Here is a 439,493-nt window from a genome sequence, read left to right on the forward strand (position 1 = left end):
TTCCTTCGTGCCGCCCCTTGTTGTACCCACCAGCGCCCGGTTTGTCACATCTAGCAGCAGATGTCACCCAGCGCCATCCAGAGTTGAGCGCGCAGTAACGGTCCGCCTGGTGAGCCAAAGGCGTACACTACCGGCCCGCACGCCCTGGGGCTAAATCCGGTCAGGCACAGGATTTCCAGCCGCGGCGATCGCCCGCCCCACCGGCACCCTTGCCAGCAGGACAAAACCGATCAAAAAGAACGCCACCAGGGACACGATGGCATCCCGGTAGCTCCCGGTGAGCTGATAGGTCACCCCGAACACCAGTGGTCCCAGCCAGCTCACGCCCCGGTCGCTCATCTCGTACGCGGAAAAATATTCCGCTTCTTTGCCGCGCGGCACCAGATGGGAGAACAGCGAACGGGACAGCGCCTGGCTTCCGCCCAGGACCAGACCGATCCCGGCGGCCAGTCCGAAGAACCACCCGGGTGCCTTCGCGGGCAGGAAGTAGCCGGCCGCGAGCGTCAGTACCCAGGCCACCAGGGAGCCCAGGATCGTCCGCTGTGCGCCGTACCGTCCGGCCAGGCGTCCCATCAGCAGGGCGCCCGCGGCGGCCAGCACCTGGACCAGCAGGACCGCCACGATCAGGGTCGTCTGGTCCAGGCCGAGCTCCTCGGACCCGTAGACGGAGGCCTGGGTGATCACCGTCTGTACGCCGTCGTTGTAGACGAGATAGGCCAGGAGGAAGGAGAGGGTGAGGGGATGGCGGCGCATGTCGCGCAGCGTCTCCCGCAGTTGCTGCCATCCCTGACCGAGCGCGGCGCCGCCGGGCCCGGTGGGCGCCTTGGCGGCAGCTGCCCGCCGGTCGCGCAGCCGGCGCAGCGGAATCACCGAGAACGCGCCCCACCACAGCCCCGCCGACGCCAGGCAGATGCGCACCGCGGCGCCCGTGGACAGGCCGAAGGAGTCGTGCGCGCCGTAGAGCACCAGGTTGGCCACCAGGACCAGCGCTCCGGCCGCGTAGCCGAACGCCCAGCCACGGGAGGAGACGGCGTCCCGTTCGTCGGGCCGGGCGATCTGCGGCAGGAAGGAGTTGTAGAGCATCATCGACACCACGAACGACACATTCGCGATGACGAGCAGTGCCCCGCCCAGCAGATAGCGGTCGCCGCCCAGGAAGAACATCCCCGTCGTCGACGCGGCGCCCACGTAGGCGCAGCAGCCCAGCAGCGGCTTCTTCCGGCCGGTCCGGTCGGCCAGCGCTCCGGCGAGCGGCATCGCCAGCACCGACAGCAGCAGTGACGCGGACACCGCATACGCATAGAAGGAGCCCGCGCGCACCGGAATGCCCAGGGGGTGCACAAAGCCGTCCAGGTCCGCCGCGGCTTTCGCCACCGAGGTCAGATACGGCCCCAGGAACACGGTCAGCACGGTCGTCGAATAGACGCTGTTGGCCCAGTCGTACCAGTACCAGCCGCGTTGTTCACGGCGCCGGGCGGCCGTCTCGTCCACGCCCTCGTCCACGCCCTCGGCCATGGCTTGTGTGCTCTCCATGCCCACCCCCGCCTTCCTGTCCCCGTTCACGGCGGCGGACGACGGCCGGCGGGCCCCGGTACCGGGTGTGTCCGCAGCTGCCGTCCGGCTCGCGACACCCCCTGGATCCCGCACCCTCGCTCGGTCGGCACCGGCATCCTCGCCCGGTCAGACCCAGCACCCTCGCTCGGTCAGGACCGTCCGCAGCGTCTCGATGTGGTCCGTCATGATGCCATCCACACCGAGGTCCAGGAGTGCCGCCATCCGATCCGCGTCATTGACCGTCCAGACGTGGACCTGCATGCCCAGCGAGTGCGCGGTGCGCAGGAAGAGCGGATCGACGACGGGGAGGCCGGACTGCCGCTCGGGGACCTGGACGCAGACCGCGCTGCGCCGCACCGCCGCACCCAGCAGCCGGTCCAGCGGCAGCACCCCGCGGCCGTACGACCGCAGCCGCAGGCCGGCCACCCCGCGGGTGCCGAGCGAGGTCGCCATCCGGCGTCCGGCCAGCCGCTGGGCGCGGGCCACCCGGGCCTCCGAGAACGAGCCGACGCACACCCGGTCCCAGGCGTTCGTGCGGCGCAGCAGGGCGAGCAGGGGGGCGAGTGCGGCGTCGGCCTTGAGGTCGACGTTCCAGCGGGCCTCGGGGAACTCCTCCAGCAGCTCCTCGAACAGCGGCAGCGGCTCCTGGCCGCCGACGCGGGCCTGGCGCACCGCCCGCCAGGGGAGCTGCCCGATCGCGCCCCGGGCGTCGGTGACGCGGTCGAGGGTCGCGTCGTGGAAGGCGACCAGCTCTCCGTCCGAGGTGGCATGCACATCGGTCTCCAGATAGCGGTAGCCGAGGCCGACCGCGCGGCGGAAGGCGGCGGCGGTGTTCTCCAGGCCTTCGGCCGCCCCGCCCCGGTGGGCGAAGGGGAGCGGCACGGGGTGGTCGAGATAGGCGTGGCGGGTGCGTATCGCTGGGGTCACTCCGGCAGTATTGCGTGCTCGGGTGAAGCGCCTCCGCCGGCCACCACCGGTGAGGGCTTCACGGGCCGGTCCTTGATCGCGAAGCGCCGCAAGAAGAACTGCGCCAGCGGACCGATGGCCAGCGCATAGACCACCGTGCCGACCCCGACGGACCCGCCGAGCAGGAAGCCGGCCGCCAGCACCGTCACCTCGATGCAGGTCCGCACCAGCCGGACCGGACGGCCGGTCCGCAGATGCAGACCGGTCATCAGCCCGTCCCGCGGCCCCGGACCGAAATCGGCGGAGATGTACAGACCGGTCGCGGCACCGTTGAGCAGGACGGCGCCCGCCAGCAGTGGGATACGCGTGCTCAGCGAGTGCAACTGCGGCATCCAGGCCAGCGTCGCGTCCATCACCAGCCCGAGGATCACCACGTTGGACACCGTGCCGAGGCCGGGACGCTGGCGCAGCGGGATCCACAGCAGCAGGATCAGCGCACCGGTGACGATGGTGACCGTACCGATCGACAGTCCCGTATGGCGGGATATGCCCTGGTTCAGCACGCTCCATGGCTCCAGGCCGAGCCCGGCCCGCAGCATCAGCGCCATGCTCACGCCGTACAGCGCCAGTCCCGCAAAGAGCTGGCACAGCCGGCGCACCGGCAGCCCCCTCCTTGGTCCGGTTTCCCCGAATATGGACATGATTTTCCCCCTCCTGGCAGGATTGGACCGACGCATGACACCATGTGGCAGGTCCGGGCTCGCGAAGTAGAGCCAATTCGGGGAAGGTGGACTGATCTTCATGGCTCAGTGGACTTCAGCGGTGGGTGCACCCCAACTCGCCCGGCTGCTCCGGTCGCAGGACCCGTGCGATGCCCAACCCGCGGCCGCCGGACGCCGGTTGCCCGCCTACCGCAGCCTTGCCGACGGCATCCGCCTGCTCGTGCTGGAGGGCCGGATACCGGTCGCCGCGCGCCTGCCCGCCGAGCGCGAGCTGGCCGCGGCCTTCGGCGTCAGCCGCACCACCGTCGCCGCCGCCTATGAAGCGCTGCGCGCCGAGGGATTCCTGGAGTCCCGGCGCGGATCGGGCAGTTGGACCGCCGTCCCGGCCGGCAACCCGCTGCCCACCCGCGGCCTGGAACCGCTGCCCCCGGAGGCCGCCGGCTCCATGATCGACCTGGGCTGTGCCGCCCTCCCGGCTCCCGAGCCGTGGCTCACCCGCGCCTTCCAGGGTGCGATGGCCGACCTTCCGCTCTACGCTCACACCCACGGCGACTACCCCGCCGGTCTGCCCGTCCTGCGCCAGGCCCTCGCGGACCGCTACACCGCCCGCGGGATCCCCACCATGCCCGAGCAGATCATGGTGACCACGGGCGCGATGGGCGCGGTGGCCGCGATCTGCCGGCTGTGTACGAGCCCCGGCGAGCGGGTGGCCGTCGACTCCCCGTCGTACGCCAACATCCTCCAGCTGATGCGGGACGCCGGCGCCCGGCTCGTCCCGGTCGCGCTCGCCGACAAGCTGGCCGGCTGGGACATCCCCGTCTGGCGCCAGGTGATGCGGGACGCCGCGCCCCGTATGGCGTATGTCGTCGCCGACTTCCACAACCCCACCGGCACCCTTGCCACCGAGGATCAGCGCCGGCGTCTCGTCGATGCCGCCCGGTCGGCCGGCACCCTGCTCGTCGTCGACGAGACCATGGCCGAACTCCAGCTGGACCAGGACACCGCACCGCCCCGTCAGGTCTGCGCGTTCGACCCCGCCGGCAGCGCCGTGATCACGGTCGGCTCGGCGAGCAAGGCCTTCTGGGCCGGGATGCGGATCGGCTGGGTGCGTGCCGCCCCCGACATCATCCGCAGTCTGGTCGCCGCCCGCGCGTACTCCGACCTGGGCTCACCGGTCCTCGAACAGCTCGCCATCGCCTCGCTCCTGGAGGGCGGTGGCTGGGAAGCGGCCGTCGGCATCCGCCGCGAGCAGGCCCGCGAGAACCGCGACGCGATCGTCGAGGCGCTGCACCGGCACCTCCCCGACTGGGAGTTCAGCGTTCCCCGCGGCGGCCTCACCCTCTGGGCGCGTACGGGCGGACTCTCCGGCTCCCGGATCGCGGAGGCGGGGGAGCGGCTCGGGGTGCGGGTGCCCTCCGGCCCGAGGTTCGGTGTCGACGGCGCCTTCGAGGGCTTCGTACGGCTGCCGTTCACGGTCAGCGGAGCCGTCGCCGACGAGGCCGCGGTCCGGCTGGCCGGCGCCGCGCGACTGGTGGCGACGGGCGCACCCGTGGACACCGAGACGCGGCATGCGTTCGTGGCCTGACGGCTGATCAGCGGGCCGGCCTTCGGGTGCGCCCTTTGGACGGAGAGTCCTCACCTCTCGGTGGGGACGGCCTCCACCGGCCCGTTGACCACGGGGGATTCGCCGGCCTTGACGATCCGCACGCGCGCCGCCGGGCCCACCGGCTCGGCGGCGGCCCCGGCCTTTCCGGCATCCGGTGCCGCCGCGGTCGCTGTGGCACCGTCGGCTGCCGTGGCACCGTCGGTCGCGGTGGCACCGTCGATCGCGGTGGCACCGTCGATCGCCGTGGCACCGTCGATCGCCGTGGCACCGTCGATCGCCGTGGCACCGTCGATCGCCGTGGCACCGCCTCCCGGCTCCGCCGGATCGGCGTCCCCGGACTTGCTCACGCTCACCCGTCGGCCGGTATCCGCGGACGTGCCCACGTCACCCGGCTCGCTGCCGGTCGCCGGCGTGGCCGGCCCCGCGCCGTCGGCCGGGACCGTACGCTCCGGCAGCAGCGACAGGACTGCCTGCCGGAGCGTCTGCCCGGTCGCGTCGTCGAGCGGATCGGGCGTGGCCGGCACCTGGAGGCGCAGTACGGGAGCGGACCCCAGGCGCACATAGCCGCGGCCCGGTGGCACGCTCGCGGTCGGCGTGGTGTGCGGTGGCGCTCCGAGCACCGCCCGTACCTCCTCCGCCGTGGCGGGGCCGAGTACCACCCGCGCCTTGGTGTGCGTCCGTACGGGCTCGCTCAGCAGCTCGGCACTCTCGAACTGGTCGGCCACGACCACCGTGATCCGGGCGGCCCGGCCGTGCCGCAGTGGCGTCTGCAGCCACCGCTGCGGATCGTCCCGGCCCTCCGCGACCGCCACATGGGCCAGCGCCGTCGGACGGTCCGCGATGATCCACAGGGGCCGCCGGGTGTCCTCCGGCGCCGGCCGGCCGGCCTGCCGGGCCCGGTTCGCCGCGATCAGCCGCCGCTCGGTCTCGTGGGACGCCCACTCCAGGGTCGCCAGCGCCCCCGCGAGGCCGCTCTCCACCCCCAGTACCCCACGGCGTCCGGACAGAGCGCCGTATTCGCCGGTGCCGCCGCCGTCGATGACCAGCACATCCCCGTGCTGCAGCGCCTGCAGCGCGATCGAGCGGAGCAGGGTCGTGGCGCCCGTCCCCGGCTGCCCCAGGACGAGCAGATGCGGTTCGGTGGAGCGCTGCCCGGTACGCCATACCACCGGCGGCGCATCCCGCGTCTCCTCCCCGGCGGTGACCGGCAGGGTCCGCTGGACGGCGTCCGCGTCGGTGAACCCGAGCACCGTCTCGCCCGGCGAGGTGACGAAGCGCTGCGCACCGATATCGGCGGGCAGCGCGGCGAGCACGGTCACGGTGAGCTGATTGGCCAGCTCGTCCCACCCGAAGTGGTACTCGCGGCCACGGCCCGCCTTGGCGTACAGCACCTGCTCGATGCGGACCCGGGACTGGTCCTCACCGTCGGTGAAGTACGCCGGGTACTTCAGCTGCAGCCGTTCGATCCGCCCGCTGTCGTCGAAGGCGTGCTCGGTGAAGACCTGCTCCCAGCCCCCGTGGTGCGCGTACAGGGGGCTGGGGTCGCCCTCGACGGAGAAGTACGGCACCAGTGCCTCGTAGAGCGCCTGCAGCCGCTCCTTCTCGGCCTCTCCGGGACCGGTCTCCACGGGCGTACGCTCCCGCCCCGCCCAGGCGCCCGCGCCCAGCACCGCGATCAGGGCGAGCAGCGGCCCGTACGGCACCAGGCACATGACCAGCACACACGCGCCGACGAAGAAGGCCAGCGGACCGCGGTTCTCCCGGGGCGTGTCGATCCAGCGTCCCCGGCCGGCCGCACCCAGCCGGCGCAGTCCCCGGCCGATGGTGATCAGCGGATGGAACACGTCACAGGCGCTGTCGGCGGCGGTCCGCGCGAGTTCCCGGCTGCGGGCGAGCGAGGTGCTGTGGGCCATGCGGGCGAGCGGTGCGCTGTCGGTCAGGATGCGGGGCAGGGGTCGACGGGCCACATCGTCTCCGGTTGCTCGTGGCGGTGGTCGTGGCGGTGGTCGTGGGGGCGGCTCGGTGTGGGTGGCGAGCCGGGAGCGTGCTGCGTGGGCGGCGAGCCGGGAGCAGGCTGCATGCGGAGCCGCCCGGACGGGAGGTGGTGCGGCCCGTTCGGGCGGGACGCGTGGAGTGGCATCGGATGACAACTCCGGACCATGGATGGCGACGCCGGGCAGCGGATGACGACTCCGGCCCCGCGGATGACGACTCCCGACAGCCCTAGATCTTGATCCCCCCGAGGAGGCTCGCCAGGCTCGCCCCGCCGGCCTTGATGCTCGGGGCGATGGCGGAGCTGGCGAGATAGAACCCGAAGAGCGCGGAGACCAGTGCATGCGACAACTTCAGGCCGTCTTTGCGGAAGAAGAGGAAGACGATGACACCGAGCAGGACGACGCCGGAAATGGACAGAATCATGGGGGTTCTCTCCTGGGTGGTGGGGACGGACACCATGAGTTCTTCCAGCCTCACAGCACGTATCAAGCCAGGAAAAGCTGCAAATGGGTGATTTGTCGTGTGAATTCCCCAAATGGGCGTATCTCCAGGGCGTGCCGCTCCGGCGTGTGCTGGGTGTGTCGCGGTCCCGGTCCGCCGACCCGGCACAATCGTGGGGTGTCGAAGCCGAACAAGCCGAACAAGCCGAAGAAGCTGAACGAGCCGAGGAGCGCGCCGCGCCGCCCGGCCGCCGCCGTCACCGCCGTCTCACCGTGCCCGTGCGGACGCGCCGAGGTCTACGGTGACTGCTGCGCCCCGTTTCATCAGGGGCGCGCCACCGCCCCGACCCCGGAGCGCCTGATGCGCTCGCGCTACAGCGCCTTCGCCGTCGGTGACACCGGATACCTGCTGCGCACCTGGCATCCGACGACCCGCCCCGGCAGTCTCGACCTTGAACCGGCCCAGCGCTGGAGCGGCCTGGACATCCTCGGCACCACCGGCGGCAGTGCCTTCCACACCGAGGGCACGGTGGAATTCCGTGCGCACTTCACGCTGCACGGCCACGCCGACAGCCAGTACGAGCACAGCCGCTTCGTCCGCGAGAACGGCCAGTGGGTCTATCTCGACGCCCTGCCGTCGGCGTAAGCCCGGTCCGGCTCAGAGGCCGCGCAGTTGGTCGATCTCGCGGCGGTCGCGCTTGGTGGGCCGTCCGGTGCCGCGTTCACGCAGTGCGATCACCGGGACCTCCTCGCGCGGGGGGACCGGCGGACTGTTGTCGATGAAGCACTCGGCGGCCACGGCTGCGCCCACCCGCTTGCGCACCAGCCGCGAGACGACCACGATCCGCTCCCGGCCCGCGTGCCGCAGGCGCACCTCGTCGCCGTTGCGCACCGCTTGGGCCGGCTTCACCCGTTCGCCGTTGACCCGTACGTGTCCCGCGCGACAGGCCGCCGCGGCCAGCGATCGCGTCTTGGTGAGCCGTACCGACCAGATCCAGCTGTCGATGCGGGTGGTCCCCTCGTCTGAAGCCATACCAAGACTCTAGAACGGTGCCCGGCGGGCGGTGGCCCGACGGCTCCGGCCCGACGGTTCCGGGGTCCGCCCGCTACGGCCGACGGTTCCGGGGTCCGCCCGCTACGGCCGACGACCCGGGGCCCGTCCCGCTCCGGCTCGCCGTACGCGTCCGCGGTATGCCTGCGCCGTATGCGTCTGCCGTATACGTCTGCCGCCGACGGCCGTCAGCCCGTCTTCCGGCCCGTCGTCTTCTTGGCGGTGTTCTTCGACGCCTTCTTCTTGGATGCGCCGGCGGTCGGGGTGCGGGCGCTCGTGCCGGTCTTCTTGGCCGGCGAAGCGGCCTTCGCCCGTCCGCCGGAGGTCTTCGCCGCGGCCGCCGTTTTTGCGCCGGGAGCCTTCTTCGCGGCGGTGGCCGAGGCGGTCTTCTTCGCCGCCTTCTTCGCCGGAGTGCCGCTCCGCTCGGAGGCGCGCCGCCCGGACGCGCTCTTCTTCGCCTGCTTCCGCCCCCGTATGGAGGTCACGGACGCCGACTCCGCCTGGGCGTCGGGCTCCCCGCCGCCCTGCGCCGCCCGCACGCTCTTCTCCAGGGCCGCCGTGAGATCGATGACCTGGGCGCCGGAGCTGCCCGATGCGGCGGGGGCGGCCGGCTCCCCGCCCTCCACCTTGGCGGCCACCAGCTCCTCGACGGCCTCGCGGTAGTCGTCGTGGAGTTCGGCGGGGTCCAGCTCGCCCAGGGAGTCCATCAGCGTCTCGGCCAGCGTCAGCTCGTTCTCGCGAAGGTCGACATCGTCGGGTGCCACCCCGGTGGCGGGCCGGATCTGATCCGGCCACAGCAGCGTATGCATCACGATCGCCTGGTCGTACGCCCGCAGCATCGCCAGCGACTCCCGCCCCCGCATCGCCACCCTGCCGACCGCGACCTTCCGGTGGTGCTCCAGCGCCTCCCGCAGCAGGGTGTACGGCTTGGCGGCGGATGCTCCGTTGGGACCCAGGTAGTAGGCCTTGTCCATCTGGAGCGGGTCGATCTCGGCGGGGTCGACGAAGGACAGGATCGACAGCGTCTTGGCGGCCGGCATCGGCAGCTGTGACAGATCGTCGTCGGTGATCGGTACGACGGTCTCGTCGCCCGGCGCCTGATAGCCCTTGCCGACCTCCTCGTTCGGGACTTCCTCGCTGTCCAGCTCACAGATCTTCCGGTATTGGATCTGCGCGCCGTCCTTGTCGTGAATGCGCACGAACGAGACCGACGAGCTGCGGTCGGTGGCGCTGTAGGTCTTCACGGGGATGGTGACCAGACCGAAGGAGATGGAGCCATTCCAGATAGATCGCATCATTTATCCCTTATGTGGGATTCTCATCGTATGTCGCCGATCACCGACGTGGAGGGGCGGCGCCTCCCGCTGACCAACCTGGACAAGGTCCTCTACGCCGAGACCGCCACCACCAAGGGCGAGGTGCTGCACTACTGCACCACCGTCGCCGGCCCGCTGCTCGCCCACCTCCACGACCGGCCGCTCTCCTTCCTGCGCTACCCCGACGGGCCGGAAGGCCAGTGCTTCTTCACCAAGAACGTGCCGCCCGGCGCACCCTCCTGGGTGCAGACCTGCGAGGTCCCCCATACGACATCAGGGCCCGCCCGGCAGGTGCTGCTGCAGGACCTCCCCTCGCTGGTCTGGGCCGCGAACCTGGTCGTCGAACTGCACACCCCGCAGTGGAAGTGCCAGGCCCCGGGGATCGCGGACCGCCTCGTCCTCGACCTCGATCCCGGCGCCCCGGCCACCATCGTGGAGTGCTGCGCCGCGGCACAGTGGCTGTACGACCGGCTGGCCGCCGACGGCCTGGACGTCTGCGCGAAGACCAGCGGCTCCAAGGGCCTGCACCTCGTCGTGCCCATCGAACCCACCCCCTCGGAGCGGGTCACCGCATACGCCAAGACCCTCGCCATCGAGGCCGCGGCCGCCCTCCCGGACCTTGTCGTGCCCAAGATGACCAAGGCCCTGCGCCCCGGCAAGGTCTTCCTCGACTTCTCCCAGAACGCCGCCGCCAAGACCACCGCCGTCGCCTACACGCTGCGCGCCCGCCCCACCCCCACCGTCTCCGCCCCCGTCACCCGGGACGAGATCGCCGAGTGCACCGACCCACGGCAACTCACCTTCCTCTTCGACGAGATCGCACCCCGCCTCGCACACCACGGCGACCTGCTCGGCCCGCTCCTCGACCCCGACCGGGCCCGGCCACTGCCGCGTGCGGCACCCCCGCGTGCGCCCGCGGCACCCAACCGGCCCGGTCCCACCCGGGGTTCGACGTAGATTGGCGGCATGCTGGAGGGGACACCACACACGCCACACGACACACTGCCGCTCCGTCTGCCGGACCGGTGGACGGACGAGGGGAGCGCCGACGACGGACCGGCGCCCGGCAACGAGGGGGAACCCGACCAGCGGGCTCCGCACCCGGGGCGGCGCCGGCACGCCGCGGGCAAACGGGGTGGTGCGGGCAAACGGGGCGGCGAGAGCGAACGGAGCGGCGAGGGCGGGGGACTGCAGCGGTCCTCGCTGCTGATGGCGCTGGGGACCGTGGTCTCCCGCGGCACGGGGCTGATCCGTCAGGTGCTCCAGGCGGCCGCACTCGGCACCGGCCTGCTCGCCACCACGTACAACACCGCCAACATGGTCCCGATGAGCATCTACACCCTGCTGATCGGCGGCGCGCTGAACTCGGTACTGGTGCCGCAGCTGGTACGCGCCAGGGCCGAGCACGCGGACGGCGGACGGGCCCACGAACAGCGCCTGGTCACCCTCGTCCTGAGCGTGCTGGCGGTGGGCACCGTGCTTTCGCTCTGGGCCGCGCCGCAGATCGTCGCCGTCTTCACGCCGGACACGCCCGGGCAGCACGCCGCCTTCGAACTCACCGTGGTGTTCGCCCGGTTCCTGCTGCCACAGCTCTTCTTCTACGGCCTGTTCTTCATCCTCGGTCAAGTCCTCAATGCCCGGAACAAGTTCGGCGCGATGATGTGGACGCCGGTCCTCAACAACATCGTGCTGATCACGATGTTCGGGATCTACCTCGGCCTGTTGACGGGCCCCGACCGCATCGAGGACATCAGCCCCGGCCAGATCGACTTCCTCGGCCTCGTCACCACCGGTGGCATCGCGGTACAGGGTCTGGCCCTGATCCCCTTCGTCCGCGCCGCCGGCTTCCGCTTCCGGCCGCGCTTCGACTGGCGTGGCACCGGTCTGCGCAAGAGCATCACGGCCGCCCGCTGGACCCTGCTGTTCGTGCTCGCCAACCTGGCCGCGATGGCCGTCGTCACGCACTACGCCGTCGCCGCCGATCAGCAACTCCCCACCGCAGGCGTCGGATACACCGTCTACAGCTATGCCCAACTCATCTGGACGCTGCCGCAGTCGATCGTCACCGTCTCGCTGGTGACGGCGCTGCTGCCGCGGATGAGCCTGGCGGTCGCCGAAAACCGTCTGGACGAGCTGCGCGGTGACCTCTCCCGTGCGCTGCGCATCAGCGGCGTCGTCATCGTTCCGGCCGCCTTCTTCTTCCTCGCCCTCGGCCCGCAGACCGCCCAACTCCTGTTCGCCCACGGCACCGTGGACGCCGCATCGGCCGTGCCTGCCGGGCACATGCTGCAGGCCTTCGGGCTCGGTCTGATCCCGTACTCGGCCCAGTACCTGCTGCTGCGCGGTTTCTACGCCTTCGAGGACACCCGCACGCCGTTCTGGATGGCCGTCTGGATCGCGGCCGTCAACATCGCCCTGGCCACCGCGTGTCATCTGCTGTTGCCCGCCCGCTGGGCGGTCACCGGTATGGCCGCGGCCTACGCCGTCGCGTACGGCATCGGGCTGCTGATCACCGCGCTGCTGCTGCGCCGGCGGCTCTCCGGACGCCTCGACGGACGGCGCCTGTGCCGCACCTACGGCAAGCTGGCCGGGTCCGCCGCCACGGCCGCGGCGGTCGGCTGGCTCGCGGCCCGTGCCTGCTCCGGCGTGCCCGTCCCCGCGGCCTGGACCCCCGTCCTGGGCCTGGCCGCCGGCGGTCTCAGCATGGCGCTGATCTTCCTGGCCCTGGCCCGCGCCCTGAAGATCGGTGAGCTGCGCAGCCTGCCCGGACTGCGGTGACCCGGACTGGGGTGAGCAGGCTGCGGTGACCCGGTCGGCGGGCTTCCTCACACCGCGCGCGACCGCGGCCAGGACGCCTGCGCGGCGGCCGCCAGCCAGCCGATGACGGCACCGACGGTGGTGTCACCCAGGCTCGCGATCTCCGCCAGGGCGGCCAGGTCCCCGTCCGCCGGAGCGACACCGGCCGCGGTCAAGGCGGCGCGGAGGTCCAGCCGCCGGTGATCGGGCATCGCCACCGGCCCCTGCCGCTGCTCCTCGGGACGCGGGGGAGCGGACAGGCCGTACGGCTGCGGCGGTTCGAAGGGCAGCCGGTCCTCCGGGCGGGGCGGCGGGAGAAAGGGGTGTACGGCGGAGGCGGACGGGAGCGGCGGTTCGTGCGGGGACGCGGGCGCGCCGAGGCGCTCCTCGGGGCGCGGGGGAGCGAGCACATAGTCCGGCCTCGCGCCGTACGGCGGGGGAGTGGGGCGGAAAGGCGACATGGGGGCCTCCACAACTCGCGGTCCGAAGGGTTCACCGGGATTCGGCGAAGACTGTGTCAGTTCTTCGGAAGCCGGAGGGCGCCCCTTCGGTTGCGGGTGAGGTGAGGGTTCACCCGATGGGCCCAAGGGGCGCCGGCCCCTCTCGCTACGACTTCACCACCGCGGTGGCCGTGTCCACCACCTGGACTTCGCTGCCGCCACCCACCGGATGGCCGGTCGTCTCGCACCCGGCGGCCGCCTTGGCGTCATCTGCTGTGGCGCTCTTCGCGGGTGCGGGGCGAGCCGCGTTCCTGAAGGCGGGAGAAGGGCCGCGAGCCGTCCGCCGACCCTCGCACGCCGCCGCCGCCGAACGGAAAGCGGCCCGGGTGCTGAACTTCTGACGATGACTCGGCCAGCTGCGGCGGTATGGCATTTTCGGGGGAATTCTGCGGTTGTCACGGTGTGGGAAAAATAACTCTCCCCTGATGTTCGCACCGTGGTGATTACCGCGATGGAAAGCTGCCTGCGGCCGTATTTCCCAACGGCCGGTGCCGGTCGTGCCCCACATTTTCGCGACTCGGCGCCACAATTCGGGGAGAGGACACCCTTCGTGGACAACACCCGCGTGAACCGTCGCGCCCGGACCGCGCTGGCCATCGCCGCCGGAACGGTATTGACGGCGGTGGTCGGACAGATCCCGGCCGGTGCGACGGCCGCTCCGGCCGCCCCCCACCGCGCCGCTGCCGCGTCCGTCACCCAGCACTCGTCCATATCCGTCGGCGCATCCGACAGCACGTCGTATGACGACACGTACTACAAAGACGCCCTCGGCAAGACCGGCCCGGCGCTCAAGGATTCGCTGCACCGGATCATCAGCAGCACCCAAACCGGAAAGCTGACGTATTCCCAGGTCTGGGACGCCCTCAAGGACACCGATCAGGACCCGGCCAACAGCGCGAACGTCATTCTGCTGTACAGCGGCCGGTCGCAGAGCAAGGACGCCCACGGCGGAAATCCCGACGACTGGAATCGCGAGCACGTCTGGGCGAAGTCCCATGGCGACTTCGGTACCGACACCGGTCCCGGCACCGACCTCCACCATCTGCGTCCGGCGCAGGTGTCCGTCAACAGCGTCCGTGGCGACAAGGACTTCGACAACGGAGGTACGGAGGTGGAGGGGGCGCCGGGCAACCGCAGCGACGCCGACTCCTTCGAGCCCCGTGACGCGGTCAAGGGTGATGTCGCCCGCATGATCCTCTATATGGCAGTCCGCTACGACGGCGGCGACGGTTTCCCCGACCTGGAGCCCAATGACCAGGTCGACAACGGCACCCAGCCGCACATCGGACGGCTCTCCGTCCTCAAGGAGTGGAGCAAGCAGGACCCGCCGGACTCCTTCGAAGAGCACCGCAACCAGGTGATCTTCGACAAGTACCAGCACAACCGGAACCCGTTCATCGACCACCCGGAGTGGGTCGAGGCGATCTGGTAGACCGCATCCGGCAGCCAGGGCCGGGGCCGGCGGGCGTTTTTTCCGCCGGCCCCGGCGCGCCGCGTACGGCAGTCGGCGCGCCGCGTACGGCAGTCGGCGCGCCGCGTACGGCAGTCGGCGCGCCGCGTACGGCAGTCGGGGCGCTCGCACATCGGATGGCGTAGGCCAGCCAGCGCGCGGCCGAGGTCGTTTTTAGCGTGGGCCACATGTCGAGCGCGAGTTGGGCCCCCGTCAGAGTCGTTACCGCAGCCACCGTTTGTGCCGTGAGCCTGCTGGCCGTGCCCGGCCCGGCGGCCGCCGATGGCCCCCATGGCATCGACGACCTGCGGGCCGCCGCACACGTGGCCGACCCGGTCCGTGCCGAGAGCCGGCTGGACGGCCGGGGAGTGCAGTTCCTGCCCCGGCCGGACGTACCGGAGCCACCGGATGTCTCCGCCCTGTCGTGGATGGTGACGGACATGGCGAGCGGCAAGGTCCTCGCGGCCAAGGATGCCCACCGGCCCCTGCCACCCGCCAGCACCCTCAAAGCGCTCTTCGCCGTGACGGTGCTGCCGAAGTTCTCCCAGAGGGAGGTACACACCGTCTCCCTCCAGGACCTGGACGGTATCGAGGCGGGCAGCTCGCTCGCCGGCCTCAAGGAGGACCTCCCGTATCACGTTGCGGACCTGTGGCACGGGGTCTTCCTCCGCTCGGGCAGCGATGCGGTGCACACCCTGGCCGGTATGAACGGCGGCTGGAACAAGACCATCGACGATATGCAGGAGACGGCGTACCGCCTCGGCGCCCGCGACACCACGGTGGCGTCCGCCGACGGGTTCGACACGCCGGGCCAGTTCTCGTCCGCCTACGATCTGACGCTCTTCGGGCGGGCAGGCCTGGCCGACCCCGACTTCGCCCGCTTCGCCGCCACGAAGCAGTCGGAATTGCCGGAGGAAGGTGGTCCGGACGCGTTCGGCATGGTGAACACCAACCGGCTGCTGGTCGGCTCGCACGGCGTCAAACCGTACGACGGCCTGATCGGGGTGAAGAACGGCTATACGACCCACGCCGGAAACACCCTGATCGCCGCCGCCCGGCGCGACGGCCGGACGCTGCTGGTCACCGTGATGAACCCGCAGTCCGGCAGCCGGAACGCCGTCTACGAGGAGACCCGGGACCTGCTGGACTGGGGGTTCGAGGCGGCTCCCCGGGCGGCGGCCGTCGGCGTGCTGCCCGCTCTGGGGCCCCGCGGCGGCAGTGGCGTGTCGCAGCCCGTCGCGCACCACTCGCGGTCCGTCGTGCCGCTGCACAAGGCGGCGGTCGTGGCACAGACGGAGGCCGACACGCAGGCCCGGTACTGGTGGTTCGTCTCCGCCGCCGGAGCCGTCGGGGTCATCGCCCTCGCCGCGGTCGGCACCGCTTTGTGGTGGCGCCGTCGCCAGCCGTCGGAGAGCCAGGGCGGGGAGTCCGACTGAGGCCGTGCCGTGCGCCGCCGGGCGTCGTACATCCATCCGATCGGTCAGGGATACGGAGGACGCGCGATGGCCTTGCCCGGTGAAGGGCGACGCGTCCGCCACGGTTGTGCGGCCTGCCGGGCGCTGCTCGGTGTAGCGTCCTGATCAGCTGTCGTGGTTCCGAAGTGCCGGGCGCCCGTGTCGCATTCACGGGCGTCCTTGCTGTGTAGCGCGTCTCCGGACCAGGGCGATCACCTCCGGGGTCCGCAGCACGCGGAACCCGATTCGAGCCCCCTTGAACGAAGGAGACGGATATGGCGTCCGGCACGGTGAAGTGGTTCAACTCGGAGAAAGGCTTCGGCTTTATCGCGCAGGACGGCGGCGGCGCCGACGTCTTCGCGCACTACTCCAACATCGATGCCACGGGCTTCCGCGAGCTGCAGGAAGGCCAGAAGGTGACCTTCGAGGTCACCCAGGGCCACAAGGGCCCCCAGGCGGAGAAGATCCGTCTGGCGTAGGTCCGGCGGATGCGCCGTCGGCGCCCGTTCCCGGCCCGGGGGCGGGCGCCGACGCACGTCGTGCGCGCCCGGGCCTCACCCGGTCGGCCGCATGCAAAGGCAAAGGGCGGCCGCCCGGCGCTCGCGGGCGGATGGGCCCCGCCGAGGGGCGCCGCCTCAGGGCTGCGGTGGCCGGTCCTGGCCCTCCCCGCCGAACTGGTCCCGCATCTTGTCCTGGGCCGTGTCGACCTGGCCCTTGTATTTGCCCTGGGTCTTGTCGTCGGCCATGTCACCGGCCTTGTCGACGCCCTTTTCCGTCTGGCTCTCGTGGCCCTTCAGCATGCTCTTGATCTTGTCCATCATGGACATGAGTGGTCCTCCTCACCACGGTCCCCCCACGACTCCAGCATCACCCCCTGCCAGGTGATCTGCATCCGCGCGCGGGGGCGGTGCCGTGGCGTCCCCGGCCGCCGTGGCGGCCGGTTCAGGAGGCGCTGGCCACCGGTGCCTTCATCCGGTCGCTGATGAACTTGATCGAACCGGCGGCCATGCCCTTCTGGTAGTCCCAGGCGTTGTGCCGGCCACCCGGGATCAGCTGCATGGCGGTGTGGATCGGGCCCTTGCCGTAGGTCTGGCGGAAGCGCTGTATGGGGGTGGTGGTGGCGGCGGGCTCCTGGGTGCCGGCCTGGAAGGCGAGGTAGATGTCCGGACCGCCCCTCTGCAGCAGCCGCTGCGCGAGCTTCGCCGGATCGTTGGCGTCCCGCTGTGTCCGGTGTCCCGCCCACAAGGGCGAATCCGGCACCATGTCCGGGCCGCTGGCTATGGCCGCCTTGAACTTCTCCGGATGTTTCAGGACGGACTTCAGTCCGGCGAAGCCGCCCGAGGACGACCCCATGAAGGCCCAGCCGTCGCGGGACTTGAACGTACGGAAATTGGCTCTGGTCAGTTGGACGACGTCGTCCGTCAGCCAGGTCCCCATCTTCTGCCGGCCGGGTATGTCGCTGGCGTCGTGGTACCGGGTGTCCGGGTTGAGCATCGGCATCACCACGATGAACGGGAGGCTTTTGCCCTCCTCGGTCCACCGGGTGAGGTTCTCCTGCAGTTCGATATCCCCGCCCACCCAGTAATTCGTGACGCCGCCGGGCTCCTTCGGGCTGCCCAGGCCACCCGGCAGGGCTATCAGCACGGGAAATCCGCTCTTGGCGTATTTCGGGTCGTGGTATTCCTTCGGTGCCCAGACCCAGACGCTTCCGGTGACACCGGATTTCGGGCCCCTCAGGGTCGTCCGCGCTATATGGGTGCCGTCGTCCAGTGTCCGGGTGATCCGGAAGTCGTTCTTGGGGCCGGTCGGCATGAGGGTGTCCTCGTCGACGGGCTTGGCCCGCGCGGCGCCGTCGCCGGGGGCGCCGGCATTGAAGTCGACCGGTTTTCCGGTCTCCGAGCAGCCGGCGAGCAGTGCGCAGGAAGCGACGAGGGTGGCCGCGAGCGCGACGGCAGAGGGGCGTTTCACGAGCGACTCCGCGACTGGATGATCAAGTGCAAGTGCCCATAAAGAGGGAAAAGAGGCCGGGGAGGTTCCTTTGGCGGGCGCCGGCTTTCGAGGCTCGGTTCACTCATATGGAGTAGTGCGTCCCCGGTGGTTGCCCTCGGGCGGTCTCCGGCTCGCTCAACGGGCACGGTCGTCCGGCCCGGCCGAGAATGCAGCGGTGAGCGATGAACACCGCAAGGATGAACACCGCAGTGCCGATGGCCCCGCGCCGCGCGCCATGCCGAGTGACGAGGAACGCAGGCTCGCCAGGCAGGCGCTGGCCGGCCGGGCGCGGGACGCGGACGATCTGTCGTTGTTGACGGACATGCTGGGCCTGGACCCGAGCCGCGATCCGGACCACGAGGCGGCGTACGGCCGCCGGCCGGCACGCGGCCAGGGAGCCGGGCGCGGCACCGGGCGCGAGCGACGGCAGGAGCTGCGCCGTGACACCTGCCGTGACGCCCGGTCGCGCTCGGGCGGACCCGGGGCGTAAGCCGCGCCCGGGCCCCGCCGCGCCCCGCTGCTACCGCTCGCCCGCCCGGGGCAGCCGTACGGTCACGATCTGGAACGGGCGGAGCCCCATCCGGACCGTGTTCCCCTGCCGCTCGAACACCGGCCCGTCCTCGACGGGGCGCTCCAGCAGATCGGTGGCGACGGCGTCGGCAGGCGCGAAGGCGGTGGTCAGGGTGGCGGTGGCCCGCCCGCCATGTGCCTCGTGGAGGCGGACGATCACATCACCGCTCAGGTCGTCGGCAAGCTTGACCGCGGTGACGACCACCGCGTCGTTGTCGACCGTGACCAGCGGCGCGACCGCGCGGGCACCGGTGATCCGGCGCTCGGGCAGGTTGATGCGATGCCCCTCGCGCACCGCGTCGCCGACGGTGGCGCCGGGGACGAGCGCATAGCGGAAGCGGTGCAGACCCTGGTCGGTCTCCGGGTCGGGGAACCGCGGAGCGCGCAGCAGGGAGAGCCGGACGGTCGTGGTGGTGCCCCGCTCGCCGTCCTCCCGGACCGTGCGGGTGACGTCATGACCGTAGGTCGCGTCATTGACCAGGGCCACGCCCCAGCCCGGCTCCTCCAGATGGACGAACCGGTGCGCGCAGGCCTCGAACTTGGCCGCCTCCCAGCTGGTGTTGGTGTGGGTGGGCCGGTAAAGATGCCCGAACTGGGTCTCCGCCGCATAGCGTTCGGCATGCAGGTCCAGCGGGAACGCGGCCTTGAGGAACTTCTCGGTCTCGTGCCAGTCGACCTCGGTGTCGATGTCCAGCCGCCGCTGCCCGCGCGCCAGCGTCAGCGACTGCACCACGCGGGAGTCGCCGAACGTACGGGTGACCCGCACGGTCGCGGCGTCGCCGGAGACCTCGCCGAGCACCACCTCGTCCGCATCCGTCAGATCGGTGACCACGTTGCGGTAGAAGGCGTCCACGTCCCAGGCGTCCCACATATTGGGGAAGTCCGGGTGGAGCTGCAGCAGATTCGCTGCCCCGCCGGGCGCGACGGCCTCGCGTCCGGCCACCCGGTCGTAGGCGGACACCACCAGGCCGCGGCCGTCGATCTCGATCCGCAGCAGATCGTTGGTGAGCGTGAACCCTCCGCCGTCGCGCGGCACGGCGGCCACCTCGTGCCCCTCATGCCCCTCATGCACCGAGGGCGCCACGGCGCCGGCCGCGACCCCGCCGCGGGCGTGCGGCGCGGAGTTCACCACCAGGTCGGTGTCTCCGCGGCCGGCCGACGAGGCCACTGCGGAGGCGATGATGTCCTCCAGCTCGGCGGCGACCGCCGCATAGGTCTGCACCGCCTCGCGGTGCACCCAGGCGATGGAAGAACCGGGCAGGATGTCGTGGAACTGGTGCAGCAACACCGTCTTCCAGAGGCGGTCCAACGCCGCGTAAGGGTAGGGGTGTTGTGTCAGCACGGCCGCCGTGGCCGACCAGAGTTCGGCCTCCCGCAGCAGGTGTTCGCTGCGCCGGTTGCCGCGTTTGGTCTTCGCCTGGCTGGTGAGGGTCGCACGGTGCAGCTCCAGATACAGCTCGCCCACCCACACCGGCGCCTGGGGATACTCCGCCTCGGCCTTGGCGAAGAAGTCCGCGGGCTTCTCCCACTCCACCGTCGCCGAACCGTCCAGATCACGCAGTCTGCGGGCCTTGGCGATCATCTCCCGGGTGGTGCCACCGCCACCGTCGCCCCAGCCGGTCGGTGCCAGCGAGTGCCGCGCCACCCCCTTGTCCTTGAAATTCCGTGCCGCATGGGCGATTTCGCTGCCCGCCATCTGGCAGTTGTAGGTGTCCACCGGCGGGAAATGGGTGAAGATCCGGGTGCCGTCGATGCCCTCCCAGCGGAAGGTGTGATGCGGAAACGCATTGGTCCGGCTCCAGGAGATCTTCTGCGTCAACAGCCACTTCGCCCCCGCCGACTTGATGATCTGCGGCAGCCCCGCGGCGAAACCGAAGGTGTCCGGCAGCCACGCCTCCTCGTTCTCGACGCCGAACTCCTCCAGGAAGAACCGTTTCCCGTGCACGAACTGCCGCGCCATCGCCTCCGACCCGGGCATATTGGTGTCCGACTCCACCCACATACCGCCCGCCGGCACGAACCGCCCCTCCGCGACCGCCTTCTTGACCTTGGCGTAGACCTCGGGCCGGTGTTCCTTGAGCCAGGCGTACTGCTGCGCCTGCGACATGGCGAACACGAACTCCGGCTCGTCCTCCAGCAGTGCCGTCATGTTCGACGCCGTACGGGCCACCTTCCGTACCGTCTCGCGCAGCGGCCACAGCCAGGCCGAATCGATATGCGCATGGCCCACCGCGCTGATGCGGTGCGCACTGGCCCCGGCCGGCGCCGACAGCACGCCACGCAGTTCCGTACGGGCCGCCACCGCCGTCCCGCCCACGTCCTGCAGATCCACCGCATCCAGCGCCCGGCCCACCGCCCGCAGCAGCTCCCAGCGGCGCGGGCCGTCCACGGGGAGCTCCCCCATGAGCTCGCCCAGTACCTCGAAATCCTGGATCAGCTCCCACACCTCGGTGTCGAACACGGCCAGATCCATCCGTGCCAGCCGGTACAGCGGTGCGCTGCCCGCCGTCTCCGGGTCACCCAACGGGGTGGGCCGGAAAGGCGGGACATCGAGGATGACGGGGTTGGACGCGGCTTCCAGATGCCATTCGACGCGCTCACCGCCGCGTACCGGTGCGCCCACCCGCACCCACTGATTGCGCGGATTGACCGCCTTGACCGGGGTGCCGTCGGGCAGCTGGACCAGCGCCTCGCACTGGAAGCCCGGCATCCGCTCGTCGAAGCCCAGGTCGAGCACCGCCTCCACGGTGCGACCCGCCCACCCCACCGGCACCTCGCCCTGGACCTTGAACCATGTCGTACCCCAGGGAGCGCCCCAGGCGTCACCCACCGCCATCGGCGTATGGGGGGCGGCCAGTCCTTCGGCCACCGGCACAGGCTCCCCCGGTGCGACCCAGGCAGATACCCGGAGGGGAACCGATTCCGGATACAGCGCGGGCCGGATGCGGTCGTCGAGGACACGCCGGAGACGGGCTTCGATCAGTGCGCGGTCGTCATGCATGAGGGAAGGCTCCCTGGTGTCGAGGGCGAGGGGCGGCAGACCGGTTCGACCGTCGTGGATAGCCGCGGATTGCTGTGGATTGCCGCAGATTGCCGTGGATTACCAGAGCAGCCGGGTCTCCGACGGCATCGACACGGTGAACAGTTCGTGCACGGTATGTACTTCGAGCGGGGCGGCGGGTTCGTTCTGCGCCCGGCGCAGGCCCGGTAGGGAGAAGGCCGTACGGCAGGTACCGCCGAGGAAATCCCGCTTTCCGCCCGGGAACCGGGGATGCAGCGCGTAGTGACGCACCGGAGCCGTGGCGCGCCGCCGGCTCAGCCGCGCCGGGACCGCCCCGTCCGCGGTGACGGTGTCGGTGACCTTCGGTCCGCTGGGGGCGGCGGGGGATACGGCGCCCTCGTGGACCGCGAGCGCCCCCGGCCGCCAGGCCACCACGGTGTCCTCATGGCCGGTCAGCCGCACCCCCAGGGCGTGCACGGTTCCCGGGCCCAGGGAGCCCGGGCCCAGGGAGGTGGTGCGCCGCCCGCCGCCCGCCGTCAGCGTCCCGGCCGGCAGATAGCAGTACGGGGCGGGTTCGCCCGGGGCCGGCGCCTCCCGCAGCGCCGGGGCCACCTCGGCGGTCACCGGCCCCGAGGCCGGGTCGAGCCGATGGGTGAGGTCGAGCGCACCCTGCCAGCCGACCTGCCCGGTGGTGTTCATGGCGCGTAACCACGTGATCCGCAGTCCGTGTCCGGCGCCCGCGATGCGCAGCGCCCGCAGGAACGCCTGCATATCGGCGGCCAGGGCGGCGTCACCGCCACCGGTCTCCGCGGTGAGGAACCAGCCGTCGAAGCCGTACCCCGTCGCGACCTGCACCGGCTTCGCGGCGAGCGGGAAGCGCCCCGCCGCGTCCTGCTGCACCAGATCGCGGGTCCAGCGCAGCTGCCCGCCGTAGGCCACCGGCGGGAGGAAGACCGTGCCCAGCACGGGGACGCCGTGACGGTGGGCGGCGTCGACGACCGGTGCGTTCGGCGCCAGGATCAGGCCCTCGCCCGAGGAGCCGCCCCAGAAGACCAGCTCGTCGAGGTACGCCCAGGGGGTCGGTGCGTAGTGGTCCGCGGTCGCCGAGCCCTGCGGCGGACTTCCCGCGGTGTGGTCGAAGGCCGCAAGGGCGCTGATCCGGGCCTGGCCGGCCCGGGCCGTGGTGTTCGCCGGGACCGGGGTGAACCGCTCGGCGAGCGGCACCGTCGCTGTGTTGAACGCCAGATCCCGGTCGCTCCCGGGCGTCCAGGCGGCCAGGCTCCGCCGGGTGATGCCGTGCCCGGGCGTCCCCGACGGCAGCGAGTCGGGGAACCCGTACGACGCATACGGCTGCAGCACCTCCGCGGCGCCGGCCCGGGGCAGGCCGGCCGCCGCCGCGGTGCCGTCCCCGGGCGACGGACCGAGCAGGGCGGCCGCGGTGCCCGCCCCGGCCGGCAGCACCCGGCGGCGGGAGGCTGGTGGCGGTTGCCGGTTCATGAGGTGCTCCTCCGGCGGGAGACGGACGGCGACGGCCGGCGGCCCGCCTCGTCGGGCGTGCAGACCTCGGTGATGCCACGCGACGTCAAATGTGCGCGGTCGTCCGCGAGTTCGGCCAGCACCAGGGCCGGGCGGACGCCCTGCGCGGTGAGCTCGGCCCAGGCCTCGAAGACCGGGCCGCCCGGCGCGCACACCGAGCGGTGGGGCGCGGCTTCGGCCCCGCCGGCATCGACGGCCAGCGCGGTGGTGCGGACCCGCGGACGGTGCGCACGGCCGCGGCGGTCCGCGACCAGCGCCGCGATCGCCTTCCCCGCGGGCTTGACCGTACGGTCGTCGGCGAGCAGCCCCAGCCCGTACTCCAGCTCGGGGAAGTCCGCCAGGGACCGCGGCACATCGTGCGAACACCACCAGGTGACGCCCCAGACGTCCTGGCAGTCCAGCGCGGCCGCCACGGTGGCCTCGGTGAACCGTGCCGCCCGCCCCTCGGGGATGTGCGGTGCGGGGGCACCGACCTCCTGGAGCCACACCGGACGGTGCGGGTCGATCGCCCAGGCCTTGGACAGCTCGATGAGATAGGCGGCGTGCTGCTCGGTGGCGGTTGCGGTGGGGCCGTGCCGCTGTGCGGTGCCGTTGAACACCCAGGAGTGCACGGCCGTGACGGCGCCCAGCCGGGCCGCGTGGGCGGGGGTGAAGGGGTGGCCGTCCTGGTACCAGGCGGCGTCGTAGGCGGCATGCAGATGCATGCGCCCCGGTGCGCCCCGCTCGCACGCCGCGAGCATCCGCTCCAGCCAGGCCGTGGCCTGCGCGTCGGTGATCCGGTCGGGGTCCGGGTGCGGAGCGTCCGCGAACTGGTTGACCTCGTTGCCGAGTGTCATCCCGAGGAAGTGGGGCCGGTCGGCGAGCGCGGCCGCCAGCGTCCGCAGATACTCCTCCTGGCCCGACAGCACCTCGGGGTCGGTGAAGAGGTTGCGGCGGTGCCAGGTCCGGGTCCAGGCGGGCAGGAAATCGAAGCTCGACAGATGGCCCTGCAGCCCGTCGACATGGACATCCAGGCCGCGTTCGGCCGCGGCGTCCGCCAGTTGCACCAGCTGTTCCACCGCACGCGGCCGGATCAGGGTGCGGTTGGGCTGGAACAGCGGCCAGAGCGGAAAGACCCGGATGTGGTCCAGGCCGAGGGCGGCGAGGGAGTCGAGGTCGGCGCGCACGGAATCCAGGTCGAAGTCCAGCCAGTGGTGGAACCAGCCCTGGGTGGGCGTGTAGTTGGCGCCGAAGCGCGGCGGGGCGCTTTGGCCGGGCGTGGCGTCGGGACACGCGCGCGCCGGGCGGCGGGTGGTGTGCGGCACGGGCAGGTCGCTTCCTGTGAGTGGGGAGCGGTGCGGGCGGGGACCGTCAGCCCTTGACGGCGCCCTCGCCGACGCCGCGGAAGAAGGAGCGCTGCAGACAGGCGAACAGCACGATCAGCGGGAGCACGGCGATGACGGTGCCGGCCGCGACCAGCCGCTGATTGTCGGCGAAGGTGCCGTGCAGGAAATTCAGGCCGATGGTCAGGGTGAACTTCGACTGGTCGCTCAGTACGATCAGCGGCCACAGGAAGTCGTCCCAGGCCCCCATGAAGGCAAAGATCGCCACGACCGCGAGGGTGCCCCGGACCGACGGCAGTGCGATCCGCACGAACCGCTGCCAGGCGTTGGCGCCGTCGACATAAGCGGCGTCCTCGACCTCGTACGGCAGAGCCGCGAAGGCATTGCGCATCAGCAGCACATTCATCGCCCCGATGCAGCCGGGCAGCACCACCCCGAGCAGGGTGTTGTTGAGCTGCAACTGCCGCATCGTCACAAACTGGGCGATCATGATGCTCTCGACCGGCACCAGCATCGCCATGATGAAGGCGACCAATGCGGCCCTACGGCCCCTGAAGCGCATCCGGGCCAGCGCATAGCCGGCCAGTGCGGCACCCGCACAGTTGGTGAGCACATTGGCGACGGCGACCTTGAGGGAGTTCAGTGCGAAGTCCCAGACGGGGATGATCTTTGCGACGCCGGTGTAGTTGCCGAGCGTGACCTCGTGCGGGATCAGGCTCGGTGGATAGTGGTAGATGTCCTCGCCGGCGCCCTTGAGGGAGGTGGACAGCTGCCACAGGAAAGGCCCGGTGGTCAGTGCCAGCACGGCGAGCAGCAGGAGGTAGCGGAGGAGCAGTTGCGGGCGTGATCTCCGCAGCTGCGGGCGGCGCATCAGCCGCCGCTCGGCCCGCTCCCGCTGGGCCCGTTCCCGCTCGGCACGCTCCCGGTTGGCCCGCCGGTCCGGAGCGCGCCGGATGAGGATGCTCATCGGTCCTCCGCACGGTGGGCGCGCAGCACCAGCAGCATCAGTCCCAGCGTGAGCACGAAGACCACGACGGACAGCGCGGAGGCATAGCCGACCCGCCCGCTGAGGCCGGTGCCGACCTGCTGGACGAGCATCACCAAAGTGGTGTCCTCACCGCCGGGCCCGCCGGTCGGACCGGCCATCAGATAGACCTCGGAGAACACCTTGAAGGCTCCGACCGAGGAGAGCGCGGCCACCAGCACCATCGTGGCGCGCAGCGCGGGGACCGTGACGGTCAGGAAGCGGCGTACCGCCCCCGCGCCGTCGACCGCGCATGCTTCGTGCAGCTCCCTGGGGACGTTGGCCAGCGCCGCCAGATAAATGATCATGTAGTAGCCGAGGCCCTTCCAGACCGTGACCGCCATCGCGCTGAGCAGCAGCAGCCATGGATCGCTGAGAAAGCCGACCCTGCCGAAGCCCAGACTCTCCAGCAGCGCATTGATCAGCCCCCGGTCGTCCAGCAGCCACACCCAGATCAGACCGACGACCACGACGGAGGCGACCACCGGCGTGTAGAAGGCGGCCCGGAAGAAGGTGATCCCGGGGATCTGCCGCTGCACCAGCATCGCCAGCAGCAGCGGCAGTATCACCAGGAGCGGCACCACCCCGAGGACGTACAGCAGGCTGTTGCGCAGTCCCGTCCAGAACATGGCGTCATGGATCAGCTCCCGGTAATTGGCCCCGCCGGTGAACTGCCCCGGGGTGAGCGTGCGCGCATCGGTGAAGGAACGGGCCACCGTACTCAGGAACGGATACAGGCTGAAGGCGGCGACGATCAGCAGCCCGGGAGCCAGGAACAGCCAGGGGCTGGACGGCAGATGTGTACGGATGCCCCGTCGTCGCCGCAGCGCGGGGGCCGGCGGGGGAGCAGCAGCCGGGGCGAGGGCGTCGGTGCCCCGGCTGTGCGGTGTCGTTTCGGTAGTCACGAAGCGCCTCGGTCTCAGCCGGTCTTGAGCAGGCGGTTGCACGCGGCGACCGCGCCGTCCAGCGCCGCCTCGGGGGACTGCTTGCCCTGCACCGCCTTGGCGACCGCATTGCGCAATACGGTCTTCATCTGGTCGCTGAGCAGTACCGGGGTGTAATTCACCGCGGTCTTCAGCGACTTGGCCGAGGCCACCCGCACCCGCGTCGCATCGGTGCCGTCCTCCTTGGTGAAGTACGGGTCGTCGAGCGAGCCCTTGGTGCTGGGGAAGATGGTGACCTCCTTGGCGAAGGCCATCTGGTTCTTCCGGTCGGTGACGAAGTGCGCGAACGCGACGGCCGCCGGCGTGACCTTGCTCTGTGCATTCACCATCAGGCCCTGGACGTACATATTCGCCTTGCCGGTGTTGTTGACCGCGTCCGTGATGCCGATGTGCCGGTAGAGGCTCGGCGCCTCCTTCCTGAAATTCTCCAGATCGTGCGCGCTGCCCGGGTTCATGGCCACGGACTGCTGCTGGAACTTCCGTCCGGCGGACTCGGCCTGCGCGGTGAGCGCCTGTGAATCCAGCGCCCCGGCCGCATACAGCTCCTTGTAGTGCTGCAGCAGCTCCACGCCCTTGGGCTCGTTGAAGGTGAACGCGGTGCCCTGCGTGTTCATCAGCCGTACGCCATAGCGGCCGAAGTCCTCGACCGACGGGGTGCCGGCGAGCATCGCAATCTTGCGGTCGCTCTTCCGCGCCATCGTCACCGCGTCCTCGAAGAGCTGGTCGTAGGACGTCGGTGGCTTCTCCGGGTCGAGCCCGGCCTTGGCGAAAAGCTCCTTGTTGTAGAACATCGGCCCGGTGTTCAGATACCAGGGAAAGGCATAGACACCCGGCATGCCCGGCATCCGGTGACTCCGCCAGGCCCCGTCAAGATACTCTCCGCGGTATTTTCCCGCCGTCTTTTCCAGATCGAGCGCGAGCCCGGCCTTGGCCAGCGGATAGGCGAGATCCGGTGACACATTGACGACATCGGGCAGAGTGCCGCCCGCGGCGTCGGCGCTCAGCTTCTCCGGGTATCCCTCGGCCGGCTGATCCACCCATTTGACCGTGGCGTCAGGGTATTTTTTCTCGAAGTCCGCAATAACGCCTTCGAAGTAACTCTTGAAATTCGCCTTGAGGTTCCAGGTCTGGAACGTGACCTGCCCCTCGACCTTCCCGAACGCGCTGCCCGAGCCGCCGGATCCCCCCGAGGACCCGCATGCGGTCAGGGCGAGCACCGAGGTGAACAGGACCGCGGTCGCGGCTGCTGCTCGACGGGACAGATGCATGGCCGACGGCTCCTTTGCTCGGACCAGACATGGACGGGAGGCCGGCGAAGGGCGGGACTCCCTTGGGGGCAGCTGTCAAGAACGCAGCGGGTTTTCCAGCGATTGAGCCAGTGATTTCATACTTTTCACAAGGCTTCCGGCGGCGACGCGGCAGACGCTACTAATGCGTTTTAGTAGGTGTCAATACCTCGGTGTCGCACTTCCTGGAAGGGGCGGGAATTCGATCCCGCCCGGCGTGCCCGTACAGCGTTTGACAGGCCACTGTGCGCTGATCAGACTGACGTGCACTAATGCGGTTCAGTTCGATGGGGAGCCCGCCATGACAGCGCCCGGTGAGGCGGCCCGGCCCAAGCCGGCCCGCCGGCCGACGATCAAGGACATCGCTCGCCGGGCGGGGGTGTCGGAGAGCGCGGTCTCCTTCGCGCTCAACGACCGGCCCGGCGTCTCCCAGGACACCCGCGCCCGGGTACGCCGGGTCGCGGAGGAACTCGGCTGGCAGGCCAACAGTGCCGCCCGCGCGCTCTCGGGCGAACGCGCCGGCGCCGTGGGGCTGGTGCTCGCCCGGCCCGCGCAGACCCTGGGCGTGGAGTCCTTCTTCCTCCAGCTCGTCTCCGGTATCCAGGAAGTGCTCTGCGCGCAGAAGATCGCGCTCCTCTTCCAGGTCGTCGAGGACCTCGATGCCGAGTGCGCGCTCTACCGCCGCTGGTGGGCCGAACGCCGGGTGGACGGCGTCCTGGTGGTCGACCCGCGCACCGAGGACCCCCGGCCGGAACTGCTCGCCTCGCTCGGCCTGCCCGCCGTCGTCGTGGGCGAACCGGCCACCCACGAGCCGGTCACCGATGAGCCGGACCCCCGTGATCCGGATGTCCCCACGCCGGACATCCCCGGGCCGGACGCCTCCGAGCCGGGCCGCACCGCCGAGCCGGCCCCGCCCCGCCCGGCCGCCGTCCCGCCCCGCCCGGCCGGCGCCCCGCCCCACCCGCTGCTCTCCACCGTCTGGGCCGACGACTCCAAGGCCATGGCCCGGGTCCTCGACCACCTCCACGGCCTGGGACACCGCCGCATCGTCCACGTCGCGGGGCTTCCCGGCCTCGCCCACACCGCCCGTCGCATCCGCTCGCTGCGCACCGAAGCGGATCTGCGGGGCCTCGACCACCGGCACGTCCACTCCGTGACCACCGACTACTCCGACGCCGAAGGGGCCGAGGCCACCCGCCGCCTCCTCGACGCCCCGCGGCCGCCCACGGCGATCGTCTACGACAACGATGTGATGGCCGTGGCAGGTGCCTCGGTCGCCGCCGGGCGCGGCATCCCCGTACCGGGCGCGCTGTCGATCGTGGCCTGGGACGATTCGGCGCTGTGCCGGGTCACCCACCCCCGGCTCACCGCACTCGTCCGTGACACCCCCGGCTTCGGCAGGCTCGCCGCCCGGGAACTCCTCGCCGTCCTCGACGGCGGGCCGCTGCGGACCGTACAGGGCGAACTGCCGCATCTGGAAGCACGCGAGAGCACGGGAGCGCCCGGCGCCCCCTGAAGCGTCGCGCGCCAGTACCGTCAAGCCGTCTAGGACTTGTCCGGTCGATCATGTGACTACTCCGCCTGTCAGGCCCGGGCTTCGCGACGCGGAGCTTCTTCAGCGCTGCCGACCGCATGCTGGTGGGCGCGGACAATGGTGGAGTTGTGGACGCCGGCCCGAAGGACGTGCCCTTCGGGCACGACAGCACCAGTCGTCGCGCTGCGCGCGGCCACCGGCAGTGAACTGGAGCTGGGGATGGGGTCTCGGGCTACGCATAAGCAGTCTGCGCAGGCGTGATCGGTCGTAGCATGTGGCTATGACGGGAGTCGGGGCGGACGCTTACCTACTGGTCTGGATGTACGAGCGCAGTACGCAGGGAATGGAAGGTCTGGCTGGTCCGGAGGATTTCCCCGAGGAGTGGAGACGCGGTACCCGCTTCAGACTCCGTGCCGACCTGAACGACCTGGTCCGCCGAGGTCAGCTGGAACGGAACTTTGTATTCCGCAGGGGTAACCTGTACCGCCTCACGCATGCCGGTGAGCTGGAAGCACAGCGGCTCCTGCACCTGCGACGTGACCCCGAAGGGCGCCAGCAGCATGCCCACAACGGCCTGATAACCGCGGCCTCCCGCGCTTCCTACAGCCCCACCATCGGCCTCGAAGCGTTCCTCGCGATGCCGCAATCACATGTGTACGGCGACCCCCTGACTCTCGACGAGGTGCGCGTAGCGGCGGCCTATCTGGTGGAACGGGGCTTGGCTACCCTTCACGAAGGGAACACCGAGCATCCGCTCAAAGCTCTCTTGACGCTCACTGGAGTAGGAATGCAATGCGCCGAGAGCTCACTCCTCGTGAAGGACTTCCTCATGCAGAACGGCCATCTCCCGACCTACTACACCAATATTCACGGCGGTGAAAACATCCAAGTCGGCTCGGAAAACACCCAGAACAACAACTTTGGCTTCGACCCCTCTCAGTTCGTCGCCTTCGCCCGCCAGGTGCTCGCAGCCGCACCGCGGGTAGACATCACGGACGAACTCAGGGGCCAGATTGTCCGCGACGCCTCCCATCTCGAAGAGGAGAGCACCAGACCCGCCCCTGAACCGAGCCGCGTACGCCGGGCCCTGGACGGGCTGATGGAGACCCTGGTACGGCACTCCACCGACGGCGTCGCGCGACTCCTGTACGACACCGGCCGTAACCTCCTTACTTGATCTCCTCCCGGTTCTCGGTGATGGGCGCTTTTCGATCCAGTCAGGCTCAGTTTTCCGGGTAGGCACGACGCTCCCCCAGCTACCGCTGGGAGGTGCCCCCAGGCACGGCAGCTCGCCGCGTTGTCACATCACCCACGGACACCCAGTCCGAAGGCGATGCTCCGCCTTGCGATGCAGCTCGGTATCCGAAGGGTGAAGAAGGAGCCGAGACGGAGCGAGCGGAGCGAGTGCAGTGCCCTAGGAGCTGTCCGGCCGATCATGTGACTACTCGGTCCCGGACTCGTTGACGGGGACATGGGGCGGGGTGATCTGAGTGATGCCGAGTGGGAACGGCTGCGGGCGTTTCTGCCGGTCAGTAGCAGGCGTTGTGGCCAGTGGATCACCGGCAGGTGATTGACGGGATTCTTCACCGAGTCCGGACCGGCGTGCAGTGGCGTGACCTGCCCGAACGGTTCGGATAGCCGAATTGCGCGGGGGCAGCGAGCGGTTCGCCGAGCTGTGGGCCACGGGCGCCGTCGGCCGCCACGATCCCTCGCGGAAGACGATCGACCCCCCTCAGCTCGGGCCCGTTTCGCTGGACTGCGACGTCCTCACCGTGGTGGGCAGCGACTTGCGGATCATGGTCTACACGGCCGAACCCGGCACCGAGGACGCCGAACGACTCGCCCTCCTCACCGTCCTCGGCAACCAGGATCTCGTCAGCCCCGCCATCTGAAGCGCTCCGCTGGTTCCGCCGGGTAGAGCGTTCATCCGCCCGGGGGGGGGAAGACGACGCCTCGCTGAGGGCTGTCCCGTAACTGCGGGTGACTGTGAGCCGGGGACGCCGGCCGACGGCTAGCCGAAGAGGAGGTCCACGTCCTTCTCGACGCAGAGCTGCAGGACGACTACCAACTAGCGGATGTCGTCGATGTGTTGTTGGAGGAGAGGGCCGACGCTTGCCTCTCGCCGGCGGTCGCAGATCTCCTGCAGGCGAGGCAGAATCGCTGCGCATTGGGTGGGTGTGAGGTCGGGACCGGCGTCGTCGTCTCCTGGGAACAGAACGAGCCCCATCACGTCCTCCTCGTCGACCGGGCGCACAGGTTCGGCTCCCGGGTGCCCACCCGCGACCACGAGGTCGCCGTGCAGTGGAAGAATTCGGCAGCCGCCGACGCCGGTCAGCACCAGGTGGTGAGGTCGTATACGGCCTGGCAGCGGTTATCGGAGACCGGTCGCTGGAAACGTTCGAGGTCGTGGGACGATGCCAGCGCCGGGAAGATCATATCGGCGGTGCCGCCTCGTGAGCCGACGTTTCCCGCCTCGTCGCGCATGCAGCAGTCGAGTCCCCAGACGTCACCGGTTTTCGTCCGTCTGACGTAGTACCGGGCGTATCGCTCGTCGACGAGCATGAAGCCGAGGAGTCGCCACTCCACCTCGCCTGGCTCGTCTTCCAGGTCTTCCAGGTCTTCATCAATGGGCGCTGCAGTGGGCGCTGCAATGGGCACTGCGTCGTTTGCCGAACCGAGGGAGAGCAGCGGCAGGTAAAGAGCATCCGCCAGGGTGAGGGGCGGAGCATCGACGCTACCGAGGAAGCTGAGGAAGTGACGCCGGGCGTCGAGTACGGGTACCGGGAAGACTTCGTCGTGGGAGGGCGGGCCGAGAGCCTCGCGGTGAGTGAGGCACACGCGTAGTGCGGCGATGACCTGGTCGTGTGGGATTTCCTCGCCGTCATCGTCGAGCAGCGGGATCTCCAGGGCGTAGGTGGAGCCAAGATCTTGGCCGTCCCACAAGACGACTCTTGCACCACGATCGTCGTCTGTCGGCGGAAGCAGCCCCCGCAGCACATAAGAACCCGGCGTCAACGGGGAGGCCACGAACTCTCGCAGCCTCGCCAGCAGGCTCTCGAGCAGAACGTCGCGCGGGGTTCGGTCGACGGTGGGGTCGTCCTCAACCACGATGATCGATTCTCCCTGGAGTGTGAGTCAGACGGTGCTCGCGACGTCAGCGCACCGGTTGATGCCCTGGTAGCAGGCCGAGATCGCACCGATCTTGCCCTTGTGTCCCGGCAGTTGGTAACGGTGGTCCTCGGTCCGCCGGTGCCACCAGGAAATCACCTCGCTCTTGGCAACCGCGTGTCCGTTCTTGAGTACCACCGCGCCGGACCCCTCGCGGTGGCCTGTGCCGGCCTCGGGGTGCTCGTTGTCCTACAGCCTCATCTGGCCCGTAACGACCACCATCCGGCCCGGCAAGGCGCCGGAGACAGCGGGGGAGAGCCGCCGACCGGGCCGACCCACGCACCGGCCGTCGACCGGGCATCTGGCCGGTGGCCGCGACCGCGCTCTCCCGCAACCGCGGCTGCAGTACCAGGGGCGTGTTGTCTCACTCTCCAGGGCGGCGACACATCCTCTCCGGCGCGACGGTTCCGCCCCCGCCCACCGACCTGCTCCGCCCCTCCCCGCGACCTGCTCCGCCCCCGCCCCGCGACCTGCTCCGCGCCGTTCGCCCGGCCGGAGGCGCCCTCGCCCGCGCCGTGATGCCCCGCGCCGTGATGCCCCGCCCCGGCGCCGGTGCCACACTTGGCGGGCAGGCTCATCGTGCTGCCGCCAGCCGGAGGAGGCCGTGCCCGTGGCCGACAAAGGCACCAACAAAGGCACCAACAAAGGCACCGACGAAGACACCGACGAAGACACCAACGAAGGCACCGACGAAGGCACCAACAAAGACACCGACGAAGACACCAACGAAGGCACCAACAAAGGCACCGACCAGGGCACCGACCAAGGCGAGGCCGCAGCGCCGACCGCGCACCGTCCGTGCGCCCTGGTCACCGGCGCCACCGGTTACATCGGCGGGCGTCTGGTCCCCGAGCTGCTCGCGGCCGGATACGACGTACGGGCGCTGGCCAGGACGCCGGAGAAGCTGCGTGACCACCCCTGGGCCGCAGACACCGAGATCCGGCGCGGCGATGTCACCGACGCCGCGTCGGTCGGTAGCGCCATGGACGGTGTCGAGATCGCCTACTACCTGGTGCACGCCCTGGGCAGCGGCCGGGGTTTCGAGGACACCGACCGCAGGGCCGCGGAGATCTTCGCCCGCCAGGCCCGCGCCGCCGGAGTGCGCCGCATCGTCTACCTCGGCGGTCTCGGTCCCCGGGGCATTCCCGAGCGGGACCTGTCGCCCCACCTGCGCTCCCGCGCCGAGGTCGGCGGCATCCTGCTGGCATCCGGTGTCCCCACCGCGGTCCTGCGCGCCGCCGTCATCATCGGCTCCGGCTCGGCCTCGTTCGAGATGCTGCGCTACCTCACCGAGCGGCTGCCGGTCATGGTCACGCCGAGCTGGGTGCGTACCCGCATCCAGCCGATCGCCGTCCGCGATGTGCTGCGCTACCTCGTGGGCTGCGCCCGACTCCCCGACGACGTCAGCCGGACCTTCGACATCGGCGGGCCCGACATCCTCACCTACCGCGACATGATGCAGCGCTACGCACGGGTCGCCGGGCTGCCCGAACGGCTGATCCTCCCCGTCCCGCTGCTCACCCCACGCCTGTCCAGCCTCTGGATCGGACTGGTCACCCCCGTGCCCCCCGGCCTGGCCCGCCCACTGGCCGAATCGCTGCGCTACGAGGTCGTCTGCCACGAGCACGACATCGCCCGCTACGTCCCCGACCCGGACCCACCGGGCCACCCCCTCGACGTCGACGACGCACTGGAACTGGCGCTGCGCCGGGTACGGGACGCCGAGGTCACCACCCGCTGGTCCAACGCCGCCGTGCTCGGCGCACCGAGCGATCCGCTGCCCACCGACCCCGACTGGTCCGGTGGCAGCCTCTACACCGACCGGCGGGAGCGGACCGTGGACGCCCCGCCCGAGGTGCTGTGGCGGGTGGTCGAGGGCATCGGCGGGGACAACGGCTGGTACTCCTTCCCGCTCGCCTGGTCGCTGCGCGGCTGGCTGGACCGGCTGGTCGGCGGGGTGGGCCTGCGCCGCGGCCGGCGGGACGCGGGCCGCGTGCGGGTCGGTGACTCGCTCGACTTCTGGCGGGTCGAAGAGGTCGTGCCGGGCCGGCTGCTGCGGCTGCGCGCCGAGATGCGGCTTCCCGGTCTGGCCTGGCTGGAGCTGACGGTCGGCCGTGACGCCCAGGGCCGCACGCGCTACGGCCAGCGGGCCCTGTTCCACCCGCACGGACTGACCGGCCATGCGTACTGGTGGTCCATCTCCCCGTTCCACGCCGTGGTGTTCGGCGGTATGGCCCGCAATATCGCGGCCGCCGCAGCGGCCGAGCACCACACCCCGCCGGCGTGATCGCCCTGATGGCGGAACGCAAACCGCGGCCGCTCCCGCCGGACTTCGGGACCCTTGGCATGCTGGTGCCATGACGGAGCGGACCGGGCGTGCGCGGGAGCGGGCAGTGGTGGTGGGGGCGGGGCCGAACGGTCTGGCCGCGGCGGTCACCCTGGCCCGCAGTGGGCTGCAGGTGACGGTGTTCGAGGCGGCCGACGAGATCGGCGGTGGGGCCCGGAGCGGCGAACTGTCCGTCCCCGGCGTGCTGTTCGACCACTGTTCCTCGACGCATGTGATGGGCGCCGGCTCCCCGTATTTGCGCACGCTCGATCTCGCGCCGTACGGGCTGGAGTGGCTCTGGCCCGAGATCGACCTGGCGCACCCGGTGGACTCCGGAGGCGCCGGAGCGCTCCACCGGTCCGTAGGGCGGACCGCCGAGGGGCTCGGTGCCGACGGACCTGCCTGGCGGCGGCTGTTCGGGCCGCTGGCCGCCGACGCGGACGCGCTGATCGACGAGGTCATGCGGCCGCTCCTCAAGGTGCCCCGTCACCCGTTCCGGCTCGCCCGCTTCGGGCTGCACGCCCTGCAGCCGGCCACGCTGATCGCTCACCGTTTCCGCACGGAGGCGGGCCGCGGTCTCTTCGGCGGGGTGGCGGCCCATCTCTTCGGCCGGCTGAGCCAGCCGCTCGGCGCGTCCGTGGGGCTCATGATCATCGCGGCCGGGCACCGGTACGGCTGGCCGGTGGCCAAGGGCGGCTCGGGCGCCCTCGCCACGGCGCTGGCCGCACTGCTCACCGAGGCCGGCAGCCGGATCGAGACCGGGGTAGCCATCCGTTCGCTCGATGAACTCCCGCCCGCGGCAACGGTGTTGCTCGATCTGATGCCGGCCGCCGCGGCAGCGGTGATCGGCGACCGGCTGCCGCCCCGGGTACGCCGCGCCTATACCCGCTACCGGCCCGCCCCCGGTGCGTTCAAGCTCGATCTGACGGTCGAGGGCGGGGTGCCCTGGCGCGCCGAGGCCTGCCGGCGGGCCGGGACGGTGCACCTGGGGGGCAGCTTCGAGCAGATCGCCCACGCGGAGCGGGAGGTCCATCTCGGGCGGATGCCGGAGCGGCCGTTCCTCCTGGTCTCCCAGCAGTACCTCGCCGACCCCGGCCGCTCCGCAGGTGACCGCCACCCCGTCTCCGCGTACGCACATGTGCCGTACGGCTACACCGGCGATGCCACCGCCGCGATGCTGGCGCAGTTCGAGCGTTTTGCGCCGGGGACACGGGAGCGCATCGTCGCCGCCACCGCCACCTCGACCACCGAACTGGAACGGGGCAACGCCAACTTCGTCGGCGGCGACATCATCGGTGGCGCGAACACCCCGCGGCAGCTGACGATGCGCCCCCGCATCGCCCTCGACCCGTACCGCACCGGCGTCCCCGGCGTCTTCCTCTGCTCGGCGGCCACCCCACCGGGAGCCGGTGCGCACGGGATGAGCGGCCACAATGCGGCCCGGTCCGCGCTACGGGCGCTGGGCAGGGCCTGACCGGAGAAAACCGGAAGGCGGGCCCCGGGGACGCGCTGCCCGGGAAACCCGCCTTCACGGCCGTCTCAGTGGCGCGTGTGGTGCGTGACGCGGCCGGCTGCCATCCGGCCGCAGTTGGAGCCGGAAACGTTGACGCTGACCGACTCGATCGTGCCGCCCCAGTCCACACAGATGCCCTTCGCGGGCAGGTAGACGGGACCGGCGTACGAGGTGTACTTCCCCTCGTCGTAAACCCAGCCGGAACCGCCACTGGTGGCCGAGAGATACGTGTACATGTACACCGGCTTACCCGGGCTGTTCCGCACCGTGACCACGCAGTTCTTTCCGGTCTTTGCGCTGTACGTCAGGTATACGGTCCCCTTTCCGGTGACCGGTACGGAATTCACTACGCTGTAGCCGCTTCCGCAGGCTCCGTTGTACGCGGCGGCCTTCGTGGCCGCGGATGCGGTGGTGGCCGCAGTCATCGTGGCGATACTCGCCACGGCCAGTACTGCGGATCCTGCGATGGCACGTGAACGCTTCATCTGAATTACCCCCGTTGGGTGAGTGCGTCGCGTGGTCTTTTCGCAGTGTTGGACAACGGCCGGCCGTGGATGGTTGCACCGCGGAAGGGAATTCACCGTTGTTCGAACCGTGTTGTCCAAAAACCGTACACGGGCGGTTCGCGGGGGACGCGGGCGCACAACGGCCGGTCCCCGGCGCCGCAGGAGGCGCCGGGGACCGGCCGGGAGCGTGGGGGCGAGGGCGGTGTCAGCTGCCCTTCGCGAGGACCTTGAGGCGGGTGTACGTGCCGTTGAAGCGGTTGCGGTCGCCGACCGAGTGGCCCGAGGAGGTGTGCTGCCAGATGCTGTGGTACTCCCAGCCGCGCGGCAGCGAGCCGACGGACGAGCCGTAGCGCGGGATCCACAGCGGATTCGTCCTGCCGAACTTGCCGGAGTTGCCGGTGCACCGCTTCCACCAGTTGGTGGAGGTGTAGATGACCGGGTAGCGGCCGGTCTCCTCCCGGTAGGTCTGCACGAAGTCGTGGATCCAGCTGACCATCGACTTGTGGCTCTTGCCGTAGCAGGTCGCGCCGTAGGGGTTGTACTCCATGTCGAGCGCGCCGGGCAGCGTCCTGCCGTCCCTGGACCAGTCGCCGCCGTGGTCGGCGAAGTACTCCGCCTGGGAGCTGCCGCTGGAGTGGTCGGGCAGCGCGAAGTGGTACGCGCCATGGATCATGCCGGATGAGTACGAGCCCCGGTACTGCTGCGCGAAGTACGGGTTCGTGTAGCTGGTCCCCTCGCTGGCCTTGACATACGCGAAACGCACCCCGGACTTACGCAGCGACTTCCAGCCGACCTTGCCGTTGTGGCTGGAGACGTCGACGCCGGACACGGCCCTTCTGGACGACGCCTGCGGCTCCAGACCACCTGCCCGGACGCTGCTGCCTTCGTGGGCCGCGATGGTGGAACCCATCCAGTCCTGTTCGGGGTGGGCGGGTCTCTTCTCGGAGTCCGACGCCGTGGCGGAGCCGGGCAGCGCGAGGGGCAGAGCGAGCACGGAGAGAAGAGAGACGAGAGTTCCGGCCGCAAGAGGGACTGTACGGCGGGCCGGACCGGATCTGCGCAAGGGCATCGCATGCCTCCGAAGGCCTTCGGTTGTGTCAGGTTCGGCAGCTTTTGAGCAGAATCCTGCCGATAAGAGACTTATACGCAGAACTGCCTGACTCTATGACCCAACAGGCCGTCAGTCCGCCGACCAGCCCCACATCTCACCCGTCCGGCGGCCGGAAGCGGACGTTCGCACCCCCGGTCCCGGCCCTGTGTCGCACGACAGAGCGAAGCGGGCCCCGGCACCGCCGGGACCCGCTCCACCGCGCAGCGGCGAACGCGCCATTCCGCCGCTTCGCAAGCTGCTCTTATGCCGAGCCGGTCGGCTCGCTTGTGTGGTCCGTCATGCCCATGGCCTCATTCGGCTGGGCCGGCCGGGAGGGCCGGCGACGGCCTGTGTGCTCCGTCGGCTCAGTAGGCCGAGTTGACGTTGTCGATCGAGCCGTACTTGTCGGCCGCGTAGTTGGCCGCGGCGGTGATGTTGGCGATCGGGTCGGTGAGCTTCTTGGGCGTACCGGACACGTGGTAGCTGTCGAAGGTGGGCTGGATCACCTGCAGCAGGCCCTTGGAGGGCACACCGTTGACGGCGTTGACGTCCCAGTTGTTGACGGCGTTGGGGTTGCCGGCGGACTCCCGGATGATGTTGCGGTGCAGGCCCTCGTAGGAGCCGGGGATGCCCTTGGCCTTCATGATGTCCAGGGACTGGCGGATCCAGCCGTCCAGGTTGTTCGGGTAGTCCTTGACGCCGGTGCGCTCGGTGGAGCGGCTGGCGGCCTGCTGGGCGCCGTGCTGCTTGGCGACGTCGGCGACCTTGACGTGGTCGGCGACCGAGGCGGTCACGGCACGGCCGGTCTTGGCGTCGGCTGCCTTGCCCGGCTGGCCCTTTGCATCGACGGGCTTGACCGCGGCCGGGGCGTGCGCGGACGCCGCCTGAGCGGTGTCCGGAGCCGCGGTCATGGCCAGGCCCGAGGTGGCACCCGCGGCGGCCAGAACGGCCACGGCGATCTTGTGGGTGCGGGTGATGCGGGTGATACGGGCAGCGCGGGGCAGGGTGAAGCTAGGCATGCAGATTGACCTCTTCCAGGTACTGGGGACGGGGAGGCGGCCTTTTTGGCGGCGCGTTCCGCACCGGAGGTCTTTGCTGCGATCGCCTTGGGGCGTAAGTCGCAAGCTCGCTCTCAGTGCGTCGGAATCCATGGTTAACGCCGGTCCCGAATCGAGGCAATGTTGCTCGGTACTACTCATCTTCGTGAGGTAAACCCGGATACCTGAAGTGATAAGCGTTTCTGGCGGCGTTGGCCCGGAATGGCCGCACGGAAATCAACTAGGCAAGCTCGTACGTGACGTACGTCGCGTGCCCCGAGTCACCTGAGAGCGGCTTCAAAGGCCGCTCGACCGGTCCGTATAAGTTGCCTGGCTCACACCGGAATTACCTGTCTCCGCTGCTGTTTTACGCGCGGACGGCAGCAGATTAATCCCCGCAACTGCCGGGTGCGGCGGCCCGGAAATCTCCAAGTGTGGCGAGGCGCACCGGGTCCGGGGCCCAATAGGGCGGCAATTGTGCGCTGATTCACGAGCGGGGCGGAGCCCTGCTGCACGGAGGTCCGGCACGGGGAAGGGCACATGCCGGATGGGCCGTTGGTGACTCCTCGGTACGGCGATACGGCGGTGCTGCTGGTCCGTTCGCAGCAGCCCCCGGAGCTGTCGCATGACTACGGCCCCTGGGCTCCCCGAAGGTGGCACCGCACACAGTCATCACTCATCGTAGGGACGTGCTCATGCTCCGTCGTCTTGCCGTCGTTCTCGCCGGCCTTCTCGTCTCGGGCTTCCTCGCGACCGGCGTCGCCGCCGCGGCCCCGGCCGACCCTCACCCCCAGCGCGGCTGGTACCGCGACCACCCGCTCACGCCCAGGGAGCGGGCGGGACTTCGCTTCGCCGGCCAGATCCTCGACGGCCTCTTCGGTGGCAGCACGGTGCGCCGCGACCGCTTCTGACGCGTGGCGCCGGTCCCCGGCGCCCGGCACGGGAGCCGACCCCCGGCACCCGCGCCGAACGGCAACGGCAACGGCAACGGCCCCACCCGCGAGATGCGGGCAGGGCCACTGCCGTTGCCTTGCCGGGCGCCGCACTGCGGCGCCCGTATCAGTCTGCTCCGACCGTCCTCACGGTCGCGTCCCTCCGGCTCAGTAGGCCGAGTTGACGTTGTCGATCGAGCCGTACCGGTGGGCCGCGTAGTTGGCGGCGGCGGTGATGTTGGCGATCGGGTCGGTGAGCTTCTTGGGCGTACCGGACACGTGGTAGGTGTCGAAGGTGGGCTGGATCACCTGCAGCAGGCCCTTGGAGGGCACACCGTTGATGGCGTTGATGTCCCAGTCGTTGACGGCGTTGGGGTTGCCGCTGGACTCCCGGATGATGTTGCGGTGCAGGCCCTCGTAGGAGCCGGGGATGCCCTTGGCCTTCATGATGTCGAGCGACTCGCGGATCCAGCCGTCGAGGTTGTTCGCGTAGCGCTTGGGGGCGGCCTTCGGCGCTGCCTTGGGAGCGGCCTTGGGCGCGGCTATGACCTTGCGCTCGACGGACCGGTTGGCGGCCTGCTTGGCGGTGTGGCCCTGCTTCTCGACCGCGGTGACCTTCAGGCCGGCGGCGACGGACGAGGCGAGCTGCTGGTCCTTCTTGCCGTCGTCGGCGCGGTCCTTCGCGGTGAGCGGAAGGCCGTTGGCGCTGACGGGCTTGACCGCGGACGGCGCGTGGGCGGCGGTGGTTTCGGCGTTGCTCGGCGCCGCGGTGAACGCCAGCGCCGCGGCGCCGCTCGCGGTGGCCACCAGCGCCGCGGAAATCTTGTGTGCGCGGGTGATTCGGACAGGGCGGGACAGGGTGAAGTGAGGCATGGGGGTTCTGACCTCTTCCAGGGCTTGATGGCGGGGGAGGCGGCCTTCGGTTGGCGCGTGAGACCGAGGGTCATTGGCCGCGTTCGCCGCTCTGGCTGAGATCGCAGGCTCGTTCTCGGTGCTACGCCGAACATGCTTAGCCAGCGCCCTGGATAGAGGCAAAGATGCCTTGTACTACCTATCTTCGTGAGATGTAGTGGGATGTCCGTTGTAAATGCGGTATTTCGCGCTCAGGGCAGGGAAGGGCATCGACTAGGTGTGCTCGTACGTGACGTACGTCGCGTGCCGGGCATCACCTGGGGCCGGACTCCAAGGCCCCTTCGCGGCACCGCAAAGTTGCCTGGCTCACATGGATAAGTGGCCCGGCTCGGAGGGGTGAGGGGCAATTCCGTAAGGGTGCCGATGGGGAATTGCTCAGTGGGTTCGTCATGGCGCAGCGCCCCCCGGAGGCTTCCTGGGGGGCGCGGGAATGCGGTGACGCCGACCGCGGTGGTTCAGTTCTCCAGCAGCCGCGCTGCGAGATGCTCGATGCGGTCGTGCCACGCCCGTCGAGCGGCATCCGCGTCACAGCCGGGCGGGCCGGTCTGTACGAGGACGAGCCGGGCGCCATGACCGGTGCCCTGGCCCAGCTCCCATCGGACCGTGCCTTCCGGATGCCGGCCATAGGCGAGCACCGAAGGGGCCCGTACCTCGGTGACGGGCCCGGCCAGCGCCTCGCGGGAGGTGAAGCCGGCCGGTGCGGGCGCACCTTCCATGGGCTCGTTTCCCGAGGTCAGCGCCTCCCAGACGGCCTCGGCGGGCCGCACGAGCTGGCGCTCGAAGCGGATCCGCGGGCCACTCGGGGTGTCCTCGACCACACCCTGCCCGAGATCGAACTGCTCGACATAGGCCTCGTGCAGCTCTCCCGTGTCGCGGGGCACGGCCGTCGGTGCGCCGTCCAGCAGCTGCGAGAGCGCGGTGAGGCACAGATGCCAGCCGGAGGCGAAGCTCGCGCCGCCGAACCGGTCACCGAAGGTGTGCACCAAGGTCAGCAGCGAGCCCTCGCCGTCCGGAGTGATCTCCCAGCGCAGATGGTCCTCGCCCCAGGTGAAGGCGAACAGCCGGGGCTCCTCGGCATCGGTGACCGTGCCGGTCATGGCGATATCGCTCACGCCGGGCATGGCGAAGGTCATCGCCCCGCCGGGCCGGAGCTCGACGGTGACCTCGGAGGGGAACCACTGCCCGATCTGCGCCGGGTCGGTGATCGCCGACCAGACCTTCGAGGGCGGATGGGCGAGCCTGCGCTCCATGCGAAGCGCATTGCGGCCGTCGGCGGTGCTGAGGCTGTCGGAGTGCGGGTTCATCGGGGGTCGTCCTCCATGGCGTCGAGATGCCGTTCCAGGGCGTCAAGGGATCCGGTCCACAGATGCCGGTAGTGCGCGAGCCAGGCGTCCAGCTCCGCCAGGGGCTCGGGCCGGAGCTCGTACCAGCGGCGCTGGGCGTCCCGCCGGACCTGGACCAGGCCGGCCTCGCGCAGTACCCGCAGGTGCTTGGAGGTGCCGGGCTGGCTCAGCCCGAGCTGCTCCGTGAGCTCGCCGACCAGTCGTGGGCGCTCCAGGAGCAGGTCGAGGATCTTGCGCCGGCTCGGCTCCGCAAGTACGTCGAACGGTAGGGGCATGGCTCCAGTATGCCGCCATGGCTATATAACTACAAGAGAATGCAATCTCGGGTGAAGGATCAAAGGGTCAAGGATCACGCACACGCCGGATCGGCCGTCGGTGCCTCCTCGCGCGCCACCGGCGCCAGACAGGGTGCCGAGCCCAGCGGTCCATCGGTGAAGAACCGGGCGGCCAAGTCCGCGACGTCCTGCGGGCGTTCGAGCACCACCCAGTGATCGGCGTCCGGAATCGTCAGAAAGCGGCTGCCCGGGATGGTGGACGCGAAGTGCCGTTGCCGGGCCGGTGAGGTCACCGTGTCGTGCTCACCGCTGAAGACGAGGGTGGGGATGCCGGTCAGGCCGCCGGAGAAGTCCGGACGGTCCGAGATCCCACGGCGCAGCGAGTCGACGGCGTGCCGGGAGCTGCGGGCCGCATGCAGCATCGAGCGTCGGACGTAGCGGTACGCCAGCTTCCGGTGGGCGACGTGCCGACGGTCGTCGAGGCACATCAGCCCCTCGGTGACCAGGGTGGCGAAGGCCTCGGTGTCGCCCCGCGTGAGATGGTCGGACGCCCGTCGCCACAGCTCTTTCTGCGCCTCGCTGATGTGCGCCGGAACCCCGCCCAGGGCGAGCCGTGCGATCCGCCCGGGGAACCTCCGGGCGCATCCGTAGGCCAGGCCCGCCCCGTAGGAGAAGCCGAAGAGGTTGATCCGCGGGACGTCCAGATCCTCGATGATGCCCTCGATCGCCGCGCACACGACATCGATACTCGGCCCCGGGGGAAGCGGGTCGGCGCTTCCCATTCCCGGCAGGTCGGCGGTCACCACATCCGCCAGCGGCCCCACATGATCTTCCATCTGCGGCCAGCCGAACATTCCTTGCAGCGCGCCGCCCAGCACCAGCACGGGTTCGGTGATCCGCTCCGGCTGCTGCAAGCGCCGGTAGGAGTAGGACACCCCGTCCACCGACAAGGAGCGGATCATTTCCTCGGACATGTGAGATTCCTTCTCGAAGCACCGGCGGGAACGGGCGCGCCGACGCGGCGCGCAGGGGGCGGTCCAGGGCCTGTCGCGACGGGACGTGCAAGACGGGCCCCAGGAGGGTGTCTCCCTAGCGGGTCAGGACCAGTGCGGCGTTGTGCCCGCCGAAGCCGAGCGACGTCTTGACCGCGCAGTCGAATGCCGCCTGCCGGGCCTCCTTGTGCACGATGTCGATCGGGATCCGCGGATCCAGCACCTGGAGGTTGGCGGTCGGGGGCACCAGCTGCTGCTCCAGGGCGAGCACGGTGAGCGCGGCCTCGATCCCGCCCGCGGCGCCCAGTGCGTGCCCGGTCATCGCCTTCGTCGAGGTGACCAGGGGGTGATCGCCGAGAACCCGCTGCAGCACGGCGGCCTCGATGTGGTCGTTGGCGACCGTCGAGGTGCCGTGCGCGTTGACGTGGCCGACATCGCCGGCCTGCACCCCGGCGTCCGCCAGCGCGATGCGCAGTGCCCGCTCGATCCCCTTGCCCTCGGGGTCGGGGGCCACCGCCGCGTAGGCATCGCTGGACGCGCCGTAGCCGCGGAGGTGGGCGCGCACGGGGGCGTGGCGGGCCCTGGCGTGCTCCGGCCGCTCCAGCACGAGCAGCCCGGCGCCCTCGCCGACCACGAAGCCGTCCCGGCCCGCGTCGAAGGGGCGGCACGCGGCGGCCGGATCGTCCCGGCGGGTGGAGACCGCCTTCATCTGGCAGGCGCTGGCGATGAGCAGCCGGGAGAGGACCGATTCCGCCCCGCCGGCGAGGGCGATATCGCAGGCCCCGGCGCGCAGCAGCTGGTGCGCGGTGCCCAGCGCGACGGTCCCGGAGGAGCACGCCGTGGCCACGCCCAGGCTGGGGCCGTGGGCGCCGATGTCCATGCAGACGCTGCTGGCGGCGCTGTTGACGACGGTCAGCGGGGCGAGTTTGGGGGAGACCCGGCGGGCGCCGCGCCCGGCCATGGCGACATGCTGCTGGTCGTAGAACGGCAGCCCGCCGTGCGCGGAGCCGATGACCACCGCGACCCGGCTGCTGTCCCAGGATTCCGGGTCGAGGCCGGCATCGAGGACGGCCTCCCGGGCGGCGATCACCGCGAGCTGCGCGAAGCGGTCCATCAGCCGCTGGGTCGCCACCCCGAGCAGCTCCGTGGTGTCCAGACCGGCGATGGTGTACATGAAGTCGCAGGGCAGATCGGCGAGTTCTTCCTGGTGGGTCACGCCGCCGGGCACGGTTTCCTGGGTGACGGCATGCCAGGTGGCCTTCGCTCCCACCCCTGCCGCGGTCACCAGTCCCAGTCCCGTCACGGCCGCGGCGAACGGCTCCTGGCGGGCCGTCATGCCGGAACTTTGCCGTCGACGGCCGCCACCAGCTGGCCCACGGTGTTCCGCGGGGTCAGCGACACCTCGTCGAGGTCGATGTCCAGCCGTTCCTCGATGAGGACGCGGAGTTCTTCCAGTGCCAGGGAGTCGAGGCGCAGGCCGCGCAGCAACGACTCATCGGTGATGTCGGCCGGGGAGACCCCGAATCGTTGGACCAGCAAGGTGTTGACAACTTCTGCCGCGTTCACGTGGCGCTCCTCCGCTTGTCGTAGGCGATGCTGCCAACCGCGTCGTGGGCGGGATTTCACCGGCGGCTCCGGCTGGTTTGACCACCCTTTATACGCCTTTGTCCCAATGCCTCCCCAACCTTGGTAGCTCAATGGGGTGATGAGCGCACCGGGATGGACAGGGCGTTGGCGCCTCGCCTTGCGGACGCCGCGGAAAGCACCTACGTACGTAACGCCGCGGACCGGCGGGAGGTACGGGCCCAGGGCCGGCGGACTCCGGGGTCTTCCGGGGTCAGGCCTCGTCCAGGGCGCTGGTCACGCGCCCCAACAAGCCCTGGAGCGTACGGAGTTCCTCGATCGTGAGGCCCGTGGCGGCCAGCATCCTGCGGGGGACCGGCAGGGCCGCTTCGCGCAGGTCGTCGCCGGCGGGGGTCAGGTGGATGGTGACCGACCGCTCGTCCTCGGTGCTCCGTTCGCGGCGTACCAGACCGGCCGATTCCAGGCGTTTGAGGAGCGGGGAGAGGGTGCCGGAGTCCAGCCGGAGCTGTTCGCCGATGGCCTTGACCGGCTGGGATCCGTGCTCCCACAGGACCAGCATGACCAGGTACTGGGGGTAGGTCAGGCCCAGGTCCTTCAGCGCGTCGCGGTAGACGCCGCCGAATGCCCGTGAGGCGGCGTGCAGCGAGAAGCAGACCTGGTGGTCGAGGCGGAGCAGTTCGGCGTCGGGTACCGGGGGCCTGGTGGCGGAGGTCATGGGGCCAGGGTAGCTCGCCGCAGGGCATTTAGTTGTGCGCAATCTAGTTGCGGGCAATTTAAATGTGTGTCACTGTGAGGGCCATCGGGTGGCCGGGAAGCGGCCGCCCGCCACCGAAGGGGAACTGTGATGGACGCGCTGTACACCGCTGTCGCCACCGCCAACGGCCGCGAAGGACGGGCGGTCAGCTCCGACGGCCGGCTCGACCTGCCCCTGGCCATGCCGCCGGCTCTCGGCGGCAACGGCGCAGGCACCAACCCGGAGCAGCTCTTCGCCGCCGGCTACGCGGCCTGCTTCGCCAGCGCGATGGCCAACGTCGGCCGCCAGATGAAGCTCGACACCAAGGACGTCTCGGTCACCGCCGAGGTCTCCATCGGCAAGGACGACACCGGCTTCGGCCTGGCCGTCGTCATGCGGGTGGAGCTGCCGGACGCCCTCGCGGGCGAGACCGGGCGGCAGCTGGTCGAGGCGACGCACCAGTACTGCCCGTACTCCAAGGCCACCCGCGGCAACATCGAGGTCGAGTTGGTCATCGAGTAGGGGAGCGGTGCGCCCGGCGGACCGGGCCCCGCGACCTCGCCGGGGCCCGGTCCGCCGGGCGCTTACGGCGCAGCTCGCGGGCGGTGCGCCGCGCCGGCCCGTACGCCGGGGCAGCGGGCGGCGGTACCGTTGCGGGCGCACGGCGCCGACGGGGTGGGCGCACGGCGCCGACGGGGCGGGCGCGCGGGCGGGTGAACCGCGGTGCCGTGGTGCGGCGACCCGGCGGGAGGAGGCCCGAACCGTCGGGGAGGCCCGAACCGTCGGACGGTCAGCGTGCCGCAGCCGGCCGCTCCCGCCAACGGGCGAGCCTCCCGCGCGATCTGCTCAGGCGTCCTCGGCCGCGTACACCCGGCGCCCCCCGACGAACGTCTGCAGCACGCGGGTCGCGGCGATCTCCTCCTCGGCACCGTCGAAGGGATCACGGTCGAGGACGACCAGATCGGCCAGATTTCCCGGCCGGATGGTGCCGGTGTCGTCGAGGTGGTTGGCGTAGGCGCTGCCGGCCGTGTACGCGGCGAGCGCGGAGCCCAGGTCGATGCGTTGCTCGGGGAGGAAGACCGGTGCCGAGGCCGGGCCGTCGGGCTCGCGGCGGTTGACCGCGACATGCAGGGCGGCGATCGGGTCGGGGGAGCTGACCGGCCAGTCGCTGCCCGCCGCAAGAGTGGCGCCCGAGCGCAGCAGGTCCCCGAACGGGTACTGCCAGGCGGCCCGCTGGGGGCCCAGGAAGGGGATGGTCAGTTCGTCCATCTGCGGCTCGTGGGCCGCCCAGAGCGCCTGGATGTTCGCGGTGGCGCCGAGCCGGCGAAAGCGCGGGACATCGTCGGGGTGGACGACCTGGAGATGCGCGAGGTGCGGCCGGGTGTCGCGCCGGCCGTTCGTCCGCCGGGCCGCCTCGACGGCGTCCAGCGCCTCGCGTACGGCCCGGTCGCCCAAGGCGTGGAAGTGCACCTGGAAGCCTTCCGCGTCCAGCAGGGTGACGTAGGTCCGCAGATTCTCGGGGTCGATGAACGAGATACCGCTGTTGTCGGAGGTGCAGCCGCAGGCGGTGAGGTAGGGGCTGAGCATGGCGGCCGTGTGATTCTCGGCGATGCCGTCCTGCATGATCTTGACGCTGGTCGCCTGGAGTCGTCCGCCCGTCAACTCCTTCCGGCGGGCCATGAGTTCAGGGATCTGCTCGGCCCCGCGGGCCCGGTCCCACCACAGTGCCCCCCTCACCCGTGCCGTGAGCTTGCCGTCGCGCCGGGCGGCCACATACGCGGGGGCGGGATCGGCCCCTCCGGGTGCGCGGCCCAGCATCGCGTCCTGCCACGCGGTCACCCCGTACCCGTGGAGGAGACGCTGCGCCCTGAGCAGTCCGGCGGTCTGGTCGGCGAGCGTCGCTTCCGGGATCAGATCACCCACCAGCTCCATGGCCCCCTCCTGCAGCATGCCGGTCGGGTGGCCGTCCGCATCCCGCTCGATGCGCCCGTCGGCCGGATCCGGCGTACGGGAGGTGATCCCGGCGCGTTCCAGGGCGCGGGAGTTGGCCCAGCCACCGTGGTGATCGCGGTTGACGAGGAACACCGGCCGGTCGGGGACGAGGGCGTCCAGGAACTCCCGGGTCGGCATGCCGCCCGGGAAGGCCTCCATGGACCAGCCGCCGCCCGTGATCCACGCCGCCTCCGGATGTGCCGCCGCGTACGAGCTGATCAGCTCGCGGTACGCCTCGGCGGTGACGGCCGCGCTCAGATCGCACAGCGCCAACTCCAGTCCGCCGCCGACCGGATGGACGTGTGCATCCTGGAAGCCGGGGATGAGCAGCTTGCCGTGCAGATCGACGACCTCCGTGGCGGACCCGATCAAGTCGCGGACCTCCGCGTCGTGCCCGACGGCGATGATGCGGTCGTTGCGGACCGCCACCGCGCTCGCCCGGGTACGCGCGGCGTCGACGGTGTGCACGGGGCCGGAGAGGAAGACGAGGTCGGCGGGGCCGTCATCGGTGGCGCCTCGGGCGGCGGTGTCCGGGTTGGGCTCGGGGTCCACGGTGGTGCTGAGATCCATGGGGGGTGTCGCTCCAGGTGTGTCGGGTGTACTGCGTCGGTGTCGTGGCGGGTGTCGTGGGGTGTCGTAGTGGTGGTCGGGGTGGTGGTCGTGGTGGGCGTCGTAAAGGACCGAGGTGGCCGGGCGGAGCGCGGTCCGGGCGGGTGGTCAGCCCTCCGACGGGCTGGGGAGCACGGCGGCGTCCGCATCCATCGGCAGGCTGATCGCGTCGGCGTCCGTCCCCCGGCCGGTACGGAAATACGGGGCGCGGCGCACCCACTTGGCCCAGGCGGCGGTGGCCAGGCCCAGCGCAATGAACAGCGCGGGCAGCAGCAGCATGAACCAGCCGTTGTCCGGGCTCGCCTCGAAGTGGTCGCTCATGGTCGCGTAGTCCCAGACGAGGTAGCCGCCGAGCCCGAACAGCGCCAGTGCGCTCACCGACGGGACGACCACATCGCGCAGCGCGCGCACCACTCCGTCGCGCAGGCTGGTGCGGAAGCGCACCGCGCAGGCGAGTGCGGTGAGTCCGTAGTAGAGGGCCACGGTCAGCCCTATCGAGTTCACGGCGGTCAGGATCATGTCGTTGAGCTTGGGGATGCCGACTGCGAGCACGGCGAGCAGCGCGGCGAGAGCCATGATCACCAGGGTGCCCACGGCGGGGGAGCCGTAGCGGGGGTGCACCCGCTGCCACACCGGGCCCAGCGTGCGGTCGCGGGCCATTGCCAGCGTGCCGCGGGCGGTGGGGATGACGCTCGACTGGAGAGAAGCGAAGGCCGAGCACATCAGGGCGGCCAGGGGTAGCGAGGCCCAGGGTTCCGGCGCCAGTGCGCTGCCGAGGAAGGTGAGCGCCTGCGGCCCGTTGTGGATGAGCTCGTCCGTGCTCATCACCCGCTGGAAGGCGAGCGCACCGATGAGGAACAGCCCCAGCATCGCCACCAGCGCGATCAGTCCGCCGCGGGCCGCGTCGGTGGAGCTGCGGGTTTCCTCGTTGACGCTGAACGCGGCGTCCCAGCCCCAGTAGAAGAACACCGCCAGCACCATCCCCTGGGCCAGCGCCTGGGGTGAGGAGATCTCGAACGGGTTGAGCCAGGAGAGCGAGAACGGCTGGTCACCGGTGGTGAGCGCGTAGCCGCAGAAGACCAGCAGGACCGTGTACTCGAAGACCAGCAGCCACATCTGCAGCCGGGTCGCGGCGCGCACACCCGTGATCGCGGTGAGGGTGACGATGACCAGCGCGACCAGCCCGACGGCGGTGCTGATGCCGGTCGAGGCCGGATCCAGCCGGAGCCCCCCGATGCTGCGCAGGCCCAGCTTGTTGAGGAACTGGAGCACCACGGAGCCGGTCACCGCACCCGTGTACGCCATGAAGATCACGTTTCCGACCAGCACCACCCACCCGGTCAGGAACCCGGGCCAGGGGCCGATGGACCTGCCCACCCAGGTGTAGCCGCTGCCGCAGTTCGGCTCGGTGCGGTTGAGCCGGGCGTACGACAGCGCGATACCGAGGATGGGCAGGAAGGCCAGCAGCAACAGGGCGGGCGTCTGCCGGCCCGTGTACGCGGCCAGGGTGCCCATACCGATGCCGATGCTGCTGGTCGCGGCGGTGCTCGACGCGGCGATCGCCACCCCGTCCTTCACCCCCAGTGAGCGGCGCATTCTCGCCGGGCCGGGGTCCTGCTGCACTGCGGAAGGCATGGCACTCACTCCTTGGGCTGCGGGCCGGACCGGTCTCGGGCGGGCCAGGGGGACGCGGAGGTGCGGGGTGGGGCGGCGGGGCAGGACGGCGCGGGCCGGGCCCGGGGGTGCGGGACGGCTGCGTCTTACGGAAGGGGGTGGTGCGGGATACGGCACCGCGGTGATCCGTGTATGTCCGCCGATGAAACAGGCCGTTCATCCTTGTGTCAACGGTGTTGACGTAACCGAATGGTTAACTGGCCCGAGAGGGCCCGGGGGCCGGGGCGGAGCGAAGCGGAGGGGTTCGGCGTGGCGGAGAGCGAGCGCGTCCCGGTCGAGCGCAAGCGGCGCCGGCCGACCAGTTCAGGTGTGGTCCTGTCGGCCGATCTCATCGTCGACGCCGCATGCGAACTGATCGACGCCCAGGGGGCGCAGGCCTTCACCGTGCGTAGACTCGGCGCGGCACTCGGCGCCGATCCGTCCGCCGTCTACCGCTACTTCCGCAACACCGAGGATCTGCTGCTGGCGCTGGCCGACCGCCTCATCGGGGAGTCCATGACCGGCTTCGCGCCCAGCGGCGACTGGGCCGCCGACCTGCGCGACTTCGGTCTGCGGGCCTACCGCTCCGCACTGCGCCACCCGCAGATCGCCGTGTTCAGCACCGTCCGGGTCACGGGCCGTCCCCATGAACAGCACGCGGTCGACACGGGCATCGGCCTGCTGCTCCAGGCCGGTTTCGACGAGGCCACCGCCGTCCGCCAGTACCACGCTCTCGTCGACACCGCCCTGGGCCACGCGGCCCTGGACGCCGGCGCACTGCGGCTGACTCCCGCCCAGCGCGTGGCGGACGAGCAGGCCTGGCGGGACGGGTACGCCGGTCTGCCCGCGGAGGAGTTCCCCAGCCTGCACCGCGTCCGGGACCACCTTCCGCTGATGGCGGGCTCGGCGGTCGAGCCCGCGCTCGATCTGCTCATTGCGGCCCTGCGGCGAGAGGTGGCCCTGCGGCGAGAGGCGGGGCAGCGGGAGGAGGGGTGACGGGGTGAGGGCGTGAGGGAGGAAGGGGGACGGGGGTGAGCCGGGCATTTCGCTCACCCGGGTGCAAATATGAGACATGCCCCTTCCACGGCGGATACAGCTGCGCGGACGACGGGAACTGAGTCACGTCCTGGTGCTGATCCCGATCGGGCTCATCGCGGCGGTCTGTGTGATCGATGTTCTCGCGCCGCCCGACATTCATCTGGGGCCGCTCCTCGTCGCGGCTCCCGCGATCACCGCGGCGTTCGCCGGGCCCCGCCTGACGGCCGCGATCGGTGCGCTGGCGGTCGCCGCCCAGGTGTTCATCGGCATCGCGCGCCAGGTGCTGTTCACCGCGAATCTGCAGGCCCAGATCGCCGCGCTGGTGGTCGTCTCCGGCCTGGTCGTGCTCTTCACCGTCGTACGGGACCGCAACGAGCGCCGGCTCACCCAGAGCCGCTCGGTGGCCGCGGTCGCCCAGCAGGTGCTGCTCCGGCCGCTGCCCGTGCGCAGTGGCGCCCTGGAGATCGCCTCGTTCTACCTGGCCGCCGAGGAGGAGGCGGAGATGGGCGGTGATCTGTTCGCAGCGGCGCGCACCACCAGCAGCACCCGGCTGATCATCGGCGACGTCCGGGGCAAAGGGCTGCCCGCCTACGGTCACGCCGCCCTCATCCTCGGCGCCTTCCGGGCGGCCGCCCACCGGCAGGCCACCCTGCCCAGACTGGCCGTCCACCTCGACGGCGCCGTCCGCTGGGACAGCAGTCAGTGGTACCAGGTGCCGGGCGCCGAGACCGGGACGGAGCCGGCGGCCGCGCCGGGCCCCGGCAAGAATGCCGGCCTCCTTCCCCTCGTCCCGGCTCCCGGCCCGGACCCCGTCGTCGACAGCGAGGAGACCTTCGCGACCGCCGTGCTGCTGGACCTCCCCGACCGCTGGCCCGTGCTGCGCATCATCAACTGCGGTCACCCGCCCCCGCTGTTGCTGCGCGAGGGGCAGGCCCTCCCCTTGTACGGCGAGCGGACCGCGTTGCCGATCGGCCTCGGTGGCCTGGCCGGCGCCCCGGACTACGAGGTCGAGACCTTCCCCTTCGAGCCAGGGGATCTGCTGCTGCTCTATACGGACGGGGTGAGCGAGGCCCGCGACGACAGGGGCGTCTTCTACCCCCTTGTCGAGCGCGCCGGAGCCTGGGGCGACGGCAGTCCGCAGCAGGTTCTGCACCGGCTGCGCGTGGACCTGCTGGCGCACACGAACGGCAGGCTCGGCGACGACGCCGCCGCGGTCGCGGTACGGCGCCTCCCCGGCCGGCCACCGTCCACCGCCGGGGGGCCCGGAGCTCCCTGAGGCGGTCCGCGCAGACCCCTCGCCCGCCGGGAGAGCGCTCGCGGCGACCGATGCACTCCCCTCGCCGCACGCACTCCTGCAGGGGGGCGGCCGGGCACGCCCCACTCCCACAGGGGGGATCCGACAACGGGGATGAATTACGTCACACCTCGAATTTCCCCTTGAATCCGGCATACCGCGCATAATCCCTTGCCAAGTAGTTCAACTTCACCCCAGTACGCCCCATTTATTCCCATCACGCTGAGCTGTCGACTCGTCGCCCCAGCGGTCCCCGTCCCGGTGCGCTGCGCCTGACGCTTCCTCAGTGCCGCCCCGCTTGATAGACACGTCCGCATCATCCGCAAGTGGCACAGGACGCGCACCATGAATGATCGCAACACCTCTGACCACCAGATATTCGAGCTCGACCTCGCCGCTCACGAAGCCCGGCGACGGACCGAAGTCCTCGCGGCGCTGGGTGACACCTGGGACCCCATCGCGGTGGTGGAGGGCGAGGACGAGGCGTACCGACTCCTCTACTCGGACCTGGACGCGGAGCAGCAGGCCACCTACGACATGCTGGTCGCCGCCGAGGTGCTGCCGGGTCCCGGGCAGGCCTGAGCATGCTGCCGCTCGACCCGACCGCCGATATCGGCCGCCGCGCCTGGGTCCCGTGCCCCCGCTGCCAGGACCACCAGGACTGCGGAACCTGCCTCGACGGCCGCACCTGCGGTGACCACTGGCGCTACCTCCTGTCGAACAAGGGCAGCGTCCTGCACCTGCAGTGCCCCAACTGCACCCACCTGTGGGCCTGGCAGTCGGGCTTCGGCGCGGGCGGCCGCACCGACGGCTGACGCCGGACCGCCACCGGGCACCGCTATCCCCACCGCCCCCGCGCCCTTTCATGCGCCGTTTCGAGCGCCTTCTCGGCCGGTACGGCGCGATCCGGCTGCACTCCGACGCCCTCCCAGTCGGTGCCCGTGACGGCGTTGACGGACCGGGCCGTCGGCACGGTGACCGTGATGTGCTCCGTCACCGGATGGTGGGTGGTGGGGTGGGCGCCGCCTCTCGTCGTCTCACCGACCACCTCGGCGCGGCCATGGGCCTGCAGGGTGTACGCGACGTCCTCGCCGCCCGAGAAGGTGGTCACGCTGGTGAGGACGTACACCGGACGATCGAGATAGCGGGGCGCGGGCAGATACGGGAGTGTCCAGTACTGCCGGGTGGAGTCGGTGGAGCGCTCGTAGACGTCGTTGAGGTGCACCTCGTCGTCGGGGAAGAAGTAGCTGCACCACATCGCGGAGCCCGCGGGTGAGCCGCCCCGGCACTTCCGCAGATCGAGAAGGAGGGCACGGGTGCGCGCGACCAGCTCCATGGCCGACCCGATCGCGCGGGCGCCCTCCCCGGCGTCTGCCATCCAGCGCACGTCCAGATAGCCGATATTGCCGTCGAGCTGTTCACTGCGGCGGATGCCGTGGTTCTCGGCCCGCATCAAGGCGAGGAAGGCTGCCCGGCCTGCACCGTCGTCCGCGGGTGCGGTGGGCGGCCGGGGCTCGTCCTGCCACAACAGCCTGAGGTGCCTGTCCGGGCAGACCTCCTGCAGATGCGCGGTCACCGCCTCGCAGAGCGCGGCACCGCTCAGCGCGTGGTACTCACCGGCTGCCAGCCGTGCGCGGAGGGCCCGGTCGACCTCTGCGGCGCGGCTGGGGAAGACGTAGCCCGCCACGATGCGGTCGAGGGCACTGTTGATGATCTCCGTGCTGTCGGCTATTTCCACTGATCCTCGATCCGGGTCGGGTGCGCCGAGGACGCCGGGACGGGCGGCCTTCGCGCAGCGATGCGGTGCAGCGGGCGTCCGCCGGCGGTAGCGTGCGGTTCATGGAGCTGCACGCACGATCGCTTTGGCTGTTGTCCGAGCCGCTGCATGCGGTCTGCTACTTCGATGACGGGTGCCGCGCTCTGGGCGAAGACCTCGGCCTCAAGGGCTTCTGGATGGGCTATTTCGCCTCGCGTACGGCGCCCATGGGAGCTGTGGAACCCGCGGTGGCCACGGCCGTACTCGGGGTGTTCGCCCCGGGGATGGTGGCCCGTGCGCTGCCCGCGGCCTGGAGCGTCGTCAGCCCGGCACATGTTCTCGACGAGCGCGGCAGCCGTGCGGCCCGAGCGCTGCGCTCGATCGACCCCGAGCTGGAGCGCACAGCACCCGCACTGCTGCCCCCGCTCCAGACGATCGTCGACGCGGCGCCGGCCACCGCCCGTCCCCTGTTCGCCGCCAACCGCGCGCTGTGCGACCATGCCGACCCTGTCGAGCGCCTGTGGCAACTGGTCACCACCGTGCGGGAGTTCAGGGGCGACGCCCATCTCACCGTACTTGCCGACGAGGGGCTCGACGGCTGCGAGGCACTTGTCCTGGCCGTTGCATCGGGTCGCGTCCCCAGGGACACCATGCGGCAGGACCGCGGCTGGAGCGAGGAGGAGTGGGCGGCCGCGGCGGACCGGCTGCGCGCCCGTGGCCTCGTGGACGCACGGGGCGACGCGACCGGACACGGCCGCCAGGAACGCGAGCGCATCGAGGCGGCGACCGACCGGCTGGCCGGACGGCTGCTGCACCCGCTGCCCGAGGCGGAGACCGAGGGGCTGCTGCATGCGCTCGAACCCCTGGTCCGGCGCCTCCTGGCCGCGGATGTCCTGCCGTTCCCCAACCCGATCGGTCTGCCGCACCTCGACGCGCCCGCACCGCGCGGCGGCACCCTGTCCGGACAACGCAGCCGGATCGCGTCGTCCCACCACCCCTAGCCCAGGCGCTTTCCGGCTTCCTTGAGCTTCTGCTCCAGATCCACCGTGTCGGAAGCGGGCGGCGCCTGGACCGTGACCGGCTTGTTGACGTCGAAGAACCGTATGGTCACGTCCAGCGGGCCCTGGGCCGCCTGCGCGCGCTCACGGAACTTCACGGTGCGGTCGCCGGGGCCGACCCATATGTCGAGAGCCAGCTTGCTGACCCCGAGCTGCCGGTACTGCTCGATCACCTTCTTGCGGCGCTCGGCATCCAGCGCTCCCTTGGCGCCCCGCTTGTCCAGCAGATCCGCCACCTCGACCACGCCGGCGTAGTGCGACGTCCGCACCCCGTCGACGGTCTCCTCGCCGACCTTCTTGACGTCGTCGGACTGGGGGAGCAAGGACGCCTGCGCCGCCGGGTCCTGGTCTGCCTGCTGCTGCATCCCCCCGAGGCCGCCGGCTCCCTTGTCCTTCATGGCGAACTTGATCCAGTGCTTGCCGTCCAGGGCGGCCACCGCTTTCCCGCCCCCGCCGAGATACACCGCGTCTCCGACGAGCCGCACCGAGAACTCGCCCTCCTCCTTGCCCCCGGAGGCCTTCATCCGCATATCGATGGCGCGCGGGCGCATGCTGAACGACACCTTGCCGTCGACCGTCCCCTGGCCCGGAACCCTGCCGGAGAGCCGGTACGAGACGGAGTTGAGCTCGGCGCCCTTGTCGACGGCCTTTTGCACCGCGGCGACCGACGTGGCGTTGATGCTCCCCGATGCGGCGCTGCGGTCGCCCGACGTCGTGCAGGCCGCCGTGCCGCACAGGACGGCTCCGGTGAGCACCGCCCCCGCGACGCGGGACGAGATACGGGAGAAATGAGTCATGGCCCCCCCATGAGCACATGGAACGATGAAAATGTCATCGATCATGACAGTAGCCCATGGCACCGACAATCCGCGTCGAGTATGTACGCAAGCGTGTGACCAGGGAATATGACATCCCGACCAGACCGGGGGCGATCATGGGCCGCGCTCCGGGGTGATTGTCATCTGGTGGTTCGATGAGTGCTTTGGGGTGCTTTGCTGGGCCGGGTCGGGACACCTCTGACCAAGAGCCGTTGAATGGGTATGGATCCTAGAGAGCTGTGGGACCGCAACGCCGTGCTGGCAGAAGCGTTTTGTCTGGGCGATGAGCGGGTGCGCGAGGCGCAGGCCCGACTTGACGAGGCGCAGGCGGACCGGTCACGGGTTTTGGCGGCATTTGCGGTAACGGTGGGCAGCACCGGCGCGGTGGCCGGCCTGTTCGGTTTGAACGAGCGGGAAGTACGGATCGCCCGGCGCACGGTGGGCAAGGACGACGCCCGTGCCGTCGCCGAGGAGCTGCTGGCGGCCACCACTCCCGCCGCGCCACCGCGGGAACCGGAGGAGGCCTCGCCGCTGCCCGATCCCGCCGCCGAATATTCCCACCAGAACCCGATTGCCGGAATGCGTCCCACCGGTATGCCCCGCGAAGGTGCCGGCGGCACGGGGGCAGCGGAACAGACCTGGTCCCCGGCGATGGACGCAGTCCTCATCGGCAGTTGGCAGACCGGGGTGGATTTGCGCGAACTCGCCGCCGAATTCGGGCTCGATCTCACCCGCCTGGTCACCCGGGCCCAACAGCTCTCCGCCCAGGGGCGGTTCTACCCCGGCTCCGCGGAGAGCCACGCCGGACGTCACCGGCGCGGTCCCGGTGATGTGCACGAGTCCGAATACACCATCCCCGCACAGCAGACGGCCTCCTGGAACGCCGCGCCCTCGGGGCACCCGATGGCGTCCGCCTGGCACACCGGCGCGATGCCGCCCGCGGAGTCCGTCCCGGACATGGCCGCCCTGGCCTCGGAATGGGACAACGCGCTCGCCCCGTGGGGGACCCTCGCGCCGTCCCACGAGGATTCCGCACCGGCCCATCAGCCGTGGGCCCAATACCACCTCAGCTCCTGACCGACACGGCACGATTCACTTGCGCTACGTACCCACCCTGCCTCGCAGGCCGGCACCGGCCCCGCCGAGGGCGACGCGTCCCCGCCCGGCTTCCTGAGCGGGGACGAAGAGAAGGGAGCAGACCGAAGGCATGGCGACGGATGACGCGCGAGCCGGTGCGCTGGACGGGAAGGCCGCGCTGGTGGCCGGCGCCACACGAGGCGCCGGACGCGCGATCGCGGTGGAACTCGCCCGCGCCGGTGCCGTCGTGTACGCGACCGGGCGCAGCAGCCGCACCGCAGGCCGCTCGGAGATCAACCGGCCGGAGACGATCGAGAGGACCGGGGAACTGATGACCGCGGCCGGGGGCACCGGCACGGCCCTGCGGGTGGACCACCTCGACAGCGATCAGGTCCGCGACCTGGTCCGGCGCATCGACCGCGAGCACGGCCGCCTGGACATCCTCGTCAACGACATCTTCGGCGGCGATGCCTATGCCCGGTTCGGCACCACCCTCTGGGAGCACGATCTCGCCGGCGGCCTGCGGATGCTGCGCATGGGCATCGACACCCATGCGATCACCAGTCACCACGCGCTGCCACTGCTCATCCGCCACCCCGGCGGGCTGGTGATCGAGATGACCGACGGCACCGCGGAGTACAACGCCGCCTACCGCCACCACGAGGGCTTCTACTACGACCTGGTCAAGGCCGCCGTGCAGCGGATGACCCTGGCCCAGAGCCATGAACTCGCCCCGTACCAGGGCGCCGCCGTCGCCGTGACACCCGGCTGGCTGCGCTCGGAGAAGATGCTCGAGGCCTTCGGGGTGACCGAGGACAACTGGCGGGAGGCGACCGCCCGGGTGCCGCATTTCTGCATCGCCGAGTCCCCGGCCTATGTCGCGCGGGCGGTGGCCGCCCTCGCCGCCGACCCGGACGTCGCGCGCTGGACGGGCACGGTCGTCTCCAGCGGCCAACTCGCCCCGCTGTACGGGTTCACCGACACCGACGGCACCCAGCCGGACTGCTGGCGCTACGTCGTGGAGGTCCAGGACCGGGGCCTCCCCGCCGACGACACCGGTTATCGCTGACGGCTGCCACCCCGTTTCGGGACGCAGACGTCGCACAGCTTCGGATTCTGCTACACGCCTGCGAACTGGATGTACCCGTCGAGGCTGTCAATGTGGTCAGAGGGTGAGGACAGGCTTCCGTTGGGTTGCGCGACGAGCTTCCAGTCGCCGTTCGCCCACCGGACGGTGACGTCGACTGACTTGAGGGAGTTGGCGGACTGAGAGCCGTTGACGATCGAGATCACGGTGGTTTGGTCCGTGAAGGACACCACGCGGAAGCCGGCGATCTGCGCCATCTGCCCGCTCCGGACCGGCTGATCGACCTTCTTCAGCTGCTTCTCCAACGTGTCGCGGCCGGTCCCGGGCAGCACCTGGGCCTTGAGGGGCTTGACATCGGGTGCGCCGAGGACCGAGCGATACACGCCGTTGGCGACAGCCATGAGTGCCCCGCGGGGGGTGTGCGCATAGCAGCCGGCGATTGTGCCGTCGATCTTGAGGGGGCCCGCGCTCTTGGACCGGGGAAGCGCCACGGTGTTGACCAGGTCCCAGGAGACGTCCTTGGGTGCGGTGGTGGGCACGGCCTTGTCCGTGTCGCTCGGTTTGCAGTCCTCGGCTTCGGGCCTCGGCGCCTGGTCGCCGCCCCTGTCCTGGGAGCTGGATTCGGACGGCGGGGTGCCAGCGCTTGCTGGTGGATTGGCATCATGCTGTCCGGTGGCGGGTGCGCTGCTGCAACCGGCTGACAGGACCAGGGCCCCGCAGGCAGCTGCTCGTGCGACTCTGCCGATTCGGCTCTGCTTGCTCGACACCGGGCCCCCTTGTCGTCAAAGAAGCGGAGTCTACCGACGGCAGATCACCCGAGATCGCAAAAGGCCCAAGGAGTGGCGTGATCATTCCCTTGGGCCGGAAACAGCCGTGATGATCGAGCGGACAGCTCCGGGCTGCTTCAGCTCCCCTCAGCTGCGGCATCCCTCGCCATGGGCGCCGTAGCAGTCCTGTTCATTGAACATGGGGCGATCTCATCGAATTGGCTGACTCCGCGTCGCTGGTGAGCAGTGCCCCTTGTCCGTCTCCCGTGGGACCGGCGAGGGGTGGCATCGAGTGAGTCTGCTGAGCCGACATGACCGATAGCACGGGACGAATCACGGTCTGAGCGCTGACAGATCAGGCGCAGATCGTCGATCTCAGCTGTGCAGAAAAGAGTTTCAGTGGGCAGGTCAGGGCCCTGGACACGGAACTCATTGCTCTCGTCTGCCACCGCTGACGGTGTGTGAAGCCCCGTTCCCGTATAGCTATCGCCAGGCGAAACATAGCGCTCCGTAATTTCCTCGCTACTTGTCGAATCCGGGCGGGCCCGCGACAGTGTGGGTAGTTGTGCCGTCAACCGACGCACGCAGTCAAGGGGGTCTCGTGATGTACGCGCGCCAAGAGATGGTCCGGCCGGTGACACCTACGCGGCGACGATCGGCGACGGTCGCGGCTCTCCTCGCCGCAGCCAGTGCTGTGGGGCTGGCGACCGCAGCACCGGCGAGCGCCGAGGTCAAGTCCACCTGCGGCACCTACATCTGCGTGGCTACTGCCTACCAGGGGCGCGACTTCGTTCAGGACATCACCGTCACGACGAGGGACGGGCTGCCGGGGACCTTGCGCGCCTTCGTGGGCGATTATGGGAACCGCAAGGCCAACGTGTCGCGGTGGCGGTTCGTCGTCAACCGCGAGTTCAGGGCATATCCGCGATTGGCCATCTGCGGTGGTCTGGATCGCAGCGGCAGGGTCATCGAGAACCACTGCGTACTGATCCCCTGACCGCCCGTCGGTCTCAGTCGGTGGGGTGGAGGCGGGGCGGCCCGCTGCTGCTGTGCCTCCTGCTGCGCCGGGTGAGTCGCCCACCCGCCGGCGGGACGCTCGTGTCCTCACCTCACCCAAGATCCGTGATCAAGTACTCTGCGATCCTACGGACGGCTGCCGACCGGCACGACGAAGCCCCGCCCCGGACGGGTGGGACCGAACCATCGCCTCTACGATGCTCGTTCACCGTTCCGCAACGAGTGAGAGGCCCGCCCGTGATGCCACCGGAGTGCGTAGCCTGCGCAATGTCGGCAACCAGGAAGCGCAACCCCTCCGACGAGTTCACCGTCGTGTACTTCCGCCCCACCGTCGATTACCCCGACGACTGGACCGGGCACCCCGAGAACGCCGAATGGTTCTGCACCGAGCACCTCCCCCTGGTGGAGGGCCTCACCGACCTCTCAGCCCTCGAAGCAATCGACCAGATCCGCACCCAGCTGGCCCGGACCAAGGCATAGAGCCAGAGCCGCGGCGCCGCACCACCCTGCTACACCACCCGCAGCGTCAGACGGCCACTGCACCCTCCCGCGGGACACTGCCGACCACTGCCGGCAGTGCAGTGACCGCGCCCACCGCTCCCGTGCCTTCGCCGCCGCAGACGCCTGCCGCGACAATCGGAAGCCGCCGCCAGCACCGCACACAAGTGGTACGGCCCCGGCGGCCACCATGCCACTCACCAGCAGCAGGACACCCGGCACGGCCGCACCGATCGGCACCAGTCACTGCGCGATGTACTCCGGCGGCCGCGCGTACTTGCCCCGCAACGGCGACCCACCCGGCAACGGCGACCCACCCGGCAACGACGCCACAGACTCCGGCAGATGTAACACCTGGCCGCTGACCTGGCCCCGACCTCATCGTGGTGCGCACCGCGATCAAGCACGTCGACGCCGTGCCGGACGGTGACTGATCGGAGCCGGCGACGAAGAAGCCCCCGCCCGAACTGGGCGGGGGCAGCTTGCGTTCTGCGCGCCGGAACTCCATCCGGGGCCGGTGGGCGTCGGTCTGGTTCAGTTCGAGCTACCTACTCCACCGCATACAGCAGGTTGTACTCAGCGCCATCCGCCCGGAAGCGCAGGCTGCGCTCACCGGGCGTGTCCGTGATCCACTGCTCCCCGAGCCCGCCATCCCCGCCTGATTCGCCGACCTCCCCGAGAGAGACGGCAATCGTTCCCGTGAAGTCGCAGTCGTACTTGACGGTGTACATCCGGTCTCCCAGCACCGTCCCATTCCACACAGTGCCACGATTCTGGACAACAAGCCTCGGCTCGTCGAAGCCGCTCCAGCCCTCAGTCGTGACGCACTTGAGCTTCTCCAGATAGAGCTTGGCCATACCGTCCCCTGTGAAGGATCCTTCTCGACACTTCACATCCTGCCGAGCCTCAATAAACGATCAATAAACGAATGGATGCGACATTCCCCGCGCCAAGGCGATACCCCGCCCGACACGGGCGGGGTATCGCCGTAGTCCCCGTCAGAGCAGCCCGTGGGTGCCGGCGCCGCCAGTCGCCACGCTGACCAGCCAGGCCGCGTCCGCCAGAAAAGGCCGGCAGGTCGGCTACGCCGTGCTCTATGCCGCGCGGAATGACCGGAGCGGTTCGTTGAGAGCCACGGCCTGCTCTCTCGGCGGAGCCGGCAGTTTATCGAAGGCTTCCTCGTCGTCCGGATAGTTGCAAACCGGCATCAACCTGCGCTTTGCGCTCAAATGGGATGAAGGAGTCGAGGAGTTGATCGAAAGGGCCGGCGTTGGACGCAGCCTTCTCTCCGCCTCCTGCTTCGAGACTTACTTGCTCGGCGACGCGCCGACTGCAGACCAGGTCCACGGACCTTGGGATGGCCGTGACGGACGTGCCCGGCTTTGTGCATCGCTGGTGGACGGGCAACCTCGACCCCGGCGTGGAGGAACCCAACGCGGTAGCCGGCGCCTACCTCGAGGCCATGACCGCTGTGTTCGTGGGTTTCACTGCGGCTGCAGAAGACCTGCTCCTGCTCCGCTCAGACGTTTCCCGGAGTAATCGACCCTGACTGGATCCTGGTTCGACTTCAGTCAGGGCCTCGTTGTGCACCGAGAGGCCAGACGGCCACCGCATCCTCCCACGGGAACACGGCCGGGCACTGCCGGCAGTACAGCGACCGCGCCCACCTAGCCCGTGCCTCTTCCGCCGCCTGTGCCCGGTGCGTATCCGGGGCCGGCCTGAAGTCGCGCCGACGTGGCCCCACGCTGATGCACCAGCGCGCGATCGTTTCAATGCTCCATGTGAGTACGCCGTCCTCGCGCCTTGAGTAGCTGTACCGATGCGCTATCCGTCGCGAGAGGTTTGGCTCCATCCCATGAACTCAAACCCGGGAAGACCGCAGCGCGACCCGCGATGGTGGCTGCCACCGCTGCTGGGCGTATCCGTGCTCTTCCCGCTGTTCTTCATCGACTTCTTCTTTTACAGCTTCGGTGTCATGGCCACCGATTCGTGCGGCCCTGACCATTGCCCATCGACCGTGACCGTGCCGCTCTCCGCAGCACCGGTGCTCTACGGAACCGGCATCGTGCTCGTGCTGCTGTCGGCACTGCTGCCGTGGCGGCCCGCGATGCGGCCCGCTCGCATCACTCTGGCTTGCGCAGGGGGAGCGTCGGCCGTAGTGGTGGTACCAGTGCTGCTCACCATCCACCGCTGAGCCGGCGTCGCCGGAACCGACCCGACGCAGACGCGTGCCAGGTGCGGGCGCGGTCGGCACCTGGCGACGCGGTGAGGAGAGTCCGGTGGTGCCGAAACCCGCGTGCCCGTCGGCGAACCTTCGCCGGCGGGCGCTGCACTCTCCTGCCTGACGCCGGTCCCGGGCCGCCATCCCACCTCCCAAGTGGTTGGCCCGGGGCCGGCTTTTATGTGGCTGGGAGTGGGAGTGGGAGATGGGAGACGATTGGGAGATGATCATGGCAAACGCCTGCATCGAGTGACGAGATCCCCCGAGAATCTGCCAAGAATGAGCAGTCGAGGAGGCGGCAGAAACCGCCCTCGATGAGCCCTCTCAGCCCGCCGTCTCGCCCGCATGCGGCGTCAGTGTCCCCGCCGCGACCAGGGCGAACAGGGCTATGCCCAGGAGGATGCGGTAGATGACGAACGGCATGAAGGATTTGTGGGAGATGAACTTCATGAACCACGCGATCACGGCGTAGCCGACGACGAAGGCGATGAGCGTGGCGAAGAGGGTGGGGCCCCAGGAGACGTGGCCCTCGCCCGCGTCCTTGAGTTCGAAGACACCGGAGGCCAATACCGCCGGGATGGCGAGCAGGAAGGAGTAGCGGGCCGCGGATTCGCGGGTGTAGCCCATCAGGAGGCCGCCGCTGATCGTGGCGCCGGAGCGGGAGACGCCGGGAATGAGTGCCATGGCCTGGCAGATGCCGTACAGCAGACCGTCCTTGACGCTGAGGTCCGTAAGGGACTTGCGCTGCTTGACGGCCCGGTGCCGGCCGCCGGTCTCGTCGCGGGCGGCCAGTCGGTCGGCGATGCCGAGGACCACACCCATCACGATGAGGGTGGTGGCGATCAGCCGCAGATCACGGAACGGGCCCTCGATGGCGTCCTTGAACGTGAGGCCCAGGACGCCGATCGGGATGGAGCCCACGATCACCAGCCAGCCCATCCGGGCGTCGTGATCGTGCCGCAGCTCCCGGTTGACGAGGGAGCGCGCCCAGGCCGAGATGATCCGCCCGATGTCCTTGCGGAAGTAGATGATGACGGCCGCTTCGGTGCCGATCTGGGTGATGGCGGTGAACGCCGCACCGGGGTCCTGCCAGCCTGCGAACGCCGCGGTCAGACGGAGGTGCGCACTGGAGGAGATCGGCAGGAACTCGGTCAGCCCTTGGACGAGACCGAGGACGAATGATTCAAACCAAGACATGGAAAATTCGCTATCCAAGGGTGGTCAAGCGCTGACCTGCGCAAGAGGGGGAAAGCGGACGGTGGCGGCGGATGCGGAACATCGCCGACAGGGGGCAGCGTAACGTCCGAAGATGTCCGGGTGACCAAAGGGTCCTGGACGTACGGTGGCCGACCGCTCGCCGCGCCGACCCGCCCTGCGGCCGCCCGCCTTGCCGTGCCGGTCCGCCCCGTGGCCGCCCGCCTCGCAGTGCCTGCCCGCCCGTGACCGCCTGCCCGTGGTCGTCGAGGGGAACGCCCGGGCCCGCCCGAACTGCTGTCAGTCCTCGCGCAGGGCCTTGCGTTTGCACCACGCCACCACCAGTGCGCCCAGCGCGCTGACCGCGATGAAGCCCATGGCCGCGAGGAACACCGGTGAGGTGGGCGTCGAAGCCCGCGCGCCGGCCACGGCGTAGGCCGCGGTGTTCGGGATGCTGCCGAGTGCCGTCGCGACGAGGTAGACACCCCAGCCCATACGGGAGATGGCGGCGCAGTAGTTCATGGCGCAGAACGGCAGACCGGGGAAGAGCCGGACCACCAGCATCGAGCGGAAGCCGTGCTCGCTCAACTGCCGGTCGGCGGCGGTCAGCCAGCGGGCGCGCAGCAACGGGCGCAGGGCGTCCTGTCCGAGCAGCCGGCCGAGCCCGAACGTCAGCGCGGCGCCCAGCAGCGTGCCGGCCAGGGCCGTGGCCAGCCCGGCTTGGCTGCCGAAGAGGGCCCCCGCCGCGAGATTGAGGACCGGGCGCGGGACGAAAGCGGTGGTGCACGCGCCGTATGCCAGCGCGAAGAGCACCAGGGCGGCAGGGCCGGACGATTGGGCGGGCCGGGCGCCGGTCAGCAGATGCTGCGGCTGCCACCACAGCGTCATGGCCGCGCCGCAGGCCAGCAGGGCGAGCAGCAGGCCCAGCCGGGACCGGGGAGAGAACAGTACGCGCGTGCAGCGCGCGGCGAGGCCGGCGGTCGCTGCGGCGGGTGGGAGCACCCCGGGAGCGTAACCGACGGGGATGCCGGGGAGCCGTAATGGTGTCGCACGGCCCGGGCCGCGCTGCACCTTCGGACTTCTGCCGGTGGCCGGGCAGTCGATGATCATCACGCTTCGGAGGGGCATGGGCGGCTCGGCTGACGGTGCGTGAGGCCGGCAGGCATCCATGTGGCCTGACGTACCGCCACACAGCGCTACACATCGCCGGGTATGCAGCCGCCCAGCCGCCCAGCCGCCGGCCGCCCCCAGCCGTCGGCCGGAGGCCCGCCCCGGTGTGCCAGGACGGTCGCCGGATAAATCGGTCGACGCCGCAGCGGGCACCCGGCACCATAGGGCGCATGGTCCGGTACGCCTTCCTCCCGCTTCCGTCCGCAGTCGCGGACGAGCCGAAGGCTGCCGTCGATTTCCTCGCGGCCCTCGCCGCCTGCGTTCCCGCAGCCACTGCCGTCGCAGCGGTCGCCGTCCCGGCCGCCGCAGCGGCCGACGGCGCACGAAGCTGACCCTCTCCGGATCGTCCGGCGGACCCCGCAGGGGGAGGGTCGGCCGGGTTCAGGGGTCCCCACGGCGCCAAGTCGCCGTCCTCACCGCATTGTTGCGAGGAAGAACGCCATGCCCAAGACGGCATATGTGCGCACCAAGCCGCACCTGAACATCGGCACCATGGGTCACGTCGACCACGGCAAGACGACGCTGACCGCGGCCATCACCAAGGTCCTCAGCGAGCGGGGCAGTGGCACCTTCGTGCCCTTCGACCGGATCGACCGGGCCCCGGAGGAGGCCGCCCGCGGCATCACCATCAACATCTCGCATGTCGAGTACGAGACCGGCACCCGGCACTACGCCCATGTCGACATGCCCGGCCACGCCGACTTCATCAAGAACATGGTGACCGGCGCGGCGCAGCTCGACGGCGCGATCCTCGTCGTCTCGGCGCTCGACGGGATCATGCCGCAGACCGCCGAGCATGTGCTGCTCGCCAAGCAGGTGGGCGTCCGGCACCTCGTCGTCGCCCTCAACAAGGCCGACGCCGGCGACCCGGAGCTCACCGACCTGGTGGAACTGGAGGTGCGCGAACTGCTGAGCGCGCACGGCTACGACGGGGAGCATGTACCCGTCGTACGGGTCTCGGGGCTGCGGGCCCTGGCGGGCGACCCGCGCTGGACGGGGGCGATCGACGCGCTGCTGGACGCCGTCGACACCTATGTTCCGATGCCCGAGCGGTATGTGGACGCGCCCTTTCTGCTGCCGGTGGAGAACGTGCTGACCATCACCGGCCGTGGCACGGTCGTCACCGGAGCCGTCGAGCGCGGCACGGTGCGGGTCGGCGACCGGGTCTCCGTGCTCGGCGCGGAGGCCGAGACAACGGTCACCGGGCTGGAGACGTTCGGCAAGCCCATGGAGTCCGCCGAGGCCGGGGACAATGTCGCGCTGCTGCTGCGCGGTTTGCACCGTGACCAGGTGCGCCGCGGGCATGTGGTCGCCGCGCCGGGCAGCGTCACCCCGCGGCGCCGCTTCACCGCCGAGGTGTATGTGCTCTCCACCGAGGAGGGCGGCCGCCGTACCCCGCTGTCCACCGGCTACCGGCCGCAGTTCTACATCCGTACCGCGGACGTGGTCGGCGACCTCGACCTCGGCGAGCGGGGCGTCGCCCGGCCCGGAGAGACGGTGACGGTGTCGGTCGAACTGGGCCGGGAGGTGCCGCTGGAGCGAGGCCTGGGCTTCGCCATCCGGGAGGGCGGACGCACCGTCGGCGCGGGCACGGTGCGCACCGTCGAGGAGTAGACACCGCAGGTCATCAGGCTGCGTCCGGCACCTCTCCCGGTGCCGGACGCAGCCGCCTGCTGTTGCGGGGGACGCGTGGGTGCGAGACTGCTCGCCCGGACGAACGGGCACGAGGGCTCACCCCGCGGCACGCTGCGCGGGCGGTCGGCCGGAGCGGGAGGGAGACCCGATGGCGGGCACGGCACTGGTCCTGGGCGGCGGAGGGCTCACCGGCATCGGCTGGGAGATCGGTGTGCTCGCCGGTCTCGCCGAGGCGGGCCTCGACCTCGCCGACGCCGACGCCGTCATCGGCACCTCCGCCGGATCGATCGTCGGCGCCCATCTCACCTCCCGGCACCTCACCCTGGAGGAGATGTACGAGCACCAGCTCGCCGCGCCCGATACGGCCCGCTCGGCCGCCCGGATGGGTCCGGCCGCGCTGGCCCGCTTCGCGGCCATCGCGCTGCGCTCCCGGGACGTGGTGTCCTTCGGCGTACGGATGGGGAAGCTGGCGGTCGCGGCCCGTACCGTCACCGAGGCCGAACAGCGCACGGCGATCGCCCGGACCCTGAACCTGACCGACTGGCCGGCCCGCCGGCTGGTGATCACTGCGGTGGACGCCGCGACGGGGGAGCGGACCGCCTTCGACGACACCAGCGGGGTGCGGTTGCTGGACGCGGTGGGCGCGAGCTGCGCGGTCCCCGGTATCTATCCGCCGGTCACCATCGACGGCACCCGGTGGATCGACGGCGGGGTGCACTCCAGCGCCAATGCCGATCTGGCGACCGGATACGACCGGGTGGTGATCGTCGCGCCGATGGCGGCCAGTGGCGGGCCGATCGCCGGTCCGCGGGCGCAGGGGGAGCAACTGGCCCGCCGGGGCGCCCGGGTGTGCGTGCTGATCCCCGACCGGGCGGCCCGGGCGGCGTTCGGCCGCAATGTCCTGGACCCCGCCAAGCGCGCGGACGCGGCCCGCGCGGGGCGCCGGCAGGCGGCAGCCCAGGTGGCGCGGATCCGGCAGGTCTGGTCGGACTGACCGGGCCGGGCCGGAACGGCGGCGGTTGCCCGCGGCGGCCGGGGCCGGGACCCCGTGGCCGCACCGGCACAATGGGACGGTGGACGAAGCACCCGAGCCGATACCCGTCACCCGGACCGTGGACTGTGGCACGGCCAAGCTGTTGCCGGACGTCGACCGCCCGCGCGCCTGGCTGCTCACGGTGGACGGCGCGCCGCAGTCGTACGTGGACCTCGACGCGCCCGCACATCTGGAATTCGAGTACGTCCGCCGGCTGGCACACGTCCTGGACGAGGCGGCCGCCCCGGGGCAGCCGCTCGATGTGCTGCACCTGGGCGGCGGGGCCCTGACCCTGCCGCGCTATCTCGCCGCCTGCCGCCCGCACTCCCGGCAGGACGTCGTCGAAGCCGACCGGGGACTGCTCGCCCTGGTGGCGGAGCATCTGCCGCTGCCCGGCGACAGCGGGATCACGGTGCACGCCGAGGACGCCCGGACGGCGCTGGAGGCGGCGCCCGAGGGCAGCGCCGATGTCATCGTGGCGGATGTCTTCGGCGGCTCGCGGGTGCCGGCGCATCTCACCTCGGTCGAGTATGCGCGGGCCGCGGCCCGGGTGCTGCGACCGGACGGCTGCTACGCCGCGAACCTCGCGGACGGCGCGCCGTTCGGCTTCCTGCGCGGCCAACTCGCCAATTTCGCCACGGTCTTCGAGCATCTCGCACTGATCGCCGAGCCCTCGGTGCTGCGCGGCCGCCGGTTCGGCAACGCCGTGCTGCTCGCCTCGGGCGCACCGCTCCCGCTCGCCGCGCTGGCCCGGCGGACGGCCGGTGACGCATTCCCGGCCCGGGTCGAGCACGGTGCGGCGCTGCGGCGGCTGATCGCGGATGCGGTCCCCGTACGCGATGCCGACGCGGTGGCGTCCCCGATGCCGCCGGACGGCGCGTTCAGCGTCGGCTGACCGCGGTCCGCCGCGGCTTCGGTCCAGGACTCCGGCGAGCGCTCACCCCGCCTGCGCGGCATGCGGGGGCGTCGCCCCGGCGGCAGGGGAGAGCACTCGGCCTGCTGCGGGCTCCGGCTGGGTGCGCCGGGTGAGCCGCCGCACCCCGGGGACGCACAGCACTGCCGCCGTCAGCAGCGCGATCACGGCCGAGCAGCCCCACAGCGCGGCCGTCCGGCCGATGAGGTCCTGTACGGGGCCGGCCAGCGCGGTGGCGAGCGGGACCATGGCCAGGGACCCGAGCCAGTCGTAGGACGAGACCCGGGAGAACTTCTCCTCGGGGATCTCCTGGTGCAGCGCCGTCATCCACGTCACCGCGAACACCTCGACCGCGATCCCGGTGCCGAACATCACCGCGGCGAGCCCGCCCGCCGGGAGGGGGACGGCGAGCGCGGCGGACGGGAGGGCGAGCGGGAACACACACAGCGCTCCGGTGAGCAGGAGGCGGTGCGGTCTGACCCGGGTCATCACGAGGGCGCCGCCCACGGTGCCCGCCCCGAAGGCGGCCAGCGCCAGCCCCCAAGGGCCGGGGCCGCCCAGATGCTGTTCCGCGACCAGCGGCCCGTAGACCGCCTCGGCGGCCGCCACCACCGCGTTGACGAGGGAGAACTGCACCACCACCGCCCACAGCCACGGCCGGGAGACGACCTCGCGCCAGCCGTCCCGCAGATCGTGCAGCACCCCGCCGCCGGGCGCCCGTACGGCGACCCCGCTGACGTCGAGGAAGGCGCGCAGCACGGCCGCAACGGCGAAGGCGGCGGAATCGACGGCCAGCACCCAGCCGGGGCCGACCGCGGCGACCAGTGCGCCGCCGAGCGCCGTACCGCCGATGTTCGCGCCGTTCATGCCCATCCGGAACACGGCGAAGGCGCGCCCCGCCTGCTCGCCGGAGACACTGGCGAGCACCATGCCCTCGGAGGCCGGCGCGAAGAACGCCTGCCCTGTGCCGCCGAGGGCCGCCAGTACGGCCAGCTGCCACAACCGTGGTTCGCCGGCCAGGACGAGCAGTGCGAACAGGCCCTGGGAGACGCAGCTGAGGACGTTCGCGGCAACCATCACCCGATGCCGGGGCAGCCGGTCGGCGACCGCGCCGCCGATCAGCAGGAAGAGGACCAGCGGGACCGTTCGCGCGGCGGCCACCAGGCCGACGTCGGTGGCGGAGCCGCCGGCGGCGAGTACCGCGAAGGCGGTGGCGATCAGCGCGCCGGAGCTGCCGAGGTTCGCGATCACCGTGGCGCCGGTGAGCAGCAGATAGTTGCGCCCCGCCCAGGCGGGGCGGGCCCTCACCAAGAGGGCACCCGCGCGGCGGGAACCGCGGGGAACCGCTGCCGGTCCGGGGCGCCCGCTGCTCGGCGTACGAGGTGCGCCGGGGCCTTCACCCCTCCGTCACCGCTGTGCTGTTGTCCTGGCCGCATGGGCGTCAACGATAGGCAAGGTGATACGTGGGCCGCACACGAGTATCTCCGGGCAATCGCCTGCGTGCCCGGCACCCCCTCGTCGAGGGGGCCGGAGTCCGTCACGGTCCCGGCGGCCGGACCGCCTCCCGCCCCTTCACACCTAAGCTACCGCTAGGTAACATGACCCTCATGTCCTCCGAGACCCTGCCGTCGATCGGCGAAATGATGGCGGCATCCGTGCCGATGGTCCGCACCCTGAACCTTGAGTTCACCGAGACCACCGCCGAGCGCGCCGTGGTCCGCATGCCCGACCAGTCCGACTTCCATAATCACGTCGGTGGACCGCACGCCGGCGCGATGTTCACCCTCGCCGAGTCCGCGAGCGGCGCCATCGTGATGACGGCCTTCGGCGACCAGCTCGGCCGCGCGGTGCCGCTGGCCGTGCGCGCCGAGATCGGCTACAAGAAGCTCGCCATGGGGCCGGTCACCGCCACCGCGGAGCTGGGCCGCCCGGTGGCCGAGGTGGTCGCCGAGCTCGACGCCGGCGGGCGCCCGGAGTTCCCCGTGAACATCGCCCTCACCCGCGAGGACGGCGCGGTCACCGGCGAGATGAGCATCGTGTGGACCCTGCGCCCCAACAAGTGAGCTGATTCACAGCGGGGTTTCCCCGGCCCGTCGTGCCTCGCACGGCGGGCCGTCGTCATGCCGGAGGGACCGCTCGGCTCCGGATCGGGCCGCGGAGAGCCGGTGTTGCGCACCACACCTGGATTCGGCCCTCCTGTGGCGCCATCGAGTACGCTTCCCGGGCGTGCTGTGGCACGCCAGGGGATCGACCGGCACCGCTGACATCGTGGATGCCGGGTCATGGCCCACGGGGGCCCTACACCAGCGGAGGAAGCGGCGTTGCACATCCAGGAGTGGCTGGAGACGGTACCGGCCGTGAGCGTCTACCTCCTGGTGGGGGTGGTCATCGGACTGGAGAGCGTGGGCATTCCGCTGCCCGGCGAGATCGTCCTCGTCAGTGCGGCGATCCTCGCGGCGACCCAGGACCACATCAATCCGCTCGTGCTGGGTGCCTGTGCATCCGCCGGTGCGATCGTCGGTGACTCCATCGGGTATCTGATCGGCCGCAAGGGAGGCCAGCCCCTGTTGCAGTGGGCGGGCCGGAAATTCCCCAAGCACTTCGGCCCCGACCATGTCGCCATGGCCGAGGCGAAGTTCGACAAGTGGGGCATGTGGGCGGTCTTCTTCGGCCGTTTCGTCGCGCTGCTGCGCATCTTCGCCGGCCCGCTCGCCGGCGTACTGAAGATGCCGTACTGGAAGTTCCTGATCGCCAACGTCCTCGGCGGCATCGTCTGGGCCGGGGGGACGACCGCGCTGATCTACAGCGTGGGCATGGTCGCCGAGTCGTGGCTCAAGCGCTTCTCCTGGCTCGGACTGGTCGCCGCCCTGCTGTTCGGTGCCGGCTCCTTCGTCCTCATGAAGCACCGCGCGAAGAAGGCGGCCGCCGCGCGCGAGGAGGCCGAGACCCCGGTCACCGCGACGGTCGACTGACCGACACCGTCCGGCCGCACCACCTCCGCGCAGCTCGTACGGCCGTAAGCGCAGTCCCACGCCCGGCCTCGGTACAACTCGCCTGCGGGCGTAGACCGGTTGACGAGCGCCGTCACCTCAGGGCATCAACCAGACGTCGGGTCCGCCGTCGCGCCATTCGAAGACGCCGGTGTCGTCCCAGACGAACTTCGTGGTGCAGAAACCGGCCCGGCGCAGTATCGCGGCCACATCACCAGGGCGCAGCGCCCGTCCCAGATCCTGTCCGTTGAGTGTCACACGGCGACCGCCTGTGGAGGGCGGGTGCACGATCACGGGGGCACGCTTCATGCCTCCCAGCATGCGACCGGCCCGCTGCCCCCGCATCCCGAACGCGGTCGGCACGTCACACAGCGTGCCCAACGGCGTCTCGCGGAGCGTGGCCCGGCTCTCAGGACCCCGCCCGCAGCCGCGAGAAGAACGGCCGGGCCCGTACACCGGGCCCGCCGCGCTGCCACCACGGTGTCCGCTCTTCGGCGTCCGGCCGTGCCGCCCCGCTGCGCCCCGTCCGCCGCAGGCCCGCCAGCATGTTGCGGACCCCCGCGATGAACAGCGGGTCACCGATGAGCTTCTTGGCCACCAGCGCCTCGTGGCAGGCGCGCAGCGCCGCCGTCGGCTTCCCATGGACGCTCTCGGTCATGGCACGGGCATAGAGGACCGTCGAGTACAGCCAGAAATCGCCGTCGCAGTGCCGGACCTCCCAGGCGCGGTGGGCCGCCGCCCTCGCCCGCTCCGCGTCGAGCGGCGCCAGGGCGATGGCGAGCAGCGCCCAGCTGTGGGCGGGCCCCGGCCCGAACCACGGATCCCTGGAGTGGTGCCGGGCCGCCTCCTCCAGACATGCCACGGCCGCCGAGGTGTTCCCGCGGTACAGCTCCAGCACGGCGTGCGCATGCGCGATACGGGCCAGTCCGTCGGAGTCCGCATGCATCACGGCCGCCGTCCAGGCCTCGTCGAGCAGGGCCTCCGAGGTGGCGAGCGAGTGTTCCTGCGCGGCGAGATAGCCGGCCAGCCACAGCGCCCGGGCCCGCAGCGCGGTGTCGTCCCGGGAGAGCAGCAGCAGTCGGTCCAGATGGGCCCGCCCCTCGCGGCGGAAGCCGCAGGCGGCCCAGTGGAACCACAGGGACACCGCGATCTCCAGCGCGCCGAGCGCATCCTCCGCGTCCTGCGGTGGCCGGGTCAGCGCCGCGTCGAGATTGGCCTGCTCGTCCTCCACCAGCCGCACGGCGACTTGCTGGTTCGGTCCCTGCCAGGCGATCTGGGCCTCGGCCGCGAGCGCCGCACAGGCCTGCCGGAACCGCCGCAGCGCCGCGGACTCCTCGCCCGCCTCACGCAGCTGCGTCCGCCCGAAGTCCCGTGCCGCGCGCGGCAGTCGGTAGCGCGGCGCCAGCGCTGCCCCGGTGTCCTCGTGCGCGCCACCCGCGTCCCGTACGCGTTCGACGACCGAGGCCGTACGGAGCCGTTCCAGTGCGCCGTCGACCGCCGCTGCGGGCACGTCACTGCTGGTGCAGACGCATCCGGCGAGCCAGGGATCGAAGTCGCCGGGAAGCACCGAGAGCCTCGCCCATACCCGGCGGTCGGTGGGCGAGCAGAGGGCGTAGCCGGCGGCCTGCGCGGCGTGCAGCGAGGTGTGCCGCACGGTTGCCGCCGGCCCGGAGTAGAACAGCGGACCGTCCGTGCCCACCTGCGCCGCGAGCTGTGGCAAGGACATCCGGTCCAGCTGGTGCGCGGCGAGTGCGATCGCCAGCGGTGAGCCCTCCAGCGCCTGGCACACCGTGACCAGGAGCTCGGGCGCCGCGGCTCCGGCCCGCGCGGCCAGCAGCTCGACCGCCGGTCCGGCGATCCCCTCGCCCAGCGTCACCGGCAGCGGCGCGAGGTCGACGACCCGTTCCTCGGCCAGTCCCAGCGGGCCCCGTGCGGTCACCACGATGCGCAGCGACGGATCGGCCCGCAGCAGCCGCCGCACGAGCTGTGCGCACTCGGCGAGCACCGGGTCGCAGTCGTCCAGCAGCACGGTGGCGCGCTGCCGACGGCAGTGCGCCACCAGCGCCGCGAGGGCCGTGCCGCCCACGGGAGTGCACGCCGCGGTGGCATCCGTCCGGCCCGTCCCGCCCGGCAGCGGTGTACCGGCACCGGGGTCGGCCGCCTGTCGGGCGAGGGGCCGGGCGGTGTCCCGGCAGGCAGTGTCCGACTGCCCCGCCGCCCGGAACAGCGCCTCGGCCGGACCGCCCTCGGCCAGTCCGTCCCAGCAGCCGACCCGGATGACCGTGCCGCCGTGCCGGGCGGTGTGCTCCTCCAGGACGGCGCGGGCCAGCACGCTCTTTCCCACCCCGGCGGCCCCGGTGAGTGTCACCAGCGGAGCGCCGCTCAGCAGCCCGGACACCTGCTCATGCTCAACGGCCCGCCCCACTACGCCGGGCAGTGGCCGGTGATCGGCCCACGCGGTCATCGGTCATCCCCAACCACGGCACAGTGCCGCGCCCTTCCGAACTGGGAACCCACGATGCCAGAACCGACCGTCCGGTAAGGAACGAGTGGGCGCATCGAACGAGGGAATCCCCGGCGCCGGATTTGACGTGACGTGATGTCTCCTCGGGTCCCGGGGACGGCGGATCACCAGGTCACGGCGGCCGGGGTCGGCGCCGAGGACCCATCGGGCGATCTTAAAGTGGTGTCTTTCGACCGGCGTGGCAGTGGCAGCGTGGCTGTCCGCGGCCGGCCCGAGTATCCAAGGAGTACGTCCCGATGAAGTGCCTGCGCGTCCGTACCGCGGTGAGTGTGATGGCTCTGGGGCTGCTGGCCGGTTGCGGCGACGGCCGGGACTTCGTCGACGCCTCGGGCGTGCCGCGGCTGCGGGTCCATGCCGCGGACGCCCGCAACGGCAAGCCCCGGGTGGCCGAGCCGCGGGGCCCGCGCTCCTCCTTCACCCCGTTCCGTACGGCGGGGGACGGCACCGAGGTCGTGACGACGAAGTGGCACGGGCGCAAGTCCGGTTTCACCGGGGACATCTGGGCCTGGGTGCCGCCGGAGTACCACCAGCCGCAGTACGCCACGAGCGGCTTTCCGGTGCTGATCGCGCTGCCCGGCGCCTACGGCTATCCGTTCAACTACTGGGCCGGGGACGACTTCGCGCTGGAGGAGCGGATCGCCCAGTGGTCGCGGCAGGGCAAGACGCTGCCGTTCATCGTCGTGATGCCGGTGCTGAATCCCGGCAGGAAGTACTACGACGGCAGCGACATACCAGGGCAGCCGAAGATGGGGACCTGGCTGACCGAGGACGTGCCGGACTTCGCACGGGCCAACTTCCGTACGTACAACAGCCGTGACGGCTGGGCCTTCATGGGGTCCTCGTCGGGTGGATTCGCCGCTTTGAAGGCCGTGCTCAAGCAGCCGCAGAAGTTCAAGGCGGCCATCGTCAACGGCCCGGACACGGCGCCGGATTCGCCGATGTGGCAGGGACACCCCGCCGCGATGCGTGCCAACGACCCACGCCACCTGGCGCGGCGGCTGGCCGCGCGGAAGAGCCTGCCGGTCTATCTGGCCTTCGAGCTCGGCAGCAGGGAGGCGGCGGTGCCCGATGTGAAGCGCTTCATCAAGGACTACACCGGCGGGCCGGTCCACTCCACGCTCTTCGAAATACCGGGCGGCGTGCACAGCGGTCACACCTATATCCAGCGGATGGCCGACTCGTTGCACTGGATCAGCGAGCAGATGCGGGGCCCGGTGCCGTCCGTCTGACGCGTCGTCGCCCGGGTGGTCGCACGGGAGGGGTCCTCCTGTTGCCGGTGCCGGGGCGGCCGCAAGAATTGTCCGTGACCCGGCCGGTGGGCGTGGCCGGCGTATGACGGGTGTGCCCGCTGGAAGGAGAGCCGTGCGGAATCTGCGAGTCGTCGGTCTGGCGCTGGCCGGCACGGCTCTGCTGGCGGGCAGCCTCACGGCGGGCACCCAGTGGCTGGGGGAGCGGGACGCGACCAGCGAGGTGAACGGGACGACCGAGACCGTCCCGCGCGACGAGGTCGCCCGCGCCATCTCGGGACATCTGTCGCTGCCGGTGATCTCCCGGGGGCCGCGCTCGGTCGACTGCGCCACAGACCTGCGTGCGGTCGAGGGCGCGCGGACCCATTGCACGGCGCACTACCTGCAAGGGACGGACCGCGGCATGACCGTACGCGTCGTCCGGGTCCGCGGGGGCGAGATCACTTATGTCCACGATGCCCCGCATCGCTGACCCGGCCGACAATTGCCGTACCAGGCGTGGTCCACGTCACGTGAGCGCGTGTTAACGAGTCGTCAGGAATGGGCCGGCCTGCCGACCCCCGGGCCCGACAACGCTCCCAATGATCCCCAAACAAGCCTTTGTTGAATCTCCATCGGATCTGTCTCATGATCAGATCACGGTTGGACGAGGGGTGTTGCTGTGATGCTAAGATCATCGCACTTGCCAACGGGGTAGTCACCTGATATGGCATGAAAGAAATTCCGCGCATTGGCCTAAGAAAACCGCCACTCTGGGGAGAACTATGCCATTAGCCGGCCCTTTGATGGCTTTCTGGCAGGCGACTGTGCGTGGCCGTTCACGTATGTCTGGGAGTGCGATTGATTCGTCACGTCATGGCCAGACATACCACACCCGGTGGCTCCGTCGTCCGAAGAGAGTTCTATGACGCAATACTTCCAGGATCCAGCGTTCTGGGGTTTGATCGCTGGTACCCCTGTCGCCGCAACCGCGATTATTCGCGGCAGAAAGAAGATCACGGAACTCCGACAAGAAAAGGCTGAGCTCAAGCAGCACTACGCCAATCTTGAAAACCACTACGCGGAGGCCGTGGAAGAGGCCAAGGACCGGGCGGAGGAAGCCACCAAGACCACGCTGAAGGCCGCCATGCGGACGCTGCAGGGTCTTGCGGGCGAGCAGCAGCTGGCGATTTCCAAGCTGCAGGATGCCTATGGCGAGCACAAGATTCTTCAGGATCTGCTCGACATCGACCACATGAACTCGCAGTTCGCGCGGCGCGCGCAGTCCATTGCCGTGCTCTGCGACGGCTGGCTCGGCCGGCGACGGCACAACGCCTCGCTCTACGACGTGGTGCGCAGCGCGAAGGGCCGCATCCGCCATTTCACGCGTGTCGAGATCCGGTCGCAGAGTAATTTCGCGATCGTGAGCCGCGCCGTGGAGCCGGTGGCACTGGTGCTCGCCGAGCTGCTGGACAATGCCACCAGCTATTCGGCGCCGGAAACGATGATCGAGATCAATATCCGGCCGGTGCCCAAGGGTGTGTGCATCGTCGTCGACGACGCCGGTGTCGGGATGAACGAGGAGGAGAAGGCACGGGCCGCCCGGCTGCTGTCGAGCGAGACTGCGGCCAGTGTCTCCAGCCTCGGTAACCCGCCGCAGTTCGGATTCACCGTCATCGGAGTGCTCGCCGCCCGCTACGGCTTCAGTGTGTCGGTGGACTCCGCCTCTCCCTATGGCGGCGTGCGCGCGGTCGTCCTGCTCCCCGACGACCTACTGACGTCCTTGCACGAGCCCGAGGAGAGTCCTGCCGTGGCCGCATCCGCCCCGTTGCCGCCCGAGAACCTTCCTGGTCAGCAGGCTCCTGGCGGCCCGGCACCGGTCCCCGCGGCTCCCGGTTATCCGGCCGCCGGCCACCCGTACCCCGGGTCCGGTCCCGTGGGGCAGCAGACTCCGGCTCGCCCGGCTCCCGAGACGACGGCCGGCGGTCTGCCGAAGCGCCGCCGGCGCGGTGCGATATCCATCGTGCCGACCGATTCCGAGAGCACACAAACCCCGGCCCGCGACAGCGCACAGACCGCTTCCGTCATGGGGGCATTCCAGCGCGGCACGCAATCCGGCCGTCGTTCCACCAATGCAAGCAATGAAGGGCATGAGGTTCAGTGAACTACGATCTGTCGTGGATGCTTGACAGTGCTCTGGAATTGCCCGAAGCGCAGCACGCCATTCTTGTCTCCGCCGACGGCCTGCTCATGGCCCGCTCCAAGGAAGTCGGCCGGGACCACGCCGACACCGTCGCCGCCGCGATGAGCGGAATGCAGTCGCTGAGCCGTACGGTCGCCGATTTCTGCCATGGCGGTACAGCCCCCGCCAGCCGGCCGCAATGGCGTCAGACGCTGGTCGAGTTCGACCATGGCTGGGTCTTTCTCATCTCGGCCGGCGAGGGTGCATATCTCGCGGTCTCGGCTTCTCCCGATGTCGACATGGCGGAGATCACCTTCCGTATGCAGCAGCTCGTCGGCCAGCTCGGTAAGGCACTGACCAGCCCGCCGCGTGAGAGGGCTGATATCCAGTCATGACCACCGATGACGAGCCGGAGCTGGAACACGAAGCAGGGGAATTAGTACGGCCGTACGTCATCACCAACGGCCGAGATCTTCTTGACGGCAGCGATTTCTCGCTGATCACTCTGGTCACCGTGCATGCGGAACCACCCCGGACGATGCCTCTCGATCCGGAGAAGCTCCGTCTGCTGGAGCTTTGTTCGGGGGGCTTTCTCTCGATCGCCGAGATAGCCGGGCACACCCGGCTGCCGGTGGGTGTCGTCAAGATTCTGGTGTCCGATCTCGCGCGGGAGGGCCATCTTTATTCACGTGCGCCCATACCGAGCGCTCAGCTTGTCGACCGGAAAATCCTTGAGGAGGTGCTGAATGGGCTCCAGGCTCGCTTTGGATGACGGTGTGTACCTGCGTGATTCAGTGCAGACCGCGGCGAAGATCCTCGTGGTCGGACACTTCGCCGTGGGCAAGACCACATTCATCGGGACCATGTCCGAGATTCCTCCGCTGCGCACCGAAGAGATAATGACCCAGGCGGGGGCGGGAATTGACGACCCCAAAGGTGCGCCCGACAAGACGACGACCACGGTCGCCATGGACTTCGGGCGGCTCACGCTCAGCGAGAAGCTGGTCCTGTATCTGTTCGGAACGCCCGGCCAGCAGCGCTTCGTTCAGGTGTGGGAAGACATGACGCGAGGGGCGCTCGGGGCACTGGTCCTCGTCGATCCCCAGCGGCTCGACGAGTCCTTCCCTGTCATGGACCTGGTGGAACACTACGGAATCCCCTACGCCATCGCGGTGAACCACTTCGACGGGACCCCCACGCATTCGCTCGACGAGATCCGGGAGGCGCTGGACCTCCTTCCCGAGACGCCTGTCGTCAACTGTGACGCACGGGACCAACGTTCCTCTGCGGATTCGCTGATCGCGCTCGTCCGTTATCTACAGTCCCGCCTCAACTAGGAGTTCAGGCATGCAATCTCACTCGGAATTCCAGGGCCCACCGCCCGGCTGCCCCGCACACGCCGACGGTCAACGGACTCCCTTGCACGGGCCTGAATTCGCCGCCGCTCCGGAGGCCTTCTACGACGCCCTGCGGCAGCACGGACCCAGCGCGCCGGTCGAGCTCGCTCCCGGTGTGGAGGCCGAGCTCGTCACGGACTACGCCGCGGCGCTCCATGTGCTGCAGAATCCGGACACCTTTGCGCGGGATTCACGCCATTGGCGTGCGCTGAACGAGGGGCGCGTGCCACTGGACAGCCCCGTGCTGCCGATGATGATGTACCGGCCGAACTGCCTGTTCTCCGACGGTGCGGACCACATGCGACTGCGTCAGTCGGTCACGGCGAGCCTGGCCCGGGTGGACACCCACCGGCTGAGCCGTCATGTCGACCGGGTCGCCGCGTACCTCATCAGCCAGTTCAGCAGCCGGGGCCGAGCGGATCTGGTCGCCGACTACGCCCAGTTGCTGCCGCTGCTGGTCTTCAACGACCTCTTCGGCTGCCCCGCCGAGATCGGCGACCGCCTGGTCTTCGGTATATCGGGCATTTTCGACGGGGTCGACGCGGAGAAGGCCAACGAGGTCCTCACCGAAGCGCTGCTGGAGCTGGTGGCGCTCAAGCGGCGTTCGCCGGGTGAGGACATCACCTCCTGGCTGATGGAGCACCCGTCCGGGCTCTCCAACGAGGAGATGGTCCACCAGCTCGTCACCCTCATCGCGGCGGGGACGGAGCCGACGCAGAACATCATCGCCAGCGCGATGCGGCTGCTGTTGACGGATGAGAAGTACGTGGGCGACCAGAACGCGGCCGGACTCCTGGTCGACGATGCCATCAACGACGTGCTGTGGAACAGTGCTCCGATAGCCAACTACGGCGTGCATTACCCCGTGCGCGACATGGAACTCGGGGGAGCCAAGCTGCCGGCCGGCGAACCCGTGGTCATCAGTTTCGCGGCCGCCAACACCGACCCGAACCTCTCGACGGGCCGCCAAATGCTCAGCAAGCGGGCGCATCTCGCCTGGGGTGCGGGCCCGCACGCCTGCCCTGCCAAGGATCCCGCGCTGCTGGTGTCCGTCCTGGCCATCGAGAAACTGCTCAACACCCTGCCGGACATCGATCTGGCCCTGCCTGTGGAAAGCCTGACCTGGCGGCCGGGCCCGTTCCACCGGGCGCTGGAAGTCCTGCCCGCCCGCTTCACCCCGGTACGCCCCGAGCGACGTCCGTCCAATGCCCCGGCAATGGGTGGCCACACGACGGAAAATACCTCCGGACAGGACAGGAACGAGGCGCAGCGGGGTAAGTGGTGGAGCTCATTCCTCTCTTGGTGGAAGGTGTGACATTCGCGACAACGGTTCGGTTTCCACAGGGCGTAAACGTTCAATTACCGGGGTAGTCAGGATTGGTCGTCCTGGCCTGATGTATTGAATGAAGGAGTTCTCGCAGTGGAATCCGCCGTGGTTGCCCCGCCAATGGTTCCGTCCGTAGACCGACGCTCCGTGATAAGGCTTTTCTCCCGCCTGCGCACACCGGACGGCCAAGCGAATCCGCTGCCGCACTACGCGGAACTCCGATCGATGGGAGATGTTGTTCCGGCACCTTGGGGTGGCCAGCTGGTGACCTCTTTCGGCCTGTGTGACAACGTGTTGCGCAACAGGTCATGGCTGGTGCCGGACAGTGGCTGGCGGGCCAGGCAGGGCGAGGCGACTCGCTGGATGGCGCCTTCTTCGCAGCAAATGGCCAGCACTCTGCCCGGCCTCAATCCGCCGCACCACACACGGGCCAGGCGGTCGGTGGGCAATATGTTCGACCGTAAGTGCCTGGATACCATCAAGAATTCGGTAGAGCGCAATACCGAGGAATTGCTCGACGGGCTCGCGGAAAGACTGAAGGACGGTGAGGCGGACTTCGGTTCCCTCGTCAGCGATGAATTGCCGGTGATGACGATAGGGGAATGGCTCGGTCTGCCGACAGTCGATTATCCGTTGCTGCGGTCACTCACCCACGATCAGGTCTTCGCCCAGGAATTGCTGCCCACGGCGAGTCAGCTCGCGCAGTCCGACGCGGCAACCCGGAATCTGCGCGAGTATTTCATCGCTTTGGTGCGGCAGCGCCGCCGTGCGCCCGGCAATGACCCGATCTCGGCGTGGATAAGGACCTGGGACGAACTCGAACCACATCAGGATGCCGCGGACGAGGCCGTCTACCGACTCGCCCTGTTCGTGGTTCTGGCGGCCCTGGAGACCACCTCCAACCTGCTGTCCACGATGGTGTGGCTGATCGCCGAACACCCCTGGCAGATGGGGTGGTTGCGTGCCCACCCGGACTGCATACCGGCGGCCGTCGAAGAGGTATTGCGCTATGACTCCCCGACGCATGTGGTGAGCCGGATCGCCGGCGAGGACACCACTCTCGCGGGTATCCCCGTGGAGAGGGACCAGATGGTGCACCTCATGGTCGGTGCCGCCAACCACGATCCCGCACACCACATCGATCCCGCGGTCTTCGACATCCGCCGCAAGGCCACCCATCTGAGCTTCAGCGGCGGGATCCACTACTGTCTCGGCGCCGCGCTGGCCCGGCTGGAAGCGACGACCCTGCTGACCGGCGTGCTCCGGCGGTTCCCCGCCCTGCAGTTGAGTCGTACGCCCGACTGGGCCCCGCGGGTGGCCTTCCGGCGGCTCATGTCGCTGCCCGTGGTGGAGTCCGGAGAGCGGTGAGGTAGGAAGACCGTCGTGATCGATAAATTCAAGACCCTTGCCGTATCCCATCAAGGCCCCCTGCTCGACGTCCAGTTGAACAGTCCGGACACCGGTAATGCGCTCGGTGAGCAGATGCTCGACGAACTCCTCACCGTGCTGGGGGCGTTGTACGACCGGCCCGAGATACGGGTGGTGGTCCTTTCCGGCGCCGGAGCGGACTTCTGCCTGGGCGGAGACCGCCGGGAGTTCGCGGAGTCCCTCGCCGCGGATCACTCGGGGGCGGCCCTTCGTGCCATGGGCAACAAGGCACGGCGGGTGTGTGAAGCACTCGCGGCCACCAGCGCGGTCACCATCGCCCGGCTGCACGGCGGGGTGGTCGGTGCCGGCATCGCGCTCGCGGTGTTCTGCGATCTGCGGGCCGGTGCGCACAGCTGCCGCTTCCGGCTGCCGGAGCTCGCGCTGGGCATGCCGCCTGCCTGGGGAGGCGTACTGCCACGCCTGCTGAACGAAGCGGGAGCCGCCAGGATCCGCGAGTTGATCCTGACCGGAGAGAGCTTCGACGCGGCCAGGGCGGCCGAGCTCTCGCTGCTCCACAAGGCCGTTCCGGAGGGCGAGCTGGACGAGGTGATTGCCCGGTGGACCAGACCGTTGGTCCGCAGGTCTCCGGCGGCCCTGCGGACCGCCAAGGTCATGATGAATGCCTACGCGGGCGCTGGCCGCCTTGCGGACGCCACCCTTTTTGATGCGGAGATGCTGACGACGGTGCTGGCGGCCGCCGGGTCGGAACGGCGTGGTTGACATGGCGCCAGGGGGGCGGCGCAGGCTCGGGTGCGGTCCGGGACCGGGCCGCACCCGTCGGGACTCATCAGGCCGCACGCTGCGCCGCTCGGCCGGCGGCCGGGCTCAGTCACCGGCCCCGGGCACGTCCTCCCGGTGCCGCGCCACCAGCTCCCGGTACATCGAGGCATTGAGCTTGATGGTCTCGCGCTCCTCGTCGGTCAGTTCCCGCTTGACCTTCGCCGGCACCCCGGCGACCAGGGAGCCGGGCGGCACCCGCATGCCCTGGGGGACCAGCGCCTGCGCGGCGACCAGCGAGCCGGCGCCGATGTGCGCGCCGTTGAGCACCGTGGCGCCCATGCCGATCAGGACATCGTCGTCGACGGTGCAGCCGTGCAGGACCGCGTTGTGCCCGACCGAGACCCGCGCGCCGACGGTCACCGGGAAACCGGGGTCCACGTGCACCGTGCAGTTGTCCTGGATATTGCTGTCGGCCCCGAGCACGATCGGACCGCAGTCAGCCCGCAGCACCGCGTGGTACCAGACGCTGGAGCCCGCCGCCATGGTGACCTCGCCGAGCACGACGGACGTCGGGGCGGTGAATGCCTCCTGATCGACCTTCGGCTCCTTGCCGCCCACCGGTGAAATCAATGCCCGTTCCGCCATCTGTGGATCTCCTCGCCGTGATGCGCCGCGCCAACAGCACCGTAGACGACGGCCGCTGCGCCGGGCAGGGACGGCGGCCGGTGGGGCGAAGATCACAGCCCGGCGCGCGGTCCGCCGCCCGGCGGGCTGAGTACGGTGTGCGGGTGCCGATACACCAGAACGTGTTCTCATCCGTCGCGGCCTGGCGGCGCCGGGCCGTGTCGCGCGCCGTCCACCGCGGCGCGCGCTGGGTGAGGGACGTCGCGGCCGTCGCGGCCGAGCGCCCCGGCCCGTACCGCTTCCGGCGGATCGGTACCGGCACCCGGCTCGCCTATCCGCAGGGCACGGTCTTCGGCGACCCGTGGATCGAGCTCGGCGACCACTGCATCATCGCCCAGGACGTGACGCTGACGGCGGGCATGATGCCGGAGCTGGACCTCGGCCCGGAGCCGATCCTCACGCTGGGGAACGGCGTGGTGCTGGGCCGTGGCAGCCATGTGATCGCAGATGTCCGGCTGACGATCGGGGACGACTGCTTCTTCGGTCCCGGTGTCTATGTCACCACCACCAACCACAGCTACGACGACCCCGAGGTGCCGGTCGGCAAGCAGTGGCCGCGCACCGACCCGGTGGCCATCGGCTCCGGCAGCTGGATCGGTACCGGGGCGGTGATCCTGCCCGGTGCGCGGCTGGGCCGGAATGTGGTGGTCGCGGCCGGAGCCGTGGTCCGCGGCGAGGTCCCCGATCATGCGGTGGTGGCCGGCGCGCCCGCCCGGGTCGTCCGCAGCTGGGATGCCCGGCAGGGCTGGCAGCCGCCGCTGCGGACACCGGCGCCGGTGCCGATCCCCGAGGGCGTCACCTCCGACCAACTGGTCGCGCTGCGGGCGTGGCAGGCGGAGGAAGCCAAGGAGGCGTACGAAGCGTCCTGACCCGCCGTCAGACAGTCGGAGCCGCCGCCTGCCCCGTCTGTGTCAGCTCCCCGACGCGAGCAGGACCGAGCCGACCAGCGCGAGGGAGGCACCGGCCGTCTGGACCGCCCGCAGCCGCTCCTTGAGGACACCGAGTGCGGCGAGCGAGGTGACCACCGGGTAGAGGGAGGCGAGCACCGCGGCCAGGGTGACCGGCCCGTTCTGGGCGGCCAGGGCATAGGTGCCATTGGCGGCGACATCGGCGATCCCGACGAAACCGAGCGCGGGCAGGGCACCCCGGAGGACCGGGAGCCCGCCCTCGGGCAGCGCCGGGGTGCCACGCCGCACCGATGCGTACAGGGCGGCGCCGCCGACGGCGACATTGCACACCCGCTGGACGAACAGGGCGAGGAAGAGGCCGGTCACGGTCGTGGACGCCTCCGAGATCAGAGCCATCACCGCACCGAATCCGAGCGCCGAGAGCAGCGTCAGCGCAACGGTCTGGCGGGCCACCGACGCACCGCTGATCCGCGGGCCGCCGGCCAGCACGACACCGATCACGGCCACGCCCATGCCGGTGGCCTGCAGCAGCCCCGGCCGCTCACCCGCCACGATCCCGACACCGAGCGGTACGAGGACCGTGCCGACCGAGGCGAGCGGGGAGACCACCCCCATCGGGCCGAGCGCCAGGGCGCGGTAGAAGCAGAGCATGGCGGCCGGCCCCACGACGCCCGCCCCGACCGCGAACCACAGTTGCGGTCCGGCCTCCCGCCAGCCCCCGGTGGCCAGCACCACGGCGCCCAGCACCACGGCGGCCAGGGTCTGCGAGACGACCACCACGGTCAGCGCCTGCAGACGTCGGGTGAGCAGTCCGCCGCCGAAGTCGGCGAGCCCCCACAGAAGGCTGGTGGCCAGGGCGAAGACCGCTGTCATGGTGAAACCTCGCAGTACAGTGAACCGGACGCTGAAGTACACCACACCGTAGTGCAGCATGCTGTATTGCAGCATCCAATATATTGCCCTTCGACTTGGACGGACCGTGACGGACCTCGACCAGCTCACGCAGTCGCTCGCCCGCAACCTCAAGCACTGGCGCGCCGAGCGCGGCTTCACCCTCGATGCACTGGCGGCCCGCGCCGGGGTCAGCCGCGGCATGATCATCCAGATCGAGCAGGCCCGGACGAATCCGAGTGTGGGAACCACCGTCAAGATCGCCGACGCGCTCGGCGTCAGCATCACCACGCTCCTCGACTACGAACAGGGTCCGCAGGTGCGCATCGTGGCGCCGAGCGAGGCGGTCCGGCTGTGGTCCACCGAGGGCGGCAGCTTCACCACGCTCCTGGTGGGCGCCGAGGCACCCGGCCCGTACGAACTGTGGGAATGGCGCCTGATGCCCGGCGACAGCAGCGCCTCCGATCCGCATCCGTCCGGCACCGTCGAACTGCTGCATGTCCGGGCCGGCACGCTGACGCTGGTCGTGGACGGTGTGGAGCACACGGTGCCCGCCGGTGCCTCGGCAACCTTCGAGGCCAAGGTCGCGCACGGCTACCGCAACGACGGCGCGGAACCGGTCGAGATGACCATGTCGGTGATCATCCCGCTCGCTGGTTGAGACGGCCGGCCGCCGCTCCGTCACGGCTGTTAACTTGGCGCCATGCCCGTGCCGATGGATGCTTTTGACGAGGTCCGGCCCGCCGTGGAGTGCCTGGACCTGCTGACCGCGCCGGTGGCCGCCGCGCTCCGCGCCTGGAGCGGATCCGTACCGGTCGAGGAGCTGCGCTTCGTCGACACGGACCCGGCCATCGCGGACACTGCGTGGTGGTGGCCGGCAAGCGGGGCGGCGAGACCACCCTGGCCGCCTGTGTCGTCCTCTCGCACACCCGCGTCGACGTCAACGGTGTGGTGCGCCGTCAACTGGGCGCCCGCAAGGCGTCGTTCGCGCCGATGGACAAGGCGGTCGGCGACAGCGGGATGGAATACGGCGGCGTCACTCCGATCGGCCTGCCCGCCCACTGGCCGCTGCTGATGGACGCCGCCGTCGCCGAGGTGCCCCACGCCCTGATCGGCAGCGGGAGCCGCCGCGGCAAGCTCATCGTGCCCGGCCAGGCGTTGGCCGAACTGCCCGGCGCCACGGTCCTGGAGGGCCTGGGAATCGCCTGAGCCGGGTCGTCAATCTCCCGCCGTCCACCCGTGGTCCGCTCGGCCGGCCCTACGGGACGAACGCGCCGGAGGGCAGATCCAGCGACAGCGCCGTGGGGTGCTCGGTGAATCCCAGACGCCGGTACAGCGGCTCGGCATCGTCGGTGGCATGCAGACCGACGTCACCCGCCATCACGAATCCGGCCGGCCGCGCCTGCGGCCCGGTCGGCTGCCGATGTGCCGCCATCTGCGCGTCCCGCTCCCAATTCCCGGGGGCATCACGCCCGTTCATGGCGAGGAACATCAGACGGCGCAACCTGATCGGCCCGGCGGCGTCCTCGGGCACAGCGGCTCGCATCCGGCTCATGTCCGGACGCCAACGCACCCGCCGCTCGGCTCAAACGGGGTATCTCCTTCGCCAACCGCCCGCACACGGGGCGGAGGAGGAGGCGATGATGTCGCACGACGACCTGGAGCCGGAGTGCGGGGCGCGCTGAAGACGACGTACTGCCGGGCACCCCGCTCCTCCGCCCGTACGTCATCTCCGGCTTACCGGCGTTCGGTTGGGCGGGGCGGGTGGGCAAGCACCGCAAACCGGCCCCCACGGACTCTCGATATGGCTACGGTGAGTGCATGACCGGTAACGATGGCGACAGCGATCACGTCAATCGGATTCTCCATGCGGCTACCCAGGGGCGCGAAGGGAAAGCCGTCTTGTGTGATCGCTGCGATATGCCCCTGATCTTCACCGGGCGAGAGCGCGCCACCAGCGTGCAAACGCCCATGGTGGTCATCACCGGACACTGCCCGAACGCCGAGTGCTCTGGTGACGGGAGCCATCACCGGCAACCCGGGGAGTGAGCATGGCGCGCCTCAAGTGCTACGGCACCAACGTCACCAGCGGTGGCGGGGGAGGGGTGTCCCCTTCGTCAGGAGGGGCCGCGGCACCGCACCCGCCGCTCAGCGCAGACGGGGTATCTCAATCGCCGGACACCGGTCCATCACCATGGCGAGTCCGGAGTCGTGCACCCGGTCCCAGGCCGCCTCGTCGACCACCCCGAGCTGGAACCAGACGGCCTTCGCCCCGACCGTCACGGCCTCGTCGGCGATGCCGCCCGCCTGCTCGCTGTTGACGAACACATCGACCACATCGACCGGGAAGGGAATGGCGGCCAGTGAGGGATAGCCCTGTTCGCCGTGCACCGTCTCCGCCTTCGGATGCACCGGCACGATCCGCTTGCCGTACCGCTGCAGCACCTCGGCGACACCGTGCGCCGCACGCCGCTCATTGTTGGACAGGCCCACGACGGCCCAGGTGTCGCCGAGCTCGGTGAGGATCTTACGGATCGTGCTGGGGTCGCCGTACACGCACTGCCTCCTGCGGATGGAAGGGTTCTGTGCCGGACAACGGACGGCGGGCCCCGGAGATTCCCGGTGCGGGAGACGGCGCGAAGGCGCGAAGAGGCGGCGGTGCGGCGCGCCAAGCCCGGCGCGCGCCGCACGGCAGACGCCCCGCCCGAAGGGGAAGACGGGCGGGGCGGGTCTTCGGTGCCGGCGGCTCAGTTGGCGCCGCGGGTCATTCCGCTGCCGGCCATACCGGCTCCGACGACGGTGCTGCCCTTCGCGGCGCGGGCCGGCTTGCCGATCGCCCGGCCGCTGCCCACCGGCTCGGCCCCGCCCGCCCCGGTACCCGGGCGCGGCGCCACGGGCACGGCCGTATCCCGCGGCTCATCCGCCGTTCCTGAGGCGTCGGCCAGTGTGGCGCGCAGCTCCTCGGTGTCCACCAGCATGCTCACCGGACCGGTCGGATTGAGGTACAGCGCATGCCCCGGCGGCAGCTGCTCGACGAGTTCGGCCACCGTCCGCCGGTCGTACAGCAGACGGCCCACCGATTCGAGGTAGCTCTGCGAGGTGTAGACGGGGATCACCGGGGTGCCCTCGGGCGACGCGGCGGCCAGTGGCGTACCGGTCGCCGTCACCAGGACGGAGACCTCCGCGCGCGCCAGCGTCTCGGAGACGGCCTCTCCCGGTCCGTAGCCGGTCGCGGCGAGCTGCAGCGCGCTGTCGACCGCATCGGTCGGCTCTGCCCAGTCCAGCATCTGCGGTGACGGCCGGTACTCCGGATTGTCGCGCCACTCGACGATCTCGCCGGCCGGGTCCGAGCGCCACTGCCCGATCAGCGCCCAGAGGGGTGGTGGCCCCTCTCCCTGCCAGGTCAGATCCACCATGGCCAGCCAGTGTTCGGGTGCCTGGCGTGCCGCCTCGATGACCTCCGGCGGGGGCTCGGGCATCTCCTCGCCCGTCACGGGAACGCCCGCCGTCATCGCCGACTGTGTGCTCTCTTCCATGCAGCCCTCCGCAAACCCGCCGTTCCTACACGTACGAGCGGGGCCCCGGAAACACGAGGCTCTCGCACTGACCTCACAGTGCCCACGGCCGGGGCGGACGTCGCACCGACGCACCGTGCGGACGGGGTGGGTACGCCGCGTGGCCGTGCGCTCTGCGCCCGTACGGCGGACACCCGCGCCCGTTCGGCGGACACCCCAGCGCGGCGCGGTCCGGCCGGTCCGGCCGGTATCCGCATGTCACAGGGGCCGCATAGGCTGGTCCGATGCAGGAGCAGTACCGCACGCTCGCGCGCGAGGGCGTCCATGAGATCGAGATCAACAAGTCCCGCTTCCTCTGCGCGCTCGCGCCCGTGGCGACCGAGGCCGAGGCCCAGGACTTCATCGCGCGCATCCGCAAGGAGCACCCCACCGCCCGCCATCACTGCTTCGCCTACGTCCTGGGCGCCGACGGCGGCATCCAGAAGGCGAGCGACGACGGCGAACCGGGCGGCACCGCGGGCGTACCGATGCTGCAGATGCTGGTGCGCCGCGAGGTCCGCTTCGCCGTCGCCGTCGTCACCCGCTACTTCGGCGGGGTCAAGCTGGGTGCCGGCGGCCTCATCCGGGCTTACGGAGGCGTCGTCGGTGAGGCACTGGACGCACTGGGCACGGTCACCCGGCAGCGCTTCCGCCTGGTGACGGTCACCGTCGACCACCAGCGCGCGGGCCGGGTGGAGAACGATCTGCGCACGACGGGCCGGGCGGTGCGCGAGGTCACCTACGGGGCAGAGGTCAGCATCGAGATCGGATTGCCGGAGGCCGACCTCGATGCCTTCCGCGCCTGGCTCGCGGACACCACTGCCGGCACGGCGAGGCTGGAGCTCGGCGGCGAGGCGTACGGCGACCTCTGACCGTCGGGGCCAGGCCGGCCTGCCGGAGAGACGGTGCAGCGGGTGCGGACCGCGCCGGAAAGTCCGGCACGCACCGGTGCGCCGGAGCGCCGATCGTGTCAGCCTGTGGCGCGGCGAGAACAGGCCGCGAAACCGTGAGCGCGCCGGCACGAGAAAGGGTCCCTATGCCTGAACTCCTCGATGAGCGTGTGGGATTCGTCCGCCGGATCGGCCTGTTCCAGGCCACCGCCATCAACATGAGCCAGATGTGCGGCATCGGCCCGTTCGTGACCATCCCGCTCATGGTCGCCGCGTTCGGCGGGCCGCAGGCCGTGACCGGCTTCCTGGCCGGTGCGGTTCTTGCGCTCGCGGACGGGCTGGTCTGGGCCGAGCTGGGCGCGTCACTGCCCGGTGCGGGAGGCAGCTACGTCTATCTGCGGCAGGCGTTCCAGTACCGGACCGGCAAGCTGATGCCGTTTCTGTTCGTCTGGACGGCCATGCTGTTCATCCCGCTCGGCATGTCCACCGGGGTGATCGGTTTTGTGCAGTACCTCGGCTATTTGTGGCCGGACATGAGCCCGGCGCAGGGCGACCTCGTCGGCCTCGTCGTCACGGTGGGCATCATCGCGCTGTTGTGGCGGCGGGTGGAGAACATCGCCAAGCTCACCGTCGTCCTGTGGACGGTGATGATCGCCTCCGTCGCCCTGGTCATCGTCGCGGCCTTCACCCACTTCAGCCCCCAGCGGGCGTTCACCTACCCCGCCCATGCCTTCGAGCTGACGACCAGTCACTTCTGGATCGGCTTCGCGGCCGGCCTGACGATCGGCATCTACGACTACCTCGGCTACAACACCATCGCCTACATGGGCGCCGAGATCAGGCAGCCCGGCCGCACCATTCCCCGCGCCGTCATCACCTCGATCCTCGGCATCATGACGATCTATCTGCTGCTGCAGATCGGCACCCTGGGCGTCGTGGACTGGAAGGACATGCTCGATCCGCACTCCACGGCGTCCTCCTCCGTCGCCTCCGCCGTGCTGGAGAAGGCCTGGGGCAAGGGCGCCGCCGACACCGTCACCGTGCTCATCCTCGTCACCGCCGTCGCCTCCGTCTTCACCGGACTCCTCGGCGGCTCCCGGGTTCCCTACGACGCCGCCCGCGACCGGGTCTTCTTCCGCCCGTACGGCAAACTGCACCCTCGTCACCGCTTCCCCGTACTGGGCCTGCTGACCATGGGAGCCGTGATGGCCGTGGGCTTCCTCATCGGACGGCACACCGACCTGGCCACCATCATCCAGCTGCTGACCACCGTCATGGTGCTCGTGCAGTCGCTGGCGCAGATCGCGGCGGTGACCGTGCTGCGCCGCCGTCAGCCGGGGCTGCGCCGCCCGTACCGGATGTGGCTCTATCCGCTGCCCGGCGTCGTGGCACTGGTCGGCTGGCTGGTGATCTACGGCTACGCGGACCGCAACTCGCCCGGCAGGCACCCCATCGAATGGTCGCTGGCCTGGGTCGGTGCGGGTGCCGTGGCCTTCCTCGCCTGGGCCCGTTACGAGAAGGAGTGGCCGTTCGGGCCGAAGCGGATCAGCGAGGAGTATCTGCACGGCGCGGCGTACGCGGCTCTGCAGCCTGCTGGTCTCGCGGACCAGGAGACGGGGAGCACCCACCGCGCGGAGCATGCCGGTGTCACGGCTGCGGTCCCTCACCGGGAGCACCCATGTGTGGAGGACGCCGAACACCGCGATCAGGGACGCGATGCGGAAGACGGCGTACAGCAGGATGAAGGCCCATGACTGCTGGTGCGCGGACCGAAGCCGACAGGCGCGGAGTCTGAGGGAGGGGAGGCCCCGAGAGGGGAGCCATCCTGAGAGGCGAGAGGCCCCGAGAGGCGAGAGGCCCTGAGAGAGGCGAGGCCCTGGGGAGGGAAGCGCGGTCAGGGCGTGTCCGGGGCGGGGCGTGCCTCCGGGTGCCAGAGGGCAGAGGGGAGCCCGGGGCCGGGTCGTCTGCTCCGATGAAGGTGGAAGGGCTGTCGGTGCAAACGGCCCGGCCCCGGGCCTGGTGATGCGTTGGTCAGTGACCGTCCCGGGTGGGGCCGTGGTGACCGGCCACCCCCGGGACGGATCGCGTGCTAGCGCATCAGGCCGCCGCCGCCGGTGTGGATGCCGCCGCTCGGGTGGTGCTTCTTGTGGTGCTTCACGATGCGCTTGATGACGTGCTTGGTGACGTGCTTGGTGACGTGGCGGTGCACGATCACCCGGCGCTCGACGTTGCCGTTGAAGCAGGTGTTGCCGAAGGCCGGGTTCAGCAGCCCCACGACGTTAATGGTGTTGCCGCACAGATTGACCGGAATGTGGACCGGGATCTGAAACGCATTGCCCGACACCACTCCCGGTGAATTGGCCGCGCCGCCGGCCGCGCCGCTGTCTGCGAACGCCGCCGAAACGCCCCCCAGGGCAGTACCTGCCGCAAGAGCGGCCACAGCAGCCACCCGCGTGATCCGTGACATAACAAATCTCCCGATCGATCCAAGCGGCTCACTGCCGCTTCCTGTACCTCCCTTCCTTCGGCTCGTGCGGCCGCAACGTGAGTGAATCCGGGAGGGTTTCACGCTTTCGAGTTAAAAATGTGGTTAATGATGCTTTCTGGGATTAAAGCGTCTGTTGGGTTGAGTGATGCTGGAATGCCGGACCACGGAACCCGGGCTCCGGTACGGGCGAATCGGTGCCGCAGACCGCTTGCTCGCCACCCGGCCCACCGGCCCACCCGGCCCCCCTGCGGGTGCGAGAATGAGGTCCGGGATCGACGGGGTGGTTGCCGAAGCTCGTGCCGGCCGTGCCGGCCGTGCCGACACGTAGCCCACGGAGGGGAAGAACATGCAGTTCGGAGTCGCTACGTGAGGTTTCTGCACACCTCCGACTGGCATTTGGGGCGGTCCTTCCACCGCGTGAGCCTGCTCTCCGCCCAGCGCGCGTTCCTCGACCATCTCGTCGCCACGGTGCGCGACCGGGACATCGATGCGGTGCTGGTTGCCGGCGACATCTATGACCGTGCCGTGCCGCCGCTCGCCGCTGTCGAGCTCTTCGACGACGCTTTGCACCGGCTCGCCGCCCTCGGTGTCCCGACCGTGATGATCTCCGGCAACCATGACTCCGCCCGTCGGCTCGGCGTCGGCGCGGGGCTGATGGAGCAGGCCGGAATCCATCTCCGGACCGACCCGGCAGGCTGTGGTACCCCCGTGCTGCTCTCCGACGACCACGGCCCGGTGGCGCTCTACGGCCTGCCGTATCTCGAACCCGCCATGGTGCGCGACACCCTCGGCGCGCGGCGGGCCGACCACGCGGAGGTGCTGGGCGCGGCGATGGAGCGGGTACGGGCCGACCTCGCCGGCCGGCCTGCGGGGACCCGCTCCGTGGTGCTTGCGCATGCGTTCGTCACCGGTGGTGCGGTCAGCGACAGCGAGCGCGATATCACCGTCGGCGGGGTCGCCTCCGTTCCCGTGCCGGTGTTCGACGGGGTGGACTATGTCGCCCTCGGGCATCTGCACGCCGCTCAGGCCCTCACCGAGCGGGTCCGCTACTCCGGATCGCCGCTTGCCTACTCCTTCTCCGAGGCCGGTCACCGCAAGTCGTCATGGATCGTCGATCTCGACGCGGACGGCGCCGTGCAGGCGGAGCGGGTGGACTGCCCGGTGCCGCGGCCGCTGGCACGGGTCCGCGGGCCGCTGGAGCAGTTGCTGGAGGACCCGGACCACGCCCGGCGCGAGGAGTCCTGGGTCGAGGCGACGCTCACCGACACCGTCCGGCCGCACGAGCCGATGGCCCGGCTCGTCCGGCGCTTCCCGCACATCGTCAGTCTGGTCTTCGACCCCGACGACGGGCCCGACCGCTCGGCGGCCTCGTATGCGCAGCGGCTGCGCGGGCGCAGCGACCAGGAGATCGCCGAGGACTTCGTGGAGCACGTACGGTCCGGCCGGGCGGTCGATGAGCAGGAGCGGAGCGAACTGCGTTCGGCGATCGACGAGGTGCGCGTCGACGACATGGTGGCCGAGGTGGCGCGTTGAGGCTGCACCGGCTCTCCCTCACCGCCTTCGGACCCTTCGGCGGCTCCCAGACCATCGATTTCGACCGGTTGTCGCAGGACGGTCTGTTCCTGCTGCACGGCCCGACCGGCGCGGGCAAGACCTCGGTCCTGGACGCGGTGTGCTTTGCGCTGTACGGGTCGGTGCCCGGGGCGCGGCAGAGCGGCCAAGCCCTGCGCAGCGATCTGGCCGACCCGCTGACGCTCACCGAGGTCGTCCTGGAACTGACCGTGGCGGAGCGCCGGTTGGAGATCACCCGGCTTCCCGAGCAGCCGCGCCCCAAGAAGCGCGGCAGCGGCACGACGAAGGAGAAGGCGCAGAGCAGGCTGCGGGAATTCGTGCCGGCGGGGGCGGATGCCGGGGGAACGGCGGGCGGCGACGGGCCGGCGGACGGCCCCGGCGGTCACTGGAAGGCGCTGAGCCGCTCGCACCAGGAGATCGGTGAGGAGATCGGCCAGCTGCTCGGGATGAGCAAGGAGCAGTTCTGCCAGGTGGTGCTGTTGCCGCAGGGCGACTTCGCGCGCTTTTTGCGGGCCGATGCGGAGGCCCGCTCCCGGCTGCTGGGCCGGCTCTTCGACACCCGGCGGTTCGCCGCACTCGAAGAACAGTTGAATGCGCGCCGCAAGGCCGCCGCCGACACGGTGACGGCAGGCGACGAACGGCTGCTGGCGCTGGCGCACCGGATGGCGCAGGCGGCCGGTGAGAGCGCCGATCTCACCGATCCGTCCGTCCCGGCGCCGGACCGCGCCGGGCAGGCGGCACCGGGCGCACCGGCGCGTGGACGCGGGCGGGCGACGACGGCGGCCACGACGGCGACAAGGACCACCGTGCCGGGGCAGGCCGGGCCCGTGGAGGGCGGCGGACGGGGCGGACCCGGCCGTACCGCGGACGGGGCAGGTCAGGCCGTACCGGGACCCGGCGAGCCGGGGTTCGCGGAAGCGGTGCTGGTCAGGGCGGCCGTTGCCCGGGTGAGCGCGCGGGAGCGGCTGGCGGTCGCACATTCCGCGGCGCACGCCGCCGAGGCCGCCGAGCACCAGACGGCCCGGCGGTGGGAAGAGGCCCGCGAGCGCGACCGGCTTCAGCAGCGGTACACGGACGCCCGGCGACGGGCCGTCCGGCTCGATGCCCGTGCCGAGGAGCGGGAGCGGACCCGGGAGCGGCTGGAGCGGGCCCGTGCGGCCGCGGAGGTCGCGCCCGCGCTCGCCCTGCGGGACGCCGCCTGGCACGAACTGGACGCCGCACAGCGCGCCGAGCGGCAGTGCAGAAGTCCCCTGCCGTCGGCCCTCGCCGATGCCGAGAGCGAGCACCTCGCCTCGACGGAGCGGCAGGTGCGGGAAGACCTGGGCTCGCTCGGGGCCGCCCGCCGGGCCGAGCGGCGCGCCGCCGACATCGGCCGGGAGCGGGCCGCCCTCGACCGTGAGGCGCGCGCCGACGAGCAGACGCTGGGGGACGCCGCCGAGTGGCTCGCCGCATGGGGTGATGCCCAGCGCGCCCATCAGCAGCGCATCGAAACCGCCCAGGAGGCCGCCACCCGGGCCGAACAGCTCGAAGCCCGGATGGCACCGGCCGCCGAACGCTGGGAGGCGGCCCGGCGCCGCGACCGGCTGTCCGCCGACGTGCGGTCGGCGGAAGGGGAGTTGCTCGCCGCCAGGGAGCAGTCAGCGGCGGCTCACGAGCACTGGCTCGACCTCAAGGACCGCCGGCTGCGCGGGATCGCCGCCGAGCTCGCGGACGGGCTGCGCGACGGTCAGGCGTGTGCGGTGTGCGGCGCGACCGAGCACCCCGCCCCGGCCCGGGCCGGGGCGGGGCACGTCGACCGGACGGCCGAGGAGGCCGCACTGGCCGCGCACCGCCGGGCCGAGGAGGCGCGGCAGCAGGCGGAGGCCCACTGCCAGTCGGCCAAGGAGTCGCTGGCCGCCGCGGCCGCCACGGCCGGAAGCACCCCGACCGGTGAACTCGGCGCCCAGGTGGAGGAGCTGCGCGCCGACTTCGCCCGTGCCGGTGTGCTCGGCGCCGACCTTCCTGCCGCCCGCGAGGCGCTCGGACGCGCCGAGCGCGCATACGAACGGCGCCGCGACGGACAGCAGCAGGCCGAGCGCCGGGTCGCTGCCCGTACCTCCCGGCGCGAGGCACTGGACCGCGAACGGGCCGCTCTGGAAGAGGAGCTGACCCGGGCGCGGGGCGACTCCCCGAGCGTGGCCGACCGGGCCGCGCGGCTGGAGCGGCAGGTCGCCCTGCTCGCCGCGGCGGCGGAGGCGGCCCGTACGGCCGGTGCCTGCGCCCAGCGCCTCAAGGACGCCGACGCCGGGCTGTCCGACGCCGCCCACCGCGCCGGATTCGACACCCCGCAGGCCGCCGCCGAGGCCCTGCTGCGGGACGGCGAGTGGCGGGAGCTGCAGCAGCGACTCGACGAGTGGCAGGCCGAATCAGCCGCTGTGGAGGCGGAGTTGGCCGATCCCGAGATCAGCGCCGCGGCTGCGTTGCCGCCCGCGGACCCGGTCGCCGCCCAGACCGCGCACCAGGCAGCAGCGACCCGGCTGCGTACCGCCTCGGCCACCCACGCAGCGGCCCGGGACCGCTGCACCGAGCTCGACCGGCTCTCCGCGCGCGCCGAGGCCGACGCCCGCGCACTGGCCCCGCTGCGCGCCGACTACGAGCGGATCGCCCGTCTCGCGGCCCTCGCCTCCGGTACGTCCACGGAGAACGAGCGGCGAATGCGCCTGGAGTCGTATGTGCTCGCCGCCCGGCTCGAACAGGTCGCCGCCGCCGCCACGGCCCGGCTGCACCGGATGTCCGCCGGCCGCTACACCCTCGTCCACTCCGACGAACGGGCCGGCGGCGCCCGGCGCTCCGGCCTCGGGCTGCATGTCATCGACGCCTGGACCGGGCACGAGAGGGACACCTCCAGCCTCTCCGGTGGCGAGACCTTCTTCGCCTCGCTCGCGCTGGCGCTCGGCCTCGCCGACGTGGTCACCGACGAGGCGGGCGGCACCCGGCTGGACACCCTCTTCATCGACGAGGGGTTCGGCAGTCTGGACGAACAGACCCTGGACGAGGTGCTGGACGTCCTGGACTCGCTGCGTGAACGCGACCGCAGCGTCGGCATCGTCAGCCATGTCGCCGACCTCAAGGCGCGGATCCCTGCCCAGCTGGAGGTCGTCAAGGACCGGTCGGGCTCGACGGTCCGGCATCGCGTGCGGGGCTGAGCTGGACCGAGCCCGTCGCGCGGCCGCCGGATCGGGAGAAGCGTCCGCGGGGAGTGTGCCGCCCGGAAAACCGGATGTCACCGCTACCGGGCGCCCACCGGCCTGCCGTGTCACGACCTACGGCAACAGCCGTTCCGCAGCCGTTCCGCCGAGAGCTGCCCCGCCACGGACGCCGACGTGCCCGGCCGCGACCCGCTGCCGCTCCTCGGGCGCGACGAGGCGGCCTGGATCACCGGCCAGGTCATCAACTCCGAGAACTCCGAGGGCGGCTTCCGGCGTTGACCCCGGCCGGGGCCGCGGACCCGTCGATCTCGTAGGCACACCGCCCCTCGCGCTCCCCGGAGAACCGGAAACCCGCACGTTCCAGCACCCGCTGGGACGGGACGTTCTCCGGCTCCGTCAGGGCGCACACCGTCCGTACCTCGGGGTGGGCGGCCGCCCAGCCGGCGAGCAGCCGCGTCGCGTCGGTCGCCCAACTGGCGCCGCGCGCGGACGGGGAGAGGTCGTAGCCGATCTCCACGAAGCCCTCGGCATCCGGCGGGCCGTGGAAGCCGATGCTGCCGAGCGCCGTCCCGGCGGACGCGTCGGTCAGGACGAAGACGCCCCAGCCGGGCCGGTAGTGGCCGGCCGCGGCCGCCCGTACGGCGATACCGGCGCCGGCCGAGGTGGCCGCGGACGGTGTGCCGTCGATCCAGTCGAACCCCGCGGGCTCGCCGTCCGCGACCCGCGCGGCGGTGGCCGGCAGCAGCGCGCGCAGCGCCACCCGGCCGGATGTGAGCACCAGCGGGTAGCCGGCGCCCGCGGTAACCAGCGCCTCGAACAGCGGCCGCTGGTCCATCCCCGCGGGCAGACCGCTGACCTGGCCGTCGCCGACCTCCACCACCCGCCACACACCGTCGGTGCGCAGCGCCAGGTCCGTGGTGACGAAGCGCAGCCCCAACTCGCGTACCGCGGACGCCACATGGGTGAGGTCAGGGGCGGGGCGCAGCTCCGGGGTGTCGGGGTGCGGGCCGGTCAGCACCGGCTCGCCGTCCACCCACCACACCCGCGCCTCGCCCCGCGCATCGAAGGACTCGAAGTCGCGCAGCACCACGCCTCCGGTCAAGAACTCCTCCTGGAGGGCGATGAAGCGGCCGACGACCGCGGCCAGCTGATCGGTGTCGCCCGCATCCGGGACGAAAGCGGCCTCGTCCCATTCGTGTTTACGGGACTTGACCCAGTCCTTGACGACGAGCGGACGGGACCGGCCCGGCGCGCCGAACCCGTCGGCAAGTCCCGCCAGCGCCGCCCGCTCCGGTGCCCGGCCGGGCGCGCAGGGGAGCCAGACGCTGTGCGGGGTGAGCGCGCGGAAGGTGTCGTACCAGCCCGGGAGCTCATGGGCGCGCCGGTATGCCGAGGGGGAGGTCAGCAGTCGGCAGCCCCGGTCGGCGAGCGCCGCGGACAGCTCGGTATAGCGGCCGGCGGGCAGCATCCAGCCGCGGTACCAGACCGGTCCGGCCTCGCGCGGGACCCGTGACACCGCCGCTTCGGCGTCCCCGGCGACCAGTTCCTCGTGGCCGAGCACCGCGGTCACCGCACCGGCCGACTGCGCCGCGGCGGCCTCGGCCGTGAAATGCGGATCGGGGCGCCGGGGACGCAGCGGGTCGCCGGGGAACAGAAGGAGCGGCCGTCGGTCCGCCGCGAGATCCACTGTCATATCAGCGGATCCTACGGACGGCGGTGGCCGGCCACCACACCCGGTGTGGTGGCCGGCCGCCGCGCACCAGGGCCGTGGTCAGAGCGCCGACAGCTCGGCGAGCAGATCGTCCAGGCCCAGCGAGCCTTGCGACAGCGCCGCCATGTGCCAGGCCTTGAGGTCGAAGTCCGCGCCGTGCCGGGCACGGGCCGCCTCCCGGCCCTGCAGCCACACCCGCTCGCCGAGCTTGTAGCCGATCGCCTGCCCGGCCATGCCCTGGTAGCGGATGATCTCGCTCTCGACGTAGTCGGCCGGACGGCTGCTGTGCCGGGCGAAGAATTCGTGTGCCAGCTGCGGCGTCCAGTGCTCGCCCGGATGGAAGGGGGAGTCCGCCGGGATCTCCAGCTCCAGATGCATGCCGATGTCGATGATGACCCGGACCGCCCGCATCATCTGCGCGTCGAGATACCCCAGGCGCCGTTCGGCGTTGGTGAGGAAGCCCAGCTCGTCCATGAGCCGTTCGGCGTACAGCGCCCAGCCCTCGGCGTTCGCGCTGACGATGCCGACCGTCGTCTGGTAGCGGGAGAGCTGGTCGGCGACGTGCGCCCACTGCGCCAGCTGGAGGTGGTGGCCGGGCACGCCCTCGTGGTACCAGGTGGAGACCAGGTCGTACGCCGGGAAACGGGTCTCGCCCATCGTCGGCAGCCAGGTCCGGCCGGGCCGGGAGAAGTCCAGCGACGGCTGGGTGTAGTACGGGGCGGCCGCGCCGCCGGGCGGGGCGATCCGCGACTCCACCCGGCGCACCCGCTCCGCCAGTTCGAAGTGGGTGCCGTCGAGCCCGTCGATGGCCTCGTCCATGAGGGACTGGAGCCACTGCCGGGTCTCCTCGACGCCTTCGACCGCCTCGCCGTGCTCATCGCACCAGGCCAGCGCCTCCCACGGCGTCTTCGCGCCGGGCAGGACCTTCTCGGCCTCGGTCGCCATCTCGGCCAGCAGCCGGTGGAACTCGGACCAGCCGTACGCATACGCCTCGTCGGGGTCGAGGTCGGCGCCGTTGAAGTAGCGGGCGAGGCGGGCGTAGCGCTCCCGGCCCACCACGTCCGGTGCGCCCTCGATGGCCGGGGCATAGCTGTCACGGAACCAGTCGCGCAGCTCCACCAGGGCGCCGGTCGCCACCTCGGCGGCCTCGGTGAGTTCGGCGCGCAGGGTGTCCGGGCCCGGGTCGGTGAACTCGGCGAACCAGCTGCGGTCGGTGCCGATCCATGCGTCCAACTGGCCGATGACCGTGCGCACCTGGGTCGGTCCGGCGGGCAGGTCGCGCTTGAGGCCGGCGTCGAGAGCGGCGCGGTAGCCCTCCAGCGCGGCGGGTACCGCCCGCAGCCGCCGGGCGATCGCCGTCCAGTCCTCGTCGGTCTCGGCGGGGGTGACCGTCAAGACCTCACGGACGTGGTGCAGCGGTGAGCTGAGGTTGCTGACCGTGCGCAGGCCCTCGCCCGCCTCGTGGACCGCCAGCTCGGCGGTCAGCCGTTCGCGCAGCAGCCGTGCGCAGATCTGCTCGGCGGCACTGTCCGCGCCCGGCCGGGACTCGGCCTCGGTGAGCTTCTCCAGCGTCGTCCGGGCGAGCTGGGCCACCGCTTCCTGGCCCGTCGGTGAGAAGTCGGGGAGCTTGCCGGAACTCTCGGGGATGCCGAGGAAGGTGCCGGTGATCGGGTCCAGGTCGACAAGGGCGTCGACATAGGCATCGGCGACCTGGCGGGGCAGCGGACCGCCCCCGGAAGTAGTGGTGTGGGACATGCGTCCATCCTCGTACGGATGGCCCCGTCGCGTCACCACCAAGAGGCGTCAGGTTCCTGTTGCTTTGCGCCGTTGTTCGGGTCCGGGTGCGGGGGCGGGTGCGGGGGTGCCGGCCGGGCATCGGTACGCCCGGCCGGCGGTCCGGTGGCCCGGCCGACGGATTCCGTGGCCCGGCCGGTCACCGCGGGGTGGGGCTCAGCGGCGCCCCGTGCCGTCCTGGATCCGTACGCTCTGCCGGGTCTCCCGCCGGGCGGGCATACCCGTGGGGCGGGTGGTGATCACCAGCGTGCCTTCCTCGATCTGGTAGTCGAGCGGCAGCCCGAGTCCGCGCATCGCCGCCACCATGCCGGTGTTCGAGGCCTGGGTGATCGCATAGACACTCTCGCAGCGCGTTTCGGCCGCCATCGTCACCAGCCGGCGCAGCAGTTCGGCGCCGATGCCGCGCTGCTGCCAGGCGTCCTCGACCAGCAGGGCGACCTCGGTCTCGTCGCCGTCCCACAGCAGATGCCCCAGCGCCACCAGCCGGCCGGAAGCGGTCTCCACCGCCAGGGTGCGGCCGAACCGCGGGCTGAGCAGATGGCCGAGATAGCGGTCCGCGTCACTGACCGGGCCGTGGTAGCGCAGCCCCAGCGTCTTCGAGGAGCAGCGGTCGTGCATCTCGCGGGCCGCGGCCAGATCGGAGGTGTCGGCGCGACGGACCGTGATCTCGTTGCCCTCCGGCAGCGTCAGCACATCACGCCGCGGGGGTACCCGCTGGCCGAGTCTGGCGTCCAGGTCGACCAGGGCGCGTACCCGGGCGAACTCGGCGGGGGTGAACGGCAATTGCGGCCTTTCGATGGTGAGCGAACCCCCCGAGGGGTCGCGGAACTTCATGCGGTGCTTCTCCAGCACGCCCTCCGTGGGTACCTGCTCCGCGAGCGGCTGACCGCGCAGTGAGCGCGCGGGCACCGAACGAATCGTGCAGCGTCCCAGCAACTGGCGCAACGCGAGGGGGAGTTCGGAGGAGTCCAGGGCGGTACGGGTCGCCAGGCCCAGCATCCGGGTCGGCGCATCGACGAGATCGTGTGCATCGGCCCGCTCCAGCCAGCTGTGCGCGCCGCCCGCGTCGGTCACCGTGCGGGTCAGCTCTGCGGCCGTCAGCGCGCCGGGCGCGCGCAGCAGGAACTCGTCGACCGTGCCCTCGGACAGCGGGTGGGTCTGCAGGCTGAGGATGTCCACCCGCCGCGCGCCCAGCGCCGTGCACAGCACGGCCAGGCTGCCGGGCTCGTCCCGGACCGTGGTCCGCATCCGCCACAGCACCGTCTCCTGACCGCCGGCCCCGGGGGCCGGTCCGGACGGGGACGCCGCCGTGGCGCCCGTATCGGTCGGCGGCGGGGCGTTTTCGTGGCGTCGTGACCACCAGACGTGGCAGCCGGCCGTGGCCAGCAGGGCGACCGCGGCGGAGCACAGCATCACCGGACCCGGCAGGCCGGGTGCGACGGTGTGGGCGAGGGCGTCGGCCGCCGCCACGGCGGTGAGCAGGGCGGCCAGCTCGATGATGCCCCGTCGCCAGTGGTGACGGCGGGTGGCACGGGCAGAGGATGCTTGAGTCATGCACACAAGCCTGGCGCACAGGTGTTGCCTGATCACCAACACATTGTGTCCGACGGGTAAAAGACGCAATCGACGCATTGGACTCTACTGTCCTACCTGTCCCGGTTGCAGCACCTTGCTGAACAGCACCTCGCCGCCCTCCTGACGCAGTCGCACCGTCATCTCCCCGCTTTCCCCGTCGATATCGATCTCGCCGAAGTACTGCGGACTCTCCGCGGGAGAGGTGTTGGCACGGTCCGGTGCCTTGATGAACGGCTGCTCGGGCCCGAATGTTCCGTCCAGCTTCAACGCCTGGAATCCACCCGCGTTCAGCGGCCCCGACACGAACTCCCAGAACGGCTCGAAGTCCTTGAACGCGGCCCGCTCCGGCGCGTAGTGCTGCGCCGCGGTGTAGTGGACGTCCGTCGTCAGCCATACCGTGCCGGTCACCCGGGCGTGCTTGATGTGCCGCAGCAGTTCGGCCAGCTGCAGCTCGCGCCCCAGGGGAGCGCCCGGATCGCCCTGTGCCACCGCCTCGAAGTGGGTCTTGCCGTCCGGGACGACCAGACCCAGCGGCATATCGGAGGCGATCACCTTCCACACCGCAGCGGAGCGGGACAGCTCTCGCTTGAGCCAGCGCAGCTGCTCGGCCCCGAGAATGCCCTGCGGGTCGTCGGTCTGCCGACCCGGCGAATTGGCGTTCCGGTAGCGGCGCATGTCCAGCACGAACACATCGAGCAGCGGGCCGTGGTGCACCACACGGTAGACCCGGCCGCCCCGGTCGGGCCGCAGCGTCCGGATCGGGAAATACTCGCTGAACGCGCGCAGCGAGCGCGCGGCCAGCACATCCGTCTCCTTCACCGTGTACCGGTCGTCGTCGAGCAGTTGCCCCGGATACCAGTTGTTGTGCACCTCGTGGTCGTCCCACTGGGTGATCGTCGGCACCTGGGCGTTGAAGCGGCGCAGATTGTCGTCCAGCAGGTTGTAGCGGAACGCGCCGCGGAACTCCGCCAGCGTCTCGGCGACCTTCGCCTTCTCCTCGGTCGTCACATTCCGCCAGATCCGGCCGTCCGGCAGGGTCACCCGCTCGGGGATCGGATTGTCGGCGTAGATGTTGTCGCCGCTGCACAGGAAGAAGTCCGGATTCCGGCGCCGCATGTCCTCGTAGATGCGGTAGCCGCCGCGGTCCGGGCTGATGCCCCAGCCCTGCCCGGCCAGATCCCCCGACCAGTGGAAGCGCACGCCCTCCCGTCGCCCGCCACTGCCCCGGCCGGCATTTCCCCCGGACTCCGTCTTCGTCCGGGGGGACTCCCACCGCGAGGTACCGGTGGGATTGCGGCCCGTGGGCGCCGTGCGGAAGGTGCCGGTGACCGGCTCGCCGGACCGCCTGGGATCGTCCGGGTCGGCGAGCAGCACCCGGTAGTGGATCTGCTCACCGGACGGCAGGCCGTGCAGCGAGGTCACGCCGGTGAAGTCCGTCCCCGCCCCGGTCACCGGGCCGTGCCAGGTCCGGGCGTTGCGGAACGACTCGGTCGCCGCGGTCTGCACCACCATCCGGGCCGGCCGGTCGGACCGCACCCACACCAGACCCGACGACGTGGTCACATCCCCGACCTGTACACCCCAGTCGGCGCTCGGCCGCCCGCTGCGGGCCTGCGCCGGCGCGGCACAGGAGATTGAGGGCAGCGCCAGTGCCGCCGAGCCGGCCGCCGCGCCCTGCAGCAGCGACCGCCGTCCGAAGCCGCCGCCGGATCCCTGCGCCATCTCCAACCTCCATGCCTCGACCGACTTCACTGCCGCCCCGTTCGTATCGCCTTCCGGTGCCCCGCAGCCGAACGGACGGTGAACAGCGGCCCGTTTGCCTTCCGCGGTCCGTCCGCCTTCCGTCATCCGCCTTCCGCCGACCCTCCGCCGACCGCGGTCCGTCCGCCGGCCGGGTGGGTCTCCGGTCCCGGCCCTGCGATCCACCGGACCGGGCCCATGGTCGCAAGCCCCCCGGCCGTTCGCCAGGACCTCGCCGCGACGTTTACGGCCCTGGTACGCGCCGCCGCAACAACCGGCCGCCGTGTCGTTCGGCCGGCGCGCCCGGGAGCTCGGGGGGCTCGGGCACCGGGCACGGAGCACCGCAGAAGTCCTCGCACCGCCGCGGGCCGGGGGCTTCCGGCGCACTCGCTAGGAGGCGCCCCGGCCGACGGTGTCGAGGACGACCCGCGCCACCAGCGCCGGATCGTCGTGCATCGGCACATGCCCACAGCCCGGCAGCCGTACCAGCCGCGCGCCCGGAATCGTGTGCTTGGCGCGCACGCCCTGGCGGGGGAGCAGCAGGCGGTCCCGGCTGCCCCAGCCGATCGTCACCGGGACGTCCGGGACATCGGCGGTGAACCGCACCTCCCGGCCGGCCGCCAGCGTCGGTGCAAAGCCGGGGCCTTCGCGCAGTGCCCGGGTCTCCGCCACGACGGCCGCGGCCGAACGACGGCCGGGGTGGGCGTAGATGGTGCCGGTCAGTGAGGCGCGGCCGAGTGCGGTGCGGGCCAGGGTCTCCACCACCGGCTCGGGCAGCGCCTGCGCCCCGGCGTACATACCGCGCAGCACGCCGAAGGCGTACCGCCGCTCGGCCGGGGTCCAAAAGCCCGCGGGCGAGAGCGCGGTGACCGACCGGACGGCCCGCGCGCGCCCCAGCTCCAGGGCGAGCAGCCCGCCCAGCGAGTTCCCCACCACATGCGGGCGGTCGGCACCGAGCTCCTCGAACGCCGCGATGAGCAGCGGGACGACCGACGACAACGCGTAGGAGGAACCACCGGGCAGCGCGGGGGAGGCGCCGAAGCCCGGCAGATCGAGGGCGATGACCTCATGGGAGGCGGCCAGGATGTCGCACACCGGGCGCCAGGCCTGGAGATGGTGGCCGATACCGTGCAACAGGACGACGGGCTCGCCCGCGCCCTTGCGCTCGTAGGCGACCGTGAACGGCGCCCGGTCCTCAGGGGTGACACGGGCGAAGGAGACCGGGGTGGCCATCAGAACTCCTCGGGGGTGCGGTGCTTGCGGTGGTCCCGGGCGTGCGCTGACACGATGCCAGTTGTGGCTACCGAGCGGTATGGGGCCGCCGGGGCGACGACGGGAGGTGCCGCAGGCCACGCAGCCGGGAGGGCCGAAGCCCGCTGCGGATCATCGAGTCCGCGGACAGGCCGGCCCCCCCCGTTATGTAGTTCGGTGTCCAGGACGACCGGATCCAGACGGGCTATGTCGTCCGCAATCCGGAGAAGCCGGTGTCTCCCGTGGCCAGTTGAGCGGCGGCCCGCAGACCGGTCCGCGGGCCGGCCAGCACCGGCACACCGACATCGAGCCCCTCGGCCGCCGGTGCCATCGAGCCCTGCGCCAGGACGATCACGTCGGCGTTCCGGATCTCCCGGGCCGCGGAGGCGATCGCCATCAGGTAGCCGTCGCTGTCGCCGGCCTCGAAGCGCTCCCAGGCGCCCGGTACCAGCACGGTTCGGACGCTGACCTCGCGGCCGGCCCGGCCGGCCTCCTCCATGATCAGCTCCTTCGTGGGGACGAAGGTGCTTTCCAGGGTGGCCAGTACGGCGATGCGCGGGCCGGTGGCGACGGCGGTCGCGGCCATCGGGCGGTCCACCCGCAGGACGGAGAGGCCGAGCGCCGCACCGGCTGCCTCGGCGACCGAGCCGAGCGTCGAGCACGTGCACAGTGCCACCCGCGCCCCGCCCCGGACAGCTCCCGCAAGGTCGGCTTCGAGGTCCTTGGCCACGGAGTCGGGCCCCTGTGCCCTTGCCCGGTCCAGGAGTTCGGGGCGTACGAGGTGATCCAGCGTCAAGCCGGGGGCCTCCTCGTCGCGCAGTGCATCGAAGACCGGGACGTGAAGGGGGGAGGTGTGGAGGAGGACGAGCATGCCGGTGACGGTAGCGGGTGACGTGGAGGAGGGCGTGGGCGGGGCGGTCGGTACGGGCGGCCGGTACGGGAGGTCGGTATGGGAGGTCGCGCCGGTCCGAAACGGATGCCGGATTGGTCTTGACCAAGGGTGGGGGCGGCCATATCGTCGGGATACTGCAACAACCTTTAATAAAGAAACGCTCATTATCGGGCGTGCCGGCGGGCCCGCGCAGCGGCGGGCGTGCAGGCGGGCCCGCGAAGGCGGCGCCCCGGGTGTGGGCCCGAGCCCCACGGGGGCGCAGCCCCGGTAACGGCCAGTGCGGAGGACAGGGTGGGGACCACGCAGCTCGAAACGGTGCCGGAGCCGAAGTACTGGCACCTCAAGACCGTGCTCAGCGAGGCGCTGGACTCGGAGTTCGCGGTCGGTGAGATTCTTCCCAACGAGCGTGATCTGGCCGCGCGGTTCGGCGTCGCCCGGGCCACGCTGCGCCAGGCGCTCGAACAGCTGGAGCTGGAAGGCAGACTCCAGCGCCGCCGCGGTGTGGGCACCACCGTCGCACCGCCGCGGATCGGCGTCGCCGTCGACCCCGTCCGCCACACCTGGCCCGGCGCCGCCGGTGACGACTGGCAGCCGCTGGACGCCGTCGAGAGCGACACGGTGCCCGCCGCGGTGGCCGGACTGCTGGGGACCGCCTCCGGCGACCCGGTGCACATCGTGCGCCGCAGCCGGGTCACGCACGGCCGGCCGGTCGCCGCCGAGCTGCTGTATGTCCCGGCGGCCGCGGTCCCGGACTGCGCGCCGGACGCCTCGCTCGGCGCCCCGGCCCGGGCCCGCGCGGTGCTGCACGCGTTGCTGACGCTGGAGCTGGACGGCCAGGACCGTACCGTCGAGCTCGGCTCGGCCCGTGCGGAGGACGCCAAGCAACTGGACCGGCTCCCCGGCGCACCCGTCCTGGTGGTCACCACCCGCTATGTCTCCGGGGGCCGCACGACTGCCGTCGCGGTCTCCACCTACCGTGCGGACACCTGTCGTCTGACCTTCGGCGAGAGCGACGCGGTCGCCCTGCTCGCGGGCTGAGCAGCCCAAGGGGCGAGGTACGGGCTCCCGCCGGGCAGCGATCCGGTGGGGGCCCGTTCGCGTGGGGCCGCAGGCCGGGCGGTGACCCGTCCTGAGCCGCGGACCGGCGGTGTGCCGTACAGACTGCAGTGGTCAGCAGTGGTCAGCAGTGGTCAGTGGCGGCCCGGCACCGCGTCGCGGTGCGTGTGGCGGGCGGTCACCGTGCCCTCCACCGCGAAGAGCTCGCCCTCCACGTGATCGAGCGCGAGCCGCAGCGCCCCGGTGGCGACCGCCGCCTCGCCCAGCCGGGACAGAACGACCTGCGGCGGGCGCAGGCAATAGCGCGCCAACTCCCCGCGCAGCGGATCCAGTACGCCGTCCAGCCCCGCCGCCCAGCCGCCGATCACCACCAGCTCCGGGTCGAGCGCCAGTACCAGGGCCGCGACATCGTGCACCAGCCGCCGCAGAAAGCGGCCGACCGCCTCGCGGGCCTGTGCGTCCCCCTCCCGCGCCGCCGCGAAAACCGCCGCGACCTGCGCCTCGTCCAGGGGGTGCAGCGGCTCGCCGGTCGTCGACAGCAGCTTTTCCGGTGTCGCCTCGCGGCCGAGCAGATGCAGGGCACCGATCTCCCCGGCGGCCCCGCCGAAGCCGCGGTGCAGGCGTCCGCCGATCAGCGAGCCGGCTCCCGGGCTGAGTCCGGCCAGCACGAAAACGATGTCATCGGAGCCGATGGCGGCACCCTGCCAGTGCTCGGCCACCGCGGCGGCATTCGCGTCGTTCTCGACCAGCACCGGGCAGCGGAACGACCGCCGCAGGCGCTCACCGAGCGGGAGACCCGTCCAGCCGGGCAGCGCCGTGCTCAGCCGGACGGTGCCGTCCGCCTCCACGATGCCGGGGCCGGCCACACCGACGGCCCGCAGCGAACGGCGGGGCACGCCCGTGCGGCGCAGTAGCTCGGCCACCACGGCGCGGACCCGCTCCAGCCGCTCGTCGGCCGGTGCGCTCTCCGCCACGGGGCGTTGCGCGGTGGCCAGCACCCGTCCGCTCAGATCGGACAGCAGGGCCGCGATGCGGTGCGGGCCGATCTCGATACCCAGCAGATGCCCGGCCTCCGTACGGAACCGGAACCGGCGGGCCGGCCGCCCCTGGCGGCGTGCCCCGCCTTCCTCGGCGGCCGCCTCGACCACCAGGCCGGTCTCGATGAGCCCCTCGACCACGCCCTCGACCGTCGGCCGGGACAGGCCTGTCACCTGGACGAGGTGGGTGAGCGTGGGGGAGTCCGCGGCGCGCAGCGCATGGAGCACCACAGCGGAGTTGATCCGTCGCAGCAGGGAGGGGTCCCCGCCGGTGAGCCGCCCCAACGTCCGTCTCCCTCACTTCGCGTGTGTGGCGGATCGTAGCCGGTCACCGGGTGGGCGGCGAGCCCCGTACGGGCTGTTCGCCGCGGTCAGCCGGGCGAGACGAAGCCGGACTCGTACGCGGTGATCACGGCCTGGGTGCGGTCCCTGGCTCCCAGCTTCGCCAGCACCGAGCTGACATGCGTCTTCACGGTCTCGGCGCCCAGCACGAGCTCGCCGGCGATCTCCCCGTTCGACAGTCCTCGGGACATCAGCCGCAGCACCTGTTGCTCCCGTGCGGTGAGCGCCGCCCGCTCGAAGTCCGCCCGGGCGCGCTCGTTGCGGCGGCCGGCCGCCATGGTGCGCAGCGCCGCGGGGAGCAACAGCGATCCGCCCTCGGCAACGAGCCGCACCGCGTGCACGATCTCGGCCGGCCGGGAGCGCTTGAGCAGAAAGCCGTCCGCGCCCGCGCGCAGCGCCTCGTAGACGTAATCGTCCTCCTCGAACGTGGTGACGACGAGGATCCGGGGCGGCTCGGGCACCGAGCGCAGTACCGCGCGGGTCGCCTCGATGCCGTCCAGGAGCGGCATCCGTACGTCCATGGCGATCACATCGGGCCGCAGCTTTTGCACCAGCGGGACGACGGACGCGCCGTCGGCCGCCTCGCCCGCCACCTCGATATCGGCCTGCGCTTCCAGAATGGCGCGCAGCCCCGCGCGCACCAGCGGCTCGTCGTCGACCAGGAGTACGGAAATCGGCACGGGATCAGCGTAGTCGGCGCAGGGGGAGACGGGCGTGCACCCGCCACTCGCCGCAGTCCGGCCCGGTCTCGGCCTCGCCGCCGAGCAGCGCGGCCCGTTCGCGGATGCCGCGCAGGCCACGGCCGCCACCGCCGGGCGCCAGGGGGGTGGCGGGCAGCGGGTTGCGTACCTCCAGTTCCAGTGCGTCGGCGCAGGCGGCCATGCGTACGGACACCGGCACCGGGCCTGCGTGCCGCAGTACATTCGTCAGGGCCTCCTGCACCATGCGGTACCCCTCCCGGGACACCGGGCCGGGCAACGTCTCCAACGGGCCGCTCAGTTCGGCACGAACGGTCGAGCCCGCGGCCCGTGCCGACTCCAGCAGGCGCTGCGCATCGGTGAGCGTGGGCCGGTCGGCGGGCCGGGGAGCGTCCTCGCGCAGCAGCCGCAGCGCCCGCTCCAGATCGGCCAGCGCCTGGCGTCCGGTGTCCTCGATGGCGGCCAGCGCCCGCTCGGTGAACTGGGGGGAACCGGCGGCACGGGCCGCCCCCGCCTGGACGACGGTGACGGTCAGCGCGTGGCCGATCGAATCGTGCAGCTCCTGCGCGAGCCGGTTGTGTTCGATCATGCGCTCCGTACGGGCCTCCAGTTCGGCCAGCCGCTCGGCGGCCGAGGTGCCCAGCAGCCGCCGTGCGGCGCCGGCCGTCAGCGAGCCCGCCCCGACGACGACGGCCGACAGCAGGACGAGGGGAAGCGGTGCGAGCAGCCCGTACCACCAGTGGGGTGCCTCGATCGCCGGCAGGCCCGTGAGGCGGGTGGGATGTCCTGCCGCAGCCATCGTGAACGCCCCTGCCAGGAGCGGCAGTTGAACGGTCAAGGCCGACAGGCCGACACCCACCGCGAGCCGCAGCAGCAGCCACACCGCCGTACGGCCACGCTCGCTCCAGGAGGCCGACGGGGCCGTGGCGATCCCGGACGCGGCGCGCGGTTCGAGGCCGTGCGGTCCCGGCGTCAGCAGCAGTTGGGCCTGGAGCCCTTCGATGCGGCGGACCACCGGTATCAGCGCGGCAAGCACGAGCAGCGGCGCGGGAAGCACCGCGATCCACAGCCACGGCAGCCATCCGCCCGTGCGGAAGGTTCCTTCGTAAAGGAAGCCGGTCACGATGCCGGCCATCGCGGCGATCAGCAGATGCAGCCAGCGGGTGTAGGTGACGGCCCGGGAGAGCGGGCGGAGGACGGCCAGGAGCGAGGAGGGCACCCCGCCATCGTGGCAGCGGCCGCCCGCCCGCCGCCTCCCCCGCCCGGGGGAGGCGATCCCCGACGACGGGGGAGGCCAGCGGCCGGGTACGGCCGCCAGTCTGGCGGCATGACCCCTTCTTGCGGTGTGACCCCCATCGAAGTGCAGCAGTTGACGAAGGTTTACGGAACCGTGCGAGCCGTGGACGATCTCACCTTCCGAGTGGAACCGGGGCGGGTCACCGGGTTCCTCGGCCCCAACGGTGCCGGCAAGTCCACCACCATGCGGATGATCGTGGGTCTGGACCGCCCCACCTCGGGAACCGCCACCGTCGGCGGCCGTGCCTTCCGCGCCCTGGACGACCCGTTGCGGCACGTCGGGGCGCTGCTCGACGCGGGTGCCGCCCACGGGGCCCGGCGCGCCCGCGACCACCTCCTCGCCCTCGCACACAGCAACCGCATCCCGGTACGGCGTGTGGCGGAGGTCCTGGAGGAGACCGGGCTGTCAGCCGTGGCGGGCAAACGGGTCGGGACCTTCTCGCTCGGGATGCGGCAGCGGCTCGGCATCGCGGCCGCGCTGCTCGGCGACCCGGCGGTGCTGATGCTGGACGAGCCCGCCAACGGGCTCGACCCGGAGGGCATCATCTGGATCCGTAGGCTCCTGAGGCGCCTCGCCGCCGACGGCCGTACGGTGCTGATCTCCAGCCATCTGATGACCGAGACCGCCCTGACCGCCGACCATTTGATCGTGCTGGGGCGCGGACGGCTGCTGGCCGACACCACCATGGACACCTTTCTGCGCGAGCACACCCACCACAGGGTCCGGGTGCGCACGCCCGAAGGGTCCCGGCTGCACGCCGAGCTCGCCCGGGCCGGGTGGGCGGCGACACCGGACGGCTCCGGAGGCTGGCTGGTCGAGGGCGCCGATCCCGCCGATATCGGCGCGCTCGCCGCCCGCCGGAGCATTCCGGTCCTCGAACTCGCCCATGAGGCACCCTCGTTGGAAGACGCCTATCTGCGGCTGACCGCAGACGCAGCCGAGTTCGTCTCCGCCACTTCGAAGACTCAGGAGGTCTGACGCCATGCTGTTCACCGCCGTGCTCCGCTCCGAGTGGACGAAGATCCGCTCGTTGCGTTCCCTGTCGTACAGCCTCTCCGCCATCCTGGTGGTGACTCTCGCGATCTCCTGCTTCGTCTGCGGCAGCTACGACGGATCCGAACCACCCTCCGACCCGGTCTTCCATGCCTACTTCGGTCTCAACATCGGCCAGTTCGGGGCCATCATCTGCGGCGTCCTCGCGGTCGCGGGAGAGTGGTCCAGCGGCTCCATCCGGGTCTCGCTGGCCGCCGTGCCACGCCGTGGACTGCTGTACGCGGGCAAGCTCGTCACCGTGGGCGGGCTCGCCCTCGCCGTCGGGCTGGTTGCCGGCTTTGCGTCCGGGATCGGGGGGCAGGCGCTGCTCGGCGAGGCGGGCGTGAGCATCGGCTCGCCGGGCGTGCTGCGGTCCGCCGTCGGATGCGGGATCTACTTCGGGCTGCTCGCGGTGTTCTCCGCCGGTGTCGCCGCGCTGCTGCGCAGCCCCGTCGGGACCCTGAGCCTCCTGGTCCCGCTCTTCCTCTCTCTCGGCCCGCTGTTCGGCTCCCTGGACGCCACCAAGGAGGTGGGCCAGTTCCTGCCCGACCGGGCGGGGCAGCAGATTCTGCACCTTGCGCCCGAGGGGGCGCTCGGGGCGTGGTCCGGCATCGCGGTGATGGCCGGCTGGGCGGCGCTGGCAGCGGCGGCGGGGCTGCGGTCACTACTGCGCCGGGATGTCTGACGGCTCGGGCCCACGCCAGTTGTCCGAACCGGCCGGTTGAGTGAGGACATGACGGAAGCCCCGGGCGGTGAAGCGGCTCACCCGGGTACGGGTCCGCGAGGGAGTACCGCTGCGGACAGCGCCTGCGCTGCGGTGGTGGCGCAGGCGCCCGCGGTTCCGTCAGCGGTCGGGACCGGCGCTTGCGGACTCCGCGACCGCCACGGGAAGGGAGAGCACGGACGGGTGGTGGAGCGAGACCGCGGCCGGTAGGAGCCGGGTGGCCGTCGCCGGAGGCTCGCCGGTGCCGGTGTTGCGGGCGAAGCGTGGGTGGGCGCCGCCGCTGACCTGCAGGCGGATCCGGTGTCCGGCGGGGAAACGGTAGGCCGTGGAACTCATCGCCACCGTGACGGCAGCCGGGGTGGCTCCGGTGGTGTCCGTGGCGTGGTCGGGCCGCAGCCGCCGCAGCCCGTCGCAGACGTTGGTCGAGCGGCCCCGGTCGTCGACGTCGCAGAGCCGGGCGAAGACATCGGCGTGACCGGTGTCCGTGCCGACCCGAAGGTCCACGCTCACCGGCCCGAGGACGTCGACCGGCTCGGTGAGCGGCCCGGTGGTGAAGGTCAGGACGTCGTCCCTGGCCTCCAGCGCGGTGTTGTCCTGGTGCCCGGCCTTGCCGGACAGCACGGGACCGCCGACCGAGGGGGTCGGATCGGCCGGGTCGTAGCGGAAGGACCCCGGCGCCGAGGTGTTCTCGGACAGCCGGGTGCGCAGGGTGCCGTCACCGTCGAGGTACCAGCGGTGGGCCGTGGTCGCCGGGGGCCAGTCGGGAAGGTCCTGCCAGGCCTGCCGGCCGCCCAGGTGCACCCGCGCCTTCGTCGTCCGCAGGCCGCTCGGGTCGTCGCACAGGTGGGCGCGCAGCCAGGCGAGGCTTTCGGCGAAGACTTCCGGCCAGCCGTGCTGCAGGGCGGAGTTGTGCGTCCAGGGGCCGACGAGCACGCGCCGGTCGCAGCCGGCCTGCCGCAGTCTGCCGTACTGCTGCAGGGTCTGGTCGAGGGCCACGTCGTGCCAGCCGGTGATCAGACTGGTCGGCACCCTCAGGCCTTCGGCCACGGGTCCCAGGTCCGCTCCTTGCCAGTGCGCGTCCGCCGGCTCGGGGCGGGCCATCGCCTGCTCCAGGAACGGCACCCTTTCGCCCAGCCCGGGCACATAGGCCGTGCCGAGTGGAAGGGTGCGCGTGATCGTGCGGAGGTGGCGCTGCAGTCGTAGTGCGGCCCACAGAAACCTCGATATGCCCCGGTGCTGATGCACCATGCCCATGGAGGTGGCAAGGGTGCTCTCCAGCGCGAAGGCGCCGCCGGGGTGGAAGTAGCCGTGCAGGTCGTGCAGGCCGATCTGGATCACCATCGCGCGCAGTTCCGGCGGCGGGTCCAGGGCGAGCGCCCACTGGACGTAGCCCAGGTAGCTGGCGCCGATCGTGCCCAGCACGCCCGTGAACCAGGACTGCCGGCGCAGCCAGGCGACGGTGGCCCGGCCGTCGTCGGCCTCGTGGCGCCACAGGTCGAACCCGCCGCCGGACCCTCCGGTGCCGCGGCAGCTCTGCAGGACGACGTGGAAGCCCTGTTCGGCGAAGAGCACGCCGTACATGGGCGCCCAGGGGAAGCCCCGGCCGTACGGCGAGCGGACCAGGAGGGTGGGCAAGTCGCCGTCGGCCAGGGGGAAGTAGTGGTCGGTCAGCAGTGCGCTGCCGTCCGCCGCGGGGACCACGAGGCCGGGCTCGTAGGCGATGTCGTGGAGCTTGGGCGGCAGGCCCCGGAAGGTGCGCCGTATGGCGCGGGTGTGCAGGGGCGGCTTCTTCGCGGAGGAGTGGTGTGTCGCCGTCGTCATGGTGCCTCGATTCCCGGAGCAGGACCGGCATATTTTTCCGTACGTTGTACGAGAATAGCGTGTGGTGGGATGGCCCCAGGACTGAGGAGAGGTTGCCGTGGCCCGTACAGGAGGCTCATCCGGCCGTCATACCGGTGTGGATCCCGAACTGCTCTGGTCGCGGGCCGAACGCCAGCGGCGGGGCAGGCCGCCGGCACACGACCGCGCCGCGATCACTGCCGAGGCCGTTGCCCTCGCCGACGCCGAAGGGCTCGCCGCGGTCACGATGCGCGCGGTCGCGGGGCGGATCGGCGCGGGAACGATGTCCCTCTACAGCTATGTCCCCAATAAGGAGACGCTGCTGGAGCTCATGATCGACCAGGTGAGCGGCGACCACCGGCTGCCGCCCGAGCCCTCCGGCGACTGGCGCGCCGACCTCCGGCGGATCGCCCACGAACAGCGCGCGATCATGCACCGCCACCCCTGGCTGCCCGGCGCCCTGCCCGCACAGCAGACGCTCGGCCCCAACACCCTCGCCGTCTGGGAGCACACCCTCGCCGTACTCGCCCCGGCCGGCCTCGATGCCCGGGCGAGGCTGGAGACCTTCAGCCTGCTCACCGGCTTCGTGGCCAGCCACGTCCTGTACGAACTCGCCCAGGAGCGGGCGGTCGAGGCGGCCGGAAGCACCTCCGGCGAACTCCTCGATGCACAGGCCGGCTACCTCAAGTCCGCTGCCGCCGCAGGCAGCTTTCCCCATCTCGCACAGGCCCTGGCGGCGACGGGCAACGACCCGGCCCCGCAAGCCGTCTTCGACCGTCTCCTCGACCGCATGATCAACGGTCTTACGGCGGCGATGTGATCGCGCGCCGGCGCACCCGGCAGCGCGGCCGGGGAGCCTCTGCACACTCCGGGAGGGCCAATTGTCAGACCCGGGCGGTTTACTGACGGCATGACCACTGACGCGTATCTGGCCGCCATCGACCGGTTGCGGCTGCGGGATTTCCCCGCTGCCCGGGCCCGGTCCGCCATGGTCGAGAGCGGGCCGGGGTTCCACATAGCCGGACTGCGGGTCAGCCAGGATTTCTGGGACGCGGACCTCGCCGAGGTGGCCGAGGCCGCGGAGGAGTTCGAGGCCGAGCTGACGGCGCTGGTGCAGGCGTTGTCCTTACGGTGGGGCGAGCCCGAAACGGTCGATCTCGCCGACCACTTGGAACGGTCGGCGAGGGGCCTGCCCGTCCCGCCGCCGCTGGACACGCTGTGCGGATACGTCCCGCGGATGCACGGCTGGCGGGTGGAGGGCCGGTGGATCGGGGTGGGCGTGGGCCAGGGCGACCGGGAGCTGCCCTTTCAACTGCTGGCGGCGGTGGGGGAGGGGAGGTGACGCAGGTGAGGTGACGCAGGGGCGGTGTCGCGGTGTCATCGCGGGAAGACGGGGGCGAGCGCCGCGGTGACGAGCCGGTGCGGGGCGCCGGTGCCGTCGGCGGGGACGGTCCACAGGTCCGAGCCGAAGTCGCCCGGCAGGGAGTAGACCAGGGTGTGGTCGTCGCGCCAGACGGCCTGGTCGTCGACGTTGCGGTGTTCGCCGGTCGCCCTCTCGTGCAAGGTGCGCAGATCGAGCACGTACAAACGCCACGGAGCGTTGGGGTCGGCGCCTTTGACGCGCTTCTTGTACGCGAGCCGGGTGCCGTCGGGGGAAAGTGAGGGGCATTCGACGTTGGGGTGCAGCGCCCGGAGGGTGCGGGTGGTGCGGTTGCCGCCGACGAGGTAGGTCTTTCCGGCCGTGGCGGCGGTGGCGTAGAAGTGGGTGTCGTCGGCGAAGGTGACGCCCCAGACATTCACATCGGCCGCATGCACCGGACGCCCGTCGACAGTCAGGGCATAGGTCTCCAGATTGGCGTCCAGCTGCCGGCCGCGGGTGTCGACGACGGAGGTGCGGGTGGAGAAGGCGGTACCCGCGTAGGAGTCCCCGCTGACGAAGACCGTCCAGGCGACGGTACGGCCGCTGGGGGAGACCCGGGCGCGGGTGGGGGTGCCGGCCAGGTCGTAGTGGCGCAGTGGGTGCAGGCGGTGGTCGAGGATCACGGCCCGGTAGGTGTCGCGGAGGGTGCCGTGGACGGCCTGCAGACAGAGGCCGGTGCCGGCGGCCGCGTGGAAGCGCAGGCAGCGGACGCCGGATGCGGTCCGCGGGCCGGTGAGGCGGCCGGCCGGGACGGCGGTGATCTCGTCGCGGTGCGGGCCCCAGGCCATGGTGCGGAAGAGGCTGCGGTCCGGGTCGTCCAGGCGTACGGCTCCGGAGGCGACCGGGGGGCCGCCCGCCTGGGTGTGCTCCTTGCGGGCGGCGCGTCCTGCGGCGTGCAGCGTCGCGCCGACCGCGACCCCGCCGAGCACGAGGACGGTGACGAGCAGGAGGGACAGGCGCGCCCTGCGGCTCAAAGGGCTGCGGCTCAAGGCGCTGCGGCTCAAGGAGGTGCGACTGAAGGGGCTGCGGCTCACCGTGTCTTCTCCGAGGGGGAGTTCGAGGCCGGCGCCGGGACGGCACGGCGCAGGAGGCATGCACTGACGGCCGCGGCGAGCGCCAGGCCGATGACGGCGGTCAGGACGGCGGTGCGGTCTCCCCAGGCGGTCCAGGCGGCACCGAAGGCGAGGGAGCAGACGAAGCGGGCGGCGGTCTGGCCGGTCTGCACCACGGCCAGACCGCTGCCGCGGACGTCCTCGGGCACCGCATCGGCGGTCGCCGCCGCCAGCACTCCGTCGGTCGCCGCATAGAACGCGCCGTGCAGCACCAGCACGGCACAGACCAGGGCCGCCCCGCCGGCCGACGGGACCAGCAGCAGCCCGTAGGCACCCAGCAGCGCCAGATGTCCGGCAAGGAACAGCCGTCGGCGGCCGATCCGGTCGGCGACGGTCCCCAACGGCACCGCCAGCAGCAAGAACGCCGCGGCCGTGCCCAGCGGAAGCAGCGGGAACCAGCCCGTCGGCAGATCCAGCCGCCGCTGCAGGGTCAGATACAGGAAGGAGTCGCTGACGGTGGTCAGTCCCAGCAGCACGGCACACCCGGTCAGCCGACGCACCTCCGGCCGCCCCAGCAGGGCGCGCACCGGCGTCCGGGGCCCGGCCGGAGCCCGGTCGGCAGCGGCCTGTGCGGCATCCGGGAGGCGGCGCGGGACGAACAGCAGAAGGACGACCACACCCAGCACGGCCACACAGAAGCTGACCGTGAAGACCGCGTCATAGCCTTCCGCCGCCGCCCGCAGCAGCACGAACGCCACCAGCGGCCCGCACAGCGCGCCCGCCGTGTCCATGGCCCGGTGCACCCCGAACGCCCGCCCCCGGACGGCCGGTTCGGCTGCCAGGGAGATCATCGCGTCCCGCGGCGCGGTCCGCAGCCCTTTCCCCGTACGGTCCACCGCCAGCACCGCCCCGATCAACGGCAGCGAGTGCACCATCAGCAACAGCGGCTTGCACAGGGCGGAGAGCCCGTACCCCACCGCGGCCACCGCCTTGTGGCCGCCGCCCCCGCCCCGGTCCGACAGCCGGCCCCCCACCAGCCGGACCAGCGCGCTCACCCCGTTGTAGACCCCGTCCAGCACCCCGAACCCCCAAGGGGACAGGCCGAGTTCGGTAACGAGGTAGAGCGGGAGCACGGCGGTGACCATCTCCGAGGAGATGTCCGTGATGAGGCTGACGGTGCCCAGCACGAGCACCGTCGAGGGGAGGGCGGACACGGCGCCCCGGCGCGGGCGGCGATCCGTCCTGGCACGCCGGTCACCCGGCGGAGCGGAGGGCGAGGGGGCGGAGCGGCGGTCCGCGAGATACACGTCAGCCGGCCCAGATGCCGCTGATGTCCTTGGCGTTGGCGGCGTTGCCCGCGTGCGAGGTGCCGTACATGTCCTCAAGAGTGCGCAGGACGTCGTAGTGGTTGTACGTGGTGGCGGAGGTGGCGCCCGCCTTGACCGGCTGGCCGTAGAGCACGGTCGGGATGCGGTTTCCGCTGAGCCGGTTGTCCTCGTCGAAGGTGAGCAGCAGCAGGCTGTTGTGGGTCGTGGCCCAGTCCGCATAGCTCTTGAGGTGGTCCTTCAGCCAGGTGTCACCGCTGGAGACCGAGCAGTCGTGCATATCGCTGCACAGGTTCGGCACGACGAAGGAGACGGTCGGCAGCTTCGAGAAGTCGGTGGGGAACGCGTCGAAGGTGTGCGCCGAGCCGGTGGCGACATTGCTGAAGCCGAACCACGGGTTGTGCTTCTGCGCGTACTTGCCGCTCTTGCAGGTGGTGGAGCCCTCGGACGGCAGCGACTCGTTGTAGCTCGCCCAGGACTTGCCGGCCGCCGTCACCTCGGAGGCGAGGTTGGGGGCGCCGCTGAAGCCCGGGTCGACGCAGCTGTCGTCGGTGACGCCCTGGGTGTCACCGGAGAAGAGGGCGTAGTAGTTGGGCTGGCTGGGGTGGGTCTCGGCGTAGGAGGCGGTGAGACTGGCACCCCCGGAGGCCAGGGAGTTGATGTACGGGGCGCCGGAGCTGCCGATCACCTGGCCGTAGGCATGGTTCTCGAAGACCACCACGACCACATGGTCGGGGGTCGGCACGGCGGCCACGGCCGGCTCGGCGCCGAAGCCGTTGCCTGCCCAGACGCCGAGTCCGGTGGTGGCGAGGGCGAACGCCCCGGCGAGCGCGCCCGCCCTGCGACGGCGTGAGCGGCGGATGCGGTGGGGGGAGGAGGCGGAAGGCGCGGACGACGGAGCAGGCACGGGGGCCTCCGTACGGAAGAGGGGGGTGCGCGGGCGGCGATAGCGTAGAACCGCAACGCTGACATGTACACGGCTGGCAGATGACGTGCGGCCGAACGGTGGTGGAGCGGCCGGGGCCGGGTGCGCACGGGCCGCGTACGGGCACGGCACCCGGTGACCTCACCCCGGCCGACCGGCACCCGCCGTCAGCGCCTCCGCCGCCGGGCACCCGCCGTCAGCGCCGCACGTGTCGACGCGCCCGCCGGCGGCGCCGCACGTGTCGACGCGTCCGCCGGCGGCGCCGCACGTGTCGACGCGTCCGCCGGCGGCGCCGCACGTGTCGTCGCGTCCGCCGTCAGCGCCTCACGCGTCGTCGTCCGCCGTGAACGCCGCGGCGCGCAGCCGTCCGTACTCCTCGGCCAGAGTCGCCGGCGTCCAATGGGCGTTCAGCCCGCTCGGGTTGGGCAGCGCCCAGATACGGGTGCCGCCCAGGGTGCGCTCCTGCGGGCCGATCTTCGCGTGCTTGTCGTCGAAGGCGACGCGATAAGCGGTGACACCGGCGACGGCGAGCCAGCGCGGGCGCAGCCGGGCCACCTTCTCGGCCAGCAGCCGGCCGCCCTCGCGGTACTCCTGTGCGGTCAGCTCGTCGGCCCTGGCGGTCGCCCGGGCCACGACATTGGTGATGCCGAGGCCATGGGCGAGCAACTCCTCCTGCTCGGCGGGCCGGAACTGCCGCGGGGTGAACCCGGCGGCGTACAGGGCCGGCCAGAAGCGGTTCCCGGGCCGGGCGAAGTGGTGGCCGGTGGCCGCCGTCATCAGCCCGGGGTTGATACCGCAGAAGAGCACGCGAAGGCCGCTCGCGGCCACGTCGGGGACGAGGCGGTCGCGAGCGGCTGCCAGCTCTTCGGGGGTGAAACGCACGGGCCCTCGCGTCAGAGGATCGAGCCGGGGGCGTACGCCGCGGCCTCCGGGTGCTGCTTGGCGATCTCCTCGATCCGGGCGATGACGGACGCCACCTGGTCGGCCGCCGCGCCGGTGAAGGAGAGCTTGTCCGCCATCAGTGCGTCCAACTGCGCCTTGTCCAGCGGGATCCGCGCATCCGCGGCCAGCTTGTCCAGCAGCTCGTTGCGCTCCGCGCCCTGCTCGCGCATGGCCAGCGCCGACGCGACCGCGTTCTCCTTGATCGCCTCGTGCGCCTCCTCGCGGCCCACACCGGCGCGTACGGCACCCATCAGCACCTTCGTGGTGGCGAGGAAGGGCAGATAGCGGTCCAGCTCGCGGGCGATGACGGCGGGGAAGGCGCCGAACTCGTCGAGCACGGTCAGGAACGTCTCCAGCAGGCCGTCCAGTGCGAAGAACGAGTCCGGCAGCGCGACCCGGCGCACCACCGAGCAGGACACATCGCCCTCGTTCCACTGGTCACCGGAGAGCTCCCCGGCCATCGAGGCATAGCCGCGCAGGATCACCATCAGACCGTTGACGCGCTCGCAGGAGCGGGTGTTCATCTTGTGCGGCATCGCCGAGGAGCCGACCTGGCCGGGCTTGAAGCCCTCGGTGACCAGCTCGTGCCCGGCCATCAGCCGGATGGTCTTGGCCAGCGAGGACGGGGCGGCGGCCAGCTGCACCAGCGAGGTGACCACGTCGTAGTCGAGCGAGCGCGGGTAGACCTGGCCGACGGAGGTGAAGGCCTGGCCGAAGCCGAGGTGCGCGGCGATCCGCTGCTCCAGGTCGGCGAGCTTGGCGGCGTCACCGCCGAGCAGGTCGAGCATGTCCTGAGCGGTGCCGACCGGGCCCTTGATGCCGCGCAGCGGGTAGCGGGTGAGCAGATCCTCCAGCCGGCCGTACGCCACCAGCAGCTCGTCGGCCGCGGTCGCGAAGCGCTTGCCCAGCGTCGTGGTCTGGGCGGCGACGTTGTGCGAGCGGCCCGCCATCACCAGCTCGGCGTGCTGGCCGGCCAGCGAGCCCAGGCGCGCCAGCACGGCGACCGTACGGTCCCGCATCAGCTCCAGGGACAGCCGCACCTGCAGCTGCTCGACGTTCTCCGTCAGGTCGCGGGACGTCATGCCCTTGTGGACCTGCTCATGGCCGGCGAGGGCGTTGAACTCCTCGATGCGGGCCTTGACGTCGTGCCGGGTGACCTTCTCGCGCTCGGCGATGGAGGCCAGGTCGACGGTCTCCAGGACCCGCTCGTAGTCGGCGAGCGCCTGCTCGGGGACCTCCACCCCCAGGTCCCGCTGCGCGCGCAGCACGGCAAGCCACAGCTTCCGCTCCAGCTTGACCTTGTACTCGGGGGACCACAGCACGGCCAGCTCCGCGGAGGCGTAGCGGCCGGCCAGGACATTGGGGATGCGAGGCTTCGCAGACACAGCAGTCACGTGGTGAGAGTCTACTGGCGCTTTGCGCAGGCCGGCGGCCCGGTCCCGGCTGTACGTTCCTCCAAGCATTCCTTCAAGCATTTCTCCAAGCCCGGACGCCGGGTGCGGCACCCGGCGCGGAGCGGGATGTCAGCCCTCGTACGGCAGCAGCTCGGGCCGCTTCGCCGGCCGGCCGTCGCCCGAGGAGCGGCCGGTGAGCCGCCGGCCTATCCATGGCACCAGATGCTCGCGCGCGAAGCGCAGATCCCCGGCGCGACGCGCACCCCAGCCCGGCGGACCGGCGGTCGGCAGCGGTGCGTCCCAGTCCGACTCGGCGGGCAGTCCGAGCGCCTGCCAGACGGCCTCCGCCACCCGGCGGTGCCCCTCGGCGTTCAGGTGCAGCCGGTCATCGGCCCACAGCCGGGGGTCGGACAGCGCCCGCGACGCGTACAGGTCCACGACCACTGCACCGTGCCGCGCGGCCACCTCGTCGATCCGTGCGAACAACCGCTCCATCCGCGGCCGGAAGCGCTCCAGCACCGGTCCCTGCCGTGCCGGACTGCGCATCAGCACCAGCTGCCCGCCGCCCCGCGCCAGCAGCGCCGCGGCGTCCTCGAACCGCGCGCACACCTGCTCCACCTCGCACTGGGGGCGCAGGACGTCATTGAGCCCGCCGACCAGCGTGACCAGGTCGGCGCCCATCGAGGCGGCCGGCCCGCACTGCTCGTCGGCTATCTGCCCGATGAGCTTGCCGCGCACCGCGAGATTGGCGTACCGGAAACCGGGCGAGGCGGCCGCCAGCCGGGCGGCGAGAAGGTCGGCCCAGCCGCGGTACGAGCCGTCCGGGAGTCCGTCCGACATTCCCTCGGTGAAGCTGTCGCCGACCGCGACGAAACTGGTGTAGTGAGCATTCATTTCCATGGCGCGGTGATCCTACCGCTCGCCATACCGCGCGGTATGGCCCGGTCCGCGGCGGTGCGCCCGGTGCCTGCGGGGTACGGATGCCGCTTGAGCGAAGGGCGGGGGAGGCGCCCGGCTGAAGGCGCCCGGCGCGCACGGCGCCTGCGGCCGCTGGTGGACCCTCGGCCTATTTCTGACGGTAAGTCAGGAGCCTGACGTGCACCGGGAGTTCGAGGTCCATACCGTTGCCCTGTCAATCGGCGGGGCGGTCGGCGGGGTGATCGGCGGGGTGATCGCGCACTGGCTGGTCCACCCGGAGCTCGACCTGGACGCCGCGGCCGCGGAGCCGGCGGAGCTCACCCCCAACGCGATCGAGCGCCGGGCCTTACCCGGGCGAAGCCGGGAGCCCGCTCCGGGCGGACCCGACCCCGCCCGGATAGCCGGCCACCGTCCGCAGTGGCGGCACCCGCCGCACCCGCCGCAGCAACCGCATCGGCACCGGCAGCCGGCGCGCGTCGAGTGTGCCGTCGAGCCCGGACCGGATCATCGTGTGCTCCGCGTCCTGCAGCGCCAGTGCGATGGTGACCGGGGTGGGCGGGTATGCGTCTGAGCAAGCACGCGTCCGACCGATCGGTCAACCATCCCACCGATCGATCGGACGCTCGGGCTGCTGCCGCCCCTTCGTCAGGCCGCGGGCCGCTGCAGCACCAGCTCCCGGAGCACGTCCTCCATCGTCACCAGCCCGGCCAGCCGCCCGTCCTCGCCGATCACCGCGGCCAGATGCGTACGGGATCCGCGCATCGCCGTCAGCACGTCGTCCAGCAGCGTCGAGGCCTTGACCCGGGCGATCGGGCGCAGCGCGGACACCGGGAAGGGCACCTCGCGCGGGGTGGCGTCCAGCGCGTCCTTGACGTGCAGATAGCCGAGGATGCGGCGGGTGTCGTCGACGACGGGGAAGCGGGAGAAGCCGGACTCGGCGGCCAGCTGCTCCAGCTCCTCGGGCGTGGTCCCCATCCGCGCGGAGACGACCTTCTCGACCGGCAGCACCACATCCCTGACCGGGCGGCGGCCCAGCTCCAGGGCGTCCCGCAGCCGCTCCTGCGCCCGTTCGTCGAGCAGCCCGGCCGCCCGCGAATCCTCGACCATCTTCGCCAGCTGGTCGTCCGAGAAGGTCGCGGCGACCTCGTCCCTGGTCTCCACCCGCAGCAGCTTGAGCAGTGCATTGGCGAGTGCATTGATCGCGAAGATCACCGGGCGCAGCGCCCGGGTCAGCGCGACCAGCGGCGGCCCGAGCATCAGGGCGCTGCGGACCGGCTCGGCCAGTGCGACGTTCTTCGGCACCATCTCGCCGAAGAGCATGTGCAGATAGGTGGCCAGCGACAGCGCGATCACGAACGAGATCGGATGGATCAGCGTCGCCGAGATCCCCACCGCGTGGAACACCGGCTCCAGGAGATGCGCGATGGCCGGCTCGGCGACCGCGCCCAGCACCAGGGTGCACAGCGTGATGCCGAGCTGGGCGGCCGCCAGCAGGGCCGAGACATGCTGCAGACCCCACATCACGCTGGTCGCCCGGCGGTCACCGCGCTCGGCGTACGGCTCGATCTGGCTGCGACGCACCGAGATCAGGGCGAATTCGGCGCCCACGAAGAAGGCGTTGACGACCAGCGTCAGCAGGCCCACGAAAAGCTGCACCCCGATCATCGGCGGGCCTCCGCGTCCTGCTCGTCGTGGCTGCCCGGGAGCGGGGCGTGCAGCAGCACCCGCGCGGCACGATGACCGGAGGCGTCCAGCACGTCCATCCGCCAGCCGGCCACCTCCAGGGTGTCGCCGGCCACCGGTATGCGGCCGAGTTCGGTGGCGACCAGTCCGGCGAGGGTCTCGTACGGGCCCTCGGGCAGCCACAGACCGATCCGCTGCAGCTGGTCGGTGCGAGCGGAGCCGTCGGCCTGGTAGACCCTGCGGCCCTCGGCGTCGGTGCCGGCCGGCGCCAGGTCGGGGGTCTCCATCGGATCGTGTTCGTCGCGGACCTCACCGACCACTTCCTCGACGATGTCCTCCAGGGTCACCACGCCGGCCGTGCCGCCGTATTCGTCGATGACCACGGCCATCGTGCGCCTGCCGGAGAGCCGGTCCAGCAGCCGGTCCACGGTCAGCGTCGTGGGCACCAGCAGCGGCTCGCGCACCAGCTCGGACACCGGATGCCGCGGCCGGCGTCCGGCCGGGACGGTGAGGACGTCCTTGATGTGCGCCACCCCGACGACACTGTCCAGGCTGCCGCGGTAGACGGGGAAGCGGGACAGTCCGGTCGCCCGGGTCGCATTGGCCACATCCTCCGCGGTGGACTGCACCTCCAGCGCGATCACCTGTACTCGCGGGGTCATGACGTTCTCCGCGGTCAGATCGGCGAGGTTGAGGGTGCGGACGAACAGCTCGGCGGTGTCGGGCTCCAGCGCGCCTTCCTTGGCGGAGTGCCGCGCGAGTGCCACCAGCTCCTGCGGACCGCGCGCCGAGGCCAGTTCCTCGGCGGGCTCCAGACCCATCCGGCGGACCATGCGGTTCGCGGCATTGTTGAGATGCCGGATCAGCGGCTTGAAGGCGGCACTGAAGCCGCGCTGCGCGGTGGCGACCCGCTTCGCGATGACCAGCGGGTCGGAGATGGCCCAGTTCTTCGGCACCAGCTCGCCGACGACCATCAGGACGACGGTCGAGATCGCCGTTCCGAGCACCAGGGCGGCCGATTCCGCCACCGAATGCGGCAGGCCCATCGCGTCCAGCGGTCCCGCCAGCAGAGTGGCGATCGCCGGTTTGGACAGCATGCCGATGACCAGGCCGGTGACGGTGATGCCGAGCTGGGCGCCGGAGAGCTGGAAGGTGAGGCTGCGGACCGCCTTCAGCCCGCTGTCCGCGCCCCGGTCGCCGCGCTCGGCGGCGCGTTCGAGGTCGCTGCGCTCGACGGTCGTCAGGGAGAACTCGGCGGCGACGAAGACCCCGCAGGCCAGGGTCAGAAGGAGTGCCACGCCCAGAAAGAGCAGGTCGATCATCGAGTCACCTCCGTCCCATGATCGAACAGGATCGGGAGGTTCGCGCTCTGTCGAAAGGATGATCGACGACTAGGAGGCTCGTCCATGGCTGGACGCTCACACACCTTTCACTCGGGGGAGGGGAGACTCCATGGTAAAGGATCAGCAAAGTGGATGACCGAGGCGAGCCCGTCCCGTGCCGCGGGCCGGGGCGAGCCCGTCCCGTGCCGCGGGCCGGGGCGGGCTCTTTGTGCGTCGGTGCGTCGGTGCGTCGGTGCGTCGGTGCCGGCCGGGGGGCTCCGCTCAGCCGTCGAGATGCTTGACCCAGCGGCTCCACTGCGGCTCGGGCGCGTAGTCCGCCGCGCGCCACGCATGCTGCGCCGCTTCATTGTGGTCCAGCACCATCGCATCGCCGCGCCGGCCGCCCAGCGCACGGAACCGCTCCTCGGCGGCTGTCAGCAGCGCACCGCCGATGCCCTGCCTGCGGTGCCCGGGGTGTACGGCCAGCCGGTAGAGGTGGCAGCGCCATCCGTCGAAGCCGGCTATCACGGTTCCCGCGAGGGTGCCGTCGCGCTCGGCCAGGAGCAGCGCTTCGGGGTCTCGGGTCACAAGTCGGGCCACTCCGTCGTGGTCGTCGCTGATGCTCGTTCCTTCCGCGGCGTCGCGCCAGAACTGCAACACGGTGTCGATGTCCGAGAGGGTGGCGCAGCGGATCTGGAGATCATTCATGGGACGAGCCAAACAGAGCGTCGGCCTGTCCGGCGAACGGTTTCCGTGCCGGGAGCCGACGGAGGCGGCGGGCTCGGTTCCGGTTTGCGTGCGCCGCGATCCCCTCGGGCCGGAGCGTCAGGTTTCCCGGGTTTGCGAGAACCTACGGCACAGCCCTTAGCTCCGAGGTCCGGTGTGCAAGGTGGCGAACAGGCCCACGGCCCGGCTGCCATCCGGCATGTGCCAGGAGCCGGCGACGTGACCGGTCGTTCCCCCCGGGGAGAGGGGCGAGGCGTCCGGGGCGGGCCGAAGTGCCCGGTGCAATCGGAGGCTCGCGCCGTTCAGCGTGGGCAGTTCCGTGCTCTCCTGGGTTTCGGTGGCAGCTGTGGCGAGGCTCATGGGGATGGGGCCTTCGCCGGCATAGGCGCAGGTGACGTCCCGGGCCGGGACGCCGGTGGTGTTCTGGTCCTGGGCCTGGGCCCGGCCCTCGATCAGAGCCGGCAACTGGTCGATCAGCACCGGGTCGTGGCAGCCGTCGTAGACCCAGCGCCGCCCCAGCACTCCGTGCTCCATGGTGCCGACGAGGGCGTGCTCGGCCCGGTCGAGCGGGGCGCCGCGATAGGTGAGCGGAACGAGGTAGGCGGTAGGGCCAGGTCCGGAGGCGTCGGTGACCACGATGAACTCGATCCCGACCTCGCCTTGCGGATCGTCCAGCCGGAAGCCACCGGCGTTGGCCAGCTTCGGCCCTCCCGCGCTGTCGCGGTACCACGGACGGGAGGGGAGCCAGGAGGCGAGGAGTTCCAGTTTGGTCGGTTTGAGGCGGGTGTGGTGGATGACAGCCATGCCGAGCATTCTCCCGATACGTGGATGTGAGCCCTCCCACCTTTCCAGCTGCACCGCGCTGATGGTGCGGTTATCCCGGCGTTGAGGTCCACGACGGGCCGAACTGGCCTGCACTGGCCGTCTGGTTGGCCGGTGACCGCCGTAGCAGCGGAGCACAAAAGGAAGATGAACCATCCCGGCGGCGTACCAGGCGAACAGGAGGCGCGAAGGGGCCGTCGTTCTGGGCATGCTGTCTTGGTGTCGCCCCGCTGCCGGCGGCTCGCACAGGCGGCACAGGCGGCACATGCGGCCCAGGCCCGCACCGGGAGGCCGGTCGTCGGGTTAATTTTTTCCGGGCTTTCATCGAAAGTGAGGCGGGAAAATGTGGTCAGGCAGGCATGACAGCTACTTCGAGGAAACCGCAAGAGCGGTCGCCGAGCAGTTACAGCGACGCCGCTCCAGGGAGCGCGCCAAGGCCGTCAAGTACAGCAGAGAACAGGCCGAACAGAGCCGCAAGATCACCCATGAGGCCGAGGCCGCCGAACTGGAACGTCTCGCGGTTCTCGGGCAGATCCCACAGGCCGAATACAAGGCCCGCACGGCCGCTTTGGAAGAAGATTCCGAATACGGCGGCAGGTGTGCGGGGCCGGGACCGACGTGGGACTGAGCATGCAGGCTGGTTGGCCTTTTGACGGTGCCGTCGGCTGTTCCGGCGTTGTCACGGCAGTCCACCGGCAAACACTTCTCTCCGCGAGCCCGGAACGGTGACAGTGGTGCCGACCGACGGCTGGGGTCCGGCGTGACAGGCCCGTTCCGGCCGTGACAGGCCATTCCGCCCGCTCCGCCTGCTCTGCCCGCTCCGCCCTGCGACGCACAGCCTTGTGGCCCGATCTCTCAGAACGCCCACCGAGTATGGGTGTACACCCCGTCATCCCGACCGAAGCCGTACGCCGTTACCGGGGCCACCGCGAACACCACCGCGTCCCCCCTCCGGAATGCCTCCCCGATCCCGTGGAAGGTGCCCTCGGGCGAGGTGATGTGCGGCCCGTACTTCGCCTCGTACGCCGCGATCACCTGGTCCAGTACCGCCGGATCGGCAACCGGCTCCGCCTTGCCCTCGACCACGAGGTCGAGCCCTTCGGTGAGCGAGTTCCTCCCGGTGGTCAGCGCACAGCGCCCATCATGAGCGAGGTTCTTCGCCTTCTGCTCCCCCGCGCCGGTGGAGAAGTACAGCACCCCGTCGTGCCAGGCGGCGATCACGGGAGTGACGTGCAGCCGGCCGTCGGGCCGCACCGTGGACACCCAGAAGATCTCGGCGGCCGTCAACTGCTGCTGGGCCTCGGCCCACCCGGTGGCGGTGACGTCCGCGGCCCCCGGGCGGGGATTGAACGCGGAGCTATAGCGGGCGTCGAGTTCGGTCGTGGGCTGCTTTGCGGGGCCGTGTGTCGGCATGGCGGATCTCCTTCCCTCTTCCCTCCCATAACGACCGGCTGCCCGCGCCGAAGTCACCGCCAGGGCCATTTGTGTCCCCGCACGCCCGATGAGGGACAGGGACGGCTACGGCCCGCGGGCCCCGGCCAGGAGCAGCCGCCGCATGACGGTGGCCGGCCCGCTGAAGACAGGTGGAACAACGACCGGCTGGACGGCACGGGGAGGAGCTTGCCGTGACGGATATCGAGGTGCCGGGGCCCGCCCCCGACTGGCAGGAAGCCACCAGCCCGCCCTGGACATCCTCCTTGAGGTGGTCGGGATCGGAGAGGAAGCCGTTGTCTTCCGTGGAGATGCCCACGAAGACCCGGCTGCGCAGTCCTCCGCGAGGCACGAAGAGGTCCGGCTTCCCCAGGGCCCGGGCATCGCCCCGGGGACCTCTCGCCGGTCACGGCTTCGCCGCCTCTTCGGTGCAGCACCATCCTCTTCATGACGTCGCCGAGGGGCGTAACAGCGTCGGCCCGGGGCGTAGGGGACAGGTGATGCGGCCCGCCGCAGCCGCAGTGGCACCGGGCTCCAGCAGCCTGCCGGCCGCTCCGGGTTAGGCGAACTGTCCGGGTCGGTAGTCGCCGGCGGGCTGCTGGATGAGGACGTTCGCCCGGTTGAAGGCGTTGATGAGGGCGATGGCGCAGACCAGGGCGGCCAACTGCTCCTCGTCGTAGTGCTTGGCGGCGTTCGCCCACGTCTCGTCCATGACCCCACCGGCCGCATCCGCGATACGGGTGCCCTGCTCCGTCAGTTCCAGCGCGGCCCGTTCGGCCTCGGTGAAGACCGTGGCCTCCCGCCACGCCGCGACCAGGTTGAGACGTACCGAGGTCTCACCGGCCGCGGCGGCGTCCTTGCTGTGCATGTCGGTGCAGAAGCCGCACCCGTTGATCTGACTGGCGCGGAGCTTCACCAACTCCTGCGTCGCGGCCGGCAGCGTCGAGTCCTCCAGCACCTTGCCTGCCGCAATGATGTGCTGGAAGACCTTGCCCATGGTCGGACTGCCGAAGGCGTTCAATCGGGCGCTCATGGTGCTCTCCTCTGTCGTTGTCGGTGCTTGCGTTGTCGCTCGTTATCGCTGCTTACACACTGATGACGACACAGCTCGGCAAGATGTGACATGAACGCCTGACCTGCGGCTTACCTACCGCGTCGCAGGGGGACCACTGCGACGACGTACACGTCCAGTACGAGAGGGCACCCCTGGCCCCGGATGTTCCGTGCCACCGAATCTTGAGCACGTGCCAACAAGGGTCCGGGGCGGGGGCTTGTCGTCAGTCCCATGACGCTGTGGCACGAGGGGGGACGTGACCGGTCGCGCTCAGAGGGACAGCCAGCCGCCCTTGTGGCGCGTCTGCCGGTCATGTGTCACCTGGTCGTGCGTCATCCGGTCGCCGGTGCCTGGCCCGACTCGACGACGGTGGCCAGGTCTGCGCCCGCTCGGAGGAGCCCCACGGTACGTGTGGCGATCTCCTCCACACGGTGCCGCAGGATGCGTTGGGCCTCTCCCGGACCGTCGAGTTGCCGCAGGGCGTCCATGGCCTCGCGCACGGCGGGAATGCCGTAGCCGGCGCCGCGGAGAGCCACCACGATGCGCGCTGCCCGGATGGCCGGCAGACCGTAGCGACGTGCTCGCAGTGACGTCACCCGCTCGGGGGCGACAAGCCCTTCCTGCTCCCAGAAACGCAGGGTCGAGGGACGTACGCGGAGCGCTTCGGCGAGCTCCGTGATCGTCATCGCTTCACTCTCGTGCTCGCACTCGGTGGCATCCGCTTCGGCCTGGATCGCCCGCAACGCCCGTTGAGCGCGCAGCGCCTCCTCGCGTTCCCGAGCGAGCCGGGCATGGACCGCATTGATTGCCGAGGCCGCCTCCGCGACCGTCTCCGTTCGCAGCCGCGCGAGCATCTGCCGGGCTGCGACAGGACCGATGGCACCCGCGAGTCCCCGGTAGGCCCGAAGAGCGTGCACATGAAGCGGTGTGTAGGAGCGGTAGCCATTGCTCGATCGAGCGGCTGCGGGAATGACGCCCAGCCGTTCCAGGTCGCGTACCTGCTGCACCGAGTACCCCGACTCTCTGGCTACGTCGACGGTTCGCAGCAGTCCCCGTTGCGAACCGCTCACCAGCTCGCCCATCGGCCAACCCCACATAAGCACTTGAAGGTGATCCTTGAACCATGAGTATGGAACAGATCATCACGGCCGTACGAGGCTTCGACGGCGCGCTCGTGGTCGTCCCGGAGCCGGGCGGCGACTTCCCCGAGTTCACATGGGGAGATGCATTTTTCTACTTCGCCCCCGACGGTCAGATGCCCCAGAACGTCCAGCCTTACGGCACGATCGTCGTCAAGAACTACCCCGACGACGCCGCTTCCGCCCTTGACGCTCCGGGCCGGTGGCGCGTGAACATCCACGTCGACCGGGCGACGTTCCGGGAACTCACCGGGGAGGAGTCACGCAGCCTCACCCGGCCTCGCGACTACGCTGCCGCCGACAGGGTGATCCCGCACCCGGTATACGGGGCACTCGGCTGGCTCGCTGTCGTCAATCCGGGGGAGCGGACCACGGACACGGTGGTGCAGCTTCTGCGCGGGGCCCATGACGCGGCTCGTGCGAGGTTTGCGCGGCGCCGGTCGTAGGAGGCCGGCCCTACCGCGCCGGTCCGCAGCCGTGCGCAGCGGCGTGCCCGGTGCGCGCGGCGTGCCCGCGAGGTACGGGGCGTGCCCGATGTACGGGGCGTGCCCTACGTACGGGCTGTGCGCGAAGAAGAGTCTCCAAGAGAGCGTCGCTGATCACCACTTCAGGCAGACCGACCGCCCCCCCGGCTGTGTCCCTGGGTGCGCCGTACCCAGGCACGGCCTGTCCTGGATGCTCCTTCCACCGCCGCCCAGACTCCGGAGAGCGGACCACCCGCCACGTTCTCTACAAGGAGGCAAAAACATGCCACCGACCACCACCAAGGTTGTCGCGATCACCGGTGCGAGCAGCGGCATCGGTGTGGCGACCGCACGCCGTCTGGCGGCGGACGGGCACCAGGTCTTTCTCGGTGCGCGCCGCACCGACCGGCTGCAGCGACTGGTCGAAGAGATCACGAAGGAGGGCGGCACCGCCGCCTTCGGAAAGCTGGACGTCACCGACGCCGCAGACACGCGCGCGTTCATCGATGCGACGCTGCGCCAGTACGGCCGGATCGACGCCCTCGTGAACAACGCGGGTGTGATGCCCCTCTCCCCGCTGGAGGCGCTCAAGACCGATGAGTGGGACCGCATGATCGACGTGAACGTGCGGGGAGTCCTGCACGGTATCGCCGCGGCCCTGCCCGCGATGCGCGCACAGGGCGGCGGGCACTTCGTGACCATCGCCTCCGTCGGCGCCTATGAGGTCTCGCCCACCGCCGCCGTCTACTGCGCCACCAAATTCGCCGTCCGTGCCATTTCCGAAGGACTGCGGCAGGAGTCAGCAGGGGACATCCGGGTCACTCTCGTCTCCCCCGGCGTGACCGAGTCCGAACTCGCGGACAGCATCTCCGACCCTGCGGCCAGGGAGGCGATGAAGACCTACCGCGCCGTGGCACTGCCCGCCTCAGCCATCGCGGAGGCCATCGCCTACGCCCTCGCACAGCCGCCGCAGGTCGATGTGAACGAGATCGTCGTCCGCCCCACCGCAAGCGCCCAGTGACCCACCCCGAAAGGAGAGGAGCAGGTATGCCACCCACTGCCACCGACTACGACAGCCTGGTACGAAGACTGCGGGACCTGGAGGACAAGGAAGCCCTGCACACCCTCATGATCCGAGGGTGGCGGGCACTGGACCGCAAGGACTGGCAGACCTGGATCGAATGCTGGGCCGACGACGCGGTGTTGGAGTTCGGGCGATGGGAGGAGATCCACGGGAAGGACGCGGTCCGGGCGACGGTGGAAGCAGCGGAATCGCCGTACCCGAGCATGCAGCATCACATCCTGAACATGCACTTCGACATAGACGGTGACCGGGCGACCGGTATCGGCTACATGTGGTTCGTCGCTGTCACCGAAGCCGGGAAGACCTCCTCCCCCTACGCGATGGGCGGCCCCTACGACTGGGAATTCAGCCGGGGCCCGAACGGCTGGCTCCTGACCCGCCAGCGGCTCGGCGTCTGGTGGACGCAAGGTGAGGACACCTTGAAGGCCTTCGAGTAAGGGGCCGGGAACATCATCGGCAGGAAACGGCCGTGGTGACGTCCGGCAGAGCAGAGCAGGGCAGGGCAGGGCAGGGCAGGGCAGGGCAGGGCAGGGCAGGGCAGGGCAGGGCAGGGCAGAGCACGGCAGAGCAGGGCAGGGCAGCGCAGCGGGCCATCGGCTCGTGGCTGCCCTCCCCTCGCCTGCCGCCCGGCCCGGCCCGTGCTTGCCGCTGCTAGCGGATGCGCGCTAGCTTGGAGGGGTGGCGAAGACACAGCTGAACGTCCGCGTGGATGAGGCCACCGCCGAAGCGGCGCGGGAGCGCGCCCTGCAGCGGGGAGTGAGCATGAATCGCTATATCGAGGAGCTCGTCCTCAAGGACGCCGGAGAGGTCGGCGAGACCTTCGTCGAGGCGGCCTCCGACTTCATGAAGCAGTACGAGCGTGTCTTCGCCGAGGAATTCGGCCTGGAACCGGGCGGTGCCGAGGGCGTCGCGACCACCACCCACCACGAAGGACTGCCGGGCACCACGTGACGCTGCGTATCGACCTCGCCTGGCTCCTACTGATCGCCGAACGGCACACGCCCGGAGACCCCCAGGTCACCGACTGGGGCGCCCTGGTGGCCGCCGTCAGCCGCCATGAAGCCGAAATATTCGGTGTGCCCGTCTACACCGAACCCCAGGACCGTGCCGCTTCCCTCCTTCAACTCCTGCTCCGAGTACCGGCGCTGGAGCGCTCGAATGCCATGTTCGCGACCGCCGTCGCCTATGGCTATCTCGTGGCCAGCGGACTGAAGATCACCATCTCTCCCGAGCAGGTCCGCGACCTCGCCCGCCTCGTCAAAGAGGGCACGGCCGACGTCCGCACCATCGCAGACGAACTGCGCACCTGGACGGTGTGAGCGACGGCTGCCGGCCTGCCGATGGGGGCGCTCAGTAGGCCGCCCGTCAACGGGACCGTCAGCCGGCCGGCCGTCGAGGAAGCCGCTCAGTCGGCCGGCCGCCGCGCCGTGCCCAGCACCGCCGGCGACGTGGGCAGCATCGGCCCGCGCTCCGGCACCTTCAGCCGGCGCACCCGCAGTACCTCGAACCCGGCCGTCCGGATCGCGCCCAGCGGATCCCGGCCGGTGTGACAGCCGCCCATCAGCAGTGGCCAGACCGTCCGGTCCAGTGACCACTGCACGGCCGCCAGCCCGCGCCCCGCGGCCCGCCCGTGCTCAAAGAACCGCAGCTCACCGCCCGGACGCAGCACCCGTCGCAGCTCCACCAGCGCGCGCTGCACCTCGCGCACGGAACACAGCACCAGCGACGCCACCGCGGTATCGAATGCCTCGCTCTTGACCGGCAGGGCCTCCGCCACTCCGGGCACCAGATCCACCGGCACCTGAGCACGTGCCGCCGCCGACCTGGCCACCTCCCGCAGTGTGGCCTCCGGTTCGATCGCCACCACTTCCGAGACCGTGCCCGGATAGTGCGCAAAGTTCAGCCCGCTCCCCGCGCCGACCTCGATGACCCGGCCGGTAGCGCCCGTCAGCAACTCCTTCCGGAGCGTGGCCACCCCCGCCCGCGCGTCCGCGGCCGGACCGCAGCAGCTCGCGTAGAAGCGGGCGAACACCGGGTGATGGACGCCGCCTTGCGGAACCGGCGGAACTTGCGGAACTCTCCTGCGCTGCCACATGACGGACCCTTTCGCCGACGATGCCCGCTCCCGCTGTCAGTCTCCCCACTTGCGCGGACCAGGAGCCGTACGGAGCGGCTCGGTCGGAGTGCGGAAATCTGTACGGGCCGCCCCCGGACGGGAAGGGCGCTCCGCGCGTGCCGTACGTCCCGCCGGCGTCACGAGGGAATACGGAATGTGCCCGAACCGCCGAGCACCGGCGCCAGCCAGTCGGGGGCCGTGGCGCGGAAGGCCCGCGGCGAGAGCCTGCCGGAGCCCTCCGGGATCAGGCCGAGGAGCGGTGTGCCCGCGGCGTCGGGGAGATCCGCCAGATTGCAGCGGGACGCCAGGTCGGGTTCGGCCGGCCAGCTGCCGACGACGACGCCCGGGGAGTCGAGCCCGTACGAGCGGAGCGCCAGCGCGGTCAGTGCGGTGGCGTTGAGGGTGCCCAGGCCCGCCTGGGCGACCACCAGGACGGGGGCGTCCACCAGCCGCGCGGCGTCGGCGAGCGTATGCCCGTCGGCGTCGAAGCGGACGAGCAGCCCGCCCGCGCCCTCGACCAGGACCAGATCGTGCGAGGCGTCCAGTTTGGCGGCGGCCTCGGCGATGTCCTGGGGGAGCACCGGCGGCAGACCGGCCCGCAGCGCGGCCGTCGAGGGCGCCAACGGGTCGGGGAAGCGGGCGAGTTCGGCGGTGGTGACCGGACCGGCCAGCCGTTCGACCTCCGCCGCATCGCCGCTCTCGTGCGCCGTGACGCCGGTCTGGGCCGGCTTGAGTACGGCCACCGAACGTCCCCGGGCGAGTGCCGCCGCGGCGATCGCAGCCGTGGTCACGGTTTTGCCGATCTCCGTGCCCGTGCCCGTCACGAACAGCACCGACATGGTCTGCCTCCGACTCTGCGCGGCGATCCCGCGCGGGGATAAGGGGGAATGGTTTCGGGGGGCGGCCCCCGTGTGCGACCGGATGACCGGTTCGTGGGTGACCGACGGTTCGTAGGCGAGCGGGGGACCGGTTCGTGGGTGACCGACGGCTCCTGCGGGACCGGCTCCTGCGTGACCGGCTCCTGCGGGAGCGGGCTTGCGGAGGGCGGCGGCGTCCGGCCGAGCGAACCCGGCCGGCCACCGCAGCCGGTGCCTTCAGCCCTCGCGGGCCGCCGCGCACACCGCCGCGCAGATGCGCGACACATCGTCGTCACCGGTGAGGTACGGCGGCATGGTGTAGATCAGGTCCCGGAACGGGCGCAGCCATACGCCCTCCCGGACCGCCGCCCGGGTCGCGGCCGCCATGTCCACCTCGTGGTCGAGCTGGACGACACCGATCGCACCGAGTACGCGTACCTCGCGCACCCCGGCGATGCTCGCGGCCGGTGCCAGACCGTCCCGCAGTCCGGCCTCGATCCGCTTGACCTCCTGCTCCCAGTCCCGGGACAGCAGCAGTGAGATCGAGGCCTCGGCGACGGCAGCGGCGAGCGGATTGCCCATGAACGTGGGGCCGTGCGCCAGCACCGGCAGTGCCCCGCGGGAGATGCCGTCGGCGATGGCCGTGGTGCACAGCGTCGCCGCCAGGGTCAGATAACCGCCGGTCAGGGCCTTGCCGAGACACATCACATCGGGTGCGACGGCCGCGTGGTCGGCGGCGAAGAGCGCGCCCGTACGGCCGAAGCCGGTGGCGATCTCGTCGAAGACGAGCAGCACGCCGTGCTCGTCGCAGGCCTCCCGCAGCACCCGCAGGTAGCCGGGGGAGTGGAACGACATCCCGCCCGCTCCCTGCACCACGGGCTCCACGATCACCGCTGCCAGCTCCTCGGCGTGCCGGCCGATCAGCTCCCGCAGATGTGCCGCATACGCCGCGTCGGGCGCGGCGTCGAAGCCGGCCGGCGGTGCGTCCGCGAAGATCTGCCGTGGCAGCACCCCCTGCCACAGCTCATGCATACCGCCGTCCGGGTCGCAGACCGACATCGGCTGCCAGGTGTCGCCGTGATAGCCGCCCCGCCAGGTCAGCAGCCGCTGTTTGCGCGGCTTGCCGAGCGAGCGCCAGTACTGCAGGCACATCTTGACGGCGACCTCGACCGACACCGAACCGGAGTCGGCGAGAAAGACATGCTGCAGCGGCTCCGGGGTGAGGTCGACCAGCCGCTTCGCCAGCCGCACGGCGGGCTCATGGGTGAGCCCGCCGAACATCACATGGCTCATCCGCTCCAGCTGGCCCCGTGCGGCGTCGTTGAGCACCGGGTGGTTGTAGCCGTGCACCGCCGACCACCAGGAGGACATCCCGTCCACCAACTCGTCCTGGCCCTCGACCGGTTCGGCCAGCCGGAGCCGGACGCCGGATGCCGACTCCACCAGCAGCGGTGCGGCCTTGCCGGGCATCGGCCCGTAGGGATGCCACACATGCTGCCGGTCGAGCGCGAGCAGCGCGCCGGGGGTGAGTGGCTCAGGCATTGGGCGGAAGGTCGGTACCGGCGCCGCGGCGGCGCACCGATACCAGGTCGCGGCGGGTCTCGTCGGACGGTGCCGGGACGGTGGCGGCCGGGGTTCCGGCGCCATCGGTGGCCGCCGGGGCACCGGCGTCCTCGGCGGCGGCCCCGGTGACCGCTGCGTCGCCGCACGGCCTGCGGTGCTCGGGCAGCGTCGTGGTGTCCGAGCCCTCGACCTCGAAGCCGGCGTCCTCGATCATCGCGAGGTCGTCCTTGCCGGCCTGCCCCTCGCTGGTCAGGTAGTCGCCCAGGAAGATGGAGTTGACCAGGTGCAGGGCGAGCGGCTGCAGGCTGCGCAGATGCACCTCACGGCCGCCGGCCAGCCGCACCTCGATGTCCGGGCAGACGAACCGCACCATCGCCAGGATGCGCAGCGCCCGCTGCGGGGTGAGGTTCCATTCCTTGGCGAGCGGGGTGCCCTCGAAGGGGATCAGGAAGTTCACCGGGACGGAGTCCGGGTCCAGCTCCCGCAGCGCGAAGACCACATCGACGAGATCGGCGTCGCTCTCGCCCATACCTGCGATCAGCCCGGAGCAGGCGGACATGCCGGCCGCCTGGGCCTGCTGGACGGTGGACACCCGGTCCGAGAAGTCGTGTGTGGTGCAGATGTCGCCGTAGGTGGCTTCCGAGGTGTTGAGGTTGTGGTTGTACGCATCGGCGCCCGCCGCGCGCAGCCGCCCCGCCTGGCCGTCGGAGAGCAGACCGAGGCAGGCGCACACCTCCACGCCCTCGTTCTGCTCCTTGATGGCGGAGATGGTCTCCGAGACGCGGTCCACGTCCTTGTCCGTCGGGCCGCGGCCACTGGCCACCAGACAGACCCGCTTGGCGCCGCCGGCCACCCCGGCCGCGGCCGCCTTGGAGGCGTCGTCGGGCTTGAGCCAGGTGTACTTGAGGATCTCGGCCTTCGACCCCAGCCGCTGGGAGCAGTACGAGCAGTCCTCGGGGCACAGGCCCGACTTGAGGTTGACGAGATAGTTGAGTTTGACCCGCCGCCCGAACCACTGGCGGCGCACCTTTCCGGCCGCGGCCACGACATCGAGCAGTTCGTCATCGGAGGTGGCCAATACGGCCAGTGCCTCTTCGCGGGTCGGCAACTCGCGCCGCAGTCCCTTGTCCACCAGTGTGTTCAGCAGGTCCATGGCGTTGATCCTCGCGTACGCCACCGTCCCCGGCAAAGGAGGATTCCCACAAGGAGCCACGATCGAGGTGTGTGTATCGCCACACCGTGGGCCTGCGGAACGACCGCTAACGTCTATCGACAGCCCACAATCGAGGCCGACAGACGAAGGACGCCGATGCCGCAGGACTCCGCCCCGCCGCTGCTGTGCGACACCTCCCCGGCGAGGCCCGCCGAGCCTTGTGCCGAGCCGGGCAGCCCGGCGTACGACGCGGCCTTCGACTGGCTGGATGTGGCCAGTGCGGAGCGCCGTCACGCCGGGCTGGTGCGCACCCTGCGTCCCCGCCCGGCCGACTCCCCGCTGCTCGATCTGGCCGGTAACGACTATCTGGGACTTGCCCGGCATCCCGAGGTCACCCGTGGCGCGGCCGAGGCCGCGCACCACTGGGGCGCCGGCGCGACCGGCTCCCGGCTGGTCACCGGCAGCACCGAGCTGCACGCCCGGCTGGAGACGGAACTCGCCGCATTCTGCGGTTTCGAGGCCGCTTTGGTGCTGTCCTCCGGCTATGCCGCAAATCTCGCCGCGGTCACCGCGCTCACCGCCCCCGGCACCCTGATCGTCTCCGACGCCGGCAACCACGCCTCGCTCATCGACGGCTGTCGGCTCTCCCGGGCCCGTACCGAAGTGGCCCCGCACGCCGATCCGCACGCCGTACGCGCCGCGCTGACCGGCCACGACGGCCGGGCGCTCGCGGTGACCGACTCGGTGTTCTCGGTCGACGGGGACGCCGCGCCGCTCCCCGCGCTGGCCGAGGCCTGCCGGTCGCGGGGCGCCGGACTTCTCGTCGACGACGCACACGGACTGGGCGTGCTGGGCGACGGGGGCCGTGGCGCGCTGTGGGCGGCCGGTCTCGCCGGTGACGGTGATGTGGTGACCACCGTGACGCTCTCCAAATCGCTCGGCTCCCAGGGCGGTGTGGTGCTCGGCCCGGCCCGGGTCATCGAGCATCTGGTCAACACCGCCCGGTCGTTCATCTTCGACACCGGTCTCGCCCCGGCGGCGGTCGGCGGCGCCCTCGCCGCGCTCCGGCTGCTGCGCCGCGAACCCCAGCGCGCCACCCGGGCCGTCGCGGTCGCCCAGGGGCTGTACGACCGGCTCACCGCGGCGGGCCTGACGGCGGTACGTCCCGATGCGGCGGTGATCTCCGTCCGCGCCCCGTCGCCGGAAACGGCGCTCCGCTGGGCCGCCGACTGCCGTGCGGCCGGACTCGCGGTCGGCTGCTTCCGGCCGCCGTCCGTACCCGACGGTATCTCCCGGCTGCGGCTCACCGCCCGCGCGGACCTGACGGACGACCAGCTCGACACGGCGGTCGGCACGATCGTGGCCACTGCGCCGACGGACTGACCGGGTGCGGACGGTCTGCGCCCGGCGACCGTCCGCACCCCGGCACGGCGGCCGCCCCGGTGGCAGGCCGCCGTCCGCCACGGCAACCGCCGTCCGCAGCGGCCGTCATACGCCGCAGCAGCCGTCATGCCCGTCGTCACGCCGCGGACGTCCGTCGTCACGGCCCGGGCGAGTGGCGGAGGAAAGCCCCGCGCAACAGGGCCCGCAGGGTGTCCGCGGCGGGGGTGCCTCGGGGGCGGTAGGCCACCGAGATCCGGCGGTGCAGCTCCGGTGGGCCCAGCCGGCGGACCCCCAGCGGCGTCATCGACCCCTCCGCCACCATCTCCGGGACCACCGCCACCCCGAGCCCGGCGCTCACCAGCGCACACACCACCGCATAGCTCGGCGACTCGCAGCGCACCGCCACACTCGCCCCGGCGGCCGCCAGCGCGGCCTCCACGCCGCGCCGGTTGGGGTTGGCCGGCGCCATGCTGACCAGTGGCTGACCGGCCAGCTCGGCAAGCGGCAGTCGTCCGGAGCCCGCCGACAGGGCATGACCGGGCGCCGTGACCAGCACCAGCTCCTCGGTCAGCAACGGCTCCAGACGCACTCCCTCCGGCGCCGGCATCGCCTCGCCCGGCACATACTCGTGCGTCAGCGCCAGATCGACCTCACCCAGCGCCACCGCCGCGCTCGCCTGCGGCGGGACGTACTCCGTCACGCTCAGCTCCACATCGGGGTGCGCCCGCCGGAACGCGCTGAGCGCGGGCGGCAGCAGATGGGTGCCGGCGGTCATGAACGTCCCGACCCGCAGCCGCCCGCCGGACAGCCCCGCCAGCCGGGACAGCTCGTGCCGCGCCTGATCCAGTTCGTCGAGGACCCGCCGGGCCCGTACGAGCAGCAGCTCACCGGCCGCCGTCAGCCGTGCACCCCGATGGTGGCGCACCAGCAGGGCCGCTCCGGTCTCCCGCTCCAGTTTGGCGAGCTGCTGCGAGAGCGCCGGAGCGGTGTAGCCCAGCCGGGCGGCGGCCCGGGTGATCGAACCGGCCTCCGCCACCGCTACCAGGGCGGCCAGCCGGGTGGGGTCGTACATAAGAATCTCTTTAGGCTCACCAAGAACATTGCCAATAGCCATTAAAGCCTCTGACCGGCGAAGCTGCTCTTATGGACGGACAGCTGATCGCCTTCACCGGAGTCGCCGCGGGCATGGTCGCCATGCCGGGCGCGGATTTTGCGGTCGTGGTGCGCAATGCGCTCGACTCTCGCCGGGCGGGGGTGGCGGCCGCCGTCGGCGTCGCGGGCGGGCTGCTGGTGCACACCGCCCTGGCGGTGGCCGGTCTCGCGGCGGTGCTGGTCGCCGTGCCCGCACTCTTCGGCGCGGTCCAACTCCTGGGCGGCGGCTATCTGTTGTACCTCGGTGCCCGCGCCCTGACCGCGGCTGCCCGGCGTCCGGCGGCCACCACGGACGGCACGGCCCGCACGGCGGCGGACGCACCGGCCGACGGCCGCCCGCCCGCCGCTCGCCCGGGCGCTGCGCAGAGTCTGCGCCAGGGGTTCTTGACCAATGCCCTCAACCCCAAGGCGCCCGTCCTCTTTCTCAGCCTGCTCCCGCAGTTCGTTCCGGCGGGAGCGCCCGCACTGCCCCGTACGCTGCTGCTCGCCACGATGGTCGTCGCCATGGGGCTGGTGTGGTTCCCCGCCGTCGCGCTGCTGGTCGACCGGCTGGGCGTCTGGTTGCGCCGCCCCTCGGTGGCCCGGGCCCTGGAAGCCACCACCGGTGCGCTGCTCACGGCTCTGGGAGGCATCCTGCTCGTCGAGCTGGCGGTGTCCTGAGGGCGGTGCACCCAGGGCTGTTCCACGGGGGTGTGGCGGGCAAGGACCCGGCGACCGGCAGGGGGCAGGACGGCCCCGCGCCCCGCGGCGAGGGCCGGGGCGGCAGCGTCACCGATCCATCCGCGGGCGGGCCGTTCCCACGGCGGGCAATGCCCACGGCGGGCAATGCCCTCGGTGGGCATTCCCCACCGAGGCGGACGCGGCAGCCCGCTGCGTGGCGAAGCGAGCCCGGTCAAATCGGCCGTACACCCTGGCAATTGACCGATCGTGAGAGGACTGCCCAGGGTCAGCCCACCCGCCCGTACCAGACCGAACGGCTCCAGATCCGTTCCAGCCGCACCACGCTCCCGGCCTTGGGCGCATGCCACATCCGGCCCCGGCCCGCGTAGATGCCGACGTGGTAAATGCCGCTGCGCGAATGGAAGAAGACCAGATCGCCGCTTCGGCGCGCGCCGGCCGGGATGTGCCGGGTGCGGCCGTACTGCGCGGCGGCGGTGCGTGGCAGCAGCCGGCCGGCGCGTTTGAACGAGTACAGCATCAGCCCCGAACAGTCGAAGGCGTGCGGGCCCTGGGCGCCGTACCGGTAGGGGGCTCCGCTCTTGGAAGCCGCGATCCGCAGCGCATGCGCGGACACGGATGCGGCTTCGGCATTCCCGGCCGCTCCTGGAGCGACGCTGGTCCCGCCGAGCGTGACCAGCGTCAGAGCGGTGACGGTGCCGGCGCGCGCCAGCAGATTCGGCGTATGCATGCGCATGGTCATGCGCAAACCCTTCGTCAGCCGCCTGCGAAGGAAGACCTGTCGGGTTCGGGCAGGCGAAGATGCCCGGCCGTGCGTACGGCTTCACCCCAAGGAGCCCTCGGCCGTGTAGGCCGGGACCCCGTCCTGCTCGGGTCCTCCGCTCCCGCCGGTCCACGTCGTCGACCGGACGTCCGGCACGGCGGCGGGATTAGGCGCCCGTCCGGACCGCCCCGTCGCTGTGGCGGGGTCTTGTCGTCGAAGGGATCGTCACGCACCTGGCACCCGAATTCCGAGCTGAAAATGCCGTATGTGAGATGGGTCACAATTGACCCGAATGGTTAGATTTGTTCCCTCAGGTGCCGCGGCGCGGGGTGTTGCACCCCGCGGACCAGGGGCGAAACATCCGGGACCGCAGGAAATGTGCCCGCACCGCGCAATTCGTCGCCTCCTCAGATCGGGTGCGGACGCTACGCCGTCTGCGCAGCCGCTGCGCGTGTGCCGGGTCAGATTTCCTCGGGTGGCGGCATCGCCACCAGCCCGGCCCGGCGCTCGCCGTCCAGCACCCGCAGGGCCCGGGTCAGCGTCGCGCAGTGCAGTTCGCTCTCGCCCCGGCTGTGCATCAGCGTCAGTGCGTCCCGTAGCCGGGTCGCCTTGCCGACCAGCGCCTGGGCGGCCCGCAGCCCGCTGTAGGTGCCACCGCAGCGGGCCGGGTTGATCCGGCCGAGCAGGTCGAGCACCTCCAGGTAGCTGTCGACGAGTTCACCCTCCGCGCGGGTCAGTGCGGGCAGCGGCGGCGGTTCGGGCGGCAGCATCGGGCTCACCGCGCCACGGGCTGGAGCGCCGACGGCTTGCGGTTGCGGGTGATCTGGTCGATCAGGCCGTACTCCTGGGCGGCTCGGGAGTCGAAGATCTTGTCGCGCTCGATATCGGTGGCGATCCGCTCCCGGGTCTGCCCGGTGTGCTTCGCCAGCATCTCTTCCAGTACGTCGCGGGTGCGCAGCATTTCCTTCGCCTGGATCTGCAGGTCGCTGGCCTGCCCCTGGACGGGTTCGCTGAACGACGGCTGATGGATCAGGACCCGGGCGCCGGGCAGCGCCAGCCGCTTTCCGGGTGTGCCGGCGGCCAGCAGTACCGCGGCGGAGGAGGCGGCCTGCCCCAGGCAGACGGTCTCCACGTCGCACGACACGAAGTGCATCGTGTCGTAGATGGCGGTCATCGCGGTGAAGGAGCCGCCGGGGGAGTTGATGTAGAGCGAGATGTCCTGCTCGGGCGCGGCGTGTTCGAGGTGGATGAACTGCGCCATCACGTCATTGGCGGAGGCGTCGTCGATCGGGGTGCCCAGGAAGATGATGCGCTCGCCGAGCAGCTTGGAATACGGGTCCATGGTGCGCGTCCCCTGCGCGGTGCGCTCGGTGAACTCCGGAAGGACATGGCGGGCCGTCGGTCGCAGCATGTCTGCTCCTCTCCTCCGTAAAAAATGTACAGGACGTACATCCAGTTAGAATGGAAGCATGGCCTACGAAATTCCGGTGACGCAAGCACGTGCGGAGCTGGCAGATCTGATCAACCGTGTCGTCTACGGCGGTGAGCGGGTGGTCGTCACTCGCCACGGCAAGCCGCTGGTGGCGCTGGTATCCGCCGCTGACCTGCAGCTACTTGAAGAGCTGGGGCGGCGTGAACCGGACGCGGAGGACGAGCAGGTGATCAGCACGGTCTCTTCCGTGCGGCAGCTCCCGTCCGCTGCGGGCGAACGGCGGCGCTTCGGTATCGCCGCGGAACACCGCGACCCGGCTGCCGGGGACCGGCGGCCGGGTCGCGAGAGCTGACGGTTCAGCGGGTGCTGACCGTGCGGTGGGGCGGGTGACTCAGGAGCTGAGCTCCCACAGGGCGCTGGCGATGGCGTCCGTGTTGGTGTCCAGCGCCTTGTCGTCGATGTTCTTCGAGGTGTCGCAGGCCTGGTGGTAGCAGGCGTCGAACGCCTTGCCCGCCTCGCCGCCCCAGTTCTTCGCCTGCTCCTCGGTCTTCTTGTAGTCCGCGCCGGAGAAGAGGCCGCCGACGGGCACGCCCGCGTCCTTGAAGGCGGCGTGGTCCGAGCGGCCGTCGCCCTCGGTCTCCTTCTCGGTGGCGATGTTCTTCTTGGCGTACCAGTCCTTGAAGACCTTCTCCAGGCGGGTGTCGTCGTCGTAGACGAAGTAGCCCGGGTTCGGCGAACCGATCATGTCGAAGTTGAGGTACGAGTCGATCTTCGACTTGTCGGCGCCGAGCTTGTCGACATAGGCCTGCGAGCCGACCATGCCGTCTTCCTCGTCGCCCCACCAGCCGAACCGCAGGTGCTTGGTGGGCTTGAGGTCCGCCTTGGCGACGGCGAGCGCGACCTCGAGGATGCCGGCCGAGCCGGAGCCGTTGTCGTTGATGCCGGGGCCGGCGGGCACCGAGTCCAGGTGGGCGCCGGCCATCACGGTCTTGCTCTCGTCACCGCCCGGCCAGTCGGCGACGAGGTTGTAGCCCTTGGTGCCGCCGCCGTCGAACTCCTGGATCTTCGTGGTGAATCCGGCCTTGTCCAGCTTCTCCTTGAGGAAGTCGACGGATGCCTTGTAGCCCGGCTTTCCGTGGGCACGGTTGCCGCCGTTGGCGTCGGCGATCGACTGGAGCTGGTCCAGGTCGGCCTTGACGGCCTTGACGTCGATGTCCGGGGCGGCCTTCGGCGCGGGATCGGCGTAGGCGCCGGCCGCGGTGAAGAGGGTGGCGGCCAGGGCGGTCAGGGCGCCCGAGGCCAGCGCGGCCCGGCGTATTCGGGTGGAACGAGTCACGATGTGGCTCCTGGTGTGGGGGGTTGATACGGAGCTGTTTTGACGCGCACATGAGAATCGCGATCACTTCGCAAATCGTCAAGAGCGCATACCGGACAGTTGAGTTCGGGGAGCGGGGTGTGCCCGCTATGCGCGGATCATGGCGATCGGTGGTGCACGGGAGGGGTCTGTTCCCCGGTTCCCCGCGGCCCTCGGGGTGGGGATTTCGCCAGGCGGATTCCGCCCACGTCCGGGGAATGCGGGGGCGCGTGCCGTCTCGGGAATCCGTTGCCGCGCCGTAACGGACGGTAATGGTGCCGCGTTACCTCAGGCGTAAGAGGAGGCGCGAAGAGGTCCCTGGTCGTAACGCCGATGAAATCCCGCCGAACTAGTCTCCTGGCCTGGGGCTGTTGATGGCCAAGTGCTGGAAGTCGGTTTGCTCCTCCTTTAATTACTGCGTGGTACATCTATCGTCACAGGGTGTGTCCACGCCTGTGACCTGGGCGAATGTGTCCGGGCGGGAAGACTGTGAGGTGGAACGTATGCAACTGACCCCGCATGAACAAGAACGCTTGATGATTCATGTGGCGGCAGACGTGGCCGAAAAACGCCGTTCCCGGGGGGTGAAGCTGAACCATCCGGAATCGATCGCCCTGCTGACCGTGCACATCCTCGAAGGCGCCCGGGACGGCCGCACCGTCGCCGAGCTCATGTCCTCCGGTCGCAAGGTGCTCACCCGCGACGAGGTCATGGACGGCGTCCCCGAGATGATCCACGACGTGCAGGTCGAGGCCACCTTCCCCGACGGCACCAAGCTCGTCACCGTTCACGAACCCATCAACTGACCACGGGAGAGCAGACGATGATCCCGGGACAGATCCTCTACGCCGACGAGCCGGTGCGCCTCAACGAAGGCCTTCCCCTCACGCGCATGACCGTCCTCAACGCCGCCGACCGCCCCGTCCAGGTCGGCTCCCACTACCACTTCGCCGAGGCCAATCCCGGCCTCGACTTCGACCGCGCGGCCGCGCACGGCAAGCGGCTGAACGTCCCGGCCGGCTCCGCCGTGCGCTTCGAGCCCGGCATCCCCACCGCGGTCGAACTCGTCCCCTTCGGGGGCAAGCGCATCGTCGTGGGCCTGCGGGGCGAAACCGGAGGAACCCTCGATGGCTGAGCTGACCCGCCAGGCGTACGCCGATCTCTTCGGCCCGACCGTCGGCGACCGGATCCGGCTCGCCGACACCGACCTGGTCATCGAGATCACCGAAGACCGCGCCGGCGGGCCCGGCCGGGCCGGTGACGAGGCGGTGTTCGGCGGCGGCAAGGTGATCCGCGAATCGATGGGCCAGTCCCGCGCCTCCCGCGCCGACGGCACCCCCGACACCGTGATCACCGGTGCGGTCGTGCTGGACCACTGGGGCATCGTCAAGGCCGATGTCGGCATCCGCGACGGGCGGATCACCGCCCTGGGCAAGGCCGGCAACCCCGACACCATGGACGGCGTCCACCCCGACCTGGTCATCGGCCCCGAGACCGAGATCATCGCCGGCAACGGCAAGATCCTGACAGCCGGCGCCATCGACACCCACGTCCACTTCATCTGCCCCCAGCAGGCGGACGAGGCGCTGGCCTCCGGTGTCACCACGATGATCGGCGGCGGCACCGGACCGGCCGAGGGCAGCAAGGCCACCACCATCACCCCCGGCGCCTGGCACGTGGCCCGGATGTTCGAGTCGATGGACTCCCTGCCGGTCAACGTAGGCCTGCTCGGCAAGGGCAACACCACCTCCCTCGCGTCGATGCGTGACCAGCTGAGGGCGGGCATCCTCGGCTTCAAGATCCATGAGGACTGGGGCGCCACGCCCGCCGTCCTCGACGCCTGCCTGACGGTCTGTGAGGAGAGCGGCGCCCAGCTCGCGATCCATACCGACACCCTCAACGAGGCCGGCTTCCTCGGTGACACCCTGGCGGCCATCGCCGGCCGCACCATCCATGCGTTCCACGTGGAGGGCGCCGGTGGCGGTCACGCCCCCGACATGATCGCGATGGTCTCCGAGCCGAATGTGCTCCCGGCCTCCACCAACCCCACCCGGCCGCACACCGTCAACACCGTCGAGGAACACCTCGACATGCTGATGGTCTGTCACCACCTGAACCCGGCCGTCCCCGAGGACCTGGCCTTCGCCGAGTCCCGCATCCGGCCCTCCACCATCGCGGCCGAGGACATCCTGCACGACCTCGGCGCCATCTCGATCATGTCCTCCGACGCCCAGGCCATGGGGCGGATCGGTGAGGTCGTGCTGCGCACCTGGCAGACCGCCCATGTCATGAAGCGGCGCCGCGGCACCCTCCCGGGCGACGGCCGTGCGGACAACCACCGGGCCCGCCGCTATGTCGCCAAGTACACCATCAACGCGGCCCTCGCCCAGGGCATCGACCATGTCGTCGGCTCCGTCGAGGACGGCAAGCTCGCCGACCTCGTGCTGTGGGACCCGGCATTCTTCGGCGTCAAACCGCAGCTGGTAATCAAGGGCGGCCAGATCGCCTATGCCCAGATGGGCGACGCCAACGCCTCCATCCCCACTCCGCAGCCGGTGCTGCCCCGTCCGATGTTCGGTGCCACCGGCCGGGCCCCGGGCAGCAACTCGGTCAACTTCGTCTCACGCCAGGCCCTGGACGACGCGCTGCCCGAACGCCTCGTGCTGGCCAAGCCCTTCGAGGCCATCCACCGCACCCGCGGCCTCACCAAGGCCGATATGCGCAACAACGATGCCCTGCCCCGCGTCCATGTCGACCCCGACACCTTCACCGTGACCATCGACGGCGAGGTGGTCGAGCCACAGCCGGCGGCCGAACTCCCCATGGCCCAGCGGTACTTCCTCTTCTGAGGGCGCGCCGATGAACACCCCTATGAACACCCCGATGAACACCCCTATGAACACCCCGATGAGCACGCTGATGAACGCCCCGACGAAGGACACGTACCACCGATGAGCCGCGCAGCGCTGCTCGTCCTCGCCGACGGCCGGTTCCCCGCCGGAGGGCACGCCCACTCCGGCGGCGCCGAACCGGCCGTCACCGCGGGGCGCATCAAGGACGCCGCCACCCTGGAGGCCTTCTGCCGGGGCCGGCTGCACACCGCGGGCCTGGTCGCCGCGGGGCTCGCCGCCGCGGCCGCGGCCGGCCACGACCCGCTCCTCCTGGACGACGCCGCCGATGCCCGTACACCCGTACCCGCGCTGCGGCAGGTCGCCCGGCGGCTCGGCCGGCAGATGATGCGGGCCGCCCGTGCGACCTGGCCGAGCGAGGCACTCGACGCGCTCGCCCTGGCCCGTCCCCGCGGCGCCCACCAGCCCGTCGTCCTGGGCCTGGCCGCCCGGTCCGCGGGTCTGCCGCCGCTCGATGCCGCATACGCCGTGGCCTACGAGAACATCAGCGGTCCGGCCACCGCGGCCGTCCGGCTGCTGAGCCTGGACCCCTTCGACGCCACCGCCGTGCTCGCACATCTCACCGCCGAGCTCGACCAGGTCGCCCAACAGGCCACCGAGGCCGCGCTGCGGATCGCGGCCGAAGGGACCGGCGCACTGCCCGCGGCCTCCGCGCCGCTGCTCGACATCACCGCCCAACAGCACGCCGCCTGGCCGGTCCGGCTCTTCGCGTCCTGACCCGGCCGGCTGTCCGACGGAACCCACGCCGCTGTACCCCACCACCGGAGTGACCATGCACCTCGACCACCAGGACACCTTCCCCGAGCGCTACACCTACAGCGCCGCCGACCCGGTACGCCCCGACGGCACCCGCCGCGCCCTGCGCATCGGTCTCGGCGGCCCGGTCGGCACCGGCAAGACCGCCACCGTCGCCGCGCTGTGCCGCGCGTTGCGCGACGAGCTGTCCATCGCCGTCGTCACCAATGACATCTACACCCGCGAGGACGCCGAATTCCTGCTCCGCGAGGCCGTCCTGCCCCCCGAGCGGATCGCCGCCGTCGAGACCGGAGCCTGCCCGCACACCGCCATCCGCGACGACATCTCCGCCAACCTCGAAGCCGTCGAGGACCTGGAGGCGGTGTTTTCTTCCTCGGGGTCCGGCCCGCTCGATCTCGTCCTGGTCGAATCCGGCGGTGACAACCTCACCGCCACCTTCTCCAAGGGCCTGGTCGACGCCCAGATCTTTGTCATCGACGTGGCCGGCGGCGATGACATCCCGCGCAAGGGCGGCCCCGGCGTCACCACCGCCGACCTGCTCGTCATCAACAAGACCGATCTCGCGCCCTATGTCGGCGTGGACCTGGCGGGCATGGCCCGCGACGCCAAGGCGCAACGGGGCGAGCTGCCCGTCGCCTTCACCGCCCTGAAGTCGGAGAACGGCGTCCGGCCGGTGGCGGAGTGGGTCCGCGGACGGCTGGCCGACTGGACCGCGAGCCCGGCATGACCTTCGCACTCCCCACCCCGGAGACGGGCCGCGCCGCCGCCGGGCTGTGCGCCACCGCCCGCATCGTCGCGCGGGCCGACGCGCAGGGGACCACCCGGCTGCCCGTCCTCGACGGCGACGGCCCGTTCGCACTGCGCCGCATCCGCGGACACGGCAACCAGGCCCGGGTCTGTGTCGTGGGCGCCATGAGTGCCCCGCTCGGCGGTGACCGGCTGGGCATCGAAGCCACCGCCGAGGCGGGCAGTGCGCTGCACCTCACGGCCGCCGCCGCGACCGTCGCGCTGCCCGGCCGTACGGGGGAACACGCCCGCTACGACGTGTGGTTGACGGTGGGCGACGGCGCGCGGCTCGACTGGCTGCCCGAACCGCTGATCTCGGCGGCGGGCAGCGACCTGCGGATGACCACCACCGTCGAACTGGCCCCCACCGCACGTCTGGTACTCCGCGAGGAACAGGTCTTGGGCCGCAGCGGGGAGGAGACCGGCGCCCTGCGCAGTCGGCTGACCGTCCGCCGGGCCGGCCGGACCCTGCTCGACCAGGAGACGGCGTACGGGCCCGGCGTCCCCGGCTGGGATACCTCTGCCGTCCTGAACGGGCATCGGGCCCTTGGCCAACTCCTGCTCATCGGACCGGAGTTCGAGAAGCGGCCGGTCGAGGTGCGGCTGCTCGGCGGGGCGGCGGGCGAGGGGGCGGGCGACGGCGCGGGGCAGGGCGTACTGGCACCGCTAGCGGGTCCCGGTGCCCTGGCCACGGCCGTGGCCCCGGACGCGCTGCAGCTGCGACGCCTGCTGGACGAGGCCGCCGGGAGCGCGGCCGCCGGGTGACGGCGGCCGCGCCGCCTCACACCTCCAGATCGGCCTCCAGCCGGGCGAGGCGGAGGCGTGCCAGCGCAAGGTTGGCGCGCTTGCGGTCCAGCACCAGATAGAGGAAAAGGCCGCTGCCGCTCTTTCCCGTCACCGGGCGGATGATGTGGTACTGCGCGGTCAGGGTGATGAGCATGTCCTCGATGGCGCCCTGGAGTTCCAGCATCTCCATGGTGCGCATCTTGGCGCGTACGACATCGGTGTTGCCGGCGGCCGCGACATTCAGGTCCAGAGCCTGCTTGTCGCCCAGGGTGGCCAGGGCCATACCGCTGGTGTAGTCGACCAGGGCGACGCCGACCGCGCCCTCGATGGTCGACATGGCGTCGGCGAGAGCGGTTTCCAGTTGAGCCATGAGGGGTTCAGACCTTTCGATGCCTGGATGATTTTGCCGGGTTCGCGGGTTCGCGGGTTCGCGGGTTCGCGGGTTCGCGGGTTGGTGGTTCGTGGGTTGGTGGGTTTCCGGGCTTCCGGGTTCTGCGTTCGTGCGGGTGCGGGTGCGGGTGCGGGTGCGGGTGCGGGTGCGGGTCTCGGGCGGGGGTCCTATCGGCGGGGCGGCGCGTCCACCAGGGCGCCGATCCGCTCCGCGGCCCTTCTGGCCTGCAGATGGAGCCGCCCCACGTTGGTGTCCGGGCTTGCCACGGCGGTAAGGACCGCCCGCCGTCCGGCCGAATAGGCCGCGATATATCCGTCGGCGCCGCGCGTCAGGGATTCCTCGAAGGCGCCCTGTCCGGTCGCGTCGGTGAGTCGTTTGGCGACGCCGATCGCCGCGGCGGTGAGGGCGGCGAGACCGTCCGGCTCGATATCCGGCAGATCATGGGCGATCACCATGCCGTCCACGCTCGCCACCATCCCGCCCTGGAAATGGCGTACTTGGTCGCGCAGCGTATGCAATTCCTCCCGTATCCGGGGTTCTATCGTCATCAGTCTCCTTTTCACGGCGTGCCTTCTGATGACGCGCCTCATGGGGTGCACGGTCTTCGTGCGCAAGGGCTCACAGGTTTTCCTCCAACGCCGTACGCAGTCGGACAAGGAGGGCAATATCCGGATCGGCGGTATCGAGGACATCCGGTGCCGGTAGTTGCCAGGTCGCGGCGGGGCTTCCCGCGGCGACGGGGGCGGGGGCGGGGGCGTTCAGGCTGGCGCCGGGCCGCCGCCGGGGGAGCGGGGTGGGCGCCCGGGGGATGTGGACGAGACCGACGGCGGCGAGGCGTCGGATGTCGAGCAGCGTCCCGAACGCGGACTGGCCCAGTGCCCGGGCCAGTTCATGGGGTGTGTGCCGGCCGTCGGCGTGGTCGAGCAGCCGCCGTTGACGGCCCGTGGTGGGGGCCGGGATGCGCGGGCGGACGGGAACGACGGGTGAGGAGTCGACCGCCGCCCAGGGGCGCAGCCGGTCGAGCAGTAGCCGGCGGCGGGCCGTCGCCTGCTGGAGGGCGCGGGCGCTGACGGGGCGTATGACACCCAGCCAGTGCCCGGCACCGGGGGTGAAGGAGGTGGTCTCGGGTGCCAGCGGCAGGGCGAAGAACGCGGCGTCGAGCAGCGCGGCGAGGTGGCATATCTCCAGTTCCCCCTGGGACAGCCACCCCTCGCTGACCAGGAAGTGGCCGCCGTCCTGCTGCGGCCCGGCCGTTTCGGCGGCGTACTGCCAGCTCTCCGGCGGCAGTTTGCCGGATGCGGTGAGGCGCAGGCCGAGCCCGGGGGCGGTGGTGCTCTCGATGCAGTAGACCGCACCGTCGAGAAGGTAGAGGCAGCCGTGCGGGCCGCTGAGGGTGCCGGTGACGCGTTCGGCGGCGCACCGGTCGAGCAGCCCGGCCGGGGCGGGCGGGTGCGGAGATATGGGCAGGCCCATGGCTGTTCCCTTACCGTTCGTGCGGTGTGGCGGAGCGCGCCGTCAGGACGCGACCAGCTCCGCCGCCAGATCGCGCAGTCGGAGCCGGGCGACGGCGAGATTGGCCTGCGTGCGGTCCAGCCAGAGGTAGAGATAGGTCTGGCTGTCGAAGGCCGTGTGCACAAAACGGATGAGGTGGTAGCTGCCCGCAGCCGTGATGATGAGGTCTTCGAGGTCCGGGCCGGAGGCGCCGGTGGTGTCGAAGGTGGCGTTGCGCGCGACGGTCTGCACCACCTCGGCGGTGTCCGCGGCGGCTGCGTCGTGATCGTCGTGCGGTGCCTGCCCGGCCGTGCCGAGGGTCAGACCACTGGTCCAGTCGATCAGTCCGGCGCATCGAACGCCGGGGATCCCCATTGCTTGGGACAACACCTGATCGATACCCGGCACTTCGGCTCTCCTTCGCGACGGCCCCGTACACGGCGTGAAAACGCCGAAGCCCTCCCTTGTGGCGGTGAGTGGGAGAGCCTTCACGGAAGGTTACTGAAGGTGTGCGGCTGGCACATGCCCGATGGGCAGGTCTACGGCAATTGACGTATTCTCGCCCCTGCGCGCCCCTCCGGGAGCCATTGCGCCGCACCGTACTCCAGCAGGTCACCCCTGGCGGTGAGCTCTGCGCCGAGTGGCCTCATCCGGCAATGAGCTGCCCTGTTGCCTCGTCAACGTCCCCTTGTCGCAGCCCTGTTGAGGGTCCCACGGGTGGGCGGGGGTGCCGCAGGATCCTGCACCGCCGACCGAAGGCGTTGGCCGGAATGGTGAGGTTCCGCTGCGATCTCCGGCCGTTCGCCGGCAGCTCGGCCGGTCCTGCGTCCGCGCCACCGGGCGCCGGCGAAGCACCCGCCGCTCTCCCCGGCCGAGCGGACGTCCGCACGCCCACGGGCCGCCTCCGACGCCGGCGAAAAAAACCTACAGGTTGGTAAAGAAGTGTGGGTCAGGCCTGTTCAGGAGGGAGGCCACACGTCAGGATCCCTCCGTAAGTCTGTGAACCATCCCGCCACAAGCGCATACCTCGCAGGGGGAATCAGCCACGTGAGAAGAACAGCAGCGCTCGGCGCCGCAGGCACCCTGGTGACCGGCGCGCTCCTCGCCGGAGCGATAGCCGCCACGCCCGCCAGTGCGGGCGACAAGCACCAGCGCGGTTCTGCCGAAGCGCGCGGTGTGGCGATCGCCGCAGCGCGCGCGGCCAAGAAGGGCATCAACTGGCAGGACTGCCCCGCTGATTGGGGCCTCAAATCGCCCATCCAGTGCGGCTATGTCACCGTCCCGGTCGACTACGCACGGCCCAACGGCCGTACGATCAAGATCGCGGTGGACCGGGCCGTCAGCACCGGCAGCAAGAAGGAACGTCAGGGCGCCCTCGTCTACAACCCTGGCGGCCCCGGCGGTTCGGGCATGAGGTTCCCGGCCCGCATCACCACCAAGAACGCCCTGTGGGCCAAGACCGCCAAGGCGTACGACTTTGTCGGCTTCGACCCCCGGGGCGTGGGCCACTCCGCGCCGATCTCCTGCATGAACCCGCAGGAGTTCGTCAAGGCGCCCAAGGCCGACCCGGTGCCGGGCAGCGAGGCCGACAAGCTCGCCCAGCGCAAGCTCGCCAAGGAGTACGCCGACGGGTGCGCCGAGCGCAGCGGCGGTCTGCTGCCGTACATGACGACCAAGAACACCGTCCGCGACCTCGATGTGATCCGTGCCGGGCTCGGGGAGAGGAAACTCAACTACCTGGGTGTTTCCTACGGCACCTACCTGGGCGCCGTCTACGGAACGCTCTTCCCGAATCACGTGCGCCGGATGCTCGTCGACAGCGTCGTCGACCCGGCCCGCGAGAACATCTGGTACCAGGCCAACCTCGACCAGGACGTCGCCTTCGAGACCCGTTGGGGCGACTGGAAGAAGTGGGTCGCCAAGAACGACGCCACGTACCACATCGGTGCCACCCCCGAGAAGGTTCAGGCGGCGTGGGAGAAGCTGCGTGCGACCGCCAAGAAGAACCCCATCAGCGGTGTCGTCGGCCCCGCCGAACTGACCGGCTTTTTCCAGAACGCGCCGTACTACGACTCCATGTGGGCCTCGGTCGCCGAGGTCTGGAGCGCGTACCTCTCCGGTGACACCAAGCCGCTGGTGGAGAACGCCGGTCCGAACCTCCTGGATCTCGGGGGCAACATCTCGGCGGAGAACGGCAATGCCGTCTACACGGCCGTCGAGTGCAATGACACCAAGTGGCCCACCAGCTGGCAGAAGTGGGACCGCGACAACACTCGCATCCACCAGCAGGCACCGTTCATGACCTGGTCCAACGCCTGGATGAACCTGCCCTGCGCCACCTGGCCGGTCAAGCAGCAGCGACCGGTCGAGGTCCGGACCGGCAAGGGTCTACCGAGTGTCCTGATCGTGCAGAGCACCCGTGATGCGGCCACGCCGTACGGCGGCGCGGTCGAGCTGCACCACCGTTTCAAGGGCTCGCGTCTGATCACCGAGCGGGACGCCGGATCGCACGGTGTCACCGGTCAGGTCAACGCCTGCATCAACGACCGGGTCGACGCGTACTTCCTGGAAGGGAAGACCGACGCCAAGGACGTGACCTGCGCTCCGCACGCCACGCCCCAGCCGAGCACGGCGAAGGCGAAGGCCGCCGCCAAGGGCGCCTCCGACCTTCCGGGCGCTCCCTGGTAACCGCGGGAAACGCGCCGGCATGGCACGCCGGCATGGCACGACGGCATGACATGACGGCATGACATGACGGCACCAGGGGCGGCCGGGAATCCTCCCGGCCGCCCCTTTCGTCGCCGGCCCGCGAGGGCGCTCGGACCTCTCGGCCCGGCTTGCCCCTCACCCCCCGTCACCGCTTACGCCGGAAACACCGCGGAGAAGGCGGCCCTGGTGGGGGAGTCCTCCCGGCGGTCCAGCACGGCGAACACAATGCGGTCGAACCAGCCGGTGAACCGGCCGCCGACCAGCAGCGCGGCCGCGAATGCCCGTGCCACCTCGGCCGGTTCATTGCGGAACACTCCGCAGCCCCAGGCGCCGAGCACCAGCTGACGGTGCCCGCCGGCCGCCGCGACTTCCAGCACCCGCTCCGCACGCACCGCCAGTGCCGCCGCCACCCGGCCCGTCTCGGCCGGCCGCTGCCGCGCGATCACCCCCGCGTTCGGCGCGGCGGCCGTCAGAAAGCCCGCCTCGTACGGCGCATCGAGCAAGGTGCCACGGTCGTCGCGGAAGACCGGTACACCGGGGGAGAGGATCACCCGGTCGCTGTAGAACGGGCTCGGATCCGCCCGGTGAGCGGCGTAGAAGTCCGGGGCCGCACGCACACAGGTGTAGAGCGCCGACCCCCGGCACAGCGCCTCCTCCTGGGCCTGCGCACCGTTGAGATACCCGCCGCCGGGATTGCGCGCGGAGGCGAAATTCAGCACGGCGAGCGGCCCCTCGCCCGTTTCGGCCAGCCGCCGCCCGGCGGTCAGGCTGCCCTCCGCCGTCACTTCGAACACCGTGCGCACTCCCGGGGACGGCGCCTCCACGGGAACCGGCTGCGGTCCGTACAGCCGGGTCCCGGCCCGGGCCCGTCCGACCGCCGCCGCGATCTCCACCCGCCGTCCGCTCGGTGCGCGGTACGCACCCGCCGCGACGATCCGTTCCGTTTCCTGTGCCATGCCGCGCAGCCGGGCGCTCATCGTCGGCGCCCCCGTATCCGCTTCTTCATGGCGATCAAGGTACGGGCAGGCGGCCCGCCCCGCGATCGGATTTCGCCGTCCGCCGTCCGCCGTCCGCCGTCCGCCGTCCGCTGCCGCCTGCCGTCCGCCGCCTGTCCGCCGCTGTCCTCAGCCCTGCCGGCCCCGCCCTGCCAGCCAGCGGTCCTCGGCCGCATATCCGAACAGCTTCTCGTCCGGGTAGATGCCGGCCATCACCGGGAACACCTCCCACCAGTCGCGCCCCTTGATCCGGTCGGTCAGCCATTGCACCGTCTCCGGCAGCGACTCCTCGTACGTTGTCACCGCGTGGTAGCCCAACTCGCGCTCCGCCGCCGCCATGTCGTAGACGATGGGGTGCGGGCCCGACCACGGGGTATCGCCGACACCGGACGACAGCGGGGCGCCGTCCATCGCCACGATCTCGCTCCGGGGCGCACCCATCACGGCATCCACCGCCGCCGAGATCCCGGCGACCGTCGGCGCCTGCGGATCTCCCGTGTTGAGCACCCGTGAGCCCGGCCGGCGAGCCGCCAGCCGGACCAGCTCCGCGAGGTTGTCCACATGCACGGGATGGAAGCGGCTGCCGCCGTAGGCGAGCACCCGCACCCGGCGCCCGTCCAGCACCCGCTTGACGAAGTACAGCTCACGGGGCAGGGGACTGTACGGCCCGTGAATGGCGCCGGCCCGCAGCAGGGTCACCGGCAGCCGGTCGCCCTGCGCCAGCAACGCCTGCTCCAGGGCGACCTTGCGGGTGCTGTAGTTCTCGTCACCGGGAGGCACGGTCGGCTGGGACTCCGGGAGCGGCACCGGATAGGCCGGGGCGCCGTCCGGCTCGCCCATGGTGGCGAAACTGCGTCCTCGGCCGTCCGCGTACACCGCGCCGCTGGAAATCACCACCGCCGAACCGATCCGGTCCGCCAACGCGGTCAACTGCTGTGCGTGCGCCGCCCCGTACGCCACACAGTCCAGCAGCACGTCACAGCCCTCGCCGATCAGGGCGGCCAGCGCCGCATCGTCCTCCCGGTCCACCGCCACCGCGCGGACGTCCTCGGGCCAGGAGTCATCGCGCCCGCCGCGCCGGGATGCGGCCCGCACCTCCCAGCCGTCCCGCGCCAGGGCCCGTACCGCCGCCCGCCCGATCTGTCCGCTCGCCCCGATCACCACTGCGCTGCCTGAGGTCATGGCCGGACCCTATGGACCGTCAGCCGGCCGTGGCAGTGCAGTTCGCCCACGGCACAAGGAGATCGCCGGGGGAGAAGGCCGGCCGGCCGCTCAGTCCGCGGGCTCCTTGCCGTGCCCGCGCCGTCCGTGCGCCCGCGCCTGTGCCTGCGCCGCGGCCTTGGCCTCGCCCGCATAGGTGTCGACGTACTCCTGACCGGACAGGGTGAGGATCGCGTACATGATCTCGTCGGTGACGGCACGCAGCGCCATGCGTTCGTCCTCCAGCCCGGCATAGCGCGAGAAGTCCAGCGGCGCGCCGAAGCGGATGGTGATCCGCATGATGCGCGGCAGCCGCCGGCCCGTCGGCTGTGCCTCGAAGGTGCCGATCATCGCGCACGGCACCACCGGCACCCCGGCCTTGATGGCCATCGAGGCGACGCCGGTCCGGCCCTTGTAGAGCCGGCCGTCGTGCGAGCGGGTGCCTTCCGGATAGATGCCCAGCAGCCGGCCCTTGCGCAGGACGGCGAGCCCCGAAGAGACCGCCGCCTGTGAGGCACGGCCCCCGGACCGGTCCACCGGAATCTGCCCGACACCCCGGAAGAAAGCCGCGGTCAGCCGCCCCTTCAGACCCGGCCCGGTGAAGTACTCGGCCTTGGCCAGAAACGTCACCCGGCGCGGGACGATCGCCGGCATCACGAAGTGATCGGCGAACGACAGATGATTGCCCGCGATGATCGCCGCGCCTTCCTCCGGCACATGAGCGAGCCCCTCGATCCTCGGCCGGAACACCAGCCGCAGCAACGGCCCGAGCAGCAGGTACTTCAGCACCTGGTAGAGCACAGGACAGCTCCCCCTTTCGTCAGCTCAGGCACCTCGTCCCCCCGTCGGCGAAGAGGTCCACTGCGGACGGCGGGTGATGGCGTACCCCAGGCTGTTGCCCCGTACGGCCCCGGTGGACACGCCAGGGCCCCGGCGGGAAGCTGAAGGGGATGCGGACCGATGTGCACGCTCACCTGTGGAGCGAGGCCTACCTCCGGCTCCTGGAGTCCTACGGACGCCGGGACGCCGCCGCGCACCGGGGCCTGGGGGCCGGGGACAGCGCCCGGGAGCTGGACGCCCGGTTCGCCATGAACGACGCGGCCGGGATCGACCACCAGATCCTGTCCGTGTCGCCCCAGGGCCCGTACTTCGCGGACGCCGGCCAGGCGGTCACGGCCGCCCGGCACGCCAATGACCACTACGCCGGCCTGGTCCGCGACTGGCCCACTCGGTTCTCCGCCTTCGCCGCGCTCCCGCTGCCTCACCTGGACGCGTCCCTGGAGGAACTGGCCCGCGCGCTCGGCGAACTCGGCATGGCGGGCGTCGGCGTCACCACCGATGTCCTGGGCCGCAGCCTCGGCGACCCGGCCTTCACCCCGCTCTTCGAGGAACTCGACCGGCGTGGCGGCGTCCTGTCCCTGCACCCCTCGGGCCATGACGCCGGATCACCCTTGATCGCCGCACACCGGATGCGCTGGATGGTCGGCGCGCCGACGGAGGACACCATCTGCGCGATGCACCTCATCCTGGAGGGAATTCCGCGCCGTTTTCCCCGTCTGCGGATCATTCACTCCCATCTCGGCGGCGCCCTGCCGATGCTGCTGCCCCGCGCCGACGACCACCTCCCCTGGGAGGCACCGGAGGTCGTGGAGAAGCCCACCGAGGCGGCCCGCCGGATGTGGTACGACACCGTCGCGCACGGCCATGTCCCGGCCGTGCGCGCCGCAGCCGACTCCTACGGCGCGGACCGGCTGCTGCTCGGCACCGACTTCCCCTATCAGAGCGGTCAACAGCTGCGCCGGGCCGTCTCGTTCATCGAGGAAGCCCTTCCACCCGAGCAGGCCGGGCAGGTGCTGACAGCGGGGGCCCGGCTCAGCCGACGGTCGCGGTGAACTCCTCGCTCCGGGGGAGTTCTTCGTAGAAACGCCTGGGTTCTTCCATGGCGCCGAGCTGTCCGAAGAGGACGCCGGTCAGCAGCCGCGGATCGCATGCGGCACGCGCACCGGGACATCCTCGTATCCCCTCGTTTCCTTCCGCCGGCCGCTTTGGCATCCGCGGACAACTTTCAACTCGCCTTGAATTCGGACGGGTTGACTCGCCGTATTGCCCGGAGACCGAGCCTGAACCCACGTTCCAGGCCGAGGACAGGAGTCAGAGATGTCCCGGAAGAAGAGAGTCGGCAAGCGTCAGAAGATCGTCATCTGCGTGAGCGCCGCCGCGCTGGTCGGCGGCCTCGCCATCGCCACCGCGGGCACCAGCCAGGCATCCGTGGCGTGCGACGGACTGGCCACCGCCCTGCGCAACAACGAGAAGTTCATCGCCGACCAGCAGGCGCATCCGGACGCCCAGTCCGCGGCACGGATCGCCAACCGCCAGGCCGTGATCAAGGAGATCCAGGTCAAGCAGAAAGCCGCCGGCTGCTCCGGTGGGCAGGGCGGGGATGACGCCGCGGGCGCTCCGCCGACGGGCAACGAGCCGCCCGCCTCCAGCGCCCCGCCCGCCTCGGAGGCACCGCAGGGGTCAGCGGACCCGTCCGCCTCCGGCGACGCCTCCGCTTCTGCGGCCCCGCCGGCCTCGGACGACCCGCCGGCCGCCGGCGGCGATGTGGTCTGCGCCGGCTCGACGGTGACCCTCTCCGGCGAGGGCGGGGCCCCGGCGGCATCCAGCAACCAGTTCCCCACCGGGACCAAGCTGAAGGTGACCAACCTGGACAACAACAAGTCGACGACGGTTTCGGTGACGTCGACCTCGGGCAGCTGCGCCCTGCTCAACAACGCGGCCTTCGAGCAGGTGCGCGAGGAGGGGAAGTTCCTGATCCGCAACGCCCGTATCGAGCGCGTGGGGTAATCCCGGTCCGGGTGGCCGGCAGCGGAGACGCCTCCTCCGCTGCCGGCCACCCTTGTCTCCAGGGCGGCAATCTGTCTCCAGGGCGGCAATCGAAGGTCCGTACGGGCGACCTCGCGGCGTGGCCGCTTGCCCGCCGGGACCCGGCGAGGTGGCCTGGGGGCCTGTCTTCAACGTCCCGTCGCTCGCCCGTAGGGCGGGCCTCGCGGTGCCTGGTGCACTGCACTCGCTGCGCTCGCCCCGTCTCGGCTCCTCATGTGGGCCGGTGGATGCCGAGCGCGATCGCAAGGCGGAGGGTCGTCCCGGCACTGGGTGTACCGGGACGATCCGACAATGCGGATGGGGGTCCCCCCCGCGCCGTTCAGGCGTGGGGGAGTGCGTGCCAGGCACCGCGAGGCAGACGGGACTTTGAAGACAGGCCCCCAGGGCCGCCGGGCGCCACGCGTCGCCGTCAGGCTCCCGCAGGCGATCCTCAACGAGCTTCCCAGGAGACACCGATGCCCGTGAGCCCTCGACGCCGATCCATCCATGCCACCTTGACCGGGAGCGTCTCCGCGCTCGCCGCCCTGTCCGCCGCCCTGCTCGGCACGCTCTCCGCCGGCCCGGCCCAGGCCGACGAGCCGCCGGCCGCCGATCAGGGTCTCTTGCTGACGGTGTCCGGGGCCGGCAACACCTGGAGCCGGGGGGTGCGGCTCAGCTGCCCGGACATCCACGGCAGACATCCGCACGCGGTCGCCGCCTGCGACGCGCTGACCTGGGCGCGCGGGAACCTGGACGCACTGCCCGGCCACCCGCAGGCCTGCACCAGGGAGTACGACCCGATGACCGCCTCTGCGGTCGGCACCTGGCACGGCATCCAGGTGAACTGGCACAAGGTGTTCCCCAACGCCTGCACCATGGACTCCGCGACCGGGCCGTTGTTCCGCTTCTGACGCCGCCGAGGCGGTGCGCCCGCCCCTCCTCCCGCCGCGCCGACCGCCTCGGACCGGCCGCGCTGCCAACACGCCGATCAGACCGGCCGCGCTGATCAGACCGGCCGCGCTGATCAGACCGGCCGCGCTGATCAGACCGGCCGCGCCGCCACCATGCCGATCGTCACCAGAGCCAGCACCACCCAGGAGAACCAGAGCCAGCCATTGGCGCCCATTGCCACGGTGTAGGCGGTCGCCACCACCAGCCCGCCCACCGTGCACACGGCCATCGTCCTAGCAGATCCGGGCATACCCGCAGCCTCCTCATGCGGCCCGGTACGCCATGCCACGGGCCGCGGCCATGGGACCATCGTCCCCGGCCGCGGCCCGTACCGCCAGAGCGGTGACCGCTCGTCATCGGCTCCGTGCGTGGAGCGAGGCGAGGTAGGCGTTGTAGTCGGCCAGATCCTTGTCGCCGTTGCGGTCGGCGGCCCGGTCCGCGCGCTGCGACTGACGCTCCTCGGACTTGCGCCACTGGAAGACCAGGGCGATCAGCACCACCACGGAGGGGATCTCGCTGAAGGCCCAGGCGATACCGCCGGCCGCCGACTGGTCGGACAGCGCTTCGATCCCCAGTGAGGACGGCGGGTGCAGGAAGGTGTCGACCATCGGCTCGCTGGCCATCATCAGGGCGATACCGAAGAAGGCGTGGAACGGCATGCCCGCGAACAGCTCCAGGATCCGCATCACATGGCCCGGCCGGTGCGGTCCCGGGTCGACGCCCATGATCGGCCAGAAGAACACCATGCCGACCGCGAGGAAGTGCACCATCATCCCGATGTGCCCGGCCCGGGACTCCATCAGGAAGTCGAACAGCGGCGTGAAGTAGAGCGCGTAGAGGCTCGCGATGAACAGCGGGATGGTGAACGCCGGGTGCGTGATGATCCGCAGGTAGCGGCTCTGCAGCAGTGCCACCAGCAGCTCGCGCGGTCCCTTGCGGCCGCGCCCGGCGGTCGGCAGCGCGCGCAGTGCCAGCGTCACCGGCGCCCCGAGCAGCAGCAGGATCGGCGAGAGCATGCTGATGACCATGTGCTGGACCATGTGCACACTGAACATCGCCATGCCGTAGTCGTTGAGCTTGGTGCACATCACCAGCGCCACCGTCACCACGCCCAGGGCCCAGGCGACGGTCCTGCCCACCGGCCAGGCGTCACCCCGCCGCCGTAGCCGGATCACCGCCCAGCCGTACAGGCCGAGTCCCAGCAGACAGCCGACGAGAAAGAACGGATCACCACCGAACTCCAGGCCCCGCGCCAGCGTGAACGGCGGCAGATCCATGTTCATGCCGTCCATGCCGTGCCCGCTGTGATCCATCCGCTCGCTCCTGATTCGTACCAATGCTCCGGCGACAAGACTAGAACCGCCCCCGGCCGGGCCATGCGGCAGGGCCGCATAGCGGTGCAGTGGCCGGGGGCGGTTCGTGCAGTACGAAACTATCGCGCTGAGGTCAGCAGAGTCACAGCACGCACTCGGCCTCGTCGTAGCGCTCCGCGGGCACCGTCTTGAGCGTCTCCACGGCCTCGGCCAGCGGCACCAGTGTGATGTCGGTGCCGCGCAGCGCCGTCATCATCCCGAAGTCGCCGCGGTGCGCGGCCTCGACGGCGTGCCAGCCGAAGCGGGTCGCGAGCACCCGGTCGTACGCGGTCGGAGTGCCGCCGCGCTGGACGTGCCCGAGGATCACCGGACGGGCCTCCTTGCCGAGGCGGTCCTCCAGTTCCACGGAGAGCTGCCGGGCGACACCGGCGAACCGCTCGTGGCCGTACACGTCCTTGCCGCCGATGTCGAAGGACATGGTGCCCTCGCGCGGCTTGGCGCCCTCGGCGACGACCACGATCGCGAACTTCTTGCCGGCCTCGAACCGCTCGGCGACCCGTGCGGTCAGCTCGTCGATGTCGAAGGGCCGCTCCGGCACGACGATGGCGTGCGCACCGGCCGCCATCCCCGAGTGCAGCGCGATCCAGCCGGTGTGCCGCCCCATCACCTCGACGATCATCACCCGCTGGTGCGACTCGGCGGTGGTCTTGAGCCGGTCCAGCGCCTCGGTGGCCACGCCCACCGCGGTGTCGAAGCCGAACGTGACATCCGTGACGGCGATGTCGTTGTCGATGGTCTTCGGTACGCCGACGATCGGCAGCCCGGCGTCCGACAGCAGCCGCGCCGCCTTCAGCGTGCCCTCGCCGCCGATCGGGATGATCGCGTCCAGGCCCAGCTCGGCGACGTGGCCGCGGGCCCGCTCCACGCCGTCCCGCAGATGGGCGGGCTGTACCCGCGAGGACCCCAGGATGGTGCCGCCGCGCGCCAGGATGCCGCCGACGGCGTCGAGGTCGAGCTTGCGGTAATCGCCCTCCAGCAGGCCCTTCCAGCCGTCACGGAAGCCGATCACCTCATCGCCGTGATCGGCGGTGGCGCGGTGGACGACGGAGCGGATGACGGCGTTGAGGCCGGGGCAGTCGCCGCCGGAGGTGAGTACACCAATACGCATTGCTCGAAAAACCCTCTGCAACTCAACCGGGGGCCCGGACCCCGTCGTCCGGTTGGATTCCGCTCACCCTACAAGCGCGGGGCCGCCGGGCACACGTACGCCCGCAGTGCGGGACTGCGGGCGTACGAAAAGGGGTGAATTCCGGCAGGTGTGATATATCGGCGAACCACCCGAACCGGGAGGAAGCGGTATCAAGCAGGCTGGGTCGCCGCGGCGATCCGCTCCTGGCGCAACGCCTCGTACCAGCGGTCCTCGACCGGAGGCAGCGCATTGACATCCAGCGCCAGCTTGATCAGCAGATCGGCGATATGCGGATTGCGCGCCATCACCGGCCCGTGCATGTACGTACCGAAGACGGTGTCGTTCCATGCGCCCTCGTAGCCGTCACCGACGCCGTTGCCCTTGCCGAACCGCACCTTGGCGAACGGCCGGGCGGTCTTGCCCAGGTGCGTGACGCCCTGGTGGTTCTCGAAGCCGGTCAGCGGCGGCAGCCCCAACTGCGGGTCGATATCGGCGAGTACGTCGCCGACACAGCGCTCGGCCTCGCCGCGGGTGCTGACCACGTCCAGCAGCCCCAGGCCCTCCTGCCGCTCGCCGAGGTCATTGATGAACTCATGACCCAGGATCTGGTACCCGGCGCAGACCGAGAAGACGATCGCGCCGTTGGAGACCGCGCGGCTCAGCCCGCCGTCGCGGATCAGCCGCTCGGAGGCCAGCCGCTGCGGCCGGTCCTCGCCGCCGCCGATCAGATAGATGTCGCCGGAGGTGGGAATCTGCTGGTCGGACCGTACGTCCAGGCGCTGGACGTCCAGGCCGCGCTGGCGCGCCCGCCGCTCCACCACCAGGGCGTTGCCCTGGTCGCCGTACGTGCTCAGCAGGTCCGGGTAGATCCACACCAGGCGCAGGCTGTTGTCACTCATGCTCGCTCGTCCTTGTCCCTCACGTCGGTGGACCGCATTCAGTTGCCCACGCGCCGGCGCAGGTCCTGGAAGGCCGTGTAGTTGGCGATGACCTCGATCCGTCCGGGCGGCGCCATCCCCACCGCCTCGTCGAGGCTCTCGCACACATGGAAGTCCAGGCCCGCGACCTCCAGGCGCACCGCCAGGTCCAGCTTGCGGTCGCCGAGCACGAAGAGCGGGTGCCCGGCCAGCCGGGTGTAGTCGACGTCCCACAGCCAGGAGGTGTCCGTGCCGTCCGCGCCGCGGGCGTTCACCGACATGATCACCGGGGTCGGCGGCGGGTCGATCAGCGAGAACGTCTCCAGCCAGCCGGCCGGGTTCTTCGCCAGCAGCAGCCGCAGCTCCCGCTCCATGAACGTGACCACGTCATAGCGGCCGGCCACCGCCTGCACCGAGAACATCCGCTCCAGGGCCACCTGCGGCGGCACCCCGAAGGCGGCGGCGACCGCGGCGGACGTGGTGGCGTTCGCCTTGTTGGCGCGCCCCGGCAGCTGCAGCTTGATCGGCCAGGCGCTGCCGTGCGGGTCGAGCACATGGTCGCCGGAGAGCGCCCAGCTCGGCGTCGGGCGGCGGAAGCCGCACTCGCCGCAGAACCAGTCGTCGCTCGGCCGCTGCATCACACCACCGCACGAGGGGCAGGACCAGGCGTCGTCCTTCCACTCCTGCCCGGCTGCGACCCACACCACATTCGCGGACGACGAGGCCGCCCACACGATCAGCGGGTCGTCCGCGTTGGCGATGATCAGGGCCTTGGAACCGGCCAGGCCCTCACGCCAGTGCTCGGCCAGCATCCGGGTCTCCGCGGCGCGGTCGAGCTGGTCGCGCGAGAGGTTCAGCAGCGCTATGGCCTTCGGCGTCACATCGCGTGCCACGCCGGCGAGGTACTTCTCGTCCACCTCGATGACGCCGTACTTGGCGTCCGATCCACCGGCCAGCGCGGAGGTGATGCCCGCCGGCATGTTGGCGCCGAGCGCGTTGGAGACCACCGGACCACTGGCCCGCAGGGCCTCCGCGATCAGTCGCGTCGTGGTCGTCTTGCCGTTGGTCGCCGACACCAGGATGACGTCCAAGTGCCGTGCCAGCCGCGCCAGCAGGTCGGGGTCGAGCTTGAGCGCCACCCGGCCACCGATCACCGATCCGCTGCCGCGGCCCGCCGCGCGCGACACCGCCGCCGCGGCCTTGCCCGCCGTCACGGCCAGCTTGGCCCGCGGCGACAGCGGCTCCGTGTTGCCTGCCATCGTCCTTGATCCTCCTTGCATCCGGCGCCCGCCTGCCCTGAGGCTGCCGGTGGAACGCTTCCTCCGCAGCCGATGACCGGCCGAGGCTTCGGTCGGGGATCAGCCTATCGAGATCCGGCGCCGGGCCCGAACCCCGCCACCCGTCCGGCGACATCCCGGGCGTGCCGGACCGTACCCTTACCCCCATGCCTCCCCGCACGATCCCCGGCACTTCCGGCCGGGTCCGCCCGCTCCGCCTGCTCGGCGATCCGGCCCTGACCGAGCCCTGCCGGGAGGTCACCGCCTTCGACGGCGAGCTGGCCCGGCTGGTCGAGGACATGTACGCGACGATGTACGCCGCGCACGGTGTGGGCCTCGCCGCCAATCAGATCGGCGTCCCGCTGCGGGTCTTCGTCTACGACTGCCCCGACGACGAGGACCGCCGCCATCTCGGGCATCTCGTCAACCCGCGGCTCGTCGAGGCCGACGGCCCGGTCTTCCGCGGGCCCGAGGGCTGTCTCTCGCTCCCCGGCATCGAGGCCGGCACCCCGCGCCACGACCACACCGTCGTGACCGGGTTCGACGTCACCGGCGAGCCCAGGACCGTGACCGGCACCGGCTTCTTCGCCCGCTGCCTCCAGCACGAGTGCGACCACCTCGACGGCGGGCTGTACCTCGACCACCTCACCGGGCTGCGCCGCCGCCGGGCGCTGCGCGCGGCGGCCAGGGCCCCGTGGGCCGCGACGGCGGCGCCCGGCCGCTGAACGGCCGGGCGCCGCCCGTCGTCTCACCCTCCGGCGCTCAGAAGCCGGGCCCGCCCTCGCGGTCCTCGACCGCGGCCAGCTGCCCCCAGAGCAGATCGGCCAGCTGGGTGACCAACTGCTCACGTGAACAAGGGCGTTCGCGCAGCCACCAGTCGCCTGCGCCGTGCATCATGCCGACGATGCCGTGGCCCCATACGCGTGCCGTCAGCTCGCCGCCCGGTCCCAGGTCGAGCCGGTCGGTGATCACCTTGGCCAGCTCCTCGCCGAGCCGCCGCAGCAGCGGTGCGGAGTGCCGCCCGACATCGAAGCCGGACTCCGATGCGTTGTCCCCGTCCGACGGGTGCATCAGGAAGCGGTACACCTGCGGCCGGGCCTCGATCGCGAGCAGGTAGGCGTCGAGAGTGGCCTCGACGCGGTCCCGGCGCAGGACGGGCGCGTCCAGCGCGGTCGCCAGATTGGCCAGCAAGGCATCGGTGTGCCGTACGGCGAGTGCGCGGTACAGACCGCCCTTGTCGCCGAAGTGCCGATAGAGGATCGGCTTGGTGATGCCGGCCTCGGCGGCGATGGCGTTCATCGATGCGTCCGGGCCGTCGCGCAGCACAATGCGCTCGGCGGCCTCCAGCAACTCCCGCCGTCTGCGCTCGGTCGCCGTCTGCTGGCGGCCGCTGTGCTCGGTGCTTTCCATGGTCGTGCTCCCCACCCTTGTGAATCTGTGGCGCTCGCGCAACGTAACACCCGATCTCCACGGCGAATTCGTTCTCAGGGGAGTTGACATCTCCTACTGACGAGTAACACACTGCGGGTTACCGCTAGTAACAACAGTAATGCCTGGCAGCAGTGGAGGGGACATGGCCGAGTTCACCATGGAGCTCAACGACGAGCAGAAGGAAGTTCGTGACTGGGTTCACGGCTTCGCCGCGGACGTCATGCGCCCCGCCGCCGCCGAATGGGACGAGCGCGAGGAGACCCCCTGGCCGGTCATCCAGGAAGCCGCCAAGATCGGTCTGTACTCGCTGGACTTCTACGCCCAGCAATTCTTCGACCCCACCGGCCTCGGTATCCCCATGTCCATGGAGGAGCTGTTCTGGGGGGACGCCGGCATCGGCCTGTCGATCGTGGGCACCGGACTCGCTGCCGTCGGCGTGCTCGCGAACGGCACCGAGGAGCAGATCGGCACCTGGATCCCGCAGATGTACGGCGATGTCGACGATGTGAAGGTCGCGGCCTTCTGCTCGTCGGAACCGGACGCCGGCTCGGATGTCGCCGCGATGCGCACCCGCGCGGTCTACGACGAGGCCAAGGACGAGTGGGTGCTCAACGGCACCAAGACGTGGGCCACCAACGGGGGCATCGCCAATGTCCATGTCGTTGTCGCGGCCGTCGACCCCGACCTCGGCTCCAAGGGGCACGCGTCCTTCATCGTCCCGCCGAACACCCCCGGTCTCTCCCAGGGGCAGAAGTTCAAGAAGCACGGGATCCGCGCCTCGCACACCGCCGAGGTCGTCCTGAAGGACGTCCGGATCCCCGGTCACTGCCTGCTCGGCGGCAAGGAGAAGCTGGACGAACGCCTCGCCCGTGCCCGGGAAAAGGCCAAGAGTGGTGGCGAGCGCTTGAAGAACGCCGCCATGGCCACCTTCGAGGCCTCCCGCCCGGCGGTCGGCGCGATGGCGGTCGGCACCGCCCGTGCGGCCTATGAAGAGGCCCTGGAGTACGCCAAGACCCGCTCCCAGTTCGGCCGCCCGATCATCGACAACCAGGGCGTGGCCTTCCAGCTCGCCGATATGCGCACCCAGATCGACGCCGCCCGGCTGCTGGTCTGGCGCGCCTCCTGGATGGCGGTGACCGGCAAGCCGTTCACTTCCGCCGAGGGTTCCATGTCCAAGCTCTTCGCCAGCGAGGTCGCCAAAAAGGTCACCGCCCAGGCCGTACAGATCCTCGGCGGTAATGGCTTCACCCGCGAATACCCGGTCGAGCGGATGCACCGTGACGCCGCCATTTACACCATTTTCGAGGGCACCAGCGAAATACAGCGACTGGTGATTGCCCGGACGGTTTCGGGAATGCCGATCCGCTAGCGCATAACTGCTGCAGGACGCGCATAGATCCAGCTCTCAACGACGGCCCCATCCGGTAACGGAGTGGGGCCGTCGATGCGCTCACTGAGTGGGAGAAACCCGCTTTGGGAGAATTTTGGGAGATCAGCTCGACTGTTGAGAGATGCACGACGGGGTGGGGCCGAACTCGCGGCGGTCGATAACCGGCTTCAAAGACTGCTCCCAGCGCCCCTGGAGCGTCTCCGCGATCTTCAGTTCCATGGCCAGGGTCGTATGGGAGTAGATCCCCTCGACTCCTTGCAGGGCATGACCCATACGTTCCTCTGTGGCAACTCTAGGGTGCCCGTCCTCGTCAAGCCATACCTTGTGGGAGTGCCTCAAGCCGTGGGGCTTGAGGCCGTCTACGCCGAGCACTGGATGGATCCCGGGCCGGGCCTTTGCGCCTCGCACCACCCCACGAGGAGCGCGTCCTTTGACCATGACGTGCCAGGTGTCGGTGTACCAGTCCCCGCCGCGTAGAAGCCGGCCGCCCTTCGGCGCGGTGAATGCCCAGTCCGAGTCAGGCTTCTGCGCCATCACTTCGCGCAACAACTCAGCCAAGAACGGAGGGATGATCAGGCCACGACTGGAGCCGTACTTGGCGTCGATCTCTGTGAACTTCCCGTCCACGTACTGGCCTTGGTGCAGAGCGTGGACGCGGGAGCCAGAGCCTGTGTCGTCAAGGTCCAGCTGGTCACGGTGGATGGCCGCCAACTCGCCGATGCGCAGGCCCGTGTAGGCGGCGGCGATCACGAGCGCGTACTCATTCAACCCGTGCAGGGCGAGACCGTTTCGGGCGATCAGCAGCACTTGTCGCGGCGTAGCGATGACTCGCGTGTCCTTGGGTTTGGGCTTGTATCGCCCCCGCCGCCCAGAGGCCCGGTTTGCTACCGGGTTGTCTACTCGCAGCTTGGAGGTGACCGCGTCGGCCATGAGGGTGCGGAAGGTTGAGACCAGGTTGTCAGCGGTGTTCTTGCTGACTTCCTGCCGTAGCCGCTTCTCCCAAGATGCGACGCCGTGGGCGGTGACATCGCCTACGGCGATATGGCCCCATTGCGGAAGGATCCTGTTCTTCAGCCGGAGCCGGTACTCCTTTTCGCTCAACGGCCCCACGTCAATCGTGTCGAGCCAAACCTCGGCCCACTCGGAGACAGCCATGCGCCCGTCGCGTGGATTGATGAACGTCTTGCGTCGCACGTCGGTTTCGAGGCCGTGTGCGTATTCGCGTGCCGAGCGTTCAGTGTAGAAAGGCTGCCCGTTGTCGTCCTTGGAGATGGTCCCGTATGTGCCGTCAGGAAGCTTGTACCGCCCGCGATAGCGCCACTTGCGGGCCTTCTTGTCCCAGCCACGCTTCTCTCCGTATGCCATCAGTCACCTCACTGGGCGTCCGTCCCGCCGGCCGTCTTGGGGGAAACGGCCGGGCGGGGACCATGTACTGACAGTCAACCAGTGTGGGAACGGAGTTGATGCGCGCTGCGCCGACGCCGGTTGGCTACAAGCGCGGTGAGGGCCGCCGAGATGAGCTCGGCGGGTTCTTCCTCGATGAGCTTCTCAAGGATGTAGATCGTGTAGCAGTCGACCTGATCGTCAACGAAGATCACAGCGTTGTGCGGCATGCTGGGCACGCGCTCAATCTGGACCTGCATCTGGCCCCCAAACCTGTCCGAGCGTGGCCCCCTCGGTAGGTTGAACATGGAACCACATGAACCGGTCAAAGGTGGAGGGGTTCGCAAGGATCCATGAGCGTTTAGTTATGCCTCACTCGCCGAAGGTGACTGATCTTCATCGTCGCCCAGGTTCTTCAAATGCCGCTGCGCAGCAGCCCAGGCAAGCAAGTCCTTGCGGAGCTGCTCCGGCGAGGCGTCCGGCTTACCCTTCACGACGACGATCATCCGCGCGTCGGAACCGAGCGGCGTGAGGTCGAGGACTGTCGTATCCAGCAGGGGCCCGTCGGCTAGCTCCTGGACGATCCTCAAGGGGAGCTCCGTCACGGCGCCCGCATCACTGTCGGGCGGGGTGGTAGAGAAGGTCGGCTCCCCACCCGCCAGTACCGCCTGAGCCGATCCCTCTCTCCAGTTCAGGGCACTCTCGATCTTCGGCAGGCTCGTCGGGATCCGGGTGCGGGAGTCGCCAGCCTCGAGGTTCTGAACGGTTGATTCGCTGACCCCGGCCGCATGGGCGAGGTCGACCTGTGTGAGGCGCAGCGCCTGCCGCGCTCCCTTGATGGCTTCTGCGAGCCGCTTCCAATCCCTACCCATGGGTTCATCATGCCGCATACCCAGGCAACGGGCACCCAGGGGTGCACGTAAACGACCAGTATTAATCGGTGCATCGGGCGCACTTTTGTTGCCTCTTCACTCATTTCGGGGCGCATATGGTGCCGCCGACGCGCCCGGCCGCGCCCCTGCCGGAAGCCTGGTGGCACCCTTCGTTGGGTGCTCAGCACCCAAAATAGACGCCTGAAGCCCGCTCAACACCTTGCGAACACCCATCGACGGGTCTAGTTTATGTCTCGTGACACCGAACGGAGCCGCAATAAGGGCCTTCCGTGAGGTCCGCGGCCTGGGGTTGAACCAGCTCGCGCACCTAATCGGGATCGACCCCAGCTTTCTCTCGCGAATCGAGACCGAGCAGCGAGGAGCAGCGGCACACACGATCGACGCCATCGCGCTACGGCTGAACATCCCGGTCGCAGCCATCACCAGGGAGAGACCTTGTGACCACGAACCCGCTGGCTAGCGACCCCTTCGGGGCCAGCGTCGTCATCGACGTGACGCTCCTGGAGCGTCTCGTGAGCGCCGTGGAGAAGGTCGGCAGCCTCACGCAGCCAGCCGACGACCTCAGGGCGTACACGCCGGCCGAGGCCGGAAAGCTCCTCGGCAAGACCGAAAACTGGGTGACCGAGGCCATCCAGGCTCGACGGATCCCTTTCACCTACGTCGGCCGCAGCCCCCGCCTCACTGCGGCGCACATCCGCTGGGTGCTGGAGAACGGCGAAGTTCAGCCGAACCAGTTCTCCCGCAGGCCCGCCGCCGTCGCCGCCTAGCCGCGGCCTACGGGCCCAGCCGCCGGGCTTCCACACACCGGCAACCGGGCCCTAACGCACCACCCACACATCACAGAAGGGCAGGCGCATGGACGCCATCCTCGCATCAACATCCACTCCCCTCTACAAGTCCCCTCTGAGCCCCGTTGAGCGGGCTGCACTGCGAGTCGCCGAGTCGGCGGCCATCTCCCCGGCTGGTGGACGCGACTTGACGGTGGCCATCGTCCAGGAGCTGCGGGCTGCTGGCCTCCTGATCGTCCCGGCGACGCCCGGGACTGACACCGAGTACCAGTGCCCGACGTGCAGCGTCTGGTCCCGGTGGACGCGTGGCCGCAGCATCGCCGAGGGCGACATGGCCGACGAGTTCCAGTGCCCGTCATGCGGGGCCACCACCTACCTGACCACATGCAACATCCGGACCAGCACCGCAGCTCTGCGCGCCGAGAACGAGAGCCTCAAGGCGGAGTTGGAACCCTACGAAGTTCTGAACCCGCAGCACTGCGCCAAGGAAGTTCACGTCGACTGGCTGGTGGACTCGGAGCACACCCACGCCTGCCCCTGGTGCCGGATCGACAAGCTGACTGCCCTGCTGAAGCAGGCGCAGGCCGAAGCCCGCACCGCGAACACCGTCGGGGGTGACCGGTGATGGCGACTGCGACCCCGACCCCGCCCGCCCGCGGTATCGCCGCACTGGATGTGCCGCTGTCCGAGGTGGAGGAGCAGGTCAAGAAGGACTGGGCGGTCGAGCTGGACCGTCTCCAGCAGCGGATGCCCGTGACGGACGGCCGGCTGGCCGAGCAGCGGCACTGGCTCGACGCCGACCCGGACACCTGCCTGCCCCTCCCCGGCATCGAGCACAAGGAGGAGGCCGACCGTGGCTGACGCCCGCCTGACCGAGATCGCGGCCCGTTTCGCCCGCGAGACCGCCCAGCACCAGATGACCGTCCTGCACGACGACGGCCTGTACCGGCATCTGCGGTTCGAGGGGACGACGGACTCGCCGTTCGCCCGCTACCCGTTCGACCTGATCACGTGGCCGTACAACCTCGTCGTCAAGGCGGGCTGGACGTTCCACTTCGACATCGACGCCACCCCCGACATGTTCGACCTGTTTCGGAACACCGCCTTCAGCGGTGAGATCAACCCCGGCTACTGGTCGGAGAAGGTCCGCGCCGGACGCGACGAGATCGAGGGCTTTGACCCGGAGCTGTTCGAGCAGCAGGTCAAGGGGTACGTCGCCCATTCCATCCGCGATGGTGAGGCGCCGCGCGGCATCGGTCGAGAGGTCACCTTCGAGATCTTCGAGATGGGCGACATCAGCCACGAGGTAGGCGCCCGCGCGGCATTGGCGGACTTCCGCTATGACGGCTGGGACTTCGGTGACCTGCCGGAGTGGGACTTCAGCGACTACACGCCGGGGTTCCTGCACTCCTGCCACGCGATCCGCCACGGCGTCGACCTGTGGGACGCCGCCCGCAAGGCAGCGGAGGTGGCGGCATGACGAACCGACTGCTGTCCCGCGATGAGCGCTCGACTCGGCTGGCTGACCTCCGCGCTCGTGAAGCGGCCCGCAAGGTCGTGCTGCGGGGCGTGCCGTTGATGGAGCTTCCGCTGGAGCGCCGGATCGCATTCGCCCTCTTCGACCCGGGCGCGATCGTCCCCCGCGGCGACAGCTACCAGGAGCCGCTCTACCGGTGGCAGGCCCGCGCCGTCACCTACGTGATCGAAGGCGGCGTCTCGTGACCGCCGTGCTCACCCTCACTCGCCCGGGAGGCGACATGTCTCTGACTGCTCTCGACCAAGCCCGCGGGCACCGTCTGATGGCGGAGGTTGCGGAGTCCCACCCGCATCTGCCGGCCGCTGAGGTGCATGTGCACCGGCAGATCTCGCTGGTGTCCGAGCTGACCGTGGACGTGGTTCTGCACGGCGATCTGGAGGGCTTCGGTCAGTGGCAGCGGGCTCTCGGTGTCGACGTGGTGAGTACGCGCCGCATCGAGTTCGGCGGCCTGGTCTCCTCTGGCCACATCACCCGCGACGGCATCACCGTCGTCCTCACCGTGCACCACCGGCGGGACGCCCCCGTGTTGGCCATGGCGGTGGCGGCATGACGGCTGGGAAGCACATGTCGGTTCGGGCCAACCACTTGCTGACTGCGATGCGGCAGGTGCCGGCGAAGGGCTGGACGACCGGGGAGGTGCATGGGCTGTACCGGGAACTCGGCCTCAGCGCCCAGCGATCCACGGCCCGCCGGGATCTTCAGCACCTCGCCGCCCGCGGCCGGTTGATCGAAGCCGGGCCGGAGAACGGTCGGGTGTACCGCCTCAACCAGGCAGGTGCCCGATGCCGCTGACGCCACGCGCCGTCGACCCGAACTTCGCCGCATCCCTGCGCGACGGCCTTACCGAGTCCTACGAGGCCTACTGCGACCGGATCGCCGACGAGCAGCCGGCCCCCGACGAGGAGGTGCCGGAGTGACCGCCGCCGAATGGATCGCCGCCGGACTCGGCCTCATCTCCGCCGCAATGGTCGCCGCCTCCCAGCGAGGCAACCGCCAGGAGGACTCATGACCATCCGATACATCCTCCGCCTCCGCCGCCAACTCGCCGAGGCCCGCCAGGAGAACGCCCGCATCGAGGGAGAAGTCCGCAGCCTCGAGATCGAGATCAACGGCCTCAACGTCGAGAACGCCGACGTGCGGGCAGCCAACACTGAGCTCCGCGCCGAAGCCCAGGTGGCCGTGGAGCGACAGGTGGCCGCCATGGAGACCATCGACCAGCTCACCGCACGACGCGAACAGCTCGGCGCCGACCTGAAGAAGGCGATCGACTGGGCCACCGAGGTGGCGCGCACCAACAGCTGCATCGGGCGGGACAACGACCGCCTCAAAACCGAACTCGCCGGCATCCGGCAGCCGGTTGCCCGGGTCATTCCGCTACAAGAGAGGGGAGCCGCCTGATGGCCGCCATGCTGACAGAGACGCTGGAGCAGCAGTACGACCAGCTCGCCACCCGCTACCAAGACCTGCGTCGCATCCACCCGGACGAGCGCACCGCCGACCAGAAGACCCAGCTCCAAGAGCTCAACCAGAAGCTCGCCGCCATCCTCGCCACACCTCCCGCCGGCTACAGCCTGCCGAAGGTCGCGGCGGATCTCATCGATCACGCGAAAGCCCACGGCTGGCTCGCCCAAGCCCAGTGGACCTATCCGGGATTCACTGGCGAGCCACACGTGAAGGTGAAGGTCGGGCGACGGCTGACCGAGGATGAACGCCCTCTGTACCGCGGCACGCACTGGCTCTTCACGCTGACCTGGCACTCGCGCGACTGCAGTCCCGGGAAGGTCCGCAAGTTCGGGAGTGGTCTGGCAGCTACGCCCGATAATCCGGCGCTGCACGACGGCCCCTCCATCAAGGCGATCCGTGCCGTCATCGCCGACAATCCGGCGCCGGACGCGGCCCCGCTCGCCCTTTTCTGACCAGTTGGGCCTTGATGCCTGACACCCCACCGCACCGCCCTCTGAAGGGACAGCCATGCCTGAAACCGCCTCCGATCAGCTCTTCGACGACAGCGCCGTCGTCGGCACCGGCCGGCTCCTCGGCGACTGGCCGATCACCGCCCCGACGCTCGTCGAGGTACCCACCGCCACCGCCAAGCCCACCGCCCCGCAGGCCGAGCAGCTGCCGTTCGACAGCGACGAGATGCGGAGCGCCGCCTGATGAAGGTCCGCATTCCGCGGCGTGCTCTGGCCGACGCCACCTCGTGGTCGGCCAGCCACCTCGCAGCCAAGCCCACCGTGCCGGCCCGCGCCGGACTCCTCCTCGAAGCAGGCGACGACCATCTGACCGTCGCCGGTGTCGACTGGGACGTCACCACCCACAGCACTCTGTCCGCCGACATCCTCGAGCCCGGCCGCATCGTCATCTCCGGCAAGCTCGCCGCCCAGGTCATCGCCACCTACCGATCCGACCTCATCGACATCACCGTCGACGGCGGCCGGGCAACCCTGTCCGCCGACCGCGACCGGTTCATGCTGACGCTCCTGCCGGAAGCCGACTATCCGGCCATCGCTGGGCGCCCCGCCCCCGACGGAACCGTGGACGGCGCCGAGTTCGCTGAGGCTGTCCGCCAGGCGGTTGTCGCCACCGACCCGACAGTCGCCGCGGAACCGTGGCGTGGGGGTGTCCAGCTCACCGCCGACGGAGACCGGCTCACCGTGTGGGCCACCGACCGGTACCGCATGGCCGAACGCAGCATCGCCTGGACGCCGGCCGCCGTCGGCCAGGACTCGATCGGGGCGCTCGTCCCGGCCCGCAGCCTCGCCGACGCCGTCAAGGGCATGGCCCCCACCGGCGACCTGGGCCTGACCCTCAACGGCAAGACCGCCGGCCTGGGCGACGCGGCCCGCTACACGACCCTGTCCCGCATCGACGAGTACGGGCGCAAGGACCCGCACCAGTTCATTCCGGCGGAGTTCGTCACCGAGGCCATCGTCCCCGTCGACCAGTTGGTGGCTGCCACCAAGCGGGCATGCCTGGTTGCCACCGACCGCAAGCCGAAGATCCTCGTCGGTTTCGGCACAGACGAGATCTCCGTCCGCGCGGCGGGCGAGGACACCGGCGCCGTCGCCATGGACGTCGTCGACGGGCAGCACCTCGACGGCCCGGCCATCCAGATGGCGTTCCTGCCCGCCAACCTCCTCGACGGGCTCCAGGCCATCGGCACCGACGACGTCCGCATCGGACTCACCAGCAACGTCAAGCCGGCCCTGCTCCACGCAGTCGACGACGACAGCGACTACCGCTACCTCGTCATGCCCGTCCGGCTCTGAACCGCCCGGCCGCCCCGCCCGCCGCAAACAGGCGGGGTGGCCACCAACCAAGGAGAACACGTGACGACCAACCCCGACGACATCGCCTGGACCCTCATCAACACCGAGGACTGGGGCGGCGGCCTGGAACGCACCTACCGCGCCGAGAACGTCGAACACGCCGACTGCGGTGGCGACGTGCTGCTCGTCCACCTGCACGACGAAGCGGGCGGCATCACCGGCGCCCACTCCCGCTGCGCCAAGTGCGGCGAAGACCTCACTGCCTGACCCCGCCCCACGGCCGCCCGCCCCGCACACCGCGGGCGGCCACCCCCAGCGCATCTGAAAGGCCAGCCATGCAGACCATGAACCGCGAGGAGCTCGTCGCCGGGCTTGATGACATCCGCGACCGGGTCGCCGCCGGCGACAGCCTCGAAGGGCACATCCGCTACAGCCTCACCCCCGCCGGCCAGGGCTACGAGGTCGACGGCCTGTACCGCACCGGCCAGCTCCTCGGCCAGGGCGGCGCCATCATCATCGGCCTCGACGACATGCCCGGCGCCGCCGCATGAAGGCCATCCGCTGCGCCTGCGGCGACACCGACGGGCCGTTCGAGCGCCAGCCCGACGGCACCTACCGCTGCGAAGGCTGCATCGCCAAGGGCGGCGCGTCGTGACCGCGGTGGTGCCCGGCGTCTACGACATCGACGCCGAGCGAACCTGCCGCATTGAGATCGAGCAGGGCCATTCGGCGCTCATCGATCGGGCGGACAAGGAAATCGTCGCACCGCACCACTGGCACCTCCTCCGCGGCCACAGCGGAAAGCTGTATGCCTACGCACAGACGAAGGCTGGGCCGGTCTACATGCACCGGCTCATAGCTCGAACGCCAACTGGCCGCGAGACCGATCACATCAACGGCGACGGCCTGGACAACAGGCGCTCCAACCTGCGCGTTGCGACGTGTAGCCAGAACCTGGCGAACCGTTGGAAGCCCCGCCGTTCCGATGGATCCCCAACGTCGTCTCGCTTCAAGGGGGTGACATGGGATCGCTCTCGCAGTAAGTGGCAGGCGAAGATCACCGTGGGCGGTCGCTGCAAGAACCTCGGTCGGTACGCCACCGAAGAGGCAGCAGCTCAAGCCTACGACTCGGCCGCAGCCGCTACCTGGGGAGTCTTCGCCAGGCTGAACTTCCCCCTCGACGGGGAGGCCGCCGCGTGACGACAACACCCGAAGTTTCCGTCGAGGTAGAGCCGGGCCTGTACGACATTCCCGCCGAGCTGTATCACCAGGACCCTGTCCCTGGCGGCAGCCTCTCCTCGACCGGGGCCCGCAAGCTCGCCACCGAATGCCCCGCCAAATTCCGGTACTGGCTCGACCACCCCGAACCCACCAAGCCGAACCTCGAACTGGGCACCGCCGCCCACAAGCTCGTCCTCGACGACGGACCCGAACTCGTCCTCGTCGACGCTGCCCGATGGGACAGCAACGCCATAAAGGCCGAGGTCGCCGCGATACGAGCCGAAGGGAAGATCCCCCTCAAGCGGGCCGCACTCGACCAGGTCCACGCCATGGCCGCCGCCCTCCGCGCCAACACCGAGGCCGCGGCACTCCTCGAACCCGGCAGCGGAGTCGCCGAGCAGTCCCTGTTCTGGGAGGACCGCGGCATCTGGCGCCGGTCCCGCCTCGACTGGCTACGCAACGAAGGCCAGATCGTCGACTACAAGACGACCAAGTCCGCGAACCCCGAAGACCTCGGCCGCATGTTCCACGACTGGGGCTACCACCAGCAGCAGGAGTTCTACATCGACGGCGGGATCGCCCTCGACCTGATCGACCCCGAACTGCCCCTCCAGTTCGTGATCCAGGAAAAGGACCCGCCCTACCTGGTCGTCGTCACCACCTGCGACCCGACCGCCCGCGAAATAGGCCGGCACCTCAACGAGCGGGCCCTCTACACCTACGCCCACTGCCGGGAGACCGGTGAGTGGCCCGGATACCTCGAAGCACCTCTCACCGCGCTCCCCACCTGGGTCGAGCGTCAGTACGCCTAGGAGTCACCCATGAGCCAGCTTCCCCCTCCCGTCCGCGCCGGCCGCCAGGCCGCGCAGGACGATCAGTTCGACAACGGCAGCTTCGTCTTCCGGCCCGCCACCAAAGACGGCGCCAAGGCCCGGGTCTCCATCCAGGGCGTCTCCGGTTCCGGCAAGACCTGGACCAGCCTGTCGCTCGCCAATGGCCTCGCCGAAGGCCAGCGGTTCGCCGTCATCGACACCGAGCGCGGCGCTGCCTCCCTGTACATCGGCGAGCGAGGTATCCAGTTCGACACCCTGCCCATGCACCGCTACGACCCGCGCGACCTCGTCAAGGCTCTCGCTGCGGCGGCCACGGCCGGCTACCCGGTCGTGATGGTGGACTCCCTGTCGCACTTCTGGAAGGGCACCGACGGCACCCTCGACCAGGTCGAGAAGGCCAAGTCGAAGTACGGCGGCAACAGCTTCGCGGGGTGGAAGGACGGCACCCCCATGCAGAACGACATGGTCGAATCTCTCCTCGCTTACCCCGGCCACGTCGTCGTCACAATGCGCTCTCAGACCGAGTGGGTCATCCAGGAAAACGACCGTGGTCGCCGCGAGCCGGTCATGGTCGGCATGCGGGCCGAGCAGCGCAAAGGCATCGAGTACGAGTTCGGTGTCGCCGCCGAGATGGACATCAGTAACCGGCTCCGCTTCCTCAAGTCCCGCTGCCCGGCCCTCCACCAGCAGGTATTCGAGCAGCCCGACGGCGCCCGGGACATCGCCAAGCCGCTCCTTGACTGGCTCAACGCCGGCGGCCAGCCCATCGACGTCAACGCCTGGAAGACAACGGCCATGGCGCATGACGCCACACCCGCAAGCCTGCTGGGCCTGTTCCGGGAGGTAGAGGCGGCCAGCGCTCTCGCTACCCCCATGGACCACCCAGAGACCGGCGAACCGACCAGCCTCGGCGCCTACATCAAGGAGCGCGGCACCGCGCTGAAGAACGCCGCCTAAGCGCCACCGGGCCGGCCCGCGGGCAGTGCGGGCCGGCCACCCTCCAGCATCACACCTGATCGGAGATCCCCAGATGAAGGCACTCACCGTTCGCCAGCCCTGGGCTGACGCCATCGCCCATGGTGGCAAGACCGTCGAGAACCGCACCTGGCCCGCACCAAATAAGCACGTCGGCACCCGCATCCTCATCCACGCAGCAGCCATGCCCGACCGGCACGCCGTACTCCCCGACGACTACGTGCCCGCCGGACCGACCGGGCTCTTCCCGGACTACCGCGGAGCCATCCTCGCTGTCGCCACCCTCATCGGCTCACACTTCGACACCGGCACCTGCTGTCAGCCGTGGGGCATGCGGGAGGTCTACCACTGGCAGCTCGCCGACATCCAGCCGCTCAACGAGCCTGTGCCCGCCAAAGGTCGCCTCGGATTCTGGACGCCCACCGAAGAGGAGTTCGACGCCACCACTGTCCAGCTGGAGGTGGCCCGATGACTCGCCGTCTCACCCCCGCAGAGCGCCTCGCCGCCGCAGACAAGGACAGCACCCTCGACAGCATCGTCGCCCACACCGGCGACTGGGACCGCTTCCTCGTCGAACAAGCCGTCTGGCACTTCGGCCTCGCCAAGGACGTCTTCTCGGCGAACGACCTCCGCGACCTGCTGCCCGACCTCGCCCACGGCTACCTCGGCGCCGCCATCAACAGCCTTCGCACCGCCGGCCTGATCGAACACACCGGACAGATGGTGCCGTCCACCAGCGGGCCCACCCACGGGCACCGCATCAGCGTCTGGCGGCTGTCGGTCAAGGGCCTGGTGATAGCCGAGGCTCGCCGGCCGCGGAAGGCCGCCGCGTGAACCGGCTCCGGGCGCTCGCCGCCCGCCTCCGCCGCCGCGAACCCATCGACCCGCAACTCGCCGCACTCGAAGCCATCTGGCGCCACCCCGCCGCCACCCGCCGCAACACCAGGAAGGAAGACCAGTCGTGACCCGCATCGCCGCAACCCGCACCTTCCACCAGAACCCCGTCCAGTGGATGCCGCCAGCCGAGCCCACCAGCGACGACGGCATCGACTGGATCGCCGTCGAGCGCGCCATGTCCGCGGACATTCCCGCCGGCGGCCTCAACCCCACCGAGATGCGCACAGCCGCCCTCATCCTCACCCGCAACGGCCTCAGCGAACGAGAGGTCGGCGAACACCTCCACATCAACCGGCGGCAAGTCGCCCGCTGGAAAGCCGCCGCGAAACTCGCCGAAGGACAGCAGGCCGCCACCTGCGGCAACGACGACTGCACCGACTTCCCCATCTCCCGCGGCCTGTGCAACCGGCACTACAAGCAACTGCGCCTCGCCGAGAAAGCCGCCGCAGCTGGAACCAGCAGGTGCGGCAGCGAACCGGGCTACAAGACGCACCGCCGCTACCACACCAAGGTCTGCGAGCCCTGCCGTGTCGCGCACACCGAGTACGGCCGCGCCTACGCGAAGACCCGCAGCACAAACGCCACCCCGCAGCTGGAGATGGCGGCATGAGCCCCCGCGACTGGCGCGACCAGGCCCTCTGCCGCGAAGCCGACCCCGACGAATTCGTCCCCGACGTCTGCCACCCAGCCGTCGTCGCCGAACTCAAGGCGATCTGCGACCGGTGTCCGGTGAAGCAGGTCTGCCTCACCACCGCGCTGGCGGAGGAGGAAGGGCTGCCAGCCCAGCTCCGCAGCGGTGTCCGCGCCGGCACCACACCCCGCGAACGCCACGCCATGTACCGCCGCAGCCGGAAGCCGGCCGCCGCCTAGACGCAACAACGCCCCGCGGAACACCGCGGGGCGAGAAGGGAGAGGAGAGGGATGTCAGTCGTCGCTGCTAGCCAGTCGTCGCAGCTCAGCCTTGTGTCTGCGCTCCTCTGCGCGGTGCGCTCGCAGCTGCTTCTTGATGTGCCGCGTGATGTCTTCGTCGACGGTCAGCCCTTCCTCTGCGCAGACCATCTGGTAGGTCTCCCAGATCTCGTCCTTGATCGGGATTCTTCGGGGCAGCGCCAGGCCGCGCTTGGCGGTCGGACCCTTGTAAGGCTCGGGACTGTCGCGCTTGTTGTAGATCGGGCGCTCGTAGCGAATGGCTACGACCTCGGCGCGCTCAGCTTCGGCGCGGGTTTCGTACCACTCGACGTACTTGCTGGCCACCTCTGCCCACCATCGCGTCACGGCTGCGTGTTGAGCCCAGCGTGTATCTGGGTCGAATGCGATCCCGACGTAGAGAAGCCGGCTCCGTTTGTCGAAGAGCCTGTACACCGCAGTGCTGCGGTTGGGGTCGACGGAAGCAGTGTCGCGGGAAATGGTATGTCTCCTCGGTCAGGCCGAGGACTCGTCCCCCGGCTGGGCTTTCTTCCTGCTGGTGACGGTCGGTTCGCGGAGGCGGCCGATGTCGTTGGCGCGGGCGATGCGCCGGATCGTCTCGTAGCTGTAGCCCGTGGCCTCGGCGACCGTCTTGGGTTTCAGCCCTTCGAGCAGCGCTACGACGACGGCGTCCTCGAACTTCTTGGCGGCGGCCTGTTCGGTGGCGCGCTTCGCCTCGGCTGCCTGCTTCAGGCGGGTCACGGTCTCCTCCTCGGTCATGGCGGCATGGTCCCACGGCAATGTGGCCACATCCAGTTGCACAACGATAGCCAACATTCATGTGTCCAAGTGTATGTTGGCTATGTCGATCCGCGCCAGTCGCGAATCCGACCCCCTTGAGGGCCTGGTTCCGCACGCCCAGAAGTCCCCTGACCAGCACCTCTCTCTGAAAGAAGCCCCTAATGGCCGAGAAGGACAAGCGCACCTACGTGAGGGTGCACGACGGTCTGCCGGATCACCCGAAGGTCATCGAGGCGGGTGGAGAAGCCGGCTGGCTGTACATCTGCGGGCTGGCCTACGCCTCCCGCCAGCTGACCGACGGCGTCATCTCGCGGCGTCTCGTCCCTCGGCTGACCGACGGAAGCAAACCCGAAGCAAGTGCTTCGGCACTCGTTCGCGTCGGCTTGTGGCACGAAGGCGAACACGACTGCCCGAGCTGCCCCCAAGCAGGCGCTGACAACTACGTCATCCACGACTACCTCGAGCACCAGCGCTCCGCATCTGAGGTCGCCGACCTCCGCGCCAAGCGTTCCGCCGCAGGTCAGAGGGGCGGAAAGAAGTCCGGCGAGTCCCGCCGCGCCGCCTCCGCAGGCGAAGCAAACGGCGAAGCAAGTGCTTCAGCAAAACCGAAGCAAGCGGGAAGCAAAACCGAACCAGAGACAGAGACAGAGACAGAAGTAAAAGAAAAAGAATCCGGAACTTCTGCGAAGTCCCTCGACAACGTCCACCGGACCGACATCGAGACCGTCTGCAAGCACCTCGCCGACCGCCTCGAGAAGTCCGGCAGCAAGCGCCCCCGCATCACCGCCAAGTGGCGCGACAGCACCCGGCTGCTCCTCGACCGCGACGGCATCACCGTCGACCAGGCGAAGACAGCCATCGACTGGGCCCACGACTCGGACTTCTGGCAGGCGCACATCCTCACGCCCATGAAGCTCCGCGAGAAGTACGACCAGCTCCGCCGCCAAGCCCTCGCCGAACAGCGCAAGCGCGGCGGTTCCACCCCGGCCGGCCCCAAGACCGCACCCGAGACCCTCAGCGACAAGGAGAAGCCCCGTGCCCTTCGCTTCGGAACCTGACCCGAACTGGCAGCACTGGCTCGACGAGCGGCGCACCGATGCGCTCGCCCTGTTCGGCAAGCGCATCCCCGCCCGCTACGCCAATGCCATCTCGCTGCCGGGCGAGGTGGAGACCTGGGCCGCAGCCGGCCTCGGGCAGCACGAGAGTCTGTTCCTCACCGGGCACATCGGCGTCGGGAAAACGCATACTGCCTGGTCGGCCACCCGCACTTGGCTCGCCGCCTGCTTCGGCCAGCGCTACCGCCGCAACCCGGTAATCGAGATCCACCGCTCGACGAGCCTCTTCGACGACCTCCGCCCGGAGGGGACGGACCCCTACGGCACGTCGAAGCGCGCCAAGGAAGCCGACCTGCTGTTCATCGACGACCTGGCGGCTGCCCGCGTCTCCCCGACCGGCTGGACCCAAGAGCGGCTCTACGAGATCTTCGACGAGCGGTACGTCCAGCAGCGCCCCGTGATCATGACGTGCGACGTGCTGCCGGGCGACCTCGGCCCCATCGTCGGGCCCCGCGTCGCATCCCGGCTCGCCGAGATGTGCGCCGAGAACGTCGCGTTCCTCGAGGGCGGCGACCGCCGCACGGGCGGGGAATCGTGACCGACGTGTGGGACGACACCGACACAGATGCCGACCAGATCGGCGGACGCCTCGCCCGGCGCCAGGACTTGCCCGCCGAACGCATCGTCATCGGCAGCGTCATGAACCGGCCCGAACTCATCGACGAACTCGTCGACGTCGTCGACCCGGTCGACTTCACCCTGGAGCAGCACGCCTGGGTCTGGTACGCCGTAGACGAGCTGCGCAACGAAATGGTCGTCGGCACGGCCGGCATCAGCCCCTTCGCCATCAGCACCCGCCTCCAGGCGATGCGAGCATCCGGCAGGATGCCCTGCGTTCCACTGGACGCCGTCACCCTCTCGAACCTCTACGGCGAAGGTGTTGGGCTGCATGCCGAGCACTCCGCTGCCCGCGTCGCCGAAATCGCCGAGGCCAACCGGCTCATCAGCCTCGGCATCCAGGCCCAGCAGATCGGCATGGCGGCTGACTTCGACCGCGACACGGCGATCGCTGCGGCCCAGGCGGCGCTTGACGGGGTTGTCCGAGACAACCAACACAACACCCCTGGCACCCTTGGCGACCTGCTGCCGTTCGTCTTCCAGCGGGCTGTTACCCCGCCCGACCTGTCCAACCGGATCCCCACCGGCATCCGCGACCTCGACGAGCTCACCGGCGGCTTCGCCCCGCGCCGACTGATCATCGTGGGGGCCAGGCCGGGAGTCGGGAAGACGACCTTGGCCAACACGTTCGTCCGCGCCTCCGCCGTCAACAACAAGATCCCCACCCTGTTCGTCAGCCTCGAAATGGGCCGCGAAGAACTCGCCCTGTGCATCGTCTCCGCTGAAGCCGGCGTCGCCCTGCACCACCTCGACAAGGGCAACTGCACCGACACGGACATGCAGAAGCTCCATGGCGTCAGCGACCGCCTCGCCGAAGCACCCCTGCACCTCGACGACACCCCGCACGTCACGATGGCCCACCTGCGGAACCTGATCCGCACCCTCATCCGCAAGATCGGCCTGCGGTACGTCGTCATCGACTACCTGCAGCTCGCCCAAGCGCCGAAAGCGGAATCTCGGCAGGTTGCCGTCAGCCAGATGAGCCGGATGTTGAAGCTCATGGCCAAGGAATTCGACATCCCCATCGTCGTCCTCGCGCAGCTCAACCGTGGAAGCGAACAGCGGTCCGACAAGCGACCGACGATCGCCGACCTTCGCGAGTCCGGTTCGATCGAGCAGGACGCCGACATCGTGATCCTGCTCCACCGGCCAGACATGTACGAGCCCGAGTCCCCGCGCGCCGGTGAGTGCGACCTGATCGTCGACAAGCATCGGGGCGGAGCCCGCACCACGATCACCGTTGGCGCGCAAATGCACTACGCACGCCTGGTCGACATGGCCGCCGACTTCACCGAGCGGGAGGCGGCGTGATCACCGACTCCTGCCCGTCCTGCCTGGCCCGCGGCATAGCCCCCGCCGAGTCCCGCACCCGCGGTGACCGGACCGTCGACGGCTACCGCTGCCCGAACTGCCGCCACGCCTGGGCCACGGCCCGCGACCTGACCGCCTACTCCGAACTGCACGCCCGCCGCGCCCAGCGCCGTAGCCGAAGGACCGCCGCATGATCCAGATCTTGCCGATCGGCACCCCGGTGTGGGTGGCCGAGCCCGCGGACCCGGGAACCGGCCGCCGGGAACGGTCGGGTGACGGCATCGTCACCAGCCACGTCCCCTGCGGCCCGTGCTGGGACCGGTACGCCGCCAAGCACCAGTTCGTGACCGTCACCCCGGACACCTACCGCCAGGCCGCCGCCGACTGCCGCCGCCCGGCCGGCATGTACGTGGCCGGTCTCGGCCGGCCCATCGCCATCACCCCCGACAGCCCGGCCATCGCCGTGCCGATCGCCTCGGACGAGCGGAGCGCCGCATGAAGCCGCCGATGCCGTACTTCGGATCCAAGCAGCGGCTCGCCCGCCGCATCGTCGACCTGCTGCCGGCCCACACGCACTACGTCGAACCGTTCGCCGGCGGGCTCTCCGTGCTCCTCGCCAAGGAGCCGAGTCGCCTGGAGACCGTCAACGACCTGGACCGTGAGCTCGTCACGTTCTGGCGGGTGTTGCGTGACCGGCCCGCTGACCTGGCCCGGGCATGCGCCTTGACCCCGCACTCCCGTGCCGAGCACACCACGTCCTACGTGAAGACCGCCGACGAGCTGGAGATGGCGCGGCGGGTGTGGGTGCGGCTTACGCAGGGCCGGTCTGGGCGGATGGATCGCACCGGCTGGCGGCACTGTGTCGCCGACATTGGCACCAACATGCCTGCCTACCTGGACGGTTACCGAACGCGCCTCCATCCGGCAGCCGAGCGGTTGATGGGCGTGCAGCTCGAATGCCGGCCTGCACTGGAGTTGATCGCTTTGTTCGGGAAACGCGCGGACGTGCTGCTTTACGTCGATCCGCCCTACCTCGGCTCGACGCGGGTGGCCACTGGCTACCGGCACGAGATGCGCGACGATCTGCAGCATCGTGAGCTGGCCGCGGCTCTTGCTGGCTGTCGGGCGGCGGTTGCCCTCTCCGGTTACCACAGCCCTCTCTATGACGAGGTGTACGCCGGGTGGCATCGCCACGAGATGACGACGATGACCGGCAATGCGGCATCGGCGAAGGCGCGCGTTGAAGTGCTGTGGGCCAACCGGCCGCTGGCCGTGCCGATCACGTCCGACGAGCGGAGCGCGGCATGACGAACCGCTACGCCATCCGCCGGCCATCGCAGGCTGTCGTCCGCGATGACGGGACCCGGCACTGCGCCTGGTGCGGGGACTTCATCGACCCCATCGACTGGTGCTTCGACTGCCAGGACCGGCAGGCCCCGTGCGGGCCGCACCGCAGGCTGCGGAAGCGGGCCGATGCCGCGTTCTGCGACCACCGGTGCCGCGCCGCCAACACCAGCGACACCACAGGCTCGGCCGGCCGACGCCGCGAAAGCTGGTGGGTGCAGTGACCGCCGACCTGTCCGAGCGTCAGCGCCGGATCTTGTGGCACCGCGCGCAGGGCCTGTCTGGTCCGCAGATTGCCCGCGTCGAGCACATCGCGGTCAGCACCGTCGACTGGCACGAGCGGGTCATCCGGCACGTCCTCGAGGCCCGGAACATCACGCACGCCGTGCACTTGGCGACGGCCGCGGACATGCTCGGCCCGCGCATCGACTGCGGCGACCGAGCCGCGTACCTCCGCCACATCCGCCGTAAGGAGCCCACCGATCGGGCTTGCCGCGCGGCCCATGCCCGGCATGCGGTGCTGCAGCGCGCTGGACTCCTCACCCCGCAAGCCGCCTGAGCGCCCACCTGAGCCCCGCGATTGGCCGCGGGGTTCCCGGGCCCCTGAATTGCCATCCGCACCGTCGGACCCAAGCGAGGGGCGCCCGAGAAGGGGCCTGTGCGCCCGCCTCGCGGCCTCGGAGCTGTTCCGGGTGTCGCGCCAGCTTCCCTCCGCAGAGCGCCAGCGAGGCGCCCAGCTATCCATTCAGCCCAAGAGAGCGAGAGATCCGCATGGCAGCACCCGAACTCCCCGCCAGCGACTGGCGCCGAGCGGTGTATGGCCGTAGCCAAGTTGGCGGCATCGGCATCCGCCGCAAACCCCGCGCCGCAGACCGAGAGCGAATCATCACCCAGCAGGGCTACAAGTGCCTGTACTGCGAGATCCCGATCAGCACCAAGATCTTCCGCGGCAACCGGGAGATCATGCTGCTCGCCAACTGGGACCACTTCATCCCTTACGCCTACTCGCAACGCAACCCGTCGAACAACTGGGTCCTTGCCTGCCACGTCTGCAACGGGCTCAAGTTGGCCCGCATGTTCGACGACGTGGAGGCCGCTCGACGAGCGATCCTCCCCGAGCGGATAGCGAGGCGATACGAGAGCCCCGAGTCGGTCTTTCATCGACTTGGCCTCGAGCGCAGCCGGGGGGCGGTTCTGGTGGCGGTCGCTCGCCCGACAGTTCGCCAGCTCGAAGCCCTTTCCTGCGTCGCCGCCGGAGCGGCCACATCTCAAGCTGCGACTGAGCTCGGCATTTGCCAGCCCAGGGTGTACGAGCTCGTGAAGGCCGCCGCCCGTCGGATGGGCGTCGAGTCCCGCGAAGAAGCCATCGAGCTTGCGATCCGCAACGGCTTCATTGAGCGCCCCAAGGGGCCAGCTCAACCCCAGCGCGCCGCCTAGGACCAGAAGCCTCTGCCCGGCCGCACGCGGCGGCCGGACCCCAACCACCGGAGCAGATCATGACCGACTCGAACGTCACCAACCCCGCAGACGCCCACACAGAGCAGCTCGCACGCGGCCTCGCCGCCGCTGCCTACATCAACCCCCAACGCGACACCGGCCCCTGGGACGACCTCACCCCGCAGGAGCAAGACGACTTCCGGGCCGAAGCCGCCCGCGCCACCACCAAGGAGGCCAACTGATGACCGACCTTCGCCTGATCATCTCCCGCCCGGAACCCGGCGAATGGCTCGGCCGCCTCGACGTCGTCGAAGCCCTCGAGGCGGCCGGCTGGATTGGCGACGACGAGATGCCGATGAGCATCCTCCGGCACCCATCCGGCGCCGTCTGGGCCGTCGTCGGGAACACCGGCGACTCCGGCCTCGACTGCCCGAACGGCGCGGTCATCGAGTTCCCGTCCGACACCCCGACCGTCGTCATCGTCGCCGCCTGCCTCGCCGCAGCCGCCACCCCGTGACAACGCAAGCGCACCGCCCGGGTCGTATCCGGGCGGTGCTCGCCACAGCATCCCACGAGCCACAGGAGACACCGATGGCTGAAGCCCTTCCCGACCCCCTGATCGCCTACCTGGAGAAGCGGCAAGCGGACCGCGCCGAGCGGGTGCACGCCCTGCTCGCCTCGCTCACCAAGCGCGAACGCGCCCTCCTCCAGGACACCGCCGTCATGGGCTACGTGCGAGGCAGCCTTCACCCGCGGGACGAGGAAATCCCCCTGAACAAGGAGATCGTCGCCGAGGTCGTCAGCGCCTGCTTCGCCTTCCCGGATCTGTACCCGGCCGTCAACGCCGCCTACGAGGAACAGCGCCAGACCGTCGAGTACTTCGTCCAGGGGCAGCAGCCCGACGGCACATGGGAACAGGCCAGCAGCACGACCGCCGATCCGGAGTTCGCCATCCAGCGGCTCGCCGCCCGCCGCCGGGCGCAGCCGGAGTTCGGGTACCGCATCGCCCGCCGCACCACCACGGTCCTCGTCGAAGCGCAGCAGACCGAGGAGGCCGACCATGCCTGAGCCCCTGCACCTCGCCGCCCTGGCGGCAGCGGTCATCGCCCTCGCCGTCGCCATCCGCTGCGCGATCGACACTCGCCGCTACCGGCGCCAAACCGAAGCCTCCGCCGACCGCGCCCGCCAGGCCCTCGCCGAGATCAAGGAGATCCACCGTGACCACTGACCACGACGCCGTCCGCCGCAGCCAACTCCCGCCCATCCCGCCAGCCGAATGGGACCACCACACCTGGTACCCCACCCCCGACGGCGGAGGCGACCTCGTCCCCGGCCAGCACAGCCGCGGTGTTCTCATCCGCCGACGCGTCACCTGGGGCGATTGGGAACCCGTCCACCCCGCCCACTGGGCACCCGAACCCGAGAGGGACGCGAACGCCAGCCGGCCCGCCGAGAACTGCTCTGACGCTGGACGAGGGGACCTGTTCCGGCACACCGCCGAGGAAGCGTGCGAGGCGATGCAGGACATGGGCTTCGAGCTGTACAAGGCGCAAGACGCCATCGCCTACGCCCAAGAGATGTGCGCGATCCGAGACCGCAACCAGCAGGCCGACCCCGGCGGCGGCACCGCGACCACCGCAGAATTTCTGACCTGGCTCGACGGGCCGAAATGCGGGCGGCAGATGCTGCTCGGGCCGGGCGACCGGTCAGCTCTCGGGCCGCGCGCGGGCGACCCTTCCGCCGCAGGTCACGGCCCCGAAAACCCGTCTGATGGGGGAGCGTCGTGAGGGTGATCTGCGCGCTGCTCGCGAGCCTGTTCGCCTACCTGGTCCTCGGCCCGGCGCTGCACCCGGTGCGCCTCGAGATACGGGCGCCCACGGTGGACGGCCGGCCGTGACCGGGGCATGCGAGAGCCGCACGCTGCTGGGCGGCGTGCGGCTCGGGCGGGGCAGGTCAGGCGTCGTCTTTGCTGACCGCGGCTTTGCGGGCGCGGGCGAGCTCGGCCCGGCTCTGGTAGCGGGGGTCGACGGGGATGTCGTGCGCGTCGCGGATGCGGCGGAAGACCTCGGGGGTAAGGCCCGTCAGGCTGGAGAGCTGGTTGACCGAGGCTCCCCGGCGCAGCGCCCTGACGGCGATCTCCTTGATTTTCGGCTCCAGCGCTCGGCGTTCTTCGAGTGCCTGCTTGTACGTCGCGAACACCTTCAGGTGGTCCGCTGGCGCACCGAACCTAGGTGGAGCGAGCGGTGCCGTCCTGTGTTGTGTGTTCCAGCGGGGGTCCTCGGATTTGATCGCCTGGCGTTCCGCTTCCTCGGCCTCCTTCCGCGTGTCGAACCATTCGACTTCCCGGCGCTCCACCTCGTGCCACCAATCCTTCGTCAGGGAGTGCTGCCCCCAGCGAACGTCTGGGTTGCGACTGATGCCGATGTAGAGCAACCGCTTGCGCTTGGCGTACAGGCGATAGAGAGCTGTGCGGTCGGCGTGCTTCATTCGCCGGCCTCCTCGTGCCAGGCGGCGCGCTCGGGGCGCTTCGGAATCTTCGCCCCGGGCTCGCGGAGGTACCAGGCGATGAACTCGCGGATGACAGCTGCTCGCTCGGTGTCCATGGACTTCGCCGCCTTGTCGAAGGCGTACCACTCGTCGCCGATCCGGATCTGGCGCGGTGGGGTTTTGGGCGCATTGGGCGACATGATCGCACCGTATCTAGGTGTAGCTACGGGCTGCAAAGCGATCTCCTCTCGGTGGGCTACACCTCCTCTCGTCGGTGTAGCTACAGATTCTTCGATGAATGACTTGCGGTGTAGCTACACCCAACTGTACGGTGTAGCTACACCTCGGGGCAAGGGGTGGAGGAGTCATCGCCACGCACCAACCGCAGAGGAGACCACCATGCAGATCGTCAAGGCCATCAACGGTGCCGAGTTCGTCGTCGTCAAGGCCACCAGCTACACCGCCCGCATGGCCCGCAACGTCCGCCCCGTGACCATGGCCGACGGCACCGTCTGGACCGCTGGCGCGGGACGCCCCGGGACTGCCATCGCCTGGCGCACGGTCTGACAGTCGACCCAATCGGCGCCGTTGGAGGCCCCACGGGGTTGGCGGGTTCGAATCCCGCCCGGCGCACTCACCGCTAGCGCACCAACCGCAGGGGAGACGTCATGAGGCTCGCTTCGATCACCGCCAGCACCGCCCTCACCCCGCCAGTCAGGGAGGCCGCGATCCGCTCCGAGGTCACCCACCTGATCGCCGCCGTCGAGCAGTACCTGGCCGAGGAGCGGGAGGGCCACAAGGCGCCGGTCACCACCGCCTGGACCATCGAGCCGAGCGACCCGGGCCATCTCGCCTGGATCGCCGCCATCGACGGCCGCGCCTTCTACTTCCGCCGCGAGTACGGGCCGGACGGGGCGCTGACGGTGCACCGCTGGAGCCGCCAGCGCCAGTGCTACGAGCTCCTCGGCGAGTGGCTGTCCTGCCTCTGCTGCTGACTCATCCGGCGCCGCCAGAAGTCCCACCGGGGTGGGTGAGTTCGACTCCCGCCCGGCGCACTCACCGCATTCGCGCCACCCGAGGGGGACTCCATGCGCATCACCATTCGCCGCACAATCCGCGCCGCACTCGCCGCCGCTGGATCCGTCGCCCGTACAGCTGTCTCCCGCACCTTCCGCATCGACCGCATCGTCGGCCACCGCCTCATGGAGGCCGGCTAGACCAACTCCACCACCCAGCCTCGTACCGCTTCGAAGGAGTCCGCTATGACCACTGCCCCCTTCTCCGTCGCCCTGGCTCGCACCGGCCACGCCACGGTCGCGTTCGGCCCGTTCTGCAGCCGCGACTTCGCCGACCGGGCCGCCCACACCCTCGGCCAGCTGCTGCGTGCCGAGTCCCCGTCCGTCGAGGTCGTGGAGGACGAGGAGGGGCTGACCCACCTGCCGTCCCTGCCCCTCCAGCCTGAACTGCTCGCCGACATGGTCGACGACCGGACCGCGGGCCTGGACCCGTGCATTCGGCTGGCTGCGCAGGTGGGTGCTACCCGGGCCCGGCAGATCATGGCTGCCGCATATGGCCTGGCCGCCGACCGGCTGTGGGCCGCCGCCTGACCGCCACTCGTCACCACCGGCCGCCCCGCCCCACCGCGGGGCGGCCCCTCCCGCTTCCCGCCCGCTCTACCTCGAAGGAGTCCGCCGTGTTCCCCAAGACTGTTCGCCAGACCAAGGTCACGTCCGATGTGAAGGATCTGACCGTCTCGACCGTGCAGATCGGCTTCCGCCGGTACAGCACCGTCGTCTTCGACGACCACGCCGACCGACGCCACACCGGCAAGCGCATCGGCAGGCACATCATCGACGCCGGTGACGTGCGCAGTGACACCCGCGAGGAGGCCATGGAGGCCCACCGGGAGGCGCTGCAAGCCGCCCGTTCCGAGGTCGTTCGATGACCGCCCCGGTTCCGCTCTTCCCGGAGCCGTCGATACGGGAGGTCGCGCTGGACGACGAGCGCTACTGGGTCGACCACGACCTGGACCCCGACTACGCCGAAGCCGAAGCCGAAGCCGTCTGAACCGCCGCCCGCCCCGGTGTGGGGCGGGCCACCCAACCCGAGGAGCCACATCGTGAGCGACTTCCCGCACCGCATCCGTCTCCACGGCGGCAGGAACACACACGCTGCCCGCCCGGTCAACGGCGGGCCCGACCTGGTGACGGCCTGCGACTACATGGCCGTCTCGAAGGACCAGCGGCTCGACGACAGCGCGCCCGTCAACTGCCGCGCCTGCGGCCAGCGGATCAAGAAGGAGCAGCAGTGAGCGCCGAGTTGAAGCAGGCAGAGAAGGCGGTGGCCGAAGCGCGCCGCGCCATCCACGAGACCCTCATCCGTCTTCCGGGTTGGGCTGCCGACGCTGCGCGCGAGGAGCTTGACCTGTTCGAGCGGGCAGTCCGCCAGCATGACGCCGAGGTGGTGCGCAGCGAGGGCCACGACTGGTCCGGTGAACCAGCCCGAGCCCTGCTCACCATGGCCGACCGGCTCAAACCCGACGAGGAGCAGGCATGAGCAGCAGCAACACTGCCGACGAGTACGCCGGGCACCACCGGCACTGCTACATCCGTGAGGGCCAGCACTGCTCGTGCGGGCGGTGGATCGCCGGGGTCTACCCGGACCGGCCGCCCTGCACCTGCCTCGGCCTTCCCATGGGCAAGGGGCAGGAATGCCACGCCCACCAGATGCCTGCAGCGCCATCGAAGGGGAAGCCGTGAACACTCGCCGCTCGTCTAAGCCGTGGCGCCTCGTCATCGCCGGCAACGACTACCCGCAGCGGTCCGAGGCCGCGACGCAGGACGCGGTCGCCGAACACAAGGCGACCACCCAGGCCAACCGAATCATCGTCGAGAAGTGGAATGCCGGCTGCTGGGACGAGTGGCTGCGCTGGACCCGCGACAGCAACGGCACCTGGAAGGCGGAGTAACAGTCATGACCATCAAGACCGCTTGGCCGTTCGGTACGGACGCCGACCGCGACGACCCGCTCACCAAGCTGCGCATCCCCGTGGTGAACAGCTTCAACCCCAGCTGGCACTACGTCGCCGCGTTCCTCCACGCCGACCCGAACTGTGCATTCGACCCGCCCTGGCCGTTCGCCAGCGCCGAACGCCCCACCGACCCCGAGGCGCAAATGCTCGTCTCGTTCCTCCAGGAGCACCGGCACTACTGGTTCGGCAACGAGGGCTACACCCGCAAGATGGACCAGCGCCCCCTCGACGTGGACTCCGGCTGGAACACGATCGTGTTCATCAAGTACGGCACCGACGACTGGGGCTACCGCCGCTGCTCCTGGACCTACGGGCCGACGTTCGTGCCCACCCCGCCTAACTCGCAGCCGAGGGACAGCGGCCCGCTGACGCTGGAGCAGGTCATGGACCGCGTGCACACCATCTCCGGCGACCCGAAGCAGCACTGGCTCGACTGGAAGGCCAGCCACCCCGAGATCTTCGGGGGTGACCAGTGACCACCCACGCCCTCGTTGCCGCCATCGGCCCGACGCTCACCGGCTGGCTCGACACCGACGAGCACCGCGACCAGGCCCACGCACTCCACCAGCTCATCGCCGACCGCGAAGGCTCCTACGTGGCCGCCGCATGGCTCATCGGCATGAACCCCCACCTGAACGACGACGCTCCCCTCCAGGCCATCCGCAATGGCCACAGCGCAGACGCCCGCGCCGCCGCACACGCATACCTCAACAGCTAGGAGCACCCCATGACCGCCAGCCCCGCCCGTCCCACGTCTCGTGATGCTTGGGGCCTGACGTGCACTTGCGAGACAGGTAACCGGCTCGCCACCTGGCACAACAGTCGATGCGACCTTTACCAGAAGCTCCCGTTGAAGACCCGGAAGCGGTCCGACGCCGAACAGGAGCAGCAGTGACCAGTACCCACCCCGAGCAGGCCACCGACGAGCAGGTCGAGCAGCTCGCCCGCGGCCTGGCCGGCGCAGCTCACATCAACCCCCAGCGCGCTGCGCCGCCATGGGATCAGCTCACCCCCGAACAGCAGGACCAGCACCGGGCAGAAGCGCAACGCGGCAGCGACACCACCGAGGAGGAGCAGTGACCGAACAGTCCACCGCCGACCGTCTCGTGACCGCCGAGGCATGTCCCTGCCGATTCGCCCCCGTCTCCGCCTGGTGCATCGCGTGTGCGCACGACGGTATGCACCGCCCCGGGGAATGCACCGGAATCGACAGCAAGCAGACCGAGGGGGCGCGGTGACCGACGAACTGCGGCAGCGCATCGCCGACGCCATCCGCCCCACCATGCTCATGGGCCTCCAGGACGCCGAACTGTTCGACGCCCCGGGTGCTGAGCGGATCGGCGAGTGGGTCGACTGGATCAGCAACAAGGTGACGGAGGTCTTGCAGTCCGACCTTGACCAACTTCGGGGGCGCATCCACTCCCTACACAAGTACGTGCCCGACGCCGACTACTGCGACCTGTGCTCCAACCACGGCGACATCACCTGGCCGTGCGCCACCGTCCGCGCCCTCGACGGGCCGCCCGAGCCAGCCCCAGCCGTGCACGTCGGCGGCAACGCCGAGGACTGTCCCGCATGCGACGGCACCAACCCGCCCTACCTATTCATCTGCCCCGGCCCGGACAGCGAGGAGGCGTGATGGATGAGTTGATCCAATGGTTCGGCGAGCAGCTCGACGAGGACGAGCGGATCGCGCGGGCGGCACACGCGCCCAACTGGTCGACCGACGGCCGGCGCGGCGTCTACTACGGCGTCGAGGACAGTTGGATGACCGATGCCCTGACGACAGCAGACGCCGACCACATCGCCGCCCACGATCCGGCGCGGGCGCTGCGCGAGATCGACGCCAAGCGGCAGGTGCTGCGCGCCTTGGAGAGCGCCGAAGTCGCGCTGCGCAACACCGAGCCCGGAAAGGAGCTGCACGCACTGATGACGGGATCCGTGAACTCCTTGCGCGCGGCAGTACGGATGCTCGCCGCCGCCTACTCGGACCGGCCCGGATACACGGAGGTGTGATGTCCTGGCATCTCGGCCGGCTGGTCGGCTTCGACCTTGAGACGACCAGCCCCGACCCGCTGACCGCCCGCATCGTCACCGCCTGCGTGGTGCGATGCGGCGGCGACCAGCCGGTGGAGAGCCGCAGCTGGTTGACGGACGTGGACGGGGAGGAGATCCCCGACGGGGCGGCCGCCATTCATGGCGTCACGACCGAGCGGGCCAGGGCGGAGGGCGTCGAACTGCGGGCGGCCGTTGACGAGATCCTCGACGCCCTCGCCGACGCCGCCATGGAAGGCGTCCCGATCGTGGCGATGAACGCCCGCTACGACCTCACCCTGCTGGACCGGGAGGCCGAGCGGTACGGGATGACGGCGCTGGTCGAACGGCGCGGCCAGCTCCGCGTCATCGACCCTTACGTGATCGACAAGCAGGTCGACCGGTATCGCAAGGGCAAGCGGACCCTCACCCACCTATGCGCGCACTACGCCGTGCCGCTCGGTGACGCGCACTCCGCGGACGCCGACGCCATCGCCGCCTGCCGCGTCGCCTGGCGGCAGGGCAGCAGCTACCCGCAGCTCGCCGGCATGAGCCTCGACGAGCTGCACCAGGCACAGATCGGATGGGCCGCAGAGCAGGCAGCCTCCCTGCAGGTGCACTTCCGGGAGACGAACCCCGGCGCGGTCGTCGAAGGCGCCTGGCCGATCATCCCGCGGCAGGCGGGGCCGGGAGAGACCACTGGCCGGGAGATCACTCCTCGCAGTGGTTGATGCCAAAGGCATATTCGTTCGGGTTGCGTACTGGTCAGTGCGCTAGGGTGCGACACGAATCACGAATGGCATTTCCATAACGGGAGGGCACCATGGACGCCGCGCCGTGGACCATCGAGGCCATCTGCGAAGCGCTTGGCAACCCCACGCTCTCCAAGAAGTTCCTCGGAGAGATCAACAAGGCGCCGGTCGACCAGCTCGTCCCCGTCTTCGAGCGGTGGGAGGGCATCGCCACCCGCATCCTCGCGGCCGAGCAGCGCGGCCGTGAATTCGCCGCCGCCGACGCCCGCGGCGAAGAACTCCCCGGCGAGTGGGTGGACTGCACCGAGTGGATCCAGCAGGAGGCCGCGAAGATCCGGGCCGACCGAGGTGCCGCCTAACCCCCAGAAGCTGGTCACGCACCGTCGCCGATCCGATACTCTGCTGAACGCCGACCTCACCCGGCCCGTGTTCAGGCAGACCTATTGGAGGTCAGCGCGTTGTTCCGGCTCATCTACGACCCCGGCGTGGACTCTCTCCACGACCAGCTCCCGCCGGCCGTCAGCCGCACCCTCACCGTCGCCCTCGAAGCCGCCTGCCACGACCCCATCGGCCACACCGCACCCCGCGGCCAAGCCGACGAATGGAACCGGCAAATCCAAATCGACGGCGCACATGCCATGATCTTCGTCAGCTACGGGCAGAAAACCCTCGCCGTCCTCGACATCTTCGACCTCAGCTGACTACGCACACCGCGGCCCCCACCCAACTTGGGTGGGGGCCGCTCGGCGTCCAGCGACCTACCCGCGGTGCCTGACCACCAGTGCACCGGCCGCCATCAGTCCACCCAGAACCGTCAGCCCCGTCGCCAACGTCCCGCGGGACCCGAACCGTGCATCGCAGAGCACAGCAGGATCCGCCTGCTGCTCCCGCGGCAAGCCTGCCATCGCGTTCGTCAACGCGTCGACTCGCTGGCCACTCTCCACCTGGCTGGTGTCAGGGGACCATGGCGAACCGCAGTCGCCGACAGGGGAGAAGCCGAGTAGCACGCCGAGCGCCACCGCGGCTACGCCCAACACCCCCACCCATATCAGCGCCGCAGGAGCTTGAGGCCGCGGGGCATTGGGGCGGTCGGAGGGTCGAGGAGGTACCCGGTCGGGCTCGGAGATGTCGGTCATGGTCGGAGCATCCCAGCGGCCGGGAATAAGAGCTGGCCACGTGACCGATCTGTGACTCACGGTGTCTCGGCGCCGCTCCGCACTCTTGTTCGGCCCGGCGAGTACTATCCCGCCGTGAGCACCGATTTCCCCGACGATCTCGTCCAGCTGCAGCGCCAGGTCCACCAGGCCTACGCCGACCTCAAGACGTTCCTCGACCAGCATCCCGACCCGCCCGAGCCCATCGACGGCTGGCACGACAAGCCCGGCGAAGGCTACTGGCGGGAACGCCGGCGCGAGGCCTCCGCCGGCTGGAGCAGCGAAGACAAGGCCCGTGTGATCGAACTGCGGCAGCGGCTCCACGACCTCATCCCGCAGCTTCACACCCACCCACACTGGGGCACGCTCAGCGGGCCCGACCTCGTCGAGGCGCGTATGAAGCTCAAGCACATCGACGACCCCGCGGACTGACTGGAGCTGACGGCAAAGGAGCCCCGCCCGAAAGGGGCGGGGCTCCTCGCATTCCGCGCACTCAACCGTCACTCAGTGAGACCAACCTGCAGGCGCGACTCGCGAGCCGCGTTGGCAGCGACGCGCCCAGGCCGCTACCTCTGCGCTATGCGCCTATCCGTCAAGGAAGCCACCGGCTTCGCCCTCCGCGACCACTACGGTCACCACACAGCGCACCCCGAGGCCATCGGCCCGGCACTGCGACTCCTTGGGTGCCTTGAGTCCCTCCTCGAGCGTCAGCAAGTCGGCTGGTTCCTCCAAGGGGCCCTGGCGGCATACGGAAAGTCGACCTCGCCCAACCGCCCCCGAACCTTCAACTTCAGCAGCTACTTCGGGCGTGCACTGGAAGAACACTTCCCTGACGGCAGCGACATCAACGTCGACGCAGCCTGGCAACTCATGCTCACCGTTCACAACCTCCTCGACCGGCGAGACTCCCACTTCGAGACCTTCATCCGCTGCGCCATCGAAGGCTGGGAAGACGTCGCCGAGCCAGGAAAGGCACTCGTCTCGTGACCGCGTCGACCACCCGCTTCGATGTACCAGAACCGCACCCCAAGTGTGAAGTCAAGCTGCCCGGCAACGGCGGAATCGTCCACGGCCACATTAAGATCGTCGAACAGCGCTCTAAGGGAAACGTCTGGATTCTCGTAGCCCTCCCGTGCTGGGCCAGATGGTCCACACAGATCGAAGCAGGCAAGCCGGCCCGTGAAGGCATCGCTCCAGGGGTCGAGGACACCTGGGTACCAGCCTTCGCTGTAGATACCGAAGACGACGTGTACGCCGAGCTGAAGCAGCGCTACCGCAGCCTGAAGAGCGTGAGCTGACAAGCAAAGGCCCCGCCCATGCCGGGCGGGGCCTCTTGCGCACACCGGATCAGACCGTCACCGCGTCCTTCCGCAGGAACGTCGCCGGACACGCCCGGCAGTACATCGACCGCGCCCAACGCTCCCGCGCCTCCTCTGCCGCCGACGCCAGCCGGGAGAACCAGAAACCCACAGCGCCGCCACCGGCCAGCAGCAGAAGGCCAGCCGCTACCTGGCCCGTCGCCAGCAGCACGACGCCCAACACGGCCGCGCCGACCGGCAGTAGCCACTGCGCGACGTACTCGGCCGGCTGCGCGTACTTCCCCCGCAACTCCGACTCGCGCGGCAACGACTTCCAGAACTCCGGCAGGTCCAGCACCCCGTCGTGCTTACACCGCGGACACGCCAATGCCATCCCAGCCCCCTCGTCAGAAGGACGACAGCCTGCCAGCGGAACCGCGGATTCGGCAGGGGCGTGAAGGGGTGAACGGCGGTGTGGGCGAACGGATGAGGCCCCACCCGAGCTCAGGAGCAGACCAGTGAGCCGAAAGATGCCCAGGGGGCGGGTGCCGCACGGCATAGTGCGGGAGGTGACCGCGAAACCGGACCGCCTGGACCTGCCCGCCCGCCGACGCCGCAACGCGCGACTGATCGCCGCCCTGACCGAGCTGATCGGCGCCTGCGCCGAAGCGGCAGGCGCCGTGTACCAGCCGATCGCCGCCGCCCCACCCAGCCAGGAGGCCGTGGAGGTAACCGTCCTCCCATGTATCCAGGTCAGCCTCGCTGCCGCCACCCTGCTCGACCTGGCCCGCGCCGAGGACGATACCCGGTGGCCGGCCGCCGTGGCGTGGGAGCGAGGGGAAGCCCGGCGGACGTATGCCGCGCGGTGCGCCGTGGCAGAGGGCCAGGAGCTCGTGGAGCCGGCCAGCCCCCCAGGTGAGTACGGTGTTCCGCTGCCGACGGTGGAGCAGTCCGCCGCGATGGACCTGGTGAGCGCCAGCGACGAGGTCGCCGCACGGTGGCTGAACGATCCGGAGGAAGCGGCCGCCCAGGTGCGCGAGCTGGTGGCCCGCGGCGAGTTCACCGCGGACGAAGTCCTCGACGAGGCAGTCGACTCCGCGGTGCTGACCGGCCTGCTGGCACTGCAGGAGGCGCGCACCGCGCCCGATCCGGGCAGGGCGGCGGAGCTCTGCCTGAGCGCCGTCCCCCACATTGCGCTCGCGGTCAACCTGGCCAGCAGCGACCCGGACTAGGCAGGTGATCCAGAAAGCCCCTGCCCGTTCCTTCCCGGGGCGGGAGCTTCTTCGCGTCCTTCAGCGGCTACTCGGCTGGCGCCAACTCGGCGTCTAGGTACTCCTGCACCATCGGCGCCAGCGGGTACGGCACATAGTCCGTGATCTCCCCGTGTGCGACCCACGCCACCTCGGCCAGCTCCTCCTCGTCGGCGACATACGCCTCGCCGGAGACCGGGGCGCAGGCGACGTAGTGCATCAGCCGGCCGGTGTTCGGGTGCACGCGGTCGCCCAGAGTCTTCACCGCCTCGACGGTCAGGCCGGTCTCCTCCTCGGTCTCGCGCACGGCCGCCTGCTCCGGCGACTCGCCGGCCTCGATGCCGCCCGCAGGGAACTGCCAGGACAGCTTCCCCTCCTTCACTCGGCGCCGCACCATCAGCACACGGTCGCCCTGCACGATGATTCCGGCGCTGATGCCCGGCTGATCGGCGGTCTGGTCACTCACGGGTCCCCTCCAAGGCCGCCATCACGGGCGGATAGATCGAATCGAGCGGGATGAACTTCGTCAGGCTCTTGATCGGAGCCCACACCACGTCTGTGTTCTCCAGTGGATCCACGTTCCGCGCCTCGCCGGCCAGGTAGTCCGCGAGGAAGTAGTTGGCGACCACGCCCGTAACGGGATGAAGCCGACTTCCTAGATGCTGCCGTACCGAGCAGTGAACTCCCGTCTCTGCGTGAGTCTCTTGCACTGCAACCGCATCGGGAATGTGGCCCGGCTTCACGACACCGGCCGGGAACTGCCACGTGATTCCGGCGCCACCTCGCCGGCAGACGAGGAGAATCTCGTCGCCGCGGACCGCGACCGCGATGGCTACTTGGAGTGCCTGGGCGTCTGTCGTTACGGCCCGGTGCATCAGCGATTGGAAGCGCCGCTGCACTGCCTCATTGGCCTGCTCGTGCAGCGTGTCCAGGGCCTCTTGCATCTCGGGGCGAGGGACAGTTCCCGGGGTGCTGTGCCACGAGGCGACGGTACGCACAGCAACCCCAAGGCGTCGCGCGAATTGTTCATTCGTCGCGCGCATCGCGGCCTGGAGAGCACAGGCATGCCTGCCGCTCCACTCGTCGATGACGTTCACGGCGGCTCGCCCCCGTCAGGTGTGAATCAACTGCACTGGTGCCGCACTTGCGGCTCATGGTCGACCGAGACCATCCGGCGTTGACTCGAAGCATGGATTCCGAATCAGACGCCCCGCGAAATCTGTTCGGCTCGCTGCGGGCTGACCCCGCCCATGGCTTCACCGATCTCGCGCCACGTCTTGCCCTGCTCGCGCTTCAGCTCGATTGCGATCTCTCTTCGGAGGTCGCGAAGCTCTGCATCGAAGGAGACCTCGGCGCGCTTCGAATCCTCGTAGCGCTGAATCGGATCGTCGATAGCGCGGAGGGTGGAGCCTGCGTATGTCGCGATCGCTTCGGCTGGGGTCTCGGTCATATCCAGACTTTAGAGCCCGCCACACCCGGTTTCAAGCTGCCGCTTGACATGACTTGCGGGAGGGGTCTAGCTTCTTCATCAAGCGCTTCAAGTGCGAACTTGAAGAAGCGGCTCACTCCTACCGGACCTAGTCCGCGAGCTGCGCGCACAACTGAAAACGGGCCGGACACTGCGACTCCTACATCGCAGGCCGGCCCTCACCAACAGGCACCTGCTAGGGAGATCCTGATGGCTACATCCCAGCTTACTGGGCAGCGCAACGACGTCGACCACCAGGTCGACGCCAGCACCACCCCGGGTACCCAGACCGACGGCACCGTCGCTGTCCTGGTCCGCGGCCAGCAGGTCACCGTCGACTGCCCGCCGTGGTGCACCCACCCGCACTCCGAGGCGTACCGGTCGCTGGAGGATGTGTCGCATCACGGCGACGCGATCTCCCTGACCGCACCGAGCCACCAGGGCGTCGAGCAGGTGCTGACCGCCCGCATCTCCTCCTGGCCGTTCGCCGGGGACCCGGCTACCACGAAGCCGTTCATCGCGTTCGATGCGGTGGGCGATGAGGTGGCGCAGCTCAGCCCCGAGGCCGCGACGGCGGTCGCCGACCAGTTCGAAGCGCACGTTGCCACCTTCCGTGCCCTGATCGCGATCATCTCCGGGGGTGCGCGATGAGCACCGCCGCCCCCGCCATGTCGGCGGCCGATGTCGCCGCTCACGCAGCCAGCTCCTACGTCCGCCCTCGCCCGTCGGCCCGTCTGGCCGAGTCGCTGGGTGACGCGGATGCGGCCCGCCGCTCGTCGGGTGTGACCGCCCTGCGCGGCAAGACCTCTGTCGCCACCGCGATCAAGCTGGCGGTGGCCTGATGGCCACGAAGCACTCACACAAGCCGAACTTCGGCCGGCACGTGGACGACTGCCTGCGCTGCCAGGAGCTGAAGGACGGCGCCGGGCCGGTCCGCTGGTCGACGGCCCACCGGGGCGAACTCTCGACTGTCGAGATCAAGGCTCACGACTGCCGGCGGTCCGACTGTGGCCCGGTCTGCACCTTCGGGGACTGGTAGCCGTGCCGGCCGAGCCTGAGCCCCGCCACGACCGGGCCGATACCCCGCCCGCCCTGCCGCCGCTTCCGCAGCGGACTCCCGGCGTTCGCGGGCGTGGCTTTCCACCCCCTCTCACCTGTAGCTGAAAGGCATGCCATGGCTCGCTGGACTGTGACCCGTGAAGGCGGTGAAGGCCCCGGCGTCGGCGGCCAGTACACGTACAGCGTCCGCGCCGAAACGGCGGACGAGGCGGTCGAGAAGGCCGCGGTGAAAGCGAACCGCCTGCATCACCGCATCAACCGCGGCGGCACCACTCTCACTCTGAAGCCCACCGCCATCCACCGCATCAACTAGCCCGAGGAAACCGCCATGCCGCTTCCCGCCTGGATGAAGAGCCAGATCGATGACCGGTCCCGCGCCGCTGCCAACCTTGACGCCGCTGCCAACCAGATGAACGTGTGTCGCCGTATTGCCGCCGACCTGAATGCCCGCGGCCGGGACCACACCGCGGACCCGTTCTGGCAGGCGGCGGTAGCTGAATCGCACCGGCTGGAAGCCGACGCCGCCGCCGAGGGCTTCGACGTCCACGCCATCGGCGAAGAAGCCGCTCGCCGACGCTAGACCCAAGTCTGCCGCGCTCGGGGTGTCCACCCCCAGCCCCCGAGCGCGGCCACCACTCCACCCCATTCGTGCACCACTCGCCGAAAGGCCATGCCGCCATGCCCGTAGCCCTTCTGCGATCCCTCTTCCGCCGCACTGACAAGGAGATCGAGTTGACCGCCACCGAGGCCACGACCAATACCCCTGCCACCGCCCACACCTTCCGAGAGGACCACCCCATGTCGAAGCCGATCTTCACCCTCATCAAGACCCCGTCCGACGACGTCCTGTCCGCCGCCCGCATCGAGGCCGAGACCGCCGAGGCCTACCGGCAGCGAGTCGAGACCGTCACCGACGAGGCGCACGTCGACCTCGTCACCCGCTTCTCCGCCGCCTGGTCGAAGGGCGACGAGGACGCCATGTCCGGACTGATCGTCGAGGCCATCGACCGGGACCGCGCCTACCCGTCCCGCCCCCGCGTCATGGACGACCTGCGCACCATCCGCAGCCACGGCCAGTCCGCCTACCTCGCCGCCGCCTGATGTGGCTCCATCTGGCCGGGCTCGTCGTCACCGCCCTCGCCTTCGCGGCCGTCACCGTCGCCCGCCGGCAACTGCTGGCCAAGTCGCAGCCAGCCTCCAGCCCCTGCTGCGGTTGCTCGCCTTGTCACCTGACCGGCACCCGATCCGCATCACCGATCACCGAGGAGACCTCATGTCCATGTGGGACAACCTGACCGACGACCGCAGCAAGGCCCTGCACTGGGCGGCTGTCGCCTACGGGCTGAAGCAGGCGAACGAGCGCAATGGTGACCAGCTCACTGACGAGCACCGCGCCAACTACGAGAAGTACCAGAACTTGGCTCGCGACTACGGATGCACCGACGCCGAGATCCGCGACTACGCCGCCAAGCTCGTCGCCGCCTGACCGCCGCTCACAGCCCCGGCACCCAGCCGTGAGGGCGCGGGACCGAATCCCGCCCGGGGCGCGCAGTACCCAATCCATCAACCCGGAAGGAGCCCACATGGGCCTGTTCAGCCGCAACAGCAGCGTGGAGCGACAGATGCGCGACGAGGCAAAGGCCGCCGACATGTGTAAGGAGAACGCCCAGAAGGTCGCCGCCACAGGCCAGCCCATCTACGGCATCAGCGAAGACGGCTGGAACGCCCGCGCCGAGAACTTTCAGGCGGAGGCGAACTACCTGAAGGACCAGCTCGCCCGTAAGCGCCGCTGACCGGCTGCCTGTGGCCCCGGACCCCATGCCGGGACCGCGGGGAGCCGGCCACCCGGACCCGCCACCACCCACCCCGCATCACCGAGTTGAGGAGACAGTCATGACCGTTTGGGAGCGCAGCAAGCGCGGCGCGAAGAAGTTTGCCCGCGAGGTAGTGCTCGGCGAGACCTACTACTACATCGAGACCACGGTCAATCCGTGGGGCGACGAGGAGGTATGGAGCAGCATCGTCTTCGACCACCGGCAGGTTTTCACCGGTGGAGCGATGAGCGGATCCATGTCCGCACAGGGCCTGTGCCTCAACTACGGGCCGGTCTACTCCGAGAAGCCGGAACGGCACATCCGTCCGAAGTTCGAGTGCGACGACGACGCCGTGTACGCCACCCCGGCGGACATCATCAAGGTCCGCAACAGCCGCCGCGCCAAGGCCCGCCGCTGATGGCCGCCATCGCCGTGGGTGCCGGGATCGTGCCGCAGAAGACCACCTGCTGCCTCGGAACCTCCCTGGAGCGCCGCAGTGCTGGCCCGGTCTGGGACGACGACCTGTGGGAGTGCCCGCTTTGCGGCTGCCAGCTGCAGACCAGCCTCACGGACTCCGTGCCCCGCGGCCAGCGGATCGTCACCAGCATCTCGACCGCCAACTGCAGCCGAACCCACGCGGACTGACCGCTGCCTGTGGCCCCGGAGCAACGCCAGACCGCACCGCCTGGCGCCGGGCCCGCAGGGAGCCGGGACAGACCCGAGCCCACACAGGAGGTTGAACATCATGGCGAAGTGGACCTGGAACGCAACCGTCGTCGAAACGAAGCTCGGGGAGCGCCGCGTCGGATCAGGATCCGGACAGGTCGAGGCATCCACGCGAGAGGAGGCGCGCGTCAAGGCCCGCCGCGAAATCGAGGCCAAGGGTAGCGGCCGCACCGCCCACGAACTGAGTGTTTTCGAGACGGGCCGCTGATGTTCTGCAAGGGCGACCGGGTCACCGTCACCAACCCGAACCCTGGCAACGCCCGCTACCGCGGCAAGACCGGAACCGTCGTCGACGACGGCTCCAAGTCCGGCGGCCTGCTCGGCGTGAAGGGCATCGACGGCCGGCTCGCCGAGGCAGTCAAGGGAATCCCCGGCTTCTACGCAGAAGAACTCAGCGCCGCTAACTGACCAGCTGCCCCAACTGGAAGGAGCCCGACATGGGCTGGAAGAAGACCGCCGAGCAGAAGCAGGCCATCGCCGACCACAAGGACGCCAAGCGCGACCTGGCCCGCCACACGGACGCCGACAGCCCCGAGTACTTGGTCGACCACGACCGCGTCGTCGCCGCCGAGAAGTCGGTGCCCTGGTACCGCCGCTGACCGCTCGCCGGTAGCCCTCGCCGCCTGCCCCGCACTCAACACGAGAGGAACCCTTATGCCCCTGTTCCGGAAGAAGCACGAGACCACGGTCTACGACGCAGGCTTCGGCAACTGGAACTTCACCTGCTCCTGCGGTACTGGCGGGCGCGCCGTCCCGTCCCGCCAGGAGATGGAGACCAAAGCCCGCCTGCACCGGGAAGCAGCTGGAAGCCGCTGATCGGTAGCCCTCGGCCCGCGTCTCGCACGCGGGCCCTGGAGATCCGACGCAGCACCCACCCTCACCCCGAAGGACACCGCCATGCAGTTCGGACTGTTGCTCGGCCTGACCCGCCTCCGCGTCGCCCTCGTGATCGCCGGCTTGGCCTGGTTCACGGGCCTCGACGCCCCGATCGGTATTCGCATCGCGATCGGCGTGCTCATCGTCGCCGGAGTTGCTGGCGACGGCGCCATCGAAGACCAGCGCACCAAGATCCCCGCACCCCGCCCGGCCCGCGACTACGACACCGCCGCCTAGGAGCCAGCCATGTTCAAGAAGCACGCCGAGACCCGTGAAGCCAAGCGCCGACACCGGCAGATCATGAACGCCGCCTACCACCTGATCACCCCCATGCTGATCGTCGACCGCACTGCTCGCCTCAGCCCCGAGGACGTCGTCGTCCTGGTGCAGGGGCGACACCAGATCCGGATCACTGCCGACGAAGCCAAGGACGCGCTCGGTGCCGCCCTGCTCGAACGGGGCTACAGCCTCGATCGGATGACCACCGCCTGACACGGCACATCTCACCCGGAAAGGAATGATCGCGATGGCCACCGCCATCAAGCAGGTCAACGGCACGGCCGGCGCCCCCGACGAGCCGCGGTTTGACCCGGTAGCCCTGGCCGAGGCGGAGGCGATCCGTAACCGCGCCGCCGCCGAAGCCGACGCCCGCCGGATCGAAGCCGAAGGCAAAGTCGAAGCCGAGAAGATCAAGGCGACCGAGGAAGCCGAGCGGCTCCGGCTGGTCAACGAGCGGAACCGCCTCAAGCTGGAGAAGGACCAGGCTAGCCACGGCACGTTCCTTGCAGAGCAGAAGCGCCGGAAGGAAGCCGCCGAGACTGCCACCGAGAAAGCCCGCAAGGCCGCCGAGGAAGAGGAAGCCAAGGAAGCCGCCCTCGTCGCCGAGCAGCAGCGCAGCGAGCGCATCTGGAAGTGGGGCGCCCGCGGCATCTACGCCGTCGGCCTGATCATCGCTGCGCCCATCCAGTTCCTCGCCTTCTGGGATGACGAGCGCCCGTTCCTGGTTGCGGCGCCGGCGCTACTGGAGGGCCTGGCGCTGGCGATGGCCTTCGGTGCGGCGTGGGCTGTTGCCCACCGGCGGGACGTCATGCCGTACCGGATCGGCATCATGATCGGCGCCTGCATCGCGGCCGGCATCAACCTGTGGCACGGCATCAACGATGCGTCCATCGGTCCCAACGCTGGCATCATCGGCGCCCTCGCCTCCCTGGGCGGGCCGATCGTCCTCATGACCTACGAGCACGGCATCGCACAGAAGGCCGATGGTATTCCGTCCTGGCGTGAGCGGCGCGCGGCGGACCGCAAGGCGAAGGAGGAAGCCGCCGAGCGAGCGAGGGTGAAGCAGGAAAAGGCTGATGCTGAAAAGCGGGTGGAGAAGCAAAAGGCCGACCAGCAGTTGCGGGCGGATGTAGAGCAGACGCGCAAAGACGAGGACCGGCGGAAGCACCACAAGGATGTGTGGGAGGTCGCCGAAGCCCTCCGGTCCGCGCGTGGCTCCCAGTACGTCACCGAGCAGATTTGGGCGGACGCCTGGTACCGCGTCACCGGCTCCAAGGTGGTCGGAATCCGGCCCGAAATCGAGGCCCAAAGCCGCGCCGCTCAGGCCCGCATGAAGACCATCACCGAGCTGCCGATACTGGGCGACTCGTCGCAGGTCGGATCCCAAAAGGCCCCCCGCGCAAAGAAGGACCCTGAGACCCCAGACGGGCGCCGCTTCAACGGGGGCACGCCGCCCCTTCGGCGGGTCGGTGACGCGCCCCCGTACTGCGACGCCGCAAAGAAGCAAGCCGCCCTCGAACAGGCCGACACGACGTCATCTGACAAGACCATCTGAGGAGCGGATCGATGGCTATTCACACCCCCTCCGCGGACACACACAACGACATCGACGTCCCGGAATTCATGCGCACCGAAAAGGCCAGCGACCGCCCGAACCTCAGCCTCGTGAAGCCGATTGAGGGCGCGGTCGTCGAACATCAGGGCGAGACCCTGCGACCCGCATGGATCGACTCCAGCAAGCAGCTCGCCACCCGAGCCCAGGAGCACGCCGCCGAGAACCGGCTGTACATCGGCTGGAGTGTCCGCGGCTACCGCAACCTCGGCCGCCGGTGGCTGGAGGCGCGGCGTGACGACTTCCCACAGATGATCCATTCGGCGAAGGCGGAGCTGAAGGCGGCGGCCGGTGACACGGCAGCCGAAGCCGCCGCGAAGGATCTGGTCCGGGCGCGCCGCGCCGACTATCGGCTCCACAAGCGCTGGCACTGGCTCAAGACCGGCGGATGGTCGGCGGCAACGGCTACCAGCGGCGCGGTCGGAGCGGCCACAGGCGGACTCTGGGTCGACCTGCTCATGCTGCTCGGCGCCATGACGGTCGGAGCCTGGCACGGCCGGCCCAGCATCGAACCTCAAGAGAGCGCGCCCCAGGCCACCGAACTCGCTGCCGGGCGAGTCGGCCTGGTGAAGCGCGACGCAGGGCCGATCCGAGGCGAAGCGGACCTGGTCACCGCACTGGTAAAGGCGGGAATCATCAGCGAGGCGCAGCGCGACGAGACACACCTCACCGGCGTGATCCGGCCCGACGGTCCGGGATGGACCGCAACCGTGGAACTCCCGCGCGGAGCCAAAGCTTCAGCCGCGATCGGCAAAGTGGCTGACCTTGCGTCGGCCCTGCGTATCAAGAAGACCCGCATCCAGATGAGCGCAGACTCCAGCGACGAAGGGCACGAAGGACGGTTCGTCCTGTGGGTAGCCGACCGCGACAATCCCTACGGCACGGGGAAGACCCCGTCGCCGCTGATCGCAGCGGAGCAGTGGAACTTCTGGAAGGACGGCGTCCCTCTGGGGGCCGACGCTCGGGCCGTCCTGCACACCCTTCACCTGATCTGGTCGTCGCTCCTCATCGGCGGCCTGATGAACTACGGCAAGTCCTATCTGGCTCGACTGATCGCGGCAGCAGCAGCCCTCGACCCGACCATGCGGATCATCGTAATCACCGGCAAGACCGGTCCGGACTGGGCGCCACTGCGGCACATCGCCCACCAGTGGATTGCCGGCGCGACACCGCAGATCATCCGCAAGGCCCTGCGCGTGATGGAGACGACCATCTCGGAGATGCAGGACCGCGGAACTGAGTTGGATCGGCTCTTCGAGACCGATCCGGACGCCTGCCCCGAAGGCAAGATCACGCCGGAGATGGCCAGCAACGGGATGGGGCCGGTGCTCCTCATCGTGGATGAGCTCCAAGAACTGCTCGACGGCGCCGCGCTCGTGCAGGTGCCGGTCGAGGACGAGCTGGACGACTCCGACCGCAGGGCCAAGACCCGCTCCGCCAAGGACGTGATGGTCGAATTCTTCGCCCGGTACGTCCGCGTCACCCGCTTCGTTCTCGGCATGGGCGTCTTCATCACCCAGCGCCCCGATGCGGACTCGGTGCCCACCAAGCTGCGGGAGGTTTGCAGCAAGCGCGGCAGCTTCCGAGTCAAGGGAGACAAGAGCGCCAAGATGGTCCTCGGCGACGATGCCGTCGCGAACGGTGCCGCCCCGCACCTGCTCGGCGAGGACTCTCAAGGCGTCGTCGTTCTCGACCAGGGGGCCGAGGAAGGGCACGTCACCCTCAAGGCTGACGTGATCGATCTGCCTGATTTCACGGAGATCTGCCGGCGGGGACGTCAACTGCGGATCGAGGCAGGGATGCTGACCGGCGACGCGCTCCAGTACAGCAAGGCCAGTGCCAGTGCCCAAATGGGCGCGACGCTCTTGGGTGACTGCCTCGACGTCCTGGATAAGGCGAACCTTGACCGGGCTCGCAGTGAGCGTCTTCTGGAGCTGCTCGCCGACTTCCGTCCGGAACGGTACGGCCAGTTGAGTAAGAGCGAGCTGCAGACCCGCCTGCGGGAGGCCGGCGCAGGCAACACCCGCAAGATCGGCGCGGTCGACAACCTCACCAACGGCAACGGCTACACCCGCGAGCAGATCGCCTCGGCTGGCGCCAGCAAGTAGGGCAAAAGGAGCGTATCGGGGTGGTCGGAGGGTGGTTATCCACCCATATGCCCCGGTCTGCTGGGTGGTCTTGATGCTGCGCCACTCGGTCGATCGACCGCCCTGAGCGCAGTTCGACCACCTGGCAGACCAGGGCAAAACCCCCAACGACCGGGGGTCGACCACCCCCTGACCACCCACTTATCGACGCGAATCGAGATCGCCATGCCCAAGATCCATCCCCGCACCAAGATGACCGACCGCCAGTGGGAGGCCCAGAACGGCGCCCTCCACCCCGACGAGGCGAAGAAGCGCGGCCTCTGCTGGCACTGCTCCGGAGTCGGCGCCCTCTACACCGCATTCCGCAGCGAACACGTCAAGGTCACCTGCCCCGACTGCCAGGGCACTGGCAAGGCGAAGGCGCAGGCCGCCTGATGCTCACCGTCGACATCGTCAGCTTCGGCCTCGACAAGCCCGTCGTGGACCGCTGAACCGCACCACCAACCGAAGGAGACCCAGCATGGCCCGCAACCACACCGTCGTCTTCACCAGCCGCGACACGATCAACTCCATCACCTGCGCATCAGGGGCGGCCATGGAAGCCGTCGAGGCCGGCATCTGGGAGTGCCGCTGCTGTGACTGCTACCTGATCCTCAAGCGGACCGGCAACCGCAAGGAGCGTCGGGTCGAGTACGGCAAGAACTGCTCCAAGCACAGGACCGCCGGGATCGACGCCCGCTAGCTAACCGCCGCGGGACGCCCCTCACCGCCTGCCAGCAACCAGGGGCGCCCCGCCATCCACCACCCATCAGCAGCAGACAGGAATCAATATGCCCACGCTGACCGCCGCCGCCCTCGACCAGGCCGCCGCGCGAATCGCCCCGACCCTGACCGAGCCCGAGCGGGCAGCGTGGGCCGGCATCACCGCCGACTACTCCCGCGGCCTCGCCACCAAGACCACCCAGCAACTCATCGACGAGGCCCTCCGCTCCCTGCCCCAGCACGGCACCCGCCCCGCCGTTGACGTCCGCCTCCCCGGCCGGATCGCCCGCGCCCTGCCCGACTGGGCGCACCGTACCCGCGCCGACCTCTCCCACAAGCCGTCCACCCAACTCGCCGTCGCCGCCGAAATCCTGCGCAAATGGGGCTGGCAAAACAAGCCCCACCAGCTCCGCGACGGGCGCGGCAGGCGCTGCATCTGCGGCGCCATCTGCACCACCGTCGTCGGGCTCGGCGTCGGGACGATCGACTCCGCCCACCAGGCCGCCGGCTACGTCCTCGCCGAACTGCGGGGGAGGGGCTGGAACGCCCTCATCGGCGACTGGAACCAGCGCGTCTGCCGCACCGCCGACCAGGCCATCGAACTCGTCACCGCCGCCCAGCGCCGCGCCCTCAACGCAGGGCACTGACCACACCACCCACCCAATTGGAGATCAAAATGAGCGAGCGCATCGCCGCCGAGAGCTACGGCTTCACCCGCGACCAGTACCGGCTATACGTCGCCATACACGAGCTTGGACACGCCGTGGCCGGCATTAGCGAAGGCTATGACTACCGCAAGGTCACAGTGCGCCTTGATGGCGGCCATTCACGTACCCGCGGCAGCGCCTACCCCAGCTGGTGGGGAAAGAAGGAACGCATCCCCCAACTGGTGTCTCTCCATGGCGGATTCATCGCCAACGAGATCTACCTCAAGCGGAATGGGCTATGGGACCCCCGCCGAAAGGAACTGGCCCAGGGCAACGCGAGGAGCGACTACTCCGCCGCGGACAACCTGAAACCCAGCCGCCGCGAGACAGAGGACGCAATCTTCAAGGCGCGTCGACACCTGGAACGGCACTGGACGGTGATCGATTACGCCGCCCCGGAGCTCGCCAAGAAGGGCCAGATGTCCTTCCGACAACTGCGCTCCGTCCCCGGCTGGTGACAACTTCCATCGTCGTCCGTGATCCATCAAAGCCATCGGATACCCAATTGGAAGGGCAACGTGAACATCACCATCGACCGTCACAGCCGGAACGCCCGCCGCATCGAGGACCGCATCCGTGAGATCGGCGACCACGCCGGACGGCTCGCCGCACGACACCTCGGCGGGCGACTCCCCGCCGTCGACATCATCATCACCGACGGCAAAGGCGTAGCCGCATCCACGCAGCTCGCCGACCACTCCGTCGCAGGCAAGCCCACACAGCGCCGGTACATCGGCCGGACCATCGAGCACTGGCGAGGCCGAACCGCCGCCGCCTCCACCGCCCTCACCCCGCACGGCGCCCGCGACCGGCACATCGCCTACCTCCGCCAGCAGTACGGCATCACCCCGCACAGCAAGACAGACCAGCGCGAATACGAGCGGCTCATCGACATCCGCGAGCAGCAGGCCGCCAACCTCGAAAACCTCGCGCGGCAACTCCCCAACCACTGAAAGGACCGGCCGAACCGACAGGCCGGACCCACCATCCCGCACCCGCATAGGAGACACCGCCGTGGACTTCACCGACCAGGAGCGCGCCGAGATCGCCATCGAGCAGAAGGCCATCGCAGCTCGACTGTGGCCGCTCGTCGAGAAGGCCGAGAAGGGCGACAACTTCGACCTGGCCATCCGCCTCCGCGCCCAGGCGTGCGATGCCGAGGACCTCGTGCATGCCGCGCAGATCCCCGACGCACGCCGCTCCAACGCCCTCCTCGCCCGCATCTACTGACCACCCACCAGCCGGGGCCCGGTCGAGCCGACAGGCCGGGCCCCACACCAACCGAAGGAGCAGCCCCGATGGACGACGAATGCATCCTCTGCGGCGCCCCCGGCGGCCACCCCTACTGCAACGAAGGCTGCCGCCACGCCGACCAATGCACCGGCGACAACACCTGCCCCGACTGCTAACCCACCAGCCCCGCACACCGCAGACAACAAGAGGCCCCAGATGGACAAGAAGCTCGCCGCCGCTATCGAACGCGACAACCAGCGCGAAGACGCCGGCATGCACGCCGACGACCGCGACACCTGCTGGACCCACCAGAGCTGGGCCGCCGACTGCGAGGACGACCACACGCCGCGACCGACCGGCAGCTAGACCAACCCCGACACCAACTGAAGGAGCCCGACATGTCCATCGCCACCCACTACGACTTCGAGGTCAGCCCCGGCGACGAAGTCGGCACCGACGCCACCCTCTTCTGCTGCGACCAGAAGATGAGCGCCTCCGACCCCGACAAGCACGGCGACCGTACCCACAAGTGCGACTCCTGTAACGCCCAGGCCGACGTCAACAAGCTCGGCCTCCTCAGCGACATCCGCGACTGACCACCCACCCAAACGCACGCCGGGGCCCGGCCGAGACGACAGACAAACCGGGCCCCGCACCACCTCGACCGAAGGGAACCCGCCATGGCCTGGAACATTTCCCACGGAACCGACCGCAACAACGAAGTCCTCGCCTCGTACTCGCACATGGGCAGTCTCCGCGAACACCTGGCCCACGTGTTGTCATCGCGCGAATGGCGCGTACTCAAGCCAGCCTTCGGCATGCGGACCGGAGACCCATTCAGCGTTTTCCCACGGGACGCCGGCCGCATGGCTACCGTCCTCACCGCAGCCGCCACGCACCGCCTCATGCCGGCGGAATTCGCCAAGACAGCCCGAGACCTCGCCGACGCCGCCGGCCGGGCCGCCAACGCACGTCAGCCCTGGGAATGGCGCTGACACCCCAGACCGGGACCGCGCCCACGAAGACCGCCACACCAGCCAGCGATAGGAACCCCGCATGACTCTCAAGGAATCCGCCGCAGCCGACGCCGCCCGCCGCCTCCGCACCATCTTCGAGCAGATGGAGACTGGCCGGACCAGCCCCGACGACGTGTCCGCCGCTAACGTGGCGATGGAACTCGCCGCCGTATTCGGCGTCACCCCCGCTGACTATGCGCGACACCTCACCAAGACCTGACCAGCGCACCGCCCGCGCATAACACTGGCCCCGCCGCACCCAACGCGGCGGGGCCAGAATGTCGTTCAAGCTGACTGCTGCTCCCGCCGAGGCTCGGGCCGCGCCTCCGCCCGAGCCAGCCACCGCCCCCGTCCCAAAACCGCGGACGGCCGGCCGATTGGCTCCAAACCCAACGCGCGGCACATCCGCTGCAACTCGGCAACAGCAGCAGACTCCGAGTCCGCCAGCACCGTAAAGACAGACGCCATACGCCCATTGTGACCACCAACGACCCCAGTTGCGGGCATTTCGCGACATGCCGACAGGTCGACACCCCTCGCGCGCCCGGGAATGTCGGGACCCCAATGCACACTGTGTGTAACGCCTAGCCCCTCAGACCCACGCGCTGCCACGAGGAGCCCGCCATGAACGACACCACCGCCGACTACTCCTGGCCCGCGTGCGTGGCCTGCGGACACGAACTCTGGGTGAGCGAGACCGGCCGGCGCGCCTGCCGGCCCTGCGAGGAGAAGACCGCCAAGCGGCTCACCGAACTCCCCGGGCTCTTCCGGCAGCTCAACACCACGGCCTCCCTGATGCGTGGCGCACGCAAGGTCGGCGCCGCTACCTCCGGATCCAGGACGCCGCCGATCCCGCCGCGCCTCGAAGTGCTGTCCCTCGTCGCCGCCGGGGGAGTGGCTACCCGGTTGCGCGACATCGAAGACGCCTGGCGCGCGGCCCTTGGCTGGACGGTCGCCCCGTGGCGCGGATCGCCCGCCGAGGCCGTGCCCGAGCACATCAAGTTCCTGATCAACAACCTGCCTTGGGCTGCCGATGCCTACGACTCCATAGGTCAAGACATCGATGACATCCGCCGCCTCCACGCCGAATGCACCGCCGCTCTCACCGGCGAACGACGCCCCGGCCGCGTCAACATCGGGCTATGCCCCACCGTCACCGCCGAGACCGGCATCGTCTGCGGCAACCAGCTCACCGCCAGCGCCGGATCACCCCGCATCCAATGCGGCAACTGCGGCACCGAGTGGCCCGACATGGCCGCATGGCGCGACCTCCGTCGAGCACAAGAAGCAGCCCCCCAGCAAGGAGCAGCAGCGTGAGCGACCTCGCCGAATTCCTCCGCGCCCGCTACACCGAACAGCTCGAAGCCCAAGGACGGATCTCCCGCGACGCCTACCAGGCCGACGCCCCCTGCCCCGTCTGCCAGAAGCCCACATGGGGGATGTCCGTCTACGTCGGCGATCCCAGCAGACTCGCGAAGTTCGAGCCCTGCGAACACGAAATCAACGACCCCGAGCAGCTCGACCAATTCCAGGAACCCGCCCCCGACCCGGACGTCCTCGCCGACCTCGACGCCAAGCTCGCCATCGTCGACCTGCACGCAGGGCCGCACGAATGCTCCAGTTACGACGCGATCAGCCGTGAAATCAACGCGTGCCAATGGGTGCCCGGTGGGGATTGCACCACGCTGCGCCTCCTCGCCAAGCCCTTCGGCGAGCACCGCGACTACAAGGTCGAGGAATGGGCGGTCTGAACGCCGCAGCGAACAAGTACTTGACCGTAGAACCAAAATGAGCTTATCGTCTGATTCGATCGATCTAGCTGCGTCGAAGGGGTCACCCACCACAGGGTGACCCCTTTCGCATGCCGGAGGTGAACATGCCCGAACTCCACCTCGTCACCGAAGACCTCGCCGCCTACTGGACCGGGCGCCCCGCCTCAACAATCCGCCGCTGGGGCATCGAAGGCCGCATCACCCGACACGAAGACCACAGCCAACGACGCAACGGCATCCGCTACGACGTGTGGGAACTCCCCGCAGCGAAGCGCGACGAGAACGGCCGCATCATCGAACGCGGATCCGTACCGCGCATCACCTCCATCCCTGCGGCCAATGCCGCCTAAGCCCTCGCGGGCCCGGTCGAGCGGCTGTGGCGGCCCGCTCCCGCCCGCGAGGACCAACGCCTGCCAAGTGGGGGCAGGCAGGGCCTAGAAGCGCCCAGCGCTCGGCCCCCGGTCCGCCCGACTGCCTCGTCACAGCCGGGCGGACCCAAAACCACCGTCGCCAACCAGCAGCACCAGCGCGAGGAGGCGACGTGCCCAGCTACACCTTCGCCATGACCAAACCGGCAACCGTCCCCTGGCGCCGCCGCGAACTCCCCGACCCCGTCACCGCGGACGCCCTCTACGCCGGGACCGCCCCCACCATCTCCACCGCGCAGACCACGACGCCAACAACGGGATACATCAAGTACGCCCCGGCCGGCGTCACCCTGGCCGGCACCGACGTCACCGGGCCCTACCAGTACGCGGGCGCCAGCGACTTCGCTATCGGTGCGAGCAGCCCGGACACGAACTACGTCTTGCCGCGATCGAAGTACCCCAACAGCTACAGCAGCGGGCAGGGCATCTGGAGCGTCGAGTTCGGCACCGACGCGCAGATCCTGCAGGTCCGCATGAAGTACATCTCCTCGGCGACGATGTTCCGACTGTCGATCGACGGCCGCAAGGTCACCGACCTCATGCAAAGCAGCGGCGGCACCACCGCCGGCTCCGGGCACCTCATAAGCATCGACCTCGGCAGCTCCGCCCCGCGCCGAATCCGATTGGATTTCACGACGTTCCCCTTCGGTGGCATCTACCTACCGCCGACGGCAACGATGTGGCAGGTACCCCTGCGAGGCGGCCGACTCGTCGTCCTCGGCGACAGCATCTCGGACGGCGCCGCTGGCAACACGGGCGCTGGTGCTGGCACCTGGTTCGCCCGAGCGGCCCGACTCTTCGGCTGCACCGACGCGTGGGAGCAAGGGCGCGGAGGCACCGGCTACATCACAGTTGGCTCCTACGCAGTCTTCCAGGACCGGATCGCCCTCGACGTGATCCCCTATGCCCCCGACCGGCTCGTCATCTGGGGCGGCTACAACGACAACGGTGGCTCGCAGAGCGCCATCGGGGCGGCAGCCGCAACGCTGTACGCCGCCCTCAAAGCGGCCCTGCCCGCGTGCCAGATGTACGTCATCGGCTGCTGGTCACCCACGGGCAGTCCAGCCGCGAGCATCACGAACACCAACAACACCCTGAAGACGGCCGCTGCTGCCGCAAGCATTCCCTTCATCAGCCCCCTCAACGGCGGGGTCTACGACCCCACCGGCGCACTCGTGACCACCCAAGGCGCCTGGATCACCGGCACCGGCAAAGTGGGCTCGACCACGGGCAGTGGCAATGCGGACACGTGGATCAGCTCCGACGGCGTTCACCCCACCGACACCGGCCATGCCGGGCTCGCCCGCCGAATCACCGCGGCCATCACCGCCCTTATGCCCGCCTAGGAGACGCCATGGCCACGCACACCGTCGCCAAAGGCGACCTCGCAGCCCACGCAATCACCCTCGTTGCTGGCACCGTCGAGACGACGACGTTCGGCGAAGACCTCGACGAGGTCACCATCGTCTCCCTCGACGGCGCAGCAGCCCTCTACTTCACCGTCGACGGCCGCACCCCCACCGTCGGCGGCGCCAACGCCCGCGTAATGCCCGCTGCGATCGGTGCGGTCAGCGTCGACGTGCCGACCGCCGGCAACAGCGTCGTCAAGGTGATTTCCAGCGGCACGCCCACCATCAGCATCCAACGAGGCCGATAACCCACACCCGGAGCCCGCGCCATGGACCCGAGAGACCGCACCGACAACTACGTGCCCGACGGCCTGTACCTCACCGGGCGAACCCGCCTCGTCGAGATAGCGCCACCGCGTGATGGCCAGCCCGTCCTTGCACGCGAGACCATCGGCCACGCCGACGAGCTGAACCGCGAAGACACCTGGCGCTGGGCCGACGTATCCGGCACCGGCACCCACTGGTCCCACTTCCGCGGCCACCACGTGCAAGTCGACATCGAACTCCACACCGAGAACCGACGCGAGGCCAACGCCTGGAAGGGCCGCGACGAAATCCGCGCCGAAGGAACCTGGACACTCGCCCTCGCCCGGCAGCAAGTCTGGGAAGGCTTCATCCGCGGCAACCCGCTCGATCAGCTGTTGGAGATCCGCCGCATCACGGAACGGCTCCTCGGCCACGAAGCCATCGACTGGAACGATGCGACTCCCGCCGCCCAACAGCTGAGGGGGCGCCGCGTCTACTACCAGCGGGTCCCCGCCGTCATCACCAGCACCAGCGTCCTCGCACAGGGCTGCGTGATGCTCAAGCCCGTAGGCGTCGCCGAGTTCCCGCCGCACGTCTCCTGCACCGACCGCAACGAAGACGACCACTGGGACCGAGACGAGATCAAGGTCGACCTGCTCGACCCGCACATCTGGTGGTGGCGCGACAAGCCGACCGGTGATGAGGAAGACCTCCGCCCCAAGTTCGACACCGAGGCCGAAGCCAAGGCCATCCCCGCGCCGGAGGTGTAGCCATGGCCGACGACCTGCTCGTCATCATCCCCACCCGCGGCCGACCCCAGGCCGTTCCCGCCCTCGTCGACGCCTGGGACGAAACCGGCGCCACCGCCGACCTGCTGTTCGCCGTCGACACCGACGACCCGGAACTCGCCGCCTACAAGGCGCACGCCGCCGAGCTCAAGGGCGACGAGCGGATCCGGTTCACGTTCGGCAAGCGGCGCCGGCTCTGCGGCACCCTCAACCAGCAGGCCGTCAAGGCCGCGAAGACCTACCGGTTCCTCGCGTTCATGGGCGACGACCACCGGCCCCGGCCGGCCGCCAGGCCCTGGGACGCCCGCATCCGCGAATGCCTCAGCGGCGGACCCGGCATCGTCTACGGCAACGACCTCCTCATGGGCGAGCGAATGCCGACAGCGGTGGCAATGACCAGCGACATCGTCGCGACGCTTGGCTACATGGCGCCCCCGGCACTCGTACATCTCTGCCTCGACCTGTGCTGGCTCGACTGGGGCCGCGGGATGGGCCGCATCACCTACCTCGACGACATGGTCATCGAGCACCTGCACCCGGCCAACGGCAAGGCGGAAGTCGACGCCGGCTACGAGGAATGCAACAGCCAGGAACAGGTGTCCGCCGACTCCGCCGCCTACTACAACTACCGCGACAACGGTGGACTCGACGCCGACCTGACCAAACTGCGGAAGCTTGTCGAGGAGGCAGCATGACCGGCACGACCGCACTCGGGCTGCTCCTCGCCCACCTCGTCGGCGACTACCTCATCCAGTCCCACTGGATGGCGACAGAGAAGACGAAGCGCTGGTGGCCAGCCATCGCGCACGCCGTAACCTACGGCCTGCCTTTCCTCCTCATCACTCAGTCGTCTGTGGCCCTCGCGGTCATCGTCGCCACGCACGCGGTGATCGACCGTTACCGACTCGCCCGCCACGTCGTGTGGGTGAAGAACCTCGCGGCACCGAAGGAGTTCCGCCACAGCTGGGCCGAGTGCTCAGGCACTGGCTACCCGCAAGACACTCCGCCCTGGATGGCAGTCTGGCTGATGATCATCGCTGACAACACCATCCACCTCGCTATCAACGCAGCCGCCGTGATCTGGCTCTGAGGAGGCGCACCATGCACGTCCTCCTCACCGGAGCAGCCGGCTTCGTCGGCCGTCACCTGCACCAGGCGCTGCACAACCGGGGTGACGACGTCACGGCGATGGACCTGGTGCCCGCCCCAGGCGTCTACGAATGTGACGCCCTCGACTTCTTCCGCGAGGACGACACCCGATACGACCTCGCCATCCACTGCGCCGCGATCGTCGGCGGCCGGGCCAGCATCGACGGCAGTCCCCTCGGGGTCGCCACGAACCTGGCGTTGGACGCCTGGTACATGCGGTGGCTCGTCCGCACCGGCACCCCGCGGGCCGTGTACTTCAGCTCGTCTGCGGCATACCCGGTCGCGCTCCAGCAGCCAGGCGAGATCTGCCGGCTCGTCGAAACAGACATCGACTACGGGCAGCCCGGAAGGCCCGACGCCACATACGGCCTCGCCAAACTCGCCGGCGAACAGCTCTGCCAATACGCCGCCGCCGAAGGCGTACAGATGACAGTGCTCCGGCCGTTCTCCGGCTATGGCGAAGACCAGGCCGACTGCTACCCGTTCCCCGCCTTCATCCAGCGGGCCCGACGACACGACGACCCCTTCGAGATCTGGGGCAGCGGAGACAGCACCCGCGACTGGATCCACATCGACGACCTCGTCAGCGCCACGCTCGCAGCTGTCGAATGGGGCATCACTGGGCCGATCAACCTCGGATGGGGCAGGGCAACCTCGTTCAACGAGCTCGCCCAACTCGTCACCCATGCCGCCGGCTACAAGCCGCAGCTCAAGCACCTGCCAGCCGCGCCCCAAGGCGTCCACCACCGCATCTGCGACCCCAGCCGGATGCTCGACGTGTATCAGCCCCGCATCACCCTCGAAGAGGGCATAGAGCGGGCACTCAACTCCTGACGAACCCGGAGCCCGCGCCCATGGCCCGCTATCGCAAGAAGCCCGTAGAGATCGAAGCCATGCTCTTGGACGGATCGACCGCCGAGACGCACGCCGTCTATCAGTGGGTGGAGAACAACACCAGCGGTTCCTTCGAGCCCTTGGATGTCATCGAAGGGCGCAAGCCCTACCCCGAGAGTGGCGTCAGTATCGACCCGCGCGATGGCCGAATGATCATTTCCACTCTGGAGGGCCTGCACTGGGTCGACCTCGGCGACTACGTCATCCGAGGAGTGGCGGGCGAGTTCTACCCCTGCAAGCCGGACATCTTCGCCGCCACCTATGAGGCGGTGACCGACTGATGGCCCGCTTGCAGATCCTCGAACTCCCCGAAGGTGCCGGAGACGACCGGCCTCCCTTCATCCTCGTCATCGACCAAGCGCCACAGGACGAGAACAGCGCCGCGTTCCGCGAAGACCTAGACCGCAACCGAATCGCCGAAGGTATAGGCGCACGCCACGTCCTCGTCTTCGAAGACACCATCAGCATCCCCGCCAACGACATACCGGTCGACCCCGACGGCCACCCCATCAAGGTGCACGTCGAGGGCGAGTTCGAGAAGTTCCGTGAGCAGGTGCAGGCCGAGGTCGCCAAGGCGCAAGCCGAACTGAAGGGCACCCTCCGGTGAGCGGCGGCTCGTACAACTACCTCGCCGAACACCAACCAGGCGACCTAGAAACCCGACGAGGCGACATCGAAGCCATGCGAGACCGGCTCGAGCAACTCGCCAACGAGCGCGTACCCGGCGCATACCGAGCAGCCCGGCTCACCCGCTACGTCCTCATCCACCTCGACCTCGCCGAAGCCCGAGCTCGCGAACTCGCCGACGCCTGGCACACCGTCGAATGGCGCGATTCCTCCGACTACAGCGACGCCGCCATGCGACAAGCCCTCGCCAAGTGGGCGGAGAGGACGGACCTCAACCATGACTGACCAGAAGATCGGACAGGCCGTCGACGCCCTCGGCGTCACCGCCGACCTCGACGACGAAGACATGGTCGTCGACTGCATCGTCCTCCTCAAAGTCCTGCAAGCCGACGGATCCATCGCCATGTCCATCGGCACCACCGACACCACCGACTGGATCAACCAGAAGGGGCTGTTGCACAGCGCCCTCGAACTCACCGAAGGGCACTACCGGGCAGTCGGAGACGACTGATGAGCGGCGGATGGCAAGGCAGCTCGCGATGGCGAAGACTGCCGGCGAACTGGCGCAGCGAACTCCGGCCCGCCGCGCACGCACGCAACCCCGAGCACATCTGCCACCTATGCGGACAGCCCGGCGGCGACTACCTCGACCACAAGACCCCCGGCGACGACCACAGCCTCGACAACCTCGACTGGGCCCACGACCGCGTGCCCCCGCACTGTCACCGCTACAAAAGCAGTGCCGAAGGCCACGCCGCCAAGCGAAAGATGCCTGGGCGGAAGCGGCCGGCCGAACGTCACCCCGGCTTGCTCTGACCGAATGGGGGCGCCCCGTGACCACCTACCTGGTCGTCCACCCCAAGGGGAAAGGCGAAGACGTCCTCGTCCAGGACGACCACCTCACCCTCGCCTTCGAGCGCGGCTGGGCAATCCTCTCCGACCAACACGGCCCCTGCATGGCCATCCCCGCCGACAGGGGCGCCACCATCACCCGCATCGACCCAGACGAAGACCAGCCCACACAGGAGTGATCCACCGTGGCCAGCAGAGGGAGCAAGAGCAACCGCCGCATCGTCCGCGAAGGACGACGCTACTGGAGCGACAAGCCCACCAGCCGCGGCAAAGCCGCCGGCATCGGCTACGCCCTCCACTCCGGCGCGTTCACCCGCTGCCTAACCAGAGTGCAACGATTCATGGGGCCGCGGGCGCGTGGTTACTGCGCACTTCGCTTCCACGAGGCCACGGGCGGCGTCTGGCCCGGCAGCAAGGCGAACCGCGGATCCAAAGGGCGCGGTAGCTCAACAAGCCCACACACGTGGGTAGTTGACCTGCGACAATAGCTCGAAGAACCCCGGCGACTGCGCTAACAGTCCCGGGGCTATGGCCGACCCTGAAGCGACAGGACCGACATGACCAACCATACGCGAGCGTGCTCTGCCTGCGGCAACGCGTTCACCAGCGTCCGATCCGATGCTTTCGTGTGCTCTCCCAAGTGCGCTGCGCGCCTGCGCAAGGCGCGCAGCCTGGGTGTCGACGCAGCCGCTGCACGATCCTGCCGGGGTTGCGGCATGGACATCTCTCACCGCCACGGCAACGCCCGCTACTGCCCCGCCTGCTACAAGGGTCAAGAGAAGCAGCACAAGGCGAATCGGGCGCGAACTGCAACATGCCCACACTGTGGATCGATCTTCACGGCGAAGACAGGCCGAGAGAAGTACTGCACGCTTCGCTGCAGCGGGCTCGCCGCGCGGGCTCGGCAGCTTGCCATGAAGATACTCAGGACGTGCATCGCCTGCGGGGTCGACTTCACAGCCACTGACGCGCGACAGGTCACCTGCTCGATCGCGTGCAGGATGTGGGCGAGGCACCACCCGGGCGAGCGCAGGGTTACGGTCGTCCCGTGTGTCACCTGTGGAGCGCCCGCCGAAGGGAGCAGAGCAGGAGTCAAGTACTGCTCCGTCGAATGCAGCCGGGAGCCCTACTACCAGAAGCGTCGCGAACAGCGTGGCACCCTGGCCAGACCCAAGAAGTACGCAAGGTGCGTCGCGTGCAGCGGGCCGATCCCGTTGCCGCGGGTAGGGAAGAAGTACTGTTCGACGGTTTGCGGAAACCGGTACTACGCGGCACCTGACCGCTTCCTGGAACGCTTCGGTCGTACCTGCGAGCGCTGCGGAACGCAGATCGACGACAGTGAGCGGGTCTCCAAGCGGTTCTGTACCACGAGCTGCCAGGTCATGCACAACCAAGATGTGCGGCGCATGCGGCGACGCGGTCTGCCGATGGAGCGCATCTCGCGGGCGGAGATCTTCAAGCGCGACGGAATGCTCTGCCACCTGTGTGGGATGCCCATCACTGGCAAGCCCACGATCGACCACGTCATCCCGATCGCCACACCCGGCTCGCCCGGCCACGTGTGGGAGAACCTTGCCGCCGCTCACTCCGCATGCAACAGCAGCAAGCGGGACCGGGTACGCGAAGCGGACTGGGTTCTGTATCGACAACTACGTGAACGTCGACTAGCGGATGCAGGCTGCTCCGCTCCCGCGTCGGCTGCCTGACCTACCATTCGGCGCCGCAGTCCTCGCGCCGGCAGACATACCCTCGATGCCGCCACCCACCTTTGGTAGGGGCAGTGCATGCCCCACCTGCCGCCCCCTACCTGGTGGGTGCCGGCCGGGCATGGCATGGGCATGGGTGAGGCAGTGCCTGCGAGGCATGCACACGCAACGAGCATGTGGATCAATGCATGTGAAGTCGCTCGAATCGCATCGAATGGTCAAGCGAACGATCGAACGAACGAACGAAGTCGATCAAGGTCGAGCCGAACGTCCGTCAAGCGCCGAGCGACTCCGCCGCAGACGCGACCGCCAAGCCGGCACCCGACTGGCCTTGGCGTGGCGATCGACCGAGCCACTGCACCCCGGGGCCATGCCCCCCTCCCGGCCTCTCCAGCCCATCGGGCCGTATAGCACCTGACATCGCCCCCGGGTTTCCAAGGCCCTGACCTGGGGCGATGTCAGGCCCCTCGCCGACCCCCTCCCGGGGCCGGATGTACCGGGTTGGTAACCATGCAGGTCAGCTCGCTGTAGCCGTTAACATTGGCCGGTATCCTGGGCGCATGCCAGGGACGCTTCAGCGATGCGAGCACTGCGGAGGAGGCCTGCCGGTGATGCACCGGTCGGACCGCCGCTACTGCTCCAACTCGCATCGCGTCCTTGCAGCTCGGGCCCGCAAGCGCGCTCGTGACGAGGCCCTCGCTGCCGAGCAGCAGGCCCGCATCCCGGCCGAGTTGACGTCGCGCCCGCGTTGGGTGCGCCACAAGGCCAAGGTGCCGCTGCGTACTGACGGCCGCTTCGCCTCGGTGACGGACCCGTCGTCCTGGTCGGACTTCACGGCTGCCGCCTCATCGAAGACTGGCGACGGCATCGGCTTCGTCCTGACGGCTGGCGACGGCATCGTGGTCGTCGACCTGGACCGTGCGGTCGACGCCGGCCGGGTGCTGCCGTGGGCGCAGGCCATCGTGGACCAGCTGCCAGCGACGTACATGGAGCGTGGCCGGTCCGGTACCGGCCTGCACCTTTGGTTCCGCGGCGCGGTCGCGCACGGCCGGCGTATCCGCCGGGGGGAGTTGGCGTTCGAGGTGTACTCGGACCGCCGCTACATGATCGTGGGCGACCGGGTTCCGGGTACGCCACTCAGTCTTGCCGAGCTGCCTGATGCGGCCGGTTTGATCGCCTCGCTCTGACGCCCCGGCGGCGTCCCTGGCGGGGCGTCGTTGTTCCAGCCCTCTGTGCGCCCCGGTGGCGTGCTCTGACCCTGGAGGTCGTCATGGGCGCTCGTGGACCTATCGGTAAGCGCTCCGAGGAGCGCATGGGCCATCGCTCGAAGGAAGAACAGAACGCGGTCACGAAGGCTCCGTCAGGGGCACCGGTCGATCTGCCGGACCTGCCGGACGCCGATCCGTTGTGGCATCCGATCGCCGCTGACTGGTACTTGTCGCTGAGGGAGTCGGGTCAGGCGGCGTTCTATCAGCCGTCGGACTGGGCGGTCGCTCGGTATGCCGCGGACCTGATGTCGAAGGTGCTGATGTCGGAGCGCGGCCCGAACGGCCAGCTGGTGGCGGCCCTCAACTCGGTGATGTCGTCGCTCCTCACGACTGAGGGCGACCGCCGACGGGCCCGTATGGAGCTGGAGCGGAAGCCGGCTGGTAAGCAGGCGCCGGCTGGCGTCACGGCCATCGCTGACTACCGAGCTTCACTGGGGAGTTGACCAGGTAAATTGGTCACGAGAGACCCCGGCGAGTGCGCTAACACTCCCGGGGCGTGGCCGACTGGTTGGAGTCGACGTGGCCGATCGTACCTGCTCAATTTCCGACTGCGAGGGCGGTGTCTTCGCGCGGAGCTGGTGCCGCAAGCATTACAAGAGGTGGCACAGGCATGGCGACCCCTTGGTCGAGGTGAAGACACCGAGGCCGCGTCAGGGAGTTGAGTGTTCTGTTGATGGCTGTTCGCGGGGCCCCGTGGCCCGAGGTTGGTGCTCTATGCACTACCAGCGTTGGTCGAAGACTGGCGAACTGGGGTCGGTGAGTCCTCGGAACGGCAATCGATATCGGACGTGCGGTTTGACGGACTGCTCTCGGCCGGCTGTCGCGAACGGTTACTGCACTCTTCACCATGCGCGGTGGCAGAAGCACGGTGATCCGCATGTCGGCGCGACGCGACCCAAGTATCAGCCGATCTTGCGCGGCGATGGATACGTCTGGGTGTGGCAGCCCGAGCACCCGCGCGCTCATCAGGGACGAGTTCCTGAACACCGTCTCGTCATGGAGCGCGAACTGAAGCGGCTGCTTCTGCCGGGCGAGAACGTGCATCACATCAACGGAAACCGTGGCGACAACCGTCCGGAGAACCTGGAACTGTGGGTGGTCCACCAGCCCAAGGGGCAGCGCCCTGAGGATCTGATCGAGTGGGCCAACGAGATCCTCCGCCGCTACACCTGAGTGGCCCGAGAGGGGGTGATGCCCATGTCATCCCCTCACCTGGAAGACGCGGAACAGGTTCCGGATGTAGTTGAGCCGGTCACGATTGGCCCTACCTGGGAGCGTGGGGAGGATGGACGATTCATCCTCCCCGAGTTCACGCTCGGCTGGCACGTCCTGGCATGGACGGCGACCTACCTTCAGCACCCCAACGGAAATCGCTGGCGATACACACCCGAGCAGGCCCGATTGGTCCTGTGGTGGTTCGCCATCGATCGCGAGACAGGCCAGTTCGCCTATCGCGATGCCGTCCTCCAGCGCTTGAAGGGCTGGGGTTGAAGGCAAGGACCCATTTGGCGGGACTCTATGCGCGACCGAGTTCGTGGGTCCCGCTCGCTGGTCGGGGACGATCGCCGACTTTGACGATCCTGATGGTGTTCCCGAGGGGCAGCCCAAGGGAGAGCCTCACCCGGAGGCATGGGTGCAGGTTGCGGCAGTGTCGAAGGACCAGACTCGCAACACGATGATCATCTTTGGGTCGCTCTTCACCAAGGAGGCGCTGGCCGAGTACAGCATCGACATCGGTAAAGAGATCATCTACGCCCACAAGGGGCTGGCCCGGATCGAGGCAGTGACCTCGTCGCCGCGTGCCCTTGAGGGTGGCCGGACGACGTTCACGCTTCTCAACGAGACGCACCACTGGATCGAATCGAACCAGGGCCACGAGATGGCCGCGACGATCGAGCGAAACGCCACCAAGTCGGCGGACGGGGCCGCGCGTACCTTCGCGATTACCAATGCGTTCGAGCCTGGCGAGGACTCGGTCGCCGAGCAGACTCGCGACGCCTACGAGGCCGCAGAAGCAGGCCGCGCCGAGGACACGGGCATCCTGTACGACTCGCTTGAGGCTCCCCCTGAGGCGAAGCTCACCAGGCCGTGGCTGGAGAAAGTGCTCCTCGCAGTCCGCGGAGACTCGGTCTGGCTGAATATCCCGCGCTTGATCAAGTCGATCCTCGACGTCCGCAACCCTCCCTCGCGCAGCCGGCGTTTCTGGTTCAACCAGATCGCCGCGGCCGAGGACGCATGGATGGCCCGCTACGAGTGGGACGCCTGCAAGCGCGAGGACTTGCAGATTGAGGACGGCGACGAGGTCGTCATGTTCTTCGACGGCTCCAAGAGCGACGACGCGACGGGCCTGGCGGCCTGCCGCATGTCGGACGGTCTGGTGGCGACGCTGGGCGTGTGGCAGAGGCCGCCGAACTGGCCGTCGCTGGAGACTCCTGGCTACGTGCCCTGGTCGGTTCCGCGTGACGACGTCGACGGCGTTGTCGCGAATGCTTTCACCCGCTTCAAGGTGCTGGCGTTCTTCGCTGACCCGGGTTCCGGGCAGGATGAGGACGGCGAGATGTACTGGGATGCCTTCCTGGACCGTTGGGGTCAGGCCTACGGCAAGAAGCTGCTGCTGAGGGCTGTGACGTCCGGTCCGAAGGCGCACGCGGTCCGCTGGGACATGCGCGACCGGCGCAATCAGGAGACGTTCACGGAGGCGGTGAAGCGCACCCGTGAGGACATTCTCCAGCGGCAGCTCGTGCACGACGGCCACAAGGTGATGCGCACCCACGTGATCAACGCCCGTCGGCGGACGAACGCCTGGGGGGTCACGATCGGCAAAGAGCACCGCGAGAGCGCCCGGAAGATCGACCTAGCAATCTGCATGATCGGCGCCCGGATGTTGAGGCGGACCGTGCTGAACAGCCCGAAGAACCAGAAGCGCACGACCGCGCGCGGTAAGGGACGGGTGGTGGTGCTGCGATGACCCTCTCCATCCCCGAGCTGCCTCTGTTGAACCTCTCAGACGACGAGTTGACCCTGATCCAGGTGCTGCGGCAGGACATGCTGTCGGACCGGTGGCGGCTCCAGTTGCGCGACGCGTACTTCAACGGCGAGCAGCTGGTGCGCGATCTGGGTATCTCGATCCCGCCGCAGCTGAAGGGGCTGCACACGGTCATCGGTTGGCCGCGGATCGGGGTGGAGTCGCTGGAGGAGCGTCTCGATCTGGAGGCGCTGCGGTGGGCTGACGGCTCGGACTCCAGCGATCTGCAGGAGATCGTGGATGCGAACGATCTTCTCGACGAGTCGAGCCTCGCCCACCTGGACGCGCTGACGTATGGCCGCGAGTATCTGGCGGTGGGCTCGGGGGATTGCGGCACGGACGACTGCCCGCCGCTGATCAGTATCGAGTCCCCGCTGGATATGACGCTGATGTGGGATGCGCGTCTGCGGATGGGGACGGCGGCTCTGCGCGAGTGCGCGGCCGGCGACCTGTATGACGCCGGTGGCGATGACCGGATGCTGGTGTTGTACCTGCCGGATCAGACGATCCATGCGGTGCCGACTGCGTCGGGCGGCTGGGAGGTTGTCGATCGGGATATCCATCAGCTGGGTGTTGTGCCGGTGGTCCGGATGGCGAACCGTCAGCGGACTTCTGACAGGGTCGGCAAGAGCGAGATCACGCCGGACGTCATGTCCATCACGGATGCGGCGTGCCGAAGGCTTATGGGGATTGAGGTGGCCGCCGAGTTCTTTGGCGCGCCGCAGCGGTACATCCTCGGGGCGAGCGAGTCCGCCTTCCAGGATGCCGAAGGGAATCCAAAGTCGGCCTGGGAGACGTACATCGGCCACATCTTGGCATTGGAACGAGACGAGGATGGCAACATCCCGCAGGTCGGGCAGTTTTCTGCCCATGACCCCTCGGGCCAGACGAAGATCATCGACCTGTATGCGCGGATCATGGCCAGCCAGTTCGGGCTGCCGCCGCACATGCTCGGCTACACGACGGACAACCCGGCCTCGGCGGACGCGATTCGGTCCACCGAGGCGAAGCTCGTCAAGCGTGCCGAGCGGCGATCCCGCCGGTTCGGTGCCGCCTGGCAGCAGGCCATGCGCCTCGCCCTGTGGGTGCGGGACGGGGAGCCGCCGGACAAGGGGCGGCGGATCGAGTGCGTGTGGCGCAACCCTGCCACGCCGACGATCGCGGCCCAGACGGATGCTGTGGTGAAGCTGGTGAATGCGAAGATCCTGCCCGCGGACTCCGACGTGGCCCTGGAGATGGCCGGCTTGACGGAGGGGCAGAGGCAGCGTGTGGCTGCGGATCGGCGCAGGAGCGCGGGCCGGCAGACCAGCTCGGCGGTGCTGGATCGCCTCGCTGCACTCGGGTCGGAGCCGGGGCCGGCAACTCCAACACCGGAAGGCGTGACGCTGGGAGCCGACGGTGGCGACGCTCTCGGATGACAACCCGGCGGCGTCGCGGCAGCGGGCTATCCAGCGGGGCCTGACGCGTCTGCTGCTCAGGGACATGAAGAAGCTGCGGCGGCTGATCGTGGCTTCTCGGCTGAAGAGCAGTGTGCCGTCCTGGATCGATGCGGTGCGGGTGCTGGTCGATCAGTACGGTCAGACCGCCGCTTCCGCTGCAGCAGACTTTTACGATGCTCAGCGCGAGGGGGCAGGCGTTCCCGGCAGCTTCACGGTGCCGCTCGCGGACCCGCCTCCAGACGAGCAGGTCGACAACAGCCTGCGGTGGGCGACGAAGGACTTGTGGCCGCGGGACGCGGATGTGGCCACGGAAGTTCAGCGCCGGCCGATCGAGGATCGACTGGCCGTAGCTCAGGTGAAGGCCGAGCAGGCTGTGCAACGGCTGGTGACCGGCCAGGGGCGACAGACGCTGCGTCAGGCGGTGCAGCAGGATCGCGGCGCGGTGGGGTATGCGCGGGCGGCAGCCCTTGGTGGCTGCTCCTTCTGCAAGCTCATGGCGGCCCGCGGGATGGTTTTCAAGACCGCCGAGTCTGCTGGTCGCGAGGCCAACGAACGCTTTACCGGCGATGCCAGCGTGGTGAAGTTCCACAACGACTGCCACTGCACGATTATCCCTGTCTTCCGGGGCCAGCGGTTCGAACTGTCGCCGCACGCGGCGGAGTGGGACCGCATCTACCGGGAGTACGCCGCTGGCCATCCGGGCGATCAGCTTCGCCTGTTCCGGCGCGCGCTAGCCGAGCACGATCAGCATCCGCTGCCCAGTACGCACTGATTCAACGGTCGCCCTGGTGGCGGCCTTTCTCATTTCCACAGCCCCTGGAGGGCCGATTCGTCATGCCCGAAGAGACCGAGAGCACCGAGCAGCAGGCCGAGACCGGTACCGAGGAGACCGCCGAGGAGACGGCGACCGAGGGGAGCGGCAGCACCGAGTCCACGGACGACGCCCAGGAGGCGGAGACTGAGGCCGAGGAGAAGCCGTTCGACCGGAAGCAGGCCGAAGCAAAGATCCGGAAGGCGAACCAGGAGGCGAAGGGCCTCCGGCAGCGCCTGAAGGAACTGGAGCCGAAGGCTGCCGAGTTGCAGCGCATCAAGGACGCCGAGAAGTCGGAGTCCGAACGTCTCAACGACCAGCTGGAGCGCGCCAAAGAGCAGATCACCAAGACACGCCAGCGTCTGGTGAAGGCCCGCGTGCAGGCTCTGGCTGGCGCCGCGGCCGGCGAGCGTCCTGCGTTCGCTGATCCTGCGGACGCGTTCGGTGAGCTAGATCTCGACTCGTATCTCGACGGCGATGGCGACATCAACGAGGAGGCCATCGAGGCCGACCTCCAGGCGCTGCTGGAGCGCAAGCCGCACTGGGCGAAACCCCAGCCCCCGGAGGGCCCGCGGCGTCCCGCACCGGATCGCACTCAGGCGTCCGGCGCAAACAAGACCAGGACCCCCAACCCCCGCGATGAGTTCGCCGGGTGGCTAAGTACGCGGCTGCCATAGTCGCTGAAAGAAGGAATCATGGCGGTCACCGCCCCCATCACGTCGAGCAGCGTTCCCTCGGAACTCCTGCCTCGGACAATCACGGCCCCGATCTTCGAGAAGTCCGTGGAAGCCAGTGCGGTCATGCAGTTGGCCCGACCGGCCCCGCTGGCTCTCGATGCGACCACCAGCGTGCCGATTCCGATGGACGTTCCGGTCGCCGACTGGGTCGGACAGGCCGCGAAGAAGCCGCTGTCCACTGGTGGGATCGACGTCAAGCAGATGCAGGCCAAAAAGGTTGCGGTGCTGATCCCGGTCGCCATGGAGGTCGCGAAGACCAACCAAGGCGGCCTATATGACCAGCTTCAGAAGGATCTCCCGACTGCGTTCGCGCGAGCCTTCGACCACGCGGCCATTCACGGCAAGACGATGAAGGGTGCCAGCGGACCCTTCACTGAGTACCTGGCTGCGACTTCCCACAGTGTTGCGCTGGGCACCAAGTCGCAGGGGCAGGGCGGAATCTGGGCCGACTTTGTGACGGGTATGGGGCAGGTCGTCGACGACGACTGGGACTACACGGGCACCGTCGCCGACCACCGCCTCAAGCCGTCTCTGCTGCTGGCGACGGACACCACGGGCCGGCCGATCCTGGTCGACACGCAGACCCCGGGCACGAACATGGCGGCGGCTGGCACGTTGATCGGCGAGCCGCTGGCTTACTCTCGTTCGGTGTCAGGGAAGCAGCGTCGGCAGGCATCTAGCTCGGATACCGGCCTGCGGGCGATCGGTGGCGACTGGAGCCAGGCGGCCTACGGCGTGGGTATGGACATCAACATCCGGATCTCCAACGAAGCTACTTACGTGGACGAGGAGGGCGGCGTCCACTCGGCGTTCCAGGAGAACCTGGTGCTGATCCTGGCGGAGGCGTACTACGGCTTCGTCATGGGTGAGGTTGACGCGTTCGTGAAGTTCACCGGCACTCCGAGCGGCTCGTGAGCAGGGCCGTCCCGGCTTCCGCGCCGGGCGGGACGGCCAAGCCGCTGAAGATCGTGGCCCGTGTGCACGCTATGCCGCCGGAGCACAATGCCGGGGCCGAGCACATGCTCGTCTCGATGCTGCGGCCTCTGGTGGAACGTGGCCATGACGTGTCCGTCTGGCTGTCCCGGTACGGCAAGGCCCACGAGGTCTACGAGTACCGGGGCATCCAGGTGGTGCCGATGGAGGCCCGCCTCGATTTCGCTACGGCTGTGCGCAGGGCGGATGTCCTCGTGTCGCATCTGGAGTGTGTACCGTCGACGTCGGCTCTGGCCCGCGGCTACGGCAAGCCTGTGGTGGTCGTCTGCCACAACACGCACCGGCCGACGTTCCGCGACATGGCTGCGGGCGGCACGGCGCTGGCCGTGTACAACTCGCAGTGGATGCAGGCCGAGGCGGAGGTCTTCTTCGCCGAGTATCCGAAGTCGATCCGGCCGGGCGACAGCCTGATCGTGCGTCCCCCGGTGTTCGCCGACGAGTACGCGACGAAGCCCGGCAAGGCCATCACGCTGATCAACTGCAATGAGGCTAAGGGCGGCAAGGTGCTGGAGGCCTTGGCCCGCCGCATGCCGGATCAGGAGTTCCTTGCGGTACGGGGTGCCTACGGCGAGCAGATCCTCCCGGACCTGCCGAATGTCGAGGTCATCGATCACGTTCGCGGCGAGGATATGCGGCAGCGGGTCTACAGTCGCACTCGTGTGCTGCTGATGCCCAGTTCCTACGAGTCGTGGGGGAGGGTCGGTGCAGAGGCGCTCGCCTCGGGCATTCCGGTCGTCGCGCACCCCACGCCGGGCCTCGCCGAATCCCTCGGCGAGGCGGGCATCTTCGTCGATCGCAACGACACGGCCGGCTATGAGGCGGTCATCCGCAAGCTGCTGACGCCCGCCGAGTACCGGCTCGCCAGCAAGCGGGCTAAGGCCCGGTCGGCCGAGCTCGACCCGACCGCGGAGCTCGCTGCTTGGTGCGATGCCGTGGAGGCCCTCGCCTGAGAGGAGGCCCGTCGTGGCGTTCGTCGCTCCGACCGCCGAACAGCTCGGCCTGTACCTGGGGCTGGATGAGATTCAGGGGGATCGCGCCGACCTGCTGATCGCTCAGGCGGTGGCTCTGGCTGAGTCGGTGGTGAAGCCGCTGCCGGACCAGGCGACGGCTATCGTGCTGTCGGCTGCGGGCAGGGCCTACGTCAATCCGCAGCAGGTGTCTTACGAGACGATCGGTCCGATGTCGGTGCAGCGCCCACCGGGTTCCGGCGGGCTGTACCTGACGAAGGCCGACAAGGCGGCGCTGAAAAGCCTCGCGGGCCGCGGTGGCGCGTTCACCGTGGACCCGACGCCGGAGACGGCAGACCCGTCGCCGACGTGGCCTCTCGATGACACCTACTACGTCGACGGCGGGTGGCTGGAGCCGGGCTGGGGGTATCCCTGATGCCGGCCCCGTACCCGTATGGGGAGACGGTGGTACGGCTGCGCCGTGGCCCGTCTCCTGGCCGGGATCCGCGCGGCCAGCCGATCCCCGGGACGGTAGCCGAGCATCCGGTGGCGGGCTGTGTGGTGACGCCCCGTTCGGCATCGCCCTCTGTGGGGGGCGCTGAGCAGCAGGCCCGGGACACGGTCATCATCGGCTACACGGTGTACGCCCCGGCGGGCTCGGATTTCGTCACGACGGATCAGGTGCGTATCCGCGGCGAGACCTGCGAGATCACGGGTGAGCCAGGCGACTGGGGAAGGTCCCCGTTCACTGGCACCCGCGGTCCGGTTCAGTTCGCCGCGGACAGGGTCACTGGCTAACTCGGGTCTGTTCCGCCGCGGCAACAAGCGGTAGAAGCTACGAGCGCCCCTTACTGGGGCACTCAGATGCCCAGTGCAGCGCCATAGTGGGGGTCAGGGTGTGCTCGGGGCAGCCGTCGCGCTCGGTGCCAGTGGCGACGCCCCCGCACGGAGCCTTCGGGCAGATGCAGTCGGGGTAGGACCCACCTTGTGACGTGATCCCTCCGTGCCGCACATACCCGCTGGCTTCCATGATCTCGGTTTTGGTCTGAGTCATGCACTCATGGTCTGGCATGCCGGACGCAGGCGGGAGCGGTTTTGCCCAATCCGCTGGCCCGCGACCGGAGAGTCTAGAAACAGGTTCTGATACTGCCGAGTACGCCATTGACGCCCATATTCGCCCCCAACGCGTGTGAGGTGAGCATATGGCGGCGAAGTTCAAGATGTCCCGGAAAGGCGTGGGTCAGCTTCTGCGGTCTCCCGAGATCGAGGCGGAGATGCTGCGCCGGGCCGAACTGATCAAGAACGTTGCCGAGTCGATCGCCCCGACAGGTGGGCCGGGCGATCCGCATGCTGGCGCCTACAAGGCCGCATTCAGTACAAGCAGCACCAGGCGCGGTGGGCGCCGTAAGGATCGAGCGACAGCCACGGTGACGAACTCCAGTTACTACGCCCGGTGGGTGGAGTACGGCACTGAGCGAGTGCACGCTCATCACGTTCTGCTGCGTGCTGCTCGCGCGGGTGGCAACTGATGGCGACTGTGGGATCCGTGGATGTCGAGGTGTTGTTGATCGGCTGGCTCCAGGGGCAGCTCGGCGACGGGATCGTGGTCCGCGACGAGCTCGACAACAACCTGCTGGAAGAGCTCCCCACGGTGCAGGTCGAGCGGGTCGGCGGTACGGACGACGGCCTGCGTCTCGATCGAGCCTTGGTCGACATCGACGTGTACGCGGCCACACGCGGCGATGCCGCTGACCTGTCCGCAGGCATCCGTGGGCTGATGCTCCGGCTGCCGGGTTCGACGGTCGGAGGCGCGGTCATCGGCCGCGTGCGGACCGAATCCGCGCCAGCCTCGCGCCCCTACGAAAACACCGGTCTTCGCCGCTTCGGCGGCACCTACTCCCTGTATCTGCATCCGGTCTCCTGACCGGTTGGGCCCGCGCCGGCCTCTAGTTCCCGCCCCGCGCGGGCTTCTCGCATGTCTGGAGACATCATGGTCAACATCACCCGCGCAGCGGATCTGACGGTCGTTGGTGCGAACGGCGGGGGGTGGGTGGCGCCTGTTGGCACTGCCGCCCCCGATTCGCCCCTGGAGCAGCCGGATTCGCCGTGGAAGGCGCTCGGCGCGATCAGCGATGACGGATTGACGTATGGCTTCGACGAGGACTCGCAGGAGTTCACGCCGTGGGGCCTCACCTCCCCGTTCCGCACCCAGATCACCAAGAGCGTGAGGACGTTCGGCCTGACGGTGTGGGAGACGTCTCGGCTGGCTGTGCAGGGGCTTCAGTTTCGCCTGGACTCCGCGGATCTCACGCCTGACGGTGACGGCATCACGAAGTTCGCCGAGACGGCGAGCCCCGCACCGGACCGTCGCGCGTTCTGGTTCCTGGTTATGGACGGCGACTCGGCCCGTGGCTTCTACGTGCCGCAGGGTGAGATCAGCGACCGCAGTGACGTCTCGTACAAGCAGGACGAAATCTCGGGCTTCGAGTGGACGATCACCACGTATCCCGACGAGGCGGGCAACACGGTCTACCACATCGACAAGCTGCCGCTGACGCCGGCCGAGCCGGCTTCCTGAGCTGGGTGGGCGGGCTGCATCCGTGGCGCGGGCCCGGCCCGCCCGCCCTACCCCCTTTGAGAGTCCGCGCCATGACCAACGTGCCGGGAGGCCCGCGCCATGACCGCAACGAAGACGACTGACACCAGCGCCGCGGAGGCGCAGGAGAAGGAAGCCGAGGCGACTGCTACGTCGGACGGATACGTCACCGTCCCGCTCCAGGGCTACGAGGTCACCAAGGATGTACAGGTGATGCTTGCCACGAAGTGGCGGGCGTCCGCGATCCGGGCGGCGAACTCCGGTGATATCGACCGGTTCATGGAGATGGTTCTCCATGAGGACGACTATGAGACGTACCTCGACCTGGACCCGGACCAGGAGAGCATCATGCAGTTCACGCAGGATGCCGCCGAGCGATCCGGCGAGGCCCTGGGGAAATCCAGTGGACCGTCTCGGTCTGGGAAGAACACGCGGAGGCGGTAGAGGCCGACCTGATCGATCGGCACTACGACATCGCCGACGTGCTGGCAGGACGGCGGACGTGGCGGTGGCTGCGCGTCTTCATTCAGCATCTCCCGTCCGAGTCGCACACGATGACGGCGCTCCGCAATGCGATGTCCGAGGAAGACCTCGAAGAGCAGGCAGAGCAGGGCAAGCCCGAGCAGGGGCGCTGGTCGCAGTTGGAGCAGCTGGTCGCGACTCTCTGCGATCGGATGGCGCGGATCGAGTACGTACTGATCTGCGCGAACACCGAGAAGAAGTCCCAGCGCCCGGACCGGCCTGAGCCGATGAGGCGTCCCGGGGCTGCGCCGCGGCGCAAGAAGTCGACGTTGTCTGATGCCGGCGCCCAGAAGCTTTTTGAGCTGATCAACGGGGGCGCGGCGTAGCGCAGGGGGGAGGCCTCCTGTGGCGATCAGTGTCGGCTCTGTCGAGGTCGATGTCGTACCCAACACGCAGGGCATCCACCGGCGCCTGACCAGCGCCTTGGTTCCTGCCGGCGAGGCGGCCGGGCAAGCGGCTGGTGAGGCGGCTGGCCGAAGGTTCGGGCCTGCAATGTCCTCGGCGGTCAGCAATGCTGTCGGGGAACGGGTTGGTCAGCAGATCGGCCAGCAGATCGCGTCACGCATTACGGCATCGGTCCGTGACGCGCTGCAGAACGGCGTGACTCAGGGCGGGGCGCAGGCGCGTGCGGCGGCCACCCGGCAGGGCGAACAAACCGGGTCGGCCTTTGCCCGGTCGTTGCAGGCTCGTCTTGAGGCGGCGGTGCGGAACCTGCCGGAGATCCGGCTCACCGCCAACAGTACGGATGCGGAACGGGAGATCTACCGGCTCCGTCACGAGCTTCAGGCAATATCTGATCTGCGGATCGGCATCGACATCAGCTCGGCTGACGCCACAGCCGCGATCGACCGTATCCGTGCCCGGCTGGCGGAGGTTTCGGCGTCGGATGCGGACATCGCTGTCCGGGTCGATGCTGCGGCTGCCGTGACGGAACTGGCTGCCGTACAGACGCAGGTCGATGCGCTGGATGGTGACACTGCGCGGGTCGATGTGGATACGTCGGGCGCGATGGCGGCCATTCTCCAGCTGGCTATCGCGATCGGTGGTGTGGCTGCGATCCCGGCGATCCCGGTGCTGGCTGCTGGTATCGGCTCGATCGCGGCTGCCGGCCTGGCGGCTGGCGCCGGCGTGGGTGCCCTCGCTGCCGTAGCTATCCCGGCCTTCACGGGCATCAAGGGGGCGCTGGACGCGCAGAAGCAGGCCCAGGACGCGGCGACAAGCGCAACGTCGAGCGGAGGGCAGGCAGCATCGCAGGCCGCATCGAAAGCCTTGCAGATGGCTGGCGCGCAGCAGGCACTGGCTACCGCTCACCGCAACGCTGCCCGGCAGATTGCACAGGCTGAGCAGGGCATCAGCGACGCCGCCCGGACGGCGGCGCAGAACGATGCCGCGGCGGCAGATCAGGTCAAGGCGGCCCGCAAGAGCCTTGCCGACGCCTACCAGCAGGCCGCGGATCGCACCCAGTCGGCGAACGACCGGGTGGCGCAGGCCGAGCAGTCGTTGTCGGACGCACAGCGCACGGCACGGCAGGCGCAGCAGGATCTTACGCAGGCTCGGCACGAGGCCGCGGTTCAGCTGGAGGAGTTGTCGACCCGGGTTACTGACGCTCAGCTCAGTGAGCGCGACGCGGCACTGGGGGTGCAGGAGGCCCGGCAGCGGCTGCTGGCTACTCAGGCGGTCGGGTCGAAGGCGACGCTGCTGGAGCAGCAGCGTGCGCAGCTCGGCTACGACCAGGCGGTGCAGCGGCTCAAGGAGCAGCAGGCCGAGACAAGAAACTTGACCGCGCAGAAGTCTGCGGCGGACAAGGCCGGCGTCGAGGGAGCGGACGTTGTCCGGTCTGCGCAGGAACGCCTTGCTGCTGCCCAGCGCAACGTGAGCGGGCAGCAGGCTGGTTTGGCGAAGGCGCAGCAGGCCGCGGCGCGCACGCAGGTCCAGAACCAGCAGGCGATTGCTGCGGCTCAGGACAAGGTGGCCTCTGCCCAGCGGAACGTTGCCAAGGTGCAGGAGGATGGCGCCCGGTCGGTGGCGCGCGCCCAGCAGCAGTTGGTGGCGACTCAGCAGTCGGCGGCGGACAGCATCACGTCGGCGCAGCGTCAGATCCAGTCGGCGCAACTGTCGACGGCTGGCGGCGCGAACACGGCGTCGGCGGCGCAGGCCAAATATGCGGCGGCTCTCGCGAAGTTGAGCCCGTCGGCTCGTCAAACGATGGCGGCGTTCACGTCGCTAAAGGGCGCGTTCACGAGCTGGTCTACGTCCCTACAGCCTGCCGTCATGCCCATTTTCACCCGGGCTCTGAACGGCCTGAGGGCTGCACTGCCGGCGTTGACGCCGATTGTTCTTGCCGCGGCGGGCGCTATCAGGGGCTTGCAGGACAGGGTGTCAGCGGGCTTCAAGTCGCCGTGGTGGAAGTCTCTTCAGGCCGATCTGACGGCGGCCGTTGGCCCTGCCATCACCGGGCTCGGGGTGTCGTTCGGCAACGTCTTCAAGGGCATGGCCGGCATCGTGGACGCCTTCCTGCCGCACATGGACGGCATTTCGTCCGGCATGCAGTCGATCACGAAGCGGTTCGCGAACTGGGGTGCCAGCCTGAAAGGCTCGCCGCAGTTTGAGCGGTTCCTGTCCTACGCCTCCCAGCAAGCTCCTCTGCTGGGCGAAGCCTTGGGGAGTATCGCCAACGCGTTGCTGCAGGTAGGTGAGGCGTTGTCGGGGGGTGCAGCGATCGCGGTGGTCAGCGCACTGGCGGACGGCATCGGCTGGCTGGCGAAGAACCTGCCTGGTGTTGTGCAGATGATGTACGGCATGTATGTCGCCTCGCGGTTGGCGACGCTTGCGCTATTCGCCTACAACGGGGCGGTGCTCGCTTACCGTGCCGGGGTGGTCTTGGCGACACTCCTGACTCAGGGGTGGGCTGCGGCTACGGAAGCGGCGAATCTCGCTTTCGAGGCCAATCCGATCGTCGCCATCATCACGATCATCGTGGTGGCTCTGGCTGCTCTCGTCGCTGGGATCATCTACGCCTGGAACCACTGGTCGTGGTTCCGCACCGCGGTGCTCGCGGTGTGGACTGGCATCCAGACGGCTGCGATGTGGGCGTGGAACAACGTCCTCAGGCCGATCTTCTCGGCTTTCGCAGCTGCGTTCCACGGGGTCGCGGCTGCCGCGACGTGGCTGTGGCAGAACGTCTTGTCGCCGGTGTTCTCGTTCATCTCGGCGGCGGCTCGGATCCTGTTCGCTGTGCTGGTTGTCGCGGTGTTCGCGCCGATCATCCTGGCGGTCAAAGCCGTTGGTGCCATCGCTTCTTGGCTGTGGACGGCTGCGATCAAGCCGGCGTTTGAGGGCATAGCGTGGGTCGCTCGGTGGCTGTGGAATAACGCCGTCAAGCCGACGTTCGAGCTGCTGAAGGCTGGGGTGCGGGCTGTTGGCGCGGTGGCCAGGTGGCTCTGGCAGAACGTGATCAAGCCTGCATTCAACGGTATTGGTGCCGTTATCGGCTGGGTGTGGCGCAATGTCGTGAGCCCCATTTTCGCCTCGATCAAGTTGACGGTGAGGGGTCTGGGGGTCATCTTCTCGTGGCTCTGGAAGGCCATTATCCGGCCAGTCTTCGGTTGGATCGGTGATCGGATCGGCTGGGTCTGGAAGAACCTGATCAAGCCCCCATTCGACGCGATCAAGAAGGCTGTCGGGCTGGTCGGTGACGCATTCGGCGTAGCGAAGAACGCCATCAAGCGGTCCTGGGATCAGGTCGTCAACGTCACGAAGAAGCCCGTGAACTTCGTGATCAAGTGGGTGTACACCAACGGGATCAAGGCCCTGTGGGACAAGGTTGCCGGCTGGGTCGGGCTGGGCAAACTGCCCGCCGCCCCGAAGCTCCTTGCCGCCGGTGGTGCGGTCGGGGATGGGTTCGGCAAGGCGACGCCGATGCGCGTCAACCGGCCCACAGCCATCGTCGGCGAGGGCAACCCGAGGTATCCGGAGTACGTCATCCCGACGGATCCGAAGTACCGGAACCGGGCCATGGCCATGCACCAGGCCGCTGGTACACAGCTGATGGCGGACGGCGGCATCCTCGGTGACATCTGGGGCGGCATCAAATCCGCCGGCGGATGGGTCGCAGACAAGGCCACCGGAGCCCTGAAGGCGGCTGGAAAGTTCGCGGCCGGTGCTCTTGCCCCTGCCTTCAATCTGGGGCTGAAGGCCATCAACGGGACGCTCTCCCGGATCCCGGGCGCGGACACGGGTCTGGGCAAGGTCGTGCGCGCCATCCCCAACAAGGTCGCTGACGGCATCCTCAGCTTCCTCCGAGGCGAGGACGAGAAGTCGGTGGGCGGCGCCAACGTCGCCAAGGCGCTGACCTGGGCGAAGGGCCAGGCCGGAAAGCCGTACCAGTGGGGCGGCGCGGGCAACCCGTCGTGGGACTGCTCGGGGTTCATGTCCGGCATCCAGAAGGTGATCGAAGGCAGGAACCCCAAGGGTCGTCTGTGGAGCACCTTCAGCTTCCAGGGGAGCAAGGCTCCGGCGGGGTGGAAGTACCACCTGAAGTCGCCTTTCCAAATCGGCGTCACCAACAACGGCAAGGGGCACACCGCAGGCACCCTGGCCGGTACGAACGTCGAGTCGCGGGGCGGCGACGGTGTCATCGTCGGCTCCCGTGCCCGCGGCTACAAGGACAGCCTGTTCCACAACAACTGGTACGGCCTCACCTCGGCGATCGCCGGGGCGTCAGGCGGGGCTGGCGCGGCGAAGTCCGCGGCTCGGCAGATGCTCGGTGAGTTCGGCTGGTCGCAGAAGCAGTGGCCTCCGCTCGACAAGCTGTGGACAAAGGAATCCGGCTGGCGTTGGAACGCCAAGAATCCGTCCGGCGCCTACGGCATCCCGCAGAGCCTCCCCGGCTCGAAGATGGCATCCGTCGGCGCTGACTGGCGGACCAACCCGGCTACCCAGATCAAGTGGGGCCTGAAGTACATCAAGGGCAGGTACGGCAACCCTGCGGCGGCCTGGGCGCACTCTCAGAGCGTCAACTGGTACGACTCCGGTGGCCTCCTGCAGCCCGGCCTCAACCTGGCCTACAACGGCACGGGCCGGCCCGAGCCGGTGTTCACCACGCAGCAGGCCAACGCTCTGGTGTCGCTGGCCGGCGGCGCGGGAGCGGGTGGGCCCGCCCGCTTCGAAGGCGACCTGTACCTGGACTCCGGCGAGTTTCTTGGCCGAGTGCGGGGCGAGGCAACCCAGATCGCGCAGGCGGAAGTTCGCCGTTCCAACACTCAGCTCGCGGGCGTTCTGCGCGCCGGCCGGAGGGGGTGACCTATGGCGATCCCCGGCAACCTGCTGAGTTCCACTACGGAGGCCGTTGACCCGAACACCAGCGGGTGGACGGCCAAACTCAACTGCACCATCTCGTTGGGTTCCGGCGGGCGGAACGGTGACGGCTGCCTGCTACTCAAGTCGACGGCTGCGGGCGAGATGCAGGCCCGCACCGTCTCCTCGTATGCGGTCGTGCCTGGCACGGTGTACGCGACGTTCGCGGACGCCTCCGGCACAGTCGCCGAGAGGATTGGCATCCGCTGGTTGACCTCGGCAGGCGTCGAAATCTCGGTAACGTGGGCGGTGTCGACGGCGGCCGCGTCGGCGTCGTGGCATCGCGTGAGCGTGGCCGGGGTGGCGCCGGCCGGTGCAGCCCGCGCCCAGGTGCTGGTGTCGTCCACCCCCGCAGCAGCCAACGTCAACCACTTCTGGGAGAACGTCTATCTCGGCTATGCCCGGTTCACGCTGGGCAACCTGCTGACGGCCAACGCCGAGACGGCCGAGCTGGACACGTCCGCCTGGGCGGTAGAGACCAATGTGACCATCAGCCGGACGGTGCCGGCGATCTCGTGGGCTGTCGACGCCTACCCGGTCGGCGGCCACATGCTGACGCTCACCGCGGTCGCGAACGGCAACGTCAGCGTCCTCGGCACCGAGCGGCCCACGGTGACCCCCGGCGTCGAGTATCTGGCCTACACCTATCTGTCGCCGCCCACGTCCTCGATCACCTCCTGGATTGAGCTGCGGTTTTACGACGCGAGCGGCACCCAGCTCTCGGCTACCCGCGGGGCACTGGCGGCCCCGAGCACCGGGTATTTCCGACAGCGTGTGTCAGCTGTCGCCCCTGCTGGGGCGGCCTCGTGCGCGGTTGCGGCGGGCATGGATGCGGCAACCGCCGGCCAGGTCATGCGCCTGGACAACACGGTGGTCTCCGTGGCGACGGATGCCCGCTCGGGCAGCATCACCACCTATGACGCCTACAGTTTCGAGCAGGGCGTCGGCGGCTGGAGCATCACGTCCGGGGCAGCCACTGTGGCGAGGTCCACGCCGTGGGGCGCCTACGGCGTGGACGGCAATTACAGCCTGACGATCACTAGCGCGACGGCAACCACGTCGACTCTCCGCTCCGCGCGGTTCCCGCTCACGCCCGGCGCCGGCCTGAACTGGCGGGCTGAGTGGGCGAGTCAGGTCACCGCCGGCGGGTGGACTGCCACGAGAGGCGTGCGGTTCTACGACGCGGCGAACAACAGCCTCAGCCTGGACGCCACCACATCGGCGACCGTGCCGACCAGTGGATGGTGGATGCTGACCACCGACGTCACGGCGCCGGCGAATGCCACTCAGGCTGCGATCGAATGGACCCTCACAGCGACCAGCACCAGCTCGGTGCTGCGCATGGACTCCGTCTCTTTGTGGCCGGCGCTTCCCCTGGCAGCTGCTACCGCCAATGCGGGGACGGCTTCCGTGACCCTGACGCTGCGGGAGCTGCCGGTCGGCTACCTGCTGACGGCTTACCGCGTCGGCCAGGACGGCGCCCGCACCCTGGTGCGCGGCACATCCGGCCTCCTCAGCAAGACGGCGCTATCCAGCGACCTGATGCTGATCGAGGACTACGAGGCGCCCCTCGGCGTCCCTGTGACGTACTCGATCGAGATCTACACGGCAGCAGGGGCTCTCAGCAGTACCAGGTCGGCCGGGCCCGTCACGATCGATGCGGGCGACCCGAACGAGGCGTGGCTGAAGGATCCCGGCCAGCCCCAGCGGAACCTGAAGGTGCTGGTGGAGCGGGCACCGGACTGGTCCCGCCCCATTCAGCAGTCCACCTACCAGGTGCGGGGCCGCCGCAACGCGGTCGTCCTGTCCGGGCGGCGCGGCGGGTTGGAGGGGGACCTGTCGATCTGGACGCGGGACGATGACGAGCGAGAGGCACTCCACTGGCTCCTCGACACCGGGGATGTCCTGCTGTGGCAGGCCGCCCCAGGCATGGGCGTCGCGGACATGTACGTCAATGTCGGCTCGATCGACGAGGCGCGGGTCTCCAGCTACGCCCCGGAACTGTGGCGGACCTGGAAGCTGCCGCTCACGCAGGCCGACATGCCTACCGCTACGGGCGTCGGGGGCTCGGCCGGCCGCACCTGGCAGGACGTTCTGAGTGGGTTCGCCACCGGCACTGACGTGCTGGCGGCCTACGAGACGGGCGAGGATCTGCTCCTCGACCAGCGGGGGTGATCGTGTATTCGGTCAGCAGCCGCTTCCTGGCAGCACTCACGGAATCGCACACGCCGGTTTCCCAGGTGACCTTGCTGCGCGCAGATGGGCGTGTAGAGACCATCGAAATCACGGGCGGCAGCGTCACCGTGGACCGCGGGCAGGCGATCCGACGCACTTGCTCCGTCACTATCACCGACACATCGCTGATCCCGCGGACGGTCGCCGACAAGCTCAGTACCTACGGCTCTCGCCTGCGAATATCCCGCGGCGTGCAGTTCGCCGACGGATCCAGGGAGCTGGTGCCCCTCGGCGTGTTCCGTCTGGACAGCGTCGACGGGGACCTGGACGACGGGCCAGTGACCCTGACTGGTAAGGGCCCCGAAGCGATCGTCGCCGACGACAAATTCACTGCCCCGTACCGCGTGAGCGGGACGGCTGTGGGGGCGGTCACGGCGTTGATCCAGCGGTCGATTCCGGATGCGGCGGTCGTGAACCGTGCGACGGACGCGGCGATTGGGCCCCGTACATGGGATGTTGAGGGCGACCCGTGGGCTGCTGTGCAGGAGTGCGCGGCAGCCATCGGCGCCGAGGTATACGCGGACGCGGACGGCGTGTTCATCATCGCGGAACTCCCCGACCCGCTCACCGTCACGCCCGCGTGGACGGTCGCCGCGGGGGAGGGAGGCGCCTACATCAGGGCCTCGCGGGGGATGAGCTCCGACGGCGTCAACAACGGATGGCTCGCCCGCGGGGAAAACACCGAGACCGGGACCGCGCCAGTCAGCGCTCTGGTCACGGACGACGATCCGACCAGCCCTACCTACTGGGCCGGCCCGTTCGGGCACCGCCCCGACTTCTACACCTCGTCCACCCTCACCACGGTGAACGCGGCGACCAGCGCGGCCACGCTCAAGCTCCGCGCGAGCAAGGCGCCGAACGCCACCGGTGATCTCAGTAGCCTGCCGAACCCGGCGCTGGAGCCGGGCGACGTACTGCGGGTGATCTACCCGGATGGCACCGGAGAGCTGCACCAGATCCAAAGCTTCTCGGTGCCCCTTGATGAGGGCGGCGACTTTCCGATCACGACGATCTCGGCGAAGGAGGACGCCTGATGGGTAGCTCCGAGCTCGCTATCCACGCCGACCTCGCCGACGCCCTCCGGCGCCAGGCGACGCAGGCAGGTGCCGACAGCCCTGCGGTCCGCGGCTCCGACTGGCGGCAGGCCATCGTCGCCACGGTCGGCACCGACGGCACCGTGACCACGTCCGACGGCATCATTGCCCGCCGCATGGCCACCTACGTCACCCCCGCCGCCGGGGAGACGATCGTCGTCAGCATCTCCAGCTCCGGCAACTGGCTCGCCCACGGCCGCATCGCACCGGTTTCGACGGCCGGCACGTGGCAGACGCTCACGCTCTCCGGCGGCTGGACCGCCTACGGCACCCCATATTGGGCGCCGAGCTACCGCATCAACGGCGACGGCACCGTCAGCCTGTCCGGGCTGGCGAAAGCACCAGCTACAGCGGGCAGCCCACAGACCCTGTGCACGCTCCCCGCCGCCATCGTGCCGAGCAGCAAAAGCCGATTCCCGGTCGAGGTGGCCTCCGGCCTGCACGGCGTCCTCGACGTCAACCCCACCGGCACCAGCACGCTCCAGATCCAGGACTACTCCGGCAACGCGACCTGGGCGACCTTGGACGGCATTCGTTACCGACTCATCTAGGAGGCCCCGTGCCGCACCCCGACTCCGGGTATTACCCGCAGAGCGTCGTCCACCAGGTACGGGTGGTCAACATCGCTGCGGACAGTCAGATGTTCTCGTACACGGCCGAGCTGCAGCTCGACGGCCGCGGCCAGGGCGTCACCACCGAGCTGCTGGACCGAGTGACACAAACCATCGCCGACTACGCGGCCGAGCAACTGGCAGACGCGGGCGGCGATCAGGAGACCCGGGCGACCCTCAGCTACACAGGCGCCTGCGACGTGGTCCTGCTGCCCGACCCGGAGGCCTGATGCCCACCACCGACAGCTACGGGCAGGGCGTACAGATAGCGGCGCTCACCGACGCCCCCAACCTGGCGACGCTCGCCCAGAATCTGGCGACCGGCCTGGTGCCCCGCAGCAACCTGCGGTACGCGTCAGCGTCGGCTCGCAACGCCGCTATCCCGTCGCCGGTCGCGGGCACGGTCGCATTCCTGACCACCGAGAAGCTGCTGACGGTGTACGACGGCACGGCTTGGGTGGTCGTCGCGGCCGGCACCTCGGCGTGGACGACTGTCTCATTGGCCTCGGGCTTCAGCCACGACGGCAACTCGAATGGCACCGTGCAGTACCGGGTTGTCAACCTCTTCGGTGAGCTCTCGGTGATGCTGCAGGGGGGCCTTAACATCACCTATCCGGGCAGTCCGGGGGTGATTGCCAACGGGGGCATCCTTACGAACACGGCTCTCCCAGCAACAGCCCGCCCAGGGTCGCTTCGCACGGTCTCTGCGGCCTGTTCGGCGGTGACGTCGTCGTCGCTTAGCTTGAAGGTGGATGCCCAGTCGGACGGTCACCTCAAGGTCATCGGCACCAGTTCTACGACGGCCAGCGACCGCATCACGCCCCCGTGGGTCAGCCTCAACGGCCTCTTCTACAGCCTCTGATCTGGAGCTATTGGATGCCCGACCAGCCAGCACCCGTACCCATCCAGCCGCGCGTGGACGAGAGTGCCGGGGACCTCGACACCCTCGTCGACCTGGGCCTGGCCGAACCGCCACCCGCACCGTCCCCGGAACCGCCGCCCCCACCCGGCGCCGACACCTGACCTCACCACCCATCCCTACGCCCCGCCAGCCGGCCGGGGCCTTTTGCATATCTGGAGGCCCCATGGCCACACCCCTTTCCGCTGATCGTCTGCTGTCCGCGCTTCGGGCTGAAGGCCTGACGGTGCACGAGCACGACGGTTGGCGGACACACGGGCGCGACGCAGCGACCGGCAAGGCGTTCGGTCCGGTCCACGGCGTGTTGATCCACCACACAGCTGGCCACAACGACCGGGAGATCTGTTATAACGGCCGGTCCGATCTGCCCGGCCCGCTGTGCCACTCCTGGCTCGGGAAGACCTCCGGCCTGTGGATGATCTCGGCTGGGCGGGCGAACCATGCCGGGCTCGTCGACCTGGACGTCATCAACGCGCTGATGGCCGAGAAGTCGCCGCTGCCGCACGACGACCAGGCCAACGCCGACGGCAACGACGTCTTGTACGGCATCGAGATCGAGAACCTGGGCAACGGCAAGGACCCGTACCCGACGGAGCAGTACCGGCAGGCCGTGCTGTGGGCGACCGCCCTGTGCCGAGCGCACGGATGGACGGAACGCAGCATCGCCGGCCACAAAGAGGTGCAGCCGGGGAAGGTCGACCCGTCGTTCGACATGGACATTTTCCGCGCGGACGTGCGGAAGCAGCTCGCCTCAAAACCGGGGAAGCCGACTACTCCGCCACCCACCCCGTCGACCCCGCGCGTGGATCTGTCGCAGCTCGTGGCCGCAGCAAAGGCGGACCCGCCAGCACGGCAGGGGCACGTCACCTACCGGGCCGGCGTGAACCTCGTCGAGGCTGCACTTGTCGCCGAAGGGCTGCTGCCCAAGAAGTTCGCGGGCGATGGCAGTTACGGCACGACGACCCGGGACGCGTATGCCCGGTGGCAGCGGTCCCCGGCTGGCGGCGGCTACACCGGCAAGGGCGCCGACGGCATTCCCGGCAAGGCGTCCCTGGCCCGGCTCGGCGCCCGGCACGGCTTCGTGGTGGTCGCTTGATCTCATTCGTCGCTAGATTGCCCGACCCGTCTGAACAGAAATGAGCCTCCGATGAAGATCCTCATACTGAACCGCGAGCCCGCTCTCTGGCTCAACAGCCTGTCCGCCGTCCTCGGCCTCGCCGTCACCTTCAACATCGGGCTTACTGAGGCTCAGGCCGGCTGGACCGTGGCCGGCGTCTCAGCGATCCTCGGAGCCGTCGCTGCGGCCCTCACCCGGCCTATCGCCGTGCAGGCGTTCACCACGCTGGTGGCGACCGTCGCATCGGCAACAGCAGCGTTCGGGTACGACATGCAGCCGACCACCACCGCCGCTGTCAACGGCGTGGTGCTGGCGATTCTCATGTTCGTTACCCGTGGGCAGGTCAGCCCCGTCACAGGGCAGACAGCGACTCCTCCGCAGGCTGCATAGCCGGAGGCCACCATGGGCGACGAGCCGACGAACGGGGAGCTAGCGCGTCGCCTGGACGCCGGGTTCGATGACATCAAAGAGGACATGCGAACCCTGGCCGGGCGTCTCGACACCAAGGTCGACGCGAGCCTGCTGACGCTCCAGCAGCAATCCCAGGACGAACGCGCCCAGCTCATTGCCGTGCGGGTCGCCGCCCTCGAGGACGCCCGCCAGAAAGAGGCAGACGCCCGCATGGAGGAGACCCGCAAGGCGGAGGCTCAGCGGGCCGCCGACCGGCGACTCATCCTCACATCCCTCGTCGTCCCGCTCCTCCTCCTGCTCCTGCAGGTCTATCTCGCGAGCCGGGGGACGAAATGACGGGCACAGGTCTGCACCGATCGGACCGGAGTCGAAAGCGGCGCACCGATATCACCTACACCGCGGGCGTCATTCTGCTGGTGGCGGTGCTGGCCTGGATCGTCATCACCATCCAGTCGCAATCTGCGGACCTACACCAAGCGCTCGAGGACCGTGACGCACTGGCGAAGCAGGTGCGTCACCTAGGCGCCGTGCCAGTGGCCGGGCCTCGGGGCAAGCCGGGGCAGGCCGGCACGAGCACGCCCGGCCACAAGGGCGATCGGGGAGAGCGCGGCGAGCCTGGGCCCACGTCCACGGTTCGCGGACCGCGAGGCCCCGAGGGGTCTCCCGGCCCTAGCGGCCCGCCCGGTACCGGTGTTCCCGGGGAGCCCGGCGCCGACTCAACCGTGCCGGGCCCGGCCGGCACGAGCGGCAGGGATGGAACGGACGGCCAGAACGGGCAGAACGGCCGCGACGGCAAGGATGGCTCGGATGGGCACGACGGCCAGACCTGCCCCACCGGCTACGAGCTGCAACCCGACCCGAGCGACCCGGACACCCTCGTCTGCCGCCGCAAAGGCGCCCCCGACGAGCCACCCACCCCGAGCCCAAGTCCCACCGAATCCCCGAGCCAAACACCCCTCCTGCCCGACCTCCTCAACGGCAGGAGCCGCTAGAGAGGGCGCCATGACCACACCAGCAACTCGCCGCCCTCTCGGCGGCAACGTCATCATCGTCGGCGTGTTGGGTGCCGTCGTCGTGCTCGCCGGGGTCCTCGTGTGGATGCAGTCCAGCGCGCAAGACCGGCTCACGACCCTGCGTTCCGGGCAGACCACGGGCCAGGCGCAGAGAACGGACCAGCAGCAGCTGACCTGCGCACTGTGGGTGATCATCCGAGATGAGAACGCCAAGCAACTGAGCGCCGCGATGCGCAAGGCGGCCGACAAGATCTGTTCAGACGTGCCGACACCGACACCCTCCACGAGCGCTGCCCCTTGATGGATCACTCCGAGCGAGCACCCCGCCGCCTGCTTCGGCAGGCGGCGGGGCGCTTCGTCGTGTCAGCCGCGGCTGGCCTCGGCCCAGACGGCGAGCAGCCGCTCGTATTCGCCCTGTTCCTCCGGCGTGAGCGGCCGTCCGGTGCGGGCGGCCATGAACCGACGTATCGCCTCGTTCGCCTCGGCGGCGCCGGGTGCGCAGGGGGCCGTCATGCGGCAGATGCTACGGCCGGGCACCGACAGCCGGCCACGAAAATCGGCCCCCGCCATCCCGGCGAGGGCCGATCGCCGCACGCCCCTGCGTCCGTCAGGCGTACCGTTCCGAGTGTCGAGTTCAGAACGGAGCCAGTATGCCCGAGCACGCCGACATGCACATCGGAACCCGCCTGCGCGAAATCCGCAAGCGCCGCGGCCTGAACCAGAGGGAACTCTCCGTAGCGTCCGAGGTGTCCCTCTCCCTCATCCGCCAGCTGGAGCAGGGCACTGTGGCCGGCACCCGCATGGAGACCGCCCACAAGCTAGCTGCCGCGCTGCGGGTCAACACGAGCAGCTTGCTGGAGCGCGACGACGAGGACGCGCCAGCCGAAACCGCCGAGTCGTGGCGCCCCCTGCAACTCGCCGTCCAGGTGGCCCCGGCCACACTGGCGGAGGAGCCGACGATGCACCGGACCGGCTGCGCGCCGCTGGCGTCATCACGACGTGGAGCTGGCTGCTGGTCCGGCAGGGCAAGCTGCGCGAGTCCCGGGAGTTGGCGACCCAGTGGGCCGATGACATTGAGCCCCGCATGTCGAGGGCGACGCCTCAGGAACTGGCCGCCTGGGGGTGGCTGCTCCTGCAGGCTTCAGCGGCGAGCCTTCGGGATAACCGGCGCGGGGAGGCGGCGGACATGATGCGGCTTGCCCGGTCCGTGGCAGTGATGACCGGGCGGGAACTCCCACGGGGCCGGGACCGGCTGACGACGTGGGGGCCAGTGACAGTTAGCTACAAGGCGGTCGAACGGCACATCGTCCTCGACCAGCCGGACAAGGTACTGGCGATGACCAAGAAGAAGGGCAGCCAGGCGGCGTCCACGGAGTACCACCGGCATCGCCTCGACGTGGCCAAGGCCCACCTCCTGGTGCGGCAGTACGGTGAGGCGGTCGACACGCTCACGGAGATCCACGTCGCCGCCCCGGAATGGCTCGCGAACCAGCGGTACGCGCAAGACATCATGGGGGGCGTGGTGGAGCGGCGCCGGACCCTGACACCGCAGATGCGCGTGCTGGCGGACGCCCTGTCAGTTCCGCTGTAGCCGTTGTTACTTCGGGCCCGCACCTGGGAGAACTACCATTGAGGCGCAGGTCACAGGCCTCTACTGTCGCGGCATGGACGCCGAGCGTGCACAGACAGCCTTGGCCGGGGCGGCGGAGAGCACCGAGCCGATCGACACGGCCACGATCCGGGACACGATCCGCCTAGTGATGCGCCTCAGCTCCGGCCCGCTCGACCTCGTTACGCTGGCCGACCATCACGAGGCGCTGCGCGGGCACGTCCACCTGCTGCTCCCGGGCGTCCAGGATGCGGCCGACCGAATGTGGCGCGGCGGCAGCTCCTGGTATCAGCAGGCCGCCCGACTGGACAACGTCACCTGGCAGGCCGGGCAGGAACTCGCGTCCGATCCGTTTGCGGCGATGGTGCAGGTGCAGCTCCTCGCCCGCGACACCGAATGGCTCGTTGACCAGCAGGCAGGGCTTCCTGGGGGTACACCGCAGGTCCACCCGACCGCAGGATCCGTCTGAGAGAACCCCGCACGCACCACATGCCCCGTACCGACCGTGCGCCACAGAATCGGTATCCTGAGCACGCCGATGCCCCGCCTGCTTGTCTCAGGCGGGGCATCGGTCGTGCGGGCTACGCGGTCACTGCTCGGCGGGCTGACCACTGGAGCTGGGGGCAGCGGGAAGCTCTTGCTGGTCGAACCAGTCGCAGAACTCGACGGTGGAACCGATGCGCGCGATGCGCTGGTGGACGGCACGATGGTCGTGTCCGCCGGGCGGCCATTCGCGCCCGGGGGAGGGAGTCTCGCCGCAGCCGCAGCGGCAAGTTGTAGGGGTTCGTTCCATGGTCGGCATCCTCACTTCGCGTTGTCGTCGGTGGTGAGCTTTCCACTCAGGCCGAGTTCGCGTTCAAGCTGCTTGATCCGGGGGTGGTTTGGTCGCGCTTGAACGGCGCGCGGCCGACGCCAAGAGTGTGCGATCACATCCCAGGCCAGGTACGGCAGGCGAAAGGCGATAGGCAGGTGTCGCCCGCCGCCCAGGACCACACACGCGCCGGCGTAAAGCCCCGCGATCACCCACAAGACGATGGCCAGCTCAGGCATCGGATCGTGTCCTCACTTCTCGGTGGTGCGGTTCTGGCCGTACACGTTCCCGTCGTCGTAGATCGGATCGGGGGGCGGTTCGGTAGCGAGCTGGGCGTCCGGGTCGGGGCCGTAGGCGGCACCATCGTCATAGATGTCGGGCATGTTCGTTCTCCTCACTTCTTGGTGGACGTTTCCAGCCGGTCGGCTTCGGTTCGGAGCGCGGCGGCCTTCTCCAGCCACATCCTCTCGTCGTCGGTGCGCGGCCCAGCGATGAGCGGGCGGGCGCGGCTCTCCAGCTCGTCGGCGCGGGCCCGGAGCTCGGTCGGACTGCTCATGGGCGTACTCCATTCTTCTCCCCTGCGCGGTCGGCGGCCTGCTGGTCTCGCCACTCCAGACGGAGGTCGCGGAGTTCATCGGTGATCCCCTCGTACCGGGAGCGGGCCCGGTTGAGCGCCTTGCGGGCATCCTCGGCGTCCGCGCTCAGGCGCTGCCGCTTCTCCTCGTACTCCTCGCGGGTCATAGCGCCCTCACTTCTTGTCGGCTCGGGTGGGCGCGGTGTTGTGCTCGGGGCAGGCGGTGCCGCTGTTGAGGTCCACCCAGCCCAGCTCTTCGCGGGCTTGCTCGGCGTCCTCGCGGGTGTCGCAGCGGCCGTCCATGACGCCCCAGCAGGCGTCGCACTTGACCTCGTAGGTGGGGGTGATCGGCATGACAGGTCTCCTCACTTCTCGGCGAGTTCGGCGCAGTAGAACGCGAACTTGCGGCTGTAGTCGGAGTGACCGACCGCGTGCTGCTCGGCGCGGACGATGTCCTCGACCGGGACGGCGGGCAGGTCGCGCTCGCCACGGATCGCGTTGACGGTCTCATGCATGCGGGCCCGCTCGTAGGCAGCCCACTCACACTCGGGACCGTCGGGCCCGTCGATGAGTCCGGGGCGCTGCTCTCGCTCCTCCTGTGCACGGGCGAGGGTGCTGTGTAGAACGTCGGTGACGGCCTTAAGGCTGCTCATGGCCGTTCGCCTCACTGCTCGGTGGTGGCGAAGTGGTCCGCCGGCGAACATCCGCCAGCGGGGTGGAAGGGGCAGTAGTCGTCCGGGACCTCACCAGTGCCGAAGTCCTCGTAGGCGTCGTCGTCTTCGCGGTTCATGGCATCCTCACTTCTCGGTGGTGTCGATGGCGTCGGCGACGCTGAAGATGTCCAGGGCGATCAGCCCGGACCAGTGGTGGCCGATGCCGCGGACGGCTTCGGCGTCTCCCAGGTCGACTGCCGTGGTCAGCTCGACCAGATCAGCAGGGCTCATCAGGCCGTGTTCCGCTACCCGGGCGACGGTTCCTCGCGGGCTGCTCATGGTCGGTTTTCCTTGTCGGTGTTGGAGTTCAGATCGGGCAGGTGTCGTTGATGAGGCGGAGGGCCCGCTCCAGGTACCACTGCACCTCGGCGGTCGTACCAGAGACCAACGCGGTGGACGCCTCGGTGAGCGCATCCCGCGCCTCCGTGTAATCAGGGTCGTCGCCGATGGCGTCCAGGGTCTCGCGGATGGCATCTTCGATGCGCACGCTCATGGCTGGCCTCACTGCTCGGGCTTGTAGTCGGGGTCGAAGGCGGCGTCGGGGTGGTGCTTGTTGCCGACGGCCACGCGGATGGTGTCGCCGTCCCGGAGGAGCGTCCAGCGCATGTCGTACACGAGTACCTGCGCGACTTCGTTGCCCTTCGGGTCGAAGTCGTCGATCAGCTTGGGTTCCAGGCCCTCGGTGCGGGCGGCGTCGGCCCAGGCGAGTTCGGCTGCGGCCCGCCAGTCGCGAAACGACCCGCCCGTCGGGTCGTAGATGGTGGCGGTGACGTCGTCGGGACGGGTGGCGCCCAGGTTCGCGAGCCGCACCCACTCACGGGTGCGCTGGGCATGCTTGGCGATGAGCTTCTGAGGGACGGCGTTCTGGGCGGCGGTCACGACGCGGTCGGCGAGGATCCGGCGCTCGCGGTCGCGTGTCGCTTTCGCTTGCCGGGCGGCGGTGTCGGCGTCCTTCTTCTTCGCCTCGGCGTTGCGGACGCGCTCGCCGGCGGCCGCGATGGAGGCGAGGATGGTCGGTTCGTTGTCACGCTGCATGCCAACAGATTCTCAATGCTTGGCCAATGATCGCAAGAGTGTTGGCGCGAGGTGAGGCGAGAACACCCGTGCGAGGCGGTTGAGTTGACCGCCTCTCGCCCCCGATAACATGCCATATCGCGGGCCCCGCTCCTCTCGGAGCGGGGCCTTTCGTGCGGTTGGGGTTAGTGCTCGTGGCACTTACAGAAGGAGTCCCCGCACAGGTAGCAGCCTGGGCGCCCGTTGCAGCGGTTACATCGCTTCGAGGTCTCCGCGCAGTAGACCGGCTCGGTGTGGTGCTTGACCGCTCCGGGGTCCGACTCGTCGTAGTCCCGGCGGCAGGTAGGTGTCGTGCATGTCGTCATGGCGGGAGCGTGTCGGAAGTGCTGGCGATCGCCCAACTCTATGGTTGATAATGACAGTTATCCCATACTGAGAGGTGGCGCCTTGTCCGAGAACAATCAGCCCTTGACCGCAGCCTCCCGCGCTGCCGCAGAGTGGTGGGGCGAGCAGGTCCGCACCGTCAAGGCCGAGACCGACGGCCTGCATCCCGGCCTGTCCACCGAGCAGGCGTTCGTAGCCACCGCCCAGATCGCAATGCGAGACCAGGCGATCGCACAGGCGCCAGCGGACGATGCGACCGTAGACGCGTTCGTTGCAGAGTTGACCCAGCTCATCACGGCCTCCGAGCTGAGTGTCGTCACGCTCTCTGTGGACTACGGCCCCAGTGGTGAACTGGCGCGGGCTGCGGAAGCCGCCAGGCTGCACAAGTCCCGCTTTCCCTTGAAGACCACGGCAAAGGTCTGGCCCGATCATGTTCTCGCGAAGGCCGGATACGGTGCGCCCTGGCGTGTCGTGTGGTCGGCTCCCAGCTGGGAGCACCCGCCATGCGAGGCGCAGGAGTGGCCGGAGGACTCCGACGATCCAATCGGCCCCAAGTGCGGGCGACCTCAGTGGCACGACGGTGCGCACGATTGGCAGCAGGGGCGGCGTCCGTGACCGCCCTCGTCCCGCGCCCGGTGAGCAGTGAGGAGAAGACCATATGAGTGAGCAGCCCGCCCCGCGTCTGGCCTTGATGCGCGCCTACCTGGACCAAGCTAGGCAGCTGGACCACAGCTTCACGTGCGCGTGCGGTTGGAGCACGAGGGACACCCGGTATGAGGCGCACGTCTGCCCGGAGAGCGCGGGCCCGGTAGGCCCGGACGAGGAGCCCACCACGTGACTGACCTCGTCCCGCGCCCGTCGGCGGAGCTGTCGACCGACCGGCACGACCCACGCGACGACTGGCACAAGCTGGCCCGCGACCTCGCGAACGATCTCACCGAGATCTACGGCAACGGCGACCCCTTGCCGACTGCCGCCGGAGCATGGATCGCCCGGCAGAAGTCAGACCACACGAAGCGCGCCTACGCGCGAGCGTTCCGACGCTGGGAGAAGTACGCGCGCAGCACAGGCGCCCACCCTCTCCAGGCGAGACTCCCCCTCGCGGACGCCTACGCCAACAACGTCGCGAAGACGCCCGCCCGCCAGGGGAAGCCACCCCAGGACGCCACGATCGCACAGACGCTCTCGGCCGCTGCGTCGTTCTACGACTACGCGATCGAGGTCGGCATCACCGAGGTCAACCCATTCAGTGGCGTCCAGCGCCCCGACATCGACCCCGACTACTCACCGACGGAGGGCATGACCGAACAGGAGACGACCCGGCTCATCCAGACGGCCGCCGACTGGGCGCCCCGCTCCTACGCCCTCGTCATGCTCCTCTACCTCACCGGCGCCCGCGTCGACGAACTACTCTCCCTCAACGCCGACCAGCTCGGCTACGACCGAGGACACCGCACCCTGCCCCTCACACAGAAAGGCGGCAAGAAGCGGCCCGCGCCTGTGCCGCCGCTCGCCCTCGACGCACTCCTCGCCTACCTCGGTCACCGCGAGGACGGCCCCCTGTTCGCCACGGAGTCCGGGCGTCGCTGGACGCAGCCCGAAGTGTGGAAGCACCTTCGCGTCCTCGCCCGGCGCGCTGGCCTACCGCAGGCCGCCAGCATCAAGCCGCACACGCTGCGGCACCAGTTCATCACCGACAACCTCGCCAACGGCGTGGCCTTGCAGGACGTGCAAGATGCCGTCTCCCACTCCGACCCGCGCACCACACAGCGGTACAACCGACGCCGCCGACAGCTCGACAACCATCCCGCCTATGGGCTGGCAGCCAAGCTCGCCGCGCGGCTCCAGCCCACCAGCGAGGAGGAGCACAGCACTTAAGGGAACGTTATGCGCTAGTGGGGTCTCTCCGGGCCCTGCGTCCGTCATGCCTCCTCCTGGCGATCTGGTGCGGGTTTCCGTTTGCCGTTGAGCAGGTTGGACAAGCCCGCCTTGGAGTAGCCGGTCTCATCCGACAGGGCCTGGAGGGTGGCCCCGTTGTTGCGTCGGCTCCGCAGCCGCTCCAGATCCGATTCCGTGAGGAGACGCCGGCCCTGCCACGCCCCGGACCGGGCCAGTACCCGCTTGTCGAGCCGCCTGCGCCGCGGTGGCGTCTCGTGCTCGTACCAGAGCGCGAAGACCCTGCGGCGCGCCGTCTTCAGCCGCCCGGAGAATGCCGTCAGCGTCAGCCCCAGCGAGTCGGCCGCCTCCTGGTGGTCGCCGGTGAGGGCGAGCGCCATGACCGCCTGTTGCTGGGCGAGGGTGAGACAGGGCCATATCTGCGCGAGGGTCAGGGACTCCATCAATCGTTCGTCCCACGGGGTGCGGCCGGACTGCTGCCAGTACCGCTGGAAGCCGGGAAGCGCTCCGGGGCCAGCGGCGGTGTCGCGTTGGTTGTAGCCATGGTGGTGCATTTCGGTGCGGACGTACCGATTGGCTGCCTGCAGTCCGCACGCAATGAGATCGCCGCCAGTGGGCGGCTCGTCCGCGGTGAGGATCTGTTCGGTGATGGCGAAGTGGATCGCTGCGTACCGGTCGGCGGTGTTGATGTCGGTGCGCCACCGGTCGATGACGAGGACGGTGCGGGCGAGGCGGTCGAGGTCGTCGAGGGTGTAGCCGTGTCGGAGGTTCTCCACGGCGGGGTCGAGGATCAACGCATCCTCCTGCGTGCGAGGTGGTGGGTGCCCGGAACGGGATTCGAACCCGCGGGGGGCCGCTTTTAAGGCGGCTGCGTCTGCCACTGCGCCACCCGGGCTGGACCGGGATCAGGTTGCGTTGTCGTCAGAGGCGGCCTGCTGCTCCTCCCAGGGGACGAGGCCGAGGGCGCAGCGCAGGTCCCACATGTGGAGTGTCTTGCGGCGGACGTCCACCAGCCCGGCCACTCGCGCCAGAGTCCGGGCGTCGGCGGTTCGCTGATAGCCGACGCCCGCGCGATGTTCCTCCAGTTGGCGCTTCCACTCGGCCGCGTCCCACTCGGCTTCGCGGAGGCGGCGCATCAGTTCCAGGCGGGACAGGCCGTAGTAGCCGTCCCGGGTGAATGCACGGTGCTCGTCCTCGGTGGGCTTCTCGACGGGCAACTCGGTGACGGTGTAACCGTCATTGCCGTTGGGGGTGAGGCGACGTCCGCCGCCAGGGGGCAAGCCGGTCACGATGCCATCCCCTCGGTGGGGATGGGGCGGGTGGTCTGCGCGTAGCCGGGCTGGCCGTCGTTCATCTGCTCGTCGGAGGAGAACCATTTGTCGCAGTCCGCGCCTGTCAGCAGGTTGGTGCCGCGGAGGCGCCATCCGGGCAGGTCGGGGTAGGGGCGGTCGATGACGCCCTCGTAGATGAACGACCGGGTCTCGCCGCGGTAGTTGACGCCGTGTCCTTCGATGCGGACGCGGTCGCCGTGGCGGGGCTCATAGGTGGCGGCCATGGGGCCCTCCTTGGTGTTGGTAGCGGTGATTCCGCCGATCAGAGGTGGTTAACCACCTCGACGTACCTAGAGTGGCACAGGCTTGACGGGTGGTCAACCACCCTGCAAGGATTCCCTCATGGCCAACAAGCACAGCGAGAAACTTCGCGGGATCCGTCAGATCCCTGACCAGCTTTGGTCGGACTTCGGGGCAGCAGCAGCGAGCGTTGATAGCGACCGATCAGCCGAACTCCGCTTATACATGGAGTGGTACGTCCAGCGCCCCGATGCGAAGCCCCCGCGCCGGCCGGAGGTGGGTGCCAGTGAGTGAAAGAGTCGCGCTCTATCGTCTCTATGACGCTGAGGATCACCTCATCTACGTCGGTGTCACGAAAGATCCGAAGACTCGGTTTCGTCAGCACCGCGCGGACAAGCCCTGGTGGCCCGAGGTGGCCATGACGGACGTCGAGTTGCATGTCGACTCCGCCTCGGCACTTACCGAGGAACGCAAGCTGATCCGGGACAAACTTCCCCGCTACAACGAGCGAGGGAAGCCTTGGTTTCCCGAGCTGGGGGACAGGTCGGCAGAGACAGTAGGCGTTACTAGCTTCATCAACAGTGCGGGCGGGCTCCTGAAGCACGTCGTAGAAACCGCCCAGCCGCTGGTCGTTACTCGACATGGCAAACCCGTCGCGGTCCTGTCCCCCTACCCCTGCGTGGACCAGATCGCAAAGGGGACCGTAACGGGTCGTCGCAGCAAGAAGCCTCGCGAGGACGCCTAGCTCAGCAGCCCTACGCGCCGCCGGCGTTCCGGATGATCCGCGTCCACCCCCTTCCCCTCAAGGCGCGCCACGGTCCATGCTGTGCGTGCCGGCCGCGCTACCTCCCCAAGGTGTTGCACCGGCTCCTGCGCCCCGCCCTCGTCGGCGGGGCGCTTTGCTGTTCTGCCTCCGTACCGGCGGCCAGCGCGGAATGATGTCGCCACACACCAGCGGAAGGAGCCGCATGCGTAGCGCCCAGTTCGAGAGCCGCGAGACCGCAGTGCGATGGACCGCGGGGAAGGTGGCAGCCGCGAGAGCGCGTCGCCCACTGCCGACTACCGCTCTCGCGCGCGCCGCACTGACAGCCGTTTCGGGTGACGTCGAGCTACATGCCGCCGCGACGTTGATGTTGCTGGTGGGGCTGCGGCCTGGTGAGGTACAGCGACTGCGGATTTTGGATTGGACCCCAGGGGTCGAGCCCAGGCTGACCATCCGCAGCGATCGACGCGAGCGGACAATCCGCATCGCCCCGTCGGCCGCATCTGCACTGGATGAGCACCTGGAGGGCGAGAACGCCGAGCTGGGGGAGCCGCTGCTACTCGGGCTCGAATACCACTGGTTTGTGCACCGTCTGTTCAGGGATGCGATGCAACAGGCTGGGCTGGATGTCGATGTGCTCGACCTGCGACGGGCGGCAATGGCCGCGGTGCTTGAGGACGGGACTCCGATGCAGCACATCGAGGCGTACTTCGGGATCGCTAAGTCGCCCGGCCGCAAGGACTTGGTGCCGGTGCGCGAGGGTTACGACGAGGGGATCGCGGCCGTGTTGGAGGCCGAGTTCGCCAGCTAACGGCTCATACCTGCCACACTGATTCCGGGCCCTGCCGCGTCCCCCCGTCGCGGCGGGGCCTTCTGCTGTCAGCTGCCGCCCCAGTCGTGCGGGTGCCCGCCGCGCCATTCGACCCAACCTGCGTCGTCGAGGAGTTCCTCGGCCGCGGGTAGCCCAGCCCGGCGCAGGAACTCGATCACGTCGTCGTCGCTGTACGCGAGCCCGAGGATCTCGCCGCGCGCGGTGACTCGCCGGCCGCCGGTGGCGGACAGCTGATGTACGACGATCGGCGCGTGGTCCCGCATCCCTCCAGCTTGCGTCGTCGTGCTGTGGCGCGCAGGTCAGAGGATGCCGAGCTCCGTGTCCGGCCGGCACAGGCCGCATGCCTCGATGCCCTCGGTGAGCGCGCGGACTGCCTGCTCGCGTGAGATCGGTCGGGCCCGCTGCCCGGCGGCGCCACAGCCGCCGACGTGGACGGCGACGGGGTGGGCGTCGCGACCGATACCCGGCTGCACCACCCAGTCCGGCGGCGGGGGAGGGGTGGTCCGCTGCTGCTGGGCCTCGCGCTGCTGGGCGACGACGATGGCCTGCCGGACCTCCTTGAGGGTGAGGTGTAGCCAGGTCTCCAGTACGCGGAGGCGTGGCAGATCCGGCGGCAGGTCGCTCATGCGTTCGATTCTAGGTTCATGCGGCCGCCCCGGACCAATCCGCGATCCGGTCGGCGCCGAATCCCGCGTGACCCCGTCGCGGGCCCGTTGTTTGTCAGGGGTCAGCCGTATCGTTGAACCATCACATTCACTGTGTGCGCTCACGCTGGTAGCGCTGCACTCCCCGCCCCGCCCCGGAACAGCGCCCGGAGCGGGGCGGCGTTTTGCGTCGATGTCACGGGTCACCCAAGAGGCTGTTACTGGATCGCCACGTAGCGTTGTTGCATATGCCACGCGAATCTGCGGAGGATGGTCGGCGAGTCGACAGCTACAGGCTGACTTGCCAGCGATCCGACGGGAGTACGAGATCTGCTACCTCAACGGGTGCCCCATCCGCGCTATACCTCGTTCGTTGGACCACGAGCACAGGGATGCCCGCGGCGAGCCCCAGCAGATCTGCGTCCTGTCGCGTCATCCTCTCCGTGCGGACCGTAACGCGGTGGCTCGCATGGGGGCGCCGTGCGCCGCGGCGCCAGGTTGTGACGACCATCGCGGGCCGGCCGTCCGGGTCCAGCAATTCGACCCGCTCTCGCTGAAGCACGGTGCGCGGCTCGACTCCGAGGCGCACGGCAAGGTCGGCGTCGGCTCGCATGTTGCTGCGTTCGACGTCTCCCTGGTTATGGGGCCACGGGGCGTCAGGGTCGGCGAGGGTGCGCACACCTACAGGGTGCGCCACCGTGAGTCGGCGGCGGGGCTGCCCTTCGAGTAATCCCTCCGAACGGAGCGCCTCGACGGCGAGGTAGGCGACTCCGAGCCCGACCTTGCGGTCGCGTGCGATGGCGCGCACGGAAGGGAAGCGTGAGCCGGGCGGGTAGACGCCTTCAGTGATGCCGTGCCGCAGTGTCGCTGCTAGCTGGTCGTGCGGCGCATCCATGGCATCCCCGGTCGCGATCTTGGGATCGCAACGGTAGGAGACCCTGTTGAACCTGTTACGTAGCAGATAGCCTGAGTGATCTCCGCTGATAGCGGCCCTACGGACGCCTGGCGCCCCAGGACTTCGGGCTGTGCGCTAGATTCGAACGCGTGTTCACTCGATGGAGTGAACCCTTCGATGGCGGAGGCGACCCGCGGGCATTTAAATCGATGCCCCCATGAGCGTGTCGGGCGATCGAATGGGTGGCCCCCTCGGTTGCCCGGCACAGGCGAGCCCCCCTCCCGTGTATGGAGGGGGGCTCGCTGACATCTTCCCTTACTCGTGAAGAGAGGGTGAGATCCGGGCTTGGGAGAGATTTGGGAGACAGGTCTGCACCGCGAATCCGATTGAAGACCCAGTGGACCCGACTGAACGCGACGATATCGCCAGTGAAAGCCCAGGTCAGACCCTCGAATGCCCAGGTTGCGGTACCCGCACACTGGCATCAGCCGCCATTTACACCATTTTCGAGGGCACCAGCGAAATACAGCGACTGGTGATTGCCCGGACGGTTTCGGGAATGCCGATCCGCTGAGGCGTACGTGCCGTAAGGCGCGTGTAGTTTTCTTTTGCGTGGACCCCGCCCGGTCGTCGGGCGGGGTCTTTTGCGTGCCGTTCCTGCCGAGCGTCGGAATACGGTTCCGGGAGATACGGGAAAGATCGACTCGGGGTGACCGGGGATATCTGGGATGCGCTGGGGATGTGCTGAGGATGCACCGGGGACGGGTCGGGGATATGCGGCGGGGTGGGGGTGAATGCGCGGGAGGAAAGGACACCGGTTCGGGCTGCGCCCAGGCGGCATGCGGTACGTGTGACGGGGTCGGCGTATGCGGAGGGCGTGAGCCGCGGCACATTCGCGCGGCCCCGTATGCGGACATGGAGGGGCGAACGGTCCGTGCCGTCTGCCGTGTCGCCTGTGGTGCCGCCTGCCGTGCCGGTGCGGTGCGCGGCTTGGTGCCGAAGTGACCGCCCTTGCTCCCGTGGGGGGTGCGGCAAGGTCGCGAGGTACCGAAAAGCGCTCATACAACCTTCAACCAGCGGGTGATGCCCGGCTTGTCATCGCCGGTGCGGCTGCTGGTTGGTCGTCAGTGTGGTTGCTGGTGTGGTTGCCGGCGGGGGTGAGTGTCACGTCATGAGTTGGTGAGGCCTTTAACGTCGCCGCAGCTCTCGGGGAGGGGTGGGGCAGGGTGCGGCAACGGTGGTATCGAAGTTGCGGCCTCACTGCTTCAGGGGGCAACGGTGCATTGCTTCCCGGTGTCGCCGAAGCCGCCCCGTTGAATGACGGCACTCGAAGACTCGAAGAATGGGCTGGTCGCCGTATGTGACGCGGGGGGCTCTCCGGCGGTAATCACTGCCTTCGGTAAGGGAGTCCCACTGCAGGGGGTTGCGGTGGGGCTTCGTCGTGTCCTCGTGCGGCCGCTGCTGGTCGCCTCGCCGCTCGCCGCTCGTCGCTCGTGTGTCTCTGCGCGCCGTTGCGTCTGTGTGCCGTTGTGTCTGTGTGCCGGCGTTTCGCCTGTCGGCCCGTTCGTCCTCGGCCTTCCCCCCTCTGCGGCGCGTCAGCGGCGCGTCATCTGCCCGCCCGCCCGCGCCCGCGACTCCCCATCGACCTTCCGCGCCGGACGCCCGGTCTCCCCTTGACGCGTGGGTCGCCGCGTTCTACGTTCCTTCCGTAGAGCAAAACATTGATTCCATGATGCGGAAGTTCCTCTCCTCCGGCCCCTCGCTGGAGCTTGCCCGTGACAGGTCGACGCAGGAGTACTCGATGCCTCGAATGACAGCCGCTCGTGCCGCGGTGGAGATCCTCAAGCGGGAGGGCGTGACCCACGCCTTCGGAGTGCCGGGTGCCGCGATCAACCCCTTCTACGCAGCGCTCAAGGGCGCCGGCGGGATCGACCACACGCTGGCCCGCCATGTCGAGGGCGCCTCGCACATGGCCGAGGGGTACACCCGGACCCATCCGGGCAACATCGGCGTCTGCATCGGCACCTCCGGCCCGGCCGGCACGGACATGATCACCGGCCTCTACTCCGCGATCGGTGACTCGATCCCGATCCTGTGCATCACCGGCCAGGCGCCGACCGCAGTGATCCAGAAGGAGGACTTCCAGGCCGTCGACATCGCCGCGATCGCCAAGCCGGTCACCAAGGCCGCCACCACGGTCATGGAGGCCGCGCAGGTCCCCGGCGTTCTCCAGCAGGCCTTCCACCTGATGCGCTCCGGGCGGCCCGGTCCGGTCCTGATCGACCTGCCGATCGATGTCCAGCTGACGGAGATCGAGTTCGACCCCGAGACGTATGAGCCGCTGCCGGCCTTCAAGCCGACCGCGACCCGCGCCCAGGTCGAGAAGGCCCTCGGGCTCCTCAACGAGTCGGAGCGCCCGCTGATCGTCGCCGGTGGCGGCATCATCAACGCCGATGCCGCCGAGCTGCTGGTCGAGTTCGCCGAGCTCACCGGCACCCCGGTCGTCCCCACCCTGATGGGCTGGGGAATCCTCGCCGACGACCACGAGCTCAACGCCGGGATGGTCGGCCTGCAGACCTCGCACCGCTACGGCAACGCCAACTTCCTGGAGTCCGACTTCGTCCTGGGCATCGGCAACCGCTGGGCCAACCGCCACACCGGCAAGCTCGACGTCTACACCCAGGGCCGAAAGTTCGTCCATATCGACATCGAGCCGACCCAGATCGGCAAGATCTTCGCCCCGGATTACGGCATCGCCTCGGATGCCAAGGCCGCGCTGAAGCTGTTCGTCGAGGTGGCCAGGGAGCTCAAGGCCGCCGGCCGGCTCCCCGACCGCAGTGACTGGGCCGCGTCCACCCAGGTGCGCAAGGCCCGGCTCCAGCGCCGTACGCACTTCGACGACATCCCGATGAAGCCGCAGCGCGTCTACGAGGAGATGAACAAGGCCTTCGGGCCGGAGACCCGCTATGTGACCACCATCGGCCTCTCCCAGATCGCCGGCGCCCAGATGCTGCACGTCTACAAGCCGCGCCACTGGATCAACTGCGGCCAGGCCGGCCCCCTCGGCTGGACCATCCCGGCCGCGCTGGGGGTGGCCACCGCCGACCCGGAGACACCGGTCGTCGCCCTCTCCGGCGACTACGACTTCCAGTTCATGCTCGAAGAGCTGGCCGTCGGCGCCCAGCACCGGATCCCCTACGTGCATGTCCTGGTGAACAACGCGTACCTGGGCCTGATCCGTCAGGCGCAGCGCAACCTCGACATCAACTTCCAGGTCAACCTGGAGTTCGAGAACATCAACGCTCCGGAGCTGGGCGTCTACGGCGTGGACCACGTCAGGGTCGCCGAGGGCCTGGGCTGCAAGGCCCTCCGCGTCACCGACCCGGGCGAGTTGGGTGCCGCCTTCGAGGAGGCCAAGAAGCTGGCCGCCGAGCACCGCGTCCCGGTCGTTGTCGAGGCGATCCTGGAGCGGATCACCAACATCTCGATGAGCGGCAGCGATATCGCCAGTGTCCAGGAGTGGGAGGACATCGCCACCGAGCCGGACCATGCACCCACCGCGATCAAGCCGCTCAAGGTCTGACACCGGCCCCCGTGCGCGCGGTGGGCCGGGCGGCGCCCCGCCCCTCCGGTCGGCGCCGTGACTGTGCACTGCGGTCACGGCGCCGGTTCGTTCCGGGCGCGCCTCGCGGGGGAGGGGAGGCCGCGGGGTGAGCGGGAACGGGGCAGCGCATGGCCGCGTACGCGTGTTCATCGGTGTTCACCCGTGTTCATGTTCACCGGTCGAGGATCACCGGGAGGTTCGCCGGTCCGCGCAGCAAGCGCGTGCGCCGCCAGTTCAGCGCATCCCAACTGTCCACCCCCGGCCGGATGCCGGGGAAACGCGTCAGCAGCACCTCGAAGGCGATGCGGGCCTCGACGCGGGCCAACGGCGCTCCGAGGCAGTGGTGCGGACCGTGGCCGAACGAGAGATGACCACCCGGGCGGTCGGTCCCTTCAATCCCCTCCATCCCCTCAATCCACGCGGTCCCCTCTGTCACGTCTGTCACGTCTGCCGCCTCGGTCCCCTCGGGCTCCCCGTGGAGCCGGGTGTGCTCGGGACAGCCGGGACGGTCGGGACAGCCGGGATGGCCGGGATGGTCGGGACGGTCGGGATAGCCGGGACAGCCGGGATGGCCGAGATGGTCGGGACGGTCGGTTCGGTCCGGCCGTCCCGCACGGCGGTGGCGGTCCAGCCGTACCTCGTCCGGCGCGACGAACCGCGCCGGATCACGATTGGCGGCTCCGGGGGACACCAGAACCACATCTCCCGCGCCGACCCGGACACCACCGAGTGCGAACGGTTCGGTGGCAAAGCGGAAGGTCGCTACGGTGACCGGGGAGTCGTAGCGCAGGAATTCCTCGACCGCGGCGGGGAGCAGACCGGGATCGGCCCGGAGCCGGGAACGGAGTGCGTCGTCCCGGAGCAGGGCCACCATGCCGTTGCCGATGAGATGGGTGGTGGTCTCGTGACCCGCGACCACCAACAGCACGGCCAGGGAGACGAGTTCGGCTTCGGACAGCCGGTCGGCCTCGTCCCGGGCGGCGATCAGACCGCTGAGGACGTCGTCCTCGAGGTCCGCGCGCCGGGCCGCGATAAGCCGCGTCATATAGTCGCTGAGGGCGTGCGACGCGCGGTCCACGGTGTCCGGGGCCGCCGCGGCGAACAGGTCATGGGACCAGCGCCGGACCGCCGCACGGTCCGGCTCCGGTACCCCCAGCAGCTCGCTGATCACCGTGATCGGCAGCGGCACGGCGAACTCCTCGACAAGGTCTGCCGACCCGCGCGCGGCCAGTTCCTCCGCGATCGTGCGGATGCGGGGCTCCAGCCGTGCCACGGCCGCCGGAGTGAACGCCTTCATCGCCAGCTTCCGTAGCCGGCCGTGGTGCGGCGGGTCGGTGGCGAGCATGGTGCGGCTGACGGCGGGGGCCAGCTGGCGATTGTCGGGCCGGTCGGCGAAGTAGCGGGCGGTGTCCTTCGACAGCCGGGCATCCGCCAGCGCCGCCCGGGCCTCCGCCCAGCCGGTGACGACCCAGGTCGTACGGCCGTTGTCGGTCCGTAATTGCTGCACGGGACCGCGCGCTCGCAGGGCGGCGAGCAGCGGATACGGGTCCCGGGAGAACTCGGCGGAGTCGAGCGGGTTGTTCACGGTGGGCCTCATGATGTCGTCGCGGAGGTCGGTTCCGGGGCGTTGCCGAGCAGCTGCCCGTTCGTGCCCCCTGCCACCCGGCGGGCCTGGTGGAGGCTTGCCGGGGCAAGGAATGATTCTCACGGCGGCTGTCGAAATGCGCGAGCACGGAGCCCGGCGCACGCTGGATGCATGTCCGAGCATCCGCCTGTCATCGTGCACCCGCCGACCCCCTCCGGTGGCCGACGGGTGACCGTACGTGGGCAGATCGTGGGCCTGGCCCACGGCCGTGGCGATGTCGCCGAATTCCTCCGCCGGGCGGGGGTCGCCGGCTCGGCCGAGGACATCGCGCTGGACGATCCCCGGCTCGTCGAATGGCGCGGCGGCTCGCTGGACGACTGGCCGATGCCGCCGGCCTGACCGGGCGAGGCGCCTTCGCAGGGCCCGAACGCGCCGTCCGATTTCCGCCAGCACCCTCGCCTGACCTGCTGCACAGTGGACTCTGTGAGGCATGAGGACAGCAGGTACGAGGCGGTGCGCAGCAGGGACGCCAGATTCGACGGCGCCTTCTTCTTCGCGGTGTCCACGACCGGGATCTACTGCCGGCCGAGCTGCCCGGCCACCACACCCCAACGCCGGAATGTCGCCTTCTTCCCGACTGCCGCGGCCGCCCAGGGCTCCGGCTTCCGCGCCTGCCGACGCTGCCGCCCCGATGCGGTGCCCGGATCGGCGGAGTGGAATGCCCGCGCCGATGTCGTCGGGCGGGCGGTGCGGCTGATCAGCGACGGTGTGGTGGACCGGGAAGGGGTCGCCGGGCTGGCGGCCCGGCTCGGCTACAGCGCCCGGCAGGTGCAGCGACAGCTGAACGCCGAGCTCGGCGCCGGCCCCGTGGCGCTGGCGCGGGCGCAACGCGCCCACACCGCGCGGGTCCTGCTGCAGACCACCGGCCTGCAGGCCGCCGAGATCGCCTTTGCCGCCGGTTTCGCCAGCGTGCGCCAGTTCAACGACACCATCAAGGAGATCTACGCGCTCACGCCGGGCGAGCTGCGCGCCGGCCGCCCCGGGAAGGCGGCCCGAGGTGCTCCGGTTTCGCCGTGTGCCACGCCCGGGGTGCTGCCGCTGCGGCTGGCCTTCCGGGGCCCGTACGCGGCACGGCAGCTCTTCGACCACCTCCAGCAGCGCGCGATCACCGGGATCGAGGAGGTCGGCGGCGAGCCCGGCGCCCGCACCTACCGGCGCACCCTGCGACTGCCGCACGGCACCGGTATCGCGGAGGTCGACGAGGCGACCCGAGGCGGCTGGCTGAACTGCCGGCTGCGCCTCACCGAACTGCGTGATCTCACCACCGCCGGGCAGCGGGTGCGCCGCCTCTTCGATCTGGACGCGGACCCGTACGCGGTCGCCGAGCGGCTCGGCGAGGACCCCGTCCTGGCGCGGCTGGTGGACCGGCATCCCGGACTGCGCTCCCCGGGCGCTGCCGCCGCGGACGAGCTCGCGGTCCGTGCCGTGCTCGGCCAGCAGGTGTCGGTGGCGGCCGGCCGCACTCTCGGCGGTGCGCTGGTCGCCGCGTACGGCGAACCGCTGCCGGAGCCGTCCGGTGCGCTCACCCATCTCTTCCCCCGCGCCGACGACCTGGCGGAAGCCTCGCTCACGGAACTCGGCATGCCCCAGTCGCGACGGACCACCCTGCGCACCCTCGGTTCCGCGCTCGCCGACGGCACGGTCACGCTGGACGCCGGAGCCGACCGGGACGCGGTCGAACGCGCGCTTCTCGGCCTGCGTGGCATCGGCCCATGGACGGCCGGCTACCTCCGGATGCGAGCCCTCGGGGACCCTGATGTGCTGCTGGCCGGCGATGTGGCCGTACTGGCCGGAATGCGCCGGGCCGGAGCCCCGGCGGCGCACCTGACCGCGCGGGCGAACGCCTGGCGCCCCTGGCGCTCGTACGCCATGCACCACTTCTGGAACGCGCCGGCCGGAGAACCGGCGCACCCCCGCCCCTCCACCACGGAAAGCACAGGACCATGACGCTCTACACCACCCTCGACAGCCCACTGGGCGAACTCCTCCTGGTGGGCGAGGAGTCGGCCACCGCACCGGGCGGCACCGCGCTCGCCTCGCTGAGCATGCCCGGCCAGAAGGGCGGTGCGACCGTCCAGGACGGCTGGACGTACGACCCGGACGCCTTCGCCGAGATCGCCCGCCAGCTCCGCGCCTACTTCGACGGGAAGCTGACCCGCTTCGGTATCGCCTACGCGGACGCCCGGGGCACGGAGTTCCAACAGCGCGTATGGCAGGCCCTGGAGGACGTTCCGTACGGCACCACGACCACATACGGGGCCATCGCGGCCGGGATCGGTGCGGCGCGGGGTGCGGTGCGCGCCGTCGGCACGGCGATCGGCGCGAACCCGCTGCTCGTCGTCCGGCCCTGCCACCGAGTGATCGCCGCGGACGGATCCCTGTCGGGATACGCGGGCGGGCCCGTCCTCAAGCGGCAGCTCCTCGGTATCGAGGGGGCCGCACCGGACGCCCGCTGAGCCCGGCCCGGCCGCGGGCGGACCGGTCCCGCACCGCCCGTTCCCCGTGAGCAGCCCCGTCCGAAGACTCCCTGGAGCACGCCATGACCACCACGGCCACCACGAGCACCACGGTCACCACGAGCACCAAGCGCCGGACCCGTCCCACTGCGCTCGCCGAGCGGGTAGCGGCCGCCGACTGGACGGCTCTGGCCGGTGAACTCGACACCCTGGGCTGCGCGGTGACGCCGCGCCTGCTCAGCCCTGCCGACTGCCGCGCCCTGATCGCGCTCTACGACGAGACCGCCCGCTTCCGCTCGACCGTCGACATGGCCCGGCACCGCTTCGGCTCGGGCCAGTACCGCTACTTCGCCGATCCGCTGCCCGAACCGGTGCGGGCCCTCCGCGAGGCGTTCTACCCGCACCTGCTGCAGACGGCCCGTGACTGGGCGGACAAGCTCGGCAGACCGGCCCCCTGGCCGGACACCCTGGGGGAGTGGCTCACCCTGTGCCATCACGCCGGGCAGACCAAGTCCTCGCAGATTCTGCTGCGTTACGGGACGGGCGACTGGAACGCGCTGCACCGGGACATCTTCGGGGAGATGGTCTTCCCCCTCCAGGTAGTCATCGGGCTGGACGAGCAGGGCACCGACTACACCGGCGGTGAATTCCTGCTCGTCGAGCAGCGGCCCCGCGCACAGTCGCGCGCCACCACCACCGTCCTGCAGCAGGGCCACGGTCTGGTCTTCACGACCCGCGACCGCCCGGTACGCTCCGCCCGCGGCTGGTCGGCCGGTGCCGTACGCCACGGTGTGAGCATCGTCCGCTCGGGCCACCGGCACTCCCTGGGCCTGGTCTTCCACGACGCCTGACGACGCCTGACGACGCGTCGCGAAGCCTGATGACGCCTGACGACGTGTCGCGAAGCCTGATGACGCCGCGGCTCAGCGCCGGGCCCAGGGCGGTCCGTCACGGGGTCAGAGCATCGAGCCGCCGGTGACATCGAGGCGCTGGCCGGTGATCCAACGCGAGTCGTCCGAGGCCAGGAACGCGGCGACGTCCGCGATGTCCGAGGGCCGGCCGATCCGGTTGAACACCGAATAGGCCGCCAGCGCGGCTTCCCCCTCGGGCGTCGCCCGCCGCGCCGCGGTCACATCGGTCTCGACCCAGCCGGGAGAGAGGGTGTTCACGGTGATCCCGCGCTCACCGAGGTCCTTGGCGAGGGTGTGTGTGAGGGTGTCCATCGCGCCCTTGGACATGCTGTAGGCCAGCTGCCTCGGGTGCGCCATACTCGTCACCGCAGACGAGATGTTGATGATGCGTCCGCCGTCGCGCATCCGCCGCAGCCCCTGCTGGATGATGAAGAGCGGGGCCCTGGTGTTGACCGCGATGGTGCGGTCGAACTCCTCGTAGGTCACCGCGTCTATGTGCCCGGGGAAGTTGAGCGCCGCATTGTTGACGAGAATGTCGAGGCCGGGTTCCGCGCCGCAGGCGGCGAGTTCGGTGTCGAAGCCCGCGAAGAGGGCGTCGGCATCACCGGGAAGTCCCAGTTCCGCGCGGACGGAGAAAGCCCGGCCGCCCGCGCTGGTGATGCTTTCGACCGTCTCCTTGGCCGCCGCCTCATTGCTGCCGTAGTGGACGGCGATCAGCGCACCGTCCTCGGCGAGGCGCTGGGCGATGCCCCGGCCGATGCCCCGGCTGGATCCCGTCACCAGCGCGGTCTTTCCGTTGAGGTCACCCATGATCGATTTTCGGCCTTTCGTTTTTTTCCTGCGGGCGTGCTGCCGCAGGTTACTGTCGATTGCTGTGCGGTAATGCTGCCCGGAAGCCGGCTGCCCGTGCTTCAACAGCCGCCGCACATGACATGCTGATATCACGTGGCCCGGTGGCCCGGTGGCCCGGTGGCCCGGTGGCCCGGTGGCCCGGTGGCTGGTGAGGTGTGAGTGCTCGTCGAGAAGTGCGGTGCGCATGAGTCGTGCGCTCAGCGCCGGGCGTCCAGTGCGGTCAGGGTGGAGACGAACACCGGCTCGTCCTCCTGGGAGCCGGTGACCCGGACGGTGGTGGTGGCGGGCAGCGCGGACGGGACGTGCTGGGCCACGAGGGTGCAGGGAAGGCCGTGCTCGGCGTAGCGGCGGAATTCGGTGCCGAAGGCGTACGGCACGAAGGCCCGGGGCGCGGTCAACGCCCGGGCGGCCTGCTGTGCGGCGTCGAGCAACAGCATTCCCGGAATGTGATCGTTCGCCGGATTCACCATCGCGGCATGGCCGGGCGCGATGCGTAGGTGCCACTGATCTGGCCGGCCGGTCGGGGAGAGCAGGACATCGTTGTCCTTGGTGCTGCCCGTCAACTGGTGCGGGACGGGTGCGGGGAGCGGGCCCGGGGCGTGGCGTGCGGTCAGCCGCTCGCCGCGGATCCGGCGGTAGACGGCAGGGGAGGCGACGGTGACGTCGGAATGGCCCGTTGCGACGATCCGGCCCGCCTTGCGGATGGTCATATTGAAGTGGCCACTGCTCAGCGTGCCGGCCCGCATGCGCATCCTGCTGCAGGTGACCTGGACCGTCAGCCGGGTGGGTCCGTCACCAACGGCCAGGTGCTCGGGGCGAGTTGTGTATACCAGGTCGCCGAGGATGAAGTGGTGGCCGACCGGGACGCCGAGTTCGGTGTGGCACAGGAGCAACCCTGCCTGGCGAATGGTCTCGCCGGTGAGAATGAGATGGTGGTGGCCGTGCACCGGAGTGAAGTACCCGTGATCGTGAGGCCACTGGGCCGTCAGCGAGAAGCGGGAGTCGTCCAGTCGGCGCCATGAGGTGACCAGAATGTCGTCGACGAAGGGGCGGTGTACGAACTCCTGGGGGACGCAGGGATCGCGGCGATGCCCGGTGTCGGTGCGCTTCCGGTTTGCGTGCGTCTGGTGTGGAGCCCTGGGCTGAACCGTGCCGCTGACGTGCATCGTGTCGCTCATGAGTGCCCCCAGGCGTCTCTACGGGATGAGGTACGGCGCTGTTAAGATACGTACCATCCGGTTTTATTTTCAATGCCGGACGGGGAATTGGAGTAAATGGCTAACTCGGGGGCGACTTGAGCGGTAGCTAACTGATACGGAAACGGAAAACACGAGAGACAGGAGGTGTCCTGTGGCACAGCAGGACCGCGCGATCCGGACCCGGCGACTGATCTTGGAGGCAGCCGCCTCGGTCTTTGACGACCTCGGCTACGACCGCGCGACCATTGCCGAAGTCCTGGAGCGCGCCGGCGTCACGAAGGGCGCCTTGTACTTCCACTTCGCCTCCAAGGAGCAGCTCGCGCTCGCGGTGCTCAATGAGCACGTGCTGGACATCGCCGTGCAGCCGCAGAAGATCAAGTTGCAGGAGTTCGTCGACGCGGGGCAGGTGCTGGCGTACCGGCTGCGCAGCGACCCGATCCAGCGCGGGGCGGCCCGTCTTGCGGTCGAGCAGGGCTCCAACCACCTCGACCGCAAGCAGTCGATGATTGCCTGGACCCGGTTCGTCGAAGAGCTGTTGGGTGAGGCGAGGGACCGGGGCGAAGTCCTGGAGAGTGTCGTTGTGCCCGAGACTGCCGAGCTCTTCGTCGGAGCGTTCGCCGGTCTGCAGCTGATGTCGAACGCCCTGACCAACCAGGCCGACCTCGGTCACCGCCTGACCGTCTTTTTCGAGCACACCCTCCCCAGCATTGCGGTGCCGGCCGTGCTCGCCAAGCTCAGACTCGACCCGGAACGTGGTGCGGAACTCGATGCCGCTCTGCAGGGGAGAGTCCTGGTCGACGCGGAGGCCGAGGTTGCGGTGAGTTGACCAGGCCGGCCGGGTCGAGCCGGAAAGGGCTGGGCGGCGGGGTCCGGGTAATCCGGACTGTTTCCCCCTTTTGGGAGGCAAGAACATACCGCGCAGACGGTATTGATTGTTGAGGTGCGCGCGTGCGGGTAGAGAGGCGTGCATGACTCCGGAGGCGTCGCGGTGGGCCCGCGGCGCCTCTCGCCGTTGACGGGTGCAGCGGTGAGCGATACGCCGTGAGTGGTGGCAACGGTGCGCGGGCGTCGTTCCCCGGCGGATTGTCAGTGGCGTGCTGTTCACTGGGTTCGGCGGGTTCGGCGGGTTCAGTGAATTCGGCGGATTCCGCAGTGAAGGCGTGGCCGGGGGAGGTCCGATGGGCGGGGCGAAGAGGCGTCAGGAGCGGGGTGGCGTGAGGCAGATCACGGCCGCCGGGGTGGGGTGCCGGCCGGTGTGCCGGAATAAGCCCCCGAGATAAAACGTTCGGCATGCACGTATCAATGGCCTGATCGTGCCGGTGCCCGGGGATGCCCCACATCCACATCCCGAACATCTGCCGCTCCCCCCGTCCCTGCTCCATCACCCTCACTCCCGCCGACGCTCACCGCGCTCCCACTCCACTCCACTCCCACGGATGCTCACCTCTGCCGCCCTGGAGGCCGCACGTATGACCCAGACGACGACGGACCAGCTACCCGGCAGGACGGCGGGCACCGCTGCCGTGCCCCCGGTGCCCGACGCAGCCACGGGCGGGCACCGCAGAAACCGCGGTGGCATCGTCCCGGTCCTGGCCTTCTCCGGCATTGTCGTCGCGGTCATGCAGACGCTGCTGGTGCCGGTCATCAAGGACCTGCCCGTGTTGCTCAACACGGCGCCCAGTAACGCCACGTGGGTGATGACGGCCACCCTCCTCGCGGGTGCCGTCTCAACACCCATCATGGGACGCCTCGGTGACCTCAACGGCAAGCGGCGGATGCTGCTCACCAGCCTTGCGGTCATGGTCGTCGGCTCGCTGATCTGCGGATTCACCAGTGACCTCCTCACCATGATCGTGGGCCGGGCGCTCCAGGGCTTCGCGATGGGCGCCATCCCGCTCGGCATCGGCATCATGCGCGACGAGCTGCCGCGCGAACGGCTCGGTTCGGCCATGGGCCTGATGAGCTCGTCGATCGGTGTGGGCGGCGGACTCGCGCTGCCGGCCGCGGCCCTGGTCGCGCAACACGCCAACTGGCATGCCCTGTTCTTCGGCGCCGCCGGACTCGGCGTGCTGTCGATGCTGCTCACCCTCCTGGTCGTTCCGGAGAGCGCGGTGCGTGCCCGGGGACGCTTCGATGTGGCGGGCGCCCTCGGGCTGTCGGCCGGACTGGTCGCCCTGCTGCTGCCCATCACCAAGGGCAGCGACTGGGGCTGGGGCTCGCCCACCACCCTCGGTCTGTTCGGTGTCGCGGCCCTGGTCCTGGTGCTGTGGGGCGTGATGGAGCTGCGCATCGCCGACCCTCTGGTCGATCTGCGGACCACCGCCCGCCGCGAGGTGCTGCTGACCAACCTCGCCTCGATCACCGTCGGTGTGGCCTTCTACGCGATCTCCCTGGTGCTGCCGCAACTGCTGCAGCTGCCCGAGTCGACCGGCTATGGCCTCGGCCGGTCCATGGTGGTGGCCGGCCTGTGCGTGGCGCCGCTGGGTCTGACGATGATGTTCGTCGCCCCGCTGTACGCGCGGATCGCCGCCCGTCGCGGACCCAAGGTCTCGCTGCTGCTCGGCATGCTGGTCATCGCGATCGGCTACGGCGCAGGCATCGGCCTGATGGATGCCCCCTGGCAGACCGTCATCATCGCGGTGGTCGTCGGCGCCGGCATCGGCCTCGCGTACTCCTCGCTGCCCGCGTTGATCATCGGCGCCGTCGACCCGTCCGAGACCGGGGCGGCCAACGGTCTGAACACCCTGATGCGTTCGATCGGTACCTCGGTGTCCAGCGCGGTGATCGGGATGGTGCTGGCCCATATGTCCCAGCGCGTGGGGCCTGCCACGGTGCCCACGATGGCCGGCTTCCGGGTCTCCTTCCTGATCGCCACGGCCGCCGTCCTCGTCGGTGTCGTCCTGGCGTCCTTCCTGCCCTCGCCGGGTAAGGCATCCCGTCCGACCCTGGTCGCGCAGAGTACGGAGAATACGGACAGCGGTGACAGCGGTGACAGCGGTGACAGCGGTGACAGCGGTGAAGGCGGTGGCAGCGGTGAAGGCGGTGGCAGCGGTGAAGGCGGTGGCAGCGGCGATATCAGAGACAGCGGTGCCGAGGTCGTGGTCGGTGCCGATGCCGACGCTGCGGCCGTGCCTGCCGTGCCTGCCGTGCCGGCCGGGACCCGCTCCGGCTTCGCCGGCCGGGTCCTGGACACCTCCGGCACCCCGATACCGGGCGCGAGCATCACTCTGATCGACCGCCAGGGCCGGCAGGCCGGGGTCACCACCGCCGACGCCGACGGGCGCTATGCGCTCGCGGCCCCCGCGGCGGGCACCTACGTCCTCACGGGCGCCGCGCCCGGCCACGCCCCGTATGCCGCCTCGGCCATGTACCGCGGCGAGGACGTTTCCGCCCAGGTCGATCTGACACTCGCGGGCACCGGCCGGCTGAGTGGCATGCTGCTCGGGGACCCTGAAGGCGCCCCGCCGGCCGGCGGGAGCATCGTCCTCACCGACGCCGGTGGCGAAGTGGTGGCCCGTACGGCCTCCGGCACCGACGGGAGTTGGGACCTCGCCCCTGTGCCGCCCGGCCCGTACACCCTGGTGCTGAGTGCCCCCGGCCACCAGCCGCAGGCGCGTGCCGTCGAACTGTCCGGCGGCGAGCCGGAACGGCAGGACGTCCGCCTGCAGCCGACCGCGACCGTCCGTGGAACGGTACGGGGCCCGAACGGCCGGCCGCTCGCCGATGCCGCCGTGACCCTTGTCGGGGAGGGCACCGTGGCGGGGCACACCGTCACCGGCCCGGACGGCGCCTTTGCCTTCTCCGACCTGATCGGCACGCACTACACCCTCGCGGCGGCCGGCTACCCACCGCACGCCGTCCCGATATCCCTCGTCGGCGGCGCCCACGAGATCCTCGACCTGGACCTCGCCCAGCCGTCGGCGGCCACCGGCTGACTCAGGCGTACGGCGTACGGCGTACGGTGCATGGAGCGTGGGCGGTCCGTTCGACTTTGGGCCGCCGCGCCCTATGCCCCGCTCAGCCCTGGTACTCCGTGAGATCAATGCTGTGCACCGTCAGCGCATGGCCGTACTCCGGGTGCGTCGCCTCTCGCTCGACGGCCATACCGAGCTTGCGCAGGACGTTGTCCGAGGCCTCGTGGCCGAGCCGGTTGACGGCGATGACACGGTCCAGGCCGCGGTCCTGGAGGGCGAACTCCAGCACGGCCTGGGCAGCTTCGGAGGCGTAGCCCTGGCCCCAGTACTGCCGTCCGAAGCGCCAGCTGATCGCCACCTCGTGTGCTGCCTCCGGGAGAAATCCGGGTACGGACAGACCGGCGCATCCGGCCAGCTCGCCCGAGGCGAGCAATTCGACGGCGAAGAGGCCGAAGCCCTCGTCGTCCCACTCCTCCTCCCACCCCTCGATCTCCTCGGCGGTTTGCTCCAGGCTCAGGGCGGAGCCGTCGCCGATCCAGCGCATGACCTCCGGGTCCGTGTTGATGTCCGCCATGGGGGCGAGGTCGTCGTCGGTCCAGCGTCGGAGGATGAGGCGGGGGGTGCGGATCTCGGTCATGCCGCCCATCCTGTCCAATGCGGGGGGCTCAGCGGTAATCGGCGGGTTCCCGTGCGCGGGCCGTGCGACGCAGGTCAGCGGCCCAGCGGCTGCGCCGGTGTCCCGTCGAGTCGGGCCTGCAGGATGCGCCTTGCCGCCTTGCCGCCTTGCCGCCTCGCCGTCCCCGTCCCCGTCGGCGACCGCGTCGACCAGCGCCGCATGGCGGGTATCGCCGTGCTGTGCTGCGGGTCCTCGTCATGCAGCCCCGGTCCGCTCGCCGCCTTCGTCGCCTTCGTCGACGCGCCGGCCGCGGCGGGGCACCCCGTCGGCATCCTCGCCTACGCCGGGCCCGGTCTCGCCTCCGGTCCGGACAGCACCGCCGTCGCCTGTGTCCAGTGCCGTATCGCCTGCGCCACCTACCGGGGAGCGGGCCGGGACGCCTCCGTCCTGACGGCCTCGGTGCGGGCGGTGCTGCCGGCCGGCAACGGCCGTCGACCGGGCGGGCGGGGAGGGGGCAACCGCTGGGGACACCGGGGCGGCCGCCAGGGGAAAGGGGCGCCGGGCGCTTCCTGGTGACCGCCACCCGAGCCCTTTCCCTTGACCAGGCCCTCGATGCCTACCAGGAGCGAGCACGGGGCGTGACGGGGCCGGCGAACCGGCAGCTCAGCGGGTCCGGTGGGCCTGCCGGGACGCGTGGGACCGGTGATCCCGATCGACGGAACGGCCGAACCTGGCGGTGGCGTATCCGCAACTCGGGAATTCTCTGCGATTCTGAGCGACACACCCCGAATACCGGCTGGTCACGCCGATCTCCGGGGTGACCGGCGTGCCGCGCACCCCGGCTCGTTAGTGGTGTGTTAGTGCCTCGTTAGCGGACCGGCAGTGCCCGAGGCCACGCTGGCAGGAGCACCGGACGGACCGTACGCACCCACGACGAGAGCTCGCACCTACCAGACGAGGGGGACACTTATGTCGCTCACCTTCAAGGCACTCGGCCGCGGCCCGCGTGTCGCCGCGGGATCGCTGATCGCCGTCGCGGCGCTGGGGCTCACCGCCTGCCAGGCTGGGCCCGAGGCCACATCGCACCCCTCGTCGGCCGCCGCACCCGTGACGTCCCATGACACGCAGAGCGGTGACGCCTCGCAGTCGGCCGGCGGCAGCAGCAAGTCGACCGGGGCGAAACCGCAGTCCTCCGCAAACGGCCAGGGGCCGGCGTCGGCCTCCTCGGCGAAGGCGACATCCCCCGGCGGCAAGCCGACGGGCAAGGCCCCGAGCGCCGCACAGTCCCAGGCCTCCGCCATGACGGTGTCGGACCGTTGCACCGCCGACCAGATGTCGCTGCGCCTGGGCGCCTCCGACATCGGTGCGGGCAACATCCGCTACCCCCTCGTCTTCACGAACAAGGGCAAGAAGCCCTGTTCCCTGGGCGGCTACCCCGGGGTCTCCCTGATCCAGCGGGACGGCTCGGCCGTCGGCAGGCCCGCCACCCGCGGGGGCGGCCAGGGCGGCGCCGTCCGGCTCCAGCCGGGGCAGAGCGCACACGTTCTGCTGCACACCCTCAACGAGGGCGTCTCGGACACCCCGTGCTGGGACCGCTCGCAGATCGTCTTCGTCTACCCGCCCGGCTCCAAGGAGTCGATGACCACCGGAAGCGCCGGTCTGCGGGTGTGCGGCGGACGGTTCGAGGTGACCGCGGTGGAGGCCGGGTCCCTGGGCTGACCCGCCGTACGGCGACACGGGAGCCGGGCGACCGCGAAGGCGGTCACCCGGCTCCCGGCGTTCTGCGGCAGGACGGGGTCATCCGCCGGAGAGGGCGCTCGGGGGTGCATCACCGCAACGGCCCCTTGTGACCGCCCCGCCGCTCCGGATCGGTGTTACCAAGGTGGATGGAAGCCTTGAATGAGTGCTTTCGTTGCATATCTGCCGAGGAGCCATCCCCATGTCTGCAGCTTCGAGCGTGGCCGCCCAGGCCGCTGCGAACGGAAAGCCGTCCGCCGAGGACGAGTCCCCGATCCACATTCTCTGGATCAACGCCGGCCTGAGTTGCGACGGTGACTCCGTGTCGCTGACCGCAGCGACCCAGCCGAGCATTGAGGAGATCGCGCTCAGTGTGCTGCCGGGGCTGCCCAAGGTTGCCGTCCACTGGCCACTGATCGATTTCGAATGCGGCCCGGTCCAGGGCGCGGACAATTTCATCGAGTGGTTCTTCAAGGGCGAACGCGGCGAGATCGACCCGTTCGTGCTGGTCATCGAGGGATCCATCCCCAACGAATCCATCAAGCCGGAAGGCTATTGGTGCGGTTTCGGTGACGACCCCGAGACCGGCCAGCCGATCACCACCAGTGAGTGGATCGACCGGCTCGCCCCCAAGGCGCTCGCCGTGGTGGCGATCGGCACCTGCGCCACGTACGGCGGTATCCATGCGATGGCAGGTAACCCGACCGGAGCCATGGGCGTACCCGACTACCTGGGCTGGGACTGGACCTCCAAGGCCGGGATCCCGATCGTCTGTGTGCCCGGCTGCCCGATCCAGCCGGACAACTTCTCGGAGACGCTGGTCTATCTGCTCTACCAGGCGGTGGGCTCGGCCCCGATGATCCCGCTGGACGACCAACTGCGTCCCACCTGGCTCTTCGGGGCCACCGTGCACGAGGGCTGCGACCGCGCCGGCTACTACGAACAGGGCCAGTTCGCCACCACCTACGACTCGCCCAAGTGTCTGGTGAAGCTCGGCTGCTGGGGTCCCGTGGTCAAATGCAACGTGCCCAAGCGGGGCTGGATGGACGGGATCGGCGGCTGCCCGAACGTCGGCGGCGTCTGTATCGCCTGCACCATGCCCGGCTTCCCCGACAAGTTCATGCCGTTCATGGACGAGCCGCCCGGCGGCAAGCTCTCCAGCACCGCCAGCGCCGCGTACGGCAGTGTCATCCGCCGGCTGCGGGACATCACGGCCAAGACCGTCGATCACGAGCCCAAGTGGCGCCACCGCGGCGACCAACTGACCACCGGCTACCGGAAACCGTGGTGAGCGCACCCCGCCCGTAGCCGTCCGGCTCCTTCCGGACCTCCGTCCGACCTCACTTCCGCGCGCAAAAGAAGGGCACGGCACTCACGATGGCACCGAAGACGAAGGCGGCCGGTGACGGCAGCGGTCTGACGGAGATGTCCTGGGATCCGATCACCCGGATCGTGGGCAGCCTCGGCATCCACACGAAGATCGACTTCAAGCAGAAGCGGGTGGCGGAGTGCTACAGCACCTCCTCCGTCTTCCGTGGCTACAGCGTCTTCATGCGGGGCAAGGACCCGCGTGACGCGCACTTCATCACCAGCCGGATCTGCGGTATCTGCGGTGACAACCACGCCACGTGCTCCGTCTACACGCAGAACATGGCCTACGGGGTGAAGCCCCCGCACCTGGGGGAGTGGATCATCAACCTCGGCGAGTCCGCCGAGTACATGTTCGACCACAACATCTTCCAGGAGAACCTGGTCGGGGTCGACTACTGCGAAAAGATGGTCCGCGAGACCAACCCCGGGGTCTGGGAGCTCGCTCAGCGCACCGAGGCTCCGCACGCCGCCGAGCACGGCTACCGCACGATCGCCGACATCATGAGCTCCCTCAACCCCCTGGAGGGCGAGTTCTACCGCGAGGCGCTCCAGGTCAGCCGCTACACCCGGGAGATGTTCTGCCTCATGGAGGGCCGCCATGTGCACCCCTCCACGCTCTACCCGGGTGGCGTCGGCACCATCGCCAGCGTCCAGCTGTTCACCGACTACCTCAGCCGGCTGATGCGCTACGTGGAGTTCATGAAGCGGGTCGTCCCGCTCCACGACGACCTGTTCGACTTCTTCTACGAGGCGCTGCCCGGATACGAGGAGGTCGGCCGGCGGCGGGTGCTGCTCGGCTGCTGGGGGGCGCTGAACGACCCCGACCACTGCGACTTCACCTATCGCAACATGACGGACTGGGGGCGGAAGATGTTCGTCACCCCCGGCATCATCGTCGACGGCAAGCTGGTCACCAACGACCTCACCGAGATCAACCTCGGCATCCGGATCCTGCTGGGCAGCTCCTACTACCAGGACTGGGAAGGCCAGGAGCTGTTCGTCACCCACGACCCGCTCGGCAACCCCGTCGACCCGCGCCACCCGTGGAACCAGCACACCATCCCCGCGCCGCAGAAGCGGGACTTCAACGACAAGTACAGCTGGGTGATGTCCCCGCGGTGGTTCGACGGCAAGGACTATCTGGCGCTGGACACCGGCGGCGGCCCGATCGCCCGGCTGTGGTCCACCGCGCTGTCCGGGCTCGTCGACACCCCGTACGTCAAGTCCACCGGCCACAGCGTCACGATCGACCTCCCGCGCAGCATGACCAAGCCCGAGGCCCGCTTCGAGTGGAAGATCCCCAAGTGGAGCAACGCGCTGGAGCGTAACCGCGCCCGCACCTACTTCCAGGCGTACACGGCCGCCATGGCGCTGCACTTCGCGGAGAAGGGGCTCGAAGAGGTCCGGGCCGGACGTACCCAGACCTGGGAGAAGTTCGAGGTACCCGACGAGTCCATCGGCTGCGGCTTCACCGAGGCGGTACGCGGCGTGCTCTCGCACCACATGGTCATCCGGGACGGGAAGATCGCCAACTACCACCCGTACCCGCCCACCCCGTGGAACGCCAGCACCCGCGACACCTACGGCACCCCGGGCCCGTACGAGGACGCCGTGCAGAACACCCCGATTTTCGAGGAGAACTCCCCGGAGAACTTCAAGGGCATCGACATCATGCGCGCGGTGCGCAGCTTCGACCCGTGTCTGCCCTGCGGCGTCCACATGTACGTCGGAGGCGGCAAGTCCGTACAGAAGATGCATGTGCCCACCGGCCTGAGCGGGCTGTCGGGATGAGCGCCCGGGCCACCGCGGCGCAGGCCGCCGCACCGCAGGCCGCCGCACCGCAGGGCGCCGCGTCCCCGGGCGCCGTGCCGAACGCCGAGACGACCGGACGGCGCGTCGAAGAGGTACTGGACCGCCTCGCCGGGCGCGACCGCGAGGCGAGCGCCGACGCCGAGGAACTGGTCCGGGTCCTGATGGACTTCTACGGCGCGGGACTCGCCCGGATCATGCACCTCGTGGGCAGCGGCACGGATGACGGCGGCCCCCGGTCGGCGCTGCTCCGCGATGAGCTGGTGACCAGCCTGCTCGTGCTGCACGATCTGCACCCCGAGGACACCGTGGCACGCATCGGCCGCGCCCTGGACAGCGTCCGCCGCCAACACCCCGCCGAGATCGCGGAGTTCGACGCGGAGAGCGGGGCGCTGCGACTGCGCGGCGGTGACGGCGGAGGCTGCGGCTGCCCGAGCACCAACCAGCAGGCCCAACAGGCCGTCGAGGCCGCGGTGTCCTGCTTCGCGCCCGATGTCACCTCGGTGCAGTGGGAGGCGGCAGCGGACCGGACCGAACCGGCGCTGCTGCAGATCTCCCGTCGTCCGCCGACCGCCGCCACCGCCCCGTGAGCGGCCGGCAGGCGGCGCCCCCGCGGCTCGGACCGGCGGCCGCCCACCGCGGCCTGCGCCGTTTCCGCGCACCGGCGCCGCCCACCCCCGAACGCTGCGAACTGTGCGGCGTGGTGCTGGCCGAGCACAACCACCGCCACCTGGTGAACACCGAACGCCGCGCGTTGGCCTGTGCCTGTATCCCCTGTGCGCTGCTCTTCGACCGGCCCGGTGCCGGCGGCGGACAGTTCCGTACGGTCCCCGACCGCTATCTCGTCGACCCCGGCCACACCCTCGACGACGCGGCCTGGAACCTCCTCCAGATCCCCGTCGGCGTCGTCTTCTTCCTGCGAAACGCCGATCTCGACCGGCTGGTCGCGCTCTACCCCAGCCCGGCCGGCGCCACCGAGAGCGAACTCGACCCTTCGACCTGGCAGACCGTGCTCGCCGCCAGCCGGCTGGCCGGCCTCCTCCGGCCCGACGTGGAGGCGCTGCTGCTGCGCCGCTCCGAGGGCCGGATCGACTGCTATCTGGTGCCCGTCGACATCTGCTACGAACTCGTCGGCCGGATGCGCCTGTTGTGGCAGGGCTTCGACGGCGGGGCCGAAGCACGGACCGCGCTCGGCGACTTCTTCGCCAAGGTCGCGCGCAGGGCCCGTGAGCCGAAGGAGGACGACCGGCCGTGACCGATCTGTCCTTCGACTGCACCGGTGTCCGCGCCGACCGCTACGCCGCCGCCCCCACCCTGCTCTTCCGGCTGCGCATCACCGCCGCCGAAGCGGCCCGGGTGCACGCCCTCGCACTGCGCTGCCAGCTCCGTATCGAGCCGGCCCGGCGCGGCTACCGCACCGACGAGGCCGAGGCGCTCACCGATCTCTTCGGCGAGCGCTCCCGCTGGGGCAGCACCCTGCAGCCGCTGCAGTTCGCCCAGGTCTCCCTGGTCGTCCCCGGCTTCACCGGCGAGACCGAGGTGGACCTCCCGGTCCCGTGCAGCTACGACCTGGAGGTTGCGGCCGGCCGCTACTTCCAGGCGCTGCGCGACGGCGAGGTCCCGCTGCTGCTGCTGTTCTCCGGCACGGTGTTCGCCGGCCGCGGCGGCTTCCACATCGAGCCGGTGCCCTGGAACAAGGAAGCGTCCGTGCGGATGCCGGTGGCCGTCTGGCAGGAGATGACCGAGACGCACTTCCCCGGCTCCGGCTGGCTCCGGCTGCCGCGCGAAACCCTCGATGCGCTGCTCGCCTACCGCTCACGGCGCGCCCTGCCCTCCTGGCAGGCGACCGTCGAGGCGCTGCTGGCCACCGCGGAGGGCACCGAACCGCCCGCACCGCGCGCCCGGCTGTTCCCCGGCGCCGCCGCGCGCCCCGCCGCCGTCCACCCCGTCAGTGAAAGGACCACGCCGTGACGACCAGCGTCCTGCCCGACGAGACGGCGGACCGCTTCGCCACCGCCCGCCACGTGGCGGACGCCGTGCTGTTCGAGGGCTATGTGCTCTACCCGTACCGCGCCTCCGCCGCCAAGAACAGACTCCGCTGGCAGTTCGGCGTCCTCGTACCGCCGAACTGGGGCGCCGGGAGCGCGGAGCACTCCTTCCAGCGCACCGAATGCCTCATGGAGCCCAGGTCCGGTGCCCGGCTCTCGGCCGAGCTGCGGTTCCTGCACGCCCAGCGGCGAACCGTCCAACGCCTGTGCCCGGATGGCGAGTTCGAGACCGTCGCGGAACTCGAACTGCCCGACCGGGTGCTGGTCCCCTGGGACGAGGGCGTCGAGGAGCGTGTCCCGCTGGCGGCCGGCATCTCCCGGCTGACCGGCGAGGGCGTCTCCGTCCCGTTCACCCGGCCCGCGGGAGAGGAGACCGAGCCGGTGCACGACGCCGACGGGCGCCTCGTCGGCCGGCTGGTGCGCCGCCGAGCGGAGCTCCAGGGACGTGTGCGGCTGACCGCGAGCGAACTCGACGGCCCTTACGCGGCGCTGCGGCTGACCGCGACCGTCGAGAACACCAGCGGCTGGCAACCGGAGGACACCGCCGCCGACCGTGCTGCGGCGCTGCCGCACTCGCTGGTCGGCGCCCATCTCTTCCTCGGCCTGAGCGCGGGCTCGTTCGTCTCCATGACCGACCCGCCGGAGTGGGCCACGGGCGCGGTCGAGGCCTGCCGCAACGAGCACGCCTGGCCCGTGCTGGCCGGCGCCGAGGGCCGCGCCGATGTGGTGCTGTCGTCCCCGATCATCCTGGAGGACCACCCGGCCATCGCCCCCGAGAGCCCCGGAGCGCTCTACGACGCCCTGGAGATCGACGAAATCCTCGCCCTGCGCACCGCGGCCCTCACCGACCAGGAGAAGCGTGAGGCCCGTGGCACCGACCCCCGCGCCGCCGAGGTCATCGAACTCGCCGACACCATGCCGCCCGAGGTGCTGGAACGCCTGCACGGCGCCGTACGGGCACTGCGCGAGGTCACCGGGCCGGGCCCGGCCGCACCCGATGGCCTGACCCCCGACGTACCGGGCCTGCGCCCGGACACCCCCTGGTGGGATCCGGAGAGCGACCGCAGCGTCGATCCCGTACGCGACCGGATCACGGTCGACGGGCACTCGGTCGGCGCCGGCAGCCGGGTGCTGTTGCGGCCCGGACTCCGTCGCACCGACGCCCAGGACCTCTTTCTCCAGGGTCGCACCGCCCATGTCGAGGCTGTTTTGCACGACGTCGACGGCGGGGTGCACCTCGCGGTGACCGTGGAGGGCGACCCGGGCGTCGACATCCGCCGTGAGCAGGGCCGGTTCCTGTATTTCCAACCCGACGAAATCGCCCCCCTGGAGGACGCGTGAACGCCGAAGCACCCGTCGCAGGGCCGCCCGCCAAGATCCTGATCGCCGGCGTCGGCAATATCTTCCTCGGCGACGACGGATTCGGTGTCGAGGTCGTGCGACGGCTGGGCGAGCACCGGCTCCGGGACGGGGTCGAGGTCGTCGACATCGGCGTACGCGGTGTGCATCTGGCCTACCAGATGTTGGACGGCTACCACACGGTGCTCCTGGTGGACGCCTCCGCCCGCGGCGGCGAACCCGGCACCGTCCACCTCCTCGACGCCACCGCTCCGGCCGGCGCCCGTCCCCAGGACACCGCGCTCGACGGCCACCACATGACCCCCGACACCGTGCTCGCGCTGCTCGACACGCTCGGCGCGGGTACCGACGGCCGGCGCCCGGAGCGCGTCCTGGTCGTCGGCTGTGAACCCGCCGACGTCGCCGAGGGCATCGGGCTCAGCGAACCGGTCGACGCCGCGGTCGACGAGGCCGTAGGGCTGATCCTGCGGCTGGTGGGCGCGGCGGAGCCGACACCGTCCGCCGCCGGACCGCACACCAGTGATGAGAGGAACACGACACCATGCTGAAGCTCGCTCTGGGCGGGGCGCTCGCCGCCGTGCTCGCCGTCGCCGTCAAGTCCGTACTGCCCGACGTCAAGCGCTATATGCGTATCCGTTCCATGTGACCGGGGGCGCTGCACCGAACGGTGTACGCCACCGCGCCACCCGGCGAGGCACCGCAACCGCCCCCCGGGCCCGCCGTCTAATGAAGCCGGGCGGCACCCGGTCGTGCCCGCACCAGAGAGGGACCGATGCACGAGATGTCCATCGCGCTTGCGGTCGTGGAGCAGGTCGAGAATGCGGCCCGGCCCACCGGGGCCACCACCGTCAACAGCGTCCGGCTGCAGGTCGGCGAACTGGCCGGGGTGGTTCCGGACGCGCTGGCCTTCTCCTTCCAACTCGCCTGCGCCGGAACGGTGCTGGAAGGGGCCGAGCTCGTCACCGAACCCGTCCCGGCCCGCGCCCGCTGCGGCCCCTGCGCGGACACCTGGCCGGTGGGCATGCCACCCCAGCTCAGCTGTCCCGGATGCGGCGGGGCGACGACCGAGCTGCTGTCCGGCCGGGAACTGCAGATCATCCGTGTGTGCTGGAACGACGCCCCGGCACCCGCCCCGATTCCTGAGGAGCGCTGAACCATGTGCCGTGTCGTCGACCTGCAACAGGCGGTCCTTGCCAAGAACGACGCCTGCGCCCACACCCTGCGCGAGGACCTCGCCGCCCGTGGCACCGCAGTCGTCAACCTGCTCTCCAGCCCCGGCAGCGGCAAGACCGCGCTGCTGGAGCGGGAACTCACCCTCGCCCGCAGCCGGGGCATCCCGGTCGCGGCGCTCACCGCCGACCTCGCCACCGAGAACGACGCGGTACGGCTGGCCCGATCCGGAGTGCCCGTCAAACAGGTGCTGACCGACGGGCTCTGCCACCTCGAGGCCGAGATGCTGGGCGGCCACCTGCACGGCTGGCTGCCCGCCGACACCCGGCTGCTGTTCATCGAGAACGTCGGCAATCTGGTCTGCCCGGCCTCCTACGACCTGGGGGAGACGCTGCGCATCGTGCTGGCGTCGGTGACCGAGGGCGAGGACAAGCCGCTGAAGTACCCCACCGCCTTCGGACTCGCCCATCTGGTCGTGGTCACCAAGACCGATATCGCCGAGGCGGTCTCCTTCGACGAGGCGGAGTTCCGCGCCAACGTCGAACGCATCAACCCCGGCGTCGAGGTCGTCCTCACCTCGGCGCGCCGGGGCGAGGGGGACGGCGTACTGGTGGACCGGGCGCTGGCCGCACGCGACGGAGCGCCGGTGCACATCCCGGTCATGACCCGCAAGTCCCATCACGTCCATGACGCCGGAGACGGCCAGCCGCACGACGAGGGCCACCTTCACGCAGAGGCCCACCCCCACGGCACGGACCACAGCCACCACGGGGACCACCTCCACGACAAGGACCACCCCCACGACAAGGACCACAGTCACCACGGGGACCACACCCACGGCAAGGACCACAGTCACCACCGCGATCACGCCCACGCCCCGCAAGCCCAGGACGGCGGCCGCCCGCACACCACCGACCCCGACACCGTGGCGTCGAGCCGCTCATGACCACCGGGCAGGCCGAGGGGGGCACCGCGACGGCCCCCACGGCAGCCGCCGCACGCCGCCGGATCACCGTGCGCGGCGTCGTCCAGGGCGTCGGCTTCCGCCCGTTCGTCCACACCCTCGCCACGGAACTGGGCCTGACGGGCCATGTGACCAACACCGGCGAGGGCGTCGTCACCGAGGTCGAGGGGACCGCCGCCGCGCTCGCCCTGTTCGGCCGGCGGATCAGCGCCGATGCGCCACCGCTGGCCGTGGTCGAGGCCGTCGACGCCGAGGACGTCGCGGTGACCGGCGACGCCGGATTCCACATCCTCCCCTCCCGCGCCGACGGCCTCTCCCGCACCCTGGTCTCCCCGGACGCCGCCACCTGCGAGGCCTGCCTCGCCGAGCTGGCCGACCCGGCCGACCGCCGCCACCGGCACCCCTTCCTCACCTGCACCCATTGCGGGCCACGCTTCACCATCGTCACCGCGGTCCCCTACGACCGTGCGCTGACGACCATGGACCGCTTCCCCCTGTGCCCCCGCTGCGCACAGGAGTACGCGGACCCCGCCGACCGGCGCTTCCACGCCCAGCCCATCTCCTGCCACGACTGCGGCCCCCAACTGCGCCTGCTGACCGCGGACCCGGCCGACCGCACCCGCCCGCCCCGCCCGGCGCCCGGCCCCGACCCGGTCGCCGACGCCCGCCGGCTGCTCGCCGACGGCGCGATCGTGGCGGTTAAGGGCCTGGGCGGCTACCACCTCGTCTGCGACGCCTCCGACGACACCGCCGTCACCCTGCTGCGCCGCCGGAAGGCCCGCGGCGACAAGCCCTTTGCCCTGATGGCCCGTCATATCGACGATGTCGAGCACGTGGTACGGGTACGGGCCGAGGAACGGGCCCTGCTCACCGGGCCCGTACGCCCCATCGTCCTGCTGCGCCGCCGCCGGGATCCCGCACCGGCCCCGGACGCGCCGGTGGTGTCCGATGCCGTCGCCCCCGGCAGCCCCGACCTGGGCGTCATGCTGCCGTACACACCGCTGCACCACCTGCTGCTCGGCTTGCCCGGCGACCCTCCCCCACTCTCGGCTTCGCTGGAGCGGGGGGACTCCCACGGGCCCCGGCTGCTCGTCATGACCAGCGGCAATGTCGCCGGCGAACCGATCGTCACCGACGATGACGAAGCCCTGGAGCGCCTTTCGCAGCTGGCGGACGCCTGGCTGACCCACGACCGGCCGATCCGCATCCCGTGCGACGACTCGGTGGTCCGCATCAGCGACGGGGAGCCGCTGTTCATCCGCCGCTCGCGTGGGTATGCGCCGATGCCGGTCCTCCTCCCGGTGCCGGTCCGGCCCGCGCTCGCGGTCGGCGGCGACCTCAAGAACGTGTTCTGTCTCGCCGAGGGACACCGCGCCTGGCTGTCCGCGCACATCGGCGACATGGACGATCTGGCGACCCAGCTCGCGTTCGAGGAGGCCGAAGCGCATCTGGAGACGGTCACCGGGGTGCGCCCGCAGGTGCTCGCCGCCGACCGGCACCCCGGCTACCGCTCCGGGCAGTGGGCACGGCGCCACACCGAAGGGCGGCCGCTGGTACGCGTCCAGCACCACCACGCCCATATCGCCGCGGCCATGGCCGAACACGGCCTCCACGACGGTCAGCCGGTCATCGGAGTCGCCTTCGACGGCACCGGATACGGCGACGACCACGCCGTCTGGGGCGGCGAGATCCTGCTCGCCGACTACGACGGATACCGGCGCTTCGGCCAGCTCGCCTACGTCCCGCTGCCCGGCGGCGACGCCACCGTACGACGCCCCTACCGGATGGCCCTGGCCCATCTGCGTGCCGCCGGCCTCGACTGGGCCGAGGACCTGCCGCCGGTGGCGGCCTGCCCGCCCCAGGAGCGGCGGCTGCTGGCCCGGCAGCTCGAACGGCACCTCAACTGTGTGCCGACCTCCAGCATGGGCCGTCTCTTCGACGCCGTCTCCTCGCTGGCCGGGATCTGCCACCACGCCGGTTACGAGGCCCAGGCCGCGGTCGCCCTCGAAGCCGCGGCCCTGACCGCGGGCGAGGACCACGGGCCCGGCTATGCATTCGCCCTGCGCGCCGCACCGCCGGGCACCACGGGCGCCGACACCGTCGCCGACCCGGCGCCGGTGCTCACCGCCGTGGTCGGCGACCTGCGGGCACGCACCGCCCCGGCGCTGATCGCGGCCCGCTTCCACACCGCGGTCGCCGACCTCGTCCGCCGGGGCTGCGCGCTGGCCCGGGAGCGCGCGGGCCTGACGACCGTGGCACTGACCGGCGGCGTCTTCGCCAACACCCTGCTGGCCGAGGCCACCGCCCGCCTCCTGCGGCAGGACGGCTTCACCGTCCTGCGCCACCGCCGCGTCCCGCCCAACGACGGCGGACTGGCACTCGGCCAGATCGTCGTGGCGGCGCGCACCGCAGGAGCCGCCGCGCGCTGAGCGCCGCCACGGCGCGGCAGACGCAACGTACTCACGACGAGGAGAGGCCCATGTGCCTGGCGGTACCCGGCAAGGTATTGGACATCGAGGAACGGGACGGCACCCGGATGGCCACCGTCGACTTCGGCGGTGTGGTCAAGGAGGTGTGCCTGGAGTACGTCCCCGACCTGCAGGTCGGCGAGTACGCCATCGTCCACGTCGGCTTCGCGCTGCAGCGGCTGGACGAGGAGTCCGCCCGCAAGACCCTGGCCCTGTTCGAGGAACTGGGCCTGCTGCAGGAGGAGTTCGGCGATCCCTGGGAAGCGGCGGCCGCGCCCCCGGGGTGGGACGAGGCGGCCACCGGGGCGGGCGCCGGGCTGGGCGCAGCCGCCGTGGCCGGCGACGGAGCGCAGGAGGCGGGCCGGTGAAGTACCTCGACGAATTCCAGAACCCCGAGCTCGCCCGCCGGCTGCTCGACGAGATCCGGTCCACGGTGACCCGGCCCTGGGCCCTGATGGAGGTCTGCGGCGGGCAGACCCACACCATCATCCGCCACGGGATCGACCAACTTCTCCCCGATCAGGTCGAGTTGATCCACGGGCCGGGCTGTCCGGTCTGTGTGACACCCCTGGAGGTCATCGACAAGGCCCTGGAGATCGCCGCCCGCCCCGACGTGATCTTCTGTTCCTTCGGGGACATGCTCCGCGTCCCCGGCAGCGACCGGGACCTGTTCCAGGTGCGCAGCCGGGGCGGTGACGTACGGGTCGTCTACTCCCCGCTCGACGCACTGAAGACCGCCCAGCAGAACCCGCACCGCGAGGTGGTGTTCTTCGGCATCGGCTTCGAAACCACCGCACCACCCAATGCCATGACGGTGTATCAGGCCCGTAAGCTCGGCATTCCCAACTTCAGCCTGCTGGTCTCGCACGTCCGGGTACCGCCCGCGATCGAGGCCATCATGACGTCGCCCGACTGCCGGGTCCAGGCGTTCCTCGCCGCCGGTCACGTGTGCAGTGTGATGGGGATGGGGGAGTATCCCGAACTGGCCGCACGCCACCGGGTGCCGATCGTGGTGACCGGCTTCGAGCCGCTGGACATCCTGGAGGGCATCCGCCGCACCGTCCGTCAGCTGGAGCGCGGCGAACACACCGTGGACAACGCCTACCCCCGCGCCGTACGCAGCGAGGGCAACCCGGCGGCCCAGGCGATGCTCGCGGATGTCTTCGAGGTCACCGACCGCGCCTGGCGCGGTATCGGCACCATCCCGGCCAGCGGCTGGCGGCTGTCGGAGCGCTACCGCGACTACGACGCCGAGTACCGCTTCTCCGTCGGCGGCATCACCACCAGGGAACCCGAGGCCTGCCGCAGCGGGGAAGTCCTCCAAGGGCTCATCAAGCCGCACGAGTGCGAGGCCTTCGGGACGCTGTGCACCCCGCGCACCCCGCTCGGCGCCACCATGGTCTCCAGCGAGGGCGCCTGCGCCGCCTACTACCTCTACCGCCGACTCGGCACCACGCCCACCCCCCAGGAGGCGAGCCCCGTTGTCTGACACCATCCACCCCACGTCCGGCGGCCCCACCCGCGGCGGTCCCACCCCGGCCGACCGCGGTCTGCCCACCGTCGACATCTCCGGCTGGACCTGCCCCGCCCCGCTCCGCGACCAGCCCCGCGTGGTCATGGGGCACGGCGGGGGCGGCGCACTGTCCGCGGAACTCGTCCAGCAGATCTTCGCCCCCGCCTTCGGCGGCGAGATCCTCGCCCAGCTCGGTGACTCCGCTGCGGTGTCCCTCGGCGGCGTGCGCCTCGCGTTCTCCACCGACTCCTACGTCGTCCGGCCGCTCTTCTTCCCCGGCGGCTGCATCGGCGACCTCGCCGTGAACGGCACCGTCAACGACCTTGCCATGAGCGGCGCCAAGGCCGCCTACCTCTCCTGTGGCTTCATCCTGGAGGAGGGCGTGGAGATGCCGGTGGTGGCCGGTGTCGCCGACGCCATGGGCGCGGCCGCGCGGGCCGCCGGGGTCGAGGTGGCCACCGGCGACACCAAGGTCGTCGAGGCCGGCCACGGCGACGGCGTGTACCTCAACACCGCCGGTATCGGGCTGATCCCGGCGGGCGTCGATCTGCGCCCGCAGCGCGTCACCCCCGGCGATGTGGTGATCGTCAGCGGCGACATCGGCCTGCACGGGGTGGCGATCATGAGCGTCCGGGAGGGCCTGGAATTCGGCGTCGAGATCGAGAGCGACTGCGCGGCCCTCGGCGGCCTCGTCGAGACCATGCTCGCCGTCACGCCCGACCTGCATGTGCTGCGCGACCCCACCCGCGGCGGGCTGGCCGCCGCGCTGTGCGAGATCGCCACCGCCTCCTGCACCGGCATCGTCGTCCAGGAGCGCGCCATCCCGGTCCCGCCGGCCGTCGCCAACGCCTGTGCGATCCTCGGCCTGGACCCGATGTACGTCGCCAACGAGGGCAAGCTGGTGGCCTTCGTCCCCCGCGAGCACGCCGACGCGGTGCTGGACGCCATGCGCGCGCACCCGCTGGGCGCCGGCGCCGCGATCATCGGCGAGGCCGTCGCCACCCACCCCGGCATGGTGGTGGCCGGTACTCCGCTGGGCGGCACCCGGGTGGTCGATCTGCCGTTGGGCGAGCAGCTGCCGCGGATCTGCTGAGCGGGTCTCCCGGCGCAGCACCGAGGGCGGCACCGGTGTCGGTGCCGCCCTCGGCGTGGGTGTCCGTCCCGCTCAGGTCTTCTTCAGCAGCCGGGAACCGAACCAGTCGTCGGCGTCCCGTACCCCGGGCAGGATGAAGAAGTAGCCGCCGCCGAGCGGGGTGATGAACTTGGACAGCGGCTCGTGCCGCAGCCGCCGCTGTACGGTCGCGAACTGCCGCTCCGGGTTCTGCTGGTAGCCGCAGAAGACCAGTCCCAGGTCCATCCGTCCGGATTGGTCGAAGCCCTGGTCGTAGTTGTAACTCCGGCGCAGGAAGCGGGACCTGTCGGTCTTCTCGGTGCGCGGATTGGCCAGTCGGATATGCGAATCGAGCGGGATCTCCCTGCCGTGCGGGTCGTCGCGGTACCTCGGCGGGTCGTTCTCCTGCTTGCCGTCCAGGGGCGCACCGCTCGCCTTGCGCCGGCCGAAGATCTTCTCCTGCCGGGCCACCGGCACCTTGTCCCACTTCTCGATGTGGAAGCGGATCAGACGCAGCACCTGATAGCTGCCGCCCAGGGCCCAGTCCGGCTCCCCGCAGGGCGGGGTCACCCACATCAGCCGGTCCATCTCCCGGGCCGAGCCGGTGTCCGGATTGACGATCCCGTCCTTGAAGCCGATGAAGGTGCGCGGCGAGCCCGAGGGCCGCGACGGGTTGAGGAAGGCGTCCGCGCGCCAACGGGGCCGCAGCAGGCCGTCCGTCTCGCGTGCCAGATCGCGCAGCACATGGACGATGGCGTCCGGATGCTGGGCGCAGATCTGCAGCGACAGGTCACCGTGGCAGCGCGCCGGCTCCAGCCGGTCGTCGGGGAACGCCGGCATGGCCTTGAGATGCCGGGGCTTGTGGCCGGAGAGCCCGAACCGGTCGTCGAACAGCGAGGCGCCGACGCCGAGCGTGATGGTGAGCGAGTCGGGGGTGGGCCGTTCCGAGGCGACCTGCTCGTCCACCGGCTTCACCCCGTCCGCCAGCACCCGGCAGCGCGTGGTGAGTTTCTGGAACAGATGGGTCAGGCCTTCGCGTCCCTCGGCCATCACATCGAAGCCGACGAACCCGGCGAAGAGCTGCTGGGGAGTCACGATGCCGGCCTGATGGCGGCCGTGGAAGGGCACCTTGTCGGGCACCCCGCTGTCGCTCGCGGACCGGTCCGCCGGAGCGGCGGCCGCCTGACCGCCGAGCCCCGTCGCGGCCGCCACACCCGCGATCCCCGCCGCACACTTGAGGAAGCCCCGGCGTCCGTCGTCCTGCACCGTGGCATGTTCGTCGCCGGCCTGATCACATCTCATGGTCCCGCCCATCCTGACTACTGAGTCGTCCGGAAGCCGCGTGCCTGCACCAACCTGTGCGCGATGCTCGTCGCCCACGACGCGGCGGCCGGGAGCAACACGGCCTCGGCGCCGGATATCACGCCCTGGCCACGGGCCGGTCGTCCGAATGGCGCAGCCGGAGCGCCTCCCGCGCGACAGGGCCCCGCAGCGCTTCTAGCGTCGGCCCTGTGACCTGCCCGGACACGGCACAGCGCAACGCCGGGGCCGCCGGTCGCCTACCGCGCTCCACCACCGATCCGACGGACCCCACATGAGCACATCCACCGACGCGAGCACAGTCATCGGCGAGGCCAGACCCGCCGGTGACGGCACCTCCACCGAGGCGAGCGAGGCCCTCGGCGCAGCCGCCGCCACCGACGAGGTCACGGCCGTCGGCGCGGGCACGGTCACGGGCGAGCCACCCGTCGCTGCGGACACCTGTGCCGAGGAGAGCGGGGCCACCGACGAGAGCACGGTGGCCGGGGATGCTTCAACGGTGGGCGAGGGCGTGGCCGTCGATGACGCCGTGCCGGTCGACGAGGGTGTGCCGCTCGATGCCCCGCCCGCCTCCTGGCTGCGTATCGAGAAGGGCCATGCCGAGCCGGAGGAAATCGCGGCGATCAGCGTCGTGCTGTGCGCGCAACTCGCCGGTCTGCGCGCCCTCGCCGAGCCCGGCCACGCCGAGGAGCGGCCCGCCGCCCGGCGTCACCACGCCCGGCACACCGCATGCTGGTCGGGCTGCTGGACCTGCGGCTGAACCCTCCGGCGGGCGCACCACCTGCCGGCGATTCCCGCCCGGCCGCCGGCTTCGTCCGTTACATCCGTTTCCCCCGTGTCCGGCGCCCTGCTCGGCCGGTGCCCGGGATGCAGCGTGCGGAGAGGACCGCCGCGATGAGGAAGCCCGCGGCGCCGATGCCCACCGCGAGGTGCAGGCCCGGCACAAGACCGGCGGCCACCAGCGTGCCGAAGAGCGCGACGCCGAGGGCGCTGCCGATCTGCCGTGCGGCGTTGAACACGGCGGCCGCGGCGCCGCTGCGCTCGCCCGGCGCGGCCTCCATCACGGCCGCCGTGGAGGCCGGCATGGTCAGCGCGGTACCGAAGCCGGCGCAGGCCATGGGCGCCACCAGCGCGAGATACGGCGTATCAGGGCCGGCCACCAGCCAGCCGGCCATTCCGGCCGCGTCCACCACCAGGCCCGCCACCATCGGCAGCCGCGGCCCGGTGCGGGCCGTAATCCGTCCGGCCAGCGCGGAGCCGGCGGCCACCACACCGACCGCGGGCAGCAATGCGCATCCGGTCCGTAGTGCGCTGTAGTGGTGCACCCCCTGGAAGTACAGCGGGGCGAGGAACAGCAGGCCGTAGAAGCCGGTATTGAGCAGCACGCCGATGACCGCCGAGGCCGAGAACGCGCGGGCGCGGAAGAGCGCGAGCGGCAGCATCGGCGCGGGCGAGCGCCGCTCCAGCACCAGGAACGCGACGAGTCCGGCGAGGCACCCCGCGAAGGCACCGAGGACGGCCGGATGCGCCCAGCCCAGTGCCCCGGCCTCGATGCACCCGGTGACCAAGCCGGCCAGGCACACCGCCGCCGCGGTCTGGGCCGGGAGGTCCAGGCCCCGGCGGGTGCGGCCGGGGGAGTGGGGGACGTGACGCGAGGTGAGGAACAGTGTGGCGAGGCCGACGGGGAGATTGAGGAAGAACACCGACCGCCAGCCGAGCCCGGCGACCAGGACTCCGCCCAGGACGGGACCGGCCCCGGCGGCGAGGCCCGCGACGGTACCCCAGATACCGAACGCGCGGGCCCGCGCCGCTCGGTCGGGGTACGCAGTCCGCAGCAGTGCCAGGGAGGCCGGCACCATCATCGCCGCGCCCAGCCCCTGCACCAGCCGGGCCAGGACCAGCACCGTGGCGGTGGGAGCCAGCGCGCACCCGGCGGACGCGAGCGTGAACACCGCCAGACCGCTCAGGAACACCGCCTTGCCGCCCAGCCGGTCGCCGAGTCCGCCGCAGAAGAGCAGCAGCCCGGCGAACACCAGGGTGTAGCCGTCCACCACCCATTGGAGCCCGGTCACGCCGGTGTGCAGGGCGGTGCCGACCGCCGGGAGAGCGACCGTGACGACGGTGACGTCCAGGATGACCATGAAGTACCCCAGGCACACGGCAACGAGCGGCAACGGCGTGAGCCGGTCCGCGGTCCGTGGTGCTGTGGTGGGTGCGCAGAGCGTGGGCATACGGCCAGTGTTCTGCCGGATCCGTACGGCAGACGCCGAAATGTTCTCGCTCTACGAGGCCGGCCGGAGCGGGAGAACGTTTCGCCCTCTGCCGAAGCGTAAGCGGCGTACCGTCGTGGCCATGGATGCCCCGACCGAGACCGACGTGGCCCATGTCGCGGCGGCGATCGGTGACCCCTCCCGCGCCAAGGTGCTGCTGGCCCTCGCCGGGGGCGGCGCGCTGCCGGCCAGCGCCCTCGCCGCCGAGGCCGGGGTCGGTAACTCCACCATCAGCGGCCATCTGGCCAAGCTCCTCGATGCGCGGCTGCTGACCGTCGAGCTCGACGGCCGCCACCGCTACTACCGGCTCGCCACCACGGACGTCGCCCGCGCCCTCGAACAACTCGCCCTGATCGCCCGTCCACTGCCCGTGCGGTCTCTGAACGCCGACACCCGCGCCAAGGCCCTGTGGCGCGCCCGTCTCTGCTACGACCACCTGGCGGGCCGGCTCGGCGTCGCCGTGATGAGCGCGCTCCAGGAGCGGGGCATCCTCGCCGCCGAGCGGACGGCGCGGGGTGCGGGTGCCACGGGCCCGGATGCGGGCGCCGGCGCCACGGACGTCGTCTACGCCCTCACTGTGCACGGCCGTCAGGAGCTGACCGCCTTCGGCGTCGAGGCCGACCGCCTCCCCCGCCGCCGGGCGTCCGTCCGCTACTGCGTCGACTGGGCCGAGCAGCGCCACCATCTGGCCGGCGCACTCGGCGCCGCGCTCACCGCCCGGCTGTTCGCCCTGGAGTGGCTCCGCCGGGGGAAGTACCGCCGCGTCGTCCATCTCACCGATGCCGGGCGGGACGGCCTGGCGACGACGTTCGGTGTCCCGGTCGACCGGGTCGGGTGAGGCGGCCCGCCGCGGGTCGTCCGTGACGGAACGGGGCACACCCTCCGGTATCCCCTCACTGCGCTGAGTGCTCGACCGATGCACTGTGTGCAGGAAGTGTCCGCTGGTGGAGCGGAAGATTCCTCTTCGGCGATCGTCGAGTAGGGTCCGGCGAGCCGGAACAGTGAATCAAGGAGGCCGCTTTCGTGACGGAGCGTCAGGTATCAGGTGGGGGCGACGGGGCCGGCGCCCCGCAAGTGCTGGCGCAGGAGCGCCGATTGCGCCGTGACCTGGGGTTCTGGGGACTGACGGGCATCGGTTTTTCCAATATCGTCGGTTCCGGCTGGCTGTTCGCCGCCATGTACGCGGCACAGACGGCCGGCCCTGCGGCGCTGCTGTCCTGGGTCGGGGCCGGACTGCTGTGCGGCCTGGTCGCCCTGGTCATGATCGAACTCGGCGCCAGCCGTCCGGAGGGCGGCGGCACGGTCCGCTGGCCGCTGTTCGCCAGCGGCCGGCTCGTCGGCACCCTCATCGGCTGGTCGACGATGCTGTCGGTGGGCGGCACCGCCGCCGAGATCAGCGCGATCATGCAGTACGCCGCGCACTACCTGCCGGGCATCTACAACGGCCAGACCCTCACCCTCTCCGGGCTGGCCCTGGCCACCGGACTCAGCGTCGTGCTGACGGTGCTGAACTGGTTCGCGGTGCGGATGTTCGCCCAACTCAACAACCTGATCTCGGTGTTCAAGATCATCGTCCCGGTGATCACCGTGGTGGCGCTGATCGCCTCCGGCTGGCACTCCGGACGGCTGACGGACCACGGCGGCTTCGCACCGTACGGCTATGTCGCCTGTCTGACCGCGCTGGCCGGCGGCGGAATCGTCTACTCCGTCAACGGCTTCCAGGCGCCGCTGGACTTCTCGGGCGAGACCCGCAACCCCCGCCGGACCATCCCGGCCGCGGTCCTCACCGGCATCGGCCTCGCCGTCGCCATGTACCTGGCGCTGCAGCTGGCGTTCCTCTTCACCGTCCCCGAGCATCTGCTCGGCCACGGCTGGCAGGGGGTTTCCTTCGACTCGCCGTTCGGGCAGCTCGCGCTCATCCTCAATCTGCACTGGCTCGCCAGCCTGCTCTACGCGGACGCAGTGATCTCGCCCGGCGGTTCGGCGTATGTGGGCGTGGCGATCGACGCGCGGCACACCTACGCGCTCGCCAAGAACGGCACCATCCCCCGGTACTTCATGAAGGTCAACGAGCGGTTCGGCATCCCGCGCCGGGCCCTGGCGATCAACCTCCTGGTCATTGTGATCTTCCTGCTGCCGTTCGGCGGCTGGCAGGACATCGTGAGCGTCATGGGCGATATGTATCTGCTGATCTATGCCGCCTCCGCGGTCGCGGTCGCGGTGTTCCGCGCCGAGCCGGGCGGCCACACCGCCGGCTGGGTCCCCGGACTGCGCTGGATCGCGCCGCTCAGCTTCGTGGTGTCCAGCGAGTTCGTCTACTGGTCGGGCTGGGACGACCTGCGCCTCGCACTGCCCCTCGTGCTCGGCGGCCTGCTGATCTTCCTGGCGATGCGCCGCCCCGGTGTGCGCGTCGAGGACGACGGCGCCGGCCCGAGCCGTCCGCTCGGCGCCGAACTGCGCACCGGTGCCTGGCTGGTGGTCTATCTCGTCGCCCTGACCGTGGTCTCCGGGCTGGGCACGTTCGAGGGCTCCGGCCGGCTGCCGGCACCGTACGACTCGATCACCGTGGGCGTCCTGGCGCTGGCGGTCTTCTTCTGGGCCGTACGGTCCGGTGTCCGGCATCTGGCGGTGGCCCGCCAGGCGGGCGCCTGAGCCCGGCCGCGGGGCACGGCGGCGGGCCGGTGGACGGGCCCGGTGAGGTGTCCGGTGGGGTGTCCGGCGGGCGGTGGCGAGGGATCGCTCCTCGCACCGGTCCGACCGCGGAGGGCGTGATCCGGCCCGGGACCGTCCGAGGCGCGGCGGGAGCGACCGCCGGGCGGTGGGAGCGACCGCCGTGCGATACGAGCCGACGACCTGGCAGTCCCGATGGGCCGGTTCGCGGCCCGCCGACCGCCCGGCCCGCCCGGCCGTCAAGCGGAAGTTCCCCCGCAGAAATAAGATGAACCGGGAGAGGCGGGCTCCACAAGAGCCCCATGAGGCCAGGTCAGGCGGCCACCGCGGACTGCCGTACGGAGCACGCTCCCTGGCGGGCATACCGATGCACCTGGGAGCGGCCCATGCTGCGGCGTCGTCCCCCGCGGTCGGCGAGCGCCGACGACCTGCTGACCACGCTCGGACGGCTGACCGCTCAGGCGCGGGAAGGCGCCGAGAAGCAGCGGGCGCGCGTGGAGCTGGCCGAGGCGCTGCAGCGCGAGATGCTGCCGGCCGCGCTGCCGGGGGTACCGGGTCTGCGCGCCGCCGCCACCTATGTACCCGCCCGGCACGGACTGGACATCGGGGGCGACTGGTACGACGGTTTCCGCCTGGCCGACGGGTCGCTCGCCTTCTGCATCGGTGATGTGCAGGGACACGACGTCGAGGCGGCCGCCTTCATGGGACAGATCCGCTTCGGGCTGCGGGCCGTCGCCGGCCATGCCGCCGACCCGGGCGAGGTGCTGAGCCGGGCCAACGACCTGCTGGTCTCGGTCGACTGCGGGCTCTTCGCGACCTGCACCTTCGTCCGTTTCGACCCGGCCGCCTGGGAGCTGTACAGCGCCCGGGCCGGTCATGTACCGGGCATCTGGGCCACCACCGACGGCCGCTCCGGCCTCGCCGACGACCCCGGGGGCCTGCCGCTGGGCATCATGCCGGGCGAGCGGTACCCGGTGTCCCGCCATCGGTTCGCCACCGCGGGGGCGTTTGTGCTGCTCACCGATGGCGTGGTCGAGGGACCGTCCTTCCCGATAGAAGCGGGGCTGACGCAGGTGACCCGCCTGGTCAGCGCCAACGCCGGCGGTGATCCGGCGACGGTGGCCGATGTGGCGATCAGCGTGGCCGAGTTCACCGGGCACACCGATGACTCGGCGGTGCTCGTACTGCGCTTCGACGCGGCCCCGCCCAAAGCCGGGTGAAGCGCGGCCCGGGCGTGCGTGTCGCAGCCGGCGCCCGGCCTCCGGCGTTGTCTGATGGCTGACGTGGTGCGCACCGAGCAACTCCGCCGTCTTGCACCAGCAGCCCTGACGATCCTCGGCCTCGCCGGCGTCTACTACGCGTCCGCCCGGATCGGCCTGCTGGAGCAGGTGGTCATCGCGGGTGCCGTGGTCACGCCGTTGTGGCCGCCGACGGGTATCTCCCTGAGCTGTCTGCTCCTGCTGGGCCTGCGGACCTGGCCGGGCATCGCCCTCGGCACCCTCCTGGTCGTCGCCACGATCAACCCGCTCGACGTCTCGGTCCTCGGGATCATGGCGGGCAACACCCTGGCCCCGGTGTGTGCCTTCTGGATGCTCCGCCGGGTGGGATTCCGCACCGCACTCGACCGGCTGCGCGACGGGGTGGCGCTGGTCGCCCTCGGTGCCTTCGCCGGGATGTTGATCAGCGCGACGCTGGGTACCGGGACGCTCCTCCTCAAAGGTGCCCTGCCGGGCGGCGGCTTCTGGCGGACCTGGGTGGCCTGGTGGGTGGGTGATGCGATGGGGATTCTCGTCATCACCCCGCTCCTCCTCGTCTGCCGCACGATCCGGTGGCCCCGGGGCGTCCCCGGCTACCGGTGGGCGGAGGCGGCGGTTCTGCTGGTCGTCACGGTCGCGGTCGCGCTCATCGCGGTCCGGAGCGAGCTGTCGCTGCTCTTCCTGGTCTTCCCGGTGATCGTCTGGGCGGCGCTGCGTTTCCAGCTGGCGGGCGCCGCGCCCTGCGTGCTGCTGGTATCCGTCCTGGTCATCAGGGCGGCGACGGCCCGGACCGGACCGTTCGAGGGCCAGAGCCTGCTGGAGGCGATGGTCAATCTGCAGGCGCTCAACGCGTCCGCGGCGCTCACCGCGCTCCTGCTGTCGGCGATCGTCACCGAGCAGAACACCATCCGTCGCAAGATCGAGCAGGCCTGCGGCGAACTGGCCGACGTGGTGGACCGGCTGGCGCCGGGGGAGAGCCGACGCCGCTGGCCGCCGGACGCTGACCCCACCTGACCCGGCGTCCGGTGGCCACCGGCGAGCCGCGCCGCCCGGTCAGCCCGGCAGCAGCTGCCCCAGGTCGTAGCCCACCGGCTCCTCCAGTTGGGCGTAGGTGCAGCTCTGCGGCGTACGGTCGGGACGCCAGTTGCGGAACTGGGCGGTGTGACGGAACCTGCTGCCCTCCATGTGGTCGTAGGCCACCTCGCACACCCGCTCCGGGCGCAGCGGCAGCCACGACAGATCCTTGCCGCCGCTCCAGCGACTGGGCCCGCCGGGCATCCGCCGGGAGGCATGCGCCGCCTCGTCGGTCCACTCGCCCCACGGATGGCCCGAGGCGTCGTCCATCAGCAGCGGCGCCAGCTCCTCGACCAGCGCGCGCCGCCGGGCCATGGGGAACGAGGCGCACACCCCGACGTGCTGCAGCTGCCCGTCGCCGTCGTACAGGCCGAGCAGCAGGGAACCGACCACCGGCCCGCTCTTGTGCAGCCGGTAGCCGGCGACCACACAGTCGGCGGTCCGGGCATGCTTGATCTTGAACATGGCGCGGTCGCCGGGCCGGTACGGCGCATCGAGCGGCTTGGCGACCACCCCGTCCAGACCCGCCCCCTCGAACTGGGTGAACCAACGGCGCGCCAGCTCCTGATCCCTCGTTGCGGGCGCGGTGTACACCGGTGCCCCGGCCGGGCGCAGCGCCTCGACCAGGGCTTCCCGGCGCGCCGACTGCGGCTCGTGCAGCAGCGCATCGGAGCCGAGCGCCAGCAGGTCGAAGGCGACCAGCGAGGCGGGCGTCCGCTCGGCGAGGGTGCGGACCCGGGAGGCTGCCGGGTGGATGCGCTCCAGCAGTTCCTCGAAGTGCAGCCGGCCGTCATGGGCGATGACGATCTCACCGTCGACGACGCAGCGCGCCGGCAGCTCGGCCCGTGCCGCGGTGACCACTTCGGGAAAGTAGCGGGTGAGCGATTTCGTGGTACGGCTGGCGATCTCGACGTCCTCGCCGTCCCGGAAGACGATGACACGGAAGCCGTCCCACTTGGCCTCGTACAGCATGCCGGCGGGGATGTCGGTCACCGGTTTCGCGAGCATGGGGGAGACCGGGGGCATGACGGGCAGGTCCATGGTCCCGATCCTGAGGGTCGGCGCCGTATCCCGCGCGCCGGGCCGGCCGCTCCGCGGGATACCGGTCGCCGCCTCTCCCGGCGCGCGGCGGCGGCGCCCGGAATCTAGCGTGGAGTCATGGCCGGAGCCGGAGCTGTCGAACTGGACGTCGCGGGGCGCACCGTGCGCGTGACCCACCCCGACAAGACGTATTACCCGGAGCGCGGATTCACCAAGCTGGACGTGGCGCAGTACTACCTCGCCGTCGCCGACGGGGTGCTGCGGGGGCTGCGTGACCGGCCCACCACCATGCAGCGCTTCCCCGACGGCGTCGAGGGCGAGTTCTTCTACCAGAAGCGGGCGCCCAAGGGGATGCCGGACTGGCTGCCCACCGCCCGTATCGCCTTCCCCAGCGGCCGGTTCGCCGACGAGATGTGCCCCACCGAGCCCGCGGCGGTCCTCTGGGCGGCCAATCTGGGGTGTCTGACGTTCCACCCGTGGCCCGTCCGGCGCGGTGACACCGAGCACCCCGACGAACTGCGCATCGACCTCGACCCGCAGCCCGGCACCGACTTCGCGGACGCCGTCCGGGTGGCCCACCTCCTGCGTGAGCTGCTGACGGAGCACGGACTGCGCGGCTGGCCCAAGACCTCCGGCGGCCGCGGGGTGCACGTCTATGTACCGATCCGGCCCCGCTGGACCTTCACCGAGGTCAGACGGGCCGCGATCACGCTGGCCCGGGCGCTGGAGCGCCGGATGCCGGATCTGGTGACCTCGGCATGGTGGAAGGAGGAGCGCGGCGCGAAGGTCTTCGTCGACTACAACCAGATGGCCCGGGACCGGACCATCGCCTCCGCCTATTCGCTGCGCGCCCGGCCCCGGGCGACCGTCTCCACCCCGCTGCGCTGGGACGAGCTGTCCGACGCCGCGCCCGAGGACTTCGATCTGCGGACGGTCCCACCGCGGTTCGCCGAACTCGGCGATGTGCACGCGGACATGGCGGACCACGCCTTCGGCCTGGAATCCGTTCTGGAACTCGCGGACCGTCAGGCGGCGGACGAAGGACTGGGGGATATGCCCTATCCGCCCGACCATCCGAAGATGCCGGGGGAGCCGTCCAGGGTCCAGCCGAGCCGCGCCCGCAAGAACTGAAGCCGCGCTGCGCCGAAGCCGCGCGGCGCGCCGAGCCGTGCGCCGCGAGAACGGATGCCGTGCGCCGTGAGAGCTGACGGAAGGCGGCGCGCCGCTGCGGCCGGACCTGTTACCCGGCCTCCTCCCGTTGGGGCCCGGCGCTGCGGTGCGCCGGGCCATCCGCCGCTCCCGCACCGCCCTGCTCGGTGTCGGCGCAGGCCGCCCGTCCGGCGCCGATGGAGGCCGCGGCCACGGCGGCGATGCCCAGCCACTGCACCGGGCCGAGCCGCTGACCGAGCAGCAGCAGCCCGGCGACGGCGCCGACGGCCGGTTCGAGGCTGGTCAGGATCCCGAAGACGCGCGGCGGGATCCGGCGCAGCGCCTCGAGGTTGCAGGAGTACGGCAGCACACTGGAGAGCACCGCCACGGCCGCCGCGAGCAGCAGCACACCGGGGTCGAGCAGCCGGCTGCCGCCCTGGGCGATTCCGTAGGGGAGGCTGAGCAGTGCGCCCCAGGCGACGGCCAGGGCGAGGCCGCCACCGCCGCTGACCCGCCGGGCGAGCCGGGCCGAGACCAGGATGTACCCGGCCCAGCAGCCGGCGGCGAGCGCGGCGAGTCCGATGCCCGGAAGGCTGATCGGGACGCCGCCCTCGCCCAGCAGCAGCACCCCGGTCGCGGCCAGCAGCGACCACACCAGGTCGGCCGGGCGCCGCGAGGTGGCCAGCGCAATGGCGAACGGACCGAGGAACTCCAAGGTGGTGGCCGCGCCCAACGGGATCCGGCCCACAGCCTCGTAGTACGCGAGATGGTGCACGGCGAGCAGGGTGCCGGCCGCGGCAACGAGGCCGAGGGTGCCGCGTGGCTGACGGTGCCACCCAGGCCGCCACAGTGCGCCCAGGACCACCGCGGCGATCACCAGCCGCAGCATCACCACCCCGGCGGGCCCGACGGCCGGATAGAGGCGCACCGAGAGCGCGGCCCCTCCCTGAAGGCCGACGATTCCGCCGCACACCAGCCCCGGGGCCGGGGCCTTCTCCAGGGCGCGCCCCACGAGGGCGGTTGCCGTCCGCTCCGGCGCCGTCCGGCCGCCCGCATCGAGCCCGCTGATCTGCCTCTCCCGTCTTTCCCGTCGCTCCCGCCGCCGGACGGAGCCCCTCGCCTACGGCGCAGCACGGACGTCGTGATCGCGTACCACGTCCAGCAGCTTCTGGACCCAGGACGCCGCCTCGCTGAAATGGCGGGTCGCCGTCCGGCCGCACCTCGGTGACGAACGTACCGTCATCGCGGCGCACTTCGAGGACCCGGGCCACGGCTCCGACCAAGGGTTCCACCAGGTCGCTTTACCGATTCATTACCGCTGGTGGAGCAATTCTTGGGGCCGTTGGAGTGGCTGTCCGTCGTGTCTGCAGGGTTTACGGCGGGGCGCGGTACTCATCAAATGTCAGATTTCCTGCCAAACAGGAGAAACGCAATGCGCAAGTTCATAGGCCGCTCCGTGGCCACCGCGGCCCTTGCCGCCGCTACCGTCGTCCCGCTCGCCGGCATAGCTTCGGCCACCCCGCAGGCGCCGGCCTCATCGTCCAAGGGCGACCACCACGGTCGTCACCACCACGGTCGTCACCACCACAGGCACCACTGCCACCACCACGGCGGCTTCGACCGTTTCGGCTTCGGCGGCCTCAACGGCCTCAACGGCTTCGGCGGCTTCGGAGGCTTCGGCGGCTACAACGGCTTCGGAGGCTTCGGCGGCTGCGGCTACGGCAACTACGGCTACGGCTTCGGGGGCTTCCCCTTCGGCCTGCTGGGCATCCTCTGACCGGCAGTAGCACTGACAGGCCGCCGCAGCCCTCGGCTGCGGCGGCTCGTCGCTGTCATCCCGCGGTGCCGGCCTCCTGCTCGGCCCGGCGGCGCAGTTCCTTCTTGTCGGGCTTTCCGGCATCGGTCAGCGGCAGTGCCTCGACAAAGGTGATCCGGGCCGGCTCGTACATCGCACCGCGTTCCGCGCAGACCATCTCGCGCAGCTGCTGCCCATCGACGCTGCTGCCGGGTGCCCGCACCACCGCCGCGTGCACCCGCTCCATGTGGTCGGCGTCACGGACCCCGAACACGGCACTCTGCAGTACCTGCGGGTGCGAGTTCAGCAGGTCCTCCAGCTCCGTGGTGTACACATGGCCGCCGACCACGACGATCATGTCCTTGATCCGGTCGACGATCGTCAAGTAGCCCTCGTCGTCGAGGAATCCGACGTCCCCCGTGTGCAGCCAGCCGTCCCGCAGGACCTCGGCGGTCAGCTCGGGCTGCTTCCAGTACCCCTTCATGATCATGTCGGAGCGGACGCAGATCTCGCCGTGTTCACCGGCCGGCAGATCGCGGCCCGATGTGTCGCGGATCGCCACCTCGACATCGGACAGCACCTTCCCCGCCGAACGCAGCCGCTCGGGGCGCTGCGGGTCGTGGTCCTCCTGGGTGAGCACGCTGATGCCGCCGGCCTCGTTCTGCCCGTAGCCCTGCATCAGCACCGGGCCGAACGCCTTTACCGCGTCGGCTATCCGGGCCGGGGACGCCTGGCAGCCGCCGTAGGTCAGCATCCGCAGGCTGGAGGTGTCGGTGTGCCGGGCGTCCGGGTGGTCCATCAACTGGTAGAGCAGCGGCGGCAGCAGGAAGACATCCGTGATGCGCTCGCGTGCGATGGCGGCGAGCGCGGTGCTCGGGTCGAAGTCGTCGAGCAGTACGACCGTGCCGCCTTCCTGCAGTGTGCTGTCGGCCATCAGGCCCGCGGCGTGCGCGAGGGTGGTGCACACCAGCTGCCGGCGCTCGGATTCCGGCTGCTGGAGCACTCCGTGGAACCACCGTGCCTGCTCAAAGGTGGTGCAGATGCCCTTCGGGTGGCCGGTGGTGCCGCCGGTGTGGCGGATGGTGCAGACGTCGTCGGGCCGGGCCCGGCTCGCGAACGGCTCGTCGGACTGCCCCGCCGCCAGCTCCAGCAGATCCGTGCCCACCTTGGCGGGGCCGAGGACGAGGACCTCCGGCACCGGCGCCAACGCGGTGACCTCGGCGGCTCGTTCGGCATAGCGCGGATCGACGATCAGGGCGCGGGTCTCGACATCGCGGACGATATCGGCCTGGGACTCGGCGGACAGCTTGTTGTAGAGGTAGTTGACCCGGGCGCCGGCCAGGTTGGCCGCGTAACGGGCTGCGATGATCTCCGGGAGGTTGCCGCTCAGCAGCGTGACGGTCGCTCCGCGGCCGACGCCACGGGCGCACAGTGCCCGTGCCATGCGGTGGACCAGGGAGCGGAACTCGCCTGCCGTGACGCGGCGGCCCTGGTGTACCAGGACTTCGCGTCCCGGGTCGGCGCTAAGCACATCGAGGTTCTCCTCTACATAGGAGCGGAATGTCCGGGCGGCGATGGGCATGATGTGAGGCTTCCTCCTGACGCCGGCGGGCACAGTCGGCTACGCCGGATGTGATGTACATGGATTTGGTTGCTACAGGCAACCAAATGTCAGGATAGTCGCTGTAGATCAACATCTCCAAGTCGGACGGGGACGCGAGGAGAAGCGTTGGCGGGCACACCGGGGCGCCCGCCGTGCGCTGCCCGGCCACCGCGCCACAAGCCCGCCCCGTGAGCGCGTCCGGAATCATCGCACCGAATATCGTCAACGCGGTCGCCCACCTGGGAACAGCGACGGATAATGCTCGCTCGCGCACGGGGCGCCGATGCCCTGCGGATCCCGCTCTCCCTGCGGGGCCGTCCCGTGTCGAGAGATGATGGAGAGCAACGGAAGCGCAGCGAGATTCGGCCGATGTACGGAGAGCGCCACGGCTGTCGGTCCGCGATGACCGGCGGAAGGAGTGCCTGGATGGGTGCGACCGACGCGTTCCCCGAGGGTGCCGCCCCGGTCGGGGCCACACCGGGGCAGCCCGGCGGCCTGCTGGATGTGCTGGGCGTGGCCGCCGTGATGCTGGATGCGGACGGGCGGATCACCCTGTGGAGCCCCCAGGCCGAGCAGCTCTTCGGCTGGAGCGCAAAGGAGGCGCTCGGCCGGCCCGCGGCGCAGCTGCTGGTCGGACCGGAGCACTTCGATCTGGTACTGGGTCTCTTCTCCCAGGTCATGGCCGGCGGCGAAAGCTGGGCGGGGGTCTTCCCGGTCCAGCACAAGGACGGCAGCACCCGGCTCGTCGAGTTCCGCAATATGCGGCTGCTCGACGAGCGCGGTGAGTCCTACGCCCTGGGCATCGCCACCGACCAGGCCGTGCTGCGGCGGGTCGAGCGGGATCTGGCGCTGTCCGTACGCCTCGTCGCCCAGTCGCCGATCGGCCTGGCGGTCCTGGACACCGCGCTGCGCTTCGTCATGGTCAATCCGGCGCTGGAACGCATCAACGACCTGCCCGCCGACCAGCACATCGGCCGCGATGTCCAAGAAGCCCTGTCGTTTCTGGACACCGGCACCATCGTGTCCCAAATGCGGGAGGTACTCGACACCGGGACCCCCCTGCTCGACCAGTTCACCTTCGGCCGGACCGCCTCCGACCCCCACGCCGACCGGGCCTGGTCGGTGTCGTACTACCGGCTGGAGGACGCCCACGGCCGGGTGTTGGGCCTGGCCACGTCGGTCGTGGACGTCACCGAGCAACACCGCGCCGCCACCGAGGCCGCCCGCGCCCGCAGGCGGCTGGCCGTCATCGCCGACGCCTCCGCAACCGTCGGCACCACCCTCGACGTCGACCAGACCGCCCACGAACTGGCCGACGTCATCGTGCCCGAGCTGGCGGACCTGGCCGCGGTCGATGTCCTCGACGCCGTACTCGACGGCCGGCGCCCGACCTCGCTCTCCCGCGGCGGTCCGGCCCGCTTCCGGGCGCTCGCCGTGGCCACGGCCTACTCCACCGAGGCGGTCCGCGCCGCCGACCCCACCGGCCAGATCGCCTCCTATGAAGCCGACCGGCTGATCACCCGCTGTGTGACCGAAGCCCGTCCGGTGCGCATACCCCACGTCGGCCCGGACGATCTGCCGCACATCGCCCCGGACCAGCAGGGCGCCGCCCTCCTGGGAAAGGCCGGGCTGCACTCCTACCTCGCCGTCCCCCTCATCGCGCGCGGCGAGGTCCTCGGTGCGCTGTCGCTGTACCGCGTCCGCAACCCGGAGCCCTTCGACGAGGACGATGCGGTGCTCGCGGTCGAGCTGGCCGCCCGGGCCGCGGTCTGCATCGACAACGCCCGCTCGTACCAGAGTGAACGCCGCACCGCGCTCACCCTCCAGCGCCATCTGATGAACCACCGGCCGCCGCAGCCCACGGCCATGGAGATCGCCTACCGCTACCAGCCCGCCCAGGCCGCCAGCGAGGTCGGCGGTGACTGGTTCGACGCCATCCCGGTGACCGGCGACAAGACCGCGCTGGTGGTCGGCGATGTGATGGGCAGCGGCATCAACGCCGCTGCCACCATGGGCCAGTTGCGCACCACCACCCGCGCGCTGGCCGATCTCGACCTCGATCCGGCCGAGGTGCTCCGCCACCTCGATCACATCGCCGGCGGTCTCGATCCGGCCTTCGCCACCTGTCTGTACGCCGTCTACGACCCGCACCGCGCCCTGTGCCGGATCGCCGTCGCGGGGCATCTGCCACCCATCGTGGTGCGCCCGGACCGGCCGCCCGAGCTGCTCGATCTGCCCACCGGCGCGCCGCTCGGCGTCGGGGGCGTCCCCTTCGAGCAGACCACGCTTCCGCTCCGCGACGGCGACCTGCTGGTGCTCTACACCGATGGCCTGATCGAAACCCGCGACCAGCCCATAGACGTGCGGCTGGACATCCTGCTGGAGCTGCTGGCGGAGCCCGAGCGGGATCTGGAGGGCCTGTGCGACCGCCTCCTCGCCGCGCTGCGCGATGAGCACGACCACGACGATGTCGCGCTGCTCATCGCCCGGGTGCACGCGCTCGGCGACTGACCGCACGGGCCGCGGGTTTCGGCGGAACCGCAACGGATTCGGCGGTGCCTCCATGGGATGCCGCACTGCCCGTTCCGACGCGAAATCCGCTTGTCTTTCGCGGATTCATCGCGGATAAGCACCCCGATGGCCTTGGCAAGCTTCGGATTTCGTTGCCCAAAGGCCTTAACAAGACCTTGACGTGAGTCGTCGGCAGGGGTTTTATTCGGTCACCAAAGCGAGAACTGAGGATGTCCGGGTTCGGATCGCTTTGCGGTGCTCTTCCGCCAAGACGCCGCCCCCTCCTGCCGCCAGCACCGATGGGATACGGATACCGATATGCCCTACACGCCTGTTGCCTCCGCAGCTCCTGAGCGGGACACCCGCAGTGCGACGGTGAAAGACGCCTCCGGCGCCCCCCGACTCACCCGGTCGATCGGTGTGGTCGGCGGCACCCTGCTCACGCTGTCCTGTCTGACCCCGGCATCCTCGCTCTTCGTGATCGTGCCGGACTCGTTCGCCAGCCTGGGCACGGGCACCGCGCTGACCATCGCCGTCGCGGCACTGCTGTGTATCGGGGTGGCCTTCACCTACTCCGAGCTCGGCACGCTGATACCGAGCTCCGGTGGCGAGTACGCCATGGTGGGCACGCTCATGGGCCGCCTCGCCGGGTGGCTGGTTTTCATACTCTCGCTGATCGTCGTCATGATCGTGCCGCCCATCATCGCCCTGGGCACCGCCGACTATCTGGCACCGATCATCCAACTCGATCCGCAGTACACCGCCGCCGCCGTGATGCTGCTGGCCACCGCCATGGGCCTGCTCGATCTGCGCGCCAACGCCTGGATCACCGGCATCTTCCTGGTGCTGGAGGTCGTCGCCTGCGCGGTGGTCGCCTTCCTCGGCTTCACCCACAGCCACCGGTCCGCGTCCGTGCTCGTGCACCCCGTGATCGACGCCGGGCACGGTCACAGCACCGCCGTCACCGGAGGTCTCATCGTGGCCGGGCTGGCCACCGCGCTCTTCATCCTGCAGGGCTTCTCCACCGCCGTGTACCTCGCCGAGGAGATGGAGAACCCCCGTCGCAACGTCTCCCGTACGGTGCTGTGGACCCTCGGCATCGGCGCGGCCGTGGTGCTGGTCCCGGTGGTCGCGATCACCCTCGGCGCCCCCGACCTGAAGACTCTCGGGGCCGGTGACGTCGCCGGCATGGTGCAGGACTGGAGCAACTCGGGTGTCGGTACGTTCGTCAGCCTCTGCATCGCCCTGGCGATCATCAACGCGGCGATCGTGATGGTGATCCAGAACTCCCGTGTGGTGTTCTCCTCGGCGCGTGACGCGGCCTGGCCGACGGCCGTCAACCGCGTCTTCTCGCACGTCGGCGGGCGCTTCGGCTCCCCCTGGGCGGCCACCCTCGCGGTGGGTGTCCCGGGTGCGGCCCTGTGCTTCGTCAACCTCGACACCCTGAGCGAGGTCACCGGCGTGGCCGTCGCCGCGATGTATGTCTTCGTCGCGCTGGGCGCCCTGGTCGCGCGCCGCGGTGAGCACAAGCACCGGCCGGCCTGGCGGATGCCGCTGTGGCCCGCGGTCCCGGCGCTGCTGATCGTGGTGCTGGCCTGGGTGCTCTACCAGCAGAGCACGACGAGTCTGGTCATCACCGGTCTCATCGTGGCCGTCGCCGCGCTGTACTGGGTGTGCTACCTGCGCCCGCGCCAGGAGACGCACTGGGTGATTGCGGTCCCCGAGGACGAGCAGGCTCCCGCCGAGGCGCCGTCCGCGGCCTCGCTGCCTGCCTAGGGCACAACGCCCACAAACGCCCGCCCGGGCCGGTACTCGGGCGGGCCTTCTCTTTCTCCCGGCCGGTTCTTTCTCCCGGCCGGTTCTTTCTACTGACCGGTGAGCCGGGCGAGCGCGAGCGCGTCCAGCAGAAGGCATACATGGTCGACGGCGTCCCGTGCGGCAGGGGCCTCGGCCGCCGGTCCCTCGTCGAGCAGCCCGGCGGTCTCCTGCAGCAGCTTCAGCAGCCGCGCATCCGCGTCGGCCGCCGTTTCCGCGTGCGCCAGGGCGGACCGGATCTGCTCGCCCGTGAGCGGCTGACCGGTTTCGAGGAAGCGGTACAACGCCACGGCGGCTCGCCGGTCGGCGTCGTTCGGCTTCCACAGTCCGAGCGCGTGGTGGTCGATGAGCGCGGCCGCCTCGGCTCGGATCTCCTCGGGAACATGCATGCCCACGAACGTCTCATACCGCCTCGCCGGGCCGGATGACGGCAGGAGGGCCCCGCTGCCGCCCGCCGGCCGGCTCCCCTTCCCCGGCGAGCGGGGCTGACCAGGCACGTTGCGTCGGTGCCCGGCTCACCCGACCGGCAGACGCCCGTCGGACAAGCGGCCCGGCCTGTGGGAAGAGTTACATGAACCATGCACGCTCTGGGCGATTTGTTCCCTGTGGCGCGGTGCGGCAGGGCCGCCGTGTACGTCCCCCTCGTCGAAGACGTTCGCCGCTGCGCGGCAGTAAAACCTACCCGGGGGTCTTCCCGCCCTCTGGCGCCCGGCCCCGGATCACGGGACCATCCTCGAACAGCCCGCGAGGCCGCCCGGCGCAGCGCGGGCCCTGACTGCTGCTGCGCTCCGCATCGTGCGGCTCGCCCACCGTATGCGGGAGGTGTAGAAAGAGGACATGGCCGGACGCTACGGCCGCCCGCGTTCGGTTCTCAGGATGCGAACTGTCGCAGGTCAGGTCTTTCTCCTGCAGGTGGCGATCGTGGTGTTGCTCGTCGCCGCCGCCATCGCAGCGCTCGTGCTGCAGTCCAGGGCCGACGGAGACCGCGAAGCCCGCAACAGATCCGTCGCCGTGGCGGAAGCCTTCGCGAATGCGCCGGGCATCGAGGAAGCACTGAAAAGCGCCGATCCGACGCTGGTGCTGCAGCCGCGGACCGAGGCCGCCCGCAAGCGCTCCGAGGTCGACTTCATCGTCGTGATGAACACCCAGGGCATCCGCTACACCCACCCGATTCCCAACCGGATCGGCAAGAAGTTCGTCGGCACCCTGAAGCCGGCGCTGTCCGGTCAGGTGGTCACCGAGAGGATCACCGGCACCATCGGGCCCCTCGTCCAGGCCGTGGTGCCGGTCTTCGGCCACAGCGGCAAGGACAAGGGAAAGGTCGTCGGGCTGGTCTCGGCCGGGATCACCGTCAACCGGGTGAGTGGTGTCGTCGACGACCAGTTCCCCCTGCTGTTCGGTGCCGCCGCCGGCGTTCTCCTCCTCACCACCGGCGGTACGGCGCTGGTGAGCCGCCGCCTGCGGCGCCAGACCCATGGCCTGGGCCCCGCCGAGATGACCCGGATGTACGAGCACCACGACGCGGTGCTCCATGCCGTACGCGAAGGCGTGATCATCGTGGGCGGCGACGGCTGTCTGCTGCTCGCCAACGACGAGGCGCGCCGGCTGCTCGACCTGCCGCCGGACGTCGAAGGACACCCGGTCGGCGAGCTCGGTCTCGACCCCGCCACCGCCCACCTGCTGGCCTCCGGCCGGGTCGTCACCGACGAGGTCCACCCGGTCGGCGAGCGCCTGCTGGCGATCAACCAGCGCTCCACGGACCAGGCAGGCGGACCGCCCGGCAGCGTGACGACGCTACGGGACACCACAGAGCTCCGGGCGCTCACCGGCCGGGCCGATGTGGCCCGCGGCCGCCTGAAGCTGCTCTACGACGCCGGCACCGAGATCGGCACCACTCTCGATGTGGTGCGCACCTGCGAGGAGCTCGCAGAGTTCGGCGCGTCCCGTTTCGCCGATATCGTCACCGTCGACGTGGCCGAGGACGTGCTGATCGGCGAGGAGCCCACGGCCCCCACCGGTGCGGCCATCGAGATGCGGCGGACGGCCACCAGCGGCGCCCCGGCGGACAGCGGCCTCTACCCGGTCGGCAAGCTGATCCGATTTGAGCCGGCCACCACCCTCGGCGCCAGCCTCACCAGCGGAAAGGCGGCCCTCGAAGCGGATCTGGGGGCGTTCTCCGGCTGGCATCTGCAAAGTCCCGGGCGGGCCAGGAAGATCGTCGCGCACGGCATTCATTCGAGGATCGCGGTTCCGCTGCGTGCCCGGGGCGTCATCCTCGGTGTGGCGATCTTCTGGCGCTCGCACAAACCGGAACCGTTCGAGGACGAGGAACTCTCCCTCGCCGAGGAACTGGTCGCCCGCGCGGCGGTCAGCATCGACAACGCCCGCCGCTACACCCGCGAGCACACCATGGCCGTCACCCTGCAGCGCAGTCTGCTGCCGCGCGGGCTGCCCGAGCAGAACGCCGTGGAGGCCGCCTACCGCTATCTGCCCGCACAGGCCGGGCTCGGCGGGCTGGGCGGCGTCGGCGGCGACTGGTTCGACATCATCCCGCTGCCCGGCGCCCGGGTGGCGCTCGTCGTCGGCGATGTCGTGGGACACGGACTGCACGCCGCCGCCACCATGGGCCGGCTGCGCACCGCCGTGCACAACTTCGCCAACCTGGACCTGCCACCCGACGAAATCCTCTGGCACCTCGACGAACTCGTCACCCGTATCGACCAGGACGAGAGCGCCGAGGAAGCCGAGGGCTCGGTCACCGGAGCCACCTGCCTCTACGCGATCTACGACCCGGCGTCCGGGAACTGCACCATGGCGCGTGCCGGACACGTCCAGCCCATGCTGCTGCTGCCGGACGGCACCGCCGAGACCGCCGATGTGCCCGGCGGCCCGCCGCTCGGCCTGGGCGGTCTGCCGTTCGAGACCTGGCAGCGGCAACTGCCCGAGGAGAGCCGCCTGGTGCTCTTCACCGACGGGCTCGTCGAGGACCGGGACCGGGATCTCGACGAGGGCATGGCGCTGCTGAGCCGCACGCTCTCCGAACAGGCCGGCCGGACACCGGACGAGACCTGTGAGACCGTGCTCGACGCGCTGCTGCCGGAGCGCCCCAGCGATGACATCGCGCTGCTCGTGGCCCGCACGCGGGTGCTGGACACCGAGCACATCGCCGACTGGGACGTGCCGCCCGACCCCTCGGCGGTGGCCCAGATACGGGCCGCGGCGGTCCGGAAGCTGATCGAATGGGGCCTGGCGGAGGAGGCGTTCACCGCCGAGCTGATCCTCAGCGAGCTGGTCACCAACTCCATCCGGTACGCCGCGGGGCCCATCCGCGTACGGCTGATCCGTGACACCTCCCTGATCTGCGAGGTCTCCGACCGCAGCAGTACCTCTCCGCATCTGCGGCAGGCCGCCACGACGGACGAGGGCGGCCGCGGCCTCTTCCTGGTCGCCCAGCTGGCGGAACGCTGGGGGACCCGTTACACCGCCGGCGGCAAGGTCATCTGGACGGAGCAGGCGCTCACCGGCCTCGATCTGGTCGCGGAGGAGACCGGCGGCGGGGATGCTTGAGCCGAGGGACGGACGAGTCCGGGGGCCCGAGCGAGTGCCTGAGGAGGCCGTGATGGATTACCCGCTGCTCAACGCCTTCTGGACCATGTGCCTGATCTTCTTGTGGATCCTGTGGCTGATCCTGCTGTTCAGGATCATCGGCGACATCTTCCGCAGCCATGACCTCAACAACTGGGCCAAGACGGGGTGGCTGGTCCTGGTGATCGTGCTGCCCTTCCTGGGTGTCTTCATCTATGTCATCGCGCGTGGCCACGGCATGAGTGACCGGGAGGTCGCGCAGGCCGAACGGCAGCAGAAGCAACTGCGGGCCTACCTCCGGGACACCGCCGCGACCGGTGACGAGGCGGGTGGGCATGCGGACGCCCTGGCGAAGCTCGCCGATCTGAAGAACCACGGCGACATCACGGAAGAGGAGTTCCGGAAGGCCAAAGCGAAGATCCTCGCCTGACCGCGGCCCGCCCACCGGCACTGGCCCCCGCCGCAGCTTCCTCGACCCGCTCGACTGCTCACCTCGAATTGCGCGCAACACGCAACTTCAGGGGTCCCGAGCGAGGCGCCCGGCAGGCGACGGCAGGCAGAGGCGGGCAGTGAAGTGAGCAGTCACGCCGCCACCGCCCTGCGCGCCTTCGGCCATGACACCCCCCACCTCGCCGTGGCCGCGATCCATCCGCACGGCGGGGAGGGCGGCCACTTCGGCGACGAGGAGATCACCGTCCTGCGCCCGGCGTTGGAGAAGGCGGCCGAGGGGCTCGGTGTCGTAGGGCCGGTCCCCGCGGACTCCGTCTTCCCCCAGGGCCTCGAAGGCCGCGTCGACGGAGTGCTGTCCCACTTCCACGACCAGGGCCATATCCCCGCCAAGACCGTCGACTTCGACGGCACCGTGTCCGTCACCGTGGGCCTGCCGATCCTGCGCACGTCCGTCGACCACGGCACCGCGTTCGACATCGCGGGCAGCGGCCGTGCCTCCCACGGCACGATGGCCGCTGCCTTCCGTGCCGCCGCCGGCTTCAGCCGCTTCACCGACCGGATCCGGGCCGCATACGGAACGGTGGTCGCCCGGTGAAGGACGCCGGCCCGCAGCCGATCCCGCAGTCGCCGCCGGTGACACCCGTGACACCCGTGACACCCGTGACACCCGTGACACCCGCCAAGCGCTGGGTGTACGTCATCCCGGTCGCCGTGATCATGTACATGCCGGCGTACCTCGACCGGAACAACGTCTCCGTCATCCTCCCCTACATGCACGGCGATCTGGAGCTGTCCAACGCCGACAAGGGGCTGGTCGGCGGCGTCTTCTTCCTCGGCTATGTCTTCCTGCAGATCCCGGCCGCGATCCTCGCCCAGCGCTGGAGTGCCCGTAAGACCGTCCTCCTCCTCATGCTGGCGTGGGGGGTGGCCGCGTCGCTGTCCGGTCTCGTGCAGACCACGTCGCAGTTCTACGTGGCCCGTTTCGTGCTGGGACTCTTCGAGGGCGGCGTGTGGCCCGCCGTACTCATCCTGCTCGCCTCGTGGTTCCCGCTGCGGGAGCGGGCCCGGGCCAATGCCCTGTGGATGGCCTGTCTGCCGCTCTCCTCGGTGCTGATGGCGCCGCTGTCGGGCTGGATGCTCGACCAGGGCAGCTGGCGCTGGGTGCTGGTGCTGCAGGGTGTCCCGCCCCTGGTGTGGGCGGTGGTCTGGTGGTTCGCGGTCGCCGACCGGCCGGCGCAGGCCCGGTGGATCTCCCGTGCCGAGGCCGACCACGTGGAGCGCGCGATCGCCGCGGACGAAGCCGCCAAACCCTCGGCGGGCAGCGGCTCGTACCTCGACGCCGTCCGGCAGCAACCGGTCCTCGTCCTCATCGGCGTCTACTTCTTCTGGATCACCGGCTTCTACGGCTTCAACCTGTGGCTGCCGTCGGTCATCAAAGAGCTGACACACGACGGCTCGTCCACCGAGGTCGGACTGCTCACCGCGATCCCGTTCACCGTGGCACTGGCCGTGATGATCGCCAACGCCGCCTGGTCCGACCGCACGGGCAGACGGCGCCGGGCGGTGGCCGTCCCGCTCGTCGTGGGCATCGCCGCACTGCTGCTGGGGCAGGTCGTGGACGGCGCCCTGCCCCGGATGCTGCTGTTGTGTGTGACGGCCGCGGCGGTTTACGCACCGTACGGCCCGTTCTGGGCGATCCCCGGCGAGCTGTTGCGCTTCGAGGTGGTGGCCGTCGCCATGGGGCTGATCAACGCCCTCGGAAACCTCGGCGGCTTCGCCGGCCCCTACCTGGTCGGCTGGCTGACCGATGCCACCGGATCCAGTGTGACCGGCTTCGCGGTGCTGTCCGTCTTCCTCGCCGTGGCCGTGACACTGGTGACCCTGGGCCTGCGACCGGGCGTACGCCCCGTACGGCAGGTGGCCAGGGAGGCACCGGAGGGAGCCGCCTGATTCGTCACCGACGCGCACTTCCAGGGCTGACGCACCTTCAGCGCAGGCCTGCTGTGCAGGTTTTTGACGGATAGTCAGATTCGCTCGCTCGGGTTCGAATGGGTGATTGATGTGACTTTCTCCGCTGTCCCTCGTCACCTCGAACGGGCGACGCCTCTACGGCAATTCCCGACGGACCGGTCCGCGCCCGGGGGGTGTCCGCTCCTCGTCGTTATCGAGCGACCCCGCTGATGGTGAACACGCCCTCGGTGCAAGCGTGTTGGGGGTTCGTGCGCCCGGTGGGAGAGGTCCGTTCGGCGCCGGCCTGGCCGGGTGCGCTCTTCGCGCGGGCCGGGGATCGGTTACTCCGACTCACGCAATTAACGAGGGGTCAGGTTTTGGGGGGTTCTGTGAAGGTGATTCCTGAAAAGGTCGATATACCCCTTTGATCCTCCTGAGGAGCACACATGCGCATCCGCGCCGCGATCGCAGCCAGCGCCCTGGCCACCACTATCGTCATGGGCGGTGCGAGCGCCGCCCTGGCTCACGGCAAGGACCGCCACCACCACAACCACCACGGTCACTACGCCTCGTGCTGGCTCTCCGCGGGCGTGCTCGACCACGTCGGCCCGGTCTTCAGCGAGGGCTGCGAGAACGGCGGCTGGGGCGGCGGCAACCGGCGGTAATCCACAGCGCTGTCCAGCCGGTGCCGGCCGAGAGGACCAGGGGTCCGTTTCGGCCGGCACCGGCTGTATGTCCGGGCTGCTCGCCTGCCCGGAGTCTGTGTCAGGCGGCCAGGAAGGCCAGCAGATCGGCGTGGAAGTCTTCCTTGTACCTGCCGACCGCCGAGAGGCCGTGCGGCGCCCCCGGGTAGACCTTGAGGGTGGCGTCCTTCACCAGCTTCACCGACTTCTGACCGGCGGCCACGAGCGGCACGATCTGATCGTCGTCGCCGTGGATGATGAGGGTGGGGACGTCGAACCGCTTGAGGTCTTCGGTGAAATCGGTCTCCGAGAACTGCTTGACGCAGTCGTACGCACCCTTCAGCCCCATCTGCATGCTCCAGAGCCAGAACGCGTCGCGGACACCCTGGGAGACGGTGGAACCGGGCCGGTTGGCGCCGTAGAAACTCTCGCTGAGGTCCTGGTAGAACTGCGACCGGTCGGCGGCGACGCCGGCCCGGAGCTCGTCGAAGACCTCGATGGGCAGCCCCTCCGGATTGGCCTCGGTCTTGAGCATCAGCGGCGGGATCGCGCCGAGCAGGACTGCCTTGGCCACCCGGCCGGTGCCATGGCGGCCGATGTAGCGGGCCACCTCACCGCCACCCGTGGAGTGTCCGACCAGTACCGCTTCCCGCAGGTCCAGAGCCTCCATCAGCTGTGCCAGGTCGTCCGCGTAGGTGTCCATGTCGTTGCCGTGCCACGGCTGGCCGGAGCGGCCGTGGCCGCGACGGTCGTGCGCGACCGCCCGGAACCCGTGGGAGGCGACCAGGTGTAGCTGGTCGTCCCAGGCGTCGGCGTTCAGCGGCCAGCCGTGACTGAACACGACGGGTTGGCCGGCTCCCCAGTCCTTGTAGTAGAGCTCCGTGCCGTCGGTCGTGGTGAGGGTGCCCATGATGTGGTCGGTCCTTTCCTGCCGTGCGCCGGCGTAGGAGACATGGCCGCGGGGGCCGGGAGGAGGCTGTTCTCGGGCCCCCCTCAGCAGCGGTCAGCCGGCGGGCCGTCGCCCCGCCGCCTGCGGACGCTCGCGACCAGCCCCGCGCCGGCCAGCAGGGTCAGACCGGCCATCGTGCCGAGGCCCATGAACACCAGGGGCTTGGTCCCCGTCGCCGCCTGGACGGGCTTCGCGGCCGTCCTGGTGGTGAACGCCGTGGTGGAGCGGGGACGTTGAGCGGCGGCCGAGGCCGGTCCGGAGGCGGCGCACACCGCGGCGAGCGGAGCGACGAGCAGAGCGACGAGGAGAGCGACGAGGCGATACCCACGGCAAAGACGGCTCAGCGGGCCCGGGACGGCGGGTGGTGCGGACATGTGATGCTCACTTCTCCGCCTCGACGGGGAGGCTGCTGGATCGAGGTTGCCGGATCTCAGCGTTTCCGGCCTCGGCCGGAAGAGCGTGTCGTGAGGGGCAGAAGAGTGAAGGCGGCCGCCCATCCGAGTGGTGACCGGCCGTGCGGTGCATCCGGGCCGCCCCCGCCGTTCTCTCAACGGAGCGCCATTGACGGAGCGCTCTGGACGGGCCCGATGCCGTGCCCTAGCGTCACAAGTCGGCCGGGCCCCACCGCGCGGGTCCGGTTCCACCCAGGGAAGCCGAGGACACGTGGTGACCACTCTCCCGCAGCCGCCCGACATCCTGTCACCGGAGTTCGCGGCGGACCCCTATCCCGCGTACCGCATCCTGCGTGAGCACTACCCGCTGTTCCACGACAAGGGAACCGACAGCTATCTGCTTTCGCGGTACGAGGACGTGGCACGGGCCTTCCGTGAGCCGGTGTTCACCACCGACAACTATGAGTGGCAGCTGGAACCGGCGCACGGTGGCCGGACCCTGCCCCAGATGAGCGGTCGTGAGCACTCCGTGCGCCGCGCCCTGGTGGCCCCCGCCTTCCGTGGCCGGGAGCTGCGGGAGAAGTTCCTGCCGGTCATCGAGCGCAACGCGCGGGAGCTGATCGACGCGTTCCGCAACGACGCGGAAGCCGATCTGGTGGGGCAGTTCGCCACCCGCTTCCCGGTCAACGTGATCGTCGACATGCTCGGTCTGGACCGGGCCGACCACGACCGCTTCCACGGCTGGTACGCATCCGTCGTCGGCTTCCTGTCCAACCTGGCCCAGGACCCCGAGGTCGCGGCCGCCGGCCGGCGCGCCGGTGAGGAGCTCGCCGCCTACCTGCGGCCGATCCTGGCCGAACGGCGTGCCGCACCCGGCGACGACCTGCTCTCCGCCCTCTGCACCGCGGAGGTCGAGGGCACCCGGATGAACGACCAGGACATCACCTCGTTCGTCAGCCTGCTGCTGGCTGCCGGCGGCGAAACCACGGACAAGGCCCTCGCGGCCCTGTTCCGTAACCTGCTGGCCCACCCCGACCAGTTCGCCGCCGTACGCGCCGACCGGTCGCTCATACCCGCGGCCTTCGCCGAGACCCTGCGCTACACCCCACCGGTCCAGATGATCATGCGTCAGCCCGCTGCCGAAGTCACCGTCAGCGGTGGCACGGTCCCCGCGGGCGCCACGGTCACCTGCCTGATCGGCTCCGCGAACCGCGATGAGCGCCACTACGCACGGCCCGCCGCTTTCGACATCTTCCGTACCGACCTGACCACCGCCACGGCCTTCAGCGCCGCCGCCGATCATGTGGCCTTCGCCCTGGGCCGGCACTTCTGCGTAGGCGCGCTCCTGGCCAAGACCGAGATCGAGGTCGGCGTCGGCCGGTTGCTCGACGCATTCCCCGTCATGGGCTTCGCGGAAGACACCGCGCCCGCCGACGAGGGCGTGTTCACCCGGGGGCCGGCGCGGCTGCGGGTGCGGCTCAGGCCGGGCGAGGGTGCGATGCGGTCTGCCGGTACTGCCTGAGGCGCTATGCGCCCGGGGCGGGACCGTGGCAGGCGGGGCAGTGACAGTGCGGACGGCACGGAGACCTCCCGCTCCGCATCGCCCGTCGCACCGCCGCCCTCGCCCACGGGAACGAGCACAGGTATCCCCGCAGGTGCGTCCCGGCGCACCCGCAGCGCGGCAGCAAGGGCCGCACCAAGCGGGCGGAGGCGACCCCAGAGGCATTCCGCAGTCCGGGCAATCCGGTGAATGCATGTACATGGCGCGAGTATGTGCAGTCCTGTCGGCCGCGGCTTGAGTACCTGTACTCAAGCCGCGGCCTGATCGCCGCGTCGCCGGGCAGAGGCCGGTCCCGGTCGTCCGGCTCAGGGAGGGAGGCTTACTTTCCCCACCTTGTCCGCAAGGCCCGCCCGGGGCAGGTCAGTCGGCGGTCGTCGGCGGCCGGCGCAGTACGTAGAGGCCGACGGTGACGGCGAGCGCGATGACGCAGGCGGAGAAGGTCAGGCCCGCGCCGCGCAGGCCGAGCACCAGCGTGAGCGCTCCGACGCCGACGACCGGCAGGGAGATGCCGAGGTAGGCAACGAGGAAGAAGGCCGAGATGGTGCCGCCCCGGCGCTCGGGAGGTGCCGCGCGGCTCACGGCGGTCAGACCGGCGCGGAACGCCAGGCCCTGGCCCATACCGCCGCACACCGCTCCGATGACCAGTACGGGCAGTGAGGTCACGGCCAGCGAGGTGGCGACGAGTACCAGGCCCACCACCAGCACCAGGCAGCCGCCCGGCAGGGCCCTGCGCACACCGATCCGTTCCGTGAGGGACTGTCCGGCGGTCGACCCCAGGAACACCGTGAAGACGATGAGCCCGGCAACGGCCAGATTGTGCACGCCCAGGGTCTGGCCGACGAAGCTCGGTGCGACCGCGGTGAACAGCCCCAGGAGGGAGAAACCGGCGAAGGCGGCGACGGCGGAGGGGGTGAAGACGCCCTGCACTTCGGGCGGCAGCCGAAGGCCCTGGGGCCGCAGTTTCCGTGGGCGGTGCGGGTGCCCGACGGTCTCCGGCAGGAGCCAGGTGGCCGCGGCTGCCACGGCCACCAGGACAAGGTGCGCCAGGAACGGCAGGGTCAACGGCCACGGTGCGTACTGGGCCAGCAGACCCGACAGCAACGGGCCGCAGCCGAGACCGCCCATGTTCGCGGCGGTGGCGGCGAATCCCGCCTGCGCTTCCTGGCCCGGCTTCGCGAGCTCCAGCACGGACGCGGTGGCGGCGCCGCTGAACAGCCCCGCGGCGAATCCGGACAGCACCCGCCCCAGCAGCAGCATCGGCAGCCCGCCCTCGAAGATGAAGCACAGTGCGCTCGCCGCCGACAGCCCCAGGGCACAGAACAACACCGGGCGCCGGCCCACCTCGTCGGAGAGATTGCCCGCGAGGAGGAGCACCGTGATCACCCCGAGGGCGTACACGGCGAAGACCACGGTCACCATCAGCTCGGAGAAGCCGAGTTGCTCGCGATAGAGCCCGTACAGCGGGGTGGGGAGTGTCGTCCCGGCCATGCCGATCGCGAACACGCCCGCCGCTACCGGATAGCCGAGCCGCCGGGAGCCGCTCGTGCGATCGCTGATCATGGTCTCCAACGTAGGCTCCCGCCGGCCGTGGCGTCGAGAACCACGGCAAGGACCCGCGGGCCGGGCTGTGGACGGGACGCACGTGGTGCCCCCGCGCGCGGCGGGGGCACCACACTGCGCCTGGCCCGGGGGGATCAGTGCTGGGCGGTGGGCGCGTTGGCCGCCGTGACATTCACGGCGGCCCAGGCCTTGTCCACCGTCTTGTACTCGGTGCTCCCGGCGCCGTACAGATCCTTGGCCGCGTGCAGCGTCGCGGTCCGGGCGTCATGGAAGTCGGTCGTGGAGACCATGTACCGGGTGAGCGCCCGGTAGAAGATCGCCGTCGCCTTGTTCCGGCCGATGCCGGTCACCTTGGAGCCCTTGTAGGTGGCGGAGTCGTAGGCGACACCACCGATCGTCTTCTTGCCGCTGCCCTCGGCGAGGAGGTAGTAGGCGTGCGAGGAGACACCGGAACCGCCGTGCACCTCGGTGTCGTAGGACGCCTTCGACCAGTAGTCGACCGCGCTTTCGAGCTTGTCGAGGGACGGCTTGTCCAGACGGCGCAGGAACTTCTGGTCGAGGCCGAGCTTCTCGCCCAGCAGGTAGTTCGGCGGGTTCTTCGGGTTGTTGGTCGAGAACTCGACCGCGCTGCCGAAGATGTCCGCCAGCGACTCGTTGAGGGCACCGGGCTCGCCGAACGCGTTCCCCTCCTCGTCGGTGCGGGTGGGCTGCAGGTTGGCCGTGGCCTCGACGACACCGTGGGTGAGCTCATGGCCGGTGACGTCCAGCACGACCAGGGGCTTGGTGAACGTCTTGCCGTCGCCGTCGCCGTAGAGCATGCAGCCGCAGTCCGAGGTCCAGTAGGCGTTGCCGACCTTCTTGCCGAAGTGCACCAGGGCGTGTGCCCCACGGCCGTCGTTCTTGATGCCCTTGCGGCCGAAGGTCTTCTTGTAGAAGTCCAGGGTGCTGGTGATGCCGTACTGGGCGTCGACGGCGGCGGTCTTCCGGTCGCTGGTGGTGCCGTTGCCCCAGCGGTTGGTGGTGCTGGTGAACGCCTTGCCGTCGGTGAACTTCTTCAGCTCCTTGTCGCCGGCGTCCCGGGTCTCGGTGTTCCCGCGGGTGGAGTCCTTGAGGGTGAAGGACTTCTGCGCGGTCCGGGTGGTGGACAGCGGCACGCTGCCGACGAAGAGTGAGGCACCGGAGCCGGTGGCGGCGGACGGGAAGCCGGCACTCCCGGCCGCCTTTTCGGTGGCAGCCGGGGCGGCCGGGGCGGGAGAGCCCAGGCCGGTCGAGGGGTTGAGCCGCTCGCCCCGGGCGCGCAACTTGGCCTGGACGGCGGGCGACAGGAAGGAGTCGTCGACCAAGGTGTTGCTGAGCACCGCCCCGGAGGCCGCGTCGAGGACGAGCGTGCGGGCGCCGCCGGACTCGGCGGTACGGCTGTCCGCCACCTGCACCCGGTAGGCCAGCGTGGTCCGGTTCTCGCGGGCGTCCACGACCAGTTCGGGCTCGCCGGCGCGGCCCTTCGCCACGGCGGCGGCCTTCGTCCTGGCCTGACCAGCCGTCAGCTTCGGGTCCGCGTCGGGCATGTCGACCTGGTGTCGGTACGCCCGGGTCACGCTCTCGTACGCCGACTTGGCGGTCAGGTGGATGACGAGGTCGCCACCGAGCACCGGCAGCCCGCGGTGGGTGCGAACGAAACGGACATGCTGGCGGCCGTCCGGATCGACGAGTGCGTCCGTGGCCTTGAGGGTGTCCTTCTTGCCGACTCCGGTGGCCGAAGCGTGGGCATATGCGGCGGCGCGGGCCGCCTCCACGGCCTTCTGCGGAGCGGGAGTTGAGGCGGAGGGCGCAGCGACCGGCGAGGCCGGGGGGCTGGCGGAGGCACTGCCCGCCACCCCCGCGGTGAGAGTGGCGGCCGTCGTCACGGCGACGGCGATGGCCAGGCGGTGCCCGCGTATGTGGGGTCTACGCACTGCTGTGGGTCCTTAGCGCTGCGGGGGCGGTCGGCTGGCCAACCGCCCGTACGCGCGGTGCTGTTGTGCACCACGGGGGCCGTGGGGCCCCGCGCAAACCCTGGTATGTCTGGCATGGGCATGTAAAGAGAAATGATCAGAATGCAAGATTTCTGGTCTAAATTTCACAATTGCTGAGCTTTAGGTAGTCAGGAGATGACCAACAGTGCTCCATGGGGAGAGACATGGAGGGGCGCCACATGGTTGCTCGGGCGTCGGGCCGAACTGTGCGCTGTTTTCGATTCGGCATCGTCCGCCCCGCCCGGCATTTCACCCAGGGTGCGTCGATGCGCGGCGGGGAGGGTGCGGGAGTTGAGGAATATCGGAACGAAACCGTGCGGCTGTTGCCCGACTGCTCCAGCGGCGTATGTGCGGCCCGGCGTTCCGGGTGCGGGCTGGGATGTGCATGAGTGGCGGCACTCCGGCCTGATCCACCTTGGCGAGGGTGGGGTGGGCCTGCTGATGCTGATGGTGAAGTCCCGGTACAAGAAGACGGAGAACGTGCGGAAGTGCTTCCCCCCTCCTCGGAGGTGAGCGCCGAAGTCGCCAGCCTGCTCGCGCCGGGCGATCGCCGACGCTGACCCCGGGCGGGGGCCTCCTCGGGGTGGGGGGTCGGCGGTACGGCCCGTTGGCGCTGAGCGGTTGATCGCGAGCGTCGATTGTCGATTGTCGCAGCACTGTTATATTAGCGCTGTGACATCTTTGGATCCCACAGCGCTACCTGATCCCTGGCACTCCCTGCACGAGCTTCTGGCAGCCATGGACGCCGAGATCGAGCAGGTCTACGTCGAGCGTGGCATCGAGGGGGTGCGGCCTCGGTTCGCCTATCCGCTGATCCGACTCGCCCACACCGGACCACTGACCATTCGCGAGCTCGCGAAGTCCCTGGACCGCTCGCACTCCGCGATCAGCCAGACCATCGCCGCCATGCGCAAGGAGGGTCTGGTCACCTCCGAGCCGGGGCCGGACGCCCGCACCCGGCGAATCGACCTGACCGAGCGCGGCCGGTCGCTGGTGCCGCTCCTGGAGGCGGAGTGGCGCGCTACCCACGAGACGGTCGCTGAGCTGGACAGCGAGGTCCCGTACGCGATGACCTCCGTTGTCGAGGAGGTGCGGCGGGCACTGGAGCGCCGGTCGATGCGGCAGCGGATCCACCACCACCTTGTCGAGCCACCGCGATGAGGCGGCGTGTCCGTGTCCGGTTCCTCGACACCCGCCCGCTGCGCAGCAGTCAGTCGTTTCGCGACCTGTGGATCGGTACCTCCGCCTCTCAACTCGGCGGACAAATAGCCAGTGTGGCGGTGCTGGCCCAGGTCTGGGACCTGACCGGCAGCCCGGTGGGCACCGGCGCCATCGGGCTGGCCACCGGCCTGCCGATGGTGCTGTTCGGGCTGCTCGGCGGCACGTTGGCCGACACCTTTGACCGCCGTGCGGTGGTGCGGGCCACCACCGCGGGCCAACTGCTGGCCGCCGCAGGGCTGGGTGCCCAGGCCCTGGCGGACAACCAAAACGTGCTGCTGCTGCTCGTCCTGGTAGCCATGGGGACGAGCTGCAGCGCTCTCGGCGCTCCTGCCCGGCGCACCTTCCCGGTCCGCCTGTTGCCGGGCGACCAGGTCGCGGCCGGTCTTGCGCTGACGAACGTCTCCTTCCAGGCGGCGATGCTGGCCGGTCCCGCGATGGCCGGGCTGATCATCGCTCGCTGGGATTTCCCTGCCGCATACGCGACCCAGGCCGTGGCCATGGCCGTCTCGATGCTCGCGGTGATCCGCCTGCCTGCCGTGCGGCCCGAAGGGGCTGAGACGGGAGGCGGCAGGCGCCGGCCGGAGCGTGGCGGTTGGCGGATCGTCCTGCGCCGCCCGACGCTGTGGGGCTCGATGGCCACCGACCTGTCCGCAACGCTGCTCGCCATGCCCATCGCGCTCTTCCCGCTGGTCAACGAGATCCGCTTCGGGGGAAACCCGCAGACCCTCGGCCTGTTCCTCTCGGCCGTCGCGGTGGGGGGGGATCACCGCCGGTCTGCTCTCCGGCACGGTGACGCGCTGGCGCCGTGGCGGCCTGGTACAGCTGTCCGCAGCCGGTGTCTGGGGCCTGGCGCTGGCCTGTTTCGGCCTGTCGGGGCGGTTGTGGCCGGCGCTCGGCTGCCTGGCCGTGGCGGGCGCTGCCGACACCGTGTCCGTGGTCACCCGCAGTGCCCTGGTGCAATGGGAGACCCCGGACGCGTACCGGGGGCGGGTTTCCTCGGTAGAACACGTCATCGGTGTCGCGGGCCCCGAACTCGGCAACTTCCGTGGTGGCCTGTTGGCGTCGGCCACCTCAGCCCCCTTCTCCCTGGTCTTCGGCGGGCTGTCCGCCATCCTGGCGGTCGCCGCCGTGTCCGCGACCAACGTCCCCCTTCGCGCCTACCGCACGCCGCCTGCTGCCGCGCAGCCGACCACCCCTGGAGTCGCCGACGCGGCGGCGGCCGCTGGTGAGGTTTGCTGATTCGCCCCCGGTCTTGACGCCCGGCGAGGGGATGTCAGCGTCCCGGCGCTGGTGACAACCCCTCACCATTCCTGGTCGGCGGCGTCCCTGTACCTCGGGTGGAAGAGCGCCAGGGTGTTGAGGGCCAGGCCGAGGGCGCCGATCTGGTCCTCCATGCCGTCCTGGCAGCACCGGTGGAGCTGTCCCGAGCGGCCGTGGAAGATCTTCCGAGCGAGCGCGTGGCGGCTCTCCTGGAGGTTGGACCACACCTTGATCGCCTGGCGTCCGGGCCCGGGCGGGCTACCGCTGGAAGAGCTCCTCCAGGGAAGCCTCGGCTCGGTCTCCGCCGCGGGCGGCTTCGACGACGGCCTGATGGAAGGAGCGGCTGGCCTCTTCGGAATGGCACGGGACGGGGCTGCCGGCCATGGTGTACCAGTCCGTGGCTCCGGTGTACTGCACAGCTACATGAGCCAGGTCGTCCGACCAGGTCGTATGGATGGTCAGGTCGCCATTGATCACGCCGATCTCCGCGGTGTGAACCGCGCCGGGTAGGGCGTGGATCCCGACAGTGGTCCAAGATGCCCAGGTCATGATGTTCCCCTCGGCGACAAGGGCCCCGGCCGGCGGCCGGGCGCGGTGACTCAAGTTTGGCACTTGAGGTGCGGGAGCGCACCGCATGCGGCGGCGCGGATTCCGGAAGAGAGGCGGGGCCGGGGCGGGCCCCCGCGTCCGGCGGGTCGTACGTGGGGCAGGCCCGGGCCCCCGGCGGGTCGAAGCGGCGGCTTCTCGGCCCGCGGTGGCCGGCTCGTCCTCGGTGAGGTAAGCGACTCCTCCGGGTCCGCATCGGTCACCGTCCGTGCCCGTCTCGCGGGCAGGCCTTGCCGCACCGTGCCACGGGAGCGGCGACGCGCTGTCGATGTGCGCCGGGCGGTGAAGGACCTGCCGGAGCAGCCGAGCGGGCGAGGCCCGACGCCTGCACCCGGCCGCCCTGCCCGGTCGCCGCCCACACCGGCCGGGCTACGTGCTCCAGATGTTCCAGGTGCTCGACGGCCGGGCATCGGCCTGCATCTCGCCGATGCCGCCCGCCTGGTCCAAGTGCTGTGCAGGTTGCAGGACTTGGGCCACACTCTGCTTGTTCCGACCACGAGTGTCGCCGCGCCGGTGAGTCGCCGGGCCGGGGAGCGCGAATGCCGCGGCGGAATCTCAGTCGATGACCGTATGGAAGAAGGTGACGGCCGCGCCGAAGGCAGCGCCGCCGACGAGAGTGGCGGAAGCCGGGGTGCCGCCGTTGAAAAAGGTGAGCACGCCGGCGCCGATAGCGGTGAGGGCGCCAAGCAGGAAAATGACGGCGGCGCGCTGACTCAGCAGGGTTGATCTGTTGTCGGACACATCAACTCCGATCTGCGCGGGAGCGACGGATCGCTCGGTGCGGATGCTGATGCTCTGACTGATCTTCTCATCTCACCCACCCGATTTTCGGCAGCACACGAGGAAATTCGGAAAGAGCCACGGAAAGAGCCACGGAATGAATCAAGGTGGGTCCTCGGGGCCAGGTGGGGGCCCGGAGAGTGGGCGGTCGCCGAACTCCCCGTGGATGGCGGGTTTTGCTGTGTGGCCCGAGGGCGCAAGGGTGCGCTGCCCGAGCCGACCGGCCGGGCATCGGCGAGCCGGGATTGCCTTACGCCGGTCGCGTCCGCGAACAGTCGAATCGACTGCCGCTTCCCGGGACGACCGGACGGATGAACTACGGGGTGGATGAACTACGGGGTGGATGAACTACGGGGTGGATGAACTACGGGGTGGACGGACAACCGGGGACGAATAGCCGGGTGGACGGACGACCGGGGGGACGGACAACCGGGGGGGGACGGACGACCGGGGGGACGGACAACCGGGGGGACGGACGACCGGGGTGCGCCGTCCGGACAGGCGGTCGCTCCTCAGTGTTCGGCGCTGCTCCCCCCTGGGGAGGGCTTCCCGCGGCCCGGCACCTGACGGGTAATCGCGAGGACCGCCATATCGTCGTCGCGAGGCCCGCCCGTCCAGCGCTCGACATCCGCCGCCAAGCGGTCGATCAATTCCCGGGGCCCCCGGAACGGGCCGTGGTCCGCCAGCTGCGTCGCGGGGTCGTAGAACGTTCCGGCATGGTCCCTGGCCTCCGTCACCCCGTCGGTGATCAGCAGCAGTGTGCTGCCCGCCGGGAACGGCCAGTCGGTGGGCCCGGTCCGTGCCGCGCCCAGGGCGCCCATCCCCAGCGGAAGGCCCGGATCGTCGACCTCCAGTGCGCGCACCTCGTCGTCATGGCAGAGGTAGGGCGCGGGGTGGCCGCAGTTCAGCAGCCGCAGCCCCGCGGCCCCCGGGAGAACTTCGCAGATCAGGGCCGTGATGAAGCCTTCGAGCCGGTTTTCCTCCGAGGTGTGCTCGCTCTCCCGCAGCAGCGCGTGCTCCATCCGGTCGGCCAGCGCCCTCAGGTCCAGCTCCTGCTCGGCGGCCTCACGGAACGCACCCAGCAGCACCGATACCGCGCTCACCGCCCCGAGCCCCTTGCCCCGCACATCGGCGATCATCAGCCGCACGCCGAACGGGGTCCGCTGGACGGCGTAGGCGTCGCCGCCGATCCGGGCCTCGCTCTGCGCGGCCTGGTAACGGGCGGCGATCGCCAGCCGGCCGATGCGTTCCGGCGGGGCGGGCAGCACGGCACGCTGGGCGGCCTCGGCCACCGAACGGACGACATCCAGATGGCGTCCGTGCCGGGCGATCACCCGGTTGACCCCGACGCCCATGAGCGCGGCAAAGAGGGTGTTGACGAGCTCCAGATGGCCCTCGAGGTTGTCGGCGGTGCCGTCCTTCACCGTCAGCGCGAAGACGCCCACGACGATGACGGCGCCGATCGCCAGGGTGTGCCGCAGGGAGAGCAGCGCACCGGCCGTGACGCTGGCGGCCGTCAGCATCGGGTCGCCCCAGTAGTCCGCCGGCGAGAACGCGTCCCAGACGAGCCCTCCGGCGACCAGGACGCTCGGGGCGAACTCGACGTATCGGGGCCATCGCGGAGAGAAAGAGGGCATAGGGATTCCTGACCAGCCATCCATGTCGGGTAGCAGGAATATGCCTGTTTCGGGGAGTTTTATACAGCGTGCTTCGGTGGTCGGGCGATGCCCTCGGCTCGCCCCACCGGTCCGCTGTGCCCACAGCCTTCGGCCACCGGCGTCTTCGGGCGGCCCGAACGTGTGTCACTCCTTCGAGGCGAGCCGGGCGTATGCGCGGACATCGGCGTCCGGGTCGTCCATGACCGTGGCCCAGGCCCGGCGGGCGTCTTCGCGTCCGGAGTGCGCACGCAGCGCGAGAACCCCGGCCTTGCGCACATCCGCGTGCCGGTCGCGGAGCGTGGAGCGCAGCGCGGACACGGCGAGCTCGGGGTCGGCGGCCGCCAGGGCCGTGGCGGCACCGGCCCGGACCTGCCAGGCCGGGTCGGCCAGCGACGCGACGGCCGCCGCGTCGTACGGCGGCGGGCAGCCGGTGGTGGCCAGCGCCGCGAGCGCCGCGGCCCGTACGAGGAGATCCTCGTCGCGCAGCGGCACCGCCAGGTCGCCGGGGCCGCCGACCGTGCCGAGACCGTGCGTGGCAGCCACCCGGACCTCGCGGGAGGGGTCCGTGGCAGCCCGCTGCAGAGCGGCGGAAGCATCGACCGAGACCAGGCCGCGGACGGCCTGGAGACGTACCTCCACGGTCGGGTCGGTGAGCGCGGTGGCGAAGAGCGCCCGGTCGCCGAGGCGGAGTGCGCGCAAGACCTCCACGGCCGCCGAGCGGACCACGGCGTCGGGTCCGTGCAGGGCGGTGGTCAGCGGCATCCGCAGGTCGGGGTCCGGTGTGAGGACTTCGGTCAGTTCCCGCAGCGAGGCAGCGGCGGCGGCTCGTACGGCCGGGTCGGGATCGGCGAGAGTGGTGGCGAGGGCCCGGCCCGTGCCGGACGGGACGCTTTCGGTGAGCATATCGACGGCGGCGCGGCGGACGGCCGGATCGGGGTCGGTGAGGTAGGGGTGCAGGGTACGGAGGCCCGGCTGGTCCTCGGTGAGGGCGAGGAGTTCGAGGATGCGGGGGGAGGGGCCGGGCGCGGTCCCGGCTCCGGTCCCGGTCCCGGCTCCTGCTCCTGTCCCGGTTTCGGCTCCTGCCCCGGTTTCGGATTCGGTCGCCGGACCGGTCACGGGCGTGGTGCCGCCGTCCGGGGCCGCGTCGCCCGTCGCCTCGGCGCCTCCCCCCTGCGTCCCGGCAGCCGTGGACCCCACCGGCGGCGCATCCCCCCGCCCCGCCGTGGCGACCTGCTCCGGATGGACCTCGCCGAGGAACCGGGGGGAGCCGCCCACGGGGGCGTACTCGTCGACCGGGACGAGGTACGGCGCCACCGGGCGGGCCGTGAACTCCATCGCCCCGGTGGGAGATTTGCGCAGATCGAGATGGTGCAGCCAGTCGTCGTCATTGCTCTGCGGATGGTCCGTGCGCTCGTGGTAGAGGCCCCAGCGGGACTCGGTGCGGGCCAGCGATGACCGGGCGGCCATCTCGGCGCAGTCGCGGATGAAGCCGACCTCCGCGCAGCGCATCAGTTCGTGTGGGGTACGGGCGCCCATGCCGGCGATCTCGGCGTGCATCCGCGCGAAGTGCTCGACGGCCAGCGACAGGCGGGCGCCGCTCTTGGGCGGGGCGACATAGTCGTTGACGAAACGGCGGAGCTTGTACTCGACCTGCGGCTGCGGCGGGCCGTCGGGGTGGCGCAGTGGCCGGTAGACCAGTTCGTGGGCGGCCTGCAGCTGGTCGGCGGGCAACTCGCCCTCGTACGCCCGGTACCGGGCCGCGTCCGCGCCCGCCAGGTCGCCGAAGACGAAGGCGCCGATCATGTAGTTGTGCGGGACACAGGCCAGGTCACCCGCCGCGTACAGGCCCGGCACGGTGGTGCGGGCGTGGTCGTCGACGCGTACGCCCGACGCCGAGTGCCCGCCGCACAGGCCGATCTCGGAGAGGTGCATCTCCACGTCGTGGGTGCGGTAGTCGTGGCCGCGTCCGGCGTGGAAGGTGCCGCGGGTGGGGCGCTCGGTGGTGTGCAGGATCGTCTCCAGTGCGGAGACGGACTCCTCCGGAAGGTGACTCAGCTTCAGGTAGACCGGACCGCGTTCGGAGGCGACCTCGGCCGCGAACTCCGCCATCATCTGCCCCGACCAGTAGTCGGATTCCACGAACCGCTCGCCGTGCCGGTTGACCTGGTAGCCGCCGAAGGGGTTGGCGACATATGCACAGGCCGGACCGTTGTAGTCCTTGATCAGCGGATTGATCTGGAAGCACTCGATGCCGGTCAGTTCGGCGCCCGCGTGGTACGCCATGGCGTAGCCGTCGCCCGCGTTGGTGGGGTTCTCGTACGTACCGTAGAGATAGCCGGAGGCGGGCAGGCCGAGGCGGCCGCAGGCGCCGGTGGCGAGGATCACCGCACCGGCGCGGACCGTGACGAAGTGCCCCGTGCGGGTGTGGAAGCCCGCCGCCCCGACCGCCCGGCCGCCGGATGTCAGCACCCGCACCGGCATGACACGGTTCTCGATGCGGATCCGCTCCCGCATCTCGCGACGCCGCAACTGCCGGTAGAGGACCTTCTTCACCTCCTTGCCCTCGGGCATCGGCAGCACATACGAGCCGGAGCGGTGCACCTGGCGTACCGCGTACTCCCCGTGCTCGTCCTTCTCGAACTTCACGCCGTACGACTCCAGCCGCTGCACCATCGCGAAGCCGCGGGTCGCGGTCTGGCGGACGGTGGACTGGTCGACGATGCCGTCGTTGGCGCGGGTGATCTCGGCGACATAGTCGTCGGGCTCCGCACGGCCCGGGACGACGGCGTTGTTGACCCCGTCCATGCCCATGGCGAGCGCACCGGAGTGGCGGACATGGGCCTTCTCCAACAGCAGGACACGGGCGCCGCGTTCGGCGGCGGTGAGCGCCGCCATGGTCCCGGCGGTGCCGCCGCCGATCACGAGGACGTCGCAGGACAGCTCCTCGGCGGCGTCGAGGGAGGGAATCTCCATGGCTTCCGTGTCTTCCGTGGCTTGTGTGGCTTGTGTGGCTTGTGTGGTCTCCCGGGCGGTGCCTTGCGGCATGGCGGTGCCTTTCCGGTTGCCCGGTCGCGTCGTATGACGCGCCGGTCATGTGGGGTCATGTCCGTCGGGTTGTGAGGGCGGCCGGCACCGGGTCAGGAGGCGGGCCGGTCGCCCAGGAACAGCGCCTCGTCCACGTCATGGGTGACGAAAGCCCGCGAAGCGGGAGCCCATGAAGCGGGAGCTCATGAAAGAGGGCCTCTCATCGCAACAGATAGGGCATGTTGACCGTGACCGCGCCGGTGGGGCAGCGCGCGGCGCACGGCCCGCAGTACCAGCACTCGTCCACGTGCATATACGCCTTGTTGCTCGCCGGGTCGATGGCGAGCGAGTCCAGCGGGCACATGTCGACGCACAGCGTGCAGCCGTCGATGCACCGGGACTCGTCGATGGTCACGGGCACGTCGGCGCGTTGGGGCGCAAGAGGCATGGCGGTCTCCAGGGCATGGCGATGGCGGGAGTGGGCGGAGAAGGGAGCGGGCGGGGACGGGCGCGGGAGGGGAGGGGCGCGGGAGGGGAGCGGCTTAGATCGTGCGGCGCAGCAGGCCCCGCATGGTGAGGCGATCGCCGCGGAAGCGGATGAACTCCAGGTCGACGGGGGTGCCGTCGGCGAGATGGGTGAGGCGTTCGAGCATCAGCACGGCGGTGCCGCGCGGTGCCTCCAGCACGGCGGCGGAGTGCGCATCGGCATTGACGGCCTCCAGGGTGATCTCGGCGGTGCCCAGGGGCTGTCCGGCGGTCTCCTCGATCAGCCGGAAGACGTCGCTGTTCTCCAGATCGGCGTCGAGCAGGGGCAGCCCGATGTGCATCGGCACATAGGTCAGGTCCAAGGACAGCGGCAGGCCGTCGAGCCTGCGCAGCCGTTCCACGTAAAGCACCTCGGCACGCGGCGGGACCCGCAGCCGTTCCGCCACCGGGGCCGGAGCCGCGACCGGGCTGATGGTGCGCACCTCATTGGTGACCCTGCCGTGCGGGTGCAGGGTCTCGGCGAGCCCCCTCAGCCGGTCGAGCGCATGCGGGTACTTCTGGCACACCACCACCGTGCCCACACCCGGCTGACGCGCCACGAGCTGTTCGGCGCGCAGCAGATCGAGGGCCTGGCGGACGGTGTTACGGGACTCGCCGTAGTCCGCGCCGATCACCTCCTCGTGCGGCAGTACGCCGCCGGGGAAGCCGCCCCCGAGCACCTGGTGGCGCAGCAGGTCGGCGAGCTGCCGGGCACGGTCCGCGCGGAGCCGGCGACGGCGCGCGGCCGCTACCGGAGTGGTGTGCTGGCGGGTGCGTTGGGCGGGCATGCGGTGGACCATACCGACGAGATCCGGCCCGTGGTGTTGCCGCAGTGTTGCGCCACCTACCACCGACGGCGACGAGGTGGTGACCTGGTGGTTCGGCGCCGACGCGACAAGATCCGCCACCCCGGGGACGGCTGCCCGGCACCCGGGATGCGGCTGCCGGTACCCGGGAAACATCCGTCCGGCTCAGCGAATGCGGCCCGCCGGCGCCCGTGTCGCCGGGCGGTCCCGGCCGGCCGCCGGATAGCGTCGAGGCCCAGTACAGCGCCGCCCCGGCGCCGCCCGGCCACCGCGGCGCGGGCCCCGCCAGGTGCCCGGGTGGCCGACGAGGAGGTGGGCCGTGGTCACGTGGCCGGCCGTGGTGTTCGCACTGCTCGCGGCAGCCAGCAATGCGCTGGCCACGGTCCTGCAACGGCGCGCCGCGCGCACGGTCCCGCTGTCCACCGGACTGCGCCTCGGTCTGCTCGTCGACCTGCTGCACCGTGCCGTCTGGCTCGGCGGGATGCTCGCGGTCGTCGCCGCGGCCTGCTTCCAGGCGCTGGCGCTGTCGCAGGGCGCACTGTCGGTGGTGCAGCCCCTCTTCGTCCTCGAACTGCCCCTCGCCCTGCTCATCGGACGGGTTCTGCTGGGCGGACAGATCCCCCGCAGCGGCTGGATCGGCGTGGGGCTGCTCGTCGTCGGGCTCGGATCCGCGCTCGCCGCCGCCGCGCCCACCATCGGCACCACCCACGCCCCCTTCGACCGCTGGGTGCCCGCCCTGGTGGTCTGCGCCGCGGTGATCGCCACGGCGGTCGGTGCCGCGCTCCGCCGCGGGGCGGGCGGCGTACGGGCCGCCTGCTTCGCCGGGGCGACAGCGGTCGGGTACGCCCTCACCGCGGCCATGTTGAAGGACGCCACCCATGCCTGGCAGACCGGCGGCCCCGCCGCGTTCTTCAGCACCTGGCAGACCTATGGCTTCGCCGCCGTCGGCGTACTGGCCATCTTCCTCCTGGAAAACGCCATGCAGTCGGGCCCGCTGACCGCCTCACAGCCGGTCCTCACCCTCGGCGACGCGCTGGTGAGCCTGTCGCTGGGTGTCACCCTTTACGACGAACGGGTACGGACCGGCTGGTGGCTGCTGCCCGAGGCGCTGGGCGTCGGGCTGGTCCTGTGGGGCGCGGTGCTGCTCTCCCGGGTCGCCCTGACCCAGGACCTGACAGGTGCTCAGAGCAAGGCGCCGGCCGCCGCCCGCGACGCCGGTACGGCGCCCGGGCCGGCGGATACCTGAGCGCCGCGGGACGCCGAGAGCGTGCGGACCCGGCCGCACCCGGGATCCGCCGCCTCACCGGATGAGGCGCGCGGCATCGGCTCACCGCACGAGTCTCACCGCACGGGCCTCACCGCATGAGGCGCGCGGCATCGGCCTCACCGCATGAGGCGCGCGGCATCGGCCTCACCGCACGAGTCTCACAGCATGACGTGCTTGACCTGGGTGTAGTCCAACAGGCCCGCGAGGGACAGATCGCTGCCGTAGCCGGAGTGCTTGACCCCGCCGTGCGGCATCTCCGACACCGTGGTGCCGTGCGTGTTCACCCAGACGATCCCGGTGTGCAGGGCGCGGGTGGCCCGCATGGCACGCGCGTGGTCGGCGGTCCAGACGCTCGCCGCCAGACCGAACCGGACCCCGTTCGCCAGCCGGAGGGCCTCGGCCTCGTCGGTGAAGGGCTGCACGGTGACGACCGGGCCGAAGATCTCCTCCTGCACGATCTCGTCGTCCTGGCGCACCCCGGCAACGACCGTGGGGGAGTGGAACCAGCCCGGCCCGTCCGGCGCCGTACCGCCCGTCACCACCTCGGCATGGTCCGGTAGTCGGCGCAACAACCCTTGTACGGAGGCGAGTTGGGACTCGCTGTTGAGTGGGCCGTAGTCGGCGGCCGGATCGTCGGGCGGCCCGGTCCGCAGCGTGTGCGCAGCCGCCGCGAACGCGGCCACAAAGGCGTCGTAGCGGCGGTGGTGGACCAGGAACCGGGTGGGAGCGGTGCAGTCCTGGCCGGCGTTGTAGTACGCCACGGCGGCGAGCTCGGCCGCGGCGGCCTCGGCGGCCTCGGCGTCCAGGTCCTCGTGGACGAGGACCGGCGCATTGCCGCCCAGTTCCAGGTGCACCCGTTTCAGGTCCGCCGCGGCGGTGGCGGCGATCTCCCGCCCGGCCCGGACACTGCCGGTGACGGCGACGAGCCGGGGCACCGGGTGAGCGGTCAGGGACCGCCCGGTGTCGCGGTCCCCGCAGACCACATTCAGCACGCCGGGCGGCAGATGCTCCGCCGCGATCCGGGCGAGCAGCACCGTGGAGGACGGGGTGGTGTCGGCGGGCTTGAGGACGGTGGTGTTGCCTGCCGCGAGCGCCGGGGCGACCTTCCACGCGGCCATCATCAGCGGGTAGTTCCAGGGGGTGATCTGCGCGCAGACACCGACCGGTTCGCGACGCAGCACCGAGGTGCGGCCCTCGGTGTACTCGGCGGCCGCCGCCCCCGGCAGATTGCGCGCCGCCCCCGCGAAGTAGCGGAAGGTGTCGACGACCGCGGGCAGTTCCTCGGTCCGGAACTGCTCCGGCGGCTTGCCGGTGTCCCCGACCTCGGCGGCCACCAGGGCATCGGCATGCTCCTCGATCGCAGCGGCGATCCGCAGCAGCGCCCGCTGCCGCTCGGCCGGAGTGGTCGTCGACCAGCGGGCGAGGGCGGTCTGTGCAGCGGTGCAGGCCGCGTCCGTGTCGGCCGGGCCGGAGCGCGGGGCGCTGCCGTGCACCGTGCCGGTGGCGGGGTCGACCAGGTCCATCGTCGCGCCGGAGGCCGCCGGGCGGTCCGTCCCCGCGAGGTGATTGCGGACGGGGACGGGGGCGGTGTGCTCAGCCATGACGCAGCACCTCCCGCGCCGCGTCGCGGCCGGTGCGCACCGCGCCCTCCATATAGCCGGCGACCCACTGGTCGGAACCGCAGACGTAGAAGGGCGGTTCGTGCGAGCCGTGCAGCGGACCGACCGCCATGACATCGCCGGGGTTCCACTGTGTGACGTACCCCTGGGTCCAGGGATCGGTGCCCCACATCCGCAGATACGACGTGAACGGCTGGAGGGCCTCGGCGCCATAGAGGCGGGCCACGTCCGAGAGCAGTTCGTGGTCACGGACCGGGGCGGGCATGCCCAGCAGGACGCCGTAGCGCTCGGGAGGGATCAGCGCGGAGAGGATGCCCTCGCTCTGCGGCCAGGTGCTGCCGAGCACGCCTTCGCATTCGGAGAGACCGTTGAGATCCAGGCTGCGCCAGAAGGGTTTGTCGTAGGCCGCGGCGAACTTGGCCGCGACGGCCTGCCGCTGACGGTGCAGCGAGGCGAGCCGGGCCTCGGAGACGCCGGTGAGGGCGACCGAGCGGAGCGGACCGACCGGCAGCGCGCTGACCACGGCGTTGGCCGTCAGGCTCTCCCCGTCGGCCAGTCGCACCCGGCAGCCTCCCGGCCGCACCGCCACCTCCTCGACGGCCGCTTCGAGCCGGATGCGCCGGCCGAGTTCCGTGGCCATGCGCAGCGCCACCGTCGCCGAGCCCTCGGCCACCCGCAGGCCCTCCCAGTCCTCGTAGGCGTAGGGGTCGTCACCGGGGACCGCGGCGTGTTTGCGCAGCGCGGCGAGCAGCGACGTGCGCTCGTAGGAACCGCTGGCCAGGGCGAGTTGGCCGATCTCCCAGAGCCGCACGACGGCCGGGCTCGCGCCTTCGCCGCGCAGCCAGGCGCCGACCGACAGGCGGTCGAGGGGCGCCGCATGCGGATGGGACCACGGGTCCTCGGGGTCCACGGTCCGGGCCAGTGCGACAAAGGCGTCGGTGACCTTACGGTGGCCGGCCTCGTCACCGGGGCCGAACCAGTGCGGCGGGTCGCCGGCCGAGACGCCTTCCGCGGTGGCCCGGGCCATCTTGCCGGGCTCGGCGACATAGCTGGGAATCAGGGTCAGGCCGAGCTCCGCGGCCAGGGCGAGGTAGGCGGTATGGGCCCGGCCGACCACCTCGCCGCCGAGCTGGACCAGCCGGCCGTCGGGCAGCACGGCCTGCTCGACGCGTCCGCCGACCCGGTCGCGGGCTTCGAGCACGAGGACGTCGGCGCCGGCCGCGCTCAGGTCACGCGCCGCGGCGAGCCCGGCGAGACCGGCACCGAGCACGATGACATCGTGGTTCATGGGGGAGCTTCCTTTGCTGTCGGCGGGCGGCTGGGGCGGGCGCACCAGGCCTGGCCGGGGACGGGGGCCGGGGCCGCGCCCGCCGGCCGGACCCGGGGCCCGGCCGGCGGTTGAGGATCGGCGAGGCGGACGGGTCTTTGAAGACAGGCCCTACTCCAGGACCAGGCAGTGCTCCGGCTTCCAGCCGATCTCCACGCTCTCGCCGCCGCTCCAGCGGTCCTCCATACGTGAACGGTCGGTGTTCTGCTCCAGTACCGACACCGTGACGCCGGGGGCGAGTTCGATCAGATAGGTGGTGGTGGGGCCGGAGTAGACGGTCTCCCGGACCACGCCCTGCACCAGCGCCATGCCCGGTTCGAAATCGGAGAGCCAGATCTTCTCCGGCCGGATCGACAGGCTGACGCTGCTGCCGTCGGCGACGCCGCTCCGGTCGCCGACCGGCAGCGCCGGGCCGCAGTCGAGGACGACCCGTCCGTCCCGATAGGTGCCGGGGACCAGGTTGGAGGTCCCCATGAAGGACGCCACGAAGCGGCTCGCGGGGCGTTCGTAGACGTCCTCCGGCGTCCCGCACTGCTCCACGTGGCCCTCGTTCATCACCGCCACCCGGTCCGACATGGTCAGCGCCTCGTCCTGGTCATGGGTGACGAAGACGAAGGTGATGCCGACCTCGCGCTGGATCTGCTTGAGTTCGACCTGCATCCGCCGCCGGAGCTTGAGGTCGAGCGCCGCCAGCGGCTCGTCGAGCAGCAGCACCTGGGGCCGGTTGACCAGGGCGCGGGCCAGGGCCACCCGCTGACGCTGCCCGCCGGAGAGCGTGCCGGGCTTGCGGTCGCCGAGACCGCCGAGTTGCACCCTCTCCAGCATGGCGCCGACCCGCTCGCGGATCTCGGCCCGGGCGACGCCCTTGCGCTTGAGGCCGAAGGCCACATTGTCGGCCACCGAGAGATGGTCGAAGAGGGCATAGCTCTGGAAGACCGTATTGACGTTGCGCTTGTCGGGCGGGAGCGCGGTCACGTCCTCACCGCTGAGCAGGATGGTGCCCGCGGTGGGGTCGGTGAAGCCGCCGATCATCCGCAGCGAGGTGGTCTTGCCGCAGCCGGACGGGCCCAGCAGGGAGAAGAACTCGCCGGGCGCGATGTCCAGGGAGAGGTCCTGCACCGCGTAGGAACCGCCGTAGTTCTTGCTGATGTGGTCGAGCCGGACGGCGGGTGGGTCGCCGGCCGGGGCCGCGCCGGCACGGGGGGCGTCGGAGGAGGTCATGGGTGTCACTTCCCGGAGAGCAGATCGAGGCCACCGCGGCGGCCGAACAGACGCGGGATGGCCAGGGCGAGCCCGATGAGGCCGATGGAACCGGCGAGCATCAGCGTGCCGACCGCATTGATGGTGGGCTGGACGCCGAACCGGATCGCCGAGTAGATGCGGACGGACAGCGGCTGCGGGTCCACTCCGGTGGTGAAGTAGGCCAGCACGAAGTCGTCGAAGACCAGGGCGAAGACGAGCACCGCGGAGGCCAGGATGCTGGGGAGCAGCGCGGGCAGGGTGACCAGGCGCAAGGCCTGCCACCGGGTGGCGCCCAGGTCCATCGCGGCCTCCTCGACCTCCGGGTTGAGGGCGGCGATCCGCGAACGCAGGATCACCGTCACATAGGAGATGGAGAAGGTGATCTCCGCGAGCATCACGGTGCCGGAGGAGAGGGTGATGTCCATGCCCTTGAAGAGCAGCATCGCGGCGACACCGGTGACGATCTCCGGGGTGATCAGCGGGACGAGCATGATCAGACCGGCCAGCGAGCCGAGCCGGGTACGGCAGCGCACCAGCCCCAGGGCCAGCGCCACGCCCAGGATCACCGAGCCCGCCATGGCCACCAGGGAGACCCGCAGGCTCATGCCGAGCGACTCGATCAGCACGTTGTCGTGGAAGAAGGCGGAGTACCAGCGGAGGCTGAAGCCCTTGAAGACGGTGAGGGACTTCTGGCCGTTGAAGGAGAAGAGGACCACCACCGCGATGGGGAGGTAGAGCAGGAGGAAGAAGAGGGTGGTGACCGCGAGGGCGAGCCGGGGCCTGCGGTCGGTGCCGCGGCGGTGCCGGCGGTGCGGGGGGCGGAGCGTCATCGGGCGGCCTCCGCCTCGTCCTTGCGGGTGCGCCGCAGATAGCCGAGCATCCCGATGAAGAGCACCGCCATCATCAGCATGGTGAGGGCGGAGCCGAGCGGCCAGTTCTGGCCCTGGAAGAACTTGTCCTGGATCAGGTTGCCGATCATGATCTGGTCCGGGCCTCCCATCAGCTGGGCGCTCACGAAGTCGCCCATGGCGGGCAGGAAGACCAGGACGGCGCCCGCGGCCGCGCCCTGCCGGGTCGCCGGGAGGGTGACGAAGAAGAAGGTCCGCAACGGCCCTCCGTACAGATCGCGTCCCGCCTCGATCAGCGAGAGGTCCATCCGCTCCAGCGCCGCGTACAGCGGGATGATCATGAAGACGATGAAGCCGTAGACGAGCCCGGCGATGACGCCGGCCCCGCTCTGCAGGATCTTGGTGTGGCCGTCGGCGAGTCCGACCGCGCGCAGCGCCTTCAGCACCGGGCCGCCGTCGGACAGCACCACCGACCAGCCGTACATCCGCACCAGGTAGTTGGCGAAGAACGGGACGACGATCGCGGCGATCAGCAGATTCTTGAACCGCCCGCCGTGCAGGGCGATGGTGTAGGCGACCGGATAGGCCACGACCAGGCAGACGACGCAGGCGATCAGTGCGAAGCCCAGCGAGCGCAGCAGCACGATGCGGTAGGCCGGGTCGGCCATCGCCGCGATGTTGTCGAAGTTGAACCCGAACCGCGGGTTGCCGAGGGGGTCGGTGGTGCCCAGGGCCAGGGTGGCCACCAGGATCAGGGAGGCGATGAGGAACCCGGTCATCCACAGGGTGCCGGGGAGCATGAGCCAGGTCCACAGCCGGGTGCCGGACGCGGAGTGTCCGCGGCGGCCCGGGGGTGCTCCGGAGGGGGTGCGTTGTGCCATGTCAGCCGGCTTTCACGTGGGTCCAGGCGGTATCGCGGGCCTGCTCGCCCTTCGAGGACGCATTGCGGAAGAAGCGATCGGCCTTGAGGTCGCCGGGGGCGACCAGGCACTGCGGGAACGGCTTGACGATCGAGGCGTAGACGTCCTCGCTGCCGCCGACCGGCATGGGGTAGCCGATGTACCGGATGTTCTTCCGCACGTTCTCGGGTCTGAGCATGTAGTCGATGAAGAGCATCGCCGTGCCGGGATGGCGGGCATTGGCGGGGATCGCGTAGCAGTCCGAGTTGATCGGCGCGCCCTCCCGGGCCACTTCGAAGCCGAGCACGGACGGGTCCTTGGCCTGTCCGAGCATGGCGGCCATGTCGCCGCTCCAGGCCTGGGTCATCACCGCGTTGCCGTTGAGCAGGTTGTTGTAGCTGTCGCTGGAGAAGCCGCGCAGCCGGGGACGCAGGCTCTGCAGCGCCTTGGTGATACGGGCGAGGTCGTGCGCGTCGGAGGTGTCGATGTCCAGTCCGAGTTTGAGCGCGGCCATGCCGAGGACCTCGTCGCGGTCGTCGAGGACGAAGACCTGTCCCTTGGCCCGGGCGTTCCACAGGTCGCCCCAGGAGCCGGCCAGGTCGTCGCCCATCCGGTCCTTCCGCCAGCCGATGCCCGTCTTGTACATGGTGAACGGGACGGTATGCGCGGAGCGGCGGTCGTACCAGGGGTCGGCGAAGTAGCGGTACCGGCCGAACACCGCGTCGGCGTGGCGCAGCCGGGAGTGGTCGATACGGCGCAGCCGCCGGCCGTCGGCCAGCCGCTGCGCCCATTTCGCGGTGGGAAAGATGATGTCGTAGCGGTTCCCGGCGTTGAGCTTGGCGGCCATGCCCTCCATCGAGTCGAAGTTCGACTGGATGACCTTGACGCCGTACTCCTTCTCGAATCCGTCGAAGACGGCCGGGGCGACGAAGTCCGCCCAGTTGAAATACACCAGGTCGCCGTCCACCTTGACGTCGATCGGCTGGTCCGGATCGCCGAAGGCGTTGCGGTCCTCCGGCAGAAAGCCGCATCCGGCCAGGCCGAGACCGAGGGCCGCGGCGAAGCCCGAGCGCAGAAACCCGCGCCGGGACGGAGATGGAGGTTCCTCGGGGGACATGGGGTCCTCTCCGTAGGGGATGAGCGCTGCTTCAGGGAGCGGTCACGGATGCACGGAAGCCCTGTCCGCCGTGCGGGACCTGTCAGCCGTGGCGCGGGGCGTCGCGCGCCGAGGGGGACGGCTCATGGCGCTGTCTCACCGGTGGGGGTCAGCGCATCGTGCCACCGAGGTCGGTGCGCACCCGGTCGGCGAACCAGCCGACCGCGGCCTCCCGGCGGGACAGGGGGCCCGGCTCGAAGCCCGGGGTGCCGAGGCCCTTTTGCACCCGGGACACCAATTCGGCGTCTTCGTCATTGGTGATCCAGCCGATGTGGATGTTGAGCCGGCGCGCGAGCCGGGTCCGCGCACTCGTCCCGCGGCGCGTGTAGAAAGCGCCGGGGACGGCCACCCGGTCGACCGCCGTCGGTATGGCGGTCCAGGCAAGCACATGGTCGGGGTAGAAGTCGATGAGTGTGTTGGGGTAGATCACCGCGTACCGCCAGATCCGCCGATCGGCCTCGGTCAGCCCCGGCATGGGGGAGGCGAGGCGCTGGTAGAGCCGCTCGGCCCAGTTCGACGACGGCTTGTCGCGCAGCGGCGAGGCGAAGAGGACAGAGGACTCGTCGATCTCGCTGGTGTAGCCCTGGTAGTCGAGCAGCCGCATCAGCCCGGGGTGGGCGACCGGGACGTGGTAGCCCTCCAGGTAGTTGTCGACCGCGACCTTCCAGTTGGCGTGCTGTACTTCCGCGCCGGCCAGGTCGTGGATGCGGCTGCGCCCGACCGGCACCAGATCGGTCCCCGCGTAGTGGCCGACGGCCTTCGCCAGCCCGGCGCACTGCTCCGCCAGCGGCACGGCACCCGGATCGAGGTTGGCGAAGACGAACCCCAGGAACGACTCGACCCGGACCGGGAAGAGGCCGAGGGCGGGCTTGTCCAGGCAGGGGATCTGCCGTGCCTCGGGCGCACCGACCAGCCGTCCGTCGAGCTTGTAGGTCCAGCCGTGATACGGGCAGCGGATGGCCTTGCCGGACGCCTCGGGGGCGGAGACCAGGCGGGTGCCGCGGTGCCGGCACACATTGAGGTGCCCGGCCAGGGTGCCGTCCTCGGTACGGACGACCAGTACCTCGCGGTCGGCGACGGTGGCGGTGAGCCGTGCGCCGGGGCCGGGGAGATCGGACTCGTGGCACACGAGCTGCCAGGACTTGGCGAAGATGTGCCGCGTCTCGGCGGCGGCCGTGGCCGGGTCGGTGTAGTAACGGCCGGACAGCGCCCGGCCGGGGACATCCTGTGCTGTCGGTGTCGTGGTGGCTTCGGGGTGCATCGGGTCACTCCTCCATGCCGCACGGGGTGCTGGGTGCCGAGGCGGCAGGGCGCGGTGAAAAGTCCCTGATCCAGGCGCTTCGGCGCCCCGGAATCCGTGCTGACTAATTGGTCAGTCAGATTGCTGGCGGGTTTCGACGAAGTCAAGACTTGTGTCCTGACTAATTGATTAGTTAGCTTAGTGGCAGCGCTGCTCCGGCGCTCCGCCGCACGGATCCCGGGCAGCGAGCGGGCGGCAGCGAGCGGGCGCGCCGCGCCCCGATCCGCGGGCCGAACCCCGCACCGGCACCGCACCGGCACGTCACCGGCACGTCACCCCGGCACCGGGACACGGCACCGTCCCACCCGGCCGCCCCGGCCCGAGTCCGCACCCCACCCCTCTCCCCGGAGGCACGCATGAGCGGTCGTCGGAACCTGATCTGGCTCGGGCTCACCCCCGAACCCGAACGGGAGCTGCCCGCCACCGTCGCGGCCCTGCGCACCGCCGCGCGGCGGATCACGGACGCCCCCGCGGAGGCCACCGCGGCCGAACACCGCCGCGTCGAGCGCCTGATCCTGCACGGCACCCAGCACGGCTGGCTCCGCTATCTCGCCGAGGTGACCGACCTGGTGACCGCGGTCGCCGGCCGCACCCGCCCCGGCGACCGCCGGGCCGCACTCCGTGCGGCAGAGGTCGTGCTCGACCACCACCGCATGCTCATCGGCCTCCCCGGACCGGGGTACGACCGGACGGCCGCGGACCGCAGCGCCCTGGAACGCGCGGTGCGCACTTTGCGCACCACCCCACCGGACGGAGACCAAGGATGACCGGGACCGAGAGACCGAGGATGACCGGGACCGACTCGCTCATACCGCAGGGGACCCCCTCCGTGCTCGGCGCCATGCCCGGCGTGACCGAGGACGCCAGGGCGTACCTGGCCACCGGCGGCTACCGCAAGGCAACCGGAGCGTCCGAGCTCCTCGACCGGATCGCCGCCGCCGGCCTGCGCGGACGCGGTGGCGCCGGCTACCCCACCGCGGCGAAACTCCGCGCCGTCCGCGATGCCGGGCCCCGCCCGGTGGTGGTGGCGAACGGAGAGGAAGGGGAGCCCGGCTCCGTCAAGGACCGCTGGCTGCTGCGGGCCCGCCCGCATCTGGTCCTGGACGGGCTGGCGCGGGCCGCGGAGATCACCGGGGCGGAACGCGGCTACGTCTATGTCTCCGACACCGCGGCGGGCGAACGCATCCGCCGTGCGCTCGCCGAACGGGCACCTCGGCTGCCGTGCGACGTCGTCGACACCCCGCACACCTATGTCGCGGGGGAGGAGACCGCCGTGGTCCGCCGGATCAACGGCGGCCCCGCCCTCCCCACCGCCAAACCGCCCCGCCCCTACCAACAGGGCGTCGGCGGCGCACCCACCTTCGTCGCCAACGTCGAGACCCTGGCCCGGATCGCGCTCATCGCCGCGCAACCGGACCGCCGGCACCGCACGGCCCGCGCCACTCTGGTGACGCTCGCGGGCGCCGGCGCCGCACCCCTGCTCGTCGAGGTGCCCTACGGCTGCACCCTGCGGACCCTGGCGCAGGCCCAGGGCACCCCCGAGCCGGGCGGCGCCCTCATGGGAGGTCTCTTCGGCGGGCTGATCGGCCCCGGCCAGCTCGACCTCGCGCTGGACCCCGACACCCTCGCGGCCGCGGGCACGGCCCTGGGCTGCGGAGCGATCCGCTTCCTCGCCCCCGACGAGTGCCCGGTGTCCCTCGCCTCCGCCGCCGTCGCCCATCTCGCCGCCGAGAGCGCCCGGCAGTGCGGCATCTGCGTCGCGGGCACCGGCTCCGTCCGCGACGCCGTCGGCGCCTTGACGAACGGCACCGCCGACCCGGACCTCCTCACCCGGCTGCAGCGCTGGTCCACCACACTGCCCGGCCGCGGCGCCTGCGGTCTGCTCGACGCCGCGGCGGGCACGGCCGGCAGCCTGCTGCGCGCCTTCCCCGACCTGGTCCGCTCCCACCTCGACGCCCCCTGCCCGGGCTGCGCCGCGCCCGCCGACGCCGGCCGGCTCACCGTGCCCGTCCCGCACGTCGCCCACCCTGCCGTGCCCCGCCCGCGCTCCGCCGCCTCCCCCCGCTGAAAGGACGACCGCCGTGAAACTCCGTCTCGACGCCACTCGCTGCCAGGGCTACGGCCTGTGCCAGGAACCCGCACCGGACCTCATCGACCTCGACGATTTCGGCTATGCCGCCGTCGTCGCCGACCCCGCGCCGGGCGCATCCGAGGACGCCGCCCGGGCCGCCGCCGAGGCCTGCCCCAACTCCGCGCTCCGGCTGGAGAGGTGACCATGGGACGTGATCTGTCGGCCCTGTTCGACCCGAAGGCGGTCGCGGTGGTCGGGGCCAGTGACGACCCGGCGAAGTACGGCCATGCGGTCGCCGCCCAGGCCCTGCGGGCACCCGACCGCCGGCCCGTCCACCTCGTCAACCGCCGCGGCGGCACGGTCCTGGGGCGCACCGCGGCCACCTCGCTCGCCGGGATCGGCGAACCGGTCGAACTCGTGGTGATCTCCGTACCGGGCCCCGGCTTCGAGGCCGCCGTCGACGACGCACTCGCCTGCGGTGCCCGCGCCATCGTCGGCATCACCGCAGGCTTCGCCGAGACCGGCGCCGTCGGGCTGGCCCGCCAGCGGGCGATCGCCGACCGGGTACGCGCCGCCGGCGCCGTCCTCGTCGGCCCCAACTGCCTCGGCATCGCCGACAACACCACCGAGCTCTACCTCGCCTCGGACCGTTTCGCGCCCGGCGGCGTCGCCCTGCTGAGCCAGAGCGGCAACCTCGCCCTCGAACTCCAACTCCGCTGCGCCCCGCACGGATTGGGATTCTCCCGCTTCGTCTCCCTGGGCAACCAGGCCGATGTCACCCTCGTCGACCTGATCGAGGACGCCGCCCGGCACGACGCCACCCGGGCCATCGCCGTATACGCGGAGGACTTCGGCGACGGCCGGGCCTTCGCCGAGGCGGCCGCCGCCGCGGGCAAACCGGTGGTCCTGCTCACCGCCGGGCGGGGCGCCGCCTCCGCGCGCAGCGCGCAGTCGCACACCGGCGCCCTGACCACCTCCGCCGATGTCGTGGCCGCCGCCTGCCGCGACGCGGGCGTCGAACTGGTCGCCACCCCGCATGAGATGACCGTCGTCCTCGCCGCGCTGCACGGGGGGCGGCGCGCCACCGGACCCCGCACCGCGGTCTGCACCGACGGCGGCGGCCACGGAGCCATCGCCGCCGACGCCACCGAAACCGCCGGGCTGGCCGTCCCCGAACTCGGGCCCGCGGCGCAGCAGCGGCTCAGAACGCTGCTGTGGGAACAGTCCGCGGTGGGCAACCCCGTCGACCTGGCCGGGATGGGGGAGCAGAACCCGCACTCCTACGGCGACACCGTCGCTGCCCTGCTCGCCCTGGACGAGGTCGACTCCGTCCTGTTGACCGGGTACTTCGGCGGCTACTCGGCGGCGACCGGCGGCCTGGGCGGCCCGGCGGCCGAGAGCGGCACCGCGGGCGGCGGCAGCGCACTCGCGGCGGGTGAGCTGGAGACCGCACAGCAGATGGCCGTCCAGGCGACGAGTGCCGCCAAGCCTCTGGTGGTGCAGTCGATGTTCCCGGACGCCCCCAGCTGCCGGACGCTGGTCGAGGCGGGCATACCGGTGTTCGCCGCCACCGAGGACGCGGCCCGGGCACTGTCGGCCATGACCTCGGCGCCCGAGGCCGCCGGGCCGCCCGGCGTCCGCCCGCTGCCACCGGCCGCGGCGCCGTTGCGCGACCCCGGCTACCACGGCGTACGCGCCCTGCTGAGCGCCGCCGGAGTGCCCTTCCCCGAGGCCCGCGAGATCACCGATGAGGCCCAACTGCTCGCCGCGGCCGGTGCGTTCGAGGGGCCCTATGTCCTCAAGGCCCTCCACCTCCTGCACAAGTCCGACGCCGGCGGTGTCGCCCTGGGGCTGCCGGACCGGTCCGCACTCGTCACCGCCTTCCGGGAGATGCACGCCCGGCTCGGCGCCGCCTCCTACTCGGTCGAGGCGATGGCCGACCTGACGGACGGCGTCGAGCTGATCGTGGGGGTGCACCGCGACCCCCGGTTCGGCCCGGTCGCCATGGTCGGCCTGGGCGGGGTGCTCACCGAGGCACTGCACGATGTCGCCTTCGCCCTGGCGCCCGTCCCGGCGGACCGCGCCGAACAGTTGCTGACCGGGCTGCGGACCGCCGCGCTCCTCCGGGGCGTCCGCGGCCGGCCCGCCGTCGACCTGGCAGCCGCGGCAGCCGTGATCGAGCGCCTCACCACGCTCGCCGCCGCCCACCCCGAGATCACGGAGATCGAGGTCAATCCGCTGCTCGTCCGCCCGGACGGCGCCCTCGCCCTCGATGCCCGCGCCGTACTGGCCTGACGCCCCGCCCGCCCCGCCCGCCGTCCCGGAGGAACCATGGACTTCCGCTACACCCCCCGACAGGCCGACCTCAAGGCCCGCGCCGCCGCCTACACCGAGCTGCTGTTCCCGTACGAGGAGCAGGCCGAGGAGGCCGGGGGACCGCTGCCCGCCGAAACCGTCCGCGAACTGACCCGGGCCGCGATCGATGCCGGTGTCTACGCCATCAACATGCCCGAGAAGTGGGGCGGCCCGGGACTCTCGCTGCTCGACCAGGTCATCGTCGAGGAGGAATTCGGCAAGGTCACCAACTGCCTGTGGGACATCCCCTGGCGGCCGGCCAACGTGCTGGCGTACGGCACCGAGGCCCAGCGGGAGAAGTATCTCCTCCCGGTCATCCGGGGCGAGCGCTTCGATGCCTTCGCGGTGACCGAACCCGGTGCGGGATCGGACCCCTCCTCGGGCACCAGCACCGCCACCCGTACCGAGGGCGGCTGGCTGCTGAACGGCGAGAAGTGGTTCGTGACCTGCGGCGACATCGCGGACTTCCTGCTGGTGCAGGCGGACGCCGGCCCCGAGCGGGCCGCCACGCTCTTCTTCGTCGACAAGCAGGCACCGGGCGTCCGGATGACCCGCGTCCCGCGCTTCATGCACTCCGCGGTCAACGGGCACCCCGAATTCACCTTCACCGATGTCTTCGTCCCCGACGACGACGTGCTCGGCGGCATCGGCAACGGATACGAGCTCACCAAGGAATGGTTCACCGACGAACGGCTGATGATCGCGGCCCGGACGACGGGCGCCGCCGAGCGGGCCCTGCAACTGGCCCGCGACTGGGCGGTGGAGCGCCGGCAGTTCGGGTCCGCGATCGCCGACTTCCAGTTGGTGCAGGGGATGCTGGCGGACTGCGCGGTCGATATCGCGGTCAACCGGGCCTACACCCACCAGGTCGCCTGGGAGGCCGACCAGCCGGGCGCCGACCCCAAGACGCTGCACGCCAAGGCCTCGACGGCCAAGCTCGCGGCGAGCGAGGCGGCGGGCCGGGTGATCGACCGCTGTGTGCAGATCTTCGGCGGTCGCGGCTACGACCGCTCCTACCCCGTCGAGCGGCTCTACCGCGAGCTGCGAGTGGACCGGATCTGGGAGGGCACCTCCGAGATCCAGCGCCTGATCATCGCCAACGAGCTCATCAAGCGCGGCACCCGTGCCCTCGACCTGCCCCTGCCCTGACCCGCGGCCCTCACCGGACCGGCTCCCCATCGACTCCGAGGACTGACATGGACTTCCGTCTCACCCCCCGCCAGGCGGACCTCAAGCGCACCGCGCGCGAGCTCACCGAGACCCTCACCGCGTACGAAACCGACTGCGAGGAGAACAACGGTCTGACGGCGCAGGACCACGCCGCCATCCGCGATGCCGTCCTCGCCTCCGGTCTGCAGGCCGTCAACATGCCCCGGGAGTGGGGCGGCGCCGGGCTGACCATCCTGGAACAGGCCATCGTCCAGGAGGAGTTGGGGCAGCTCACCGGCGCCCTGTGGGACACCGTCTGGCGCCCCGCCAACGCCCTGCGCTTCTGCACCCCCGCACAGCGCGAGCGCTACCTCGAACCGGTCATCCGCGGCGAGCGCCGCGACTGCTACGCGGTGACCGAACCCGGGGCCGGCTCCGACCCGCAGAACCTGGCGACCACCGCGACGCGGACGGCCGACGGCTGGGCACTCAACGGCGAGAAGTGGTTTGTGACCGTCGGCGACCACGCCGACTTCATGATCGTCCTCGCCGCGGCGGGTCCGGACCGGGAGCCGACGCTCTTCCTCGTCGACAAGGACACCCCCGGCATCGAGATGACCCGGGTGCCGCGCTTCATGCACACCTTCGTCTACGAGCACCCCGAGTTCACCTTCACCGAGGTGCACGTCCCCGAGGACGCCGTGCTGGGGGGCGTCGGCAAGGGCTACGACATCACCCGGTCCTGGTTCACCGAGGAACGGCTGATGATCGCGGCCCGGACGACGGGCGCCGCCGAGCGGGCGCTGCGGCTGGCCCGGGACTGGGCGGTGGAGCGCCGGCAGTTCGGGTCTGCGATCGCCGATTTCCAGTTGGTGCAGGGGATGCTGGCGGACTGCGCGGTCGATATCGCGGTCAACCGGGCCTACGCGCACCAGGTCGCCTGGGAGGTGGACGAGGGCACCGTCGACCGCAAGACCCTGCACGCCAAGGCGGCGATCGCCAAGCTCGCGGCGAGCGAGGCGGCGGGCCGGGTGATCGACCGCTGTGTGCAGATCTTCGGCGGTCGCGGCTACGACCGCTCCTACCCCGTCGAGCGGCTCTACCGCGAGCTGCGGGTGGACCGGATCTGGGAGGGCACCTCCGAGATCCAGCGCCTGATCATCGCCGGTGAACTGGTCAAGCGGGGCACGGGCGTTCTGCAGATGCCCACCGACACCGCCTCCTGATCCGGCCCGCGTACCCCGGTCAGGGTGCCCTGGTCACCGGACCGGGGCACCCTGACCGGCCCCCGCCGTACCCCGCCCGGCACCACTCACCCGCCGGGCGGGACCCGCCCGACCCGCCGGGCGGGCCTGCGACGTGCCGGGCGGGACCTGCAAGACGTGCCGGAAGATCACCCGCCGAGGAGGAGCGATGTCCGAGAGTGCAGTCGAAAGCATCGGGGTCGTGGGCTGTGGCCTGATGGGCTCCGGCATCGCCGAGGTATGCGCCCGCACGGGCCGGCAGGTGTGTGTCGTCGAGACCGGCCCGGCCGCCGCGGACACCGGGCTCCGCCGGATCACCGGCTCCCTGGCACGTGCCGTGGCGGCCGGCAAACTCTCCGCCCGCGACCGGGATTCCGCGCTCGCCCGGATCACGGTCACCACCGACTTCGCCGCGCTGGCCGATCGCGATCTGGTCGTCGAAGCCGTCGCCGAGGACGAGAGGGCAAAGCTGGCCGTCTTCACCCGGCTCGACGAGGTGGTCCGGCGCCCGGACGCGATCCTGGCGACCAATACCTCCTCCCTTCCCGTCATCCGGCTCGCCACCGCCACCGCGCGCCCCCAGCAGGTCATCGGCCTGCACTTCTTCAACCCCGTCCCGGTGCTGCCGCTCGTCGAGCTGGTGCCCTCCCTGCTGACCGGCGACGACACCACCCGCAGGACCCACACCTTCGCCGCCGACGTCCTGGGCAAGGAGGTCGTGCACGCCGCGGACCGTGCCGGGTTCATCGTCAACGCCCTGCTCGTCCCCTACCTGCTGGACGCGGTACGGATGGTCGAGTCCGGCGCCGCCTCGGCGGACGATGTCGACCGCGGGATGCGGCTGGGCTGCGCCCACCCGCTGGGCCCGCTCGCGCTGGCCGACCTGATCGGCCTCGACACGACACGGGCGATCGCCGAGTCGCTGTACGAGGAGTTCCGCGAACCCCGCTACGCGCCCCCGCCGCTGCTGGCCCGGATGGTGGAAGCGGGACTCCTCGGCCGCAAGTCCGGCCGGGGCTTCCACCACTACCGATGAGCCCGCCATGCGACGGACAGCCGGAGGCGGTGATGCGGGAAGATGGACGGGACGGGCCGGCCGAGCCCGCCGAGGACACCGACACCGACCCGGGGAGCACTCACGTGGCCAAGGCTGAACGCACTCTCGAAACGCGGGAACGGATCCTGTCCGCCGCGTGCGAAGTGATCGCCGAGGTCGGCTTCGAGAAGATCCGGATGCGCATGGTCGCGGAGCACGCCGGTGTGTCCACCGCCCTGCTCCACTACCACTTCGAGAACCGCGAGCGGCTCTTCGCCGAGGCGATGACCCACTCCTTCGCGCAGACCGGCACCGAACTCGATCGGGACGCCGACACGGTGCCCGCCTCGGTGGTCCTGGCCCGCATCCTGCACACCATGCTGCCCACGGACCCCGAGCTGCGGCAGGACTGGCGGCTGTGGCAGGAACTGTGGGTGCGGGCCCTGCGCGACGAGACCGCCCGGCATCTCGCCGTCGACCTCTACGACCAGCTGCACGCGTGGATCGGCCAGGCCATCCGGCGGGGCATCGAGTCGGGCGAGTTCACCGACTGCGAGGTGGACGCGACCAGCACACTGCTGCTCGCCCTGAGCGACGGTTTCGGTATCCGGCTGATGCTGGGCGACCCCAGGATCGACCTCCCCGCCGCCCAAGCAGCCATCTGGCGGGCGGTCGCGGGAACGCTCGGCGTCTCCGACACCTTCCCCGAGATCTGACCTCCGGCCGGCGTCCGTCCCGCCGCGCTCACTCGTGGGCCGGAAGGACCGTGAGCGCGTCCTGGCACCGGGCGACGGCGTCGCTGTGGCCGAACAGGCCGGGCAGCCCGCCGGAGTGCAGCAGGACGGTGCGCCGCCCGGGAACCACGCTTGTGTCCCGCACCGCCGCCCGCAGTCCGGCCAGCGCACGCCCGGTGTAGACCGGGTCGAGCGCGATGCCCTCCGTACGGCCCGCCAGCGTCAGGGCGTCCATCGACTCCTCGGTCAATGTGCCGTAACCGGCGCCGACTTGATCCCGCCGCAGACGCAGGGTCTTTGGTGCGTGGACGGTACCGGACAGCGCGGTGACCAGGCCGGTGACCGTGCCCGCGGGGTCGCGCACCGCGCCGCAGTCGACGCCCAGCACCTTCCCCGGGCCGAGGGTGTCCACCAGTCCGGCCATCGTGCCACCGGATCCCAGGGCGACGACGACGGTGTCCAGGTCAGGGGCCTGGCCGAGGAGTTCGCGCCCGCACTCGGCATAGCCGTACGCCCCCAGCGGGCTGGAACCACCCAGCGGAATCAGCGCCGGGACGGCTCCCCGCTCCCGGAGCCGCGCCGCCACCTCCTCCGCCGCGGCCGCGAGCTGGGTGCCCCCGACCTCCCCGGCCCAGACGACGGTGGCCCCGAAAAGGCCGTCGAGGACGAGGTTCCCGGAGGTCGAGGAGCCGGCCGTACCGGCCAGCACCAGGACCACATCGAGCCCGAGCCGCGCGCCGGCGGCCGCGGTCAGCCGGGCGTGGTTGCTCTGCGCGGCGCCGGTCGTCACCAGGGTCGTGGCGCCCTCGGCGAGCGCCGCACCGCAGATCCACTCCAGCTTCCGGACCTTGTTCCCGCCGCCACCGAGACCGGTGAGGTCATCACGCTTGATCCAGAGGTCGTCCGTCCCGAGGCCGAGCGCGCGGGCCAGCCGCGGCGCCGGCTCCAGCGGGGTCGGCCACGTCCCGAGCGCTGCTCTCTGCGGGGCGCCGCTGCCCAAGGTCATCGTTCGCGTCCTTCCGTTCGCCCTGCCCTTGCCAAGTCCGCCGCTCAGCCTGTCATGCCGTTCCGACGGCGGGCCCGGCTCCTCCGCCGGCCCTCGCCCCGGCGTCGTCCATCAGGCCCACGAACATCGTCCGGTGCAGCTGGGCGACATGCTGCCGGGCGACCTCGGCCGCGCCCACCGGATCGCCGTGGCGCAGGGCGTCGACCAGGGCGCGGTGTTCGCAGTTGGACCGCCGGAGGGTGTCCAGCGGATACGGCAGGTAGTAGCGGTAGAGGTCCCGCAGCACCGCGCCGTACGGTGCGGCGGCGAAGGCGACGCCGGTGGCTTCCGCCACCGCCAGGTGGAATCGCTCGTCGTGGCCGCGGAACTCGGTCCAGCTGCCGGCCTCGTCCATCGCGCCGACCAGCCGGTCCAGGGCATCGAGGGCGGCCCCGTCCGCGTGCAGGGCGGCCAGATGGGCGACCCCGCATTCGAGGACGAGCCGGTGGTCGATCAGCCGGTGGACCTCGGCCGCTGCCGCGCGGTAGGCCGCGGCCTCGGTGACGGCCCCCTTCACGGGCCGCTCGGCGACCAGGGTGCCGCCGGTCCGGCCGCGCCGGCGCTCCAGGACACCGTCGGCGTGCAGCGAGGCGAGCGCGCGGCGGACGGTGATGTCGCCGACGCCCAGTGCGGCGGCGATCTCGTCGGTCGGGGGGAGGCGCTCACCGGGGGCCAGCAGGCCGAGCTCGACGGCGAGGGCGATGCGGGCGCGCACCGTGTCCAGGGCGGAGAGCCGTTGAATGCCACCCAGCGGCGCGGCATTCAGGCCCCGCACCGCGGCCTCGGGCTCCGTGGCATCGGGAAGGTGTCCGGGCATGGCTCAGCCTAACAAATATCTCATGATGAGATCTCTTGAATAAGGGCTCATCTTGCTCTAATTTCAGCCGGGTCTTGATGTCCGCCCGGCGGCCCGTCGGCCAGCACGCCGTCCGGCCCGTAAGAACGCAGGTGAGACCGTGTCCCGACCCCTGCCCGTAGCCCTCGTCCAGGCGCCGCCCCGCCCGGCCGCAGCACCCTTGTCCGGGTTCGCCGAGGAGGTCGGGGAGCTGATCGCCCGCTTCCCGCAGACCCGGCTCGTGGTGTACCCCGAGCTGCATCTGTGCGGGGTGACCGGCTCCGCCGACGCGTCCGAGGACCAGCTACGGGCGGCGGCCGAACCGCTGGACGGGCCCCGTGCGCGGCAGCTCGCCGAGCTCGCCGGTGATCTCGGCATCTGGCTGGTACCCGGCAGCGTCTGTGAGCGGGGGCCGGGCGGCGAACTGTTCAACACGGCGCTGGCCTTTTCCCCCGAGGGGCGGCCGGCCGCCTCCTACCGCAAGATCTTCCCGTGGCGGCCGCACGAGCCCTATGTCCCCGGGGACCGCTTCGTCGTCCTCGACCTGCCGGGGACCGGCCGGGTCGGCTTCTCCATCTGCTACGACGCCTGGTTTCCCGAAGTGGCCCGCCACCTCGCCTGGATGGGCGCCGAGGTGATCATCAATCCCGTCATGACCACCACCGCCGACCGGGCACAGGAACTGGTGCTCGCCCGCGCCAACGCCATCGTGAACCAGGTGTTCGTGCTCAGCGTCAACACCGCGGGCCCCACCGGCACCGGCCGCAGTCTCGTCGTCGACCCCGAAGGCCGGGTACGCACCGAGGTACCCGACCAAGGTCCCGCGGTCCTCACCGATGTGCTGGACCTCGACGACGTCACCCGGGTACGCGAGTTCGGCACGGCCGGTGTGAACCGCATGTGGGACCAGTTCACCGACACCGATGCTCCGCTGGAACTCCCGCTCTACGACGGACGTATCGACCCGCGCCGCTGGCGGCCCGCCGGCCCCGCCCCGTTCCCTCCCGGCACGGACGGCTGACGTCCCGCCCCGCCCCTCCCCGTATCGCGGCACATCCCCCGGAGCCACCCATGGACCCCTCCGAGCACACGCTCGCCCGCACCCTCACCCTCAAGTCCGTCGTCCTGTTCGGGCTCGCGTACATGACCCCGCTGATCGTCCTGGGGACCTTCGGCGTCGTGGCCGACACCACCGGGGGAGCCGTTCCCACGGCGTATCTCCTCGCCCTGTGCGCCATGCTGTTCACCGCGCACAGCTACGGGAAGATGGCGGCCGCGTACCCGGTCGCCGGCTCGGCGTACACCTACGTCAGGGAGGCCATCGATGGACGCGTGGGCTTCCTCGTCGGCTGGGCGACGCTGCTGGACTACTTCTTCCTGCCCATGGTCATCTGGCTCATCGGCGGCGCCTACCTGCAGGCCCAGTTCCCCGGCGTCCCGTTCTGGGTGTGGATCCTCGGCTTCATCGTGCTGACCACGGCGCTGAACGTCCGGGGCATCAAGACCGCGGAACGCGTCAACGACCTGCTGATGCTCTTCCAGTTCCTGGTGATCACCTTCTTCGTGCTGCTGTCCCTGCGGCACGTGGTCCAGCTCGGCGGAGCAGGCGCGCTCGCCGACGCCACACCCTTCGCCAACCACGCCACCACCCTGGCCGGCATCTCGGCCGGCGCCGCCATCGCGGCCTACTCCTTTCTCGGCTTCGACGCGGTCACCACCCTCACCGAGGAGACCATCGAGCCGAAACGGACCATGCCCCGCGCCATCCTCCTCGTCGCGCTCATCGGCGGCGGGATCTTCGTCGCGGTGGCGTACGCGACCCAACTCGTCCACCCGGGCAGCGTCTTCACCGATGCCGACTCCGCGGCCTTCGAGATCGCCCGGGCCATCGGAGGGGACGTCTTCGCCTCCGTCTTCCTCGCCGGGCTGGTCGTCGCCCAGTTCGCCTCCGGCATCTCCGCGCAGGCCGGCACCTCCCGGCTGCTGCTCGCCATGGGCCGCGACGCGGTCCTCCCGCGCAAGGCCTTCGGGTGGATCCACCCCCGGCTGCGCACCCCCGTCTTCAACATCCTGCTCACCGGCGCCGTCGGCCTCATCGCCCTGCGCATGAACGTGGCCACCTCCACGTCCTTCATCAACTTCGGCGCCTTCACCGCCTTCACCTTCGTCAACCTCAGCGTCCTCGCCACCTACCTCCGCCGCCGCCGGGCGGGCGACCGCCCCCGCGTCCTGCCCTACGTGATCGCCCCGGTGATCGGTGCCGCGGTCGACAGCTGGCTGCTGGTCCATCTCGACGCCCAGGCCCAACTCCTGGGACTGGTCTGGCTGGTGGTGGGCGTCGCGTACCTCGCCTACCTCACGAAGGGCTTCCGCAGGCCCCCGCCGAAGATGGACCTCACCGAGGACTCCCATACCGCCGCCACCACGTGAAGCGGCCCCGGCGGGCGACGCCAGGGCGCCGGCACCGGAGGTGGGTGATGATGTCGGAGCGCGGCGGCCCGGTACGCCTGGGCGCGCACGGCGCGGTCGGCGACGAGATCTGGTCGTGCGACCGGGTGGCCGGGCCGATCCGAACGGCGCGCCTCAGCCCGTGCCGCTGATGCTCTCCGGTGCGATGACGAAGAGCACCCGCTCCTCGTCGCGGCCGCCGTACCAGGGGTAGGGCGTGCCGAGGTACTTCTGGGCGAGCTGCTCGACGTGCTCGACCGCGCCCTCGGTCGTGGTCGCGACCACCCGGCCGCGCACCTGGAAGTAGCGCGCGGGGTGGTCCGGGTCGCAGACGGCGACGGCCACGCGGGGGTCGCGGCCGATGTTCCGGGTCTTCAGATGGCTCCGGACGCTGTTGATCAGCACATGTGTGCCGTCGGTGTCGACCCAGGTCTGGGTCACCTGCGGGGAGCCGTCGGGCATCGAGGTGGCCAGAAAGCAGGTGCTCGGCCGGCGCAGCAGCGCGAGTAGTTCAGGGGAAAGGTGCACAGCGGTCTCCCGGCCGGTCGGATGGGGCGGAGGTCTCTCCGGTCTGCCGGTCCGCCGGACGTACCTTCTCACCCCCACCCCCACCCCCACCCCCTCTCCCTCTCCCTCTCCCTCTCCCATGACCCGGTATTGGGCGGTGCGAAGCACTCGGTTCCAGCCGCTATGCTTGCTGGATACAAGCAATGTATTCAGTGGGCCGACAACATCACCGCGAAGGATCACGACGATGAGTAAGGGCACGGTCCATACCTGCGACCGGGCTGCTGTGCAGGTCACCGCCTCGTCGGGGCTGGACGAGGCGGCCGCCGGGCTCGGAACGGAGATCGTCCGCTTCTCGCGGTTGATCGCCGCGTGGAAACAGCGCGCCAAGACCGACGGAGGTGCCGCCGACCGGGTGCTGCTGGCCAGGCTGGTCGTCGGCGGGGACCAGCGGGCGACCGATCTGGCCGCCGATGCGTTCCTCGATCTGTCGACCGTCAGCCGCCAGGTGCGCTCGCTGGTCGAGCGGGGACTGGTGACCCGTCGCCCCGACCCGGAGGACCGCCGCGGGTCCTTGCTGGCGGCGACCGACGCGGGGCGCGCCGCATTCGCGCACTACCGCGCTCAGCGCGATGCCGAACTGGCCGCGCTGCTCGAACCGTGGTCGCCCGAGGACCGGGCCGACCTGATCCGGCTGCTGGGCCGTCTCAACGAAGACATGGCAGGACGACAACACACACGGCCGGGCCCCGGGGGAGACCAGGGTGCCGCCGTGGAGCAGGGAGACATACGTACATGAGCACAGCCACCTCCCCGCCCGCCGCGGGAGCCGAGGCGATACCCGAACCCGGTATTCTGAGCCACCGTCAGATCCTCACCATCCTCAGCGGCTTGATGCTGGGGATGTTCCTGGCCGCGCTCGACCAGACCATCGTCAGCACCTCGATCCGGACCATCGCCGACGATCTGCACGGCCTCAGCGAGCAGGCCTGGGCGACCACCGCCTACCTGATCACCTCGACGATCGCCACCCCGCTGTACGGCAAGCTGTCCGACCTGTACGGCCGCAAGCCGTACTACCTGGCCGCGATCACCATCTTCGTCGCGGGCTCGGTGCTGTGCACGTTCTCCACCTCGATGACCGAACTCGCCGCCTTCCGGGCGGTGCAGGGCCTGGGCGCCGGCGGCCTGATGTCGCTGGCGCTGGCGATCATCGGTGACATCGTCCCGCCCCGGGAACGCGCCCGGTACCAGGGCTACATGCTGGGCACCTTCGCCACCTCCAGCGTGGCCGGGCCGCTGATCGGCGGGGCGCTCGCCGGACAGGACCAGCTGCTGGGCATCACCGGCTGGCGCTGGGTCTTCCTGGTCAACGTGCCGATCGGCATCGTCGCGCTGTTCGTGGTCGCGAAGGTGCTCAACATCCCGCACACCCGGCGCGATCACCGTATCGACTGGTGGGGAGCGCTCACCATCTCCGTCGGCGTCGTTCCGCTGCTGCTCGTCGCCGAGCAGGGCCGGGAGTGGGGCTGGGACTCGTCCCGGTCGATCGCCTGTTACGCCATCGGGGTCGTCGGCATCATCGCCTGGATCTTCGTCGAGCGCTGGATCGGCGACGATGCGCTGATCCCGATGCGGTTGTTCCGCAACGGCACCTTCAGCAAGACCAGTCTGCTGTCCGTGCTGATCGGTATGGGCATGTTCGGCGGGATGCTGATGATCCCGCAGTACCTCCAGATCGTGAAGGGCGCCAGCCCCACCAAGTCGGGTCTGGAAATGCTGCCGTTGATGGCGGGCATGTTCATCGCCTCCATCGCGTCGGGCCAGATCACCTCCAAGACCGGCCGCTACAAGATCTTCCCGATCATCGGGACCGCGCTGATGGTCGCGGCGATGCTGCTCTTCCACTTCCGGGTCCAGTGGGACACCCCGCTGTGGGAGACCATGGTGTACATGCTGGTCTTCGGCCTGGGCCTGGGCGGCTGTATGCAGACCCTGGTGCTGGCCGTGCAGAACGCGGTGCCGCCGCGGGACATGGGAGTGGCCACCGCCTCGTCCACGTTCTTCCGCCAGATGGGCGCCACCGCGGGTACCGCGATCTTCCTGTCGGTGCTGTTCAGCACGGTCGGTGACAAGATCTCCTCGGCGTTCAAGGACGCCGCCTCCACCGAGCGCTTCCAGGCCGCACTGCACGACCCCGCGGTGCTGCACGACCCCGCCAACAAGCCCGTGCTGGACATGCTCAAGCACCCCGGCAACGGCAACTCCTCGGGCGTGCTCAGCGATTCGTCGTTCATCCAGCACCTCGATCCGCGGCTGGCCGAGCCGTTCAAGCGCGGCTTCGCCGACTCGATGCACACCGTGTTCCTCATGGGTGCGATCGTCGTCGCCCTGGCCTTCCTGCTGATGTGGTTCATCAAGGAGATGCCGCTGCGGCAGATCTCCGGTCTGCAGGCACGTGCGCAGGCCGACGCCGAGGCGGAGTTGGCCAAGGGAGCGGGGGGTGCCGTCGGCGGCGCGCCGAACGGTGCCGAGGGCGCCGTCGTCGGTACCGGCGGTGCGGACCCGCAGGCGCCGGCCGAGGACCCGGTCGCCGACGCCGTACCGGTCCTCGCCGCGGCTCCCTCGGGCTCCGCGGACCGCGAGACCGGCACGCGCGGCCCGGCGATCCGGGGCACGGTGCGCGACGGCGGCGGCCGTCCGGTGGCGCAGGCCGCGGTCACCCTGATCAGCGTCGGCGGCCGGCAGCTCGGCCGGACGTCGACCGCGGCAGACGGCGGCTACGCCCTGCCCACGACGGGCGCCGGCACCTACGTACTGATCGGCTCCGCCGGTGCCCGCCGGCCGCAGGCCGTGACCGTGGTGGTGGGCGGCGAGCCCGTCTCCTTCGACCTGACCCTCAGCGGCGCGGCCGGTCTCTCGGGCGAGGTCCGCGAGGAGAAGGGCGACGACCCGGTGCCCGGCGCGCTCGTCGTGGCCACCGACGTACGCGGCGAGGTAGTGGCCTCGGGGGTGGCCGGCCAGGACGGCGGCTTCGCGTTCGGTGAGCTGACCCCCGGCAGCTACACCCTGGCCGTCAGCGCCGAGCAGCACCGCCCGTCGGCCCTCCAGGTGGAGGTCGCCTCGGGCAACCGCAACTGGTACGAGGTGCGGCTCACGCTCGGCGCCCAGGTCCGCGGCACCGTCCGTACGGTGCGCGGCGGCCCGGTGGACGATGCCCGGGTGACCCTGCTGGACCCGGCGGGCAACGTGGTGGCCACCGCCACCAGCGGTCAGGACGGTGAGTACGCCTTCACCGACCTCGACAGCGGCGAGTACACCCTGATCGCCGCCGGCTATCCGCCGGCCGCCGCCCCGCTGCACCTGGGGGCCGACGGGAACAGCGAGTTCGACATCGAGCTGAGCCACGACCCGGCGAGCTGACGAGCGTCGATCGATGCGGCGGGTCGCTATCGATCCGGGGGATCGATAAGGGTGAGGGGCCCGGCGCGGGGAGCGCCGGGCTCTTGACCGTGACCGGCCCGGAGGGGCGGGGCGGCGCACACCGGCCGCCGCGCCCCCCGGCGCCGCCCTCACCGGCCGCGCTGCACCCCTGGCAGGGGCGCTCACCAGCACGAGCGCCCCTGCCGGGTTTGGCGCCGCGGCCCCCCTCTACGTAAAGTTCCGCCGAAGCGTGAATAGAACACACGATCCCAGGGAAGCGGCAGCGGCGATGACGGTGACCGAAACAGGCCGGGCCGATGGCACGGGTATCGACTCGGATGGCACGGGTATCGACTCGGAGCGGATGGCGGTCTGCCTGAGCGTGCTGGAGGAGCTCGACGCGCTGCCCGTCGACCACCCGGACGCGATCGCCGTACGGCGCGCCACCGCCGGCATCTACCGCACGGTCAAGCAGCGCCGCCGGAAGGAACGCCGGGCGGCCAAGACCGCCAACGACCGGGCGGTGACCGCGGCCACGGCCACCGGTGCGCCCGACCGGATCGACGACGAGACCCAGGGACTGGCCCTCACCAGCTCCGTGACCACCCAGATCGCCGGAATCCTGCAGCGCCCCAGGTCCTGCTACACCTGCAAGTCGCGCTACATCGAGGTCGACGCCTTCTACCACCAGCTCTGCCCGCCGTGCGCCCAGGAGAACCGGTCCCGCCGCGACGCCCGCACCGACCTCACCGGCAAGCGCGCACTGCTCACCGGCGGCCGGGCCAAGATCGGCATGTACATCGCCCTGCGCCTGCTGCGCGACGGCGCCCACACCACCGTCACCACCCGCTTCCCGAGCGACGCCATCCGCCGCTTCAAGGCGATGCCGGACAGTGCGGAATGGCTGCACCGGCTGAAGATCGTCGGAATCGATCTCCGTGACCCGGCCCAGGTCGTCGCGCTCGCCGACTCGGTGAGCGCCGAGGGCCCGCTCGACATTCTGATCAACAACGCCGCCCAGACCGTCCGCCGGTCTCCCGAGGCGTACGGACAGCTGATCGCCGCCGAGTCCGCCCCGCTGCCCGCCGGGGAGCTGCCCGCCTCCGTCGTCCTCGGCCACTTCGGCAGCGGCACCCCCGCCGCCCTCACCGCCGCAGCCGCCACCCACAGCCCGCTGACCGCCGAGGACCTCACCTCCCTCGCCCTGACCACCGGCTCCGCCACACCCGCCCGGATCGAGGCGGGCACCGCGATCGACGCCGGCGGTCTCGTACCGGACCTGCACGCGACCAACACCTGGATCCAGAAGGTGGACGAGGTCGACCCCATCGAGCTGCTGGAAGTCCAGCTGTGCAATATGACCGCGCCCTTCCTGCTGGTCAGCAAGCTGCGCCCGGCGATGGCGGCGTCCTCCGCGCGCCGTAAGTACGTGGTGAACGTCTCGGCGATGGAAGGCCAGTTCAGCCGCGGCTACAAGGGCGCCGGCCATCCGCACACCAATATGGCCAAGGCGGCGCTGAACATGCTCACCCGCACCAGCGCCCGGGAAATGCTGGAGACCGACGGCATCCTCATGACGGCCGTGGACACCGGCTGGATCACCGATGAGCGCCCGCACCCCGACAAGATGCGTCTGGCCGAAGAGGGCTTCCACGCTCCCCTCGACCTGGTCGACGGAGCGGCCCGGGTGTACGACCCGATCGTCCGCGGCGAGTCGGGCGAGGACCTGTTCGGCTGCTTCCTGAAGGACTACGCGCCCGCGGCCTGGTGATCCGGCCCGCCGGCCGCCGCGGTCCGGGCGTTCCCGGTCCGCGGTCCGGCCGGTGGCCCCCCGCGGCCTCCCGGTACGGGAAGGCCGGTACGCAGCCGTCCCAGCAGGGCTCTGGCCGCCGGGCCGGCGGGCCCCTCCGTCCGCCAGGCCAGGGCGACCCGGCCGCGCAGCCCAGGCCCGGTGATCTCCAGCATCCGCAGCCCGGCGGCTGACGCCTCGTCCGTCGGCAGCGCCGGGATGACTGCCACGCCGAGGCCACGGGCCGCAAGCCGCGCCAGCACCTGCAGGACGGACGCCTCGAAGGCGATGCGGGGCCGGAATCCGGCCTGTGTACAGGCGCGTTCGAGCACCCCGCGCAGACCGGTACCGCGCGGCAGGCTGATCAACGGGCGCTCGCGGAGCGCGGCCAGCGGCACGCTCGAACGGTCGGCCCGCTCCGCCAGGAGCGGGTCGTCCGGCGCGACGCCGGCGACCAGAGGGGCATCGACCACGACCTGGCAGGAGATGCCCGCCGGTGGCTGCTCGTCCGCCAGCCCTATCAGGGCGATGTCGAGTGCACCGGCCTGCAGTGCGGCGAGCATCCGCTCCGATGTCGCTTCGGCGAGGGAGATCTCGACCTGCGGGTGTGCATCGTGGAAATCGGCCAGCAACGATGCCAGATCGAATCTGCGGGTGCCGGCGCCGGAGACCAGGCCGACCCGGACACGACCACGGAGCAGCCCGCTGAAGTCGTCGACGGTCTGCCGTATCTCCTCGACGGCGGCGAGCGCGGCCCGCGCATGGGTGAGGACGGTCCGGCCCACCTCCGTCGTGGTCACCGAACGGCCGGAGCGGTCCAGGAGCGGCTGCCCCAACTCCCTTTCGAGCTGCCGGATCTGGGCGCTCACCCCTGGCTGCGCCACATGCAGCCGGGCGGCCGCACGGGTGAAGCCGGCCTCCTCCACCACCGCGACGAAGTACTGCAGCTGCCGAAGTTCCATAACTGCTGATTCTAGAGAGGAGAACAGCCAGCTCTTGGACTTATGGCGAAGCGCGCAAGATCATGGAAACCGGAGGAAGTTCGGGGGAGGAACCCTCATGGGGGAGGAGCATCCGGATGAACATCGAAGCGGTGATCGCGGCCGAACGCCGGGAACTGGCCGATCTGTTGGACGGTCTGACGGCCGAGCAGTGGGCGGCGCCGACACTGTGCGCGGGGTGGCGGGTACGCGAGGTCGCGGCCCATATGTCGTTGGGGTTCCGCTACTCGCTCCCCAAGGTGGCCGCCGAACTCGTCAGAGCGCGCGGCAGCCTCCACCGGATGACCGACCGGTGCGCCCGCAGGGACGCGGAGGCCGCCACCACAGGTGAACTTGCCGGCTTCCTCCGGGACCACGCACATCACCCCTGGACACCGCCGGTCGGCGGCCTCGCGTCGGCACTGGGGCACGATGTGGTCCACGGCCTGGACATCACGGTCGCCCTCGGCCTCGGCCGGCGCGTTCCCGACGACCGGGTGCGTCTCCTCCTGGAGAAGATCACCCTCAGGTCCGCCAGGTTCTTCGGAGCCGACCTCAGCGGTATCGAGCTCCGCGCCGACGACCTCGACTGGTCCTTCGGCACCGGTACGCCGCTCGCCGGCGCCGCCCAGGATCTGCTGCTGGTCGCCTTCGGCCGCAAGCTCCCGCCGGGCCACCTCCACGGGGAGCCGCAGCACCGGTTCGTCGCCGGCTGAGCCCCCGCCGGCGGGGCCGCCTGCCGGGATCAGCCTTCCAGTCCGTGGCGCGCCAGCAGCGGGGCGAGGTCCGGGTCCCGGCCGACCACCGCACGGAACGCGCCGAGCGGGTCGACGCTGCCGCCCTTGCCGAGGAGTTCCCGGCGGAAGATCTCACCGCTCTCACGGATCGTCTTGCCGTTCTCGCGGAACCAGCGCACGGTATCGGCGTCCAGCACTTCCGCCCAGCGATAGCCGTAGTACCCGGCCGCATAGCCGCCGCTGAAGATATGGGCGAAGTAGCCGGTGCGATAGCGCGGCGGGATCGCGGACACCGCGAGCCCGTAGCGCTCCAGCGCCGCCGCCTCGAACGCCTCGGCCTCGTCGGCGGCCGGCGCCTCGCCGGCGGAGAGGGTGTGCCAGGCCCAGTCCAACACCGCGGCGGCCTGGTGCTCCACCATCCGGAAGCCCGCGCCGAAGTTCTCCGCCTCGCGCAGCCGGGCCGGGAGTTCGGCCGGCATCGGCTCGCCGGTGACATGGTGCCGGGCGTAGTGGGCCAGCACCTCCGGCCAGTCCGCCCACACCTCGTTGACCTGGGAGGGGAACTCGACGAAGTCACGCGGTACCTGGGTGCCGGACAACAGCGGGTAGCGCACATCGGAGAACAGACCGTGCAGCGCATGCCCGAACTCGTGGAACAGCGTGTTGACCTCGCCCCAGGTCAGCAGCACCGGCTCGCCCGCCGGAGGCTTGGCGATATTCAGGTTGTTGACCACGACCGGCTGGTGGCCGAGCAGACGGGACTGCGGGACGAGCGCGTTCATCCAGGCGCCGCCCCGCTTGGACTCGCGGGCGTGGAAATCGCCGATGTACAGCCCGAGCGGGCTGCCGTCGGCGTCGTGCACCTCGTGGATACGGGCGTCCGGGTGGTACGACACCAGGTCGGGGCGCGGGGTGAAAGTGATCCCGTAGACCAGCTCGGCGGCGTGGAAGACACCGTCGTGCAGCACGGTCTCCAGCTCCAGATAGGGCCGCAGCACCGACGCGTCGAGAGCGAACCGCTCCCTGCGCACCCGCTCGGAGTAGTACTGCCAGTCAGCGGCGCGGATCTCCGGCACGCCGGCCGCCTCGGCCAGGGCCGCGCCCTCCCGCTCGGCATGGGCGGTGGCGGGGGCGACCAGCCGGCCGAGCAGTTCCTCGACGGCGTCCGTGGTACCGGCGGTCCGGTCCGCGACCTCCCAGGCGGCATGGCTGGGGTAGCCGAGCAGTGCGGCGCGCTCGGCACGCAAGGTGGCCAGCGCGACGGCGACCGGGCCGTTGGTGTCGGTACCGCGCCGCAGGGATGCGGCCAGCAGCCGTTCGCGCAGCGCAGGGTCGTCCAGCGCGGCGAGCTCGGTCTGCTGGGAGAAGTTCTTCAGGCTGAGCACGTACTTGCCCTCGTGCCCCAGTGTCCGGGCGTTCGCGGCGGCGGCAGCGATCTGGTCCGCGGGCAGACCGGCCAGCTCCTCGGCACGGTCCAGCACGAGCGCAGCATCCGCGGTGGCCGCCCGGAGGTTCTGCCCGAACTCGGTGCACCGGGCGGCGATCTCGGCATTCAGCTCGCGCAGGCGCTGTTGCTGCTCCGGGGCGAGACGCGCGCCGGCCCGGACCCGGCTGGTGTGGTGGCGCTCCAGCAGCCGTAGCTGCTCCGTGTCCCATCCGAGCTCTTCGCGTCGCCCGAAGAGCGCGTCCAGCCGGGCGAACAGTGCGGAGTCGAGGAGCAGCGCATCGTCATGGGCGGCCAGCCGGGGAGCGATCTCGACCTCGAGCGCCTGGATCTCCTCGTCGGTATCCGCCGCCGCCTTGTTGAAGAACACCGTGCGCACCCGGTCCAGCAGCGCGCCGCTGCGCTCCAGCGCCTCCACGGTGTTCTCGAAGGTCGCCGCCCCGGCGCAGGCACCGATCGCCGCGATCTCGTCCAGCTGGTCGGTTATGCCGCGTGCAAAGGCAGGAAGAAAGTGATCGTTCCGGATCCGTGCGAAAGGCGGCAGGGCGTAGGGCAGATCACTTGGCTCGAAGAAAGGATTCGACATCGTCACAGAGGCTGACCCTACGCCCGCGGGTGACATCCGGTCCCGCGGTCATCCCATGACGACGCTTGCGGGCGCGGGTAGTTGCCACCCCGAACGTGCGGGCCGGCCGCGCGGCGGTGGCGGGCCGCCGCCGGCTTGCGGGCCCTCGCGGTGCGCCGGATGACCAGGGACCCCGCTCCACCGGGGCAGCAGCCGGAACGGCCCGGCCGGGCCCTGTCCCCGGGGAGCGTCGTGGGGCCATTCGTGGTGTGATCGAAGCGGGGCAAACAACACTCCTGAGCAAGCAACACTCCTGAGACAGGAGGAATCATGGCCAGCAAGCTGCGAGCCCGCGACATCATGTCCGGCGGAGCGCGCTGTGTGGGTGCACATGAATCGTTGATGGATGCGGCGAAGATGATGCGGGACCTGGACGTCGGCTGCCTGCCCATCTGCGGTGACAACAACAGACTCATGGGCATGATCACCGATCGCGACATCGTCGTCACCTGTTGTGCCGAGGGTGTCGATCCGGCGACGGTGCAGGCCGGTTCCCTGGGCGGCAAGCTGCACTGGATCGATGCCGATGCGGACGCCTCCGAGGTCCTGCGGAGCATGGAGGAGCACCACATCAAGCGCCTGCCGGTGATCGATGTCAAAGGCGGCCACCAACTGGTGGGAATGATCACCGAGGCGAACCTCGCCAAGAACCTCAGCGACGCAGAGATCGCGGAGTTCGCCAACCGCGTGTACGCGACCGCCGGCTGATCTGCCCGCACCCGACGGCACGCACGTACGGGCAAGGGCCAGGCCGGCCCCGCCGTCACGTCCCACGGTGGTCCGTCCCCTGCGACGAGCCACCGTGGCGTGAAAGAGGGGGGAATTGGCGAAATTCCCCCGGCCGCGGACCAGGGGAATTCCGAGTATTCCGTTATGCGCTCAGTGGGCGCCGGGGTGTGGTACGGCGAGCCGTGTGCCGGGGAAAATCAGATGCGGATTCGCCCCGATCACCTGCCGGTTCAGCCGGTAGAATTCCCGCCATCCCAGCCCGTGTGCGTACGCGATACCGCTCACGGTGTCGCCGGGGTTGACGACGACCGAGCCGCCGGTACTCCGATGGCGCCCCACTTTGTATCGCTTCTCATGGGACTGGGGATGGCGGGACTGGGGATGGCGGGGCTGGGGATGGCGGGCCCGCGCCCGGGCCGACGGGTCCGCTTGCCGCTGTGGTGCGGGGCGCGCCGGGGCGCTCCGCGGAGTGCGGTGTGCGGTGGCCGAGTTGAGCCCCAGTGAGGCCGAGCAGGCCGGCCAGGCGCCCCAGCCTTGACGGGCCAGTACCCTCTGGGCCACCTGGATCTGCTGGGACCGGGTCGCCCGCGCCGCCCGTGTCGCGTAGGCGCCGCCGCCGAAGGAGTGCCAGGTGGAGTGGGCGAGCTGCAGGCCTCCGGAGAACCCGTTCCCCGTGTCGATACGCCAGTTCCCTCCGCTCTCGCACCCGGCCAGGCGGTCCCAGGTACCGCCGGACCGGGCCTCGGCGGGCTGCCCGGACGTCAGGTTCAGTGCGCCGGCTGCGAGCAGGACTGCTGCCGCCGTGATGCCCCGGACACCATAGCCCCGGAATTCACTCCGGGCAGGCGCTTTTGCTGCCTGCGGAAATTCCATGCCCTTACTCCCGTCGCTCGCCGCGCAGTTGCCTGGCGGTCATTCAGGAATCCTGGCGCGTGTGCGGTGTACGCGTTCGAATGGTGCTCGAACCGCGATTTCCGTGCGGCGCCATGAATTTGACGGGGATGAGACAACCACGCCCCGAGTTCGTATCGGCAGAGCGCGCGGTAGCGCCGCCGCGGCCCGGCCTGCACCCTTGCCGCCGGGGCGCGGCCGTGCTTGTGCCGTGTGCACCTGTTCAGACGGGCAGGGGCGCACCCGTCATACCGCAGGCGCATCGCACCCCCGCGGCCGGTGATCACCTGCCCGGCCCGGGGGTGTCCGCCGAGCGCAACCGGCGCACTCGATGCACGCGCTGCGCAGGTCCGCATGCACCGCGCACGGGCTTTTGGCGGTGCAACGGCCCGTTCCGCCTTGGTGCAACGGCGCATTGCACACGGGTACGGCGATGCGGATCGCCCCTGCCGTGGCACGGGTGGCCGGTAGCCGGTACCCGCTGCCGGTCCTGCTGCTGGTCCTGCTGCTGGTCCTGCCAGTGCCGACGGTTCTGCCGGTCCTGCCAGTGCCGACGGTTCTGCCGCCGGTCCCGGTGCTCGGTCCTGGCGCTCGGCCCCTGTCGCCGGTGAGGCCGGTGTGGTCGGCCCGGCCGGGCCGACCACACAGCGGACGAGCCGGACGACTGCCCTGTCGGCAGTCGTCCGGCTCGCACCGGCCGTGTGCTCACCGCCCGCGACTCACCCTGCAGCCGCCGGAGTTGCCGGCGCCGAGGGAGCGAGCGGACGAAAGCCCCCGGGAACGTGGGGAATTACAGCGGCCTGGCCCACAGGTCGTACTGCAGCCCCGAGCCGTCGCAGAACGGGTCGGCCCACTTGCCACTGGCCACCAGGTCGGTGCCTGCCGACTGGCAACCGCTGAGCGTCCAGAACTTCTTCCCGGTCCACACGGTTCCCGGAGGGCCGTCCATGGGCTTGTGCCGGAGCTGCGCGTGGGAAGCGGCCGGAGTGGCCGGAGTGGCCGCCTCCGTCCCCGTGGCGGCACTGGCGTGGGTGGCACCCAGTCCGACCACCGCGAGCGTGGCGGCAGCGAAGGCGCCGGTGAGGATTCGCCGGATACGCATGTGATGTTCCTTTCCCCGTAGCGTCAGAGCCCTGTGCGAGCCCCTCACTCCGGACACGAATCGGCCCCCACATCCGTATGACACCACGTCATGTGACCTGCATCACTCGATGGGGGCGCCCCAGGGCCCGAGAGTGATGGCTGCCGTGGAAGGCCGTGGAAGGCCGCGGGTCGGGAGCCGGGAGCCGGGAGCCGGGCAGCGGGGGCGGGTCGGGCACCGACGGCAGGAGGGCGGCGGTGGCGGCCAAGTCGGAAATGATTGAACGATTCTGTCAAGGGATGGGTTATTTCCATGGCGCCCAGTGCGGCAGATTGCTGCAATGGCCTGTGCCTATGCGCGGCAGTGGGTCTGCAGTGGCCCATGTGTACCTCTGGATTGCTGAACAATCCTGAGGTGGCTTCCTTACGTGGCCGAGGAAAGGAACGACACGGGCGCGGCGCCCCCGTACCTCGCCGCCGAGGCGATCGCCGACCGGTTGCGCGACCGCCCAGGACGCTGGAGATCTGGGGCCGCATGGGGATGGTGCCCGAAGCCCTGGAAGCCGCGGCCCCGCTCCGGGGGCAGTTGCCTTACGTCGACGGGGTGCAGCAGGCGCGTATCGAGCTGACGCTGCCACCGGAGGTGCCGTACCGCTTCGCCGCCCTTCCGCAGAACGACACCGAACGCCTCCTCGAAGAGCTGCTCATGCGCTGGGGAGGCCATGTCGAACGCGGCACGGAGCTGCTGGACTTCGAGCAGGACGCGGACGAGGTCCGGGCCTCCCTCGCCCTCCCCACCGGCGGACAGGAGCGGATCCGCGCCGGGTTCCTCCTCGGATGCGACGGCGCCCACAGCGTCGTCCGCACGATTCTCGGGCTCGGCTTCGAGGGCGCCGCCTTCCCGGAGGAGTACATGCCGGGGGATGTCGAGGTCGACTGGGCCCTGCCGTCCGGCTATGCGGTCCGGGCCATGCACCAGCGCGAGGGACGCACCGACGATCTGCTGGTGTGCATTCCGCTGCCCGGCCGCAAGCGCTACCGGATGTCCATGCTCGTCCCGCCCGAACTCTCCCGCCCACCGGTGCCCAGGGCATGAACACCGGCATTCAAGACGCCTGCAACCTGGCGTGGAAGCTGGCCATGGCGGTGCGGTCGACCGCGAGTGAGGGACTGCTGCGCAGCTATCACGCGGAACGTCACCCCGTGGGTGAGGAAGTGGTGCAAAGGGCGGTGCGGCATGCCGGCGAGGGCGTCCAGGCGGATCCGGAGGCCCCGTCGACCCTCATCCGGCGCGAGGCCCAGCTCCTCGTCGGGTACCGGGGCAGCCCGATCGTCGGGACCGACACCGGCCTGCGCAGCGCCCGGCGCCGGGTGACCGTGCACCGGACTGCGGCGGCCTCCGCTACGACCTCGCCGCCTACCCGTGCCGCCTGTTCGACCTGCTGCGCGGCGACGACCACACCTTGCTGCTGTATGCGGACCACGAGGGCCGGCCGACGTCGTACGAGGAGGTGGCGGATGGGGCACGGAGCAGGGCGCACGGGCAGGTGACCGTCCGGGTGATCGTGGCGCCGGGGCTCCGGACGGACGGCCTGATGCTGCCCGTCGTCCAGGACAGCCGTGACGAGTTCCGGCAGAGGTACGGCGCACACGGCGGCGAAGCATTCCTCATCCGGCCCGACGGCTACGTGGGGCTGCGCCCCGCGCGGGCGAACGGTCCGGAGCTGCCGGCGCAGCTCGCACTCACCTTCCGTACATGAGCGGCGGCCGGCCGCGTCCCTCGGCGGCGCCGGGCGCGACCGGCGCCGCCGCGACGAGGGGCGCGCCATCCGTCCGGCGAACGCCGGCCGCCGACGCCGCTGACACCTGTGCGCACGGCGGCTGCTCGCGCACGGTGCCCGCTCGCTCAGGGGGCCTGCTCGCTCACGGCGCCTGCTCGCCTACTGCGTCTGCTCGCTCACTGCGCCTGCCACGCCGCGACCATCAGCCGCCCGTCGCCGTCGTCGTCCAGCGCAGTGAAAGCCGCCTCCGCCTGGGCGGCCGAGTACCCGGCCGCGCGGTGCACGGCCGTGAAGTCCGCCAGGCTGACCACACCGTCCCCGTCGGCATCGGCGAGTGCGACGGTCGCGGCGACCGACGGCCCCACGACCTTGCCGAGCATCCCCGATGCGCCCGCCCGGGCGAACGCCGCGACGAACTGCTCCCGGTCCAGGCGCCCCGTACCGTCCACCTCCGCCAGGGCGGCGAGCTCGTCGAAGGTGTTGCGCATCCCCGCACGGAGGGCTTGGGCCTTGGCGGAATCTGCCGGTTCGCCCACCGCTTCCGTCAGCACGCGCGCCCGCTCGGTGAAGTCCTGCGCGGTCAGGTAGCCGTCGCCATCGGTGTCGTATGTGGAGAAGCGCTGCTCGTACTCGGCACGCAGGGCATCGGAGATCATGCGTCATCCCTTCCGGAGAGGGGCTCCCGGCGGAGCCCGGAGAGGCGGCCGGCCGTGCGCGGGGGTGTCGCGCCCACTCGCCGCCACGAGCACAGTAAGTGCCCATGTGATGACAGAGGGTTTATGGCAGAGGGTGTGTTCGGGCTCCGGCCCCCGCACAGGCGGATATTTCTCCGCCGTTCCGGACCAGGGCGACGGCGCAAGGGGGAAGGAGGCCTGGATGAACGCATCCCGTCTCCGGTGCCGCCTCGGCGGTACCGCAGTCGTCACCGTCCTGGTGCTGTAGCGCGGCCGTCGCCCCGGTGGGCCGGGCCGGGGGGCGTCCGTCCGCCGACGCGCGCTCGCGCTGCCGGACCGAGGGACGACCTATCAGATATTTCGGGTCGGTTACGCCTGCAACCGACGGGTCGGGCAAACGGTCCTACGGGGCATGAAAAGACAACTGAACCTGCGTATACGGAGGTCCGGCGCCGGACGCCGGGCGGGCGCGGCGCTCGCCCTCACGGCGCTGGCCCTTCCGCTGACGGTGGCCTTCGGCTCCACGGCCCAGGCCGCCACCGCGTCGTCCTGCACCGCGAGCCGCGGCCCCTATCAGCAGCAGGCCGAGAAGTTCCTCGGGCTTACCGTGGACGGCCGGCAGTCGGCGGCCGACTGCCGGGCGATCCGTGCCTTCCAGACCAGCCATGGCATCACCCCGAACATCGGCTACGCAGGTCCCGTCACCTGGGGCGTGATGAGCCTCGTAGCGCAGCAGAGGGCGGCCGGGAGCAACCCGAACAAGGCGCATAAGTGCCCCACGAACAAGGGCCGGATCGCCTGCGTCGACCTCACCCGCCAGCTCAGCTGGATCCAGGACGGATCGCGGCTGGTGTTCGGGCCGGTGCCGGTCCGCAGCGGACGCGACGGGTACGAGACCCGCACCGGTGCCAAGAAGATCTACTGGCGCAACCTGCACCATGTGTCGACGATCTACCACGTGGCCATGCCCTACAGCCAGTTCTTCGACGGCGGTCAGGCGTTCCACTCCATCAGCGGCAGCGTCTGGTCGGCCCCCGGCTCGCACGGCTGCGTCAATATGCGCAGCAACGACGCCAAGAAGTACTGGTCCCTGCTCAAGAACGGTGATGACGTCTACGTCTACGGCCGTAAGTCCGGCACCTGAGCCCGGACCGGACGGGCCGGGCTCGCCTGAGGAGGGGAGGGAGCGCCCGATGGCGGAACGCCACCGGGCGCCGTGCCGTCCCTACGCCGTGCCGTCCCTACGCCGTGCCGTCCCTACGCCGTGCCGTCCGTACGCCGTGCCGGCACCGGTCAGCCGGACCGTACTCTCATTGCTTCCGGGCACCGCCGGAGGGCGGCAGCGCGCAGGCCGCCGTGCCGCCCGGCATCCGCTGACGGTTCTTCGCGATGAGCCGGTACACGCCGTGGGCGACCCACCGCGCGGGCGGGAGCGTGAGCAGTGCCCCCACCACCGGCCATCCGCCGCCCGCGCTCATCAGCAGCTTGGCGACAGCCTGGGCCCCACCGTGCACGGAGCCGGCCGGGGTCACCCACAAGACTTCGTGTGCGGCGCGCTGTTGCGCGATGCCGAGCTGTGCGAGGTCGGTGAACTGCCAGGGGCTGGCGTCACAGCGCGGCCGCAGACGCCGTTCCGCGAACCGGACCAAGGACGTGCAGAAGGCGCAGTCACCGTCATAGACAAGTACGGGTTGCCGCCGCATCTTCCCGTCCCTTCGCGCCGGTGCACTGGCGGTCACCATGATAGGTGCCTCGCCACCGCGAGGATCCGCGGAGCGGTGCGCCGCCCGCCCACTGGAGGAATGTATGCCGCCCGCCATGGACACCGAGGCCATCCACACCCGCCGGCTGACTCTTCTGCCGCTGCTGGCCGACCATGCCGGGGAACTGGCCGCGGTGCTGTCCGATCCCGCCCTGCACACCTTCACCGGCGGCGCTCCGGCCTCCCCGGAGGCACTGCGGACCCGCCATGAACGGCTGGTCGCAGGCTCGCCGGACCCCGCAGTCACCTGGTGCAACTGGGTGATCCAGCTCCGGGACCGGGGCTGCCTGGCCGGCACGGTGCAGGCGACGGTCACCGTCGATGCGCACGGAAGCGCCGCGGAGGTCGCCTGGGTGGTGGGGACGGACTGGCAGCGGCGCGGCATCGCCACCGAGGCGGCCCGGGGGCTCGTCGCCTGGCTCCGGCACCGGTCCGTGCAGACGCTCATCGCCCATATCCACCCGGACCACCATGCCTCCGCGGCCGTCGCCGCGGCTGCCGGGTTCACTCCCACCGGCCATGAGCAGGACGGCGAGACGCGGTGGCAACGGGTACCGGAGGTCGCTGGAAGCCGGACGGCGGCCGGGGGAGCGGCCGGGAGTGGCGCGGCGTACGACGCGGTGTACGCCGCGACGTCGGACGCGGCGGGGCGACGGGCGAGGTGAGGTGGAGCCGTACTGACACGCCCGGCGGGGGCCCGTAGCTCCGTGGGCGCCGCCGGGCGCATGGGTTCCCGTACCCGGGCCGTCTACGGACCGTGCCGGGAGGCCGGGAGGCCGGGAGACCGGGTGGCCGGGTCAGGCGGCCAGTAGGTGGTACAGGGCCATCGGCGTGACGTAGCCGGGCCAGCGGCCGTCGGCGAACAGATGGACGCCGGCGTCCAGATAACACTGGTCGACGAGTTGGGAGCAGATCATGTGCCGGGTGCTGGCGACATAGCGGCGCAGCCCCGGAACGGGCAGGTGGAAGCGGTGCGTGGCGATCGCCAGGTAGTCGAGGAAGCTGTAGGGGACCCCGACGTACCGCGTGGCGGTGGCGCAGATGCCGGTGCGCTGCTGTTCGGTGAGCCGTTCCGGGCAGACGTAGACCACGTCCGCGTCGGCGTAGGCGGTGAGGGACAGGATGCGGGCGCCACCCGGCTCGGCCTCCAGCAGCCGGTTGCCGGGCAGGACCAGGAAGGCGTGTTCGTAGTCGGTGAAACCGTCTCCGTTGATCCACTGTCCGAAGCGGATCAACTGGCCGGTGACGCCGGAAATTGCGGTGAGTCCGATGTCGCCCGGCAGGGGATGGGTGTGCTTCATGAGCAGCTCCCAGAGCCAAAGGGGGGTTCCCGTGGGTCATACCCGCTGTCCTGGGGTGCGCACCGCGTCCGGGGCGGCGGGTGGCGGCGGAGGGCGATGGGCAGATGGCCGAGGGAGAGGGGCAGCGGACGCCCGGTGGGGTAGGGGTTTGCGAACCGGGGTTCGGCCGCTGCGGGCCGAAAGGATCGGGCAGGAGGAGCGGGAAGACGATGAACAGCTCAGCGGCCGGGGAGTCTGTGACGGTGCGTCAGGACGCTTCCGGGACAGGTGGCGGCGGCGGGACGGCGCTGTCGGGCAGCGTGGCGCTGGTGACCGGGGCCTCCAGCGGTATCGGTGCGGCCGCCGCCGTGGCGCTGGCCCGGGAGGGCTGTTCCCTCGCCCTGGTCGCCCGCCGTGGCGAGCGATTGGAGCAACTCACGAAGACCATCGGCGAGCGGGGAGGGGCATCCTTCGCCCTGACGGCCGATCTCGGTGACGCGACGCAGGCACGGCGGGTGGTCGAGGAGACCGTCGACCACTTCGGGCGGCTGGACGTCCTGCTGAACAACGCGGGCTTCGGTGCGCGCGGCGCGGTGGAGGACAGCGATCCCGAGGACTGGGACCGGATGGTCGACCTCAACTTCACGGCGGTTCTGCGGATGTCGCACGCGGCCCTCCCGCATCTGCTGCACGCGGCGCACGACGGGCCCCGGGGCGTCGCCGACCTGGTGACCGTCAGCTCGGTCGCGGGCCGGGTGCCCCGCAAGGGCAACAGCGTCTACTCGGCCACCAAGCACGCGGTGTGCTCCTTCAGCGAGGCGCTGCGCCAGGAGGTGACCGGGCGGCAGGTCCGGGTCGGACTCGTCGAACCGGGCATGACCACGACGGAGATGACACGTGGCGGCAGCCAGGCCGCATCGGCCCACGGGCTGCCGCCGGAAAGCTGGCTGCAGGCCGAGGACATCGCCCGCGTCATCACCTTCATGGTCACCCAGCCGCCGCATATGGCGGTCAACGAGATCACCGTGCGACCGACCGCCCAGGAACACTGACCGCCCGGCCCCGTTCCCGCGCCCGCGGCACAGCCGAGGAGAGGCCCCGTGCGACTCCTGCTCGTCTCCGACACCCATTTGCCCAAGCGCGCCAAGTCGCTGCCGTCACAGCTGCTCGACGAAGTGCCACACGCCGATGTCGTCGTGCATGCCGGTGACTGGGTCGACACCGCCACGCTGGACCTGCTGCAGGCCCGCGCCCGGCGGCTGATCGGGGTGTACGGCAACAACGACGGCCCGGAGCTGCGGGCCCGGCTGCCCGAGGTGGCGTACGCGGAACTGGCGGGAGTCCGGTTCGCCGTGGTGCACGAGACGGGCCCGGCGCAGGGGCGGGAGCGCCGTTGCACCGCACGGTTCCCCGAGGCCGATGTGCTGGTGTTCGGCCACAGCCACATCCCCTGGGACTCCACGGCGGACGACCGGCTGCGCCTGCTGAACCCGGGGTCGCCGACCGACCGCCGCCGACAGCCGTACTGCACCTACATGACGGCGGAGCTTGCGCAGGGCCGGCTCGCCGGGGTGGAGCTGCACCGTCTGCCCCGTGGCAGATGAGGCCAATGAGGCCAATGAGGCCAATGCGGCCGCGGTGACCGTGGCGGGTCCGGGCCGGTCCTCACAGACCGAGCAGGCCGCGGACGTAGGCGGCCTGGCCGGCGTGCTGCAGATCGTCCGCGATCACGCTGACGAGGCGGACTCCCAGGGTGACGGGCGGTGTCCAGGCGCGGTCGACGACGCGCTTCATGTCCTTGTCGTCGATCCCGGCGAGGTACTGCACGGTGTTGTCGTGGACGGCGCCGTGATAGCCGGTCAGGAGCTGTGCGCTCAGGTCCCCTGCGGCTGCCACGTCCTTGCCGGAGTGGCCGTAGCCGGTGTCGTCGGCCGTGAAGGGGAGCCCGAAGCGGTCGTACCAGCCGTCCGTGGTCCAGATCTGCTCGGTGCCGGCCACCCCGGCGAGGTGATCGTCCTGGATCCTGGTGAGGTGCCAGACCAGCCAGGCGATCGAATTGGCGTCGTCGGGGCGGGTGCCGAGCTCGTCGGGGTCGAGCCCGGAGACCACGTCTTCGACGATCTCCCGGATGCGTCCGAAGGCGTCGACAAGCAGATCCGTGCTGGCGTTCATTCAGGGCTCCTTTGCGGCGACGGAGGTCCTCGCGCGGAAGGTCCGCGGATACCGGTACCGGTTGACCGATGTGTCGCGCTCCGGTGGCGGTCAGGCACCCGGAGGGCGTCAGCCCCGGCAGCCCGTCCATGGTCGCAAGCCGGGCCCGGGAATCGGTGCGGGGCAGGCCGAGAGGCGGGATTTTCCCGGATCGGGAACTCGATCGCGCGCCGCAGGCGGGCGGCGGCAACGGGAGACGCCCGGTGGCCCCCCACGGGTCACCGGGCGTCTCGTGCCGACCTGCCGGGCCTTCAGCGCCCGGCAGGTCCGATCATGGCGGCCAGCACGGAGCGCCAGTCCTCGCCCGGCCGTGCGCGCAGGGCCGGGGCCAGCCGGCCGGCGTGGTAGTGCCAGCGGTGATCGAGGTCCTGGTGGACCTCGTCCGTCTCCTGGATCTCGCTGTCGCTGCCGAGCAGTTCGGTCAGTCCGGTGGCGAGGTCCCGCCAGGCGAGGTGGCCGCTGACGGCGTTGGCGACGCCGTGCACGGGGGAATCCAGGCAGGAGACCACGGCTCGGGCGAGAGCCGCGGCGTGCACCCAGGCCGCGCCGTACCAGGCATGACCGTGCGTCCCCGGCCGCGGAAGGGCGATCGGCCGGCCCTCCCGCGCCGCCTGGTAGAGCACACCGGTCGCACCCCAGCGCAACTGGTCCCGCAGCCGTTGGTGCGCTCCCCAGACGAGCGGGGAACGGACGGCGCTCGCGCCTCCCCGGCCCTGGGCGCCGGCCGCCCGCAGCAGCAGCCCCTCGCAGTCGGTCTTCGCCTGTCCGTACCCGCTCAGCGGCTGCCGCGAGGCGGACTCCTCCGCCACCCACTCGCCGGCCGGGTGTCCGTAGGCGTCCACACTGCTGACGAAGACGAACGGGCCGCGCGACCAGGTGCCGACCATCGCGGCCATCGCCGTCACATCGACCTCGGGACGGGTGAAGGTGCACGCCGCATGGATGACCGCATCGGCGCTGTCGACGGCCTTGCGCAGGCCGTCCAGGTCGGTGAGGTCGCCCTCGATGACGTCCACGCCTTCCGTGGCGACGAGGTGCGCCGATTCGGGGCGGGCCAGGGCCAGTACCGGACGCCCCTGGGCGGCCAGTTCGCGCAGCACGAAGGCGCCGACCCCGCCGGTGCCGCCGGTGACCAGCACCGTGCCCTCGCGGGTGCGCCGCGGGCGGGAGGACACGGCCGAGTGCGCGGCGGCCCGCTCCGCTTCCCGTGCGTCCAGCAGTGCGGTGACCGCGCGCGGGGTGCGGGCCTGCATGATGTCCAGGCCGGTCAGCGGCAGTTTCAGCGCCTGGCGCAGACGCTCGGCGAGCTGGACGGCGACCAGCGAGTGGCCGCCGAGGAGGAAGAAGTCGTCGTCCGGCCCGGGAGTGTGCCCCAGGAGGTCGGTGAATCCTTCGGTCACTGCCTCGGCGTGCGCGCCCTCCGGTGCGGGGGTCGACGGGAACCCCGGGAGCCGGGCCGGATCCGGCGTGCCGTCGGCCGTGCGGGGCAGGGTGTCCAGCAGGGTCACCGCGGCGGGTACCTGGTCAGCGGCCAGCGCCGTGCGCAGACGGGAGCGGAGCTCGGCGGGCGAGGGGCCGCCGATGCCGCGCAGTACGGCGTAGGCCAGCAGCGGGCCGCCGGCCGGTTCGACCACGGCGGCCTCGACCACCTCGGGGTGCGAGCGCAGCAGCACCTCGGCCGGGTGTCCGCCGGTTTCGCCGCCGGGCGCCGGCGGCCCGCCGGGCAGGTGGGACAGCCGCAGGCCCGGGTCGTCCGCCACCGCCGTGAGCAGGGCGGCGTAGTGCGCACCGAGAGCGGCCGCCGCTTCCTCGTCCAGCGCGGTCCGGCTGTACTGGACGATTCCGGCGGGGGCGCCGGTGTCCACCATGCCGAAGGAGAGGTCGAACTTGGCTTCTCCGGCACCGACTTCGACGTATGCCTCCGCCAGGCCGGGCAGCCGCAGCGTCGTGGGCTCGCCCAGGACGTCCGCGGTCACCCGGATCAGCGCAGTCCCGTCGGCGTTGCGGGCGGCGGCGCCGAGGCGGTCGAGGATCAGGTCGAACGGCACCTCGCGGCGCTGCTGGGCGTCCAGCAGCGCCCCTCGTACCCGCTCCAGAAGAACGGTGAAGGACGGGTCGCCGTCGGTGTTCACGCGGACCGGGAGGGTATTGACGCACAGTCCGACCAGGCCGCGCATCTCCGGGCCCTGCCGGTGGGTGCCGGCGACCCCGATCACCAGGTCGTCCTGGCCGGTGAACCGGTGCAGCGCGGCGAAGGACGCGGTGAGCGCCACGGTGAACAGGGTGGCCCGGTGCCGGCGGCCGAGTTCGCGCAGGGCGGCCGGCACCCGTGGGTCGAGCGGAGCGGTGTGGATACCGGCCGGGCGGGCGCCGGTGTCGGCGGGCGGGTGCGCGGGGCGGGGCAGACGCAGCGGGCGGACGCCTTCGAGGCGGTCGGCCCAGTGGTCCAGGCCCGCTTCCAGACGGTCCGCGGCCGCCTGCTCGCGGCGCGCGAAGTCTGCGTACTGCGCCGGTTCCGGCTGCGCCTCGGCTGGGGTGCCCCCGGCGGCGGCCGAGTAGCTCCGGGCCAATTCTCCGGCCACGGTCTCCAACGAGGCGCCGTCCACGGCAATGTGATGGAACGTCAGCAAAACGGTGTGATCCTGCTCCCCGTGCCGCAGGACCAGGGCGCGCGGAAGGGGGCCGGCGGCGAGGTCGAAGGGGCGGTGCGCCTCCTCGGCCAGCAGCGCGCCGGAGCCGTCCGCGTCCGTCTCCACGACGCGCAGCGCGATCGCCTCCGGAGCCGGCAGCACTTCCTGGTACGGCTCACCGTCCCGCTGCCCGTAGCGGGTACGCAGAATCTCGTGGCGGCGTACCAGCGAGGTCAGCGCGGCGGCCAGCGCGTCCAGGTCGAGCGGGCCGCGCAGCCGGGTGGCGAAGGGCACGCTGTACGAGGCGTCGCCGTGGCCCAGCCGGTCCATCAGCCACATGCGGCGCTGGGCGTGGGAGAGCGGCGCGGGTCCTTGCCGGACGGGTGCGGGAGCGGCGGCGGGGCGGGCGGCGCGGGAGCGTGCCCGGCGCAGCAGTTCCTCCTGGAGCGCCGCGGCGGCGGGGGTGTCAGTGGCCATCGGTGTCCTCCCCGGCGCCGGGGCGCAGGTCGCTGTGCGCGGCGAGGAGCGCGCGCTCGACCAGCGCGGCGTGCCCCGCCACCGTGGGGGCGGCGAAGAAGTCGGCGAGCGTCAGCTCGACGCCGAGCTCCTCGCGGAGGTCGTCGGTGACCGCGAGCGCGAGCAGGGAATGACCGCCCAGCGCGAGGAAGTCGGCATCCGGACGCGTGACCGCACGGCCCAGCGACCGGCCCCAGACCTCGGCGACGGCCTGCTCCAGCGGACTCATCGGCCCGGCCGACGCGTCGGGCCGGGCCGCGGTGACGAGGTCCGTCAGCGCGCGGCGGTCGACCTTCCCCGAGGTGGTGAGCGGCAGCGCGTCGACCACCTGCACCTCGTCGGGGACCAGCTGGGCGGGCAGGACGGCGGCGAGCCGGTCCCGCAGGGTGGCAGGGCGCGGCACCGGTCCGGGCGAGGCCACGACGAAGGCGGCGAGGCGGGCGTCGTCGGGGGAGGGGCGGTGCACGGTGACGGCTGCGTCCGCCACCTCGGGCTGCTCCCGCAGGGCGTGTTCGATCTCCGCCGGTTCGATCCGGAAGCCGCGGATCTTCACCTGGTCGTCCGTTCGCCCGTGGAAGTCGAGGGTGCCGTCCGGACGGTGGGAGACGAGGTCACCGGAGCGGTAGAGGCGCCCCCGTTCGGGGTGGTCACAGAAGCGCTCGGCGGTCAGCTGCGGCTGACCGGTGTAGCCGCGCGCCAGCCGGCTGCCGCCGATCCACAGTTCGCCGCGCTCCCCGTCCGGGACCGGCCGGCCCGAGTCGTCGAGAAGATGCACGGTCGCGCCGGCGACCGGCCGGCCGATGGGCACCTGGCCGTCGCAGTCGGCGTCGGTGACGCGATGGGCCGTGGTGAAGGTCGTCGCCTCCGTCGGCCCGTAGCCGTTGACCAACTCCAGCCAGGGGAAGGCATGGAGCACCTCACGGGCATGGTGCGCGGACAGCGCCTCGCCGCCCACGATCACCGTGCGCAGCAGCGAGAAGACCCGGGAGCGGCGGGCGGCCAGCTGGTGGAAGAGCGCGGTGGTGAAGAAGGCGACGGTGACACCGTGGCGCTCCACGTCCCGGGCCAGGTCCTCGAACGAGGGCCGTTCGGCGGTGCACACCACCACGGCGGCTCCGTTGGCCAGGGCTCCCCACACCTCGAAGGTCGAGGCGTCGAAAGTCATGGGCGAGTGGAAGAGCACCCGGTCGCGGGACGTGAGGGTGAGGTAGGCCGGCTCACGGACCAGCTCGGCGATCGCACGGTGTGCGACCGCCACGCCCTTGGGCCGGCCGGTCGAGCCCGAGGTGAACATGATGAACGCCGTGGCATCCGGGCCGAGTTCGGCGCCGGGGAGGTCGCCGCTGTCCACCAGCGGTGCACCGGGGAGCGCAAGCGTGGCACCGGCGAGCGCCGCCGATTCGAGGAGTTTGCCGTCGCCGACGGTCAGCGTCGCGCCCGCGTCGGCGGCCAGTGCCTCGGAGCGGGAGCGCGGATGCGCCGGGTCGAGCGGTACGCATACGGCGCCCGCCCACCACAGCGCGAGCTGGGCGACGACCGTGCGGGCGGAGCGCGGCATCAGCAGCGCCACGGAGTCACCCTGGCGCACGCCGTGCTCGCGCAGATGGGCGGCGAGCGCACGGGCCGAGGAGACGAGCTGGGCGTAGGTGAGGGTGGTGTCGCCGTCCGCCACGGCCAGGGCCTGCGGGGTCCGTGCGGCATGCCAGGCCACCAGGGCCGTCAGTCCGGCCGTGGATGCGGGCGCTCCGGCCTCAGGGGCGGGCGCGAGGCGGTCACCGGCCGGAGTGCGGTCGTCCTTCGGGGTGCCTTCGGTGGGCACGGGCCCTTCCTTCCGGGTGTCGGGGGAGTACGGGGTGCGGGTGGTCATCTCAGGCTCCCGCCGCTTGCCGGGCGGCGAGGCGGGTGTCGACGAGCAGCGCCACGGCGCGCAGGTCCGGCTGGCGGAGCAGCTCGGGGGCGCGTAGCCGTACCCCGCTCTCCTTCTCGATGACGGTCAGCAGCCGGGCGGCGAGCAGCGAGGTGCCGCCGGCCCCGGTGAAGCTCTCGGTCAGCGAGATCTCGGGCCGGGCGAGCAGATCGCCTGCGGCGCTCAGCACGAGCCGCTCGCCGCGGGTGGCGCCGGCGAACCGGCTGCCGTCCGCGGGGGCATCGCCGGGACGGTCCGCGCCGGCGGCGGCTGCCTGCCGGGTCAGCTCGGCCCGGTCCACCTTGCCGTTGGCGTCCAGGGGGAAGGAGTCCACGATCCGTACGTCCGAGGGCACCGCCTGCTCCGGAAGCCAGGCACGTACGTCCGGCAGCAGCGCGTCCGCGGTGAGCACGGCGCCGGTCGCCCGCCGTACGTACGCCACCAGCCGGGTGCGGCCGTCGGCGGTACGCGGTGCGGTGACGACGGCACCGAGGACCGCCGGGTCCTTCTCGAACGCGGCCTCCACCTCGGCCGGTTCGATCCGTACCCCGCTGATCTTGACCTGATCGTCGAGGCGGCCGAGGAACTCCAGTGCACCGTCGTCCGGCATCCGCACCCGGTCCCCGGTGCGGTACAGGCGCTCCACTCCCGGCAGATCGAGTCCCTCGGGCACGGCGCGAAAGCGGCGCGCGGTCAGGTCGGGATCGAGGTAGCCGAGCGCCAGACCGTGTCCGCCGATGAGGAGTTCACCTTCCACTCCCCGTGCGACGGGCCGGCCGTCCGCGTCGGCGACGACCACGGTCACGCCCGGGAGGGGGTGGCCGATCGGCGGCGCGGACTCCGTGCCCGCCTCGCTGTCCGTGCCGTGCATGGCGTACACGGTGGACACCACGGTGGCCTCGGCCGGACCGTAGGAGTTATGGACGGTGGCGGTCACCTCCGCGCCGGGTCGGCGCCGCAACCGGTCACCGCCCACGAACAGATGACGCAACGCCAGACCTTGTGGCCAGGGCCGCTCCAGCAGCGGCTCCACCATCGGGGTGGCCGTGACGCACACCGACACCGCGGACTCCCGCCACCAGTCGGCCAGCACCATCGGGTCCCAGCGGACCTCGTCCGGCGCGGGCACCAGCGCCGCCCCGGACGTCAGCCCGGCCCACAGCTCCAGCAGATGAGGGTCGAACGCGACGCCGATCAGCAGGGACTGCCGGTCACCGGGGACCAGCCCGGTCGTCGCGCGGTGCCATTCCAGCACTCCGCCGAGCGCGGCCTCGCCGACCGCCACCGCCTTGGGGCGGCCGGTGGAGCCGGAGGTCAGCACGGCGTAGAACGCCTCGGGGGGTGCGGAACGGGCCGTGGTGCCGGGGGCGGCGAACGCCGCCACCACCGTGGCGGTGGCGTTGGCGCCCTCGACCGGCAGCGCCAGCGGCAGGTGTTCGGCGCTCCGGTGCCGGGGCGGCAGGACCTCGGGGTCGCCGATCAGGCAGACGACGTTCAGGTCCTCGGTGACGGCATCGGTACGGCGCTCGCCGGGGCGGGGGCCCAGCGGCAGATAGACGGCACCGATCCTGGCGAGCGCGACGGCGGTCACCACGAGGGCGGCCGAACGGTCGAGGCAGACGCCGACCAGGTCTCCGGGGCGCACCCGGTCACGCAGCGCCCGTGCGGCCTCGTCGGCGGCGGCGTCGATCTGCTGGTACGTCCAGCGGTGCGCACCGTCGATCACCGCCGGAGCCTGCGGGGAGCGTGCGGCCCACTCCTCGAAGAGGGCGAGCACTCCGCTCCCGCCGCCGCCGGCGGGCAGGGCGCCGCGGGCGATGCTGAGCGGGCGCTGCGGTGCGGGCGGTGGTGTGCCGGGGGCGGTCGTCGGGGCCGGCGTCCGGGCGGGCATCGGCTGGGTCATCAGGACTCCGTCACGGTGGTCGAAGCGGCAGGAGCGGGCACGGCGGGGGTGCCGACGGCCGCCAGCGCGGTGGCCTGGTCGGCCAGCACCGGGTTCTGGAACAGCAGCCGCAGCGGCGGACGCTGCCCCAGCCGCGGTTCGAGCCAGGCCGCCAGATGCGCGGCGAGCAGCGAGTGGCCGCCGGCCCGGAAGAAGTCCGACGAGGCGTCGAAGCGGCCGTGGCCCAGGGCCTCCCGCCAGCCCTCGGCGAGCAGTTCGGTCATCGGATCGGACGGCAGCAGCGGACCGGACGGCAGGTGCGCCGGTGCGCCGGGGCTCTCCTCGACCGGGGCGGCCGCCTCCAGGGCGGCGGCCCGGCGGGTCAGCGCGGTGCGGTCCGGCTTGCCGCCGGCCAGCCGCGGCATGGCGTCGAGCCGTGCCCAGCGCCCCGGTACCAGGGCGCTCGGCAGCCGGCGGCTCAGCTCGGTGTGCAATGCCTGCTCGTCCCACGGCGCACCGCCGTCGGTGTCCTCCAGGAAGCCGACCAGCCGGGGCCCGCCCGCGGCAGCACGGTCCAGGACGACGGCGCAGGACCGGCCGCCGAGCGCGGCAGAGGCGGCGGCCTCCACCTCCTCCAGTTCGATGCGGTAGCCGCGCAGTTTGATCTGGTGGTCCCGTCGCCCCAGGAAGTACAGCAGACCGTCGCGGCCGCGGTAGCCGAGGTCGCCCGTGAGGTAGACCCGCTCACCGCCCAGGGCCTCGACGCCGATGAACCGGGCGGCGGTGGTCTCCGGGTTGCCGACGTAGCCCTCGGCCAATCCGGCCCCGGCGATGGCAAGTTCACCGACCGCGCCGTCCGGCAGCGGCCGGTGGTGTGCGTCCAGGACGTGGATCCGCTCGCCGGGCAGCTCGGTGCCGAGCGGGATCTCCGCACCGTCGGCGAGAGTGTCCCGGGTGATCTCGTGGACGGTGGAGCTGATGGCGGCTTCGGTGACGCCGTAGACGTTGAGCACGGTGGTGTCGGTGTCGGCCAGGTACGCACGCATCACGTCCGCCGGGAGGCGTTCACCACCGAGCACCAGCAGCCGTGGCGCCCAGTGCCCGTCGCGCAGCACGGGACGCATCTCCTCGCGGGTGGCGAGGAAGTAACTGGTCGGCAGATTGGCCACGGTGACCCGGGCGGCGACCAGCAGCGCGGCCAGCTCGGCGCCGGTCGGCACCTCGCGCTCGGGGGCGACCAGGCACGCCCCGGCGTACAGCGACGGCAGCACCTCTTCGAGGGCCACGTCGAACGACGGCTGCGCGAACAGCAGCACCCGGTCACCCGACCCCAGGCCGAACCGGTCGGCGGCGCCGGTCAGATGGTTCTCCAGCGCCGCCCGGCCGACGGCTACGGGCTTGGGGACACCCGTCGAGCCGGAGGTGTGGATGATGTAGGCGGCACCGGGGACCGCCTCGGCCGCTCGCGCCGGCGGCAGGACCGGGGCGTCGAGCGTGGCCGTCGGCAGCCCGCCGGGAAGGGTGACGGCGGCGTCCGCGGAGGTCAGTACCAGCGCCGGACCCAGCCGGCCCAGCAGCAGCTCCAGGCGGGCCGGCGGGTCGGACGGCGAGAGCGGGCAGTACACCGCACGGCTCCGCAGACAGGCCAGCAGCGCCACGACCGAGTCGGCGCCGCGGGGCAGTACGGCGGCCACCGGCTGCCCCGCGGTCACTCCCGCCGCCTGCATGCGCCGGACCAGCGAGGTGACCCGGTCATCGAGGTCGCCGTAGGTGATCCGGCGGGCGCCGACGAGCAGCGCGGGCAGGGACGGGTCGTGGGCGGTGGCGGGGTCCAGCGGATCGTGTGCCGGTGCCGGTGGCGCGGCGGCCGGGAGGGCCTGCGGCAGAGCCGGCGGCGCCAGGTCCGCCAGCGCGGCGCCGGGAGTGTCGAGGTACGCCCGCAGCAGGTCCAGGAACCGCCCGGCGAGCAGCTTCGCCACGTCCTCGCCGAACATATCGGCGTCGTAGTCCCAGACCAGGGTCATCCCCGGTGCGCCGTGCCGGGGGCCGACCCCGCGCCGGTCGTCCGGCAGCAGCACCACGTCCAGGTCGAAGCGTGTGGTACCGGTGTTGAACCCCTCGAACAGGGTGATGTCCAGACCGGGGACGTCGATCTCGGGCAGCTCGGCGTCGTGTGCGCTGAACATGACGCTGAACAGCGGGTTGTCGGCGCCCGAGGTGTGCAGGCCGAGCGCGCGGGTCAGCTCCTGGATCGGCACCTCCTGGTGCGGCAGCGCACGGATGAGGGTGTCGGTCACCTCGTCCATGGACTCCTCGGCCGGGGCGGCGGGGTCCAGCCGGAGCGCGAGCGGGATGGTGTTGACGAACATGCCCACCGATCCCTCGAAACCGCGCGGGCGGTTGCCGACCGCGGTCCCGATCACCATCTGCGAGCGGCCGCTGTGCCGGCGCAGCAGTTCGGCGAAGAGCCCCAGGAGGGTGGCGAACGGCGTCAGACCGCGCTCCCGGGCATGGCCGCGCAGCGCTTGTGCCAGATCCGCACCGATCGACTGCCGCAGCTGGCCGCCGTGGTGCCGGCGCCGGGAGCCGGGCCGGGTCAGACCGGGCAGCGGCATGTCGTAGGACAGCTCGCGCAGTTCACCGGCCCAGAACTCCAGACCGTCCCGTCGCTCCCCGGTCTCCTCGTCCCGGGCGCGGGCCCGGATGTGGTCGGCGTACGAAGGCGCGGGCGGCAGCTCCACCGGCTCACCCAGGACGTGGCCCCGGTAGACGGTGAACACGTCCCGCAGCAGGATCGCGAACGAGTGGCCGTCGTGGATCAGATGGTGTTCGACATGGACGAGCCGGTGCCGGCCCTCCGCGAGCCGTACCAGCGTCCAGCGCAGCAGCGGTGCCTCGAAGGTGTCGAGCGGCGTCTCCGCCTCGGTGCGCAGCAGCTCCTGGAACGCGCTCTCCGGGTCCGCCTCCCCGCTCAGATCCACCGTGTGCAGCCGCGGCACACAGGCCTCGGCGACCCGCTGCCCCGGCATCGCCCCGGCGACGGCGACGAGTTCCAGCCGCAGACCGGGGTGCCGGTCGAGTGCGGCGGCGAGTCCACGGCGCAGCGCGTCGGTGTCGAGGGTGCCCCACAGGTCGAGTGCGGCGGTGAAGTTGTAGGCGCGGCTGCCCGGTTGCACCTGTTCGTGCAGCCAGACGATCTCCTGCGAGGAGGAGAGCGGAAGCATGGGCGGTCCCTGAGGTTGTCGGGGCGGGTTTCTCCGGCCGGGGCGTGGTCGGGCCCGGCCTGGGGGTGCAGACCGGCCGCGGATCGCGCGGCCGGGTCTGGCGGTGTCGGTAAGCGAAGGCGGGGCGGGGCCCCGGGAAGGGTCAGCCGGCCGTCGGTGCCGGGGTTCGCAGTGCGCCGGCGAGCGCGGTGAAGGCGCTCTCGGCGGTGTCGTCGGGGAGGATCGCGCGGTCCCACACCATGCGTAGCTGCAGCTCGGGGCCCTGGGTGACGGAGACCGCGAAGGGGCCGCGCACGGCCCTGCCGTCGATATGGATCTCACGGCCCGTCACCCCGCCCAACCGCAGCGGGGGGTGCCGCCGGGCGTCGTCGACGGTCAGCATGCCGTCGAGCCGGCCGGTCCAGCCGGAGCCGGCCGCGCGGGCGGCGTGCACCACGGCGTCGAACGGGGTGGCGGCATGGTCCAGGTCGTCCCACCAGGCTTCGGCCGTAGCGGAGGCCTCGGGGGCGTCCCCGGTGGCGGTCGGGAAGACCACGGTGTTGAGGAAGCAGCCGAGCACCGGAGCGGCACCGGGCGGCCGGCCGCCCCACGGGTAGCCGAGCGGCACCACCCGGCCTGCCCCGAACAGCGTCGCTGCGGCCGCCCGGCAGGCGTTGAGCAGCTCGGGGAAGGGCACCCCGGCCGGCGGCGCGGGCATCCGCAGCGCGGCCGCACCGCTCGGCGCCGTCCCGGGGGAGAGGGGCCGGGGCCGTGGCGCGGGGGCCTGTTCGCGCACCGCGCGGAGCCGTTCGCCCCAGTACGCCATCGCCGCCGGTGCGCCCGCGCGCTCCTCCGCGTCGAGCTGGAGCAGCACGGCGTCCCGGTAGGCGGCCAGCTCGGCCGCGATCTCGACGGCGGAGGGCCGCTCGGCGCCGGCGCCTTCGTCGTAGGCCGCGCCGAGTTCTTCGACGATCCTGGCCAGCGACTGGCCGTCGCATGCGGCGTGGTCCAGGACGACGGCGAGCACCTCTTCCGCCCCCTGCGGGCCGTCCTGCACCAGGAACAGCCGCAGCGGCGAACCCTGCGGGGCCCAGCTGCCCAGGGCGCGACGCAGCACGGTGGCCGCATCCTCACCGGACGCGCAGGCCAGGCGGGTCACGGGTACCTGCGGCTCTTCCGGGCGGAGCGCGGGGGTGCCGCGCAGCACGGTGAGCCGGGCGCGCAGCACGGGGTGCAGTGCGGCGAGCCGGTTCGCGGCCGCCGCGAGGCGTACGGGATCCAGCGTGCCGCGCGGAAAGGCGAAGAACATCGGCACGAGATCCGGCCGCCCGGCGGGGTCCATGGCACGCACCAGTGCAAAGCGACGCTGGGCGCCCGTGACGGGCAGCAGGACCGGGGCCCCGTCGCCGGCGTCGAGCCGCCGGTAGCGGGCCAGGTACTGGCTCGTGATGCTGAGCACGTGATCCTCTCTGACATGGCTGAGCTGCATCGCCCGGGGCGATGCGGGTGGGAAGGCCGTGCGCGGGGGCAGGCAGGAGGGGTGAGGCCGGGCGCGGGGGCCGGCCGTCAGCCGAGGGAGGCGGGTTCGGCCGGGCCGGCCGAACCGGACGGGGCGGCATCCGGGTCCTCGGCAGGCCCCGTGGCAGGCAGGTCACGCATCCGCCGCAGCGGGGAGAGCAGCAGCGGCAGCGGTACGGCCAGGAATCCGGCCGCACACCACACCAGCGCCATCCGGGCCCCGAAAGCATCGGCCAGCGCACCGCCGGCCAGGGCACCGAGCGGCAGCGTGCCCCACATCAGGAACCGCAGTGTGGCGTTCATCCGGCCGAGCAGCCGGGGCGGGCACAGGGTCTGGCGGAAGCTCACCTGTGCGACGTTGTAGACCACGGCGCCGAAGAAGACCACACCGGAGCCGAGGGCGAACAGCGCTGCCCCGGCGCCGCGCCCGGAGAGCGGCCACAGCACCGCGAACGGGCCGGTGACCAGCGAGGACAGCCAGATGAGCCGGGCCTGGCCGAGCCGGGCGGCCAGGCGGCCCGCGCACAGCGCGCCGGCCAGTCCGCCCAGGGCCGAGGCGGCCAGCACCAGGCCGACCACTCCGGGTGCCAGGCCCAGCACCCGGACCAGGAAGACGGACTGAGTGGCCATCAGCACCGCGGCGAAGAAGTTGCCCAGACCGGTCGTCACGGCGATCACGCGCAGCAGGCGGTGCCCGCACACAAAGCGCAGCCCCTCGCCGATGTCCCGGCGCAGCGAGGCGTCCGGACGGCGTTCGGGCAGGCTCTCGGGCTGCTTGATGCGCCACAGGAACAGCGCGGAGAGTGCATAACCGGCCGCGTCGGTGACGATGGCCAGAGCGGCCCCCAGCAACTGGACGAGACCGCCACCGATGCCGGGGCCCGCGACCTGCGCCGAGGAACGGATCGTCTCCAGCGCCCCGTTGCCCGAGACCAGCTGGTCCTTGGGCAGCAGCTGCGGCAGGAAGCTCTGGTGGGCGACGTCGAAGAAGACCGTCGCCACCCCGGTGACCAGGGCGACGACGTACAACTGCGCCATCGTCAGCACACCGGCGACGGCGGCCAGCGGGATGCTTGCCATCGTCAGAGCCCGCACCACATCGGCGCGGATCATCAGCGGCAGCTTGCGCATCCGGTCGACCCAGGCCCCGGCCGGCAGCCCGACCAGCAAGAACGCGGCGGTCTCCGCGGCGGTGAGCAATCCCACCTGGAAGGCGGGGGCGTCGAGTTCGAGCACCGCGACAAGCGGCAGGGCGACCAGGGTGACCTGGGCGCCGAGCTGTCCGGCCGCGGCACCGGCGAGCAGAAGACGGAAGTCGCGCAGGCGCAGCGGGCCGCTGGCCGCGGGTCGGGGTATGACGGGCATGTGGTGGACGATCGCCGAACGACCGATCGGGGGTCAAAACCCGATGCACACTTTCGGTCGCCTTTCTTCACCATTTACTCACCAGAACAGAAAATTCTTCGCCAGATCCCGGCAATCACCGCATGACTGCCACATGGCGCCCCTGCGCGCGAGAAGGGGATTCCGCGGCGGCTGCGCAGTGTGACCGGGCGGTCGTATACAGAGCGTCACGTACCGGAATCCGACCGAAAACAGCCGTCGATGTCCTCTTATTGACCGAAGCGCTTCTTTCCTCCGCTATGGCGCCACACCATGAAGAAGAGCCCGGCCCCGCAGGCCGTGGGGGCCGCGGGGCCGGGCAGGCCGAACGGAGTCGCCCCCGGCCCGGCCGGAATCCCCCTCGCCGGGCCGGAGCCCACCCGGCCGGCCCTAGCCCGGCCGGAGTTCCGCCTCGACGGCGCCACGGATCAGCTCGTGCGCCCGCCGGAGCGAGGTGGTACCGCTCAGCCAGCGCTCGCTCACGCCCTCGACCAGGGCGGTGAGCCGCTCGGCCGCCGCGTGCGGGTCGGTCCCGGCGAGCGCCGGATCGGCAGCCTGGGCCCGGAGTATCAGATCGGCGAGGTCGTCGTTCCACTCGCGGGTCGCGGTGGCCAGCAGCTCCCGCAGGTCCGGGTCGAAGACGGCGGTGGCGCGCAGCTCGCCCCACGCCGCGCTGTTCTCCCTGACGTGGGGGTCGTCCTGCAGTTCCCGCAGCAGGATCTCGGTGAGCTGCGTACGGGGATCGTCGGAGAGGTCGAGGGCGGCGTCGGTGTAGCGGACCGCACGCTGGTTGATGAACTCCAGCGTGCGGCGCAGCAGTCCGGTGCGGTCCTTGAAGTGGTAATAGATCAGCGCGGTCGAGACGCCGGCCTCCGCGGACACCTCCTCGACGCGCAGCCCGCGGACGCCGCGCCGGGCGATCAGCCGGGCGGCGGCTTCGAGGATCTGGGTGGGCCTGTCCGGCATCGCATGCTCCCGCGGTCCGAGGAATCAAGGTGGCTCGACTCCGATCATGCCCTACCATCGTCCTGACCAAAATTTCAGTCAGGGAGCTGAGCATGGACATATCCCGACGTCAGACACTGCAAGCGGCGGTCGTCGCCGCCATGGGCGGGGCCTTGGGCGCCTGCGGTACCGAGGACGGCGGCCGGCCGGCGCCGCGCGGTGAGCGGGCCGTCCCCGCAGGCGCGAAGTCGGCCGGCGGATGGCGGCTGCCCGACGAGGCTCATCCGCACGAAGGGACCTACATGGCGTGGCCCACCCGCCGGATCTGGGGGCCGGACGTCACCGGCGTACGCGAGGACATCGCCCGTATCGCCCGGACGATCGCCGAGTTCGAGCCGGTATACCTCCTGGCCAACGAGCGGGAGGCGCAGGCGGCCCGGCGGGCGTGCGGGTCCGGCGTGGAGGTCGTCCCGGTCCCGGTGGACGACCTGTGGATGCGGGACAGCGGGCCGGTCTTCGTCCTCGGGCCCGACGGCATCGCCGGCGTCGACCTCAACTTCAACGGCTGGGGCAACAAGCAGGCCCACGGCCGCGACAGCCGGGTCGCCCGCGCGATCCTGGACGACGAGCGCATCACCAGGATCAAGGCACCGATCACCGCTGAGGGCGGGGCCGTGGAGGGCGACGGGCACGGGACCCTGCTGGTGGCCGAGAGCTCGCTGGTCAACAGCAACCGCAACCCCGGCAAGTCCCGCCAGGACATCGAGCGGGCGCTCAAGGGCCTGTTCGGTGCCACCACGGTGATCTGGGTGAAGGGCGTCAAGGGCAAGGACATCACGGACTATCACATCGATGCGCTGGCACGCTTCTCCGAACCCGGCGTCGTGGTCCTGAGCACCCCGCCGCCCCACGCCCCCCGGAACGACTTCACCGGCGCCTACGAACAGGCCCGCACGGTCCTGGAGCACGCCGTCGACGCCCGGGGGAAGCGGCTCGAAGTCGTCGAGCTGTTCGAGCCGGCCGATATCGGGCGACGGGGTGAGGGGTTCCTGGCCTGCTATGCGAACTACTACGTGGCCAACGGGGCGGTCATCATGCCCCGTTTCGGCGACCGGAAGGCCGACGGCAAGGCCGCAGCCACCCTGAGGGACCTGTACCCGGGGCGGGAGGTGGTGCCAGTGCCCGTCGACCACCTCGGCGAGGGCGGCGGCGGTATCCACTGCTCCACCCAGCAACTCCCCAAGGCCCGCTGAACGTCACCACCCGGGACGGCGGTGCGCAACCGTTTCCCGGGGCCGGGCGCGGCAGCGGTCAGGGCTCCGCGCCCGGTCGGCTGCGCCGGTCGCAGGCGGCCTCCGCGGTCTTCCATCCCCAAGCGGTGAGCATCCCGGGGGAGAGAGCGGCGCACCGGGGCGAGGACAGCTCGTGCACCGCCCGCTCGATCTGCGCCTCGTCCACCCGCCCCGTCGCCAGCATGGCGCCCCGCGTCCGGCCCCACGTATCGGCCCAGAAGCGGCTGATCGCGCTGTCCGGCACCAACGGGGGAACGTGGATCTCGGCGGCCACGTGATACAGCCCCTCCTCGTGCAGGAGCTGCGGGTAATCCGGCACCCAGGAGATATCCGTGCCGATGGTCTCCCGGAGTGCCTGCCACATCGCCCGCGTGACCGTGGTGTACGGGGTGCCCGGCGCGGTGGCGCTCGTCAGGTCCACGGCGTCGCTGAGCACCAGCACACCGTCGGGCGCGACCAGCGAAACCAGCTTGGCGATGATGCGGCGCCACGAGCGCAGATGCATCAGGACGAACCGCGCATGCACCAGCCGGAACCGGCCGGGATCGAAGTCCGGGGCGGTGATGTCGGCGTTCAGCGTCGTCAGGCCCGGTGTCCCGTCGGCGGCCAGGAACCGGGTGTCACGGTCCACCGCGAGGACCGTCGTGACACCGGCCGACTCCAGCAGCCACCGCGCGAGGGTGCCGGTTCCCGCGCCCACGTCCAGGCAGTTCCAGCCGGGACCGGCTCCCAACGCCGTCAGCCGGGCGGCGCTCACCTCGTCGTAGGCGAGCGCTCCCAGATCGATACGACCGGCCTCGCCGGTCTCCTCCGGGCGGAACATACCTTCGCCGTAGCGCCCGGTATCCGTACCCCGCACGTCCCCAGTATGACGGTGCGGCTCAGGGGTTTCCTGCTGTGGTGACCAGCTCCGGAACCGGCTCCGCAGGCGGCTGCTTCCGCGGCCGTCCCGGGGCACGCCGCAGCACCAGCTGCAGGACCAGCATCACCACCCCGGTAGCCACCGCGCTGTGCCACAGCAGGGCGTCCAGCCGGCCCACGGAGAGATAGGCGCCCGCGGCCACGGCCGCCAGTGCGCACACGGCCCGGTCCACGATGCTCTCGACGGACAGCAGGGTGGCACGTGGCGCACCCGCCGGAATCGCGTCGTTCACCAGCTTGCGCTGGAGCGGATAGGCGAATCCGGTGACCGCGGCGAACACGCACAGCAGGGCGACCACGGTCCAGGGCCCGCCGAGAGTGCTGCCCGCCAGCGCGGCCGCCATCGCGAGGCTGAGCAGCGAGACCCACGCCACCGGTGGCAGCCGCGAGCCGAGCCACTGCGGACGGGCCGAGGCCACCGCCTCCGCGACGGTCATGGCGGCCAGCACCCCGCCGTGCGATCCCTCCGGGATGCCGTGATCCAGCAGCACCGGCTGGAAGAGGTTCACCTGGCAGATCCGCGAGAGGGTGAAGACCGCCACGCCCTGCACCATCAGCAGGGCGAGCCAGGGCGTGGCCCACACACAGCGCAGCGCCGTGGTGGCCTCGCGCAAAAACGCGAGGCCACCACGCGAGGTCTCCCCGGCCCGGCCCCGGCCGGCGGGCGCGGCCTGCCGCGGCAGTACCACGGCGCAGACGAGCGAGCCCGCCGCGCTCACGGCGCTCAGCACATACGGTGTGGGGTGCGCGAGGGCCATCAACGGGCCGACCAGCGGCCAGCACAGCACCTTCGCGGCCAGCCCCAGCGCCCGTGCCTGCCCCTCGGCCTTCAGATAGTGCTCTCCCGCGCCCTCGGCCGCCAGGCCGTCGTAGAGATAGGCGCTGGCGGCGCCGGAGGTCAGCGAGCGGCCCGCGGCGATGGCCAGGAAGTGCACCAGGAATCCGGTGTAGCTGGGGGCGAGGACCGGGGCCAGGTTCGCCGCGGTCATCACGACGGCACCGGCTCGCAGGCAGTTGCGGGCACCGATCCGGTCGGCCACGATCCCGGTCGGGATCTCGAAGAGACAGAACGCGATGTAGTAGATGCTCTGGATGCCGAAGATCTGCCCGTCGGAGAGCCCCGCCTCCCGCTGGTAGGCGTAGAAGACCGGCATCCACCACAACAGGTTGAACAGCAGCTGGAAGCCGTTGTTGAGCCTGATGATCCGGCGGGCCCGGGGCGTCAGGGACACCCCGGCGGCCCGGGGGCCACGGGCCGTCCGCAGGCCGGCGAACGGGCGGATCACAGCGCGTAGGGGCGGATCTGGACCAGGCGGAAGTCCCCCTGATCGGTCATCAGCCACTCGATGTCGAGCGGATGGTCCACATCGCCGTCGCTGAAGTGCGACTGGAGCAGCCGCCCGGTCAGGGCCAGCCGGGCCAGCTTGTCGCGGGTGACGACGGGCAGGTCCTTGCCGGACGAGCCGAGTGCGACGGTGCGGCCGCCGCCCTCGACCGTGTTGTACAGGTACTGCAGCGGCAGCGTCGTTCCGTCGACGACAGTCTCGGGCGAGCCGGGCGAGCAGTTGACGTAGACATTGCGGAAGTCCGTGCGCCGGGTCGGGTTGCAGGTCACCAGGACCCCGCCGAGCTCCGCCGGCACATACCGCTGGATGATCACGCCCATGTAGGTGTCGTCCAGGGAGATACCCGCCTGATGGCGCAGCCGGACGCTGCGCGGCGACAGCAGGGAGGCCCACACCTGGCGTACCGCGTCGAGGAGTTCGTCGGCGCCGTGGACGGTGCTGACCGATTCGTAGACCCCGGCCGCGGAGAACCCGGGGAGGTCCTCGGCATTGGAGGAAGAGCGCACCACGAGACGGCCCCCGCCGTCCGGACCGTCCGGCAGCGACTGGGTGATCTGCCGGGTCACCTCGTCGGGCATGGGGGTGTTGCGGATGAGCTGCTGCAGATGCAGGCAGAGCGCGTCCAGGACGTCGAGGGCGTCGAGTTCGAGGGCCATCTTGAGCTTGCCCAGGCCCTGCTGAACGGCCGGCGAGGACGTCAGGAAGCGGTGCTGCAGGGCGAAGGGAAGGGCGATGCCGTCGGGCGCGGCGACGGTACCGGCCACGAAGTCGGCGGCCAGGTCGCGCAGTTCGGCGGCCGTCGCGTCCGGGGCGCCCAGGCGGGCCGCGAGGTGGCCGTAGAGGTCGGCGCGGGGCGGCCTCGGCTGCCCGTAGACGGTGGTGAGGTCGGCGGAGCGGCTGTCGAGGACGTGATGGAGCTCCCCCAGGTTGGCCGCCTTGGTGCCGTACCGGTACTGGTCGGCGCGGCGCAGCCGGTGCAGGAACAGCGCGGGCACGTCCTCCAGCAGGGGCGGCTCCATACGGATCCGCTGCTGGTGCCAGGCCGGGGCCTCCAGGGCCGGGGCATGGCCCAGCGGGACGAGGGTGATCTCGTCGTCCTGCACCCGGTAGCGGATCCATGCGCCGTCCAGGCCGTCCGCCTCGACGAGGCGGTCCAGGTCGCGGACGATCGCGTTGGGGATGCCCCAGCCGGAGGCGAGGACATTGGTGTGCGAAAGCGGTGTACCGGGCGCCGTGTTGAGGAAGCCCGCCACCCGCGGCACATCGTCCGGCAGCGACGCCATGGCCACGATGTCGGACCAGCCGAGCCCGTCGGCCGCGGCCGCGTACTCCTCCGGCGTCCGGAAGTAGCGCAGCCGCCCGACGGCCTCGCCGGGGTTGAGCGGGGTACGGGTGCGGTTGCCGAAGAGCTCATGGCCCAGGATCCGGGGCACATGGACATCGCTGATCGCGGCGAGCTCGTGCTCCTGGCCGTGGTTCGCCGGCTTCAGCAGCAGCGGCAGCCGGCCGTCGACCCGGTGCCGGACGAAGGTGTAGAACTCCTCCAGCAGCCCGCCGTTCATGGTGTCGGCCTCGGTCGTCTCCAGGACGAGGAAGGGCCGGTCCCGGCCCTCGGTGTCCTCGTCGGTGTGCAGCGAGAGCACACCCAGCAGGAAGCGCCGCTCGGGATCCATGTAGACCGAGGCGTTGAACGCGTCCAGGCAGGAGTCCAGATCGGCGAGCTCCATGCCGAGCACGCGGGTGGCGATGTAGTTGACGTGGAACGGGTGGGCCGCGGTGTCGAGCAGGTGCCAGGTGTTCTCGATGCGGTCCACCACGACCTTGAGGTAGGGGTGGCCGGCCAGGACGCCGGAGAGGGTGCGGAAGAGCGGCAGGGAGAGGTTCTCGCCGACGACGGTGCGGTCGGTGACCGGGCCCGGCGCGCCGGAGGGCAGGAGGGTGGTGGTCATGACTGCGCCTCCGTGGTGCCGTGGGGGAGGACCTTGGGAAGGGCGTCCACCAGGGTCCAGAAGTCGCGGATCACGGTCTCCGGGTCGGCGGCGGACAGCAGGCACAGCGCCGCCATGGTGTTGGCGCCCGCGGCCGGGTCGTACACCGGCACCGGGGTCCCGTCCGGGAGCGAGTTCTCGTCCACCACGGACAGCCGGCTGCCCGCGCTGACGGGCACCGCCTCGCGCACGGTGGGGAAGTCCCAGATGCGCCGGTCCGGCCAGGCGTCCCCCTCGCCGTCGACGGCCAGGACGACCAGGGATCCGGCCGCGCCGTCCGCCTCCTGCGGGGTGCGGGCCTCGGCGGGCCAGGAGACCGGGCGCCCCAGCAGGTGGTCGGTGAGCATGCCGATCAGGTCCAGGCCGAAGACCTCCTCGATCTGCGGGACGGTCATCGCCCCGCCGAACCGGGCGGCGGTCTCGATCACCCACATCCGCCCGTCGGCACCGAGCTTGATCTCGGTGTGCGTACCGCAGTTGCGCAGCCCCAGCGCGTCGACGGCATCGCGTGCGAGGGCCACGATGCGCCGCTGGGCGTCGTGCGGCAGCGCGGCGGGGGTGATCCCGGCCCGCTCGGTGAACGGCTCCACCGTCGGCATCCGCCCGCTGAGGCACACCGGGCGGAAGTCGCCGTCCACGACGACGCCTTCGACGCTGACGTAGTCGCCCCAGCCCTCCTGGTCGAACCACTCCGACGCGGTGCCCTGCACGATCTCCTCCACGAGGAAGTCCGCCCCGGCACCGGCCACATGGAGCTCGGCATAACCCAGTTGCGCGGATTCCGCCATCACCTCCCGGGCCCGCTCCCAGGCCGCCGGTACCTCGTCGGCGCGGCGGATGATCCGGTGGGCGGTGGAGCCGGCGCTCCAGGCGGCCTTGAGCAGCAGGGGGAAACGGAGCGTGGCGGCCGCGTCGTGCAGATCCTGCTCGGTGGCGACGGGACGGAACCGGGGCTGGGATATGCCCTGGTCCTGCCAGGTGCGCCGCATCATCCGCTTGTCGCGGGCGAGGGCGCAGGAGCCGCCCGCCCCGGCGAGGCCGAGCTTCTCGCAGGCCTCCGCGACCGCGACGACCGCGTACTCGGAGAAGGTGACGACCGCGTCCGCGCCGACCGCCTGGGCCCGGGAGACGATCAAAGACACCAGGTCTTGCCGTTCGGCTTCGGAAGGGCTCAGCACCGAAGCGCACAGCCGGTCTGCGGACGCGGCCACGGTGGGCGGGAGCGCGCTGAGCGCCAGCAGGTGCACTGCCGACCGTGCGGCGACCCGTGACAGGGCGTACCCCAGGGGCGGACCGCCCTTGGCATACACGAACAGCACCTTGCTCACTGGAATCCGACTCCTCTTCATACGGGTATGGGCCTTCGAAACGGCCGAGGACGCCGGACTCTCACATCCGGACGCCATGCTTCAAGCGAAGCAGCCGTGCGGCACACGGTTCCCCGCATCGGCCCGCAACCGCTCAGGCAAATGCCAGAGTTGTGGATACCGTCGATCACCAGTGAAGGTTCCGTGATGCCGTATGGCGTCCGCGGCGGCGTGGAGGTCCGCAGACGCAGCAGATCGGCCGAGAACCGGGCATGTCGTGCAGCGCTGGGGGATACCTATGGCCATGGCGCGCCGTCCAAAACCATTGAACTCTTCACCACAAAGGGGCCCGTCGTGGACGAGACCAGTTTGAAGTCGCTGCTCGAACACCTTCCGGTGTCCTGGTGGGAGGCCGATCGTGAGCTGCGCGTGATCGACAGCGGTGGTGGTGCCTTCGACGACACGATGACGGCCCAGCGGTTTCTCGACACCGTGCGAAGAGCGCTCCCCGAGCCCGCCGCGGCACCCGAAACCAGCCATTGGCAAGCCCAGTTCGACGGTCGTGTCTTCGATGTGAACTGGCCCCTCGGCATACCCCGGCAGGGCCGCTCCCGTGGCCTGGCGGTGGAGGTCGCCACGCGGGCCCCCGGCGTCCGCCGCTACGACGCCTTCGCGGACCTCGCCCCCGCCGCGGCCTTCATTCGGGACGCGGACGGCCGCTACCTCTGGGCCAACCACGCCTATGCCCATCTGTACGGGACCACCCCGGAGCACATCATCGGCGCATCCGTCGCGGACGTCGACGGCCCCGCCGACTCCCCGCAGGTCCTCGCCCTGGACCGGGAGGTACTCGCCCGCGGCAAACCCGTGCGGCACACCCTCACCTACCACCGCTCCGACGGCACCAGCGGGCAGGCGGCCGGCCACCGCTTCCCGGTCAGGGAAGGGGGCCAGACCTGTGTCGCGGGCATCTATGTCGACATCAGCGACTACACCCGCGCCCTGCGTCAGCGCCGGGAGGCCGAGGAGAACCTGCACGCGCTGCGCGATCACAGCGGACTGGCCTGTGCCCTGATCTCCGCGGGCGGGCGGATCCAGCAGGCGAGCGCCGCGGCCGCCGAGTTGCTGCAGACCCGGCTGTCGGACCTCGTCGGCCGCCGTGCACACACCGTGCTGGTGCCCGCCCCGGAGTTAGGGGCACTGCGGCGCAGTTGGCACGATCTGATAGCCCGCCGCAGCCGGCGCATCCAGACCTCCGCCGTGTTCCAGGACGCCCGTGGCCGGCAGCGCCGCGCCCGGCTGCATCTCACCACGGTCGGCCGGAGTGCGGACCGTGCCACGAGCGTCTGGGCGGTCGTCACCCACCAGGGACTCGCGCATGAAGCGCATCCGCAACTGACGGCAAGTCAGGTCCGCATCCTGTCCCTGCTGGCCGCCGGCCGCAGCAACGCGGAGATCGCCACCTCCCTGCATCTCTCCCGGCAGACCGTCGACTACCACCTCAGCCGCCTGCGCGACCTCCTGGACGCCCCGACCCGGCCCGCCCTCGTCGCCCGCGCCTATGTCCTGGGCATCCTCGACCCCCAGACCTGGCCGCCCCGCTCGGCCACGGCCTGCCATCCGCACAGCACCTGCTGAAGGGGCGGGGCGAGCCGCGCCACCGCTCCGCGGAGCGGGCACCGCACGGCAGGCCGAGTCCGAGAGCCCCCTCCCCGGGGCGGCCGGCAGCCAATTGTTGGGCCACCCGGCTGATTGTGGCCGACGGGCGTTTCACTCCCCGCGGGTTGAACGACGGTGCGGGACGGCAGCGGCAGCACGATACGTCTGGCAGCAGAAGGACGAAGCGGCGAGGAGCGACGTGAGAAGAATGATGCGGGCGGGAAGTGTGGTCGGCGCGTGCGGGCTGGTGCTGTTCGGCGGCGCCGGAGCTGCCCAGGCGGTGAGCATCCCGGACTCCCTGCTCTCGGCAGTGGCGGACGCCGATGTCGGCACCGTGACCGGCATGGTCGAAGGGGTGGTCTGCAACAACCGCCTCGGCCAGGTCCACCACAAGTCGCCGGTGATCAGGTCGCCTCATGCCTGCATCAACGGGCCGGTGCACAGCGGAAACAGCCTCAACAGCGGCAACTTCATCAACCACGGAAACCCGAACAACAGCGGCAATCTCTCCAACACCAACGGCACCACCAACGGCGCCAACTCCGTCACGGGTGCTTCCACGGGGAGCTCCAACAACGTGCAGCGGATCCTCGGACTCCTGGTCCACTGATCCGGACAAGGCACTGACGGACCCGGCACGACCCGGGGTGCCACACGATCGCCCGGCGGACATCCGCCGGGCGATCGTCGTTTCCGCTTCCGGTATCCCCGTCGGCCCGGAAGCCCGGGAACCGGCGAGGATCAGTGTGCCGTCACAGCTTCTGGGTGCCGTAGGAGCCGATGGCCTGCTGGTTGTTGCTGGACTTCTTCGCGGCGCCGGTGGTGCCGCCGCTGTCGTCGTTGGTGTTTCCCTGGGAGGTCTTCGGGCTGCCGCTGTTGCTGTTGGAGCCGGAAACATGGACGTTCTGCGACTGCCTGGGGTTTCCGCTGAGCACCGGGCCGTTGACACAGAACCTGGTCCGGTGCCCGCAGTGGGTCCGGGCGTCGAAGCGGGCAATGGTGTCGCTGTTGGAGACCCCGTCGCCACCGGACGATTCGGCCCACGCCAGGGTGGGCGCGGCTCCGCCTGCGGCCAGGAGCAGGCCGCAAGCTCCTGCCATCACAAAGTTGACGCGTGCCATGTTCTTCACAGTGTGCTCCTGCACCTCATTGTCGGCCCCCGGGTTGTTGCTATCCCGGATGCCCGCAACGACCAAGCAGGAGCAACGGCCTGCCCCACATATTCACCCTGTCCGATTATGGGGATTCACCAGGACGGCCCTCGACAGCACGCTCCTACGCGCGCCCGTCGAGCGCCTCGGCGAAGGCGAGGATCCGGCGGGCGTCCTCGACATGCAGGTTCTCGATCAGCCGGCCGTCGACGGTGACGACCCCGCGTCCCTCGCGGGTGGCCTCGTCGAACGCATCGATGATCTTGCGGGAGCGGGCGATCTGTTCCGGCGACGGGGCGAACACCCGGTTGCACGGTTCGACCTGCGACGGATGGATGAGCGTCTTCCCGTCGAAGCCGAACTGCCGCCCCTGAACGCACTCCGCCTCGAACCCCTCGGGGTTCTTCACGTCGTTGTAGACACCGTCCAGGATCACCTTGCCGCTCTCGCGCGCCGCCAGCAGCGCCAGCGACAGCCCGGTCAGCAGCGGGGCCCGGCCGGGGACGTGCTCGGCGTGCAGCTCCTTGGCCAGGTCATTGGTGCCCATCACCAGCACCGTGAGCCGCTCGCCGGCCGCGGCCACCGCACGGGCGTCCAGCATCGCGCGCGGCGTCTCGACCATGGCCCACAGGGCGGTGTGGTCCGGAGCGCCGGCGGCCTCCAGTGCACGCTCGACCTCCCGCACGGTCTCGGCGGAGTCCACCTTGGGCACCACCACCGCATCCGGACCGGCCTCGGCGGCGGCCCGGAGGTCGTCGGCATGCCAGGCGGTGCCCGGCCCGTTGACCCGGATCGCCACCTCGCGGTAGCCGTACTCGCCGGAGGCCGCGGCGGCCGCGACCCGCATCCGGGCGTCGGCCTTGGCGTCGGGGGCGACGGCGTCCTCCAGATCGAGGATGAGGGCGTCGGCGGGGAGGGACTTGGCCTTCTCCAGGGCGCGTTCGTTGGCACCGGGCATGTAGAGCACGGAGCGGCGCGGGCGCAGGATCGCGTCGGACACGGGACTTACTCCTTTTCGGCCGCGGCGTAGGCGTCGCGCAGCTCGGGGTCGCGGGCGGCGAGGGCGTCGGCGAGTTCGGCGACCACCTGGCACTGCTTGTAGGTGGCGTCGTCCTGCATCTTGCCGTCGATCATCACCGCGCCGGTGCCGTCCCCCATCGCCTCGATGACCCGACGGGCCCAGGCGACATCGGCGGGAGCGGGCGAGAAGACCTTCTTGGCGATGCCGATCTGCACCGGGTGCAGGCTCCATGCACCGACGCAGCCGAGCAGGAAGGCGTTGCGGAACTGGTCCTCGCAGGCGGTGGTGTCCTTGATGTCGCCGAACGGGCCGTAGTACGGCAGGATGCCGTGCGCCGCACAGGCGTCGACCATCCGCGCGAGGGTGTAGTGCCACAGGTCCTGCTGGAAGGTGGCCCGCGGCGCGGCGCCGTCCGCACCGTGCGGGTCCTCCCGGACCAGGTATCCGGGGTGACCCCCGCCCACCCGGGTCGTCTTCATCCGGCGGCTGGCGGCAAGGTCGGCGGGGCCGAGCGAGATGCCCTGCATCCGGGGGCTGGCGCCGGCGATCTCCTCGACGTTGGCGACGCCGGTGGCGGTCTCCAGGATGGCGTGTACCAGGATCGGCCGCCGGATCTGTGCCTTCGCCTCCAGCTGGGCCAGCAGCCGGTCGACGTAGTGGATGTCCTCGGCGCCCTCGACCTTGGGCACCATGATCACGTCCAGCTTGTCGCCGATCTCGGTGACCAGCGTCAGCAGATCGTCCAGCGCCCACGGCGAGTCCAGGCTGTTGATGCGCGTCCACAGCTGCGTGTCGCCGAACTCCGTGGCCTTGGCGATCTTCACCAGACCGGACCTGGCCGCTTCCTTGCGGTCGGCGGCGACCGCGTCCTCCAGGTTGCCGAGCAGCACATCCACGGTGGGCGCGATGGACGGCACCTTCGCGGCCATTTTCTCGTTGCCCGGATCGAAGAAATGGATCATCCGGGACGGCCGGAACGGTACCTCGTGTACCGGGGTCGGCGCCCCGACGGCCAGCGGGCGGAAGAAGTCCTTCGGAGAGCGCATGCAGTCTCCCTGGTCGGCTCGGAGGGCGGGCCGCCGCCGGGTGCCCGGCGGCGCCATTCGGCCCTCACTCTAGGCCCGCGCCGGGAGAACGCTACTGGCCAGTATGTGTGCTGTTGATCACCGTCGGCAGCGGGGTGCCGGCCGTACGGGCCGCTCGCCGCGCCCGCCGCCCGCCACCACCGCCGGCCCGCTCAGGACCCCAGGCAGTCGACGAACGACACCCGGTCGCCCGCGCCCTTGATGAAGTCCTGCTGGGAGTGATTGCGCAAGCGGCACATGTCGTAGCGGGCCCGGGCCCCGGACCCGCCGCTGTCCGCCTCGTAAGCATGCTGCCCGGACAACTGGCACGAGTCGTAGCGCACGAGCGGACCCTGGGCGCCGATGCGATAGCGGTGCGGACTGCTGTCCTTCGCAAAGGACTTGAACGCGTTCGCGGTGTCGTCGCAGTCGTTGAAGTGCACCGTTCCGCTGTCCCAGGCGCAGTCGATCACGACGGTGTCCGGGTCGCGCACCTCGAAGCGGATGTCCTCGGCGTGGAAGCGCTGTACGGAGTCGTGGTGCGGTCCGCGCGGAAAGCGGAAGAAGGTGCTGGTGTGCCCGTAGTCGCCGGAGTCCTCGGGGCGGCGTCCGGTGACGATGTAGGAGCCACCGCGGCAGGTGATGGAACCGCCGTAGGGGAACTCCAGGAAGTTGCCCCAGGCGTACTCCACCTTCATGTCGTTGAACCAGTAGTTGAGGAACTGGTCCTGCTGGGGGTGGCTCAGTGACTTCTGGGACAGCCCGGAGTACAGGAACGCCTTGCGGTAGGCGCCGCCCACCCGGCAGGCGTCCCAGCGCATCTCCGAGTTGGTGTTGCTGCCGTCGAGGGCGAGTCCGTAGGTCCATTCGCCGGTCCACTCGCACTCGGTGAAGCGGTAGTCCTGCGCCTGTCCGGTCGAGTAGGAGTAGAAGAACGAGGCGCCGGGGGTGACGGCGGCGAAGCCGATCTGCTCGAACATCACATTCGCCCAGCTGTCCTCGTTGCGGCACAGATAGGTGTTCTCGGCCTGCCGCGGCGCGAAGAGCAACTGGGTCATGCGCTTGCCGGCCCCGCGGAACCGTAAGCCGTTGGCCTTGAGCTTTCCCCCCTGGGCGTCGAGCAGGGCGTTGGGGGAGCGGATCAGGTAGGTCCCGGCCGGCACATCGATCACGGTCCGGCCTATGTGGTCCCACACCCGGCCCGCCGCGTACGCGTACGCGCGGGCGAACGCCCGGCTGTCGTCGGTGCGGCCGTCGCCCTTGGCGCCGAAATCCGCCACCACGTCGATGACGTCCTTTCCCTTGGGCTTGTGACCGGTGACCGCGGGCACCTTGGCGTCGTCGGACGACTGCCGGGTGGCGGGGGGCGGCGGGGAGCCGTCACACCCGGTGAGGGCCGCTGCCAGCGCGGCGGCCGATCCCGCCAGCACGGACCGGCGGGTGGCACCACCGGTTGACGGGGAGGTTCTGCCTGCCATGATGTTGCTCCTTCGGGGGGTCCATTCATCAGGTGGGGGACATGAGCCAGTTCGGATATGCGATCAGACAGCTGTCGGCCGCCCAGAAATCCTCGAAGGGAGTGTCCCTGTACTCGCGTTATGTGAACCGCCCGGCCGGGCGGGTGCTGGCTGCCGCGGGCTACACACTGAAATTGACACCCAATCAAATAACCTTGATCAGTGCGGTGTTCACCTTCACCGGCGTGGCCATGATTGCGACATTGCGTCCCTCTCCCGCCGTGGCGGCCGGTATCTTCGCGGCCCTGGTCATCGGCTTCGCCCTCGACTCCGCCGACGGGCAACTCGCCCGGCTGACCCGGACCGGCAGCGCCGCGGGGGAGTGGCTGGACCATGTGGTCGACTGCGCGAAGATGCTGGCGCTCCACATGGCCGTGCTGCTCTCCTTCTACCGCTACTTCGGTTTCTCCGACCCTCGCTGTCTGCTCATTCCCGTCGCCTTCCAGTTTGCCGCGGTGGTGGTCTTCTTCGGCGGCATCCTCACGGAGCAACTCAAGCGCGCCGAACGGCAAAAGAGCGGCGCGGCCGGGCCGGCACCCGCGGCACCGGCCTCCATGCTGCGCTCCGTCGCACTGCTTCCGGTCGACTATGGCGTCTTCTGCGCGATATTCCTGCTGTTCGGCAGCCGGGACCTGTTCATGACGCTGTACTGCTGCCTGCTCGTCGCCCATCTGCTCTTCATGGTGGCGTTCCTGGTCAAGTGGTACCGCGAATTGTCCGCCCCCACCCCTGCCCCCGCCCCCGTCCCCGGCCGCTGACGGGCCGGGGACGGGACAAGGCACCCGGGCGTGCTGCCCGGGTGCGGCGGGGGTCAATTCAGCGGGTTCACGCCGGATGCGCGAGTCCGTCGAGCACCTTGCGCAACAAGGAACTCGACGTGTGCACGGTGTAGGGGAAATAGATCACATCGACCCCGACCGTCGCGAAATCCCGCTCGAGCTTGTCGCCCTTGCTCGTCCCCCGCCAGTCGTCGCCCTTGAAAAGGACGTCGAACCGCACCTGCTGCCAGGTCTCCAATTTGTCGGGCACCGTCTCGACGAACGCCGCGTCCACGAACCGGACACTGCGCACGATCTCCAGCCGCTCGGTGAGCGGAATAACCGGTGCCTTCCCCTTGGCCTGCGTCGCCATTTCGTCCGACACGACACCGGCCACCAGATAGTCGCACTGGCTCCTGGCGTGCCGGAGAATGTTCAGGTGCCCGACGTGGAAAAGGTCGTAGACCCCGGGTGCATAACCTACTCGGTGCGTCATTTACCCCCCACTTGCCCTTACCCCCACTTGCCCTGCGGTCAGTCCCTGGCGGTCACATAGACCGGGCCATTGCGCCCCGAGACATTGGTGCCGTCGGTGACCTCGATCGAGTAACGGTGCCGGGACCCGGGCTCCACGGTGTCCGTGAAGCTCATGTTGGGCCGGTTCCAGTAGCGCGAGTCCTGGTTGAGCGAGGTCAGGTACGCGCCGTCACGGTAGATCTTGTAGGTCAGGACCCCGTTGTCCCGGTCCCAGGATGCCTTCCAGTTCAGCGTGATCTTGCCGCGCGCGCCGCTCGACCCGCTGAGCAGCGGCACCTGCGGCGCCCCGGTGTCCGGCGCCGCCGCGAACCGGGTCAGGCCCTGCTGCGGTGCGTCGTTGACGGTGGTGAACTCGCCCCCCGCCCACAGGATGCCGTCCGCCATGGTCAGCGCCCGCGGGCCGATCTGCTCGCCGATCCCGTCGTTGGTGTCCGGGAACCACGGCAGGATCGTCTTGTCGGAGATCGACTGCGCCAGGAAGTGCTGGCGGTTGTTGATGTCCGTGAAGCCGCCCGGGGTGTCCGAGCAGTCGTGCGCGTGCGACCCGCTGTAGAGCACACCCTTGTACGGCAGCACCGCCTGGGTGGCGCCCAGGCAGGTGTCCTTCCACAACTGCGAGCCGTCGGACAGCCGGCCGGCCGCCCGGCCGTCGAAGACCCCGCCGCCGGTACCCTCGGCGCCCAGATAGAAGTTGGTGCCGTCGTTGGCGAGCGTCTTGACGGCCGACCGGTTGGGGATCCACCCGGTGAAGGAGTTGACGACCTTGCCGGTGGTCGCGTCCAGTCCGGCCAGCGCGTGCACGCCCAACAGGCTCCCGTTCACCGAGGTGAACCGGCCGCCGATGATGACCTTGTCGAGCTTGGGGGCGACCGTGAGGGCGTTGACCGACGGGGTGGGATCGTTGCCGACCGAGGAACCCCGGATCGTGGCCTTGAACGGCAGCAGCGTGCTGTCGGGCCGCAGGGCGGCGATCCGCTCGCGGGTCTGTCCCTGCACGGTGCCGAAGCCACCGCCGAGGTAGACGGCGTCGTCGGTGACGTCGATGGCCCGTACGGTCGAGCTGACCGTCGGCTTCCAGGCCGCCCCGATCGTGCAGTCGGCGGTGTTGAGGGCGGCCGTGTTGGACCGCCCCACCGGGCCGGCCTTCCCGAACGAGCCCCCGATGTAGATCATCGAGCCGTCGGGCGAGGCCTTCATGGCCCGGATCGTGCCCGTGCCGCCGGTGAAGGCCGGCGCACACGGCAACGGCTGACCGGTCTTGGCGTCGAAGGCCGCGAAGTTCGTGCGGGCGACCTCACCGGTGCCCGGGGCCGCGCCCGGCGGCCGGATGTGGCTGAATGTGCCTCCTACGTACACGATGCCCTTGGCGTAGGCCATGGCCCACACGACGCCGTCGGTCTGCCAGGTGCCCAGCGGATCGGCGGTCAGTGTGGTTTCACCGGTGGCCTGAGCGGGACCGGCGGTCAGTGCCGTGGACGCGGTACCCAGTACCGCGGCCGCGAGCACGAGATGGATGGTTCTGCTTCTTTGGCGCACAGGTCCCCCCTGGAAGCATGGCGCGATGGGAATTGTCGGGATAGGAAGCGGGAACGAGACGATTTCTGTGCGGAAATGAGTCCGGTGTTCACCGCGAGTTTTCCGAACCACGCTTGCGTAGCGCCCCGAAGAACTCCCCTACCCCCAGCGGCAAACGATAGCGCCAGACGGCGGCCCCGAAAGCCCCAATCGACAAAACCATTCCCAAGAAAATGCCAGGAACGCTGTCGCCGAAAAATGTCCGCATGGCGAACACCGGGAGTGCCACCGACCCGAGGCCGACCAACGCGGCGCACACATAGCCGCGGTCGACGGTGCGAAAGCCCAGCCGGTAACGGGCCAGCAGCGCCGAGGCGCCGTTGTCCACCACGATCGCCAGGCCCCAGGAGACCGCCGCCCCCGGCACCCCGTACCGCGGAACCAGCCATACGGCACTGCCCAGTTGGACCACGAACGCGGCGCCCGCGACAGCCAGATTCCAGACACTCCGTCCGGCCATGAGGATGACCGTCTGCGCATTGCCCACGCCGACGTTCACCAGACAGGCGGCCGCCAGCACCACCAGGCCCGCCGCTCCACCGGAGAAGCCGGGCCCGAAGAGCGACAGCACGGTCCGGGGGTAGGCGGCGAGGACCAGGAACACGGGCCAGGAGAAGAGCGCGATCCAGCGCGTCGACAGCCGGTGCAGCTGCTGGGCGCCCGGTGCGTCGCCGCCCGCGAGCAGCCGGCTGATCTGCGGAGCCACCGCCAGCCGGATCGCCAGTTGGAGCAGCGTCCCCGCGGTGACCAGACGTCCGATGGCGGTGTAGACACCGGCCTCGGCGGCGGTGCCCAGTGCCGACAACAGGATCACTCCGGTCCACACCGCGGTGATGTCGAACACCGAGGAGAGGGCCCGCGGACCGGCGAAGGCCCAGAACTCCCGTGTCTGCGGCGGCGGTCGGCGGGTGCCCGGATGCGTACGGCGGGACCTGCGCAGCGAAAGGCAGGCCGCCACCGCACCCAGCACCCCCGGCACCAGCCACGCCGCGGAGAGCGCGGCCACACTCGGCGTGAGCAGGACCAGCGGCACCGCAAGGAGGACGCGCAGGGCGGGCTTGCCGATCTGCTCCACGCCCACGAAGGGGACCACCGAGCCGTACCCCCGGGTGGCCCCGAGCAGCACCAACGCCACCGTCGTCACCGGGAGGAACACCGCGAACAGCCGGATCAGCGCGGCGGCCTGCCCCGGTTCCAGATCGGGCAGCAGCAGGCCGGCGAGCCCCGGGGAGAACAGCAGTGCCGCCGCCCCCGCGGTGCTCGCCAGCAGCGTCGGCAGCACCGAGATGCGCAGGAGCGCCGGTACCCCGCCCCCGCCGCTGAGTTCGAGGTCCCGGGAGACGAAGCGGACCAGGGCGGTATCGGCCCCCAGCTTGAGGGCATTGCTCAGGATGGTGAAGGCCGCGACGCCGGTGAAGACCGCGCCGGCCCCACGGGCCCCCAGCCCATGGGTGACCACGGCGACGAGGACGAACCCGAACAGCGCGTTCGCCGCCGAGCCCGCCAGGCCGAAGAGACTGCCGCGGGCGGTCGTGGCGACCCCGCGCCCGCCGCCCGCGGCCGGCCCGGGGGCCGTCGGCGCGGGCCGGCCGGAGTCCGCCGGGCGGATGGCCGTCACCTGCGCAGCGAGGTGGTGTCGGCGTCGAGGGAGGCTCCGCCCACCGGGGCGGGGCCGGTGCGGGGCGGCGGCGGGCCGGGCGGCTGAGGCGGTGCCACCACGGCGGCGCGGCCACGGCTCCGGCCGCGCTTGCGGTGGGTGGGCCCGCCGTCCGTCAGCCGACGCAGCGACGGCCCGTGGCTGCCCTTGTCCAGGACGGCACCCAGGATGTGCCCGCCGGCCCCGGTGATCAGCTCCCACACCCGGTCCAGGTCGTCCCGGCGGACCTCGTTCATATCGCAGACCACCACGACGCCCGCGGCCTGCTTGGCGACGGCCAGCCCGTCCGCATGCGACAGCAGCGGCCCCGTGATGACCACGACATTCTCGTTCGGCCCCGACGGTGTGTTGAGCAGCCGGGCGAACTGCGGTGAGGACAGGGTGCGCGCAGGGTTGGGGACCTCCCGGCCGGGCAGCAGATCGAAGCGCCCGTCGACGCCCGCGTCCACCGCGAGCCGCTCGCCGTCCGCCCAGCTGCCCGGCACCGGCCGGCCGTGGCCGGGGTGCAACGGGAGCCGCTGGGCGAGGCGGGGGGTGCGCAGATCGGCCTCGACCAGCAGGATGTCGTTGCCGATCTCGGCGAACGCACCGGCCAGGTTGACCGCGACCGACACGGCGTCCGCGTTCTCCCGGGGAGCGACGATCAGCAGACTGCCCCGTCCGGCGAACCGCTGGTCGTGCACCAGCCGGAAGGCGATCGTGCGGTAGGCCTCCGCGCGGTTGCCGCGGCCGCTCCGGCCGACCTCCAGCAGCTCCGTTCCCCCCTGCCGGCGCGGCAGGATGCCGAGCACCGGCGCCCGCAGGTTGTCCTGCACATCCGCCACCGACCGGACCCGCGGTTCCAGCACCGAGCGGACCCAGGCCGCCAGGATGCCCAGCACCAGCCCGATCACGGCGCCGGCCAGCAGCAGCACGGCGAGACCGGGACTGGATGGGAAGGCGGGCGGATCGCCCTTGCGGACGATGTCGCCGGGCGTCGTGTCGAGGGACTTCAGGCTGGAGATCCGTCCCTGCAGATCCGCTATCTCCGACACCAGATTGCTGCGCTCGGACTCGTCGGTGGCCCGCCCCGACCCGCTCGCGCCCGCGATCCGCCGGTCCAGCACCTTGCGCTGCTCCTGAAGGGGCTTCAGTTCCGCGCCGAGCTTGCTGACGGTCTTGTCGATCCGCTGCGTCGCGGCGTCCTGGCGGTAGTCGAGGTACGCATGCACAAAGGCGTTGACGAGCGCGGACGCCCGGTCGGCGGAGTCCGCGCTGTACTCGAACATCAGGGTCTGGGTCTCGGGCGGATTGCTCACCCGCAGATCGCGCTGGAGCGTGGCCGGGTCGGCGTCCAGCTTGAGGGCCTTGGCCGCACCGGCCGCGACCGAGGCGCTCTGGGCGATCTGCCGTTCGGTGCCCATGCTGATCTGCTTGTCCACCGAGACACCGCCGGCCTCGAAGGGCGCCGTACTGATCGCATGCACCACGACCTCACCCGTCGCCGTGTACGTCGAGCCGCCCAGCAGGGACACGGCGGCGCCGCCGAGCAGGCCCAGCACCAGCCCGAGTACCAGCAAAGCGCGATAGCGGAGGAGCTGGCGCAGCTGGTCGCGGATCTGGTCCGGCTCCTCCGCGGGCTCGTCGAAGACGCTCACGTACGTGCTCCTCCTGTGGGTTGAGGTGAGGTGACGCGGTGCGCCGGGGATGCCGGTGCGCACGCGGACTCCGGCGCGGACGGCGGCAGGGCCCGCCGTCCCGCTTTACGGGTGATCAGTAGGGGGATGCACACCAGCAGCGCCAGCGGGCCGACGATGGCCATCAGACTGCCGCGCAGCAACACCAGCTGGTAGAAGCCGAATGCGGGCACCAGCAGTGCCGCGAGGGTGCCCCGGCGCCGCCGCAGCCGGTGCCGGAGGGTGTCGATTCGCCGCCCCACCGCGCCGACCAGGCCGAAGACGGCGATAACCGACGGGAAACCGGCCCACATATACGTCTCGACCCACAGCGGCGCGGACAGATTGGTGAAGGTGTAGCCCGCGTGCCGGGCGAGCAGGATGCCCGCATCATCGGGCTTGCCGGACCATGCGGCGCGCGGCACGAAGAACAGCGGCGGACCCAGCGCCGCCGTCGGGGTGAAGCCATGGGTACGGACGTAGTCCACACCCGTCTCGATCTGCTGGAACGCGTCATAGTCGCCGTTGGAGGTGAACTGCTCGGCGAGCGAGACCACCTGGACCGGTTCCCGCTTGTCGTAGCGGAAGTAGTCGCTGTACGGGAAGACCACCAGCACCACCGCCGCCACGGCCGCCGCGCCGAAGCGGAAGGCGCGCGGCCCCCGCAGCCAGGACGCGCTGAAGACCAGCGCCAGCAGGACCGTCCCGGCCCAGAAACGCGGCTGGCTGATGGGGTTGTTGACCACGACGTTCACCGCGATCAGCAGCGGCAGCAGCAGCCACCGTAAGCCGCGCAGGGTCCGGTCGCCCTCGGCGAACCGCGGCACGTGCACCAGCGCCACCAGCGCCCAGAATGCCGGTACCGAAAGGGCCCAGGCCGCCATCGCCCGGTCCGCCGACCCGGCGGGCTCCGCATGCGCCGCCGCCTCGTTGGCGGCCTGCCGGCTGAGGAAGAACGCCGACAGTCCGCCCTGACCGGGAATCAGCACGACGGCCAGCAGCAGCGCCAGGCCGCACAGCAGCAGCACCCGGCTCGGCGACAGTCGTCGGGCCAGCAGCGGTTCGAGGAATGTGGAGGTACGCGCCGAGCGCCATGACGCCAGCGCCGAGCCCGCGCTGTAGGCCAGAAGTCCCGTCTCCACCACGGCCGTTGTCACAAACGCGGTGTTCGCGTCGACCACGAACCCCCGCGGATAGGCGTCCGTCGCGAGCATGGCCAACGGCGCAAGCCCCAGCCAGACATAGGAGAAGAGCCAGAAGCCGAAGGCGATCACCCGGGCCCGGACATCGGTCAGCACCCGGGCCAGCGCCGCACCGGTGTGCAGCACCACCACGCACTGCATGGCGAGCGCGGCACCGAGACGGGCGTCCAGCGACTGCAGGATCAGCACCGGCAGCAGCACCACCAGCAACAGCGCCCAGCAGCACAGTGCGGCGATGCCACGCACCGGCGCCGCGGCGCCGGACTGCTTCCCCTGCCTCATCGGCTCACCTCCCCCCAACTCCCCACCAGCGACCACAATCTAAGGGACATCGGGAAACATGGTCGCCTTCGGGACACAATCGCAACCCAATTCACAGCCCGTGGGCCCCGGCGGGCTCCTACGATGTCCGCACATCCTGAGGGGGGCCAGTCTTGGAAGACTCGTTTGCGGGCCGGTGTGTGCTGGTGGTCTCGACCAACTACGCGCCCGAACACACCGGCATAGGGCCGTACTCGACACAGATAGCCGAGCACCTGGCCGCATCCGGTGCCGACACCCATGTCCTCGCGGGCATGCCGCACTACCCGGCCTGGCGGGTGGCGGAGGGGTACCGCGGCCGGTGGCGGGCACGTGAGCGCCGCGGCGGGGTCACGGTGCACCGGCGGCGGCACACCGTACCGCCGCGTCAGACCGCCCTGCGCCGCGCGCTGTTCGAGGCGAGCATCCTGGCGCACGGCGCCGTGGCACCACCGCGTATCCGCCCCGACGTGGTGCTCACCCAGATGCCCAGCCTGGCCGGGGGTGTGCTGGGCGGGCGTCTCGCGCGACAGGCCGGGGTGCCGCATGTCGTGGTCGTGCAGGACCTGATGGGGGCCGCCGCCGCACAGAGCGGCATCCAGGGCGGTGGCCGGGCCGCCGCCCTGGCCGGAGCGGTGGAGGCCAGGGTCCTGCGCGGGGCGGCCGTCGTCGGCGTGGTGCACGAGTCGTTCGTGGACCGGGTCACGGCGATGGGCGTCCCGCCCGCACGGGTGCACGTGGTACCCAACTGGACCCATGTGGCGGGCCCGAGCGGCGACCGGGAACGGACCCGGGCACGGCTGGGCTGGTCCGGCAAGGAGACCGTGGTGCTGCACGCCGGCAACATGGGCCTCAAGCAGGGACTGGAGGTACTGGTCGAGGCCGCCCGGCTCGCCGACCAGGAAGCCGCGCCCGTACGGTTCGTGCTGATGGGCGACGGCAACCAGCGCGCACATCTGCAACGGCTCGCCACCGGCATCTCGTCGCTGTCCTTTCTGCCGCCCGCCGACACCGCGGAGTTCCCCGAGGTGCTCGCCGCCGCCGATGTGCTCGCGGTGACCCAGAAGGCTTCCGTGCTGGACATGAGCCTGCCGTCCAAGCTCACCTCGTACTTCATGACGGGCCGGCCGGTGATCGCGTCGGTGGCCGCCGAAGGGGGCACCGCCCAGGAGGTGCTGCGCTCGGGCGCCGGGTCGGTGATCGCACCGGAGGACCCGAAGGCGCTGCTCGCGGAGGTCCGGGCGCTCGCCGACGACCCCGGGCGGGCGGCCCGGCTCGGAGCCCGCGGTCCGGAGTACGTCGAGCAGCGGCTGAGCAGCCGGGCCGGTCTGGAGCGGATCACGGCTCTGCTGCGGACCGCGAAGGCCGGGCGGTAGCCGCGCGGGCGGCGGGGCGGTGTCCTCCCCGCCGCCCCGGATCACCCGGCGCCGGGCCGGGCGAGGGAGCCGTACAGCTCCTCCAGCCGGTCGGCCACGGCCGCCAGGGAGAACTCCGCCTCGACGGCCGCACGGCCCGCGCGGGTGACGCGCTCCCGCAGCGGGTGGTCCTCCAGGAGTCGCAGCACCGCATCCGCCAGCTGTTCCGGCGAACCGTCGGTCACCAGAGCGGCCCCGCTCCGCTGGAGGGCTGCGGCGATACCGCAGCTGTCCGTGCACACCACCGGCGTGCCCACCGCCAAGGACTCCAGCACACTCATCGGGAAGGGTTCGTCGACGCTGGGCAGGACGTACACGGTGGCCCGCGCGGTCCGGCGCACGGCGGCGTCGTGATCGAGGGCCCCGCCATACGTCACCACCTCACCGAGTCCCTCGTCGGCGATCAGCCGCCGGACCTCCGCGAGCCGCCCCTCGTCCGAACCGTGCAGGGTGAACGACACCTCGGGCCGCTTACGGTGCACCAGCCCCGCCATCCGGACGAAGGCCTCGGGCCGTTTGCGGCTCTGCAAGCGGGCGAGGAACAGCACATCGGCCGCGCTGCGGTCCGTTTCGTCGGGCCGGGCGCGGACTCCGTTGGGGAGCCTGACCAGGCGCGGGCCGTGCGGCCCCAGCACCTGCCGCAGCCCGGCCTCTTCCTCGTCGGTGAGTACCAGTGCCGCCGCCGCCCGGCGCAGCAGCGGGACATACACCCGGTCGAAGAGCCGGGCCACCGCCGAGCGGCGCGGCTGGACCATGCCGTGTGTCTGCACCACGAAGGGGCGGCGGCGCACCACGGCCACCGCGAGCGCGGCCAGCGACACCAGATCGCGCCCGGCGTGCAGATGCAAGGCGCCGGACCGGCCGGCACTCCGCCAGAGCACCGGCAGCAGCCCCGGGTGGAACAGGCCGAGGAACCCCTGCCCCGGTATCAGCGTGCGGGCCGGACGGGCGCGGAGCGGGACTCCGTCCACGGACCGCGGGGGCGCCCCACGCCCCCGCCACAGCGAGACCAGCTCCACCCCGTGGCCGCGCGAGGCAAGTTCGCCCAATTGGCCGGTGGCCACGCTCACCGGGCCGCCGTACGCCCCGTCGTCGCTGACCAGGGTCACGACATGGGTGACCCTCATACCGCACCCCCGGTGGTGTGCACGGCCCCCGGGGGCACGTCGCGGTGGGCCACCGCGCCGGCGCCGACCACCGCACCCGCCCCGACGGTGACGCCGCGCAGCACCATGGCGCGGGCGGCCACCCAGGACCCCTCCGCCAGATGAATCGGCGCATTGTCGAACTCGAAGGTGGGCGAGCGCCGTTGATGGCTTCCGGTGCACAGCACGGCGCCCTGGGACACACAGACGTCGCCGGCGATGCTGATCGGCTCCAGGTTGATCAGCCAGGAGTCCTCACCGAGCCAGACGTCGTCGCCGACCGTCAGCTTCCACGGCCACTGCACCCGCACCCGGTGCCGTATCAGCACCCGTTCACCGACGCGGGCGCCGAAGGCCCGCAGCAGCGGGGGCCGCAGCCGCGGCGGGAACCACCATTTCATGAACACCAGATTCAGCACGGCGAACCAGGCGGCCTGCATCAGCAGCCCCCGGCCCTTGTCGTAACCGGCGCCGGTGAAACCGCGCAGCCGGCGGGCGGTGGCGGTAGAGGTCATCGGTCCACCCGCACCCGGTGGCCGGAGAGTTCGTCCGCCAGCTGCCGTACGTCCGACTCGACCATGATCCGGGCGAGTTCGTCGAACTGCACCTTCGCCGACCAGTCCAGCAGGCTCTTGGCCTTGGACGCGTCGCCGATGAGCGCATCCACTTCGGAGGGGCGCTCATACTTCGGGTCGAAGCGCACATAGCGCTCCCAGTCCAGCTCCACCGTGGCGAAGGCGGCCTGCAGGAAGTCGCGCACGGTCGCGGCCACGCCGGTCGCCACCACATAGTCGTCGGGCTCGTCCCGCTGGAGCATCAGCCACATGGCCTCCACGTACTCCGGGGCGTAACCCCAGTCGCGGACGGCGTCGAGGTTGCCCAGATAGAGATGTTCCTGCAGGCCCGCCTGGATGCGGGCCACCGCGCGGGTGATCTTGCGGGTGACGAAGGTTTCGCCCCGCCGGGGGCTCTCGTGGTTGAAGAGGATGCCGTTCACGCCGAACAGCCCGTACGCCTCGCGGTAGTTGACCGTGGACCAGTACGCCATCACCTTGGCGCAGCCGTACGGGCTGCGCGGGTGGAAGGGCGTCGCCTCGTTCTGCGGCGGCGGGGTGGCGCCGAACATCTCCGAGGACGAGGCCTGGTAGAGCCGGGTCTGCACCCCGCTGGCGCGGATGGCCTCCAGCAGTCGTACGGCGCCCAGCCCGGTCACGTCGCCGGTGTACAGCGGAGCGTCGAAGGAGACCCGGACATGGGACTGGGCCCCGAGGTTGTAGACCTCGTCGGGCTGCACATCACGCAGCAGGTTCACCAGGGCGACCCCGTCCGAGAGGTCGCAGTGGTGCAGCAGCAGTCTGCGGTCCGGGGTGTGCGGGTCCTGGTAGATGTGGTCGATGCGCTCGGTGTTGAAGCTCGACGACCGTCTCATCAGCCCGTGCACCTCATAGCCCTTACCGAGCAGCAATTCGGCCAGATAGGAACCGTCCTGTCCGGTGATACCGGTGATGACCGCGGTTTTAGGCATGGCTTCCCCCCACGAGAAGTGATGTACATCGGGATCGTTCGATGGAATTCCCACGCGCGGCGGACCGCGGGGCGTGGACGCTACCCGCTCCCTGGCGGGTGGTCGAGAGCGGAGTGCGGCAGATATTTCCTGAAATAGCCGGTAGGCGTATCGGGTTCACTGACACAATCCGGCCCATGGATGACTTGCTGCCCACACCCGCCCGTGTCTTTGTCGCAGGCCACAGAGGTCTGGTGGGATCCGCCGTGGCCCGGCGGCTGAGCGCCCAGGGCTATGACGTACTGACCCGCACGCACGCGGAGCTCGACCTGCGTGATGCCGACGCCACCGCGGCATTTCTGCGCGCGGCCCGGCCCGATGCCGTCGTCCTGGCGGCCGCCAAAGTCGGCGGAATCATGGCCAACAGCACCTACCCCGTGCAGTTCCTGGAGGACAACCTGAGCATCCAGCTCAGCGTCATCGCCGGTGCGCACCACGCCGGGGTCCGCCGCCTGCTGTTCCTCGGTTCGAGCTGCATCTACCCCAAGCACGCCGCGCAGCCCATCACCGAAGACGCCCTGCTGAGCGGGCCGTTGGAGCCCACCAACGAGGCGTATGCGATCGCCAAGATCGCCGGACTGGTCCAGGTCCGGTCCTACCGCCGGCAGTACGGAGCCTCCTTCATCTCCGCCATGCCGACGAACCTCTACGGGCCCGGCGACAATTTCGACCTGGAGACCTCGCACGTCCTGCCGGCGCTCATCCGCCGCTTCCACGAGGCGAAGGAGAAGGGACTGGCGGAGCTCACGCTGTGGGGCACCGGCACCCCGCTGCGCGAGTTCCTGCACGTCGACGACCTGGCCGCGGCCTGCGAGGTGCTGCTGCGCCGCTATGACGGCGACGACACCGTCAACGTCGGATGCGGCGAGGACCTGACCATCGCCGACCTCGCGTCCTGCGTCGCCTCCGCGGTGGGCTACGAGGGTCGGATCGCCTTCGACCCGACCCGCCCCGACGGCACCCCGCGCAAGCTGCTCGACATCAGCAGGATGCGTGCACTGGGCTGGTCGCCCACCATCCCGCTGGCCGAGGGCATCGCCCGCACCTACCGGGCGTGGCAGGCGGAGCCGGCCCGGGTGTGATCGGACCCGCCCCGTGGTGTGCGGCCGGCGCCCGCCCCTTCGCGAGGAGCCGGCCGCACACCGGGGCCCTATGTGGCTAGTAGGCACCGCGCCCGTCCACCACGGCGCGCACGGTCCGGACCAGCACACCGATGTCCCTGCCGTAGGACCAGTTGTCCACATAGCTCAGATCCAGTGCGACGGTCTCGTCCCAGGAGAGGTCGGACCGCCCGCTGACCTGCCACAGACCGGTCAGCCCCGGCTTGACGGATAACCGGCGGAGCTCGGTCCCGTCGTACCGCTCGACCTCCTCGGGAAGCGGCGGCCGCGGCCCGACCAAGGACATATGGCCGGCCAGGACATTGAACAGCTGGGGCAGTTCGTCCAGCGAGAAGCGCCGCAGCAGACGGCCCACCCGGGTCACCCGGGGATCCCGCCGGATCTTGAACATCGCCCCGTCGTGCTCGTTCGCCGGCTCCAGCGCGCCCCGCATCCGGTCGGCGGCGACGACCATCGTGCGGAACTTCCACATCCGGAACGGCATCAGATCCCGGCCGATGCGGATCTGCCAGTAGAACACCGGGCCCGCGGTGGTGAGCCTTATGGCCGCGGCCACGGCGGCGAAGACGGGGGAGAGCAGCACGAGCAGCAGCAGGGCCCCCAGCCGGTCGGTGACCTGCTTCAGCAGCACCGGAAGCACCCGCTGGCCCGCCGGTTCGATGTGCATCACCGTCAGGCCCGCCGCCTTGGCGAGCCGGACCCGGTGCTGTGACACATCGAGAAGGCCCGGAAGTATGGCCAGATTCCGCCCCCCATCGTGCAGTGCCCAGGCCAGTCGGCGCACCCGTGCAGCGGAGAGCTGACGCCCCGGCGCCACAAAGACCAGATCGGCATCGAGTTGCGCGGCGCACCTGAGGACGGTCTCGCCGTCCGGCGCCCCCTCGGGTGCCACCCCGTCGGAAGCGAGCCGAGCGGCGACGGGCAGCGCCGAGTCGGTGCCTTCCTCCCCGACGAGACAGCTGCCGACGACGACGTATTCGTGGTCGGTACGGTGCGCCAGCTCCGCGAGCACCACATCGACGGCGCCCGCTTCCCCGACGACCAGGACGCGTCGCAGCGCCTGCGCACGACGGCGCATGGCCAGCAGATACCGGTGGACGAGTCTGCGCCGGACCATGCCCAGCCCCAGGCAGGGCAGCAGCGCGAGCACACAGACCCCGAGCTCGACCTCGATCCGTGCCCCGACACAGATGACGGCCAGCACGCCCAGCATGGTCAGCCAGTCCCGCACGACCGGCAGCACCGTGTTGCCGTTGCTCAGCTCATCTCTGCTGTAACGATTCTTTGTTGTGCCGACGGCCAGCCACGACAGACCGGCCAGCACCGCCGTGAGCCACGGCTGCGGTTGCCGCGTCACGGCACAGAGCATGCCGACCGGCACCAGGGCGCCCAAGGCGTCCACGGCCCACGCCAGCCGCACAAGCCAGCGCTCCATCGGTTTGTGCCTACCTGACTCGGTGCGCTGCGGCGCACGATCCACCTTGGCTGTTCCGGAAGGTGATTCGATCACCCGTGGTCCGGCAGCTTCGAACAACCCCATGGCCCCCCACTTGGTCGTCCCCTCATTCCGGCGCGGCTGGAGCCCCCCGGCCACACAACCGCCTCCGTGTCGGACGTGACGCTAGAGCACGGTGCGCCCGACTGCTGTGGTTTACCTATTTTGAGTGTTCTTGTGTCCGATTGTTTACAAGCCAACGGTCACGTGATCCGATTTCGGCCGTTGTCCCGGGACCCGGACCGGGTGGGCGGCACCGCTCGTGCACGGCTGCCGGACTTTCCGGTGTGCCCTGACCGCACCCCGCTTAGCATGCAGGCCATGAACAGCGATCTTTTCTCTGCCGAGAACATGGCCACGCCCGCCACCGCGCCCGGGATGACCCAGCAGAACGCAAAGTCGATCAAGTACGCCCTGGACGGTGAGTGTTATGCGCGACAGGGCTCGATGATCGCCTACCGCGGTGATCTGCAGTTCGAGAAGCAGGGGCAGGGCTTCGGCAAGTTCCTCAAGCGCGCGGTCACCGGCGAGGGGCTGGCGCTGATGGCCGTACGGGGCCGAGGCGAGGTGTGGTTTGCGCACGAAGCCGCCAACTGCTTCGTCATCGACCTCGCCCCCGGCGACGGCATCACCGTCAACGGCCGCAATGTGCTGTGCTTCGACCCGTCCCTCTCCTACGAGATCAAGGTCGTCAAGGGTGCCGGCATGGTCGGCGGCGGGCTCTTCAACTCCGTCTTCAGCGGGCAGGGCAAACTGGCGGTGATGTGCGAGGGCAATCCCCTCGTCATACCCGTGTCCCCGCAGTCCCCGGTCTTCGTCGACACCGACGCCGTGGTCGGCTGGAGCAGCAGCCTGCAGACCACGCTGCACCGTTCGCAGAGCCTCGGCTCGATGCTCCGCGGCGGCTCCGGCGAGGCCGTTCAACTCCGTCTCGACGGCGAGGGCTTTGTGATCGTACGGCCCAGTGAACTCCGCCCGGAGAAGGAAGCCGGCAACTGATCCGGGTCATCGGCCGGCCACCGGTCCAGGCCGTCGGTGCGCCGCCCGGCGTGGGCGGCGCGGCACACGGTCGGGGTACCGAAGCGCACCCCTCCGCGCGGCGGGACCGGCAACGCAGGCGAGGGCCGGTCCGGGCAGCGGCGTAGGCGACTTCGCCCCGCGCGTCACCGGCTGGCATGATCGCGCCCATGGCTGAACGCGTGATCGCCGCATGTGACGGCGCGTCGAAAGGAAACCCCGGGCCCGCGGGCTGGGCCTGGGTCATCGCCGACGGTGAGGGAGCCGTCGTGCGGTGGGAGGCCGGGCCGCTGGGCACCGCAACGAACAATGTCGCCGAACTCACGGCCCTGGAACGCCTGCTGGCAGCCACCGGGCCGGCCGTTCCCCTGGAGATCCGGATGGACTCCCAGTACGCCATGAAGGCCGTCACCACCTGGCTGCCCGGCTGGAAACGCAAGGGGTGGAAGACCGCCGCGGGCAAGCCCGTCGCCAACCAGGAACTCGTGATGCGCATCGACGCGCTGCTCACGGACCGCTCCGTGGAGTTCCGGTATGTACCGGCGCACCAGGTGGACGGCGATCCGCTCAACGATTTCGCCGACCGGGCCGCCAGTCAGGCAGCGATCGTCCAGGAGGCCGCCGGCAGCGAGCTCGGCTCCCCGCAGCCACCGCCGGCCTCCGGCGCCGTCCGGCCCGCCGGCCCGCGCCGGGGAGCCTCCGGCGCGGCAGCGAAGACGGCGTCCGCGAAGACGGCGTCCTCGCCCAAGCGGCGCACCTCGGGGAATGCGACGCGGACACTCAACGCCAAGTTCCCCGGACGCTGCCGCTGCGGGCGCTCCTATGCGGCAGGCGAGCCCATCACCAAGAACCCGGACGGCTGGGGGCACCCCGCGTGCCGCTCGGACGCCGGCAGCGCCGACTGAAGCGCCTCGGCCGGCGCCTCACGGAGGTGGCCGGTACCGGCCGGGGGAAGTCCTGCCAGCCACGACGTGCCGGGGAGTCCCGCGGGCCACGACCGGCCGGCGGGCCCGCCCTGGGCCCGCCGCATGCCCTGATCTGTGACTCTGCCCCTTGATCGACCATCGGCCCCGGCGATGTCGATGTCGATGTCCGGACAGTACGGTGACTGGACATCGCCGGCGGGCATTGCAGGAGGCCGGGGCGTCGATCGAGGATGTGCACCCGGGCCTGCTGAGGCAAGGCCGCCAAAGCCCGGCAACGCCAGGGCCCGGCCATCCGGGTCACCCACGAGCCGCTGCGGCATCGGCTGCTCCGCTCGCCTGCTGTCCTGAGTCGGGCTTGCCTCCCTTGGGGCTCGCCACCGGTACGCCGAGCGGGCGGGCGATGCCCACCACACCCTCGTCGAGGCGCTGGAGGTGCCGCAGCACGCGGAAGGTGACCGTGCCCGAACGCAGTGCCCCGGAACCTGCGGCATCCAGCATCGCCGCGATACTGACGCCGGATTCCACCTCGCCCTCGGTGCTCTCCTCCAGCACGCGCGCGACGATGAGATCGATGTTCTGCGCGATCCGGCGGCCGGCTCGCTCCAGGCGCGGGTCGGCCGCGACGGTCTTGCTGTACGGCACGAGTTCCGCCGTCGCCGCCAGGGAACGGGCGTGGTAGGCGGCGGTCTCCAGCAGCGCGACCAGGTATCGGGCGGTCTGCCGCCGCACCCGCAGCGGGGTGATCGGATGGGTCAAGGGCTGGGTGGAGGCACGGAGATCGTCCAGCGCCGTGTCCAGGTCGCGGGCCTTGCCCAGCAGGTCCACGGCCGGCCCGCCACTGAGCTGTTCCACCGCGGCGGAGACGACATCCCGCAGCCGGACCAGCACCGTGCCCAGTTGCTCGTCCGTACGGCGGTCCGTGTGTATGGGCAGCACCAGTACGGCGGCGATGATCCCGCAAGCGGCGCCCAGCGCCGTCTCCTCGATGCGCAGCACCAGCACGGTCAGGCTGTAGGTGTTGAGCAGGGTGTAGAGCAGACCGAGCATCGCGGTGACGAAGAAGGACATCAGCGCATACGACAGCGGTGCGGTGAAGTACATCCCGAAGATGCAGAGCAGCACGAGGGCGAATGCGGGCCAGGTGTGGTCGCCGACCAGCCCGGCGAGAGCGACACCGGCGACCACCCCGAGGACCGTGCCCACCAGCCGGCGGTAGCCCTTGACCAGGATCTCGCCCGTGGAGGCGGTGTTGAGGAAGACGACCCAGCAGGTCAGCACCGCCCAGTACCAGCGCTGGCTGGACAGGAACTCACCGCCGATGATGGCCAGTGTCGAGCCCACCGCGACCTGGTACGCGGCACGGGTGGTCGGCCTTTGGAGCCCGGTGCGGTCCTCCTCCGTCTCTTCGGCCTCCTCGGCCCCGACGATCGCGAGATCCTCGGCGTCGAACTCTTCGCGTGAGCGTGTGGTGGCCGGAGTGTCGTCCGACTCGTCCTGCGGCCCGTCCAGCGCCAGCCGCAGACCCAGCACGGCACGCGCCGTTTCACCGAGCCCGCGGAAGACGTCCTGGACGACGGACGAGGCGCGCGGCAGGTTGTCCTCGTCGCGGTAGCCGAGCAGCCTGTTGCGTACATGGGCCAGCGCGGTGCCGCGGTCGTCGGCCGCGCGCCGGGCGACCAGCAGGAGCAGAGAGTTCAGATCCCGGCGCAGCGTGACGGTCGCATCGTCCTCGGCCGGTGTACGGGTCGCCGTGGCCGGCACGGGGGCGTGCGGCAGATGCATGGTGAGCGTGTCCGCCCGCTCGGCGCTGCGGGCGTTGAGGATCAGCATGCCCAGCCGTTCGGCGGCGATCTCGGCATCCGCGACGCGGCGTTGCACCAGTCCCGCCGCGGCGGCACTCTGCGTGCCCTCCTCCAGGAGGCCCTGGATCATCAAGGCCGCTTCGTGCAGCCGGGCGGTGTGCCGTCGCAGATCGTCGAGGACCTTGTCCAGTTCCTCGGGGCCGGCGTCCAGCAACTCCAGCTGGGTGGCCAGCAGCTGGGCGAGACGCGCCCGGAAGGCCTCGCGCAGCCGGCCCAGGGTGCGCTGGGGTGTCTCCGGGACGACGGCGAACCGTACGACCGCGCTGCATGCGAAGGCGATGCCCAGGGTCAGATACAGCTCGGGGAGGGTGGGGACGGTGGCGTGTACGAACAGCGAGACGAAGTAGACCTGGAAGCCGATCAGGCCGAGGGCGGTGCCGCGGTCACCGAACCGCCGGGAGTAGACGGCACCGAAGATCAGGAGGACGAAGAACACATCACCGGCGATGACCAGGGCGTGCAGCAGTGCCGCCAGCGACATGGCGGCCAGCGCGACGGGCAGGCCCAGCGCCAGCGTGATCGCCTGGCCGCGTACCTCCTTCTCCCTGATCGCGAAGGTGGCGACCATGGCCGCCATGGCGCCCGCGACCATGAGGGTGACACCGGTGCCGAACAGGGCGAGGACGACGAGCGTGAGCACGATCGCCCCGACCGTCCGCAGCCCCGCCTTCAGCCGCAGCAGCCCTGGGTCGGATGCCGCGAAGCGGTCCCAGGTTCTCGTCCCAGTCCGCCGTATCGCTGCCATCACGGTGCCGTACACTCCCACTTCTTGCCATGATCCGGGTTGCTCCAGCATCGCACGCCTGATCGGAACGACTTCATCCGCATCGTCTCCCGCGCCGTCGTGTGGCACGTGCGGGTCCGCGGGTCCTCGTACCCCCACGAAGTCCGCCCCGCCCCGCCGCGCGAACGCTCCCCGCCTCGCGAACTCCCACACCGCGCTCCTCCCCGCGGCCCGCGCACTCTTCCGCCTTCCCGGCGCCCGCTGGTTTTCCGGGTGTTAGCCAGGCGTTAGCCGATCATCAGTGGTGGCACCCAGGGTGAGTGCCACGAACGAACGAGCACCCATCGACCGGTCCCGCGGTCGGCTCTCCCGTTCGCGTCACCCTTCGCGGGGGCTGGGGAGGGCCGGGCGGGCCGGACGCCGGGTGTGAACCGAGGTCTCTCCGGGTTCCGGGGAAAAGGGAGTTGATGACTGATGACCATCCGTGGTCTGCGTACCGCCGCCACCGTCACCGCCGCTGTCGCCCTTGCCGTGGGAGCGAGCGCCGGCATGGCTTCCGCGGCCGGTGCGGCATCCGGCGCGGCCGGCGCGTGCGGGCCGGGGGCGCTGAAGGTCACGACCACCAGCGCGGGTTCGAGCCAGGCCGGAATGAATCACGAGGGCACCTACCTGAAGGTGACCAACACCGGCACGAGCGCGTGCGCGATAGGCGGTTACCCGGGGCTGGCGCTGGAGGGTGCCGGTCACACGGCCCTGAAGACCACTGCGCACCACGGTGACACCTACTTCGCCAAGGACCCGGGTGCGCACGGGATCACCCTGAAGCCGGGCAAGAGCGCCTTCGCCGATCTGGTCTGGACGCACGCCGGTCCGTCCTCCGCGCAGGCCAAGTACCTGCAGGTGTCCCCGACGGGCAGCAACTCGCACGGCGTCGTGGCGTTCGACAAGGCCGTCGACGGCGGGGAGCTGTCCGTGACCGCCTGGTCGGCGACGCCGCCCAGCGCTTCCTGACCGCTTCAGGCATGCCGGAGGCCCGACCCACCGCGCGTCGGGCCTCCGGCATGCCGCGGCCGGGTCAGCGCCGGGCGTCGGCCAGCAGTGCGCGGTACCAGTCGACGGTGGCGTCGAGGGTGGCACCCAGCGGCGTCGGGTGGACGCCGAAGGTCCGCGTGAAGGCCGCGGAGTCCACGATCTGCGGCTCGGTGTGCTGGTAGAACATCTCCGCGTACTCGTCCATGAATGCCGCGTCGAACGGCCCGAAGGGGCGCGGCTCGGGAAGGACCACGCGCTGCACCGGGCGGCCCACCCGCTCCTCGATCATCGAGTGGATCTCGCGGGTGGTGGCGGCGGGCGCGGTGGGCAGATGCCAGACCCTGCCGTCGCCTTCCGGGTGCTCGCCGAGGGTGGCGAGGCCGGTCGCCACATCGCGGATGTCCGTGTAGCTGTGCGGCAGGTCGATATCGCCCATACCGAGGACCTCGCCTCCGGTCAGCGCGCCGGGGAAGACCGCTCCGCCGAGCGTGGAGTTGAGTACGCCGGGGCCGACGAAGTCCGCCGACCGCCCGAGGACGACCCGGGCGCGGCCCGCCCGGTGGGCAGCGAGATAGCGCTCGTCCAGTTCGGCCCGCATCCGCCCCTTGCGGCTGGTCGCCCGCCATGGGGTGTCCTCCGTCATCACCTCGCCGTGCGTCGGGCCGTACGGGTACAGCGTGTCCAGGACGACCAGGCGGGCCCCCGTGGTCTCGACGGCGGCCAGCACCGCGCGCTGGACCTGCGGCATCACCTCGGTCTGGCGGTGATAGTCGACATTCACGCAGTGGTACACGACGGCGGCGCCCTCGACGGCGGCCAGCGCCCCCTCGGGCGTGCTCACATCGGCGGCGTACCGCTCGATGCCCTCGACGGCGCTGTCCGGTGCCGAGCGGCTGACCAGCCGTACGGCGTGACCGCGGCGGACGAGTTCGCCGGCGAGCGCGGTGCCCGCCGGCCCGGCGCCCAGCACTGCATGGAGGGGGAGTTCTGCGGCAGACATGGTGATTCCTTCTCTACGGGCCGGTGGCCGGCGGGTGGGAGCGAGGGGCGATGACCGAGGAGCTGGAAAGCGGGGAGAGGAGCTCCGTGCTTCTCTCTCGCTTCTGTTATAGACCATAACTCTAGCGATGGCCTATCGCAATAGGGTGGCTCACTATCATTGCTATGGGCTGCTCCCGCATGCTGGATGCCATCGCGAACGCAGGAGGAGAACTTGGCCGCCGAGGCACGGAGCCCCCGGGCCCGCTACCGCGAACAGAACCGCGCAGAGATCAAGGCGGCCGCGCTGCAGCAGCTCGCCGAAGGGGGAGTCCAAGCCGTGGCGCTCACCCGTATCGCCAAGGACATGGGATTGTCCGGCCCCGCCCTCTACCGCTACTTCGCCGGCCGGGACGACCTGCTGGGCGAGCTGATCCGGGACGCCTATGACGAGGTGGCGCGCACCATCGAAGGCGTCGACGCGGAACCCGCCGACGGCGGGCGAGCCACCCTGCACGCGCTCGCCGACGCCTACCGGAGCTGGGCCGTCGCGCAGCCGCACCGCTATCAGCTGATCCAGGGAACCCCGGTACCCGGCTACGCGGCTCCGCCCGACACCTTGCTCCGCGCGCGGGCCGTTCTGGGCCCGTTCCTGAAGGTGTTCGCCGCGGGCGTCGCCGGTGCGGCACTGCGGCCGGTCGTCGACGAGATGGACGCCTGGGTCCGCAGGGACGACGGCGTTGCCGACTGGCTGGCACGGCACACCGGGCTCGCTCCGCACGACGAGGCAGCGGGGACCGCCCTCGCCGGTACGGTGCTCACCTGGTCGCAACTGCACGGCACCGTCAGCCTGGAGGTGTCCGGCCAGTACACCGGGATGGGGCACCGGGCGCAGACTCTGCTCGCCACCCAGATCGACGCCTTGGCCGATTCCTTCCAGCTGTAACGGTCACGGGCGGAATAGGCGGCCGGGTGTGGCATGCGAAGCGGACCGGCCGCAGACCACGGAACCGTAGGAATGGCAGAGGACGGTGATCCGGGCGGCCGGACGAAGGGCCGCCACCGCGGACGAATGCGCGGAGCAGGGGAACGGCCTGCTCGGCGAGGCCCGGTGTCACGGCCCGGGTGCTCACCGTGGCCGGCGTCTCGTATCCGAGCCAGGCAATAACGGCGGAGCGGTCGCCCGGCTCCTGCCGGAGCGCCGTCGCACCGGCCCTCAGTCGTCCGTACCTGTCGAGGTTGGTGTCCGAGCCCGGCACCAGTACGGCGAGCCGGTCGGCCCGTGCCAGATCGCCGAAGACCTCGACGGTGCGGCCCCCTTCGCGGCCGTCGAAGGACAGGAACTGCCGTGCCGGGCCGGCCATGAGGCGCAGTGCGTCGGCCCGCGCCCGGTCGCCGTGGCCCTCGGCCATCCGCTCCGCCGTGCGGATGCTGTCGCGGTTGACGGCGTACCGCTCCGGGAGGGCAGCGGGGCCGGCGTCCCGCCATGGAGCGCATTTCCCGCGTGGCTCTCAGGTAGGGGGAGGGGGCGGCGGGCAGGGCGGCGGGCGGGGTGCGGGCTGCGCCGGTCGCGGACTCACACCTTGCGGACGGTGCGGGGCCGTGCCGGTCGCGGAATCACACCTTGCGGACGGTCACCTCCGCCGCGGCCAGTGCCCGGGTCTCCTCGTCCGGCGCGGTCTCCTCCGTGACGACGGCATCCAGCGCCGCCACCTCCATGACGTGGGCAAGAGCGGTGCGGGTGAACTTGGCTGCTTCGGCGACGGCGATGACACGGCGCGCCGAGGCGATCGCCGCGCGCTTGACCGCGGCGTCGGCCAGGTCGTAGGCGGTCAGCCCGTTCGCGGTGTTCAGGCCGCAGCAGCCGATGACGGCGGTGTCGAAGCGCAGCGCAGCCAGCGAGGCCTCGGTCAAGGGGCCGGTGAGGGCGAGTTCGACGGGACGCGGTTCGCCGCCGGGCAGCAGGAGTTTCAACTGGGGCCCGCCGGTGAGTGCGTTGGCGGCGTGCAGGGACAGCGGCATGACGGTGAGGCGGCGGTGCGCAAGGGCACGGGCCACTTCGAGACAGGTGGTGCCGCTGTCGATGACGACCGACTCCCCGTCGGCGATCAGCTCCGCGACCTCGGCGGCGATGCGGCCCTTGACCTCCCGTCCCTCGTGCGCGCGCAGGGTGAAGGGGGGTTCCTCCCCGCGCAGCAGCAGGCTTCTCGCCCCGCCCCGGTAACGCTCCAGGAAGCCCTGGCCGGAGAGGAGTTCCAGGTCGCGACGGATGGTCATTTCCGAAGCGCCGGTGAGGCCGGCCAGTTCCGCGACGCTCAGCTGCCCGGCCTCGCGCACGGCATCGGTGATCTGCCCCAGTCGATCTGTGGTCGCCATAGGCTTATCGAACACTATAGCTGCGCAAAACTCCACCTTACGAACATGAAGAGTGATTGCTGCGTTCCCTTGCCTGGAGAGATCATTGCGAGGCGGGGCCGATTGGCCACCTTCACCTTCTTCGGCCTCAACGGCTGGCGGCGGGCACTGCTGGGTTCGCGATGGAGGGCGTCGAGCTTTACCTCCCCGGGGTCCGCGCCGCCGGAGGGCAGTTCCCACCGTTCCCACCGTTCCCACAGGCCTCCCGTGAAGTCGTCGGCGGCACGGTGCATGAGCAGCACGTGGCCGTCGCGGTCGGGGATCACAAGCACCGACGACGTGCTTGGTGGTGGCGTCCCGGCCGGCGGTCGGCGGTCGGGGGTCGGGGGTCGGCGGTCGGTGGCCGTCAAGAGGTCGTTGATCAGCTCAGCGTGGACAGGCGGAGTCACCGCAGGTCCTTGTGGTGGAGGGCGACCTTGGTGGTGGCCGCGACGTAAGAGTTCGCGAGGGTGATGGTCGTGATTCCAGCCGTGTCTGCCGTGGCTGCTGAGTGAACTCGGGCGGGTACTGCGGGCCGCGCCGAGAATTTTGATGCGGCACTCCAGCGCCCGGGCCTCTGAGCCGTTCGGGTCCGTTCCCGGCATTTCGCCACGTCGGCTCTCTGCTCTCGCGGTTTGCTGTCGTGGTGCGGGGATCCAGTGCCGATGTTCCCAGACCGCTTGTGTACGCGGTCGCACGGTCGAGGAGCGCCGAGGACAGGCGAGAACGGGGCCCAGGATGCATGGCGACAAGCTCGGGATCTACCTGAATGACCACCTGGCCGGTGCCACCTTCGGCGTCCGGCTTTCGCAGCGCATCGCCCACCAGCACCGCCACTCGGCGCGCAGCGCCGACCTGCAGCGCATCGCGGACGAGATCGCTCAGGACCGGCAGACCCTGCTCGACATCATGGACGCACTCGGCGTCGCAGCACGCCGCTACAAGATCTCCGGTGGCTGGGCGGCCGAGAGGCTGGGGCGCCTGAAGCCCAACGGCGCCCTGTACCGGCGCTCCGGGCTGAGCACGTTGATCGAGCTGGAGACCCTGCGGCTGGGAGTCGAGGGGAAGACCCTGATCTGGCGCACGCTGCTCGTGGTGGCCGCGGGGGAGCCCCGCCTGGACGAATCCCAGCTGCACCATCTGCTGGACCGGGCGCGGAGCCAGATCGACACGCTGGAGACACTGCGCCTCGCGGCAGTGGCGGCGATCTTCTCTCCCGGGGCGCGCAGCGTAACTCCTGACAGCACGTGAGACTGCGGCGATGTCCTCGACGGTGTGGTCGACAGGCATGCCGATGAAGCCGTCCGGCACCGAGGGCCGTTCCGCTCTGTTCGGACGGCTGCGTCAGGTGATCCGGCATTCGCCGGTCGGGCGCGGATGGAGACGGGGCCGTGAGCTGGAGCTGGGGTCGCGGTCACTGGGCTTCGCGGCGCTCGGGTTACTGACGCTGGTGCCACTGCTGATCGTGGTCTCCGCGGCTGATCCGACGCACGGGCGGGGGTTCGCGCAGTGGTTGGGGGACGGGATCGGCGTGGCGACGACTTCCAGGGCGCACATCGGGCAGCTCTTCACCCGGCCCGGCCAGGCAGCACGGACCACGACCGCGTTCGGCGTTGCCACCCTTGCCGTCTTCGGTCTGTCGTTGGGGGCGGCGGTGCAGACCGGTTACGAGAGGGTCTGGGAGCTCTCCCCAGCGCGTTGGCATGCCCGGTGGCGGCATGTGCTGTGGCTCGTCGTACTCGTCGGGTACCTCTTCATGTCCGCCACCACCACGCTGTGGCGACAGTCCTCGGCTCTCACATCGGCCGCACTGCTGAGTGCTGTGCTGTTCTTCTGGTGGTCGCAGCGGATGCTGCTCGGTGGGCGGGTCGGCTGGGGCGCCCTGCTGCCCGGTGCGGTGGCTACGGTGATCGGGCTGATCGGTCTCAGGGTGTTCTCCCGGCTCGTCTTCTCCCCGTTGATCGCGTCCAGCGCCGTCAGCTACGGCGCCATCGGAACCGTCCTGGTCGTCCAGTCCTGGCTGGTCGGTGTGGGCGTGGTGGTGTTCGGCGGTGCGCTGGTCGGCCGGCTGCTGCTGCAGCGCCGACACCGCTGAACAGCCCGGCCGGACGGATGCGCGCATGATCTCGCTGGCCCAGCTGCGCAACTCGGCGGAGACTGCGATCTTCCCCCTCGCGCTCGTCCCGCATCAGCTGCGACCTACTCGGGTGCCGTAACCGTGAGGTGACTTGCGACAACCGGAGCCGCGCCTGTTCTTCGGGCAGGCCCAGCAGGCGTGCAACCTGGGGGAGCGGCTGGTCCGGCACGAACGTCATGACGAAGAGGGTTGCCTCGGTTCCGTCGACGGTGTCCAGGACCTCCCCGATGAGGCCGGCGCGGTCGTGAAGCGGTTCCGCGAGGCACGGGACGGAGTCCGCGGCAGCTGCTGGAGTTCTCCGCAGACGTTGATGTTGGGCGGTGGACCTGCGGGTTCGTGACGAAGTCGCGGGGGCGGTCGCCAGGAACGCGCGGGCGGAGTGCGCGTAGCGGGTCGCGGTCTTCTCGGCAGCGGAACCCGATCACGCCACCGCGTTTTTGCTGAACTGCGCGGGGCGCAAGGGCTGAAGTCCCCGACCGGCATCCCCCGTCCAGCCGGGGACTTCTCTGCAACGGCACCGAGAGACCGTTGCGTGAGAGGCTCCGGGGGAGCGTGGTCGGCCCTCGGTCCTCGGTCCTCGGCCGTCGGTCGTTGAGGCGGCGCTGGGGGGTGCCCCGTATGGCGACACAGCGGCGGGCCGGGGCGCTCTTCAGGATGGCGTGTTCTGTGTGTCGTCGGTCCTGGGGCCGGTGTAGGGGGAGTCGGGGGCGGGCCAGTCCAGACACAGAACGGTGGCGTCGTCGCGTGGGTCGTGGTTCGAGAGTTCCAGGACGGTTTCGGTGAAGAGACGTACGGCGTCGCGCGGGTGCCAGTCGCCGGTCTGCCGGATCAGGTCGCTCAGGTCGGCCTCCGTCCCGTGGGGCTCCAGCATGCCGTCGGTGAGCAGGAGCAGCCGGTCGCCCTGGCGCAGGTCGAGGGTCTGGAGGCGGTAGCCCGGATTCGGGGTGACGCCGAAAGGCAGGTCGACCAGGGGAGTGATCTCCTCGACCTGCCCCTCGCGCAGGCGCAACGGCCAGACGTGGCCGGCGTTGACGAAGGTGGTCCGGCCGGTGTCGAGACTGACGCGCAGCAGTTGACCGGTGGCCATGACCTGGCCACCGTGCCGGATGATGGCTTGCTGTACCTGTTCCGAATGGTCAGTGAACGCCTGATGCGCTCGGTCTGCGTAGTCCGCGACGGCCTGGTGGGCATCCTGGGCCTGGTCGAGGAGGCTGCCGCCCGCCCGGCGGGCGTTACGCAGCGCTCCCACCACCATGGTCGCCACCAGGGCCGCCTGTACGTCGTGCCCCATCGCGTCGGTGAGGGACAGGTGCAGGGCATGGCGGTCGAGCGTGTAGTCGAACGTATCCCCGCCGATGTCGGCAGCCGGCTCCAGTGCGCCCGCGACGATGAACCGGCCGCTCTCGCAGGTGAAGGAGTCGGGGAGCAGACGGTGCTGGATCTCGGCGGCCAGCGACAGCCGTGTGGTGCGCCGGCCCCACTCGTACAGATCGGTGAAGCGCCGGTTGGTGATCACCACATAGGCGAGCGCATGGGCGGCCTCGACAATGAGTTGCATCGTCCGGCGGTCGGGGCGGGCGGGCACCGTCAGCTCCAGCAGACCGATCGCATCCCCGCGGTCGGACACCGGCGCGATGACCCGGACCAGATCCGGCCCGGCCGCTCCCTCCGGCTCGCCGCTCGCCACGTGTGCTTGCTGGGAGCGGACCACTCGCTCGTAGACCGAACCGCGCAACTGGATCCGCCGCGGCTGCTCCGGCGCGCCCTCCGCAGCGGCCCCGGTCAGCCGCACGACGGCCTTGCCGCCGAGGTCGGTGATCAGAAAGGACACCTCGGTCGCGGCAAGCCTTCTCGCCAGCAGCTGGGCCAGCACGGAGACGGCCGCCTCCGGGGGCGCCGACTCCACTGATGTCAACAACTCGCCCAACCACGCCCGCTCATCTGCCACGCGGCGCACCTCCTCGGCGACCTCAACCGACCAGTCGACCGGTCCCCGGCCAGGGACCGTCCGGGACGATACATCCATCACCAATCGATGGTATTTGCCCCGATATGCGGAGAGTATCTTCTTCGTGATGATGGTGGCCGCAGCACGGCGGCCTTGAGTCGGCCAGGACCGACGGACGATTCGAGGTGCCGGCCAGGCCCGGTAGGACTTGGTCAGGTCGGTGCGACGGTGGGGATGTCGCGGTGGCGGGTGGGGGAGGCGCAGGTCCAGGTGCGAGCAGGATCTGTAGGCACGTCGGGGCATCGCCGTCCGTGAGGAAGCCGGTGTCATCGAAGACCACCGCAGCAGGCCGGATCACCGCTTCCATCTTCCAGACCAACCGGGCTCGGATGTGGGAAGGATCCCACGGGCCGGCGGCGACGAAATGTGCCCGGGCCTGCCGGTTCCCGTCCTCACCCGGCCGGGCCGCCATCGGCTCGACCGACTTGCGTGTGCCGTCGGTGAGCAGTCGTCGCACGTAGACCTGCCCCCAACGGGGCTGATCGTTCCGCGCGAACGACTCGAACACCTCCCCCGCGAAGGCCTCCAACTCACCACGCACAGCAGCAACCTCGTCCGGAGCCACACCCTCGTCCACGCATACCGAATCCGAACGACACGCCACACCGCAATCGTCCTGACCAAGCACTTGCTAGTGCCGCGACAGGCAACGTTCGCCCTGTGCCGCGGGGCTGGGGCGAACGGGTGAGTGCCGTTGCGGAGTGCGTAGTCTCGCGGCATGCATGCACCTCGTCGTTTCGAGAACCCTCCTGCTCTGTCTCACGACGTGGTCATGGAAACGTTGGAGCGGGCGTTGCGGGACCGGGTGCACGAGCCCGCGGCGGCGAGTGTGTTGGTCGGGACCGCTTTGAACGACGAAGAGCAGACGTTCGTCGAGCACTGGTGCGTTGAGGTCGGGACGCGGGCCGCGCCGGGCAGCCCTCTGCTCGGGCTGACTGGCCTGTGCCTGGGACATACTGCGCGGCGCTTCGGCCGTCTCAGCGATGAGGCTTTGGCCCTGGCGGAATCGTTGGCGGCGCGGGCTGAAGCGGACCCGACGGACGTGGACGGGCGGGCACTCGACGGCTTTGACGACGTCCGGAGCTTCCTGCACCGCTGGTGAGTCTGGCAGCTGCAGCCGGGCTCAGGCGACGTTTGCGCTGGCTACGAGGGCGTTGAGGTGCTTGTCCGTGACGTGCTTGTTCCGCCGGATGATGTAGCGGCGGATCATGCTGCCCCGGGCCTTGTGGCCGGGGCGATCGGTGCCGTCGAGGGCGAAGTAGCGCAGGGCGGTGAACTGGGCCTCGATGCGGTTGAGCCGGAAGTTGTTGGTCGGGGTGTAGGCGATCTCGACGTTGTTGGCCTCGGCCCGGTCCGCGACCTGTCGGCACCGCTTGGTGGTCAGGTGCGGGGAGTAGTTGTCGCAGATGATCGCGATGCGTATGTCGGCCGGGTGCAGCGAGCGCAGGTAGCGGCAGAACTCCAGGGCAACAAGGCAAACGTTGCCTGATGCGGCACTAGTTCTTAGCCTGCGGTCTTGGTTTTGATCAACGGTGCGCCCCGCGAGAGCTCCCGGAACCCGAGGCCGTAGTACAGCCCGCGCGCCGCGGGATGCCCCGGCGCACCCAGGCAGACAACCGTCGCATGAGCGGCCCCGGCCGCCCGCGCCAGATGCATCCCCTGCAGAAGCAACGCCCTTGCCAGCCCGAGCCGCCGGTAGTGCGGATGCGTTCCGACCGGCTCGAACTCGACGGTCTTGTTCGCCTTGTCGAACCACATGATCGTCGAGGATGCCATTGTTCCGTCCGGCGCCTCCACCAGAACGTGCAGGTCGCCACGGTAGGCCGCCGTCTGCCGGACATCCTCGTAGCCTTCGGCCGTGTACGCCGAGGGAGCCCAGGCGTCCACATGGGCCCGGACCGCGGCCTCCGGTCCGGCCTCCTCAGCGGTACGGAACCGGAAACCGGCCGGCAGCACCGGCTGCTCCACATCGGTGAGGTCCCGCTCGTTGAGCTGGGTCCAGCCGCCGGTGTCGCCGAGCGACTCCACGTCGGTCTCATAGCCGTGCGCCGCCCATCGCGTCAGGGCGAACTCCTCGGCGGCCGTCGGCACCACCGTGCGTTCGAGGCCGGCCGCCACACCGTCGTACCACTCGATCACTTCGGCGACCAGTTCGGGGCGGTCGGGATGGACCTGATAAGTCAGAGAGGCGCCGGTGACGTCCGTAACCGACCCGTCATTGCGCCTCACCTGGCGCGGAAGAAAGGCCCAGCCCCACGCCACCAATGCGTCACCGGAGAACCACAGTCGACGCGGCCAGGTTGCGCCGTGAGCGGCGCGCCCCTGCCCCCAGACCCAGGCCAGCTCCCCGTACGAAGCGCCGTCGCTGATCAGGTCCGGGCGGGTGGCAGTGACCCGCTGCGCCAGCTCCTGCATGAGCGGTATGTCCGCGCTGGTCAAGAGGTCGAAGTCCGTCATGGTGCGCCACTGTGCCAGGACTCCGCAAAGCCGTCGAACCGTTTTCCGGGGCCGTCGACCGCAGCAGCCAACAGTGCAACGCGCGAAGCGGGTGCGGCAATGCCGCGATGGCCTGGACCGCCGTACGGCGCGACGAGCGGCTCACGTACCGTCATTGTGACGATCACTCACCCCTCCATCTCCATCCCCAAGGAGCTCCACTGTGAAGGTCCTGCTCTGGCTGCTGTTCCTGGCCGCCTTCCTCTTCAACCTCCTCTCCTACGCTCTCTGGGACGGCTCGTTCCAGGCCCTGATGAGCGTCGGCTCCGGCCTGATCTGCCTGGCCGCGGCCGGAGGGCTCTGGCTCTTCCGCCGCCGAAGCGCGGAGGCCCGCTCCTGAGGTTGCATGGTGAAATGATCTCGTGTGGTGGATCATCGTTGGACGCTACCTCGCCATGAACTGCCCGACACCGAAGGGGAATTCGTCCGTCCTCTGCTGTCCCGGCCGACCGGAGCGCGGCCGGAAGCAGCTGGACGACCGGAAGGTTCTCTCCAGGGCTGTGAGGAAGTTCCGGACCGGTTGGTGCGGCTTGGCGGGATGTGCCCGAGCGGGTGCTCCGCATCGGTCCGGGGCGGCCCTGCGTGCGCCCCGCTCACGTCTCGGGCGGCACGGGCTGCAGCTCCAAGGTTGTCCGGATGTGGTTGCGGCGGCGGGGCATCGGCCGCACCATCCCCGAGCGGGCCGCTGAGGTCCGCAACAGGCTCCGGCGCGGCGGCCGCGGTGGGCGGCTGCCGGCCTTCGACGAGCAGTCCTACAAGCGGCGCAATAGCGCGGAACGCTGCTTCAGCCGCTTAAAGCAGTGTCACGGCATCGCGACCCGATACGAGAAGACCGCCGAGTCCTGGAAGGCGGCCATCACACGCGCATCGCTGGAGATGTGCCGGGCCGCGCGGCGTCCCCCTCGGTCGTGGCGACGGAGATGTGCTTCAGCGCGACCTTCGCGGCCAGGAGCCCGCCCGGGCGCGCGGCGATGGCCAGAGCGAGAGTGCGGCGCAGCATCGGCGGCCACCCCGGAGTTCCAGCAGCTCGCTGTTGCGGATGCCGCTGAGCGGTATGCCCGTGCTCGCCGTGCACCGCCATCGAACACCATGCATGCTTGAGAAGCCATCTTTCGAACATGAATAGTGTTTGCTACGTTCGCTCGCATGGAGAGATCACTACGAGCCGGCCGACTGGCCACCTTCACCTTCTTCGGCCTCAACGGCTTCGTCATGGGGATGTGGATCGTGCACATCCCGTCCGTGGAGCACCGCGCGGGCATTGGCCATGCCGTGCTCGGCTGGCTGCTGCTGCTCCTCGGGGGCGGCGCCTTCGCCGGAATGCAGCTGGTGGGCCGGCTCACCGACCGTTTCGGTGCGCGACGCGTCGTACCGGCGAGCGCGGCGCTGTGCAGCGTGGCCGTGGCCCTCCCGGGGACGGCCACCGACGGCTGGACCCTGGGCGCGGCCCTACTGGTGCTCGGCTTCGGCAACGGCTGTCTGGACGTCAGCATGAACACCCACGCCGTGCAGGTCGAACGCCGCTACCGGCGTCCCGTGATGTCCGCCTTCCACGCCGTCTTTTCGATAGGCGGTGTCTTCGCGGCCCTGGTCGGTGCCCGCACCCTCAGCCTCCACTGGAGCGCGGGGGCGACCCTCGCCGGGACCAGCCTGTTCGGACTGGTCGTCAGCGCGCTCGCCGCCCCCGCACTGCTGCCGCCCGAGCCCCCCGGCGCCGGGACGTCCACGGCGGAGGGCGGCCCGGCCCGGCGCACACCCCCGCGCATCTGGGCGCTGGCGGCGCTCGCGATGATGCTCATGCTCTGCGAAGGGGTGGCCAACGACTGGAGCGTGCTGGACCTGCGGGAGGTCCTCGACGCGCCCGCCGGCACGGCCGCTTTCGCCTATGGCGCCTTCGCCACCGCCATGACCGTCGGACGCCTGCTCACCGACCGGGTGGCCGCGCGCATCGGCCCGGTTGCCATCCTCCGCTACGGTGCGTCCCTGGCCGCAGTGGGCCTGACGGCGGTCGCGCTCTCGCCATGGATTCCCCTCGCCCTGTTCGGCTGGGCCGTCTTCGGGGCCGGGCTCTCCGGCTGCATTCCCCAGCTGTTCAGCGCGGCGGGGCACGCCGACCAGGACGCCGCCGGGGCCAACGTCTCCCGCGTGGCCGGTCTCGGCTACCTCGGCATGCTCGCCGGGCCCACCGTCATCGGCCCGCTGACCCACCTGGTCCCGCTCAACCTCACCTTTCTCCTGCCCGTGGCCTTCTGCGCCATCGCCGCCGGTACGGCCGGGATGCTCGAACCCGGAGGCAGAGTGACGGCAGGAGGGAGCGCGGACCACCACCGGAGCGCCGGCCCTGTGCACCGGGAGCTCGAAGGCGACCCCGACAGCCGCTGAAGCGGAGTCCGCATCGGGGCAGGTGCGCAAGCTGCCGCCGTTGGTGTCAGAGGAAGGCGGTGCCGTGCGTGGTGTGTGGAGTGCGGGGGCGGGGGAGTGCAGGGTCGGCGTGGGTATCGGTCTTGTGCCCGGCCGGACGGCTCCCGGGGCCGCCGGCCGGTGGTGGTGCCGGGACGGCCCCGACGCCACGGCGGAACGCCGCCCCGTTCGGGGCGCTTTGCGCGGCAAGGGCGGAGCCTGGACCAGTGGAGCGCGAGGCGAAGGGCGTATGTCATGGGTGTCGGTTTCACGGAAGAGTCGACGTCGGTGACGGTCGCGGCATCGGCGGTGCCGCAGCGCGTGCTGCTCGACGCCCGTCCGCAGGCGGCGCTGCGTTTGTATTGTGTGCCGCCCGCCGGGGCCGGTCCGGACTGCTATCTGCGGTGGGCGCCGCTGCTGCCGTCCTGGATCGAGCCGTGTTCCGTGGCGCTGCCCGGCCGGGGAGCCCGCTCCGCGGAACCGTCGCTGACCGACCCCGCGTACCTCAGCGCCCGCCTGGCCGCGGTGCTGGACGACTGGGCCGACCCCCGCCCGTTCGCGGTCTTCGGACACAGCGCGGGCGCTCTCCTGGCCTACGAGGCGATCCGGCATCTGCGGCGCACCCACGGCCGCCTCCCGTCGCTGCTGGCGGTGTCCTCGCTGTCGGCGCCGCAGATCGATGCCTACAGCGCCGGGCTGCCGCCGCGTCTGACGGCCGGCCTGGAGGGGATCCGCGAACTCGTCGGCCCGATTCCCGAGCAACTGCTCGCCGATGCACGTCTGATGGCCGCGGCCTGCACCCCGCTGCTGGCCGACTGCTTGCTGCTGCTGCACTACCGGCACCGGCCCGGGCCGCCGCTCGACGTACCGCTGGCCCTCTACGGCGGCGAGCGGGACCCCGTCACCCCCGTGCAGGAACTCCAGGCCTGGAACGACCTGTTCCACACACCCGTATGCCCCCGGCTCTTCCCCGGCGGGCACACCTACCTGCACACGGGGACGAAGGCATTGGTGGACCACCTCACCGGGGCGCTCGACACCGTCATCCACCGCCCCGTGGCGACGGTATGACGGCCGCTGCGCCGGCCGGCGGACCGGCCGGACCTGCGCGGCGCATGGGAGCGGCCGCCGTGGTGTGCCTCGGCCTGTTCATGCTCGGCCTGGATCTGACGGTGCTCAATGTCGCCGTCCCCGATCTGCAGGGCGACCTGGACACCTCCACCGCGCAGGTGCAGTGGATCGTGGACGGCTACGCCCTGGTGCTGGGCGGAACGGTACTGGCGGTGGGGGCTTTCACCGATGCCTGGGGCCGGCGGCGTTCCTTCGTCTGCGGGGTGGCGGTCTGCGGGGGCGCCTCGCTCGGCGGCGCGCTGGCCGGCCACCCGTGGCAGGTGATCGCCGCGCGCTGCTGCATGGGCGCCGGGGCGGCCTTGCTGATGCCGGCGACGCTGGCGGTCCTCCACCAGCTGTTCCCCGAAGCCCGCCTGCGCAGCCGGGCGATCGCCGCATGGGCCGCGGTCGGCGGTATGGGCGGCCTGTGCGGTCCGGTCATCGGCGGCTGGCTGGTGGAGCACTCCTCCTGGCGCGCCGCCTTCTGGATCAATCTGCCGCCGGCCGCCGTCATCATCGTCCTGGCACTTGCGCTGGTACCCGAGTCCCGTGCCCGGCGGCGCGCCCGCTTCGATGTGCCCGGTGCCGCGCTGTCGGCCGCGGGACTGCTGGCCCTGGTGTGGTCCATCACCGAGAGCCCGCACCGCGGCTGGACCAGCCCGGCCGCACTCACCGGATTCACCGTGGCCGCACTGCTGCTGGCCGCCTTCGTCGGCCGGCAACTGCGCACGCCCGCCCCCATGCTCCCGTTGTACCTGCTGCGGGTGCCGGGCATCGGAGTGGCCGCCGCGGCTCTCGCCCTGATGTCCTTCGCCATGTTCGGGGCGCTGTTCGTCCTGACCCTGTACCTCCAGGGGGTGCTCGGCTTCAGCCCCTGGCAGGCCGGTGTGCGGACGCTGCCGCTGCCGGCCGGGCTCGCACTCGGCGCGGTGTGCGCCGTGCCCGTGCGGGCACGGCTGGGCGGCAGGATCCCCGTCGTCGGCGGCCTGATGCTGGTGACGGCCGGGTTTGCCATCCTGGCGACCACCACCCCCGATTCCGGCTACCCGCACTGCGCGGCGTTCCAGCTGGTTGCGGGGGTGGGCGCCGGGCTGGTCGCGGCAGCGGCCACCGAATCGGTGATGGGCTCGGTCGCCACCGAACGAGCCGGGCTCGGCTCGGCCATCAACGACGCCACCCGCCAGGTCGGCTCCGCCCTCGGGGTGGCCGTCCAAGGCTCCCTGCTCGCGGCCGTCTTCACCTCCCGGCTCACCACCTCCCTCACCGATCTGCACGCCCCCGCACTCGTGACGGAGGCGGCCGAGCACAGCATGCTGTCCGTCCCCGTACAGGCGATGCGCCTCCCCGGCCCGCTGCGCGCCGGTGTGCTGGCCGCCGCGCGCCAAGCCTTCACGGACGCGATGACGCTCACCGCCCTCGTCGCCGGAGCCGTCACGCTCGTCACCGCCGCCGCGGCCGCACGCTGGCTCGGCCGGCCGGCCGGTCCGCACCACGTCCGCCTGCCCGGTGACGGCCGTGCAGCGCCGGCCGCGGCCCGGCCCGGGGACGACCTGCATCCGGCCCGATAGAGCGATAAGTCACTCGTTCAGAGGTGCCTTCAAGCCCGTTGCCCGAGCACCGGGTCGGAGAAAGTAGGGAGCGCGAGACCGCCCTGCACACCGGCCTCCGGTGTACCCACCGCCGCCCGCCCGCCTGGAGCCGCGATGAACAGCCCCGCCCGCACCGGCGCGTTCCGTGGTGCCCCGGGCTGCTGCTGAACGGACGGGCAGTGCCGGTCCGCACCGGCGTACGCGCCGGACGGCACCGGCGCCCGGGGCCATCGCGGCACCGCCTCACCCACCGAAGGAGTCACCCGTGCCCACCAGTACCGAGCTGATCACCAGCACCCTCACCGAAACCTTCGATCTCGACCCGGCCCAGGTCACCCCCGAGCGCACCTTCGAGGACCTGGGGCTGGACTCGCTCGCGCTGGTCGAGATGGGGCTGATGCTGCAGGAACGCACCGGGATCTCGCTGGAGGACGTTCCCCTGCAGACGACCATCGAGGAGCTGGCGGCTCTCATGGACGCCCGGGACGCCGACACGGCTCTGACCGCGGCGCCCAACAGCGGGGCCTGATGCCCGGTCAGTGCCGGGAGGTCGCCGTCACCGGCCTCGGAGTCATCAGCCCGGCCGGGATCGGCGCCCGGGCCACCTGGGACGGCCTGCTCACGGGCCGGTCCACCGCCGCCCGGGACCCGGAGCTCGCGGGTCTGCCGGTGGACATCTCCTGCCGGGTGCCGGACTTCGACACCGCCGCCATGGTCGGCCGGAAAGCCGCCTGGCGGCTGGACCGCTTCGTCGCCATGGCGATCCTCGCCGCCCGGCACGCCGTCGCCGACGCCGGTCTCGGTGGCCCGGCCGATTGGGACACCGCACGCGTCGGGGTGGTCATGGGGGCGGGCACGGGCAGCATGGAACGCTATGTCGGCGAGTTCGCCAAGCTCGCGGCCGGCCGCCCGCTGGACATCTCGCCGCTCGCCATCACCCGCAGCGTGCCCAACATGGCAGCCGCCGAAATCGCGCTCGACCTGGCGGTCACGGGACCCAACTTCGCCGTCTCCACCGCGTGCGCCTCCGGCAGCAGCGCCCTGGGCATCGCCCGTGATCTGCTGCGCGCCGGAACCTGCGACATCGTCCTGGCCGGCGGGGCGGAATCCGCACGCCACGCCATCCCCGCGGCCTGTTTCCACCGCATGGGAGCCCTCTCCCGACGGCGGGAGGACCCCGCGGGCGCCTGCCGCCCCTTCGACGCCCGACGCGACGGCTTCGTGCTCTCCGAAGGCGCAGCCGTCCTGGTGCTGGAGCGCCCGGCCCACGCGCAGGCCCGCGGTGCCCGCCCGCGCGCGCAGCTGGCCGGTTACGGGGCGAGCTGCGATGCCTACCACTACGCCGCCCCCGACCCTGACGGCCGGGGAGCCGCGGCGGCCCTCACCGCCGCCCTGGCGGACGCCGGCGCGGCGCCCGGGGACATCGACCACATCAACGCGCACGGCACCGGCACCCGGCGCAACGACCTGGCCGAAGCCAAGGCGCTGCGCAGCGTCTTCCCCGAGCCCCCCGCCGTCACCTCCCTCAAGGGCGCGCTCGGGCACGCCATCGGAGCGGCGGGCGCCATCGAAGCGGCCGTCACCGTCATGAGTCTGCAACGGGACACCATCCCTCCCACCGCCAACCACGAAGACACCGACCTCGACATCGCCCTGGACGTCGTGGCCAAAGTCCCCCGCACCACGGCCCAGTCCGCCGCCGCCAGCCTTTCCATGGGCTTCGGCGGCCAGAACGCCGCACTGGTCTTCCGGTCCGTCTGACGTGCACGCGGGGCGGACAACGGCCCATGGAACGGCCACGGGACGGTCCACGGAGCGGCCCATGGAACGGCCACGGAGCGGCCCATGGAACGGCCATGGAACGGTCCACGGAAACGGCCCACGGAGCGGCCCACGGTCTGCGCCGGGCCTCCCCCGGCCCGACGAGAGGAACCAGATGCGCCGTCGTACCGGGGCACCGGCACACCCCGTGGTGCGCGGGGACGAGTCGCGCGAGGCCGGCCCGCCGCCCACCGTCCGTCCGGCCGGGAAGGCGTCCGCGCGCACGGCCGAAGGGGGCGGTTCATGAGAACCGTCAAGGGCCCCACCGACCACGTGGTGGTGGTCGGTGCCGGTCTCTCCGGACTGTCCGCCACGCTGCATCTGCTCGGCGCCGGCCGGCGGGTGACGGTCGTCGAACGCGAGGCGCTGCCCGGCGGCCGGGCCGGCCTGATCGACAGTCACGGCTACCGCATCGACACCGGACCGACCGTACTGACCATGCCGGACCTCATCGACGAGGCGTTCGCCGCGGTCGGCGAACGCCTCACCGACCGGATGGAACTGCGGGCCCTGCACCCGGCCTACCGCGCCCGGTTCGCCGACGGCAGCGAGCTGGACGTGCACTCCGATGCCCAGGCCATGGAGGCCGAGGTCGAACGGTTCGCCGGCGCCCGGGCGGCCGACGGCTACCGACGGCTGCGGCACTGGCTCCAGCAGCTGTACGCGGTCCAGCGGCACCGCTTCATCGACGCCAACTTCGACTCTCCGCTGCAGTTGCTGCACCCGGACCTGGTCCGCCTTGCCGCGCTCGGCGGCTTCGGCCGGCTCGACGACCGGATCGGCCGCTTCCTGCCGGACCCGCGGTTGCGCCGGGTCTTCTCCTTCCAGGCGCTGTACGCCGGTGTGCCGCCCGCGCGCGCCCTGGCCGCCTACGCCGTCATCGCCTACATGGACACCGTCGCCGGGGTGTACTTCCCCCGTGGCGGGATGCACGCCCTGCCCCGGGCCATGGCGGCCGCGGCCGCGGACGCCGGTGCCGCCTTCCGCTACGGCCACCCGGTCACACGCCTGGAACGCAGCGGCGACCGGATCACGGCCGTGGTCACCGCGCACGAGCGCATCCCCTGCGACGCGGTGGTCCTCACCCCCGACCTCCCGGTCGTTCACCGGCTGCTCGGCCGGCGCCCCCGCCGCCCGCTCGCGCTCCGCCACGCGCCCTCCGCCGTGGTCCTGCACGCCGGCACCGACCGGACGTGGCCGCGGCTGGCACACCACACGCTCTCCTTCGGCGCCGCGTGGGAGCGGACCTTCGACGAACTCACCCGCACCGGCCGGCTGATGAGCGACCCCTCGCTGCTGATCACCCGCCCCACCGCCACCGATCCCCGACTTGCCCCGCCCGGACGCCACTTGCACTACATCCTGGCGCCCTGCCCCAACACCGAGACCGGCCCCGGCGCCGGGGACTGGCACGACCTGGCCCCCCGGTACCGCGACAGCCTGCTCCGCGTACTGGAGCGCCGGGGACTCACCGGCATCGGTGCCGCCACCGAGGTGCACCACCTGGTCACTCCCGCCGACTGGGCCGCGCAGGGGCTCTCCGCCGGAACGCCGTTCTCCGCCGCCCACACCCTGGCGCAGACCGGCCCCTTCCGCCCCCGCAACCTGGTACGCGGCACCCGCAATGCCGTGCTGGCGGGCTGCGGCACCACCCCGGGCGTCGGCGTGCCCACCGTCCTGATCTCCGGCAAGCTCGCCGCGGCCCGGATCACCGGCCTGCGGCCCGTTCGTTCCCCCGCAGGCGCGCCCCGCCCCATCCCGAGAGGCATCCCGGCATGACCGCTCGCGAGCTGGACGCCGCAGGCATCACCGACCCCCTCCTGCGCGACGCCTACGCGCACTGCCGCCGGCTCAACGCCCGGCACGGCACGACCTACTTCCTCGCCACCCGGCTGCTGCCCGTGGCACGGCGGCCGGCCGTACACGCCCTGTACGGCTTCGCCCGCCGGGCCGACGACCTCGTCGACGAACCCGGGCCCGGCCGCTCCACCGCCGACTGCGCCCAGGCGCTCGGCGCCCTCCAGCGCTGCCTGGAAGAGGGCCTGCGCGGGGGAGCGAGCAGGGAACCGGTGGTGCGTGCGGTGGCGCACACCGCGACCGTGTACGGCATCGACCACCGGCACTTCACGGACTTCATGGCGTCGATGCGCAGCGATCTGACGGTGACGGACTACCCGACGTACGAGGACCTGCGGCGCTATGTGCACGGCTCGGCCGCGG

Annotated in this window: 486 protein-coding genes, 1 tRNA gene, 10 pseudogenes and 1 riboswitch (1 of these 498 only partly in view); of the genes and pseudogenes, 301 read left to right on the forward strand and 196 right to left on the reverse strand. The window is 70.6% G+C overall.

Features of this window, described 5'->3' with window-relative positions; translation table 11 throughout:
- Positions 1–150: 150 nt before the first annotated feature.
- The 3 genes from ACF088_RS06380 to ACF088_RS06390 all read right to left on the reverse strand — a co-directional run bounded on the left by ACF088_RS06380 (position 151) and on the right by ACF088_RS06390 (position 3,161).
- Positions 151–1,533, reverse strand: a complete 1,383-nt coding sequence (locus ACF088_RS06380) for an MFS transporter (RefSeq protein ID WP_392374249.1) — start codon at positions 1,531–1,533, stop codon at positions 151–153.
- Positions 1,534–1,680: 147 nt separating this feature from the next.
- Entirely contained in the window at positions 1,681–2,481 is an 801-nt protein-coding gene (locus tag ACF088_RS06385) for a glycerophosphodiester phosphodiesterase family protein (RefSeq protein ID WP_392374250.1), read from the reverse strand.
- Positions 2,478–3,161, reverse strand: coding sequence for a YitT family protein (locus tag ACF088_RS06390; protein ID WP_392374251.1), 684 nt, complete (start codon positions 3,159–3,161; stop codon positions 2,478–2,480). The genes ACF088_RS06385 and ACF088_RS06390 overlap by 4 nt, the downstream gene beginning before the upstream one ends.
- A 100-nt stretch (positions 3,162–3,261) precedes the next feature.
- Between ACF088_RS06390 and ACF088_RS06395 the strand changes: the two genes are divergently transcribed.
- Positions 3,262–4,767: a PLP-dependent aminotransferase family protein gene (locus ACF088_RS06395; protein WP_392374252.1), complete on the forward strand. Its 1,506-nt coding sequence runs from the start codon at positions 3,262–3,264 to the stop codon at positions 4,765–4,767.
- Positions 4,768–4,817: 50 nt separating this feature from the next.
- Here the strand turns inward: ACF088_RS06395 and ACF088_RS06400 are convergent, their stop codons facing one another.
- Together ACF088_RS06400 and ACF088_RS06405 are read right to left on the reverse strand one after the other, a co-directional pair.
- Entirely contained in the window at positions 4,818–6,755 is a 1,938-nt protein-coding gene (locus ACF088_RS06400; RefSeq protein ID WP_392374253.1) for a hypothetical protein, read from the reverse strand.
- Positions 6,756–7,011: 256 nt separating this feature from the next.
- Positions 7,012–7,206 carry a hypothetical protein gene (locus ACF088_RS06405; protein WP_018092434.1) on the reverse strand — a complete coding sequence of 65 codons (195 nt, stop codon included), beginning with the start codon at positions 7,204–7,206 and terminating at the stop codon, positions 7,012–7,014.
- 195 nt (positions 7,207–7,401) lie between these two features.
- Between ACF088_RS06405 and ACF088_RS06410 the strand changes: the two genes are divergently transcribed.
- The gene (locus ACF088_RS06410) at positions 7,402–7,869 is read left to right on the forward strand and encodes a YchJ family protein (RefSeq protein ID WP_392374254.1); all 468 of its coding nucleotides are present in this window, start codon (positions 7,402–7,404) and stop codon (positions 7,867–7,869) included.
- A 12-nt stretch (positions 7,870–7,881) separates the two neighbouring features.
- On the opposite strand, the gene ACF088_RS06415 is transcribed toward ACF088_RS06410, so the two are convergent.
- Both ACF088_RS06415 and ACF088_RS06420 read right to left on the reverse strand, forming a co-directional pair.
- Positions 7,882–8,256 (reverse strand): RNA-binding S4 domain-containing protein, encoded by a 375-nt coding sequence (locus ACF088_RS06415; RefSeq protein WP_392374255.1) that lies wholly within the window; start codon positions 8,254–8,256, stop codon positions 7,882–7,884.
- Between the two features lie 206 nt (positions 8,257–8,462).
- Positions 8,463–9,569: a Ku protein gene (locus ACF088_RS06420; RefSeq protein ID WP_392374256.1), complete on the reverse strand. Its 1,107-nt coding sequence runs from the start codon at positions 9,567–9,569 to the stop codon at positions 8,463–8,465.
- Between the two features lie 30 nt (positions 9,570–9,599).
- On the opposite strand from ACF088_RS06420, the gene ligD (ACF088_RS06425) reads away from it, so the two are divergent.
- Both ligD (ACF088_RS06425) and murJ read left to right on the forward strand, forming a co-directional pair.
- A complete protein-coding gene (gene ligD / locus ACF088_RS06425; protein WP_392374257.1) occupies positions 9,600–10,547 on the forward strand; it encodes a non-homologous end-joining DNA ligase in 948 nt (315 codons plus the stop codon).
- Between the two features lie 252 nt (positions 10,548–10,799).
- A complete protein-coding gene (murJ, locus tag ACF088_RS06430; RefSeq protein WP_392374968.1) occupies positions 10,800–12,368 on the forward strand; it encodes a murein biosynthesis integral membrane protein MurJ in 1,569 nt (522 codons plus the stop codon).
- Between the two features lie 47 nt (positions 12,369–12,415).
- Here the strand turns inward: murJ and ACF088_RS06435 are convergent, their stop codons facing one another.
- Positions 12,416–12,847 (reverse strand): hypothetical protein, encoded by a 432-nt coding sequence (locus ACF088_RS06435; RefSeq protein ID WP_392374258.1) that lies wholly within the window; start codon positions 12,845–12,847, stop codon positions 12,416–12,418.
- Positions 12,848–12,963: 116 nt separating this feature from the next.
- On the opposite strand from ACF088_RS06435, the gene ACF088_RS06440 reads away from it, so the two are divergent.
- The 4 genes from ACF088_RS06440 (at position 12,964) to ACF088_RS06455 (ending at position 16,269) form a co-directional block, all read left to right on the forward strand.
- Positions 12,964–13,227, forward strand: coding sequence for a hypothetical protein (locus ACF088_RS06440; protein ID WP_392374259.1), 264 nt, complete (start codon positions 12,964–12,966; stop codon positions 13,225–13,227).
- Between the two features lie 209 nt (positions 13,228–13,436).
- Positions 13,437–14,318: an endonuclease I family protein gene (locus ACF088_RS06445; RefSeq protein WP_392374260.1), complete on the forward strand. Its 882-nt coding sequence runs from the start codon at positions 13,437–13,439 to the stop codon at positions 14,316–14,318.
- A gap of 263 nt (positions 14,319–14,581) precedes the next feature.
- Positions 14,582–15,772 (forward strand): D-alanyl-D-alanine carboxypeptidase family protein, encoded by a 1,191-nt coding sequence (locus ACF088_RS06450; protein WP_392374261.1) that lies wholly within the window; start codon positions 14,582–14,584, stop codon positions 15,770–15,772.
- A 293-nt stretch (positions 15,773–16,065) separates the two neighbouring features.
- Positions 16,066–16,269: a cold-shock protein gene (locus tag ACF088_RS06455; RefSeq protein ID WP_006601696.1), complete on the forward strand. Its 204-nt coding sequence runs from the start codon at positions 16,066–16,068 to the stop codon at positions 16,267–16,269.
- A 156-nt stretch (positions 16,270–16,425) separates the two neighbouring features.
- Here the strand turns inward: ACF088_RS06455 and ACF088_RS06460 are convergent, their stop codons facing one another.
- Both ACF088_RS06460 and ACF088_RS06465 read right to left on the reverse strand, forming a co-directional pair.
- Positions 16,426–16,617, reverse strand: coding sequence for an antitoxin (locus ACF088_RS06460; protein ID WP_392374262.1), 192 nt, complete (start codon positions 16,615–16,617; stop codon positions 16,426–16,428).
- A 115-nt stretch (positions 16,618–16,732) separates the two neighbouring features.
- On the reverse strand, positions 16,733–17,758 hold the full coding sequence (locus ACF088_RS06465) for an alpha/beta hydrolase (RefSeq protein ID WP_392374263.1): 1,026 nt from the start codon (positions 17,756–17,758) through the stop codon (positions 16,733–16,735).
- 196 nt (positions 17,759–17,954) lie between these two features.
- On the opposite strand from ACF088_RS06465, the gene ACF088_RS06470 reads away from it, so the two are divergent.
- Complete coding sequence (locus tag ACF088_RS06470; protein ID WP_392374264.1) at positions 17,955–18,269, forward strand: hypothetical protein; 315 nt, start codon at positions 17,955–17,957, stop codon at positions 18,267–18,269.
- Between the two features lie 30 nt (positions 18,270–18,299).
- Here ACF088_RS06470 and ACF088_RS06475 read toward each other — a convergent pair whose 3' ends face one another.
- From ACF088_RS06475 to ACF088_RS06500, 6 genes are all read right to left on the reverse strand, one after another.
- Positions 18,300–21,350 carry an alpha-mannosidase gene (locus ACF088_RS06475; RefSeq protein WP_392374265.1) on the reverse strand — a complete coding sequence of 1,017 codons (3,051 nt, stop codon included), beginning with the start codon at positions 21,348–21,350 and terminating at the stop codon, positions 18,300–18,302.
- Positions 21,351–21,449: 99 nt separating this feature from the next.
- A complete protein-coding gene (locus ACF088_RS06480; protein WP_392374266.1) occupies positions 21,450–22,847 on the reverse strand; it encodes a hypothetical protein in 1,398 nt (465 codons plus the stop codon).
- Positions 22,844–24,190: a glycosyl hydrolase gene (locus ACF088_RS06485; RefSeq protein WP_392374267.1), complete on the reverse strand. Its 1,347-nt coding sequence runs from the start codon at positions 24,188–24,190 to the stop codon at positions 22,844–22,846. The genes ACF088_RS06480 and ACF088_RS06485 overlap by 4 nt, the downstream gene beginning before the upstream one ends.
- A gap of 46 nt (positions 24,191–24,236) precedes the next feature.
- Positions 24,237–25,079: a carbohydrate ABC transporter permease gene (locus ACF088_RS06490; protein ID WP_392374969.1), complete on the reverse strand. Its 843-nt coding sequence runs from the start codon at positions 25,077–25,079 to the stop codon at positions 24,237–24,239.
- A gap of 92 nt (positions 25,080–25,171) precedes the next feature.
- Entirely contained in the window at positions 25,172–26,137 is a 966-nt protein-coding gene (locus ACF088_RS06495) for a carbohydrate ABC transporter permease (RefSeq protein ID WP_392374268.1), read from the reverse strand.
- Between the two features lie 14 nt (positions 26,138–26,151).
- On the reverse strand, positions 26,152–27,444 hold the full coding sequence (locus ACF088_RS06500) for an ABC transporter substrate-binding protein (RefSeq protein WP_392374269.1): 1,293 nt from the start codon (positions 27,442–27,444) through the stop codon (positions 26,152–26,154).
- A 319-nt stretch (positions 27,445–27,763) separates the two neighbouring features.
- Between ACF088_RS06500 and ACF088_RS06505 the strand changes: the two genes are divergently transcribed.
- The 4 genes and pseudogenes from ACF088_RS06505 to ACF088_RS06520 form a co-directional block, all read left to right on the forward strand.
- On the forward strand, positions 27,764–28,978 hold the full coding sequence (locus ACF088_RS06505) for a LacI family DNA-binding transcriptional regulator (RefSeq protein WP_392374270.1): 1,215 nt from the start codon (positions 27,764–27,766) through the stop codon (positions 28,976–28,978).
- Between the two features lie 337 nt (positions 28,979–29,315).
- A complete protein-coding gene (locus tag ACF088_RS06510; protein WP_392374271.1) occupies positions 29,316–30,173 on the forward strand; it encodes a hypothetical protein in 858 nt (285 codons plus the stop codon).
- A gap of 294 nt (positions 30,174–30,467) precedes the next feature.
- Positions 30,468–30,631: pseudogene (locus tag ACF088_RS06515) on the forward strand (transposase); the annotation flags it as partial.
- Positions 30,631–30,888: pseudogene (locus ACF088_RS06520) on the forward strand (transcriptional regulator); the annotation flags it as partial. The pseudogenes ACF088_RS06515 and ACF088_RS06520, both read left to right, overlap by 1 nt.
- Before the next feature lie 439 nt (positions 30,889–31,327).
- Here ACF088_RS06520 and ACF088_RS06525 read toward each other — a convergent pair.
- Together ACF088_RS06525 and ACF088_RS06530 are read right to left on the reverse strand one after the other, a co-directional pair.
- The gene (locus ACF088_RS06525; protein ID WP_392374272.1) at positions 31,328–32,104 is read right to left on the reverse strand and encodes a hypothetical protein; all 777 of its coding nucleotides are present in this window, start codon (positions 32,102–32,104) and stop codon (positions 31,328–31,330) included.
- A gap of 27 nt (positions 32,105–32,131) precedes the next feature.
- Positions 32,132–32,302: a hypothetical protein gene (locus ACF088_RS06530; RefSeq protein ID WP_392374273.1), complete on the reverse strand. Its 171-nt coding sequence runs from the start codon at positions 32,300–32,302 to the stop codon at positions 32,132–32,134.
- A 667-nt stretch (positions 32,303–32,969) separates the two neighbouring features.
- On the opposite strand from ACF088_RS06530, the gene ACF088_RS06535 reads away from it, so the two are divergent.
- Both ACF088_RS06535 and ACF088_RS06540 read left to right on the forward strand, forming a co-directional pair.
- The gene (locus ACF088_RS06535) at positions 32,970–34,451 is read left to right on the forward strand and encodes an SDR family oxidoreductase (RefSeq protein WP_392374971.1); all 1,482 of its coding nucleotides are present in this window, start codon (positions 32,970–32,972) and stop codon (positions 34,449–34,451) included.
- Between the two features lie 70 nt (positions 34,452–34,521).
- On the forward strand, positions 34,522–35,964 hold the full coding sequence (locus ACF088_RS06540; RefSeq protein WP_392374274.1) for a phytoene desaturase family protein: 1,443 nt from the start codon (positions 34,522–34,524) through the stop codon (positions 35,962–35,964).
- A gap of 65 nt (positions 35,965–36,029) precedes the next feature.
- Here ACF088_RS06540 and ACF088_RS06545 read toward each other — a convergent pair whose 3' ends face one another.
- The 3 genes from ACF088_RS06545 to ACF088_RS06555 form a co-directional block, all read right to left on the reverse strand.
- The gene (locus ACF088_RS06545) at positions 36,030–36,488 is read right to left on the reverse strand and encodes a spore-associated protein A (protein WP_392374275.1); all 459 of its coding nucleotides are present in this window, start codon (positions 36,486–36,488) and stop codon (positions 36,030–36,032) included.
- A 226-nt stretch (positions 36,489–36,714) separates the two neighbouring features.
- On the reverse strand, positions 36,715–37,578 hold the full coding sequence (locus ACF088_RS06550) for a lysozyme (protein ID WP_392374276.1): 864 nt from the start codon (positions 37,576–37,578) through the stop codon (positions 36,715–36,717).
- Positions 37,579–37,964: 386 nt separating this feature from the next.
- On the reverse strand, positions 37,965–38,618 hold the full coding sequence (locus ACF088_RS06555) for a transglycosylase SLT domain-containing protein (RefSeq protein ID WP_392374277.1): 654 nt from the start codon (positions 38,616–38,618) through the stop codon (positions 37,965–37,967).
- 713 nt (positions 38,619–39,331) lie between these two features.
- Here ACF088_RS06555 and ACF088_RS06560 point away from each other — a divergent pair.
- Positions 39,332–39,547: a hypothetical protein gene (locus tag ACF088_RS06560; RefSeq protein WP_392374278.1), complete on the forward strand. Its 216-nt coding sequence runs from the start codon at positions 39,332–39,334 to the stop codon at positions 39,545–39,547.
- A gap of 189 nt (positions 39,548–39,736) precedes the next feature.
- On the opposite strand, the gene ACF088_RS06565 is transcribed toward ACF088_RS06560, so the two are convergent.
- The 7 genes from ACF088_RS06565 to ACF088_RS06595 all read right to left on the reverse strand — a co-directional run bounded on the left by ACF088_RS06565 (position 39,737) and on the right by ACF088_RS06595 (position 45,389).
- Entirely contained in the window at positions 39,737–40,441 is a 705-nt protein-coding gene (locus ACF088_RS06565; RefSeq protein ID WP_392374279.1) for a transglycosylase SLT domain-containing protein, read from the reverse strand.
- Positions 40,442–40,935: 494 nt separating this feature from the next.
- Complete coding sequence (locus ACF088_RS06570; RefSeq protein ID WP_392374280.1) at positions 40,936–41,784, reverse strand: SRPBCC family protein; 849 nt, start codon at positions 41,782–41,784, stop codon at positions 40,936–40,938.
- Positions 41,781–42,098, reverse strand: coding sequence for an ArsR/SmtB family transcription factor (locus ACF088_RS06575; RefSeq protein ID WP_392374281.1), 318 nt, complete (start codon positions 42,096–42,098; stop codon positions 41,781–41,783). Before ACF088_RS06575 ends, ACF088_RS06570 begins: the two co-directional genes overlap by 4 nt.
- Before the next feature lie 74 nt (positions 42,099–42,172).
- A complete protein-coding gene (locus tag ACF088_RS06580) occupies positions 42,173–43,072 on the reverse strand; it encodes an alpha/beta fold hydrolase (RefSeq protein WP_392374282.1) in 900 nt (299 codons plus the stop codon).
- A 115-nt stretch (positions 43,073–43,187) separates the two neighbouring features.
- On the reverse strand, positions 43,188–44,426 hold the full coding sequence (locus ACF088_RS06585) for a beta-ketoacyl-[acyl-carrier-protein] synthase family protein (RefSeq protein WP_392374283.1): 1,239 nt from the start codon (positions 44,424–44,426) through the stop codon (positions 43,188–43,190).
- Positions 44,423–44,656: an acyl carrier protein gene (locus tag ACF088_RS06590; protein ID WP_129297794.1), complete on the reverse strand. Its 234-nt coding sequence runs from the start codon at positions 44,654–44,656 to the stop codon at positions 44,423–44,425. The genes ACF088_RS06585 and ACF088_RS06590 overlap by 4 nt, the downstream gene beginning before the upstream one ends.
- A 271-nt stretch (positions 44,657–44,927) precedes the next feature.
- Entirely contained in the window at positions 44,928–45,389 is a 462-nt protein-coding gene (locus ACF088_RS06595) for a MarR family winged helix-turn-helix transcriptional regulator (RefSeq protein ID WP_392374284.1), read from the reverse strand.
- A 129-nt stretch (positions 45,390–45,518) separates the two neighbouring features.
- Between ACF088_RS06595 and ACF088_RS06600 the strand changes: the two genes are divergently transcribed.
- Positions 45,519–45,929, forward strand: a complete 411-nt coding sequence (locus ACF088_RS06600) for an organic hydroperoxide resistance protein (RefSeq protein ID WP_392374285.1) — start codon at positions 45,519–45,521, stop codon at positions 45,927–45,929.
- A 324-nt stretch (positions 45,930–46,253) separates the two neighbouring features.
- Here ACF088_RS06600 and ACF088_RS06605 read toward each other — a convergent pair whose 3' ends face one another.
- On the reverse strand, positions 46,254–47,969 hold the full coding sequence (locus ACF088_RS06605; RefSeq protein WP_392374286.1) for an amidohydrolase: 1,716 nt from the start codon (positions 47,967–47,969) through the stop codon (positions 46,254–46,256).
- Between the two features lie 147 nt (positions 47,970–48,116).
- Positions 48,117–49,643: an APC family permease gene (locus ACF088_RS06610; RefSeq protein WP_392374287.1), complete on the reverse strand. Its 1,527-nt coding sequence runs from the start codon at positions 49,641–49,643 to the stop codon at positions 48,117–48,119.
- A gap of 288 nt (positions 49,644–49,931) precedes the next feature.
- On the opposite strand from ACF088_RS06610, the gene ACF088_RS06615 reads away from it, so the two are divergent.
- The 4 genes from ACF088_RS06615 (at position 49,932) to ACF088_RS06630 (ending at position 52,808) form a co-directional block, all read left to right on the forward strand.
- Positions 49,932–50,657 (forward strand): helix-turn-helix domain-containing protein, encoded by a 726-nt coding sequence (locus ACF088_RS06615; RefSeq protein WP_392374288.1) that lies wholly within the window; start codon positions 49,932–49,934, stop codon positions 50,655–50,657.
- A 76-nt stretch (positions 50,658–50,733) separates the two neighbouring features.
- Positions 50,734–51,975 (forward strand): PP2C family protein-serine/threonine phosphatase, encoded by a 1,242-nt coding sequence (locus tag ACF088_RS06620; RefSeq protein WP_392374289.1) that lies wholly within the window; start codon positions 50,734–50,736, stop codon positions 51,973–51,975.
- 363 nt (positions 51,976–52,338) lie between these two features.
- Positions 52,339–52,575 carry a DUF6400 family protein gene (locus tag ACF088_RS06625; protein WP_392374290.1) on the forward strand — a complete coding sequence of 79 codons (237 nt, stop codon included), beginning with the start codon at positions 52,339–52,341 and terminating at the stop codon, positions 52,573–52,575.
- A gap of 2 nt (positions 52,576–52,577) precedes the next feature.
- Complete coding sequence (locus tag ACF088_RS06630) at positions 52,578–52,808, forward strand: hypothetical protein (RefSeq protein WP_381647262.1); 231 nt, start codon at positions 52,578–52,580, stop codon at positions 52,806–52,808.
- A 23-nt stretch (positions 52,809–52,831) separates the two neighbouring features.
- Here ACF088_RS06630 and ACF088_RS06635 read toward each other — a convergent pair whose 3' ends face one another.
- On the reverse strand, positions 52,832–53,731 hold the full coding sequence (locus ACF088_RS06635) for a S41 family peptidase (RefSeq protein ID WP_392374291.1): 900 nt from the start codon (positions 53,729–53,731) through the stop codon (positions 52,832–52,834).
- Positions 53,732–53,832: 101 nt separating this feature from the next.
- On the opposite strand from ACF088_RS06635, the gene ACF088_RS06640 reads away from it, so the two are divergent.
- Positions 53,833–54,750, forward strand: a complete 918-nt coding sequence (locus ACF088_RS06640; protein WP_392374292.1) for a hypothetical protein — start codon at positions 53,833–53,835, stop codon at positions 54,748–54,750.
- On the opposite strand, the gene ACF088_RS06645 is transcribed toward ACF088_RS06640, so the two are convergent.
- Positions 54,747–55,604: a hypothetical protein gene (locus ACF088_RS06645; RefSeq protein ID WP_392374293.1), complete on the reverse strand. Its 858-nt coding sequence runs from the start codon at positions 55,602–55,604 to the stop codon at positions 54,747–54,749. The two genes, ACF088_RS06640 and ACF088_RS06645, sit on opposite strands and share 4 nt — an antisense overlap.
- A 237-nt stretch (positions 55,605–55,841) precedes the next feature.
- Between ACF088_RS06645 and ACF088_RS06650 the strand changes: the two genes are divergently transcribed.
- Together ACF088_RS06650 and ACF088_RS06655 are read left to right on the forward strand one after the other, a co-directional pair.
- Positions 55,842–56,702, forward strand: a complete 861-nt coding sequence (locus ACF088_RS06650) for a hypothetical protein (protein ID WP_392374294.1) — start codon at positions 55,842–55,844, stop codon at positions 56,700–56,702.
- A 130-nt stretch (positions 56,703–56,832) separates the two neighbouring features.
- Entirely contained in the window at positions 56,833–57,771 is a 939-nt protein-coding gene (locus tag ACF088_RS06655; protein WP_392374295.1) for an SDR family oxidoreductase, read from the forward strand.
- 50 nt (positions 57,772–57,821) lie between these two features.
- On the opposite strand, the gene ACF088_RS06660 is transcribed toward ACF088_RS06655, so the two are convergent.
- Entirely contained in the window at positions 57,822–58,328 is a 507-nt protein-coding gene (locus ACF088_RS06660; protein WP_392374296.1) for a hypothetical protein, read from the reverse strand.
- An 862-nt stretch (positions 58,329–59,190) separates the two neighbouring features.
- Here ACF088_RS06660 and ACF088_RS06665 point away from each other — a divergent pair.
- Both ACF088_RS06665 and ACF088_RS06670 read left to right on the forward strand, forming a co-directional pair.
- Positions 59,191–59,553, forward strand: coding sequence for a hypothetical protein (locus ACF088_RS06665; protein WP_392374297.1), 363 nt, complete (start codon positions 59,191–59,193; stop codon positions 59,551–59,553).
- A gap of 287 nt (positions 59,554–59,840) precedes the next feature.
- Positions 59,841–60,053: a hypothetical protein gene (locus ACF088_RS06670; RefSeq protein WP_392374298.1), complete on the forward strand. Its 213-nt coding sequence runs from the start codon at positions 59,841–59,843 to the stop codon at positions 60,051–60,053.
- Positions 60,054–60,619: 566 nt separating this feature from the next.
- Here ACF088_RS06670 and ACF088_RS06675 read toward each other — a convergent pair.
- Positions 60,620–60,928 carry a hypothetical protein gene (locus tag ACF088_RS06675; RefSeq protein WP_392374299.1) on the reverse strand — a complete coding sequence of 103 codons (309 nt, stop codon included), beginning with the start codon at positions 60,926–60,928 and terminating at the stop codon, positions 60,620–60,622.
- 500 nt (positions 60,929–61,428) lie between these two features.
- Here ACF088_RS06675 and ACF088_RS06680 point away from each other — a divergent pair, with 500 nt between their 5' ends.
- Positions 61,429–61,620 carry a hypothetical protein gene (locus ACF088_RS06680; protein ID WP_392374300.1) on the forward strand — a complete coding sequence of 64 codons (192 nt, stop codon included), beginning with the start codon at positions 61,429–61,431 and terminating at the stop codon, positions 61,618–61,620.
- A gap of 306 nt (positions 61,621–61,926) precedes the next feature.
- Positions 61,927–62,265, forward strand: coding sequence for a hypothetical protein (locus tag ACF088_RS06685; RefSeq protein ID WP_392374301.1), 339 nt, complete (start codon positions 61,927–61,929; stop codon positions 62,263–62,265).
- Positions 62,266–62,616: 351 nt separating this feature from the next.
- Here ACF088_RS06685 and ACF088_RS06690 read toward each other — a convergent pair whose 3' ends face one another.
- Positions 62,617–63,489 (reverse strand): undecaprenyl-diphosphate phosphatase, encoded by an 873-nt coding sequence (locus ACF088_RS06690; protein ID WP_392374302.1) that lies wholly within the window; start codon positions 63,487–63,489, stop codon positions 62,617–62,619.
- Between the two features lie 297 nt (positions 63,490–63,786).
- On the reverse strand, positions 63,787–64,488 hold the full coding sequence (locus ACF088_RS06695; RefSeq protein ID WP_392374303.1) for a TVP38/TMEM64 family protein: 702 nt from the start codon (positions 64,486–64,488) through the stop codon (positions 63,787–63,789).
- Positions 64,489–64,826: 338 nt separating this feature from the next.
- Here ACF088_RS06695 and ACF088_RS06700 point away from each other — a divergent pair, with 338 nt between their 5' ends.
- From ACF088_RS06700 to ACF088_RS06715, 4 genes are all read left to right on the forward strand, one after another.
- Entirely contained in the window at positions 64,827–64,988 is a 162-nt protein-coding gene (locus ACF088_RS06700; protein WP_392374304.1) for a hypothetical protein, read from the forward strand.
- 109 nt (positions 64,989–65,097) lie between these two features.
- Positions 65,098–66,270, forward strand: a complete 1,173-nt coding sequence (gene tuf / locus ACF088_RS06705) for an elongation factor Tu (RefSeq protein ID WP_392374305.1) — start codon at positions 65,098–65,100, stop codon at positions 66,268–66,270.
- A 169-nt stretch (positions 66,271–66,439) separates the two neighbouring features.
- Entirely contained in the window at positions 66,440–67,285 is an 846-nt protein-coding gene (locus ACF088_RS06710; RefSeq protein ID WP_392374306.1) for a patatin-like phospholipase family protein, read from the forward strand.
- Positions 67,286–67,364: 79 nt separating this feature from the next.
- Positions 67,365–68,219, forward strand: coding sequence for a spermidine synthase (locus ACF088_RS06715; RefSeq protein WP_392374307.1), 855 nt, complete (start codon positions 67,365–67,367; stop codon positions 68,217–68,219).
- A 42-nt stretch (positions 68,220–68,261) separates the two neighbouring features.
- On the opposite strand, the gene ACF088_RS06720 is transcribed toward ACF088_RS06715, so the two are convergent.
- A complete protein-coding gene (locus ACF088_RS06720; RefSeq protein ID WP_392374308.1) occupies positions 68,262–69,545 on the reverse strand; it encodes an MFS transporter in 1,284 nt (427 codons plus the stop codon).
- 299 nt (positions 69,546–69,844) lie between these two features.
- Here ACF088_RS06720 and ACF088_RS06725 point away from each other — a divergent pair, with 299 nt between their 5' ends.
- Together ACF088_RS06725 and ACF088_RS06730 are read left to right on the forward strand one after the other, a co-directional pair.
- Positions 69,845–70,300 (forward strand): DUF4442 domain-containing protein, encoded by a 456-nt coding sequence (locus tag ACF088_RS06725; RefSeq protein ID WP_006601666.1) that lies wholly within the window; start codon positions 69,845–69,847, stop codon positions 70,298–70,300.
- Between the two features lie 258 nt (positions 70,301–70,558).
- On the forward strand, positions 70,559–71,209 hold the full coding sequence (locus ACF088_RS06730; protein ID WP_392374309.1) for a DedA family protein: 651 nt from the start codon (positions 70,559–70,561) through the stop codon (positions 71,207–71,209).
- Between the two features lie 117 nt (positions 71,210–71,326).
- Here ACF088_RS06730 and ACF088_RS06735 read toward each other — a convergent pair whose 3' ends face one another.
- Both ACF088_RS06735 and ACF088_RS06740 read right to left on the reverse strand, forming a co-directional pair.
- Positions 71,327–71,536 carry a hypothetical protein gene (locus ACF088_RS06735; RefSeq protein WP_350256138.1) on the reverse strand — a complete coding sequence of 70 codons (210 nt, stop codon included), beginning with the start codon at positions 71,534–71,536 and terminating at the stop codon, positions 71,327–71,329.
- A 100-nt stretch (positions 71,537–71,636) separates the two neighbouring features.
- On the reverse strand, positions 71,637–73,691 hold the full coding sequence (locus ACF088_RS06740) for an ATP-binding protein (RefSeq protein ID WP_392374310.1): 2,055 nt from the start codon (positions 73,689–73,691) through the stop codon (positions 71,637–71,639).
- A gap of 296 nt (positions 73,692–73,987) precedes the next feature.
- Here ACF088_RS06740 and ACF088_RS06745 point away from each other — a divergent pair, with 296 nt between their 5' ends.
- The 9 genes from ACF088_RS06745 to ACF088_RS06785 all read left to right on the forward strand — a co-directional run bounded on the left by ACF088_RS06745 (position 73,988) and on the right by ACF088_RS06785 (position 82,031).
- Complete coding sequence (locus ACF088_RS06745) at positions 73,988–74,980, forward strand: alpha/beta hydrolase (protein ID WP_392374311.1); 993 nt, start codon at positions 73,988–73,990, stop codon at positions 74,978–74,980.
- Positions 74,981–75,113: 133 nt separating this feature from the next.
- The gene (locus ACF088_RS06750) at positions 75,114–75,470 is read left to right on the forward strand and encodes a DUF4333 domain-containing protein (protein ID WP_392374312.1); all 357 of its coding nucleotides are present in this window, start codon (positions 75,114–75,116) and stop codon (positions 75,468–75,470) included.
- Between the two features lie 432 nt (positions 75,471–75,902).
- Positions 75,903–77,141, forward strand: coding sequence for an ATP-binding protein (locus ACF088_RS06755; RefSeq protein WP_392374313.1), 1,239 nt, complete (start codon positions 75,903–75,905; stop codon positions 77,139–77,141).
- On the forward strand, positions 77,138–77,554 hold the full coding sequence (locus ACF088_RS06760) for a roadblock/LC7 domain-containing protein (RefSeq protein WP_392374314.1): 417 nt from the start codon (positions 77,138–77,140) through the stop codon (positions 77,552–77,554). The genes ACF088_RS06755 and ACF088_RS06760 overlap by 4 nt, the downstream gene beginning before the upstream one ends.
- Complete coding sequence (locus ACF088_RS06765) at positions 77,551–77,931, forward strand: DUF742 domain-containing protein (protein ID WP_392374315.1); 381 nt, start codon at positions 77,551–77,553, stop codon at positions 77,929–77,931. The genes ACF088_RS06760 and ACF088_RS06765 overlap by 4 nt, the downstream gene beginning before the upstream one ends.
- A complete protein-coding gene (locus ACF088_RS06770; RefSeq protein WP_392374316.1) occupies positions 77,906–78,496 on the forward strand; it encodes an ATP/GTP-binding protein in 591 nt (196 codons plus the stop codon). Before ACF088_RS06765 ends, ACF088_RS06770 begins: the two co-directional genes overlap by 26 nt.
- A gap of 10 nt (positions 78,497–78,506) precedes the next feature.
- Complete coding sequence (locus ACF088_RS06775) at positions 78,507–79,871, forward strand: cytochrome P450 (protein WP_392374317.1); 1,365 nt, start codon at positions 78,507–78,509, stop codon at positions 79,869–79,871.
- A gap of 132 nt (positions 79,872–80,003) precedes the next feature.
- Positions 80,004–81,251 (forward strand): cytochrome P450, encoded by a 1,248-nt coding sequence (locus ACF088_RS06780; protein WP_392374973.1) that lies wholly within the window; start codon positions 80,004–80,006, stop codon positions 81,249–81,251.
- Positions 81,252–81,266: 15 nt separating this feature from the next.
- Complete coding sequence (locus ACF088_RS06785; protein ID WP_392374318.1) at positions 81,267–82,031, forward strand: enoyl-CoA hydratase/isomerase family protein; 765 nt, start codon at positions 81,267–81,269, stop codon at positions 82,029–82,031.
- Positions 82,032–82,136: 105 nt separating this feature from the next.
- Here the strand turns inward: ACF088_RS06785 and ACF088_RS06790 are convergent, their stop codons facing one another.
- Positions 82,137–82,676: a gamma carbonic anhydrase family protein gene (locus ACF088_RS06790; RefSeq protein WP_392374319.1), complete on the reverse strand. Its 540-nt coding sequence runs from the start codon at positions 82,674–82,676 to the stop codon at positions 82,137–82,139.
- A 143-nt stretch (positions 82,677–82,819) separates the two neighbouring features.
- Here ACF088_RS06790 and ACF088_RS06795 point away from each other — a divergent pair, with 143 nt between their 5' ends.
- Positions 82,820–83,584 carry an acyltransferase gene (locus ACF088_RS06795; protein WP_392374320.1) on the forward strand — a complete coding sequence of 255 codons (765 nt, stop codon included), beginning with the start codon at positions 82,820–82,822 and terminating at the stop codon, positions 83,582–83,584.
- Between the two features lie 42 nt (positions 83,585–83,626).
- On the opposite strand, the gene ACF088_RS06800 is transcribed toward ACF088_RS06795, so the two are convergent.
- The gene (locus ACF088_RS06800; protein ID WP_392374975.1) at positions 83,627–84,496 is read right to left on the reverse strand and encodes an EamA family transporter; all 870 of its coding nucleotides are present in this window, start codon (positions 84,494–84,496) and stop codon (positions 83,627–83,629) included.
- Between the two features lie 106 nt (positions 84,497–84,602).
- Between ACF088_RS06800 and ACF088_RS06805 the strand changes: the two genes are divergently transcribed.
- Positions 84,603–85,175, forward strand: coding sequence for an XRE family transcriptional regulator (locus ACF088_RS06805; RefSeq protein ID WP_392374321.1), 573 nt, complete (start codon positions 84,603–84,605; stop codon positions 85,173–85,175).
- Positions 85,176–85,217: 42 nt separating this feature from the next.
- A pseudogene (locus ACF088_RS06810) lies at positions 85,218–85,723 on the forward strand (YbaK/EbsC family protein).
- A gap of 49 nt (positions 85,724–85,772) precedes the next feature.
- Here the strand turns inward: ACF088_RS06810 and ACF088_RS06815 are convergent.
- Positions 85,773–86,069, reverse strand: coding sequence for a hypothetical protein (locus tag ACF088_RS06815; RefSeq protein ID WP_392374322.1), 297 nt, complete (start codon positions 86,067–86,069; stop codon positions 85,773–85,775).
- 266 nt (positions 86,070–86,335) lie between these two features.
- On the opposite strand from ACF088_RS06815, the gene ACF088_RS06820 reads away from it, so the two are divergent.
- Positions 86,336–86,563 (forward strand): hypothetical protein, encoded by a 228-nt coding sequence (locus ACF088_RS06820; protein ID WP_392374323.1) that lies wholly within the window; start codon positions 86,336–86,338, stop codon positions 86,561–86,563.
- Between the two features lie 99 nt (positions 86,564–86,662).
- Here the strand turns inward: ACF088_RS06820 and ACF088_RS06825 are convergent, their stop codons facing one another.
- Both ACF088_RS06825 and ACF088_RS06830 read right to left on the reverse strand, forming a co-directional pair.
- Positions 86,663–87,070, reverse strand: coding sequence for a CoA-binding protein (locus ACF088_RS06825; RefSeq protein WP_392374324.1), 408 nt, complete (start codon positions 87,068–87,070; stop codon positions 86,663–86,665).
- Positions 87,071–87,261: 191 nt separating this feature from the next.
- Entirely contained in the window at positions 87,262–88,050 is a 789-nt protein-coding gene (locus ACF088_RS06830; RefSeq protein ID WP_392374325.1) for a type VII secretion system-associated protein, read from the reverse strand.
- Positions 88,051–88,313: 263 nt separating this feature from the next.
- On the opposite strand from ACF088_RS06830, the gene ACF088_RS06835 reads away from it, so the two are divergent.
- Both ACF088_RS06835 and ACF088_RS06840 read left to right on the forward strand, forming a co-directional pair.
- Entirely contained in the window at positions 88,314–88,940 is a 627-nt protein-coding gene (locus ACF088_RS06835; protein ID WP_392374326.1) for a YigZ family protein, read from the forward strand.
- Between the two features lie 164 nt (positions 88,941–89,104).
- Positions 89,105–90,712 (forward strand): APC family permease, encoded by a 1,608-nt coding sequence (locus tag ACF088_RS06840; protein ID WP_392374327.1) that lies wholly within the window; start codon positions 89,105–89,107, stop codon positions 90,710–90,712.
- Between the two features lie 479 nt (positions 90,713–91,191).
- On the opposite strand, the pseudogene ACF088_RS06845 reads toward ACF088_RS06840, so the two are convergent.
- Positions 91,192–91,425: pseudogene (locus ACF088_RS06845) on the reverse strand (chaplin); the annotation flags it as partial.
- A gap of 387 nt (positions 91,426–91,812) precedes the next feature.
- Here ACF088_RS06845 and ACF088_RS06850 point away from each other — a divergent pair.
- Together ACF088_RS06850 and ACF088_RS06855 are read left to right on the forward strand one after the other, a co-directional pair.
- The gene (locus ACF088_RS06850) at positions 91,813–92,979 is read left to right on the forward strand and encodes an exonuclease SbcCD subunit D (protein WP_392374328.1); all 1,167 of its coding nucleotides are present in this window, start codon (positions 91,813–91,815) and stop codon (positions 92,977–92,979) included.
- Positions 92,976–96,203 carry an AAA family ATPase gene (locus tag ACF088_RS06855; RefSeq protein WP_392374329.1) on the forward strand — a complete coding sequence of 1,076 codons (3,228 nt, stop codon included), beginning with the start codon at positions 92,976–92,978 and terminating at the stop codon, positions 96,201–96,203. Before ACF088_RS06850 ends, ACF088_RS06855 begins: the two co-directional genes overlap by 4 nt.
- Positions 96,204–96,447: 244 nt before the next feature.
- Here ACF088_RS06855 and ACF088_RS06860 read toward each other — a convergent pair whose 3' ends face one another.
- From ACF088_RS06860 to ACF088_RS06885, 6 genes are all read right to left on the reverse strand, one after another.
- Positions 96,448–97,899, reverse strand: a complete 1,452-nt coding sequence (locus ACF088_RS06860) for a GNAT family N-acetyltransferase (protein ID WP_392374330.1) — start codon at positions 97,897–97,899, stop codon at positions 96,448–96,450.
- Between the two features lie 78 nt (positions 97,900–97,977).
- Positions 97,978–99,672, reverse strand: coding sequence for a DUF885 domain-containing protein (locus tag ACF088_RS06865; RefSeq protein ID WP_392374331.1), 1,695 nt, complete (start codon positions 99,670–99,672; stop codon positions 97,978–97,980).
- Positions 99,673–99,867: 195 nt separating this feature from the next.
- Positions 99,868–101,265: a GNAT family N-acetyltransferase gene (locus ACF088_RS06870; protein ID WP_392374332.1), complete on the reverse strand. Its 1,398-nt coding sequence runs from the start codon at positions 101,263–101,265 to the stop codon at positions 99,868–99,870.
- 84 nt (positions 101,266–101,349) lie between these two features.
- Positions 101,350–103,008 (reverse strand): alkaline phosphatase D family protein, encoded by a 1,659-nt coding sequence (locus tag ACF088_RS06875; protein ID WP_392374333.1) that lies wholly within the window; start codon positions 103,006–103,008, stop codon positions 101,350–101,352.
- 408 nt (positions 103,009–103,416) lie between these two features.
- Entirely contained in the window at positions 103,417–104,259 is an 843-nt protein-coding gene (locus ACF088_RS06880; RefSeq protein WP_392374334.1) for an alpha/beta fold hydrolase, read from the reverse strand.
- Positions 104,260–104,482: 223 nt separating this feature from the next.
- Entirely contained in the window at positions 104,483–105,148 is a 666-nt protein-coding gene (locus ACF088_RS06885) for an aspartate/glutamate racemase family protein (RefSeq protein ID WP_392374335.1), read from the reverse strand.
- Between the two features lie 312 nt (positions 105,149–105,460).
- On the opposite strand from ACF088_RS06885, the gene ACF088_RS06890 reads away from it, so the two are divergent.
- Complete coding sequence (locus ACF088_RS06890) at positions 105,461–106,207, forward strand: GntR family transcriptional regulator (RefSeq protein WP_392374336.1); 747 nt, start codon at positions 105,461–105,463, stop codon at positions 106,205–106,207.
- A 152-nt stretch (positions 106,208–106,359) separates the two neighbouring features.
- On the opposite strand, the gene ACF088_RS06895 is transcribed toward ACF088_RS06890, so the two are convergent.
- The 3 genes from ACF088_RS06895 to ACF088_RS06905 all read right to left on the reverse strand — a co-directional run bounded on the left by ACF088_RS06895 (position 106,360) and on the right by ACF088_RS06905 (position 109,521).
- Complete coding sequence (locus ACF088_RS06895) at positions 106,360–107,547, reverse strand: ROK family transcriptional regulator (protein ID WP_392374337.1); 1,188 nt, start codon at positions 107,545–107,547, stop codon at positions 106,360–106,362.
- Positions 107,548–107,633: 86 nt separating this feature from the next.
- On the reverse strand, positions 107,634–108,284 hold the full coding sequence (locus tag ACF088_RS06900; RefSeq protein ID WP_392374338.1) for a response regulator: 651 nt from the start codon (positions 108,282–108,284) through the stop codon (positions 107,634–107,636).
- A 4-nt stretch (positions 108,285–108,288) separates the two neighbouring features.
- On the reverse strand, positions 108,289–109,521 hold the full coding sequence (locus ACF088_RS06905) for a histidine kinase (protein ID WP_392374339.1): 1,233 nt from the start codon (positions 109,519–109,521) through the stop codon (positions 108,289–108,291).
- A gap of 126 nt (positions 109,522–109,647) precedes the next feature.
- On the opposite strand from ACF088_RS06905, the gene ACF088_RS06910 reads away from it, so the two are divergent.
- Both ACF088_RS06910 and ACF088_RS06915 read left to right on the forward strand, forming a co-directional pair.
- A complete protein-coding gene (locus tag ACF088_RS06910; RefSeq protein WP_392374977.1) occupies positions 109,648–110,577 on the forward strand; it encodes an ATP-binding cassette domain-containing protein in 930 nt (309 codons plus the stop codon).
- 4 nt (positions 110,578–110,581) lie between these two features.
- Entirely contained in the window at positions 110,582–111,316 is a 735-nt protein-coding gene (locus ACF088_RS06915) for an ABC transporter permease (RefSeq protein ID WP_392374340.1), read from the forward strand.
- 159 nt (positions 111,317–111,475) lie between these two features.
- Here the strand turns inward: ACF088_RS06915 and ACF088_RS06920 are convergent, their stop codons facing one another.
- On the reverse strand, positions 111,476–113,176 hold the full coding sequence (locus ACF088_RS06920; RefSeq protein ID WP_392374341.1) for a CocE/NonD family hydrolase: 1,701 nt from the start codon (positions 113,174–113,176) through the stop codon (positions 111,476–111,478).
- Between the two features lie 97 nt (positions 113,177–113,273).
- On the opposite strand from ACF088_RS06920, the gene ACF088_RS06925 reads away from it, so the two are divergent.
- Positions 113,274–114,014 (forward strand): TetR/AcrR family transcriptional regulator, encoded by a 741-nt coding sequence (locus ACF088_RS06925; protein WP_392374342.1) that lies wholly within the window; start codon positions 113,274–113,276, stop codon positions 114,012–114,014.
- 90 nt (positions 114,015–114,104) lie between these two features.
- On the forward strand, positions 114,105–114,536 hold the full coding sequence (locus ACF088_RS06930) for a hypothetical protein (protein ID WP_392374343.1): 432 nt from the start codon (positions 114,105–114,107) through the stop codon (positions 114,534–114,536).
- Between the two features lie 35 nt (positions 114,537–114,571).
- On the opposite strand, the gene ACF088_RS06935 is transcribed toward ACF088_RS06930, so the two are convergent.
- From ACF088_RS06935 to ACF088_RS06960, 6 genes are all read right to left on the reverse strand, one after another.
- Positions 114,572–115,588 carry a TolB family protein gene (locus tag ACF088_RS06935; protein WP_392374344.1) on the reverse strand — a complete coding sequence of 339 codons (1,017 nt, stop codon included), beginning with the start codon at positions 115,586–115,588 and terminating at the stop codon, positions 114,572–114,574.
- Between the two features lie 56 nt (positions 115,589–115,644).
- The gene (locus tag ACF088_RS06940; RefSeq protein WP_392374345.1) at positions 115,645–116,973 is read right to left on the reverse strand and encodes an MFS transporter; all 1,329 of its coding nucleotides are present in this window, start codon (positions 116,971–116,973) and stop codon (positions 115,645–115,647) included.
- Between the two features lies 1 nt (position 116,974).
- A complete protein-coding gene (locus ACF088_RS06945) occupies positions 116,975–117,898 on the reverse strand; it encodes an alkaline phosphatase family protein (protein ID WP_392374346.1) in 924 nt (307 codons plus the stop codon).
- Positions 117,899–118,240: 342 nt separating this feature from the next.
- Positions 118,241–118,798, reverse strand: coding sequence for a G/U mismatch-specific DNA glycosylase (gene mug / locus ACF088_RS06950; protein WP_392374347.1), 558 nt, complete (start codon positions 118,796–118,798; stop codon positions 118,241–118,243).
- Between the two features lie 11 nt (positions 118,799–118,809).
- The gene (gene purB / locus ACF088_RS06955) at positions 118,810–120,243 is read right to left on the reverse strand and encodes an adenylosuccinate lyase (protein ID WP_392374979.1); all 1,434 of its coding nucleotides are present in this window, start codon (positions 120,241–120,243) and stop codon (positions 118,810–118,812) included.
- A gap of 138 nt (positions 120,244–120,381) precedes the next feature.
- On the reverse strand, positions 120,382–121,152 hold the full coding sequence (locus ACF088_RS06960) for an SGNH/GDSL hydrolase family protein (protein ID WP_392374348.1): 771 nt from the start codon (positions 121,150–121,152) through the stop codon (positions 120,382–120,384).
- Positions 121,153–121,348: 196 nt separating this feature from the next.
- On the opposite strand from ACF088_RS06960, the gene ACF088_RS06965 reads away from it, so the two are divergent.
- Entirely contained in the window at positions 121,349–121,741 is a 393-nt protein-coding gene (locus ACF088_RS06965) for a hypothetical protein (RefSeq protein WP_392374349.1), read from the forward strand.
- Between the two features lie 74 nt (positions 121,742–121,815).
- Here the strand turns inward: ACF088_RS06965 and ACF088_RS06970 are convergent, their stop codons facing one another.
- The 4 genes from ACF088_RS06970 to ACF088_RS06985 all read right to left on the reverse strand — a co-directional run bounded on the left by ACF088_RS06970 (position 121,816) and on the right by ACF088_RS06985 (position 125,705).
- The gene (locus ACF088_RS06970) at positions 121,816–122,835 is read right to left on the reverse strand and encodes a hemolysin family protein (protein WP_392374350.1); all 1,020 of its coding nucleotides are present in this window, start codon (positions 122,833–122,835) and stop codon (positions 121,816–121,818) included.
- A complete protein-coding gene (locus tag ACF088_RS06975; protein WP_392374351.1) occupies positions 122,832–124,175 on the reverse strand; it encodes a hemolysin family protein in 1,344 nt (447 codons plus the stop codon). The genes ACF088_RS06970 and ACF088_RS06975 overlap by 4 nt, the downstream gene beginning before the upstream one ends.
- A gap of 282 nt (positions 124,176–124,457) precedes the next feature.
- On the reverse strand, positions 124,458–124,883 hold the full coding sequence (locus ACF088_RS06980) for a GNAT family N-acetyltransferase (protein WP_392374352.1): 426 nt from the start codon (positions 124,881–124,883) through the stop codon (positions 124,458–124,460).
- A 156-nt stretch (positions 124,884–125,039) separates the two neighbouring features.
- Complete coding sequence (locus ACF088_RS06985) at positions 125,040–125,705, reverse strand: 1,4-alpha-glucan branching protein (RefSeq protein ID WP_392374353.1); 666 nt, start codon at positions 125,703–125,705, stop codon at positions 125,040–125,042.
- A gap of 361 nt (positions 125,706–126,066) precedes the next feature.
- On the opposite strand from ACF088_RS06985, the gene ACF088_RS06990 reads away from it, so the two are divergent.
- Complete coding sequence (locus ACF088_RS06990; protein ID WP_392374354.1) at positions 126,067–126,351, forward strand: hypothetical protein; 285 nt, start codon at positions 126,067–126,069, stop codon at positions 126,349–126,351.
- Between the two features lie 227 nt (positions 126,352–126,578).
- Here ACF088_RS06990 and ACF088_RS06995 read toward each other — a convergent pair whose 3' ends face one another.
- From ACF088_RS06995 to ACF088_RS07005, 3 genes are all read right to left on the reverse strand, one after another.
- Positions 126,579–127,136 carry a pyridoxamine 5'-phosphate oxidase family protein gene (locus tag ACF088_RS06995; RefSeq protein WP_392374355.1) on the reverse strand — a complete coding sequence of 186 codons (558 nt, stop codon included), beginning with the start codon at positions 127,134–127,136 and terminating at the stop codon, positions 126,579–126,581.
- Between the two features lie 577 nt (positions 127,137–127,713).
- Entirely contained in the window at positions 127,714–128,187 is a 474-nt protein-coding gene (locus tag ACF088_RS07000; RefSeq protein WP_392374356.1) for a carboxymuconolactone decarboxylase family protein, read from the reverse strand.
- A gap of 353 nt (positions 128,188–128,540) precedes the next feature.
- Positions 128,541–129,290, reverse strand: coding sequence for a MerR family transcriptional regulator (locus ACF088_RS07005; RefSeq protein ID WP_392374357.1), 750 nt, complete (start codon positions 129,288–129,290; stop codon positions 128,541–128,543).
- Between the two features lie 47 nt (positions 129,291–129,337).
- On the opposite strand from ACF088_RS07005, the gene ACF088_RS07010 reads away from it, so the two are divergent.
- From ACF088_RS07010 to ACF088_RS07030, 5 genes are all read left to right on the forward strand, one after another.
- Positions 129,338–129,793 carry a DUF6194 family protein gene (locus ACF088_RS07010; RefSeq protein WP_392374981.1) on the forward strand — a complete coding sequence of 152 codons (456 nt, stop codon included), beginning with the start codon at positions 129,338–129,340 and terminating at the stop codon, positions 129,791–129,793.
- A gap of 301 nt (positions 129,794–130,094) precedes the next feature.
- Positions 130,095–130,832 (forward strand): SDR family oxidoreductase, encoded by a 738-nt coding sequence (locus ACF088_RS07015; protein WP_392374358.1) that lies wholly within the window; start codon positions 130,095–130,097, stop codon positions 130,830–130,832.
- 26 nt (positions 130,833–130,858) lie between these two features.
- A complete protein-coding gene (locus ACF088_RS07020; RefSeq protein ID WP_392374359.1) occupies positions 130,859–131,332 on the forward strand; it encodes a nuclear transport factor 2 family protein in 474 nt (157 codons plus the stop codon).
- Positions 131,333–131,573: 241 nt separating this feature from the next.
- Positions 131,574–131,846 carry a toxin-antitoxin system HicB family antitoxin gene (locus ACF088_RS07025; RefSeq protein WP_392374360.1) on the forward strand — a complete coding sequence of 91 codons (273 nt, stop codon included), beginning with the start codon at positions 131,574–131,576 and terminating at the stop codon, positions 131,844–131,846.
- Positions 131,843–132,214: a fic family toxin-antitoxin system, toxin component gene (locus ACF088_RS07030; RefSeq protein WP_392374361.1), complete on the forward strand. Its 372-nt coding sequence runs from the start codon at positions 131,843–131,845 to the stop codon at positions 132,212–132,214. The genes ACF088_RS07025 and ACF088_RS07030 overlap by 4 nt, the downstream gene beginning before the upstream one ends.
- Positions 132,215–132,300: 86 nt before the next feature.
- On the opposite strand, the gene ACF088_RS07035 is transcribed toward ACF088_RS07030, so the two are convergent.
- The 4 genes from ACF088_RS07035 to bioB form a co-directional block, all read right to left on the reverse strand.
- Positions 132,301–132,990, reverse strand: coding sequence for a class I SAM-dependent methyltransferase (locus tag ACF088_RS07035; protein ID WP_392374362.1), 690 nt, complete (start codon positions 132,988–132,990; stop codon positions 132,301–132,303).
- 158 nt (positions 132,991–133,148) lie between these two features.
- Positions 133,149–133,850 carry a dethiobiotin synthase gene (gene bioD, locus ACF088_RS07040; protein WP_392374363.1) on the reverse strand — a complete coding sequence of 234 codons (702 nt, stop codon included), beginning with the start codon at positions 133,848–133,850 and terminating at the stop codon, positions 133,149–133,151.
- A 255-nt stretch (positions 133,851–134,105) separates the two neighbouring features.
- Positions 134,106–135,410, reverse strand: a complete 1,305-nt coding sequence (locus ACF088_RS07045; RefSeq protein ID WP_392374364.1) for an adenosylmethionine--8-amino-7-oxononanoate transaminase — start codon at positions 135,408–135,410, stop codon at positions 134,106–134,108.
- A complete protein-coding gene (gene bioB, locus ACF088_RS07050; RefSeq protein WP_392374365.1) occupies positions 135,403–136,584 on the reverse strand; it encodes a biotin synthase BioB in 1,182 nt (393 codons plus the stop codon). Before bioB ends, ACF088_RS07045 begins: the two co-directional genes overlap by 8 nt.
- Positions 136,585–136,740: 156 nt before the next feature.
- On the opposite strand from bioB, the gene ACF088_RS07055 reads away from it, so the two are divergent.
- Positions 136,741–137,967, forward strand: a complete 1,227-nt coding sequence (locus ACF088_RS07055) for an 8-amino-7-oxononanoate synthase (protein WP_392374366.1) — start codon at positions 136,741–136,743, stop codon at positions 137,965–137,967.
- 157 nt (positions 137,968–138,124) lie between these two features.
- Here the strand turns inward: ACF088_RS07055 and ACF088_RS07060 are convergent, their stop codons facing one another.
- Complete coding sequence (locus ACF088_RS07060) at positions 138,125–139,039, reverse strand: LysR family transcriptional regulator (protein ID WP_392374367.1); 915 nt, start codon at positions 139,037–139,039, stop codon at positions 138,125–138,127.
- 71 nt (positions 139,040–139,110) lie between these two features.
- Between ACF088_RS07060 and ACF088_RS07065 the strand changes: the two genes are divergently transcribed.
- Positions 139,111–139,779, forward strand: coding sequence for a LysE family translocator (locus ACF088_RS07065; RefSeq protein ID WP_392374368.1), 669 nt, complete (start codon positions 139,111–139,113; stop codon positions 139,777–139,779).
- A gap of 286 nt (positions 139,780–140,065) precedes the next feature.
- Here ACF088_RS07065 and ACF088_RS07070 read toward each other — a convergent pair whose 3' ends face one another.
- The 3 genes from ACF088_RS07070 to ACF088_RS07080 all read right to left on the reverse strand — a co-directional run bounded on the left by ACF088_RS07070 (position 140,066) and on the right by ACF088_RS07080 (position 141,971).
- Positions 140,066–140,539, reverse strand: coding sequence for a C40 family peptidase (locus tag ACF088_RS07070; RefSeq protein WP_392374369.1), 474 nt, complete (start codon positions 140,537–140,539; stop codon positions 140,066–140,068).
- A 4-nt stretch (positions 140,540–140,543) separates the two neighbouring features.
- Positions 140,544–140,743: riboswitch (cyclic di-AMP (ydaO/yuaA leader) on the reverse strand.
- 278 nt (positions 140,744–141,021) lie between these two features.
- Complete coding sequence (locus ACF088_RS07075; RefSeq protein ID WP_392374370.1) at positions 141,022–141,330, reverse strand: hypothetical protein; 309 nt, start codon at positions 141,328–141,330, stop codon at positions 141,022–141,024.
- 5 nt (positions 141,331–141,335) lie between these two features.
- The gene (locus ACF088_RS07080) at positions 141,336–141,971 is read right to left on the reverse strand and encodes an ATP-dependent Clp protease proteolytic subunit (RefSeq protein ID WP_392374371.1); all 636 of its coding nucleotides are present in this window, start codon (positions 141,969–141,971) and stop codon (positions 141,336–141,338) included.
- A gap of 58 nt (positions 141,972–142,029) precedes the next feature.
- Here ACF088_RS07080 and ACF088_RS07085 point away from each other — a divergent pair, with 58 nt between their 5' ends.
- A complete protein-coding gene (locus tag ACF088_RS07085) occupies positions 142,030–142,344 on the forward strand; it encodes a type II toxin-antitoxin system Phd/YefM family antitoxin (protein ID WP_392374372.1) in 315 nt (104 codons plus the stop codon).
- 39 nt (positions 142,345–142,383) lie between these two features.
- Here ACF088_RS07085 and ACF088_RS07090 read toward each other — a convergent pair whose 3' ends face one another.
- Positions 142,384–143,328 (reverse strand): M28 family metallopeptidase, encoded by a 945-nt coding sequence (locus ACF088_RS07090; RefSeq protein WP_392374373.1) that lies wholly within the window; start codon positions 143,326–143,328, stop codon positions 142,384–142,386.
- A 521-nt stretch (positions 143,329–143,849) separates the two neighbouring features.
- Between ACF088_RS07090 and ACF088_RS07095 the strand changes: the two genes are divergently transcribed.
- The 6 genes from ACF088_RS07095 (at position 143,850) to ACF088_RS07120 (ending at position 148,562) form a co-directional block, all read left to right on the forward strand.
- The gene (locus ACF088_RS07095) at positions 143,850–144,152 is read left to right on the forward strand and encodes an urease subunit gamma (RefSeq protein ID WP_026170153.1); all 303 of its coding nucleotides are present in this window, start codon (positions 143,850–143,852) and stop codon (positions 144,150–144,152) included.
- A 17-nt stretch (positions 144,153–144,169) separates the two neighbouring features.
- Positions 144,170–144,481: an urease subunit beta gene (locus ACF088_RS07100; RefSeq protein WP_392374374.1), complete on the forward strand. Its 312-nt coding sequence runs from the start codon at positions 144,170–144,172 to the stop codon at positions 144,479–144,481.
- A complete protein-coding gene (locus ACF088_RS07105; protein ID WP_392374375.1) occupies positions 144,474–146,195 on the forward strand; it encodes an urease subunit alpha in 1,722 nt (573 codons plus the stop codon). Before ACF088_RS07100 ends, ACF088_RS07105 begins: the two co-directional genes overlap by 8 nt.
- A gap of 102 nt (positions 146,196–146,297) precedes the next feature.
- On the forward strand, positions 146,298–146,972 hold the full coding sequence (locus tag ACF088_RS07110; protein ID WP_392374376.1) for an urease accessory protein UreF: 675 nt from the start codon (positions 146,298–146,300) through the stop codon (positions 146,970–146,972).
- A gap of 55 nt (positions 146,973–147,027) precedes the next feature.
- On the forward strand, positions 147,028–147,738 hold the full coding sequence (ureG, locus tag ACF088_RS07115; protein WP_392374377.1) for an urease accessory protein UreG: 711 nt from the start codon (positions 147,028–147,030) through the stop codon (positions 147,736–147,738).
- Positions 147,735–148,562 carry an urease accessory protein UreD gene (locus tag ACF088_RS07120; protein WP_392374378.1) on the forward strand — a complete coding sequence of 276 codons (828 nt, stop codon included), beginning with the start codon at positions 147,735–147,737 and terminating at the stop codon, positions 148,560–148,562. Before ureG ends, ACF088_RS07120 begins: the two co-directional genes overlap by 4 nt.
- Before the next feature lie 16 nt (positions 148,563–148,578).
- Here ACF088_RS07120 and ACF088_RS07125 read toward each other — a convergent pair whose 3' ends face one another.
- From ACF088_RS07125 to ACF088_RS07140, 4 genes are all read right to left on the reverse strand, one after another.
- On the reverse strand, positions 148,579–148,953 hold the full coding sequence (locus ACF088_RS07125) for a hypothetical protein (RefSeq protein WP_392374379.1): 375 nt from the start codon (positions 148,951–148,953) through the stop codon (positions 148,579–148,581).
- Between the two features lie 188 nt (positions 148,954–149,141).
- On the reverse strand, positions 149,142–149,522 hold the full coding sequence (locus tag ACF088_RS07130) for a roadblock/LC7 domain-containing protein (protein WP_328381773.1): 381 nt from the start codon (positions 149,520–149,522) through the stop codon (positions 149,142–149,144).
- Between the two features lie 70 nt (positions 149,523–149,592).
- Positions 149,593–150,447: a hypothetical protein gene (locus tag ACF088_RS07135; protein WP_392374380.1), complete on the reverse strand. Its 855-nt coding sequence runs from the start codon at positions 150,445–150,447 to the stop codon at positions 149,593–149,595.
- A gap of 42 nt (positions 150,448–150,489) precedes the next feature.
- On the reverse strand, positions 150,490–150,873 hold the full coding sequence (locus ACF088_RS07140) for a hypothetical protein (RefSeq protein ID WP_392374381.1): 384 nt from the start codon (positions 150,871–150,873) through the stop codon (positions 150,490–150,492).
- A 639-nt stretch (positions 150,874–151,512) separates the two neighbouring features.
- On the opposite strand from ACF088_RS07140, the gene ACF088_RS07145 reads away from it, so the two are divergent.
- On the forward strand, positions 151,513–153,153 hold the full coding sequence (locus ACF088_RS07145) for an alpha/beta hydrolase (RefSeq protein ID WP_392374382.1): 1,641 nt from the start codon (positions 151,513–151,515) through the stop codon (positions 153,151–153,153).
- Positions 153,154–153,326: 173 nt separating this feature from the next.
- On the opposite strand, the gene ACF088_RS07150 is transcribed toward ACF088_RS07145, so the two are convergent.
- The 3 genes from ACF088_RS07150 to ACF088_RS07160 form a co-directional block, all read right to left on the reverse strand.
- Entirely contained in the window at positions 153,327–154,151 is an 825-nt protein-coding gene (locus ACF088_RS07150; RefSeq protein WP_392374383.1) for a TIGR02452 family protein, read from the reverse strand.
- Between the two features lie 147 nt (positions 154,152–154,298).
- Positions 154,299–155,351 (reverse strand): NAD-dependent epimerase/dehydratase family protein, encoded by a 1,053-nt coding sequence (locus ACF088_RS07155; protein ID WP_392374384.1) that lies wholly within the window; start codon positions 155,349–155,351, stop codon positions 154,299–154,301.
- A gap of 90 nt (positions 155,352–155,441) precedes the next feature.
- Complete coding sequence (locus tag ACF088_RS07160; protein WP_392374385.1) at positions 155,442–156,170, reverse strand: lysophospholipid acyltransferase family protein; 729 nt, start codon at positions 156,168–156,170, stop codon at positions 155,442–155,444.
- A gap of 149 nt (positions 156,171–156,319) precedes the next feature.
- Between ACF088_RS07160 and ACF088_RS07165 the strand changes: the two genes are divergently transcribed.
- Positions 156,320–157,261, forward strand: coding sequence for an amidohydrolase family protein (locus ACF088_RS07165; RefSeq protein ID WP_392374386.1), 942 nt, complete (start codon positions 156,320–156,322; stop codon positions 157,259–157,261).
- Here ACF088_RS07165 and ACF088_RS07170 read toward each other — a convergent pair.
- A complete protein-coding gene (locus ACF088_RS07170) occupies positions 157,242–157,421 on the reverse strand; it encodes a hypothetical protein (protein ID WP_392374387.1) in 180 nt (59 codons plus the stop codon). The two genes, ACF088_RS07165 and ACF088_RS07170, sit on opposite strands and share 20 nt — an antisense overlap.
- A gap of 105 nt (positions 157,422–157,526) precedes the next feature.
- On the opposite strand from ACF088_RS07170, the gene ACF088_RS07175 reads away from it, so the two are divergent.
- Both ACF088_RS07175 and ACF088_RS07180 read left to right on the forward strand, forming a co-directional pair.
- The gene (locus tag ACF088_RS07175) at positions 157,527–158,216 is read left to right on the forward strand and encodes a hypothetical protein (RefSeq protein WP_392374388.1); all 690 of its coding nucleotides are present in this window, start codon (positions 157,527–157,529) and stop codon (positions 158,214–158,216) included.
- A 494-nt stretch (positions 158,217–158,710) separates the two neighbouring features.
- The gene (locus tag ACF088_RS07180; protein ID WP_392374389.1) at positions 158,711–159,145 is read left to right on the forward strand and encodes an SSI family serine proteinase inhibitor; all 435 of its coding nucleotides are present in this window, start codon (positions 158,711–158,713) and stop codon (positions 159,143–159,145) included.
- A gap of 131 nt (positions 159,146–159,276) precedes the next feature.
- Here the strand turns inward: ACF088_RS07180 and ACF088_RS07185 are convergent, their stop codons facing one another.
- From ACF088_RS07185 to ACF088_RS07205, 5 genes are all read right to left on the reverse strand, one after another.
- Positions 159,277–159,435, reverse strand: coding sequence for a hypothetical protein (locus tag ACF088_RS07185; RefSeq protein WP_392374390.1), 159 nt, complete (start codon positions 159,433–159,435; stop codon positions 159,277–159,279).
- Positions 159,436–159,538: 103 nt separating this feature from the next.
- Positions 159,539–160,498, reverse strand: a complete 960-nt coding sequence (locus ACF088_RS07190; RefSeq protein WP_392374391.1) for a cytochrome c oxidase assembly protein — start codon at positions 160,496–160,498, stop codon at positions 159,539–159,541.
- A 142-nt stretch (positions 160,499–160,640) separates the two neighbouring features.
- A complete protein-coding gene (locus ACF088_RS07195; RefSeq protein ID WP_392374392.1) occupies positions 160,641–161,666 on the reverse strand; it encodes a 6-phosphofructokinase in 1,026 nt (341 codons plus the stop codon).
- 191 nt (positions 161,667–161,857) lie between these two features.
- The gene (locus ACF088_RS07200; RefSeq protein WP_086716724.1) at positions 161,858–162,586 is read right to left on the reverse strand and encodes a type 1 glutamine amidotransferase; all 729 of its coding nucleotides are present in this window, start codon (positions 162,584–162,586) and stop codon (positions 161,858–161,860) included.
- A gap of 38 nt (positions 162,587–162,624) precedes the next feature.
- Positions 162,625–163,863: a MurT ligase domain-containing protein gene (locus ACF088_RS07205; protein ID WP_392374393.1), complete on the reverse strand. Its 1,239-nt coding sequence runs from the start codon at positions 163,861–163,863 to the stop codon at positions 162,625–162,627.
- A 185-nt stretch (positions 163,864–164,048) separates the two neighbouring features.
- Here ACF088_RS07205 and def point away from each other — a divergent pair, with 185 nt between their 5' ends.
- Positions 164,049–164,606: a peptide deformylase gene (gene def, locus ACF088_RS07210; RefSeq protein ID WP_392374394.1), complete on the forward strand. Its 558-nt coding sequence runs from the start codon at positions 164,049–164,051 to the stop codon at positions 164,604–164,606.
- A gap of 37 nt (positions 164,607–164,643) precedes the next feature.
- Here the strand turns inward: def and ACF088_RS07215 are convergent, their stop codons facing one another.
- Positions 164,644–165,291, reverse strand: coding sequence for a TetR family transcriptional regulator (locus tag ACF088_RS07215; protein WP_129297914.1), 648 nt, complete (start codon positions 165,289–165,291; stop codon positions 164,644–164,646).
- 163 nt (positions 165,292–165,454) lie between these two features.
- Between ACF088_RS07215 and ACF088_RS07220 the strand changes: the two genes are divergently transcribed.
- On the forward strand, positions 165,455–166,681 hold the full coding sequence (locus tag ACF088_RS07220) for an acyl-CoA dehydrogenase family protein (protein WP_392374395.1): 1,227 nt from the start codon (positions 165,455–165,457) through the stop codon (positions 166,679–166,681).
- Positions 166,682–166,804: 123 nt separating this feature from the next.
- Here ACF088_RS07220 and ACF088_RS07225 read toward each other — a convergent pair whose 3' ends face one another.
- From ACF088_RS07225 to ACF088_RS07235, 3 genes are all read right to left on the reverse strand, one after another.
- The gene (locus tag ACF088_RS07225) at positions 166,805–168,067 is read right to left on the reverse strand and encodes a tyrosine-type recombinase/integrase (RefSeq protein WP_392374396.1); all 1,263 of its coding nucleotides are present in this window, start codon (positions 168,065–168,067) and stop codon (positions 166,805–166,807) included.
- 74 nt (positions 168,068–168,141) lie between these two features.
- The gene (locus ACF088_RS07230) at positions 168,142–168,345 is read right to left on the reverse strand and encodes a hypothetical protein (RefSeq protein ID WP_392374397.1); all 204 of its coding nucleotides are present in this window, start codon (positions 168,343–168,345) and stop codon (positions 168,142–168,144) included.
- Positions 168,346–168,450: 105 nt separating this feature from the next.
- On the reverse strand, positions 168,451–168,957 hold the full coding sequence (locus tag ACF088_RS07235) for a multiprotein-bridging factor 1 family protein (protein WP_392374398.1): 507 nt from the start codon (positions 168,955–168,957) through the stop codon (positions 168,451–168,453).
- A gap of 256 nt (positions 168,958–169,213) precedes the next feature.
- Here ACF088_RS07235 and ACF088_RS07240 point away from each other — a divergent pair, with 256 nt between their 5' ends.
- The 22 genes from ACF088_RS07240 to ACF088_RS07345 all read left to right on the forward strand — a co-directional run bounded on the left by ACF088_RS07240 (position 169,214) and on the right by ACF088_RS07345 (position 179,368).
- Positions 169,214–169,438 carry a helix-turn-helix domain-containing protein gene (locus ACF088_RS07240; protein WP_392374399.1) on the forward strand — a complete coding sequence of 75 codons (225 nt, stop codon included), beginning with the start codon at positions 169,214–169,216 and terminating at the stop codon, positions 169,436–169,438.
- Positions 169,416–169,745, forward strand: coding sequence for a hypothetical protein (locus tag ACF088_RS07245; RefSeq protein WP_392374400.1), 330 nt, complete (start codon positions 169,416–169,418; stop codon positions 169,743–169,745). Before ACF088_RS07240 ends, ACF088_RS07245 begins: the two co-directional genes overlap by 23 nt.
- An 88-nt stretch (positions 169,746–169,833) precedes the next feature.
- Entirely contained in the window at positions 169,834–170,391 is a 558-nt protein-coding gene (locus tag ACF088_RS07250) for a hypothetical protein (RefSeq protein ID WP_392374401.1), read from the forward strand.
- Positions 170,391–170,627 carry a hypothetical protein gene (locus ACF088_RS07255; protein ID WP_392374402.1) on the forward strand — a complete coding sequence of 79 codons (237 nt, stop codon included), beginning with the start codon at positions 170,391–170,393 and terminating at the stop codon, positions 170,625–170,627. Before ACF088_RS07250 ends, ACF088_RS07255 begins: the two co-directional genes overlap by 1 nt.
- Positions 170,620–171,246 (forward strand): hypothetical protein, encoded by a 627-nt coding sequence (locus tag ACF088_RS07260; protein ID WP_392374403.1) that lies wholly within the window; start codon positions 170,620–170,622, stop codon positions 171,244–171,246. The genes ACF088_RS07255 and ACF088_RS07260 overlap by 8 nt, the downstream gene beginning before the upstream one ends.
- Positions 171,243–171,488: a hypothetical protein gene (locus ACF088_RS07265; protein WP_392374404.1), complete on the forward strand. Its 246-nt coding sequence runs from the start codon at positions 171,243–171,245 to the stop codon at positions 171,486–171,488. Before ACF088_RS07260 ends, ACF088_RS07265 begins: the two co-directional genes overlap by 4 nt.
- 35 nt (positions 171,489–171,523) lie before the next feature.
- The gene (locus ACF088_RS07270) at positions 171,524–171,853 is read left to right on the forward strand and encodes a hypothetical protein (protein WP_392374405.1); all 330 of its coding nucleotides are present in this window, start codon (positions 171,524–171,526) and stop codon (positions 171,851–171,853) included.
- Between the two features lie 232 nt (positions 171,854–172,085).
- Positions 172,086–172,220, forward strand: coding sequence for a hypothetical protein (locus ACF088_RS07275; protein ID WP_392374406.1), 135 nt, complete (start codon positions 172,086–172,088; stop codon positions 172,218–172,220).
- An 88-nt stretch (positions 172,221–172,308) separates the two neighbouring features.
- The gene (locus ACF088_RS07280; protein WP_392374407.1) at positions 172,309–172,701 is read left to right on the forward strand and encodes a hypothetical protein; all 393 of its coding nucleotides are present in this window, start codon (positions 172,309–172,311) and stop codon (positions 172,699–172,701) included.
- Positions 172,701–173,219, forward strand: coding sequence for a hypothetical protein (locus tag ACF088_RS07285; protein ID WP_392374408.1), 519 nt, complete (start codon positions 172,701–172,703; stop codon positions 173,217–173,219). Before ACF088_RS07280 ends, ACF088_RS07285 begins: the two co-directional genes overlap by 1 nt.
- 55 nt (positions 173,220–173,274) lie before the next feature.
- A complete protein-coding gene (locus ACF088_RS07290) occupies positions 173,275–173,460 on the forward strand; it encodes a hypothetical protein (protein ID WP_392374409.1) in 186 nt (61 codons plus the stop codon).
- Positions 173,460–174,572, forward strand: a complete 1,113-nt coding sequence (gene dnaN / locus ACF088_RS07295) for a DNA polymerase III subunit beta (RefSeq protein ID WP_392374410.1) — start codon at positions 173,460–173,462, stop codon at positions 174,570–174,572. The genes ACF088_RS07290 and dnaN overlap by 1 nt, the downstream gene beginning before the upstream one ends.
- Positions 174,573–174,632: 60 nt before the next feature.
- Complete coding sequence (locus tag ACF088_RS07300; RefSeq protein WP_392374411.1) at positions 174,633–174,839, forward strand: hypothetical protein; 207 nt, start codon at positions 174,633–174,635, stop codon at positions 174,837–174,839.
- 68 nt (positions 174,840–174,907) lie between these two features.
- Positions 174,908–175,123, forward strand: a complete 216-nt coding sequence (locus tag ACF088_RS07305; protein ID WP_392374412.1) for a hypothetical protein — start codon at positions 174,908–174,910, stop codon at positions 175,121–175,123.
- Positions 175,124–175,223: 100 nt separating this feature from the next.
- Positions 175,224–175,772, forward strand: a complete 549-nt coding sequence (locus tag ACF088_RS07310) for an HNH endonuclease (protein ID WP_392374413.1) — start codon at positions 175,224–175,226, stop codon at positions 175,770–175,772.
- The gene (locus tag ACF088_RS07315; RefSeq protein WP_392374414.1) at positions 175,769–176,605 is read left to right on the forward strand and encodes a PD-(D/E)XK nuclease-like domain-containing protein; all 837 of its coding nucleotides are present in this window, start codon (positions 175,769–175,771) and stop codon (positions 176,603–176,605) included. The genes ACF088_RS07310 and ACF088_RS07315 overlap by 4 nt, the downstream gene beginning before the upstream one ends.
- 9 nt (positions 176,606–176,614) lie before the next feature.
- Positions 176,615–177,583 (forward strand): AAA family ATPase, encoded by a 969-nt coding sequence (locus ACF088_RS07320; RefSeq protein ID WP_392374415.1) that lies wholly within the window; start codon positions 176,615–176,617, stop codon positions 177,581–177,583.
- Between the two features lie 73 nt (positions 177,584–177,656).
- Entirely contained in the window at positions 177,657–178,073 is a 417-nt protein-coding gene (locus ACF088_RS07325) for an ASCH domain-containing protein (RefSeq protein ID WP_392374416.1), read from the forward strand.
- Positions 178,070–178,435 (forward strand): hypothetical protein, encoded by a 366-nt coding sequence (locus ACF088_RS07330; RefSeq protein ID WP_392374417.1) that lies wholly within the window; start codon positions 178,070–178,072, stop codon positions 178,433–178,435. The genes ACF088_RS07325 and ACF088_RS07330 overlap by 4 nt, the downstream gene beginning before the upstream one ends.
- Positions 178,432–178,566 (forward strand): hypothetical protein, encoded by a 135-nt coding sequence (locus ACF088_RS07335; RefSeq protein ID WP_392374418.1) that lies wholly within the window; start codon positions 178,432–178,434, stop codon positions 178,564–178,566. The genes ACF088_RS07330 and ACF088_RS07335 overlap by 4 nt, the downstream gene beginning before the upstream one ends.
- On the forward strand, positions 178,563–179,108 hold the full coding sequence (locus ACF088_RS07340) for a helix-turn-helix domain-containing protein (protein WP_392374419.1): 546 nt from the start codon (positions 178,563–178,565) through the stop codon (positions 179,106–179,108). Before ACF088_RS07335 ends, ACF088_RS07340 begins: the two co-directional genes overlap by 4 nt.
- Positions 179,105–179,368, forward strand: a complete 264-nt coding sequence (locus ACF088_RS07345; protein ID WP_392374420.1) for a WhiB family transcriptional regulator — start codon at positions 179,105–179,107, stop codon at positions 179,366–179,368. The genes ACF088_RS07340 and ACF088_RS07345 overlap by 4 nt, the downstream gene beginning before the upstream one ends.
- Before the next feature lie 54 nt (positions 179,369–179,422).
- Here the strand turns inward: ACF088_RS07345 and ACF088_RS07350 are convergent, their stop codons facing one another.
- Together ACF088_RS07350 and ACF088_RS07355 are read right to left on the reverse strand one after the other, a co-directional pair.
- On the reverse strand, positions 179,423–179,860 hold the full coding sequence (locus ACF088_RS07350; RefSeq protein WP_392374421.1) for a GIY-YIG nuclease family protein: 438 nt from the start codon (positions 179,858–179,860) through the stop codon (positions 179,423–179,425).
- Between the two features lie 60 nt (positions 179,861–179,920).
- Positions 179,921–180,184 (reverse strand): hypothetical protein, encoded by a 264-nt coding sequence (locus ACF088_RS07355; RefSeq protein WP_392374422.1) that lies wholly within the window; start codon positions 180,182–180,184, stop codon positions 179,921–179,923.
- 182 nt (positions 180,185–180,366) lie between these two features.
- Between ACF088_RS07355 and ACF088_RS07360 the strand changes: the two genes are divergently transcribed.
- From ACF088_RS07360 to ACF088_RS07425, 14 genes are all read left to right on the forward strand, one after another.
- Positions 180,367–181,263 carry a hypothetical protein gene (locus ACF088_RS07360; RefSeq protein WP_392374423.1) on the forward strand — a complete coding sequence of 299 codons (897 nt, stop codon included), beginning with the start codon at positions 180,367–180,369 and terminating at the stop codon, positions 181,261–181,263.
- Entirely contained in the window at positions 181,241–181,858 is a 618-nt protein-coding gene (locus tag ACF088_RS07365; protein WP_392374424.1) for a DnaA ATPase domain-containing protein, read from the forward strand. Before ACF088_RS07360 ends, ACF088_RS07365 begins: the two co-directional genes overlap by 23 nt.
- Positions 181,855–183,249 carry a replicative DNA helicase gene (locus tag ACF088_RS07370; RefSeq protein ID WP_392374425.1) on the forward strand — a complete coding sequence of 465 codons (1,395 nt, stop codon included), beginning with the start codon at positions 181,855–181,857 and terminating at the stop codon, positions 183,247–183,249. Before ACF088_RS07365 ends, ACF088_RS07370 begins: the two co-directional genes overlap by 4 nt.
- On the forward strand, positions 183,246–183,443 hold the full coding sequence (locus ACF088_RS07375; protein WP_392374426.1) for a hypothetical protein: 198 nt from the start codon (positions 183,246–183,248) through the stop codon (positions 183,441–183,443). The genes ACF088_RS07370 and ACF088_RS07375 overlap by 4 nt, the downstream gene beginning before the upstream one ends.
- A complete protein-coding gene (locus ACF088_RS07380) occupies positions 183,440–183,748 on the forward strand; it encodes a hypothetical protein (protein ID WP_392374427.1) in 309 nt (102 codons plus the stop codon). Before ACF088_RS07375 ends, ACF088_RS07380 begins: the two co-directional genes overlap by 4 nt.
- Complete coding sequence (locus ACF088_RS07385) at positions 183,745–184,557, forward strand: DNA adenine methylase (protein ID WP_392374428.1); 813 nt, start codon at positions 183,745–183,747, stop codon at positions 184,555–184,557. Before ACF088_RS07380 ends, ACF088_RS07385 begins: the two co-directional genes overlap by 4 nt.
- Complete coding sequence (locus tag ACF088_RS07390) at positions 184,554–184,817, forward strand: hypothetical protein (protein WP_392374429.1); 264 nt, start codon at positions 184,554–184,556, stop codon at positions 184,815–184,817. Before ACF088_RS07385 ends, ACF088_RS07390 begins: the two co-directional genes overlap by 4 nt.
- Positions 184,814–185,152 carry a LuxR C-terminal-related transcriptional regulator gene (locus ACF088_RS07395; protein WP_392374430.1) on the forward strand — a complete coding sequence of 113 codons (339 nt, stop codon included), beginning with the start codon at positions 184,814–184,816 and terminating at the stop codon, positions 185,150–185,152. Before ACF088_RS07390 ends, ACF088_RS07395 begins: the two co-directional genes overlap by 4 nt.
- 212 nt (positions 185,153–185,364) lie before the next feature.
- Positions 185,365–186,030: an HNH endonuclease gene (locus tag ACF088_RS07400; RefSeq protein ID WP_392374431.1), complete on the forward strand. Its 666-nt coding sequence runs from the start codon at positions 185,365–185,367 to the stop codon at positions 186,028–186,030.
- Positions 186,031–186,089: 59 nt separating this feature from the next.
- Positions 186,090–186,272, forward strand: a complete 183-nt coding sequence (locus tag ACF088_RS07405) for a hypothetical protein (RefSeq protein WP_392374432.1) — start codon at positions 186,090–186,092, stop codon at positions 186,270–186,272.
- Complete coding sequence (locus ACF088_RS07410) at positions 186,272–186,547, forward strand: hypothetical protein (protein WP_392374433.1); 276 nt, start codon at positions 186,272–186,274, stop codon at positions 186,545–186,547. The genes ACF088_RS07405 and ACF088_RS07410 overlap by 1 nt, the downstream gene beginning before the upstream one ends.
- Positions 186,548–186,621: 74 nt before the next feature.
- The gene (locus ACF088_RS07415) at positions 186,622–187,098 is read left to right on the forward strand and encodes a hypothetical protein (RefSeq protein ID WP_392374434.1); all 477 of its coding nucleotides are present in this window, start codon (positions 186,622–186,624) and stop codon (positions 187,096–187,098) included.
- Positions 187,091–187,258, forward strand: a complete 168-nt coding sequence (locus tag ACF088_RS07420) for a hypothetical protein (RefSeq protein WP_392374435.1) — start codon at positions 187,091–187,093, stop codon at positions 187,256–187,258. Before ACF088_RS07415 ends, ACF088_RS07420 begins: the two co-directional genes overlap by 8 nt.
- Positions 187,248–187,817, forward strand: a complete 570-nt coding sequence (locus ACF088_RS07425) for a hypothetical protein (RefSeq protein ID WP_392374436.1) — start codon at positions 187,248–187,250, stop codon at positions 187,815–187,817. Before ACF088_RS07420 ends, ACF088_RS07425 begins: the two co-directional genes overlap by 11 nt.
- Positions 187,818–187,983: 166 nt before the next feature.
- On the opposite strand, the gene ACF088_RS07430 is transcribed toward ACF088_RS07425, so the two are convergent.
- A complete protein-coding gene (locus tag ACF088_RS07430) occupies positions 187,984–188,517 on the reverse strand; it encodes a GIY-YIG nuclease family protein (protein ID WP_392374437.1) in 534 nt (177 codons plus the stop codon).
- Positions 188,514–188,717, reverse strand: coding sequence for a hypothetical protein (locus tag ACF088_RS07435; RefSeq protein ID WP_392374438.1), 204 nt, complete (start codon positions 188,715–188,717; stop codon positions 188,514–188,516). Before ACF088_RS07435 ends, ACF088_RS07430 begins: the two co-directional genes overlap by 4 nt.
- Positions 188,718–188,916: 199 nt before the next feature.
- Here ACF088_RS07435 and ACF088_RS07440 point away from each other — a divergent pair, with 199 nt between their 5' ends.
- The 22 genes from ACF088_RS07440 to ACF088_RS07545 all read left to right on the forward strand — a co-directional run bounded on the left by ACF088_RS07440 (position 188,917) and on the right by ACF088_RS07545 (position 196,786).
- Entirely contained in the window at positions 188,917–189,084 is a 168-nt protein-coding gene (locus ACF088_RS07440; protein ID WP_392374439.1) for a hypothetical protein, read from the forward strand.
- Between the two features lie 101 nt (positions 189,085–189,185).
- A complete protein-coding gene (locus tag ACF088_RS07445) occupies positions 189,186–189,512 on the forward strand; it encodes a hypothetical protein (protein WP_392374440.1) in 327 nt (108 codons plus the stop codon).
- A gap of 93 nt (positions 189,513–189,605) precedes the next feature.
- On the forward strand, positions 189,606–189,734 hold the full coding sequence (locus ACF088_RS07450; RefSeq protein WP_392374441.1) for a hypothetical protein: 129 nt from the start codon (positions 189,606–189,608) through the stop codon (positions 189,732–189,734).
- Positions 189,735–189,779: 45 nt separating this feature from the next.
- Positions 189,780–190,124, forward strand: a complete 345-nt coding sequence (locus tag ACF088_RS07455; protein WP_392374442.1) for a hypothetical protein — start codon at positions 189,780–189,782, stop codon at positions 190,122–190,124.
- Between the two features lie 86 nt (positions 190,125–190,210).
- The gene (locus ACF088_RS07460) at positions 190,211–190,462 is read left to right on the forward strand and encodes a hypothetical protein (protein ID WP_392374443.1); all 252 of its coding nucleotides are present in this window, start codon (positions 190,211–190,213) and stop codon (positions 190,460–190,462) included.
- Positions 190,459–190,584, forward strand: coding sequence for a hypothetical protein (locus ACF088_RS07465; RefSeq protein ID WP_392374444.1), 126 nt, complete (start codon positions 190,459–190,461; stop codon positions 190,582–190,584). Before ACF088_RS07460 ends, ACF088_RS07465 begins: the two co-directional genes overlap by 4 nt.
- 52 nt (positions 190,585–190,636) lie before the next feature.
- Positions 190,637–190,828 carry a hypothetical protein gene (locus ACF088_RS07470; protein WP_392374445.1) on the forward strand — a complete coding sequence of 64 codons (192 nt, stop codon included), beginning with the start codon at positions 190,637–190,639 and terminating at the stop codon, positions 190,826–190,828.
- Positions 190,825–191,073 carry a hypothetical protein gene (locus tag ACF088_RS07475; RefSeq protein ID WP_392374446.1) on the forward strand — a complete coding sequence of 83 codons (249 nt, stop codon included), beginning with the start codon at positions 190,825–190,827 and terminating at the stop codon, positions 191,071–191,073. Before ACF088_RS07470 ends, ACF088_RS07475 begins: the two co-directional genes overlap by 4 nt.
- Positions 191,070–191,276: a hypothetical protein gene (locus ACF088_RS07480; protein WP_392374447.1), complete on the forward strand. Its 207-nt coding sequence runs from the start codon at positions 191,070–191,072 to the stop codon at positions 191,274–191,276. The genes ACF088_RS07475 and ACF088_RS07480 overlap by 4 nt, the downstream gene beginning before the upstream one ends.
- On the forward strand, positions 191,273–191,485 hold the full coding sequence (locus ACF088_RS07485; RefSeq protein ID WP_392374448.1) for a hypothetical protein: 213 nt from the start codon (positions 191,273–191,275) through the stop codon (positions 191,483–191,485). Before ACF088_RS07480 ends, ACF088_RS07485 begins: the two co-directional genes overlap by 4 nt.
- Before the next feature lie 5 nt (positions 191,486–191,490).
- Positions 191,491–192,024: a hypothetical protein gene (locus tag ACF088_RS07490; protein ID WP_392374449.1), complete on the forward strand. Its 534-nt coding sequence runs from the start codon at positions 191,491–191,493 to the stop codon at positions 192,022–192,024.
- Complete coding sequence (locus tag ACF088_RS07495) at positions 192,021–192,266, forward strand: hypothetical protein (RefSeq protein WP_392374450.1); 246 nt, start codon at positions 192,021–192,023, stop codon at positions 192,264–192,266. Before ACF088_RS07490 ends, ACF088_RS07495 begins: the two co-directional genes overlap by 4 nt.
- 173 nt (positions 192,267–192,439) lie before the next feature.
- Positions 192,440–192,628 carry a hypothetical protein gene (locus ACF088_RS07500; RefSeq protein ID WP_392374451.1) on the forward strand — a complete coding sequence of 63 codons (189 nt, stop codon included), beginning with the start codon at positions 192,440–192,442 and terminating at the stop codon, positions 192,626–192,628.
- Positions 192,625–192,786, forward strand: a complete 162-nt coding sequence (locus tag ACF088_RS07505) for a hypothetical protein (RefSeq protein WP_392374452.1) — start codon at positions 192,625–192,627, stop codon at positions 192,784–192,786. Before ACF088_RS07500 ends, ACF088_RS07505 begins: the two co-directional genes overlap by 4 nt.
- Positions 192,783–193,187, forward strand: coding sequence for a hypothetical protein (locus ACF088_RS07510; protein WP_392374453.1), 405 nt, complete (start codon positions 192,783–192,785; stop codon positions 193,185–193,187). Before ACF088_RS07505 ends, ACF088_RS07510 begins: the two co-directional genes overlap by 4 nt.
- Positions 193,187–193,564, forward strand: coding sequence for a DUF6221 family protein (locus tag ACF088_RS07515; protein WP_392374454.1), 378 nt, complete (start codon positions 193,187–193,189; stop codon positions 193,562–193,564). The genes ACF088_RS07510 and ACF088_RS07515 overlap by 1 nt, the downstream gene beginning before the upstream one ends.
- Positions 193,564–194,313 carry a 3'-5' exonuclease gene (locus ACF088_RS07520; RefSeq protein WP_392374455.1) on the forward strand — a complete coding sequence of 250 codons (750 nt, stop codon included), beginning with the start codon at positions 193,564–193,566 and terminating at the stop codon, positions 194,311–194,313. The genes ACF088_RS07515 and ACF088_RS07520 overlap by 1 nt, the downstream gene beginning before the upstream one ends.
- Before the next feature lie 92 nt (positions 194,314–194,405).
- Complete coding sequence (locus ACF088_RS07525) at positions 194,406–194,693, forward strand: hypothetical protein (RefSeq protein WP_392374456.1); 288 nt, start codon at positions 194,406–194,408, stop codon at positions 194,691–194,693.
- Positions 194,694–194,792: 99 nt separating this feature from the next.
- Positions 194,793–195,035 carry a hypothetical protein gene (locus tag ACF088_RS07530; RefSeq protein ID WP_392374457.1) on the forward strand — a complete coding sequence of 81 codons (243 nt, stop codon included), beginning with the start codon at positions 194,793–194,795 and terminating at the stop codon, positions 195,033–195,035.
- 549 nt (positions 195,036–195,584) lie between these two features.
- Positions 195,585–195,920, forward strand: a complete 336-nt coding sequence (locus ACF088_RS07535) for a hypothetical protein (protein ID WP_392374458.1) — start codon at positions 195,585–195,587, stop codon at positions 195,918–195,920.
- A 147-nt stretch (positions 195,921–196,067) separates the two neighbouring features.
- A complete protein-coding gene (locus ACF088_RS07540; RefSeq protein WP_392374459.1) occupies positions 196,068–196,475 on the forward strand; it encodes a hypothetical protein in 408 nt (135 codons plus the stop codon).
- Positions 196,472–196,786 carry a hypothetical protein gene (locus ACF088_RS07545; protein ID WP_392374460.1) on the forward strand — a complete coding sequence of 105 codons (315 nt, stop codon included), beginning with the start codon at positions 196,472–196,474 and terminating at the stop codon, positions 196,784–196,786. The genes ACF088_RS07540 and ACF088_RS07545 overlap by 4 nt, the downstream gene beginning before the upstream one ends.
- 49 nt (positions 196,787–196,835) lie before the next feature.
- Here the strand turns inward: ACF088_RS07545 and ACF088_RS07550 are convergent, their stop codons facing one another.
- Entirely contained in the window at positions 196,836–197,180 is a 345-nt protein-coding gene (locus ACF088_RS07550; RefSeq protein ID WP_392374461.1) for a hypothetical protein, read from the reverse strand.
- 175 nt (positions 197,181–197,355) lie between these two features.
- On the opposite strand from ACF088_RS07550, the gene ACF088_RS07555 reads away from it, so the two are divergent.
- The gene (locus tag ACF088_RS07555) at positions 197,356–198,018 is read left to right on the forward strand and encodes a hypothetical protein (protein ID WP_392374462.1); all 663 of its coding nucleotides are present in this window, start codon (positions 197,356–197,358) and stop codon (positions 198,016–198,018) included.
- Between the two features lie 67 nt (positions 198,019–198,085).
- On the opposite strand, the gene ACF088_RS07560 is transcribed toward ACF088_RS07555, so the two are convergent.
- From ACF088_RS07560 to ACF088_RS07570, 3 genes are all read right to left on the reverse strand, one after another.
- A complete protein-coding gene (locus ACF088_RS07560; protein ID WP_392374463.1) occupies positions 198,086–198,502 on the reverse strand; it encodes an NUDIX hydrolase in 417 nt (138 codons plus the stop codon).
- Complete coding sequence (locus ACF088_RS07565; RefSeq protein ID WP_392374464.1) at positions 198,495–199,133, reverse strand: NUDIX hydrolase; 639 nt, start codon at positions 199,131–199,133, stop codon at positions 198,495–198,497. The genes ACF088_RS07560 and ACF088_RS07565 overlap by 8 nt, the downstream gene beginning before the upstream one ends.
- A 104-nt stretch (positions 199,134–199,237) precedes the next feature.
- Complete coding sequence (locus ACF088_RS07570) at positions 199,238–199,486, reverse strand: hypothetical protein (RefSeq protein ID WP_392374465.1); 249 nt, start codon at positions 199,484–199,486, stop codon at positions 199,238–199,240.
- Positions 199,487–199,714: 228 nt separating this feature from the next.
- Between ACF088_RS07570 and ACF088_RS07575 the strand changes: the two genes are divergently transcribed.
- The 71 genes from ACF088_RS07575 (at position 199,715) to ACF088_RS07925 (ending at position 246,940) form a co-directional block, all read left to right on the forward strand.
- Positions 199,715–200,155 (forward strand): DUF6907 domain-containing protein, encoded by a 441-nt coding sequence (locus ACF088_RS07575; protein WP_392374466.1) that lies wholly within the window; start codon positions 199,715–199,717, stop codon positions 200,153–200,155.
- The gene (locus ACF088_RS07580) at positions 200,152–200,346 is read left to right on the forward strand and encodes a hypothetical protein (protein ID WP_392374467.1); all 195 of its coding nucleotides are present in this window, start codon (positions 200,152–200,154) and stop codon (positions 200,344–200,346) included. Before ACF088_RS07575 ends, ACF088_RS07580 begins: the two co-directional genes overlap by 4 nt.
- Complete coding sequence (locus ACF088_RS07585; RefSeq protein ID WP_392374468.1) at positions 200,346–200,543, forward strand: hypothetical protein; 198 nt, start codon at positions 200,346–200,348, stop codon at positions 200,541–200,543. The genes ACF088_RS07580 and ACF088_RS07585 overlap by 1 nt, the downstream gene beginning before the upstream one ends.
- Positions 200,544–200,678: 135 nt before the next feature.
- Positions 200,679–200,876, forward strand: coding sequence for a hypothetical protein (locus tag ACF088_RS07590; protein ID WP_392374469.1), 198 nt, complete (start codon positions 200,679–200,681; stop codon positions 200,874–200,876).
- Between the two features lie 15 nt (positions 200,877–200,891).
- Positions 200,892–201,143, forward strand: a complete 252-nt coding sequence (locus ACF088_RS07595; RefSeq protein WP_392374470.1) for a hypothetical protein — start codon at positions 200,892–200,894, stop codon at positions 201,141–201,143.
- Positions 201,144–201,241: 98 nt separating this feature from the next.
- Entirely contained in the window at positions 201,242–201,664 is a 423-nt protein-coding gene (locus ACF088_RS07600) for a hypothetical protein (protein ID WP_392374471.1), read from the forward strand.
- Between the two features lie 172 nt (positions 201,665–201,836).
- Complete coding sequence (locus ACF088_RS07605) at positions 201,837–202,049, forward strand: hypothetical protein (RefSeq protein ID WP_392374472.1); 213 nt, start codon at positions 201,837–201,839, stop codon at positions 202,047–202,049.
- Positions 202,050–202,146: 97 nt separating this feature from the next.
- Positions 202,147–202,356 (forward strand): hypothetical protein, encoded by a 210-nt coding sequence (locus ACF088_RS07610; RefSeq protein WP_392374473.1) that lies wholly within the window; start codon positions 202,147–202,149, stop codon positions 202,354–202,356.
- 100 nt (positions 202,357–202,456) lie between these two features.
- Positions 202,457–202,795 (forward strand): hypothetical protein, encoded by a 339-nt coding sequence (locus ACF088_RS07615; protein WP_392374474.1) that lies wholly within the window; start codon positions 202,457–202,459, stop codon positions 202,793–202,795.
- Positions 202,795–203,022, forward strand: a complete 228-nt coding sequence (locus ACF088_RS07620; RefSeq protein ID WP_392374475.1) for a hypothetical protein — start codon at positions 202,795–202,797, stop codon at positions 203,020–203,022. Before ACF088_RS07615 ends, ACF088_RS07620 begins: the two co-directional genes overlap by 1 nt.
- Before the next feature lie 100 nt (positions 203,023–203,122).
- Positions 203,123–203,311, forward strand: a complete 189-nt coding sequence (locus ACF088_RS07625; protein WP_392374476.1) for a hypothetical protein — start codon at positions 203,123–203,125, stop codon at positions 203,309–203,311.
- The gene (locus tag ACF088_RS07630; RefSeq protein WP_392374477.1) at positions 203,311–203,511 is read left to right on the forward strand and encodes a hypothetical protein; all 201 of its coding nucleotides are present in this window, start codon (positions 203,311–203,313) and stop codon (positions 203,509–203,511) included. The genes ACF088_RS07625 and ACF088_RS07630 overlap by 1 nt, the downstream gene beginning before the upstream one ends.
- Positions 203,512–203,540: 29 nt before the next feature.
- Positions 203,541–203,702, forward strand: a complete 162-nt coding sequence (locus ACF088_RS07635; protein WP_392374478.1) for a hypothetical protein — start codon at positions 203,541–203,543, stop codon at positions 203,700–203,702.
- Positions 203,703–203,757: 55 nt separating this feature from the next.
- The gene (locus ACF088_RS07640) at positions 203,758–203,919 is read left to right on the forward strand and encodes a hypothetical protein (RefSeq protein WP_392374479.1); all 162 of its coding nucleotides are present in this window, start codon (positions 203,758–203,760) and stop codon (positions 203,917–203,919) included.
- Positions 203,920–204,000: 81 nt separating this feature from the next.
- Positions 204,001–204,216, forward strand: coding sequence for a hypothetical protein (locus ACF088_RS07645; protein WP_392374480.1), 216 nt, complete (start codon positions 204,001–204,003; stop codon positions 204,214–204,216).
- Positions 204,217–204,225: 9 nt separating this feature from the next.
- Positions 204,226–204,471, forward strand: coding sequence for a hypothetical protein (locus ACF088_RS07650; RefSeq protein WP_392374481.1), 246 nt, complete (start codon positions 204,226–204,228; stop codon positions 204,469–204,471).
- 34 nt (positions 204,472–204,505) lie between these two features.
- Positions 204,506–205,813 carry a hypothetical protein gene (locus ACF088_RS07655; RefSeq protein WP_392374482.1) on the forward strand — a complete coding sequence of 436 codons (1,308 nt, stop codon included), beginning with the start codon at positions 204,506–204,508 and terminating at the stop codon, positions 205,811–205,813.
- Between the two features lie 11 nt (positions 205,814–205,824).
- Positions 205,825–207,978 carry a hypothetical protein gene (locus ACF088_RS07660; protein ID WP_392374483.1) on the forward strand — a complete coding sequence of 718 codons (2,154 nt, stop codon included), beginning with the start codon at positions 205,825–205,827 and terminating at the stop codon, positions 207,976–207,978.
- A 204-nt stretch (positions 207,979–208,182) separates the two neighbouring features.
- A complete protein-coding gene (locus ACF088_RS07665; protein ID WP_392374484.1) occupies positions 208,183–208,392 on the forward strand; it encodes a hypothetical protein in 210 nt (69 codons plus the stop codon).
- Between the two features lie 85 nt (positions 208,393–208,477).
- The gene (locus tag ACF088_RS07670; protein ID WP_392374485.1) at positions 208,478–208,699 is read left to right on the forward strand and encodes a hypothetical protein; all 222 of its coding nucleotides are present in this window, start codon (positions 208,478–208,480) and stop codon (positions 208,697–208,699) included.
- 88 nt (positions 208,700–208,787) lie between these two features.
- Positions 208,788–209,366: a hypothetical protein gene (locus tag ACF088_RS07675; protein ID WP_392374486.1), complete on the forward strand. Its 579-nt coding sequence runs from the start codon at positions 208,788–208,790 to the stop codon at positions 209,364–209,366.
- 29 nt (positions 209,367–209,395) lie between these two features.
- The gene (locus ACF088_RS07680; RefSeq protein ID WP_392374487.1) at positions 209,396–209,884 is read left to right on the forward strand and encodes a hypothetical protein; all 489 of its coding nucleotides are present in this window, start codon (positions 209,396–209,398) and stop codon (positions 209,882–209,884) included.
- A 60-nt stretch (positions 209,885–209,944) separates the two neighbouring features.
- Entirely contained in the window at positions 209,945–210,379 is a 435-nt protein-coding gene (locus ACF088_RS07685; RefSeq protein ID WP_392374488.1) for a hypothetical protein, read from the forward strand.
- Between the two features lie 61 nt (positions 210,380–210,440).
- Entirely contained in the window at positions 210,441–210,656 is a 216-nt protein-coding gene (locus ACF088_RS07690; protein WP_392374489.1) for a hypothetical protein, read from the forward strand.
- Positions 210,657–210,875: 219 nt separating this feature from the next.
- Positions 210,876–211,025: a hypothetical protein gene (locus ACF088_RS07695; protein WP_392374490.1), complete on the forward strand. Its 150-nt coding sequence runs from the start codon at positions 210,876–210,878 to the stop codon at positions 211,023–211,025.
- A gap of 32 nt (positions 211,026–211,057) precedes the next feature.
- Complete coding sequence (locus ACF088_RS07700) at positions 211,058–211,255, forward strand: hypothetical protein (protein WP_392374491.1); 198 nt, start codon at positions 211,058–211,060, stop codon at positions 211,253–211,255.
- Between the two features lie 84 nt (positions 211,256–211,339).
- Positions 211,340–211,654, forward strand: coding sequence for a hypothetical protein (locus ACF088_RS07705; RefSeq protein ID WP_392374492.1), 315 nt, complete (start codon positions 211,340–211,342; stop codon positions 211,652–211,654).
- A gap of 61 nt (positions 211,655–211,715) precedes the next feature.
- Positions 211,716–211,895, forward strand: a complete 180-nt coding sequence (locus ACF088_RS07710) for a hypothetical protein (protein WP_392374493.1) — start codon at positions 211,716–211,718, stop codon at positions 211,893–211,895.
- Positions 211,896–212,299: 404 nt separating this feature from the next.
- The gene (locus ACF088_RS07715) at positions 212,300–212,992 is read left to right on the forward strand and encodes a hypothetical protein (protein ID WP_392374494.1); all 693 of its coding nucleotides are present in this window, start codon (positions 212,300–212,302) and stop codon (positions 212,990–212,992) included.
- The gene (locus ACF088_RS07720; protein WP_392374495.1) at positions 212,989–213,426 is read left to right on the forward strand and encodes a DUF6221 family protein; all 438 of its coding nucleotides are present in this window, start codon (positions 212,989–212,991) and stop codon (positions 213,424–213,426) included. The genes ACF088_RS07715 and ACF088_RS07720 overlap by 4 nt, the downstream gene beginning before the upstream one ends.
- Before the next feature lie 110 nt (positions 213,427–213,536).
- Positions 213,537–213,797 (forward strand): DNA-binding protein, encoded by a 261-nt coding sequence (locus ACF088_RS07725; protein WP_392374496.1) that lies wholly within the window; start codon positions 213,537–213,539, stop codon positions 213,795–213,797.
- 191 nt (positions 213,798–213,988) lie between these two features.
- Entirely contained in the window at positions 213,989–215,221 is a 1,233-nt protein-coding gene (locus ACF088_RS07730; RefSeq protein WP_392374497.1) for an SGNH/GDSL hydrolase family protein, read from the forward strand.
- Positions 215,222–215,229: 8 nt separating this feature from the next.
- Entirely contained in the window at positions 215,230–215,532 is a 303-nt protein-coding gene (locus ACF088_RS07735) for a hypothetical protein (protein WP_392374498.1), read from the forward strand.
- A gap of 21 nt (positions 215,533–215,553) precedes the next feature.
- Complete coding sequence (locus tag ACF088_RS07740) at positions 215,554–216,300, forward strand: hypothetical protein (RefSeq protein ID WP_392374499.1); 747 nt, start codon at positions 215,554–215,556, stop codon at positions 216,298–216,300.
- Between the two features lie 2 nt (positions 216,301–216,302).
- On the forward strand, positions 216,303–217,013 hold the full coding sequence (locus tag ACF088_RS07745) for a glycosyltransferase family 2 protein (RefSeq protein ID WP_392374500.1): 711 nt from the start codon (positions 216,303–216,305) through the stop codon (positions 217,011–217,013).
- Positions 217,010–217,408 carry a DUF3307 domain-containing protein gene (locus tag ACF088_RS07750; RefSeq protein WP_392374501.1) on the forward strand — a complete coding sequence of 133 codons (399 nt, stop codon included), beginning with the start codon at positions 217,010–217,012 and terminating at the stop codon, positions 217,406–217,408. Before ACF088_RS07745 ends, ACF088_RS07750 begins: the two co-directional genes overlap by 4 nt.
- 11 nt (positions 217,409–217,419) lie before the next feature.
- Positions 217,420–218,301 carry an NAD-dependent epimerase/dehydratase family protein gene (locus ACF088_RS07755; protein WP_392374502.1) on the forward strand — a complete coding sequence of 294 codons (882 nt, stop codon included), beginning with the start codon at positions 217,420–217,422 and terminating at the stop codon, positions 218,299–218,301.
- A gap of 20 nt (positions 218,302–218,321) precedes the next feature.
- Positions 218,322–218,642 carry a hypothetical protein gene (locus tag ACF088_RS07760; RefSeq protein ID WP_392374503.1) on the forward strand — a complete coding sequence of 107 codons (321 nt, stop codon included), beginning with the start codon at positions 218,322–218,324 and terminating at the stop codon, positions 218,640–218,642.
- Positions 218,642–218,968, forward strand: a complete 327-nt coding sequence (locus ACF088_RS07765; RefSeq protein ID WP_392374504.1) for a hypothetical protein — start codon at positions 218,642–218,644, stop codon at positions 218,966–218,968. Before ACF088_RS07760 ends, ACF088_RS07765 begins: the two co-directional genes overlap by 1 nt.
- Positions 218,969–219,042: 74 nt before the next feature.
- Entirely contained in the window at positions 219,043–219,273 is a 231-nt protein-coding gene (locus ACF088_RS07770) for a hypothetical protein (RefSeq protein WP_392374505.1), read from the forward strand.
- Positions 219,266–219,499 (forward strand): hypothetical protein, encoded by a 234-nt coding sequence (locus ACF088_RS07775; RefSeq protein ID WP_392374506.1) that lies wholly within the window; start codon positions 219,266–219,268, stop codon positions 219,497–219,499. The genes ACF088_RS07770 and ACF088_RS07775 overlap by 8 nt, the downstream gene beginning before the upstream one ends.
- On the forward strand, positions 219,499–219,804 hold the full coding sequence (locus ACF088_RS07780) for an HNH endonuclease (RefSeq protein WP_392374507.1): 306 nt from the start codon (positions 219,499–219,501) through the stop codon (positions 219,802–219,804). Before ACF088_RS07775 ends, ACF088_RS07780 begins: the two co-directional genes overlap by 1 nt.
- A 17-nt stretch (positions 219,805–219,821) precedes the next feature.
- Positions 219,822–220,019 carry a hypothetical protein gene (locus tag ACF088_RS07785; RefSeq protein ID WP_392374508.1) on the forward strand — a complete coding sequence of 66 codons (198 nt, stop codon included), beginning with the start codon at positions 219,822–219,824 and terminating at the stop codon, positions 220,017–220,019.
- Between the two features lie 1,203 nt (positions 220,020–221,222).
- Positions 221,223–221,546: an HNH endonuclease gene (locus ACF088_RS07790; protein ID WP_392374509.1), complete on the forward strand. Its 324-nt coding sequence runs from the start codon at positions 221,223–221,225 to the stop codon at positions 221,544–221,546.
- A gap of 611 nt (positions 221,547–222,157) precedes the next feature.
- Complete coding sequence (locus tag ACF088_RS07795; protein ID WP_392374510.1) at positions 222,158–222,733, forward strand: bifunctional DNA primase/polymerase; 576 nt, start codon at positions 222,158–222,160, stop codon at positions 222,731–222,733.
- 125 nt (positions 222,734–222,858) lie between these two features.
- Positions 222,859–223,257 (forward strand): hypothetical protein, encoded by a 399-nt coding sequence (locus ACF088_RS07800; RefSeq protein WP_392374511.1) that lies wholly within the window; start codon positions 222,859–222,861, stop codon positions 223,255–223,257.
- Between the two features lie 553 nt (positions 223,258–223,810).
- Positions 223,811–223,987, forward strand: coding sequence for an HNH endonuclease (locus tag ACF088_RS07805; protein WP_392374512.1), 177 nt, complete (start codon positions 223,811–223,813; stop codon positions 223,985–223,987).
- A 24-nt stretch (positions 223,988–224,011) separates the two neighbouring features.
- Positions 224,012–224,305, forward strand: coding sequence for a hypothetical protein (locus ACF088_RS07810; protein ID WP_392374513.1), 294 nt, complete (start codon positions 224,012–224,014; stop codon positions 224,303–224,305).
- A 157-nt stretch (positions 224,306–224,462) separates the two neighbouring features.
- Complete coding sequence (locus ACF088_RS07815) at positions 224,463–225,782, forward strand: terminase TerL endonuclease subunit (RefSeq protein ID WP_392374514.1); 1,320 nt, start codon at positions 224,463–224,465, stop codon at positions 225,780–225,782.
- The gene (locus ACF088_RS07820; protein ID WP_392374515.1) at positions 225,779–227,257 is read left to right on the forward strand and encodes a phage portal protein; all 1,479 of its coding nucleotides are present in this window, start codon (positions 225,779–225,781) and stop codon (positions 227,255–227,257) included. The genes ACF088_RS07815 and ACF088_RS07820 overlap by 4 nt, the downstream gene beginning before the upstream one ends.
- The gene (locus tag ACF088_RS07825) at positions 227,238–228,050 is read left to right on the forward strand and encodes a hypothetical protein (protein ID WP_392374516.1); all 813 of its coding nucleotides are present in this window, start codon (positions 227,238–227,240) and stop codon (positions 228,048–228,050) included. The genes ACF088_RS07820 and ACF088_RS07825 overlap by 20 nt, the downstream gene beginning before the upstream one ends.
- A gap of 62 nt (positions 228,051–228,112) precedes the next feature.
- Positions 228,113–228,766 (forward strand): hypothetical protein, encoded by a 654-nt coding sequence (locus tag ACF088_RS07830; protein ID WP_392374517.1) that lies wholly within the window; start codon positions 228,113–228,115, stop codon positions 228,764–228,766.
- A gap of 18 nt (positions 228,767–228,784) precedes the next feature.
- On the forward strand, positions 228,785–229,741 hold the full coding sequence (locus ACF088_RS07835) for a phage major capsid protein (RefSeq protein ID WP_392374518.1): 957 nt from the start codon (positions 228,785–228,787) through the stop codon (positions 229,739–229,741).
- Positions 229,738–230,769: a glycosyltransferase family 4 protein gene (locus ACF088_RS07840; protein WP_392374519.1), complete on the forward strand. Its 1,032-nt coding sequence runs from the start codon at positions 229,738–229,740 to the stop codon at positions 230,767–230,769. The genes ACF088_RS07835 and ACF088_RS07840 overlap by 4 nt, the downstream gene beginning before the upstream one ends.
- Before the next feature lie 13 nt (positions 230,770–230,782).
- Complete coding sequence (locus ACF088_RS07845; RefSeq protein ID WP_392374520.1) at positions 230,783–231,202, forward strand: hypothetical protein; 420 nt, start codon at positions 230,783–230,785, stop codon at positions 231,200–231,202.
- Between the two features lie 766 nt (positions 231,203–231,968).
- Positions 231,969–232,295: an HK97 gp10 family phage protein gene (locus ACF088_RS07850; RefSeq protein WP_392374521.1), complete on the forward strand. Its 327-nt coding sequence runs from the start codon at positions 231,969–231,971 to the stop codon at positions 232,293–232,295.
- 17 nt (positions 232,296–232,312) lie between these two features.
- Positions 232,313–232,690 (forward strand): hypothetical protein, encoded by a 378-nt coding sequence (locus ACF088_RS07855; RefSeq protein WP_392374522.1) that lies wholly within the window; start codon positions 232,313–232,315, stop codon positions 232,688–232,690.
- A 66-nt stretch (positions 232,691–232,756) separates the two neighbouring features.
- Entirely contained in the window at positions 232,757–233,344 is a 588-nt protein-coding gene (locus ACF088_RS07860; protein ID WP_392374523.1) for a phage tail protein, read from the forward strand.
- A 99-nt stretch (positions 233,345–233,443) separates the two neighbouring features.
- On the forward strand, positions 233,444–233,806 hold the full coding sequence (locus tag ACF088_RS07865; protein WP_392374524.1) for a hypothetical protein: 363 nt from the start codon (positions 233,444–233,446) through the stop codon (positions 233,804–233,806).
- A gap of 38 nt (positions 233,807–233,844) precedes the next feature.
- Positions 233,845–234,210: a hypothetical protein gene (locus ACF088_RS07870; protein ID WP_392374525.1), complete on the forward strand. Its 366-nt coding sequence runs from the start codon at positions 233,845–233,847 to the stop codon at positions 234,208–234,210.
- Positions 234,211–234,229: 19 nt separating this feature from the next.
- Entirely contained in the window at positions 234,230–239,185 is a 4,956-nt protein-coding gene (locus tag ACF088_RS07875; protein ID WP_392374526.1) for a hypothetical protein, read from the forward strand.
- Positions 239,186–239,188: 3 nt separating this feature from the next.
- Positions 239,189–241,414 (forward strand): hypothetical protein, encoded by a 2,226-nt coding sequence (locus ACF088_RS07880; RefSeq protein WP_392374527.1) that lies wholly within the window; start codon positions 239,189–239,191, stop codon positions 241,412–241,414.
- A 2-nt stretch (positions 241,415–241,416) separates the two neighbouring features.
- Positions 241,417–242,508, forward strand: a complete 1,092-nt coding sequence (locus ACF088_RS07885) for a DUF5047 domain-containing protein (protein WP_392374528.1) — start codon at positions 241,417–241,419, stop codon at positions 242,506–242,508.
- Positions 242,508–243,119, forward strand: a complete 612-nt coding sequence (locus ACF088_RS07890; protein WP_392374529.1) for a hypothetical protein — start codon at positions 242,508–242,510, stop codon at positions 243,117–243,119. The genes ACF088_RS07885 and ACF088_RS07890 overlap by 1 nt, the downstream gene beginning before the upstream one ends.
- Positions 243,120–243,127: 8 nt before the next feature.
- Entirely contained in the window at positions 243,128–243,409 is a 282-nt protein-coding gene (locus tag ACF088_RS07895) for a hypothetical protein (protein WP_392374530.1), read from the forward strand.
- Positions 243,409–244,041, forward strand: coding sequence for a hypothetical protein (locus ACF088_RS07900; RefSeq protein ID WP_392374531.1), 633 nt, complete (start codon positions 243,409–243,411; stop codon positions 244,039–244,041). The genes ACF088_RS07895 and ACF088_RS07900 overlap by 1 nt, the downstream gene beginning before the upstream one ends.
- Positions 244,042–244,055: 14 nt before the next feature.
- Positions 244,056–244,202 (forward strand): hypothetical protein, encoded by a 147-nt coding sequence (locus ACF088_RS07905; protein ID WP_392374532.1) that lies wholly within the window; start codon positions 244,056–244,058, stop codon positions 244,200–244,202.
- A gap of 62 nt (positions 244,203–244,264) precedes the next feature.
- Positions 244,265–245,194 carry an N-acetylmuramoyl-L-alanine amidase gene (locus tag ACF088_RS07910; protein WP_392374533.1) on the forward strand — a complete coding sequence of 310 codons (930 nt, stop codon included), beginning with the start codon at positions 244,265–244,267 and terminating at the stop codon, positions 245,192–245,194.
- Positions 245,195–245,245: 51 nt separating this feature from the next.
- Positions 245,246–245,605, forward strand: coding sequence for a hypothetical protein (locus ACF088_RS07915; RefSeq protein ID WP_392374534.1), 360 nt, complete (start codon positions 245,246–245,248; stop codon positions 245,603–245,605).
- A gap of 12 nt (positions 245,606–245,617) precedes the next feature.
- Positions 245,618–245,962, forward strand: a complete 345-nt coding sequence (locus tag ACF088_RS07920; RefSeq protein ID WP_392374535.1) for a hypothetical protein — start codon at positions 245,618–245,620, stop codon at positions 245,960–245,962.
- Between the two features lie 666 nt (positions 245,963–246,628).
- Positions 246,629–246,940: a hypothetical protein gene (locus ACF088_RS07925; RefSeq protein ID WP_392374536.1), complete on the forward strand. Its 312-nt coding sequence runs from the start codon at positions 246,629–246,631 to the stop codon at positions 246,938–246,940.
- 62 nt (positions 246,941–247,002) lie between these two features.
- On the opposite strand, the gene ACF088_RS07930 is transcribed toward ACF088_RS07925, so the two are convergent.
- Entirely contained in the window at positions 247,003–247,152 is a 150-nt protein-coding gene (locus ACF088_RS07930; protein ID WP_392374537.1) for a hypothetical protein, read from the reverse strand.
- Between the two features lie 155 nt (positions 247,153–247,307).
- Between ACF088_RS07930 and ACF088_RS07935 the strand changes: the two genes are divergently transcribed.
- The 3 genes from ACF088_RS07935 to ACF088_RS07945 all read left to right on the forward strand — a co-directional run bounded on the left by ACF088_RS07935 (position 247,308) and on the right by ACF088_RS07945 (position 248,717).
- Complete coding sequence (locus ACF088_RS07935; RefSeq protein ID WP_392374983.1) at positions 247,308–247,829, forward strand: helix-turn-helix domain-containing protein; 522 nt, start codon at positions 247,308–247,310, stop codon at positions 247,827–247,829.
- Between the two features lie 80 nt (positions 247,830–247,909).
- A complete protein-coding gene (locus ACF088_RS07940; protein ID WP_392374538.1) occupies positions 247,910–248,230 on the forward strand; it encodes a hypothetical protein in 321 nt (106 codons plus the stop codon).
- Between the two features lie 73 nt (positions 248,231–248,303).
- The gene (locus ACF088_RS07945; protein WP_392374539.1) at positions 248,304–248,717 is read left to right on the forward strand and encodes a DUF6415 family natural product biosynthesis protein; all 414 of its coding nucleotides are present in this window, start codon (positions 248,304–248,306) and stop codon (positions 248,715–248,717) included.
- Between the two features lie 120 nt (positions 248,718–248,837).
- On the opposite strand, the gene ACF088_RS07950 is transcribed toward ACF088_RS07945, so the two are convergent.
- The 11 genes from ACF088_RS07950 to ACF088_RS08000 are packed head-to-tail and all read right to left on the reverse strand — an operon-like array spanning position 248,838 to position 251,381.
- Positions 248,838–249,041, reverse strand: coding sequence for a hypothetical protein (locus ACF088_RS07950; RefSeq protein ID WP_392374540.1), 204 nt, complete (start codon positions 249,039–249,041; stop codon positions 248,838–248,840).
- 11 nt (positions 249,042–249,052) lie between these two features.
- Positions 249,053–249,298 (reverse strand): hypothetical protein, encoded by a 246-nt coding sequence (locus ACF088_RS07955; RefSeq protein WP_392374541.1) that lies wholly within the window; start codon positions 249,296–249,298, stop codon positions 249,053–249,055.
- A 12-nt stretch (positions 249,299–249,310) separates the two neighbouring features.
- Positions 249,311–249,442: a hypothetical protein gene (locus ACF088_RS07960; protein ID WP_392374542.1), complete on the reverse strand. Its 132-nt coding sequence runs from the start codon at positions 249,440–249,442 to the stop codon at positions 249,311–249,313.
- 11 nt (positions 249,443–249,453) lie between these two features.
- On the reverse strand, positions 249,454–249,615 hold the full coding sequence (locus ACF088_RS07965; RefSeq protein WP_392374543.1) for a hypothetical protein: 162 nt from the start codon (positions 249,613–249,615) through the stop codon (positions 249,454–249,456).
- On the reverse strand, positions 249,612–249,800 hold the full coding sequence (locus ACF088_RS07970; protein ID WP_392374544.1) for a hypothetical protein: 189 nt from the start codon (positions 249,798–249,800) through the stop codon (positions 249,612–249,614). The genes ACF088_RS07965 and ACF088_RS07970 overlap by 4 nt, the downstream gene beginning before the upstream one ends.
- A 7-nt stretch (positions 249,801–249,807) precedes the next feature.
- Positions 249,808–249,987: a hypothetical protein gene (locus tag ACF088_RS07975; RefSeq protein WP_392374545.1), complete on the reverse strand. Its 180-nt coding sequence runs from the start codon at positions 249,985–249,987 to the stop codon at positions 249,808–249,810.
- Positions 249,988–249,998: 11 nt separating this feature from the next.
- Positions 249,999–250,286, reverse strand: coding sequence for a hypothetical protein (locus tag ACF088_RS07980; protein WP_392374546.1), 288 nt, complete (start codon positions 250,284–250,286; stop codon positions 249,999–250,001).
- An 11-nt stretch (positions 250,287–250,297) separates the two neighbouring features.
- A complete protein-coding gene (locus ACF088_RS07985) occupies positions 250,298–250,423 on the reverse strand; it encodes a hypothetical protein (protein ID WP_392374547.1) in 126 nt (41 codons plus the stop codon).
- A 7-nt stretch (positions 250,424–250,430) separates the two neighbouring features.
- A complete protein-coding gene (locus tag ACF088_RS07990) occupies positions 250,431–250,625 on the reverse strand; it encodes a hypothetical protein (protein WP_392374548.1) in 195 nt (64 codons plus the stop codon).
- A 28-nt stretch (positions 250,626–250,653) separates the two neighbouring features.
- Complete coding sequence (locus ACF088_RS07995; RefSeq protein ID WP_392374549.1) at positions 250,654–250,839, reverse strand: hypothetical protein; 186 nt, start codon at positions 250,837–250,839, stop codon at positions 250,654–250,656.
- 8 nt (positions 250,840–250,847) lie between these two features.
- Entirely contained in the window at positions 250,848–251,381 is a 534-nt protein-coding gene (locus ACF088_RS08000) for a hypothetical protein (protein ID WP_392374550.1), read from the reverse strand.
- A 426-nt stretch (positions 251,382–251,807) separates the two neighbouring features.
- On the opposite strand from ACF088_RS08000, the gene ACF088_RS08005 reads away from it, so the two are divergent.
- The 3 genes from ACF088_RS08005 to ACF088_RS08015 are packed head-to-tail and all read left to right on the forward strand — an operon-like array spanning position 251,808 to position 253,622.
- A complete protein-coding gene (locus ACF088_RS08005; RefSeq protein WP_392374551.1) occupies positions 251,808–252,359 on the forward strand; it encodes a hypothetical protein in 552 nt (183 codons plus the stop codon).
- Positions 252,360–252,402: 43 nt separating this feature from the next.
- Complete coding sequence (locus ACF088_RS08010; protein ID WP_392374552.1) at positions 252,403–252,582, forward strand: hypothetical protein; 180 nt, start codon at positions 252,403–252,405, stop codon at positions 252,580–252,582.
- Positions 252,579–253,622, forward strand: coding sequence for a tyrosine-type recombinase/integrase (locus ACF088_RS08015; protein WP_392374553.1), 1,044 nt, complete (start codon positions 252,579–252,581; stop codon positions 253,620–253,622). The genes ACF088_RS08010 and ACF088_RS08015 overlap by 4 nt, the downstream gene beginning before the upstream one ends.
- Positions 253,623–253,666: 44 nt before the next feature.
- Here the strand turns inward: ACF088_RS08015 and ACF088_RS08020 are convergent, their stop codons facing one another.
- The 4 genes from ACF088_RS08020 to ACF088_RS08035 form a co-directional block, all read right to left on the reverse strand.
- On the reverse strand, positions 253,667–254,434 hold the full coding sequence (locus ACF088_RS08020; RefSeq protein WP_392374554.1) for a helix-turn-helix domain-containing protein: 768 nt from the start codon (positions 254,432–254,434) through the stop codon (positions 253,667–253,669).
- A gap of 28 nt (positions 254,435–254,462) precedes the next feature.
- Positions 254,463–254,535 (reverse strand) — tRNA-Leu (locus tag ACF088_RS08025).
- Positions 254,536–254,545: 10 nt separating this feature from the next.
- Positions 254,546–254,929, reverse strand: coding sequence for a hypothetical protein (locus ACF088_RS08030; RefSeq protein WP_392374555.1), 384 nt, complete (start codon positions 254,927–254,929; stop codon positions 254,546–254,548).
- A complete protein-coding gene (locus ACF088_RS08035; RefSeq protein ID WP_392374556.1) occupies positions 254,926–255,195 on the reverse strand; it encodes a hypothetical protein in 270 nt (89 codons plus the stop codon). The genes ACF088_RS08030 and ACF088_RS08035 overlap by 4 nt, the downstream gene beginning before the upstream one ends.
- A 302-nt stretch (positions 255,196–255,497) precedes the next feature.
- Here ACF088_RS08035 and ACF088_RS08040 point away from each other — a divergent pair, with 302 nt between their 5' ends.
- Both ACF088_RS08040 and ACF088_RS08045 read left to right on the forward strand, forming a co-directional pair.
- Positions 255,498–255,956 (forward strand): type II toxin-antitoxin system prevent-host-death family antitoxin, encoded by a 459-nt coding sequence (locus ACF088_RS08040; RefSeq protein ID WP_392374557.1) that lies wholly within the window; start codon positions 255,498–255,500, stop codon positions 255,954–255,956.
- 223 nt (positions 255,957–256,179) lie between these two features.
- The gene (locus ACF088_RS08045; protein ID WP_392374558.1) at positions 256,180–256,785 is read left to right on the forward strand and encodes a hypothetical protein; all 606 of its coding nucleotides are present in this window, start codon (positions 256,180–256,182) and stop codon (positions 256,783–256,785) included.
- 68 nt (positions 256,786–256,853) lie between these two features.
- Here the strand turns inward: ACF088_RS08045 and ACF088_RS08050 are convergent, their stop codons facing one another.
- The 3 genes from ACF088_RS08050 to ACF088_RS08060 all read right to left on the reverse strand — a co-directional run bounded on the left by ACF088_RS08050 (position 256,854) and on the right by ACF088_RS08060 (position 257,961).
- Entirely contained in the window at positions 256,854–257,069 is a 216-nt protein-coding gene (locus ACF088_RS08050) for a hypothetical protein (protein ID WP_392374559.1), read from the reverse strand.
- A 36-nt stretch (positions 257,070–257,105) separates the two neighbouring features.
- Positions 257,106–257,432 (reverse strand): DUF6233 domain-containing protein, encoded by a 327-nt coding sequence (locus ACF088_RS08055; protein WP_392374560.1) that lies wholly within the window; start codon positions 257,430–257,432, stop codon positions 257,106–257,108.
- Positions 257,433–257,739: 307 nt separating this feature from the next.
- Positions 257,740–257,961, reverse strand: a complete 222-nt coding sequence (locus ACF088_RS08060; RefSeq protein ID WP_392374985.1) for a UTRA domain-containing protein — start codon at positions 257,959–257,961, stop codon at positions 257,740–257,742.
- On the opposite strand from ACF088_RS08060, the gene ACF088_RS08065 reads away from it, so the two are divergent.
- Positions 257,911–258,180, forward strand: coding sequence for a hypothetical protein (locus ACF088_RS08065; RefSeq protein ID WP_392375023.1), 270 nt, complete (start codon positions 257,911–257,913; stop codon positions 258,178–258,180). The two genes, ACF088_RS08060 and ACF088_RS08065, sit on opposite strands and share 51 nt — an antisense overlap.
- 24 nt (positions 258,181–258,204) lie before the next feature.
- Here the strand turns inward: ACF088_RS08065 and ACF088_RS08070 are convergent.
- Positions 258,205–258,345, reverse strand: a pseudogene (locus ACF088_RS08070) (hypothetical protein); the annotation flags it as partial.
- Between the two features lie 1,801 nt (positions 258,346–260,146).
- Here ACF088_RS08070 and gcl point away from each other — a divergent pair.
- Positions 260,147–261,928, forward strand: a complete 1,782-nt coding sequence (gene gcl / locus ACF088_RS08075) for a glyoxylate carboligase (RefSeq protein WP_392374987.1) — start codon at positions 260,147–260,149, stop codon at positions 261,926–261,928.
- A 193-nt stretch (positions 261,929–262,121) separates the two neighbouring features.
- Here gcl and ACF088_RS08080 read toward each other — a convergent pair whose 3' ends face one another.
- Entirely contained in the window at positions 262,122–263,534 is a 1,413-nt protein-coding gene (locus tag ACF088_RS08080) for a cytochrome P450 (RefSeq protein WP_392374561.1), read from the reverse strand.
- A gap of 171 nt (positions 263,535–263,705) precedes the next feature.
- Between ACF088_RS08080 and ACF088_RS08085 the strand changes: the two genes are divergently transcribed.
- From ACF088_RS08085 to ACF088_RS08100, 4 genes are all read left to right on the forward strand, one after another.
- Positions 263,706–263,933, forward strand: a complete 228-nt coding sequence (locus ACF088_RS08085) for a hypothetical protein (protein ID WP_392374562.1) — start codon at positions 263,706–263,708, stop codon at positions 263,931–263,933.
- 84 nt (positions 263,934–264,017) lie between these two features.
- Positions 264,018–265,541, forward strand: coding sequence for an AlkA N-terminal domain-containing protein (locus ACF088_RS08090; protein ID WP_392374563.1), 1,524 nt, complete (start codon positions 264,018–264,020; stop codon positions 265,539–265,541).
- Positions 265,538–266,050 (forward strand): methylated-DNA--[protein]-cysteine S-methyltransferase, encoded by a 513-nt coding sequence (locus tag ACF088_RS08095; protein WP_392374564.1) that lies wholly within the window; start codon positions 265,538–265,540, stop codon positions 266,048–266,050. Before ACF088_RS08090 ends, ACF088_RS08095 begins: the two co-directional genes overlap by 4 nt.
- 83 nt (positions 266,051–266,133) lie before the next feature.
- Entirely contained in the window at positions 266,134–266,901 is a 768-nt protein-coding gene (locus tag ACF088_RS08100) for a 2OG-Fe(II) oxygenase (RefSeq protein WP_392374565.1), read from the forward strand.
- A gap of 105 nt (positions 266,902–267,006) precedes the next feature.
- Here ACF088_RS08100 and ACF088_RS08105 read toward each other — a convergent pair whose 3' ends face one another.
- Positions 267,007–267,771, reverse strand: a complete 765-nt coding sequence (locus ACF088_RS08105; protein WP_392374566.1) for an SDR family oxidoreductase — start codon at positions 267,769–267,771, stop codon at positions 267,007–267,009.
- A 239-nt stretch (positions 267,772–268,010) separates the two neighbouring features.
- A complete protein-coding gene (locus ACF088_RS08110) occupies positions 268,011–268,991 on the reverse strand; it encodes a ScbA/BarX family gamma-butyrolactone biosynthesis protein (protein WP_392374567.1) in 981 nt (326 codons plus the stop codon).
- A 172-nt stretch (positions 268,992–269,163) separates the two neighbouring features.
- On the opposite strand from ACF088_RS08110, the gene ACF088_RS08115 reads away from it, so the two are divergent.
- The gene (locus ACF088_RS08115) at positions 269,164–269,838 is read left to right on the forward strand and encodes a ScbR family autoregulator-binding transcription factor (RefSeq protein WP_392374568.1); all 675 of its coding nucleotides are present in this window, start codon (positions 269,164–269,166) and stop codon (positions 269,836–269,838) included.
- A 643-nt stretch (positions 269,839–270,481) separates the two neighbouring features.
- Positions 270,482–272,947: an MFS transporter gene (locus ACF088_RS08120; protein WP_392374989.1), complete on the forward strand. Its 2,466-nt coding sequence runs from the start codon at positions 270,482–270,484 to the stop codon at positions 272,945–272,947.
- 82 nt (positions 272,948–273,029) lie between these two features.
- On the opposite strand, the gene ACF088_RS08125 is transcribed toward ACF088_RS08120, so the two are convergent.
- On the reverse strand, positions 273,030–273,563 hold the full coding sequence (locus ACF088_RS08125) for a GNAT family N-acetyltransferase (RefSeq protein ID WP_392374569.1): 534 nt from the start codon (positions 273,561–273,563) through the stop codon (positions 273,030–273,032).
- 138 nt (positions 273,564–273,701) lie between these two features.
- Here ACF088_RS08125 and ACF088_RS08130 point away from each other — a divergent pair, with 138 nt between their 5' ends.
- The 16 genes from ACF088_RS08130 to hypE all read left to right on the forward strand — a co-directional run bounded on the left by ACF088_RS08130 (position 273,702) and on the right by hypE (position 289,074).
- On the forward strand, positions 273,702–274,118 hold the full coding sequence (locus ACF088_RS08130) for a hypothetical protein (protein ID WP_392374570.1): 417 nt from the start codon (positions 273,702–273,704) through the stop codon (positions 274,116–274,118).
- Between the two features lie 393 nt (positions 274,119–274,511).
- The gene (locus ACF088_RS08135; protein ID WP_392374571.1) at positions 274,512–275,261 is read left to right on the forward strand and encodes a DUF4232 domain-containing protein; all 750 of its coding nucleotides are present in this window, start codon (positions 274,512–274,514) and stop codon (positions 275,259–275,261) included.
- 220 nt (positions 275,262–275,481) lie between these two features.
- Positions 275,482–276,570, forward strand: coding sequence for a hydrogenase expression protein HypE (locus ACF088_RS08140; RefSeq protein ID WP_392374572.1), 1,089 nt, complete (start codon positions 275,482–275,484; stop codon positions 276,568–276,570).
- 86 nt (positions 276,571–276,656) lie between these two features.
- Positions 276,657–278,441 carry a nickel-dependent hydrogenase large subunit gene (locus ACF088_RS08145; protein WP_392374573.1) on the forward strand — a complete coding sequence of 595 codons (1,785 nt, stop codon included), beginning with the start codon at positions 276,657–276,659 and terminating at the stop codon, positions 278,439–278,441.
- The gene (locus tag ACF088_RS08150; RefSeq protein WP_392374574.1) at positions 278,438–279,049 is read left to right on the forward strand and encodes a hypothetical protein; all 612 of its coding nucleotides are present in this window, start codon (positions 278,438–278,440) and stop codon (positions 279,047–279,049) included. The genes ACF088_RS08145 and ACF088_RS08150 overlap by 4 nt, the downstream gene beginning before the upstream one ends.
- Positions 279,046–279,714 carry a DUF5947 family protein gene (locus tag ACF088_RS08155; RefSeq protein WP_392374575.1) on the forward strand — a complete coding sequence of 223 codons (669 nt, stop codon included), beginning with the start codon at positions 279,046–279,048 and terminating at the stop codon, positions 279,712–279,714. The genes ACF088_RS08150 and ACF088_RS08155 overlap by 4 nt, the downstream gene beginning before the upstream one ends.
- Complete coding sequence (locus ACF088_RS08160; protein ID WP_392374576.1) at positions 279,711–280,430, forward strand: DUF6084 family protein; 720 nt, start codon at positions 279,711–279,713, stop codon at positions 280,428–280,430. The genes ACF088_RS08155 and ACF088_RS08160 overlap by 4 nt, the downstream gene beginning before the upstream one ends.
- On the forward strand, positions 280,427–281,848 hold the full coding sequence (locus ACF088_RS08165) for a hypothetical protein (RefSeq protein ID WP_392374577.1): 1,422 nt from the start codon (positions 280,427–280,429) through the stop codon (positions 281,846–281,848). The genes ACF088_RS08160 and ACF088_RS08165 overlap by 4 nt, the downstream gene beginning before the upstream one ends.
- Positions 281,845–282,414: a hydrogenase maturation protease gene (locus ACF088_RS08170; RefSeq protein WP_392374578.1), complete on the forward strand. Its 570-nt coding sequence runs from the start codon at positions 281,845–281,847 to the stop codon at positions 282,412–282,414. The genes ACF088_RS08165 and ACF088_RS08170 overlap by 4 nt, the downstream gene beginning before the upstream one ends.
- Positions 282,408–282,512 carry a DUF6893 family small protein gene (locus ACF088_RS08175; RefSeq protein WP_392374579.1) on the forward strand — a complete coding sequence of 35 codons (105 nt, stop codon included), beginning with the start codon at positions 282,408–282,410 and terminating at the stop codon, positions 282,510–282,512. The genes ACF088_RS08170 and ACF088_RS08175 overlap by 7 nt, the downstream gene beginning before the upstream one ends.
- Positions 282,513–282,638: 126 nt before the next feature.
- On the forward strand, positions 282,639–283,019 hold the full coding sequence (locus tag ACF088_RS08180; RefSeq protein ID WP_392374580.1) for a hydrogenase maturation nickel metallochaperone HypA: 381 nt from the start codon (positions 282,639–282,641) through the stop codon (positions 283,017–283,019).
- Between the two features lie 3 nt (positions 283,020–283,022).
- On the forward strand, positions 283,023–283,982 hold the full coding sequence (gene hypB / locus ACF088_RS08185) for a hydrogenase nickel incorporation protein HypB (protein WP_392374581.1): 960 nt from the start codon (positions 283,023–283,025) through the stop codon (positions 283,980–283,982).
- The gene (hypF, locus tag ACF088_RS08190) at positions 283,979–286,429 is read left to right on the forward strand and encodes a carbamoyltransferase HypF (RefSeq protein ID WP_392374582.1); all 2,451 of its coding nucleotides are present in this window, start codon (positions 283,979–283,981) and stop codon (positions 286,427–286,429) included. Before hypB ends, hypF begins: the two co-directional genes overlap by 4 nt.
- 50 nt (positions 286,430–286,479) lie before the next feature.
- On the forward strand, positions 286,480–286,836 hold the full coding sequence (locus ACF088_RS08195; RefSeq protein WP_392374583.1) for a HypC/HybG/HupF family hydrogenase formation chaperone: 357 nt from the start codon (positions 286,480–286,482) through the stop codon (positions 286,834–286,836).
- Positions 286,833–287,957, forward strand: coding sequence for a hydrogenase formation protein HypD (hypD, locus tag ACF088_RS08200; protein WP_392374584.1), 1,125 nt, complete (start codon positions 286,833–286,835; stop codon positions 287,955–287,957). Before ACF088_RS08195 ends, hypD begins: the two co-directional genes overlap by 4 nt.
- A 61-nt stretch (positions 287,958–288,018) precedes the next feature.
- Positions 288,019–289,074 carry a hydrogenase expression/formation protein HypE gene (hypE, locus tag ACF088_RS08205; RefSeq protein ID WP_392374991.1) on the forward strand — a complete coding sequence of 352 codons (1,056 nt, stop codon included), beginning with the start codon at positions 288,019–288,021 and terminating at the stop codon, positions 289,072–289,074.
- A 72-nt stretch (positions 289,075–289,146) separates the two neighbouring features.
- Here hypE and efeB read toward each other — a convergent pair whose 3' ends face one another.
- Positions 289,147–290,394: an iron uptake transporter deferrochelatase/peroxidase subunit gene (efeB, locus tag ACF088_RS08210; protein WP_392374585.1), complete on the reverse strand. Its 1,248-nt coding sequence runs from the start codon at positions 290,392–290,394 to the stop codon at positions 289,147–289,149.
- Positions 290,395–290,686: 292 nt separating this feature from the next.
- Here efeB and ACF088_RS08215 point away from each other — a divergent pair, with 292 nt between their 5' ends.
- The gene (locus ACF088_RS08215; RefSeq protein ID WP_392374586.1) at positions 290,687–291,172 is read left to right on the forward strand and encodes a hypothetical protein; all 486 of its coding nucleotides are present in this window, start codon (positions 290,687–290,689) and stop codon (positions 291,170–291,172) included.
- A 58-nt stretch (positions 291,173–291,230) separates the two neighbouring features.
- Here the strand turns inward: ACF088_RS08215 and ACF088_RS08220 are convergent, their stop codons facing one another.
- Positions 291,231–292,643, reverse strand: a complete 1,413-nt coding sequence (locus ACF088_RS08220; RefSeq protein WP_392374587.1) for an MFS transporter — start codon at positions 292,641–292,643, stop codon at positions 291,231–291,233.
- A gap of 121 nt (positions 292,644–292,764) precedes the next feature.
- On the opposite strand from ACF088_RS08220, the gene ACF088_RS08225 reads away from it, so the two are divergent.
- The 4 genes from ACF088_RS08225 (at position 292,765) to ACF088_RS08240 (ending at position 297,622) form a co-directional block, all read left to right on the forward strand.
- Positions 292,765–293,520 carry an ArsR/SmtB family transcription factor gene (locus ACF088_RS08225; RefSeq protein WP_392374588.1) on the forward strand — a complete coding sequence of 252 codons (756 nt, stop codon included), beginning with the start codon at positions 292,765–292,767 and terminating at the stop codon, positions 293,518–293,520.
- A 185-nt stretch (positions 293,521–293,705) separates the two neighbouring features.
- Positions 293,706–295,334, forward strand: coding sequence for an APC family permease (locus ACF088_RS08230; RefSeq protein ID WP_392374589.1), 1,629 nt, complete (start codon positions 293,706–293,708; stop codon positions 295,332–295,334).
- A gap of 404 nt (positions 295,335–295,738) precedes the next feature.
- Positions 295,739–296,572, forward strand: a complete 834-nt coding sequence (locus ACF088_RS08235; protein ID WP_392374590.1) for a PP2C family protein-serine/threonine phosphatase — start codon at positions 295,739–295,741, stop codon at positions 296,570–296,572.
- Positions 296,573–296,635: 63 nt separating this feature from the next.
- On the forward strand, positions 296,636–297,622 hold the full coding sequence (locus ACF088_RS08240) for an MASE1 domain-containing protein (RefSeq protein WP_392374993.1): 987 nt from the start codon (positions 296,636–296,638) through the stop codon (positions 297,620–297,622).
- Between the two features lie 39 nt (positions 297,623–297,661).
- Here ACF088_RS08240 and ACF088_RS08245 read toward each other — a convergent pair whose 3' ends face one another.
- Complete coding sequence (locus tag ACF088_RS08245) at positions 297,662–298,723, reverse strand: ATP-dependent DNA ligase (protein ID WP_392374591.1); 1,062 nt, start codon at positions 298,721–298,723, stop codon at positions 297,662–297,664.
- 117 nt (positions 298,724–298,840) lie between these two features.
- Here ACF088_RS08245 and ligD (ACF088_RS08250) point away from each other — a divergent pair, with 117 nt between their 5' ends.
- Positions 298,841–299,854, forward strand: coding sequence for a non-homologous end-joining DNA ligase (ligD, locus tag ACF088_RS08250; RefSeq protein WP_392374592.1), 1,014 nt, complete (start codon positions 298,841–298,843; stop codon positions 299,852–299,854).
- A 109-nt stretch (positions 299,855–299,963) separates the two neighbouring features.
- Here ligD (ACF088_RS08250) and ACF088_RS08255 read toward each other — a convergent pair whose 3' ends face one another.
- Positions 299,964–300,884 carry a DMT family transporter gene (locus tag ACF088_RS08255; RefSeq protein ID WP_392374593.1) on the reverse strand — a complete coding sequence of 307 codons (921 nt, stop codon included), beginning with the start codon at positions 300,882–300,884 and terminating at the stop codon, positions 299,964–299,966.
- A gap of 420 nt (positions 300,885–301,304) precedes the next feature.
- Between ACF088_RS08255 and ACF088_RS08260 the strand changes: the two genes are divergently transcribed.
- Positions 301,305–301,649: a hypothetical protein gene (locus ACF088_RS08260; protein ID WP_392374594.1), complete on the forward strand. Its 345-nt coding sequence runs from the start codon at positions 301,305–301,307 to the stop codon at positions 301,647–301,649.
- 55 nt (positions 301,650–301,704) lie between these two features.
- Here the strand turns inward: ACF088_RS08260 and ACF088_RS08265 are convergent, their stop codons facing one another.
- Positions 301,705–303,249: an AMP-binding protein gene (locus ACF088_RS08265; RefSeq protein ID WP_392374595.1), complete on the reverse strand. Its 1,545-nt coding sequence runs from the start codon at positions 303,247–303,249 to the stop codon at positions 301,705–301,707.
- A 447-nt stretch (positions 303,250–303,696) separates the two neighbouring features.
- On the opposite strand from ACF088_RS08265, the gene ACF088_RS08270 reads away from it, so the two are divergent.
- The gene (locus tag ACF088_RS08270; RefSeq protein ID WP_392374596.1) at positions 303,697–305,781 is read left to right on the forward strand and encodes a SpoIIE family protein phosphatase; all 2,085 of its coding nucleotides are present in this window, start codon (positions 303,697–303,699) and stop codon (positions 305,779–305,781) included.
- 318 nt (positions 305,782–306,099) lie between these two features.
- A complete protein-coding gene (locus ACF088_RS08275; RefSeq protein ID WP_392374597.1) occupies positions 306,100–307,557 on the forward strand; it encodes an APC family permease in 1,458 nt (485 codons plus the stop codon).
- Positions 307,558–307,646: 89 nt separating this feature from the next.
- Here the strand turns inward: ACF088_RS08275 and ACF088_RS08280 are convergent, their stop codons facing one another.
- Positions 307,647–307,985: a hypothetical protein gene (locus ACF088_RS08280; protein WP_392374598.1), complete on the reverse strand. Its 339-nt coding sequence runs from the start codon at positions 307,983–307,985 to the stop codon at positions 307,647–307,649.
- A gap of 448 nt (positions 307,986–308,433) precedes the next feature.
- On the opposite strand from ACF088_RS08280, the gene ACF088_RS08285 reads away from it, so the two are divergent.
- The 5 genes from ACF088_RS08285 to ACF088_RS08305 all read left to right on the forward strand — a co-directional run bounded on the left by ACF088_RS08285 (position 308,434) and on the right by ACF088_RS08305 (position 314,246).
- A complete protein-coding gene (locus ACF088_RS08285; RefSeq protein WP_392374599.1) occupies positions 308,434–311,163 on the forward strand; it encodes a SpoIIE family protein phosphatase in 2,730 nt (909 codons plus the stop codon).
- 52 nt (positions 311,164–311,215) lie between these two features.
- A complete protein-coding gene (locus ACF088_RS08290; RefSeq protein WP_392374600.1) occupies positions 311,216–311,611 on the forward strand; it encodes an SHOCT domain-containing protein in 396 nt (131 codons plus the stop codon).
- 144 nt (positions 311,612–311,755) lie between these two features.
- On the forward strand, positions 311,756–312,226 hold the full coding sequence (locus ACF088_RS08295) for a 4-hydroxythreonine-4-phosphate dehydrogenase PdxA (protein ID WP_392374601.1): 471 nt from the start codon (positions 311,756–311,758) through the stop codon (positions 312,224–312,226).
- 65 nt (positions 312,227–312,291) lie between these two features.
- Positions 312,292–313,581, forward strand: coding sequence for an MFS transporter (locus ACF088_RS08300; RefSeq protein WP_392374602.1), 1,290 nt, complete (start codon positions 312,292–312,294; stop codon positions 313,579–313,581).
- A 446-nt stretch (positions 313,582–314,027) separates the two neighbouring features.
- Complete coding sequence (locus tag ACF088_RS08305; protein WP_392374603.1) at positions 314,028–314,246, forward strand: hypothetical protein; 219 nt, start codon at positions 314,028–314,030, stop codon at positions 314,244–314,246.
- Positions 314,247–314,346: 100 nt separating this feature from the next.
- Here the strand turns inward: ACF088_RS08305 and ACF088_RS08310 are convergent, their stop codons facing one another.
- Together ACF088_RS08310 and ACF088_RS08315 are read right to left on the reverse strand one after the other, a co-directional pair.
- Positions 314,347–315,174: an alpha/beta fold hydrolase gene (locus ACF088_RS08310; protein WP_392374604.1), complete on the reverse strand. Its 828-nt coding sequence runs from the start codon at positions 315,172–315,174 to the stop codon at positions 314,347–314,349.
- An 83-nt stretch (positions 315,175–315,257) separates the two neighbouring features.
- Positions 315,258–315,587 carry a hypothetical protein gene (locus tag ACF088_RS08315; protein ID WP_392374605.1) on the reverse strand — a complete coding sequence of 110 codons (330 nt, stop codon included), beginning with the start codon at positions 315,585–315,587 and terminating at the stop codon, positions 315,258–315,260.
- A 292-nt stretch (positions 315,588–315,879) separates the two neighbouring features.
- On the opposite strand from ACF088_RS08315, the gene ACF088_RS08320 reads away from it, so the two are divergent.
- Positions 315,880–317,127 (forward strand): cytochrome P450, encoded by a 1,248-nt coding sequence (locus ACF088_RS08320; protein WP_392374606.1) that lies wholly within the window; start codon positions 315,880–315,882, stop codon positions 317,125–317,127.
- A 399-nt stretch (positions 317,128–317,526) separates the two neighbouring features.
- Here ACF088_RS08320 and ACF088_RS08325 read toward each other — a convergent pair whose 3' ends face one another.
- Both ACF088_RS08325 and ACF088_RS08330 read right to left on the reverse strand, forming a co-directional pair.
- Complete coding sequence (locus tag ACF088_RS08325) at positions 317,527–318,726, reverse strand: MFS transporter (protein ID WP_392374607.1); 1,200 nt, start codon at positions 318,724–318,726, stop codon at positions 317,527–317,529.
- Between the two features lie 134 nt (positions 318,727–318,860).
- A complete protein-coding gene (locus ACF088_RS08330) occupies positions 318,861–320,678 on the reverse strand; it encodes a M4 family metallopeptidase (protein WP_392374608.1) in 1,818 nt (605 codons plus the stop codon).
- A 732-nt stretch (positions 320,679–321,410) separates the two neighbouring features.
- Between ACF088_RS08330 and ACF088_RS08335 the strand changes: the two genes are divergently transcribed.
- The 3 genes and pseudogenes from ACF088_RS08335 (at position 321,411) to ACF088_RS08345 (ending at position 323,198) form a co-directional block, all read left to right on the forward strand.
- Positions 321,411–321,899, forward strand: a complete 489-nt coding sequence (locus ACF088_RS08335; protein WP_392374609.1) for a MarR family winged helix-turn-helix transcriptional regulator — start codon at positions 321,411–321,413, stop codon at positions 321,897–321,899.
- Positions 321,896–322,657: pseudogene (locus tag ACF088_RS08340) on the forward strand (MFS transporter); the annotation flags it as partial. The gene ACF088_RS08335 and the pseudogene ACF088_RS08340, both read left to right, overlap by 4 nt.
- Positions 322,658–322,748: 91 nt before the next feature.
- Positions 322,749–323,198, forward strand: coding sequence for a hypothetical protein (locus ACF088_RS08345; protein ID WP_392375024.1), 450 nt, complete (start codon positions 322,749–322,751; stop codon positions 323,196–323,198).
- Positions 323,199–323,275: 77 nt separating this feature from the next.
- On the opposite strand, the pseudogene ACF088_RS08350 reads toward ACF088_RS08345, so the two are convergent.
- The 7 genes and pseudogenes from ACF088_RS08350 to ACF088_RS08380 form a co-directional block, all read right to left on the reverse strand.
- Positions 323,276–323,467, reverse strand: a pseudogene (locus ACF088_RS08350) (Tn3 family transposase); the annotation flags it as partial.
- A gap of 10 nt (positions 323,468–323,477) precedes the next feature.
- Positions 323,478–323,768, reverse strand: a complete 291-nt coding sequence (locus ACF088_RS08355) for a hypothetical protein (protein ID WP_392374610.1) — start codon at positions 323,766–323,768, stop codon at positions 323,478–323,480.
- Between the two features lie 612 nt (positions 323,769–324,380).
- Positions 324,381–324,566, reverse strand: a complete 186-nt coding sequence (locus tag ACF088_RS08360) for a hypothetical protein (RefSeq protein WP_244417136.1) — start codon at positions 324,564–324,566, stop codon at positions 324,381–324,383.
- A 551-nt stretch (positions 324,567–325,117) separates the two neighbouring features.
- Positions 325,118–326,242 carry a PP2C family protein-serine/threonine phosphatase gene (locus ACF088_RS08365; RefSeq protein ID WP_392374611.1) on the reverse strand — a complete coding sequence of 375 codons (1,125 nt, stop codon included), beginning with the start codon at positions 326,240–326,242 and terminating at the stop codon, positions 325,118–325,120.
- A gap of 165 nt (positions 326,243–326,407) precedes the next feature.
- A complete protein-coding gene (locus ACF088_RS08370) occupies positions 326,408–329,236 on the reverse strand; it encodes a fumarate reductase/succinate dehydrogenase flavoprotein subunit (RefSeq protein WP_392374612.1) in 2,829 nt (942 codons plus the stop codon).
- Between the two features lie 271 nt (positions 329,237–329,507).
- On the reverse strand, positions 329,508–329,735 hold the full coding sequence (locus ACF088_RS08375; RefSeq protein WP_159472786.1) for a ferredoxin family protein: 228 nt from the start codon (positions 329,733–329,735) through the stop codon (positions 329,508–329,510).
- A 94-nt stretch (positions 329,736–329,829) separates the two neighbouring features.
- Positions 329,830–330,600, reverse strand: coding sequence for a GntR family transcriptional regulator (locus ACF088_RS08380; RefSeq protein ID WP_392374613.1), 771 nt, complete (start codon positions 330,598–330,600; stop codon positions 329,830–329,832).
- A gap of 337 nt (positions 330,601–330,937) precedes the next feature.
- On the opposite strand from ACF088_RS08380, the gene ACF088_RS08385 reads away from it, so the two are divergent.
- Complete coding sequence (locus ACF088_RS08385) at positions 330,938–331,864, forward strand: DMT family transporter (RefSeq protein WP_392374614.1); 927 nt, start codon at positions 330,938–330,940, stop codon at positions 331,862–331,864.
- 179 nt (positions 331,865–332,043) lie between these two features.
- Here ACF088_RS08385 and ACF088_RS08390 read toward each other — a convergent pair whose 3' ends face one another.
- The 7 genes from ACF088_RS08390 to ACF088_RS08420 form a co-directional block, all read right to left on the reverse strand.
- A complete protein-coding gene (locus tag ACF088_RS08390) occupies positions 332,044–333,486 on the reverse strand; it encodes an aminobutyraldehyde dehydrogenase (protein ID WP_392374615.1) in 1,443 nt (480 codons plus the stop codon).
- On the reverse strand, positions 333,479–334,792 hold the full coding sequence (locus ACF088_RS08395; RefSeq protein ID WP_392374616.1) for a flavin monoamine oxidase family protein: 1,314 nt from the start codon (positions 334,790–334,792) through the stop codon (positions 333,479–333,481). The genes ACF088_RS08390 and ACF088_RS08395 overlap by 8 nt, the downstream gene beginning before the upstream one ends.
- Before the next feature lie 150 nt (positions 334,793–334,942).
- Positions 334,943–336,052, reverse strand: coding sequence for an ABC transporter ATP-binding protein (locus ACF088_RS08400; protein ID WP_392374617.1), 1,110 nt, complete (start codon positions 336,050–336,052; stop codon positions 334,943–334,945).
- 5 nt (positions 336,053–336,057) lie between these two features.
- On the reverse strand, positions 336,058–336,903 hold the full coding sequence (locus tag ACF088_RS08405) for an ABC transporter permease (RefSeq protein WP_392374618.1): 846 nt from the start codon (positions 336,901–336,903) through the stop codon (positions 336,058–336,060).
- On the reverse strand, positions 336,900–337,802 hold the full coding sequence (locus tag ACF088_RS08410) for an ABC transporter permease (protein WP_392374619.1): 903 nt from the start codon (positions 337,800–337,802) through the stop codon (positions 336,900–336,902). Before ACF088_RS08410 ends, ACF088_RS08405 begins: the two co-directional genes overlap by 4 nt.
- 1 nt (position 337,803) lies before the next feature.
- Entirely contained in the window at positions 337,804–338,937 is a 1,134-nt protein-coding gene (locus ACF088_RS08415) for a spermidine/putrescine ABC transporter substrate-binding protein (RefSeq protein ID WP_392374620.1), read from the reverse strand.
- Between the two features lie 148 nt (positions 338,938–339,085).
- Positions 339,086–340,237 (reverse strand): aromatic ring-hydroxylating dioxygenase subunit alpha, encoded by a 1,152-nt coding sequence (locus ACF088_RS08420; protein ID WP_392374621.1) that lies wholly within the window; start codon positions 340,235–340,237, stop codon positions 339,086–339,088.
- A gap of 395 nt (positions 340,238–340,632) precedes the next feature.
- On the opposite strand from ACF088_RS08420, the gene ACF088_RS08425 reads away from it, so the two are divergent.
- The 8 genes from ACF088_RS08425 to ACF088_RS08460 all read left to right on the forward strand — a co-directional run bounded on the left by ACF088_RS08425 (position 340,633) and on the right by ACF088_RS08460 (position 348,847).
- Positions 340,633–341,043, forward strand: coding sequence for a hypothetical protein (locus ACF088_RS08425; protein WP_392374622.1), 411 nt, complete (start codon positions 340,633–340,635; stop codon positions 341,041–341,043).
- Positions 341,044–341,063: 20 nt separating this feature from the next.
- The gene (locus tag ACF088_RS08430; protein WP_392374623.1) at positions 341,064–342,344 is read left to right on the forward strand and encodes an NADH-ubiquinone oxidoreductase-F iron-sulfur binding region domain-containing protein; all 1,281 of its coding nucleotides are present in this window, start codon (positions 341,064–341,066) and stop codon (positions 342,342–342,344) included.
- 13 nt (positions 342,345–342,357) lie between these two features.
- The gene (locus tag ACF088_RS08435) at positions 342,358–342,549 is read left to right on the forward strand and encodes a ferredoxin (RefSeq protein WP_392374624.1); all 192 of its coding nucleotides are present in this window, start codon (positions 342,358–342,360) and stop codon (positions 342,547–342,549) included.
- Positions 342,550–342,551: 2 nt separating this feature from the next.
- A complete protein-coding gene (locus ACF088_RS08440; protein WP_392374625.1) occupies positions 342,552–344,642 on the forward strand; it encodes an acetate--CoA ligase family protein in 2,091 nt (696 codons plus the stop codon).
- Positions 344,643–344,678: 36 nt separating this feature from the next.
- Complete coding sequence (locus ACF088_RS08445; protein WP_392374626.1) at positions 344,679–345,851, forward strand: acyl-CoA dehydrogenase family protein; 1,173 nt, start codon at positions 344,679–344,681, stop codon at positions 345,849–345,851.
- 47 nt (positions 345,852–345,898) lie between these two features.
- Positions 345,899–347,077, forward strand: coding sequence for an acyl-CoA dehydrogenase family protein (locus tag ACF088_RS08450; protein ID WP_392374627.1), 1,179 nt, complete (start codon positions 345,899–345,901; stop codon positions 347,075–347,077).
- 187 nt (positions 347,078–347,264) lie between these two features.
- Positions 347,265–348,131, forward strand: coding sequence for a 3-hydroxybutyryl-CoA dehydrogenase (locus tag ACF088_RS08455; RefSeq protein WP_392374628.1), 867 nt, complete (start codon positions 347,265–347,267; stop codon positions 348,129–348,131).
- A 32-nt stretch (positions 348,132–348,163) separates the two neighbouring features.
- The gene (locus ACF088_RS08460; protein ID WP_392374629.1) at positions 348,164–348,847 is read left to right on the forward strand and encodes a TetR/AcrR family transcriptional regulator; all 684 of its coding nucleotides are present in this window, start codon (positions 348,164–348,166) and stop codon (positions 348,845–348,847) included.
- Between the two features lie 28 nt (positions 348,848–348,875).
- Here ACF088_RS08460 and ACF088_RS08465 read toward each other — a convergent pair whose 3' ends face one another.
- Both ACF088_RS08465 and ACF088_RS08470 read right to left on the reverse strand, forming a co-directional pair.
- Entirely contained in the window at positions 348,876–349,871 is a 996-nt protein-coding gene (locus ACF088_RS08465) for a D-cysteine desulfhydrase family protein (protein WP_392374630.1), read from the reverse strand.
- A 52-nt stretch (positions 349,872–349,923) separates the two neighbouring features.
- The gene (locus ACF088_RS08470) at positions 349,924–350,727 is read right to left on the reverse strand and encodes a FadR/GntR family transcriptional regulator (RefSeq protein WP_392374631.1); all 804 of its coding nucleotides are present in this window, start codon (positions 350,725–350,727) and stop codon (positions 349,924–349,926) included.
- Positions 350,728–350,866: 139 nt separating this feature from the next.
- Between ACF088_RS08470 and ACF088_RS08475 the strand changes: the two genes are divergently transcribed.
- Together ACF088_RS08475 and ACF088_RS08480 are read left to right on the forward strand one after the other, a co-directional pair.
- Positions 350,867–351,766 (forward strand): carbon-nitrogen hydrolase family protein, encoded by a 900-nt coding sequence (locus tag ACF088_RS08475; RefSeq protein WP_392374632.1) that lies wholly within the window; start codon positions 350,867–350,869, stop codon positions 351,764–351,766.
- 50 nt (positions 351,767–351,816) lie between these two features.
- Entirely contained in the window at positions 351,817–353,175 is a 1,359-nt protein-coding gene (locus tag ACF088_RS08480; RefSeq protein WP_392374633.1) for an APC family permease, read from the forward strand.
- 153 nt (positions 353,176–353,328) lie between these two features.
- On the opposite strand, the gene ACF088_RS08485 is transcribed toward ACF088_RS08480, so the two are convergent.
- On the reverse strand, positions 353,329–353,721 hold the full coding sequence (locus ACF088_RS08485; protein WP_392374634.1) for a PPOX class F420-dependent oxidoreductase: 393 nt from the start codon (positions 353,719–353,721) through the stop codon (positions 353,329–353,331).
- A 226-nt stretch (positions 353,722–353,947) separates the two neighbouring features.
- Here ACF088_RS08485 and ACF088_RS08490 point away from each other — a divergent pair, with 226 nt between their 5' ends.
- The 3 genes from ACF088_RS08490 to ACF088_RS08500 all read left to right on the forward strand — a co-directional run bounded on the left by ACF088_RS08490 (position 353,948) and on the right by ACF088_RS08500 (position 358,894).
- A complete protein-coding gene (locus tag ACF088_RS08490) occupies positions 353,948–354,499 on the forward strand; it encodes a MarR family winged helix-turn-helix transcriptional regulator (RefSeq protein WP_392374635.1) in 552 nt (183 codons plus the stop codon).
- Positions 354,496–357,123 (forward strand): MFS transporter, encoded by a 2,628-nt coding sequence (locus tag ACF088_RS08495; protein WP_392374636.1) that lies wholly within the window; start codon positions 354,496–354,498, stop codon positions 357,121–357,123. Before ACF088_RS08490 ends, ACF088_RS08495 begins: the two co-directional genes overlap by 4 nt.
- Before the next feature lie 289 nt (positions 357,124–357,412).
- A complete protein-coding gene (locus ACF088_RS08500) occupies positions 357,413–358,894 on the forward strand; it encodes an SDR family NAD(P)-dependent oxidoreductase (RefSeq protein WP_392374637.1) in 1,482 nt (493 codons plus the stop codon).
- On the opposite strand, the gene ACF088_RS08505 is transcribed toward ACF088_RS08500, so the two are convergent.
- Complete coding sequence (locus tag ACF088_RS08505; protein ID WP_392374638.1) at positions 358,873–359,874, reverse strand: LysR family transcriptional regulator; 1,002 nt, start codon at positions 359,872–359,874, stop codon at positions 358,873–358,875. The two genes, ACF088_RS08500 and ACF088_RS08505, sit on opposite strands and share 22 nt — an antisense overlap.
- Before the next feature lie 116 nt (positions 359,875–359,990).
- On the opposite strand from ACF088_RS08505, the gene ACF088_RS08510 reads away from it, so the two are divergent.
- Positions 359,991–360,608, forward strand: a complete 618-nt coding sequence (locus ACF088_RS08510) for a maleylpyruvate isomerase family mycothiol-dependent enzyme (protein ID WP_392374639.1) — start codon at positions 359,991–359,993, stop codon at positions 360,606–360,608.
- A gap of 29 nt (positions 360,609–360,637) precedes the next feature.
- Here ACF088_RS08510 and ACF088_RS08515 read toward each other — a convergent pair whose 3' ends face one another.
- Positions 360,638–362,659, reverse strand: a complete 2,022-nt coding sequence (locus ACF088_RS08515; RefSeq protein WP_392374640.1) for a M3 family metallopeptidase — start codon at positions 362,657–362,659, stop codon at positions 360,638–360,640.
- A gap of 309 nt (positions 362,660–362,968) precedes the next feature.
- Between ACF088_RS08515 and ACF088_RS08520 the strand changes: the two genes are divergently transcribed.
- On the forward strand, positions 362,969–363,406 hold the full coding sequence (locus tag ACF088_RS08520) for a CBS domain-containing protein (protein WP_392374641.1): 438 nt from the start codon (positions 362,969–362,971) through the stop codon (positions 363,404–363,406).
- Positions 363,407–363,577: 171 nt separating this feature from the next.
- On the opposite strand, the gene ACF088_RS08525 is transcribed toward ACF088_RS08520, so the two are convergent.
- Together ACF088_RS08525 and ACF088_RS08530 are read right to left on the reverse strand one after the other, a co-directional pair.
- Positions 363,578–364,300, reverse strand: a complete 723-nt coding sequence (locus ACF088_RS08525) for a transglycosylase family protein (protein WP_392374642.1) — start codon at positions 364,298–364,300, stop codon at positions 363,578–363,580.
- Between the two features lie 808 nt (positions 364,301–365,108).
- Positions 365,109–365,420, reverse strand: coding sequence for a hypothetical protein (locus tag ACF088_RS08530; protein ID WP_392374643.1), 312 nt, complete (start codon positions 365,418–365,420; stop codon positions 365,109–365,111).
- 444 nt (positions 365,421–365,864) lie between these two features.
- Here ACF088_RS08530 and ACF088_RS08535 point away from each other — a divergent pair.
- Positions 365,865–367,158 (forward strand): annotated as a pseudogene (locus ACF088_RS08535) (FAD-dependent monooxygenase); the annotation flags it as partial.
- 197 nt (positions 367,159–367,355) lie between these two features.
- Here the strand turns inward: ACF088_RS08535 and ACF088_RS08540 are convergent.
- A complete protein-coding gene (locus tag ACF088_RS08540; RefSeq protein ID WP_392374644.1) occupies positions 367,356–367,835 on the reverse strand; it encodes an EF-hand domain-containing protein in 480 nt (159 codons plus the stop codon).
- 430 nt (positions 367,836–368,265) lie between these two features.
- Here ACF088_RS08540 and ACF088_RS08545 point away from each other — a divergent pair, with 430 nt between their 5' ends.
- A complete protein-coding gene (locus tag ACF088_RS08545) occupies positions 368,266–368,997 on the forward strand; it encodes a L,D-transpeptidase family protein (RefSeq protein ID WP_392374645.1) in 732 nt (243 codons plus the stop codon).
- Between the two features lie 166 nt (positions 368,998–369,163).
- Here the strand turns inward: ACF088_RS08545 and ACF088_RS08550 are convergent, their stop codons facing one another.
- Complete coding sequence (locus tag ACF088_RS08550) at positions 369,164–369,556, reverse strand: thiol-disulfide oxidoreductase DCC family protein (protein ID WP_392374646.1); 393 nt, start codon at positions 369,554–369,556, stop codon at positions 369,164–369,166.
- Between the two features lie 103 nt (positions 369,557–369,659).
- On the opposite strand from ACF088_RS08550, the gene ACF088_RS08555 reads away from it, so the two are divergent.
- Positions 369,660–370,280 (forward strand): GNAT family N-acetyltransferase, encoded by a 621-nt coding sequence (locus tag ACF088_RS08555; RefSeq protein WP_392374647.1) that lies wholly within the window; start codon positions 369,660–369,662, stop codon positions 370,278–370,280.
- A gap of 132 nt (positions 370,281–370,412) precedes the next feature.
- Here ACF088_RS08555 and ACF088_RS08560 read toward each other — a convergent pair whose 3' ends face one another.
- The gene (locus ACF088_RS08560) at positions 370,413–370,916 is read right to left on the reverse strand and encodes a hypothetical protein (protein ID WP_392374648.1); all 504 of its coding nucleotides are present in this window, start codon (positions 370,914–370,916) and stop codon (positions 370,413–370,415) included.
- 209 nt (positions 370,917–371,125) lie between these two features.
- Between ACF088_RS08560 and ACF088_RS08565 the strand changes: the two genes are divergently transcribed.
- Together ACF088_RS08565 and ACF088_RS08570 are read left to right on the forward strand one after the other, a co-directional pair.
- Positions 371,126–371,947, forward strand: coding sequence for an SDR family oxidoreductase (locus ACF088_RS08565; protein WP_392374649.1), 822 nt, complete (start codon positions 371,126–371,128; stop codon positions 371,945–371,947).
- Between the two features lie 48 nt (positions 371,948–371,995).
- A complete protein-coding gene (locus ACF088_RS08570) occupies positions 371,996–372,499 on the forward strand; it encodes a metallophosphoesterase family protein (RefSeq protein ID WP_392374650.1) in 504 nt (167 codons plus the stop codon).
- Positions 372,500–372,560: 61 nt separating this feature from the next.
- Here ACF088_RS08570 and ACF088_RS08575 read toward each other — a convergent pair whose 3' ends face one another.
- The 8 genes from ACF088_RS08575 to ACF088_RS08610 all read right to left on the reverse strand — a co-directional run bounded on the left by ACF088_RS08575 (position 372,561) and on the right by ACF088_RS08610 (position 387,110).
- A complete protein-coding gene (locus ACF088_RS08575; RefSeq protein ID WP_392374651.1) occupies positions 372,561–373,067 on the reverse strand; it encodes a DUF664 domain-containing protein in 507 nt (168 codons plus the stop codon).
- A gap of 290 nt (positions 373,068–373,357) precedes the next feature.
- Positions 373,358–376,213 (reverse strand): condensation domain-containing protein, encoded by a 2,856-nt coding sequence (locus tag ACF088_RS08580; RefSeq protein ID WP_392374652.1) that lies wholly within the window; start codon positions 376,211–376,213, stop codon positions 373,358–373,360.
- Positions 376,203–378,119 carry an amino acid adenylation domain-containing protein gene (locus tag ACF088_RS08585; protein WP_392374653.1) on the reverse strand — a complete coding sequence of 639 codons (1,917 nt, stop codon included), beginning with the start codon at positions 378,117–378,119 and terminating at the stop codon, positions 376,203–376,205. The genes ACF088_RS08580 and ACF088_RS08585 overlap by 11 nt, the downstream gene beginning before the upstream one ends.
- Before the next feature lies 1 nt (position 378,120).
- Entirely contained in the window at positions 378,121–380,061 is a 1,941-nt protein-coding gene (locus tag ACF088_RS08590) for a non-ribosomal peptide synthetase (RefSeq protein ID WP_392374654.1), read from the reverse strand.
- A complete protein-coding gene (locus ACF088_RS08595; RefSeq protein ID WP_392374655.1) occupies positions 380,061–383,264 on the reverse strand; it encodes an amino acid adenylation domain-containing protein in 3,204 nt (1,067 codons plus the stop codon). The genes ACF088_RS08590 and ACF088_RS08595 overlap by 1 nt, the downstream gene beginning before the upstream one ends.
- Positions 383,265–383,406: 142 nt before the next feature.
- The gene (locus ACF088_RS08600) at positions 383,407–384,702 is read right to left on the reverse strand and encodes a non-ribosomal peptide synthetase (protein ID WP_392374656.1); all 1,296 of its coding nucleotides are present in this window, start codon (positions 384,700–384,702) and stop codon (positions 383,407–383,409) included.
- 107 nt (positions 384,703–384,809) lie between these two features.
- On the reverse strand, positions 384,810–386,126 hold the full coding sequence (locus tag ACF088_RS08605; RefSeq protein WP_392374657.1) for an MFS transporter: 1,317 nt from the start codon (positions 386,124–386,126) through the stop codon (positions 384,810–384,812).
- A gap of 408 nt (positions 386,127–386,534) precedes the next feature.
- Positions 386,535–387,110, reverse strand: a complete 576-nt coding sequence (locus tag ACF088_RS08610; protein ID WP_392374658.1) for a TetR/AcrR family transcriptional regulator — start codon at positions 387,108–387,110, stop codon at positions 386,535–386,537.
- Positions 387,111–387,202: 92 nt separating this feature from the next.
- On the opposite strand from ACF088_RS08610, the gene ACF088_RS08615 reads away from it, so the two are divergent.
- Complete coding sequence (locus ACF088_RS08615) at positions 387,203–388,342, forward strand: agmatine deiminase family protein (protein WP_392374659.1); 1,140 nt, start codon at positions 387,203–387,205, stop codon at positions 388,340–388,342.
- 58 nt (positions 388,343–388,400) lie between these two features.
- On the opposite strand, the gene ACF088_RS08620 is transcribed toward ACF088_RS08615, so the two are convergent.
- The 4 genes from ACF088_RS08620 to ACF088_RS08635 are packed head-to-tail and all read right to left on the reverse strand — an operon-like array spanning position 388,401 to position 393,964.
- Positions 388,401–389,240: a class I SAM-dependent methyltransferase gene (locus ACF088_RS08620; RefSeq protein ID WP_392374660.1), complete on the reverse strand. Its 840-nt coding sequence runs from the start codon at positions 389,238–389,240 to the stop codon at positions 388,401–388,403.
- 22 nt (positions 389,241–389,262) lie between these two features.
- The gene (locus ACF088_RS08625; protein WP_392374661.1) at positions 389,263–390,588 is read right to left on the reverse strand and encodes an MFS transporter; all 1,326 of its coding nucleotides are present in this window, start codon (positions 390,586–390,588) and stop codon (positions 389,263–389,265) included.
- Complete coding sequence (locus ACF088_RS08630) at positions 390,585–392,597, reverse strand: PEP/pyruvate-binding domain-containing protein (protein WP_392374662.1); 2,013 nt, start codon at positions 392,595–392,597, stop codon at positions 390,585–390,587. Before ACF088_RS08630 ends, ACF088_RS08625 begins: the two co-directional genes overlap by 4 nt.
- On the reverse strand, positions 392,594–393,964 hold the full coding sequence (locus tag ACF088_RS08635) for an acetyl-CoA carboxylase biotin carboxylase subunit family protein (protein ID WP_392374663.1): 1,371 nt from the start codon (positions 393,962–393,964) through the stop codon (positions 392,594–392,596). The genes ACF088_RS08630 and ACF088_RS08635 overlap by 4 nt, the downstream gene beginning before the upstream one ends.
- A gap of 333 nt (positions 393,965–394,297) precedes the next feature.
- Here ACF088_RS08635 and ACF088_RS08640 point away from each other — a divergent pair, with 333 nt between their 5' ends.
- Positions 394,298–395,581, forward strand: a complete 1,284-nt coding sequence (locus tag ACF088_RS08640) for a helix-turn-helix transcriptional regulator (protein ID WP_392374664.1) — start codon at positions 394,298–394,300, stop codon at positions 395,579–395,581.
- 232 nt (positions 395,582–395,813) lie between these two features.
- Entirely contained in the window at positions 395,814–396,212 is a 399-nt protein-coding gene (locus ACF088_RS08645; RefSeq protein ID WP_392374995.1) for a hypothetical protein, read from the forward strand.
- A 142-nt stretch (positions 396,213–396,354) separates the two neighbouring features.
- On the opposite strand, the gene ACF088_RS08650 is transcribed toward ACF088_RS08645, so the two are convergent.
- From ACF088_RS08650 to ACF088_RS08665, 4 genes are all read right to left on the reverse strand, one after another.
- Complete coding sequence (locus tag ACF088_RS08650; RefSeq protein WP_392374665.1) at positions 396,355–396,723, reverse strand: hypothetical protein; 369 nt, start codon at positions 396,721–396,723, stop codon at positions 396,355–396,357.
- A 154-nt stretch (positions 396,724–396,877) separates the two neighbouring features.
- Positions 396,878–397,753, reverse strand: coding sequence for an HpcH/HpaI aldolase/citrate lyase family protein (locus tag ACF088_RS08655; RefSeq protein ID WP_392374666.1), 876 nt, complete (start codon positions 397,751–397,753; stop codon positions 396,878–396,880).
- Positions 397,754–397,758: 5 nt separating this feature from the next.
- Positions 397,759–398,820: an HpcH/HpaI aldolase/citrate lyase family protein gene (locus ACF088_RS08660; RefSeq protein WP_392374667.1), complete on the reverse strand. Its 1,062-nt coding sequence runs from the start codon at positions 398,818–398,820 to the stop codon at positions 397,759–397,761.
- Positions 398,821–399,011: 191 nt separating this feature from the next.
- Positions 399,012–400,316, reverse strand: a complete 1,305-nt coding sequence (locus tag ACF088_RS08665; protein ID WP_392374668.1) for a glycosyl hydrolase family 28-related protein — start codon at positions 400,314–400,316, stop codon at positions 399,012–399,014.
- A gap of 41 nt (positions 400,317–400,357) precedes the next feature.
- Between ACF088_RS08665 and ACF088_RS08670 the strand changes: the two genes are divergently transcribed.
- Positions 400,358–401,113 (forward strand): CDP-alcohol phosphatidyltransferase family protein, encoded by a 756-nt coding sequence (locus tag ACF088_RS08670; protein WP_392374669.1) that lies wholly within the window; start codon positions 400,358–400,360, stop codon positions 401,111–401,113.
- Between the two features lie 67 nt (positions 401,114–401,180).
- Here ACF088_RS08670 and ACF088_RS08675 read toward each other — a convergent pair whose 3' ends face one another.
- From ACF088_RS08675 to ACF088_RS08695, 5 genes are all read right to left on the reverse strand, one after another.
- Positions 401,181–401,609, reverse strand: coding sequence for an adenylyltransferase/cytidyltransferase family protein (locus tag ACF088_RS08675; RefSeq protein WP_392374670.1), 429 nt, complete (start codon positions 401,607–401,609; stop codon positions 401,181–401,183).
- Between the two features lie 38 nt (positions 401,610–401,647).
- Positions 401,648–403,156 (reverse strand): fibronectin type III domain-containing protein, encoded by a 1,509-nt coding sequence (locus tag ACF088_RS08680; protein ID WP_392374671.1) that lies wholly within the window; start codon positions 403,154–403,156, stop codon positions 401,648–401,650.
- Between the two features lie 118 nt (positions 403,157–403,274).
- Positions 403,275–404,843, reverse strand: a complete 1,569-nt coding sequence (locus tag ACF088_RS08685) for an oligosaccharide flippase family protein (RefSeq protein WP_392374672.1) — start codon at positions 404,841–404,843, stop codon at positions 403,275–403,277.
- Positions 404,840–406,519, reverse strand: coding sequence for a lipopolysaccharide biosynthesis protein (locus tag ACF088_RS08690; RefSeq protein ID WP_392374673.1), 1,680 nt, complete (start codon positions 406,517–406,519; stop codon positions 404,840–404,842). Before ACF088_RS08690 ends, ACF088_RS08685 begins: the two co-directional genes overlap by 4 nt.
- Positions 406,516–408,021 (reverse strand): hypothetical protein, encoded by a 1,506-nt coding sequence (locus ACF088_RS08695; RefSeq protein WP_392374674.1) that lies wholly within the window; start codon positions 408,019–408,021, stop codon positions 406,516–406,518. The genes ACF088_RS08690 and ACF088_RS08695 overlap by 4 nt, the downstream gene beginning before the upstream one ends.
- 185 nt (positions 408,022–408,206) lie before the next feature.
- On the opposite strand from ACF088_RS08695, the gene ACF088_RS08700 reads away from it, so the two are divergent.
- On the forward strand, positions 408,207–409,415 hold the full coding sequence (locus tag ACF088_RS08700; protein WP_392374997.1) for a glycosyltransferase: 1,209 nt from the start codon (positions 408,207–408,209) through the stop codon (positions 409,413–409,415).
- A 41-nt stretch (positions 409,416–409,456) separates the two neighbouring features.
- On the opposite strand, the gene ACF088_RS08705 is transcribed toward ACF088_RS08700, so the two are convergent.
- The 3 genes from ACF088_RS08705 to gmd are packed head-to-tail and all read right to left on the reverse strand — an operon-like array spanning position 409,457 to position 412,124.
- Positions 409,457–410,581: a glycosyltransferase gene (locus tag ACF088_RS08705; RefSeq protein WP_392374675.1), complete on the reverse strand. Its 1,125-nt coding sequence runs from the start codon at positions 410,579–410,581 to the stop codon at positions 409,457–409,459.
- The gene (locus ACF088_RS08710; RefSeq protein WP_392374676.1) at positions 410,578–411,114 is read right to left on the reverse strand and encodes a putative colanic acid biosynthesis acetyltransferase; all 537 of its coding nucleotides are present in this window, start codon (positions 411,112–411,114) and stop codon (positions 410,578–410,580) included. The genes ACF088_RS08705 and ACF088_RS08710 overlap by 4 nt, the downstream gene beginning before the upstream one ends.
- The gene (gmd, locus tag ACF088_RS08715; protein ID WP_392374677.1) at positions 411,111–412,124 is read right to left on the reverse strand and encodes a GDP-mannose 4,6-dehydratase; all 1,014 of its coding nucleotides are present in this window, start codon (positions 412,122–412,124) and stop codon (positions 411,111–411,113) included. Before gmd ends, ACF088_RS08710 begins: the two co-directional genes overlap by 4 nt.
- 176 nt (positions 412,125–412,300) lie before the next feature.
- On the opposite strand from gmd, the gene ACF088_RS08720 reads away from it, so the two are divergent.
- Entirely contained in the window at positions 412,301–413,245 is a 945-nt protein-coding gene (locus ACF088_RS08720; RefSeq protein ID WP_392374678.1) for a GDP-L-fucose synthase family protein, read from the forward strand.
- Positions 413,246–413,321: 76 nt separating this feature from the next.
- Here the strand turns inward: ACF088_RS08720 and ACF088_RS08725 are convergent, their stop codons facing one another.
- Positions 413,322–414,719 carry a sugar transferase gene (locus ACF088_RS08725; RefSeq protein ID WP_392374679.1) on the reverse strand — a complete coding sequence of 466 codons (1,398 nt, stop codon included), beginning with the start codon at positions 414,717–414,719 and terminating at the stop codon, positions 413,322–413,324.
- Between the two features lie 381 nt (positions 414,720–415,100).
- Here ACF088_RS08725 and ACF088_RS08730 point away from each other — a divergent pair, with 381 nt between their 5' ends.
- Entirely contained in the window at positions 415,101–415,778 is a 678-nt protein-coding gene (locus tag ACF088_RS08730) for an AIM24 family protein (protein ID WP_392374680.1), read from the forward strand.
- Positions 415,779–415,954: 176 nt separating this feature from the next.
- Entirely contained in the window at positions 415,955–416,701 is a 747-nt protein-coding gene (locus tag ACF088_RS08735) for a ribonuclease H (protein WP_392374681.1), read from the forward strand.
- Between the two features lie 318 nt (positions 416,702–417,019).
- On the opposite strand, the gene ACF088_RS08740 is transcribed toward ACF088_RS08735, so the two are convergent.
- Positions 417,020–419,329 (reverse strand): FUSC family protein, encoded by a 2,310-nt coding sequence (locus ACF088_RS08740; protein ID WP_392374682.1) that lies wholly within the window; start codon positions 419,327–419,329, stop codon positions 417,020–417,022.
- A 453-nt stretch (positions 419,330–419,782) separates the two neighbouring features.
- Between ACF088_RS08740 and ACF088_RS08745 the strand changes: the two genes are divergently transcribed.
- Positions 419,783–420,319, forward strand: coding sequence for a DUF4232 domain-containing protein (locus ACF088_RS08745; RefSeq protein WP_392374683.1), 537 nt, complete (start codon positions 419,783–419,785; stop codon positions 420,317–420,319).
- Positions 420,320–420,383: 64 nt separating this feature from the next.
- Here the strand turns inward: ACF088_RS08745 and ACF088_RS08750 are convergent, their stop codons facing one another.
- Positions 420,384–421,340, reverse strand: coding sequence for an NAD-dependent epimerase/dehydratase family protein (locus tag ACF088_RS08750; RefSeq protein WP_392374684.1), 957 nt, complete (start codon positions 421,338–421,340; stop codon positions 420,384–420,386).
- A 213-nt stretch (positions 421,341–421,553) separates the two neighbouring features.
- Here ACF088_RS08750 and ACF088_RS08755 point away from each other — a divergent pair, with 213 nt between their 5' ends.
- Positions 421,554–422,264: a TetR/AcrR family transcriptional regulator gene (locus ACF088_RS08755; protein ID WP_392374685.1), complete on the forward strand. Its 711-nt coding sequence runs from the start codon at positions 421,554–421,556 to the stop codon at positions 422,262–422,264.
- 3 nt (positions 422,265–422,267) lie between these two features.
- Here ACF088_RS08755 and ACF088_RS08760 read toward each other — a convergent pair.
- The 3 genes and pseudogenes from ACF088_RS08760 to ACF088_RS08770 form a co-directional block, all read right to left on the reverse strand.
- A pseudogene (locus ACF088_RS08760) lies at positions 422,268–422,730 on the reverse strand (alpha/beta hydrolase).
- Between the two features lie 205 nt (positions 422,731–422,935).
- Positions 422,936–423,694: a DeoR/GlpR family DNA-binding transcription regulator gene (locus tag ACF088_RS08765; RefSeq protein ID WP_392374686.1), complete on the reverse strand. Its 759-nt coding sequence runs from the start codon at positions 423,692–423,694 to the stop codon at positions 422,936–422,938.
- A 14-nt stretch (positions 423,695–423,708) separates the two neighbouring features.
- Positions 423,709–424,122 (reverse strand): NUDIX hydrolase, encoded by a 414-nt coding sequence (locus tag ACF088_RS08770; protein WP_392374687.1) that lies wholly within the window; start codon positions 424,120–424,122, stop codon positions 423,709–423,711.
- A 328-nt stretch (positions 424,123–424,450) separates the two neighbouring features.
- On the opposite strand from ACF088_RS08770, the gene ACF088_RS08775 reads away from it, so the two are divergent.
- The 3 genes from ACF088_RS08775 to ACF088_RS08785 all read left to right on the forward strand — a co-directional run bounded on the left by ACF088_RS08775 (position 424,451) and on the right by ACF088_RS08785 (position 426,189).
- A complete protein-coding gene (locus ACF088_RS08775; protein WP_392374688.1) occupies positions 424,451–424,963 on the forward strand; it encodes a hypothetical protein in 513 nt (170 codons plus the stop codon).
- Between the two features lie 37 nt (positions 424,964–425,000).
- Positions 425,001–425,807: a YhjD/YihY/BrkB family envelope integrity protein gene (locus tag ACF088_RS08780; RefSeq protein ID WP_392374999.1), complete on the forward strand. Its 807-nt coding sequence runs from the start codon at positions 425,001–425,003 to the stop codon at positions 425,805–425,807.
- A 133-nt stretch (positions 425,808–425,940) separates the two neighbouring features.
- Complete coding sequence (locus ACF088_RS08785; RefSeq protein ID WP_392374689.1) at positions 425,941–426,189, forward strand: hypothetical protein; 249 nt, start codon at positions 425,941–425,943, stop codon at positions 426,187–426,189.
- Between the two features lie 309 nt (positions 426,190–426,498).
- Here ACF088_RS08785 and ACF088_RS08790 read toward each other — a convergent pair whose 3' ends face one another.
- Both ACF088_RS08790 and ACF088_RS08795 read right to left on the reverse strand, forming a co-directional pair.
- Positions 426,499–427,797 (reverse strand): PP2C family protein-serine/threonine phosphatase, encoded by a 1,299-nt coding sequence (locus tag ACF088_RS08790; protein WP_392374690.1) that lies wholly within the window; start codon positions 427,795–427,797, stop codon positions 426,499–426,501.
- Between the two features lie 22 nt (positions 427,798–427,819).
- Positions 427,820–428,485, reverse strand: coding sequence for a transposase (locus ACF088_RS08795; RefSeq protein WP_392374691.1), 666 nt, complete (start codon positions 428,483–428,485; stop codon positions 427,820–427,822).
- A gap of 90 nt (positions 428,486–428,575) precedes the next feature.
- Between ACF088_RS08795 and ACF088_RS08800 the strand changes: the two genes are divergently transcribed.
- Positions 428,576–428,959, forward strand: a complete 384-nt coding sequence (locus ACF088_RS08800) for a hypothetical protein (protein ID WP_392374692.1) — start codon at positions 428,576–428,578, stop codon at positions 428,957–428,959.
- 21 nt (positions 428,960–428,980) lie between these two features.
- On the opposite strand, the pseudogene ACF088_RS08805 reads toward ACF088_RS08800, so the two are convergent.
- From ACF088_RS08805 to ACF088_RS08815, 3 genes and pseudogenes are all read right to left on the reverse strand, one after another.
- Positions 428,981–429,322, reverse strand: a pseudogene (locus ACF088_RS08805) (IS630 family transposase); the annotation flags it as partial.
- 38 nt (positions 429,323–429,360) lie between these two features.
- Positions 429,361–430,314: a GNAT family N-acetyltransferase gene (locus tag ACF088_RS08810; protein ID WP_392374693.1), complete on the reverse strand. Its 954-nt coding sequence runs from the start codon at positions 430,312–430,314 to the stop codon at positions 429,361–429,363.
- Positions 430,311–430,481: a hypothetical protein gene (locus ACF088_RS08815; protein ID WP_392374694.1), complete on the reverse strand. Its 171-nt coding sequence runs from the start codon at positions 430,479–430,481 to the stop codon at positions 430,311–430,313. The genes ACF088_RS08810 and ACF088_RS08815 overlap by 4 nt, the downstream gene beginning before the upstream one ends.
- 35 nt (positions 430,482–430,516) lie before the next feature.
- Between ACF088_RS08815 and ACF088_RS08820 the strand changes: the two genes are divergently transcribed.
- Positions 430,517–430,693 (forward strand): hypothetical protein, encoded by a 177-nt coding sequence (locus ACF088_RS08820; RefSeq protein WP_392374695.1) that lies wholly within the window; start codon positions 430,517–430,519, stop codon positions 430,691–430,693.
- A 516-nt stretch (positions 430,694–431,209) separates the two neighbouring features.
- Here the strand turns inward: ACF088_RS08820 and ACF088_RS08825 are convergent.
- Positions 431,210–431,353, reverse strand: coding sequence for a hypothetical protein (locus tag ACF088_RS08825; protein ID WP_392374696.1), 144 nt, complete (start codon positions 431,351–431,353; stop codon positions 431,210–431,212).
- Positions 431,354–431,499: 146 nt separating this feature from the next.
- Here ACF088_RS08825 and ACF088_RS08830 point away from each other — a divergent pair, with 146 nt between their 5' ends.
- From ACF088_RS08830 to ACF088_RS08860, 7 genes are all read left to right on the forward strand, one after another.
- On the forward strand, positions 431,500–432,735 hold the full coding sequence (locus ACF088_RS08830; RefSeq protein WP_392374697.1) for an MFS transporter: 1,236 nt from the start codon (positions 431,500–431,502) through the stop codon (positions 432,733–432,735).
- 273 nt (positions 432,736–433,008) lie between these two features.
- Positions 433,009–433,824 carry a thioesterase II family protein gene (locus ACF088_RS08835; protein WP_392374698.1) on the forward strand — a complete coding sequence of 272 codons (816 nt, stop codon included), beginning with the start codon at positions 433,009–433,011 and terminating at the stop codon, positions 433,822–433,824.
- Complete coding sequence (locus ACF088_RS08840) at positions 433,821–435,431, forward strand: MFS transporter (protein WP_392374699.1); 1,611 nt, start codon at positions 433,821–433,823, stop codon at positions 435,429–435,431. Before ACF088_RS08835 ends, ACF088_RS08840 begins: the two co-directional genes overlap by 4 nt.
- Before the next feature lie 286 nt (positions 435,432–435,717).
- Positions 435,718–435,981, forward strand: coding sequence for an acyl carrier protein (locus ACF088_RS08845; protein WP_392374700.1), 264 nt, complete (start codon positions 435,718–435,720; stop codon positions 435,979–435,981).
- Complete coding sequence (locus ACF088_RS08850; RefSeq protein WP_392374701.1) at positions 435,981–437,213, forward strand: beta-ketoacyl-[acyl-carrier-protein] synthase family protein; 1,233 nt, start codon at positions 435,981–435,983, stop codon at positions 437,211–437,213. The genes ACF088_RS08845 and ACF088_RS08850 overlap by 1 nt, the downstream gene beginning before the upstream one ends.
- 303 nt (positions 437,214–437,516) lie before the next feature.
- Positions 437,517–439,052, forward strand: a complete 1,536-nt coding sequence (gene crtI, locus ACF088_RS08855) for a phytoene desaturase family protein (RefSeq protein WP_392374702.1) — start codon at positions 437,517–437,519, stop codon at positions 439,050–439,052.
- Positions 439,049–439,493: the beginning of a phytoene/squalene synthase family protein gene (locus ACF088_RS08860; protein WP_392374703.1), read on the forward strand. The gene runs 545 nt beyond the window's last position; only the first 445 of its 990 coding nucleotides appear in the window; it begins with the start codon at positions 439,049–439,051; the stop codon falls past the right edge of the window. The genes crtI and ACF088_RS08860 overlap by 4 nt, the downstream gene beginning before the upstream one ends.

This window comes from Streptomyces sp. NPDC015125, from assembly GCF_043080045.1.
Lineage (GTDB): Bacteria > Actinomycetota > Actinomycetes > Streptomycetales > Streptomycetaceae > Streptomyces.

What these genes read in the sequence shown, in the direction of transcription:
- ACF088_RS06380 (WP_392374249.1), bottom strand. Translation starts at nt 1,533, where the DNA reads ATGGAGAGCACACAAGCCATGGCCGAGGGCGTGGACGAGGGCGTGGAC.
- ACF088_RS06390 (WP_392374251.1), bottom strand. Translation starts at nt 3,161, where the DNA reads ATGTCCATATTCGGGGAAACCGGACCAAGGAGGGGGCTGCCGGTGCGC.
- ACF088_RS06395 (WP_392374252.1), top strand. Translation starts at nt 3,262, where the DNA reads ATGGCTCAGTGGACTTCAGCGGTGGGTGCACCCCAACTCGCCCGGCTG.
- ACF088_RS06405 (WP_018092434.1), bottom strand. Translation starts at nt 7,206, where the DNA reads ATGATTCTGTCCATTTCCGGCGTCGTCCTGCTCGGTGTCATCGTCTTC.
- ACF088_RS06415 (WP_392374255.1), bottom strand. Translation starts at nt 8,256, where the DNA reads ATGGCTTCAGACGAGGGGACCACCCGCATCGACAGCTGGATCTGGTCG.
- ACF088_RS06420 (WP_392374256.1), bottom strand. Translation starts at nt 9,569, where the DNA reads ATGCGATCTATCTGGAATGGCTCCATCTCCTTCGGTCTGGTCACCATC.
- ligD (WP_392374257.1), top strand. Translation starts at nt 9,600, where the DNA reads ATGTCGCCGATCACCGACGTGGAGGGGCGGCGCCTCCCGCTGACCAAC.
- murJ (WP_392374968.1), top strand. Translation starts at nt 10,800, where the DNA reads ATGGCGCTGGGGACCGTGGTCTCCCGCGGCACGGGGCTGATCCGTCAG.
- ACF088_RS06435 (WP_392374258.1), bottom strand. Translation starts at nt 12,847, where the DNA reads ATGTCGCCTTTCCGCCCCACTCCCCCGCCGTACGGCGCGAGGCCGGAC.
- ACF088_RS06440 (WP_392374259.1), top strand. Translation starts at nt 12,964, where the DNA reads ATGGGCCCAAGGGGCGCCGGCCCCTCTCGCTACGACTTCACCACCGCG.
- ACF088_RS06455 (WP_006601696.1), top strand. Translation starts at nt 16,066, where the DNA reads ATGGCGTCCGGCACGGTGAAGTGGTTCAACTCGGAGAAAGGCTTCGGC.
- ACF088_RS06460 (WP_392374262.1), bottom strand. Translation starts at nt 16,617, where the DNA reads ATGTCCATGATGGACAAGATCAAGAGCATGCTGAAGGGCCACGAGAGC.
- ACF088_RS06475 (WP_392374265.1), bottom strand. Translation starts at nt 21,350, where the DNA reads ATGCATGACGACCGCGCACTGATCGAAGCCCGTCTCCGGCGTGTCCTC.
- ACF088_RS06480 (WP_392374266.1), bottom strand. Translation starts at nt 22,847, where the DNA reads ATGAACCGGCAACCGCCACCAGCCTCCCGCCGCCGGGTGCTGCCGGCC.
- ACF088_RS06490 (WP_392374969.1), bottom strand. Translation starts at nt 25,079, where the DNA reads ATGCGCCGCCCGCAGCTGCGGAGATCACGCCCGCAACTGCTCCTCCGC.
- ACF088_RS06500 (WP_392374269.1), bottom strand. Translation starts at nt 27,444, where the DNA reads ATGCATCTGTCCCGTCGAGCAGCAGCCGCGACCGCGGTCCTGTTCACC.
- ACF088_RS06505 (WP_392374270.1), top strand. Translation starts at nt 27,764, where the DNA reads ATGACAGCGCCCGGTGAGGCGGCCCGGCCCAAGCCGGCCCGCCGGCCG.
- ACF088_RS06510 (WP_392374271.1), top strand. Translation starts at nt 29,316, where the DNA reads ATGTACGAGCGCAGTACGCAGGGAATGGAAGGTCTGGCTGGTCCGGAG.
- ACF088_RS06540 (WP_392374274.1), top strand. Translation starts at nt 34,522, where the DNA reads ATGACGGAGCGGACCGGGCGTGCGCGGGAGCGGGCAGTGGTGGTGGGG.
- ACF088_RS06545 (WP_392374275.1), bottom strand. Translation starts at nt 36,488, where the DNA reads ATGAAGCGTTCACGTGCCATCGCAGGATCCGCAGTACTGGCCGTGGCG.
- ACF088_RS06550 (WP_392374276.1), bottom strand. Translation starts at nt 37,578, where the DNA reads ATGCCCTTGCGCAGATCCGGTCCGGCCCGCCGTACAGTCCCTCTTGCG.
- ACF088_RS06555 (WP_392374277.1), bottom strand. Translation starts at nt 38,618, where the DNA reads ATGCCTAGCTTCACCCTGCCCCGCGCTGCCCGTATCACCCGCATCACC.
- ACF088_RS06560 (WP_392374278.1), top strand. Translation starts at nt 39,332, where the DNA reads ATGCTCCGTCGTCTTGCCGTCGTTCTCGCCGGCCTTCTCGTCTCGGGC.
- ACF088_RS06565 (WP_392374279.1), bottom strand. Translation starts at nt 40,441, where the DNA reads ATGCCTCACTTCACCCTGTCCCGCCCTGTCCGAATCACCCGCGCACAC.
- ACF088_RS06570 (WP_392374280.1), bottom strand. Translation starts at nt 41,784, where the DNA reads ATGAACCCGCACTCCGACAGCCTCAGCACCGCCGACGGCCGCAATGCG.
- ACF088_RS06575 (WP_392374281.1), bottom strand. Translation starts at nt 42,098, where the DNA reads ATGCCCCTACCGTTCGACGTACTTGCGGAGCCGAGCCGGCGCAAGATC.
- ACF088_RS06580 (WP_392374282.1), bottom strand. Translation starts at nt 43,072, where the DNA reads ATGTCCGAGGAAATGATCCGCTCCTTGTCGGTGGACGGGGTGTCCTAC.
- ACF088_RS06585 (WP_392374283.1), bottom strand. Translation starts at nt 44,426, where the DNA reads ATGACGGCCCGCCAGGAGCCGTTCGCCGCGGCCGTGACGGGACTGGGA.
- ACF088_RS06595 (WP_392374284.1), bottom strand. Translation starts at nt 45,389, where the DNA reads ATGACCTCCGCCACCAGGCCCCCGGTACCCGACGCCGAACTGCTCCGC.
- ACF088_RS06600 (WP_392374285.1), top strand. Translation starts at nt 45,519, where the DNA reads ATGGACGCGCTGTACACCGCTGTCGCCACCGCCAACGGCCGCGAAGGA.
- ACF088_RS06605 (WP_392374286.1), bottom strand. Translation starts at nt 47,969, where the DNA reads ATGGATCTCAGCACCACCGTGGACCCCGAGCCCAACCCGGACACCGCC.
- ACF088_RS06610 (WP_392374287.1), bottom strand. Translation starts at nt 49,643, where the DNA reads ATGCCTTCCGCAGTGCAGCAGGACCCCGGCCCGGCGAGAATGCGCCGC.
- ACF088_RS06620 (WP_392374289.1), top strand. Translation starts at nt 50,734, where the DNA reads ATGCCCCTTCCACGGCGGATACAGCTGCGCGGACGACGGGAACTGAGT.
- ACF088_RS06625 (WP_392374290.1), top strand. Translation starts at nt 52,339, where the DNA reads ATGAATGATCGCAACACCTCTGACCACCAGATATTCGAGCTCGACCTC.
- ACF088_RS06630 (WP_381647262.1), top strand. Translation starts at nt 52,578, where the DNA reads ATGCTGCCGCTCGACCCGACCGCCGATATCGGCCGCCGCGCCTGGGTC.
- ACF088_RS06640 (WP_392374292.1), top strand. Translation starts at nt 53,833, where the DNA reads ATGGAGCTGCACGCACGATCGCTTTGGCTGTTGTCCGAGCCGCTGCAT.
- ACF088_RS06645 (WP_392374293.1), bottom strand. Translation starts at nt 55,604, where the DNA reads ATGACTCATTTCTCCCGTATCTCGTCCCGCGTCGCGGGGGCGGTGCTC.
- ACF088_RS06650 (WP_392374294.1), top strand. Translation starts at nt 55,842, where the DNA reads ATGGGTATGGATCCTAGAGAGCTGTGGGACCGCAACGCCGTGCTGGCA.
- ACF088_RS06655 (WP_392374295.1), top strand. Translation starts at nt 56,833, where the DNA reads ATGGCGACGGATGACGCGCGAGCCGGTGCGCTGGACGGGAAGGCCGCG.
- ACF088_RS06670 (WP_392374298.1), top strand. Translation starts at nt 59,841, where the DNA reads ATGTCGGCAACCAGGAAGCGCAACCCCTCCGACGAGTTCACCGTCGTG.
- ACF088_RS06675 (WP_392374299.1), bottom strand. Translation starts at nt 60,928, where the DNA reads ATGGCCAAGCTCTATCTGGAGAAGCTCAAGTGCGTCACGACTGAGGGC.
- ACF088_RS06680 (WP_392374300.1), top strand. Translation starts at nt 61,429, where the DNA reads ATGGCCGTGACGGACGTGCCCGGCTTTGTGCATCGCTGGTGGACGGGC.
- ACF088_RS06685 (WP_392374301.1), top strand. Translation starts at nt 61,927, where the DNA reads ATGAACTCAAACCCGGGAAGACCGCAGCGCGACCCGCGATGGTGGCTG.
- ACF088_RS06690 (WP_392374302.1), bottom strand. Translation starts at nt 63,489, where the DNA reads ATGTCTTGGTTTGAATCATTCGTCCTCGGTCTCGTCCAAGGGCTGACC.
- ACF088_RS06700 (WP_392374304.1), top strand. Translation starts at nt 64,827, where the DNA reads ATGGTCCGGTACGCCTTCCTCCCGCTTCCGTCCGCAGTCGCGGACGAG.
- tuf (WP_392374305.1), top strand. Translation starts at nt 65,098, where the DNA reads ATGCCCAAGACGGCATATGTGCGCACCAAGCCGCACCTGAACATCGGC.
- ACF088_RS06710 (WP_392374306.1), top strand. Translation starts at nt 66,440, where the DNA reads ATGGCGGGCACGGCACTGGTCCTGGGCGGCGGAGGGCTCACCGGCATC.
- ACF088_RS06725 (WP_006601666.1), top strand. Translation starts at nt 69,845, where the DNA reads ATGTCCTCCGAGACCCTGCCGTCGATCGGCGAAATGATGGCGGCATCC.
- ACF088_RS06735 (WP_350256138.1), bottom strand. Translation starts at nt 71,536, where the DNA reads ATGAAGCGTGCCCCCGTGATCGTGCACCCGCCCTCCACAGGCGGTCGC.
- ACF088_RS06740 (WP_392374310.1), bottom strand. Translation starts at nt 73,691, where the DNA reads ATGACCGCGTGGGCCGATCACCGGCCACTGCCCGGCGTAGTGGGGCGG.
- ACF088_RS06745 (WP_392374311.1), top strand. Translation starts at nt 73,988, where the DNA reads ATGAAGTGCCTGCGCGTCCGTACCGCGGTGAGTGTGATGGCTCTGGGG.
- ACF088_RS06755 (WP_392374313.1), top strand. Translation starts at nt 75,903, where the DNA reads ATGACGCAATACTTCCAGGATCCAGCGTTCTGGGGTTTGATCGCTGGT.
- ACF088_RS06765 (WP_392374315.1), top strand. Translation starts at nt 77,551, where the DNA reads ATGACCACCGATGACGAGCCGGAGCTGGAACACGAAGCAGGGGAATTA.
- ACF088_RS06770 (WP_392374316.1), top strand. Translation starts at nt 77,906, where the DNA reads ATGGGCTCCAGGCTCGCTTTGGATGACGGTGTGTACCTGCGTGATTCA.
- ACF088_RS06775 (WP_392374317.1), top strand. Translation starts at nt 78,507, where the DNA reads ATGCAATCTCACTCGGAATTCCAGGGCCCACCGCCCGGCTGCCCCGCA.
- ACF088_RS06780 (WP_392374973.1), top strand. Translation starts at nt 80,004, where the DNA reads ATGGTTCCGTCCGTAGACCGACGCTCCGTGATAAGGCTTTTCTCCCGC.
- ACF088_RS06790 (WP_392374319.1), bottom strand. Translation starts at nt 82,676, where the DNA reads ATGGCGGAACGGGCATTGATTTCACCGGTGGGCGGCAAGGAGCCGAAG.
- ACF088_RS06800 (WP_392374975.1), bottom strand. Translation starts at nt 84,496, where the DNA reads ATGACAGCGGTCTTCGCCCTGGCCACCAGCCTTCTGTGGGGGCTCGCC.
- ACF088_RS06815 (WP_392374322.1), bottom strand. Translation starts at nt 86,069, where the DNA reads ATGAGCCGGATGCGAGCCGCTGTGCCCGAGGACGCCGCCGGGCCGATC.
- ACF088_RS06820 (WP_392374323.1), top strand. Translation starts at nt 86,336, where the DNA reads ATGACCGGTAACGATGGCGACAGCGATCACGTCAATCGGATTCTCCAT.
- ACF088_RS06830 (WP_392374325.1), bottom strand. Translation starts at nt 88,050, where the DNA reads ATGGAAGAGAGCACACAGTCGGCGATGACGGCGGGCGTTCCCGTGACG.
- ACF088_RS06835 (WP_392374326.1), top strand. Translation starts at nt 88,314, where the DNA reads ATGCAGGAGCAGTACCGCACGCTCGCGCGCGAGGGCGTCCATGAGATC.
- ACF088_RS06840 (WP_392374327.1), top strand. Translation starts at nt 89,105, where the DNA reads ATGCCTGAACTCCTCGATGAGCGTGTGGGATTCGTCCGCCGGATCGGC.
- ACF088_RS06860 (WP_392374330.1), bottom strand. Translation starts at nt 97,899, where the DNA reads ATGACAGTGGATCTCGCGGCGGACCGACGGCCGCTCCTTCTGTTCCCC.
- ACF088_RS06865 (WP_392374331.1), bottom strand. Translation starts at nt 99,672, where the DNA reads ATGTCCCACACCACTACTTCCGGGGGCGGTCCGCTGCCCCGCCAGGTC.
- ACF088_RS06870 (WP_392374332.1), bottom strand. Translation starts at nt 101,265, where the DNA reads ATGACTCAAGCATCCTCTGCCCGTGCCACCCGCCGTCACCACTGGCGA.
- ACF088_RS06875 (WP_392374333.1), bottom strand. Translation starts at nt 103,008, where the DNA reads ATGGCGCAGGGATCCGGCGGCGGCTTCGGACGGCGGTCGCTGCTGCAG.
- ACF088_RS06880 (WP_392374334.1), bottom strand. Translation starts at nt 104,259, where the DNA reads ATGGCCACCCCGGTCTCCTTCGCCCGTGTCACCCCTGAGGACCGGGCG.
- ACF088_RS06885 (WP_392374335.1), bottom strand. Translation starts at nt 105,148, where the DNA reads ATGCTCGTCCTCCTCCACACCTCCCCCCTTCACGTCCCGGTCTTCGAT.
- ACF088_RS06915 (WP_392374340.1), top strand. Translation starts at nt 110,582, where the DNA reads ATGCTGTTCACCGCCGTGCTCCGCTCCGAGTGGACGAAGATCCGCTCG.
- ACF088_RS06920 (WP_392374341.1), bottom strand. Translation starts at nt 113,176, where the DNA reads ATGACGACGGCGACACACCACTCCTCCGCGAAGAAGCCGCCCCTGCAC.
- ACF088_RS06930 (WP_392374343.1), top strand. Translation starts at nt 114,105, where the DNA reads ATGACCACTGACGCGTATCTGGCCGCCATCGACCGGTTGCGGCTGCGG.
- ACF088_RS06960 (WP_392374348.1), bottom strand. Translation starts at nt 121,152, where the DNA reads ATGGAAATGAATGCTCACTACACCAGTTTCGTCGCGGTCGGCGACAGC.
- ACF088_RS06970 (WP_392374350.1), bottom strand. Translation starts at nt 122,835, where the DNA reads ATGATCGGGGTGCAGCTTTTCGTGGGCCTGCTGACGCTGGTCGTCAAC.
- ACF088_RS06975 (WP_392374351.1), bottom strand. Translation starts at nt 124,175, where the DNA reads ATGATCGACCTGCTCTTTCTGGGCGTGGCACTCCTTCTGACCCTGGCC.
- ACF088_RS06980 (WP_392374352.1), bottom strand. Translation starts at nt 124,883, where the DNA reads ATGAATGATCTCCAGATCCGCTGCGCCACCCTCTCGGACATCGACACC.
- ACF088_RS06985 (WP_392374353.1), bottom strand. Translation starts at nt 125,705, where the DNA reads ATGGCTGTCATCCACCACACCCGCCTCAAACCGACCAAACTGGAACTC.
- ACF088_RS06990 (WP_392374354.1), top strand. Translation starts at nt 126,067, where the DNA reads ATGTGGTCAGGCAGGCATGACAGCTACTTCGAGGAAACCGCAAGAGCG.
- ACF088_RS06995 (WP_392374355.1), bottom strand. Translation starts at nt 127,136, where the DNA reads ATGCCGACACACGGCCCCGCAAAGCAGCCCACGACCGAACTCGACGCC.
- ACF088_RS07000 (WP_392374356.1), bottom strand. Translation starts at nt 128,187, where the DNA reads ATGAGCGCCCGATTGAACGCCTTCGGCAGTCCGACCATGGGCAAGGTC.
- ACF088_RS07005 (WP_392374357.1), bottom strand. Translation starts at nt 129,290, where the DNA reads ATGGGCGAGCTGGTGAGCGGTTCGCAACGGGGACTGCTGCGAACCGTC.
- ACF088_RS07010 (WP_392374981.1), top strand. Translation starts at nt 129,338, where the DNA reads ATGGAACAGATCATCACGGCCGTACGAGGCTTCGACGGCGCGCTCGTG.
- ACF088_RS07015 (WP_392374358.1), top strand. Translation starts at nt 130,095, where the DNA reads ATGCCACCGACCACCACCAAGGTTGTCGCGATCACCGGTGCGAGCAGC.
- ACF088_RS07020 (WP_392374359.1), top strand. Translation starts at nt 130,859, where the DNA reads ATGCCACCCACTGCCACCGACTACGACAGCCTGGTACGAAGACTGCGG.
- ACF088_RS07035 (WP_392374362.1), bottom strand. Translation starts at nt 132,990, where the DNA reads ATGTGGCAGCGCAGGAGAGTTCCGCAAGTTCCGCCGGTTCCGCAAGGC.
- bioD (WP_392374363.1), bottom strand. Translation starts at nt 133,850, where the DNA reads ATGTCGGTGCTGTTCGTGACGGGCACGGGCACGGAGATCGGCAAAACC.
- ACF088_RS07045 (WP_392374364.1), bottom strand. Translation starts at nt 135,410, where the DNA reads ATGCCTGAGCCACTCACCCCCGGCGCGCTGCTCGCGCTCGACCGGCAG.
- bioB (WP_392374365.1), bottom strand. Translation starts at nt 136,584, where the DNA reads ATGGACCTGCTGAACACACTGGTGGACAAGGGACTGCGGCGCGAGTTG.
- ACF088_RS07055 (WP_392374366.1), top strand. Translation starts at nt 136,741, where the DNA reads ATGCCGCAGGACTCCGCCCCGCCGCTGCTGTGCGACACCTCCCCGGCG.
- ACF088_RS07060 (WP_392374367.1), bottom strand. Translation starts at nt 139,039, where the DNA reads ATGTACGACCCCACCCGGCTGGCCGCCCTGGTAGCGGTGGCGGAGGCC.
- ACF088_RS07065 (WP_392374368.1), top strand. Translation starts at nt 139,111, where the DNA reads ATGGACGGACAGCTGATCGCCTTCACCGGAGTCGCCGCGGGCATGGTC.
- ACF088_RS07070 (WP_392374369.1), bottom strand. Translation starts at nt 140,539, where the DNA reads ATGACCATGCGCATGCATACGCCGAATCTGCTGGCGCGCGCCGGCACC.
- ACF088_RS07075 (WP_392374370.1), bottom strand. Translation starts at nt 141,330, where the DNA reads ATGCTGCCGCCCGAACCGCCGCCGCTGCCCGCACTGACCCGCGCGGAG.
- ACF088_RS07080 (WP_392374371.1), bottom strand. Translation starts at nt 141,971, where the DNA reads ATGCTGCGACCGACGGCCCGCCATGTCCTTCCGGAGTTCACCGAGCGC.
- ACF088_RS07085 (WP_392374372.1), top strand. Translation starts at nt 142,030, where the DNA reads ATGGCCTACGAAATTCCGGTGACGCAAGCACGTGCGGAGCTGGCAGAT.
- ACF088_RS07095 (WP_026170153.1), top strand. Translation starts at nt 143,850, where the DNA reads ATGCAACTGACCCCGCATGAACAAGAACGCTTGATGATTCATGTGGCG.
- ACF088_RS07100 (WP_392374374.1), top strand. Translation starts at nt 144,170, where the DNA reads ATGATCCCGGGACAGATCCTCTACGCCGACGAGCCGGTGCGCCTCAAC.
- ACF088_RS07105 (WP_392374375.1), top strand. Translation starts at nt 144,474, where the DNA reads ATGGCTGAGCTGACCCGCCAGGCGTACGCCGATCTCTTCGGCCCGACC.
- ACF088_RS07110 (WP_392374376.1), top strand. Translation starts at nt 146,298, where the DNA reads ATGAGCCGCGCAGCGCTGCTCGTCCTCGCCGACGGCCGGTTCCCCGCC.
- ureG (WP_392374377.1), top strand. Translation starts at nt 147,028, where the DNA reads ATGCACCTCGACCACCAGGACACCTTCCCCGAGCGCTACACCTACAGC.
- ACF088_RS07120 (WP_392374378.1), top strand. Translation starts at nt 147,735, where the DNA reads ATGACCTTCGCACTCCCCACCCCGGAGACGGGCCGCGCCGCCGCCGGG.
- ACF088_RS07125 (WP_392374379.1), bottom strand. Translation starts at nt 148,953, where the DNA reads ATGGCTCAACTGGAAACCGCTCTCGCCGACGCCATGTCGACCATCGAG.
- ACF088_RS07130 (WP_328381773.1), bottom strand. Translation starts at nt 149,522, where the DNA reads ATGACGATAGAACCCCGGATACGGGAGGAATTGCATACGCTGCGCGAC.
- ACF088_RS07135 (WP_392374380.1), bottom strand. Translation starts at nt 150,447, where the DNA reads ATGGGCCTGCCCATATCTCCGCACCCGCCCGCCCCGGCCGGGCTGCTC.
- ACF088_RS07150 (WP_392374383.1), bottom strand. Translation starts at nt 154,151, where the DNA reads ATGAGCGCCCGGCTGCGCGGCATGGCACAGGAAACGGAACGGATCGTC.
- ACF088_RS07155 (WP_392374384.1), bottom strand. Translation starts at nt 155,351, where the DNA reads ATGACCTCAGGCAGCGCAGTGGTGATCGGGGCGAGCGGACAGATCGGG.
- ACF088_RS07165 (WP_392374386.1), top strand. Translation starts at nt 156,320, where the DNA reads ATGCGGACCGATGTGCACGCTCACCTGTGGAGCGAGGCCTACCTCCGG.
- ACF088_RS07170 (WP_392374387.1), bottom strand. Translation starts at nt 157,421, where the DNA reads ATGCCAAAGCGGCCGGCGGAAGGAAACGAGGGGATACGAGGATGTCCC.
- ACF088_RS07175 (WP_392374388.1), top strand. Translation starts at nt 157,527, where the DNA reads ATGTCCCGGAAGAAGAGAGTCGGCAAGCGTCAGAAGATCGTCATCTGC.
- ACF088_RS07180 (WP_392374389.1), top strand. Translation starts at nt 158,711, where the DNA reads ATGCCCGTGAGCCCTCGACGCCGATCCATCCATGCCACCTTGACCGGG.
- ACF088_RS07185 (WP_392374390.1), bottom strand. Translation starts at nt 159,435, where the DNA reads ATGCCCGGATCTGCTAGGACGATGGCCGTGTGCACGGTGGGCGGGCTG.
- ACF088_RS07190 (WP_392374391.1), bottom strand. Translation starts at nt 160,498, where the DNA reads ATGGATCACAGCGGGCACGGCATGGACGGCATGAACATGGATCTGCCG.
- ACF088_RS07195 (WP_392374392.1), bottom strand. Translation starts at nt 161,666, where the DNA reads ATGCGTATTGGTGTACTCACCTCCGGCGGCGACTGCCCCGGCCTCAAC.
- ACF088_RS07200 (WP_086716724.1), bottom strand. Translation starts at nt 162,586, where the DNA reads ATGAGTGACAACAGCCTGCGCCTGGTGTGGATCTACCCGGACCTGCTG.
- ACF088_RS07205 (WP_392374393.1), bottom strand. Translation starts at nt 163,863, where the DNA reads ATGGCAGGCAACACGGAGCCGCTGTCGCCGCGGGCCAAGCTGGCCGTG.
- def (WP_392374394.1), top strand. Translation starts at nt 164,049, where the DNA reads ATGCCTCCCCGCACGATCCCCGGCACTTCCGGCCGGGTCCGCCCGCTC.
- ACF088_RS07215 (WP_129297914.1), bottom strand. Translation starts at nt 165,291, where the DNA reads ATGGAAAGCACCGAGCACAGCGGCCGCCAGCAGACGGCGACCGAGCGC.
- ACF088_RS07220 (WP_392374395.1), top strand. Translation starts at nt 165,455, where the DNA reads ATGGCCGAGTTCACCATGGAGCTCAACGACGAGCAGAAGGAAGTTCGT.
- ACF088_RS07225 (WP_392374396.1), bottom strand. Translation starts at nt 168,067, where the DNA reads ATGGCATACGGAGAGAAGCGTGGCTGGGACAAGAAGGCCCGCAAGTGG.
- ACF088_RS07230 (WP_392374397.1), bottom strand. Translation starts at nt 168,345, where the DNA reads ATGCAGGTCCAGATTGAGCGCGTGCCCAGCATGCCGCACAACGCTGTG.
- ACF088_RS07235 (WP_392374398.1), bottom strand. Translation starts at nt 168,957, where the DNA reads ATGGGTAGGGATTGGAAGCGGCTCGCAGAAGCCATCAAGGGAGCGCGG.
- ACF088_RS07250 (WP_392374401.1), top strand. Translation starts at nt 169,834, where the DNA reads ATGGACGCCATCCTCGCATCAACATCCACTCCCCTCTACAAGTCCCCT.
- ACF088_RS07255 (WP_392374402.1), top strand. Translation starts at nt 170,391, where the DNA reads ATGGCGACTGCGACCCCGACCCCGCCCGCCCGCGGTATCGCCGCACTG.
- ACF088_RS07265 (WP_392374404.1), top strand. Translation starts at nt 171,243, where the DNA reads ATGACGAACCGACTGCTGTCCCGCGATGAGCGCTCGACTCGGCTGGCT.
- ACF088_RS07270 (WP_392374405.1), top strand. Translation starts at nt 171,524, where the DNA reads ATGTCTCTGACTGCTCTCGACCAAGCCCGCGGGCACCGTCTGATGGCG.
- ACF088_RS07275 (WP_392374406.1), top strand. Translation starts at nt 172,086, where the DNA reads ATGCCGCTGACGCCACGCGCCGTCGACCCGAACTTCGCCGCATCCCTG.
- ACF088_RS07280 (WP_392374407.1), top strand. Translation starts at nt 172,309, where the DNA reads ATGACCATCCGATACATCCTCCGCCTCCGCCGCCAACTCGCCGAGGCC.
- ACF088_RS07285 (WP_392374408.1), top strand. Translation starts at nt 172,701, where the DNA reads ATGGCCGCCATGCTGACAGAGACGCTGGAGCAGCAGTACGACCAGCTC.
- ACF088_RS07290 (WP_392374409.1), top strand. Translation starts at nt 173,275, where the DNA reads ATGCCTGAAACCGCCTCCGATCAGCTCTTCGACGACAGCGCCGTCGTC.
- dnaN (WP_392374410.1), top strand. Translation starts at nt 173,460, where the DNA reads ATGAAGGTCCGCATTCCGCGGCGTGCTCTGGCCGACGCCACCTCGTGG.
- ACF088_RS07305 (WP_392374412.1), top strand. Translation starts at nt 174,908, where the DNA reads ATGCAGACCATGAACCGCGAGGAGCTCGTCGCCGGGCTTGATGACATC.
- ACF088_RS07320 (WP_392374415.1), top strand. Translation starts at nt 176,615, where the DNA reads ATGAGCCAGCTTCCCCCTCCCGTCCGCGCCGGCCGCCAGGCCGCGCAG.
- ACF088_RS07325 (WP_392374416.1), top strand. Translation starts at nt 177,657, where the DNA reads ATGAAGGCACTCACCGTTCGCCAGCCCTGGGCTGACGCCATCGCCCAT.
- ACF088_RS07330 (WP_392374417.1), top strand. Translation starts at nt 178,070, where the DNA reads ATGACTCGCCGTCTCACCCCCGCAGAGCGCCTCGCCGCCGCAGACAAG.
- ACF088_RS07345 (WP_392374420.1), top strand. Translation starts at nt 179,105, where the DNA reads ATGAGCCCCCGCGACTGGCGCGACCAGGCCCTCTGCCGCGAAGCCGAC.
- ACF088_RS07355 (WP_392374422.1), bottom strand. Translation starts at nt 180,184, where the DNA reads ATGACCGAGGAGGAGACCGTGACCCGCCTGAAGCAGGCAGCCGAGGCG.
- ACF088_RS07360 (WP_392374423.1), top strand. Translation starts at nt 180,367, where the DNA reads ATGGCCGAGAAGGACAAGCGCACCTACGTGAGGGTGCACGACGGTCTG.
- ACF088_RS07380 (WP_392374427.1), top strand. Translation starts at nt 183,440, where the DNA reads ATGATCCAGATCTTGCCGATCGGCACCCCGGTGTGGGTGGCCGAGCCC.
- ACF088_RS07385 (WP_392374428.1), top strand. Translation starts at nt 183,745, where the DNA reads ATGAAGCCGCCGATGCCGTACTTCGGATCCAAGCAGCGGCTCGCCCGC.
- ACF088_RS07390 (WP_392374429.1), top strand. Translation starts at nt 184,554, where the DNA reads ATGACGAACCGCTACGCCATCCGCCGGCCATCGCAGGCTGTCGTCCGC.
- ACF088_RS07400 (WP_392374431.1), top strand. Translation starts at nt 185,365, where the DNA reads ATGGCAGCACCCGAACTCCCCGCCAGCGACTGGCGCCGAGCGGTGTAT.
- ACF088_RS07405 (WP_392374432.1), top strand. Translation starts at nt 186,090, where the DNA reads ATGACCGACTCGAACGTCACCAACCCCGCAGACGCCCACACAGAGCAG.
- ACF088_RS07410 (WP_392374433.1), top strand. Translation starts at nt 186,272, where the DNA reads ATGACCGACCTTCGCCTGATCATCTCCCGCCCGGAACCCGGCGAATGG.
- ACF088_RS07415 (WP_392374434.1), top strand. Translation starts at nt 186,622, where the DNA reads ATGGCTGAAGCCCTTCCCGACCCCCTGATCGCCTACCTGGAGAAGCGG.
- ACF088_RS07420 (WP_392374435.1), top strand. Translation starts at nt 187,091, where the DNA reads ATGCCTGAGCCCCTGCACCTCGCCGCCCTGGCGGCAGCGGTCATCGCC.
- ACF088_RS07430 (WP_392374437.1), bottom strand. Translation starts at nt 188,517, where the DNA reads ATGAAGCACGCCGACCGCACAGCTCTCTATCGCCTGTACGCCAAGCGC.
- ACF088_RS07435 (WP_392374438.1), bottom strand. Translation starts at nt 188,717, where the DNA reads ATGTCGCCCAATGCGCCCAAAACCCCACCGCGCCAGATCCGGATCGGC.
- ACF088_RS07440 (WP_392374439.1), top strand. Translation starts at nt 188,917, where the DNA reads ATGCAGATCGTCAAGGCCATCAACGGTGCCGAGTTCGTCGTCGTCAAG.
- ACF088_RS07445 (WP_392374440.1), top strand. Translation starts at nt 189,186, where the DNA reads ATGAGGCTCGCTTCGATCACCGCCAGCACCGCCCTCACCCCGCCAGTC.
- ACF088_RS07450 (WP_392374441.1), top strand. Translation starts at nt 189,606, where the DNA reads ATGCGCATCACCATTCGCCGCACAATCCGCGCCGCACTCGCCGCCGCT.
- ACF088_RS07455 (WP_392374442.1), top strand. Translation starts at nt 189,780, where the DNA reads ATGACCACTGCCCCCTTCTCCGTCGCCCTGGCTCGCACCGGCCACGCC.
- ACF088_RS07465 (WP_392374444.1), top strand. Translation starts at nt 190,459, where the DNA reads ATGACCGCCCCGGTTCCGCTCTTCCCGGAGCCGTCGATACGGGAGGTC.
- ACF088_RS07480 (WP_392374447.1), top strand. Translation starts at nt 191,070, where the DNA reads ATGAGCAGCAGCAACACTGCCGACGAGTACGCCGGGCACCACCGGCAC.
- ACF088_RS07490 (WP_392374449.1), top strand. Translation starts at nt 191,491, where the DNA reads ATGACCATCAAGACCGCTTGGCCGTTCGGTACGGACGCCGACCGCGAC.
- ACF088_RS07515 (WP_392374454.1), top strand. Translation starts at nt 193,187, where the DNA reads ATGGATGAGTTGATCCAATGGTTCGGCGAGCAGCTCGACGAGGACGAG.
- ACF088_RS07520 (WP_392374455.1), top strand. Translation starts at nt 193,564, where the DNA reads ATGTCCTGGCATCTCGGCCGGCTGGTCGGCTTCGACCTTGAGACGACC.
- ACF088_RS07525 (WP_392374456.1), top strand. Translation starts at nt 194,406, where the DNA reads ATGGACGCCGCGCCGTGGACCATCGAGGCCATCTGCGAAGCGCTTGGC.
- ACF088_RS07540 (WP_392374459.1), top strand. Translation starts at nt 196,068, where the DNA reads ATGCGCCTATCCGTCAAGGAAGCCACCGGCTTCGCCCTCCGCGACCAC.
- ACF088_RS07550 (WP_392374461.1), bottom strand. Translation starts at nt 197,180, where the DNA reads ATGGCATTGGCGTGTCCGCGGTGTAAGCACGACGGGGTGCTGGACCTG.
- ACF088_RS07570 (WP_392374465.1), bottom strand. Translation starts at nt 199,486, where the DNA reads ATGACCGAGACCCCAGCCGAAGCGATCGCGACATACGCAGGCTCCACC.
- ACF088_RS07575 (WP_392374466.1), top strand. Translation starts at nt 199,715, where the DNA reads ATGGCTACATCCCAGCTTACTGGGCAGCGCAACGACGTCGACCACCAG.
- ACF088_RS07580 (WP_392374467.1), top strand. Translation starts at nt 200,152, where the DNA reads ATGAGCACCGCCGCCCCCGCCATGTCGGCGGCCGATGTCGCCGCTCAC.
- ACF088_RS07585 (WP_392374468.1), top strand. Translation starts at nt 200,346, where the DNA reads ATGGCCACGAAGCACTCACACAAGCCGAACTTCGGCCGGCACGTGGAC.
- ACF088_RS07590 (WP_392374469.1), top strand. Translation starts at nt 200,679, where the DNA reads ATGGCTCGCTGGACTGTGACCCGTGAAGGCGGTGAAGGCCCCGGCGTC.
- ACF088_RS07595 (WP_392374470.1), top strand. Translation starts at nt 200,892, where the DNA reads ATGCCGCTTCCCGCCTGGATGAAGAGCCAGATCGATGACCGGTCCCGC.
- ACF088_RS07600 (WP_392374471.1), top strand. Translation starts at nt 201,242, where the DNA reads ATGCCCGTAGCCCTTCTGCGATCCCTCTTCCGCCGCACTGACAAGGAG.
- ACF088_RS07605 (WP_392374472.1), top strand. Translation starts at nt 201,837, where the DNA reads ATGTCCATGTGGGACAACCTGACCGACGACCGCAGCAAGGCCCTGCAC.
- ACF088_RS07610 (WP_392374473.1), top strand. Translation starts at nt 202,147, where the DNA reads ATGGGCCTGTTCAGCCGCAACAGCAGCGTGGAGCGACAGATGCGCGAC.
- ACF088_RS07615 (WP_392374474.1), top strand. Translation starts at nt 202,457, where the DNA reads ATGACCGTTTGGGAGCGCAGCAAGCGCGGCGCGAAGAAGTTTGCCCGC.
- ACF088_RS07620 (WP_392374475.1), top strand. Translation starts at nt 202,795, where the DNA reads ATGGCCGCCATCGCCGTGGGTGCCGGGATCGTGCCGCAGAAGACCACC.
- ACF088_RS07625 (WP_392374476.1), top strand. Translation starts at nt 203,123, where the DNA reads ATGGCGAAGTGGACCTGGAACGCAACCGTCGTCGAAACGAAGCTCGGG.
- ACF088_RS07630 (WP_392374477.1), top strand. Translation starts at nt 203,311, where the DNA reads ATGTTCTGCAAGGGCGACCGGGTCACCGTCACCAACCCGAACCCTGGC.
- ACF088_RS07635 (WP_392374478.1), top strand. Translation starts at nt 203,541, where the DNA reads ATGGGCTGGAAGAAGACCGCCGAGCAGAAGCAGGCCATCGCCGACCAC.
- ACF088_RS07640 (WP_392374479.1), top strand. Translation starts at nt 203,758, where the DNA reads ATGCCCCTGTTCCGGAAGAAGCACGAGACCACGGTCTACGACGCAGGC.
- ACF088_RS07645 (WP_392374480.1), top strand. Translation starts at nt 204,001, where the DNA reads ATGCAGTTCGGACTGTTGCTCGGCCTGACCCGCCTCCGCGTCGCCCTC.
- ACF088_RS07650 (WP_392374481.1), top strand. Translation starts at nt 204,226, where the DNA reads ATGTTCAAGAAGCACGCCGAGACCCGTGAAGCCAAGCGCCGACACCGG.
- ACF088_RS07655 (WP_392374482.1), top strand. Translation starts at nt 204,506, where the DNA reads ATGGCCACCGCCATCAAGCAGGTCAACGGCACGGCCGGCGCCCCCGAC.
- ACF088_RS07660 (WP_392374483.1), top strand. Translation starts at nt 205,825, where the DNA reads ATGGCTATTCACACCCCCTCCGCGGACACACACAACGACATCGACGTC.
- ACF088_RS07665 (WP_392374484.1), top strand. Translation starts at nt 208,183, where the DNA reads ATGCCCAAGATCCATCCCCGCACCAAGATGACCGACCGCCAGTGGGAG.
- ACF088_RS07670 (WP_392374485.1), top strand. Translation starts at nt 208,478, where the DNA reads ATGGCCCGCAACCACACCGTCGTCTTCACCAGCCGCGACACGATCAAC.
- ACF088_RS07675 (WP_392374486.1), top strand. Translation starts at nt 208,788, where the DNA reads ATGCCCACGCTGACCGCCGCCGCCCTCGACCAGGCCGCCGCGCGAATC.
- ACF088_RS07680 (WP_392374487.1), top strand. Translation starts at nt 209,396, where the DNA reads ATGAGCGAGCGCATCGCCGCCGAGAGCTACGGCTTCACCCGCGACCAG.
- ACF088_RS07695 (WP_392374490.1), top strand. Translation starts at nt 210,876, where the DNA reads ATGGACAAGAAGCTCGCCGCCGCTATCGAACGCGACAACCAGCGCGAA.
- ACF088_RS07700 (WP_392374491.1), top strand. Translation starts at nt 211,058, where the DNA reads ATGTCCATCGCCACCCACTACGACTTCGAGGTCAGCCCCGGCGACGAA.
- ACF088_RS07705 (WP_392374492.1), top strand. Translation starts at nt 211,340, where the DNA reads ATGGCCTGGAACATTTCCCACGGAACCGACCGCAACAACGAAGTCCTC.
- ACF088_RS07710 (WP_392374493.1), top strand. Translation starts at nt 211,716, where the DNA reads ATGACTCTCAAGGAATCCGCCGCAGCCGACGCCGCCCGCCGCCTCCGC.
- ACF088_RS07715 (WP_392374494.1), top strand. Translation starts at nt 212,300, where the DNA reads ATGAACGACACCACCGCCGACTACTCCTGGCCCGCGTGCGTGGCCTGC.
- ACF088_RS07725 (WP_392374496.1), top strand. Translation starts at nt 213,537, where the DNA reads ATGCCGGAGGTGAACATGCCCGAACTCCACCTCGTCACCGAAGACCTC.
- ACF088_RS07735 (WP_392374498.1), top strand. Translation starts at nt 215,230, where the DNA reads ATGGCCACGCACACCGTCGCCAAAGGCGACCTCGCAGCCCACGCAATC.
- ACF088_RS07740 (WP_392374499.1), top strand. Translation starts at nt 215,554, where the DNA reads ATGGACCCGAGAGACCGCACCGACAACTACGTGCCCGACGGCCTGTAC.
- ACF088_RS07745 (WP_392374500.1), top strand. Translation starts at nt 216,303, where the DNA reads ATGGCCGACGACCTGCTCGTCATCATCCCCACCCGCGGCCGACCCCAG.
- ACF088_RS07750 (WP_392374501.1), top strand. Translation starts at nt 217,010, where the DNA reads ATGACCGGCACGACCGCACTCGGGCTGCTCCTCGCCCACCTCGTCGGC.
- ACF088_RS07755 (WP_392374502.1), top strand. Translation starts at nt 217,420, where the DNA reads ATGCACGTCCTCCTCACCGGAGCAGCCGGCTTCGTCGGCCGTCACCTG.
- ACF088_RS07760 (WP_392374503.1), top strand. Translation starts at nt 218,322, where the DNA reads ATGGCCCGCTATCGCAAGAAGCCCGTAGAGATCGAAGCCATGCTCTTG.
- ACF088_RS07765 (WP_392374504.1), top strand. Translation starts at nt 218,642, where the DNA reads ATGGCCCGCTTGCAGATCCTCGAACTCCCCGAAGGTGCCGGAGACGAC.
- ACF088_RS07770 (WP_392374505.1), top strand. Translation starts at nt 219,043, where the DNA reads ATGCGAGACCGGCTCGAGCAACTCGCCAACGAGCGCGTACCCGGCGCA.
- ACF088_RS07775 (WP_392374506.1), top strand. Translation starts at nt 219,266, where the DNA reads ATGACTGACCAGAAGATCGGACAGGCCGTCGACGCCCTCGGCGTCACC.
- ACF088_RS07780 (WP_392374507.1), top strand. Translation starts at nt 219,499, where the DNA reads ATGAGCGGCGGATGGCAAGGCAGCTCGCGATGGCGAAGACTGCCGGCG.
- ACF088_RS07790 (WP_392374509.1), top strand. Translation starts at nt 221,223, where the DNA reads ATGCACAACCAAGATGTGCGGCGCATGCGGCGACGCGGTCTGCCGATG.
- ACF088_RS07795 (WP_392374510.1), top strand. Translation starts at nt 222,158, where the DNA reads ATGCACCGGTCGGACCGCCGCTACTGCTCCAACTCGCATCGCGTCCTT.
- ACF088_RS07800 (WP_392374511.1), top strand. Translation starts at nt 222,859, where the DNA reads ATGGGCCATCGCTCGAAGGAAGAACAGAACGCGGTCACGAAGGCTCCG.
- ACF088_RS07805 (WP_392374512.1), top strand. Translation starts at nt 223,811, where the DNA reads ATGGAGCGCGAACTGAAGCGGCTGCTTCTGCCGGGCGAGAACGTGCAT.
- ACF088_RS07810 (WP_392374513.1), top strand. Translation starts at nt 224,012, where the DNA reads ATGTCATCCCCTCACCTGGAAGACGCGGAACAGGTTCCGGATGTAGTT.
- ACF088_RS07820 (WP_392374515.1), top strand. Translation starts at nt 225,779, where the DNA reads ATGACCCTCTCCATCCCCGAGCTGCCTCTGTTGAACCTCTCAGACGAC.
- ACF088_RS07830 (WP_392374517.1), top strand. Translation starts at nt 228,113, where the DNA reads ATGCCCGAAGAGACCGAGAGCACCGAGCAGCAGGCCGAGACCGGTACC.
- ACF088_RS07835 (WP_392374518.1), top strand. Translation starts at nt 228,785, where the DNA reads ATGGCGGTCACCGCCCCCATCACGTCGAGCAGCGTTCCCTCGGAACTC.
- ACF088_RS07850 (WP_392374521.1), top strand. Translation starts at nt 231,969, where the DNA reads ATGGCGGCGAAGTTCAAGATGTCCCGGAAAGGCGTGGGTCAGCTTCTG.
- ACF088_RS07860 (WP_392374523.1), top strand. Translation starts at nt 232,757, where the DNA reads ATGGTCAACATCACCCGCGCAGCGGATCTGACGGTCGTTGGTGCGAAC.
- ACF088_RS07865 (WP_392374524.1), top strand. Translation starts at nt 233,444, where the DNA reads ATGACCGCAACGAAGACGACTGACACCAGCGCCGCGGAGGCGCAGGAG.
- ACF088_RS07880 (WP_392374527.1), top strand. Translation starts at nt 239,189, where the DNA reads ATGGCGATCCCCGGCAACCTGCTGAGTTCCACTACGGAGGCCGTTGAC.
- ACF088_RS07890 (WP_392374529.1), top strand. Translation starts at nt 242,508, where the DNA reads ATGGGTAGCTCCGAGCTCGCTATCCACGCCGACCTCGCCGACGCCCTC.
- ACF088_RS07900 (WP_392374531.1), top strand. Translation starts at nt 243,409, where the DNA reads ATGCCCACCACCGACAGCTACGGGCAGGGCGTACAGATAGCGGCGCTC.
- ACF088_RS07905 (WP_392374532.1), top strand. Translation starts at nt 244,056, where the DNA reads ATGCCCGACCAGCCAGCACCCGTACCCATCCAGCCGCGCGTGGACGAG.
- ACF088_RS07910 (WP_392374533.1), top strand. Translation starts at nt 244,265, where the DNA reads ATGGCCACACCCCTTTCCGCTGATCGTCTGCTGTCCGCGCTTCGGGCT.
- ACF088_RS07915 (WP_392374534.1), top strand. Translation starts at nt 245,246, where the DNA reads ATGAAGATCCTCATACTGAACCGCGAGCCCGCTCTCTGGCTCAACAGC.
- ACF088_RS07920 (WP_392374535.1), top strand. Translation starts at nt 245,618, where the DNA reads ATGGGCGACGAGCCGACGAACGGGGAGCTAGCGCGTCGCCTGGACGCC.
- ACF088_RS07925 (WP_392374536.1), top strand. Translation starts at nt 246,629, where the DNA reads ATGACCACACCAGCAACTCGCCGCCCTCTCGGCGGCAACGTCATCATC.
- ACF088_RS07930 (WP_392374537.1), bottom strand. Translation starts at nt 247,152, where the DNA reads ATGACGGCCCCCTGCGCACCCGGCGCCGCCGAGGCGAACGAGGCGATA.
- ACF088_RS07935 (WP_392374983.1), top strand. Translation starts at nt 247,308, where the DNA reads ATGCACATCGGAACCCGCCTGCGCGAAATCCGCAAGCGCCGCGGCCTG.
- ACF088_RS07945 (WP_392374539.1), top strand. Translation starts at nt 248,304, where the DNA reads ATGGACGCCGAGCGTGCACAGACAGCCTTGGCCGGGGCGGCGGAGAGC.
- ACF088_RS07950 (WP_392374540.1), bottom strand. Translation starts at nt 249,041, where the DNA reads ATGGAACGAACCCCTACAACTTGCCGCTGCGGCTGCGGCGAGACTCCC.
- ACF088_RS07955 (WP_392374541.1), bottom strand. Translation starts at nt 249,298, where the DNA reads ATGCCTGAGCTGGCCATCGTCTTGTGGGTGATCGCGGGGCTTTACGCC.
- ACF088_RS07960 (WP_392374542.1), bottom strand. Translation starts at nt 249,442, where the DNA reads ATGCCCGACATCTATGACGATGGTGCCGCCTACGGCCCCGACCCGGAC.
- ACF088_RS07965 (WP_392374543.1), bottom strand. Translation starts at nt 249,615, where the DNA reads ATGAGCAGTCCGACCGAGCTCCGGGCCCGCGCCGACGAGCTGGAGAGC.
- ACF088_RS07970 (WP_392374544.1), bottom strand. Translation starts at nt 249,800, where the DNA reads ATGACCCGCGAGGAGTACGAGGAGAAGCGGCAGCGCCTGAGCGCGGAC.
- ACF088_RS07975 (WP_392374545.1), bottom strand. Translation starts at nt 249,987, where the DNA reads ATGCCGATCACCCCCACCTACGAGGTCAAGTGCGACGCCTGCTGGGGC.
- ACF088_RS07980 (WP_392374546.1), bottom strand. Translation starts at nt 250,286, where the DNA reads ATGAGCAGCCTTAAGGCCGTCACCGACGTTCTACACAGCACCCTCGCC.
- ACF088_RS07985 (WP_392374547.1), bottom strand. Translation starts at nt 250,423, where the DNA reads ATGAACCGCGAAGACGACGACGCCTACGAGGACTTCGGCACTGGTGAG.
- ACF088_RS07990 (WP_392374548.1), bottom strand. Translation starts at nt 250,625, where the DNA reads ATGAGCAGCCCGCGAGGAACCGTCGCCCGGGTAGCGGAACACGGCCTG.
- ACF088_RS07995 (WP_392374549.1), bottom strand. Translation starts at nt 250,839, where the DNA reads ATGAGCGTGCGCATCGAAGATGCCATCCGCGAGACCCTGGACGCCATC.
- ACF088_RS08000 (WP_392374550.1), bottom strand. Translation starts at nt 251,381, where the DNA reads ATGCAGCGTGACAACGAACCGACCATCCTCGCCTCCATCGCGGCCGCC.
- ACF088_RS08010 (WP_392374552.1), top strand. Translation starts at nt 252,403, where the DNA reads ATGAGTGAGCAGCCCGCCCCGCGTCTGGCCTTGATGCGCGCCTACCTG.
- ACF088_RS08035 (WP_392374556.1), bottom strand. Translation starts at nt 255,195, where the DNA reads ATGGCCGCCACCTATGAGCCCCGCCACGGCGACCGCGTCCGCATCGAA.
- ACF088_RS08045 (WP_392374558.1), top strand. Translation starts at nt 256,180, where the DNA reads ATGCGTAGCGCCCAGTTCGAGAGCCGCGAGACCGCAGTGCGATGGACC.
- ACF088_RS08050 (WP_392374559.1), bottom strand. Translation starts at nt 257,069, where the DNA reads ATGCGGGACCACGCGCCGATCGTCGTACATCAGCTGTCCGCCACCGGC.
- ACF088_RS08055 (WP_392374560.1), bottom strand. Translation starts at nt 257,432, where the DNA reads ATGAGCGACCTGCCGCCGGATCTGCCACGCCTCCGCGTACTGGAGACC.
- ACF088_RS08060 (WP_392374985.1), bottom strand. Translation starts at nt 257,961, where the DNA reads ATGGTCGTCACAACCTGGCGCCGCGGCGCACGGCGCCCCCATGCGAGC.
- gcl (WP_392374987.1), top strand. Translation starts at nt 260,147, where the DNA reads ATGCCTCGAATGACAGCCGCTCGTGCCGCGGTGGAGATCCTCAAGCGG.
- ACF088_RS08085 (WP_392374562.1), top strand. Translation starts at nt 263,706, where the DNA reads ATGTCCGAGCATCCGCCTGTCATCGTGCACCCGCCGACCCCCTCCGGT.
- ACF088_RS08095 (WP_392374564.1), top strand. Translation starts at nt 265,538, where the DNA reads ATGACGCTCTACACCACCCTCGACAGCCCACTGGGCGAACTCCTCCTG.
- ACF088_RS08100 (WP_392374565.1), top strand. Translation starts at nt 266,134, where the DNA reads ATGACCACCACGGCCACCACGAGCACCACGGTCACCACGAGCACCAAG.
- ACF088_RS08105 (WP_392374566.1), bottom strand. Translation starts at nt 267,771, where the DNA reads ATGGGTGACCTCAACGGAAAGACCGCGCTGGTGACGGGATCCAGCCGG.
- ACF088_RS08110 (WP_392374567.1), bottom strand. Translation starts at nt 268,991, where the DNA reads ATGAGCGACACGATGCACGTCAGCGGCACGGTTCAGCCCAGGGCTCCA.
- ACF088_RS08120 (WP_392374989.1), top strand. Translation starts at nt 270,482, where the DNA reads ATGACCCAGACGACGACGGACCAGCTACCCGGCAGGACGGCGGGCACC.
- ACF088_RS08125 (WP_392374569.1), bottom strand. Translation starts at nt 273,563, where the DNA reads ATGACCGAGATCCGCACCCCCCGCCTCATCCTCCGACGCTGGACCGAC.
- ACF088_RS08135 (WP_392374571.1), top strand. Translation starts at nt 274,512, where the DNA reads ATGTCGCTCACCTTCAAGGCACTCGGCCGCGGCCCGCGTGTCGCCGCG.
- ACF088_RS08140 (WP_392374572.1), top strand. Translation starts at nt 275,482, where the DNA reads ATGTCTGCAGCTTCGAGCGTGGCCGCCCAGGCCGCTGCGAACGGAAAG.
- ACF088_RS08145 (WP_392374573.1), top strand. Translation starts at nt 276,657, where the DNA reads ATGGCACCGAAGACGAAGGCGGCCGGTGACGGCAGCGGTCTGACGGAG.
- ACF088_RS08150 (WP_392374574.1), top strand. Translation starts at nt 278,438, where the DNA reads ATGAGCGCCCGGGCCACCGCGGCGCAGGCCGCCGCACCGCAGGCCGCC.
- ACF088_RS08175 (WP_392374579.1), top strand. Translation starts at nt 282,408, where the DNA reads ATGCTGAAGCTCGCTCTGGGCGGGGCGCTCGCCGCCGTGCTCGCCGTC.
- ACF088_RS08180 (WP_392374580.1), top strand. Translation starts at nt 282,639, where the DNA reads ATGCACGAGATGTCCATCGCGCTTGCGGTCGTGGAGCAGGTCGAGAAT.
- hypB (WP_392374581.1), top strand. Translation starts at nt 283,023, where the DNA reads ATGTGCCGTGTCGTCGACCTGCAACAGGCGGTCCTTGCCAAGAACGAC.
- hypF (WP_392374582.1), top strand. Translation starts at nt 283,979, where the DNA reads ATGACCACCGGGCAGGCCGAGGGGGGCACCGCGACGGCCCCCACGGCA.
- ACF088_RS08195 (WP_392374583.1), top strand. Translation starts at nt 286,480, where the DNA reads ATGTGCCTGGCGGTACCCGGCAAGGTATTGGACATCGAGGAACGGGAC.
- efeB (WP_392374585.1), bottom strand. Translation starts at nt 290,394, where the DNA reads ATGAGATGTGATCAGGCCGGCGACGAACATGCCACGGTGCAGGACGAC.
- ACF088_RS08215 (WP_392374586.1), top strand. Translation starts at nt 290,687, where the DNA reads ATGAGCACATCCACCGACGCGAGCACAGTCATCGGCGAGGCCAGACCC.
- ACF088_RS08220 (WP_392374587.1), bottom strand. Translation starts at nt 292,643, where the DNA reads ATGCCCACGCTCTGCGCACCCACCACAGCACCACGGACCGCGGACCGG.
- ACF088_RS08225 (WP_392374588.1), top strand. Translation starts at nt 292,765, where the DNA reads ATGGATGCCCCGACCGAGACCGACGTGGCCCATGTCGCGGCGGCGATC.
- ACF088_RS08235 (WP_392374590.1), top strand. Translation starts at nt 295,739, where the DNA reads ATGCTGCGGCGTCGTCCCCCGCGGTCGGCGAGCGCCGACGACCTGCTG.
- ACF088_RS08245 (WP_392374591.1), bottom strand. Translation starts at nt 298,723, where the DNA reads ATGGACCTGCCCGTCATGCCCCCGGTCTCCCCCATGCTCGCGAAACCG.
- ligD (WP_392374592.1), top strand. Translation starts at nt 298,841, where the DNA reads ATGGCCGGAGCCGGAGCTGTCGAACTGGACGTCGCGGGGCGCACCGTG.
- ACF088_RS08260 (WP_392374594.1), top strand. Translation starts at nt 301,305, where the DNA reads ATGCGCAAGTTCATAGGCCGCTCCGTGGCCACCGCGGCCCTTGCCGCC.
- ACF088_RS08265 (WP_392374595.1), bottom strand. Translation starts at nt 303,249, where the DNA reads ATGCCCATCGCCGCCCGGACATTCCGCTCCTATGTAGAGGAGAACCTC.
- ACF088_RS08270 (WP_392374596.1), top strand. Translation starts at nt 303,697, where the DNA reads ATGGGTGCGACCGACGCGTTCCCCGAGGGTGCCGCCCCGGTCGGGGCC.
- ACF088_RS08275 (WP_392374597.1), top strand. Translation starts at nt 306,100, where the DNA reads ATGCCCTACACGCCTGTTGCCTCCGCAGCTCCTGAGCGGGACACCCGC.
- ACF088_RS08280 (WP_392374598.1), bottom strand. Translation starts at nt 307,985, where the DNA reads ATGCATGTTCCCGAGGAGATCCGAGCCGAGGCGGCCGCGCTCATCGAC.
- ACF088_RS08285 (WP_392374599.1), top strand. Translation starts at nt 308,434, where the DNA reads ATGGCCGGACGCTACGGCCGCCCGCGTTCGGTTCTCAGGATGCGAACT.
- ACF088_RS08290 (WP_392374600.1), top strand. Translation starts at nt 311,216, where the DNA reads ATGGATTACCCGCTGCTCAACGCCTTCTGGACCATGTGCCTGATCTTC.
- ACF088_RS08305 (WP_392374603.1), top strand. Translation starts at nt 314,028, where the DNA reads ATGCGCATCCGCGCCGCGATCGCAGCCAGCGCCCTGGCCACCACTATC.
- ACF088_RS08310 (WP_392374604.1), bottom strand. Translation starts at nt 315,174, where the DNA reads ATGGGCACCCTCACCACGACCGACGGCACGGAGCTCTACTACAAGGAC.
- ACF088_RS08315 (WP_392374605.1), bottom strand. Translation starts at nt 315,587, where the DNA reads ATGTCCGCACCACCCGCCGTCCCGGGCCCGCTGAGCCGTCTTTGCCGT.
- ACF088_RS08325 (WP_392374607.1), bottom strand. Translation starts at nt 318,726, where the DNA reads ATGATCAGCGATCGCACGAGCGGCTCCCGGCGGCTCGGCTATCCGGTA.
- ACF088_RS08355 (WP_392374610.1), bottom strand. Translation starts at nt 323,768, where the DNA reads ATGACCTGGGCATCTTGGACCACTGTCGGGATCCACGCCCTACCCGGC.
- ACF088_RS08365 (WP_392374611.1), bottom strand. Translation starts at nt 326,242, where the DNA reads ATGCCCTCTTTCTCTCCGCGATGGCCCCGATACGTCGAGTTCGCCCCG.
- ACF088_RS08370 (WP_392374612.1), bottom strand. Translation starts at nt 329,236, where the DNA reads ATGGAGATTCCCTCCCTCGACGCCGCCGAGGAGCTGTCCTGCGACGTC.
- ACF088_RS08375 (WP_159472786.1), bottom strand. Translation starts at nt 329,735, where the DNA reads ATGCCTCTTGCGCCCCAACGCGCCGACGTGCCCGTGACCATCGACGAG.
- ACF088_RS08380 (WP_392374613.1), bottom strand. Translation starts at nt 330,600, where the DNA reads ATGCCCGCCCAACGCACCCGCCAGCACACCACTCCGGTAGCGGCCGCG.
- ACF088_RS08390 (WP_392374615.1), bottom strand. Translation starts at nt 333,486, where the DNA reads ATGGCTGAGCACACCGCCCCCGTCCCCGTCCGCAATCACCTCGCGGGG.
- ACF088_RS08395 (WP_392374616.1), bottom strand. Translation starts at nt 334,792, where the DNA reads ATGAACCACGATGTCATCGTGCTCGGTGCCGGTCTCGCCGGGCTCGCC.
- ACF088_RS08400 (WP_392374617.1), bottom strand. Translation starts at nt 336,052, where the DNA reads ATGACCTCCTCCGACGCCCCCCGTGCCGGCGCGGCCCCGGCCGGCGAC.
- ACF088_RS08405 (WP_392374618.1), bottom strand. Translation starts at nt 336,903, where the DNA reads ATGACGCTCCGCCCCCCGCACCGCCGGCACCGCCGCGGCACCGACCGC.
- ACF088_RS08410 (WP_392374619.1), bottom strand. Translation starts at nt 337,802, where the DNA reads ATGGCACAACGCACCCCCTCCGGAGCACCCCCGGGCCGCCGCGGACAC.
- ACF088_RS08415 (WP_392374620.1), bottom strand. Translation starts at nt 338,937, where the DNA reads ATGTCCCCCGAGGAACCTCCATCTCCGTCCCGGCGCGGGTTTCTGCGC.
- ACF088_RS08420 (WP_392374621.1), bottom strand. Translation starts at nt 340,237, where the DNA reads ATGCACCCCGAAGCCACCACGACACCGACAGCACAGGATGTCCCCGGC.
- ACF088_RS08425 (WP_392374622.1), top strand. Translation starts at nt 340,633, where the DNA reads ATGAGCGGTCGTCGGAACCTGATCTGGCTCGGGCTCACCCCCGAACCC.
- ACF088_RS08430 (WP_392374623.1), top strand. Translation starts at nt 341,064, where the DNA reads ATGACCGGGACCGACTCGCTCATACCGCAGGGGACCCCCTCCGTGCTC.
- ACF088_RS08440 (WP_392374625.1), top strand. Translation starts at nt 342,552, where the DNA reads ATGGGACGTGATCTGTCGGCCCTGTTCGACCCGAAGGCGGTCGCGGTG.
- ACF088_RS08445 (WP_392374626.1), top strand. Translation starts at nt 344,679, where the DNA reads ATGGACTTCCGCTACACCCCCCGACAGGCCGACCTCAAGGCCCGCGCC.
- ACF088_RS08450 (WP_392374627.1), top strand. Translation starts at nt 345,899, where the DNA reads ATGGACTTCCGTCTCACCCCCCGCCAGGCGGACCTCAAGCGCACCGCG.
- ACF088_RS08455 (WP_392374628.1), top strand. Translation starts at nt 347,265, where the DNA reads ATGTCCGAGAGTGCAGTCGAAAGCATCGGGGTCGTGGGCTGTGGCCTG.
- ACF088_RS08460 (WP_392374629.1), top strand. Translation starts at nt 348,164, where the DNA reads ATGCGGGAAGATGGACGGGACGGGCCGGCCGAGCCCGCCGAGGACACC.
- ACF088_RS08465 (WP_392374630.1), bottom strand. Translation starts at nt 349,871, where the DNA reads ATGACCTTGGGCAGCGGCGCCCCGCAGAGAGCAGCGCTCGGGACGTGG.
- ACF088_RS08470 (WP_392374631.1), bottom strand. Translation starts at nt 350,727, where the DNA reads ATGCCCGGACACCTTCCCGATGCCACGGAGCCCGAGGCCGCGGTGCGG.
- ACF088_RS08480 (WP_392374633.1), top strand. Translation starts at nt 351,817, where the DNA reads ATGGACCCCTCCGAGCACACGCTCGCCCGCACCCTCACCCTCAAGTCC.
- ACF088_RS08490 (WP_392374635.1), top strand. Translation starts at nt 353,948, where the DNA reads ATGAGTAAGGGCACGGTCCATACCTGCGACCGGGCTGCTGTGCAGGTC.
- ACF088_RS08495 (WP_392374636.1), top strand. Translation starts at nt 354,496, where the DNA reads ATGAGCACAGCCACCTCCCCGCCCGCCGCGGGAGCCGAGGCGATACCC.
- ACF088_RS08500 (WP_392374637.1), top strand. Translation starts at nt 357,413, where the DNA reads ATGACGGTGACCGAAACAGGCCGGGCCGATGGCACGGGTATCGACTCG.
- ACF088_RS08505 (WP_392374638.1), bottom strand. Translation starts at nt 359,874, where the DNA reads ATGGAACTTCGGCAGCTGCAGTACTTCGTCGCGGTGGTGGAGGAGGCC.
- ACF088_RS08510 (WP_392374639.1), top strand. Translation starts at nt 359,991, where the DNA reads ATGAACATCGAAGCGGTGATCGCGGCCGAACGCCGGGAACTGGCCGAT.
- ACF088_RS08515 (WP_392374640.1), bottom strand. Translation starts at nt 362,659, where the DNA reads ATGTCGAATCCTTTCTTCGAGCCAAGTGATCTGCCCTACGCCCTGCCG.
- ACF088_RS08520 (WP_392374641.1), top strand. Translation starts at nt 362,969, where the DNA reads ATGGCCAGCAAGCTGCGAGCCCGCGACATCATGTCCGGCGGAGCGCGC.
- ACF088_RS08525 (WP_392374642.1), bottom strand. Translation starts at nt 364,300, where the DNA reads ATGGAATTTCCGCAGGCAGCAAAAGCGCCTGCCCGGAGTGAATTCCGG.
- ACF088_RS08530 (WP_392374643.1), bottom strand. Translation starts at nt 365,420, where the DNA reads ATGCGTATCCGGCGAATCCTCACCGGCGCCTTCGCTGCCGCCACGCTC.
- ACF088_RS08540 (WP_392374644.1), bottom strand. Translation starts at nt 367,835, where the DNA reads ATGATCTCCGATGCCCTGCGTGCCGAGTACGAGCAGCGCTTCTCCACA.
- ACF088_RS08545 (WP_392374645.1), top strand. Translation starts at nt 368,266, where the DNA reads ATGAAAAGACAACTGAACCTGCGTATACGGAGGTCCGGCGCCGGACGC.
- ACF088_RS08550 (WP_392374646.1), bottom strand. Translation starts at nt 369,556, where the DNA reads ATGCGGCGGCAACCCGTACTTGTCTATGACGGTGACTGCGCCTTCTGC.
- ACF088_RS08555 (WP_392374647.1), top strand. Translation starts at nt 369,660, where the DNA reads ATGCCGCCCGCCATGGACACCGAGGCCATCCACACCCGCCGGCTGACT.
- ACF088_RS08560 (WP_392374648.1), bottom strand. Translation starts at nt 370,916, where the DNA reads ATGAAGCACACCCATCCCCTGCCGGGCGACATCGGACTCACCGCAATT.
- ACF088_RS08565 (WP_392374649.1), top strand. Translation starts at nt 371,126, where the DNA reads ATGAACAGCTCAGCGGCCGGGGAGTCTGTGACGGTGCGTCAGGACGCT.
- ACF088_RS08575 (WP_392374651.1), bottom strand. Translation starts at nt 373,067, where the DNA reads ATGAACGCCAGCACGGATCTGCTTGTCGACGCCTTCGGACGCATCCGG.
- ACF088_RS08580 (WP_392374652.1), bottom strand. Translation starts at nt 376,213, where the DNA reads ATGGCCACTGACACCCCCGCCGCCGCGGCGCTCCAGGAGGAACTGCTG.
- ACF088_RS08585 (WP_392374653.1), bottom strand. Translation starts at nt 378,119, where the DNA reads ATGACCACCCGCACCCCGTACTCCCCCGACACCCGGAAGGAAGGGCCC.
- ACF088_RS08590 (WP_392374654.1), bottom strand. Translation starts at nt 380,061, where the DNA reads ATGACCCAGCCGATGCCCGCCCGGACGCCGGCCCCGACGACCGCCCCC.
- ACF088_RS08595 (WP_392374655.1), bottom strand. Translation starts at nt 383,264, where the DNA reads ATGCTTCCGCTCTCCTCCTCGCAGGAGATCGTCTGGCTGCACGAACAG.
- ACF088_RS08605 (WP_392374657.1), bottom strand. Translation starts at nt 386,126, where the DNA reads ATGCCCGTCATACCCCGACCCGCGGCCAGCGGCCCGCTGCGCCTGCGC.
- ACF088_RS08610 (WP_392374658.1), bottom strand. Translation starts at nt 387,110, where the DNA reads ATGCCGGACAGGCCCACCCAGATCCTCGAAGCCGCCGCCCGGCTGATC.
- ACF088_RS08615 (WP_392374659.1), top strand. Translation starts at nt 387,203, where the DNA reads ATGGACATATCCCGACGTCAGACACTGCAAGCGGCGGTCGTCGCCGCC.
- ACF088_RS08630 (WP_392374662.1), bottom strand. Translation starts at nt 392,597, where the DNA reads ATGACCACCACCCTCCTGCCCTCCGGCGCGCCGGGCCCGGTCACCGAC.
- ACF088_RS08645 (WP_392374995.1), top strand. Translation starts at nt 395,814, where the DNA reads ATGCGGGCGGGAAGTGTGGTCGGCGCGTGCGGGCTGGTGCTGTTCGGC.
- ACF088_RS08650 (WP_392374665.1), bottom strand. Translation starts at nt 396,723, where the DNA reads ATGGCACGCGTCAACTTTGTGATGGCAGGAGCTTGCGGCCTGCTCCTG.
- ACF088_RS08660 (WP_392374667.1), bottom strand. Translation starts at nt 398,820, where the DNA reads ATGCGCTCTCCGAAGGACTTCTTCCGCCCGCTGGCCGTCGGGGCGCCG.
- ACF088_RS08665 (WP_392374668.1), bottom strand. Translation starts at nt 400,316, where the DNA reads ATGGCAGGCAGAACCTCCCCGTCAACCGGTGGTGCCACCCGCCGGTCC.
- ACF088_RS08670 (WP_392374669.1), top strand. Translation starts at nt 400,358, where the DNA reads ATGAGCCAGTTCGGATATGCGATCAGACAGCTGTCGGCCGCCCAGAAA.
- ACF088_RS08675 (WP_392374670.1), bottom strand. Translation starts at nt 401,609, where the DNA reads ATGACGCACCGAGTAGGTTATGCACCCGGGGTCTACGACCTTTTCCAC.
- ACF088_RS08695 (WP_392374674.1), bottom strand. Translation starts at nt 408,021, where the DNA reads ATGAGGCAGGGGAAGCAGTCCGGCGCCGCGGCGCCGGTGCGTGGCATC.
- ACF088_RS08705 (WP_392374675.1), bottom strand. Translation starts at nt 410,581, where the DNA reads ATGAGGGTCACCCATGTCGTGACCCTGGTCAGCGACGACGGGGCGTAC.
- ACF088_RS08710 (WP_392374676.1), bottom strand. Translation starts at nt 411,114, where the DNA reads ATGACCTCTACCGCCACCGCCCGCCGGCTGCGCGGTTTCACCGGCGCC.
- gmd (WP_392374677.1), bottom strand. Translation starts at nt 412,124, where the DNA reads ATGCCTAAAACCGCGGTCATCACCGGTATCACCGGACAGGACGGTTCC.
- ACF088_RS08720 (WP_392374678.1), top strand. Translation starts at nt 412,301, where the DNA reads ATGGATGACTTGCTGCCCACACCCGCCCGTGTCTTTGTCGCAGGCCAC.
- ACF088_RS08725 (WP_392374679.1), bottom strand. Translation starts at nt 414,719, where the DNA reads ATGGAGCGCTGGCTTGTGCGGCTGGCGTGGGCCGTGGACGCCTTGGGC.
- ACF088_RS08730 (WP_392374680.1), top strand. Translation starts at nt 415,101, where the DNA reads ATGAACAGCGATCTTTTCTCTGCCGAGAACATGGCCACGCCCGCCACC.
- ACF088_RS08735 (WP_392374681.1), top strand. Translation starts at nt 415,955, where the DNA reads ATGATCGCGCCCATGGCTGAACGCGTGATCGCCGCATGTGACGGCGCG.
- ACF088_RS08740 (WP_392374682.1), bottom strand. Translation starts at nt 419,329, where the DNA reads ATGGCAGCGATACGGCGGACTGGGACGAGAACCTGGGACCGCTTCGCG.
- ACF088_RS08745 (WP_392374683.1), top strand. Translation starts at nt 419,783, where the DNA reads ATGACCATCCGTGGTCTGCGTACCGCCGCCACCGTCACCGCCGCTGTC.
- ACF088_RS08750 (WP_392374684.1), bottom strand. Translation starts at nt 421,340, where the DNA reads ATGTCTGCCGCAGAACTCCCCCTCCATGCAGTGCTGGGCGCCGGGCCG.
- ACF088_RS08765 (WP_392374686.1), bottom strand. Translation starts at nt 423,694, where the DNA reads ATGGCGACCACAGATCGACTGGGGCAGATCACCGATGCCGTGCGCGAG.
- ACF088_RS08775 (WP_392374688.1), top strand. Translation starts at nt 424,451, where the DNA reads ATGCATGGCGACAAGCTCGGGATCTACCTGAATGACCACCTGGCCGGT.
- ACF088_RS08780 (WP_392374999.1), top strand. Translation starts at nt 425,001, where the DNA reads ATGCCGATGAAGCCGTCCGGCACCGAGGGCCGTTCCGCTCTGTTCGGA.
- ACF088_RS08800 (WP_392374692.1), top strand. Translation starts at nt 428,576, where the DNA reads ATGCATGCACCTCGTCGTTTCGAGAACCCTCCTGCTCTGTCTCACGAC.
- ACF088_RS08810 (WP_392374693.1), bottom strand. Translation starts at nt 430,314, where the DNA reads ATGACGGACTTCGACCTCTTGACCAGCGCGGACATACCGCTCATGCAG.
- ACF088_RS08825 (WP_392374696.1), bottom strand. Translation starts at nt 431,353, where the DNA reads ATGCTGCGCCGCACTCTCGCTCTGGCCATCGCCGCGCGCCCGGGCGGG.
- ACF088_RS08830 (WP_392374697.1), top strand. Translation starts at nt 431,500, where the DNA reads ATGGAGAGATCACTACGAGCCGGCCGACTGGCCACCTTCACCTTCTTC.
- ACF088_RS08835 (WP_392374698.1), top strand. Translation starts at nt 433,009, where the DNA reads ATGGGTGTCGGTTTCACGGAAGAGTCGACGTCGGTGACGGTCGCGGCA.
- ACF088_RS08840 (WP_392374699.1), top strand. Translation starts at nt 433,821, where the DNA reads ATGACGGCCGCTGCGCCGGCCGGCGGACCGGCCGGACCTGCGCGGCGC.
- ACF088_RS08850 (WP_392374701.1), top strand. Translation starts at nt 435,981, where the DNA reads ATGCCCGGTCAGTGCCGGGAGGTCGCCGTCACCGGCCTCGGAGTCATC.
- crtI (WP_392374702.1), top strand. Translation starts at nt 437,517, where the DNA reads ATGAGAACCGTCAAGGGCCCCACCGACCACGTGGTGGTGGTCGGTGCC.